Genomic DNA, 461,373 nt, shown 5'->3' with positions numbered 1-461,373 from the left:
TTTATTTTAGATGGTTCTGCCAATTTCTGAACCATGTCATTATTTGTTAAGGCAGCATCGTTTTCTGCAATAACAATCGCCCTCCACGGAAAACTTCTGGTGCCTTTGGTTTTGACCAAATAGTCGGCCCTTTCATAAATTAATCTGTTAATGTTGTTAAAACCGCCATTGGTTTCTTTTGTCGGATATTTAGAAAAACGAGATTCAAAACCCGATTTGTTTTTATTATTCGTAACAAATAATCCCGGATAATCTTCCAGATTCGCTTCTAAGAAAACCGCTTTTTTATGATTTTTATAATCAACTAAAAAAGGCAGAAAGGCCAAAGTATCTTTTGCAAATTCGCTGATTTTTTTGTTTTCATAATGTGCTTCAAAAGAAGAAATGTATTGGTCTTTCGGGTTTCTTAAATCACGAACATATGGCATTAAAGTAGCATAATCGTGATCAAAATTTAAGGTGACATTTTCCCATTTAACGGTAATGTCTTTTTTCTTTTTCGTTATAAATCGATACGCAGCGCCGTCATCAAAAACACGATATTCGATAGAGAAATCATTTTTAAAGTTTATAGTAAGCTGATTGTAATTATTTTTAACTGATTTCTTTTTGTATAACGGCGTTTCAAATGAACTATTTACACTTTCATTTTTCGAATTTAGAACTACAGGATTTTTGCCTAAAACTTCATTTTGATCCAAAGTCAAAGACATTTCAGATGGAGCCAAAATCAAATCTTTTTCATGCGAGATTGTCCAGCTGATTTTATCATCAACATTGATTTTTACTTCGGTTTTTCTATCAGGAGATTTCAAAATAAAATCCTGTTTCTTTTGTGAAAAACATAGGTTTAAGAAAAATAAAAGCAGGAATATTGTTATAGCGTTTTTCATCAATTTTTGATTTTTTTTCTGTAGAGATGGACAACTGTGCGTCTACGTCCAGTTTACGTTGCAAATATTCGTTGCACATAAGACGCACTGAGGTGCGTCTCAACAGAAAACGGAATGAATAATTTTTTTATTGCTTCAATTCTAGATTGTATTTCTTAACGATTTCAAGAGTAGATTTATCACCATTAAAAACAGAGTTCAAACCTTGAGGTTCTTGCGGAGGATCTGTTGTAAGTGGTTCACCTGGATTCCATTTTCCGTCAGGATGAATTGCTTTTCCTTCGCCGCCGTAACCCCAGAAATTTGCTGCCTGCAAAGGTCCTCCATTTTTATGACTTTCGAGAACACGTCCGAAAATGTAATTGTAAAACTGATCACGAAAAACCGAAGGCGCGCCTCCATTTAAATTTTCATTCTCTCTCGGAAGCCCAAATTCTTCAATAATAATAGGTCTTTTTAAGTTGTTGGCAACTTTAATGTGATCGTCAATATATTTTCCAGCATTTTCGATTGTTTTTGGCATCGTAGCAGCTGCATTATCGGCTTTAAACCAGTTCCAGTTTTTAGGCCAAATGTGCATCGTTAGATAATCAATATTGGGATTTTGATGCGTTCTTTCAAAGATTTCCATGTTGTCGTTCGAACTGTTTTTTCCTTCAGAACCTGTAGAAACCAAATGATTTTTATCTAAACTGTCAATTAAATCCACAATAGAATTGAGCCATTTTGTGAATTTCACTTCGTTTTCAACTGTAAACAGTCGCGGTTCATTGCCAACCTGCCACGCCATAATAGTATTGTCTTCGTTGTATTTCTTTTTAGAATAAACATTGGTTCTTCCGATAATAAACTTAACATGATTGTTTAGAGCTTCCATACACGGCTCACAGCTGTGAAACTGTTCTGTGTACGACATAAACTGCGGCCAAGTATTGGGTGGAATCGCCGGCACAGGAACAGGACCTTTGCCATTCCACTCCAGATATTGCGACATTCCACCAGACCATTCCCAATTATTGGTGAGATACAAAACTGCGTACATATTACGTTTGCTCATTTCGCTGATTAAAAAATCCAAACCGTCCAATAAATCTTCATCGTATTTTCCCTGTTCGTATTGCAGTGCCGGGCGAACGGTAAAATCATATTTTCCGCCATCAGCACCAACCAAAATACGTAAATTGTCAATTCCGTTTTTCTTCATCAAATCCAATTCGCGAATCAGCCTTTTACGATCACCAATTTTTTTAGACGCCAGCATGCTTCCGTACCAATAATTCGTACCAATGTAAGCGTAAGGTTTGTCGCCTTTGTAAAATTCTTGTCCTTTAACCGTGATTTTTTCCTGTGCGGTACAGGCAATCGTTGATAAAATCAAGGCTAATGAAAGGGTTTTTAGAAATCTATTTTTCATGATATTATTTTTTAGGAGCTGTTTCCTGCTATCCGCTCTATCTTTTGTGTCTCGTTAAAAAACGAGACACAAAAGGATGCCGCTTCTATCAGGGCTAGGGCTCTACGGTTTTAAGACGTTGGTTATTCTAACAGATTTTCAAAACCTGTCAGTTATATAATTCGCTCGTTGAATTTTCTAATCTGTATTAAGTCTCCTGTAAAGGTTTGTTTTGCCTTTTTTTTATCATTCGGTTCTCCGCCGAAATTAACAAGATTCCAGAAACTTGAAACTTGAAACCTGAAACTTGAAACAATTTCAAACCTGAAACAAAAAACTACTTAGGCATTTCATACATCTTTGGCAGTCCATTCACCAAAGTAGATTTTGATTTAGAACTGTAGGTTTTAAAATCTGCGGCATTTGCAGCTGTACTGTTAGGAACATAATATCCGTCTTTGTTATTATTCCAAAACATTACATAACTGATTTGTATATCGTTTTTAGTCAAGGCACTGTACAATAAAGTTGAAAACCAATCGGTAATAGCGGGAGTTGTCGTTGTAACCCGATAACCTGTTTCGGTTAAGGCTGCGATTTTTACTTTCGCTTTAGCGTAATCAGAAAGGATTTTAAGTTTGGCGTTGGCTTTGTCTGCACCGGTTTGTCCTTGATTATTGAAGTCACCGTAATTGTCCATTCCGATGATGTCAACATATTGATCGCCTGGATAACGACTTAAATAGGCCGTTTCTGTTGTGTAGGAGTTATCAGGAGAAAAAGCATATAAGATGTTGTGAACGCCTTTTGTATTTTTTAAATAATCTACCGTAAACTGATAGGCTTTTTTGTATTCATCGGGAGTGCAGAAATCGGCTCCCCACCAAAACCAGCTTCCGTCAAATTCGTGAAAAGGTCTGAAAATGATCGGAATCAATTCGCCGTTTGTACCTTTTAAGTTTGATACGACACGGGCTACTTTATCCAATTTTTTCTTGTACCATTCATTGTTAGCGCCGCCAGGTAAAATACTTCTAAATGCAGTTGATTTTTGAGCAGCCGTCATATCGGCAGCGTAAAATGAATCTTCGTTATTGGGTTCTCTCAAATGCCAGCTGAAAGTGTTGATTATGCCTTTCGCGTAAGCGGCTTTAACATCAGAAATTATTTTTTGTTCCTGCTGATAAAACCAGTTATTGCTTTGTTCGTTATTGTTTTTATCAGTAATAAACATAAAATCAGAACCTAACACAGCAGGATCAAAACCGGTGTTTTTTTTGATGTCCGATTCGCCGCCTGCATCTTGATAAAAACTATTAAAAGCATCTTGCTGGCCGATAGCAGTTTTGGTTTTTGCCAGTCTTTTTAAATTATAAAATAAAGCAACAGTTTCTTTTGCAGCACTGGCATCAACCATATAAGACGCTGCATTTGCAGCAGTCAAAGGATCTTCCTGCGTTGGCGGATCTACGATCACCTCGTCTTTAGACTCATTTTCTGAAGAACAGCCAATGAGAAAAAGTACTGAGAAACTCAGATAGATTATTTTAAAAAGAGGGTTTTTCATTTTTGGTTTATTTGGTTTCGGTAGTTAGTTAGTTAGTTAGTTAGTTAGTTAGTTAGTTAGTTAGTTAGTTAGTTAGTTAGTTAGTTAGTTAGTTAGTTTTAAGTATTCAGCTTCGTTAAGCGCAATTATTTTTGCATCATCAAAAAAGACGGTTCCGTTTGTTTGTGCCAGAGCCAGCATGATTCTTATAGTTTTGGCATCGGCAGGAACTTTTATAATTTTTTTATAATAGATCCATTCTGTGGTGCCTTTTGCCTGAGCGATATTTTCGGTGCTAATCTGTTTGTCGCCTGCATCTGTAAATTCGAGAATTACCACGCCGGCTTTGTAAGGTTCTTTTTGCTCTTCGATTTCGTCGGCTTTCATCCAGACACTGCATTCTACTGCAAAAGTATTTTTCGGGATCGTAATAACCTGATCCAGTGCTTTCCATTCTGCACCTACAAACTGATTAATATTAGCACTGTTTTTTCCTGATTTCTTGTCGTAAGGAGAAGTCATCGCATTTTCTTCGCCGCGCCAATCAATAAAATCAGATTCAAAACCGCCGTTTTTAATCAGGTTGGTTTGTGCGTTGGCTATTGTAGTTAGAAATAATACACTTAAAAAAAGAAGCTGTTTCATAATTGTTATTTTTAATTACAAATATTCAAAAAAACACTTAATTAATCTTGAATACGCTCTATTAATTCCAGACAAGCGCGGGCATTATGATACGGGCATTTCCAGAATCCGGCTTTATCTTTTTGAATAGTAGAATAATCGCTGTAAACTCCCCAAAACCATTCTCCATTTTGTTTGTCGAGAATGTGCTTTTTAATGAATTTCCAGTTTTCATAAACAATAGTCAGATAATTTTCGTCTCCGGTTATTTGATACGCATTATAAAAACCAATCAGCGCTTCTGCCTGAGGCCACCAATGTTTTTCTGCAATGAGCTGTTTTTTTTCTGGATTAAATTCATACCACAAACCGCCGTCAATGTCTAAACCTTCTTTTGTGGCATCTGCAACCTGAACTGCATATTTTTTATACCGGGCTGTTAAAGCTTCGTTTCCGGAAATTTCGGCACATTGCTGTAAAAGCCACGCAGCTTCGATATCGTGTCCGTATGAAATCACATCGGGTTTTTCATTCCAATTTTCATCAAAAAACAAACGAAAATGACCTGTTTGGGTATTGATAAAATGCTTTTCGATTGTTTCAAGAAGCTCGATCATCGTATTTTGAAGCGTCTTGTCTTTCCAAACCTTAAACAAATTCGCATACGCTTCAATAATATGAAGATGCGTGTTCATGGTTTTTTTTTCGTTGGCATCTTTTTCGCTTAGACGAAGATCTTCAATAGGTTTCCAATCTCTTGTAAAAGCTTCTAGGTAACCTTTGTTTACAGAATCAAAACTATGTTCCTCAATTTTTGCGTATAAATTTTTAGCAGTTTCTAAAGCTTTTTCATCTTTAGAAATACTATAATATTCGGATAATCCGTAAATCGCAAATGCTAGAGCATAGATTTGATTTTTAGTGTCTTTTGGAGTTTTATCCTCATTGATGCTCCAAAAGAGACCGCCAAAAGTGGTGTCATAAAAATTAGAAATTAGAAAATCAAATGCTCTTTCTGCCAGTTTTTTGTGGCTTTCGTTTTTAGTGGTTTTGTAACTGGCAGAAAAAGTCCAGAGAATTCTGGCGTTTAAAACCGAACCTTTTTCTGAATTTGCAATAATATGATCTTCAAAATCAATCTGTCCGACAAAACCGCCATTTTGTTTATCGACAGTATGCTGCGACCAATATTTTAAAATGGCTTCCAGCTCTGCAGTCAATTCTGATTTTAAAAGCTTTAATTTTAGTGGCACGATTAAATGGCGTTATTTTTTTCGATTTGATTAATAATAGTTTTTACAGAACCTGCAGAAATAAAAGTGTCTGCCGGTGTATGGGTCACATAATCGATTAGTTTTTCGACAGAAGAAACAGCAACGTGCATTCTGGTGTCTGAAGAAGCATAATAAATGTAAACCGTTCCGTTTTCATCCTCAATCCATCCGTTTGAGAACAATACATTAGACACATCTCCAACTCTTTCGATACCTTCTGGACCCATAAAATGTCCGGCCGGAACGTGTGTTACTTTTGTAATATCATTTAAATCGGTCATAAACAAGTATAAGGTATAGCGCAGTCCTGCCGCAGTGTTACGAACACCATGTGCCAGATGCAGCCAGCCTTTTTCGGTTTTTATAGGAGCAGGACCCAATCCATTTTTTAATTCGTAAATGGTGTGGTATTGTTTGCCAAAAATGATTTTTTCGTCTTTTACAACAGGATTAGCCATATCTTCTACATATCCTAAACCAATACCGCCTCCAGAGCCTACATCAATAAATCCGTCTTGCGGGCGTGTGTACAAAGCATATTTTCCATTTACAAATTCTGGATGCAGGACTACGTTTCGCTGCTGCCCTGTATTCGAAATCAAATCAGGAAGTCTTTCCCAGTTTACTAAATCCTTAGAACGAACGATTCCTGCATTGGCTACAGCCGAACTGGTGTCGCCTTTTGGGGCTTTTGGATCTTTTCTTTCGGTGCAGAAAATGCCGTAAACAAATCCGTCTTCGTGATTTATTAAGCGCATATCGTAAACGTTGGTATCTGGTTCTTCGGTTTGTGGAATCACGCACGGTTTTTCCCAAAACTGGAAATTATCAATACCGTTTGGACTTTCGGCTATGGCAAAAAATGATTTTCTGTCAATTCCTTCCACACGAACTGCTAGTAAATATTTTCCGTTCCATTTCATGGCACCTGCGTTAAAAGCAGCATTGATTCCGATTCTCTCCTGCAAAAACGGATTGGTATTTTCGTTAAAATCAAAACGCCAGTTTAGCGGAATATGTGCTGCGGTTACTACGGGATTTTTATAACGTTCATAAATACCGTTTCCAGCAATCTGCACGGGTTCGTTTTTTTGTTCGATCAGCGATGTATGTTCTTTTTCTAATGCCTTTTTTCTATCTAAAAAAGTGGCCGAAGAGGTTATTGTTGTCATAAATTGATTTCTTTATCTGTATATTTTAATTGATTTGGTCTCTCTGATGGTTTAAATCTTGTTCGATAATCTGCAGTTTTTCTTCTGATAAAGGGTAAAACAAAATGAATAAAACGGATACTACCGCGGCAATGGCTGGAAGAATACTCAGCATTAACTGAATTCCGTTCTGGGTAAAAGCGGTTTGTTCAACATTGGCTTGAAATCCGAAATAACCCAAAAGCCATCCCGCTCCCGCGCCGCCGATTGTCCAGCCGAATTTTTGGGACATTGATGAGGCTGAGAAAACCAATCCCGTTGCGCGACGTCCTTGTTTCCATTCCGAATAATCGGCGCTGTCGGCATACATAGACCAGATTAATGGGAAAACGCAGCCAGCACAAATACTGATTAAAACCTGAAAACTCATAATTAAAAAGACATCTTCTTTTCCGAATAAATAGAAAATAAGACTCAAAACGGCAGCCAAAGCCATTGCTCCAAAGAATGTTTTCTTTTTGCCAATTTTATTTGCAATTGGCGTAGCAATGATTACTCCGATAATATTTGCAGCTTGTCCTAAAACCAAATAAATAGAAGTAGGAGTCATGTGAAAATCGGTTCCGAAAAGTGAAAAATCAAAATTTACGGTACTGCTTACATAATATTTAAAGTAGTAAACTGCAGCGCCGTCACGAATGGAGTTGAAGACCAAAGCGCCAATTCCGGCTCCAAGTAAAATCCACCAAGGTTTGTTTTTCAAAAGATCTTTTAAATCTTCTTTTAAGTTATTTTGTTCATCGCCGATTGGTTTTACTCTTTCTTTGGTGAATAGAAAACAAGCCCAAAAGAAAACAGTGGTAATTATTCCGAAAATTGCAATTGTAGCCAGCCAGCCTGTTTTTGAGTTTAAACTGCCTCCAAAATAATTTACCAAAGGTTCAATTAACCAAAGTGCTAATAAACTTCCTCCAAATGCAAAAACCATTCGATAAGACGAAAGTGTATTGCGTTCTTTTCTGTCAGAAGACATTACACCAAGAAGAGAAGCGTAGGGAACATTGATTAAAGAATAAATCATCATCATCAACGAATAGGTAACATAAGCATATATTATTTTTCCTTTCTCATCAAAATCGGGGGTATAAAAAGTTAAGACACCTATGATTGCAAAGGGAATGGCGACCCAAAGTAAATAAGGTCTAAATTTTCCCCATTTACTGCGGGTTCTATCGGCTAAAATTCCAACAATAGGATCAAAGCAGGAATCCCAGATTCGAGTAATCAAAAACATGGTTCCTACTACGGCAGGTGCAATTCCGAAAACATCTGTATAGAAAAACAACAGGTACATGCTGAAGATTTTCCAAAACATTGAAGAAGCTGCGTCGCCTAGGCCGTAACCTATTTTTTCTTTTAAGCTAATTTTTTCGTGCATTTAGGACTTTTTTAGTGGTTGTGGTTAAGTTTGGGAGTTTTATATTGAGTTTTATTTTTAACACATAACAGCATAGTTGGTTGTGTTTGGTAAGGCTTTTTATTGTTTTCTAAATATTGAAACCTGTGTTTTAATTATTTTTTATTAATGTCTTTTTCAAATAAAGTTTTGTCAAGTTTATAGAAATCTATAAAATCTTTTTCGCTCACTTGGCCTGAAAACGGGGCATAATAATGCATTTTTTGTTCTTTTTCCTGCCAGCCATGATTTCTCCACAATAGGACATAAGCGATTTTGTAATCTCCTATTGCTTTTAGTAAAGTTCCAGTCCACCATTTTGGGTCAGGAACAGCTTCATAGCCTGCCTCAGCCAAGGCAATCGGTTTTTGTTTTTTAAGAGCAATTTCGTTTAAAATTTTGAATTGCTGCTGTACTTCAGAAACGAATTTTTCGCCAGACGGATCAGAACTATTCTGATAAGTGTCGAAACTCAAAATATCTGCGTAATTGTCGCCAGGATAATTTTCTAGAAAATCGGCTTCGCTTTTAAAACTTCCGGTATTGTAAACGTAAATTAAATTATGCACTCCTTTTTTCTGCAGGTATTCGAAAGTAAATTTCCAAGCAGCTTTAAATTCGTCTGGTGTGCAGTTTCCTTTTCCCCACCAAAACCAGCCGCCCGTAAGTTCGTGAAAAGGTCTGAAGAGAATCGGAATGTTTTTTCCTTTTTTGTCTTTTAATGATAAAAAGAAATTAGCGGCTTTGTCTAACCAAGAGGTGTATTTTTGATGGTTTGCTGCTCCTGGTAAAATGGTTTTAAGCGCATTTGGCGTATTGTCCCAAGCGTTTTTTCCTGTGGCAGGATTGTCAAAATGCCAGCTGATGGTAGAAATACCGCCTCGCTCGTGTGCCTCAACTATATATTGTTTCATTTTAGCAAAGGGAACGCCGTCAATATTGTTTGGACTGTCATTTTCTAAACCTGCAATATCCCAGCCATACACAGCCGGATAATCGCCCACTACGTCTTTTATATCGCTTCGGTTGTTTTCGTATTTCCAATTTACACCGTAGGCAAGATCATCCTGATGCCCAAAAAGAAAACCTTTTTGAGAAAGAGCATTTAATTTTTGGTACAGGGCGCTGGTTTCTTTTGTTGCTTTTTTATCTGAAAGTGACAAATTAGTATTACTGTTTATAGGTGCAGCAGAACAAGAAGTTCCAATAAATACGGCGGTTAAAAATGTCAGCAGCTTTTTTTTCATTTTAATATACTTGTTTTTCAGTGTAATGTAATTCAAATTGATGATTTGTAATCGAATCAAATAAGTGGTCTTTTTGTTTCGAAAATTCAATATCATTTTGGAGCTAAAATTATTAAAACTATAAAAAGATTCCTGATAAAAAATGATTAATGTTTATAATCTGTCTGCTTTTTATAAAACTGATAATTCTATTTTTCAAAGATAAAAGGATGTTATTCGTATAATTAATATTATTTTATCAATTATATATCATATTATTGCAGTCAAATAAAACTTACAACCACAACCTAACCTTATATTTTAGAATGAGTACTACTAAAAATTTTTACAGAGAAATTGCGCCGCTTGCTGCAGGAGACAGTTTTTTGGTTTTTGACCGTGTCAAAGATAGTTTTGATTTTCCTGTTCATTACCATCCGGAATTTGAAATTAATTTTATCCTAAACGGAAAAGGAGTAAAGCGTGTTGTTGGAGATAATATTGAAGAAATTGATAATGTCGAATTGGTTTTAATTGGACCTAATTTATATCACGGCTGGGAATTGAATAAATGCACGAGTAAAAAAATTCACGAAATAACAATTCAGTTTCATAATGATTTATTTCACGAGTCTCTGCTCTCCAGACGTATAATGAATCCGATTCGGGATATGTTTAACCGCTCTATTCACGGAATTCTTTTTTCTAAAAAAACCGCCGAAGAATTGACTCCAAGACTTGTAAGGCTGTCTAAATTAGATGGTATGGACTATTTTTTAGAAATTACTTCTTTATTATATGATCTTGCCAATTCTAGAAACCAGCGATTGCTTTCTACTTATACAGTAGATTATGATACGTTTGACGATTATGATAAAATGAAATTGGTTTACGAATATGTGCAGAAACATTTTGCAGAAAAAATTACTTTAGAGGATGTTGCGAGCGTTGCCAGCATGTCGATCATTTCGTTTAATCGCTTTATTAAAAAACGCACCGGAAAAACTTTTGTCAATTATATAAATGATATCCGAATAGGTTATGCGGCACGATGGCTGGTAGAAAAAGATATGAGTGTTTCTGAGGTGGCGTTCAAATCGGGCTTTAATAATATTGCTAACTTTAACCGAAGTTTTAAAGCAACCAAAAACTGTACACCAAGTCAGTATCGTGAAGATTTCTCAGGTCTGAAGCGAATTTTATAATGATACTTTTTTTTCATCATTAGATATTATTTTTAACGAAAACGTTTTCTTTTTACGATTTCGTTAACTTTTCTTTATAAGATTGGGCTGTTTAAAGTTGCGGATTGCGAATAATGTAAAATTTGATAGGTTTTATTTTGATATATGTTTTTTTAAACCTGTATAGTAAAAATATTATCATTAAATGATATAATATTATCGATTTGATATTTCCTTCTGTTATAGATTTGTTAAATAATTTAAGAAAATAAGCCGCCACTTTTTATGCCTTAAATTCTATAGATTACAATTAAACTAACCAAACACTTATTATGAAAAAACTAATGACTAACTTCATTCATTGGAACGCTAACCACAGAGCAGTTCCTTTGATTTTATTTTTGTTGCTGACTAGTAATTTTATTACGGCTCAGGTAAAGGTCTCGGGAACGGTTGCAGATGAAAAAGGATTGTCTATTCCGGGTGCCAATATCTCAGTTGTCGGCACAAAGATTACCTCTTCAACAGATTTTGATGGAAAATTTTCGATTGATGTTCCAGCAAATGCTACTTTGTCTTTCTCCTTTATCGGATTTACTACTCAAAAAATAGCAGTTGGGACTAAAACTACAATTAATGTAATTCTGAAATCAAATACAGAAGACCTAAAAGATGTTGTGGTAATTGGGTACGGAACTCAAAAGAGAAAAGACGTAAATAGTGCTATTTCCAGCATTAGTTCGAGAGATATTGAAAATTTAAAAGTAGCTTCATTCGATCAGATGATGCAGGGTAAAGCTGCGGGGGTAGTCGTTAATAGTAACTCTGGAGAACCGGGAAGTAACGTTTCGGTGAGAATTCGAGGGGTTTCTTCATTAACAGGAACTAACGAGCCTTTGTATGTAATAGATGGTGTGCCGATTTCTGGTGATGCAAGAAACTCTTCTACGTCTGGAAGAAATGCGCAGGGAAATTCTAATTTCTCTAATAATGGTAATATCACTCAGAGTCCGCTGGCACTGATAAATCCAAATGATATCGAGTCTATTGATATTTTAAAAGATGCTTCGGCAACAGCAATTTATGGTTCTCGTGGTGCAAACGGGGTTATCATTGTAACTACAAAATCGGGTAAAAAAGGCACTGGTAAATTATCTTTTGAGAGTTCGTACTCGATTAGTAATCTGCCAAAAAAATTGCATTCGATGAACTTGCAGGAATATGCCATACATCAGAATGCTTTAGCAGATGTTTACGATCCATCATCAAAACGCCCAGAATTTGCACATCCTGAAGTTTTAGGAAAAGGTACAGACTGGCAGGATGCTATTTACGAAACGGGTTTGATGTCGTCTAACCAATTGTCTTTTTCAGGAGGCAAAGAAGGAATCAATTACTATATCTCTGGAGGTGTTTTAAATCAAGAGGGAATTGTTATCGAATCTGGGTTTAAGAGATATAATTTCAGAACTAATATTGATGCAAAAGTAAACAGCTTTATCAAAGTTGGAGTTAACGTGAGTGGAGCAATTACAGATGAGAAATTAACGTTAAACGGTCAATTTAATGGTGTTGTAGCTACTTCTTTACTGGCAACTCCAGATGTTGCGGTAAGAGAATTGTCAGGTGCTTTTTCGGGACCGCCTTCTGGAGGAAATACTTCATTTGTAAATCCGGTAGCGACTTCATTATTAGGTTCAAATACTTTAGTTAGAAAAAACTATTCGGGTAACTTTTATACTCAGGTAGATATTTTAAAAGGTTTAGAATACCGTTTTGAAGCAGGTGGTTACATCTACGATAACTTAGGGCAAAGATTTGATCCAATGTACTCTTTGGGTAATGCTGTAAAAAGTTATGCCAACTTGTACTATAATCCGTCAAGCGGAAATTCTTGGAACTTAAAAAACATGCTTACCTATAGAAATACTTTTGGTAAACACAATTTAACACTTTTGGCAGTACAAGAATCTAATAGAGCACATTGGGAAGGATATTCTATATTGGCTGGAGGATACACAGACAATAATAACAAAACCCTTGCAGCATCAGATTTACCAAAAGCAGTTACAAGCGGGGTATATTCTGGAACGCAGACTTTAGCTTCTTATTTAGGAAGAGCAGTTTATGATTATGCAGATAAATATGGTGTAGCGGCATCTATAAGAACAGATGGATCTTCCAAATTTTATACAGGAAATAAATGGGGCGTTTTTAGTTCTATAAGCGGTTCTTGGAAAATTTCTAATGAAGCTTTTATGGAAGGAACTAAAAAATATGTTGATGGTATTAAAATTAGAGCAGGATGGGGACAGACTGGTAATAATCAAATTGGGAATAATTTGTACGAGTCTAATCTGCATGTGGTTAACAGCTCGATGGGAACTTCTTATCTGCCGTCAAATACAGCGAATCAAAAATTAAAATGGGAAACTCAGGATCAAACAAACATAGGTTTAGATTTTAATATGTTTCATGCTAAACTTACAGCATCTGTAGATTTGTATCAAAAAGTATCAAAAAATTTCTTGTACCAAGTACCGTTGCCAAACTTTCTTTCTGGAGGTGGTGATTATGAAGGAGGTGTAAATCCGCCGTATTTTAATCTTGGAAGCATGAAAAATAAAGGGATAGAGATTACAGTTGGTTATACAGAGAAATTCTCAGAGAATTTTACATGGAACGGAAGTTTGAACTTTACTAAATATGAAAATGAGGTTACGAATATGGCAGGATTGAATATCGTAAAAACGATGGGAACGCTTGCTTATAATACCGTAACAGTTTCTAGAACGGTAGAAGGGCTGCCAATAGGTTCGTTTGTCGGGTATGAAGCGCTGGGGATTTACAGAACAGATGAGGATTTGACAACATATGGACATACAGACGGAAATGGCAACAGAGTAATTTTGAAAAACGGAACAAACTCTTTACTGCCGGATTTCAGAAAAGGAGATGTTATTTATAAAGATCAAAATAATGACGGTGTTATAGATCAGAAGGATTTGAAACCAATTGGAAATCCAAATCCAAAATTCACTTACGGATTTACAAATAACTTTAAATATAAAAACGTCGATTTGTCTATCTTCGTGCAAGGTACAGCTGGAAATAAATTAATGAACTTAACTCGTTTGTCTGGAACGCTTAATAGTAATTTGGGAACAAATTATTTAACAGAGGCTTCTGATTTTTATTCTGCTTCAAATCCTAACGGAAGTCTGCCAAGACCTTCAACTTATGATGATATAAATAATGCGGTTTCAACACGTATTATCGAAGACGGTTCTTATTTAAGAATTCAAAACGTGACTTTAGGGTATTCTCTGCCATCAGATGTCATTTCAAAAATTAAATTAACAAGATTGAGAATTTATGCTTCGGGTCAAAACCTATTCACTTTTACGAAGTACAAAGGATATGATCCAGAAGTAGGGGCTTACAACCAAGATGCCTTGTTGTCTGGTGTAGATAACGGTCGTTACCCAGTTCCGAGACAAATCACTTTTGGTTTTAATGTTGAATTTTAATACGAATTAATATGAAAAATATACTAAATAGAAGCGGTGTTTTTGGTTTAGCAATACTATTGTTGATCTCATCGTCTTGTTCTCAGGATTTCTTAGACGTTCCTGCAGAAGCGGCGCCAACCATCGGAAATTATTACGATTCTGATGTAAAGCTTGATAATGCAACGAATGGCTTGTACGGTCTTGTATGGTTTAATATGAATAAATCTGCATTTTACGGAATTACAGACGTGATTTCGGGTAATATGTATGCGGATGTTTATAACGATTTTGGAAAATTTACAGATTTGAGTTTTACAGATTCTCAAGCTTTTATTTCTGATGCCTGGAGATCTTGTTTTGGAGCAATCGCAAATTCTAACGCTTACATTAATAGTCTGCCGCAAAGTGTGGGACCAAACGTTAGTAAAACAGCTTTGAATAATGCGCTTGGAGAATCTCATTTTATTAGAGCTTTCTCTTATTTTTTCTTGGTAAGATTATGGGGCAATGTGCCTATTATTGAGGACAATAGTGCATATTCTTTAAATTTTGTGATTCCAAGTAATCCTACTGAGGATGTCTATAAATTTATTGAAAATGATTTGAAATTTGCTATTGCTAATTTGAGATCTAAAAACAGAGGTTCAGATTATGCTGCAAATGCTCACGTGTCAAGTGGTTCTGCAAAAGCGCTTTTGGCAAAGGTGTATTTGTACCAGAAAAAATATGATCTGGCAAAAGCATTGTCTAAAGAAGTTATTGACAGCGGCGAGTTTAAACTATTAGGCGGAGATGCTCTGCCTACAAAATCGTTTGCAGATTTGTGGCTTCAGAAAAATAACAATAACGAGGAATCGATTTTTTCTTGGCAGTGGAATGGGGCTGGAACGTACTTTGACGGTAATTTCTCTAATACCTTATTCGCACCAGAAAACAGATTGGTAGAAACTACTTATTCAGGGCAGATAGCGCCATCTCAGGATTTGATCAAGAATGTATACGAAATTAATGATAAAAGAAGAATAGAAACTTTTATGCTTCCGGGAGATTTTTATCCAAACTTGACTTACGCAGAAACTCTTGAAGTAGATGCAAAAAAGATTTTAGGTTATACATTTGATATTCAATACGAAGCACAAAAATCGGGTGCAGGATTGAAAAAATACGTTATCGGAAAAGAAAATTTACCAATAACAGGTCCTTTTAATCCTCCGTTTAATGGAGAAAGCAGTATGAATAGTTATATGATGCGTTATGCAGAACTGTTGTTAATTCATGCCGAAGCTACTTTGGGTACACAGACAGGAAGTACTTCAGATCCAGCTGCTCTTGCATCTTTTAATGCAGTGCGCAGAAGAGCAGGAGTTCCAGAAAAAACAACCATATCTTTTGATGATATATTTAAAGAAAGACGTGCAGAATTAGCATGTGAAGGAGATTATTATTTTGATTTAGGACGTTTGCCATTTAGTAAGGCTAAGGCAATATTAGAAGCTCAAAACAGAGGGAATAGAGAAGTCGAAAAACACATTTCAATTTCAGCTACCAATCTTTTATTGCCTTATCCGGCAGATGATTTGATTAAAAACCCAAGATTAAAAGAAGTGGTGCCATATGCTTTTAAATAATTTTTAAAACTAAAAAGATGAAAAATATAAAAATTGTTTCGTTAGCAGCATGTTTGACATGGTTGTTATCTTTAATACTTTTCAGTGCATGTTCAAATGATGATAATGCTTCTGCCTCTTCTGGAACACTGGTTATTGAGTCTGTTTCGCCTACTGGCTACGAGACAAATGGTACTCTTAAACCATTTGAACCTGTTACTGTTGGATATCCAAAAAATTACTATGTGATTCATGGTAAAGGATTTTTGACTACTACAAAAGTTACGTTTAATGATTTCAGCAGTTATTTTAGACCGACTTTTGTAACTGATACTGATATTGTTATTCAAATTGATGAAAATACGCCCTATGCTAATTCTTCAAACCAGTTAAAAGTAGAAACGAAAAATGGTACCGCTGTATTCGATTTTGTAATTGCGCCGCCTGTGCCGACAATTGCGGGATTTTATCCAATAAATGCAGCTGCTGATCAAGAGGTAACTATAGTGGGTAAATATTTCTTAAATCCAGTTGTTACGCTTGCAAAAACAAAATCAAAAGAAGCGGTTCCTGTTACAGTGGTTTCTTCTACATTAGAAAAAATTGTGGTGAAACTGCCGGCAGATGCTGATACAAGATACCTTACAGTAGCCAATATGTCTGGAGAGACTAGTTCTTCTTATGCTGTTGGAACTGCAATATTTGATGACGTTTCGTACTACGGATTAGATTTCCCATCTTGGAATAATTATACCTATGTTACCGATGGTACTGCAGAACAGGGATTAACGTATATCTCTAAAAAAATGGATGCTTGGGGTAATATCCAAGGAAACTGGAGCTGGTACGATCAACTTACGCCATATTCTGGATTGCGTGTGGCTATAAAAGCAAAAGTTCCAGGTAAACTTGGTTTTGTCTTTAATGGAAATTGGGATAATAATCCTCCTATCCTAGATGTAACTACAGAGTGGAAAACATTTTATCTTCCGTGGTCTGTTTTAACTAATACAGATCGTGTTCAAAACATATCATTCCAAAACAGAACGACAACAGAAAAAGGAGATGGAATTGAAAATACATTCTATTTTGACAATATCGGTTTTACCGTTAAAGCTGAGTAAGTAAGTTTTTATTGTTAGTATTTCTAAAAACTCCATTTTGATGTATCGAAGTGGAGTTTTTTTTTATTAAAGAAAATTCTTTCTAAATGATCATATAGTATTGTGTTTTAATAAAATAGTATCGAATTGGTATAAAATCGATATCTAAATTTACAGATCTCAATTATTTTAACACTAAAAAAATATAATTATGAAAAACAATTACTTTTTGAATGTTAGTACTCTCAAAAGCAAAATTCTTTTAACCAGTAGTTTTTTTCTTTTGATGATTTCAGGAATGCAGGCACAATATATTACGGGTTTAAATCCCTACTGTATTTCTAGTAATCCAACGTATAAGATTATGAATGCCGATGCAGTAAGTTACGATAGTATAGTCTGGTCGTCTAATGATAGTGGAATTACTTTTTCAGGAAACCCGTCAGATCCTATTAATAGAGTGGTAATTAAATCGGGGAATATAATTAATAGTCCAAGTTCCATCAAAGCGACATTTTACTTGGCAGGCAGCGTTGTGTATACCACACCAGATTTTCAATTTTTAACGGCAACATCGCCAACTCCGCCAAGTTATCTCGTTACCAAAACAAGCGACTATTGTACGCCGCAATATCACATTATAACATTAAACGTTGCTACAAATCCAAACCCGAGTCCTTATACTAGTTATACTATTGCGCCTCGTATACCAGATGCTTCGATCATTATCACAGAAACGTCTAAAAATGTATTCGAATTAAAATTACCCTTAAACGGACAGCCTTATTTTTTATACGACATCACTTCTAGAACATCAGCTTCAGGTTGTTTGTCTAACTCGGTTACAGCAACATCTTACAGTAATTCTGTTTCTTTAAATTTAACCAATTGTGCCAACAACACACCAACAGTAAATTATGACATAACAGTTGCGCCAAATCCTTACAGTAACGGATATATTACCATTTTGGCACCTCAGGTTACGCAGGTATCACCGGGCATATGCAAAATTTATAATAATTCGGGTGTTTTGGTCGCTACTTTTTCATTGACCAATTCAAGCACAGCAATTGCCCTTAAGTCAAGCGTAGGAGCGGCATTAACAGCAGGGATGTATGTTGTTCAGGTAACCTATTCAAATGGAGTTGTAAGAACAAAAAATTTGGTAGTGATTTAATAGTAGGTTCATAATAAAGCAGACAACTCCATTTCGAGATGATCGCAATGGAGTTTTTTTACATAAATAAGCGGTTATTTTTTGGGTAATCCAATAGATTAAAAAATATCACAAAATAAATAAAAATGAAAAAAGCAGTATTACTATTCGTTGCTCTGAGTATGTTCAGTTTAGGTTTCAGCCAAGGAAACACACACGTTCAGGAAGGTGGAAAATTTGAAGGTTTAGCCATGACGCCTCCAATGGGGTGGAATTCCTGGAATACCTTTGCTACTAATATTGACGAAAAATTGGTTAAAGAAACAGCCGATATAATGGTTTCATCAGGTTTAGCGGCTGCGGGATACAATTACATTGTTTTAGACGACGGCTGGATGACACACGAGCGTGATGTAAACGGAGATTTGGTTCCTGATCCTCAAAAATTTCCAAACGGCATGAAAGCACTTATTGATTATGTGCACAGTAAAGGGCTGAAATTCGGATTATACAATTGTGCAGGGACAAAAACTTGTGCAGGATATCCTGGAACAAGAGGATATGAATATCAGGACGCGCGTTTTTATGCAAAACTGGGAATCGATTTTTTAAAATACGATTGGTGTAATACAGAAGGAATCACTGCAAAAGAAGCGTACAAGACAATGAGTAATGCACTTAAAACAGCCGGAAGACCAATTGTTTTCAGTCTTTGCGAATGGGGTGACAATCAGCCTTGGGAATGGGGAAAACCAATTGGGAATCTTTGGAGGATTTCTGGGGATATTTATCCATGTTTTGACTGCGAATTTAAACATCCAGAAAACTGGTCGTCTTGGGGATTCATGAAAATTGCAGACATGAGAAAAGATATTCGTAAATATTCCGGCCCCGATCATTGGAATGATTTTGATATGATGGAAGTTGGAAACGAAATGAACGATACCGAGGACAAATCGCATTTTACAATTTGGTGTATGGTTGCGTCTCCTTTATTTACGGGAAATGATTATAGAAAAATGTCTAAAGAAACATTGGCAATCTTGACCAATAAAGAACTGCTGGCGGTAAATCAAGATAAATTAGGAATTCAGGGTTTTAAATATAAGGTTATTGATGGTGTTGAGGTTTGGGTAAAACCATTGTCAGACGGTGCTTGGGCAGTTTCTTTTCTAAATAGAACTGACAATCCTAAAAAAATCAATTTTGATTGGAAAAAGAATAACTTTAAGGATTCAGATTTTGGTTTCGAAACCGATTTTACCAAAACGACCTTTAAGATAAAAGACCTCTGGAAAAATAAAGAGGCTGGAACAACAAAAAAGATATTTATTTCAGAAATAGCATCGCATGATGTCATTACGTTTAAACTAACTCCTTAATATATATAGGTATGAAATTGAAACCTTCTTTTTTAGTTTTTTGTATGCTGTCAGTTTTTTTTAATCTAAATGCGCAATTTGTAAAAACACACGGTCAGCTTAGCGTTCAAGGAACCCAGCTTGTAGACAAAAACAATAATCCCGTTGTACTTCGCGGTTTGAGTTTTGGATGGCACAGCATGTGGCCCAGATTTTATAATGAAAAAGCTGTAAGCTGGCTCAAAAAAGATTTTAGCTGTAATGTAGTTCGCGCAGCAATGGGAATTGAGCTTGGAGAATTCTCATATCAAAAAGATCCACAGTTTTCTAAAGAGAAAATAGAAGCAGTGATAGAAGGAGCTATAAAATCTGATATCTATGTAATCATTGATTGGCACAGTCATAATGTTAATTTGAAAGAAGCAAAAGCTTTTTTTGCAGAAATGTCAAAAAAGTACAGCAAGTATCCTAATATTATCTATGAAGTATTTAATGAGCCCGATTATGAAACGTGGTGGGAAGTGAAAAGCTACGCAGAAGAAGTTATTAAAGAAATTCGAGCAAATGATCCTAATAACATTATATTAGTCGGCTGCCCGCATTGGGATCAGGATATTGATTTGCCCGCTTCAGATCCTATAGTCGATTATAACAATATAATGTATACAATGCATTTTTATGCCGCAACGCACGGAAAAGAACTTCGAGACCGAACAGATGCAGCAATCAAAAGTGGTTTGCCGGTATTTATTTCTGAATCTGCAGGAATGGAAGCATCTGGTGACGGCCCGTTAAATAGTAAAGCTTGGGAAGAATATATTGAATGGATGGAAGCCCGAAAATTGAGCTGGATTACATGGTCTGTATCAGATAAGGATGAAACCTGTTCTATTTTAAAAAAATCGGCAAAATCTGATGGAAAATGGAAAGATGAAGATTTGAAAGAATCGGGAATTAAAGTTCGTGAGTATTTACGAAAATACAATCGGCAATAAATGCAATCAAAAGTGATGATTAAAACCTGTTCAAAATTTGAGCAGGTTTTTTTTATGTTTCGATTTTTTTGTTCAAAATGAAAGTTAAGATTGGTTATAAAAAGGTATTTTGTATGGGTGTTTTTGTAGGAATTATAACAGGGATGAGTTTTGAGGGATTATCAATTGTCTAAACTGTTTTAGTATTTTAATTTTTTATTAAATTTTTACTACCCCTAAAATTTTAGGGGGTATGTTGTTTTTGAATGATGAAAATATAAGTATTATTGTATTTTTTGGTGGTTGTTATTTGTAAAACATGTTTTTAGGATAGTTTGAAAGGGTTTTTTGGTTGTTGAATTTTCAAAAAGAAATATCGAATAATATCAAATAACGATTATTGGAAGATTAATTTTTGTAATCCGTAATTCTTCGTCTAAAACGTCAAAAAAATACTTCTGCATTGTTCTACTGATGCAAAAGTTAATAAATTCGCTAATGAAAATGAAGATGTTTAAAGGCGCATAAAAAGGTTTTAGAAATGACTTATACTATTAAAATAGATATATAAAAGATTAACTAACCAGAATCAATTAATAACTAAAAACCAATTTTAACCATGAAAAAAGTATTTCACATTTTAGCCGCAATGTTAACAAGTTCGTTTGCTTTTGCCCAAGAGGAAGAAACCACGGCTCCGCCGGCAACCACTTGGGGAGGGTCTGCAGATGCGTACTATAAATATGATTTTTCTAAACAAATGAATGGATTGACGAGCTTTACCAACTCACAAGATTCATTCGAACTAGGGATGGCATCCATTGAGGCAGGTCATACTTTTGGGAAAGCCTCTGTTTTCGTAGACTTAGGATTCGGAAAAAGAGCAGGGGAATTTTCCTATAATGAAACAACAGATAAAGATATTAACGCAAAATTTTTAATTAAACAATTGTTCTTTACTTATAATTTAACTGAGAAATTTAAAGTGGTAGTGGGTAGTTTCGGAACCCATATCGGATATGAAGTCTTAGATGCTGTGGATAATAAAAACTACAGTATGTCTTATGCTTTCTCGTACGGACCATTCTTTAATACTGGAGTAAAAGCACAGTATACCTCAGGTAAATTTACGGCCATGTTTGGAATCACAAATCCTACTGATTTTAAATCTGCGATGGATGCAGGCTCTTCTCAAAAGACCTATATCGGACAAGTAGGTTATATTGGTGAAACCGGAAGCGCTTATTTGAATTTTACATCAGGAAGCAGTAACCCTGCATCTGATGAAAATAAGACACAAATCGATTTTGTAGCTTCTAAAACGATAAACGATGCTTTTGCTTTAGGATTTAATGCTACTTATGCCAAAACTAAAAATGATTTTGACAGTACTTTAGATGGTGATTGGTATTCAATCGTAGGATACGCTAATTATTCATTTAGCCCGTCATTGCTTTTGGCTTATAGAATAGAATATTTTGATGCTAAAGATGCTGCGCCAAGTTTAGGAACATTGACAGGATCTAATGTATTTGCAAATACAGTGTCTTTAAATTACAAAGTTGGAAAACTTACGATAATTCCGGAGTTACGATACGATGCTGCATCAAATGATATTTTCTTAGATAAAGATGCGTTGCCGACAGGAGGAAGTTTCTACGGTTTAATTGCTACAACATACTCTTTCTAGAGATAAAGATTGATATTTTTTTTTTTTTTTTGGAGCTGTCGAAACATATTAATGTTTTGGCAGCTTTTTTATTTTTTTAGGATTGGGATTTGGGAGGTGGGAGTTAAGTGTTAGGAGTTAGGGCTTAAGAGTTAGGGCTTAAGAGTTAGGGGTTAAGAGTTAGGGGTTAAGAGTTAGGGGTTAAGAGTTAGAAGTTAGAAGTTAAGGGTTAAGGGTTAAGGGTTAAGGGTTAAGGGTTAAGGGTTAAGGGTTAGGACTTAAATGCTAGGAGTTAGATGATAGGATTTTGAAGTTAACGAGGGAGAGTCTTAATCTTGTAAGCTGCAGCAATAAAAATTAAACCTAAATAGTTGTCCATCTAAAACGGAAAATATCAAATTCCTTGATGCCTTTAGATTTAATCATAGACATAGATTCTGCAGATTTTTTGATATGAATTATTATAATCTGCTTAGATCATTTAAACCTGCGCGAAACAATGATGAGTATAAAAAAAATCGTAAAAAGTATTCTGACTCAGCTTAAAATGAAAAGTTCGCAAAGCTATCGTTAAATTGCCTTGCGAACTCTATGTAAATCTTTGCGGTTAGATAAACCTATTATTGAACCTGTTTTTTAAAAATAGAATAAATAGTATCTATTGTTTTTCTATCCAAAGTTGAGGTTGCGTCTGTTTGTATGTAATGCAGTTTAAAAGCTTGAATTGCAGCTGTTAAATTTTTGGTATTATAACCTATAATTCGAAGTGCTGGTTCAATTTTAAAATCAAATGGGGCAGGTTCCAGGATTTCATCCGGCCATATCCCAAATCCTTTTTCTGCTAATGTCTTCCAAGGAAATAAAGCGCTTGGGTCTTGTTTTCTTCCTGGAGCAATATCGGCATGACCTAAAAAGTTCTGTGTCGGAATGTTGTAATCTTTCTTTAGTTTGGTTAAAAGGGCAACCAGACTTGCAATTTGAGCTTCTGTAAAAGGTTTAAAACCATTGTTATCCAATTCAATTCCGATAGAGCTGGAGTTTAAATCGGTTGCTTTTCCCCAAGTCGAATTTCCTGCGTGCCATGCTCTTAAGTAATCATTCAGCATCTGAACAACTTTTCCATTTTCAGAAATTACATAATGCGCACTTACCTGGGTTTTGGTCTTAGTAAAAGTATTAATAGTCTGTTGCAGCGAATCTTGTGCAGTATGATGAATAATAACAAAACTTGGTTTTCTCAGGTTGAAATTAACGGTTCCAACCCATTCTGTACTGATTCCATTTAATAAAGCGGTTGAACCCGTTTTAGATAAAGTATCTTTTATGATGCCAAGCTGCTGTGCGTACGAAGTGTCAATCACAAGAGGATTTACACCAGGTATCTGCTGCGGATCTTTGCTTGTAATTTGGTTTTCCAGAGTTTTAAGCTGCTGGTCATATGCTTTCTCTGTCGTTTTATACGGATTGGTAGAACAAGAGCAGATGAATACAGCTAGGATCAGATAACAAAAAATCTTTTTTGTCATAATTAAGTATTTAAGATACTATTAAAACGGTTTATTGGTCCGTTTTCGTATCTGTGTTTTCTTTAGTTTCTTTAGACTCCTTAGATTCTTTAGATTCTTTTTCTTTTTTCTTTTTAGATTTTGGTTTCTTAATTTCTTTGAAATTATCCATAAAGGCAGTGTATTTTACTACTTGGTCTGGAGTTAGAAACGCAGTGATTTTTTTATTAGTGCTTTCTCTCAGGGCTTTTATCTGTTCGATTTTTTGATCCTGGCTGCTGCTTTCGTTTTTTAACAAAACACCTTGCTCTCTCATGCTGTCCGCTAATACATTTGTAATCGCAATTGCTTGAAGTTCATCAAGATTAACTTCAGGTTTCATTTGTTCTACTAGTTGAGCTGCAGTTTCCTCAGCAGGGACTTCTTTAGGTTTGCTGGTGTTTCCTTGCGGGCCTCCCATCATACTTCTGTCCATTCCCATTCCGCCGCCTCTGCCGTAACCTCCTCCGCCATAGCCATTGTTGTAGCCGTTTCCGTATTGTGCAGATGCTGTAGTAAAACAGAAAAAGCCAAAAGCTATAATAAATAAAGTCTGGATTGGTTTCATAAAATTATTTTTAGCAATAGTAAAAAATGTTCAGTGTAAATTTAAGCAGGTTCTCCGTATAAATCAAATTCTGTTGCTTCAATTATTTTTATATTAACAAAATCTCCTGTTTTAACATAATGCTTAGAAGCATCAATTAAAACCTCGTTATCAACATCTGGACTGTCAAATTCGGTTCTTCCAACAAAATGCGCACCTTCTTTTCTGTCGATAATACATTTAAAAGTTTTGCCTACTTTTTCTTGGTTCAAATCCCATGAAATTTGAGATTGCAGTTCCATAATTTCATTTGCTCTTGCTTGTTTTACATCGTCTGGAACATCATCTTCAAGTAAGTAAGCATGTGTGTTTTCTTCATGAGAATAAGCAAAACATCCCATTCTGTCAAATTTCATTTCCTGAACGAAATCCTTCAAAATTTCAAAATCTTCTTGAGTTTCTCCAGGATAACCAACAATTAAAGTGGTTCTAATTGCCATTCCAGGAACTGAGGCTCTAAAGTCTTTTAATAATTGAGTGGTTTTTGCCTGTGTAGTACCACGGCGCATCGATTTTAAGATTGAGTCCGAAATATGCTGTAACGGAATATCAATATAGTTACAGATTTTTGGTTCGCGTTTCATAATTTCCAAAACATCCATTGGAAATCCAGTTGGAAAAGCGTAATGCAAACGAATCCATTCGATTCCTTCTACTTTTACCAAAGCTTCTAGAAGTTCGCCAAGATTTCTCTTTTTGTATAAATCAAGACCATAATAAGTTAAGTCTTGAGCAATCAAGATCAATTCTTTTACACCGTTTTTAGCAAGGCCTTCAGCTTCTTTTACTAATTTTTCAATTGGTTGCGAAACATGTGATCCTCTCATTAATGGAATGGCGCAGAAACTGCACGGACGGTCACATCCTTCTGCAATTTTTAAATAAGCATAATTTTTTGGAGTCGTAGTTAAACGTTCTCCTAGTAATTCATGCTTATAATCAGCTCCTAATGCTTTTAATAATTGAGGTAATTCGGTTGTTCCGAAATATTGGTCAACATTCGGAATTTCTTTTTCTAAATCTGGTCTGTAACGCTCAGATAAACATCCGGTAACGAAAACTTTATCTACTAAACCTCTGTCTTTTTTATCAGCGTATTCCAGAATCATATTCACAGATTCTGCTTTGGCGTTATCAATAAAACCACAAGTGTTAATTACAATAATATTTCCTTCTTTTTCAGCCGGAGCTTCATGTTCAACTTCTTTTCCACTAGCTCGAAGCTGTCCCATAAGGACTTCGCTGTCATAAACATTTTTTGAACACCCAAGAGTGATTACGTTGATTTTATTCTTTTTTAAAGACTTGGTTCTCATACTTTTATAAATTGGAGTGCAAAATTACACTTTTTTTATTCAAACAGCACTAGTTTTCATTGCTTTTAGGTGTTTTTTATGAAGCAAAGTTCTTGGTTTGTTTCTGTTTAGGGATTGAAAAAATACTATTGCGTCTGGATAAAAAAAATCCGCCAAGAAAAACCTGACGGAAATTTACATTCATCTATTATGTTTTAATTACAATTCAAATAATAAAGTTAGAGAAACATTATTAAGTCTCGAAGTAATGTTAGCTCCATCTGTGAATCCTTTGGTGAAAAATCCTTGATTTGATTTTCTTTCTAAATAAGAATAGGCTAAATCAAGCTTTGTGCCTCCAAAATTGTAACCCAAACCTCCAGAAAAACTGTTGGTGTCCCCAATTGTAGTTCCGTTTTTATAAGGACTTCCTTCAAATCGGTAACCGCCTCTTAGACTTAATCTGTTTATTTTGTATTCTGCACCCACTCTCAATTCACCATTATTGGTTAGCTGATTGCTTATATCTTGATTGGTATTTGTAAAATCTGGATCATTAGTTGGTTTGAATTTAGCATTGCTGTAATCTTTAATAGCATAGTCAATACTGATTAAACCGCTTTTTCCAAAAACATACGCAGCACTAAAAGTCACTTTTCCAGGAGTCTGTAAAGTATATCGTTCATAAACATTAATAATATTAGGGTTCACATTATTATAAAATGTTTCATCTGCATTGTTTTGTGTTGTGGTATATACACTTTGAGAAAGTTCATCGTATAATTCGTACCAAGTATTTGATTCATAAGCTAATCCAAGTCTGAATGCTTCTGTAACTTTAGCTATTGTTCCTAATTGAAAAGAGAACCCATTTCCGTATGTATATAAATCATTATTGAATGTTATATCGGAAATAGTTGCGTTTGGTGTAAGAGGTTCTCTGTTGAATTCGTAAAAACTGCTTGTTCTTCTGTAATCGGTTACGTGTACGTTTAAATTTGCTCCAAAGTAAATGCGATCATTATATGATGTTGCAATGTTAAAACTTATTTTACTGTTGTAGCCTCTTTCATTAACGCTGTTTTCTTGATAATAAGCTTGGCCTGGAGATAAGGCAGGTACATTTGATGTGTATATGGTGTTGCTGTTATCTGAAGGATTTACAGGATTAATTATATAGCCCTCGTAGCCAAAATAAGCTTGTTGCTCATTGTAATATTGATTTCTGTAATCAATATTTTTTATATCGCCTAATGGGATGCCATTTGCATAAGCAAGAAAATAATTGGCTACAGAATTGTTTGGATTGTCTCCTATAGAAAAAGTATTGCTGTTGAAATTGTTAGTGTTCTCATAATTCGCTCCAATCGTAATCTTGTTCCAGCCCTTATTTGAGTTTCCATTTTTAAAAACAAAAACACCTCCAGCTTGATTTAGAATAAAAGAATTTTCTTTGCTTGTGGTAGGATTGCCATTAAAATATTGGGAATCATTTGCTATGTTTTGATTGCTTAAGGTGATGCCAACCTGATTGTTGTTGAAAATGGCAGAACCAGCAGGATTGACTGTAGTGGCAGACAAATCGCCTCCAACTGCGCCAAACGCACCGCTCATAGCTCTAAATCGCGCAGTTCCGGTTATGTTGTCTTGTGCAAAGCGAACTGCATCTGGAACCTGTTGAGAATGTGAGACGCTGACAGTTAGTCCTGTTGCAAGTAGGAAAAGTATTTTTTTCATTTGGATAATTTTTTAGGTGAATTTTTGATTGATGAAGGCGAAGATTATCTTCTTCCGCCTCCGCCAGATCTCATTCCGCCTCCGCCGCCGCCTCCGCCTGACGATCTCATGCTGCCACCGCTGCTGTTCATTGATCGAGATGGGCTAGGAGAGTAGCTTCTTGACGAATTATTGTTGCTGCTATTATTGTTATAATTATAGCTTCTGTTTGTTGTAGTTGCGCTATTGTTATTGTTATAAGATCTTCTGTTGCTATAACTATTGTTGTTAGAATTAGCGTTGTTGTAGCTTCTATTTGTAAAAGTAGGGCTTGTTCTGTTTATGTTAGAGCTTCTTCTGTAATCAGTATAGCTGTTAGATCTATTGGTCGAATAGTTTCTATTTGTTGTAAAACTACTTCTGTTCGTGGTGTAGTTTCTGTTTGATGTATATCCTCTATTGGTTGTGTAGTTTCTATTACTTGCATATCCTCTAGAAGTGTAATTGCGGTTGTAGCTGTTGTAATTTCTGTTTCCATAATAAGCAGATCCGCCTCTTCTTCCGTAAGCATAGTTATAGTTGTTGTAAGCGTAGCCGCCTCCCCAATATCCTGGATATCCCCAAGTAGGTCCCCAGTAGCCTGGATATCCCCAGCCGCCCCAGTAGCCTGGGTATCCCCAGCCCCAGTAACCGCCATAGCCCCATCCGTAGTAAGCAGATCCGAATCCAAATCCCATTGACCACATTGGGTCAGAATAAACATTTACGGATACTTCAGAATTACTGCTTCCCCAAGCAGGGTAGCCAACAGAAGCAGTTTGTGTACTGTCTCCTTCTTGGTAATTAGAGTAATTGTCTACATCTGTAAAAATTTCAGTCGGTTGATCATCGTCTTGTAAAGATCTAAAATAATCTTTGTATTGATTGTTGTTTGCAGTAGTATTCTGCGCATAAGTGTTTCGGGAGTTACCATAAACGCCATCATTGTCACTGTAGGAGCTGTTTTGGTAAGAACCACACGACGCTAGTAGAAAACTCAATAATCCTAGTAAGTAAAAATGAGTTGAGTTTTGGCGAAGAGAAATGGAAGTTTTCATATCTGTGGTGTTTTTTATTGTTGCACATTACAAAAATAGTTAGTTTTGTCAAACTATTTAGTTAAAAATATTTAAAACAAAATTTGTGCCAAACTATATAATATGAGTAAGAACCTTACTACGAGATCAGAAGATTATTCTAAATGGTATAATGAACTGGTTGTCAAAGCAGATTTAGCCGAAAATTCAGGTGTTAGAGGATGTATGGTGATTAAACCTTACGGATATGCAATTTGGGAAAAAATGCAGGCTGAGTTGGATAGAATGTTTAAAGAAACCGGACATCAAAACGCCTATTTTCCTTTATTCGTACCTAAGAGTATGTTTGAAGCAGAGGAGAAAAATGCAGAAGGATTTGCGAAAGAATGTGCCGTTGTAACGCATTATAGATTAAAAAATGATCCGGATAGACCTGGTAAATTGATGGTAGATCCCAATGCAAAATTAGAGGAGGAACTTATTGTGCGTCCGACTAGTGAGGCAATTATCTGGTCTACATACAAAGGATGGGTGCAGTCGTATAGAGATTTGCCTCTTCTTATTAATCAATGGGCAAACGTAGTGAGATGGGAAATGCGTACGCGTCTTTTTTTAAGAACTGCAGAATTTTTATGGCAGGAAGGGCATACGGCTCATGCTACAAAAGCGGAAGCATTGGAAGAGTCTGAAAAAATGATGAATGTTTATGCGGATTTTGCACAGAACTTTATGGCAATACCAGTTGTGAGAGGTTTTAAAACCGAATCAGAGCGTTTTGCCGGTGCTGATGAAACGTATTGTATTGAGGCTTTGATGCAAGACGGAAAAGCGCTTCAGGCTGGGACATCTCACTTTTTAGGTCAAAACTTTGCAAAAGCTTTCGATGTGAAATTTGCTAACGCCGAAGGAAAACAAGAACATGTTTGGGGGACCTCATGGGGAGTTTCTACCCGTTTGATGGGTGCATTGATTATGACGCATTCTGATGATCAGGGATTAGTGCTGCCTCCAAATTTGGCTCCAATACAAGTGGTTATTGTTCCTATTCATAAAACAGACGAACAATTGGCTCAGATTACAACTGCAGTTAATGAATTGACTGCCAAATTGAGAAAACTTAAGATTTCGGTTAAATTTGATGATAGAACAACTCAAAAGCCAGGATTTAAATTTGCTGAATGGGAATTGAAAGGAGTTCCTGTTAGAATCGCTGTTGGTCCAAAAGATCTTGAAAATGGAACTTTTGAAGTAGCCAGACGTGATACATTGACAAAAGAAGTAGTTGCTGCAGATGGAATTGTAAACTATATTAATGATCTTCTAGAACAGATTCAAAAAGATTTATTTGACAAAGCTTTGAATTATCGTGATACCCACATTACTAAAGTGGATAATTTTGAGGAGTTTAAAGAAGTTTTAGAAGGAAAAGGAGGGTTTTTGTCTGCGCATTGGGACGGAACAGCTGCGACTGAAGAGAAGATAAAAGATCTAACAAAAGCTACTATTCGTTGTATTCCTTTAGATGCTGTTGAAGAGGCGGGAGTCTGTGTGTTTACAGGGAATCCTTCTACTAAGAGAGTGCTTTTTGCTAAGGCTTATTAAAAAAAATATATTTTTTTTGCATCAGCTATTGTGCAGATAAAAAATAGATGTATCTTTGCATCCGCATTAGAGAAACACACGGTCCGTTCGTCTATCGGTTAGGACGCCAGGTTTTCATCCTGGTAAGGGGGGTTCGATTCCCCCACGGACTACTTTTTTTCTTTGCAGCTTGATATATTGGTCCGTTCGTCTATCGGTTAGGACGCCAGGTTTTCATCCTGGTAAGGGGGGTTCGATTCCCCCACGGACTACTATTTTAATCTTATTTAGATTGAAGAGAACTTAGAAGTTGAAACGGTCTGTTCGTCTAGGGGTTAGGACTCCAGGCTTTCGTCCTGGTAACAGGGGTTCGATTCCCTTACAGACTACAAAATTAGTTGTAAATAAGTTTTGTAAAACAAAGATTGGTGTCTCGGTTTTTGTTTTATTAGTTAAAACCAAAGTGATTGTTTTATAATTGTGGGAGGTTTTTCTTTTTTAACTAGTATTTATAATAATTATTACATCTAAAATTAAAACAAAATGGCAAATCATAAGTCAGCATTAAAAAGAATCAGAAGTAACGAAAAAAGAAGAGTTCTTAACAGATATCAGCATAAAACTACTCGTAATGCTATTAAAGCATTAAGATTAGCTACTGATAAATCTGATGCTACTGCAAAATTATCAACTGTAATTTCTATGATTGATAAATTAGCTAAAAAGAACATCATTCATGATAATAAAGCTTCTAACTTGAAGTCTAAATTAACTAAACATGTTGCTAAATTGTAATTAAATTACATTCTTATAGTATATAAAAGTCCTCTTATAGAGGACTTTTTTTTTGCTAGTGCTTATTTCAAAATCTAAATGTGAAATTCCAAATTCCAATAACACAGTGTGAGAATTGGAGTTTGGAATTTTATTTATTTTTAAATTAATCCCATCTTCTTTTTTAAGTATTCAAGCATGGGCAGTGTGATAGGTTTTGAGAGAAAATCTATTATAATGGGGTATTTTTTTGCTTTTCTAAGATCTTCTGGATCTATTGTTGAAGATAAAACGATAACACTTGCAGTATTAAATTCTGCATAATCTGGAGAAGTAAAGTGGTCTAAAAACTCCCAGCCTCCCATTATCGGCATGTTTAAATCTAAGAAGATTAATTCGGGTTTTTTGTTTGCTTTGTTTTTGCTGTTGTTGTATTTTAAGGTATTGAAATGGTGCAGTGCCTCTTCGCCGTTTTGAGCTGTTATAATTTCGTTTGAGAATGATGATTTCGAAATTACTTTTTTGCATAGCATTAATGTGATTGGGTCGTCATCAATACATAAAATCTGCTCAAGCATAATAGTTAATTTTTAAATGTTATTGTAAATGTAGTGCCTTTGTTGACTTCACTGTCAATACTGATTGTGCCTCCCATTGTTTCTACCTGCGATTTTACAAGATATAAACCCAAACCTTTGCTGTCAGGATAATTGTGAAATCTTTGATAGAGTCCAAAAACTTTGTCTCGATTGCGTTCCAGATCAATCCCGATTCCATTATCTTTAAAAGTTAATATCGTTTTATTTTCGATCTGCTCAGCGATAATAGAAATTTTAAGTTTCCTATTCTCAGATTTGTATTTGATTGAGTTAGTAAGCAAGTTAAGTAAAATACTTTCAAGATATGCTTTGTTGGTAACTAATACTGGAACTTTTTCAAATTTTAATTTAATGATGGGTTTGTGCATTTCAATTTGAAAAGAAAGCTGGCTGAATACATTTTCGAATACTTCTTTTAAAGAGGTTTCTTCTTTTTGCATCGAAGGGTTGTCTTTAATAATAATAACTTTAACCAAATCATTGATTGTTTCGTTTAATAAATGAGTTGATTTGGTAAAGCCGGAAAGAATTTCTTCTAATTCTTGATTTTCAACGGGGATATCTTCAATTAAATTTAAAAGACCAATTAAATTTGATAAAGGTGCCCGTAGATTGTGCGAGGTAATATAAGAGAATTGTTTTAAATCTTTATTGTTCTGAGTTAACTCTCTAATTAAATGTTCTTTTTCTGTTTCTAGTTTTTTCTCGTCGGTAATATCTCGTTGAATAGAAATCCAGTGAGAGATGATGCCTTCATTGTTAAAAATCGGGATCATAGAAAAACGAACCCAATATTCTTCTTTTGTTTTGGTATAAGTAATGGTTTCAATTAAGCATTCTTCTTCATTTTTTATGGCACGCAGCAGTTTTTTTAATTCCTCAGAATCTGATTTCGGGCCCTTAAATATATTCGGAGATTTGCCTATGATTTCATTCGATAAATAGCCGGACATTTGTGAAAATGCAGGGTTGACATATACAATTTTGGGGATTCTGCCGTCAGGAGAATTGGCTTCGGTAATTAAAATAGAATCTTTAGATTGTGTAATTACGGTTTCCAAAAGTTTTAGACGCTGTTCTTCTTCTTTTTGCTTGGTAATGTCTTGTATGGCACCAATCATTCTGATGGCTTTTCCATTTTCATCCTTCAATAAAAAACCCCTGTCCAGAACATATTTGTATGTTCCGTCGGCGCATCTAAAACGGTATTGATCCTGCCATTTTTCTGTTTTTTGTTCAATAAAAGAATAGAGTTTTATGGACATTCTGATGCTGTCCTCAGGATGTATTTTGTCAAACCACCATTTTGAAGTTTTTCCAACTTCGGAGGGATTGTATCCAAAAACACTTTCGATTCCTTTGTTCCAATTAATGCTGTCTTCTTGAATTTTCCAGTCCCAAATCGTGTCACTTGTCGCTTTTGCCACAATGTCATATTTTTCATTGGATTCTTTTATGACCTCATTTGTAATATTTAGTTTTTCAAAAAAAGTACTGTTTTTCTTTTCTTTTTTGGATAAGATGTAGCTGAAAAGTATTCCTGTGGATAAGATAAAAAAGATGTCTTTTGCGAGAAATATAGAACTGTTTTCTGGGGTAAAGTCTAATGAAATAAGCAGTTTATGAAAGGTTATCGCTAAAATAAACGATACCGCAATGTAGGTAAGAATAATTTGTAGACTTTTACTTTTCATTAATCAAATATAGTTAATTTAACTATAAGTAATTGATATGTGAAGCCCAATTTGCAGACTGTTTTCTGAATTTTATATTAACTAATTGATTGTATATACGCAAACTATGTCAGAAACGTTTTTTTTTAGAAAATAAAGTGTACCTTTGCAGCCATTAAAAATCACAGATGGAATCTATTAGAAACATTGCAATTATTGCCCACGTCGATCACGGTAAAACCACTTTGGTTGATAAAATTATGTATCACTGTCAATTATTTCGTGACAACGAAAATACAGGTGATTTAATCCTAGATAATAACGATTTGGAGCGCGAGAGAGGTATTACTATTACTTCTAAAAACGTTTCTGTTCAATATAAAGGAACAAAAATCAATATTATTGACACTCCTGGCCACGCGGATTTTGGAGGTGAAGTTGAACGTGTATTAAACATGGCCGATGGTGTATGTTTGTTAGTCGATGCTTTTGAAGGTCCAATGCCGCAAACTCGTTTCGTACTACAAAAAGCTATTGATTTAGGTTTAAAACCTTGTGTAGTTATCAACAAAGTTGATAAAGAAAACTGTACACCTGAGGAAGTTCACGAAAAAGTTTTTGACTTAATGTTTGAATTAGGTGCTACTGAAGAACAATTGGATTTCCCAACTGTTTACGGTTCTGCTAAAAACAACTGGATGTCTGACGATTGGAAAAACCAAACAGAAAACATTGAACCATTATTAGACATGGTTATTGAGCATGTACCTGCTCCTAAAGTATCTGAAGGAACTCCTCAAATGTTGATCACATCTCTTGATTTCTCTGCATTTACAGGTCGTATCGCTATTGGTCGTCTTGAAAGAGGTATTCTAAAAGAAGGTATGCCAATATCTTTGGTTAAAAGAGATGGTACTATAACAAAATCTAGAATTAAAGAATTACACACTTTTGAAGGTCTTGGACGTAAGAAAGTTACAGAAGTAATTGCTGGAGATATTTGTGCTATTGTTGGAGTTGAAGGTTTTGAAATTGGTGATACTATCGCTGATCACGAAAATCCAGAAGGTTTAACATCTATTGCTATTGATGAGCCAACAATGAGTATGTTGTTTACTATTAATGACTCTCCATTCTTTGGTAAAGAAGGTAAATTTGTAACATCTCGCCACATTAGAGAAAGATTGACAAAAGAATTAGAGAAAAACTTAGCTATGAAGTTAGGTGAAACTGATTCTGCTGATAAATTCATGGTTTTTGGCCGTGGTGTACTTCACTTATCTGTTCTTATTGAAACAATGAGAAGAGAAGGGTACGAATTACAAATTGGTCAGCCGCAAGTTATCATCAAAGAAATTGATGGTAAAAAATGTGAGCCAATTGAAGAATTAACAATCGACTTACCAGAAAACCTTTCAGGTAGAGCAGTTGAATTCGTTACAGTTCGTAAAGGAGAAATGCTTTCTATGGAAACTAAAGGAGAGCGTATGATTATTAAATTTAATATTCCATCTCGTGGAATTATTGGTTTAAGAAATCAATTACTTACTGCTACAGCTGGTGAGGCTATTATGTCACACCGTTTTATTGGATATGAGCCTTACAAAGGAGAAATTTCTGGACGTAATAAAGGTTCGTTAATTTCTATGGAAAAAGGAAAAGCTATTCCTTATTCTATTGATAAATTACAAGATCGTGGTAAGTTTTTTGTTGAACCAAATACCGAAATTTACGAAGGTCAGGTAATTGGAGAAAACTCTCGTGCTGATGATATGTGTGTGAACGTAACTAAAGAGAAAAAACAATCTAACGTTCGTTCTTCTGGAAATGATGAAAAAGCGAGAATTATTCCTCCAATCATTTTCTCTCTTGAAGAAGCTTTAGAGTACATTCAAAAAGATGAATATGTAGAGGTTACACCAAAATCTATTCGTTTGAGAAAAATCTATTTGACAGAAACAGATAGAAAAAGATTTAAAATCTAATTTATTTTAAATATCAAATACTAAAAATCCCAAATTCCTTATGGAGTTTGGGATTTTTTTATGGGACTTGGTTGAGTTTTAGAGTTCGAGCTGGAATTTGATTATTGGTGTTTTTAAAAGTCTATCTTGCCAAACTAAAATGTCCTTTTACATTTTTTCCGTCTGCAAAAAGAAGTGTAAACCAATAATCATCAGAAGGCATTTGCTGATTGTTAAAAATACCATTCCAGCCTGAATTATTTTGATTCATCTGTTTTAATAATTTTCCGTAACGGTCAAATATAGAAATAGTATAGTCAGGCATTTGATCGATGTTTTTAATAATCCATAAATCGTTTTGACCGTCTCCGTTTGGCGTAAAAAAGCGTGGATAATCTAAAACATAAATTTTAAAAATGTTGGATATTCCACAGCCGTTTTTGTCTTGGGCAGAAGCATAATAAATGCCCGGAACAACATTTTGAAAGGACGGAGAATTTTGAAAGTCTGAACCATTAATTGAAAATTCGTAATCACCAACTCCTGTATATTGTATTAAAATAGAATTATCCGTTGCAGAAAAATCTTTAACGACTGCTCCGGTAATTGTTGCTGGTTCTGATAAAAGTACAGTGAATTTCTTTGTTTTTGTACAACCATTGCTATCTGTAACGGTAACAGAATAGTCGCCGGGAGCAGTTACGGTAAGGGTGTTTGAATTACCGCCCGCCGACCAAGAATAACCGCTGAAACCGGCAGCCACAGATAAAACTATTTCCTCTCCTTTACAAAGAAATTCTGATTCGTCCTCAAATTTTGGCGGATCAAAAGTATTTACCCGCAATTCAATTGGCGTAATGTCGTAGCAATCAGCTCCGTTTTGAACACGGGCATAAATAGTCTGACTGCTGGCGGCAGTATTTTTAAAAATATTTGGAAGCTGGTTTACCATCAGCAGCGCATCATTTCCTGTGAGATAATAATTGACCACAAGGCCAGAAGGTAAACCCGTCAAAATTTGTGGTGTTACTTCACTGTTTAAATCAAATTCATAAAGGCCATCCTGAACAGCATCACCGTCACATTTAGCAATTGGAGCCTGCGGTGGAATTGTTGTCGTAGTTATTCCTAAAGTAACTTGAGCGGTATTGTAACAGCCCGAGGCATTTTCAATTCGAGCAAAAACAATTTGATTAGGAGATTTATTGACATAATTCTCCGGATTTAAAATTGCATTTGCTGCAGCGTCAGCGTTGGCCAAAGTTTCATAAAAACCTTCTATCGTATTTTGCGGATCATTGTTTACAATTGTGTTGACCTTCGTTAAATTAAAAATAGAAATTCCGCCGTTATTATCATCACATTGCAGGAGAGAAGTATTGGCAGTAACAATTTCTGGAGTAAAATCTACGGTAATTTCGCCGCTTGCCAAACAATTTAATGAAGATCTAAAGGCTTCAACTCGATAGCTTCCGGTTGATGAAACAGAATAAGTAGCTCCAGACGCACCAGGAATCTGCATATAATTGCCTGTATTGTCTTTTTTAAACCATGTAAAAGTAAATACAGCCGGATCCAAATTAGTATCTAAAACATAATTTTGACCAAAACATATCGCGTTGTTATTGGCAATTGTTTTGTCTTCTCCAAAATTTATTTTAGAAATAAAACTGCCTGCTTCCAGAAAAACGGCAGAATTGTATTGTCGGGATTCATCGTCGGCTACAACTAATTTCAGATGGTATTTTCTATTTGGAATAACTTCCGTTTGAGCTGTCATTACAGTAGTTTGGCCAGCATAATCAATGGGACTTGACGGCAGGTTGTAACCGTTAAAATAAGTTTCGTTTGCAGCATTACATCCATTGTGCGAATTTCCGTCAGTAACAGATGGATTAATTCTTGGATGTACTGTTGTCGCCGATACCGGTGTTGTTGTGTTGGGTATAACGGCCAGATTTTTATAATCTTCCGTACTTCCAGCTTCTTTTATTAAAAAAGCAAAACTGTCGCTGAAATTGCAGGGAAAGTAGAGTTGATACTCATTTGAAGCAAAAATATAATTAAAACTAATCATATTGCTCGAAGGAATAAAATCAAACTCCAATACTGTTGCTTGTGTGCTGTTGTTTATGCCAATGGCCCTATTTAAATCCGGATCTCCATCCCAGTTTGCTACTCTAACGCCAATTGAGGTGCTTTGATCGTAAGGACCTTGGGCATTGATGCTTGGTGAAGTGGTTAAGACAATACCGCTGGGAAACGGAAAATTAGTGCCAGAGGCATTAAAAGAAGCATAGCTCGTCTGTCCCGGTCTCGGATCTCCAGACGCGCTAACACTTTGAACATCAATACACGAACTGTTTATTAAGATGTTTTGAACTAAATCTACAGGAGTTTTTGAAGGATCAACACTGATATTTTGGGCGTTCATCATTGTACTGATTGAACACAAAGTAAAGGTGAGGAGAAAAACTCTAAAATAGCTCATAGTAGCAAATATACTACAAATCTCTATTTTTTAAAAGTTTGTAAGAAAAACATACAAACAAACAAGTCCATGCTAGTACAATTACAGCAGCAGAATAACTTACACTATAGTCAATGTCAGTTGCAATTCCCATTTGATTACCAATACTTTTTACTACAGAAAGTCGCGGTGCAGGGTTTACAATTAAGTTGGACATGGATTCAAGAGGTAGAAATTGTGTTATTTTTTCGTCGGTATCACTTTGTGGGAAAATTTGAAAAGCCAGTGTTCCTCTTATAATTCCTTCAAGAATACTCCAAACCAATAAAAAGCCTAAAGCAAAAGCCGATCGTTTTACTAAAATTCCTAAGAACAAACAGAAAGAAAAGAAACCAGTCAATTTGATGAAAAAAGCCAATAAATAATCCAAATCCATTAAAATAACATCAAGTTCTGTATAAGAGGAAAATACTAATCCTAAAATTAAACTCATAACAAATACAAAAACAGTAGAGCAAAAAGCAAATAATACTACTGTTAAAAACTTTGATAAAATAAATTCTTTTTTACTTAGACCATCAATTAAGTTTTGTTTTAAAGTGCCATAGCTGTATTCGTTTGCCATCATCGAAACAATAACAATTGCCAGAAAAAATTTAAGCCAGGCTGCAACATAGGTGTTAAAATGCCAAATAAAAGGGAAATTAAAAATTCCCATTTCGGCCAAATGAAATTTGAACGGACCAATATCAAATTTTATGGAAGCAATTAGAGCAATGAATGAAAGTAAAATAAAATAAGTCAGCGTTAGTATTTTGCTGGCTTTATTCATCCAGATTTTTTGTAATTCTATAGAAAGAAGTCTTTTCATGGTTTAGTTTTTTTGAGCGATGGCGTTTTTGGTTAATTCTAAAAATTGGGCTTCCAAGCTGTTTTTGCGTTTTACTAAATGGCTTAACGCAATGTTTTTAGAAAATAAATACAAATTCAATTCTGAAGCAGTTAATTCTGATTTTAAGTAAACCAAAACTTTTCCGTCTTCTTCAGTTATTTTTTCAACAGCATGATGTTCTCTTAGAACATTTTTTAAAGCCTCATTATCATTTGCCTGAACTTCAAAAAAGCCTTCGTTAGAAGACATTCCGTCTACAGAGCCCGAATACAAAATTTCGCCTTTACGGAGAACAATTACTTCAGAACAGACTTTTTCAACTTCGTCTAATAAATGAGAAGCCAGTAGAATAGTAGTTCCCTGCGAAGCAATCTTTTTGATAATATCACGAATCTGATGAATTCCCTGTGGGTCTAAGCCGTTTGTGGGTTCGTCCAGAATTAAAATTTCAGGATCATTTAAAAGTGCCGATGCAATTGCAAGACGCTGTTTCATACCTAACGAAAAAGTACTGAATTTGCTGTCCTTTCTTTCTTTTAAACCTACTAAATCCAGTTTCTCATCGACTTTTGAGTAGTTGATGTTTTTGATTTTACAAACCAATTTTAGGTTTTGCTCGGCGGTCATGTAAGGGTAAAAGTTGGGTCTCTCTATAATAGCGCCTACTTTTTTTAAAGCTTCGTGGGTTTCAACCGTGCCGTCAAACCAGCGGTAGCTTCCAGAAGATTTGTTGACAACATTTAATACAATTCCTAAAGTCGTCGATTTACCGCTTCCGTTTGGGCCAAGAATGCCGTAAACGCGGCCTTTTTTTATTTCAAAAGATACATTTTTCAACGCCTGAATACGACCGTATCTTTTATTTAAATTCTCAATGGTTAAAATGGTTTCCAAGTTTTTCTGGTTTTAGTTTTTAGTATGACGAATCATTTTGTTTTTTGTTACTCAATATTCTTACTTTAAATCGTATTCCTGTAAATTTGTATTAAAGATATTCAAAATGAGCGAGCCGTTAATGGTTTTAAAAAAACCTTCTTACCCTTTAATAAAGCCACTTTTAAGCTATTTAGAACGATACGAGCGTATTTCTAAAGTTTCGATATTCTATGACGATCTATTGCGATTTGCCGGAAGTATAAATTTATATGATAAAAACGGAGAAGATACTTTGTGGACTCGCGTTTATTATGGTGAGTTTGATAGAGAAGAAATAGATTTGAATCTAAAAAAGATTTATTCGCTTCTGCATTCAGACGGAAATAATGATATTATTCAGTATTTAAATGTTGATGCTATCGATTTTTGCACCTTTGGAAACTCAAAACCCTTCAGAGTAAAAGTGCGAAATATTCTTAATGACAATTACGTTCATTTTTATATTAAAAAAGCCGATGCTTCCCGAATTTACGGTTTGGAATTGGAAGACATTTTGTCACCAGATAAAATAAATTTTTTGGTCTTTGGAAATACGCTGATTGAAGAGCATATTGTTGGGATTCCGGGTGATATTTTTATGGAAACTTTGCTGCATACTTCTACCGAAACAGAAAAATCTCAGATCGCAAAAGAGTTTGTCAAGTTTAACGAACGCTGTATGATCAGGCTTTTAGGCGATATGCGCTCTTATAATTATGTAATTGTGCCGATACATGATTTTGATCAGGTAGTTTACAGAATTCGGGCAATAGATTTTGATCAGCAATGTTATGAGGGGAATTTTAAAGTATATCGCCCGCAATTTTTTAAAGAAAATTATCCAATGATAGAGCTGATTAAAGAAAAGTTAGAAGATCGTTCGGTGATTCAGTATAAAGATGAAGAACGTGCTATTTTGGCAAAACGAATTCACTCTGCCGAAACAAGAATTACAAAATTATTGAATATTATGTGCCACGATACTATTTCGACCGTTGAAAATTTGAATCAATTAAAAATGGAATTGTACCGCTATACAAACGACATGAAGTTTAAAAATGCAAAATCAATGGGGCACATTATGTTTGCGACTTTTGAGTTTATTACGCGTAACTTTAAAAACACAAATTTGATATAAATTTTTAACCCTATAAGTGATATAAGAAAATTTAAGCAGCCTGTTTAAGTATTTTATTTAAATGAACTTATATGGTTTAAACAAAACACAAACTATGAAAAAGTTTTTTTTACTTGGAATTTCAATTGCTTTATTGGCTTGTCAGCAGCAATCTGACAGTGATTTAAAAAGTCTTTATTCGCTTCCTAAAAAACTCAAAGAAGTTTCTGGAATTACTTATTTTCCAGAAAGCAAAACGCTCTACACTTTAGAAGACAGCGGTAACAAAAATGCTGTTTACGCCTTAAATTCTAAAGGAAAAATAGAAAAGACAATTACGATTGAAAATGCTAAAAACGTAGATTGGGAAGATATAACCAAAGATAAACAAGGGAATGTTTACATAGGGGATTTCGGAAATAATGACAACGACCGCACGGATTTATGTATTTATAAACTTGCTAAAAGTGAGCTGCAAAATGATTTGGCTTCCGCCGAGTACAAAGTTTCTTTTTCGTATCCAGAACAAACTGAATTTCCTCCCAAGAAAAAAGAAATGTTTTTTGATGTGGAAGGATTCTTTGAATATGGAGGATATTTTTACCTTTTTACAAAAAACAGAAGTAAAGGTTTTGACGGAACGGCTTTTATTTATAAAATAAAAAATGCTTCGGGAACCCAAAAAGCGCAAAAAATAGGCGAATTTAAAACTTGCAGTAATTACAATCACTGTGTCTTAACCAGTGCTACAATAAGTCCAGACGGAAAAAAAGTTGCATTGTTAAGCCATGATAAAATTCTTTTGTTTAAAAACTTCAAAGGAGATTTATTCCATAAAGGAACTCAAACCCAAATAGAGCTGAATCATTTTTCTCAAAAAGAAGCTGTTGTTTTCAAAGACAATAATACTTTGTTAATTGCAGATGAAAAAACTAATAAAACAGGAGGGAATGTGTATGAGTTTAAGCTTATGAGCAACTAAGTTTCTAAGCTTCTAAGTGAAAAAAGTTTGCCGCGAATTCACGAATTTTAATTAAAAATCATTCATGAATTCGCGGCAAATAAACTTTGTGACTTTGAACCTTTGTGGCTATGAACCTCTAAAAACTGTAAGCTGCTCCAAAAATCACCCTTCCAATTTCGTCAGGAGATTTAAAGTAAGAGATTCTGGCTGTTAAAATATTAATAGCATTCAGCCAAAGACCGCCTCCGTAATCGTGATGCCATTTTTTAGAATCTTCACCGTCAAGCCAAACTCTTCCATAGTCAAATCCGCCAAGAATACCGTACGTAAAAGGAGCAATAGTCTTTCTGATTTTCCCGATGCTTAAACGCAGATCAGAACTTTGAGAATAATAAGAGTTACCTAAGAAACGCTCATTTCTAAAACCACGTAAATCGGTATCGCCACCTAAAGAAGCACCTTGGTAAAATTCAAAATTATTATTTAAAACTGCTTTCCCTTTAAAATAGGTTGCAAAGATTAGTTTGCCGTTTTTATCCAGTTTGTGAGTAAAACCTAAAATACTTTCTAATGTTGGGAAATTTTGTTTTGTTTCGTTTAAGTTCGTAGTCCAAGTTCCTGCCATCATAAAATAGATGCCTAAGGTTGGTTTCGCAGCAAAATCAGAATTCTTAAACAAGTATTTTACTTTTAAACTTCCAAAATTCTGGCTGTCAAATACATTCGGGTTTACGATATTGGGTGTGTCAATAAAACGATTTTCAGTTTCTTCAACCGTCATTCTTTGGAAAATCGGCGAAATACTAAATTCACTTCCATAACGCCCAACATGTCTTGTAGCGACAGAAGCATTAAATTTTCTAATACGCACACGATTATAATCCATGCTCACTTCGTCATCATATTGCGCTTCGTTTCCGTATCCAAAGTAGTTCATGGCAAAATTTGGAGTCGTATAAAGTGATTCAACATCAATTACCCACTTGCCTAATAAACCAGGAAAATGTGCAGCATAATTAAACTCTAAACCGCCTGTTGCAAAATAGTAAAAGGCATTAAGAATATGTCTTTGTGTGTACGGATTCTGTTTGAAATTATTTACGGTGTAATTTAAATTAATCCCCACTTTTACGCCGTCATCTGGATTAAAACCAATATTTGGAAGTCCAGAAATTACATTGTATTTCGGCTTTTCATAATTGTAAAGATTAACATCGTAATCGTCTGTTAACTGTGTCTGAGTTTTAGAATCGAGATTGTATGTGTTTTCTTTTGATTTAAAATCATATACAATAACTTTTTTGCCATTTTCTATATTGTACGTATCATTATTCTGGCCTCCAATTAAACGAATTTTGATTTTTGACTTTTCATTTCCTTTCACTTCAAAAACATCATTATCATCCAATCCGTAAATCCATAGATTTTTGGTTTTTGCATCATTTACCGTTTTAGCATAAACCAATTCATCGCCTTCTTTTTTAACTCTAAAAACCTGAATTTCGACACTTTTTCTCGCATTGTGATTCACAACAAACTTATCTTTTTTGTCTGTTCCGGCAATCATAACTGTTTTGCTTAAGATATCAGAATACTCCGCAGCATATTTTTGAAGGTCCTTTTTTCTGTTTTTTAATTTTCGCTGAATTTCTTTAACCGTTTCATCCTGAACTTCTTTTGGCATGTTTTTAAAAGCCTCATCAATAGCTTCATCAGATAAATTTTCCTGAATATATTTTGCCTGTTCAATCCACTCTTTTTCTCCAGCAGTTCTTAAAAACGCCAAATCCATAGGATAAGGTTCACGGCTCAGCCATTTTACATTTCCAATTTTATCCTTAAAGGTTCTCATATGGCGCAACGCCGGAATATTCATTAAAATAGATAATAAAGCGCCGTCGTATTTTACAAATGCCTGATCTCTGTCTCGCGGAATGGGTTTGTAAATTACTTTTCCGTCTTTTTTAAATTCTGCCCAGCGCCATTGATCGCTGTGTCTGTCCCAGTCGCCAATAAGAATATCAAACAAACGCGCTTTTATATATTCTTTTTCATCAACACTGTATTTTTCATCTTTATGCAGATTAGCCATCATATCGTCTGTACTGATAATATTAGACGGATTTCCAAAGTTTTTAGCATCAAGATGGTTATCAGCAGGTCTTTCTTCCACCATGTATAATTGATCTCCAAAACCAGCATTAAATTCTCCCAAACCATTTTGTTTCGGAACATAATATAAAACCGGATTGGTATGCGCCAAGCCAATTTTGTCTGACATACTGCCTGTTACAAAAGAAGCATACGGATGAGAAGTGGTATAAAAGTCGAATAAAAAGTCTTCTGCGTACGTATTTTGAAAATCGTTTACAACATATTGATCTTTAAAAGCAACGGATTGTAAAAATACAGTGGCACTTTTTTTCATGCCTCGCATTACATACTCACGGCCTTTTGGATCAGACATTCTTAAAGAAACTGATTGATGACCGCCGCCTTCGCGAATCGGTTTCAGCCCGCCCATTAAGGTGTCAACAGTTGCAATTTTGGCTTCAATTGGCATGCTGTAATATTTTCTGTAATGCTGTCCGAACAAAAATTTATGAAACAAACTTTTGTCGGTCATTTTTGTAGAATAGATGGAAGTAGTGATCGTTTTTGGAAACTTATCCGAAATGTTGGATGCCCAATTAATTTCTTTGGCTTTTATAATTTCACGCTCAAACAGCTTTTTTTCTTTGTTGTTTTCATTTGCATAAAAAGTAACCTTTGCGTCACCGCTTTTAAACATCGTTAAAGTAGCGTAACCATTTCCTCCATATGAAAAATCGTTTGGATTGATCGCTCTTGCAGCTTCCGATTTTGATCCGGCACCGCTGATGATCTGCTGAATATTTTCTTTGCTGATATATTGCAAATTATGATCGTGCCCGGAAACTACAATAACATTTTTCTGCTTTTGCAAAAGGGTTTTAATTCGCTTTGCATATATGGTATACTGCTTATTTTGAATGTCCTGCGGACTTACTCCAGAAGTTTTACGAAGTAAATTAATGAAAGACCCAATTACCGGAAGCGGTATTTTTTTCTCCAGAGGGAACAATTGTTTTTCTAATGAAAACTGTCCGCCGTGAGTTCCGTTGCTTAATAATGGATGGTGAATGGCAAGAACTACTGTTTTTTCTTGGTTTTTATTTAAGATATTTTCCAGTTCTTCAAAAAATTGTTCTCTTGTTTTAATATCACAGTTGTCATTAATCGTTGGGTGATTGTCCCATTCTTCCAGAAACCATTCACTATCAACAGCTATCAATGTTGAACTACTGTCAATTTTTACATCCTCGATAGGACAGCTTTTACGCGGCAAAAATGCTTTTTTGTCATTCAGATATTTGGTAACAAAATCGGCTTGGTTTTCCAGCCCTTTTATACCGTTGTACCAATCGTGATTGCCGGGAATTACGATCGTTTTTCCTTTAAAGCCTTCGGTGAGTTTTAATTGGTTAGTCAGTTTTGTTTCTGCCAAAGCCTTTTCAGAACTGTTCTTGTCAGCCGGAAAACCTTTTGGGTAGATGTTGTCGCCCAAAAATAAAAGAGTCGACTTTTTGCTTGCTTTTTTAAGCCTTTGATGCAAAAGTTCCAGCGTTTGCTGTGCCTGCTCTTCGTCGGCGTTTCCTGCATCTCCAACCAAATAGTAGGTGTGTGCAATTTTTATACTATCGGTTGCGTTTTCGTCTAGGTTAACGCTTACATTTTTCCCATATTGCGCCTGTTTAGTAGCGCAGGAAAAAACAAGCAAAAGTATGGCAGCGGCTGCGAAGCCGGTTTTAATTTTCGCAATAAAATGATTATCCAAAAACAATTTCATAATTTAGTGGTATAAAAATATTCTTTATGAATCTAATAGAACAATCCGAAGATTTCGTCAGTAATTTACTCAAAGATAAACTTTCTAATCTATATTCTTATCATAATTTTAACCATACTTTCACAGTAGTTAATGCGGTAAAAGAACTATGCAAAAAAGAGGATGTCGAAGGCGAGGATAAAGAAGCACTTTTGATAGCAGCTTGGTTTCATGATACGGGCTATATTGAAGGTTATGAAAACCATGAAGAATCAAGCACAAAAATAGCCGCCGATTTTTTGCATACAAAAGGAAAATCGGAAGAATTTATAGCATTGGTTTCTAGTTTGATTCTGGCTACCGCTAAAACATATGAGCCAAAAACACATTTAGAAAAAATCATCAGAGATGCAGATTATGCACATTTGATGGGAACTGAATATACTACAACTTGTGAATTACTGCGTTTAGAATTAAAAAATACCGGAATCGTTAGTTTTTCTAATGCCGAATGGACGAAAGAAAACCTGAACTTTCTATTGAATAAACACCGTTTTTATACCGATTATGCATTGCGAAAATGGCAGCCGTTAAAAGAAAAAAACCTATTGTTGATTCAGAAAAAAATAAACAAACAGGAATTAAAAGCGGCAGCGGCGATAGAAGAAGAAAACAAAAAGAAAGATAAAGGAGAAAAACCGGAGCGCGGTATTGATACTTTGTTTCGTGTTACTTTAGGAAATCATACCCGTTTGAGCGGTATTGCAGACAGCAAAGCGAATATTTTATTGTCTGTAAACGCAATTATTATTTCGATTGCACTTTCGTCTATTATTCCAAAACTAGACAGTCCTAAAAATGCCCATTTGGTAGTACCGACTTTTATCATGCTCATTTCTAGTGTTATTACCATTATTTTTGCCATACTTTCTACACGACCAAAAGTAACTTCTGGTTTTTTTACTCGCGATGATGTTGAAGCCAAGAAAGTAAACTTAATGTTTTTCGGAAATTTTTATAAAATGCCTCTTGAAGATTATGATTGGGCAATGAATGAAATGATGAAAGACCGGGATTATCTCTATTCGACAATGATTAAAGATTTGTATTATCTAGGCTTAGTATTGCAGCGTAAATACAATCTGCTTAGAATTGCGTACAATTTTTTTATGTTCGGATTGATCGTTACTGTAATCTCTTTTGTAATCGCTTTTAAATCGATTTAATTTAACTTACATCTTATTACACACTGATTTATTCGCTATCGCAAAAACGCTGCTAAAACGGATTTCTTATTTTGAATAAATTAAAAGAAAACTTTTATCTGTGTCCATCCGCGTTTTCGCGATAGCCAATTCGTTTCAACAGTGTTCAATAAACTCAAAAAAAAAGCTCAACTAATTAGTTGAGCTCGTCTAATAAATCCTGATAGGTTATTTTCTTTGTATTAGTATTTGTAATGTTGTTGATCACTTTTACACGAATCGCACGCAGCCCAGAAACACCTTGTAAATCCTCAACCTCAAATTGTTCGAGAGAAGGTTCTAATATTTTCTTGTGCTGCAGGTATTTAATGTATTTTAAATATTCTGCTTCTTCGCTGTTTTGAGAATAAACAATCGTAATTTTTTCTTTCTCTGTAATACGTTCGCTGCTTCCTTTTATATGCGCTTTATCAATACGTTTTTTAACAACTTCATATCTCGCATTGTAAGTTCCGTCAACATCAAAACGTTTTTCATCCATTCTGAAACGAATAGAAAGAGCAGAACTAAAAACTAGAATAAGAGACGTAACATCTAACTCATATGGAAGTGATTCCTTAAGCTGATGATGTTCCAATTCCATTTCGCATAAAGTCTGCAATTGCCATAAACGCAGATTATGAAGATACATAATGTCAAACGGTTTTGTCGGCGCGATTGAAGCTCCTATATACAAGTTATGTTCAACACCATCTGTTTTAAAACGCTCATAATAATGCGGATAAATCTGTTGCGCTTCTAATTGTTTTCTGTCCAGAACTGAAGCTAACTTTTTGTTTATGATAGACATGGCATTGTCAAACTTCTTTCTTTCTTGATAGAACATTCCCGTTTTTTCGTCAAGACTTTCAAAATATTCTTCTTCCAGCTTTTTGTTGATAGAAGTATCTTTTGTGTTTTTTAGTATGGGATGAATTTCATCCTCAATATAGCGTTGAATATACTGTTCTGTATCTGCTTTTAGGGGCTGGTCTAATTCGTCACGAAGCGATTCCAATTCAAATTTTCGCTGTTCCAAAAGCATTAGACTGCTGTTTGGTTTCTGATTTTCAAAAATTTCTAAAATCGTGTTCAGCTGGTTTTTTAAATCTTTTCTAACGGTGTCATTTCGATGCTCAGACGAACCTTTAATATCTATTTGTCCGTAAAGCGGATAAACATTTTTAAAAACAATTTCCTTAAAAATATAATCTTTAGAAGGATTGTTATTTTGAAAATAATTCTGTGATTCTTTTTTGAATTTCCAATAGACACTTGGGTGAATGGTAGTGTATTCACGTTGAATAATGGCTTCAATCTGATGCTGCATATCCGTATTGTAACGGTCAATAGTATCCGTTAAATAAGGTAAAACCAATTCTAATTTGGTAGCGTTGACACTGTTTAAATCTCTCGGTTTTTCTGAAACCAATTCGACAACTCCCAATAAATGCCCATTTTTTATTACAGGTGCAAAAATACAGCTCTGAATATTTTGACTCAATAAATGCTCGCCAAGTTTTTTGTTGCTGGATTCTTCTACAAATTTAGACACGTTAGAAATCGCAAATGGTTCCTTATTGTCCAATAATTTATCAAAAGAACATCCAAAAAAGGCATTTTTACAATCTACTTCCTGATCTGAAGAAAGTAAAAAGCTTTTCAATTGCGTTTCATATTTTACAGGTCGAATAAACTTTTCTTCTTCTGGATTGTAAATAATAAATCCGACTTTTAAATTAGGAAGATTAAAAATAGATTGAAAAATATTGGATATTTCCTGATCTGTCGTAACCGTTTTGGCTCCAGGCTTTAATAAATTACTTTTTAAAGTAGAAATAGCACTTTCTGTAGTGGCATCAAATAAAGATACAATGCCAAAACCTCTTAAAACCCAGCTTCCTTTTGGAAATTTAGATTTCCATAATTCGATATCATTATAATTGTCAATCAGCAGATCGATATCTTCCTGAGTCAATTGTACGGCATTTTCTGTCGGAATAATTTCCATGAAATCGGCATTGTACAAAATACGGTAATGTTTTTCTACGCCTTCTTCGTTGGGAATGTCATAGAAAAAAGGTTTGTTAAAATCGATAACCTGTTTGTAATGCACGCTCAAAATTAAACAGCAGTTGTTGATATAAAACTGATGTTCATCAAAATCACGAATTTCCATATAAAATTCATCTCCAGCATTTTTGAGGATTTTTTTGAAACGCTCGGTATAATTAAAAGAGATGTTTTGAAATGGAATCGTAACTGCCTTTATTTCGTTATGTGTTAGAGCCGTAGGAAATAGGTCAGCCAGTATGTTTTTGATTAAAGCTTCGTTGTCTTTAATAATTGAGTAGTCCTGAATTCCAGTCTTTAATTCTGGAATAGACTCAATTTGTTTTAAAATAGCTTTGGCGTAATTTGATCTGTAGTCAACATCTGATAAAGCAATTTGTTCGAAAGATTCAATTAGCTTATGAAATGAGATTATGGTAGTGAAAGGACTTTCTTTAAAAAATTGAATATCCATTGTGAGTTTATTTTTAGGATACAAAATTAAGCATAAATTAAGATAGTTTAACAAAATGCTATTGCTTTAGTTTATGCATCAATAGGCAAGAACCCTTTGTTTTCAAGGATAATAATCTGAAGTAAATTATTTTAACTAAAAATTAACATTATAAATAACGGAACGATCGTTCCGTTATTATATCTTTGTACCATAATAATTGAATAATCAATAACTTAAAAACATTTAAAAATGAAAAATTTAGAAAATAAAGTTGCTATAGTAACTGGAGGAAACAGCGGAATTGGATATGCAGCAGCAGCTGTATTAGCAGAAAGAGGTGCCAAAGTAATTGTAACCGGAAGAAACAGAGAATCTTTGGATAAAGCAGAAAAAGAATTGAACGTTACTGGAATTGCAGCAGATCAATCCGATTTAAAATCGATAGATAATCTGGTTGCCGAAGTAGGTTCGAAATTTGGAAAAGTAGATACTGTATTTTTAAATGCTGGAATCGCCTCATTTGCTCCTCTAGAATTGGCTTCAGAAGAACATTATGATTCAATCATGAACGTAAATGTAAAAGGAGTTTATTTTACACTTCAAAAATTGCTTCCAATATTAAATGACGGTGCTTCCATCATCTTAAATACTTCTGTAAACGCCAGTGTTGGTATGCCAAATTCTAGTGTGTATGCAGCAAGTAAGGCGGCACTTTTATCTTTAAACAGAGTATTTGCAACAGAATTAGCTCCAAGAAAAATTAGAATCAATGCCGTTTCTCCTGGACCTGTTGAAACGCCGCTTTATGGAAAACTAGGTTTAGAAAAAGAAGAAGTAGAAGGCTTTGGAGCAGTTTTGAGCGATAAAATTTTATTGAAACGTTTTGGGCAGGCTTCAGAAATTGGAAAAACAGTTGCATTTCTTGCGTCAGACGATTCATCGTTTATTACAGGAACAGAGATTGTTGTAGACGGAGGTCTTACAGTAAACGCAGTGGTTTAATTTTTTGCTTTAATTCGGGAACGATTGTTCCGTATTTTTTGTATCTTTACAAAGTAATTTAAATTTTGAAGTCATGGCTAGAACAAAAGAATTTAATGAAGATAAAGTCTTAGACAAAGCGGTTGAAATTTTTTGGCACAAAGGATATAACGGAACTTCGGCACAGGATTTAGTAACACATTTAGGATTGAGCCGTTCGAGTTTGTACGATACTTTTGGTGATAAACAAAAATTGTTTGTCACGGCTTTAAAGCGCTATCAGAAGCAAGGACAAGATGCGGTTATAAAACTTTTGGAAGAATCTGAAGATGTTAAAGAAGCTTTTACTCAAATCTTTAAACAAGCTGTACTAGAAAGTCTGGAAGACCGAATTACAAAAGGTTGTTTTATGGTGAATTCATCAGTAGAACTTGCCATGCATGACGAAGAAATTGCCAAAATCGTAAGCGATAATCGGCAAACGATGGAAGATGTTTTTCTAAAAGCCGTAAAAAAAGGTCAGGAGGCAGGACAAATTTCGACAAAACTAGATGCGCTTACGCTCGCCAGATTTGTTTTCAATAATTATTCTGGAATTCGGGTTTTGGCAAGAGCCGGCGAAAAAAACAAACAAGTTTATGATGATATTCTAAAAGCTATGTTTATTTTGTTTTAATTCATAATGCTTCAATAACTAAATGCTGTAGAAAATTCATCTCTAAACTAATTATTTTAACGCAAAGAACGCAAAGATTTTTATTTAAGATTTCAAACAAACGCAAAGAGTTCGCAAAGCTTTATACATATCGCTTTGCGAACTTTTTTGTATAAAGAAATAAACCGAGTTTAAAAATAAACTTAGCGGTCTTTTCGTTTAAATTTTTCTAGGCTTTTTGTATTGCTCCTTACTTCAGTTAATGTATCAAAACTATAAAGAAATAAAAAACGGCAATTACATTTTGTAACTGCCGTTTTTTGTGTTGTAAGTAAGTAATAGAAAATGAAAACTTCTTAGCTTTTTTCTTCTTTATTGAAATACACTAAGTAGTAATACATTTGTTTTTCTTCATCCCAGCCTTTTTCAACAAATTTTTCAGCGCTTTCAGGGTTGATAAAATCCATTTTAATCTGAATATGAGTATCCAGATTGATTACGTTTTTAATCGATTTTCTAGCATCAGAAACTGCTGCGTTGGCAATAGGGAATGTAGTTACATCTTCGATGCTGTATTTTTCTCCTTTATCAACTTTATAGTTTTTAAATTCAGGAATCAAATCAGGGTTGTCTAGTACTTCATTCAAGAAATTCTGCTCTTCAAACTGATCATTTTTTGCAAAATAATTCACAGATCGGTTCATAAACATTACTTCCTCTTTCTTGTCTTCTGCCGGTAAAACGACATCTTTGGCGAAGTTCTGGCAGAACTTCAAATATTTTTTAGTGATGAAATTCTCGTCTTCAAATGCATCTACAGATAAAAAGTGCTCCAGCCAGTAACGCGCATCGTAACGGTTACTGTCTACAGTAAGGATTTTATATCCTTCTTCTTTTTTGTAATTGAAGATCAAACATCCCTTATCCAATTTGCTCAGGTTGATACCTTGCTGCAAAATCATTTCCAGGTTGCTGTCTTTTTCTTCAAATTGTAAAAAGTCTGCTTGTAATTCGCTTTTGAAAATTCCGATTGCATCAACGACGTTATTGTCAATACTTAAATTCGTCAAATACGTTACATAAACCTCTCCGTTTTTAATATGCGGATGGTTGGACTGCTCATACAAATGTTTCGTAATGTTTTTAGAAACCTCCTGAATATTGGATGGATTCGTAAAAATTTCAGTCGCGTATTTGAACATGTCATTGTAATCCAAATCCACTTCGTGCGCAAACTGATAATAGTTTTCTTCTTTTTCTCTAAAAGGTTTAAAAAAGTATTCTTTTATCAAAGGAACAATTTCGTCATTTAAGTTAAATGGCTGCTCTGATAAAAAAATCGCTTCGTTACGGCTTTTGTTTCCTACGCGGTGTATCGCAAGCGTCTCGATGTGGGTGTTGAAAAGATTTATCATGTATTTATTTAGGTTCAGAGTTGCAAAGGTTCAAAGGAACAAAGGTTACTTTCTGTCTTTTATTTTTCTAATAAAAGCACTTAACATTCGTTCTATTTCTCTGGTTTCTCCATTTATTTTATTGAATTGATACTCGGTTGTATATTTTAAATTGAATGAAATTTCCAGCTGCGTCTGCATTTCAAATAAGGATGACATCGAAATATTTAGAAATCTCAAATAATCATTATTTCCATCTCGGCCATAACCTTCAGCAATGTTACTGGGTATTGATATTGAACTTCTCCTAATTTGTGAAGATAATCCATAAATTTCTTCTTTGGGAAATGAATTTGTTAATTGGTAAATTTCAGTAACTAAGTTCATTGACTTCTGCCAAATCAAAAGGTCTCTAAAAGTATTCATATTTTATATTTAAAAAATTAAATACAAAAATAAAAATATTCTTACATTAAGCAATCTGGGATTTTAAATAAAAACCTCTGTACCTTTGCCTCTTTGAACCTCTGTACCTCAAAAAAATTAATTCCAATTCTCCTCAAATCCAAAATCTTCAAAGCTGTCGTCGCCTTCGAACATGTCGAGATCATCTTCGTCCAGATCGTCTTCAAATTCTCCGTAGATATCGTCGTGCATATCGGCTTCAAAGTTTTTTTCTATGGCTTCGTCTGGCATTTCGCCGTGTGCGAATAAAGTTTCTGGATAAACCGCCCCAACAGCTTCTTCTTCGATTGCAGCCAATTCTACTAAGAAAGTCCACATGCTGATGAAATCGTAAACATAGATGATTTTAGTATTTTCTTTGTCTAAGATACTAGATAATGGATAATCGTTCATCGTTCTAATTTCGCCCGGAACGTCGCCTGTGTCAAAAAGTGGAATTTCATCTTCCTGATTCCACGTTTCATCGCAAGTATAAAACGAAGCCACTTCAGATCCGTCAAAACCAAAAGCGTTGAAGATTGCATTGTGTAAATCTTCAAGTGTATCTTCTTCAAGAATTGCAATATCTCTAAAAATATCTTCTTCGGCGTCTAGAATAACTCTAAATTTATAAACCATAATCTTTGTTTTTATTGAGAGGTCAAAGGTAAAATTAAATTAACGAAATATGAATTGTGAATTGTGATTTGTTGAAAAGATTTTCATGTCAGATTTTTATTGAAAATTTACTGCAAAGCGCGCTAAATTTTTTTATCTTCAAGATTTGTAAAAAAGTTCGCAAAGCTTGGTGTTGTCAAAATTTACCGCAAAGCACGCAAAGTTATTTATATGTTGTTTTTTTATGAAAAAAAAGTTCGCAAAGCTTGGTGTTTATAAGGCTTTGCGAACTTTTAAATTGCCTAAAAATGATTTCTTAAAAAAACTTAGCGATCTTTGCGTTAAATCTCGACGTAATTATTTGTCAGGCTAAGCGATATAATCATTATCTCCCAATCAATCTTTTTCTGATCTTATGATACTGTTTATGATAAGTACTATGGCTCGGATAACTTCTGCTTGAAGTCATGTTGTTAAAAATCAAAGCGGTTAAAAGTAAAATAAGCACGCCGCTTAAAACAGGAGAAAGCACGTATAAATAACCTAGTGATTTTACTTTTTCTGTCCCAATAACAGCGATTAAAGCAGTGGCGCCTCCCGGCGGATGCAGTGTTTTGGTAATCTGCATTAAAATTATGGCAATAGAAACCGCCAAAGGAGCGGCAATATACATAATGTCTGGAACTAATTTATGAACCGTTACACCAACAAAAGCTGAAATTACATGACCGCCGACTAAATTTCTGGGCTGCGAAAACGGACTTTGAATGATTCCGTAAACCAAAACGCTTGACGCTCCAAAAGATCCAATTAAATAAACAGCATCACTGCCTGAAAAATGCATGGATTGAAAATAAGCCAGAACTCCGATTCCGACAAAAGAACCTAAAAAGGACCAAAAATGTTCTTTATAATCAATTAAAGTTTCCTTATAAAGTATGTAACGTGTTTTTCGATAGCTTCTTTTTATTTTTGGCGTTGGCATAATGTGGTATTATTTTGCTGTGTAATGTATGTTGAACAAAGGAGTGATTTTCAAAGAATATTAAAATTACTCAAAAAAATCAGCCAGTATGTTTTTTAATATATTTTGCTTTTGATAAATTATGGTTAAGATTAAATCTTTAGAGAGTCTGCAATCGTAAATTATTTGATTAAACTTGGAGAATAACTATATACGGTATACGGATAGATTGTTTTTGCGGTATATTTTGAAATCAGACAAACTACCAAAATAGGGAAAAACAAGGTGTAATTATTCGTTAAACCGCAAACTAAAAATATCGCTGTAAATGGAGCGTGAATGCTAGCGCTTAAAACAGCAGCCATTCCTATAATCATAAAGTTTACCGGAATCATCTGCAGACCAAAAAAGGTATTTAAGATGGAAGCCAGCGAAAGTCCTAAAAAAGCACCAATAAAAAGACTTGGAGCAAAAACACCGCCGTCTCCGCCAGAAGCCAGCGTTATAGAAGTTACGATAGGTTTTAAAATTAAAATCCCGATGAATGTTAAGGCCAAAGTCAGTGTCATGATTTGGTTGGAAGCGATAAAACTGCTTTTAATGGCATGATATCCTTCTCCGTATAATTGTGGAAATACAAATAAAGAAACACTCAATACAATAGAACCTAAAATGATTTTATAATAATGTTTATCGATTTTTCCGAATTGAGATTTGAAAAACAACACGCAGCGTGTCAGGTAAACAGAATTCATTCCGGCCAAAATTCCTAAAAGAATGAAATACGGAATCGCTTTAAGATGCCAGGTTGTAACCGAAACGGCAAATAATGGTTTTTCTTTTAAGATCGTTAATAAACCAAATGCAATCGAAACGGCAATGATGTTAGAAATTAAAAAAGCTCGAGTTACTTTTCTTGAAATAACTTCATAAGCAAACAAAATCCCGGCTATTGGACTGCTGAAAAGTGCTGTGACTCCCGCTGCAACACCTGCACAGATTAATTCGGTTTTATAACGGCGAAAAATATTTTCTTTTTCGTGAGCAACAGATCCAATGGTCGCCGTGGCAACTACAGTAGAAACTTCGATTCCTGTTGAACCTCCAAAAATGACAGTCAATAAACCATTAATAAAATGAGATGGAATTTTATACGAAGGAAGATTTTTTGAATTGGATGCCGTACTTTCAAATACTTCTTTAATCCCTTTGTTTTCTTTTTTCTTAAAAAGATATTGTCTCAAAAAATAAATGACAGACAATCCGAAAACGGGAAAAATAACATAGAAAATCGGATTTACGGTAACTTCATGAAAGAAGATTTCTTCGTAATATTCGGTTATTTTTTTTAATGAAATTCCGAGAAAAGCAGAAAGAAAGCCAATTAAAATAGAAACAATTACTAATTTTTGGAATTTAATAAATTGATGATTTTTTTTGATTTGCGCTGTTTTGTTCATCAGAAGGGATCGCATTTTTTTTATACGGATTACAAAATTAAGAATCAAATTCGGTTTTTTATAGAAAATAAGCAATATAATGTGTTAAAACTGGTAAAAACAGGAAAATTCTTTCAGTGTTTTTTCTTTGTATATCGCTTATTTAGGTTCAAAGGTTCAAAGGTTCAAAGGTTCAAAGGTACAGAGGTGCAGAGGTACAAAGGTGCAGAGGTACAAAGGTGCAGAGGTGCAGAGGCAGAAAGGTGAAGAGGAATAACTCAATTGCCTCCAGCTTTAGCTGGAGGATTTAAAGTCTCAGGCTTAAAAAGGCTTTAGCCAAACAATTCACATGTTTGGCTAAAGCCTTTTACTGTTCTATTTGCATACCTTCAGGTAAAGCTGGAGGCAATTAAATAATTTTAACTAAAAAACTTTGCACCTCTGCACCTTAAGGCCTATCTCTCATAAAACTCAATCGGCAGTAAATCGGGATCGGCAATAAACGTAAAACGCTTTTCAGTGGTTTCGTCAATTCGGATGGGTTCTGCTTCTATGTTTTTAGAATCTAAAAAAGCTACGGTTTCATCCAGATTGATTACCTCAAAAGCCAAATGACGTAAACCAACCGCTTCTGGTCTCGAAGGTCTTTGAGGCGGATTTGGAAATGAAAATAATTCAACAACATAAGAACCGTTCAAAGCCAGATCCAACTTATAAGACTGACGTTCTTCACGATATATTTCTCTTATAATTGTAAGGCCGAGAATCTGTGTGTAGAAGTATTTTGATTTTTCATAATCAGAACATAAAATAGCAATGTGATGAACTTTGTTAAGGGTAAGCATAAAAGTGAAAACTATTAAATTTGGGAAGTAATGATATCAATTTTTGTATTTATTTTTTGAAAATCTTTATCATTGGTAACAATTTTATAATTGTTAAGTGTGGATAGCTCCAACATGTATGAATCATTAAAATCTACAATTTTTAAATTTTCGATTATATTATTTACATTTATACAATGGAAACTATCTGAAACAGGCTGTATGTTAGGTAGTTTTAAAATCTTATTTATTGATTTTGTAATAACGTCAACAGAGTTTTTATATGCTTCGCTTCCTACAAAATCGACTTTGAATTTTGCATTTACCATTTTTTTTATTGATATCCATTGGTCGTAATCTCTTCGTAACAAGACATTTGCATACTCTGAGATAACTGTAGAGGAAATGTATATAGGTTTGTCTTTAATTATTAACTCTTCTAAAAGCTTAGAGTATACCTTTTGATCTTTACTCTGAAAGTCCGCAACAGTTCCAAAAAGTAAAAGCCAAATATTAGTGTCAAAAAAGAATTGATCAGAAAAACCAATTTTAAAATCTTGTAATTTAATCGTTGCCATATATCGCATTATTAGAATTTTTTTCAAAATCTTCTTTATTTGCAAAATATTCTTTAGCTCTTTGAATAACATCTTTAAATAAACTTCGATCTTCTAATTCTACATTTTTGAGTTTTAGATATTCATTTAAAAAATCAGGTGTATATTCTTTTTTTCCGTACAATTTTCCAATTGCAGCATTTAAAAAAGCCGTGATCATTATGGAAATACCAACAAAATCAAGTTCCACTTTTTCTTTTTTTTGTAAATATGAATCTATAAGCTTGAAAACTTTTTCTCCATTTTCGGTTGATACAGCCAATTCTGAATTAATTATATCCTTAATAATTAGATGTTTCATGGTTGTTTTTATTATCATTAATAGTTATATATAAATTTAATTTTTAAAAAATATTTTCAAAATCTTCTTCTTCATTTACTAATGAATAGTAATTAGAATCATTTAAATTGAATTTGATGTTAACAATTGTTCCTTCAAAAATTGTAGTGAGTTTTCTCTTAGTTGTATTTTCATTTTTATATTCATAAAAACCATTTGATGAAATAATTTGAATTTTACCTTTATTATGTTTTATAAATTCAAAAATTACAGCCAAACCTAATCCTCCTGAGGTATCACCACTTTTAGTAGTATTACCTTTTTTCATTGCCCATTCAATTGCATTTGCGGCATCAATATCTTGATTAAAAAAAGCTGAGACATTTTGTTTTATGTTAACTCCTTTGTCTACTATTGTAAAATATAGAGGTTTATTAAGTTTATTGGGATAAAATTGACCACAACTATGAATATAGTCACATTGTCCATGCGTTCTAGCATTCTCATAAATTTCAAAAATATTTCTAGTAATTTCTTTTCCTAATTTCTCGCTGTGAGAAGGGAACTGTCTTTTATTTAATAATTCATTATGTATATAATTATTGAAACCTAAATCGTCAGTTGGAGTAAATTTTCGATATCTAAGTACAGTATCATTATAGTCAGTAATTTTATTAAAACCAAAAGGAAGTAAAAACTCATTCTTCCTAAGAATAGTTTCCACTTGTGGTTGAATATTGATAATGCTTATGATATTATTGTTTGACTCCAACATTTCAAAAATTGTACCAATTAAAGCACATAAATTTGCTTCAAGAAATGTCACTCTTCCAAAATCAAAAATAATTTCTGTATTTTTTACATTTTTATATTTGTTTATCCAAGTTATTATGTAATTATAGCCTTCAAATTCACTTCTAATATCATTTGGAATCGTTATAGTCATTATGTAGTTATGTGTAACAAAAATATTCTTCAATCTTTTAAGATTTTCTCAAAAATTAATTTTTAAAGATATTAAATTTATTCAGGTCATTTATTTAATTTTCGAATTACTTTTGCTGGATTTCCAACTGCTAATGAATTGTCTGGAATATCTTTTGTAACGACAGATCCAGCACCAATTACACAGCCTTTTCCGATGGTTACGCCAGGGCAGATTACCGAGTTGCCGCCAATCCAGCAATCATCTCCAATTGTCACTGGATACGCATTTTCCAGTGTTTTTCTCAATTCGGCGTCAAGCGGATGTGATGCGGTATAAATCTGCACGTTTGGAGCAATAAAAACATTTGACCCTATCGTTACGGGTGCGCAATCCAGCACAACGCAGTTTACATTAAAATAAACGTTTTCGCCTGCAATAATATTATAACCGTAATCGCAGTGAAACGGCGGTTCGATATACAAACCAGCTCCAGCATTCGGAATCAGTTCTTTAAGGATTTCTTTTGCTTTTTTGGTAACTCTGTATTCTTTTACATTTAAGCTGTGCAGCAGATTTTTTGCAGTACGGCGTCCCTTTACTAATTCTGGATCAAAGGCATTGTAATATTCGCCTGTGATCATTTTTTCTTTTTCTGTTTTCATAATTTTAAATTATTCTTTTTCAGGATTTCATCTAGAGAATTGTCCCTGTTTTTTAAGAATTAAAATACTATCCAATTTATTGAATTCTTCTTCGCTTAATTGCCTGACTTCAAAATTTTCATATTTAGGGTTAACAAGATTAATGTAAAAATCACTTGTTTTTTCTGAAGAAAGAAGACAGCTAAACTCCGTTGCTACTTGAGTGGTATCATTTATATGCGCTTTTACTATAGAAAATAAATCTACATTTCTACATTGTGCTAATGCCCAAAAAGAATAACATCGAACAACAGCATTAGAATGATTGGTCAGCAGTAGTAATTCTTCTTTTGAAGCGGTTTCTTTTAACGCTTCAAAATTTTCATATTGCTCGGGTTTTATGGCAGCAAAACCTGCTATCGATCCCATTAAAATATTTATTTTTTCTATTTTTTTTACAATTACATTAGTTTCCTCAGATACTGTGGTAATTTTTTTTTCGGAACAACTTATCATAAAAAACAGCATCACGAATACTGTATTTTTTAAAATTTTCAGGACTAAGCTGCTCATTTGTTTTACTGATTTGAATTGGAGAAGTGATTTACATTTTCGTCTTGGTAATTTTTTCATGAATTTCCGGAATTTCCTGCAAAGCGGCAGAACAATACCAAGGCGTTAATTCGGCTTCTAATAATTTTGCTTTAATGGCGGGATCTGTTGCAACAAGAGCTTCTGCTTCTGCTGCAGTTTCTACATTAAAAATATAAATGCCTCGATAATTTCGGTCGTTTTTCATAAAAGGCCCAGCAACAGCCAGTTTTCCTTCTTTTGCCAGTTTATTAATAGTTTCCATATGACCTTCAAAGAGTTTTTTGGTTTCTTCTTTAGAAGCTGTCGTATTAGTGCCGGATTTTAAAAGACAGAAAACATATTTTTTCATTCCGTATTCGTCGGCATGAAGAGATTTTGCTAAAGTTTCGTCGTATTTAACTTTGGTTTCCTGAGAAAATCCGACGACGCTGATCGTCAAAAAAAAGAATAAGAATAGCGATTTTTTCATGACAGAATGGTTTTTAGTTTACAATTAAATAGTACAAAAAATACTTTTTTATAAATTAAAAATGAGAATGATCTTCATATTGTAAATTCATAAAATTTGGAATTTTTTCATAGTTTTTTCCTTCCCAGCTTCTAAAGGTAAAATCTTCAATAGCTTTCATTAAATCAGGATCCAATTCTATATTGGTTTGTTTGCAAAAAGCTAAAATCGTGGCATACCCCAGAATCGTAGGATTGGTATCGGTTGCAATTAATCCTTCCACTTTTTTTATTCTAACGCTCCAATGGGTTTCAGTTTTAGAAAAAACAAATTGCAATCCTTTTAGTACTGCTTTTTTCCAATCGGCAAAACCTGCTGTACCAGGTACATCTTTGGCGGGAATACTCGCAAAGTATCCCATTCCAATCCAGCCTTCACCGCTATATTCTTCTATGATTTCGTTTTGATTGTCATTAGGACTGATCTCAAGATTGATAAGGGCAAAATGCGGCTTTCCATTTTTAATCTTTTGCCATCGGAAATCTAATGTTTCATTAATCATTATATATTTTTAAAGCAGTTTCTTTAATATTACAATTTGTCCTAAATGATACACATCGTGCTGAATAATACCGTGAATATGTTCATAATACGAATGTCCATTATTGACATATATTTTGGCTAAATCTTCTTCATTAAAGCTTTCCAAAAAAGCATTCCATGATTCCTGAGTTTTTGCCAGTGTTTGCAGCGACTGTTCCCAAGCAACATCTGACGGATCTAAAACCGGAACAAAGTAATTGTGATCTGGAGTTATAATGGTTTCGCCTTCCATGCGCTGCAAAATATTTCTTCTCCATTGAATTAAATGATTGACTATTTCCCAGATGGTATTAAGATTTGGGTTTGTTTTTCGATAAGCCTGTTCTGCTGTTACATCTTTTAAAGTGTTTGCTAAGTTCACTTCAAGCCACGGATTTCCATTGTAAATCGATTGGTAAAGGTTTGATATTCTTTTACTTTCAGACATTTTTCGGTTTTTTTAGTTCTTTAGCTAAGATACGAAGAAGTAATTTACAACTCATCCTCAAATTTCTACAATTGAGTTATTTTATATTTTTTAACAGGAGATGTTAAAATACATTTGCTTCATCAAAAAACAATTAATCATGAAAACCAAAATTACTTTTATATTATTATTAATGAGTGCCTTTACTTTTGCTCAAAACATTGTTTCTGGTAAAGTTGTAGACCAAAAAGGCAAACCCGTAGCAGGAGCCAATATTTACATAGACGGTACTTACGACGGAACCTCAAGTTCTGAAACTGGAGATTTTTCTTTTGAAACGACTGAAGTTGGAAATAAAACTTTGGTGGTGAGTTTTTTGATGTTCGAAACTTTTTCTAAAGAAATTGATGTTGCCAATTATAAAGATCAAATAGTAAAACTGAAAGAGAATGTGAATACTCTGGATGCGGTTGTAATTACTGCCGGAAATTTGGAATCTGGAGATAAAGCGAGAGTTTCGGTTTTAAAACCTTTAGATATTGTCACTACGGCGGGTTCTGCAGGAAATATTATTGCAGCACTGCAGACTTTACCAGGTACGCAGTCGGTTGGAGAAGACGGAAGGTTGTTTGTGCGTGGTGGTGAAGCGAGCGAAACACAGACTTTTGTAGACGGTGTTCGCGTGGCGCAGCCATACGGAGCGACAACCAACAACTTACCTACAAGAGGTCGTTTTTCTCCTTTTCTTTTCAGTGGAATTTCTTTTTCAACTGGAGGATATTCTGCAGAATACGGAGAAGCTTTATCAAGTGTTTTGCTATTAAATACGCAGGATGAAGCCGATCATAATAAAACGGATATTTCTTTAATGACGGTTGGTTTAGGTTTAGGAAATACACAAAAATGGAATAAAAGTTCGTTAAGTGTCAATGCCGCTTATATTAATCTGGCGCCTTATCAAGCGGTTATTCCGCAGAATGTAGATTGGAACAGCCCTTATCAATCGCTTTCTGGAGAAACAGTGTATCGTTATCATTTTGTAAACGGAACTTTTAAATTATATGCTGCTTTTGACTCAGAAAGATTTGATTTAAATCAGAAGAATGTCAATTTTGTCGATCCTGTGAGAACTGATATGAATAACAATAATTTTTATCTAAATGCTTCTTACAAAGGTACAATCGGAACAGGATGGCAGTTAACATCTGGAGTAAGTTATGGTTATAACAACAGCAAAATAAAATACAATTTAAGCGATTTGGACAGTAGAGAAAATGCTGCACAGCTGAAGTTGAAACTTAGAAAAAATGTATCGGATCATTTTAAATTATCTTTTGGAACAGATTATTTTATAACCAAATACAATGAAGACTTTAATGATAATGTTTCGATCAATGCCGTAACAGGTTACGACTCTAATATTTTTGCGGCTTATACAGAAGGAGATGTTTTATTCTCAAAAAATTTAGCACTTAAAGTAGGACTTCGTTTTTCAAATAATAGCCTTTTAGACGAATCACGATTGGCACCTAGAGCGTCAATTGCTTACAAAGTTTCAAAAGGAGGACAATTCTCTTTTGCTTACGGAGACTTTTCGCAGACACCAGTAGTTGATTATATTAAGTATTCAAAATTCCACCAGTTTGAGAGTGAACGTGCTTCGCATTATATTTTAAATTATCAATATACAAAGCCAGGACTGACTTTTAGAGCAGAGGCTTATTATAAAGATTACAGAAATTTAGTTCAGTACGATACAAAAGATATTCAATACAATTCGGTTTTCAATAATAACGGTTCAGGATATGCAAAAGGTTTAGATTTGTTTTGGAGAGACAGCAATTTGTACAAAAACTTAGAATATTGGATCTCGTATTCGTATATTGATTCTGAAAGACAATATAAAAACTTTCCAACAATGGCGACTCCAAATTTTATTGCCAATCATAATTTATCTGTCGTAACTAAATATTTTATAACAGACTGGAAATCTCAAATTGGATTTACAAACACTTTCGCAACAGGCCGTCCATACAATGATCCAAATCAAACTCAGTTTATGAGTGGTAAAACAAAGTCTTACAACAGTTTGAGTTTTAACTGGGCTTATTTATTGACCACTCAAAAGATTATCTATTTCTCGGTTTCAAACATATTAGGAACTCAAAATGTTTTTGGATACGATTATGCGAAAACTCCTGATGCGGCCGGCGTTTACAACAGACAAGCCGTAGTACCAACCGCAGACCGATTTTTCTTCGTAGGTTTCTTCTGGACCATCAGCCAGAATAAAAATGAGAATCAGTTGAAAAATCTTTAGGTTCAAAGAGGCAAAGGTTCAAAGGTTCAGAGTTTTTTGACTGTGTTTTTTTGAACCTAAAAGAAAAGACCTTTGTTGCTTTGAAACTCTGGACCTTTGCACCTCAAGAAAAAACAATTCAGTAACCAAAATCAACAACTCAGCAGCATTTAATTTTAAAAGACTTAAAATCAGTATACTTTTGAAGTATAATAATAAGTGACTAAGCAGCTAAGGCTCTAAGATACTAAGAAAAAAACTTAGAATCTCAGCAACTTAGAATCTCAGCAACTTAGAACCTAAAAAAAAAAATAGAACCTTTAAAAAAAAATAACCATGACAAAAATTATTACAATTACCATGTTGTTCATCTGCAGTTTAATGGCTGCTCAAAATGCAAAATTGACTGTTTCTGTTTCGGGTTTAAAAAACAATACAGGAACCGTTAAAGTAGGATTGTACAATTCAGAAGGAACATTTCTTAAAACAATTTATAAAAGTCTTTCTTCTGAAATAAAAAATAATCAGGCTGCAGTAACATTTGAAAATCTTCCGGCAGGAGAATATGCAATTTCTACTTATCATGATGAAAATAATAACGGAAAACTCGACAAAAATATGATGGGAATTCCTTCTGAAGATTATGCAGCATCTAATAATGCTAAAGGATTTATGGGGCCGCCTTCCTATAAAGATGCTAAATTTAGTGTCAGTAAAGATTCAAAAATTGAAATTAAATATTAATAAAAGGATAACTAGCAAACAAAAAAACAACCATTTAATTATTTATAAAATGAAAAAAATCATCACCCTATTCGCATTATTTACAGTACTATTCGTTTCTGCACAAACACAATTTGAACAAGGAATGGGTAAAGCATTCGGGCTTTGGAAAGAAGGAAAAAATACGGAGGCTTCTCAATTGTTTGAAAGAATTGCCGCTGCAGAAAAAACAAGCTGGCTTCCTAATTATTATGTGGCTTTGGTAAATACTACAGCTTCTTTTTCTGAAAAAGACAAAACAAAAGTGTCTTTGATGCTTACAAAAGCGCAAGACGTCTTAGATGTAGAAATGATCAAAGATCAAAGTAATTCAGAACTTTATGTGTTACAAGCTTTAATCTACACTGCTTATGTGGTAATGGACCCGATGACAAACGGAATGAAATATTCGTCTAAGGTGATGGAAGCTTATGCAAAAGCCAAAGCTATAGATCCAAACAATCCGAGAGCTGTTTTTGGAGAAGCGGATTATCAGTTAGGAGGCGCGAAATGGACAGGTGTTGATACCAAACCTTTATGTGCTCAGGTGAATAAAGCTATTGAACTTTTTGGTACTTTTAAACCAGAAACGCAATTCTCTCCAAAATGGGGATTAGAAAGAGCGTTAGAAACTCAAAAAACCTGTAAATAATTCAATTGTATTAGAATGACGTTAAAACCTAATTTGTTAAAAGCATTCTTAGTGGGAGGAGTGGTTTTTATGTTCACTTTTCTGCTTCGGTTTGCCTCTGTTGGAACAGCAGTTTTTGACAAGAATCTGTACATCTATTTTTTGTATTGCATGCTGTATAGTGTGGTTTTGTACATCGTCAATGCAGCGCTCTTTGAATTTTTAGACAGGGTTTTTAGAGAAAACCGCTTTTCAATAAAAAGAATCATAATCGGGTTTGTAAGTTCTTTTCTAATATCGCTTTTTGTTATCGGAGTGTTGAGACTTTTTATTAAAGTCATAATAGAGAAACAAACGATTCTAAGTTTTATAGCAAACGAAAGAAGCGCAAATTATATAGGATCTTCGGTAATTACCTTTATCGTGCTGCTGTTTTTTCACGCCCTGCAGTTCTACAAGATTTATCAGGAAAACCAGGTTACACAGCAAAAAATTATTGCGGGTACTGCCAATGCAAAATTTGAAAGTTTAAAAAATCAGATCGATCCGCATTTTTTGTTTAACAGCTTGAATGTTTTAAGTTCTTTGATCGAAGAAAACCCAGACAACGCACAAAGATTTACCACTTCTTTGTCCAAAATTTACCGCTATGTTTTAGAACAGCGTGACAAAGAATTGGTATCTGTAGAAGATGAATTATCGTTTGCAAAAACGTACATGAATCTTTTAAAGATGCGTTTTGAGAACAGTTTGTTTTACGAACTGCCTACAATCGGAGTAAATCCAGACGCAAAAGTGGTTCCGTTATCATTGCAGCTTTTGCTTGAAAACACGGTAAAACATAATGTGGTAAGCGAGCAAAAACCATTGCATATCCGAATTTTTATTGATAGAGATTACCTCGCCATACAAAATGATTATCAAAAGAAAGAAGTATTACAGGACAGAAAAGGAGTTGGACTGCAGAATATTGTAGATCGATACAGTATTGTAACCAACAGAAAAGTTTTAATAGATCAGACCGAGAAAAATTTCACTGTTAGAATTCCGATTTTAACCAAACAAATTACAGTTATGGAAACAACATTAGATTATAATAACGACGAAAACAGAGCTTATTTTAGAGCTAAAAAAAGAGTAGAAGAATTAAAAGGATTTTATGCTAACGTGATCTCATATTGCTGTGTAATTCCGATTTTAATTTTTGTAAATTTGACTTACTCACCTAAATTTCAATGGTTTTGGTTTTCGGCTTTGGGCTGGGGATTTGGAATAATAATGCATGCATTTAAAGTTTTTGGATACAGCTCTGATTGGGAAGAAAGAAAAATCAGGGAAATCTTAAATAAAGAAAATAACAATAAACCTAATTGGAAGTAATTATGGAACTCCATTACACAGAGGCAGAACGTTATTATCAAGCCCAGAAAAAAGTAAAAGAAATTAAGAAATTCTACGAACATTTGACGGTTTATGTTTTAGTAAATCCGATTGTTATGGTTGTAAATCTGACAACATCTCCAGAACATTTATGGTTTTTGTACTGCTTATTTGGATGGGGGATTGCAATTGTCATGAACGGATTGAAAGCTTTTAATTACGCGCCTTTTTTTGATAAAGAATGGGAAGAGCGAAAAATCAGAGAAATCATCGAACAAGAAAGTAAAAAAGCAAATCTGAAATAGTTATGGAACCGATTTTTTTTAATGAAGAAGAAAAAGCTGAACTTCAAAAAATGGCCAGCAGGAAAGTATTAAAACTTAAATCGTTTTATTCGCACTCTTTTGTCTACGTTATTGGAGTAATAGTTTACATTTTGAAAGAATACACAGAGGCTCCGCTCAATTTTTTTCCGATTCGCTATATCAACGGATTTGTAATGTGTTTATGGACAACAGCTTTTTTGATTTCGGCTGTCGATTTATTCGCATCTTATCAAATTTTTGGAGACAAATGGGAAGAGCGTAAAGTAAAAAGTATCATGCAGAAAAATAAAGAAAAACAAAAATGGGAGTAATTATGGAAATGAATTTTAATGAAGATGACAAATATCTTCTGGCAAAAAAGAAAGTAGAAAAAATAAAAGGTTTTTACGGAAATCTTACCTCTTTTATATTAGTAAATATTATTTTGATTTTTATCAATCTTTACACTAGTCCGAATCATTTATGGTTTTACTGGCCGTTGATGTGGTGGGGTTTTGGAGTTGTAATTCACGGTTTAAAAGTTTTTGAAGTATTTCCAAGTTTTGGAAAAGACTGGGAAGAAAAAAAGATAAAAGAGTTAATGGAAAAAGAAAAGAACAATAAAAATAAATGGCAATAATAAATTTTAGAAATAATGGGAGATTTTAAAAGACGCATGTATGAAGATTATAGAGAAGAATTTAGTACAGACGAACGATTTAATATTGCATATAAAAAAGTAAAAAGACTTAAAGGTTTTTATTCTCACTTAAGAATTTATATTATTGTAAATGTTATTATTATTGTATCCAATGTGAATTCTGATTTTTTTACGAGAAATTTTTATGAGACCGGCTTTTTTGATTTTAGAACTTATTCAACTGCTTTTTATTGGGGAATAGGACTCTTGATTCATGCAATTTCTGTTTTTGGCCGTGAGTGGTTTTTCAGCGAAGACTGGGAACAAAAGAAAATTCAGCAGTACATTGACAAAGAACAAGCTAAAGCAGACAAATGGGAATAACTTTTAAGTAAGTTATTTTCAAAACCGACCAAACCAAACCGACCAAAACCATACATGACAACATTAATAATTGAAGACGAAAAACCAGCAGCGAGACTGCTTCAGCGTAAATTAGAAAAGTTAGACATTCAGGTAGAAACGATGCTGCATTCTGTAGAAGAATCTTTAGAATGGTTTTCTAATAATAGTCATCCTGATTTGATTTTTTTGGATATCCAGCTTTCGGATGGTTTGTCTTTCGAAATTTTTGAAAAGATTACTATTCAAAGCGCTATTATTTTTACAACTGCTTATGACGAATATGCTTTAAAAGCCTTTAAACTTAATAGTATCGATTATCTTCTAAAACCAATTGACGAAGACGATCTCGAAACCGCCGTTACTAAATTTAGAAACAGACTTCCAAAAGTTTCAGAAGAATCTCAAAACCTGAGAATGGACTTTGAGCAGATTCGCCAAATGTTATCAAATCCCTTTGAGAAGACTTACAAACAACGATTTACAGTTAAGATCGGACAGCATTTGAAAGTCATTACCACAGAAGAAATAGAATGTTTTTTTAGTGAAAACAAAGGAACCTATATCCATACATTCGACAACCGTGATTATCTAATCGATTCGACCTTAGAAATACTAGAACAAGAATTGGACAAAAAAGTGTTCTTTCGCGTAAGCAGAAAATTTATTGTACCGTTAAAAGCAATTAAAGAAATTCAGGTTTATACCAATTCTCGTCTTAAGGTAATTTTACCAAGTTACAAAGACGATGAGGTTATTGTGAGCCGCGAGAAAGTGCAGGATTTTAAATCTTGGCTGGGATAGTTTTTTGTGAAATGTGAGATGTAAAATGTATTGTTCCTTCGAAACTTTATATAACAGGCGTTTTATCCTTTCAACGAATTAAAAAAAAAATACCTATTTAAACATAAAAAAGAGCCGAAATTATCGGCTCTTTTCTGTATCAAAATATTTTTTGTTTGTTATTTACTCAATCTATGCAACGTAAAAGTCATGGCGCTTAAAAGGAAAAATGCCATAATCTGGTGAATCAATCCTAAAGCAAGAGGAACACTGTACAATAAGGTAAAAACTCCTAATAGAAACTGAATGAAAACAAAAACGACAAGAGTTTTGATTCCGTTAGATTGTGTGTTTGTCAACGAAATTTTGGTGCTTCTGTAATATAAAAATAGAATAAAAGCCACTACAACATAAGCAAAAGTTCTGTGCACAAACTGAACACCGCTTTTTCCTTCGATAAGATTTTTAATTAATGTTGGCTGTTCAATATAAACCGAATCATGAATAAATTGTCCGTCACTCATTAACGGCCAGTGATTGTGAATTAAACCAGCATTTAATCCAGCAACAAATCCTCCGTAGATAATTTGAATTAACAATGCCACCAAGGCATAACGAGCAATGTTTCGTAATGAAAGATTAATTTGCGTATTTTTTTCTGGATAGATCAAATCCAGTGCCACCCAAAGGGTATAGGCAAAAGTGATAAAGGCAAATGTTAAGTGTAATGAAAGTCTAAAATGACTTACATCCGGATTGTCAATAAGACCGCTTCTCACCATAAACCATCCCAAAAATCCTTGGAAACCTCCCATTGCCAAAAGCACAATACATTTTTTGATAGTCGATTTATCTAATTTCTTTCTGATTAAGAAATAAACAAATGGGACAAAGAATACCAAACCAATGATTCGGCCAATAAAACGGTGAAACCATTCCCAGAAATAAATGAATTTATAATCTGCTAATTGAAAATCGTTGTGAATATTGATTTTTTGATACTCCGGAAATTTCTTGTATTGTTCAAAAGCTTCATTCCATTTTGCCTCTGACAATGGCGGGAAAGTATCCGTTACCAAATGCCAGTCGGTCATAGATAAACCTGAATTTGTTAGACGGGTAATACCACCCACAACAACCATTAAGAACAATAAAACACAACCTGATAGTAACCAAATGATTACTGATTTATTTCCTTTTTTCATTTTGTTAAATAATACGTATTTCTAAACTTTTTTTAATCCCATTTTTTCTGCTCTTTTCAAAACAAAATCATAAGCAGCCTGATATTCATTCGGAATAACCCCTTCCAAAATAGCTTCTTTTACCGCTTCTTTTAAAACTCCAATTTCGCGAGAAGGTTTTAGATCAAATATTTCCATAATTTCTTCGCCGGAAATAGGCGGCTGAAAATTACGGACATGATCGCGTTCTTCTACTTCAACAATTTTTCTGCGGACAACTTCGAAGTTTTTATGATATTTCTTGAATTTCGCTGGATTCTTTGTCGTAATATCGGCTTCACACAAAGTCATCAAATTTTCTACATCTTCTCCTGCATCAAAAACCAAACGGCGGACAGCGCTGTCGGTTACAATATCTTCAGCCAAAACGATTGGACGAGAACTCATCACAACCATTTTTTGCACAAATTTCATTTTATGGTTCAAAGGCATGTGCAGACGTTCAAATATTTTCTTCGCCATTTTTCCGCCAAGAAATTCATGTCCGTGAAAAGTCCAGCCTTGTTTTTTATTGAAACGTTTCGTTGGTGCTTTTCCGATATCATGCAATAATGCCGACCAGCGTAACCAGACATCATCGGTATTTGGGCAAATGTTATCGACAACTTCCAGCGTGTGGTAAAAATTGTTTTTATGGGTATGACCTTCAATTTCTTCCACCTGGTTCAAAGCAGTTAATTCAGGTAAAATAATATCTAAAAGTCCCGTTTTATATAGAAGTAAAAATCCAACAGAAGGTTTAGGCGTAGAAAGAATTTTATTCAATTCATCTACGATTCTTTCGCCAGAAATAATCTTAATACGCTCTGCATTTTTAGTGATCGCATTTAATGAATTTTCTTCAATTTCGAAATTCAACTGTGTCGCAAAACGAATCGCACGAAGCATGCGCAAAGGATCATCAGAATACGTAATATCTGGATCCAAAGGTGTTTTGATAGTTTTGTTTTCTAAATCGGTCAAACCGTCGAACGGATCTAAGAGATCTCCGAAATTAGTTTCATTTAATGATAAAGCAAAAGCATTGATCGTAAAATCACGACGGTTTTGGTCGTCTTGTAAAGTTCCGTTTTCTACAATCGGATTTCGGCTGTCACGGTTGTAAGACTCTTTTCTGGCGCCAACAAACTCAATATCGGTATCTTCAAAACGAAGCATGGCTGTTCCGTAGGTTTTAAAAACCTGAACTTTTGGTTTGTTCGGAAGTAAATCAGAAACTTTCAGCGCTAGTTCGATACCGCTTCCAACTGCGACAACATCAATATCTTTTTTAGAACCACGATTTAAAAGTAAATCACGAACAAAGCCGCCAATCACATAAGAATCGACTTTTAATTCTTTAGAAGCTTTCGAAATGATTTCGAAGATTTTATTTTGTAGAGCAGATTTGTAATTTGTTTGTATAGCCACGAATTCACTAGTTTTTATAAAATAATACGTTTATGTTCAAGCGAGGAAGAATTAAAGTTTGCCAGAATTGCTAATTTATTCTTGGAAACTTTTAGATAATTAAGGCATTGTGAAATGTATTTTGGATGTAAATAATCACTTGATTTTATTTCAAGGATAATTTGATCAAACAAAACAAAATCAGCATAAAATTTGTGATCCAATATTATGTCTTTATAATTTACCAAATATTCTTTTTCTCTTTCAAATGGAATATTGGCTTTCTTGAACTCATATTCTAAAGCGTCTTTATATACGATTTCAGAAAAACCTCCACCTAAATTTCTATGAACATCAAATAAAATTCCCATTATCTGATAGCTTTCCTGCTGATACAATATTTTTGCCATGATCTAAATTTTTCCGCCACGAATTCACAAATTTTTCTAATTAATTTTAAAAAGTTAATTCGAGAATTCGGGACTGTTATTTAGAATACAACTTTCAATTTTTGCATTGAAAATGTTTTTGGAATTTTATGGTTGCAAATTTACAATATAGAAAATGCCTTTTATAATCTATCGTTCACTTTTTTGAATAAATTCACAATTTTTCAATTGAATTTTATTAAAATAAAAAACAGTGGTGACGAACTATATGAATTAATGCAAATTTTCCGCCACGAATTCACGAATTAATTTTAATCATTTCGAATAAATTAGAGTAATGAATTACCCGAATTTATTTGAAATTATGCTCAAAGGTTTTAAAATGAATTCTTGAATTTTGTCATGGTATAAATTTTCCGCCACGAATTCACGAATTGTTTTAATTAATTTAAAAAAAATGTGATAGTGAATTACCCGAATTTATTCGAAATTATACTCAAAGGTTTTAAAAATGAATTCGTGAATTTTGTGATCGTCTAAATTTTCCGCCACGAATTCACGAATTAATTTTAATCATTTCGAATAAAGTAGAGTAATGAATTACCCGAATTTATTCGAAATTATGCTTAAAAGGTTTTAAAAATGAATTCGTGAATTTTGTGATCGTCTAAATTTTCCGCCACGAATTCACGAATTGTTTTAATTAATTTTAATCATTTCTAATAAATTAGAGTAATGAATTACACGAATTTATTCGAAATTATACTCAAAGATTATAAAAAATAATTCGTGAATTCGTGGCGGAAAAAAATATACACCAATAGAACAAATCAATTGCAAACGATAATTTTTAGAAATGCAATTTGTATTTTTGAATCATAGAAAAAAGCACACATGAAAATTGTTATATCGCCGGCGAAATCATTGAATTTCGAGAAAGAATTGCCTACTGCAAAACATACCGAACCTTCATTTTTAAAAGAAGCGCGAATCGTTCATAAAGTAGTAAAACAAAAAAAGCCTTCCGAATTATCCGAATTAATGTCAATCTCAGATAAATTGGCAGATTTAAACTGGAAACGTAATCAGGATTGGAAAACGCCTTTTACACCAGAAAACGCACGTCCGGCCATTTATACTTTTGACGGAGATGTTTATACAGGTTTAGACGCTTATACTATTCCTTTGGAAAAATTAGAAGTTCTTCAGGATAAATTGAGAATTTTATCAGGGCTTTACGGTCTTTTGAAACCGCTTGATTTAATGCAGGCATATCGTTTAGAAATGGGAACCAAATTGCCGGTTGGTGAATACAAAAATCTGCACGAATTCTGGAAACCAACGGTTACAAAAGCTTTAAATAAAGAATTGCAAAAAGAGGAGTTATTTGTGAATTTAGCGAGTAATGAATATTTTTCTGCAGTTGATGTAAAAGCTTTAAAAGTTCCTGTAATTACTCCAGACTTTAAAGATTACAAAGACGGAAAATTAAAAATGATCAGTTTCTTTGCCAAGAAGGCGAGGGGGATGATGGTTCGTTATATAATTGATACCAATGCAGAAACGATTGACGACTTAAAAGGTTTCAATTATGACGGATATGCTTTTGATGCCAATCTTTCAAAAGGCAATCATTTGGTTTTTACTCGTTAGGGCTTAGTATTAGGTTCAAAGGTGCAAAGGTTCAGAGATTTTTTTTAAAGGTTCTGAGTTACTAAGACGCTAAGATTCTTAGGCTTTAACCGCGAAGAGCGCTAAGACAAACGCAAAGTTCGCAAAGTTTTTATGACAAAGCTTTGCGAACTTTGCGTTTTATCACATCCTAGGAATAAAATCTTTGCGAACTTTGCGGTTAAATAAAAATAAAAAATAAACGCCAAATTCTAAATGATGAATTCGGCGTTTCTGCGTATTATAAAATTATTATTATTAATGCATTGCGTCGGCTGCACTAATTTTGTTCTTCCCTTTTTTGATAAAGAGAATAATCGGTATGCAACATAAAAACATGATTCCTAGATACATGAAAATATCCATGTAAGCCATTACTGTACTTTGTTTCATGACTGAACCTTCTATTGCCTGATAAGCTTTTTTCAAAGCAACATCTGCACTATATCCTTTTGCCATAAAAGCGTGCTGCATTCCTGCAATTCGCTGCTGCACTTCAAATTTGGCAGGATCTAAATTATTAATTAAATCTACTCTGTGCGACTGGCTGAAACGTGTAATGAACGTGGTAATAATCGCAATACCAAAAGATCCGCCTAATTGACGCATCATTCCTGTAAATGCTGCTCCTTCACCAATTTGTTTTCCTTTTAAAGTAGAAAGAGAAAGTGTTGTAATAGGAACGAAAAGCAATCCTAAACCAATTCCTCTCAAAATTAAAGGCCAGTACATATGTTCAACACCAGTATCTGGCGTCATACGGCTGTACATCATAAAGGTAAAGAAGAAGAAAACCAAAAATCCTACTCCAACCATATAACCTTGAGGAACACCTTTCTGAATCATGTTACCCACAAAAGGCATCATAAGAGCTGTTGTAATAGATCCAGGAATCAATAACAATCCGGCATCGGTTGCGGTCCATCCTAAGATTGACTGCGTATAAATTGGGATAATTAAAGTGGAACCGTACAATCCGAAACCAAGGATGAAACACATTACGGTTCCAATTCTTAGATTTCCATCCTTTAAAACACTTAAGTTTACAATTGGATGTTCGTACGTGAGCTCTCTCCAAATAAAAAGAACCAATCCTAAAACAGTCACAACACTTAAAGTCACGATTGTCGAATCGTTAAACCAGTCATCCTGTTGTCCGTGTTCTAGTACGAATTGTAAAGATCCAATAAAAGCACTCAACAAAATAATTCCCCACCAGTCAACCTGATTGGCTTTTAATTTTTCTCCGTATTTTGGACTTCTAACAAAAGAAATTGCCAAAATAGTAGCGATAATCCCTAATGGAATATTGATGTAAAAGATATAAGGCCAAGAATAATTATCTACTAAATACCCTCCCAAAGGCGGACCTAAAGTTGGACCTACAATTACACCCATTCCGTAAATAGCCTGTGCCATACCACGTTTTGCAACGGGATAACTTTCGGTAATAATCGTTTGGGCTGTTACCAGTAATGCTCCTCCGCCCATACCTTGTACGAATCGAAAGGCTACAAGTTCCCAAATATTACTGGCGTTTCCGCACAAAAAGGAGCAGACCGTAAATATGATGATAGAGGCCACAAAATAATTACGTCGTCCAAATTGCTGTGATAGCCAGCTCGTCATCGGAATTACAATAACATTCGCAATTGCGTATGCTGTAATAACCCATGCCACATCTGTCAAGGTAGCACCAAGACTTCCGCGCATGTCTGTTAGAGCTACGTTTACAATCGTCGTATCTACAATTTCCAGCAGTGCACAAAGTACTGCTGTAATGGTAATAATTACGCGTCGGTAACCGTATTCTACTAAATCGTCGTCTGCTTGTACTGCTGCTGCCATTTATTTATTTTAAATGTACGTCTACATCAACATTCATTCCTGGTCTTAAAAGTTTTACTTTTTCAGGATCGTTTGATTCATCTAAACTAATTTTTACTGGTAATCTTTGAATTGTTTTCACGAAGTTTCCTGTCGCATTATCAGGAGGTAATAAAGAAAAACGAGATCCTGTAGCTGGAGAAAATGAAGTTACCGTTCCTTTAAACTCATAGTTTGGATAAGCATCTACTTTTAAACTCACTTTTTGACCCACAACCATTTTGTTTAATTGTGTTTCTTTAAAGTTTGCTACAACCCAAGCCTCATTATTATTGATGATGTAGAATAAAGATTGTCCCGGCTGTACCAATTGTCCCGGCTGAATATCAACTTTAGAAACCTGTCCGTCAATTGCAGCTGTAACCACTGTATAGCTTAAATTTAAATGAGCAACATCTAACATTGTTTTTGCTTTTTTGATGTTTGCAGAAGCTACTTCAGTTTGTTTGTCAGAAACTTTAGATTTTGACTGAATAACCGATTTTTGATAAGAACTTGCTCTTTGTTGCTGCTCTAAAACACGTACTTGGTTTTCTGCTTCATCTTTTGCAGTTTGTGCCTGCTCAAATTGCTGCTTTGTAATAGTATGTGTTTTGTATAAATTACTGTAACGGTTAAAATCGTTGGTCAATTGTCTCAATCTAATTTTTGCACTTTCGATAGAACCACCGGCAGATCTCATTTGGGCATCAGAAACAGAGATACTTGCGTATGCACTTCCAATATCAGCTTTTGCAGCTTCGTATTGTCCTTCAGCTCCTAATAAAGCAGCATTTGCTTCATCAATTTTTAATTGGTAATCTCTCTTATCGATAGTAAATAAAGTATCACCTTTTTTTACATAGTCATTATCTTTCACATACACTTTGCTGATATATCCTGATACTCTAGGGATAATCGGATTCATTTTTTTCTCGATTTGAGCATCATCCGTTTCTTCGTGAGATTGTGAGTGAAGGTATTTTGATATTCCATAAGTTCCGCCCACTAAAATCAAAACGGTTAATATGATGATGAATTTTTTATTTGTCTTTTTCTTTTCCATGAGAACTGTCGATTATATTTTAGAAAGATTGAATGATTGTGATAATTGTCCTGAGACTGAAAGTAATTCGTAATATTTTTGAATAATGGCTGCCTTAGCTACCGCAGTATTGATTTTCGCACTTAACTGTTCTACATCAGCTTCAACCAAATCGTTGGTATCAGATAAGCCGTTGTCGAATTTGTCTTTTACAAGTCTGTAATTTTCTGCAGCTTGTTGAAATGCTTCTTCATAAACCACACTTTGATTGATGGCTAAATCATAATCTTCAATAGATTTTTGCACTTCAACTTTTATACGGTCCGTCATAATAGCTTCTGTGTTTTTTACTTCAAGAGCTCTGCTTTCAGCTTGTTTTACGTGTGCGCTGTTTTTTAGAATTCCAGATAAATCATAAGATAAACCCAAACCAAAGTTCATTGCATATTTTACCGTAATAATATCCTTAAGATCTAAAGCTGTATAACCTCCAAGCAATGAAAGCGTTGGGTAATAACCCGCTTTTGCAATTTTAATATTTGATTCTGAAGCTTTTTGCTGTAAACGAATTGCTTCTAGATCTTTTCTGTTTTCAAGTGCCACAGCATCCGATGTTGGAGCATTAGTCGTTTTTAAATTGAAAAAATCATCCTCATTAACCTGAATTTTTACAGATGGTTCTAATTTAAGTAATGTTACCAAATAAAAGTTGATGTTATTGAGATTATTAGTCGCTTCATCAATAGATAATTGTGTTTTTGAAACTAATAACTGCGCTTTCAATAAATCGTTTCTAGGAATAATTCCGTTTTTCTCCAATTCAATAAAATCGGTAACACGCTGTTTTGCACTTTTTTGGTTCTCATTTAAAACATCCAAAGTTTTTTGTGCTCTGTACAAAGCAGTGTAATAAGTGATTACCCTTAGAGCAACATCTTCTTTTGTTTTTTCGGCAGTAACCGTTTCCGCTTCATACAAACTTTCGTACGCATCAATATTATTTTGTATTTTAAATCCGGCGAAAAGCGGCAGACTTAAATTTGCCATTCCGATCATTGCGCGGTCTGGTGATGCTAAAGAAGCACTTTCACCTTGATTTGGCATGTCGATAGAAGCTTTTGTTAATCTTTGGTATTGTCCCGAAATTTTCAAATCAGGATATTGGTTATTCTTAACCGATTGCAGTTCATATTTTTTCGAGTTTACCTTAGTATTGGCAAGCGTAACTTCGTTACTCTTTTCCCAAGCCATTTTAACGGCTTCATCTAAGGTTAAACTTGTTTTTTCTTGTGCTTCTATTGAAGATATTCCGATAAAGAAAACTCCAAAGAGCATTAATTGACTAATTTTCATAAACAAGTAGCGCTTTTATAGTTTGTTGAATGTGCTTTGTAAGATCGTTTGTAATGTAGTTGTTAAACATTTCTTCTGTTTTTAAATCAAAAAGTTCTTCGAAGAAAGAGCGATTCATGTGAAAGTGAAAAAAGGTTCCAATAATTGTCGGAGTAATTAATTGGATATTGATATCTTTTCTAAAGACTCCTTGATTTTGTCCCTGCTTGATGATACTTTCAACAGATTTTAAATTTCCTTTTTTAAGTTCTGTAAAAGCATTCAGGCTTCGCTCTCTTTTTTTATTGTTAAGTTCAAAATGCAAAACCCTGTAAATTCCTTTGTTTAGACAAATTCTGTTGATGTAAATTCGAATTAATTTATTGACTTTTTCAAGAGGCTCAATTTCCTCCAGTAATAAATTTTCGAGTTGTAATTTTAGATCAACAGTTTTATGAAGAATCAAAGCTTCCAAAAGTCTTTCTTTAGAACCAAAATAATACGAAACCATAGCAATATTAATTTTTGCCTCTTTAGATATATCCCGTATTGATGTTCCCTCAAATCCCTTCTCAGAAAAAAGCTTTTCTGCGACTTCCAGAATCTGAATTTTTTTATCGTTTAATTCGATTGTAGACATGGTATTTTTTCTAATCGGGTACAAAATTAAACACTTGTTTAATTTAAACAGTTGTTTAATTTTATTTTAACATAATATTAACATAAAACGGTGTAGTTGTTTTAGGAGGTTGTAAAGGGTTTTTTAAAGTAATTATTCGACTTTTTGAAGCCTAATATAAAAGTTGATATCAATTTTTAAATCAGGCGTAGATTCTTTATTTACAGCTTGTAAAGACTGCCATGATGTGCTAGGATTTAGCCACTTATCTCCAGACCAGTTGGTTTTAATAGGCATAGCAAAATTTTCGTTACAGTTAGTATAACGATAAATTAATTGGTCATTTTTTAATTTATATTCTAAAACTGGTACTTTGTCAGTTCGCAGATATTGATCGAATAAATAGTCAAAATTAATTCCCGATTTGGTGCTTATATAACTTTCGATTTCCCTTGTTGTCACGGTTTTATTGTGAAAATCATGATTTAAACCGCGCAGTATTTTTCGAAACTTATCATCGTCATTAATGATGGTGCCAATCATGTGCAGAACTGCCCATCCTTTTACATAATTGTCGTTGCTTCCGTCTTCATTTATTCCATATCTCGCTATAACAGGTTTATCATTTTGGATCGTTCTGAATCTTCCTGCCATAAATTCATTTCCAGCTTTTCGGCCTTGTAGGTCGGCAATTACAAGTTCTTCTCCCAAACCTGCAAAACCTTCCTGAATCCATCTATCTGCAATATCTATTGCCGTGATATTATTGCCAAACCATTCATGCGAAATTTCGTGAACAATAATTTTATCTGTTTTTTTACCCCAGCCAGTATTCGAAATATCACCGCCTTTTTTATTAGTGCCGTTTTTATAGGCGCCGCCATAGGCAATAGCACTTTGATGTTCCATACCAATATAAGGCGCATCAACAATTTTAAAGCCGTCTTCATAAAAAGGATAGGGACCAAACCAATGTTCTAATGATTTAATTGCGGTAATAGTACCAGGAATTAGATGTGATTCTGCCTTTGGTTTATTGTAATCCAGTATCCAGAAATCCATATCCAGTTTTCCGTTTTCTCCTTTAAAAGTCTGACTGATGTTTACATATTTACCGGCATAAAATGAAATGCCGTAATGGCTAATAGGATTTTTTACTGCCCATTTATATGTTGCAGTATTATCCCGATTTTTTATTTGGCTTATTAAGCGTCCGTTTCCTATTGCAATTAAAGTATCAGGAACAGTTATCGAAATTGAAGCTCCTTTATCGGGTTCATCATACATAGTATTTTTGCAGGGGTACCATAAACTTGCCCCTTTATATTGGCAGGCAACAGAAATCAAAGGTCGATTTAGTGAATCTTTTGCCCAAACCAAACCGCCATCCCAAGGTGGCTTAATAGATTCTGTGGGTTTGCCAGAATAATAAATGAGAATTTTGTTGTTTTTTGAAGTTTGTTTTTGAGGCAGTTTTAAATACCAGATATTTTGATCCTGTGTATATTCAATCTTTTTTCCTTTTTGAAAAACACTGTCAATTTTAAGCGGACTGACTAAATCAATCTGCATTAAATCAGAATGTTTTGAATTGGTTACATTGTATTCAATTTCGTTTTTTCCAGTAATGGATTTATTTAAATAATCTGGTTTTACACTTAAAGCGTAATGTTGAATATCCCACCAAATTCTTTCAGGAGTTATCGAGCCGTTTAAAGTATCGTGTTTTGTGGGCGTTCTTAAAGCTGCATTTTGCTGAGCCTCAACTGAACAAAACAACAAATTTAGAATGAAAAGGAAAACTGTTTTTTTATTAATTATAAAAGATAGCTGCATACACGGATTTTTTAAAATTAAAATCCTTGTAAATTACATTTAATTCTTCAAAAAAATCAGATTATTTCATAAACACATCTGCATAAAAAAAAACGACACTCAGAAAAATGAATGTCGTTTTGTGATTTTTTTTTTAATTTCTATCGAATCCCTCCAATAAATTCGTCAATTTTACCACTTCCGTTTTCAGATAAGTGTTTAACAAAGGCACTTCCGATAATAGCGCCTTTTGCATATTTAGTCGCTTGATTAAATGTTTCTTTGTTCGAAATTCCAAAACCAACAATTTGCGGATTTTTCAAATTCATTTGAGCAATTCTTTCGAAATATGTTTCCTGTGTATCACCAAATCCAGCCTGTGAACCTGTAACACTTGCAGAACTTACCATATAAATAAAGCCGTTTGAAACACTGTCAATAAAACGGATACGTTCATCTGAAGTTTGCGGTGTAATCAAAAACACGTTAATCAAACCGTATTTTTCAAAAATAGCTTTGTACTCTTCTGCATACACATCAACCGGAAGATCTGGAATAATTAAACCATCAATACCAATTTCGGCACATTTTTTACAGAAAGCTTCAACGCCGTATTGTAACATCGGATTAAAATATCCCATAATAATCAACGGAATTTTTACGCTTTCGCGGATGTTTTGCAGCTGGTCAAAAAGAAGCTGTGTCGTCATTCCGTTTTGAAGCGCTGTAGTTGAACTCGCCTGAATGGTCGGTCCGTCTGCCAATGGATCGCTGAAAGGAAGCCCGATTTCGATTAAATCAACGCCGTTTTTCTCTAAATCCTGAATGATTTGAACACTGTCATTCAAATTAGGAAATCCTGCTGAAAAATATATAGAAAGTATTTTTTTATCTTCTTGTAATTTCTGAGTTATTCTGTTCATTTTATTTATGTTTTCTCCTGCAAGGTTTTCAAAACCTTGCAGGTATTTACTAAGTTATTTTTTACGACAGCTGCTGCTGTTTCAAATTATTTCACGCAGATTATCTAATTAAATCTGATCCAATCTGCAAAATCTGCTTGGAAAAAAAATCTTTTTAATCTGTGCAATCTGCGGCATTATTTTTAAATCTTCACAACTTTACTTGTCCAGTTATCGTTTCGTTTTTCAACCAATAATAATCCAGAATCTGAGTCATTCATCTGACCGATTAATTCTCCTTTATTGTTCCAAAAAGCACTTTGCCCTGCCGATGCGTATCCCCAAGATTCTCCTGCGAAATTAGACATCAGAACATTCATTTTATGTTTCTCAGCATAGCTTTGTAAATCCCGATACGCATTCGGAATTCCATTTGGTGAAAAGAAAATACTGGCAATATAAACGTCTGTTGCTTTCTTAGAAGCGTTTTCTGGATGCTTCGGATTGTCTATATCAGCACAAATTGCAAAAGAAATTTTCTTGTTTTCCAACTCAATCATCGGATTGTAATTGAAAGAAGAAACAAAATAATCATCTTCACCTTCATGTAAAAACTGCTTCGTATAAATAGAAACTGATCGATCTGGAGCAATTATAAACTGCCCAATAAACATCTCAGAGTCAATTACTATTGGTGCTCCGGCAATGATTGTGATGCTGTTTTTCTGCGACAATGTTATTAAATGCTGTAAGCGGGAATCATTTTCTTGAAAAGCCAGTTGGGCAGCATGTTCTCTTTCATAACCCGTAATGGACATTTCAGGAAAAACAATTAATTGCGCTCCATTTTTGGCAGCCAATTCAATTAGACTATAATGGTCTAAAAGATTGGCTTCGGTATCATAACGTTTTGGTCTGGTCTGCGCTGCCGCTAAAATCATTTTTATGTAAGTTTTTAACTCTCAATATAAATCCAGGCAATAATTCCAGATTTTAATTTGATTTGAATTCTTTTATACGCATTCGATTCAAATTGATCTGCTTTAGCCAAATCAAAGCTGGTAAGTTCAAAGACTTTACCTTTTATAAAATCTTCATGATTTTCGCTTGGTATAGCTACAAAATAATCTGCCATTCCAAATTCTTCTTCAATTTGAAGATCCTTTAGTTTATAACCTAAAAGCTGATCGTTTTTTCCGGTCAATAATTTATTAAAGACCTGCATCTGGATTTCTTTTGATTGTAATGTTCCGTAAGAAAATAAATGTTCCATGATTCTATTTCTCGTTATAAGTTTGCGTTATTAGGAACACGCAAATTAGGATTTAAAAATTAAAATATTCAATATAAGTATTTAAATCTTTATCACCGCGTCCTGAAAGACTGATAACAACAACATCTTCGGGTTTAAATTTCTTTTCGTTTAAAACCGCCAAAGCGTGAGAAGATTCGATTGCCGGAATAATTCCTTCAAATTTACAAAGATCCAAACCAGCCTTCATGGCATCATCATCGGTAATCGAGAAAAATTCGGCTCTTCCTGTTTCGGCCAAATGCGCGTGCATAGGCCCGACACCCGGATAGTCTAATCCTGCAGATATAGAATACGGCTCGGTAATCTGCCCGTCTGGAGTCTGCATCAGCAAAGTTTTACAACCGTGAATGATTCCCATTTTTCCTAATTTACTCGTTGCAGCACTGTGTCCAGTGTCCACACCTTTTCCTGCTGCTTCGACTGCAATAATACCCACTTCTGGTTTGTGAAGAAAATGATAAAACGTTCCTGCTGCGTTACTGCCGCCGCCGATACAAGCCACTACATAATCAGGATTTTCTCGACCCTCTTTTTCTTTTAATTGCGATTTAATTTCTTCTGAAATAACACTTTGAAAACGCGTTACCATATCTGGATACGGATGCGGCCCGATAGCAGAACCAATAATGTAATGCGTGTCTACCGGATTATTGATCCAATCGCGAATGGCTTCGTTGGTTGCATCTTTAAGAGTTCTTGAACCAGAAAGAGCCGGGCGGACTTCTGCTCCAAGCATTTTCATTCTCGCAACGTTTGGCGCTTGGCGTGCAATGTCGATTTCACCCATATAAACAATACATTCCAATCCCATCAAAGCACAAACGGTAGCCGTTGCAACGCCGTGCTGACCGGCTCCTGTTTCGGCAATAATACGTTTTTTGCCTAATTTTTGTGCTACTAAAATCTGGCCGATTGTATTGTTAATTTTGTGCGCGCCAGTATGGTTTAAATCTTCTCTTTTCAGATAAATTTTGGTATTGTATTTTTCAGAAAGCCGCTTAGCAAAGTAGAGCGGACTAGGTCTTCCAACATAATCTTTTAATAATTGATTGAATTCTTTTTGAAAATCAGGTTCGGCCGTAATTTTCAAATAGTTCTGGCGTAATTCTTCTACATTCGGGTATAACATTTCGGGAATATAAGCACCGCCAAATTCTCCGTAATATCCTTTTTCGTCTACGTTAAAATTCATTTTGTTTGAAATTTAAAAGTTTGCAACCTCAAATTTTCGTTTGAAATTGGTTAATAGGTTTTTATTTTTTAGTCCCGGTTCGATTTCAAATTTACTGTTTACATCAACAGCATAAATCGGAAGATTTGTTTTTGAAATTTCTTCGATGGCTTTTAATTCATTCATTCCAATGCCGCCGCTTAAAAAAAACGGCTTTTTTGAATTGTATTTTTTTAATATAGTCCAGTCAAAAGTTGTTCCGTTACCGCCTGGTAATTTTCCTTTGGTGTCAAATAGAAAATAATCGCAGACTGGTTCGAAAGGTTTTATCGTTTCGAAATCAAAGTTTTCATCTGCCGAAAATACTTTGATTATTTCAATTTTAGGACTGATATTATTTTTTAATTCCTGACAGAACGCTGTAGATTCTTCTCCGTGAAGCTGTACAGCCTGCAAATCGTATTTTTTTATTTTTTCGAGAATTTCCTCCAAACTCTGATCTACAAAAACACCTGTTTTTTTGATTGTTTTAATAAGTTCCGGAATTGTTCCGTTAAAATAGCGCGCGGATTTTTCATAGAAAATAAATCCCATATAATCGGGTAGGAGAGCGCCTGTTTCGATTATGTTTTCGGGATATTTCATACCGCATATTTTGAGTTTCATTGTTGTTGTGTGTATTTTAACGCAAAGTGCGCTAAGTTTTTTTATTTTGATTATGATTAAGATAAGTTCCTAAAGCTTTGTGTTTGTTTTTTTGCCGCCAAGGCACTAAAGCGCAAAATTTTTATTCGTGCTAATTGGTGAAATTTGTGTTTACTATAATCCTTTTATAAATTCTGTTGCTGCTTGTCCCGCGTTATCGGTTTTCATGAAGTTTTCTCCAATTAAGAAACCTTTGTATCCGTAAGGTTTTAATTCCTGAATGGCTTCAACGGATGAAATACCGCTTTCTGAAACTTTTACAAACTCGTCTGGAATTTTTGCTGCCAATTCTTTACTGAAATCCAGACTTACTTCAAAAGTTTTTAGATTTCTATTGTTTACGCCAATCATGTCTAAAGTCGGCATAATCGATTTTTCTAATTCGTCCAGATTATGAACTTCCAAAAGAACTTCTAAACCTAAATTCTTTGCAAACTCAGATAACGATTTAATTTCTTCGCGGCTTAAAACCGCTGCGATCAAAAGAATCAAATCGGCTCCGTGTGCTTTGGCTTCCAGAATTTGATATTCGTCTACAATAAATTCTTTTCGCAAAAGCGGAATATTTACGCTGGCTCTTGCTAAAAGTAAATCGTCAAGCGAACCCCCAAAATATTTTCCGTCGGTTAAAACAGAGATTCCGCAAGCGCCAGCACTTTCATAACCTTTTACTACTTCTTCAACCGTAAAATTATTATTGATGATTGATTTTGAAGGCGAACGGCGTTTGTGTTCTGCAATAATTCCAGAATTACTTGCTCTTAAGTTTTGACTTAATGAAAGGGTTTGTTTTCCAAAAAATACCGAAGCTTCTAATTGCGAAACCGGTAGTATCGATTTCTTAAGAATCACTTCTCGTTTTTTGTCTGCTATTATTTTGTCTAAAATGTTCATGATCTTGTTTGTTTCAGGTTTCAAGTTTCAGGTTTCAGGTGCGTTTCAATAACTTGAAACCTGAAACAAAGAAAACTTGAAACTAAATTTTATTTACTTAATTCCTGTAATGTCTGCAATGCCTTCAATCCTTTTCCAGAGAAAAGACTTTCTTTCGCCAGTTCAAAACCTTCTTGCGGTGTGCATTTTGTAACGGTTGAAATTGCCATTGCAGCATTAGCACAAACTACATTATTCTGTGCTTCGTTTCCTTTTCCAGAAATGATATTTGTAAAAATTGCTGCTGATTCTTCAATCGTTTTACCTCCTTCGATTTCTGTCTGCGATAAAAGTCTAACGCCTAGGTCACTTGGGTTCAGCATTCCTTCCATATGACTGGTAATGATTTTGGTTGGACCTGTTAACGAAATTTCATCATATCCGTCAAGCGAATGCAGGATTGTAAAATTCACATTCGTGTTTTGGTACAAATAAGCATACATTCTAGCCAATTCTAAGTTGAAAACCCCAACCAATTGATTCTGTGGAAAAGCTGGATTTACCATTGGTCCCAGCATATTGAAGAATGTTTTTACTGCCAATTCTTTTCTGATAGGTCCGACGTTTTTCATTGCCGGGTGAAATAAGGGTGCGTGCAAAACACAGATTCCTGCTTTGTCAATACATTTTTCTAAAAACGCAGCGTCATTGCTGAATTTGATTCCCATTTTTTCCATCACGTTGCTTGATCCAGAAATAGACGAAACGCCGTAATTTCCGTGTTTTGCCACTTTTATTCCCGCTCCCGCAGAAATAAAAGACGCTAAAGTCGAAATGTTGAAAGTATCTTTTCCGTCACCGCCCGTTCCGCACAAATCGATTGTATTGTAAGCTGATAAATCTACTCGGATGCATAATTCTAATAAAGCTTCGCGAAAGCCCGAAAGTTCATCAATGGTAATGCTTCGCATCATAAAAACAGTCAAAAATGCCGAAATCTGACTCGGATTGTATTGACCGCTTGAGATATTAATCAAAACTGTTTTTGCTTCTTCTTTAGTAAGCACTTCGTGATTGATTAATTTATTTAATATTGTTTTCATTTTTTCTTTTAAGTTGCTAAGGTTTTGAGTTTTTTTGTTTTAGGTTTTAGGTTTCAGGTTTCAGGTTTCAAGTTTCAGGTTTCAAGTTTCATGTCTCAAGTTTCCAAGTTTCATGTCTGATATCAAGTTCCAACTAACCTGAAACCTGAAACATGAAACAAAACATGAAACAAAACTTGAACAAGCAAAACTAACTTCTTACCCAATTTTCCAGCATTTTTTTTCCGTTTGGTGTCAAAACACTTTCTGGGTGAAATTGTACTCCTCTAACATCATAATTTTTATGGCGAAGCGACATAACTTGTCCGTTTTCATCGAAAGAAGTTGCTTCTAATTCATCAGGAAGATTGGTGTCTACAACCCAAGAATGATAACGTCCGACTTCAAATTCTTTTTCTAAGCCTTCAAACAAAATCTCGTCATCTACTACTGTTTTTACATGAGTTGCAACGCCATGGTATACTTTGTCCAGATTAGAAAGAGTTCCGCCAAAAACTTCTCCAATAGCCTGCTGCCCTAAACAAACGCCCAAAATACTTTTTGTTGGCGCATATTTTTCAATAACCGCTTTTAGCAGCCCCGCTTCATCTGGAATTCCAGGTCCTGGAGAAAGTAGTATTTTCTCGAAAACACCGATTTCATCAATATCAAATTCGTCGTTTCTGTAAACGGTTACTTCGCAGTTTAAATCTTCTAAATAGTGCACTAAATTGTAAGTGAAGCTATCGTAATTGTCTATAACTAATATTTTTTTCATTTTGTTTTTGTTCAGGTTTCAGGTTTTTTTTGTTTCAAGTTTGAGGTTTCACGTCTGCTATAACTTGAAACCTGAAACAAAGAAAACCTGAAACAAATTTTTTTATTTCTCTCGAACGTATTTTTCTGTGATAATGCGATCTATTCCTAATTTTTCTACCTTTTCAACTCCTTCTTGAATCAGAGTGTCGTTTTGAACTTTTACTACAAATTCAAATTTTCCATTTTCCCAATCGCGGTTATTAAAATATTCTAAGTTTTCGGTATAAATACTGTCTTTTAGAGTGTATTTTCCGCCTCCGCCAAAGAATAATGCGGTTGTTGAATCTTTTCCGTTTTTCAAATCATGATTAAAAAAAGCAAAATGAGTTTCATTTATAATCTTAATCATTTTTGTGTTGGCATTAAAAGTAGAAAAAGTCGAATCTTTCTCTGTAGTTTCTGCCGATATAAGACGCCAGGTTCCTTGAATCGAATTTTTCTTTTCGGAGTTGCAAGATGTCATAACAACTATTAAAACAAAAAGGGATATTATTTTTTTCATGGTTTTGTTTTTTGGTTTAATTTATTTCACGTTCCAACAACTTGAAACCTGAAACTTGAAGCAAAAATTAAATTTTCTCTGCCATTTCAAGTGCTGTATTCAAAGCCCTTAATTTGTTATATACTTCCTGCATTTCGCTTTCTTCATCAGAACTTGCAACAATTCCGGCTCCTGCCTGACAATGCAGTTGATGATTTTTTGACAAGAAAGTTCGAATCATAATTGCGTGGTTAAAGTTTCCATTAAAATCCATAAAACCGATAGCACCGCCATAAAAGTTACGATTGGTTTTTTCGAAGTCTTCAATCAATTGCATGGCTCTGTGTTTTGGCGCGCCGCTCAAAGTTCCAGCAGGAAAAGTATCGGCCACAACCTGCATTGTGGTAGCTTTTTCGTGTAAATGTCCAGTAACTTTAGAAACCAAGTGAATTACGTGTGAGAAAAACTGAACTTCTCTGTATTTTTCTACATTCACGTCGTGTCCGTTTCTGCTTAAATCATTTCTGGCAAGGTCAACCAGCATAACATGTTCACTGTTTTCTTTTTTATCTTCAGAAAGTTGTTTGGCCAAAAGTGCATCTTGCTCGTCGTTTCCGGTTCTTTTAAAAGTTCCGGCAATTGGGTGAATTTCGGCTTTTCTGTTTTTTACGATAATTTGAGCTTCGGGCGAAGACCCAAATATTTTGAAATCTCCATAGTCAAAAAAGAACAAATACGGAGAAGGGTTGATGCTTCTTAAAGCTCTGTAAACATTGAATTCATCACCTTTAAAACCTTGTGAAAATCTTCGTGATAGTACCAATTGAAAAACATCGCCTCTGTAACAGTGTTTTTTGGCTAACGCTACATTTTGTTTGAATTCTTCATCTGTTAGATTTGAGAAACCTTCACCTTCTTTTGAAAATTTGTATGAAGCTATATTTCTCGATTGTAATAATTGCTCTATTTCGGCAATATTATTTTTTCCATCAACGCTGTGGCAGAAAATATAAGCCTCATTTTTAAAGTGATTGATGGCAATAATATTTTGGTAAACCGCATAAAATACGTCTGGAATTGAAGTTGCGGTATCTTTTTTGGCAATTGAAACTTTTTCGAAATAACGAACGGCATCGTAAGAAATGTATCCAAATAAACCGTTGTTGATGAATTTAAAATCGTTTTTTTCTGATTGAAACTGACTGGAGAATTCCTGAATTACCTGCGGAATATTGGTTGCAGCATCAATCTTAAAAGATTCTGAAGTTCCGTCGGGGAAAGTTTTAGCGATTACTTCATTTTCGATTTTAATAGTAGCAATCGGGTTGCAGCAGATATACGAGAAACTATTGTCATTTCCGTGATAATCACTACTTTCTAATAATAAACTATTTGGGAACTTATCTCTAATTTTAAAATAGATGCTCACCGGCGTTATAGTGTCTGCCAGAATTTGTTTGTAATGTGTGTTGAGTATAAAAGGTTTCAAAATTTATGTTTTTTAGTTTTTTAATTCTGTTTAAGTTTCGGCCAAAAAAAAAAGGCTTGTCGTGATGACAAGCCTTTTATATTTTATAGTTTTACAATACCATAGGAAGCTTTGTTCACGACGTCTGACGTAAATTGTTCCACCACCAAGTATTGTTTAAAATCGTGTTCATATCTGTTTTTTGTTGAAGCAAAGATATAAATGTAATTTGAATTGAAGAACATAAATTTTGAAAAAAAACTTTTATAATTTTTAAATTTTGTTAAATTTTTTATCTAAAGCCTCCTTCAAATCCTTAGTTTCCAATAGCTATCGTATTATTTACATTTAATCTAAAATCTGGATTTACTTTAATATTTGGAAGCATAAACAACTCTCCAAGCTTCATTTTTGTAAATTCTATACCATTTGCAGGGGTAACATAATAATTTTTTAAGCCAGAATTATTGCTGGAAGATTCACTTTCAATTCCTCCAGTACAATTGTTCGCAATAATGTTTTTAAGAGTAATTTTAGACAAATTAGCTTCACCATTTCCGATAGCACCTTCTAATAAAACAAACGGTTCAAATCCTGAAATAACACTATTCGTTAAACTAAAAAACGTATTTTCTTTAATGTGAGCCGATTCTCTCACTAATCCTTGATTGTTTTCTTCTAAATTAACCAAAGTGATATTGCTGGCGTTTATTTTGGTCATTTTTTTGGTCATGTCTGTGTTAGCGATTTTTTCATAAGAATCTACCTCAAAACATCTTGACCCGGAAATATCAGAAGAAAAAGGATGACGAATGGCAATGCTGTTGGTAATATTGATTTGGGCACCTTGCGTAAAATCAAAATCATCATCTGTAGTTCGATAGGAAATCAAATTACTCAAATTCAAATCACCGCCATAACATTCAAAAGAATCATCATTTGAAAAACTAATTTGAACATTGCTTACCACAGTTTTTCTGCCGACTCCTGCCAGAGAAAGGCCATTTAGCTCTTTTGATGCACTCAATTTTCTTCCTGCATATTCGATTCTAACATATTTTAGAATCCCAGAATTGTCCTCAGGATCTTGTCCGCCATAATGGTTTAAGTTTGCTTCAAGATCAAAAGGAAGTATATTGACACCTCCCAAAGTATTAATAGGCGCTTTTCCTAAAATAATTATACCTCCCCAATCACCTGGTTTTCTATTGTTTTTTTCATTTTCTGATGTAAAGACAATAGGATCAGTTTCAAGGCCTTCCGCCATAATTTTAGAACCATTCGTAATTACAAGCGTACCGCAGGTTTTATCATCACCTCGAATTACAGTTCCGGGTTCAATAGTCAAAGTGGCATTATTTGTAACGTACACAACGCCAACTAAGTGGTAAGTATTTCTTTTTAATAATCGGGTATCTTTATCAATTGTGCCGGCAATTATATTGGTTGCTTCATTATATTCATTTAAAGCTGGTTTAAAGTTAGTCCAGTTGTTCATCCAGTTTGAAGTACCGATAATTCCTTTTGGCTGTTGTTGTGCATGTAGAAAAAAGCTGCTAATCAAGGTAATAAATGCAATTCGTAATTTTGTTTTCATAACTATAATTTTAATTTCTAGTTTTTGATTTTATTTATTTCCCCAAAATTAGAAGCCGTATGTTAATCAAAGTCCTGATGCTTATTACGAAAGAGTTATGTTAGCATTAAGAACGTTAAGTTTTTGAAAAGAGTTAACTTTTTTTAGGTTGTAAATGCCTATTTCAAAATTGTTTGCAATTAAATTTTCATTTGAAGATAATTTGTAACTTTGATAAAAATAAAAGAAATGGATTTAGATACTCGAAAAGTGATTTTTATTAGAGACTTTCTTAAACTTGAAAGTGAGAAAGCAATTTCTCAATTTGAGAAACTGTTAAAAAAGGAAATTAAAGCAGATTTAGAATTAAAGCCAATGTCTATTGCCGAATTTCATAAACGAATTGATGCTTCTATAGATGATTCAAAAAATGGAAGAATTACAGATGTTGATGAATTAATTTCTGAAATTCAGAAATGGAGTTGAAAATTTATTGGACTGATTTTGCTAAAGCAGAATTAAAAAAGATTTTTGATTTTTATAAGAAGGAAGCTAGTGTAACTGTTGCAAAAAAACTTGTAGTCGGAATTACTGGGGAGACTCTGAAATTAAAACCAAACTCAACAAATGCGATAGGACAAAAAGAAGAACTTTTAGAAAGTTACTCCGAAGAGATACGATATTTGGTTTATAAAAATTATAAAATTATTTATTGGATTAATTTAAAGAAAAATTCAATTGAAATTTTAGATGTATTTGATACAAGACAAAACCCAATAAAAATTAGAAGAAGTACATAATAATAAACCCCAGCAATTAACTGCTGGGGTTTACTGTATTTATGAATTACGAAGCTTAAATTAGAATTTTAAAGCTACAGCTAATTCAAATTCGTCATTGATAGTTTTGTCTCCTAAACCTTCGAAGAAACTACCAGATCCGTATTTAATGTCGTATTTAGTTCTGTCAACTTTAAAAGCAGTTGTAGCAGTGTTTCCTTTTACAGTGATATCAAAAGTTACTGGTTTAGTAATTCCTTTGATAGTTAAATCTGCAGTTACAGTGTAAACGTCAGTAGATTTAGCACCAATAGTTTTGAAAACTAATTTTGCAGTAGGGAATTTTTCAGTTCCGAAGAAATCGTCAGCTTTTAAATGCCCGTTTAATTTTCCTTGGTATTCTCCAGTTAAATCTGTAGCAGTTAATGAAGTCATGTCAACAGTAAAGCTTCCTCCAGTTAATTTTTTTCCTTTGAAAACTACTGCGCCATCTTTGAAGTTTACAGTTCCAGAGTGCTCTCCAGTTACTTTTTTACCTACCCATTTGATAGTAGATGCTTTTACGTCGATTTTTTTAGTTTGAGCGTTTACTGAGATTCCAGCCGCTGCTACGAATAATGCTATTGCAATTGTTTTTAAATTTTTCATGTTTGTTAAATTAAAATTGAATTTGATTAATAAATAATTATAGAGTGATAAATAATTCTTCGTGAGATTTTCTAACTTTTTTAAAGTGCTGAGTACTGTCTTCTTCATGTCTGTAGCCTACAGTAGCAATTACAGAAGCATTTAAACCTAATTGGTCGAAACCTAAAATTTCGTTGAATTTAGCCGCATTGAAACCTTCCATTGGAGTAGCATCAATTTTTAATTCAGCAGCAGCATTTAATAAGTTTCCTAAAGCTAAGTACGTTTGTTTTGCAGTCCAGATGTTTTTTGCTTCTACAGGTAAATTTGAGATTACACCTTTCATCATATCGCTGAATCCGCCCAATGCATCGGCAGGAACACCTCTTGTATCGCTGATAGTGTTGATGTATTTGTCAACAGAACCTGCATCAAGGTTTAAATCGTTAGCAAAAATAAATAGGTGAGAAGCATCAGTAATTTGTGTCTGCCCGTAAGCAGCACCTTTTAATTGCTCTCTTAATTCTGGATTTTCAACGATAACTACTTTGTAAGGTTGTAATCCGTAAGAAGAAGCGCTTAATCTAACCGCTTCTTTCAGGGTATTTAAATCATCAGATGATATTTTTTTTGAAGCATCAAATTGTTTCGTTGCATAACGCCAATTTTGATTTTCTAAGAAATTGCTCATAGTTATATAAATTTATTTATTGGTTCTGTATTTTTCTAATAATTGGTTTAAGAACGTTAATTCTTCTGGCTTTAAATTTTCAGCAAACGTTTTCTCATGTTCGTCTACCTTCGGATCTAATTCTTTCAAAACATCCAATCCTTTTTGGGTAATCAAGACTTCAATTTTTCTTCGATTATCCGGACAAACATTTCGAGTTACAAACTCTTTCAATAATAATTTGTCTACCAGCCTTGTTGTGTTGCTTGTTTTAGCAAGCATTCGCTCTTGTATTACGCACATATTGGCAGGTTTCCCTTTTTGCCCTCTTAATATACGTAACACATTATATTGTTCTCCAGATAAATCATACGGTTTAATCAACTCGTTGAAATGATCCTGAACTACATTTTGTGTGTACATGATATTCAGAATAACTTTTTTCGCATTATCCATCTTAACCGTACTCTTAATAACCTCTTCAATTGTCATAGTCGTAAGTGTATAATTTGTATATACAAATGTAGAACTTTTAATAGTTGTATATACAAATGTTGTGTTAATTTTTTGTTAATATGATTAAACGCGCTTTTCGAAGAACGAAATGTATCAATTTTGGATATAAAAGTAAGATATTTTTTTAGTGTAAACTATTGATTTTATGTTGTTTAATGATTTTTTAAAATCTGAAACTAATTTTGGACTCAAAAAAACACTAAATCATATTTGTAAGATAGTTTTAAGCTAAAAAATGCTCAAAGTCAACACAATTTAAAAATTATTGGAATTCAGAAAGCAGAAAACCTTTTGCAACCTGCTTAAAATTCAAAATTTCTTGAGTAATCCAAGATTCATCATGCCCCAGTTCTTTGGCAATTAATCGAGCTGTTTGGTCTGAAACTGCTATGGCTGCTCTGGCATCTAAAAATAATAAGCGAACACGTCTTGCTAAAACATCGTCTACAGTTCTGGCCATTTCGTGTCGAACAGCCCAAACCACTTCTGCCCAGGTAAATTCGTGATCGGGATGTAGTTTTGCTTTTAATTCGGGTTCGTTTTCTTGCAGTGCTATTATATTTGGAATGTCTGTACCATATATATAAAGATGATTTTCTCTATCTAAAGAAGTAGTTGGTTTATTTCCATGAATAGATAAATGTTCTGTGCAACTTGCTTTTTGAGGTAATTTTCCCGTTTTGATTGCTTTGTTAATAATATCTTCCGCAATTTTTCTATAAGTGGTCCATTTTCCTCCAGTGATCGTAATTAATCCCGTTTCTGAAACGATGATTTTATGACTTCTGGAAACTTCTTTGGTACTTTTACCTTCTTCTTTCGGAGCTGCTAATGGACGCAAACCTGCAAAAACCGATAATACATCTGCTCGTGTTGGTTTTTTTGCTAAAAATCTTTGCGCTGTTTCCAGAACAAATTCAATTTCGCTTTCTAATGCAATTGGTTCTAAACTTTGTTTTTTAATTAAAGTATCGGTTGTGCCTACTACAATACTATTGTGCCAAGGAACAGCAAACAAAACTCTTCCGTCTTTTGTTTTCGGAATCATCAAGGCATTTTCACCCGGTAGAAAAGATTTATCAAAAACCAAATGAATTCCCTGACTCGGAACAATGTATTTTTTGTAAATGTTATCGTTGAGTTTCATGATCGCATTTGTAAAAACTCCTGTAGCGTTTATAACAGCAGAACCTTTTATGTTGTATTTAATGCCGCTTTCCTGATCAATTGCTTCAATACCAATAATTTGATTTTTTTCGTCTTTTATTAGATTACTAACTTTAAAATAATTTAAAAGACATGCTCCATTCTCTACAGCAGTCTGAGCCATGTTAACCGCTAGGCGAGAATCATCAAATTGTCCATCATGATAAATAACGCCATTTTTCAATCCAATTTCTTCGACGTTTGGAAGCAATTCAATTGTTTTCTTTTTCGAAAGAAATTTAGAACTTCCTAAACTCAAACGGCCCGATAACAAATCGTAAATCTTTAATCCGAAAGTGTAAAAGTAACCGCCAAACCAATGGTAATTCGGAATAACAAAAGATTGGTTTTTGACTAAATGATTGGCATTTTGAACCAGTAAACCTCTTTCTTTTAAAGCTTCTCTTACCAAATGAATGTCTCCCTGCTCCAAATAACGCACGCCGCCATGAACCAGTTTTGTACTTCTGCTTGAAGTTCCTTTTGCAAAATCTACGGCTTCGAGTAAAATAGTTTTATAATCGCGGGTTGCAGCATCAATCGCAGTTCCGAGGCCGCTTGCACCGCCGCCAATTATGATTACGTCCCATTTTTGTGTATTTTGTAATTCAGATAACTGTTCGGAACGGATCATATTTTATTTTGGTTTTCTAGGAAATGTTGTTCGAAAGCAAACTTAATGAAATGAAATTAATAATCGATGAAGAAAAGTTTTTGGTTTCAGGTTTCAGGTTTCAAGTTTCAAGTTTCAGGTTCAAGTTTCAAGTTTCAGGTTTCAGGTTTCAAGTGGATGTTCGAAATCTATAATGAAATTGGAAGTTTTATAGAGAAACGAATGTTTTTTATATTCCGTAGGAATATTTCGTCGGTAGAAAAAATGATAATATTGTTTTGCATTGTGTCCTGTAGGGACACGTGATTTTATGAAAATAACGCATTTTCCACAATGTGTCTCAAACGTTCCTACGGAACGTGTAATCGCAATCACATCTAATTTTCTACCAATGAGACATTCCTACGGAATGAATTGTTTCCTAAAAGCATCAAACCCGACAGATTTTAAAAACCTGTCGGGTTTACGTTATATTAAGTTACCTGAAACCTGAAACTTGAAACTTGAAACATGAACTTGAAACATGAAACTTGAAACATGAAACCTGAAACAAGAAAAAAACAAAATATTAATGAGGCAGTTTATCTTTAATCAAACCATAAAACCAAGTTCCTGCAATAGCACTTAATAAAGTAACGACAATTACAGTTGCTCCTGTGCCGATTTGAGCGAAAAGCGGTCCTGGACATGCGCCTGTAATTGCCCATCCGAAACCGAATAATAATCCGCCGTAGATTTGTCCTTTATTGAAAGTCTTTGGCTGGATTTCAATTTTTTCGCCCTGAAGGGTTTTAATATCGAATTTTTTAATCAGAAATACTGAAATTACTCCAACCACAACGGCACATCCTATTACGCCATACATAAAGAAAGATTCAAGATTGAACATTTCCTGAATGCGGAACCAGCTGATGATTTCGGCTTTTACAAATACAATTCCGAAAAAGATACCGACAATTAAGTATTTAAGATTTCCAAATGTGTTTTCTTTTTTCTGGCTGGCGTTGATTCCTTCGCCATCTATGCTTTTATTTTCTAAAGTATCCATTTTTGAAATTTTAAAGTGAAAGAATATAAGGCAGAATCAAAAGTGCCATGACAAAACCGCCAATCATAAAACAGATTGTAGCGACAAGAGACGGCCATTGTAGATTTGATAATCCCATGATCGCGTGTCCGCTGGTACATCCGCCCGCATAACGTGTTCCAAAACCAACTAAAAAACCGCCCACAACAATCATGATAAAGCCTCTAAGCGTAAGTAAACTTTCCCAAGAAAATAATTGTGCAGGAACCAAACCGCTATGATCGGTGATTCCATAACCCGCTAATTTCTCTGATAATGCAGGAGTAATTTCTACCGGATTTGGATTGGATAAAAAATGAGCAGCTATAAAACCGCCAATAAAAATTCCGAGAACGAAAAATAAATTCCAGCTTTCTTTTTTCCAGTTGTATTTGAAAAACGGAATATTCGCAGGAATACACATCGCGCAAATATGACGAAGTGAAGAACTAATCCCGAAAGATTTGTTTCCGATAATTAATAAAATTGGAACAGTCAATCCAATCAACGGACCTGCAACATACCAAGGCCATGGTTCTTTGATGATTTCTAACATTTTTTTTAGGTTCAAAGGTTCAAAGGAACAGAGGTTCAAAGGGAAAAACTTTGCAGCTTTGAACCTTTGTCTCTCTGTAACTTAAAAAATTATTTTAATACTTTACTTTGACAAACAAAATCTGACTTAGGAATATTCGTTTTAGAAATCGCCCCAAAACCGCCTTCAATTTCAGAGAAATTTCTAAAACCTCTTGCCTGTAAAATAGAAGCCGCGATCATACTTCTGTAGCCGCCTGCGCAATGCAGGTAAAAATGTTCATTTGGGTTAATGTCTTTTACCCAATCATTAATATAAGCCAAAGGTTTACTGAAAGCTTCATCAATATGTTCTGCTTCGTATTCTGTCTCTTTGCGAATGTCAACTACTTTATCTTCACCAAATTTAAATTCAGCTGCAAATTGCTCTGCAGAAATTCTATTAACAGTATCAGTTTCAAAACCTGCATTTTGCCAAGCTTCAAAACCTCCATCCAAATGTCCGATGATAGAATCGAAACCAACACGGCTTAAACGCGTTACCGTTTCTTCTTCCATTCCAATTGTGGTTACTAAAATAATGGGCTGTTTTACATTAGCAATTAAAGTTCCAACCCAAGGTGCAAAATCGCCGTTGATTCCAATATTAATAGACTGCGGAATAAATCCTTTACTGAAATCAGCTGCGCTTCTTGTATCTAGAATCAAAGCACCAGTTTCTTCTGCAATTGCTTCAAATTCTTTTACATTTATAGCTTTCATTCCGTTATGAAGAACAGTTTCGAAACTTTCGTAACCCTGTTTGTTCATCGCAACATTCATACTAAAGTAAGCAGGAGGAGGCAGTAAACCGTCGGTTACCTCTTGAATAAATTCGGCTTCGGTCATGTTGGCTCGCAAAGCATAGTTTGTAGCTTTCTGATTTCCGATTGTTGAAACCGTTTCTTTACTCATGTTTTTTCCGCAGGCACTTCCGGCACCGTGCGCAGGATAAACAATCACATCATCAGCAAGCGTCATGATTTTATCTCTTAACGAATGATACAAAATTCCAGCCAATTGGTCTTGTGTCATTCCTGCAGCTTTCTGTGCTAAATCTGGACGTCCGACATCACCGATAAATAAAGTATCGCCAGAGAAAATAGCGTGATCTTTTCCGTTTTCATCAATTAATAAAAAAGTAGTGCTTTCCATTGTATGTCCTGGAGTGTGTAATACTTTAATAGTGATTTTTCCGATTTTAAATTCCTGTCCGTCTTCTGCAGAAAGGCAGTCAAATTCGCAGGCAGCGTTTGGGCCGTAAACAATTTTAGCTCCGGTTTCTTTACTTAAATCAACATGCCCAGAAACGAAATCGGCGTGAAAATGAGTTTCAAAAATATATTTCAATTTTACCTCATCGCGTTCTAAGCGATCTAAGTAAGGCTGTGTTTCTCTAAGCGGATCTATAATGGCCGCTTCGCCATTGGAAGTGATATAATAAGCACCTTGTGCAAGGCATCCGGTGTAAATTTGTTCTATTTTCATGATAGGTATTATAAAAATGATGGGTTACAAAGGTAGGTTTGTTTTTTAATAAATTGGGTGACTAATGTTACAGAAATTAGGTTTTTGTGTAAAAAAAAGAATTTCACCATATAAGTGCTATAAGTTCATTTTAGATTGACTAAAAATATATTATTGTCTTAAATTTACTTATATCACTTATATGGAAAAAAAACTAAGTAATTTTGTTTTTTTACTAAAATCGAAAAAATGAACACACAAGACTTATTAGATCAAATCGCTTTTGTAAAAGAAATTGATAAAGTAAAATACATTCAGCGTAAGACAAAATTATTTAACAGCGACCGCTGCGAAAATGACGCCGAACACAGCTGGCACTTGGCACTAATGGCAATTGTTCTGGCAGAACATTCGAACGAACCGATTGATGTTTTGAAAGTCGTTAAAATGGTTTTGATTCATGATATTGTCGAAATCGACTCTGGAGATGTTTTTATGTACGACACAATCAAAAATCATGATAATACAGACGAAGAAAGAGTAGCGGCAAATAGAATTTTTGGTTTATTGCCCAAAAGTCAGGCAGAGGATTTTATTGCTATTTGGGAAGAATTTGAAGCAGGAGCAACCAACGAAGCCAAGTTTGCCAGATCTATGGACAGATTAGAGCCGTTACTTCAAAATACTTCAAACAATGGCGGAACTTGGAAAGAGTTCGGTGTGAATTACGATAAGGTTTATGAGAAAAAAAGCATAATCAAAAATGGATCAACATCTTTATGGAATTACGCCGAAGGTTTGATTAATGAAAGCGTTGAAAAAGGGATTTTGAAGAAATAATCAATAATATTCACGCAATCAAAATCAAACATAGCCTGGGGGTTCAACCGCGGGCAATGTTTTATCACGTAAATCTATAGATAATCTTTCATTTCTTGTAAAAAAGACCAAGTGTCATTTCTACTCTTTAAATTGTTCAAAAGTTTAACAAATATGGGGTGATAAACTTTTTTTAAAGGGCATTAATTCGGCTTTTAATGGGTAAATTTGTGGAACTTCATAAAACAAATTACTACTTATGGAAGAAATGCTCTTTTATGACCGAATGCAATTCGCGTTCACTATTACTTTTCATTATCTTTTTCCGCAGCTTACAATGGGTCTTTCGCTGATCATTGTTTACTTCAAATGGAAATATTTAAAAACTAAAGACGAACATTACAATCACGCCACCCATTTCTGGATGAAAATCTTCGCCCTCAATTTTGCGATGGGAGTTGTAACCGGAATTCCAATGGAGTTTCAATTTGGAACCAATTGGGCAAAATTCTCCGAATTAACGGGTGGAATCATCGGGCAGACGCTGGCAATGGAAGGAATGTTTTCTTTCTTTTTAGAATCTTCTTTCCTCGGAATATTTTTATTTGGCGAAAAACTGCTTGGACACAAATGGCATTTTGTAACCGGATTGTTAATCTGTATTGGTTCTTGGGCCAGCGGTTTTTTAATCATTGCAACACATTCGTGGATGCAGAATCCTGTTGGTTATGAAATTCTGGAAAACGGAAAATTTGTTTTGAATAATTTTCAAGCTTTGTTCTTAAATCCTTGGCTTTGGCCTTCGTATCTGCACAATCAAGCGGCGTCTCTGGTCACAAGTTCTTTTGTGGTTGCTGGAATTGGTGCTTTTTATATTTTGAGCAAAAAGAATGTTTCGTTTGGTAAATTGTTCTTAAAAACGGGAGTTATCTTCGGATTGATTTCGAGTATTGTTGTGGCTGTTCCAACAGGAGATTTACTGGCAAAAAATGTGGTAAAATACCAGCCCGTAACTTTTGCAGGAATGGAAGGAATTTTTCATACCGAAAAGAAAGGTTCAGAAATTGTTTTAATCGGCCAGCCGGATGTAAAAGACAAAAAGCTGGACAATAAAATTGCGGTTCCAAATATTTTGAGTTTTTTGACTTACGGAAATTGGAATCAGGAAATTAAAGGTCTGGATCAGTTTGAAGAAGATCTGCATCCGACCAATATTTCGGGATTGTATTATGCCTATCATATTATGGTAGGACTCGGAACAGTTTTTATTGGTTTAATGCTGATTTCGCTGCTTCAGTTAATTCGAGGTAAATTATTCCAGACCAAATGGCTGCTATGGTCGCTTATGTTCATGATGCCGTTTCCGTATATTGCCAATACAACAGGCTGGTACACGGCAGAGTTAGGAAGACAGCCTTGGCTGGTTTATAATTTAATGCGAACAGCATCTGGCGCATCTCCCACGGTTTCTTCGGGAAATACGTTATTTACCTTATTAGGTTTTATTGGTTTATACCTTTTACTAGGAATGTTGTTTTTGCTTTTGATTGGAAAAATTATCAATAAAGGACCTCATCATGTGGAACTTTCAACAGAAAAAATATAAGTATGGAGTTTTTTTGGTACGTAGTTTTAATGGGAATTCTGGCTGTTTATCTGGTTTTAGACGGTTATGATTTTGGTGCAGGAATTATTCATTTATTTTTTGCGAAAGAAGAAAAAGATAAAAAAGCGATTACAAGTGCCATCGGCCCGTTTTGGGATGCTAACGAAGTTTGGCTTATTGCTGCGGGAGGCGTTTTGTTTTTTGCTTTTCCGACTTTGTATGCTTCTTCCTTCAGTGGGTTTTATCTGCCTTTGATTATGATTTTGTGGCTTTTGATTTTTCGTGCCATCGGATTAGAAATGCGCGGACAAGTGCATCACCCGATGTGGGAAAGTATTTGGGATAAAGCTTTTGGAGTTGCAAGTTTGCTTTTGGCGCTTTTCTTCGGAATTGCTCTGGGGAATATTGTCCGTGGTGTCAATCTGGGAATGGTGCAAAACGGCGTTTCGACACAAGAAGCGCATTATTTCTTTCTCCCGTTGTGGAATCCGACTTTTAGTCCGCAGGCAAATGAATTGGGAATTATCGATTGGTTTACGCTTTTCCTGGGTATCGTGAGTGTTGTTGCACTGACGATTCATGGAGCAAATTGGGTTATTTACAAAACCAATTCGTCTTTGAATCCGAAACTTAAAAAAGTAGTTTTTGCCTTAAATATTGTTCTATTGGTTTTGGTTTGTATTTCGCTCCAAATCTGGCATTTTATTGAGCCGGAACCGTTTCATAATTTTGTAGAACATCCGCTGCTTTGGTTTTTTCCTTTAATGACTTTTGCGGGTATTTTAGGATTATTCAAAGTACGATCTTTCAAAAAAGATGGTCAGGCTTTTATTTTCTCGACCTTGTTTTTAGTCGGAGGATTTGCTTCGACGGCGGTTTCGATCTTTCCGAATGTTTTACCATCAACCAATAAAGTAAATCCCTCTTTGACAATTTACAACACTGCAGCAGGAGAATATGGTTTGAATGCTGGTTTGAGCTGGTTTTTTGTAGCCTTAGCTTTGGTGATTGTTTATTTTATTATTCAATACCGTGTTTTCAGCGGTAAAATGGATGATATCGGGTATGGAGAACATTGATTTTTTTGTTTGACAATAATTGCACGAATTTTAGCGAATTGATTTTTTTTAATTTTAATAATATGAATTGCCTCCAGCTTCAGCTGGAGGTTTTTTATTGAATTTGAATTGGGCTTTAGCCCAATGTCATTAAGTTAAGAGTTTTTCTCATTTATGTCATTTCGATTTCTATCATAGAGCCATTTTTTAAGGAGCCAATCCCGCTATCCGTTTCAATCTTTTTTATTTTTAAAGAAAAAATAAAAAAGGATTTCCACTTCTATCGGGGCTAGGACATTCATTTTCATAAGAATATTTCTTTTAATTTTGTCAGGCAGAGCGGAGTCGAAGCCACACAATCAAAATCGCCAATCTTTGCAGAATTACTATGCGGGGCTTCGACTCCGCTCAGCCTGACACTAAATGACATACTATTAGAAAAACAAGGCTTTTTTAGCCGTAGTTTTTGTTAATCGGGAATTTAGCGGATAGCAAGTTCGCCGTGACGAAAACGCCCCAAAAGACACAAAATAGTTTAATCTATTATGGAATAAACGGTTTTTTAGTTTAAGATCTTTTCTTGTGCGAAAAATTGTATTTTTGCTTATTGTAAATCTTCTGAGATTGTATTTTACGAATATGAATTTGTATTCTACCAAAATAGAAAATTTTAAAGAATTTTAAATATCTTTGAACTATGAGCATAGCAGCAAAACCAAAACACGTAGGAAGAAACATAAGCCGAATTAGAGAGCTTAAAGGAATGAAGCAGGAAGCATTGGCTTATGAAATTGGTATCAGCCAACAGACTGTTTCGAATATTGAATTGAGCGAAACAGTTGATCACGAAAGACTTTTGGATATAGCAAAAGCGCTCGGCGTTACTGTGGAAGCAATTGAAAATTTTTCGGAAGAATCTGTTTTTAATTTCTTTAATAACTTTTATGATAATAGCTCAAGTCAGGGCAATAGCTTTAATCAAGGTATGTATGCTACTTTTAATCCTTTAGATAAAGTAGTTGAACTTTACGAACGTTTGGTTCAGGCTGAAAAAGAAAAAGTAGAATATTTAGAAAAACTGCTTAAGAAGTAGAAACAAGAAGACTTTATAAAATCCGTTTTTTCCTTGAGAATAAACGGATTTTTCAATTTTAAACCTTAAGCAAAGATTAAAAGGCAAAAGATATAAATTGCCTCCAGTTTTAACTGGAGGTTTTTTGTTTTAATGTGAATTGGGCTTTAGCCAAAATGATAAAGTTTTGCTAAATCCTTTTTTGTCTACATTTATTTACCTCCATGTAAAGCTGGAGGAAATTCATTGAAATTTAAAACTAAAAACGTCATTTCACCCGAGTGTGCGTTAGGGATAGGAGCGGTATCCTTTTTCTTGCTTCTTTAGCAAGGAAAAGATACAAGCGGATAGCCCGGCCGGAGGCAACGCCACAATTATCACCTTTTGAGAATACTATATTTTAGCAGATAAAAAGTATAAGATAACTTTGACGAAAGATTTAATTACAACTCTTAGTTATATTCTATAATTTGAATTGTAGGAAAAAAAAGAGGGTATTGCGTAATATTGCGTATCTAAGAATTCTTCTCAGAATTTTTGAAGAAGAATTTCTTTCGAAAATCCCTAAATTTATTTATTACCTACTGATTATTATGCCTATTACAATTACGCCCGACAAGATTAAATTTTGCTATCAGTCTAAAACCTGGCAATACGATTTTGATGAAATCAAAGAACTTACAATTTTAAAGAAAAAGAAAACCTACTATCTCGAAAATGGTGCTTTTATGCTCACAACGGCGATTGCCTATTACTGCATGATTTTTTCTAACTTACCCGATTTGTACTATATAATTCCGGCTTTGCTTTGTTATACTTTTATCATAATATTGAGGTTTTATAAACCAGTAGAGTTTGTCTATTTTGTTTTAGTGAGAGATGTTTACGAAAAAGAAATGAAAACCAAAATTGCATTAAAGGATCGTATTGTGATTGGTAAACAGATTGATCAGTATCTGGAGCTTCAGTTTGAAAGAAATATTAAAAAAACGGCTTAGATACAGTAAAAAGATGTTTACAATCGGAATTTCAGAATATGATGTAATTTTCATAGTGGCAGCTTCAATGTATGGTTATGTTATAACTGCCAGAAAAAAATAATAAAACCACTGTTTGTTACCCCAGATAAGCAGTTTTAGAATACCCAAAAATAAGTATAGTTATGCTGTTGAAGAGTTCAACGGCGGGCTGTTTTAGCTATACATGACCCCAAATCAAACAAATTATGGCCGCAACAATTAAAAACAAAATTAAAAGCATTAGAGAGTTAAAGAATTACACTCAGGAATATATGGCAGAAAGATTAGGTGTAACACAGGCGGGTTACAGTAAAATAGAGAAAGGAAAAACTTCTTTGAGTTATGATAAATTGGTGGAAATTGGACGAATTTTAGACGTCAGTGTTGAGGATATTATTAGTTTTGATTACCACCGTTATTTCAATGGTTTTAATAAAATTACAGGAAATAACAACGGAAGTATTTTGATAAATACAGACAGCACCTCGGTTTTAAAAGAACTCTATGAAGATAAAATTGTGTTGTTAGAAAAACTCTTAAGCCGAACCGAAATCGAACTGGACCGCTACAAAGAAAAGTTTGGAGAGATTTAAAAAAGTTAGTTTCATCTTTGTCAAAGCTTTTAAACTTTGACAAAGATTGCACTACAAGTGAAACTAAATTCTAAAAATATTTAATTAAAAAGGTGCAGACTTTTAGGATCTGCGGGAAACTCTATGCTTAAAGCAAAATCTCTTTTGCAATAATGTAAAATCCCATTACAAGTACAAACCATCCAAAAAGCGGTTTTAGCTTTGTACCGTCTATTTTTTTAGAAAGCTTGCTGCCAATAAACATTCCGATAAGAGCCATAGCAGAAACGCTTAGTAAAAAATTGTAATTAATGGGAGTGCCGATATACAAATCGCCGGCAAAACCTATGGTTGAATTAATAGTGATGATTAATAATGAAGTTCCGACCGCTTGTTTCATAGGCAGATTGGCAAAGAAAAGAAGGGCAGGAATAATAAGGAATCCGCCTCCGGCACCAAGAAATCCAGTTACGATTCCGACTAGAAAACCAATAATGCTTAATTGAAGATAATTGGTTTCTGCCGATTTTGCATCTGGCAGCTTTTTCTTTATCATCGAAATCGCCGCGGTTATCATTAATACCGAAAAGATAATCATAATCAGAAAATCTTTTGAAACGGTGTAGGAAGCTACAGAAAACAATGTAGATGCGATTTGAGGAAATATGACTTCGCGGATAATCAAAATGGAAATTACAGAAGGCATGGCAAAATACAAAGCCGATTTTAGTTTTAGATTTTCCATTTTATAATGACTGTAACTGCCAAACATTGCAGTTAATCCAACAATAAACAAGGAATACGAAGTGGCCTGATCTGGATTTACTTTAAACAAATACACGAGAATCGGAATGGTCAAAATAGAACCGCCTCCGCCAATTAAGCCAAGCGTGATTCCGATTATGATTGAGGCAAAATAACCCAGATATTCCATTGCATTTGTTTTGATGCAAAGGTGCTTCGTAAATTAGAAACCTACAGTAACATTTATCACAGAAGAGTTTTTTTGTTTTTTTTTCAGCCACGAATTCACGAATTTTTTAATATAAACTGAAAAATATTTTTGAATTCGTAAAATTTAGGCGCAATAAAATAATTAATAAAATTCGTGAATTCGTAGCAAAAAACTATTTAACGTTTAATAACTCATAAACTGAAAAATATTTTTGAATTCGTAAAATTTAGCGCAATAAAATAATTAATAAAATTCGTGAATTGGTGGCAAAAAACTATTTAACGTTTAATAACTCAAAAACTGAAAGCATATTTTTGAATTCGTAAAATTTAGCGCAATAAAATAATTAATAAAATTCTTGAATTGGTGGCAAAAAACTATTTAACGTTTAATAACTCATAAACAGAAAACATATTTTTGAATTCGTGAAATTTAGCGCGATAAAATAATTAATAAAATTCGTGAATTCGTGGCAAAAAAACTATTTAACGTTTAATAACTCAATTTGATTTCGGTTAAGCTTAACCAAACCACGCTGTTCCATTTTTTTTAATAATCGTGATACTACTTCTCTTGAAGTGTTCAATTCGGTTGCGATTTCCTGATGCGATAGATTGACCTCAGAACAGCCGCAAGCATCAGAATGTCTTTTTAAGTAAAACTCCAAACGCTCGTCCATAGAACGAAAAGCAATATTATCAACCACTTCCAGCACTTCTTCAAAGCGGCTTCTATAGGTTTCGATTACAAATTCGTACCAAGAACGGTGCTCCATCATCCATTTATCCATCATCTGCAGCGGAATCATCATTACCGAAACATCTTCGACTACTTTGGCCATAATCTGGCTTTTTTCGCTTTTGGCCGTACAGATCATCGAAATGGCACAGGCTTGCCCCGGTTGTAAATAATACATTAAAAATTCGCCGCCATCTTCGCCTTCACGGTAGATTTTGATTTTTCCTTTCGTAATCAAAACGGTATTTTTAATATACTGTCCCGTTCTCATTAATATAGTGCCCGTTTCAAAATTTTGTAAAGTTCCGTTTTCTTCGATTGTAGCAATCAATTCTGAAGAGAAATTAGGAAAAATGATTTGTAGTGAATTTTGCATTGTGATGTTTTTTTGCCGCTAATTCACGTATGTACACTAATTTAATTCCTGAGAATTAATGCAATTCGTGGCGTGGGATTTTGTTAAAATCGAATCAAAACTTGTAATTAACTGCAAATATAGCCGTTTGATATCGGATTAATTGTCAGAAAACGGTTTTTAAGATTAATTTAATGCAAATGAAAAAATCCTATTTTCTATCGAATTTATAGACTATATTTTTAAAAATAGTAAGTAAATTTGTAATTCACTGATTATAATACTTTCTCTAAAACGTTTTCTGAGAATAATAATCGAAATCGCATTTAAGACGTTTTTTATAAATAGAAACGTCGTAATTTTACAAAAACACATTATTATGAATTTATCACAAGAAGATTGGGTTAATCAGCTAGCTGCTGACGAGAATGCAGTTATACTGGACGTAAGAACTGAAGACGAATTTAACGACGGCTATATTGAAAATGCAGTAAACATTGATATCAATAAAGGTCAGGGTTTTATTTATGAAATCGAAGAATTAGATAAAAATAAAAACTATTATGTGTATTGTCGTTCTGGAGCCAGAAGTGCTAAAGCATGTCAGATAATGAATGAGTTAGGTATTAATAATGCCTATAATCTGCTTGGTGGTATTCTGGATTGGGAAGGCGAGACCATACAACCATAAATACAATAGAAGAGGCATATAAGAGCCTCTTTTTTCTTTTTTAAACGAATTACCAGACCTATTAAATTACCAAAATTATGAGTTTTATACCAGAAGAATATCAGATTAATACGCTGATAAACCAAGATACGTATCTTGTAAATGGAGAATTGAAACAATGGACAGGACAGACTACACCTGTTTTTTCTACTATTTCTTCGACAGAAAAATATTCGCCTACTTTATTAGGCTCTATTCCTTTTATGGCAGAAAAAGAAGCTACTGAAGTTGTAGAAGCCGCTACTGCTGCTTATGACATGGGACAAGGCTTATGGCCGACAATGAAAGTGGCAGACCGTATAAAATGCATGGAAAACTTTGTGAAGCAAATGAAAGAAACCCGCGAAGAAGTAGTAAAATACTTGATGTGGGAAATCGGAAAATCATTGGGCGATTCGCAAAAAGAATTTGATAGAACTGTAGAATATATTTACGATACTATTGCAAGTTATAAAGAATTAAACGGACGCAGTTCGCATTTTGAAAAAGTGCAAGGCGTAAACGCTATGATTCGCCGCGGACCTCTTGGAGTTGTTTTGTGCCTTGGACCTTACAACTATCCTTTAAACGAGACTTTTTCGTTATTAATTCCAGCTTTGATTATGGGAAATACCGTAATTTTTAAGCCGGCAAAGCATGGTGTATTGTGTATTTCGCCATTATTAGAAGCCTTTAGAAGCAGTTTTCCTAAAGGAGTAATCAATATCGTATACGGAAGAGGCCGTGAAGTAGCTTCGCCAATAATGAAATCGGGTAAAATCGATGTTTTAGCCTTAATTGGAAACAGTAAGTCGGCTATTGCCTTACAAGATCAGCATCCGAACAAAAACAGACTGCGCTTAATTTTAGGTTTAGAAGCTAAAAACCCAGCCATTATTCTTCCAGATGCCGATTTAGATTTGGCTATTCAAGAATGTATTGCGGGTACATTATCTTTTAACGGACAGCGTTGTACAGCTTTAAAAGTACTTTATGTTCACGAGTCTATCGCAGAAGAATTTAACAAACGTTTTTCTGAAAAAGTAGACGCTTTAACTTTTGGAAATCCATGGGAAAAAGGCGTTTCATTAACACCGCTTCCAGAATCAGAGAAACCAAAATATATTCAAGGTTTAATTGATGATGCTACTGCTAAAGGAGCAAAAATCTTAAATGAAAAAGGAGGAAAACATACTGATAATTATATTTTCCCTGCTGTTTTGTTTCCAGTAAACCAAGAAATGAGAGTTTATCATGAAGAGCAGTTTGGACCTGTAATTCCGGTAATTTCTTTTAAAGACATCAAAGAACCATTAAACGATATGGCTGAGTCTAATTACGGACAACAGGTAAGTTTGTTTGGAAAAGATATTAAAACTCTTGCACCGCTTATAGATGCATTAGTAAATTTAGTTTGCCGCGTAAACTTAAATAGTTCTTGCCAAAGAGGACCGGATGCTTTCCCGTTTACAGGAAGAAAAGATTCTGCTGTTGGAACTTTAAGTATTCCAGATGCTTTGCGTTCTTTCTCAATCCGTACGTTTGTAGCTTCAAAAGATATTGCTTATAATAATGAAATTCTGCAGGAATTGCTTAACAGCAAAGAATCTAATTTTATTAACACCGATTATATTTTGTAGTTATCAAAGTTATATAGTATTTGTAAATTCCGTCTGTTTCGTTTTTGAGACAGACGGTTTTTTTATTTTAGATTTTTAGATTGGGATTTAGAATTTAAAATTGACTATTTCATTATTGAAGATTAAAATATTAAATTTACGCCCTGTGTGTAACATTTACAGAAAAATCTCCACTAATTAAATACCAAAAACATTTTAAAGACTGAGAATAATGATGAAAAAGAAAATTTTGCGTTTTGCATTACTAGTATTTGTTCTTTTTACCCAAATTAATTTTGCCCAAGAGCTTTATATGCCTCGAAACATAAAAGAAGCTTACGCAAAAGGAACTCGTTCGAAAGACGGAAATCCCGGAAAAAACTACTGGCAGAATCACGGAAAATATACAATGGAAATTACCGTTGATCCTAAAACGAAATTGGTAAGCGGGACAGAAACTATTGTTTATCAAAATAATAGTAAAGATACGCTGCGAAATATCGTAATCCGATTTGTGAATAATCTTCATAAACCTGCGGCGCCTCGCGGGAGTCTTGTAAGTGATGATTTTTTAAGCGAAGGGCTTACAATCACGTCTTTAAAAATTGAAAATGAAGTTTATAAAGAAGACGCAAAAAACTGGGGTACAGTAGGAAATGTAAAACTTAAGAAAGCCATTTTACCCAATTCAAAAACCACCCTTACTATAGATTGGAGTTATCCTTTGTCTAAAGAAAGCGGCAGAGAAGGGCAGATCGATGAGACTACTTTTTTTGTGGCTTACAGTTATCCGCGTGTTTCGGTTTTTGATGATTATAACGGCTGGGATAGATTACCCCATACAGACCGTCAGGAATTTTATAATGATTTTAATGATTACGTTTATTCGGTAAAAGCACCAAAGAATTATGTGGTATATGCAACGGGCGATTTATTAAACCCGGATGAGGTTTTGCAGCCGGAGTTTGCCTCGCGATTAAAGAAATCGTACACGACAGATGAAGTGCTGCATATTGCAAATGAAACAGAAATGAAGAATGGCGTTGTGACCAAACAATACGATTGGAATGTCTGGAAATTTGAAGCTAAAAACATCACAGATGTATGTTTTGGATTAAGCGACCACTATTTGTGGGATGCCAGCAGTGTTATAGTAGACAAGAAAACCAACCGTCGCGCAAGTGTACAAGCCGCATACGATATAAAAGGAACCGATTTTGTAAATTCGGTAAAGAACAATCAATATGCTTTGGATTGGTTTTCTAACAACTGGCCGGGAGTTCCGTATCCGTTTTCAAAAATGACCGCTTTTCAAGGTTTTGCCGATATGGAATATCCGATGATGTGCAACGATTCGCAGATGGGAGATGCAAAATTTGCTCAATTGGTTCAGGATCATGAGGTAGCGCACACGTATTTTCCTTTTTATATGGGGATCAACGAAACGCGTTATGCTTTTATGGACGAGGGCTGGGCAACAACTTTCGAATATTTAATCGGAATTGCAGAACATGGCAAAGAAGCTGCCGATAAATTTTACCAGGATTTTAGAGTAAAAGGCTATATCAATGATCGTTCTACAGAAGAAGATCAGCCTATCATTACCATGTCAACCCAAGTTTCGGGAGCTGGATATGGAAATAACTCTTACGGAAAAGCTTCTTTATCGTATTTAGCGTTAAAAGATATGTTAGGCGACGATGGATTCAAAAAAGCACTGCATCATTATATGGATACGTGGAATGGTAAACATCCGATTCCTTGGGATTATTTTAATTCTTTTAATACCGCGACAGGCAAAAATCTCAATTGGTTTTTTAATAATTGGTTTTTTTCGAATTCCTATTTGGATCTAGCGGTAAAAAGTGTTTCAACAGATAATAAAGTAATTACAGTAGAAAATATTGGTGGTTTTGCTATTCCGTTTGATGTCAACATTACTTACTTTGATAACTCAAAAGAAACGATTCATCAAACCCCTGCAATTTGGGAAAAGAACCCAAAGACTGTTAAAATAGTTTTGAAAAACACGAAAAAAATTAAAGAAGTACAGCTTGACGGGGGTATCTTTATGGATGCAACACCCCGAAATAACAGTTGGCCAGCAAAATAAAAACACATTAAATACTGTAAAAAAAATCTTTCTGTTAAGAAAGATTTTTTTTGTTTAGAACCTTTTTAAATAATGAAAAAATACGGAAAAGCGTAAGAAAATATAGATTTTTAATGTAGGTTTGCAGGGAATCCCAAAACCTACTATATTAATGAAAAATTACGTTCTTTTTATCGTTTTGTTAGTTACTTCTCATGTTTTTTCGCAGAATGACCCTAAATCTGCATTCCAGAGAGGTAAGTATGAGTTAGCGGTTTCTTATTACAAGAAAGCTGATTTTGTCAAAGCTATTGACTTATTTTATTTAGCTGCCAAACTCAAACCAGAAAATGAAATTGGTAAAGAATCAATTAAGAAAGTTGATTCTTTGAGAGAAATTTTAAGAAAAAATATTATTACGCAAGTAATTGGAACTTGGAAAAAAGCTGGTAATCAGCCATTATGGGCAAGTGCGAGTGCTAGTACCATGAGTCAGTCTGAAGTTGACGAAATCATCGAGATCAGTGAAAACGAAATTGTTTTTTATGAATTAAATAAAAAAACAAATCAAAAAAAGCTGCTAAAAACAGAAAATCTGGTATACAGTGATAAATGCTCAGCTTCTCTTTATTCTGAGATTGTATTATCAGACGGAACAATTTGGAATTGTACAATTAATGACAAATTAAATGTTCTTCATGTTATAAATGTTGCGGTTCAAAAAGATGGTGGTATTGAAAAAATCACCACCAATAATCAGGAACGTTTTTACATTAAAATATAAAAAGCAAAAAGGGAGTCGTAAGATTCCCTTTTTTTATGAAGCTCTGTTTATAAAAACTTAAATCCTAGCGATAGATTAGTTACACCTGTTTTTACTTCTCTGTCAGAACTATCAATGTCAGTAAGTCCAGCAAGGTACCTTACGTCAAACGTAAACCTCCAGACATCAACGCCGACACCGCCAAGAACACTGTGATTATTCTTTTCTAATGGAATAGTGTTTAAACTGTTGCTCGTTTTTATATCCGAATAATTTTTCCAATTATACCCCACAAAAAGACGGACATTACCTGCTTTTCCTAATGGTAATAATTTATATCCGGCAATAAGAGAAGCATCTGTTCCTGCGAGTTCAAATTCGGTTTCACCAATATTATTTTGATAAACGCTGAAATTAGATTTTGCATAACCAAATTCGCCTTGAGCATAAAAAAGAAGCAGATTGACACGCGCAAAAGCGGCAAAACCAATTCCGGTATTGGTATGATCTGAGCTGAAATTATCTGTTCTTACAGAAGTAATATTGGTAGAGAGCTGTGGTCCGATCTGTATCAATTGTGCAGATCCATTAGCACAAATAAATAAGAAAACTGCTAAAACGAATTTTTTCATAACGTATTTGTTTGTTTTTTACTACATAAAAATAGTCATAATTGCTTTAAAATGAATGATTTGACTTATTTATTTTTCTTTGATTTTTTGTAAAGCATTTTGCTCTCATATGTTTTTAGGTTTTCTTATTAATAGTAAAATGCATTATTTTTGGCAGAATTAAAGAATAGAAAAATGGAAATAAAAGCAATTAACTCATCCGAAACCTGGCAGATTCGACATGAAGTAATGTGGCCCGATATGCCTTTTGAATTTGTGCAATTAGAAGAAGATCAATCAGGATTTCATTTTGGTGTTTTTATAGAACAAAAATTGGTTTCAATCGTTTCCTGTTTTATTTCTGGTGAAGAAATGCAATTTAGAAAATTAGCAACTTTAGAGTCTTTTCAAGGAAGAGGAATTGCTACAAGTTTATTGCAGTTTATTTTAAACTTTGCTAAAGATAAAGGCATTAAAAAAGTGTGGTGCAATGCCCGAAAAAGCAAAAGTGAGTTCTATAAAAAGTTCGGAATGGTACCCAATAATGAGGTTTTTACAAAAGAGGGAGTCGAATTCATAATCATGTCAGTTTGGTTGTAAGTATTTGATATGTAGTTACTTGTTTTTATTTTGTAGTTTTTTATTCACAAAGTAAAAACTAAGGTGCTGTCTGAAAACGTTTTCGTTTCTGCTGCATGTTAAGACTTTCTTATTTTATTTTTTTTATTCTAATCTTTTATTACTTTCGCACCCAAATGAGAAAGTTAATCCTATTTTTAGTATTCATGAATATGCTTCTGCTCGGCGGAGGCCAATATCTGAATGCAAATACTTTTGGCGCTTCTCACCACCACAATTTTGAACACAAACATCGCGTAAAATTTACCAGCCAAGACCGAGGCTCTTCTATAATTGAAGATGCTGATGTTGATATTGAAGAAGATCTTCTGGGAAGCGATGATGTTAAAACTCTTACGAATAAGTCTTTTGCCTATTCGTACAGTTTGGTAGACATTTTGTATCTGGCACTTTCAGATCAGTCTGCAGCGAATGATTCTAATCGCTTTAAAATTTCTCTGCCTTTTTCAGGGCATTCAAATCCTTTATACATTACTCAAAGAGTATTAAGAATTTGATTTACAAGAAAACATCGGTTGCCAAATGGTGATCCTGCTTATCTTGTGATTTGTTTTTTTACTTCTCCTTATAGGATAATTAAGGGTCTTACTTTAGGCTTTCTGATGCATTTAACATCCAAGGAATTTTCATTCCAAGCATTCAATCGCTTAATTTCCAAACTAAATCATGAGAAAAATTGTTTTATTCACAGGCTTAATCGCCTTGGTGTGCTTGACTAGTTGTACATCTAAAAAAGAAGAAAAAGAAGAAGTTGAAAAATTTACCGTTACCAATCCGGTTAAAATTGACACTTCGTTTACCAAAGATTATGTTTCCCAAATAAGATCTGTTCGAAATATCGAAATCCGTGCTCAGGAAAAAGGTTTTCTACAAAATATCTACGTCGATGAAGGCCAGTATGTAAAAGCCGGACAATTGCTGTTCAGAATCATGCCCAATATGTATCAATCTGAATTGCTGAAAGCACAGGCTGAACAAAAATCTGCAGAAATCGAATTGCAGAATTCTAAATTGCTGGCAGACAAAAATATCGTTTCCAGAAATGAATTAAGTGTTGCTCAGGCCAAATTACAATCTGCAAAAGCCGAAGTTTCTTTGGCAAAACTTCATTTGTCTTTCACAGAAATTAGAGCTCCGTTTGACGGAACAATTGACCGCATTCCTTTAAAACTGGGAAGCTTAATTGACGAAGGCGAATTATTGACAAGCCTTTCAGACAACAGTCAGATGTTTGCTTATTTCAACGTTTCTGAACCAGAATACCTGCAGTACGAAACTAATATCAAAGACCGCGCAGATAACAAAGTGGCGCTGGTATTGGCAAATGGTGATATTTTTAAAGAAAAAGGAAATGTAGAAGTTATTGAAAGTGAATTTAATAACGAAACCGGAAATATTGCTTTCAGAGCGCGATTCCCAAATCCAGGTAAATTACTTAGAAACGGAGAAACGGGACAAGTTCAAATGAATGTTCCGCTTAAAAATGCTGTTGTGATTCCACAAAAAGCGACTTACGAAATTCAGGATAAAAAATATGTTTTTGTGATCGATAAAAACAACAAAGTAACTTCAAGAGAAATCACCATTACGGGTGAAATTCCTGATTTATTCGTGATCAAAAGCGGTATTACAGAAAATGATAAAATCTTGCTGGAAGGAGTTCAGAAAGTTAAAGAAAACGATCAGATTAAATTTGATTACGAATCTCCTAAAGAGGTAATGAATCATTTACGCTTAAAAGCAGAGTAAATGAAGTATTCAGTTATCAGTTTTAAGTATTCAGTAAAATGATGCACTTAAAATTTTACTGACTGCGTATTGATTTCCATTTAATTTAATCATTTAAAAAATATTAAAATGTTTAATAAATTTATTCAAAGACCTGTTCTTTCGATAGTAATATCGCTGATCATTGTCTTTTTAGGGGTGTTATCGGTATTAAGTCTGCCTATCACACAATTCCCTACAATTTCGCCGCCTATGGTGAATGTTACCGCAGATTATCCGGGATCTAACGGAGAATTGATGGTAAAAGCGGTTGTTATTCCTTTAGAAAGAGCCTTAAACGGTGTTCCTGGAATGAAATATATGGCTTCTGATGCCGGAAATGATGGTGAAGCAACAATAAAAGTGGTCTTTAACTTAGGTACAGATCCTAATCAAGCCGCTATTAATGTTCAGAACCGTGTGGCTTCGGTTACCAATAAACTTCCTCCATTAGTAATTAGAGAAGGGATCAAAATTACCCGAGAAGTACCGAGTATGTTGATGTACGTAAACCTTTACAGTACAGACAAAAATACAGACATGAAGTTCTTGTATAACTATGCCGATATCAACGTTCTTTCTGAATTAAAAAGGGTAAATGGTATTGGTTCTGGAGATATTTTAGGAACACGTGAATATGCCATGCGTATCTGGTTGAAACCAGACCGTATGCTGGCTTATAAAATTTCTGCTGATGAAATAATGGAAGCATTATCAAGTCAGAGTTTGGAGGCTTCTCCGGGTAAAACGGGAGAAAGTTCTGGTAAACGTTCTCAGGCATTTGAGTATGTATTGAAATATTCTGGACGTTTTACTACAAAAGAACAATATGAGAATATTGTGGTAAAAGCAAATCCAAACGGAGAACTTTTGCGTTTGAAAGATGTTGCTAAAGTTGAATTTGGAAGCTCGATGTACGATATCTATTCTAATTTGAATGGAAGACCATCTGCAGCTATCGTATTAAAACAATCGTTTGGAAGTAATGCCAACCAGGTTATCGAAGAAGTTAAGGCTAAATTGGAAAAAATCAAACAAAGATTTCCAAAAGGAATGGATTACGAAATTTCGTATGACGTTTCTAAATTCTTGGATGCTTCTATCGAAAAAGTAATTCATACTTTGGTTGAAGCTTTTATTCTGGTAGGTTTAGTAGTATTCCTTTTCTTAGGAGACTGGCGTTCTACGGTTATTCCGGCAATTGCGGTTCCGGTTTCTTTGGTGGGAACATTTGTCTTCATGACATTCTTTGATATTTCATTGAACTTAATTACACTATTTGCTTTAGTACTTGCAATTGGGGTCGTAGTCGATGATGCGATTGTAGTTATCGAAGCCGTTCACGCTAAGATGGAAGAAGAACATCTCTCGCCGTTTAAAGCTACTAAAAAAGCAATGCATGAAATCGCGGGGGCAATTATTGCGATTACTTTCTTGATGGCGGCAGTATTTATTCCTGTTGCTTTTATGTCTGGTCCTGTTGGAGTATTCTACAGACAGTTCTCTGTGACTATGGCAACTGCAATTATTCTTTCGGGTATTGTGGCTTTAACTTTAACGCCGGCACTTTGTGCGATGATGCTTAAAAACAATCATGGTAAACCTAAAAAGAAAACCCCTGTAAACATGTTTATAGATGGTTTTAACAACAAGTTTAATCTTGCTCAGGGCAAATATCAAAATCTGTTAGGTAAAATCGTTAATAGGAGAGCAGTTACTGTTGTGGCTCTTTTGGTATTCTGTGCCGGGACTTGGTTGATAAGCAGTTCTGTTCCTTCTGGATTTATTCCGAATGAGGATCAGGGAATGTTTTATGCTGTTATCCAGACACCTCCAGGATCATCATTAGAAAGAACAAACAACATTGCAGAGCGACTGCAAAAAATTGCCGAAGGTGTAGATGGGGTAAAATCTGTTTCTTCGTTAGCGGGTTATGAAATTCTGTCTGAGGGTACTGGTGCCAATTCTGGAACTTGTTTGGTCAATCTTAAGGATTGGAGTGATAGAAAGCATTCTGTTATCGAAATCATGAAGGAATTAGAAGAAAAATCTAAAGACATTGCTGGAGCCAATATCGAATTCTTTCAACCGCCTGCCGTTCCTGGTTATGGTGCAGCCGGAGGATTTGAACTTCGTTTGCTGGATAAAACAGGTACTGTAGATTACAAAAGAACAGAACAGGTAAACAATGATTTTGTGGCAGAATTGAACAAACAGCCAGAATTATCAAACGTATTTAGTTTTTACAGCTCGAGTTTCCCGCAATACATGATGAAAGTCGACAATGATCTGGCACAGCAAAAAGGCGTTTCTATAGAAAATGCAATGAATACTTTGTCCACTCTTGTTGGTAGTAACTACGAGATTAGTTTTATTAAATTCGGGATCAACTATAAAGTAATCGTTCAGGCTTCTCCAGAATATCGTGCGCAGCCAGATGATATTTTAAAATTGTATGTGAAAAACGATCGTGATGAAATGGTGCCTTTTTCTGCTTTCATGAAATTAGAAAAAGTATACGGACTTTCAGAAATTACGCGTCACAATATGTACACTTCTACGCAAATTAGTGGTTCTGCTGCGCCGGGTTACAGTTCTGGTACTGCAATTAAAGTCATTCAAGAAGTGGCAGCCAAAAAATTACCAAGAGGATATGATATTGACTGGGCTGGTATTTCTGCCGATGAGGTAGCACAGGGAAATCAGGCAATTTGGGTATTCCTGATCTGTTTAGGATTTGTTTATTTGGTTTTGGCTGCACAGTACGAAAGTTTTATTCTGCCATTATCCGTAATTCTTTCATTGCCGGCAGGTATTTTTGGAGCTTTCCTTTTATTAAAATTAACGGGATTAGAAAACAATATTTACGCTCAGGTTGCCATGGTAATGCTTATCGGATTATTAGGTAAAAATGCCGTACTGATTGTCGAATTTGCGATTCAAAGACATGCCGCTGGAAAATCAGTGTTAGATGCTGCAATGGAAGGAGCAAAAGAACGTTTCCGTCCGATCCTGATGACTTCATTTGCTTTTATCGCCGGATTATTGCCGCTGGCATTTGCAACAGGTCCAGGTAAAATCGGTAACAGAACGATTGGTACTGCAGCAGCCGGCGGTATGCTTGTAGGAACCATTTGCGGTGTATTTGTAATTCCGGGCTTGTACTACATCTTTGCCAAAATTGCTGAAAAACACAAATTGGTAAAACATGAAGAAGAAAATCCATTAACAGAAGAAATCGACAATAATCATGTATAAAGTTAGATTATACCAATATAGTGTCGCATTAGGACTTTGTCTTGCTGTAACGGGCTGTAAAGCTCCTGCGGCAGAGACCAATACCAATGCATTGAGTGCTGCAGTTCCGCAAGATTTTGGAACACTAAAAAGTCAGGACACAACCAATACAGCAACGCTGCAATGGAAAGAATTTTTTAAAGATCAGAACCTAAACGAATTGATCGATACAGCGTTAAAAAACAATCAGGAGCTGAACATGACTTTGCAGGAAATTGAAATTGCAAAAAATGATATTCGAGTTCGAAAAGGATTGTTGCTTCCTACTGCCGGAATTCGTGCTGGTGCAGGAGTTGAAAAAGTAGGACGTTATACAAGTCAAGGTGCAGGTGATGCAACGACAGAAATTAAACCGGGTGTAGAAACGCCAGATCCGCTTGGAGATTTTACAATTGCCGCTTACGCGAATTGGGAAGTAGATATCTGGAAAAAACTGCGTAATTCTAAAAAAGCAGCCGTAAACCGTTATCTAGCAACTGTTGAAGGAAAAAATTTCGTAATTACGAATCTAATTGCAGAGATTGCAGATTCGTATTATGAATTATTGGCTTTAGACACGCAGCTGGATATTGTAAAACAAACCATTACGCTGCAAAGCAATGCATTAGAAATTGTAAAAGTACAAAAGCAGGCAGCTAGAGCGACTGAGCTTGGAGTTAAAAAATTCGAAGCCGAAGTTTTAACTTCTAAAAGTTTAGAGTTTGCTATTTTACAGCAGATTAAAGAAAACGAAAACAAAATCAATTTTTTGTTAGGACGTTATCCGCAGGAAATAAAAAGAACACACAACGATTTCTTGGCTATGCTGCCAGCTGCAGTTAATTCGGGTATTCCATCACAATTATTGATGAACCGTCCAGATGTTAAGCAGGCCGAATTAGAATTGGTTGCTGCAAAATTAGATGTAAAAGTGGCTCGTGCAGAGTTTTATCCTTCATTGGATATTTCTGCTGCAGTTGGAGTTCAGGCTTTTAAACCTTCTTATTTGTTGACCATGCCAGAATCACTTTTATATTCTCTTGCTGGAGAGTTAGTAGCGCCTTTGATCAATAGAAATGCCATTAAAGCAGAATTTTCTAGCGCGAACGCAAGACAGCTTCAAGCTTTATACAATTATGATAAAACGATTTTGAATGCTTATTTAGAAGTTTCAACACAGCTTTCTAAAATAGAAAACCTGCAGAAAGGGTATGATTTAAAATCAAAACAAGTTGAGGCTTTAAATACTTCAATTGATGTTTCTAATGATTTGTTTAAATCGGCACGTGTAGATTATTTCGAAGTTTTGATGACACAGAGAGATGCATTAGAAGCAAAACTAGAATTAGTGGATACTAAAAAAGAACAGTTAAATGCTGCAGTCCATGTTTATAGAGACTTGGGCGGCGGATGGAAATAATTTTGCCTGTTAATTTGTAGTGAAAAGCCTTTTGAGAGTAAAATCTTGAAAGGCTTTTTTATAAAGTAATTTCCAGAGATCTTTAATTTTGAATTTAAGCGCAGAGTTTTTTAATCTTTTTAAACAAAACTCAAAGCTTTGCAAACGCTGCGTAATTCTTAGTGCACTTTGCGTTTAAAATAACTAAGCCTTTAAAAACTGAAAAGCTTTTTTATTTAGGCAGCACTATTTTTGCTTTGAAACCTTTATTTATTTCAGTTTCAAAAGAAATATGCCCATTAACAGCCTGAACACGGCTTTCCATGTTTTTAAGACCGCTTTTTGCAAGATTGGTTGTTTCGCAGCCTTTTCCGTTATCCGTGTAGTTTATTAAGACAGCGTTTGGAGTGTTTTCAAATTTTATTGCAGCAAGACTGGCCTTACTATGTTTTTTCATGTTTACCATGAGTTCCTGCAAAATTCTACTGATGGTAATTTTTTTAATATCATCAATAGTTTCCCATTCAATACTTTCGATATTACTAATCAAAACATTTTGTTCGTTGGTGCTGTAAGCCGAGAGCATTTCCTTGATGTTGTTAGTAAAATCTGCACCGGTTTCAATACTGTTGTTTTCTTTAGAAATTCCCCTCACGCGAGAATAAATATCATCCAATTTCTGGAGCAGGTTTTCTTTTGTGTTTTCGGCGGCCAACGGTTGGGATTCCGTAAAAGCAATCACGTTGTAAACATCGTTTGCCAATTCGTCGTGAATTTTTTTAGCAATACGCGTTTCCGTTTCGTACGAAGTTTTGACTTTGATGGCCTTATTTTTATTTCTAAAATAACGGATTAAAATGGTTATTAAAATCACTAAAAAGACAAAAATAATTGCAAAAACGATGCGCTGGTATTTTGCTTTTTGTAAGGATAACAAGTTTTCTGCTTTTTCCAGACGCAGTTTTTCATTTTCGTCTTTTTCTTTTTTAGCATCGTATTTTATTTTAGCCGACTTATTTTTAAAGTTATTTCGAACCTTAATAATACTGTCGTTTAAGGTAAAATACCTTTGCGTGTATGCAGGCGTTTTAGTAGTATTATCATTAGAAATTAAAATTTGAAGTGCTTCCAGTCTTTCATCAACACTATTTAATCGGGTTGCGATTTTATATGCTTCCATCGCATGTTCATCAGATTTTTGAGGGTCTTTTTTAGAATAATAATCAGCTAAGTGCAAATAACTCTCAATACTTCCATAGATATCTTTGTTTTCTTTTCTTTTTAAGAGAGCTTCACTCATTAAACGAAATCCTTTTTCTTCTACTCCTTTTTTAAAATAAGCGTAACCTAAGTTGTCAAGATCTCTTGATTTGTCAAACGATATGGATTTGCTGTAGAATAGTTTATTTTTTAAAATTGACTCTAAAATAGCAATTGTCTTATCATATTTTTTCTGAAAGATATAGACTGTTCCAATATTACTCATGGGGGCAGATTTTCCAATAGGGTCTGTATAATCTTTTATTGATTCTTTATAGTAAAAAATAGCATCATCATAAAGTCCTAACTCTTTATCGGCAATTCCCATTATATTATATATGTCAGCTGTATAGCCATTTCTTTTTTTAAAAAGAGGCAAAGCTTCAGTTAGAGTTTCTTTGCTACCGTAATAGTCTCCGTTAACCTGTTGTATACAAGCAGTTTGTATGAGTATGTATCCTATGTTAGCACTATCTTTTAAAACTTCATATAGTTTTTTGGATTTGTTGAACTGATAAAAGGCAGTATTGTAATTTTGTTTTTTTAAATTTTCAATTGCTTTATTACGTAATGCGAGGGCTTCTTTTCTTACAGGCACTTCATTAAGATTTACGGTCTCTTTTTCCTGACAGGAAAAAAGAAAAAGGAAAAGAATAAAAAGAAAAATCGGGGACCGTAACATACAAGTTTACTTTCCCCGAAAATAGTAATTTATTAGATACTAAAAACATATTTTTTAGTCATCTGTTGGCGGTGGAGTATTACCACCAACACCACCTTTATCACCAGGACCATCACCATCAGCATATCCAGATTTTAAAGGCTTGATATCTTTTTTAGTTTCCGTTTTTACAGGAGTCTCGTACTCATCAGGAGTACAAGAAAATATGGTAAATAACAACGCAAAAGCGCTTATAAGTAATAATTTTTTCATTTTTATTGATTTAGAAATTAGACATAGGTATTGCTGTCCGGATCGAGATCCAGAAATTTATTGGCGGCAATACCAATTGATTGAGGGAAGTGATATGTGTAGACTGTAAGATGTTATTTATACTTCCCGAATAAACTCGATCTTACGGCTTTCCACATTGATAATTAGAACTAGTTTTCTATTTTTGTTTTAGTCTGCAGACAAAACTTGAACTAATTTCTATGGCAAAGAAAAGGCGCTTTGAGGGCATTGTAGATGAGGAATTCCCAGAATTCCCGTGTTTTCCTGAGATTCCCGTGAATTCCCATGAATTCCCAATAAAGCGAAAATGCAATGCTTATTTTTTTTATTAATTGTTTATTTAATTCGAAACAAACCTATATTATAATAGATGCAATAAGTCTGGAAAAAGTTGGCTGCGATCTATTAAAAAAACATAGGAATAATATAGAATTTGGAATAAAAATTGAAAGGACTGGTAAGGCTTAATTGTAGAAGTCGAAAGTAAAGGCATAGAAAAAATATTTGAGTGAAAAATAAAATTACAGAGTCAAAAGAAGTTCCTAAAAAAGGTAAAATGAATAATACATTAGAAGAATATAAAAAGGCAATTAAAATTAAATACGAGACCGAAAAAGAGGGAGCGTATTTTGATTTTTTATACAGTCCTTCGCGCGGAAAACTCCGCGATTTATGCTGGCTTATTTTCGAAAATAATCCGAGTCGAGACGATTTAAATATTTTTAAAACGTTATTTGGTCTTGACTTTGATTATGCTCAAAAAAATAAGTTTAAAGAGCAGAAAGATAAATTCAGGCCCATTGAAACTTTCTTTAAAGGCGAAACCGATCCGTCGAATATTGACGCGATTAATCTTGCAGCAGTTCTGGTCGATTTTCAGCCGCGACCTTTTAAAAAATTTGTAGAAAAATGCAGAATCATTGAACCAAAAGAAATGGAACCTGCAGTTGGGCCAATAGGCGAAGCTGAACTAAAGAATGAGATCATAGAGGATGAGGATTTTGTGGATAATAAAAAGAAAGAGTCAAAAGAGCCTCCTAAATTGGAAGATCTCTTTTTAGATTTTAAAGATTTATTTTCTAAAGAAAAAATTCAGAAAGTCTATCCTAAGAAAGTAATTACGGCTGCAATTGGGGTTGTCGCTGCAGTGTCTTCTGTCTGTTTGAATTTTGTACAGAAAAAAGAATAAGTGAATGAAGAGCATTTTGAAAATTAAAATGCTTTAATAGATAAAAAAAATGATTTTTTAAGAAGTAATTCTGGAAATAAAATAGGTAGTTTTTCGGCATATATTTACTGTTATTTACACTATAAAGATAAGAAAAAAAATCGGCTAAACCTATTGTAAATCACTGAAATGACTGAATTTTAAGGTTGTTTTTTGAATTTTTTTTTTTCTGAAAAACTGTTCCGTTAACTGCTATATTTTGAGACCTTTAAAGGATGTTTTTTTAGAAATTTCAAATGCTTATATTTATAAAACATTAAAATCGATTTTGATTTACAATAACCATCAGTTTTAAAATATTTTTTATGAAAAAACTTATACTTCTTTTAATTGTTTTATGCTTTTTGGGCTGCAAAAAATATGTGGTAGCGTTTGAACAGCCAACCAATAGCAAACTAGACAATTTAAAGCTCGAAATACTTTTGGATAAAGAGAAAGTTCAAGAGATTAACTTAAAAGCTACCAATGCACTGCCTGCCTACGAGAAAGCCGAACTTTCAATTTCAGACGACGGAAAACATCTTTTGCAGGTTAAAGCAAAAGATACAACCTTTAGTTACGAAATAGAGTATCCTAAAGAAAAATACATTATGGTTACGGCCCATTTAAAACAAAATGGAAAAATTCATGTTGGAATTTTAAAACAGTCTTATCCGTTTAGATTTAAGTAGTTGAATTCTAATGTCGTTGATTTAACCGCAAAGTTCGCAAAGCTGTATAAATAAAGCTTTGCGAACTTTGCGAACGCCTTAGCGCCCTTTGCACTAAAATTCAAGGTAAATTATTCTAAGACAAAAAATCCTTAAACCATAATCCAGAATGTTTAATGGTTCTTTTTTGGGTTTCAAAATCAACATGAATCAATCCGAATCGGGCGTTGTAGCCTTCTGCCCATTCAAAGTTATCGGTTAAACTCCAGACAAAATAACCATCAACGTTTAATCCGTCATTTTTGGCTTTTAAAATTTGTTCCAGATGATCTTGGATAAAGTGGGTTCTTTTGATATCGTATACTTTTCCGTTTGAAACAGTATCAGGAAAAGCAGCGCCATTTTCGGTAATGATAATCTTTTTAATTCCTTGATATTCGTTAAATTTCTTCAAAACATGGTAAAGTGCAGGCGGATATACTTCCCAGCCCATATCGGTCGAAATTACATTTCTTTTCTCAGCACTTACCAATTCAGCGCCAATGTAGGGCGTTAGCAGCGAATATTTTACTACTTCTCGAGTATAACATTGCAGGCCTATAAAATCAAAATCAAACGCCAGATTATCAAGATCGTCTTCGCGAATATAATTATTGAGTTTTTTGAGAACCGGAAGATCTTTCTGCGGATAACCCAATCCTAAAATCGGTTCAATGAAAGTACGGTTCAGTAAAGTATCAACTCGTTTTGCAGCTTCAATATCTTTAGAACTTTCTGTTGCGGGCTCAATGTGTGTGCAGGAAAAAGTAGTTCCGATATTGGCATCAGGTATTCTATTTCGTAGTATTTTGGCGCCCGCAGCCGTTGCCAGCGTAACATGATGCATGGCTTTTAGGTAATTGGTAATTCCTTTTTTGCCTGGAGCATGAATACCAAGAAAGTAACCGGCTCCAGTAAATACAGAAGGTTCGTTAATTACCATCCAGTTTTTGACACGATCTCCAAAATATTGAGCACAAACTTCGACATAATCAGAAAACCATTTTACAGAATCGCGATTTGTCCAGCCGCCTTTAACTTCTAGAGCGTGGGGTAAATCCCAATGATACAGTGTGATCCAAGGTTCAATACCCGAAGCAAGAAGCGAGTCAATAATTTTGTTGTAATATTCTATTCCCGCCTGATTTAAGGGATGAATTCCTGTCGGCATAATTCTCGACCAGCTTATCGAAAACCTGAAATTAGGAATATTTAAATCGCGAATTAAGTTAATATCGGATTGGTAAGAGTTGTAGAAATCGCAGGCGATGGCAGCATGATGACCGTTTTTTATTTTTCCTTTTTGAGAAGTAAAGACATCCCAAATAGACGAACCTTTTCCGTCAGCATCATGAGCACCTTCAATTTGGAAAGCAGCGGTTGAAACACCCCACAAGAAATCTTGTCCAAACTGATCTTTGTTCAAAAATGAGTTTTCAATTTTATTCATTCAAATGTACTTTCCGTATTTAATTTGTGATTCATTAATGAAGGAAAGAAGATTGCATAGCTCTTAAAAAAAGCCATTCTTTGAATGATACTAGAAATTTTAGGTTAAAGAATTTCATAACGATTAGTTTTATATCAAATTAATAAAACTAATGTGAATTTATTGTAAAGTGATTATTATCAAATAATTAAAAATAACAGATGGAAAGATTTTAGTCTTCCCATCCGCAAAGTGTTAAGCCAAGTCCCTGTGCTTTTTTGATCGTTGTTTTTACAGTTTCACTACGGCAGCTCGATAAGCCGCGGCAGTTTTCTTTATAGTGATATTTTTTTGCTCCGGCAGAACCGCAAATGTAAACGTTCGTTTCAGGCGGATGAAATGAGGTTAAAAAAACAAAAAGTAAGAGCAGCGTATGTTTCATTATATGTTTTATTTGACAATTAAATTGTATTGATTTCCTTTTTTATCAACGGCTTTTAATTTTCCGTACGAGACCCATTCTGTATTAATTTCGATTTCGGCCACGGTATCTCCGGTCAAAATTCCGGCGCCGTATTTTCCCTGTACATTAATATTCCCGCAAACCGAATCGCCTTTTTCATTAATTCCTTTTACATCGTAATTGTATTCGTAGTTTCCTGGATTTCCGGTTCGGTATTCGTATTGATATGTTTTATTGACATGATACGTTTTAGCCTCTTCCGGTGTAATGGTTTTACGGTCGTCCGCTGTGACAGCGGTTTTGTAAAACGAATTTACTTGCGGTAACGGAGGAGGGGCAGAAGACTTTTCGCAGGAATAAAATGAAAATAATAAAAGTAAGATGAGGTAGTTTTTTGACATAGGCGGTTGTGGTATTAGGTTAGCTTATAAAAATCTAGGATGTGATAAATCTAAATAGAATTCGGTATTTTAAAATGAGTACTTATACCTGAATTTGCTCTTCATAAACTTCGATTGTTTCTAATAATTCTTTTTCGAATTGATAAATATCATCAATAGAAGAAATAGGCAGCTTTACCTCTGTTTTGTTATCGTTAAAAAGACTGATGTATTTTTTACTTCCGTTGAGGTGAAGTCTTGTAAGCGGTTTTCGATTATTATCATCTAAAAGGATTCCGAAATACGATTGAGTATCACGATATACAATGCGTTTTATGGGAATCTTTCTTCGTAGAATAGCAACCACTATCCTATAACCTTCCAATTCTTCTTCTGTAGTTACAATTTTATTATCGTCTTCAACAACTTCAATTTGTTCGTCTTGCTGTTTAATCGTTTCTTTGGAAAGCGCCGCATTTAAACGATCATTGATTTTTTCGCTGATAAATTGATTTAATGATTTTTGAACCAAATCTTTAAATTCATCAACCACTTTTTCAGTCAATCTTCCGGTGTAAACTTTATTAGCAAAAAACTTTGTAAAATCATTAGATGGATTTTCAAGTTCTGTATTTATCTGCTTTTTAATTTCTTTGATGAATTTTAGCGAACTGGCATTGCTTACAATATTTTCAACATTAAAATTAGACTTATGAAACTTTGTAATTTCATTGATCGTATTTTCTTTCAGATTCGTAATATCAAATTCTAAAAATGGTTTTTCGTCCATTTTATTTTGTGCGTCCAGATCAGTAAAAAACTGATAAGTTATTCCGTTTGTCAAAAGTGCAAATCGTGTTTTGGTAACATGAAAATAACGGAATAACTGAGAGTTATGAACCGTAAGTTTTTCTTTCCAGCTTTTGCACTCTACAATTATGATAGGTTCTCCATTTTGAAAAATGGCATAATCTACTTTTTCTCCTTTTTTCAGTCCCAAATCGGCTGTAAATTCTGGAACGACTTCCAGTGGATTAAAAGCATCGTAGCCTAAAACATGAATGAACGGAAGTACAAAAGCGTGTTTGGTTGATTCTTCGGTTTCAATTCTGTCTTTTAGCTGATTTATTTTTTCTGCTAATGATTTTAGTTGAATTGCGGTTTCCATAGTATGATATTTTTTGGATTTATTTATTGTTTATCAAATAAGTCTTTCGGCGATTTCTTCCTCATTAATAATAATCTGCGAAGGAAGGATCATCTGAATCTTATTGTCAATAGGATTCTGGAAAATTGAAAAATTTCCTCTGCAATTTTTATATCTAAACTGAAATGCTTTTAATCCTTTTATAAAACCTTCCTTTTGAGTTGTTTCAAAAACATAATTCGAACAGGATTTTTTAAAAATGCATTTTTTTCTGCTAGATTGAGGAATTAAAAACCAATACAAACGAATGGTTATTAAGATGAAAAATTTCATTTTTTTTGAAAAACAACCATTTGATTATTTGTTGTGTAACCTGGTTTGGCTCCAAATCCAAAACATCCGTTATCAGCATGAACAAATGTTGATACGCTCTCTAAACTCACATATTCCCAGCCTATATTGGTGTAAGTTTTTATTAAACTTTCAAGTTGTTCAGCAACATGATTTGAAGTTCCTTTTTTAGGATCGATTGAAGCTACGAATGGGACTACTTTATATTCCATATTTTTTAGTTTTACTTAGCATTTGAATTAATTATAACCCAAAAGTAAAACCTATCAAAACCAGTATTTTATGGAAATCCGTAATAGGTTGCAATATTTTTAAAAGAAGTTTTTCTGAGGCGGGTTTAAACAGAAAAAAGAGGACAATGAAGTTCCTCTTTAAACAAGTAGATTTTGCTTTTTTTTTTTTTTAATCTTTTTGTAAAATAAAATCTTTGATGATTTTATCCATGTTTGACGGCAGGTCGGCATTTTTAATTTCGAAATGTTTTATTCTCATTTCAGAGAGCCATTTATTCCAATATGCTTTAATTACCTTTTCTTCAAACGGATTATTTTTGTTAGGATTTATTCCTAAAACTAAAACCTCAAGATTTGATAAGTCAGCGTCGATTTTAATGAAACCAAAATTTCCTGAATCAAATTTTTTCTCCCAATCATTGGTATTTAAGCCATTTTGTTTGATTAAGGGAGGTGTTAAATAAGTGGATAAATTTCCTTCTTTGATTTGTGTTCCGTCATAAAACATATAACCGTCAGTCAAAATAATCAGGACATTTCTAAAACCTTTTTCAATACATTGATCTTTTACCTTATTGTCGAAAAAGTTCCATATATCAGAACCGATATATTTATCATCTTTAATTGCAGATTCATAAATAGATGCGGTTTTTGAAGAATAGGTCTCATTTATAGAATTTAATAATTCTTTTGAAGCATTATTTTTATCAACTGTAATTCGCAATTGTTTTGAAATTGAATTGATTGCAGCATTTTCAGGTTCAGGATTAAAGAATAATTGCATTTTGTCGTCGATCTGTCTCATTCTTTTCGATTTTAAGTGCTGGGTAAAAGCTTCAGAAACCGATTTTATATATCCTAAATCCCTTTGATAAATTTCCATAGTTGGGTTTGGATTTTTTTTGAGACTTATTCGATCCGATAAATCAATTAGAATGCTGATATTATAGTTTTCGGAAACAGAACTTTTAACGGCAGTTTCTTTTTCTTCATTTTTTGATTCTTCCTTACACGAAAAAAATAAAATCAATAATAAAGGCATTGTGATTCTTAGTATATTTTTTTTCATAGCATTAGTTTTTAAAATATACTAAATGTTGAAAATCGGGATCCACCAAATTCAGTCTTCCAAGATGTTCTTCGGATAAATTTTCGCAGCTTTCCAATAGTTCCACTTTCTCTTTATGTGGTAAAGCAATTTCTGTATTAATCGCCTGAAACCATCCTTCTTTGTATTGATGATGATAATGCAGATATTCTTTTACAGGAAAAACAAAACCATCTATTTTTAATTGTAGTTCAGATATTTTGCCATTTATAGTGACAATCTGTTCTTTAAAAGTATTTATTTTATTGGCATATTCTGTTTTAAGTTTTTCAAGGTTAAGTATGTTTTCTTTTTTACCTCTAATAAAAGCTCTTATTTTATCAATGTTTTCGAATTCTTTCATTACAAAATCAAATACAAGGCCCCAGATTATGTAGACTACAAAACCAGCAAAAATGATCATCCAGAATTCAGGTTCCCCCAGAGCGATGTTTAAATTGTACGGTAAAGAATCGGTTGTTTTGTTAAATTCATATATTTTTTTCTCAATAATATAAGCCAAAAGAGAATCGAATAAAAAGGTAATGGCAAAAAGCGCGATAAGACTGAAAATATTTTTAATTCCTTTTCCTTTTTGCACCATATGAATTACATAGCCTAATCCCATAAAAACAAACGGAATTGTGACGACCAAAACACCTTCGAGCCAGCTGGCTTTAAAAGCATTGGTAAAAGCATCGGCATCAAAAATGGCTGCGGTTAAACTGTCATTTGAAAATTCTTTGAAAAAAGCAGAGTAAGAGGCAGAAATGTAAAAAACTAAAACATAAAGGGTAATAGGAAGTAATAGAATTAAACCAATGTAAAATTGCGCCTTAAGACCTTTTCCTTCTTCAATTCCGTATTTGTCAGGATTGCGTTTTACTTCGATGATTTCGTTTTTAATTTGACCGATATTATCATCAATATCCTGTTCTTTTTTCTCGTAAATACCAATCGCTGCTTCAGATTTTTTAAGTTCAGTTCTGTTTTTTTCCTGTTCTTCGCGATAAGGTTGTTTCAGTTTATCTTGTTCCATTTTTTGTTTTCGGCACTGGTCTTCAAAACTCATATATAAATTTTGCAGGCACGCTTTTAAAACAATTGGTTTTCCGGTCGCTTTGACAGATGCGGCAAAACCGCTTTGATAATAAGTAATCCTAATTTGTTCTCTGTCTTCTTCATTGTCTTCTATAACTCTAATAGAAGAATCATCAGCCTTTTTTAGACTGAATAATTGTGAAAGTGTTTTCATAGTTTATGCGTTTAGTTGACTAATAATTTCTTCTTTCCCAATGTTTTGCTGCACACAATCTATAAGATAATCAGACAAATCATTGATGTTTTCTTCCATAAAATCGAATTTTCGACAATATTTTCTAAGCATATTAAGCTCGTCATCAGTAACTTTTCCGTCAGCCCAAATAATTCTGGTAAGATCGTATAAGTATTCAATTTTTGTATTCAAAGCTTCTGGAACTATGAATTCTGTGTTTACAGGATTTGAGAAAAGTTTATCAAGTTCCTCTTTTGGAATTCCTCTCTCGTCTGCAAAATGATACAGCATCTGTAATTCTAATACATCAAAGTGATCGTCTGATAAGGCCATTTGATATAATCGTAAGAAATGGCTTTTAAGTTCTAATGTTATCATAGTTTTGGGGTGTTATTTTAAACTTTCGCATACAATTCCGTCTCCATCTGCATCCAGATTTTTATAGCAGCTTTTATTACTGTTGTATGCGGCTTGTGCCTGTGCTCTTGTTGCAAAATCGCCACAAGTTTTAGTAGGGCAGTTTGATCCTGAATTTGATCCTGAAGTAATTTCTTCTGAACCTCCAGATTCTGAGCATGAAATTGTTGAGATGAATGTCATAAAAGCCAAAATTAAAAGCATGCATCCGCTGTTTTTCTTTGAAAAAGATCTAGATCTGTTGTTGGCATAATGACCTTGAACGTAGGTTCCGTCTTTTCTGTAATATCCTTTTCGATATCCCATAATTATTAAAGTTTAAGTGTATAAATTAAAAATGTTAGAAATCCTGTAAATACAATTAGAACAAGACAACCGCTGTTTTGGTATCGAACTCCTGGAATACCTGTTCTGGTAGAATAGCCGTTTTTACTAAAGGTGCCTATCTTTGTCCTAAAACTTGGAGAGATACCAGATTTGCTGATGTTTAATCCGAGTCCGCCTCCAAGTTTGACTCTTTTTTGAAATCGAAAGCCCATAACTAAGTTGTATGACAATCGTTACAACAAGTTTTACATCCATTTGATTTGGAGTAAGTTTTTTTTGCTTGATCTACTGCAGATTTACAGTTAGAATAAAGACCAAGATATTTTTTACTTACGATACTGTCAAAATAGCGGCAATCATCAGTATGAACTTCATGATCGCTGTTTGACTGAGCGGTGTTGTTGACATAATAATGTTTCATGATTTTAAGGTTTTTTTAATTAGATTTTTGTTTTTAATAATCCAAAAGTAGAACCAATCAAAACCAGTATATTACGGAAAACCATAATTTGCAGCTTAAAACAAGAAATAAAAAAAGCCCCCGAAGGAGCTTTAAGTAATAGATTTTGAATGGATTAAATAATCCCCATATCTTTTGTAATTGAAACCAGATGAACGGTGTTATTGGCTTTAAAAAAGTCTTTGAGTTTAGACAATCTTTTTTCTACAGCACTTTTACTATTAGGTTTTACATCTGAACTTTTGAATATTTCGATAATTTCATCCTGCGAAGTTCCGTCAGACAAATATTTTAGGATTTTAATATCAACATCATCAATTTCGTAATTGTTTTTTTCGTGTAAAGCTGAAGCGATTTCGGGAGAAATAAATTTCTCGTTTGAGGTAGAAAGTACCTGAATGGCTTTTTTCAAGTCAACAATACTGTTTCTGCCTTTTAATACAAAAGCATCAATTTCGGAATTTTCAAAAAGGGATTTAATGCGGGGATTTTTATCTTCGATAGAATAAGCAATGATTTTTAGATTGGGCTGTATCTCACGAACTTTTTGAATTAGTTCGTCGCCGCTGCCAATTTTTACCTCTCGATGATCTTTTTTAAAAGATAAATCACTAATTAATAAATCATAGGGTTGATTATCTTGAAGAGCTCTTTTTATTTTTGTTAAGGCATCATCACAATATTTCGCATGTTGAAAATCAACAATATTCAAATCATTTAAAGTTTGCTTGACTGCTAAATTGAATTCTTCAAAATCTTCTGCTAAAATTACTTTTTTAAACATAGGCTTTTATTTAGGCATTGTTATTTTTACTTTAAAACCTTTGTTAGGTTCAGTGTCAAAAGTAATAGTTCCTTTTACAGCCGAAATACGGTTTTCCATATTTTGCAAACCATTTTTTGTAATTTTTGATTCTTCGCAGCCTTTTCCGTTATCTGTATAGTTTATAGATATGATATTGGCCAGGCTTTCGAACTTTAATGCTGCAAGAGAAGCTTCACTGTGTTTTTTCATGTTGACCATTAATTCGTGCAGTACACGCTGAATGGCAATCTTTTTTAGATCTTCCACAGCTTCCCAATTTACTTTTTCGATACCATTAATAATAACATTGGTTTGGCTGTTGTTGTAAGTAGAAAGCATTTCTTTTAAATTATTCTGATAATTGGGGCCAGTGTTGATGTCATTATTTTCTCGAGAAATGTCGCGAACACGAGAATAAATGTCGTCCAATTTTTGCAGCAGGTTTTCTTTGCTGCTTTCATTGGTTAAAGGCTGGGTTTGAGTATAGGTAATTGCATGAAAAACATCATTGGCTAGCCCATCATGAATATCTTTTGCAATGCGGGTTTCTGTGTCGTATGCTGTTTTTATTTCTACAAGACGCGTTTTGTGTTTATAGCGTTTTCTTAAATAAATGCCCAAAGTTACAAGAGAAATTAATGTTACAATGATAGTGGCAAACAAAATGACTTTGTCTTTTTCAGCTTCTTTAAGAGCGACCAAATTTTCAGCTCTTTCTAAACGAAGTTTTTCATTTTCATCTTTTTCCTTCTTAGAGTCGTATTTAATTTTGGCAAATTTGTTTTTATAATTATTTCTAATCTTGATTATGCTGTCATTTAAAAAAGCAAATTTTTGAGCATATTGAGTATTATTTGAGATCTTTTCATTTGTCATTAAAAAAGATAAAGCTTCTAAGCGCTCATCTATACTGCGTAGTTTTGTTGCTGTTTCGTATGCATTTAAGGCGTATTTTTTCGATTTTTGAGGTTCACGAGCAGCATAATATTCAGATAAATGCAGATTACTTTCAATACTTCCGTAATCTTCAGTAATTCCGTTTCTTGGTTCTAGGCTTTTTTGCATTAGCAAAAGCCCTTTTTCATTTAATCCTTTTTTATACAAAGCATAACCCAAATTATCCATAATTCGTGCTTTACTATTTTCAGAATTTGGACCAGATGTTTTTATTTTTAAAATAGAATCAAAAATGGTTATTGCTTTATCATATTTGTTTTGCAACATATATACAACAGCAATATTGTTTAGATTACGTTCTTTGTTTGAATAATCAGGGTGCTCTTTTATTGATTCTTTATAATAATTAATTGCATCCTCATAATTAGATAATTCTTTATCCGCAATTCCAAAAAGACTATTTATTGTGGCACTATAAACATCTTTTTTTGTGATAAAAGGAAGTGCTTCAGTCAGTGTTTCTTTACTTCCGTAATAATCACCGTTTATTTGCTGAATATAGGCCATTTGTGAAAGTACATAAACAATGTTGGCACTGTCTTTTAATTTTTCAAATAAGGATTTCGAAGTATTAAAATAGTAAAAAGCGTTATTGTATTTTTTCTCTTGATATTTTGCAATTGCTTTGTTCCTTACAGCGATCGCTTCTCTTTGTGCAATTGGATTTTTTATAGAAACGACTTTTTCATCTTTGCATGAAAAAAGTAGTAATGAAATAAATAAATAAAAAAACGAGGAACGCAGCATAATACTTACTTTCCCCGAAATTAGTGAATATTTATTCACAAAATAAAATATTATTCATCTTCTGGTGGCGGTGGCGGTATTGTTGGTAAATCACCAGGGCCGTCTGCATATGTTCGTGCGGCTTCTTTTTTAACTTCTTTTTTTATTGTAGTATCGTCTTCATCTGCGCTGCAAGAGAATAACATAGTTGTCAATAGGGTACAAGCTCCCCAAAATAATATCTTTTTCATTTTGAAATTTTTTAGATTGGTTATAGGCGTGCCTGTTCAGAACTATTCTGAATCATGTTTGGGCAATGCCATTTTTGGTGGGAAGTGAAGTGCGTAGAACAGTAAAATTTTCATTTATACTTCCCGGAATAAACTCCGTTTTACGGTTTTCCGCACTTTTAATTGAACTAGTTTAGTACTTTTGCTTAGACCTGCAGATCAAAGCGATAACTAATTTGTTGAGGCAAAGTAACGATGCTTTTGAGCCTGTACTCATAAGGAATTCCGGGAATTCCGACGAAGTTGAAGGAATCCGAAGAATTCCGAAAAAAACCTAAAAAATCCGATTAGATTATGCAGAACATTACTCAAGAAAAATTTAAAAAAGCGATTCGAGACAAATATGAAAGTGAAAGAAATGGAAAGAATTTTGAGTTTTTAAATAAACCATCACCAGCAAAACTTCGAGATTTGTGCTGGGATCTTTTTATGTCGGGAAAAAGTAAAGATGATTTAAATGTTTTTTCTAGTTTTTTTGGATGTGAATTTTCACCAGAAAACAAAAAGAAAGTATTTGACCAAACAGATAAGTTTAGGCCAATAGGTTTTTTTTATAAAGGAAAAACAGCAGATACTAATTATGCCGCTCTTGATATGGCGGCAATTTTGGTGGATTATGAACTAAGACCGTTTAATAAATTTAGAACGATTGGAACAACTGCTATAAAAGAGCAGGTAAAAGAGGTTGAGGTAAAACAGGAGGAAATAAAAGAAGAAGAAATAAAGAAAGAAGTTGAGGAAGTTGTTTTGGACAGTGCACAAGAAATGAATAACTTTTTTACTTCAAAGCCTGCAAATCATACAACAGAAAACCAGCAAGGAATTGTATCTGTACAGCAAACAGATATAATAGGTAAACGATTACCGAAGAAAATGAAATATGCATTAGTATTTGCAGCGCTATTGTTTGTAAGCGGTATAATTTACTTTGCATTGCCCCAAAAACATTGTATGCAATGGTCAGAAGATCATTATGAACTTGTAGATTGTGATTTGAAAGTAGAAGGATTTGCTGCTTCAAATCCGGTAGAACTTTTGGATGAAAGTTTAATAAATTTAAAAAAAATCAAGGTCTGCGATACCACCCAATATTTTGATAAAAACGGAAATGCAGTTATCTGGTATGCTAAAACAGCTAATGGAATTGATTTTTTTGACGGACACGGCAGGCATCCCGAAAGCAATAATTCATTAAGACCTGTTACTCAGTATATTATCAATAAATATGTGAAAAAGCCCTAAATTCCTTAGAAAACAGGCTTGTTTTTTGAAATATATGCGATTTATGTAAAATTCGAATTGTAATCATGAAATTTTGTGTAGGATTATACTCTTAATTTAGCAGTATAAATTTTTAACACATATAAACATGAAAACTAGAAAGATATTATTGGTATTAGCCTTAAGCTTGGGAGTATTTGCAACATCATGCAGTAATGACGATAATGAGGGAGAAACAATTATCCCACTACAAGGGAAATACAACCTAAGTCAAACAGGTTCAATTATTAACGGACAAGAAGTGTTGGTTAATGCACCTCAAAACGCAGAAGGGTGTAATAGAGATTATTTAGAGCTAAGATTAAGTAATACTGCAGTTATTGGAGATTACAACGGTTCTAACTGTGCTTTAACAGAAACTACAGGAACTTACGTAAGATCTCATAATGATTTAACATTAACTATTGGAGCTTTAAGTTCTACAAGTGATATTATGAATCTTACTAATAAAGAATTGAAAATTAAAGATAAAACGACTGGAATTATTACCGTTTACACGAGATAATTTACCGCTTTAATTGAAATTGTTTTTTTTAAGTTGAACTAAAAAAGGGCAGTAATTGTATTAATTACTGCCCTTTTTATATGGTTTAAAATATGTTAAGTTAAGCTGTCGGAATATAGATGTCAAACGAAGCTCCTCTGTTCTGAACTCCAGATGCTGAAATAAATCCGTTATGGTTTTCTACAATTTTCTTTACGATGGCCAGTCCGATTCCTGTTCCTTTATACTGATCTCGTCCGTAAAGACGTTGAAAAACTTCAAATATTTTTTTGTTGTATTGCGAATCAAAACCAATTCCGTTATCGGAAACCTGAATGAGGCAATAGTTCTGATCGGGTTTTAAAAGCTCGTTTTCAAAATCTTTTCCTGAAGCAATTTTACTCTTAATTTGAATAACTCCCTGTGTTTCGGGGTTCGAAAACTTCAATGAATTGCTGATCAAATTGTATAAAAGCTGTCTGAATTGAAAAGTAATAATGTCAACTTCCGGCATTGGGCCGACTTCTATAAGAGTGCCTTTTTGTTCGATTTCTTCTTTGAGATCCTCTTTTACTTCGTCAATAATTTTAGAAAGATCGGTTTTCTCAAAAACGCGTTCCTGAATATTGGTTCTGGAATACGAAAGCAAATCATTGATCAAAGTCTGCATGCGCTGTGCCGCATTCTGCATTCTTTTAAATTTATCTTTACCATTTTCGGATAAATTTTCCAGCTCTTTTTCCATAATCTGCGAAGCAAAAGTCTGAATTTTTCTAAGCGGTTCCTGCAAATCGTGGCTCGAAATATATGCGAAAGACTGAAGTTCTTTGTTCATTTCTTCCAGCTCAATGTTTTTTTGCTCCAGCTCCAGCGCATTTTGTTTTAGTTTATCATCGGCTTTTTTTCTTTCGGTCAAATCGTGGGTTACTTTAGAAAAACCAATAACATTATTTTGCTTATTATGAATAGCCGTAATTACCACACTCGCCCAGAATAAACTTCCGTTTTTACGGGAGCGCCAGCCTTCATGTACCACTTTTCCTTTTTCTCTGGCAAGCTGCAAAAGTTTTTCCGGAAGATGGTTTTTCTGATCTTCTTTTGTATAAAAAACAGCAAAATATTTGCCTACTATCTCTTCGGCTTTGTATCCTTTAATTTTTTCGGCACCAACATTCCAGTTTTCTATAATACCTTCAGAATTAAGATATAGAATCGAATATTCCTGAACTTCTTCGACCATTAAATGGTAGCGTTCTTCACTTTTGGTAAGCGATTCGTTAATCTGGATTAATTCTCGGGTTCTTGCCGTAACCTGCTGTTCTAACTCCTGAGAAAAAGCTTTTTCGGTATGAATATCGGTAAAAGCTCCAACCCATTTGATAATAGTATTATCAAGGTCAAAAACAGGTTCGCCAATCACGGCATGCCATCTGTAAACTCCGTCTTTGCGGCGCATTCTAACATCAGATCGGTAAATTTCTCCTGTCTTCAAAGCATATTCCCACGTTTTCAGACTTTCCTCAAAATCGTCAGGATGCACAATAGATTTCCAAGACTCCTCCGTTCCAGGTTGTATGCCGGTAAATTCGAGCCATTTTCCAGAGGCAAACAAAGCATTTCCTTCAGCATCGGTTTCCCAGATTAATTGTGGAATACTTTCTGTGAGTGAGCGGAATCTCATTTCGCTTTCTTCGATTTTTTTGCGCGTTACCACTTTTTCGGTTACATCGATAAGCGTAATTTTTATTCCAGAAATAGTATTATCGCTTTCGCGGACGGGTGCATACTCAAAATCTACATAAAATTCAGCACCGCCGTTTTCATCATCAATAAAAAGCAGCGACTCCGATTCAGAATACACTTCACCTGTTTCGTATACTTTTTTTAATAATTGGGCATATTTTTGTTTTTTGAGTTCGGGAAACAATTCTAATATTTTTTTTCCTTGAACTTCTTTTTCTTCTTTTTTCCAGATGTTTTTTAAAAGCACCAAATTGGCCATTTCGATCACAAAATCTTCACCGCGCAAAATTGCTTTTGGTACAGGAGACTGCATAATCAGATTACGCCATTTTTTCTCGCTTTCTTCTATTTGCTGCTGATATTGTTTTTCTTCTGTAATATCTCGTATCGTTCCAATAAGTTTTTCGGGCTGTTTGTTTTCATCATAAAAAACTTTTCCTTTTCCTTCGATCCAATGTACCGATTGATCTTTCCAGATTACCCGAACTTCATAATTTAGAAAACCCGAAGTTAAGGCTTCTTTAAAACCTTTATTTCGAACATGGATGTCATCGGGATGAAGGTGCGATAATAATTCTTCATGTGTCAGTGAAGTATCTTCTGTATAACCGCCTATAATTTCGAGGTATCTTTTGGAGTAAGTAGGTTTTCTGGTTTTTACATTTAATTCCCAAGTTCCAAGCTCGCTGGCCTCAACCACGATTTTAAGACGGTCCTCGTTAATTTCAATTTTTTTTCTTGCTTCTACTTTTTCGCTGACTTCTGTTACCGTTACTAAGATACCAGAAATACTGCCGTCTTCTTCTTTCAGCGGATTATAAAGAAAATCAAAATAGGATATTTCTTGTTTCCCGTAACGATTAAGAGGAACAGGAACTTCGTAACCATGAAAAGGAATCCCTGTTTTTAAAACACCGTCCAAAAGACTGCTTACGGTTTCTTTTACTTCAGGAAGCGAATCGTATAGTGATCTGCCGACAAAAGATTTTTCCTCACGATCAATAAGTTTAAGATAAGCTTCATTGGCCATTTCGACCACATATTCAGGACCGCGAAGAATGGTAATCCCGACAGGCGCCTGCTTTACAGTGTTGCGGAAACGTTTGTCGCTTTCTTCAATTTTTTTCTTGGCCAAGTTTACTTCTGTCACATCAACTGCAGTATTCATTACCCCGTAAATTTTTCCATTGGTATCATAAAGCGGTGTAAAACTGTAGTTAAAATAAAAAGTCTCCATCACACTATTCATCATCAAATCCAGACGCGTGTTTTGGGTATGAAAAGACTCTCCAGTTTCTAGTACTGCCGCCAGCTGCTCAAAAACGGACTGATTGTGCAGCTCTGGGAGAATTTCTTTGTATAATCTGCCAATTACATCAGGGCCTTTTCCCCAGACTTTTATGATAGATTCGTTCGCTAGTTCAATACGAAGTTCTTTCCCGACATAAACCGCAATCGGAAAAGGTGCGTTTTCTACCAGCTGTCGTATTTTTTGCTCGCTTTCTTCGACTTTGGATCGTGCCAAAACCTGTGCAGTCACTTCGGTAGCGATTGCAGCAACGCCCGAAATAGTTCCGTCGGTTTCTGTTAAGGCTTCGTATGCAAAATTGATATAGGTATTTTCAATCTGGCCGTTTCGGTTTAATTGAACAAAGTTTTCGTTGGCCGTGATTTTTTTGCCCGTTGTATAAACGCTGTGCAGTATTTCTTCCAGACCTTGTTTTTTGAGCTCGGGTAAAGCTTTAAAAATAGGCTGGTTAATAATTGTTTTGTCATTGGTGCCCCAGAGAGCAATCATTTGTTCGTTAGCAAGTTCCACAACATGATTTTCGCCTCTAAAAATGCACATCGCTACAGGAGCCTGCATGATATTGTTCACAAATCTTGCATTACTTTCCTGTAAGGCATCGGCAACCATTTTATTTTCAGTAGTTTCTACTACGGTAACCAAAATACCGCCGATTTTTCCGTCTTCTATTTTTATAGGGCTGTATGAAAAATCAAAATAACAGTCTTCTAAGTAACCGTTTCGGTGAAGGGGTACTTTAAATTCAGGAAAAGTAACTGCTTTCCCCTGCATGACATCGGCAAACATAGGGCCAATCGTATCCCAGATTTCAGAGAAAGTGTGCTGCGAACTTTTGCCCAAAGCTTCGGGATGTTTAGAAGCTCCCAATATTGGGCGAAAAGCATCATTATACAATTGTGTATAACTGTTTCCCCAGGCAATATACATCGCAAACGGATTGCTGAGCATCATTGCCGTCATTGTTTTTAAACTCTGAGGCCACTTTTCAGGATTGCCCAAAGGTGTTTTACTCCAATCTGTAGAAAGCATTATACTGCTCATTTCGCCCCCTTCGGATAGAAAATAATGTTCCTTTTTTTTGCGGTTCATTCAAAAACAAGTTTAGGGTTGCAATATAAAATTAGCTCTTTCGGGCTGCTTAAAATGATTCTCTGAAGCTATAGTCAATGCTTTTTCGATTACTTTTTTTAGTTTAGAAAAATCGCCCGGTTTTCGAATATAATAAGAAGCTCCTTTTTTGTATAGGTTATCTACTATTTCGCTGTCTAGTGAGGTCGAGAAAATAATTACCGGAAGATTTTGCAGCTTATGGTTTGCTTTGATCTCAGACAGACATTCCAAACCATTTTTACGCGGCATGTTTAAATCCAGAAAAACAACATCTGGCAGGTTTTTTAAAACATTATTTTGTAAATAGTCCATTAACTGTACACCATCATGAACCATTGACAGGCTTGTGGTTACAGGTATTTCATCGAGAGCTTCCTTAAAGAAATCGCAGTCATCATCGTCATCATCTGCGAGTAAAAGATTGTACTCTGTATTCATTCTTTAATCCCCTAAAATTTAATTGTTAAAAAACTTTCGATAAATTTAACATTTTTTAAGTCATAAAGAGCCTTTTTATGAAGAATGTTTTTTTATTCGGCATGTTTTTTTTATAAATGAATAAAAAAGATTAAATACTGCTGCAATTTTAATTGAAATTAAACGTTTTAATTAGAACTTAAATATCGTTCTGATATTTTTAATTTTATCGGATTTTTTTTTGATGCAGCGCTTTAAACCGTCAAAATCTCTTTTAAATCCAGCCATTTTTCACCATCAAAATTTACTGTTTATTGTATACTTGTATATCAAAGTGTAAAAAAAATATACACTTTTAAAAATGCAATATTCGCTAAATGCCTCTACAATAGTCTAGAACCATGTTGGCACGACGCTTGTAAATTGGGTTAATGTCTAAATCTTGAATGTGTTCGTTTTTTTATTTCTGTTTTTAGAAAGCAGCAAATAAATCGGAAAGAAAAGATTTTACTAAAAGCCCATAACAAGAAATCAAATAAGGAGAATAGCATGGAAAGCGAAACAATCACCTCAAAACAATTTTATGCAGCAAGTAACGCGGCGGTTATTGCTGATAATTCTTTAAACAGTTCTTTTTTCGGAACGCAGCAAAAAGCAGCCAAAGTAAATGTTGAACGACCAAAAAGCCCTTTTGGGTTAGCGGTTTTAATAGGAACCTTTGCCTTAATGCTCATAGGCAGTTATTCTGTTTTTTTATTACAGGATGATTTTGAGCAATTTCAATTAGAAAGAATAGAATCAACTTTAGGATTTCCTTTCTTGATTATTGCCACAATATTATTCTTTTACCAAGCAGGAGTATTTTTATACAGTTCTTACTTGTACTTAAGATACAAACCAATCCCATCAGTTTCTGATGAATTACTTCCGACGGTTACGATTATTGTACCGGCCTACAATGAAGGAAAGTTGGTTTGGAATACTTTATTAAGTCTTGCAGAAAGCGATTATCCAGCTCATAAAATGCAGATTTTAGGAGTTGATGACGGAAGTAAAGATGATACTTGGTATTGGATGCAGGAAGCAAAAGCAAAGCTGGGAGATCGTTTAGAGATTTTTCAGCAGCCAAAAAACCAAGGAAAACGTCACGCTTTGTACCGTGGATTTAATTTAGGAACTGGAGATATCTTTGTAACAGTAGACAGTGATTCTATTGTAAAAAAAGATACTTTAAGAAACTTAGTAAGTCCGTTTGCAGTAAATGACAAATGCGGCGCTGTAGCAGGAAACGTTCAGGTTTTAAACAATAAAAAAGCCATTTTACCAAAAATGCTGAACGTAAGTTTTGTGATGAGTTTTGAGTTTCAGCGTTCTGCAGAAAGTATGTTGGGATCTGTATTATGTACACCAGGAGCATTGGCAGCTTACAGAAAAGATGCTGTTTTAGAATGTCTTCCAGAATGGATCAACCAAACGTTTATGGGACAGCCGTCTGATATTGGAGAAGACCGTGCCATGACCAACATGATCTTAAAACAAGGTTTGCATGTATTGTTTCAAAAAAATGCGGTTGTATTAACCAACGTACCAGAAAACTATAACGGTCTGTACAAAATGTTCATCAGATGGAGCAGAAGTAATGTTCGTGAAAATCTGGCAATGGGAAAATTTGTTTTCAAAAATTTTAGAAAAGAATCTAAGTTTGGAGCTAGAATGTTGTTCTTGAACCAATTCTTCAAAATTGTAATGACGTATCCATTTTTAGCATTCCTGATCTATTTTGTTGCCGTACATCCAGTATTGTTTTTAAGTTCGACATTTCTAGGAATTTTAATTATGTCTACTTTCTCAATGGTGTTTTATGCTAAGAGATATGATATAGCCGAATCGTTCTGGGCGTATACTTATAGTATATTCTATACCTTTAGTTTATTCTGGATTGCGCCTTATGCAATCATTACAGCCAACAAAAGAGGCTGGTTAACAAGAGGTTTGTAAAAATATAAAAAGGAATATTTTAATTAAAAATAGATTCCTCCCCAAGAGAATATCTTTCTTTTTTTAAGAAGAACAGCTGCAAATTTGTTTTGCAGCTGTTTTTGTTTTAATGCCAATGGTTATTGGGAATATGTGTCTAAAAAAAACATTTTAAAGTACATCCAAAGGGTTTGCAATACTATTTTTCCTTATGTGCTTAGCCCAGAAAAGGCTGTCTGGCAGACAACCTTTTGAGGACTAATTAAAATAAAAAATAAAAATATACTGCTAAGCTCTTATTTGCCTGTTTGGGGACCAGGATTCATAAGTACTTCAACACTATTCGAATTATTGATGAGGTATGCACCAAGTTTCTGAATTGATTTTGCATTAATAGAATTAATGATTTTTGCATAATCTTTCTCATTCAGATATTGATTCTCATACAAATAAACTGCCGATAAAATGCCGCTCCAAAAGCTGTTCGTAATCTTAGATTCTTCACGTTGTTTGAGCATGGCTTTTTTAATATCTTCTAAATCGCTGGCATTTGGCGGATTGTTTTTTAATTGATTCAATTCTTTCCAGACAATTTCCATCAGTTTATCTCGTTTTTCTGGATTACAGTCAAAATTTAAAGCCAGATCGAAACTTGCGACAGGAAATTTTTGAAGACTTCCTTTTACCTGAACGCCATAACTGCCGCCTTCTTCTTCGCGTATGGTCTGCAAAAATCGCTTTGAAAGTAATTCGCCGATTATGTACATTTCATAAGCCGTCTGCTGCGAATATTTAATAGCTCCGGTTAAATTTACGTAAGCCGTTGTTTTCGGAATTTCCATCGAACGGTTAAAATGAACGGTTGTTTTTCCTTTTTTAGGTTCGATATTATGGTTTACAAAAGTTTCTTTTTCTTTTTCATCAGAAGCAATGTTTCCGATGTATTTTTGAATTAAACCAATTTGATCGTCTGTAATATTTCCAACAAAAACAAAAGTAAAATCGGCTGCATTGCGAATCCTGTTTTTATAAATGCTTTGTGCTTTTTCAAAATTGATGTTTTCAACAAATTTTTCATCAAAAATAAAAGTTCGCGCATTATGGTTTGAGTTGGCCAAAGCTACAGTATCGGCAAAAGCTCTTCCGTTGTCTTTTTTAAGGGTGTTTAATTTTTCCTGATAATTGTTTTTCAGAAGCGCAAAAATGTTCGGATCAAAACGTGGTTTTTCAAAATATAAATACGTCAATTGAAGTAAGGTTTCAAAATCCTGATGATTCGAACTTCCATCAAAACCTTCTGTATTTTCTCCAATATAAGGTGCTGCCTGCGCTACTTTTCCGGATAGTTTTTCGCGTAAAGCGGTAATATCAAAATTTCCAATTCCAGAAGATCTTGTTAAGGACGTTGCAATTTCTGCATTGTATAAATCTGCTGTTTTTACCAAAGATTTTCCGCCTTTGCTAAATGCCGAAAACAAAATCTGATCTTGTGAATAAGTCGTTGGCAATACTACAACTTTTGCTCCATTTGCCAGAATGTATCCTTTTGCTTTTTCTATTCCCGAAACTGCAAACGTGCTTTTTATTGGTGTTGCTGTCAGTTCTTTTTCTATCAGCGGGCTGTTGTTTTCTTTTTTATTGTACGGCTCCAAAGTCGACGCTTCTATTTTTGCCATTACAGCCAGAATATCTTCTTTTTTTGGAAGTTCTTTTTCAATAGATTCTGGACTATTGATCAAAACAACCTGATTGTCTTTGGTCTGGAGTGCTTTCGCGAAAGCGTTTACATCTTCTAAAGTAAGTTTATTAATCATTCCGACAACCAGATTATAATCGTCCTGGGCAGTTAAAAATGGTTTTGCCGTTAAGAAATAATCCGATAGTTTTCCTGCCCAGGTATCATTGTCTACTTTGTCTTTGTTTTTAATAAAATCATCGTACGAACTTATAAAAGCCTTTTTGGTTCTTTCGAATTCTGCTGCAGTCGCTCCGTATCTTTTAAAACGTTCTACCTCAGTATAAGCTTCAGTATACGCTTCGATTAGCCTTCCTTTTTTGGCAGCAGCGGTAATATTATAAGTAGTATTTAACCTCGAAATCGGAGAAAAATAAGACTGGATTCCCAAACTGGCACTTTCGTTTTTAAGTGTAATTTCTTTAAAACGATTGTTCAAAATGCTGTTGTAAAACGATCCTAAAATATTTTTTCGGGTTACAGAAGAATCTTTTACCAAAGGTTCGTCTTTAATAAAACGCAGCGAAATCGTAGTGTTTTTGGCTTCTTTATCGGTTGCGGTTCCATACGTTAAACCCTCGTGTTTTGGAATTTCAAAATAGGTGCGGACAGCTCTGTTTTTGTCTAACGGAATTTTATAAAAAATACTTTTTATTTTCTTTTCCATTACAACAGGATCTATATCACCGACAATAATAACGGCTTGTAAATCTGGTCGATACCATTTTTTGTAATAATCTTTAAGTTCTTTGTATTTAAAATTATTGATGATATCCAATTCGCCGATTACATCACGATCTGCGTATTTTGAGCCTTTGTACAAAACCTGATCAGATTGTTTTTTAAGTCTGAAATCGCTGGTTCTTCTGGTGCGCCATTCTTCGCGGATAACGCCTCTTTCGGCATCAATTTCTTCGTTGGTCAGCGACAAAGATCCCGACCAATCGTGAAAAACCCAAAGTGTAGAATCAATTAGTTTTTCGTTTTTTACAGGAACATTGCTGATGTTGTAAATGGTTTCGTCGTGAGCCGTAAAAGCATTGATTTCTTTTCCGAAACTGACTCCATTTTTTTCCAGCATTTTAATAACACCTTTGCCTTTAAAATGTTCGGTTCCGTTAAAAGCCATATGTTCCAGAAAGTGCGCCAGACCATCCTGGCTGTCTTCTTCTAAAATAGCACCAACATTTTGTACAAAGTAAAAACTGGCTCTTTCTTTTGGTTCTTCATTATGAAGGATATAATACGTCAAACCATTTTCAAGCTTACCTGAAACTACATTTTTGTTTAATGGAATAGTAGTTTTGAACTGCGAAAACATAAGGCAGCTTGTAAAAGCCATAGCTGCCGTTATGATTAGTTTTTGGTTGTAATACATGATTATCTTCTGTTTCTTCTAATTAGTATAAAAGCACCCAATAAGATGATAAAGGCTGGAAGTACTGCAATAAAAATAATTTTACTGATGTACAATGCATTAGCAGAGATCGTTATTTTTTTGTCTGCAGGTTCCGGACGTGTTGTGTCTATCGGGAATTCGTTGTTGGTAAACCAGCCAAAAACGTCTGTTACAAACTGGAATGTCCCAGAACCAGCTCTTCCAAGCTCGGCATTGCCCATAAAATCAGCATCACCCGATACTAATATTTTTTGTTCTTTTCCGTTTATTTTTCGCGTAAGCGCAACTACAAGCGGTACATTTTTCTGTGATGGCTGTTTTTTTAAATCCTCAGAAATCGCGATAATTCCAGATGGAGATTCCCATACTGGTTTACTGTTGGTCTGCAGTAAAGTTGTAGCAGTAAATCCTGATGCAGCAGCTGTTTTAACACCGCTGCTTCCTAAAAACGGAATAGGTGCTTTATTTTTGGAAATTTTGATAGTCTTTGGAATAGCTGCAGATAATTCTGTTTCTAAATAGGTAGGAACGTTGTCGCCGCTTTCCTGAACCAAACTTTGTTTGGTAAAACTCACGCCCAATTTATCAGTGATTTTTGCAACCGCAGAATTGGTTTCTGGCTCTGTCAAAATAATAACATCTTTTCCTTGATCAATATATTTGTTGATTCGGTCTACGGCGCCTTGGCTTAATTCGCTTTTTGGATCTGCAATTACTAAAATAGAAGTCTGAGCTGGAATATCCTGTGCGTTTACATCTACAGCAGTAACATCAAAACCTTGATTGATTAGTGAATATCTAAAAGAAATTTCGTTAAAACCTGTTTTGTAATTTTTGTCTCCGTTTTTGTCAATACTGCGTTCCATGTTGCCATTTACAAAAACAACTTTTGGAGCATCGGTTACCAAACGTTTTAAGGCTGCTGTAATTTCTTTTTCAGAAGGCATTTTAAAAAGATCGTCATAGACTCTTAAAAAGGTCTTTTTGCCATTGTATTCGATGGTTCTGATTAACCTGTTTTGTTCTGGTCTTAAATCAATTATTTTATGGATTTCTTCAGGAGTGTACAATTTTTTGAATTTCAATCCCTGTGTTTCGATCATTTTTTCGGCCAGTTGTTTGTCATTCAATCCAGGATTTAACTCATACAAAGCCGTATTGTTTGAGGTATCGTAATAATACACGTATTCCATTTTAAGCTGCGGCAAAAATCTTGAATATTTGTCAAAACTTGCGATATCGCTGTTCTGAGACGTAGGAAGCGCGTTATAGTAATTGATGTCTAGTAAGTTGTCATAAGTGGTGATTTTAATATCGCCATTAATTTGATTGACAACCTTTTGGCTGCTTTCTGTAAGTGTTCTGCTTTTGGTGCTTGTCATGTCAATATAGAAAGTCAGCGCCGCTCCGGAAGTAATGTATCCAAGTCCTAAAACACCTACGATCAATAAAGCATATTTTGAGATTCTTTTAGAAGTCGATTGTGCGTCTTTACCAGTTTGTAATTTAAAAATACTCAGACCAATAAAAAGACCGCTTACCAATACAAAATAGATTAAATCTTTACTGATTATCAATCCTCCGATCATTTCATCTGCACGTCCGGCAATAGAAAGGAAATAGGTTATGTCTTTAACATAATCGATGTCCTGCCAAAGCTTTCCGATAAAATTTAAACCTGCTAAAACGACCAAAGTACTAATTGCAGCTACCACTTGATAGGAGGTAAGACAAGACATAAAAAGTCCGATTGCAGCATAGGTGCAAACTAAAATGTAAAGTCCTAAAAGCCCGGATAAAATAAATTTAAGATCGACATTTTCTACTGAGAAATAAGTAATTCCGGCAATTAACCCTAAAACCGCAATAAAGAGCAGGCAGTAGGTGCAGATTGCGAGAAACTTACCAATAATAATATCTTTAATCTGAATTGGAGAAGAAAGCAAAAGCTTAATCGAACCGCTGTTAATTTCGCGGCTGATCAATCCCATTGTCAAAAGCGGCACATAGAGATAGAGATAATTCTGCACTTCAGGAAATAATCCGCTGAAACCTGAATAAAGGGACTGCGTTATATTATTTAATCCTTGTCCTATTTTCTGCGATTTTTCGAAACGCTCAATTGTGTTAAAAAATTTCCAGCTCGACTGAATGCTGAAAATAACTAAAACGACCCAGGCAACCGGAGAATAAAACATAGTGTTTAATTCCGTTTTAGCAATTCTGTATATTGTTTTCATTTAATTATTTTTTTAAAGTGCGGCTGCGTTTTTCGACGGAGCTTTTTTAGATAGTTGGGCAAAGATTTCGTCAAGCGAAGTTTTTTCAAATTGGATTTCACGGAGTTTCCAGCCATTCTGTACGCTGAGAGAAACAATCGTTTCGGCAATTTCCTGGCCGCCGTCAAAAGTGATTTTTACTTTTTTTGGAGTCAGAAACTCAGCAGCGGTTACATTGTGGATTTCTTTAAATGTTTCGATAGCAGGAGCATTTTCAAGCGAAACAATCAAAGTATTGGCTTGAATATAATTGTTAAAAGCATCCAAGGTATCCGCAAAAACCATGTGTCCGTTTTCAATCATTCTAATGTCTTCACAGGTTGCCTGCACTTCTGACAAAATATGAGAAGAAAAAATTACCGCTTTGTCTTTTGCAATTTTTTTGATCAGGTTTCGAACTTCCAGAATCTGGTTAGGATCTAAACCGTTTGTAGGTTCATCCAAAACAACCAATTTTGGTTCGTGAATAATCGCCTGCGCAATCCCAACACGCTGTCTGTAACCGCCCGATAAGTTTTTTATCAAACGATGACTGAAATGCGAAATACCGCATTTTTCTTTGGCTTTTTCAACCGCGTTTCTCAAATCTTCTTTTTTAACCAATCGTAACTGAGCACAGTGAATCAAGTATTCGTCTACTGTTAAATCTAAATGCAGCGGCGGTGTCTGCGGTAAAAAGCCTATTAGTTTTTTGGCTTCAACCGGATTTTCTTTCAGATTGATGCCATCGATATAAATATTTCCTTTGGTCTGGTTCAAAACCCCGCAGAGAATGTTCATTGTAGTCGATTTTCCTGCACCGTTAGAACCTAATAGGCCTAAAATTCGGTTTTCTTTAATTTCAAAATTAATGTCCTGAATTGCCCAATCCTTACTGTATTGATGCGACAATCCCTCAACTTTTACAATTGTATTTTTCATAGTATATTTTAAAACCTCAGGAATATTTTTCAATGTATATTCCTGAGTATTTTTTTAAGTTTAGTTATATCCTAAATTTTGAGTCAAAAATGGATTTGCAAGTCTTGCTGTTTCCGGGATAGGATAAAGCGCGTCTGTGGAGGCCCAGACTTTATCAGAAAGTGCACCTAAAACGGCATCGGCTTTTCCGGTTCTTTTAAGATCTAACCAGCGGTGGCCGAATTCTGCAAAAAGTTCGCGTTGTCTTTCTAAAGCAATTAAGTCCAATAATTCATTTTTATCGACTGTTGTGGCTAGGGGTACCAAGGCACGGTCTCTAATTACATTGACGTCGTCTCTGGCTCCGGTATAATTATCGGTCATTGCTCTAGCTTCGGCTCTGATTAAGTATACTTCTGCCAGTCTCAAAATAGTAGAACGTTCGGAAGGTGTTGTCGTATAAGAGTTTTTATATTTTCTTGGAGCCAAATACGTTACTCCAGAAACTGCAAAGTTTAAAGTCCAATTGGTTTTTCTGGCATCGCCTGTTTCAAAAAGAGTCGCACTTTTTCTTAAAAGAAACGGTGCATTGGTGGTAAATACTGCTCCGCCCTCGTAGGTATAAACGGTATTAAAATACGGAATCTGCAAAATAGCTTCATTGTTATTGGCAATAAACGGGCTGTTTGCTGCAGAAAGTCCTGTAATCATTTTATAAGTTCCCGACTGGTTGATCACAGCATCTGCGTGGGTAATGGCTTCTGTATATTTTCCTAAATAAAGATTTACTCTCGCCAGCATGGCTTCTGCAGCCCATTTTGGAGCTCTGATTCTTTGTGCTTTATAATCGGTATAATCTGTTGGAAGGTCGTTAGAAGCATCTGTTAAATCTGCAATAATTTGTGCGTATACTTCTGCCTGTGCATTGCGCGGCGCCAAAGCAGTTTTATTAACATCTGTACTTAAAACCAACGGAACATCTCCCCAAAGATTCGTCAAATAGAAATAAGATAAACCTCTGATGAATTTAGCTTCTGCAATCCATTTTTTACTGTAACTCGGTGTTAATGTAGTACTTTCGTTGATACCTTCAATCACAGTGTTGGCGTTGTAGATTACTTTGTACAAACTTCCCCACATGCTGTTTATAGTGCCATCGATTACCTGTATTTCATTAGATGTATAAACATTTGGAGCAAGGCTGTTTAAAATCAATTCATCTGAGGTCTGCCCTAATGTCGAATGTAAATTATTATAGTAAACATCTGTAACCATGCTTTTGTAAATACCATTTACTGCAGCTTCGGCAGTTACATCTGTTGCATAAACAGTGTTTGAAGCTAATTGATTGCTCGGAAGATCTACTTCTAAAATGTCTTCACAGCTTGTCAATCCTATTAAAAGGAAAAACGAAAATATATAGTGATATTTTGTTGAATTATTTTTCATAGTTTTTAGATTTAAAAAGTAAACTGAGATCCAAATGTGATGGTACGTAATGGAGGAAGGTTTAAACCTTGCGTTTCAGGATCCATTCCCTTGTAGCCCGTAATCGTCAATAAATTTTGTCCTTGTACCGAGATGCGAATGTTTTGTATAAACTTTTTCGATTTTTCGTCAAGCGGAATATTGTACGAAGCGCTTACATTTTTAAGTCTGATATAAGAAGCATCTACCAATGTTTTGTCTGATCCTATATAATTGAAAAAGCTGCTTTGATAAGCCGATTGTAAAGTATGTCCTAGAGCTAAATATTCGTTGTACTCATCAACTTGATAATTCGCAATACCGTAAGGATACCCCGGCTGAATACCTGTTGAAGACATCATGCTTCTTCCGTTTTGTTTTACGAATTGAAATAAGAAATCAAGAGAGAATGATTTATAAGAAATCGAATTCTGCAAACCGCCGTAATATTTAGGATAAGTCGGGCCATAATATTTTCTGTCCCCTTTTCCAGTGGCTTGAAAACCATTTAGTATTTTGCCGTCTCCATCAACATCTTCAAACTGAGAAGCACCATTGGTAACCCCTGTAAAGTGATACAAATTATAGCTGTTTAATGGTTTTCCGACAACGTACGTAGAATAATAACTGGTTCTTTCGATACCGTCAAAAGAAAGTAATTTGTTAGAATTTGTAGAGATATTAAATGAAGTGCTCCAGTTTAAATTTTTGTTGCGGATATTGGTTGTGGTAAAAGTAAATTCCCATCCTTTATTTTCTATTTCAGCATCCAGGTTGGTCTGATAAGAAGTAAATCCTGCCTGTGAACTTAACGGATAACCAACTAATTGGTTAGAAGATAAATTTCTGTAATAAGCCGCTGTAAAAGAAAGACGGTCGTTAAAGAAACCTAATTCCATTGCAGCTTCAAATTTAGTTGTTTCTTCCCATTTGTAATTCGGATTAGCAATTCTAGAGGCAGATAAAGCAGCATTATCTGTTCCGTAAGTCGACGCAGAATAGGTGCTTGCATAGGCATAATCCTGAGCGCCGTCACTTCCTACCTTACCATAACTTGAACGCAGTTTACCAAAACTTAACCATGATAAATTTTTCATCAAATTTTCTTCAGAGAAAACCCACGCCGCACCTACAGAACCAAAGTTTCCGTAACGGTTATTGATACCAAATTTAGACGAACCATCTCTTCTGAAGTTTACATTTAAAATATATTTATTTAAAATATTATAATTTACCCTGCTGAAAAGAGAAGCATATTTATACTCTGAAGTTCCGTTAGTCGAAGTAACATTAGCTGCAGAACCTGTAATTCCGATCAGGTTGTCTGCGCTGTAACCGCTTGAAGAAACAAAAGAAGGCATTTCAGAATTTCGGTGCTGCCAAGATCCTCCGACTAAAACAGCCAGATTACCTTTCCATAAAGAAGTATTGTAATTTAACTGTGGGTCAATACTGAAATTATTGGTCGTATTACTAGAAACAGTATACGATCTGATTAAGTTCAAAGTTGTATTTTGGGCTTTGTAGTACGCATTGTTAATTGCTGTTGAAGGCGTCGTTTGTTTGGCTAAATTTTCGGCTCTTCCAAAACCTAAATCTGTTTTAAAAGTAAATCCTTTTGCAATCTGAAATTCGATGTTAAAGCTCGAAACCAAATTGTTTCCTTTATCTTCAACTCTTCTGGTCAAAGCAGCAAGCGGGTTAATGTCGCTGAAATAAGTAGAAGCCCAGTAATAGGTTCCGTCTGGATTATAAATTGGTCTATTTGGCGGACTGCTCAAGGCATAACTTGTAATATCAAAATAAGGCAGAGTATTCTTATCAGAAGAAAATATAATTGAGGCTCCTAATTTCAATTTATTGTCTAATGCGCTGTGGTTGATATTAAAATTGGTTGAGAATTTATTGTAATTAAAATCGCCAGGAATAACAGTAGTTTCTTTATGATAAGCACCGCTTAAAAGAAAAGTCGTATTGCCGCTTCCGCCTTTTAAAGTTGCGCTGTAATCATTAAAATTCGCTGTTCCGCCAATTAATTCTTTCTGCCAGTCTGTATACGTATTTGGGCTCCAGTTTGTTAAAGCAATACCTGTAGCCGTATTGTCTGCTTTTCCGCCGCTGTTGGTTAATGCAGTTTGAAGCATATTGAGATAAGTCGGCGTGTCGAGCATTTTTACTCTGTTTGCCACTTGAGATAAACCAGAATTGGTATTGATCGTGAATTCTGTTCTGCCGGCCTGACCTTTTTTCGTAGTAATCAATACAACACCATTTGCACCTCTGGAACCGTAGATAGAAGTCGCATCAGCATCTTTTAAAATTTCGATGCTTTCAATATCATTCGGATTAATTATGTTTAAAGGACTTGTTGATTTTTGTGCTCCTCTAATTACGTTAGCCGTTTGAGATTGCTCTTTAATATCGTTGCCAATATACGGAACACCATCTACGACATACAAAGGCAGATTGTTCCCATCGATAGAATTTCGTCCTCGAATTTGTATGTTAACATTACTGCCGGCATAACCAGAAGTTTGTGAAACAAAAACTCCTGGAGTTCTTCCTTGCAAACTTTGTAAGATGTTAGTTATGGGCTGTTTTTCGATATCGCTGGCAGTAATTTTTGCTACAGATCCCGTAGAAGTTCTTTTGGTTGTTGTTCCGTAACCAATAATAACAACTTCGTCTAGTTTGGCTAAATCGGGCTGTAATTTTATAACCAGTGAAGTTTGGTTTTCGATTGTAATTTCCTGTGTTTTATAACCGATGTAAGAAACTCTGAGGATATTTTTACCAGCAGTTAAAACCACTTTAAAATGACCATCAAAATCCGAGATTCCGTTTCGGTTGGTTCCAACCAGAATAACAGAAACTCCCGGAAGCGGATTTCCGTTTTCGTCCAGAATCTGACCCGAAAAAATACGGTCAGCATCTTCTGCGGCAGGATTTTTTGCAGGAGATAAAAACCCCGTTTTATTTTCCTTTTTATAAATCACCACATTTTGATCGACCTGTTTGTAAACCAAATTGGTCCCCTGTAAAACGCTGTTTAAAATTTGGCTTACTGGCTTTTTTCCTTTTGTTATGTTGATTTTTGGGAAATCTTTAATAATTTGAGGCTGGTAAGCAAATAGCAGTCCGGTTTTACTTTCAATGTTTTTAAACAACGTCTTAATATCTTCATTATGAAGTTCAATATCAACAGAAATAGATTCTAGTGTCTGGCCGCTCAATGTAGTAGCAAAGATCATATGAGTGCCGCAGGTCAGTAAAAAAATGTGGAACAAACTGATTCTCATAATCTTTAGAGTGTTTTTGGAAAGGCGAAATAAAGACGTGTTCTTTTCCCTCTCATAGGTGGTTTTTTTAGAGAGTAATTTCATAAATTTGCATGTTTTTTAATGGTTACTGGATTAATTATTAAAACTCGTTGCCATCCGGGGTAGGAGCTGGATGGCTCTTTTTTTTCATAGTATCTTGGTTTTAAGTTAGTTTTTATTCAAAGCTTTTTTATTCGCATCCTTTTCCGTCAAGAATAATAGTACCCTTGTCGTCATAGTGGTATTCGGTTTCAATCACGCTGCAGATTACTTTCATAATATGATCCAGATCTTCATCGTTTAAGAAGCTGGCAGTAATCTGGCAGTTTTTAATATTTTGGTTGGCTAGTTTTATTGGTGTTTTATATTTTTGAGAAATCAAAGCAATTGCCTCTTCCATATTAATATTATCCAGAATCAGGTATTTACTTTTCCAAACCATTGCTTCTTCGGCTTTTACATTGTTTTGCTCGTAAACCAAAGTGGCTTTATTGACTTTAATCTGCTGGTTTGGTATAATAATTCCATAGATTTTTTGATCATCTCCAACCTGGACTTTTCCACGTTCTACGGTAACTTCAATATGATCAGAATTAGTAAAAGCATTAATGTTAAAAGCAGTTCCTAAAACTTTAGTGCTTACTTTTCCAGTATGAACGATAAACGGAACTTTTTCATTTCTTTTAATATCAAAATATGCTTCTCCAGTTAATTTTACCTCTCTTGTTTTAGAATTAAAACTGCTCTGGTCGTATTCGATAGAACTGTTTTCGTTCAAAACAATCGTACTTCCGTCTGGTAAATGAATAAGCTGTTTACCGTTATAAGATAAAATCGAATTCGTTTCCTCCGTTTCAGTTTGCTGCGGTGTTGCTATAACGGTATTTTGATTGTAAAAAAAGGCACTTCGAACAGCAAACAACAACGCGATTACCGCTGCAGCTACAATGACAGTTCTGAAAATACGGCGCGAAGAAGATTTTTCTTCGGCAATAGAAATTACTTTGGTCTCTGCCGGAGTCTGCGCAAGTATGTATTGCAGGATATGGTCTCCTTTTTCAGCATCAAGAATTTCGGTATTTTGTTTTTCTTTTAAAATCATGTTGATTTTTTCTTTTATATAATCATCATGACTGCCTTCCTGAATAAACTCCATCAGCAGTAGTTCGTCTGCTTCAGACAGCGTTTTGTTGAGGTAACGTTCAAATAATTCTTCAAAGACGTTTTGATACATTTGCGATGTGGGGTTAATTGTTTATTGAATTTTATTAAAACTAAAAATATTTGAAAATTTTATCTTTTCTAAAATGCCTTAAAAAATTTAGGGCTTAAGCACAATAATTAGCGCTCTTTATTATAAAGACGATCTAAAAAAGGGGAGGGAGTAGTCGAAAGTAAAAAAAATGTAAAAAAAACGTAAAAAAATGCAATTGGGTCTTGTTTTGTAAAATATAGTTTACAAAGTAAAAAGAAGTATAAAGTCCTAAAGCGTCATGAACATATTCATGTAAGGCGAAATTTTTGTTCGGATAAATTTTAGGGCCTGTGCCATATGTTTTTTTACCGTTGTAGTAGAAATGCCCAGATCTTCACCAATTTTTTGGTGGCTTAAACCTTCCCATTTGGCCATTTTATAAATCTTTTGCTGCTGCGGCGGTAATTGATCCAGAATCTGATTCAGAATTATATTGTATTGATCGTCTTTGACAGCAGTATCAGTATCGTTAAAAGAATTATCTTCTTCAACAACAGTATTTTCTAAACTAACATCGCGGGCAATTTTTTTAATCATATCAAAAATGTGATTTCTGGCAATGATAAAAAGATAGTTCTCAATATTGGATATTTCTGCCAAAGATTGGTGATTCTGCCAGATTTTTAAGAAAACGTCCTGAACGACTTCTTCTGCCAAAATTTTTGACTTGGTTATTTTAAGTGCAGTTCCGTAAACGTTATTTTTATATTGATTGTACAAAGTGGTAAATGCCAGCTCGCTTCCCTGCGAAAGTTCTCGCAGAAGTACGCTTTCATCATAGCTGGAATTAAGAGACATAATGTGATCAATTTGTTAAGTTTGAGCAATATTATTAATTTTTTAAATAGTTTGCATACTAAGAAAGCAAAAGAAAATCAAGAAATGTCTTTTTGATAAATTTTGGCCTCAAAGATTATGAGATCAAAAAAAACACCCTTGTCATTTTATAAATTTCAGAATCGTACTATTTGGAGTACAAGAATTTAAAAACGAAATCCTTAATTTAAGGTGATTTTAACCAATGCAAATTGTGATTTTGATAACAATATTTCTTTTTTATTGAAAAATTGATAAGAAATTTACATTGAAAAACAGTCAGAAAACGTTGTAATTCTTTTGTTTTTTAAATCAACCCCAACATTTTTTCATACCAGTATTTACGAGAAAGGAGCTGAAATAGTTTTTTTATCTTTTTAGATGTAATTACTTAGTTTATTCGCTTTGCCTAAATCAAAAAAAGCATATTATTTTAACGAAGATTTACATGAATTAGTATCGAAAGCAAATTGGTTTCATCCAAGTGATGTTTTATGCAGTTTGTATTTTAAAATGATAATACCAGCCTAAAAAAATATTACTGCTTTAAGTCTAATGCAGCAATAATTTGCTTTTTCATGGAAGTATTAATGTAATCCAAAACCTCCGCATACGAAATTCCGTAGCGGCGTTCTATGTTTTGCAGATGAGCTGGAAACGTGCTTAAAATTTTATCGTAATACAGATCAAGCTGTTCTTGCACAGGCAGCTCGTATTTTAATCGAAGCTGGAATCTTCGCAGTAAAGCACTGTCGATAATTTCGTAATGATTTGTAGCGCAGATTAATAAACTATCCGACGGAAAATAATCAAAAAGCTGGATTATAGTATTCACCAAACGGCGCATTTCCGCTACATCTTTATCATCGCTGTCACGGCTTTTGCCAATCTGGTCAAACTCGTCCAAGAACAAAACTGCTCTTTCGCGGATGGCTTTGTCAAAAATAGCTTTTAGATTTTTAGAGGTTTCGCCTATTCTGGCATCAATAATGGTACTCAGATTGATGATGACAATTTTTTTGTCCAAAGTATTCGCGATCGCTTTTGCTGTAGTCGTTTTGCCGCATCCAGAACTTCCGTGCAGGAGAATTTTGTTGTCTACCTTCAGATTGTATTTTTGTAATTCGGTAATATATTGGTGTTCCTTAATGATTTGTAATAAAGCCGTTTTATTTTCATTACTGAAAAACAAATCGTCTAAAGCAATTTTTTCTGTATCGATTACCGTAAGATCATTCAGGTTCATGTGTGTTGTATTTGCTGCAAAATTAATTTATTCTGCGCTATTTTTATTTGTTTTTTAATGTTCTGTAGGAGCCTAATATTATAGAAAAAACGAACAGCCGTCAGAGCAAAATATTCTGATGTTTATTCTGCACTATTTTCATTCCAGATTTCTTTCCCTAAAAAACGGTTTCCAAATATCGAAGTGCCGACACGCACCATGTTTGAACCTTCTTCAATTGCAATTTCAAGATCCTGAGACATTCCCATAGAGAGTTTCAAATTATTCAGACCTTCGATTTTTGCGGCATAAATCTCGTCTCGAATTGTTTTAAGAAGCCGCAATGACGGACGCATTTTTTCTTTTTCTACATCTAACAAACCAATCGTCATCAAGCCTTTGATATTGAGAGTAGGGTAGTTTTTTATTTTTTGAATGAAATCCAAAACGTTTTCAGGGGAAAGACCAAATTTGCTTTCTTCATAAGAAGTATTCACTTGTATAAAAACATCCAGTTTTCTGTTTTGAATCTGCAGCTGTTTCTGCAGTTCATCAGCCAGAATTAAGCGGTCCAAAGACTGAATGCAGTTTGCATATTTTAATACATCTTTGACTTTATTGGTCTGAAGATGACCTATAAAATGGCGTTCTACGGGCAATTGTCCTAAAACCTCATTTTTATCCCGTAATTCCTGCATTTTGTTTTCGCCGATTAATATTTCGCCGGCTTCTATTGCAGTCCGGATATCTGCTGCCGGCACCGTTTTGGTAGCTAATAAAAGCTGCACATCGGCAGGATTTCGTCCCGAGATTCTACAGGCATTTTCTATACGCTCGTGGACTGCTTTTAAGTTTGTTACAATAGCATTTTTCATGTTTCAAAATTAGAACAAAACTGGATCTGCAGTTTCGTCCAGTTTCTATTATTTAAGCTGGTCCAGTATTTTGCAGGAAATAGAAAAACTGGATGATTTTGGATTAGTACATCCAACGTAAATTTGTACTATAAACTTAGAACCTTAGCGGCTTATCAGTTTAGCAGCTAAAAAAAACACACACATTATGAAAGTAGCAGTTTGGGATACTTATGTAACTCGTAAAGACGGAAAAATTATGCACTTTGATATTTTAGTTGATGAAAATATCAATGCCGAACAGGTTTATGAATACGGTAAAAAATACCTGAAAAGTGTAGCGCAGGAAGGACAGGCATTATCTTCTAAAGAATGCCGGTTCTGTCACATTGATAAAGCACCGATAGAAATCGAAAATCAGATCGCAGCAAACGGTTTCTCTATTATTGAAATGGAAAATTGTAATTAATTTTTACAATATTTTAGATTTGTTTTAAGACTGAAAGCATTTTTGTTTTCAGTCTTTTTTTATAATAAATTAGAAAGTGCTTTTATTCCTTCTTCCATTTGCTTTTCGGATAATGAAGCGTAACCCAACCGGAAACCTGAAATTATTTCTTGATGACTAAATCGTTCCGGATTCATAATCTGAATTCCGCTTTCTGTCATTTTTTGATGAATGGACAAAACATTCACTTCAGCTTTAGGAACAATCCAAAAAGCCAAGCCGCCTTCTGGTTTTGTGTACGTTATTTTAGCAGCAAGATAGCGCTGCAGTAAACTTTCAAAATAATCTCTTTTGGCCTTATAGACTAAGTTAGCTTTTTTAAGATGCCGTTTTATTTTGCCTTCATTAATAAGATTGACCACAGCTTCTTCCATAATATTATCTCCCTGCACATCGATTATTTTTCTGTGAAGGCCTATTTTTTGAATGTTTTCATGAGAACTGGCCAAATAGCCTATACGCAGTGCGGGCGCAACAATTTTACTGAAAGTGCCAATGTAAATAAAGTTTTTTAATGTAGTAAAACTCGAAACCGGCATTACAGGGCGCTGGCTAAAATGAAATTCATTATCATAATCATCTTCAATAATCGTAAATCCGTAATGGTTGGATAATTCGATCAGTTTTAATCTTTTCTTTAAAGACAATGTGACTGTAGTCGGGAATTGGTGGTGCGGTGTAACATAAATAGCTTTGATATTTTGATGTTTTTGAAGATATGCCTCTACTTGATCCACATCTAAACCATCGGGATGCACTGCAACGGGAAGCAGTTTAGCTCCCGCATTTTCAAAAGTTTCCCATGCGGGTTTATAACCTGGGTTTTCGATCAGAACAAAATCTCCTTTTTCAAGAATACAATGCGAGGCTAGATACATCGCCATCTGACTGCCTCTTGTAATGCAGATTTGTTCTGGCGAAATACTCATACCGCGCTTGAAATTTAGCATTTGAGCAATAGATTTTCTAAAGGCTTCATTCCCCAATTCGCTGCTGTACCCCATAATCTGCCATCGTGATTTCCTGCTGAAAATTTCTCGGTATGCTCTTGCGAGATCATTCATCGGTGCAAGACGGCTGTCGGGAAGTCCGTCATCAAAAATTAAATGCGGTTTGAAATCCAGAACAGCGTTGTGAACAGCAGGGATATTTTCTTTTTTGTGAATCATTTCCGGCAGTGATTCTGTTACAAAAGTTCCTTTTCTATCAATAGTTACCAGCCAGCCTTCGGCAGTCAGAATATCAAGAGCTTCAATAATAGTGTTTCGGTTTACGCTCAGTAATCCTGCAAGCTGTCTGCTTCCTGGTAATGCATTACTGCTTACTAGTTTACCTGTTTTTATGGCATCAATAACCGCATCGGCAATTTGCAGATACAAAGCCTTGTCTGATTTTTTGTCTAGCTGAATTTCTAAAGGCCACGGTCGCAGCATCTGGAGGAGGTATTAGAATTAAAAATAGATTTTGTACTAGTCCAAATTTACATTTTTTTAGGTTTGAAAAAGAAACGAAATTGAGATTACAGAAATTAAATTTTGAAAGAATTTTCTATTTTCTATATTTACGAACAATTATAATTAACCCAAAAAAACAAACCAAAAATGAGAACAAGATTAACCATTTTATTTTTTATTCTATCTGCCGCAGGATTTGCGCAGCAACTTACTTACGGAACGGCAGGAACTGTCTATGATGCTGAAGGAAAGAAAGTAAAGACCAATACGGTCCGAGCAATTCTGGCAGATAATAGTCCAGAAGCTTTAAAATTGTATAATGCGGGAAGAAGCAAAAAAACTTTTGGAAATATACTTTTTTATGGAGGTCTGGGGTTAATTGCTGCAAATGTTATTTCAGAAATGAATAGTGATATAAACGACGGACTAGTAGTTTCTGGCTCCGGTACGACTTACACACAAGAGCGCGCCAATATGACCATGGCTGTGATTGGAGGTGCTTTTTTGGCAGCTTCAATCCCTATTAAAATTGGTTATCCTAAAAGAATCAAAAAAGCTTTAGGCATCTATAATGCTAAAGTAGCTTATAATGATGATGAAAAGATTCAAACTGTAATTGTGGCTTCTAATAATCAAGTTGGACTTAGAGTTATTTTCTAAATAAAGTAGAAAGGGATAATTAAAATAAAATTATCCCTTTTTTTAGCTTTTATTATAAATGATCTTCAACAAACTTTTTGCAATATTCTTTAATCAGATCTCTAACCAAACGAAATTCCTTTAGAATCTCTTCTTCATTACCAGAAGCTTTAGCAGGATCCGGAAAATTATAATGATATTTAATTGCTTTTGAAGGGAAAAACGGGCAGCGCTCTTTTGCATTATCGCAGACCGTGATCACAAAATCAAAAGCGATATTTTTATATTCATCAATGGTATCAGAAGTGTGGTTAGAAATATCCAGTCCGTCCTCTTTCATGATAAATAAGGCTTTAGGATTTACGCCGTGCGCTTCAATTCCGGCACTGTAAATTACTGCTTTGTTTTGGGCAAAATATTTCAAATAACCTTCTGCAATTTGACTTCTGCAGCTATTTCCAGTACATAAAACAAGAATCTTTTTTAGTTTTGGATATTCTATTTCCATTATTTTTAGTTTTAAAGAAACAAATACATCTTAACAGCATCCTCCGCCTGGAGTACATGAATTTGACTGATCTAAAAGATTCATCATTTTAATTTTTTCTTTAGGAGCATCAATTCCGCATTTTTCGTTTGCAAGACAGGCAGTTTGTTTATTCAACAGTAGAAAATTTGTACCATCAAAACCTAAATCATATTTGCCAATCGTAGTATTTTGGTATTCCACTTCAATGTCGTGATCTTCGATATTCAGTGTCTTTTCAGAAAGTTCGATAATATCAAGCAGTTTTTTAGGTTTAAGCCTGTGTTCAAAATCATTGGCGTTCCACAACTGAAAATTGACGGTGCTTTCATTTCTAACAGTTCCGCCGCAATCAATAAAACGCTTATTGATCTGTCCAATTTCTGTTACGTGAAAATATTCAGGAACAAAAGTTCCGTCGGGTAATTCAAAATTAACCGTTTCAACTGTTTCCAATACTTTTTTAATTTCTGATAATTTCATGATGATTTTTTTTATTGTTATATCGCATTATTACGATTGATTGTTTCAAAAAAAGGTTAACAGCAATTGTTGGCTTTTACATTTACATCAAAGAACAGCGAAAGATCCTTTTTGATTTGCTCCCAAACGATTTCATTAATGCAATAACAAATACTGGTTCCTTCAATATTTCCTTTAATAATTCCGATGTTTTTAAGTTCTTTCAGATGCTGCGAAATAGTTGCCTGAGCCAAGCCTAACTCATTAACCAAGTCATTGCAGATACAAGCATTTTGTTTGATGATATATTGTAAAATAGCAATACGCGCAGGATGTGCAAGAGCTTTTAATTGCAACGCCAGTTTGTTCTGCTGCTCATTAAAGATGTCTGTTTTGGTAATTCCCATTTTGTAAATTTTATTATACATCGCAATATTACGATTAATATTTGATTCTGATTCAATTTATTTGTTAAACTTAATTAGTGGGTTTTATTCTTGATTTTAGATTTAAAGAAATTGGCTACGGTATTTTATAAAAAAATAATATAAATACAATTTTAAATTAACTGCGGGTTAGTGTAAAGCTTTTATAAAATCTATTTTAAAAAGAGCAAAGATTTTGGTAATATTTAAAAAACAGGCCGGTTAAAGTCTTTAAAATGAAAATTGTTCAACAGAAATAAAATTTTAAAAAGAGAATTTATTCTAAGATAAAACCGTCATGTTTGCGACAAATTAGGATTATTGGCTTAATTTAGTATGTTTGCTGCGAATTATTCAATTTCAAAAACACCAAGTCTTTGTCGAATCTCCTCTTAAATCAAGATCAAATTATAATTGATCGTCTTCGTGACGGCGATGAATCTGCTTTGACAGAATTGTACAATAGATTTTGGCAGGCACTTTTTATGTCTGCTTATAATGTGATCAAAGACAAAGAGTTGTGCGAAGATATTATTCAGGATGTTTTTATGAACATCTGGCACAACCGCAAAAAAATAGAAATCCATATTTCTTTAAAAGGCTATATGTATGCCTGCGCACGCTATCAGGTTTTTAATCATTTAAGAAAAAACAAAGACAAAGTTCATGTCGAACTTTTTGATGATCTCGAAAAACGATTTCTGGCAACTACTCCCGAAACGCAGTTAATGCACGACGAATTAGTACAGCAGCTTAACTTGATAATTGCATCGCTTCCTGAAAAATGTCAGGCGGTTTATAGATTGAGCCGTGAAGAACAGCTGAGTCATAAAGAAATTGCCGAACGACTGAATATTTCTACCAAAACAGTTGAAAATCATATTACAAAAGCCTTGAATACAATACGCTCCTCTATGGGCGAAAGCATGAGTATGGCCATGATCTTGTGGCTTTCAAAAAATATCTTTTAGCATCAAAAACAAAGGTAGTGGCTGGGTTAGTGCTGTATAATTGCTCTTCTTTTATAATTGTTTTCAAAAAAAATCAAAAAAAATACAATTTGGACTAGGGGGTATGTGCCTTTTTGGATACTTACTTAATATACTCCCCGAATTAATGTTAAAAAGATGAAAAAAGAAGATTTTATAGTATTGCTAAATAGATACCTTTCCGGTGATACCAATCTCGAGGAGAATAGCAAATTATTGAATTATTACGAGAGCTTTCAAACCGCACAAGATTGGGACGAAACGTTGGGAGATAAGGAACAAATGGAATTGAAGATGAGAACGCGTCTTCAGAATGCACTTCAATCGGAAGAAAATAAAATTATTCCCCTTCAGCCTTTTTATACTAAAACTACCTTTAAACTAATGGCGATGGCGGCATCGTTATTATTGTTGATTTCGATTTCATTATTCATCAATAAAACCAATCCGCTTAAGATCGAAACACCTGCTGTTGCCCATAAAGAAATTTTAATTGGCAGTGACAAAGCAACTTTGACCTTAGAAGACGGTTCTGTAATTGCTTTAGAAAAAGGGAAATCCTATACAAAAGGGAATGTTTCCAGCAATGGCGAGCAATTAATCTACAATGCTAAAGACAAAAAAACAGCTGCTATTGCAAACAATTTATTAACGATTCCGCGAGGCGGGCAGTTTTTTGTGCAATTAGCAGATAGCACAAAAGTGTGGCTGAACTCTGAATCGCAGTTAAAATATCCGGTTGTATTTGTGGACGGCGAAACCAGACAGGTAGAATTACTTTATGGAGAAGCCTATTTTGAAGTATCGCCAAGCACGAAACACAGCGGTTCGAGATTTAAGGTAAAAACTCAAAGTCAAAATGTAGAAGTTATTGGAACGGAATTCAATATTAAAGCTTACAAAGACGAAACTACAATTTATACTACACTTGTAAAAGGTGTTGTTGCCGTAAGTAATCAAAGCAAAAAACAAATTTTATCACCAAACGAACAATCCAGAATAACGGATTATAACGGAAATATTGCCGTTTCTGACGTAGATGTTTACAATGAGATTTCGTGGAGAAAAGGATTATTTGTGTTTAAAGGAAAACCTCTTAAAGATATTGCAAGAGTACTCTCAAGATGGTACGATGTTGATATTGTATTTGCCGATCCGGCTTTAGGAAATGTAAAGTTTAACGGGGTTTTAAATAAAGATCAAAAATTAGAAGACATATTAACCACGATCAAGAATATCAATTTTATTAATGCCTATGAGAAAAAAGATAATAAGATTATTATAAAATAAAAAGAAAAGGGATTAAAGTTTAGACCTCTCACCGTACTGCGCTTTATCCCTTTCTGTGTATTAATCCATTAATCAGTTTTAACAACCAACCAACCAATTAACATGTAAATTTATGAAATTTAAATTAACCAGTGCCTATTTCTATTTTAGAAAGAGGCTAATTATTAACATTATGAGAACTTTTATCTTCTTGTTTTGTACTACAATTTTTGGTTTTTCTCCCGTAAATCTATTTTCGCAAAACACAAAAGTTGTAATTACAGCTGATAAATCGGTAACTGTTGACGAAGTTTTTGACATCATAAAACAACAAACCAACTATACCTTTATTTATCAGGAAGATTTATTTAAAAACGCGCCAAAAGTACATTTAAAGAAAGGAAAAATTAAAGTAAATGATTTGTTGAAAAACAGTTTTTCTAACAAAGATTTTGACTTGAGTTTTATGAACGGAAATACGATCGTGGTAAAAGAAAATCGTAAACCAGAAAGGGTTGTGGTCGTTGAGTCAAAAGATATTGAAATTAAAGGTACGGTAACCAACGAAAAAGGCGAACCGCTGCCGGGAGTAAATATTAAAGTGAGAGGAACAAACGCAGTCACTCAAACGGACTTTGACGGAAAATATACCATCACTGCGCCAGAAGACGGGCAGATTTTGTTTACCTACATTGGGCACCGCTCGCAAATTGTGGAAGTAAATAAAAGAAAAACAATTATTGTAAAACTGCTGGAAGAAACAAAGCAGCTGGAAGGTGTTGTGATCAATACCGGGGTAACCGTTCGTAAAAAAGAATTGATTACCGGTGCCGTGACTACTTTTAAGGGAGAAGAATTGAGGCAGATTTCGACTCAAAATGCAGTGCAGGCTTTAAAATCTTTGGACCCCTCATTTATTGTTTTAAATAATAATTTAGTTGGTTCTAACCCAAATGTACTGCCAACGATCGAGGTAAGAGGACAGACAAGTTTAACAGCCAATCAAGTAGGCAGCCAGTTTCGAGACGATCCAAACCAGCCTTTGTTTATTCTGGACGGCTTTCCAACCACTTTACAGCAGGTGGTCGATTTAGATATTAATAGAATTGCGAGTATTACTTTATTGAAAGACGCCGCTTCAACAGCTTTATATGGATCACGTTCTGCAAATGGAGTTGTGGTTATAGAAACCAATAAACCGATACCAGGAAAATTGCAGTTTTCCTATGTTTACAATTCTTCTTTTGAAGTAGCAGATTTAAGTGTCTATAACTTAATGAATGCAGAACAAAAATTAGAATTCGAAAGACTTTCAGGAGTTTATGACTCTGATGGATATATTCCGTATGAGTATTCCATAAAACAAGTTTATGACAACCGTTTGGCTGCGGTGCGCCGGGGTGTAAATACGTATTGGCTAAACGAACCCATTCAAATGGGAATTACCTCTGGACACAGTTTATCTTTCGGAGGAGGAACAGATGAATTTAGATTTAATATCGCGGGAAATTACAAAAGCTTAACCGGAACAATGAAAGGTTCTGAGCATAATACGTGGGGATATAACGCTTCTCTGACTTACCGAAAGAATAAATTCAGCATTAATAATACCTTTTTTGTGGCAGGAGGTGATAATCAGGAATCGCAATACGGTTCTTTTGCAACTTGGGCCAAAACAAGTCCTTATTATCCAAAATACAATGAAAATGGTGTGATCACCCGTTATTTAGACGGATCCTCATTGCCTTTAGAACAAAAGTATGTTCTTGTCAACCAAGCACCAAATCCGCTTTATAATGTCTTTTTACCAAGTTATGATAAAACCAATGATTTTAATTTTACCAATAACTTTGGAATCAATTATGATGTAAATGCACATCTTAAAACAACCGGAGCAATATCTGTTACCAGAAACAGCAGTATATCGACTGTGTTTGTGTCTCCGGATGATACTCGCTTTATCACCAACATTGCGACAGAAAAAGGAACTTATTCCAGAAATGAAGCCATAACAAATAAATGGAATGCCAATTTGGGTGCTACTTATTCGAATGTTTTTGCAGATGTACATTCTTTCAATTACACCATTCGCGCAACTGCGCAGGAAACCAGAAATAATTCTTACGGTTCATTTTTAAGAGGATTTCCTCTTGGGGTTCCCGGAAATCCAAGTTTTGCTTTTGGATTTGAACCAAATGGAAAACCGAGAGTATATACAGAATTAATTCGAAGTGTCGATTTAACAAACCAAATCAACTACGCTTACGACCGAAGATTTTTGTTTGATTTTACACAAACTATATCAGGCGCAACCAATTTTGGAACTAACAAAAAGTATTCGCCTTACTGGGGTGCGGGTATCGGCTGGAACTTAAATAACGAGTTCAAAATGAATGAAAATATTGTAAATATCTTCAAACTTCGTGCTAATATAGGACAGACCGGAAACCAGAATCTTGTAGGTTATGCGTCTTATGATGTGTATGCTTATGACATTAATACGAATGTTTTTGGTCCGGGTTTAGCGATTTCACAAGTTGCAAATCCAAATCTTGAAGCTCAAAAAACAAGAGACGTTTCTTTAGGATTAGATTTAGCGATGTTTCGCAATAAATTAACCGTAACGTTAGGCGCATATCAGCGCAAGACTTCTCCTCAAATTGTAGCGATAGATCTGGCTGCTTCAACAGGAGTAAATGCTTATCCTTTAAATGTGGGATATCTTACTACTAAAGGAATCGAGTTCAAATTAAACTACAATTTTATTTACGATCTGAAAGATAATTTTATCTGGGGCGTTGGCATAATGGGAGCATCTGGCGACAATAAACTGGGTGGTTTCAACAATGCTTTATCATCATTAAATACAGCAGCTCAAAAAACAAGCAGTTTGACACGATATTATGACGGAGCCAGCAGCAACGATCTTTGGGCAGTGCCTTCTTTAGGAATTGATCCTGCAACGGGAAGAGAAATTTTCCTGAAGAAAAACGGCCAGCCTACTTTTACTTTAGATAAAAAAGATGAAGTTGTAATGGGAAATTCGAGAGAAACTGCTACAGGTGTTGTTTCTACAAACCTAACTTACAAAGGCTTTACTTTTGGATTATTTGTACGTTATAGTTTTGGTGCCGAAAGATTTAACAGCGCTTTATACAATAAGGTAGAAAACATTTCGAAGGATAATATTTTTGATAATCAGGATGCCAGAGCCTTTACAGACCGCTGGACAACTCCAGGGCAGATGGCACAATTTAAAGCGATAGGCTTAACCAATAATACACCAATCTCATCCCGTTTTATTCAAAAAGACGATTATATCTCAGGAGAATCTATACGTTTAGGATACAGAGTAACTGATAGAGACTGGCTAAAGAGAGCAGGTTTAGTTGGTTTAGGATTTAATGTACTGGCAAACGAATTCTTTCGTGTGGCTACCATTAAAGCAGAACGCGGTATCGAGTATCCTTTTTCGAGAATCTATTCACTTAGTTTAAACGTATCATTTTAATAATTATGAAAAAGTATTTATATAAAATTACATTTCTGTTTCTTGTGTCTCTTACAACCATAAGCTGCAGTGATTTTTTGGATGTAGTGCCGCAAGACCAGATTTTAGAAGACCAAACCTATAACACTGAGAAAGGCGTACAAAATGTACATAACGGGCTTTATCTTCAATTAGCAAATAACAATCTCTATGGGAAACAATTAACGATGGATGCTGTTGAGATTTTAGCACAGCAATACAACATGAATTCTTCGCATACAAAATATACTGTAACAACTTATGCTTATGCCGAAGCAACGCCAAAAGCCACTTTTTCAAATATCTGGGAAACGGCTTTTACGACTATTTTATCGGCCAATAAATTTTTAGAAAGCATTGAAGAATATAAAGGCGTAGTCTCTCAAGAAAAAGAAGATTTGTTAAAAGGAGAAGTTATTGCTATCCGCGCCATGCTGCATTTTGATATGCTTCGTCTTTACGGACCAATTTATAAAACATCGCCTACAAATCCCGGAATACCGTATTATGATCAATTTGTTACAACAAATAATCCAATTTTGCCGGCCAACGAAGTAATGGTAAAAATACTTGCTGATCTTGATTTATCGTTACAGCTGTTAGCGAATGATCCTATTCTTACGATTGGAAAAAACGGAGTTACAAATGCTTTTGGCGGCGACATATATTATTATTCGAATAGAGGGCAAAGAATGAATTATCTGGCGGTAAAAGCCTTAAAGGCTCGTGTTCTCTTATATGCCGGCGATAAAACCGGAGCTTCGGCGGCGGCAAATGAAGTGATTACTTTTACAAAATCAAATGCATTTTTTCCGTGGACAACATTTTTAGAAGCTACAAATACCGCAAATCCAGATCGTATTTTTTCATCAGAAAATTTATTTGCACTGAGTGATTATACTTTGTACACCAAGCAGAAAGAGTTATTTGATTCGAGCCTGGCCGATGATAAAATATACTCTCCTTTACTAACCCGTTTAAACGCTGTTTTCGAATCAAACGATAATGATTACAGAAGTCTGCCAAGCTGGAAGATTCCGATTGTTGGAGGAAAAATACAAAAAACATTCTTTAAATATGAAGATGTTCCAGAAAAGAAAATGGCCTTCCGTTTTCAGATTCCGATGTTTAAAATTTCAGAAATGTACCTTATTGCAGCAGAGACTGCTGTTGCTCCAAACGGAATTGCTTTTTTAAATACCCTTCGTTTTAATCGCGGGCTGCCAAATTTAGGAGCAACAGTAAATATTACGACAGAAATAACCAAAGAATACAAAAAAGAATTTATTGGCGAAGGGCAGTTGTTTTTCTATTATAAAAGAATCAACTCAGCTACAATTCCGAATGGGACTGCTGCATCTGGAAACCTAACTATGACAGCACTTCAATATGTTGTGCCAATGCCGGATTCTGAAATTAATTTTCAATAACCTAAAAAAATAGAGATGAAAAAGATATTGATTTTAAGCATAATCTTCGTGTCCTTTTTAGGATTTACCTCATGCGAAAAAGAGGAAATCAAAGCGTATGAGGACACAGACAACATTTATTTTTCTAATGCGATGTTTGCGCCCAATAAGGTCAGTGCGCCATTAATTGACAGCACCGGATTTAGTTTTGGATTAGACAATCCGGCCATTACACAAAGGATTTTCAAAATTCCAATTAGAGTTCAGGGAAGACTAAGCGATGTGGACAGAAAAGTAAAACTGACTGTTGATCCCACAAGTACAGCCGTTGAAGGAACACATTTTTCTCTGCCTGAAAATATTGTAATGCATGCCGGACAAGAAGTAGATACCATAGAAGTTACTGTTTTGAGAGCACCAGACATGAAAACAAATGCTTTTACATTGGTCTTAAATCTGGAAGAAAACGAGTTTTTTACAACCAAAATGCAAACAAAAGTCGTCAATGCACTCACGCAAAAAACGATGAGTTTCATTCGTTATAAACTAACATTTGATGACAAATTAACACAGCCTTCAGGTTGGTATGCACCGTATTTGGGTGTTTTTACAGCCAAAAAGTTCTTTTTAATGTGCGGCTTAATGGATCTGGATCCTTCGATGTTTGCTCAAAAACTAGGTGCACCTGGATTATCAATTCCTGAGGTAACCTATTATCAAAATTTTATGCAGCGTTACTTAGCCGATCAAAAGAAGTCAGGAAATACAGTTTATGAGGATGATGGTACAGAAATGTCCTTTCCTTAATCATTCATTTTAATTTAAAAATTTAAAAAAATGTTGAAAAAGATACAAATACAGATTGCCCTGATACTAGTATTGACATTAGTTTACGGTTGTGTCAGTGACGAAGGCAATTATAATTATACAGCTATAAACGAACTGAACGTAACGGGAATTGAAGAAAACTATACAATTTACACAGGAGAACATTTAAAGATAACGCCAAGTTTAAATCCTACTAAAGATAACGGAAGCGATCCAAACCGGTATTCATTTGAATGGATTGCGGTAAGCAGCGTCAAAAATACCATTTCAACTAAGAAAGATATTGATGACCTAATAAAATTACCGCCTGCAAAATATACAATTTATTATTTTGTAAAAGATTTAGTTACCGGAGTTACCTGGCAGCAAAAACCTTTTATCCTTAATGTTGTTTCTGCTATTTATGAAGGATGGCTTGTTATTGGCGAAGCCGATGGAAAACCAAGATTAGATATGGTTTCTATCATCCCGGGTATTGCCCAGCCGCGTATTATAAATGACGTTTTAGATGCTGCAGGTTCTGCCTTAAAATTAGGCGGAAAAGCAGTAGATGTGGAGTGTTTTGGCACACCGCTTTCTACTTCGACTGCTTATGGAATTTACGTAACTTCTACCGAAACCGGAACAGCCAGAATCGATCCGGATTCATTTGGATGGGTGCAGTCGCAAAATATTGCCTATGAAACAATAGGCGGCAGTTTTGATACTAATTTTGGAGTTGATTTTATGAAATCGAATTCACCTGGTGAAAACATAATCTATAGTAAAGGAAATATCTATTCTTATTATCGTGCTGGTCAGGTAAAATATGGACTGCCTCAAAATATACTCGATAGCGAAACAAAACCTTTTTATGCGGCTCCTTTTATTGCAGAAAATCAAGGGGCTTTTGGACCTCCGGTTTTTTATGATAAAGATGCAAGACGTTTTGTGCGCTACAATCTGTATCAGGGTAATTGTTCTATAATGCCTCCCGTTACTGGTTCTCCAACTGTTTTAGACTGGAACAATACCAACTGCGATTTAGTCTTCATGACAACCTCTTCTTTTAACAATTATGAGAATTTTGCGGTTTTAAAAAATATAGCAACTGGTAAGTTTTATTTGCTGCGATTCAATAAAGCCTTAGCGCAGACGTATTATAAGGAAATTTTAAATGCACCAGATTTTGACAAAGCTGTAAAATTTGCTGTAAGCCCTGATTCCGGATATTTATTTTACTCAGTAGGAGGAAAATTATACGAATACGATAACGGAACCCAGTCGGCAAAATTAATGCTCGACAAAGGAGCAGAGGAAATTACTTATTTAGATTTTAATTCGAGATCCAAAACTTTCGCTAAAAAACTAATTGTGGGCAGTTACAACGGTACCGCCGGAAAACTAGAACTATTTGTAGTACCTCCGGTAAACGGCGATTTAGTTTTAGAAAATACCTACCCAGGTTTATGCAAAATTGTAGATGTAGCCTATCGCCCGAGATAATTAAAAACCCTAAAAATTAAAAAAAGCCGAATGAAAATTCAATAGTCATTCGGCTTATAAAAAAATCACATTTTATGAAACTCATTTTTAAAACCGCAAGTGCATTTTTGCTGCTTGCCTGGACTTCTATTGCCTTAAATGCGCAGGCTTCATCAAGCGATGAAAGCTGGGAACTAGTTAAAAAACAAGCTCAAACGGAGAAAAAATTAATCTTTGTCGATTTGTATTTTACAGGCTGCGCGCCGTGCGCACAAATGGACAAAGAAGTATTTCCAGATCCAAAAGTAGCAGCTGTTTTAAGTGCAGATTTTGTCACTTTCAAGTCGGATATTTTAAAAGAAGAAATTGGCAAAAAATTATGCATGAAATACGGCGTAACCGGTTTTCCGACTTTTTTATTTATGAATGCAGATGGAAAAGTAATTGATATTGCGGGCGGATTTCAAAACGTAGAGCAATTTACTGCCCTGCTTCAAAATGCAAAAGAGACGGCTAAAAAAGGAATCTTTAAAAAGTACAGTCCAGAAATTCAGGAAAAAGACTATCCTGATTTTTACAAACAAGCGTATTTAGATGGAAAAAGAAATGTGCCGTTTGATGTGATCGATGCTTATTTGAAATCTAAAGATATTACTGAAGAAGTTCCTTTTGTAATTGTTACGGGATTGCGAGTAGGCAAACAATACGATGATCAATTTCTTTTAAAGAGTAAAAAATTAATGGAAGATTATGGAAGATGGAACGTTACAAGTCACGTGTTTACCATCTTACAACGCAAGAAAAGAGAATACGAAAAAAAGAATGATCTAAAAGGGTTTACAGAATTAGTAAACGGTTCAAAAGAACTATACACGCCAGAAGAATTTGCCAAATACTCGGGTATTTTACTGAAAGATTTTGGAGTTGAAAAAGTGGTGGTTAAACCGAATACTCCACAAAAGTAAATCGAAATGAAAAAGATATTCCTGTTTTCAATATTGATTTTTGGCTGTACGATCTATGCTCAAAACAGCATCCGAAAATCTATTGAAACTTTCGAAAAAGCCTTTCAAAATAAAGATTACAGCAGTATGAAAAATCTTCTGGCGCCACAATTTACTGTTGGTGTAGGAGATTCATCTTCAAACGAATATTATTTGAACGGTATTTTTAATGCTTTTCCCGCTTTAGATTCTATTCAGATTGGAAAGACTGTAGAAATAAAAAAGGAAACCTACGTTTTGGTAGATTTTTACTTTAAAGGAAAAGAAAAGAAACCGTCTCAAATTGTTTTCAATTCGGAAAGCAAAATGTTGTATGTGACTTTTTTCGATGGTTTGTATAAAGTTGACCGAAATGCAACAGTAAAAAAAGTGGCCAGTATTCCGTTTCAAATTATCGAAAACGGAATCGCCATTAAAATCAAACTAAACAAAGCCGACCGTGAGTTTTTAATGCTTTTTGATACCGGCGCAGACGGAATGGCTTTAAATCCAGACAGTGCTTACAAAGCCGGAGTTGTGATTACGAAAAGCAAATCGGCATCTGTTGTTGGCGGCAGTCAGCAGGTTCAGTATTCTGCAGATAATACCATTTATTTGGGAGATCAGGTTTTAAAAAATCAAGGCTTGGTAATTTTTCCAAAACATGGGGTTTATGACGGATTATTTGGCGCCAATCTGCTTCGCAATTACATCACTTCTGTCAATTTTGATACGATGACCATTGATTTGTACAACTTCGGAAATTTTAATTATTGGGGAAAAGCAAAGCCGTTGGTTTTTGATTATAAATCAGGACTTCCGGTAGTAAAAATGAATCTGACTTTTGAAGATAAAAAAACAGTCGAAGGCAGTTTCACTTTTGATACCGGAGCAGGTTATGATCTTATCGCTTACGGACCTTTTAATCACAAAAACAATCTCGAAGCCAGTTTAAAAACCGAGTACACCTCAGTCAATTACAGTTTAGGAAAACAAACTAAAATTGTCGGCGGTGCCATCCCGAATGTCAGCATTAACGGGAACAATTTTCCAAATGTAACCGTGGCACTTCAGGAATATCAGGAGGAGAATAAAAATTGGGCTTCTGCCGATGGATCTTTGGGAATTGATTTGATAAAGCGTTTCAATTTTACAATCGATTTATTACACAAAACCGTGTATTTAGAACCCAATAAAAATTTCAAAAAAATACCTTCCTTTTATTTGGGCGGACTCAATTTAGAATTTGATGAAAACCAGAATCTTTTGGTAAAAAAAGTTTTAGAGCAGCAAAATGAAGATTTAAAGAAAGTAAAAGTCGGGGCAAAAGTTACGCAGATCAACGATTTTGAAGCAACAGATTTAGTAAAACCAGAAAATCTAAAAAAGCTCAAAGAGACTAAAGAAAGCAAAGATATTATCATAGAACAAGACGATCAATCGATGCGAATTTCAATTTAATCTATCAAACAAAAAACAAATATACTATTATGAAAAAACACATTTTTTATTTCATTTTAACCTTCCTTACGGTTCAAATGAGTTTTGCTGCTAGTCTATCTGAATATGCAGTAATTAAAGGAACAGTTGCAATACCAGATCATAAAGTGAAAGAAGTTACACTTTTTTCCGTGGAAGAAGGAAAACCAGCGGCTGCTGCAACTGCAAAAGTCAATGCTCTGGGGGAATTTGGCTTTATGATTCCAGTTGCAGCACCTGGTTTTTATTACGTTGATTACGGTCAGTTTAAAAGCAGAAATCAATTAATACGATTGTATTTAGAACCAAAATTAGACATTAGTCTTGTCGTTAATAAAGAGAATTATGTTTTGAGCGGCAAAAATATCGGGCAAAACGCTTTGGTGCAGAAAGCCAATGAAATCTATAACGAATTTGCACCTTTCGCCAGATTAGGAGGAGATGCAACGTATGTAGAATTTTATCCTTGGCTTGACAAAGGTGTGGCAAAAGCCGATGAATTCTCCAAAACCATTAAAACCAAAGATGCTGCATTCAATAAGTTATTAAAATTAGCCGTTGCAACAGATGTTGAAGAATTGACCTATACTTTTTTTAGAATGCCCAGAACTGCATTTCCTGATAAAGACGATCGTCCGGCGGTGATCAAAACCTGGCAGACCGATAAAAAGTTTACAGATCCAGATCTATTAAAATTGCAAAACGGCGTTTCGTTAATGTCAAATTATTTCTTTTATGTAACGATGAATGCTGGTGCAGCGCCAAAACGTTTAGACTTAACAGAAGCAATTACGCATATTACAGATCCAGCTTTAAAAGATGCGTATCTTCGCGATGCAGTTGCAGGATCAAGAATGAAAATTGAAGAATACGAAAAAATTGCACCAACGATAAAACCCTTCATGATTTCTGAGGCAAGCAAAACGTTTTTAGTAGATTACGAAAAAGTACTGCATAAAAATGTTGGGCAGAAAGGATTAAATTTTACGTATAAAGACATTAATGACAAACCCGTTTCCTTTTCAGATTTCAAGGGTAAATTGGTATACATTGATTTGTGGGCAACGTGGTGCGGGCCTTGTAAAGCAGAGATTCCGCACATGAAAAAAATTGAAGAAGACTATCACGGAAAAAATATTGTGTTTGTGAGTCTTTCGCTAGACAAACCAAAAGACGCACAAAAATGGAAAGATTTTGTGACCAAAGAACAATTAAAAGGAATTCAGTTAATGGCAGATAAAGATTTTAGTTCTGATGTGGCTAAAAATTACGATGTCAATGCGATTCCGAGATTTTTATTGTTTGATACGAATGGAAATATCATCAATGCCGACGCGCTTCGTCCGTCAAATCCAGAATTGAGGGTGCAGTTGGATAAATTATTGAAAGTTTAAGCTGTAAGTAGTAAACAAATAGAAACATAGGCCTAAGTTTCTTTAAAAAGAATAGAAAAAGAAACTAGTTTCTAATGATGTGTGAATGAAAGTAAAACCCCTTTTATGCGTTTCAAAAGATTTTGTCTCTAAGTGTTTAAAATAGCTGTCAGCAGTAAATAAAAAAAAAGAAAATATATGTTTAACAAACAAAAATCGGTACTGGCTTTTCTGCTTGTAATTGGGATTAACGTTTTTTCGAATGCCCAGAATTTCAAGGCAGATGAACCAATTGCAGTCAATCAAAAGATCAAAAAAGGAGTGCTGCCAAACGGAATGACGTATTATATTTATCCGACACAAGTCAATAAAAATACGGCGAGTTATTATATTATTCAAAATGTAGGTTCGATTCTCGAAAACGACCAGCAGAAAGGGCTGGCGCATTTTCTGGAACATATGGCGTTTAACGGAACCAAAAATTTTGAAGGCAAAGGAATTTTGAATACGCTTCAAAAACAAGGTGCGGTTTTCGGAAAAAATATCAATGCCTACACCAGTACAGACGAAACCGTTTACAACTTAGACAACATTCCGTCAAAAGATGGTGGAGTAGTAGATACCTGCTTATTGGTTTTGCACGACTGGTCTAATTTTTTATCATTGACCGATGCCGAAATCGATGCCGAACGCGGTGTAATTACCGAAGAATGGCGCACGAGACAAAATGCGGGAGCAAGAATTTACAATCAGTTAGCGCCGTATTATTACAACAATTCGCTTTATGCAGACCGCATGCCTATTGGTGATATGGAAATCGTTAAAAACTTTAAGTACCAGGTTTTAAAAGATTTTTACAAAGATTGGTACCGGCCAGATTTGCAGGCAATCGCCATTGTCGGGGATATTAATGCAGCCGAAATTGAAACCAAAATTAAAAAGCTTTTTGCTGATATTCCAACGCCTCAAAATCCTAAAAAGCGTTTTGAAATTGTTATTCCAGAAAAAGCAGCGCCGACTTTTAAACTCGCTTTAGACAAAGAAATTTCGGCTTCCAATATCACTTTTATGGTTCGTCATACTGCTGAAAAACCAACAACAAACTATGCAGGATTAGAAACGGCAACGCAGCGCGCTCTGGCTTTTTCAATTTTGAACAATCGTTTGGCAGAAATGGCGCAAAAGCAGGAATGCCCTTTTAAAAGTGCGCAGGCCGGTTACCAAAAATATACTAGATTAAATGATATTTGGTTTTTGAGTGTTTCGCCAAAACCAGGAAAACAAGCCGAAGCTTTTTCAGCAGCGATGACCGAATGGGTTCGGGCTTACAAATTCGGATTCTCAAAAGGAGAAATTGAACGTGCAGTTTCTGAAAACATTTCGAATTACGAAAATTATCTGGAGAAGCTAAATGAGATCTCGCACAAACAAGTGATCGGAATGGTCAAAGACGATTATTTGAACCATGAAGTTATTGCAGATCCAAATGCCGAATTTGAAATGACAAAAGCAATTTTAAACAATATTAATTCTAAAATTCTGGAGGAACAAATTTCTAAATTGTATACTGCACAAAACCGCGTTGTTGCGGTAAGAGGTGTAGTTAATGAAGAAAATCTAACACAAGAAAAGGCTTTTGATATTATTCAGAATTCAGAAAACGATGCTTCACTGCAGCCCTATATAGACACTTTTGAAGGAAAAACACTTTTAGGAAATTTAGAAATTAAATCAGGAAAAATTGTTTCTGAGAAAAAGACTTCCGAAATCGATGCAACTACATATGTATTAAGTAATGGCGTAAAAGTGCATTATAAATTTGCTGATAAAAACAAAAAACAAGTAAATCTGGAAGCAGAAAGTTCTGGAGGAACTTCATTGTACCTTTCGCAGGATCTTCCATCAGCTTTTAGGTCTACAAGTCTTGCCATGATGTCTGGTGTTGGAGAACTTTCAAATGTTGATTTGGAAAAAGTTTTAAAAGGAAAAATTGCAGATTCTTATGTAGCAATCAGTTCCTTAAAAGAAACCGTTACTGGATCGGCAAATGTAAAAGACATTCAAACTATGATGGAGCTGGTGCATTTACGTTTTGTACAGCCAAGATTTGACACTAAAATGTATGATCTCTTGAAACAAAGGCTTCAGAACTCTTTAAAAAATAGAGAAAATGATATTAGTGCCAAAATGCAGGATAGTTTGTCCAACATAGTTTACGGAAAAAACAATCCTAAAATCCGTTCATTAGACCAAAAGTATATCGATGATTTATCTTTTGAAAAAATGAAGTCTATCTATTTAGACCGATTTGCTGATGTATCGAATTTTGAGTTTTATATTGTTGGAGATGTTACACCAGAAGTTTTAAAGCCTTTATTAGAAAAATATATTGCCAGTATAAAAGGGATTAAACGAAAAGAAAAGTTTAAAAAAGAAGTTCCCGAATGGACTTCTAAGAAGATTGACCGTGATGTTTTTATAAAAATGGAAACCCCTAAAAGTTCGGTTAACATTGCTTTCATGAAAGATTATGTTTATTCACATAAAAATAGAATTTTGAATTCATTCGTAGGCGATATTTTGACTTTGCGTTATACAGAAAGTCTTCGCGAGAAAGAAGGCGGAACTTATGGCGCACAGGTTAAAGGCTCATTAGTTAAAGATCCAGTTACAAAAGGTGGTATTCAGATAACTTTTGATTGTGATGCCGATAAAGTAGAGCATTTACTGCCAATTGTGTATCAGGAAATCGATAAAATTAAGAAAGGCGAAATCCTTGCTGAGGATATCGAAAAGACAAGAACCAATTATTTAAAATCTAGAGAAGACAGTAAAAACTTCAACAGTTACAGTATGAGTGTGCTTTCTAATTATTTTGAAGAAGGCTATAATAGGAATGATCCTGCAACTTATGAGAATATTGTAAAAAGCATTACTGCCAAAGATATTCAGGAATTTGCCAATTCATTATTAGATAAAGCCGATTCGATGGAAGTCGTTTTCAAACCATTAAAGTAATCTCACCCCTTTTAATTACCACAATTTAATTTGTATTTCCCTATCAAATAATATTTTGAATTAGTAAGCAGATAATTTGAATAGCGGATTTATGGAGGGTTGTTTTTTGCTATTCAACCCTCTTTTTTAAACCTTTTATCCCATGAAAAAGAATCTTTTTTTACTGGGCTCTATCCTCTTGTTTTCTACTTTCGTGAAAGCTCAAATCTACAATCCGTTAAAATGGAAAACGAGTATTGAGAAGATTTCAGATACGGAGTATGAATTGGAGGCAAAAGCCATTATAGAACCGGGCTGGCATTTGTACAGTCAGGAAGTTTCGGACGGCGGTCCGATTCCGACCCATTTTAGTTTTACTAAAAGTGCCGCTTTTGAATTGATCGGCGCTGTAAAAGAAGCAAAAGGAAAGACAATCAATGATCCTGTTTTTAAAATGCAGATTAAGTTTTTTGAAAAAGAAACTGTTTTTAGGCAACGCATTAGAATACTATCGTCTCAACCTTTCAAAATCAAAGCTGCGGTTGAATTTATGGTTTGTAATGATGAAAACTGTTTACCGCCAAGTTCAGACGAATTAGAATTTGCTGTTATTCCATCCGCGAAAGCGAAAACTTTAGTCGAAAATACGCTCCAAACCGAGGCAGAAATAACAGACACAAAACCTTTGGAATCTGAAATTAAAACTAAAAAAGGAAAAGTAGCTGCAATTGTAAAAAAGCCTCGAAAAGTGTTTCAAAAAACAAAGCCAACAGCATCCAGAAATTTAGGAACGATTTTTCTGCTGTCATTTTTCTCTGGATTTGCTGCTTTATTAACGCCTTGTGTTTTTCCGATGATTCCGATGACCGTGAGTTTTTTTACAAAACAAAGCAAAACCAAATCGCAGGGAATTAGAAAAGCCATTTTTTACGGGATTTCGATTATTGCAATTTACATTTTTTTGGGCGCTGTGGTTACTTGGATTTTTGGAGCCGATTCGCTCAATGCGCTCTCTACAAACGTTTGGTTCAATTTGATCTTTTTTGTGCTCTTATTATTTTTTGCCTTTTCGTTTTTAGGCGCGTTCGAAATTATGCTTCCCAATTCGTGGGCCAGCAAAGTAGATTCTCAGGCAGACAAAGGCGGTGTTGCAGGAATATTGTTTATGGCTCTGGCGCTCGCAATTGTTTCTTTTTCTTGTACGGGACCTATCGTGGGAACTTTATTAGTAGAAGCGGCTTCGCGGGGCGGTATCGCGCCTTTTGTCGGTATGTTTGGTTTTTCGCTGGCTTTGGCTTTGCCTTTTACCTTATTTGCTGCTTTTCCAGGCTGGTTAAATTCGCTGCCAAAATCAGGAGGCTGGCTCAACTCTGTCAAAGTATTTTTAGGGTTTCTGGAAATGGCTCTGGCTTTTAAATTTTTATCGAATGCCGATTTGGTTTTGCAGCTGCATTGGCTGGAAAGAGAAACTTTTTTAGCCATCTGGATTGCTATTTTCGCAACCCTGACTTTTTATTTGTTCGGAAAAATTCAGCTCCCGCACGACAGTCCGATTTCGAGTATCAGTGTCGGCAGATTAGGACTTGGAGTTGCTGCTTTGGCATTTACGATTTATCTGATACCGGGAATTTGGGGAGCGCCTTTGAAAATGATCAGCGGTTTTCCTCCGCCAATGCATTACAGCGAGATTCCGAATGGTTTAAACCATTCTAACGCAAAAGAAAGTATACCAAGTCTGCCAGAAGGGGCATCGCTGGGGCCTCATAATATTATGGCTTTTACCGATTATGATTTGGGAATGCAATATGCCAAAAAGATAGGAAAACCGGTGATGATTGATTTTACAGGTCACGCCTGCGTTAATTGCCGAAAAATGGAAGATAATGTGTGGTCTGACGAGAAAGTACAGCAAATTCTAAAAGGCGATTTGGTTTTGATTTCGCTTTATGTCGATGATAAAAGAGAATTGGACTCTAAAGAACAGATTGTTTCAAAATTAACGGGCAGGAAACTCAAATACATCGGGCAGAAATGGAGTGAATTTCAAACGCTGACTTATAAAACCAATGCACAGCCTTTTTATGTGTTGGTAGACCACAAAGGAGAATCGCTGAACGAAACATCGGCTTATAATCCGGATGTTGCCGAATATTTGAACTGGCTTGAGAAAGGAATTTCTCAATTTGAAAAAAGAGGTTAAACACAAAACTGGAACTGTTTTAAAGTTCCAGTTTTTTGTTTTTAAGGTTTAATAAGGTTACAATATAAAAGATTTAGTGCTGTAATTTAAAGATATACGAAATGATGAAAAGGTAGGGGAAGAGGCAGAAAATAATTTTTAATGTGAAATAAAACGACAGTAATATATTACATATCAATTGATTTCTTAGATTTGTAGTAACTACCACAAAAACATTTTTGCCATGCCAGTTATTGAACAATCAGAATATAGCTTTCCCTCTATTATGCATCGCAACAGACATGTTTCTACTATCTATGCTGCTTTGTTTAAGAAATTTGAAGTTCCGGGATACACCAGAGAAAAAAAAGAATTAAGTGACGGCGATTTTATCAACATCGATTATATTCTAAACGATTCAAAAAAAGCAGTCATTTTATGTCATGGTTTAGAAGGAGATTCGCGCAGAACTTATAATAACAGTTGCGCGGCGTATTTTCAGCAGCGGGATTTTTCTGTTTTTGCCTGGAACAACCGCACCTGCGGGGGAGAAATGAATCGTCTGCCAAGACTGTACCATCACGGTGCCGTTGATGATTTGGACGAAGTGGTTCAGTTTGTTTTAAAAAAAGGCTTCGAAGATGTTTATTTAATCGGGTATTCAATGGGAGGCGTTCAGCTCCTGAATTATTTAGGCTGGACCAAAATCGACGAGCGCATAAAAGCAGCCGTTTCGATCTCGGTTCCCACTCATATTGCCACCAGTGCCGCTGTACTCAAACAGGGGTTTAACAGAGTATACTTAAAGAATTTTACCATTGATATTAAAAGAAAACTAAAATACAAAGCGGCCCAATTTCCTGATTTTATAAACCGCGACCAGATTGATAAAATCACTTCTTTTGACGAAGTAGATCAGTATTTTACGGCACCGCTCCACGGTTATGCAAGCCGAGACGATTATTACGAGCGTGTTTCGCCTGAATTTTACTTAAAAAATATTACTACCCCGGTTCTGATTATTAATTCACTCGACGATCCTTTTCTGGGCGAAAGATGTTATCCAAGAGCCATAGCACAAGACAGCGCCTACGTCTATCTAGAAACCCCAAAGTATGGAGGACACTGCGCATTTCCGCTTCGCAACTCAACGTATTCTTATGCGGAGACAAGAGCTTATGAGTTTTTTCAGAGTTTGTGAGTTTGACTTGAATAATTAACTGGAATTTATGAGAACATTACGAACAAAATATCTGAGTGAAATTCCGATCCAAGAAGATAATTATAAAGTTGATTTTATAATATTAGAAAAATACCAAAATTTCTCATCTGAAATATTGAGATTGTCTTTACTTGGCTTGACTATCTATGGATTTTTAATTGCTAATGTAATTGTAAAAATAAGTGAATGCGAAAAGTTAAACAATTTTTTAGGAGCACTTTCTATTTATAAATCGCTGCTATTTGCTGGTGCTGTCTTTTTGATTTTAGGAGCTTTTTTTGCCTTAGGACACCGCTATTTTTCAACAGATTGTATGACTCATTTTATTAGGGGCTTTAGATTACGGCAGAGATTAAAAGAACTAAAGAATCAAGATAAAGATGAATATTCAGAGATTATTCGAATTAAAGAATCTATAAAGAATGAGGAGATTAGTTTTGAAAATGATCTAAACATTTGCAAATGGTTTTTACTGCTGGCTGGCTTCTTTCTAATTTTAGGAATTCTATTGGCTACAATTGCTTTTGCTTGTTCATTCAATAATATTCTAAATTGAATAAAGGGTGGAGTATGTGGATAAAATTTTTTGTGGAGTCGGCAGAGATTACTTGATAAAAACAAAATCCTGAGAATCAAAATTCTCAGGATTTCTTTATATGAGATATGTCGTTCTAAATAAAAAAGGAAGGTGTTTGATACCTTCCTTTCTGTGGAGTCGCCGGGAATCGAACCCGGGTCCAAACAAGCAACTAAAGAGCTTTCTACACGCTTATTTCCTGATTGGATTTTCGATGTTAAGCTAGGTCAGGAACAACCACTCAACACTTATCTTCTTAAGTTTTGAAATCCACCCGAAGCTCATGGAAATCTAGGTTTATTTTTACGGTTCCCCTTGACAGAACGCCACAAACCAAGGCTTTCTAGGAGAATCCAGCTTCTCTACCTTGTAGAGACGTGGCTAATCGTACTATGATTCGGATTATGCAGCTAAAGCGTAGTTATTTTCGCCGTGTAAAATTGTGAGATCTTATATTTACGAGCAAGGTCTCAATGCTCGACGTGCTTACTTTTCAATTCGACTTGCTGTCAAAACCAGTCGACCCCGAAAAATGAGTCTGCAAATGTATACTATTTACAATTACTTTTTATTAAAAATTTCAGAAAAATTTGGTTATTCTTCTTCTTTAAAATTAAATGGATAATCTCCAAAGATTGGAGCCAGCTTGCGAACTGCATAAGTATTTCTCGTCATCTTATTCGAAAGTGCAATTATCGTAACGCCCTCATTCATCAAAGTAATGTAAGATGAGGTATTTCCGTGCCACCAGCCGTTGTGGAAATAGTAATTCTGTCCTGTTTCCCAGTTGATCATTCTAATGCCCAGACCGTAGTTTTTGGTGCCTTTACGTTCGTTACTGTAACCGGTATAAACTTGCTTAAGCAATTCGGGTTTCAAGAAATCGGGTGAATTTCTAGCGCGGTCAAATTTTAAAAGATCGCGTGCGGTCGAGAAAATATTTTTATCGCCGTAAACATTATCCAGATAGTCAAAACCAATTTCAACACCGTTGCCTTTGTACGACGGAACAATTTTTTTTCTATCCTTATCGTCATCAAAAACGTAAGTGTGCGTCATTCCCAGCGGTTTAAAAATCATTTCTGACATTGCTTCTTTATAACTCAGGCCGGTAATTTTTTCTATAATAAGTGCCAGCATTGCATAATTGGTATTACAATAACTAAAACGGGTTCCAACTCTAGACTCAAGACCGACATCTTTGGTTGCCAGAATATCCAAAATATCTTTATTGGTAAGCTGGTTGTGTCTGTCCCAAACCGATTTGTCATGATCGGTAAAATAGGCATAATTACGCATTCCCGTGCGATGGCTCAAAAGCATTCTGATGGTGCATTCTTCGTATGGAAATGTTTTTAAAATTGTATTTACTTTTTGATCCAGATCAATTTTGCCGGCATTTACCAGCTTCAAAATTGCAGTTGCAGTCAAAACTTTACTTACCGAAGCGATTTGTACAGGAGTTTCGGGTGTTATTTTTGTTCCTTCATTTTTATTGGCAAAACCATTGTATCTCTCAAAAAGAATCTGACCGTCTTTGGCGACCAAAAAACTTCCGTTCATGTTATTATTGGGCCAGTTTTTATTGTAAAAATGATTAATTCTTCCGACAACACTATTTTTATAAGCCTGGGAAACTTTTTTTTCAGGACCTAAGGGTTTCATTTTGGGTAAAGTATCTTCGACTTGTGGTTTTTCGGCAGTTTCAGCTTTGTTTGTTTTTCCGCAAGAGCTTAAAACCAATGTTGCGAAAAGTATTTGTAGTATCTTTGTTTTTTTAGGGAAAATCATTTGCATCGTTCTTTAAAAACAAATATATCGAATTCAATTTTGTTGATTTCTTACTTATAGATAATCTAAAGCCTTGTTTTAACATTTTGTTAACAGTATTTAAATTTAGTTGTCTGTATTCCAGTTTGTAACGGTTTTTAAACATTCTAAATTACAATTTAACAACAAAATTTTAACTAAAATTGTTATATTTGAAACAAAAAGTAGTCAAAAAGTTATATTATAAAATATATTAAATCTGTTTAAATGAAATTTGGAATCATAAAAGAAAGAAAAAATCCGCCTGATAGAAGAGTTGTTTTTACTCCAGACCAATTAGCAAAATTAAAACAACAGCATCATGATTTAAGTATTGAAGTAGAAAGTTCTGATATTAGAATATTCAGTGATTTAGATTACAAAAATATGGGAATCACGGTTACAGAAGATATTTCGGGCAGTGATGTTTTATTTGGTGTAAAAGAAGTTCCGGTCGAAAATTTGATTCCAGACAAAAGCTATTTCTTTTTTTCGCATACTATCAAGAAACAACCTCATAATAGAAAACTGCTTCAGGCTGTTCTCGAAAAAAATATCGTGTTGTACGATCATGAAACCATTGTAGATGAATTGGACCGCCGTTTGATTGGTTTTGGAAGGTATGCCGGAATGGTAGGTGTGTACAACGGAATCAGGGCTTTTGGAATTAAGTTTGAATTGTTTAAACTTCCTAAAGCAGAAACGCTTTCTGGGAAAGAAGCTTTGATAATGCATTTAAAACGCATTACAATGCCGGCGCTGAAATTTGTTGTCACTGGAACCGGAAAGGTGGGAAGCGGTGCAAAAGAAATCTTAGATGCTATAAAAGTCAAAGAAATTACTATAGATAATTATTTGACTAAAAAATATGCTCAGGCTGTTTATGTACAACTTGATGTTTTAGAATATAATAAAAGAAAAGACGGCCAGGTTTTGGATTTTAATGATTTTGTAAAAAATCCTGATGAATACGAATCTGATTTTGAAAGGTTTACTAAAGTTTCGGATATCTATTTTGCAGGTCATTTTTATGCTAATAATGCTCCAATGATTTTGACCAAAGAAATGCTTAACGCAAGTGACTGTAAGTTAAAAGTTGTTGCCGATATTTCTTGTGATGTTAACGGACCTATCGCTAGTACGCTTCGATCGTCTACAATAGAGGAGCCGTTATACGGTTATTTTCCGTTAGAAGACCGAGAAGTAGATTTGTTTCACCCTGCAGCAGTGGCGGTAATGGCTGTGGATAATCTGCCTTGTGAAATTCCAAAAGATGCCAGCCAAGGTTTTGGAGAACAATTTTTGGAACATGTAATTCCTGCTTTTTTTAATAAGGATAAAGATGGAATTCTAGAACGTGCAAAAATTACAGAAAACGGAAAATTGACCGCAAGATTCAGTTACCTGCAGGATTATGTAGATGGGAAATAGGAGTTGTTTGAAGTTTCAGGTTTCAAGTTTAATGTTAAGCGTTAATTGTTAAGCGTTAAATGTTAAGCGTTATTAAAAAGGGAGAAAATTTTAAATTTTCTCCCTTTTTAATAAATAAGTTCATTTCTATTCGTTTAGTATTTCAAACCTGAAACCTGAAACCTGAAACCTGAAACTTGAAACTTGAAACCTGAAACTTCAAACCTGAAACAAAAAAAACTAAACCATTTCCTCCGGTTTTACCCAAGCATCAAAATCTTCTGGGGTTACATAGCCAAGACGAACAGCTTCCTCTTTAAGAGTAGTTCCGTTTTTGTGAGCAGTTTGGGCAATTTCAGCTGCTTTATAATAACCAATTTTAGTATTTAAAGCGGTAACAAGCATTAACGAATTGTCTACCAATTCTTTGATTCGTTTATGGTTTGGTTCGATTCCTTGTGCACAATGTTCATCAAATGAAACGCAGGCATCTCCAAGCAAACGTGCCGATTGAAGGAAGTTAGCGGCCATAACAGGTTTAAAAACATTTAATTCATAATGTCCCTGCATACCGCCTACGGCAATTGCCATATCATTCCCGATAACTTGAGCGCAAACCATTGTCAAAGCTTCGCATTGTGTCGGGTTTACTTTTCCAGGCATAATAGAAGACCCTGGTTCGTTTTCTGGAATGTGAATTTCGCCAATTCCAGAACGTGGTCCAGAAGCCAGCATTCTAACATCGTTTGCAATTTTGTTTAAAGAAACAGCCAATTGTTTTAATGCGCCATGTGTTTCAACAATGGCGTCGTGCGCTGCAAGGGCTTCAAATTTATTCTCTGCGGTTACAAAAGGCAGATTGGTAAATTTCGCGATATATTCGGCCACTTTTACATCATAACCTTTTGGAGTATTTAATCCTGTTCCGACTGCTGTTCCGCCAAGGGCGATTTCAGCTAAGTGTGCCAAGGTGTTTTTTAATGCTTTTAACCCAAAAGCCAATTGAGCAGCGTAGCCGGAAATTTCTTGTCCTAGTGTTAACGGAGTAGCATCCATTAAATGAGTACGGCCAATTTTAACAACGTCTTTGTATTCAGATGCTTTTTTTACCAATGTTGCGTGCAGTTTTTCAACACCTGGAATGGTAGTTTCTACAACCATTTTATAAGCTGCAATGTGCATTCCGGTTGGGAAAGTATCGTTTGAAGATTGCGATTTGTTGACATCGTCATTGGCTTTTATAAATTGTTCGCCTTCTCCGATTTCAAAACCTTTTAGAACTTGTGCGCGGTTGGCGATGACTTCGTTAACGTTCATGTTGCTTTGTGTGCCAGAACCGGTCTGCCAAATTACAAGCGGAAATTGATCGTCTAATTTTCCAGCTAAGATTTCGTCGCAGACTGCTGCAATGGCATCTCTTTTTTCTACAGGCAAAACTCCTAAATCGTAATTAGCATAAGCCGCTGCTTTTTTTAAATAGGCAAAACCTTCTATGATTTCTGCCGGCATAGAGCCTGAGTTTCCTATCTTAAAATTGTTTCTAGAACGTTCTGTCTGCGCACCCCAATATTTATCGGCTGGAACTTGAACTTCGCCCATGGTGTCTTTTTCTATTCTGTATTTCATTGGTATTTGTAAATATGTTGTTTGTAAAAATGTATTTTCTGTTTTGTAAAATGTGTTTTGCAAAATGTTTTAATCTGGTTATTTGTAATTTCTTTTGAAAACTACAGTTCTAGCCCTGATGGGAGCGGCATCCTTTTTCTGTCTTCTTTAGACAGGAAAAGATACAGCGGACAGCAGGATCAGCTCCTGATAAAACCTACTATTCTCTTTTTTAAGGGTTTCAAATTTTAATCGATTTTGATGCTGAAAGAACCCTTATTTAAAATGAGTATAAATATAGTCATAATTGTTATTTTATAAAAATTGATTTGGTTTTTATTGGTGCGGAAGAATATATGGCTTACATTTGTAGCAACATTCAAAAATTCCGGAAAACATGTTTGAATTTTCACAGTACTTAGGCTTTTTACTTTTCTTAACCATTCTTACTATAGGATTTTGGTTAATGTTTTTCTTAGTTGGTTTCGTATCTTATTGGGTTACTGGAGCAAGCTGGGAAATGATCAAAGAAAAGAGAGCTAGAAAAAGACAAGAAGAACAATCTTTTAAAATATAATTTTTTAGATTGATGTCATAAAAAAAGAACCCATTGGGTTCTTTTTTTTATTTATAAATGTTTCGACAAAGAAAATTCTAAATTTGTAAATTTCAAGTTTCAATTTAACTCAAAAAAGAAATCCAAATTCCAATCGCTAACAATTGGAATTTGGATTTTTTTTATTGGAATTTATGAATGTGTTATCCTGGGAATTCGCCTCCATCTCCATTGCCATCATTTCTAGGCTGTGCATTTTTATCTCTATCACTTTTCGATTTGTTGAAACGGTAAGTGAATGATAAATTGAATTGACGTTTACGCCATTGCATTTCTCCGTAAGAAGTTTGGTTATCAAGGTATGTGTAGGATTTCATAATTCTTGAATTGAAAACATCACTGATGTTAAATGCGATGGTTCCTTTATCTTTCAATACATCTTTGCTAAATGAAGTATTCATTCCGAATTGGCCTAGGTTTTTACCTTGAGCTGTTTTTTGTTCGCCATTGTACATACCAGTTAACTGCCAGTCAATTTTGTATGGTAACGTTACTTTTGAGCTGATTCTTGCAAACCATGAATTGGCTTTGTTGTCCAGATTTTGTGTAATAACTTCACCTGTAACGAAATCAGTATAGCTGTTTTCTCCTGTTGAATTTACATTGAAGAAATTAAAATTACTATTTAATCTCCACCATTTGAAAGGGTTGTAGTTAAAAGTAAATTCAAAACCGAATTTTTGTTCTTTCCCTAAATTGATTGGACGGCTTAAGATTACCGGAATTCCATCTACTAATTGACCTGTTGGAGTTCTTACAAAGCTGAAAACATCTTTTGTGTCTTCAAAGTAAGCAGAAGTACTGAAAGTAACTTTTGTCCATTTTTTTAAGTATCCAATATCAAACTTATCAGTTAAAGAAGGATCTAAATCAGGATTTCCTTGAAAGATATTAATGTTACTTGAGTAGTTAACTGCAGGATTCATAAAACGTCCTCTTGGGCGTGATAAACGTTTACTGTAGCTGATGTTGAAATTGCTTTGATCAGAGATTTCATAGCTGATAAAAGCACTTGGGAATAAATTGTTGTATTTTTTGGTGTTAAAATCATTAGTATCTAACAAATTAACTTGGATATTGGTGTCTTCCCAGCGAAGACCAAATAAATAAGAAAATTTATTCACTTTAAAACCATATTGTGTATAGATCGCATTAATGTTTTCTTTGTATTCTAGATTGTTAGAAAGATTTGTGTCTTTTGCGCCTTGAGCATCAGTAACAAAATATTCATTGTTCAAATCGCCAAAACTTCCTTTATATCCTGCTTCAAACTGTCCTCCTTTTCCTAAAGGGAGTACGTAATCTGCCTGAAATAAAACTTGTTTTTGAACTTGATCATTTAAAGTTGAGTTCACGATGGTGTTTGGCGACGTTGAAATTTCGCTATTGCTGTCGTCTGTATTTCTAGAAATAGACAAATCAGCAGTAAGTTTGTGTCCTTTATCGTTGAAATTTTTGATTAAGTTTGACGTGAATTCGATATTATCACTTCCCGTATCTGCATTGTTTAAACGATAAGTTGATCCTGTAAAATTACGACCGGCATCAAAATTATTATAATTGATTAAATCTTTGTCTTCTCCAGTGTTATTTTGGTAATTAATGGCATTGGTCCAAAAAGTGTTTTTAGTAACTGTCCATTCTACACCGGCTCTGGCATTAAATCCATTACGAATTCTTTTGGTATCACGATCTTCGTCAAGATAACTTTTTGTAGATCCGTCTTCGTTGAAATATTGAGAATTAGTTAAACCAGTTCCTTCATTGGTTCTGTAATTATAGCCTGCAGTAGTAAAGTAGTTTAATTTCTCAGTTTTATAGTTTAAATTTCCGCTTAAACCATAGGTTTCAGGAATTCCGGTAGAAGCAATAAATGTTCCGTTGAATCCTTGATTTTTTCCTTTTTTAAGGATGATATTGATGATTCCAGATCCACCTTCGGCATCATAACGCGCAGATGGATTGGTGATAACTTCAACTTTATCAATTGCATCGGCTGGAAGCTGTCTTAAAGCTTCTGCCATATTAATAGCTTGCGAAGGTCTTCCGTCAATTAAAATACGGATGTTATCGCTTCCTCTTAAGCTTACATTTCCTTCGGTATCCACAGAAACAGAAGGTACATTGTCTAAAACGTCGCTTACAGTACCGCCTTTTACCATCATGTCCTGACCAACGTTGTATACTTTTTTGTCTAGTTTAATGTCTACTGTAGATTTTTCTGCACGTACTACAACTTCATTCAATTGTGCCGCATCTTCAGATAAATTAACTACACCCAGATTGGTGTCACCTTGAATGCTTTTTTGCTTGATTTCTGTTGGTTTAAAAGAAATAAATTCAATTTTAATATCGTAAGTTCCTGGAGCAACTGTTATTTCAAATTCTCCTTTAGGATTAGTGATACCGCCTGAAATAACTTTGGTATCATTTGGAAGTGTTATCGAAATAGTAGCATATTCTAAAGGTTGCTTTGTAACTTTTTCGAAAACTTTTCCGGTAACTTTAACTTTGTTTTTGGCTCCTGGCCCTTCTTGTGAATAGTTGTAAAAACTTGTCAGTAAGAAAACAAGCATTACAGCAAATTTGATTTGTTTCATTTTTTTTTGGTGTCTTTCTCTTTTAGACGCCAAAAGTAGTTTTTGGTTTAAAGAGTTAAATCATAAAAATATGTTAATAATACATTTTAGAATTATTCTAAAAAAGAAGCAACTCGTTCCAGATCCCTTCCAATAATAGCTTTTCCGTCTTTAATCACAATAGGTCTTTCAATCAAAATAGGGTTATCTATCATAGCCTGAATGACTTGGTCGTCATTTAAATCTTTTCCCTTATAATTTTCGATCCAGATTTTTTCTTTGGTTCGAATGAGTTGTAAAGGTGACAGATTTAATTTTTGAAGCAGGGTTTTTAATTCTTCAAAAGTCGGAGTTTCTGTTAAATAGGGAATAATTTCAAATTCTTGATTGGTGTTCTCAATAAAAGCCAAACAGTTTCTTGATTTTCCACAGCGTGGATTGTGATATATTTGTATCATTTTGCTATATTTAATTGTTTGTTTAAAGGCCGGAATAAAAAGCGGTATTTTAGCGAGATCAAAAATAAGATTATCTTATTAGAATTGAATTGTCATTTTTAAAATTTGAGACTATGTTTTTAGAACAAGGAATTAAACCTGAAAATAAATTTTGGAAATATCTTTTAGGATCTGTTTTTATAATCACAGCGTCTTTTGTGGGGCAGATTCCGATTTCTGCAGCTGTTTTTTATAAAACATTTACAGAAAACAAAGCTTTTCCAACAACCAATGAAGGTGTAATGAAAATGTTTGAATCGAATATGACGTTGTTCCTTGTAATGATTTCGTTTGTTTTTGCCTTTGCCGGAATTTATTTTGTGGTCAAATACATACACCATCAAACCTTGTTATCCGTAACAACTTCTCGCTCAAAAGTAGATTGGAAACGTATTTGGTTTTCGTTTTTTTTATGGGCTTTTTTTTCTGTTCTGAGTTTTTTATTTGTGTACTTAAAAGCTCCAGAGCAATTTGTTTTTAATTTTAAACCAATTCCTTTTTTTATATTATTGCTCCTAGGTTCCATATTAATTCCGATACAAACGACTACAGAAGAGTATGTTTTTAGAGGTTATTTAATGCAGGGTTTTGCTAATCTTGCACAAAATAGATGGTTCCCGCTTATGATGACTTCTTTAATTTTTGGATCGATGCACTGGTTTAACCCGGAAGTTACCAAGATGGGGAATATTATTATGATTTATTATATCGGAACAGGTTTGTTTTTGGGTATAATTACCTTAATGGACGAAGGGATGGAATTGGCTTTAGGGTTTCACGCGGCAAATAATCTTATAGGTGCACTGCTGGTTACTTCAGACTGGACGGTTTTTCAAACGCATTCCCTTTTTATAGACTTATCTGAGCCCTCAGCAGGAATTGATGTTATTCTGCCTGTGGTCGTTATTTATCCTATTCTGCTTTTTATTTTTAGTAAAAAATACGGCTGGACAAATTGGGAAAAAAAAATATCAGGAAATATTCTCATTAACAAAGAACTAAACTAAAAAATTATGCCACATTTAACCCAACATAAAGTTCATAATTATTTTAAACTAAACGGCTATCACTTAAATGCTAAAGATTTGTGTCAAATTGCCTATAGTTATGTAAAAGAAGGAGATGCGTACGAAAAGGCTATTGGTGAGTTTTTTCTAGACTGGTTTGATAAAAAGAGTTATATCGAAATGACTACTTCCGGCACAACAGGACTTCCAAAATTAGTCAGACTAGAAAAACAGGCCATGATACAATCGGCTCTGGCAACTGGGGATTTCTTTGGCTTGGTGCCGGGTAATAGAGCTTTGTTATGTCTGCCAACGCAATTTATCGCAGGAAAAATGATGCTGGTTCGAAGTTTAATTTTAGGTTTAGAATTAGATATTACAGCGCCAAGCGTTACACCTTTGGCATTTAATACAAAAACTTACGATTTTGTGGCAATGGTGCCTTTGCAGGTTCAGAATTCTATTGAGAAGCTGGTCAATATTCGTAAACTGATTATTGGCGGTGCAAAACTGGATACCGCTTTAGAAGAAAAATTAATGCCCCTGAAAACAGAAATTTACGAAACATACGGAATGACCGAAACGATTACGCATATTGCGGCAAAGCGTTTAGGCACTCCTGCTTTCTCGATACTGCCAAATGTAAAAATAGCTCAGGACGATCGTCAATGTCTGGTGATAAATCTTGCTTCGGTTTCTGATGAGCCTATTGTGACAAATGATTTGGTTGATTTGATTAATGAGCAGCAATTTGTTTTTTTAGGAAGAATTGATAATGTAGTGAATAGTGGAGGAGTGAAGCTTATTCCTGAACAGATCGAAGCGAAACTGATTAATAAAATCAATTCTAGATTTTTTGTTACCGGACTTCCTGATGCTGCTTTAGGTGAAAAGCTGGTTTTGGTGATTGAAGGCGAAAAACAAGATTTTCCTGCAGATTTCTTTGATGTTTTAGGGAAATACGAAAAACCGAAAGAAATTATTTTTGTTGCCAAATTTAAAGAAAATGAAAATGGTAAACTACTAAGGAAACCAACCTTAGAGTAGAGGTTTACGAATTCTAAAAATAAAAATTCCAAATTCCAATTTTAATCTTGGAATTTGGAATTTAAAATATTTGGAATTTCTTTTACTTTTTTCTTTCCATCAAAGCCATATAGAATCCGTCAAAACCAGATTCAGAAGCCAATAATTTGCGGTCTTCAATAAAAGTAAACTGCTGTCCGATTTCTGTTTTTAAGAATTTTTCAATTTGTTCTTGATTTTCAGATGGTAAAACAGAACAAGTAGCGTACACTAGTTTTCCTCCTGGCTTCACGATTTTAGAATAGCTTTCTAAAACTTCTGCTTGAACTTTGCGAATGTTGTCGATAAATTCAGGCTGTAATTTCCATTTAGAATCAGGATTTCTTTTTAAAACTCCCAATCCGCTGCAAGGTGCATCAATCAGTACACGATCTGCTTTTTCGTGTAATTTCTTGATTACTTTAGTGGTGTCGATAATTCTGTATTCGATATTAAAAGCACCATTTCTTTTAGCTCTTAACTTTAATTGCTTTAATTTACTTTCGTATAAATCCATTGCAATCAACTGCCCTTTGTTTTCCATCAAAGAAGCAATATGAAGTGTTTTTCCACCTGCACCTGCACAGGTATCTACTACGCGCATTCCAGGTTTTACATCCAGAAATCCGGCAACCAATTGCGAGTTGGCATCCTGTACTTCAAAAAGTCCTTGTTTAAAAGCATCTGTCAAGAAAACATTCGCTCTTTCTTTTAATACAAGCGCTTCTGGCTGGTCTTTTAAATATTCTGTTTCAATATTTAAATCCATTAATGTATTTCTAAGGCTTTCTTTGGTACCTTTTAAAGTATTGGTTCTCAAAATAACTTTTGCAGGCTGATTTTGTGCTGTAATTTCTTTAGCCCAAACCTTTTCGCCAAGTTCTTTTACGCCCAGCTCGTCCATCCAATCCGGGATAGATTCTTTTAATGCTCTGTTTTTAGACAACTCGTCAAAACGACCTTTGATTTTTCTTTCTGGAGTTCCTTCCAACTGTCTCCAATCCGGAATTGGGTAACCGCGTAAAACGGCCCATACAGCAAACATTCTCCATAAGTTATCTCTGTCATACGGCTCTTTTACATCGGCAATTTCTGCGTATAACCTTTTCCAGCGAACTATTTCGTATATCGTTTCAGCAACAAATTTCCTGTCAGAACTTCCCCAACGTTTGTCTTTTTTTAATGCTCTTGCTACCACTTTGTCTGCATATTCTCCTTCGTTGAAGATAGCATTCAAAGAATCAATGGTAGTATAAACTAAATTTCTGTGTAATCTCATTTTGTTAATTTGAAGTGCAAAGGTACTATTAATTGATTGAAAGTGAAATTTTTAATTTTAATTGTAATTTGATTTTCATTTAAAAGAAAAAAAACACTCTAATAAAGTTAAAAGAGTGTTTTCTGAATATATTTTAGAATCCGTTTTTTATTTTTTTTCGTCTTCCTTTTTTACAATAATTCGAGTTAATCCAATGTTTTCTGGTGCGTGCAGTACCATTGGGAATTTTTCTACTTTAACAGAACTGCTGTCTAAGCCAAAAGCTCTTTCTTCGGACAAACTCAGTTTTTTGATGAAGAAATAAGAGTTCATAATAATGTTTTCGTGCCATCTTAAATCATTATCATTAGATAAGAATTTCTCAGACAATACAAATTTGAAATCACCAATAATATTGTTTTTGTTTAAAGATTCGTAACGACTCGTAATATCTACTTCACCGCGTTTAACCATCTCTTTAATAACTTCTCTAAACATTAAATTGATTTTTGTAGGCTCTCTAAAACCTAAATTAAAGTCAATTCTGTAAATATCATCTTTAGCAATTTCGGTTACTTTATACTGCGTTTTATAAGGTTCTGTCAGAATGTTTACGTGAACAAACCAATAAATGTCAGCTCTTTTTGGACGTTTTTGCAGGATAGAATAGATCACTTTTTCCTCCAATTCATCAACACGGTTTGCGTTGGTCATATAAACCAAATGTGTCGCATATTTTGGAATGGATAAATCTTGGCTCAATTCTACTAATACTTGTTTATAGTCATCAATTTTAACCACTTTAGTGTAGTTTTTGTTGATTTTCTTAGCCAGATACCAAATCGTCATTACCGAAATAAGCATTGAGGCAATGATTAATGTAACGTAACCTCCTTCTGCAAATTTGGTAATGTTTGCGATTAAGAAACTAAATTCAATTAATAAATAAATAGTGATCAAGGGTACCATGAAGTACAATTTGACACGTTTCATAATTAAATAATAGTTCAATAAGATCGTCGTCATAATCATGCATAAAATAATAGCAAGACCATAAGCGTGTTCCATATTTCCAGATTTTTCAAAGTGCAGTACGATTCCAACACAACCAATAAATAATAACCAGTTGATCGATGGAATATATAATTGTCCTTTTACTTCTGTAGGATATTTGATTTTAACTTTTGGCCAGAAATTCAAACGCATCGCTTCGTTGATCAAAGTAAACGAACCGCTGATAAGAGCCTGAGAAGCAATTACAGCTGCTAGGGTCGCAACAACAATTCCGAATGGTAAAAACCAATGCGGCATGATTAAATAAAACGGATTTCCGTTTTCACCTCCCAATTGCTGCAGTGTACTTCCTTCGTGGTGAATTAAATAAGCGGCTTGTCCAAAGTAGTTTAATACTAAAGTTGCTTTAACAAAAATCCAGCTTATTCTAATGTTTTTCCTGCCGCAGTGCCCCATGTCAGAATACAAAGCTTCTGCTCCTGTTGTACATAAGAATACGAAACCAAGAACGAAAAAGCCATCAGGATGGATCGATAAAAGTTTGTAAGCGTAATAAGGATTAATAGCTTTTATAACTTCTGGATAATGCAGTACTTGTATAGCTCCCAACGTTCCAAGCATTGCAAACCAGATTAACATCATCGGAGCAAAAAATTTGCCGACAAGTTTGGTTCCAAACTGCTGAATGGTAAATAATACAAATAAAATACTGATTACAATATAAACGATAGTCTGCGTTTCCATTGTTGGATAGAAAGCCCTAATTCCTTCTACTGCAGAAGAAATAGAAATAGGCGGCGTAATAATCCCGTCGGCAAGCAGGGCGCTTCCTCCAATAATGGCGGGTACTATAAGCCACTGAATTTTTGTTTTCTTGACTAATGCATATAGTGCAAAAATTCCACCTTCACCGTGATTATCGGCACTTAAGGTTATAAGTACGTATTTTATTGTCGTTTGCAGAGTTAGTGTCCAAAATACACAGGAAATACCTCCTAAAACAATATCTGCATTGATGGTATGATCGCCGAGAATGGCTTTCATTACATATAATGGAGAGGTACCTATATCTCCATAAATAATCCCTAAAGTTATTAATAACCCCCCGAGAGTCAGCTTACTATGTAAACTTTTATGCGATGCGCTCATGTGTGTTTTTATAAAAGACGGTTGCAAATTTACTGTTTTAAAACAAATTAGAGCCAATTATAAGTAAAAAGATAAAAAAAAGCACAATCGTAAAATTGTGCTTTATCTTTTCAATATATTTTAATTTAAGATTAACCTCTTCTGCCCCCGCGAGAACCTGCATTGTTGTCTCTTTGCGATTGCCCGCCTCTAGATTCTTGGCTTGCTCTAGGAGCCTCAGAACGCTGCGTATTTTGCTGCGGTCTTGCTGTTGCAGTTCTGTTTTCGTTGTTCGAACGGTTTTCAGAATAACCTCTGGACTCATTTCTTGGACTGCTTGACGGTCTGCTCATTCGGTTTTCAGAATTTCTGTTCTCGTTTGAGTTAGTGTTTCTAGGTTCTGCTCGCTGTGTGTTTTGAGTTCTTGCAGGAGTGTTTTCTCTAGAAGGATTGTTATCACGGCTTACAGCTCTAGGAGTGTTTTCTGTACGAGGAGCATTGTCTCTGCTTTCATATCTTTGTGTATTTGTACTTCTATTGGTGTTGCTGTTTCTATCAGCTGAAGATCTGTTTTCTGCATAATTACGATTAGAAACTCTATTTTCATTAGATACGGGTCTTGATGAACTGGTTCTATTGGCGTTGTAATTTCTGTTGGTATTGTAATTGTTTCTGTTACTTTCTCTGCTGGCAACACGTCTTTGATCTAACTCATATCTGTTGTTTACATTCGAGTTTCTTTGAGCAAAGCTGTAATTAGGACGCATTCTTTCGTAACCATAACTACGTCTTGTTTCGTACATAACAGGTGCTCTGTAGCTTCTTCTGGTGTTTACATAGTTGTAATGATTGTTTACGTTAATACAGATGTTGATATTATTTCTGTATCTATAAACAGGATATGGTGTCCAAGCAGTGTAATACGTTGGGTAATAATTCCAATAATAAGCAGAAGCATAAGGTCGGTAGTTGTTCACCCAAAATGAAGTGTAGATTACTGGCACAACACTGTAAACAGGCTCGTAAATATAATTGGCACCATATAAATAAGTGTTTCCAACAACTTGAACACTTACTTTATTGTAATTGTCTCTTTCTACATCAATCGTTGCCACATCTTGGTAGACATCACGATCTAGTACAGCCTGAATGATCACAACGTGAGTTCTGTCTTCTACAGTTTCGATAACACGAAGATAATCTACTTCGTTATCTCCATTTAAGTCAAGATTTGATATTTGATATTTAGGATCATTCAGACGTCTTTCAAAATCTTGAAGATTGGCTGATTCTCCAAACATTGAGGCAACAGCTCTTAAATCTAAATTATCACTTATATCTGAGTTTTTTGCGTAAACAGTAGTTTGACTTTGTGCTGCACAAGAACCAAAAACTAATGCTACAAGCGCTATTAAAAGTAATTTCGTTTTCATGATAAAATCCATATTAAATTATTGTATTAGAAGGTATCCAATTACTGTGCCACAAAAAAAAGTTACTGTTTTCTGCAGTGTATTTTTAAAGTTAATTTTTTTTTAAAACATTGTAAATGAGTGCCTTTTGTGTTTTTCTGAATTTATTTAAACTATGGGTTATTTGAGGTACTAATTGTTTTTTATAGTAAGAATATATAAATCATTCCTCTTAAATGTATATATCGGCATTTGTTGTTTTTGATTCTGGGTTCAACTAATTTGTTTAATTTTTAATTTTTTAATTTTCAATTAATTTAGAGTCGCTAAATTTGCAAATTAAGGCAGAATCTGGGTGCGGTTATTGGCGAATTATTTTCTTGTTAATTCACTTACAATGTAAAGGATTCAGTTATTATGCCTTAAAAAAAAATAATTTAAATAATATATGTGGTAAATAATTGTATTTTCGCAAAACCCTAAATTTAATTATATGAAAAAAATATTACTTCTTTTTGGTGCATTTTTGTTATTGGTGTCTTTTAAAACTTTCAATTATAAAGATAAAATAGAAGTTTACAACTGGTTTTCTACTGTAGAAGTTGACACTTTATTTAAGGATCACATTAGTATTCGTGCTATTTCAATTGATAAAAATAAGATTTGGTACGGTGCTGATAATTCTCGTTTCGGTTTTTTTGATTTAGATAAAAGAGAAAAATTCGAAGAGCATATTTATCGCGATACGCTTAGATTAGAGTTTAGAAGTATTGCACAGACTTCAAAACACATTTTTTTATTAAGTGTGGCAAATCCTGCACTGCTTTATCAAGTTGATAAAAAAACGAATAAACCGAAATTAGTTTATAAAGAAGTTAATTCAAAAGTTTTTTATGACAGTATGCAGTTTTGGAATGATAAAGAAGGAATTGCTATTGGAGATCCTACAGAAGATACTTTTTCTATTGTGATAACGCGTGATGGCGGCGAATCTTGGACGAAAGTACTGTCGGATAAACTGCCTACAAATGCCGTTGGAGAAACTGCATTTGCAGCAAGTAACACTAATATTGTAATAAAAGGAGATCAGACATGGCTGGTTTCTGGAGGAAAAAAATCACGAGTTTTTTATTCTGCAGATAAAGGGAAAACATGGAAAGCTATTGATACTCCAATAGTACAAGGAAGAGAAATGACAGGTATTTTTACAGCCGATTTTTATGATGAAAAACAAGGTTTTATTGCTGGAGGAGATTATGATGATCAAGGTAAAAACTCGGATAATAAAGCATTTACTAAAGACGGTGGTAAAACTTGGCAGTTAATCGGTCAAAAACAAGGTTTTGGTTATACTTCTTGTGTGCAGTATGTACCAGGAGGTAACGGTCAGGAATTGGTATCAGTTGGTGCTTCTGGAATACATTATTCTACAGATGGAGGAGCAAGCTGGGTGCAATTGTCTGATAATGCAAAATTCTTTACAATACGCTTTCTAAATAAAAACACTGCAATTGCAGCAGGTTATAACATAATGGCCCGTCTGAATTTTAAATAAAATTCAGTCACAACATAAAATAACAAGACCCCTAAATAATAAAGTAAGTATTATTATATAGGGGTCTTATCGCTGTTGTACGGTACGTTGCTATTTAATCTTTACCAGCTTTGTCTCGATATTGCTGTAATAATTTTCGATTAAAATCGTCTTCAGATTTTTTTAGCTGTAATATTTTTTTAGCAGAAAGGATTTTTTTCAAATTTGCCATGTATTTTTCTCGAAGCAGATACAGTTCTTTATCTGTGCTTTCCATTTGAGAAAGTAATGTAGTGGCTTCTTTATCTGTCATAGAACTTAGATTATCATCATCTAGTTTGTGCAGATACGTTTTCATTTTTAAATGCCTTAATTCGAATTGTTTGTCATCATAGGCATTGTAAATAGGCCAGAATTTTTCTGCTTCTGTAGAAGATAGTTCTAATTCTGTAGTTAAAAATGAAACTTTAAAAGCTTTGACTTTTTCTCGTTTTTCATCTGTTTTAGTGCCTTGGGCAAAAAATGAAAAACTTAGCAGAAAGAGCAGCAGTGATAGTCTATTTTTAATTTTAATTTTCATAGCGTAAGTTTTGTTTTATTCTGAAATTAAGTTTTCTATGTTTGGGTTTGAAGATAAAATATCTTCAAGGGTTTCATCTTCTAATGCAATATTCTCGTTGAGTTTCTGAAGATCTTTGTTGTCTAATTTTTGAATTAAATCATATTGATTTAAATTAGATTGATACGACAGGTAAGTTTCTAAAGTAGCTTCATCCAGATCATTAGAGGTTGCATTATAATTGTTGACAATAGGAATCATTAATGCCAAAACAATTACCGCTGCTGCAGCTAAACTTATTATTTTACTGCGTTTGTAGAACGGAATTACTTTTACTTCTTTTTCTTTTTCTATCTGTTGTAAAACTTTTGCCGAAAAAGTATCAAAATAATGTTCCGGAGCTTTAAACCCAGCTTTTATTTTCGGTTCGTTTTCTAATTTAAATGTTTTCATAATACTAATTAGACAGTTTTTATTACAAAAGGTTTAATTTGTCGTAACATATAATTCAATTTTTTTAACAGCATGATGATAAGATGCTTTTAAGGCACCTACAGATGTTCCTAAAATTTCTGCTATTTCTTCATATTTCAATTCTTCAAAATATTTCATTTTAAAGACCAGTTGTTGTTTCTCAGGAAGCGTAACAATGGCTTTTTGAAGTTTAATCTGAATTTCATCACCGTCAAAATAGCTGTCGGCTTTTAAATTGTCAATAGTTTTGTTTTGCAGATCCTCAGAAGTGATTCCATTCAATTTAGCCTTTTGGCTTAAAAATGTCAAAGCTTCGTTGGTTGCAATACGGTACATCCAGGAAAAAAGTTTACTTTCTCCTTTAAAATTTTTAAGGTTCTGAAAAACCTTTACAAAGGTATTTTGTAAAACATCGTCTGTATCGTCATGATTCAAAACAATATTTCGAATGTGTGAATACAGCGGTTTTTGATAATCGGATAGGAGCTTTTGAAACGCTGTGTTCTGCGTTTGTGGATTCAATAATTCTTGTATAAATTCCCTTTCGTTTATCAAACTTTCATAGATTTATCAAACCTTATGTTTGGTTAGAATCTAATTTTTATAAAAGGTTTAAAAGGAACCTAAAAAAAAATTAAAATTCAGATTGTTCTTCTTCTGGTTTAGGAGCCGGAGCTGTTGCAGCAGGTTTTGGCTGTACTGGTTTTGGCTGTGCCGGCTGTGCTTGTGTTGTAGTGTCTGTGTTGTACACAGGAGCTTTGACAACAGGCACTTCTTTTGGTTTGATCGGGAAATAAATTTCGGTCATCAATTTAGAAGGACTTTTAACGTCTAATTTGCTGATGGTTAAGATTTCAAGATGCGACCAGCCCAATTCAGGAGTTATTTTTTCTTTATTGATAAAAGCGGTAGTTTTTGCAATTGCTTCGCTTGTATGAGAATAATCTCCCGTTAAAGTTGTTTTTACAGCGTCAAAGCTATTTAGTTTGCCAGATAAAATATCGCTTCCAGAACTGATAGAGATTTCTTTGTTAATAGGCAGACAGATAGAAATTTTTGCCAAACCAGAAGCAGTATCATAAGTGTGGTAAATAATAAACGGTTTTCCGTTTGATGCGAGTCCGTTTGTTTCACTAAAATGAACGAGTTTAGGAATCACAATTCGGGCATTCTTATTTATCTTTTTTATTTCGCTCGTAAAAGTTTGTTTAATATAGGGAGTTTCTGTTTTTTTGACCACGCCATTAACTTTGATAGCATACGTTTTGGTTTCGTAGTCTAGATTTTTGTCAATATTAGCAAGGCTTTTTTCATACATAGTTCCAATCACGCGGTCTGAGCCTCCATGAAGAGCGGCATAAATTTTAAACATAAAGCTCATAGTCCCTTTACCTTTCCAAGTAACTTTTGTTTTTCCGTTCAGGGTATCTTTTAAAGTCCAGTTTATTACAGCATCTGTACCTTCGTGTTTTAATTTTTGTTCAATACTTTCGCCTTCTTTTGTTTTTAATGTGATGGCATTTCCTTTTCCTTCTGTTCCCTCCCAATAAAAATAAGCGCCGTTTCCAGTTGTTTTTTGAGGAAAAGTCATTTTCATTGCTGGATCTTCAACAGCCCAAGATTCAAAATCTTCATAATTTCTAAAATCATTAAGATAGCTGTAAACAACTCCTTTTGGAGAATTGATAACTTTACTTCTCTCTACTGTAAAATCGCCTTTTTGAGTGGCAACAAAAACAGTAAGAGCTACAAGGCTTAATAATGCTAAAAGAAATAAGTATTTAAGAATCTTCATTGGTAGGGTGTTTGGTCGTAAAGTTATAAATTTTTATCTCGAGTCTTACTTACAACAAAAAATTTCTAATTTTTATTATACTAAACTTAGTCTTTTTTATTATTAAATAAAAAAAGATTTAAAGTTTATCGTTTCATAAAGATTTTGATTAAAAATAGTATAAGTATGAAAAGAAGGAAAACTAATAATACTTTATAATTTCCTTTGTAAAATATTTTGTGAAGGGCCAAATCTTTGCGGTAGGCAAAAATCATGATAATAACAAATACGATAAAAAAGCAGATTCCAAATATAACTTGTCCTTGACTAAACATAATTTTTTTTTTGGCAAATTTAGAGAATTGAATGCGAATTTGTGTCGATTTCTGATTCGATTAAAGGGCAAATGATCGCTATTGGTGTTAAAAATTCATTAAAATAATGTAATTTTAAAAACTGATACAAAAAAAGAAAAAAGAGAATATGAAAAAACAACTCGACGCCGTAACAGAATTCCATACCGCTTTTAGAATTGGACACAGCCAAATACCTACAACCGACCTTAGTTCGGAGAAAAAACTGCTTCGTTATAATTTAATGAAAGAAGAAAATGAAGAATATCTTGAAGCGGTTCAAAACAATGATTTAGTCGAAATTGCCGATGCTCTTGGAGATATGATGTATATTTTATGCGGTACGATTATAGAACATGGGCTTCAGGATAAAATTGAGGCTGTTTTTGATGAAATTCAGCGTAGTAATATGAGTAAACTAGGTGAGGATGGACAGCCGATTTACCGCGAAGATGGAAAAGTAATGAAAGGTCCGAATTATTTTAAACCTGATTTCTCGAAATTATTTTAAAGAAAAGGATAATAAAAACAAAACCCGATAATTTTATCGGGTTTTTGTTTTTATTCTAGATTTTGGGTTTATTGAACTTTAACAGTCCAGCCAAAAGTATCTTCAGTAAGCTTGTTTTGAAGACTTGTTAGTTTCTCTTTTAAAATAGAAGCGTATGAGTTTTCAATCGGAGTCATTTCATAATATTGATCCTGATAAGAGAACCCTTTAATAACACTGATTACCGCAGCTGTTCCGGCACCAAAAATTTCTTTAAGAGATCCGTTTTTAGCAGCTTCAACCAATTCTGAAACAATTACAGGACGAACTTCTACATTAAGACCTTCTTTCTTTGCCATTTCAATTAAACTTTTTCGGGTAATACCATCCAAAATTCTTTCGCTTGTAGGCGCAGTCAATAAAGTATCGTTAATTCTGAAGAAAACGTTCATCGTTCCTGCCTCTTCTAATTTTGTGTGTGTGGCATCATCAGTCCAGATCACTTGTTGAAAACCGTCTTTGTTTGCCAGGTTGGTTGGGTAAAACTGTGCAGCATAGTTTCCTGCAGCTTTTGCAGCTCCAATACCACCATTTGCTGCCCTGCTGTAATGTTCAGCAATAATTACTTTTACTTCGCCTCCGTAATATGCTTTTGCAGGAGAAAGTAAAATCATAAATTTATATTCGTCAGAAGGATTTGCAATAACCCCAGGACCTGTAGCAATCATAAAAGGACGAATGTACATACTTGCTCCGTTTCCTCTCTGGATCCAGTCTTTGTCCAATTTCAATAATTCATTCAAACCATCCATAAAAACTGCTTCTGGTACTTCTGGCATTGCCATTCTCACTGCAGAATTATTAAAACGTTTGTAGTTTTCATCTGGTCTAAACAACCAAACATCATTATTGTCATCTTTATAAGCTTTCATTCCTTCAAAAATAGCCTGTCCATAATGGAAGACTTTTGAAGATGGATCCATTAAAATTGGAGCATAAGGCTTAATGACAGGGTTTTGCCATTGTCCATTTTTAAAATCGCATTCGAATAAATGGTCTGTAAATACAGCACCAAAACTTAAGTTATCAAAGTCTACTTCGTTTATTTTTGTCGAAGATGCTTTTATGATTTCAATTTTGCTTGTTTGAGTTGTACTCATAGTTATGTAAGTTTTTTGTGATGTATCATGTACTAAAGTGATGATACTATGTAAAATAGAATTTATTGAATGCAAAATTACGTAAAAATCTCTAAAATGCTTAGTAAAAACGCATTAATTCCTCTCTTTAACTGCGATTTATTTATCCTATAATAAACTTAAATATTTAATTGATTTTTATAAAGAATTTGTGAAAAAAGGATCGTTTTTTAAGGCTTTACGCATTTGTTTTGAGTAAATTTGAATATTAAAATGGCTGAAAAATTAACATAAAGCCATTGTAAAATTCGAAAAAAGTGAAAAGAGAAATAATAAAAACGTTAGATGGTTCAACTACAATTCATTTGCCTGAATGGGATGAATGTTACCACTCTAAACACGGCGCAATTCAGGAAGCAAAACATGTCTTTATTAAAAACGGCCTTTCGTTATTTGAAAAGCCTGTTACTTTATTAGAAATAGGTTTTGGAACTGGTTTAAACGCATTTATCACTTTTTTAGAATCTGTTAGAAAAGAACAAACAATTGATTATGTTGGAGTAGAAGCTTATCCTGTTGCAAGTGACGAAATTTTAGAAATGAATTACGCCGAAGAACTAGGATCATTGGAATTTCGTAACATTTTCGAAAAAATGCATAAATCAGAATGGGACCAAAAAACGGAAATTAGCAGCCGTTTCTCGTTAACCAAAAGAAAACAATTTTTTCACGAAATAAACGATTTTGAAACTTTTGATTTGATTTATTTTGATGCCTTCGGATATCGCGTGCAGCCAGAGCTGTGGAGTACCGAAATATTTCAGAAAATGTACAATAGTTTAAAGCCGAATGGAGTCTTAGTAACTTATGCAGCCAGAGGAGTTGTAAAAAGAAGCATGATTGCTGTAGGGTTTACCGTAGAAAAATTGGCTGGACCACCGGGAAAACGAGAAATGTTTAGAGCCGTTAAAACCCTTTAAAAATGAATTGTTTAGAATGATTCTATATTGATTTATTTGTTTTAAGAAAACGTATTCGTTGCTAAAGTTTTTAAAAAAATAAGTTAAAAGAGGTTTTTATATAGGTAATTTGTTTAAATTTGGTGCGAGTTTAAAAAAATAGATAACCCCCAAAAATCTTATTTTATTATGTCAAAAATGATGTTCGATTACACGAAATCAATACTCGAGAGAGTTAGTTTCGATCCGGTACTTTTCTGCAAAGAGCTAGAAAAAGCTATCAAAACACTGTTACCATACGAAATGGAACAACTACAAGAATGGTTAATGAATTTTATTATCGAAAAGCCAGAACTACAGCAAAGTCTACTACTGATTAAAGTATAAAAAAAGGAGCCAATTTGGCTCCTTTTTTATTTTGTAGACATTATATTAGCTGTACGAGATTTAACCAAAGTCCGCGTTCAAGCGCTAGCAAGTAAAATTTGATCTTGCTCCGCTATTTCTTTTGCTGCAACGGACTTATGATTTGAACATTCTGAAAAACAATTGCTCCTTTTATAACACCAGCAATTGTAGATCGAAGCGCATCAATAATCTGCATTTTTAATTCGCTTTTTGGGTAAATTAAACTCACCTCGCGGGCAGGTTTTGGTTCTTTAAAGTTTCGAAGCTTTAATTTATCAGATTCTTTCAAGTCTAAAGTGTGCAGGTACGGAAGTAAAGTGGTGCCTAAGCCTTCGTCTGCCAATTTTATAAGTGTTTCAAAACTGCCGCTTTCGATCTGAAAATTACTTTGATCCGTCTCTGAAACCGTTTTGCACAGATTTAAAATTCCGTCCCTAAAGCAGTGGCCGTCTTGTAAAAGTAAAATTTCATTCAAGTTTAAATCGGCAACTTCAATCTCTTCTTTTTGAAAACTGGAGTGGCCTTCTGGAATGTAAGCTACAAAAGGTTCAAAATACAAAACAATTTCTTTTATTTTTTCATCCTCAAGCGGTGTTGCGGCAATTGCAGCATCAAGATGTCCGTTTTTTAATTTTAGGATAATTTCTTCTGTATTTAATTCTTCAATCAACAGTTTTACTTTCGGATATTTTTTAATGAAATTATTCAAAAACATCGGAAGCAGCGTCGGCATAATGGTCGGAATAATTCCTAAGCGAAATTCTCCGCCAATAAAACCTTTTTGCTGTTCTACAATATCTTTGATTCTATCGGCTTCATTAACAATGTTTTTTGCCTGATTAACAATTTTCTGTCCAATATCGGTAAGCTGGATTGGTTTTTTACTGCGATCGAAGATTAAAATATTGAGTTCTTCTTCGATTTTCTGAATCTGCATACTTAAAGTAGGCTGTGTAACAAAACATTTTTCGGCTGCAAGGGTAAAGTTTTTGTGCTCCGCAACTGCTAGAACATATTGTAATTGAGTTATCGTCATTTGGATAGTATTTTGTGATGTAAAAATAAGAAAATATAATTTTTAATTATATAATTATTTTGAAGATGTTTTAAATTTGTAGTAAATTTATAGTAAAAAATAAGTATTATGAAAACAAACATTTTAGGTTTACCTATAAAAGAATCAGAAGTATTAGTTCAGGAATTAAACGTGTTATTGTCAAACTTTCAAATATATTATCAAAATTTAAGAGGAATTCACTGGAACATTCGCGGGAAGCGTTTTTTTGATTTACATGTAAAATTCGAAGAATTATATACCGATGCACAGTTGAAAATAGATATGATTGCCGAAAGAGTTTTAACTATTGGCGGTACTCCTCTGCATACTTTTGAAGATTATATCAAAAATAATAAACTTACGGTAGGAAAAAATATTTCTAATGACGAAAAAGCGGTGCATTTAATTGTGAATTCGCTATCAGATTTGTTGAAAATAGAGAGAGAAATATTAAACAAAGCAGACGAAATCAGTGATGAAGGAACGAATTCTATGATGAGCGACTTTATAGCAGAACAGGAAAAGACAATTTGGATGATGAATGCGTGGTTAGAAGAAACGCTTTAATCTGTTGTTGTTTAAGTAATTATAAGCAGGATGAAAGTCGAATTTCATTCTGCTTTTTTATTTTGTTAAATTTCTATCAAAATCTCTTTGATTTTATCTGTTTAACGTTATTTTTGTTTCGATGAAATTAGTGGCCCGCATATTATTATTCATATTTATTGCTTTCTTATCGACCCCGACAATTGTTCAGGCGATAAAGAAAGGGAATAATACGGCTGTGTCTTTTAGTATTGCTGAAGAAGAAGTACATAAAGAGCTTAAAAACGTAATGCATCCTACAATTCTAGAACATGAAGTTATAATTCCGGTTTATATCGAGAAAAAAACGATCATATCAGAAAATATTGTAAAACTCGACAATATTTCTCCGAGCATATTTGCTCCACCTCCTAATTTAGCATAATACTTTCGGATTATTTGACCTTAGCCGCATTTTTATAAATGGGGAAAATCTTTAATGAATAATTTTTTTAGTATTGTATTATGACAAAAAAAATCAATCTTTTTGCCAACCTTAAATCTGATTTTGCTTCAGGTTTAGTGGTTTTTTTGGTGGCTCTTCCATTGTGTTTAGGTATTGCAATGGCTTCGGGAGCGCCTTTATTTGCTGGAATCATCGCTGGTGTTGTGGGTGGTATTGTTGTTGGTTATTTAAGCCAGTCACATATTAGTGTATCAGGACCGGCAGCTGGGTTAACAGCTATTATTTTAACCGCTATTACCGATTTGGGAGCTTTCGATGTGTTTTTAATGTCTGTATTTATTGCTGGATTAATTCAATTAGCATTAGGATTTTTAAAAGCCGGAAGTATTTCAAATTATTTCCCGACCAATGTAATTGAAGGGATGTTAGCGGGTATCGGGATCATCATTATTTTAAAACAACTGCCGCACGCCTTTGGCTATGATGCAGATTTTGAAGGAGATCAAGCCTTTATACAAAACGACGGAAGCAATTCTTTCTCATTTTTGTTTGATGTTTTAAATCACATCAACTTAGGTGCTGTAGTAATTTCTGTGGTTTCTTTGGTAATCTTGCTTTCTTGGGAAAAAGTTCCGTTTTTAAAAAGAATAAAATTAGTTCCAGGGGCACTTGTTGCAGTTATTGCCGGTATAGTTTTAAACGAAATCTTTTTGTCAACAGGAAGCAGTCTGGCAATTGCAAAAGAACATTTGGTTTCTTTGCCGGTTCCAAAATCGTTTGATGAATTTAAATCAATTATAATTACGCCAAACTTTGGAGCTGTTACAAATCCGCAGGTTTGGGTGGTTGCGGTTACCATTGCGATTGTGGCTTCTATTGAAACTTTATTATGTATTGAAGCTTCGGATAGAATGGATGTTCAAAAACGTTACACCAATACCAATGTAGAGCTTCGTGCGCAAGGTGTGGGTAATATTGTAAGTTCACTTTTAGGCGGGCTTCCGATGACTTCTGTAGTAGTACGCTCTTCTGCAAATAATAATGCTGGAGCAAAATCTAAAATGTCTGCAATTATTCATGGTGTGCTTTTATTGATAAGCGTACTGTCCATTCCAGCGATTCTTAACAAAATTCCGTTAGCAACTTTGGCTACCGTTTTAATTTTGGTCGGATATAAATTAGCAAAACCAGCAACTTTTATGCATTTCTGGGAAAAGGGAAAATACCAGTTTGTTCCTTTCATTGCAACATTAGTCTTTGTTGTTGCGACAGATTTGCTAAAAGGTGTTGCGTTGGGAATCATTATTAGTATCATTTTTGTTTTAAGAGGAAACTTAAAACGAGCTTATGTTTTCAAAAAGGAAGAATACGAAGACGGCGATATCATTCATATTGATTTAGCTCAGGAAGTATCGTTTTTGAACAAAGCTGCGATTAAACAAACTTTAAGTGAAATTCCAGAAAATTCTAAAGTCGTAATTAATGCGCATGATACAGAATACATTGCACATGATGTTTTGGATCTTATACGCGAATTTAAAGAAACCCGAGCTATTGATGAGAATATCAAAGTGAAACTAAAAGGCTTTAAAGAAGCATACGAATTAGAAAATACGCCGGAGAATAACAATCACGTTACGATCGAACATTATTATGATGTGGCTAAGAGGGCATTAGTTCAAAAAGAAGTTGTAAAAGAGAAATTCTAAATAGAAAAATTAAAATTAAGCTGTTTTCTAGGTAAAAGAAATGTTCAAATTTAGGTAACTTTACATTTAAGTTCTTTTGGAGAGGTTCGTACTTTAGAAAATACTACAAAAAATAAAAAAAATGAGAAAATTTTATGAGCAGTTATTAGAAAACAACAAAAAGTGGGTTGAAAATTCTTTGGCTTTAGACCCTAATTATTTTGCAGATTTAGCAAAAGGACAGTCGCCGCCATTATTATGGATTGGATGTTCTGACAGCCGTGTTCCTGCAAACGAAATTGTTGGTGCAAAACCAGGTGAAGTTTTTGTTCACCGTAATATCGCAAATATGGTTGTGCATTCTGATATGAACATGCTGAGTGTTTTAGACTATGCTGTAAATGTGCTGAAAATTAAGCACGTTATTGTTTGCGGACATTATGGATGCGGTGGTGTAAAAGCAGCAATGGGAAATCAATCTGTTGGAATTATCGATAACTGGATTCGCCACATTAAAGACGAATACCGTTTACACGAGAAATATTTGAATTCTATTGAAGACGAAACAGAGCGTTTTAATGCTTTTGTAGAAATCAATGCAAAAGAACAAGTTTACAATTTGGCCAAAACTTCGATTGTTCAAAACGCTTGGAGAAACGGGCAAGATTTAATGCTTCATGGATGGGTTTACGGTCTAAATTCTGGTTTTGTGACCGATTTAAATGTAAATATCTCTTCGAATGAGGAACTTGATGAAGTTTACCAATTGAAGTTTTAATAACAAACAAAATAGATAATAAAAAAAAATCGCCCTTTTTATAGGCGATTTTTTTTTATTCGTTTTCGTCTAAGTTTTCGTTAAATGCAGAAGGCAGCATTGTCGGGATAAACTTTATTAAAATAGGCAGTAATAAACTTCCGCCTGGAAGCAGAAATATCGTAAGAGACGGAATGGTTTTGCAAATATCCAAAAGCTGTTTTTTAACCTTTTTCTTTTCCTTGGCATCCAGATCCCTCGTTGTAGAATAAGCCAGTAAAACCATCAATTCTTTACTTTGAACAATTTCCTTAATCAGTCTGTTTTTGTTTCTAATAATCAGCTTGACAACGCTGTGCGTCATTTGATCGTAGAAATGCTTAACAGGATTGGAATAATTAAAGTATGGAATTTTCTTTTTGTGTGTCGTAATAAAATCATGCGTGGTGTCAATGCTTTTTGTGACAAAGTCATCGCCGGCACCCATCATAGAACCTAGTGAATATAAAAAATAAGATTCTTCGTTTTCAACAACGCCGTCACTCCACAAAGCCATTCCTGCCATATCGATCAGGTAGTAATGTTCTAATTTGTTTTTAAAATAATCGAGTTGTAAAGTCTCTAAAGTTTCAACAGTAACTTTTGAGAATTTAGAATAACGGATAGAAGCTTCAAAAAGTTTGATCAATAAATCGTCATGCTGTGATTTGGCTGTTTTGGTTTTTAAGGCCAAACCTACAATTCCCAGTACTGTTTCTTCAATTCTTTTTAAATATTTTTCGGGAATTTCTCCGTGTTCCAAATATTGTCTAAAAGCCAGAACATCGATAAATAACAATGCATTGGTTACCAAATGCGAAAAATTCTTGCTGATAATGCTGTCATTCGTCTGAACTCTTTGGTCGATGATATTCTCTAGAGAATGTGAAGGCGTATCTTTAGGTAGTAATACTTTAAACAAATTAAATCCTTCTGGACTCATTTGTTTGTAAAACTTTAAAACCTCTGAAATAAAATTATTAGGTTCCGAATTTCTTTTCTCCAGACAAAAAACATGATAGAGTGTGTTGAGCAGAGCAACTTTAGAAATTTCGGTTTTAAACCAGCCCTTTATAGGAATCGGGACTTGGGCATCAATAGCAATAATATGGCCGTAAATAAAACCAGTCTCTCTTACTTTATAGTAAAAAGAGTCTGCAGTCTCAAAAGGAATTGCCTCTGAAAACTTTTGTTCACTAAAAAATTTATCGATCCAGCCGTGTGCTGATGGGTTAATCATTGACTTAATTTTGCTGCTGCAAAGCTATGCCTTTTTCTTGTTTTAGAATTCATTTTAAATGAAATAACCACTAGATTTTGTTAAAATTTAGTGGTTATGACGTTTTTCTTTATTTAATGATTCCTGCACAGGCAACTCTTCCTCCGGCATTTCCGGTTGGCTGTGTTGTAAAATCATCAGCTCCTTGGTGTACTATTAGTCCTTTTCCTAGAACATCTTTGTTAGTATCACCACATCCAACACACCATTCGTCTGTAGTCAGCGTGATAGATCCGTTTCCTTTTGCATCAGCAGTAAAGTTTCCGATATCACCTTTATGATATTCTTCAACTCCCCATTTTCCATGTTTTTTAAACGTAGGATTCCAGTGCCCTCCAGCAGAACTTCCGTCGGCTGCGGTACAATCTGCTTTTTCATGAATGTGGATTGCGTGAACTCCAGGTTCTAATCCTGTAATTTTTGCAGTAAAAGTAACTTTGCCGTTTTTTTCTGTAAAAACGGCTGTACCGCCCACTTTACTGTTGCTTTTTGGTTCTAATGCAACGGTTAATGTTTTGGCGTCATTTGATTTTGTATTAGTCTTACAGCCAATGATTAATGCTGTAATTATAGCGAAAGAAACGATGATTTTTTTCATAAAAGAAGACTTTTTAAGTTATTTATTAAGTAAATTTAACACAAAATAATGGAACTCATTAACTCTAAAAGTTAAAAAAAAGTCAAACACTTGCTTAGAAATTAAAATTCTTTTGTCTTTCCAATCCAATAATATTGCTTAAATTAGAGTTTGTTTTTAATTGTAAATTATTGAAAACCAATTTTATAGTTCAATACTGTTTAAATTTGATATGATGACAAAAAGAATTTTCCTTCTCGTTTTTTTGAGTTCAATGCTTATTTCGTGCTCCATTTTTAAATGTAAAAAGAAAGAATCAATTTCTCAGCTGGACGGCACTTGGGAACTCAATTATATTTCTGGTCCAAGAATAGCTTTTGACGGACTTTATCCTAATAAAAAGCCTGTAATTGTTTTGAATACTAAAGAAAATACAGTTTCAGGAAATAACAGCTGCAATTCTTATACTGGAAAATTAAATGTAGTGGGAAATAAAATTGATTTTACACAGCCCATGGCTGTAACAAAAATGATGTGTTTGGACGGACAAGGGGAGCAGGTTTATATGAGCACACTGCAGAAAATTACGGCGTACGATATCACAGATGATGGAAAAACGCTAAATTTTATTTCTGGAGATATTGCAATGATGCGTTTTACTAAAAAATAAAATTATGAAAAATACCGTATTCATTTTATTGCTTTGTTTGTTTTCTTTGGGTTTCTCTGCTTCGGCTCAGGAAAAATCAAAGAAGGAACTTAGGGCAGAAAAAGAACTTCAAAAACAAAAAGAAATTCAGACTTTAATTGATAATAAAAATTTTGTTTTTGAAGCACAAAAATTAACACCGCAGGGTGGGAGATTAATCAACTTAGATTACAATACTTATTTTTTGAAATTTAATACTGATAATACAACCTGTGATCTTCCTTTTTTCGGACGCGGCTTTAATGTTGGTTACGGCGGCAGTGACGGCGGTATTAAGTTTGAAGGAAAACCTGAAAACATTAAGATCGAAAATAAAAAGAATAGTGCCATAATCAAAACTACAGTAAAAGGTCAAAATGATATTTACGATTTGTTGTTGAATATTTTTTATAATGGTACAGCAACGCTTTCTGTAATTAGCAATAACAGAGGGCCGATTTCTTATGACGGCGTCATATACGCTCCAAAAAAATCAGAATCAAAATAGTTTTGCCGCTGATCAATAGTTCTTTTTTAGAATCTTGTTTTGGGTTAATGTGTTAAAAATCAGTATATTTGAGTAATGCGTAAAATTTTTAAGTACAAATTTAAAATCAAAACTATGAAAAAATTAAGTCTTATTCTTATCATGGCGGCAGCCACATTTTCATCTTATGCGCAGTCTTCTTTTAAAGAAGATGTTGAAGTAGTTCAAAGTATTTACGGGAAATCTAAAAGTGAACTGGTACAGCAGTACATGAACTTGTCTGATGCACAAGCGACAGCGTTTGCTAAAGTATACGACAGTTACGAAACAGAACGAAAAGCACTTGGACAAACCAAATTTCAATTAATAAATGATTACGCGGCCAATTATGAAACCCTGACAGATGCAAAAGCAGATGAATTGGCAAAAGGAACCTTAAAAAATCATATTGCTTATGAGAAACTTTACAATAAGACTTATAATCAGGCCAAGAAAGCGATTGGGGCTATAAATGCTGCAAAATTTATTCAGCTTGAGATTTATTTACAAACGATTATTCGCAGCGAAACTTTAGAAGCTATTCCGTTTATTGGGGAATTAGATAAAACAAAAGTGAATTGATTTTATTTAAAATCATAAAAAAACGGAGACTATTTTTTAGAATGGCCTCCGTTTTTTTTTATGATTGATTACTATTTATTTAGCTGATTTAACTTCATAAATAGCGTTTACCATTCCGTTTTTTGGACTGTCCAATGTTAATTCCCAAAACATTATACCACCTAGGTTTTTAGATTTTACATACGCAGCTTTCGCTTTAATAGATTTTAAATCATCTGATGTAGCAAAAGTTTTTGTACCAGCATTGTACCAATAAGGTGCTTGTGCTTTTTCGTCATAAAAATATTTCCAGCCATTTGCCTCTGTATATGTTGATGCAAAGTTTTTAAAATCTACGCCTTGAATATGTTCTCCCGGCTGATAAAGACCGTTGTTTATATTTTCTACATTTTGCCAAGTTCTAGAGTAAAATGCCCCTCCGATCACTAATTTGGAAGCAGGAACGCCTTGTTTCAATAAATATTCAACAGCTCTATTGGTAGACTCTTCTTTCGGATTTGTACTGTATAGTGGTGTATGATGACCTGTAACTTTAGAATATCCGTTTACCAAATCGTAGCTCATAATGTTGATTCGGTTTACCAAAGGAGTTACGGCTTTCCAGTCGATAGATTCGTCTAAGTATTTTTGAAATCCGCCTGCTGCAAAACTCAATTCGTATTTGCTTCCTAAAGTAGAACGCAGAATTTTGATTAGTGCTGTGAAATTTGGTTTGTCAGCCGGCTGGAATAAATGCCCAGGAAGCCCTTCAATTGCAGGATATTCCCAATCCAGATCTAAACCGTCTACTTTATAAGAATCACTTAAGGTCTTTACCGATTTAGCAAATTTCAAACGCCCCTCAGCTGTTGAAAATGCTTCCGAACAAGGTTCGCAGCCACCCCAGCCGCCAAGTGAAACGATAATTTTAAGCTGTGGATTTTTCGCTTTAAGCGAAACTAATTTTTTAATAGTAAGTGAATCTTTAGGAGAATCTACAGTTAGTTTTCCGTCTTTTAAATGACAGAAACTAAAAATTATCTGATTTAATTGCTGCACTTCATATTGATCGATTAAATCGGAATCTCCTGTGTAATAAGCAATAATGTCCATTTTTTTATTTTTTTGTGCAAAAATACTGGAAGAGCACAGGCACATTAAAAACAGAGCCAAAAGGTTAATTTGTTTCATTTTAAGTTTTTTTGAGTTTTTAGAATGCTAAAATTAAAGTAATACATTCAATATTTAGCTTTTAATAACTCTAAAAAAGTAATTTTAACGAAAATTTTGCAAATCGTTGCAAAAATATTGCGGTTTTACTGTTGTTCTTTTTGCTAATCGAGGTACAGTGTGCTAGAAAAGAATGCCGCAGATTATAGGCTTAAAATGATTTAAAAAATCTATGAGAGTCCTGAAAATCTGTGGCAAGACATAAAAAATAAACCCGCACAGTTTCGGACTTGCGCGGGTTTAAAACAAATTAAAAGCTAAAAACTATTTTTGAATTAGAAGCAGTATGAGTTTTCTGCAACCAATTTTTCTGCGATTTTTTCTCTCAATGCCACAACATTTGGCAAGTTGGTGTATTTTGTAAAACGTTTTAATCCCATTAACATCATACGCTGCTCATCACCTTCAGAGAAAGAAGCGATTCCTTCTTTTCCTCTTAGGTTTACAATATCTACTGCTTTGTACAAGTACAATTTTGCCATAGCAATCTGCTCCTGAACTTTATCTTCACCTTGAGATTTTGCTAACTTTTCAGTTCTCAAAATGGTACTTTCTGCCATATAGATTTCGATTAAGATGTCTGAAGCAGCCATTAATAATTGCTGATGAGCATCTAAATCAGCACCGTATTTTTGAACAGCGCTTCCGGCAACCATTAAGAAAACTTTTTTAAGGTTGGCAACGATTCCTTTTTCTTCTGCAAATAATTCAGAGAAATCAGGAGTATCAAAAGATGGAATTCCCATTAATTCTTCCTGAACTTTCATTGCAGGTCCAAGTAAATCAACATGTCCTTTCATCGCTTTTTTGATCAGCATACCTACAGAAAGCATTCTGTTGATCTCGTTTGTACCTTCGTAAATACGTGCGATACGAGCATCTCTCCAAGCACTTTCCATTGGAGTATCCTCAGAGAATCCCATTCCGCCAAAAATTTGAATTCCTTCATCAGAACAGTTTTGAACGTCTTCAGAAACAGCAACTTTCAAGATAGAACATTCTATAGCATATTCTTCAACACCTTTCAATTCAGCTTCCTGATGAGAAGTTCCTTCTGCTTCACGAGCAGCAATTCTGTCTTCGATATCTTTTGCAGCACGATAAGAAGCACTTTCTCCAGCGTAGGCATTTGTAGCCATTTCAGCCAATTTAGAACGGATAGCTCCAAAACTAGAAATAGAAGTATTGAACTGGATTCTTTCGTTAGCATATTTTACTGCTCCAGTTGTTACTCTTCTTTGAGCATCCAAACATGCAGCAGCTAGTTTAATACGACCAACATTAAGAGCATTCATTGCAATTTTGAAACCGTTTCCTCTTTCAGATAACATGTTTTCAACCGGAACTTTTGTTTCGTTAAAGAAAACCTGACGAGTAGAAGAAGCACGGATTCCTAACTTATGTTCTTCTTCATTCATAGAAATTCCGTTTGACGGATCGTTTTCTACGATGAAACCTGTAATATTTTTATCGTCTCCAATACGAGCAAAAACAATGAAAACGCTGCAGAAACCTGCATTCGAAATCCACATTTTTTGACCTGTGATAGAGTAGTATTTTCCGTCTTCAGACAAAACAGCTTTTGTTTTTCCTGAGTTTGCATCAGATCCTGCGCCTGGTTCAGTTAAGCAATATGCACCAAACCATTCTCCAGAAGCCAATTTCGGAACGTATTTTTTCTTTTGTTCTTCCGTACCGTAAAGTGTAATTGGCATTGTTCCAATTCCTGTATGCGCACCAAAAGCAGTTGAGAAAGAACCAGTTGCTCCAGAAATGTAGTCGCAAACTAACATTGTAGAAACAAATCCCATTCCTAATCCGCCGTATTCTTCAGGAACTGCAACTCCAAGAAGTCCCAATTCACCCGCTTTACGCATAGAAGCTTCTGTATACGCATAATCTTTTTTCTCAAAACGATCTTTATGCGCCCATAATTCTTTGTCTACGAACTCTTTTACAGAGTCACGCATCATTAACTGCTCTTCCGAGAAATCTTCTGGTGTAAAGATGTCCTCGCACTTTGTTTCTTTAACTAAAAACTGACCACCACGAGTCACGTTTTTTTCGATTGTATCTGCCATGATTATGTTTTTTTTATATTTTGTTTTTTTGAATCTTGTCATTTCGATCCCGAGGCTTCGGGAGAGAAATCCCCGCGACGATTATCCGCATAGTAATCCAATCTTTGTCGAGCCACTTACGGAGATTTCTCCTTCGTCGAAATGACAAACTGAACGTATGCTTTACTTAATAATGCTTACAACACCTCGTAAACTCCAGCGCTTCCTTGCCCAGTTCCCACGCACATACTCACGATTCCGTATTTGTTTCCTCTGCGTTTCATTTCATCAAATAACTGAACAGAAAGTTTAGCACCCGTACATCCTAGAGGGTGACCAAGAGAGATGGCGCCGCCGTTTACGTTTACGATATCAGGATTTAAACCTAACTCGCGAGTAACCGCTAAAGCCTGAGAAGCAAATGCCTCGTTTAACTCAATTAATTCGATATCATTTAAACTCAATCCAGCTTGTTTCAATGCTTTCGGAATTGCTTTTACAGGGCCAATACCCATAATTCTAGGCTCAACACCAGAAGAAGCAAAGTTTACAAGTCTCGCAATTGGCTCAAGGTTTAATTCTTTAACCATGTCTTCGCTCATAATTAGAACGAAAGCTGCACCGTCGCTCATTTGAGAAGAGTTACCAGCCGTCACACTTCCGTCAGCAGCAAAAACGGGTCTTAAACCTGCTAAAGCTTCTACAGAAGTTCCAGCTCTTGGGCCTTCATCTTTATTAACAACATAAGATTTAGTTTCTTTTTTACCATTTTCATTGATAAAAGTCTGCTCAACAGTGATTGGAACGATTTGTTTATCAAATTTTCCTTCTGCCTGTGCTTTTAATGCTTTCATGTGAGAGTTGTAAGCAAACTCATCCTGATCTTGTCTTGAAACATTGTATTGTTTCGCAACCGCTTCGGCAGTTAAACCCATTCCCCAATAGTAATCTTCGTGACCTGCAGCGGCTACTTTATAATCCGGAGTTGGTTTGTAACCTCCCATTGGGATATAACTCATACTTTCTGCACCGCCGGCAATAATACAATCTGCCATTCCAGATTGGATTTTAGCAGTTGCCATTCCGATAGTTTCTAATCCAGATGCACAATAACGGTTTACAGTAACTCCAGGAACGTCTTCCACTTTTAATCCCATAAGAGAAATTAAACGTCCTACGTTAAGTCCTTGTTCTGCCTCTGGCATTGCATTTCCAACCATAACGTCGTCAATACGTTTTTTATCAAAATCAGGCAGTTCGTCCATCATAAACTGAATGGTTTCTGCAGCTAATTCATCAGGTCTTTTAAATCTAAAAACTCCTTTTGGTGCTTTTCCTACCGCTGTACGGTAAGCTTTTACTATATATGCTGTTTTCATTTGTTTTTTTGTTTTGTTTAGATGTTTATTGTATTCTATATACAGGTGGCTCCTCTGGAACTAATTCAAAAATCTCATTTCATTTTCTACAAACATTCTGCCTCTCGGAGGCTTTGAATGTTATCTGAAAACAATTTTTAGAAATATTTTTTCTTTCAAGAAAGCCTCGGAGAGGCGGACTGTTACTAGAAATCGAATTTACGATGTGTTAAGAAGCTCCGTAGGAGCGACCTGTTTATTCAATCCAATCAAATAAATATTTTTCATCGTATTCAATTTCAAATTTTTCTAAAAATGAAAGATATTCTTCCTTAAACGTTTGTTTCTTATGATGCTCTTCTTGATTTAAAATATATTTTACCACATTATCTAAATGGCTTTTTGAATAAGAGAAAGCTCCAAATCCTTCCTGCCAGTTAAACTTTGTACTAATCCATCTGCTGTCATTTATAAATTTTGATGAACCTGCTTTAATATCCCTTACCAAATCTGATAATGAAAGGTTTGGTTTCATTCCAATCAAAATATGAACGTGATCTGGCATTGCGAAAATGGCCAGTAATTTTTGACCTCTGTTAGAAACAATTCCCGTTATGAATTTGTGCAATTCTTCACGATTATCTTTTCGAATCAAATTTTCTTTTCCCTTTACAGCAAAAACAATTTGAATGTAAATTTGTGAATATGTATTTGCCATAAATTCGTTTACAACAGGCCGCTCCTCCGGAGCTAAATCAAAAATCTTATTCTTATTCTACAAACAGGCCGCCTCTCTGAGGCTATTAATTTCTTAGAGGTTTCCCTTTAGTAAGCATATATTGAATTCTCTCTAATGTCTTACGTTCTGTACATAAACTCAAGAAAGCCTCTCTTTCGATATCTAATAAATATTGTTCAGAAACCAAAGTCGCTTCAGATAAATCACCACCAGCCATTACATAAGCCAATTTGTTAGCGATTTTCTTGTCGTGTTCAGAAATGTATTTTCCAGCTTCCATTTGATCCGTTCCAACTAAGAACATACCCAAAGCTTGTTTACCAAGTACTTTGATATCTGTTCTTCTAATTGGCTGCGTATAACCAGCTTCTGCCATTAACAAAGCATGTTTTTTAGCTTCCGCAATCTGACGGTCTTTGTTTACTACAATAATATCTTTTCCATGCTGTAAAAGTCCTGTGTCAAAAGCTTCATAACCAGAAGTCGATACTTTTGCCATTGCGATTGTCAAGAAATATTCCTGAAGAACATTCAGCTCCACATCGTTTTTGCGGAATAAATCTGAAGCTCTTAAAGTCAGTTCTTTAGAACCACCGCCACCAGGAATAACTCCAACACCAAACTCAACTAATCCCATATAAGTTTCAGCAGCAGCAACCACTTTATCAGCGTGTAAGCTCATTTCGCATCCACCGCCAAAAGTCATTCCGTGAGGCGCAACAATAACTGGAATTGAAGAATAACGTACGCGCATCATCGTGTCTTGGAACAATTTAATCGCCATATTCAACTCGTCGTATTCCTGCTCAACCGCCATCATGAAAATCATTCCGATATTGGCCCCAACAGAGAAATTCGCTGCTTGGTTTCCAATAACTAAACCTTGATATTCTTTTTCAGATAAGTCAATTGCTTTATTAATGGCTTGTAGAACGTCGCCGCCAATAGTATTCATTTTAGATTGGAATTCTAAGTTTAAAATTCCGTCACCTAAATCCTGAATGATTGCACCACTGTTGCTCCAAACTTTTTTGCTTTCGCGAATGTTGTTTAGAATAATGAATGCATCTTGTCCAGGAACTTTTACTTGTGATTTTGTTGGAATGTTATAGAAATAAGTAGCTCCTTCTTTAACAGTATAGAAACTTTCGCTTCCAGAAGCCAGCATTTCAGTAACCCATGCAGCTGGTTCTAAACCTTCAGCTTTCATGATTTCAATTCCTTTGGCAACACCAATCGCATCCCAGATTTCGAACGGGCCATTTTCCCATCCAAAACCAGCTTTCATAGCATCGTCAATTTTGTATAATTCGTCTGAGATTTCAGGAATCCTGTTTGATACATAAGCAAACATTCCAGCGAAACTCTTACGGTAGAATTCACCCGCTTTGTCTGTTCCTTTTACTAAAACTTTAAAACGATTGATTGGTTTATCGATGGTTTTAGTTAATTCCAGCGTAGCAAAATTTGCTTTTTTGGCAGCGCGGTATTCTAATGTATCTAAGTCTAAAGAAAGAATATCTTTATCTACTTTTTTATAAAAACCTTGTCCGGTTTTGCTTCCCAGCCAATTGTTTTCCATCATTTTGGTAACAAATTCTGGAAGTTTAAACAATTCGTGCTGTTCGTCTGTTGGGCAGTTTTCGTAAATACCGTTGGCAACGTGTACCAAGGTATCTAAACCAACCACGTCAACCGTACGGAAAGTAGCCGATTTTGGACGGCCAATTACAGGACCAGTCAATTTATCCACTTCTTCGATCGTTAATCCCATTTCTTTAACCAAATGGAATAAACTCTGGATTCCGTAAATACCAATTCTGTTTCCAATAAACGCTGGAGTATCTTTAGCAACAACCGAAGTTTTTCCTAAGAATTTAGATCCGTATTCGTTTAAGAAATCCAATACTTCAGGCGAAGTTTTTGGACCCGGAATAATTTCAAACAACTTTAAGTAACGCGCCGGATTAAAAAAGTGTGTCCCGCAGAAGTGCTGCTGAAAATCTTCGCTTCTTCCTTCGCTCATAAAGTGAATTGGAATACCAGAAGTATTAGAAGTAACCAGAGTTCCTGGTTTGCGGAATTTCTCGATTTGTTCGAATACTAATTTTTTAACATCCAAACGTTCTACTACAACCTCGATAATCCAATCTACATTGGTAATTTTTGCCATATCGTCTGTCGTATTTCCAGTCGTAATACGGTTTGCAAATTTCTGACTGTAAATAGGTGAGGGTTTCGATTTTAATGAGTTCGCCAAATGGTCATTTACCAAACGGTTGCGAACGGCTTTACTTTCAAGAGTTAATCCTTTTTTAGCTTCAGCTTCTGTCAACTCGCGGGGTACGATGTCAAGCAGTAAAACTTCAACACCAATATTGGCAAAATGACAAGCTATCCCTGAACCCATAATTCCGGATCCAATTACAGCAACTTTTTTAATTGTGCGTTTCATAAGTCGTTAATGTTTGTTTTTTGTTAGAATCAGAATAACTTTCAAATTACTCCTTTTCAGTATTTTCTGTTTGATTAAATATGTTTTTATCGTGAATCAGTTCGTTTATAATTTCCGAAACCTCTATAAAATGTTTTAGTTTTTCGTCTGAAACATGTTTCCTAACGGTTTCATTAAATTTTAGAACTGTATTTTTAGATAGTTCTCTTTTTTCTTTTCCAAAATCGGTGAGATAGATCAAAACGCCTCTTCCGTCGCTCGGATTTTTTTTACGAACAATTAAACCTTTGTCTTCCATAGATTTTAAAGTTCTGGTCAGGCTTGTAGCTTCCATTCCCATTCTAGGGCCCAAAGCAGTAGAGGGCGTTCCATCTTCTTTATCCATGCTCAAAAGCGCAAATCCCGTTGCCATTGTAGCATCGTATTTTGCAGCTTCTTCATTATACATTCTTGAAACAGCCTGCCATGTAGCTCTCAAAATATAATCTATCGTTTTGTCTTTCATAGGTAACTATATCGATTTCAAATATAATTAAAAAATACTATGCATGCATATTATTTTTTAATATTTTTTTGGTTAGTTAAAAAATACCTTTGGTTTTCAGTGTTTTATGGTTTGCTTTTTATTTGAAATATACTATTCTTTTTTGATATTTTAACAAAATAGATGCTTTAAAAATATTTTTATCAATTTTATAATGGCTTTATTTTGATTTTATGTAAAAAATCATGCATTTAATTCATTTTTATTTTCGGTTTCGTATTTGTTTAGAGCACTTACAAGAATTTTTTTCATTCGATTTCGCAGGTTTTCTGGTCGCAGCACTTCAATTCCATCACCAAAACCGAGCAGCAGGCGTTCCATTTCGTAATTAGGACAAAGAAAAATGTGCACGATAATACTTTTATCCTCATTTTCTTTAATCAGCCGCTGAGAAGCATGCAAAGGTTTTGTGAGTACATACGGTGCATTTACAGCATCAATCCAGAGTTCAATACGTCTGGGCTGTAAACCCGTATTAACCGTAACCCCAATTACATCCTTATAAAATAACTCCGCATCAAAATCTTCTTCTATATAAGACAGATTAAAGTCATAGTCAATCGAGATGATTCTGTCCAGAGCCAGATTGGTAATGGGCTGTGAACCTTTTTTCTTTCCAATTAAAAACCATCTGTTGTTAAACTCCTTTAATATAAAAGGATGAAAGTTGAATTTTGTTTCGTCTCGCGATTTAAACGATTTATACGTAATAACCAGCACCACTTTTTTTACAATCGCCTGATAGATTTCATCCAAATAATGCAATCCTTTTAGGTTCTCGTTTTTATCCAGATAAATTACGGGTTTGGTATGCGATTTTTCAGAATAGATTTTATCCTCCAATCGCTGTAAAATATCCGATACATCGCTAAACAAAGAAAAGTCCTTAAACTGTTTGAGCATCGAAACCGTTTCGGTCAAAACATTCATATCCGTTTCCGTGAGCGGAATATCCGTAATAGTAAAATCTTCGTCTTCGTATTTATAATACTTTTTATCGTAGACGACGATTGGTGCATTATATCCGAGTTTTTCACTTCGCATCAGCTGAATATCCATTTGAATCGTTCGTTTACTAATCGGGATATCGCGTCCTTCATATTCAGACAAAGCTTCAGAGCAGCATTCGATTAAATCTTCTAAGGTCCATTGTCTGTATCTGTTCTGCAGACATTTGTCTATTATTTTGTAGCGTATTAGGGCATTTTTGTTTTGTGACATTGTTGTGTGTTTTTGTTTTCGCATTTTTTATGTAGAGGCGCACAGCAGTGCGTCTAACACATCGTAACCCCAGTCAATTGAGATCCGACGAATCTGTTGGGTTTGAAAAATCTGCAGTGTTTACAGTAATAATGAAATCACATTTCTTTATTAAATGAACGTATTGTTATTCCAATTTTCGTTATGGATATTCGTTGCGTAGACGCACTGCTGTGCGCCTCTACAGATATACGTTGTGTTTATTTATTTTTCACATCCAATAAACCCGACAGGTTTTTTAAACTCTGTCGGGTTTATAATTTAAATTAATAAAGAAATCTCCTTTTCAATATTTCGTCTCGCTTTCTCTTCATACAAATTCCTAAACTCATCAGTTTGAAAAATAAACTCGTATTCCAGAAAATGTTTCAAAGCTTTGGCGCGCCCGGGTTTGTAGAGTAAATCAGGATAAATGAGGTATTCTTTCCTGATTTGTTCCAAATAGGTTTTATAATCGTCCCAGTCTTTGGCAAGGATTTTCAAATCAAAATCAATTAACCAATTGATATCTTCATTGGCATTATGCTGATGCTGTTGTGTAGCGCAGATCGCATCAAAAACCAATTGTTTATTTAAGTTGACATTTTGAGGTAAAATCGTCAAAGCGTATTCCGCGCTTTTGAGTTCGTTGTCTTTTTTTGAAGCCGAATAAACGAAATCATGATAAAAAATAGAAAATAATATTTCATTCGGATTTTGAAGTCGATTAGAATAGGTTTCAAAGCTTTCTATCATTTCTTTTAAATGTGTGAGATTATGATAATGCCTTGATTTTTTGGAATATGCCTTTTCTAAATCAGTCCATTTCTGATGGATTTCATTTGCTGAAAAGCCAATATTATTAAGTAATTCAGAATAAATTTTCTGTAAATTCATTTTGTTTTGTTTAAATGAAAGCTCCAGCGGAACTTATAATAACTAAGTTTTTTTTAAGTAAGATAATAGCTCCAGCAGAGCGTAATATGTATAGCAATTTTATAGGATAGGATCAAAAGCTCCATCGGAGCGACACACCGACTTTCATATTTTATCAATAAATATGTCACCCCGCTGGGGTTTTTGAAATGCATCTCAAAAATAGCTATAAATATGTCGTCCCTCTGGGACTCATTTTTTGTAATCGGGAAATGTCTATAAATATGCCGTCCCTCTAGGACTTACGCGCTTTCTTTAATTAATATTTACCCAAATATAGAATTCTTTTTTTACTACGCAAAATAACTGCGCACTAGTTTAGAAATCTTTGTTCAAGAAATAAAAACAACACGTTCATAGAAATAAAAATTGAGTTCTAAACAGGTCAAGTCTGAGTTACTTCGAAAACACTTTCCAATGTACACACTTACACCATTACCTTTTAAACTCAAATTATAAATTGGGGCAGTAGCTCAGAGGTAGAGCAGGTAATTTTGAAATTACCTTAAAGGTCAATCAGAATTTACTTCTACACTTTTAATGTCCAGGTCGCGGGTTCGAATCCCGTCTGCTCCACAATTTGAATAAAGTTTTTTACTGCGCAAAATAACTGCGCAGCAGTTTAAAAATCTTTGTTCAAGAAATAAAACAATACGTTCTTACAAATAAAAATTAAATAAAGCAGGTCAAGTTTAAGTTACTTCGAAAACACTTTCCACGTACACACTTATACAATTATCTCTTTATTAAAATCTGAAGCAGTAGCTCAACGGATAGAGCACAGGTCATATTAGTTTCGAAATTATCTTATTAAAGGTCAATCTAAACTTACTTCAATCGGGGACCCTGGGGTTGTGGGTTCGAATCCCATCTGCTTTACAATTATTGGTCAATTAAAACTTACTTCTTAGGTTCGAATCCTAACTTCCGAAAGGAGGCTGCTGGTTATAAGTTTTAAAATCATCATTAATACAAAAAAAACTGAGGGTCAAGATTAACTTACTTCCCACAATCCGATATTTTGTTAAGTTAATCAATTACACTCCAATTTCAGGTCAAGTGTTTCTTACTTCAAAACTCTTTTAGGTAGAAATCAGAAACGCAATTATCTAAATTTTAAAAATTAAAAAAAATGAAAACAAAAGAATTATTAAAAATCAGTTTACGTCAAAATGCCTTATTTATTCCAAGCGAATATATCGCAAATGATATCAAAACATTATCAGGAACAACATCGGTTTTATTAACCAATGTTTCTAAACTCGGATTTACATTTTCTGAATCATTATTGCATGCATTAAACAATGTAAACCCAAAATATAAAATGGAAGTTTTAGAGGTTCTAAGAGAAGTTTTAGGAACCGATAAAAACTGGACGCCATTGGTTAAAGAGTGGAATATTCCAACTGGAGAAGATGTTGTAGATCATATCGTGACTTTGTTTGCTAACGTTTTTAAAACTAAAAACGGAACAGATTTGCAATGCGGGCATAGGATTCCAGATAATACTTTTCCGTTAGAAAGATACAATGGTTGTCCGTTCTGCGGAACTCCATTTGAATTCGGTAAATTGGAAAATATCGGACAAGGGAGCAAATTAAAAGTTTTAGAATTGTGGACTGAAAAAGAGCTGCAAGACTTCTATATTTCATTATTGCAGTCAAAAACTGCGTTAGACGCAACTCAGGTTGACAGTTTAAAGATCGCTTTGAATTACCTGCCATTACCAAAAACAGAGGTTGCAATGAAGGAAACTTTGATGCTTGTAATTGATGCTTTAATAGAGAATGGCCAAGCCGAAAATGCGTCCCAATTTTTTAAATCGCCAACCGATATCTTAAGATATTTGTGGTTTAAAAACACTGGTTTATTACAAATAATTGAGCCAAAAACGATTGTTAAAAGAGCTTTGAAAAACCATACTCATTTTTATGAGTTTATGGATACGAGCGCACAGGCAAAAATTGGTTCTAAAAACGATTTGAAATTAAAATATTCAAGAAAAGAAGGTTTAATGGTCGCTTCTTGGCTGAATAGTATGGATATGGATGTTGAGACCATGTGCGAAATCATGCATCCGAAAAGAGGAATGTGGGTGCGTTTTATCCGTGCCTTGCGTTTGGCAGAATACAGCAAAAGAAAAGGTTTTGAAAAATTAAACTTTTTATTAGATGTATTTTACAACCAAGTGTATGAGGTTTGGCAAAGCAAAGTGAACTCGTCAAGATTGAAATATGATGCCGACAAAACATTTGCATTGTTAAAACAACGCCCAGGATTGTTTGCACGTTCCTTATTTTCGAATATGCTTTGGTTTGGAGCAGAAGAAACTGTAGCGCATTTTTCTGAGATTATCGATAAAGTTCCGGCTCGATTGATTTTTACTTTGAATATGTATGCACAAAATTATTTTGATAAAAACATGCAGCGAAGTGTGAAACCTTTGGGCGGAACAAACAAAAGAATCGCACCAAATGCATTATTGAATTTGTACGAAGATTTTATGTTAAACGACATGAAAGCTAAAGTAGAAGATTTGTGTATTTTGGCTATGAAAAAACGATTTGCTTCGGTTTCAAACCCAAACAAGACAATTTATATTGATCCGCAATTGTATAATATGCCAGTTTCGATTGGAGATAGAAGCGATACGGTTCAGGATCTTCCAGTTGCTTTGATGGGAACACGTTTCCCAGTTGAAGGAAACGAAGTGCGATTGTTTATGCAATGGGGTAAAGATTTGCCAGCACAGCATTTGGATATGGATTTAAGCTGTCATATCGCTTACGAAACACGTTCAGATATCTGTTCTTTCAGCCGATTGACTACAACAGGATGTCAGCATAGCGGTGATATCAGAAGTATTCCGAATAAAATTGGAACGGCTGAATACATCAATATTAACATCGACGAATTGGCAAAAGCCAACGCAAAATTTGTGACTTTTACCTGCAATGCGTACAGCAACGGAAGTATAACGCCAAATTTGGTTGTGGGATGGATGAACAGTAAATATCCGATGAAAATTTCGGAACGAACAGGTGTAGCATACGATCCGTCGTGTGTAGATCATCAGGTTCGTGTGACGCAGAATGTTGCCAAAGGTTTGGTTTTTGGAGTGTTGGATGTAGCAAAACGAGAAATCGTTTGGTTAGAGATGACATTTGGAGGTCAGGTTGTGCAAGGTTTGGATTTCAAAGGAGTTCAGGCTTTATTGGCAAAACTAAACAGTAAATTGAATATCGGTCGATTGTTACAATTGAAAGCGGAAGCCCAAGGATTGACGATCATCGAAGATGAAAATGCTGATGAGGTGTACAACGCGCAATGGGCAATGAACGCTGCTGCGGTGACACAATTATTAATAGATTAATTTTTAAACCACGGATTCTTAATTGGGTTCGTGGTTTTTTACTTTTAAAATTGAAACATGTTAACAATTAAAGATATAAAATACAAAGCAGAAAAGAATTTCAAGAGAATAAAGCTTCGTAATGATGCTTACGGATTTCAAATACAACCTAATACTAAATTTTTAAAAGGAATCAGCAGAAAAGAAATCGATGAATTACAATTGTTGTTTGGATTTGATTTTCCTTGGGATTACAGAGAAATGCTTTTAACTATTGGTGGATTAGATACCGAAGAGATTTCAATCGATCCAGATGGAGAAGAGGAAGTTGCATTCCATAATTTTTTTTATCAGTATCCAAAAGAGATTGAAAAAATACAATATTTGCTTGAGGAGATAAATACAAATATAATGTTTGTAAAAGAGACTTTAACCGAAGCTGGATTTGATGTTTCTAAAATTGTCGGTTACATACCAATTTACATTCATAGAGTTCTTGTTGTTTTCGAAAATAAATATCTTTCTCCGGTTATTTCAGTTTGGGGCAACGATATAATGGTATATGGTAACGATTTGAAAGAATATTTAAAAAATGATTTTTGTAGAAATTATAATTACTAAACATGAAAACCACATTTCCCTATCCCTATTATATTTATGGTTCTGACGATTCTACAGACAAAGACGTAATTATTGTTATCTCTAAAGAGGAAATGCCAAAAACGCAGGAAGAACGAAAGAATAAAATCCTTTTTCTTCTGAATGAATACAAACTGAACTGGAATGCAACATTCGCGGTTATTGAGAATGGAAAAATCAGCGATACTATTTATACCAAATCCTGGATCGATTCCCTCAATAACGCATTGCTCGAAACGTACTTTCTTCATGAACAAAAACATGAATTATTAGTAACAGAAAAACACATTAGAAACAAAACCCTGGCAATTTATAAAGCAGTTCGTACCGTTTTAACAATGCTGACAAGAACAAAATACAGAACTCAGATTCGACCAATTTTAAAGGGAATTCATGATTTTAATTTGAAACGAGAAGTTTTAAGTAAAATAGATTTTCTTTCTATTTCAGAATTCAATCAAAAAAATACGGCAGACGCTGCTGTCTGGAAAATCATCGCTTTTTATGTTGGTCAGAATATTGCTTTGATTGAAAGCGATCTTGAGATTTACACCAAGAAGAGTTTAGTAAAAACTTTTTCGGATTTGGAACCTTTTATTTATAGAAAAGAAATTTCAACAAATGAAAAAATAGTTTTGCAGCAATACATCAACCGTTGGTTGACTCTTCTGAACAATTTCGGTACATTTCAATCGGAAGATGGTTTTTTAGTTTGTAAACAAGAAAGAATCGATATGCTGAACGAAAAATTTTAAAAGATGAAAACACCAATTTATCAAATCTTTGGTTCTGAAAATTCGCTCGATGTCGATTTGGTGTTCTTTGTTGAAGAAATGCCCGAAACGATTGTAGAGAAACTTTCATTATCAAAAGAATTAACAGATTCTATAAAAGCAAATTTTCCCGAAAAAGTAATTAATGCCAATCTTGCTGTTTGCAAAAATGGTCGTTTAATCGAAGTGTATAAAGGAACAACAGATGAATTGAATAATTCCTTGTTTTATACTTATGGTTTTCATCAACAGGAATATGACAATCAGATTAATACACTTTTAAAACGCGATATTGATTTAAAATTTTTGAGAAGCACCAGAATGATTTTATCATTTTTAAGTAAAACAGAATATCGTGCTGCTGTAAAAAGTGCGTTGAGAAGCGATTTAGAGGAAAAAATACAGACATTAGAAAAAATAGATTTAAATCAGATTTCTTCTTTTGGAAAAAATACAAATTATCAAGATATTTTAAAATCAATAGCTTTTCAATTAGGACAATCTATTTCGCTTCATGAAGGAAACGAATTGTATACCAAAAATCAGATTGCGGAAAGTTTTCCAGAGTTAAGGAAATATTTGTTTCGGGAAGAGAATTGTGATTGTGAAAACTTGCAGAACTATCTTTTGAAATTTGCAGTAATACTTAAAAACAGAATGCCAAAAATGCCAAAGTTTTCAGAATACAAATACGAAGAACTAAATAAATTTAACTGCGCAGGATAACTGCGCATTTCGTTTTGAATCTTTGTTTTAAGATTAGGATAGAGTGACAAAGGCACAGAACTGCAAAGTGACAAAGTTTTACAATAGATGAAAAAAACTTTGTTTCTATGTGTCTTTACAGCTTTGTCACTTAAAAAAGATTAGAACACATGAACACAACGCTTTTACAAGAAATGATTTCAAAAAATTATGTACGGGTAAACAAACATCCTGAACACGATTTGTATATTTATAATTATACCCAAAATGCCCAGTTTGAGCGTGTTTGGAATGAAATCACCATAACTTGCCGAGGCTTGATTCTGGATGCAGAACTGAATATCGTGGCCAGACCTTTTCCTAAATTTTTTAATTTGGGTGAAATAGAAAATCAAGTGCTTCCAAACACAGCTTTTGAAGTTTACGATAAAATGGACGGTTCGATGGGAATTTTATATTGGATTGATGACGTTCCTTTTATAGCAAGCCGGGGTTCTTTTTCTAGCGAACAATCGGATAAAGCCAATGAGATGCTTCACGGAAAATACAAAGATTCCTGGTCACTTTTGGATAAATCAAAAACGTATTTGTTTGAAATTATTTACCCAGAAAACCGAATTGTTTTGGATTACGGAGCAAAAGAAGAATTGGTTTTGCTGGCTGTTATTGATACCCAATCGGGTGCTGAATTTGCGCTGGAAGATCTTGGTTTTCCTGTGGTTGAAAAATACGACGGAATTAAGGATATTTCACTTTTAAAAGAAATGGAACTTGCCAATAAAGAAGGTTTTATCATTAAATATGCAAACAACTTTCGGGTAAAAATTAAATTTGACGAATACTTTAGACTGCACCGGATTATTACACAGGTTTCTAATCTGAATATTTGGGAGTATCTAAGTACCAAACAGCCGTTTGATGAAATTCTGGAGCGCGTTCCTGATGAATTCTTTACTTGGGTAAAACTTACTAAAGCCGATTTAGAAAACAAATACCAAACAATAGAAAATCAATGTAAAATGGATTTTAAAGTGTTGGAATCGCGGAAAGAAACAGCATTTTATTTTTTAGAATGCCAATATCCAAAAGTTCTTTTTGCCATGCTGGACCAGCGTGATTATTCAGATATAATCTGGAAAATCATTCGTCCGGTATTTGAAAAGCCGTTTGCTAAAGCAGAAGAATTATAACGCTGATGACACGGATTCGCTATCGCGAAGACGCTGATTTACATAGGTTTTATTTATGAAACAAAATATTAAAAATCCGTTTTTTTCCGTGTCTTCGCGATAGCGAATCCGTGTCATCCGCGTACAAAAATTAGGAGCAAAGAAAAAAAAACAAAACTGCGCAGAATTACTGCGCAGTTCTAAAGCTATATTTGTACAAGCAAAACAAAAGCCATGATTATAAAACTTAAATCAGAAAATAAATTCTTTTTAGACATTCTTTACAAAAATCCCAATACAGACCAGGGACTTTATCTGAAAGAATTGAAAAACGGAATTGTAATAGGAAATGTAATAAATGAAACAGAATATCATTGTGTTTTTCTAGACGACAAAAAAAGTTATCTGCCAGAAGAAGGAAATCAAATCGATTTTCAAAGCTACTGCAGTCCGTTATTAGCGTTAAACATGATGACAGAATTTTTTAATCATCTGTACAAAGAGAATAATGTTTTAAACGAAACCGTAATTTCTTGGTTAGAAAAAAGTTATAACGATGTTGATACTGAAAAATGTACGATAGAAGTTCCTACTTTTTTTATTGATACCAATTGGTATAAAAACGGCAGCTATCTTTTGTCTAAATACATTGATGGAATTTCGTTGCAGCATAAAATCGGGAATAATTTCGAATTAAAGATAGAAGGAGCAACGGTAAGAGAAGCCGTTCAGAAATTTTCGCTTGTGGCGTTATTTACTCATTTTACCAACAGATATGCAGTTTACACGTTTATAGACGATTATTTTATCCAGAAGCATATTACGATGTTTACCAATCTTACCGGGATTCCGTATTTTGTGTTTTATCTTTTTATAAAAAGAATCATGCGTTCGCCGTTGCAGTTTGAAAAATTTAAACCACAATTGGAAGCGTATTTTGATAACGAAGTTCAGTTTGTTTTTACCGATACGCATCAATCGAGAAAAGAATTTATCTGCAGTAAAATTAATTTTGAAGAAACGGTTTTAGACTTTGGCTGCGGTGAATTGCAATATTTTAAGTTATTGAACAAAAAAGGATTCGAGAAAGAATATTATGCTTATGATGAGGTTGACTTCAAGCATATTGCAGAAAAAATTCAGGAAACGCAAAGAGCAGAAAATTTATTTTGGATTGAAAATAAAGCAGAACTTAAAGATTTTGATGGTCAGATCATCTTGAGCGAGGTGATAGAACACAATTCGATAGAAGAAGCAAAAGCGTTATTGATCTGGATTCGTGACAATACCAATTTCACAAGATTGTTTGTAACTACGCCGGATAAAGATTTTAATGTAAATTATGAATTGACAGAAGAATTTAGACACGACGATCACGATTTTGAATTATCAAATGAGGAGTTTAGAAACCTTATCGATGAAATTTTTCCAAATCAAAAAACATTTCATGGAGTAGGAGATTGTGTAAAAGGCATTTATCCGACCAGCGCGGTAATCATTCAAAAAAAGTAAAAGATGTTAGATCATAAAATAAGAAACAGAATAGAATGGTTTTGTAAAAATCAAATCAATGATTTTTCGCCGACAATTTCGCCGGCTCCAAAAAGCAAAACCAGAAATGAGATCGAAAGTATAGCCGAAGCAGTCAATTATTATTTGCAGCGCGGGGTAACAGAATTTGTAGTTCAAAAGAAATACATGGGTTCTTACTGTACTATTTATCTAAAAAGGAATCTGGAACAAACGTATTTTGTTTCTAGAAATGGTTTTAAAATTGAACACATCGATCTCGAAAAAGCAAAAGAAAGCCTCGCGTCATTACACGCTAAAATGCTCGATTCTTTTCCTGATTTCGAAACTTTGATTTTGGCTTCAGAATTATTGCCTTGGAAGGTTTTGGGCGGTGGTTTGATCGAGAAAGAGTTTACGGCTTATTACGATGCTTTGCAAACCCATCATTCGTATTTGAAATCGTCGGGATTGATTGAAAAATTGACCAGCGTGAAAAATGGAAACGATTTTACAGCCTATGCTGCAGATAAAAAGGCGCTTACTAGAAGAGAATTTGGCAGTAAACACAAGCCTCATATTGTGCGTCAGTACGAAGCTTTGCAAGCGGTTAAAATACCGAATTTAGAGAAACAGCAGGAATCTCTTAATGTTTTTAAAAACCAGATTGAAACTTTTGGAGTAGACGGCGCAATACATTTTAAGCCATTCGCAATTTTAAAAGTAGTAGGAGTTTCGGGTCAAGAGTCCATTCCAAACACTAATCTGACTTACGGATTGGTAAATGACGATGCATTTTTGCATTTAGAAATTACAGATTCGAATAAAGAAGAACAGCTGCAAGAAATGTATTCGTTTTTCGAAAAATTGACAGAAGCAAACGAAGAAGGTATTATGATTAAGCCGGTGCAGCATTATATTAAAAATCTGCCGCCGTGTTTTAAAGTCAGAAACAATAATTACCTGACGATGATTTATGGTATTGATTTCCATCAGGATTTTGATCATTATTTTGACAAGAGAAACGTAAAGAAAAAATTAGAACAATCTATAAACGGCTGGGAAATCAACCAAAAAATGCTTCAGATTCCGTACAAAGACTTAAACGAAGAAAATTATTTGATGCGTTTACTGCTTTTGAAAAGAATCAATAACGAAGAAATAGAAAAAACATTAGATCCAAGATTGTAACACGATTATAAAAATGAAAAAGACACCAACATTAACGCTATTAGTAGGCTGCCCAGCATCAGGAAAAAGTACGTTTGCCGAATGGAAAGTGCGTACAGAAGCCAAAACGATGCGTATAAGTCGTGACGAAATTAGATTTTCGCAGTTTCAGGAAGTGATGGATAATTCTGTAGAAAACATGATTTCTAAAATTATCAATGTGCAGATTAAAACCCTGCTTTCAAACGGCTGGAATGTACTTTTGGATACTTGTAATGTAAAGTTAGATTATATCAAACAGCCAATAACAGATTTTTCTGAAATGGCAGATATTGAGTTTAAAGTATTTGATTTACCGCTGGAAGAGCTTTTTATCAGAAATGAAAAAAGAGATCGAAAAGTTCCGAAGAAAGTGATCGAAAACATGTACCATCAATTGCAGAAAACCAAGGAAAAATTTGATTTTAAACCGATTAAAAAAGCAGCAAAAAACGTCGAATACTGCGAACAAAATCCAGAGCTGCCAAAAGCAATTATCTGTGACCTTGACGGAACACTGGCTTTGATGAACGGACGAAATCCGTTTGATGCCAGCAAATGCGATGAAGACGAAATCAATAATCCGGTAGCGAATGTATTGAGAAACTACAAGAAATTGGGGTACGAGATCCTTTTGGTTTCTGGAAGAGAGGACCGCTACAAAGAACCAACGCTGCGATTTTTGCAACAACACGAAATAGAATACGATGATTTAATCATGCGTAAAACCAAAGACAGCCGAAAAGATTCGATCATTAAAACGGAAATCTATAACGAGTTTATCAAAGATAAATATTTTGTAGAATTTGTATTAGACGATAGAAATCAAGTGGTTGATACCTGGAGAAATGATTTGAAGCTGCCGTGCTTTCAAGTGTATTACGGAGATTTCTAGAGATGTCTGTTTAACCGCAAAGGACGCTAAGATTTACGCAATCCCGAAGCCTCGGCACGCAAAGTTTTGTTCCGCATTGTATTGCAGAGGCGCACAGCAGTGCGTCTCACGCAAAGTGAATAAAAAAATAGAATGTCGCAAAGATTTTGTTTCACGCTTCCGCTGACTATCGGGATTACAGATCAAAGCAGATTTAATGGATTTTTTAAATAAATAATGTGCAATATCTGCTTAAATCTTTTTAAATCTGCGTGAAACTTTTTCGATAGTTATTGCATAAAAAAACTTAGCGTCTTAGCGCCTTTGCGAGATTAATTCATTCAACAAAGAAAAAAGAAAAAACTTCGAGCCTTAGTGTCTTTGTGGCACAAACAAAAAAATAACCGTTCCAAGAGGCAAAAACTTAGTCCCTTTGCCTCTCAGAACCTTTGTAACTTAAAAAGAAAAAAAATGACATACATAGACATAGGAATTAATTTAACCAATAAACAATTCCAAAACGACATAGACGATGTTGTACAAGACGCGGTAGATGCCGACGTAACCCAAATGATCCTTACCGGAACAAGCGTAAGAAATAGTGAAGAATCTGCCAAGATTGCCAAGCAGTATCCAGGAGTATTGTATGCGACGGCAGGAATACATCCGCATGATGCGAAGAGTTTCGACAATCAGAGTATTGCAAAGCTTCGGAAATTATTAGAACAGAAACACGTAATTTCGGTAGGCGAGTGCGGACTCGATTTTGACCGTGATTTCTCGCCCAGAAACAAACAAGAAGAATGTTACAAGGCGCAGTTAGAATTGGCGATCGAAGTTCAGAAACCATTGTTTTTGCACGAAAGAGCAGCTTTTAATTCTTTTATGAATATTACAAAAGACTATCTGCCGAAACTTCCCAAAGCCGTTGTACATTGCTTTACAGGAACTTTGCAGGAAGCCAAAACGTATCTCGATAACGGATTTTATCTTGGTTTTACAGGAGCCATTTCAGACAGCAAACGTTTTGCGCATTTAAAAGAAGTGATTCAGTACGTGCCGCTCGACAAAATGATGATCGAAACAGATGCGCCGTTTATGCTGCCAAAAAATGTTCCCAACAGCCTTTTAAAAAAATACCACGAACGAAGATGCGAACCAGCTTTTCTGCCGTATGTTGCTGGAACAATTGCCCAGTTTAAAGGAATTGCTTTGGATAAAGCAGCGGAGGAAACCACTAAAAACGCAACAAACTTTTTTAGCATTTAATACAAAAATCCCAAAGGGATGATATATTTAGAGAAATTATAGAAATGAAACCCGATCTCTTAAAAGAAATAAAAGCTGTAATTCCGGACTTGAAAAAAGAATGGAAAGAAAAATATGCCTTGTTTTTAGAAGACGAACATCTTGCGCTGTTTTCGTATCGATTGCTTTCCTTTCTTGATAAAAATGCAGCAATACAAAGAGAACCTTATTTTAAGGATGAAATCATAGTGCCGTTACCAGATAAAAGAGTTTATTTTGAAGCTGTTTTAGAAAGTTTTGAAAACGGATCGAATCAATTGAGACCCAATCTGATTAAAATGTTTGAAGAAACACCTTTTGAAATCCTGCTGCTTGTTTTAGGACAACGATTAACTTCTGCCAGCCGAAGAGACGAAACCGGAATTCCGCCATTGCGAAAAAAACTTATTGAAAGCTGTTTTGAACCTTATAACAAAGATATTTCGGTTGCAGTAAGAGCTTGGGAAAAACATGCGGGTAGAAATACAAAGAGTATTTTAGGAGAAATTAAAGGAAATAGAGAGCAAAAACGCCTATCAGCCGAGAAGCTGATTTATTTTATAATAGGCAATAAAACCTGGTGGAATGTATTTTACCATTACAAACACGATTTGGTTTACGAAGCAAGAATAGAAAACGGCCAAGGATTAAGATGGTCGGCTGATGGAAAACAATTCATCGGATTTTTAGAAGATTTTCTGGAAGAGTAGTTTCTTTTTCAAAATTTCAAAACTGCAGAGATTTTTTCTTTCAATTAAGAATAAAAAAAAGCTGTTATCCCGACAGCTATCGGGATAACAGCTCAGAACTTTAATAACTTTTTAAAAAATTACGTGTAATTACGTACTTCAAAACTACCGTCTTTAATTACATTTGAAATAACTTCAAATAAGTTTAAAAAATGAACATTCAAACAAGCAGATTAATTCTATTTTCGGCGGTATTATTCGTATTATTTTCCTGTAAAGAAGAAAAGAAACCCATAAAGATTAAAAAGAGTAATAAAAAAGAAGTAACTGCAGCCGAACCCGAACCTGAAAAGGAAGTTGAAGGCAGAATCCTGACAGAAATCCAGAGTAATTTTCTCCAACACGTCATGAGAGAAGATATCGGAAAACAAAAGTACGATTACCTGCAGACAGAAAAAGCCCCTTATTCGGTACATTTTACTAATGATGGCGATCCTTACAGTGTTTCTTATGACATTATAAAAGAGCAGGATTTTAACAATGACGGAATTGTTGATTATGTACTCAATGTCGATTCAACCGGAATGTTGGGCGGCAATGCAAATACCAATCAAACATTCGTGTATTATATCATGCAAGACGTAATTATTTATCAGGAAACGCATACCATTTTAGGATATGCGCCTTTCTCATATAACATAATTGACGACGCAGTATTTGATGGAGATAAATTTAAAGTCAAGATTACGCAGAATTTCAGAACTTACATGAATGACAACTTAAAATCTGCTTCTTTATCTTTTGTGTATAAAGACGGAAACTTATATGAAGAATCCTATTTGTCTGATTGTTTGCTTGCACAATTAGATTCTAAAACTATTTTTCATCACATACCCGAAGTTACTAAACGTGTACGCGATATCGAATGGCATAACTATACTGAAACGATCAGTGAAATCTACCAAAAAGGTGATACCCTTATTCATGCCGAACTCGAAGGCTGCGACAACTTATTACTGACTTTTGACACCGAATACAAAGTCGATAAAACCAAACTAAAAAACGCTGCATTTAGAAAAAATACGGCTTTAAAACTTTTACATTTTTTATCTGCCCAAACTCAGTTCTCTGTAGAAATAAATGAGGTGATCGAATACTTTGAAGAAAACCCGATAACAGATAAATATATTGAATCTGTTGAAGGATACGGATTCCGGATTTTAATTCAGCAGAATGATCCAAAACAGAATAAACTTCGTTTTTTAGTTCAGATTGACAAAATTGATAATCCCTATCAAAAAGAAAACTGGGAAATCGCAACACGCAATAAAACCGCACCCGACGAAGAAGGAGAAGGGGAATGATTTTTTTAAGGTTTAAAGGGGCATAGTGACAGAGAAAAGAAACAGAGAAAAAAACTTCGTGCCTTAGCGCCTTCGTGGCAAAAAAAACAACCATGAAAGAAAAAATACTTCAAAAACTAAAAGAAATAGAAAAACAGAAAGACGTAGAAATACTCTTTGCTATAGAATCTGGAAGCCGTGCCTGGGGATTTGCCTCTCCAGACAGCGACTACGATATCCGTTTTGTATACAAACACAAACCCGACTATTATTTATCGCTTTGGGAAAAAACCGATGTAATCGAATTCATGACCCAAGACGATCTTGACGGTTCTGGTTGGGACTTACGGAAAACCGTAAAGTTATTAGCAAAATCTAATGCACCTTTGTTGGAATGGTTGTTTTCGCCGGTTGTGTATTTTGAGAACGAAGATTTCGCAAAGCAAATGCGTGAGCTAGCCGTAGAATGTTTTTCGCCCATAGCGGTTTTGCACCATTATTTGGGAACAACAAAAAACTTTATGGAAGTCTGCAAATTGGAACAAGTAAAGCTAAAAAGCTATTTCTACGCCTTACGCACCGCACTGGCCGGAAAATGGATTATAGAAACCAATACATTTCCGCCCGTAGCTTTTGCCGAACTATTGCCAATTGCGCCGAAAAACATACAAGAAAAAATAGTAGAATTACAACAAATAAAAGCCAGCAAAGACGAAACCTACCTACACCCAAAAGAAACGTTGATAACCGATTTTTTATTAGAAACGGTACATTTTAATCAGGAAAATGCAACTAAGCTGGGAAGCGGAAAAAAGTTGAATGAGGAGTTGGATTTGTTTTTTAGGGAGATGATAAAAATGAAAAATTATTAATTGTAAAAGTATTTAATGTAGATTTGTACATCTTCTAGTTTTAAAAGCTTTTTGTTTATAATAAACATTTGTTAAAGAAGAGTAAAGTAAAAAATATTAAATAATTTTCTGATTGTACTTAGACATTAAAGCATTAAATTCGGGCTCATCTTTAAATTTATTTTTTACGTCTGGATATAAAGAATTGACATTTCCACCATCATTTAGTGAGATCTCTAAAAATTTATAAAAATTTACTGTATCTCCCATTGAGCCATATATTGTTGCTCGAGTTCCAGTAAAACTAACCTGTTTTTCTACTTTTTCAGCTTTTTCGATATATTCAAACGCTTTTTCAAAATTGCCAATTATTCGATAATAATTACTATAAACATTATAAATTTCCCCCTTTTCTTTACTTAAAGATTCAGCTAACTTAATATCCTCTAGAGCTTCATCATACATCAATAACGCCAGATAATTACTTGCTCTATGTATTAAAAATTCATCTGAGTCTTTAGTAATTTCCATGGCTTTATTTACATCGTAAATTGATTTTTGATACTCTGCATCATCATAATAAATTATAGACCTATTATAATGATAAGTATCATCATTAGGCTTAAGACTGATTGATTTTGTTAAATCTTCGGCAGCTTCTTTTCTATGACCTAAATTATTAAGAGACATTCCTTTATAGTTATAATATTTTTCTTGATTATTATCTATTATTAATAATTCATTTGCGATTTGTAAAGAAATGTTGAAATCCTTTTTGAATTCGTAATATAAAACAAAAAGTTTAGCTAGATTATTCTCGTTTTTAGGGTCTTTATCTTTTATTTTTAAACGTAAAGAAAACTCTTTATCCTTTTCTTTCTTATTTTTATAGCAGTTTGCTAAATTTAATAAATTTGAAATATCATTTTCATCAATTTTTAGAGCTTTTTTAAAATTTACAATTGCTTGTGACCATGTTTTTTCTTGCATGAAATGTGAACCTAATGCAGAATATTTTTGTTTTTCATTTAACAAATAATCTTTTAAGGGTGTTTCTGTTAATTTTAGTTGTGATTTTAGTTTTTCTTCATGTTTATACTTTGGATAAAACCTATAAAAACTTATTATTTCTTGAACATAGAGTGAATAAGGAAATAAAAATGAATTGTAATTTAAAATAAGATTTAAATCTGATTTATATTTTTTTTCTCTCTCATTATATTGGTCATCTTTTTGATTATTGTCTTTTGTTGTTGCATCACCACATATTAAATATTTTACTTGATCAGGAATCGGTACTTTATTTAAGAAAGATATAAAATTTTCTATATTATCTCCGTCGTACGTTTCATAAACTAATTCAAAAGCAGGGTTTTTTTCTTCATGATAAGGGAAAAAGTAATTAAAAGGACTTTCGTTAAAGTAAGGGTTATCGAATAGTTCTTCACCAATCATAGAAATATTATTTAATCCAGTGTTAAAGACCTTTATAATTGTTGAGCAAGCATCTTGTATTCTTAAATTTTGATTTAAGGATGCAATTTTAGCTTTAATTGCATTAAATTTCAGCCACTTACTTCCTAAATGGTTTAATGATAGAAATAAAGATGTCATTGCTTTTTCCCATACTTTTTCTTCATTATCATTTATGAAGTCAATGAGCAAGTTAATTTTTTGCTCGTCAGCTTTGTTAAAATGTATTAGACTACAACAAATTGCACTAACAATGACACTGCGATCATACCATTTATATTTATCATCATTGTTTCGTATTTTTTGAATTTGTTCTAAGGTCTGTTTATTCAATTTTTCAGAAGAATAAATAGTTTCAAACAGAATTTGTAAATCGCTATCTCTAAATGGTTTTTCAACCTCTTGCAGATAGTCCATTTTTCCAAATAATAATTTATCGAGTTTACTTCTTAAGTCTGTAAGTTCTTTTATAAGATCCTTATTACTCGGGTCATTTACTAGATCCTGAGTTTTTTTTGTAATTAGTTCAACAATATTATTTATATCATCTTTCGTTAATTGTTTTTCTTCTTGGTTTTTCTCCAGAATTATTAGAGGCGCTTTTTTTTTTTCAATATCTAACTTTATTTCTTTTAATTTTAAAAGATGATGTAATAAATCGTCTTCCCAATTTTTAATTTTTATTGGAATAACGTCGTATTTTATAAAGTCTTCATCTTTAGTTGTGAAAATAAAATGATCCTTGATTGAATAGCCTTTATAGATCTCTTTTATTTTCATAAATAAATCATTTACAAAAGGATCAGTTAGACTAAATCCTATAAATAATAAGGTTTTCTCTTTGAAATAAGTTGCCAATGTATCCGCATTATAATTTTCATTTTTATAAATATTTTTATAATCACTTTCAAAAAGAATAATAGATTTTGGATCTTCATAATCACCGTGTATTTTATAAAGAAATTCGGCATTATCAGATTGGCTTTTTAAACTTTGAAAAGCATTGGAGTTATCAAATATTTTTGGAGATATTGATTTTGGAATGTATTTTTCCAAAATTTTATCATAATTTGTGGTAATTATTTTATTTGAAATTTCCCATAATAAACTATGAATATTGGATTGTTCAGGTAATTTTTTTGAAATTTCTTCTATTTGGTAATTAATAAACTCTTGAGTTTTGATTTTAAAAATAATCCCGTTGTCTGAATCATTTTCAATTTTATTTAGCGCATCAAGTAAAGATTTACTATTATTTTTAACACCATTTAATATATTTTTGAAATTCGTATCTGATGTTAGACCATATTTCTTATCTAAATGATTAAGTATATCTTCTACAAGATTTTTCCAGGAAGGCATACCTAAAGGCATAGAGCAACCAGCACCTACAAATATTACTAAAGAATTATTTTTGATTGCATCTTCTAATTTTTGTGGAATAGATAAAGTTTCGGTCATAATTTAGTAGTTAGAAGTCAAAAATACATTTTTACAATTAATTAAAAAAAATCTTCTTAAAATAAATATTATATTAAATTTAGAAAAAAAAGAGAAAGATCAGATTTGTGATGTTATCGTAATATTTGAGGAGTAAAAACATAACAAAAACACTTTTTTCGCATATTTCGTAATATTTTTTTTAGTATTCAGTTTAATATTTTCCAAATATTAAATCTTATGTAAACCTTTGTAATGAAAAAGTTTTATAAAAATAAAAAATGACCATCCAAGACCTTAAATCCCAAAAGCTAATCCTTTCTGAAGCCATTTCCGCAAGTAAATCTTTTTCAGCCTAAACCCAAAATTCGTAAAACTCAATAAATTTTAAAACAACCATTTTATAATGTTTAAATACCTATTACTAGCACTTAACTTTTTTTGTTTAACTGTAGTTTCTTCACAAAACTTTAGACAAATTAATTCTCTTGAAGAAGCTGAGAATTTTATTAAATCGAATCCAAAAGCTGCAATTACAACTTTAGAAATTAGTAATGACAGTCTGGATTATTATAAAAACAGATTTCTTCAAAAAGATCTTATAGATCAAGATAGAATTGTAAAAACGGAATCTGTTATTTCGATGAGAGTTAGTTATATTTACCTAGACGGCAGTAAATTGACTATTAATCAGATTAATAAAAAAAGAGAAGAGATTATCAAATTGTACAAAAAAGGCAAGTCATTTGCAGAATTAGTGGCTGTTTACAACATGGACGGTAATAGTAATAAAGGTGATTTAGGATGGTTTAATGAAGGAGTGATGCATAAAACATTTGAAGATGCAGTTAAAAATCATAAAAAGAACGATCTCTTTCAAGTTGATATTCCTGAAAATAAATGGTATTATGTTGTTTTAAAAACCTATGATGATTTGCCTAAATCTATTCTTTATATTTTAAGTTTGCCTGAATAGAATATAATGCAATTATTCAAAAATTATCTCCTAGCATAAATAATTACCACAAATAAAAAATGACCATCCAAGACCTAAAATCCCAAAACCTAATCCTTTTTGAAGCAATTTCGGGAAGTCGGTCTTTTGGGTTGAATACACCAACATCAGATACCGATATAAAGGGGGTTTATTATCTTCCGAAAGACAAATTTTTTGGGTTAGATTATATCCCGCAAGTAGCGAATGAAACCAATGATGAGGTGTATTACGAAATTGGCCGTTTTGTAGAATTGTTGATTAAAAATAATCCCAATATATTGGAGATTCTGGCCTCGCCGGAAGATTGTATTTTGTACCAACATCCGTTAATGAAAAAGCTGCGAATCGAAGATTTTTTGTCTAAACTCTGCAAAGATTCTTTTGCCGGTTATGCCGTTACGCAGATCAAAAAGGCGAGGGGTTTAAACAAGAAAATCGTGAATCCGCTGCCGAAAGAAAAGAAAAGTCTTTTGGATTTTTGTTATGTTCTCGAAGATTATAAAACGGTTTCGGTTTTAGAGTTTTTGGCAGCAAATAATTTCAAACAAGAACAAATTGGTTTGGTCGATCTGCCGAATTCAAAAGGAATGTTTGCGATGTTTTACGATCCTGAAAAGAGTTTAGGTTATAAAGGCATTATCCAGAAAGAAACCTCCAATGAAGTTTCGCTTTCGTCGATTCCGAAAAACGAAAAATGGATCGGTTATTTGTCTTTCAATCAAGACGGTTATTCTAAATATTGCAAAGAATACACCGAATATTGGAGCTGGATCGAGAAACGCAACGAAGACCGCTACAATACCAACCAGCAGCACGGAAAAAACTACGACAGCAAAAACATGATGCACACCATCAGGCTTTTGCAAACAGCAGAACAGATTCTTTCGACAGGAAAATTAAACATCCGGGTTCCTAACCGCGAAGAATTGTTGGACATAAAAGCGGGAAACAGAGCATACGACGATTTACTCGAAATGGCCGATAATCTTATCGCTTCGATAGAAAGTCATTATCAAACTTCGACTTTGCCCGAAAGACCAGACGAAGCAAAAGCGATTCAGACCTTGATAAAAATTAGAGAAGAATTATACAGTTAATATCATTTCTCTCAGATTTTTGTACATTTAAGTATGCTTTTAGAATGATTATAATTTGTAAGTAAATACATCTATTTATTTTAAAAAGTTATATCTTTGCAAAGCAAAAACATCATACCAAGGAGAAATCCTTAATAAACTTTTAAGTTTAATATAGCGAACCCACGTTACGTTGTAGGTGCTAGTGATAGCCCTAGTCTCATTCCTTGGAGTGTTTTTGCACAACCGATCGTGGGTTTCGTGTACATAATATTTTCAGACATGCAAGAAGAAAATAAAAAAACAACACATCGAGATGTAGTGCCATCCGTAATTAATTTCCTTTCAGACGAATTGTTTGACGGAGATTACAAAGACCAACCCCAATATTTGCTGGAAATCTTCGAGCTCCTCATGCATACCGAATTTGGCGACGACATCCGTTTAAGGCAAAAAATGCTCAGCTGTTTAAGAACCAGCAGAAATCTGGCAGAAACTTTGGCCCCGTTTTCAGAGAAACAAATTTATAAAGCCTGTGCTAGTTTGAAAGCCCATCAATAATAACCAAAACCCTGCAAATGTCAACTTTGCAGGGTGTTTTTTTGAGCTAAATAATCCTTATCTTTGAACTTTAATTTCATGAAAAATGAACTACAAAATATCATTTCAGGAAAGAGCCAAGTTGGGCATGGAGATACTATCCAAACAATCTCCCGTTACCTTAGAAAAAGCAAGAGCCCAAGCAGAACGTTTGAGTCAGGCAAGCAAATCAAAGGTGAAGAAACAGCGTTAATAAAAGAGTTTTGTGATCGTAATAGTTTTTGGATCACGTCAATTAATATCAACGCTTTTATTTCTTCTGGCGCTGAGCAAAAAGTTTACCTTCAAAACAAACATAAAGTTATTAAGTTAAATGATAGTATTTATTACGAATCATGGGAAGACTATTTGGATAATTTGATGCTTGAGGCTTCTTTTTGTTCTCGTCTTTTTATCGCTGTAATTTTTGTTTTTTGCCATTAAATCTGGTTTATTATGGCAAATCTTGAAGGAAATCTACTTACTGTCTAATTATTTTTTTTTGCTCCATATCTATAAAGGATGTATCTTTTCTTCCATTTATAAAATAAAAATTTATTTTTTCTCCACCAGAACCTCTAATAGTTTCTATAGAATCTATTAATTCTCCATTTGCATATAAATATATATAACGTGATAGCGATGAATTAATAAAATCAGTCTTAAAGAAACCTTTTTTATTTGTTTTCACACATTTCAAATCTTCAATACATATTTCAATATTTGACAATGGTTTTTTTGTATTGTATTCATAAATATATCCCTCGTAATTTTTGACAGAAGTTTTACAACTCACCATTGTAAAAAAAAATATTAATGTTTTTTTCATTTTATTTCAATTTTAGTCAACCATATGAACCCTGATATATTAATACGCTGACTAAGGTCATTTTTTGAGAATTTTTCATAATTATTTCTTTTTATATCCTGCGCTTTTACCTGAACTAAAAAGTCCTTTTAAACCTTTCTCAACTTTTTCCCAGAATTGTGTATGACTTGAACTATGTGTGCTTCAATACTTAACTTTATCCATAAGCTCTAGTACTTTTTCTTCTTCTAAATTTCTTTTTGAATTAAGTTCTCCAGTAACAGTAAAAGAGACAATTCCAGATTTATTTATATATTTTGTAACACTTAAATTTGGCTGATATATTTCAGTTAGATTTGCCTTTCGAGTTTTAGAAGTCCACTTCTTTTTAAATTCATATTTTTGTCCTACAAACTTTTCAGTAAAAAAAATGGTGTCATTTTTTATAGTTCCATTTAAGTAATCATACCATTCTTTGTAAGGAGTCTTATTCCTTTTTCTTGTTTTTAGAAAATTATCTGTCAATTCAAAATTTCCAAAATATTCAATCAGAATAGGTTTTTTTATTTTAATGATGCCATTTTCAGAAAAGCTTAAATATTCTCCGCCTAATTCAGAACTACTTAAACAAAAAGTTCCTTCAACAGAATAGATAACAAAAGTTATAAATTCTTTAGGTTTTTCAATAAAAGTTCCAACTTCTTGTCCTCTAGTATAATGATGAAAAGTATAGACATGATTTAGTTTTAAATAGGGATTGTTAATTAATTCTTTTCTCTTTTGTTCTTCTTTAAATTCAACAAAATCATGATAATGCTTTGTTTTTAATGTGTCTAAACCTCTTGAAACCACAAAATCAACATATTCTTTTCGAATTTTATTTGAGGCTTCTTTTTTTTCTCTTGTAGAAGTACAAGCGACTATAGAAGTGAAAAGTAAAAATAGAAGTGCTTTTTTTGTCATTTTTTATTTTCTATTAAGATAAATCCTTTGTCCCTTAAAGCACTCATTAGATGTTTCTCCATAATGACTGCAGCCATAAGCAGGAATGGTATCTATTGTATAACGTTCACAAACAAATAGTAACTTAGATGGAGTTTTTTTCTTATATAATAGTTTAAAATATCCTGTTTCATCAGTATATGTGATTTTATTATTTTCATAATCACATACTTTGACATTTTGCAAAGGAATATTCTTGTTCAGATCATAAACATATCCGTAATAACTCTGCTCGCTACAAGATGTACAGATAATTAAATAAGCAAATAAGTAAATAAAATTTTTCATTTTGTTTCTATTTTGTTTAGCCAAATAAGTGCTAGAACATCATATTCTGATGCCATATTAGAATAGTCGCGGGTGTGTAACCAAGTTAATTCTGATGCTTCAGGGAAATCTGGGTAGTCGGAATAATTTCTTTGAATAAATAGCAAATCTATTTATCGAACTTCGGATTTATTAGGTGTCATATAAAACACATGTCCATTGAAGCATTTTCCAGAGGGCTTGCAACCGTGTTTTTTGAGAGTATCTGATTTATAAAATTTTTTAGAAATTGATAAATCGTTACAATTTATAAAAGAAAACATCCCATTTTCATCAGTAGTAGTGTAGTTTTGTTTATCTATACAATCGGTCAATAATACACCTTGAATAGGTAAATTAGTTTCTATATCTTTAATATATCCATGTTGCTTCGTACAGTTTGAAAATAATATTATAATGAATAAAATTATTCCAATATGACATGTTTTATTCTTCATTTATTTTAAGTTTTGATAACCATAATAACCCAAGTACGGCAAAAGATGATTCGACTTACCATAATGCATGTCTACTGCGTAGACAAGTTTAATTTGCCCTGGTAAAAGTGCCTGCATATTTATACCTGCAGACCAATATTGATCTGAGCCAATACCAAAAAATAATGGAGGTTTGAAAACATCATTGTAGGATGATATCATGAAATTTCTTAATTCATACCCCAGCTCCTAGTAAATAAATAAAAAAAGCAATCTTAATAATAAAAAATAAAATCATAGATATAAAAATAAACCAAATTTTTGGAGGTCTATATTTAAAAAATAAAGCTAGAATACATATCGGAATTTGAATAATCTCTAAAAATGCACCATAAATAAAAAATACGAATGTGATTGATATTACAGTGTTGTTAACAGATGGAGTAAAACATGAGAACTTAACAACAAAATAGTATAACAAAAACAAGACAAAAGTTATAACACTCATGTACAAATTAACTCTCCAAAATAATTTCATGACATTTAATATTTGATTTTATCAAAGATATCCTTAGTTTTTTTTACTAACTCATCACTTTTTTCGGATATCTTATTTTTCACCTTTTACAATTTAAAATATGTAGGCATATTTACCTTTTAATAGGCTTGTCTTTTATTATAGTATCTTCTATCATATGCCCAGTTTTATTGTTTGTGTATTTGTAAATAATATATTTGGCGATAAATTCTTTTTGAAATTTATCGAAGTAAATTATACAAGACATTGCATCTCTAGTCGCTCCATATTCCTGAATTAGAGATATCGTATCGGATTTATTTCCAAATAGGAAAAAATTATGCTTTCTCTCACTTTCAATATCAGCCATTGGAATCAAAAGTTTCGTTGTTTCAATTACATTTTTTCCATTTAGAATGATTGAAAACTTAACGATAGAATTTTTAGAAGATAAGCATACAGTATCGTTGATTCCATTTTTATCATAGTCAGATGTTATAAAATTAATTATGTCTAGATTTTTTTGATAGAAAATACTATCAGTCAACCTGCTTTTATTTGATTCCTTAGTGTTGTTTTTTAACAGTATCTTCAATAAAAAAAGAATTGTAATTATTTGAAGTTTGTTTTTGAGATGAAGAAAATGTTAGTAATACTATTGATATAATTTGTTTCATCACTTAACTTTATAATTTTTACCCTATCTGATTTTTTTTAGATGTTTGTTTTTTGAATTAATTGCAGTTTATGTTTTTAATATTATCGAAATTATTAATAATGGAATCAATTTTTGTAGCAGATAGTTTATGCAGATTTTCATTTAGAGCCACTTCACAAATTTTAATCTTTTTACTATAAGCATTTTCTTCACTTATTCTTTTTATTCTCCGTAAATACAGATCTTCTTTTTCAAAATAGACTAAATATTGAAATAATGTTTCTGACTGCCAAAATTCAATAATAAATCCATTTTCAATTTTTACTTTAATATGATTATTATTTACAGTGTTTTTGCTTAATCTTAATTCATCTGCCTGCAGTGTATCATTTTCAGATATAAAATGATATGGTATTTTAAAAGCATTTACTATTTTTTCAGAATTAAAGATTTCTATCTCATAAATCAGTTTACGTTCTATGTAAACTTTGTTTAAAATTATTTTATGCTCTAATGTATTCAATGAGTCAATAAATACTTTTTCAATCTTTTTAGATATAACTGATTTATAAACCTTATTTTGTTGAAGTTTCTCAGTTCTATTTTTACAGCATAAAATAACTGAGCATACTGTCAATAGAATTAAACTATTTTTTGTTAATACAATCTTCATAATTAAAAATTTTCAGCAATGCATAAAACGCTTCTTTTCTTTCTCCAAATTCTGTTGCCGCACCTTTGATTAATCGTGTTACTTCTCTAAATTCGCTTTCTTCTTTTCCACATTTTGTATTTAAATTAATTACACTTCCATCGAATTTCCTAACTCCTTTTTCCCAAAACCATCCTGCTGAATCACCAGATATCTCTAAAGAAGTTGATATTTTGCTTGGGGTAGTAATAACATCTATATTTGAATATAATTTATAACCTAAATAAGAAACAGCATTTAATGTCCTTTTATCTTGATTGCCTTTATGAGTTAATTGTATAAAACCTCTTCCTCTGTAAGGTTCATATTCTTTTTTTTGATGAGTCAATTCAATTGTTGCTGTGAAATAAGCAGTCTCAATATACATTTGTGCCAAAAAAGTTACCTTATTAATACATTTGTCTATATGATGCTTTTTGAAAACGGCATTTAAAACTTCTGTTAATTTTTTATAGCTTCTATCATTTATTGGAAGTTCTTCGGTTTTGTATTCTTCCTTTGTTTGAGAATTTCTATGAAATAATTTATCACTATGATAATAACTGATAGACTTTTCATTGTAAAATGTATTATCTCTTAATTCTTTTACAATTTTTTTTATTTCTTCTTCAGTAAAATCTCGATTACAATAGCAAGCAGAACCTGCTCCAATACTTACCCTCCCGCAATGTTCCCATTTATCAGGCATACTGCCTTTAAGATCCAGCCAGTCTTCTGAGTTGTCTTTAAAGTAGAAATCAATAAACTGTACCGTATCCATTAAGTTTTTGCTAAACACAATCTCTACAATATCACCGTATTTTTTTATTCCCAAATCATGTTCTACTTCTGGTTTGTTATGGTTGGTAACAAATGCATGTCCCTTTATGGTACTTAGTTTATATCTTAAATAGCCGTCAGGATCACTTGCATATTGATGTGCCTTTTGAAGTTTAAACTTTAAAATCACTTTCTCTTTTTTGAGAGATTCTGGAGTAAATTCTATTTTAGTATCAGAAAGCTCTTTGTATGAATCCTTTAAAGCTGTGGAAATAAGACTTGTTTTGCTTTTTGAAAGTACTTTAAAGTCATCGCTATTAAGTAATTCTGCAAAAGGTACAAAATCATACTTGCTGACATAATCATAAAAGTTAATTGCCATTGCTTTTTTTATTTATTTTATTAATAGAATGTATTTCTAAATTACCTTGTATTGAGCGCATCGTAATCTTTTTAGCTGTTTTAGTCATATTATTATTTACGATTGCTGTACTATCCGAATGTACATTTATTACAATGTTTTTTGCTTGTTTTAGAATTGCCATAATCTTAGTGTAAGTTTGATTTCTCGCCTGAATAACCATTTAAATCTTTTGAACTATGCATGTCTATATTTCCATCGGTTGAACTTACATTGATACTGCCAGCAATTTCGCCAGAAACTCCTCCAACTGTTTTTATGTAGTTTTGATCTGTAATTTCAGTTCTGTTGTCTGATTTTTCAAATAAATTTCCTGAAGCTGTCACTGTAATATTATTTCCTGCCTCATGTGTAATATTACTTCCTGCTTCTTGTGCAATATTCGTCCCAGCCTTGAATGTGATACTTTCCTCAGCATCGAGAATAATATTCTTCGCCTTTACGGTAATCGTTTCGGTAGAAGTGATGTTGATGTTTTTATTTTCCTCATCCAGATGAATTTCATTGCCGCTAGGGTCAGAAAGCCAGATTCCTACTTTTTCTATAAACTTAAACAGCATTCCAAATCGGAGTTTCCAGCCTTTGGTGCTGTTTTTTTCGTCAAAAAAGTCCGGCATTTCTTTTCCATTGTAATAGGTTCCAGAAACGTACGGGCATTTGGCGTTGCCTCCTTCAAAACTTACGAGTACTTCCTCACCAATTTCAGGTCTGAAATAAAAACCTTTTCCAGAGCCTCCATAAGCCTGAACTACACGCATCCAGTCACTTTTACAAGCATAGGTATACCAATAATATTCTACTCTCACACGGCCAAGCCTTTCGGGATCGTTGTTGTCAATTACTTTTGCGGGCTGGCTTTCGGATGGAGCAAACAGATTGACATTGGTATAATGCGGTGCGGCCACATCGGCAGGAATTGCTCTAAACTCGCAGGTGTAGTTTCCGTTTACCTCCGAGCGGTGTACAATTTCAATGGCCAGTAAATGGTGTTCTACGGTTTTATTTTGCAGGATAAAAGTCTGCCCCAAACCTATAGGATAGTAAGAAGTACCCGTGTAGAAAACGCTGTTGGCATCGCGTCCCGCGGTCTGCAATTTGGCCATTTCTTCGATCTCTTCTTTGTTTCGCGCATTGCTGGTATGGGCGCCGTTTTGCAGTCCTGGTCTTACAATGTAAGGCTGTTTGAAAATAGCAAGCGAAGCAAATCTGTCTTGACTGCCTTCTGTAGTTTTTTCGGCACCGTCTCGTATATTAGACGCATTGCTGTAATCGTAACCGCCAAATGAAGTTTTATGCGAGACCAGATAAGCCTCGATGTTTAGGTTATGCAGCGACGACTCGTTAATTAGTCTAATACTGGTATTTTTTATTTTTCCAAACTGCATGCGCATTCCGTCAAAGTAAAACCACTGGGCATAACGGGCAGCAAGGCGTTTCAGGAAATTAAAATTGGTTTCGTTGTATTGGGTTTTAAATTTGAATTCTTTGGTGTAAGTCGGGACAATGGCTTCACGCTGGTAAAACTCTCCCGAACTTTCTTCACTAAAAATTTCGAGACCAATCTGCTGGAGATTTTTTTCCAGAAAGATCCTCGACTTTGGCATATCGTCAAGGGCAATCGTGTGGCTGGTTCCAAAAACCTGAAGCCCCGCCGGACTTCCGTTTTGGTGAGGAGAACCTAATTTTGTAATTCGTCCTTTAGACATCAATCGAATGCCGTTTACCGTAAAAGTAAAAATGACTTCACTGCCGGTAAAATTGCTGATGGCTTTTTCCTGATCCTGCGGTTCAATAATTGGTTTGCCGGTGTACTGCCAAAAAAAACGAAAAATAATGATGGTCTGCCATTTTTTGAGACAGCTCCAGATTGTAATAAATAACATTTTGAGTAAAGCCTTCTATCGTAATTTGTACTTGTTCTGAGAATTTTGACATGGTTATATCTTTAAGTTAGTTTGTAAATAGTTGGGTGAAATCCATTTTTTCTGATGGGGCTGCATTTAGATGAGCGTTGGAATTTTTATGGTTATTTTTAGTTAGATAAATTGGCTGAATACTTCCAGATTCCTTTTGTCAGAGGAATTAGAAGTCATGTTTTGTCTTTGTAATTGGATGGATTTTTCTACAAGGAATTTTAGCTGTAGATTTTGTGTATAGTGATTTTATAAAATTATAACGAAGAAGAGTATAAGCTGTGCTGTGCAGGACATGAAAGTATCAGAATAAGACATTTTGAAAAACTTGCAATTACTTCTCAATAAAAACCCAAACCCTGCAAATACCAATTTTGGGGATGTTTTTCTGCGGTCTGATAGTACTTTTAACTCGTAAGATTTTTTAACAATTAAAAGATCTTGTTTTAAGAAAAACGTGCTGTAAAATTCTTATTTTACAGCTTCAAAATAAAAGCCCGTAAAGATGAATGTAAGCATCTCAGTTAAACAATTAGGAAAAAAACAGCCGCTGCTTCAGGAAAAAAGTATCGCTTTGGCCCTAGAAAATCCTGTAATTACTACACAAAAACTCATAGAATCGATTGTCGACCATCAGGTACAATTATTTCGTTCTTCTTCTTTTGAGTTTGAAGACGAGGACAAAATTCATCTTCCAAAAGAAAATTACCTTCCCATTTTAACCGATACCGGAAAAGTAGGTTTCGGCGCGATTTACAACCACAACCAAGTAGATCTGGCAAAAGCGCAGGAAAATGCCATTTTGGCTTTTGAAGATGGTCTATACGCTGTTTTCTACGGCGACGATCAGCTGGAAAACTTAAACCAAACAATCGATCTGGATCAAAACAAACCCATCACGTTTATCAGACTGACTTTCTTGGCGGGAAGTTATTGGTGATTAAAATTTCAAATTTCAATTGCAATATCAATATCAATTACAATATCAACATCAATATCAAAAATTGAGCGCCATCTAAGGAATCTAAAATCTATCCCGAGGCTTCGGGACTAAAATCTATCCCGAGGCTTCGGGACTAAAATCTAAAATTTAGTTAATCTAAAATATCAAAACATGACAATAGAAGATCTTTTAAAAAGTAAAGTAATCGAAAGTCCGATTAAGAGATTTAAAAAAGAACTGGAAGAAATTGTAAACAGCAATCTGGTTTCTAAGTTATTATCAAAAACAAAACTCAAAAAAGAAGCTGCAGCGTTTGGTCTGGAACTTTTAAAACTTCAGGACAATTATTACAGTAATTATATTGCGCTGGGTTCTAAACAAGCCGAAACCTTTGCGGCTTTGGTCAAAGAGAATATGTGGGACGATCAGGACTATTACGAGCTGCTGGTTTACTTTTTTGGAGGAGAAAACGCAGTGTATGTAAAAGAAGCTTGGAGCAGACTGCCTCAAAAAATGTATCAGAGCGGTTATGCGAGACGTTCTTTTAGAGCTCCGAATCATAAAAATTATTTGTTGGTGAATCAGATCAATTTTCTGCGTTCGCTGCTCAACGGTCCGCATAAATACGATTATCAGGACAGTACGACTTTTTATTATGATTTGAATATCGAAGATCAGGTTCGTTATGATACCGAAATTTCAAATTCGGCGAATCAATTTATGATTTGGTCAGCGGCTTTAGATTTGAACAAAGAAGGTTTATTCCAGCTTTTTGAAGATATTATTTTCAATAAAGATTCGAGAGGAAAAGTGTCGCGCAACATCATCAAAGCACTTTTAAACAGCGAAAAAAAGGAAAGCTGGGAACTAGTAGAAAAACTGCTTTTGGCCGCACAGCGTCAGGAAGGGCTGCGCCAGACGGTTTTAGAAGCGTTAGACGAAACCAGTATCGGCGCTTTGCAATACATGATAAAAGTGATTATCGAGCATAAACTAACCCGTTTTTCGTCGGTAGTACGAGCGATCGATACCTGGACGGGTTTAGGCTGGGAATCTGAGAAAGAAACAACGGTTCGAAATATAATCGATCTGGCTTCGGGTTATTTTTCGAATCCAGAAACGATTCCAAACGGCGTTAAAAGCAAAAACAATAATGAAGTATATATGGCGCTTTGGGTTCAGGGCGTTTTGGATGTCGAGAAAACGGTTCCGTATCTGCATGAATTGTTAGATAAAGGTTCGGTTGAAAAGAAATCTCTAGCGCTGAAATTTGCGGGAGAAACCAACGATCCGTACATCGAAATGCCGTTGTATTTTAAAGCCTTAGACGACGAAAACCTGCAGGTTTTAGCCTTTGCTGTTCCGAGGATGAACATGCTGCTGGAAGCCAACGCCAAATCTAAATTTTATGTAGAAAATGCCGATTATCCCGACTTCTTTAATAAAGTATTTGACCTTGCTCAAAAAATAACCGAAAAGGAAAAAACTTTTGAAGGAAAAGTATTTTCATGGCTCAATATCAAGTTTGAGAGAGATACGCTTTTTGCCGCAGCGATTAATCTGGTTGGCGATAACAACGAAAGACTGGAAAAGGTTTTAGAACATTTTGAAGGATTTTCAATTCATTTAAGAGAAAAACTGGCCCGAAATTTATTGGGAAGTTTTTACAATTATTCTTTTTACAGTTTCCAGAATAATCAGGCAAAAGAAACAAAAACACCAACCGATTTCCAGAGGAATTTTGCGCTGCGAATTTTAAAAGACAGGGGAGAATCTCTTGTGGCTTCGGCAATTTGTGTTTTGCATAACGAGAGCTTAACCGAAAACGAATTGTCGACTTTTCAGGAATTGTACAAGCGTAAGAATTCGAATTTAAAGAAAAATCTAACGGCCATTTTAGTAAAACAGGAAGACGATAAAATTATCAATTTTGTCAATCAGACTTTAGAAAAAGGAGATCTGGAACAGCGTATGTCGATTCTTGATTTAATGCTGCAGCTGCAAAAAAACAATAAACTTGCCGACAAAGTAAATGATTGGGTTGCAGCATATGCGGTAAGACCAAAAATTACCGAGAAAGAAACCAAATTCTTAGAGCAGCTGGAACCTGAGAAAAAGAAAGATATTTTGAGTGCCGAAAACGGCTACGGATTCTACGTGCCAAATGAAGTTTCGCCTTATGCACTGCCCAAACCAGAGTCTGATTCTTTGTATGCAAAAGCAGTAAAATCGAATCAATATGGTTTCTCTAAACCAATGTCACACATAAAATCTGAAATAGAGAAACTGTACAAATTATATCAGGAAAACAGCAATTACGAGTACGAAGTCGAGAATTATGATAACAGTAAAATGACGGTTTTACTAGGGAATAATTTTAGACAAATAAAAAATTTACAAGAAGAAAATGCCGAAATCGCCGCGACCAATTATCCGTTGTACGAAGTTTGGTCGGGCTGGTTTGAAAATTCTGGTTTAGCAGCAAGTGATTTGTTTATCATGACGCTTATTAATAACTGTGACCGAAAGGTTTTCCGTGATTTTCTGGAAAAATATGTTTTTTATTATAAAGAATTACTGCCGCACCAAAACAAAAGAGGTTATGATTGGGACAATGCGGTTCTGAATATTTTGAAGGCGCTGCAGTTGAAATATCCGTTTACAGAAAAAACAGATTTCTTAATCGATGCCTGCAGTACTTTGTATGCTGCTCTGCCGCAATCTATTCTGGAGTTTGAATACAAACCCGGAAAGGACGAATATTATTATAATACAGATAACGGAAACGGCTGGCAGAATCAGAACTTTTTTGATATTTATCTGCATAAAATAGCTTTAGGAGATTTAACCGCGGCGCAGTACAATAAGGTTTGGAATTTGCACCGATGGAGACAATTCAGCGGTTTAGAACGCAATATTGTGTACAACAAACCGCCAATGTTTTTGTATTGTGCTGCTTTTGAACAAAAATTAATTACGGAAGGAGAACTTTATGAAGGGATTCTGGAAAGCGAACGAATTTCTGTTTTAACAAGCGAAAATAAAAAGCATTACAGACATTTTGGAGGCGAAGAGTTATTGGTTAAGTTTCCGTTTTTGGCTCCGATTATTGATAAGATCCGCGAAACCTTTTTGGATGTAGAAGTCAAAAGAGGAGATTCTAATACTTCGGTTACACATTTGGTACAGAGTTTCCAGAAGATTTTCGGCATCAATCGTTTGATCGAAATGCTTACCGCATTGGGTAAAGCAAGTTTATACAAAGGCTATATTTATTCGTGGAGTTATACCGATTTGACGAAACAAAAATTGTTCAGCTATTTATTAAAAAGATGTTACCCGCTGGAATCTGACACGCAGGAACTTTTTAACGAAGCAGTCAAAAAGGCAAAAATCTCAGAAGAAAGATTGATCCAGACAGCCATTTATGCGCCTCAATGGCAAAAGTTTATCAGTACTTATTTAGACTGGAAAGGTCTGGATGAAGGAATCTGGTGGTTTCATGCACATACAAAAACCGCAAGTTACAGCGCAGCAAATTCGGAGTTAGAAAGTGAAATGGCTAAGTTTTCGGCAATTGATCTTCAGGACTTCAAAGACGGTGCTGTTGACAAAGACTGGTTTACATCGGCGTATAAAAAATTAGGAAAAGCCAAATGGGAAATGTTGTATGAATCGGCCAAATATGTAAGCGACGGAAATGGGCACAGACGCGCCAGACTTTACGCAGATACGATTACGGGCGATTTAAAAATTAGAGAAGTTACGGCAAAAGTAAAAGACAAACGCGATCAGGATTATTTAAGAGTTTACGGATTAGTGCCTTTGAGTAAAACTAGTCCTGAAAAAGACATTCTGGCTCGTTATGAATATTTACAGCAGTTTAAAAAAGAAAGCCGCGAATTTGGTTCGATGAAACAGGCAAGCGAAGGTTTGGCAATACGAGTTGCTTTAGAAAATCTGGCCCGTAATGCGGGATATCCGGATCCGGTGCGTTTGACTTGGGCGATGGAAACCAAACAGATTCAGAATATTTTATCGAAAGAGACAGAAATTACTTTGGACGATGTAACCATAAAACTGGTCATCAATAAAGAAGGAAAAGCCGATCTGGTAACGCTGAAAGGAGATAAAGAATTGAAATCGATTCCGCCAAAATACAAAAAAGACAAAGCAATTTTGGAACTGACAGACTACAGAAAAACCATGCGTGAACAATGGACACGCTCTAGAAAAGGTTTGGAAGAAAGTATGATTCGGGGTGATGAATTTTTATTCGCAGAAATGCAGAACCTTTTTGAACATCCTATTATTTCTAAACATTTAGAAAAACTGGTGTTTATTTCCAGCGACAATCAAATTGGTTTTTATGTGGATGGAAATCTGATTTCGGCTCTGGGCGAAGTTTTGTATTTGAATGACAAACAGACTTTTAGAATTGCACATTGTTACGATCTGCATAAAAATGGCGTTTGGGTTGATTTTCAATCGTATTGTTTTGACAATAAGTTACAGCAGCCATTCAAACAAATCTTTAGAGAATTGTATGTTCCAACGCCAGATGAACTAAAAGAAAAATCAGTTTCCCGCCGCTACGCCGGACATCAGGTACAGCCAAAACAAACCTTGGCTTTATTGAAAACCCGCGGCTGGAAAGTAGATTATGAAGAAGGTTTGCAGAAAGTTTTCCATAAAGAAGGCTATCAGGTAAAAATGTACGCGATGGCCGATTGGTTTTCGCCGGCAGATGTAGAAAGTCCGACTCTGGAAACTATCGAATTCCATTCCTTAAAAGATTATAAAAATATTGCTTTTGAAGCGGTAAATCCGAGGATTTTCTCAGAAGTCATGCGCGATATTGATTTGGTCGTAAGTGTTGCCCATGTTGGAGGCGTTGATCCAGAAGCGAGTCATTCTTCTATCGAGATGAGAGCCGTTTTACTGAGAGAAACACTGCGATTATTCAAAATAAAAAATGTCGAAATCAAAGAAAATCATGCAATTATCAAAGGAAGTATGGCCGAATACAGCGTGCATTTAGGAAGTGCTGTAGTACACCAGATGCCGGGTAAATACTTATCGATTCTACCAATTCATTCGCAGCACCGCGGTCGATTATTCCTTCCGTTTGCAGACGATGATCCAAAATCAGCAGAAGTAATGTCAAAAGTTTTATTGTTTGCAAAAGATAATGAAATTCAGGATCCGACCATTTTGAGCCAGATTGATAAAACGTATGTGTAAAAGAAGTCTTAAAGCAAAAGTTTAATTATAAAAGCAGCCGATTATTGAATACATTTAAATAATCGGTCGCTTCTCATTTTGATCTAAAAAATATTCTATGCAAAATTCTTTAGTTGATTTTAAAAAAGTGCTTTACAGCATTGTTGTTGGTCTAGTGTTTTCAAGTTGTTTTTTGCAGACGCAGGCAACCGATGATTTGGTATTTGACCCTATATATGATACTAATGACATTATTCTAAAAAATGTATTTTATGAAGAAAACATTTTTCCAGATTATAAAAAAATGAAAAATACGAAAGAAGTTTATGCAGAATATACAGAGGGTTCCTGGAAAGGCATAAATTATACTTTTGAATATGATAAGCAGCAACGCATTATTTCTTATAAAAAAAGAATAAATGAAAATAATAGTATTGATATCTATAAAATAGAATATCATGAAGATGGAACAATAAAACAGATTAATCACATGGATGAAAGAATCAATTTTAAATTGAAATCCTATGATACAATATTGTTTAAAAGGCCAGATTCACGTACTTTACATGTGTTGGAAAGTTTTGGTGAAGATCATGTTACTTCTCATAATTTTTACTATGACAATCTACATCAATTAAAAGAAATGAAGTTAAAATCAGGCGCTAGAGAAAATTATAACATAAAATATTATTACAAAAATAAAAAACTGATAAAGACGATAAGTACAGTTTTCGATCCGAATATGAAAAATTTATTGACTTACTCTTACGTTTATATCTACAATAATAAAAATGAAGTTATTGGCTACAATTATAATAGTATCTTTAGGTATGAAGGAATAAAAAAAGAAAAAAGCAGTTATGTTGTATCACCTGAAGGAATAAAAGAAATTGGAAAAGGTAAAAAGCGAATAGTTAACTATACTTTTGATCACCAAGGAAGAAAAATACTGACAACAGATACGAACGTAGGTTTCCCATATAAAATGAAATACACTTACAAGGATTTTTGATTACGAAAATAACGTTATTTAATAAAAAAACGCCCCAAAAAGTTAAACAACTATTTTGGGGCATTTTTATTTAAAAATGAATCCATTGGGGTTAAATAAAGTACAGTGCGCAAAAAGTAAACGCAGATAAAACGGATTTTATGTGTTGAATTTAAAAAATCTGCGAAAATCCGCGTCTTCGTGATAACGAATCCGTCGAATCCGCGTCAAAATATATAGTTTTTGAATTACACCCAACGCATTAAAATAAAATTTCTTAAACAGGTACTTTAGCATGCAATGCCATTCTAGTCGCCAGAATATGTTCGCAAGGACCTTTTCGCAATTGATTGGATTTGTAGAACGAACATTCGCAATTCCCTTCAATCAGTCGGTTGTCTTTGTCTAAAACAGCCAAAGTTGTATAAGTGTATTCTTTATCGTTTACTTTTCCTTTGATTTGTAATTGATCGCCTTTTACAGCGGTGTCAATTTTTACGCGGTTTTGTGTGATGTAAGCATTCGCAGCTTCCTCCTGCGGACTTGCAAAACGTAAACTTTTCATGTTTAGTGGTTCCTGAGTCAGTTCTCTAACGCGGTACAAACCTAAATTTAAATCGTAGATCACACGTCCTGCCTGTGTGTAAGCGGTCAAAGATGCCGAAACTACCGACGGATCGAGATTGAGTTTTTTAGCCAGATTATCAGACGTATCAAACCAGTTTTCTTTTAAGGCATCAAAAACTTTTTCCTGAGTAAACAAATCGACATTGGTTCTTGGCGCCATTAAATCAAAATTTCCGGCGGTGCTCCAATCGTTTTTTGTCCAGCCCGATAATCCTAAAGTATAAGACATGTCGCCCAGATCGGCAATAAAAAACGATGGCAGACCAGAACCTAATAACACGACTTTAAAATTTCGTGCAACAGGAATTAATCTTTCTAATATCAATAAACGGCGTCTTCCCCAAATACGAATGGTTTTGGCTTCGTTACCTTGAAAAAGAGAACGATGAAAAGTTAATTCGTCATAAGAAGGTTCAAAAACCGCTTTTATTGGTTTGTCTGGCTCAAGTACAAAACGCAAAGCTCTCGGTCCTTTCTTTTCTTTAAAACGACGCAAATATTGGCACAAACTAAAAATATCCATAGGATGTAAATCGAGTACTGTTGCCGGAAGTGTCATTGCCGAACTTACCTGCAAAAATCCTCTAACCCACGAATCCGGCAGATCGATTTTTACTTCTTTGTACACTTGTTCGTTTGTGGTTTTGGCCTCAAAACCCGAAGGGTCAATTTTAAACTCGGTTTCTTTATAGTTTCTTATTTTCTGAAACTCATTGTACAATCCTTCAGAATAATCAATATTAGTGGTGCCGCATTTAAAATCACTGATTTCAGTAAAAACATTATAATTGCAGCTCAGTTTTCCATAAGACGATTCGTCTTTGCTGAAACATTCAAAAAATACTTCGTCGGGATGTACTGTAATTACAGGATCGAGAACAAACCAAGCATCTTTATCGTTTTTATATAAATAATCAAAATAGGCAGACTTCGCTTTATTAAAAGGCCCCAGAACGGCAGCTTTCTCTTTATGCACAGCACTCAATTCTTCTTTTAACTGCTGAATACGGGCACGTACATTTTCGATCTGAAAATCGGCCATATATTCGCTCAGCCAGATTTTTTCCTGTTCGGCCGCCCATAATTTGTATTGTTCTTTGTCCTTCGGAAAAAAACGCAGATCAGAAATTACCACATCATGCAATGCAGAGATCGCTTCTCTAAAAGCGATTTTCTGATTTAGTTTTCCAACAAAAAAAGTCGGTTCCCGCAGGGTATCCGGCGAAAAACTCATGCCGGTACTATTGGAAGTGTTATTTACAATCGTGCTGCCACTGTATTTATAATCAAATAACATAACTTAGTTTTTAAGGATTAAATGGGTATTCAATTGCGGGTAAAGCGTTTTTAAATCGGTCAGGATTTCGATACAATTTGCTTTATCCTGTATAGAAACCGTTGCCGAAATTTCGTCCAGAATTTCGGTTACAAAAACAGCCGCTTCTTCGGTTTTTCGGCCTTCGCTGTGCAAAAACTGAAAAACACGCTGTTTGGCGATTCGGGCTTTGTATACGCGCGTTAACACAGAACGAAAATAAAAATCAAGTTCTTTTAACTTTGGCACATTATCAACAGCATAAGTGTTGAGATAATTGGTCACAAAAAGCTGTATGTTTACGCTCGGATGCTGGCTTAATTTGGTTAAATACGTCAGCCCGTCATTTGGATTAAAATATCTGGTAATCATTTCTTTTCCAAATTGTTCTACGGCAGGCAATACAGAATCTGTAATACTGATCAGACATTCTAAATCCCAATCCGATTCGTCAAATTCGGTTTTAAAGAAATTAAAAGCAAACGCTCTGGTATCGTCCCAAGTGGTATCTAAAATGGCTAAAGCATTGTTTCTTTCAGCACGGATTCTTTCTTTATGAGCAATAAAATAATTCCATGCCCATTGTCTTACAGCCAAGATTTCGTGGTTGGACAGAGCAATAAGCTGCGGAATCGTAAATTCAGAACTGCGGGAATATTTTTTTAATATTTCATATCCTGTCAACTGGCTTTCTCTATAATTGGCATAAACTAATTTGATAACATCGCGTGGTTTTAATGCCGTATTCCAATGCTCGACAGTTTCTTCTAGTATGAATTTTTTGAAAAGTAAATGAGCGCCTTCAAATTTTTCTTTTCGGATCATCGCATAAACAGAACTAGGCAGCGCAATATCAAAAAAAGATGCATCAGATTTTCCTAATTGAGTAATACTTTCCAAAACAGTCGAAAGAACATCTTGAAACGGATTGTGGAATAAACCTAACAGCAATTCGCTATTGGCGATTAAATGCTCTTGCTCATAATTATTCAATAACTGAATACCATTTTTTCTAATTTCAAGACTTTCATCTTCTAAAAACAGTGTAATCAGCGAGAACGGAATTTCGTTTGAAGCTGTTTTTTTAGATTTCAAAATCAAAATTGTACTGGCCAGCAGATTATTTGTTTTTAGATCTGAAGAAACCAAGCGCGCTACAATATCCCAGCTTAATTGTTCCAGCTGTGATGCCGCAATGGTTTTAAGCCTTTCTATAGCGACTGATGCCGTAATGTTGTTTTCGTCAGTTTGTTCGAGTGTAAGCAGTACCACAAGAACTTTTCCAGTAATAACTTTGATTTTGTCTTCGGTAAAAGTAAATTTTTGTAGAGAAGCTGCAATCCAGTTTTTTAAATCAGGAATTTCATTAAAAAGTAGTTTTGTGACAAAATCAGCATCATTAAAAAACAACGATGGGTTTGAATCGATTTGTTTTTTTGCCCAATTTCTTGCCGGTTCTGTATGAGAACCCAACACATCGGCAACAAAACCAACTTGAGAAGCAAGCGCATCATTTTTTAGGATGATGGTTTCATATCCTAAATTGTTTGGTATTGCAAAATCACTGTTTAAAAGATTTAGAATATTGTTTTCGTCAAAACGAGCGATCAAAGTAGTAAAATCGGTTCGCGCTTTTAAATTGTTGTAAGCAAATTGATGAATGATGTTCATCTGTGCTTCCATAATCAGCTGAATGTAAGCTTCTGGAAAAGCATCCCAATGTTCTGGGAATAATTCTAAACGGCTTTGATTCTCATTTTCAACTGTTTTTTCTTCTTGCTTTACAATAGGCGTTTCCGGCTTTTTTTCTTCCTCTTTTTTACCAAAAAAGGTAGAGAATACTTTTTTGGCAGTATCTAAAACGGAACCTGAATTATGAGTAGAGGCGTTAGTAGTTTTTCTTTCCTGTTTTGGATTCTGATCTATTCTGCTTGGATCATTTTCTATAAAATAATAATTTGTGGTAGAGAAAACTTCCTGACCCAAAATGTATTTCAATTTTGAATTTAAAACTCGTTTGGGATCATTCCCAAATAAAATCGTTGACAGCAAAGCCAGATTAGCACATTCTGGATAATCTACAACAGTATAATAATACCTTCTGTCATTATAATTGTATTGTCCGTAAGTGTTTACAGGCGTTTTTCCTGCTTTTGTATAATCACTTTCTGTATACTTTGATAAGATAGAAACAGCAAATTTCAGGTATTTTTTTGCGTCTTTTTCAGCATTCATTTCTTTTAAGAAATTAAGGCTGTTTTTCTGAAAATAAAGTTTGGTAAAATTCGAAAAAGCTATTTTGGTATCTTCTCTTCGAAGCTGTTTTCTTAAAGATGCATTCGAATTAAACATGGCATATTCATTTTCAAATCGATAAGCAAGAACAGCAATTGCATCGGCATCGTTTCTTAGATGAGCCAGTTTATAAATAGCTCTGATATGTTTGAAATACGGCGGTTTAAACGGAACGGCTTCTAATAAAAACACCACAATTTCGTGCAGTTTTGCGTCAAACTTGGCTGTTAAATACAAAGCAGTCAGATACGTAATGGCATTATTGGCTAATTCTTCTTGTAGAAAATTAACCAATGAATCATACTCTTTTTTATCAATATAATATCGGGCTTCCTGCGGAATCGTTTCCAGAATTGCACCGATATGCTGCTGCAATTCGTCCTCTTTTAAGATTCCTAATAATCCTTCATGCGCCAGATTTCTAATGTATTCTTTTTGTTTGCCTTGAAAAGCATTTGATTTAAAAACTTCTTTTCCAGCTTCAGATTTTAATTTTATTAAAGCCCAGATTGCAGCATAAGTTTGTAAATCATCTCCTTTTGAGGCTAATTTAATGATGTACGGGACAGCTTCCTGAATATCCAATAAACCTGCTTTCCAGATGACACGGCTGGTTTTCCAATAGGTTTTAAAAGTATTTTTGCCGGTTATGGCATCTTGCAGACGCTGTAAAATGACACCGTTTACAGAATCTGGTTCTACACTTTCTAATGAAGGAAGATCGATAAGCGTTTCTATTTCTGAAGCATAACCTTTAGCTTTTTTTTCATTTTCAAGTTTGTCAAAAATAAGCTTCGCTTTTTCTTCTGACACATATTCGGGAGTTTTAGTGCCGTCTTTTAATGCAGCACCTCTTCTTCCATATCTAAAATTGACCACAAAATTGGCAGCATCAATAGCGCATAAGTCTATTTCGTATACTTTATCTGAATTCCCTTCTTTATAGAAAAGTTTGATCTGTTTAATTAATTTCATAATTGAAAAAGTGCTTAATTAAAAAATATTCCACCAGTTTTCTGATTGCTGCTTTACCGTTGTTTCTTCTTTTTCTTCTGGAAGAGAAACAGCAATTGGAGTCACTTTTTCTGGAATAATTATTTTTTCTATATGAGGCAAACCGTGCAGCTTTATAATGTTTTTCAAATTTTCTTTAAATAGAGTTCCTTTTTCGGGATTTACCATATTTACATAATTAATATAACCTTCTATAGCATTGATAACATGAACAGCTTTTCCCCATTTTTGGTCTTTCCAGCCGTTTTTTTCGATATTATGCAAAAGGGCGCGAAATTTTCGTAATTGATTTCGATCAATATTCAGTTTATTGTTTACAACAATTCCCGTTACTTTTTGCTGCATTCCTTTTCTCATCACATGAATTTTTTCAGGATGAACTATAAAGCCTTCAGATGCAATGATTTTTTTTGTAAAATATAATAATTTCGAAATATTTGAGCTGTTTTCCTGAGTGGTAGAAAAACTCATATCGTCTGCATAACGGGTATAGCTGCAATTTAATTTTTGGGCTAGTCCGTTAATTTTCTTATCCAATTTATAAACAATCAAATTGCTTATAGCCGGGCTGGCAGGCGAACCTTGCGGCAATTTGCGTTCACCGGACTGCACATAATAAGTAACACCGTCCAATGTTGTTTCGTTGATTTCAGAATAGGTGCATAACAAGCTTAAAATGGTCGCAACTTCTTCAGAATAGCCTAATTTACAGAATAATCCTTTTACTCTTTTGTACGTTATGGTTGGAAAAAAATCTTTTAAATCGACATTCACAACAATGTCTTTGTTAACGTGTGGCTGTGCATTGGTTACAATAGAACGCTCTTTTACAAAACCATGTGCTTCTATTGTATAAGGTATTTGATGCAGTATGTTTTCTAAAATCCAGGTCTGAATTTCTTTTAATTTTGGTTTTGGAGCCGATATTTTACGTTTACCGCCTGATTTTTTTTCGAGTTCAAAAGTGTGGTAATGGTTAATTTTAGAAACCTTTCTGTTGTAAGCAAGGTATTGCAAAGCTTTCAAATCGATGTTCATGCTTTTTGCCAATGCTAGTGCATCTTCAAAAACAGGTAAATTGTATTTTTCTAAAAGATTAACAGCAGCTTCTTTATAATGAAGACCTTTAGAAACTTCTTCTCCTAAATATAAAATTTGCTTTTCTTGCAGTAATTTCCAGTTTTCTGCTTTATCGAGACGCTTTTGCTCACGTTTTAATTTGGTTTCGACTCTTTTTTCTTTAGCCGCTTTCATTCGTGCTTTGCGCATTTCCAGCACCATTGCTTCGCGATTGCTAAACTTTCTGTCCTGCGCCAAAAGTTCGTTCAATTCTTTTTCGATCGCTGCTTCCTGTTTGATCAGGATTTCAGAAAGAGTAGGCTGGCCTCCAGACTGCCAGAATCCTAAACGCTGCATTTCTTCTAATATGTAGCTATCTTTTGAGGTAGCTTTTATTCTATCATAAATTTGTTGTTTGCTAAGCTTTTCAGACATATTATAATCGATTTTTACATTAAAAAAGCCCTATTGCAGCAATAGGGCTTAAAGTTTAAAACCTTCGTATTCTCTAAGGACTATGTCTATCAACTCCAGAGAAAGTGTACTAGGCGTACAGTTAATCTCGAGGAGGTGGAACCGAAACTGTACGCCTAGTACACTTTCTCATCCATAAGATAGAAGTAGTGCTGAATGTCAAATATTTTTACACCGATGACGAAACATCATCATTTTCTTTATACAAGAAAAGCAAGGTATTTCTTAAACTCAAAACAAACATAGAAAAAAAAGTTTTAATAGAATGGCAGAAAAATTAAAAATCGAATCCGCTTTTTTAACTTTTATTTTCTAATGCTTGTAAGGGTTTCATTGTGAGGATGAAACGTTTTTTGAAAGGATATTATAAAATAGTTATTTTTTTAATGTCTGCTTTTTTTTGAAAAAAGGAAGTGTTTAAAATCAAACATTTTCATAAAGGTTTGTTAAATTAAGATAAAAAAGACTACATTTGCGCTCGAAATAAATAATTAATTAAAAACACATTATCATGTCACTACAAATGAACTACGATCGTTTAGAAGGATTTTCTCCTGCTGATGTATCTGGGCGTGATATGTATTTTAGAGAATTGAAGTGTAAACTATAGTTTCAAACTCCATAAAAATATACAAAAAGCGTCCTAAAAATGGGACGCTTTTTTTGTTTGGGATTATTTGGAAGACAAAAATTATACAATCAGAATTAAGAAAATTAGAGTTTAACAGTTGAAAATGATTAAAACATAAGCCTTAACTAAAAATAATTAAAAAAATAACCAGAAAATGTTTAATGCGTAAACTAAATATTGAAATCTAATCTTGAAAAGCAATCTAATGATAAACAGTCATTTGATAAAAATAAGAATCTGCAAAGCTTTGCGGAGAGGCCTTTTCATGGTTTAAATTAAGGTGTAACTAATTGATAATCAGTAAAATAATTCAAAAAATAATTTGGATAATTGATTTTTTAGACTTTATCTTTGCCGAAGAAAATCAGAAGAAGATTTTCAATTAAAAAATGATTTCAAAATATAATACAACATATAAAATGAATTTCAAATTACTATCAAATATAGAATCACGACAGCCGAGCTTTTATCTTGGATGTATAAAAATACAGGTGCATGAATATGGACTATAGGATACGTATATCTTATAAATCTTGTAAGCACCTTTAATCGGGTGCTTTTTTTATGCCCAAAAAATACTGATTTTGTAGCTCAATAGGCAGAGCAATTGGATATTACCCAATAGGTTAAAGGTTCGAATCCTTTCAAAATCAAAAAAAATGCTCTCTAGAAAGAGGCAAGGTGCAGAGGCGCATAGGGACATGGGCAGGAGGCCTTAAATTAAAACTTTGCGTCTTTGTGACTTTGTGAGATTAAAAAATGTAAAAGCAATTTTGCCGCGAAGGCACAAGAGAAAACGCTTTTGTTTTTAAATAAAAAAAAATTAGTACCTGAGAATCTTAGTATCTCAGAACCTAAAAAAATAATAAAATGAAAAAGATAAGTACATTATTCGCCAAAAATCCTAATGATTTAGGAAGGGTTATAGATAAAATTAATATTGAAAATAAATGGGTTTTTGATGGAGAAGCCATTGCAACCAGAAAATTTGACGGTACTGCGGCAGCTATTATAGACGGAGAATTATTCAAACGATTTGATGCCAAAAAAGGAAGAAAAATTCCTGTGGGTGCGATTCCGTGTCAAGAAGCAGATCCGATTTCGGGGCATCACCCGCACTGGTTACAATGCGATCGATCAAAATCTGAAGACAAACATTTCTTTGAAGGTTTTGATGCATTAGAAAACAAACTCGATGGAACTTACGAATTATGCGGTCCTAAAGTACAAGGAAATCCAGAAATGTTCGAAAGACATACTTTAGTAAAACACGGCAGTGAAATTCTTGATTTTGTAAGTCTTGATTTCGAGGATTTGGAAACATTTCTATCCGAAAATGATATCGAAGGAATTGTTTTTTACCATAAATCTGATGAAAGAATGTGCAAATTAAGAAAAACAGATTTCGGTATTAAAAGATTAAAATTAGAAGCTGTCTAAAATTACAGTGTTGCCGCAAAGGCGCAAAGAGAAAATCGCTTTTGTTTTTGAATAAAAAAACTTAGTGCTTTTGAGCCTTTGCGGCAAATAAAAAAGTTTAACACTAGAAGTAAAAGTTATGAAACAAGATTACAACCGAATAGCTCTTGTTGGAATTGAACAAGAAGAATACGACATCATAAAAGCCAATTATTCAGGACATATTATCTGGCATCAATCGATACCAAAAATCGTTGTGAAAGATGAAGTTTTGTATATGGAAAAATCAAACGGAATTGGAATGTTACCTGTAGATAAAGTTGTCTATTACGGAATTTACGACAATGATTTTGATTTTATTGCCGGTCTTGCTATCTGGAAAGGTGCTTGTTATCCTAATGCCACTGCAATGTTAGACTGTCGTTTTAAAATTCCGTGTCTGGTAAAAGCGTTGTCTATTTCTAGATTTAGTGCGCCGAGAGGTTTTGTAAGTGCTGGAGCGTCTGTTAATGTAACTAGCGATACCGTGGCAAAATGGGGAAACTGGCATTGCGGAGAAAACAAACATCGTTTTACCGGAGAATGGGAAAGCGAATTTACAGCAACTATTGAACCTTATTTTGAAGGCGAAGCAGTACGGATCATGATGATTGGCGATACCTATTGGCAGATCAAATTAGAAGGAGACGATTGGCTGAAATCCATTCACCCTGATGACGCTGGTTTTATGACGGTTGACGAGGATTTACTGGCTGATACGATACATATTAAGGAAACTTTGCAGATGGACATGATAGGAAATGATTACATCGTGGCAAAAGACGGTTCTAAGTATTTATTAGAAGTAAACCATATCCCAAACATTACGCGATTTGAAGAGGTTCGAGAAGCGTATTTAGCCACTGTGATAGAATGGATTAACTAAAAATAGACTGCTGCGCAAAATAACCGCGCAGTAGTTTTAGAATATTTGAATACGAAAACCAGATGATGAAGATTGAGGTTTTCTTTTAAAAATTAAAATTAGAATGAATCAAAAAATATTTTTTACGTCTGATCATCATTTTGGTCATACGAATATAATTAGGTTTAGTGAGCGTCCTTTTACGACTGTTGAAGAAATGGATGACGAACTTATTAAACGATGGAATGAGAAGGTAAGTCCGAGAGATGTTGTATACCATTTAGGGGATATTTCTTTGGCAAGACCAGAACGAACAAAAGAAATTTTGGACCAGTTAAACGGTTCTATTTTTCTGGTAAAAGGCAATCACGATAAATCGGCATTGAGTTATGCAAAACGATTTGAATGGATCAAAGATTATTACGAATTGAGTGTTGCAGACGAAGAAGAACCAAACGGAAGACAAAAAATCATTCTCTTTCATTATGCGATGAAGGTCTGGAGAAGCTCTTTTAGAGGAACATGGCATTTATACGGACATTCTCACGGTCAATTATTTGACGATGAAACTTCCCGCTCTTTTGATGTCGGCGTTGACTGTCATAATTACGAGCCGCTTTCTTATGATGAGGTAAAAGAACGCATCTTAAAGAAAGATTGGAAAGCTCCTTTTGGAGACAGAGAATTGTAAAGTTTTAAAAGTCAATCGAAGAAAACCTTCGTAAAGTAAAAAAGAAACCATTTGCAGTAAATGCGGATCGTTTTAGTTTAACAATAAAAATTTAAGGATGAATCAAGAAATAGTATTTGCGTCCAGCCATTTTGGCCAAACAGATATAGTCGAGTTAAGTGAGGTTCCATTTGCCAAATTCAAAAAAATGGATCTGGAACTCTTTAACCTATGGAATGAAAAGGTAAGATCACGGGATATGGTATCAGCCACGAGTTAGCTCTCTGGTAAAGCAGCGATGTTTAAGGCTTTGCAGCTATTGAGTTCCCATGATTTACATTTTCCTGAGGTTCCCAAGAATTGCAAAAAAATAAAGCCATGAACAACAATACACTAAAACAATATAAGAAAGCAATTAAAAATAAATATGAGATAGAAAAAGAAGGCAAGTACTTTGATTATTTGTATAAGCCTTCTCGTGGTAAGCTGCGCGATTTGTGCTGGCTTATTTTCGAGAGCAATCCGTCTCAGGATGATTTAAATGTTTTTAGAAATCTATTCAGTTTAGATTTCGATCATACCAAAAAAAATAAGTTTAAAGAAAAGAAAGATAAGTTTAGACCAATCGAAACTTTCTTTAAAGGAGAAACAGACCTTACGAATATTGATGCCATAAATATGGCTGCAATTATGGTAGGTTTTGAACAGCGTCCTTTTAAAAAATTTTATCAAAATTGTAAAATAGAAGAGTCAAAACCAGTTAAACGGGTTGATAAAGCAGCCGCATTTTTTGAAAATAAGATTTTTATAAAAGAGGAAAAATCAGAAAAACTGTTCAAGAAAAGAGGTCTTTTTGCTATTATCTTTTCTAAAAAAAGAGATGAGAAAACAGCTCTGGAAAAAAGAGTTCCGATCTAGATATAATTAAAAAACCGAGCGCCTAATTGCGGCTTAAAAAAAGCTGCAATTTCAGGTGGGCGGATTAAAAAATAGAAAAAATGAAAACTACAGATAAAATTATTATTATCGATTTAGAAGCCACATGCTGGCAAAGCGCAGTCCCGAAAGGACAGCAAAACGAAATTATTGAAATCGGTTTGGCTGTATTGGACGCAGCAACCGGAGAAATTACCAAAAATAAAGGAATACTAATCAAACCGCAGCGCTCTACCGTAAGTTCGTTTTGTACAGAACTAACGACAATCACACAGGATTTGCTAGACCAAAACGGAGTAAGTTTTGAAGACGCAATCAATCAGCTGGTAGACGAGTACAATCCCGATTTATATACTTGGGCGAGTTACGGCCAGTACGATTTGAATATGCTGAAAAAACAATGCATTTCGTTTGGCATACCCTACCCAATGGGCGAACAGCACATCAATGTTAAAACGTGGTTTGCAGAAAAGTTCGGCCTGCAGAAACCGCAGGGAATGAATGGCGCACTGCAGCTGCTGCATATTCCGCTGGAAGGTACACACCACAGAGGAATTGACGATGCTAAAAACATTGCCAAAATTATGCATTGGTGCATCCAGAATTAGAACTAAAAAGTCCAAATTAAAATCTGTTGGCTGTTAGTGTTTTAAAATAAAAATTGTGCAGATTAGAACGCAGATGAGACAGATTTGCTGTCCCCAAAATGCTGTTTAAATAGAGTCAAAAAAAATCTGTGTAAAGCAGCGTCTTGGTGTTAGCGAATCTGTTAAATCCGCGTCAAAATATTTTTTTAATTACGCCCAGCTAGTTAATTTATATTGAAAAAGAAACCCTATTTTTGGAAATGTCAATAGTATAAAAACATTGAAAATTAAACCAAATGAATAACCTACATTGGTCGTATGGAAAATAAAGACATGCCCTTTTTAGAGACCATTTACCACCTCAGAACAATTGAGCAGATTATTCTTTACAACAAAATGACAAAAGTTTTGAGTAAAGAAGAACAGGAAACAATCTTGTTTTTAGAATCTCAATATGAAAATGAAATGCTGGAGTATCCCGGTCAGGCGCCCGATTTTGATGGTGAAGCTGCTTTATGGGGAGCAAAAACAATCTATTTTGCAGCACAATTACTGTTGTTTAGAGATCACAAAGTAGAAGAACTTTATACATTTCTTCCAGATTTTAAAGGTGAGATTGATGCAAAAGCGATGTTGTCTGCAGATTTATGTTTGAGGTTTTTACCACAGATTATTTTGGAGTTAAAGCGTATTGATGCCGATGATTTGGCTATTCCTATTTTAGAAAAATATATGGCAGCATTTAGTTATTCGGCAATAGGTTTTGATGTTGTTTCTGAAACGGTCAATGTCGATATTGTGTTTTCTAATCCCTGTCTTAAACAATTGTACCTCAATCGTGTGGTAGAAAGAAAAGCCGAAAAAACAGCCCTTATTGATAGTGTTCAAAAAGAACTTTTGGCTGGATTTGGAGATTACAAACACGTGTTTTGGAATGAATTATAAATAAAAAAATAAATAGTTATAAATAAAATTACCCTGTTCAAAAATGAAATCTACTGATAAATTAAATGGTGTTTTACAGCATATTAAAGATGTTTTTGTTGGTAAAAACGAAATCATCGATCTTTTAGGAATCGGATTGCTGGCAAAAGAAAATGCGTTTTTGTTAGGGCCTCCAGGTACTGCAAAAAGTGCTTTGGTTCGTGCATTGTCAAACGGAATAGAAGGCGGTAAAAACTTCGAATACCTTTTAACCCGTTTTACAGAACCAAACGAAATTTTCGGACCTTTTGATATTCGTAAACTAAAAGAAGGAGAGCTGATTACCAATACAGAAGGGATGATGCCAGAAGCTTCGATGGTTTTTTTGGATGAAATCTTTAATGCTAATTCGGCTATTTTGAATAGTTTATTGATGGCATTAAACGAAAAAATATTTCGCAGAGGAAAAGAAACCAAAAAACTGCCGGCCTTAATGTTTATCGGTGCCAGCAACGTATTGCCGGAAGATGAAGCTTTGAATGCTCTTTTAGACCGTTTTCTTATTCGTGTAAAATGTGATTATGTTGATCCAGATCTGCTTCACGAAGTACTTTTAGCTGGATGGAAAATAGAAAGCAGCCAAAATTTGGAAACGCCAAAAATTACGGCAGCAGAAATTGTAGAACTGCAGTCTCTTTGCCGTACGGTTGATTTAACGGGAATTCGAAAACAATACGTTGATATTATTCATAATTTGAGAAACACCGGAATCAAAGTTTCAGACCGACGTGCTGTAAAACTTCAAAACTTAATTGCAGCAAGTGCTTTAATGTGCGGCAGGCAGGAAGCGGTTTTATCGGATTTCTGGGTTTTAAAATACATTTGGGATAACGAAGAGCAAATCGAAATTCTGGAAGGAATCATCAATCATATCATCGAAAAAGACGATTCAGATTCGCAGCATCCTCAGGCTTTGTTCAACAAAACACCAAATCCGGAAGAGTTGATGAAAGAGATGCAGCTTTTAACACAGCGCTGGCAAGACGAATCCCTTTCTTTTGAAGAACAAAATGTAATAAAAGATAAATTAAGATATCTGCAAAGCCGCTGCGACTGGGTTAGAAACAATGACCAGAAGCAATATATTCAGAAAGAAATAGAAGCTTTGTGGCAGAAGATACTTCAAACGGTTTAAAAATGTATTTTTTAGAAATAAGCAAAAAACATATCGATTTTTTAGGCGCCATAAGAGACTGGGAAAATGTAAAAATGGCTTTTGACGGCGAATTTGTCTGGGCAAAAGATTTTTATCCAGAACAATTGAACGCGATCGAAATCCAGCAGATTCCATTTCATAGTATTTATGAATTAAAAGAAAACCTGTTGTTTAAAAAAGGAAGTCTGCTGCCGGTAAAAAAACTGCCGTCAGGTTTATTGTGGTCGCCAATCATACGTGCGATTCCAGTTACGCTTCCCAAATTCAACCACAATTATTTTGGTATCGATCAAAGGCTGGAACTTCATTTAAAACCATCGGAAATAGAAAATGAAGCTTACGCACTGCTTACAGATTATAATGAATTAAAAACGTATATCGAAACGGCACCCGATTTTAGGCTGAAACCGCTTAAATGGATTGTGGTTAAAAAAAATATACTCCTTTTAGGAAAACCGATGCTGCCCATAAAAGGAGATACCTTCTGGCTGAAGAATAATTTTTTACTGCCGGCAGGTTATGATTTTGAACATTCGGTTTTATCCAAAACAATAGAGCAGAATTTAAATCTGCTGGGAGAACATTTAATTGTTTGGAATACAGACAACAGCTGTTTTAAAATAAAAAAAGACAGTTTGAAACCACTATCTATTAGTTCGTTTCGCTTAACTTTTTCATAAAAGAAATAATGGAATTAGAAAAATACTTTCAATCTTTTGAAGACTATTTTTGGGAATTTGACACTCGCGTATCTTCCGACAGCGGAGGAGAGATCATATCAATTCCGAACACATTTACAATTGCTTACGAAGAATTTATTTTTGAAATTTTAGAGTTTGTATCAGAGGATAGTTTTCCGCCGTTTGGGTCGCTTTTGCTTGCCATAATTGGCACAAATCAAGAAAATGAACATTCTATCGACATGATAAAATGGATAGCCGAAGAAAAGATTAAGTTGAATAAAGCTTCTTATAGTAATCCTAAAGGCGAATTCTTTAGAGTTGGCGCAGTAGTAGACTTTTTAAAAATATTATCGTCTTTACCCGAAGAATATAAAAAAGGCGAAAAACGTTTGCAGCTTTTTCAAACCATTTTTCATAACTGTCATAAAAGAGTTTCGTCTGAAAAAGCAAAAAAAATACTTATTGAGTATCAGGATAATAAAAAAAATGGCATAAAATTTAGAGGTAAAGAGCCTTTTAATCTTGGTAATTTTATAAAAGATTTTAGAACTATTGCGATCTTAAAAAAAAAGTTTCCCACTGTTCAAGAATTGCTTCGAGCTATTGAAAATGTACCGAAGGAAGAAGTAAAGGAGCAGCTGCCAGAAGAAATTTTAGAAGAAAAAGAAGCGGCAGAAAATCCGTTAGATTTTATAGAACAGCTGGTTTTAGAAGAAAAAACATTTCAGGTCGGAAGTCTCATTAAACACATTTGGTCTGGATTAAATATTCCGTTTCATCATAATTTGCCGAGTGCACAGCCATTGGGCGGTGTTTCTGATTTGACCAATAAAGGAGATTTTGATAAACTGCTGATTTCTGAATTTGCGCATGACGATGACGTTTTTATGTCCAGAATTGCCAACAACGAAGCCTTGTATATTCAGCGTGAAGTACCGCCGGAAGCAGATAAGTTTCAGCGAATATTAATCATAGATACTTCTTTGATCAATTGGGGAAATCCTAAAATATTGGCTTTTGCATCGGCAATTGCTGTGGCTGCACATCCGAAAACGGATATTGAGTGTAAAGTTTTTGCGGTGGGAGATACGTACGAAGAAATTTTTGTAGAAAGTGTAGAGCAGGTAATCGATTCTTTAAACAGTCTTAGTGGTAAATTGAGTTGTGCAGCAGGTTTGGATTTATTTTTCAAAGAAAATGTTCTGAACGAAAAAAGTCAGGAAATCTTTTTCATATCCTCTGATGAAAGTTTGAAATTACAACTCATGCAGAAAGCAATGAGCGATTATTTTAATCAAATCAAGTATGTTTTTGCAACCAATGTAGAAGGGAAAATTTCGATATTCAAAAATCAGAATAAAGGAAAAAAACTGCTGCAGGAAATTGTAATGCCTTTAACCGAACTGTGGAAAAAGAATAAATTTACGCATTTTGGTGTTTCTAATGTTACGTTCGACACCAGCATTCCGATTCTGTATCCGGCAGAACGAAATTATAAACATATTTTTCATGAAAACGACAAGTATTACATTTATTTAAACGGGACTTTGTTCTTGTTTTCGAACAACGATTTTGAAAAAGGATTTAAAAAGATCGCATCAAGTCTGCCTTTTTATTTAGGAGAGTTTGCTGTAAAAACAAATGCAGATGGAGCGCTTTTGCTGCTCAACTATTCTTATAATTCTTCTGTCATTACAATTGTAAATCTAAAAACAAAGAAAACCCTAAGCCATAAAGCTTTTTCTGATGAAGAACAGCACGATAAACTTCATTTTTTTCAGCATAACCAACGCTTTTATTTTACCAACAATGTAGCTTTCTGGAAAGTAAAAGATAGCGGAGAAATAGAGTTAGGTGACAACCCTAATGTGGTACAATCGTACGATGAATATTTTAGCAAGAACTATCTTTTTGTCAAAAACTTCAAAAGCAGTAAATCAAAATTCACATTTATCAAACGCGTGGATCGGGTTGCAATTGTTAAGGGAGAAATTCAAATCAATAATTATTACTTCAGGAAATTAGTCTTTGAAAGAGATCGAAAAAATTTTACTGTTGATGAAAAAAGATTTAAGCCTCTTGTAAACCTTGTCCTAAAGCATGCAGGAGTCAAAAAGGTGGCAGTTATCAAATTGATTATGGACAATACAGGTAAGTCCTTAAAAGATGTAAACGAAATTGTTTCTCAGGATTTAGGAATTATTCTTGAGAATACAGCCCTTCATCCGGCAGAAAATTTAAAAAAACTGCTTGAAAATATAGGTGCAGTTTGTTATATAGAAACAAAATTATATGAATCTCAGGACGGAAGCAAAATATCGAATCGAGACGGAATTTTAATTTTTGAAAGCAGTGATAAAAAAATCCCTGTATTTTATATTCCGTTTGTATCTGAACAGCAAACAGCAATGGCAACGGAGCATGAATTTGCAGGAAGAGCTTATTTTATTAATGAAGAAAATCCGCAGCAGGAAATTGATGTTGATTTGTTTAACGAAAAGTATTTAAATCCTTTTATTTCGAATGTATTGCCATGGAATTAAAACTAAAACAGCATAGCAAAAACTCTTTTCCGAGAGAAGGGGTTTTTATAAAAAGCAATTCTATTTCTTCTTGGCTGGTAGAGATTCAGAATTTGGGTTTAACACTCGAAAACTGTCGTGTCTTTCCAGTGCCGGGAACCGCAGCCAATGAACTTTTCGGCTGTATTGTTTTGGTTGGAAATACTGTAGTAAAAGATCTTGGAAAGAACAATTTTTATCAGCTGATAGAGCATAAACTTTTTATTCCAGAGCATTCAATCGTCGTACCCAAATTAACAAAAGGAGAATGGACGACATTATTTTCGGATAAGTATCATTTGCTGCATCCGGATATTGGACTTGTAGAATTGGAAGAAGAAGTAGTTTGGTCAGATTTTATAAAATCCCCAGATTTTTTAAATGTTAAGATCATAGAACCAAGTAAGAGCGTCGCGATTCCGAGTTTTATTTCTTCCCTTCGCATCGAAGTTGATCAAGAAGAACTTTTAAAACAAATAGAAAATCCGTATTCTGAAGAAGAAGAAAGTGATGAAAAACTGCCCTTTAACCTTAAAAAGTTAATGATGGGGAATAATAAAGAAATGGATAAGTTTTTGGCTTATTTGGAGAAAAACCCAGAAAAAGCCATGAAACTCGCCATTCCATTAGATACAATTGGCGCTGCAAGAGGCGGTAACGAAGGGCAGTTTACTTTTAATTCTGGTTTTGGCAGTAACTTTAATTCTGAAGGTTTAGGACGTAATTTTGAGAAACTGCTGTCGGGTGATGGTTTTAAGATCAACATGATCAGATATGGGCTTTTACTATTGTTAGTAATTTCGATTAGAAGCTGCGGCAATTCTGGTACGGGTATAAATTCTGGCGACATAATGAAATTCATGATGATTGCTGCTGTTGTTCTTTTCATCATCAAGGCACTTGCTAGTGGTATAAACGAGAATTCTTCTTCCAGCAGCAGCAAAGGGGGAGGTGCTGCTTTAGTCGATTCTGAGCGATTTAATACTTTGCATAACCGCTATGAAAAAATGGCTGAAGAATATGCATCCAGAAAAGAATACGAAAAATCGGCGCACATTTATCTCAAGCTCTTAAAGAATTATCATAAAGCAGCAGCAGTGCTGGAACAAGGAAAACTCTATAGAGAAGCGGCCGGGGTTTATCTAAAATACCTGCAGAATAAAGTAAAAGCAGCAGAATGTTATGAAAAAGGTCATGTTTACAGCGAAGCAATTGCGCTTTACAAAGAGCTTAACGAGAACGAAAAAGTAGGCGATTTGTATCTTTTACTGAAAAATAAAAAGACGGCAGATAGATATTTTAGAATCGTAATAGAAGATTACAAAAAGAATTTTCAATATGTAAAAGCATCTTTGGTCTATAAAAATAAAATGGGAGATGTAAGAGAAGCACAAGAATTGCTGTTAGAGGGTTGGAAAACAAACAGAGATGCATCCAACTGTCTGAATAATTATTTTGCAAACATACTTTCTCTTGATGCTTTGTCTAAGGCGATTACAGCTGTGTATGAAAAAGAGGTCAGCGAAACGAATAATATTAGTTTTCTAAATGTCCTGAAATATGAATTTAATAAAACTCCAGAACTTGAAGAGATTACCAAAAGTATAGCTTACGAAATTGTAGCTTCAAAAATTGACGAAAGACCAGAATTGGCATCAGAGTTATTGAATTTCAATAAAAATAATACCACAATGACAAAGGATATTATGAAGTACAAACTAAAGGTGAAGAAAAGGTATTAGTTTGGTAAAAAAAATAGATTAGAAGTATACGAATAATGTCTTTTCTGTTTAAATTTTATACTTTTAGGTATGCTTTTAGAATTATTATAATTTGTAAGTAAATACATCTATTTATCTTAAGAAAGATTATCTTTACATCGCTAAAATACCTAGGATATTATCCTAAAAACTTTATAAGTTAACATAAACGATTCCCTCGCAATGATGAACCTGCGGAAACAATGGTCAATCTATCCTATATGGGTATTTTAGCACATCTAAAGCGAGGGTTTCGTGTATCTAATATTTTCGATTATGCTAAGAGAAAATCAAAAAACAACACATCGTGATGTAGTGCCATCCGTAATTAATTTCCTTTCAGACGAATTGTTTGATGGAGATTACAAAGACCAGCCCATGTATTTGCAGGAAATCTTCGAGCTCCTCATGCATACCGAATTTGGCGACGATATCCGTTTAAGGCAAAAAATGCTTAGCTGTTTAAGAACCAGCAGAAATCTGGCAGAAACTTTGGCTCCGTTTTCAGAGAAACAAATTTATAAGGCTTGCGCGAGTTTAAAAGTGAGCCAATAGAAAAACAAACCCTGCAAATACCAATTTGCGGGGTATTTTTTGAGCTAGGTAAATCACTTTTTCTTTAATAGTTTTTTTATAAATTCTTTAGATTCATAAAAATCGGAACAGTACAACTTGTCTAGCTAATTCATAGTTGTGCTCTTTCGATATACTAACGAAGTATCGTAAATCTTCTAATAATCTTTAAGGCTTCTGTGCTGTATTAGATAATAACTTCCTGACGAATTTATCAAGTTGTTTAGATTCATAAAAGTTAAAACAATCACAAAAAACAATATTCTTATTTCCCTGCTCAAAATGTAAATTATTTTTGCGAGAATAATAGCTTGACGTTTGTAATGTTGTAAAATTAATTACCTTTTCTATTAGATCAGGGTCTTCGAGAAAGTTCCCATCTACAGAAAATTGCACAGTGGAAGCATCATTTAAATTGTTATAAAAATTTGTATCAATTTTACTGTAATTTATAATTATGCATTGATTAAAAGCAAATTTCTTAATATTTACTTTTTTATTTTGACCAAATGCAATAGCAAAAGAGCAAAGCCAAAATATGATATATTTTTTCATAATTAAAAGATTAATTGACTAACCATTTTTCCTCTTTTAAAGTATCATTGTCAATATCGCGATTTATATTTTTTATAAATTCGATCGGAATAGTTTTCAAACTCTTATCTATTTTAAATCTAGCTAAGTACATTAGTGTATCAGGTGTATCGATGTAATTTTTCCGAGTTTCAGTATAAAAAATGTCTTTTAACGTGATTTCATTATCAACTTCATATAAATAATTCCATTGAACATGTCCAGTCCCATATCCTAAAAAGGAAATTTAAATGACACTTGATTTCCTGTTTTATAAAGTTCAATTTCATAATTGATGTTTTTTTTAGTTGTTATCCTATACAGCAAAACTCTTTCAGTTTCATTATTTGGCATTCTTAAAACATCGTATAGTTCTTTATAGGGATAGGCGAAAAAAAATCCATTCGTGCTTATTGAATCCACATTTTTAATAGGTAACAAAGGGGGAATGTCTTTTTTACATCCTAAGCAAACTATTAAAACAAGCATAATACTACTTTTTATTATTGCATTTTTCATTTGGAAATGTTTTATTTAATTCTTTGAAAGCTTCTTTTCTTTGATTCAATGCTTCTTTCCCGCCATTTATTAATTTGGATATTTTTTCGATATTATCAATTTCGACTACATTATTGATATTTAAAATGCTTCCATCCTCTAACACCTTTCCATATTTCCAAAACCATCCCCCTGAGTCTGCGGAAAGAGTCAATGAATTACATATTAAGTCTAGAAGGATTATCGTGCTCTATTACTCGTGGGTATATCTGTTTTTTTTCATCCCATAATGTAAAATGACCTGTAGCACCACTTATTTCGGGTTAATCGCTTGAACCTACATCCAAATAATTTAAAAAGAGATGCTAGTGTAGAGAAAATAATATATTTTTCATATTTAATGGAAGTTTATGCTTTTAGGTTTTATTACAACTTGACTAGCTAATTCATAGTTGTGCTCTTTCGATATACTAACGAAGTATCGTAAATCTTCTAATAATCTTTAAGGCTTTGTGTTGTACTAGATATATAATTAGTTCCTAACAAAGTTGAGGAAGCTTTCTTAAAAAGAGTTGTTACAGTTGTTGTCTATTCGTGTCGTGTGTAAAAACACTATAACTCTTAGATGTTTTATGTTCCTTTTACAATATTTAAAAATTATAAAATTACTTTTTGTACAAATGGAATATGTTCACTAGGATCTAAAATAATTGTTATATTTTTTTCTGTTTTAATCTCTTTCAATTCTCCTGTATTACCATTTATCCATATTCCGGATATATTGTATTTCCCAGTTTTTAAACTATAAGGCTCCAAATTTTTTTTAAAAATATAATTATCTTCATATATAATATCAAGTGTAAAAATACTATTACTTTTTATTGTATTTTTAGTTGCAAAATTTTCTAAAATTTTAGAACAATCCCTCAAATCAAACTTCATACTTCTTTCTTTTACAGCAAATTCTTCTGTCTGATAAATGTAGACTTTGTTTTCTTTTTCTTTACAAGAAAAAATACTAGTAAGGAATGCCATAATTATAATATTTTTTAAATTTATATTTTTCATCGAAATTGATTTACTAATTATTTAATCGAATGTCTAAATCAATCAAAAATTGATTTGTTATATTTTGTGGAATTTCTCGATATTCTTTACTAATTGTAAGTCTTGAATTCTTATCTTTTCCATTAGTGTGTTTTCCATTTTCAATCAATAAATTTAAAAAACCTTCTGGAGTTTGAGTTACATTTGTAGCAATTGTATCTAAAACAGAAAAAACATCTGTGGACTCTTTTATGGAAATCTTTACAGTGGTTGTGCATTGTTCGCCAGAAATAATCCACACACTATAGTTACCTAAATTTTTATATTTATCAATCCACCACTTTTCAATTCTATTTTTTTCACTGTTTTTGATATGTATATCTATTAGGCAAACTTTACCTACTATTCCCAATGAATGACGATTTGTGATAGGAATCGATTTTTTTCCAGTCAATTTATAATCATCAACCAGAGAATCTATTTCTTTTTGATTAGGGAATTCATTTGATAATATATTCATCACATCGATTTTTGACAAATTCCTCGATTTACCATTTATATCCCACCATGGTCTTCCTTTTGTATAAACATCACTTCCTTCTCCAGGTTGAGGCCCATAATCATAAAATTCATTACCAATCATTATTGCAGTATGTCCTCCCAATCCTTTACTATTAAGTTTATCAGTGTAGCCGCTATGTGGTAATTCTATTAAAACTGTTATAATTTCTTCTTTTTCAAAAACAATCAAATAATCATCAGTTTGTTCAGGTAGTTCAATTGTTTCGTCTTTATATGTACATTCTACAAACAATTCGATTTCATCACCTTCAGCAAATTCTTCTAACAGACTCAAAGTTCCTGTACCTGTTTTCCATTCTAAGAAGCCAGTATTTCCTTGAATTTTAATTTTATTTATTTCCTGAGATGTATTTATATTGGAAAGTTTTAATTTATCGTTTAAAATTTTTAATCCATCCCAATCATAAATGGTAAATATAATCTCTTCGCCATCGGGTATGTCTTTTGTTTGTACATGAAATCTAATTACATCACCTACATAAGCATTTTTTATTTGAACATTTTTATCATTCGTCCACCATCCTTTAATAAAATATTTTCCTGCTGGAATTTCCTCCCAATGATCTAAATAGTGGTTTATTTCAGCACTATAAATTACTTGTGTTCCAGAATTATGAGTTATGTTATCAAAATTTTCTAAATAAGTTTGACTTTCAGACACAAAACCTTCTCCTGCTCTTCTAAATATAATTCCTTTCTCCATAATTAGTTATAGTTAGTTTTGTCTCCAGAATTAGCCCTAATATTTGATTGAGCGTTAAATTTTGTGTCATTTTCAGTTGTAGAGGTTTTTGATTTTCCAGATTCTTGAATGTCTTTAGCCTTAGATTTTCTTTCTCCAATAGCATCTTCATAAATATTAGCTGCTTTTAAGAAATAACTTCCAACTGCACTTTGTATCATATTCTTTCCAGTCTCAATACTGTGGCTTCCTCCAGCCGTTTCCGAAATATTTATTCCCGCCTTGAACGTTATACTCTGCTCAGCATCCAGAATAATATTCTTTGCCTTTACAGTAATAGTTTCAGTCGAAGTGATGTTGATGTTTTTATTTTCCTCATCAAGATGAATTTCGTTACCGCTTGGGTCAGAAAGCCAGATTCCTACTTTTTCGATAAACTTAAAAATCATTCCATAAAGGAGTTTCCAGCCTTTGGTGCTGTTTTTCTCGTCAAAAAAGTCAGTTTTTGCCTGTCCGTTATAGTGTGTTCCCATCACAAACGGTAGTTCAATGTTTCCAGCTTCAAAACCTACAAGTACTTCTTCGCCAATTTCTGGGATAAAATAAAAACCTTTTCCATTGCCAGAGTGGGGCTGTATCATTCTCATCCAGTCACTTTTGCAAGCATAGGTATACCAATAATATTCTACACGTACGCGCCCGAGTTTTTCGGGATCGTTGTTGTCAATTACTTTTGCCGGCTGGATTTCAGCTGGTGCAAATACATTGACATTCGTATAATTCGGTGCAGCAACATCAGCAGGAATGGCTGTAAAGTTGCAGGTATAATTTCCGTTTACCTCAGAGCGGTGTACAATTTCAACAGCAAGTAAGTGATGTTCTACGTTTTTGTTTTGCAGGATAAAAGTCTGTCCTAAGCCAATAGGATAATAAGAGGTGCCACTGTAAAAAACGCTGTTGGCATCGCACCCTGCCGTCTGCATTTTTGCCATTTCTTCGATTTCTTCTTTATTTTGGGCATTACTTGTATAAGCACCATGCTGTAATCCGGGTCTTACGATGTAAGGTTGTTTAAAAACGGCAAGCGATGCAAATCGGTCCTGGCTTCCTTCTGTAGTTTTTTCGGCACCGCCTCTTATGTTTGAAGCGCTGAGGTAGTCGTAACCGCTAAATGATGTTTTGTGCGGCATCAGATTGGCTTCGATATTTAAGTTATGCAGTGATGATTCATTAATTAGTCTTATGTCAGTGTTTTTTATTTTTCCGAACTGCATGCGCATTCCGTCAAAGTAAAACCACTGAGCATAACGAAACGCAAGGCGTTTGAGGAAATTAAAGCTGGTTTCGTTATATTGGGTTTTAAATTTGAATTCTTTGGTGTAAGTAGGCACAATGGCTTCGCGCTGATAGAATTCTCCCGAACTTTCTTCGGCAAAAATTTCGAGAGCTATCTGCTGGAGATTTTTTTCCAGAAAGATTCTCGACTTTGGCATATCATCAAGGGCAATTGTATGGCTGATACCAAAAACCTGCAGTCCGGCAGGGCTTCCGTTCTTATGGGGAGAACCTAATCTTGTAATTCGTCCCTTAGACATCAATCGAATGCCATTTACTGTAAAAGTAAAAATGACTTCACTGCCTGTAAAGTTGCTGATTGCTTTTTCCTGATCCTGAGGTTCAATGATAGGTTTTCCAGTGTACTGCCAAAAAAACGAAAAATAATGGTGGTCAGCCATTTTTTGAGAGAGTTCCAGATTGTAATAAATAACATTGTGATCAAAGCCTTCTATGGTAATTTGTACTTGTTCTGAGAATTTTGACATAATTAAATTAGTTTGTGATTAGTAAGTTGAAATCCAATTTTTTTGAGGTTAATTTTAGGCATAGGGGCAGTATTCCAGATTCACTTGAAAAAAGGAATTGAAAGCTGAGTTCTAAGATTGTTTTTGGATTTCTACAGAATATTTATCTGTAAAATTTGTTATGCAGTATTCTTATAAAGTTAGATAGAAGGTGATCGTTAAGTGTGACTCTTTAGGACAAAAAAGTAATAGTATAAGATTTTTTAGCTGTGATGGATTTTTAGATCCATTGCCAATAGATTAATTTAAGGCACAAAAAAACGGCTGTCTAATTTAGACAGCCGTTTTACTTTTGGTTATATTATTTTGATTAATTATTTCCGTAGATTTTAGCGTAAAGATCTTTGTAGATTTCTTTAATAATTTTACGCTTTAGTTTTAAAGTAGGAGTAAGCTGTCCGCCGTCAATAGACCAGACATCCGGAGTCAATTCAAAACGTTTGATTTGTTCCCAGTGTCCGAATTTTTTGTTTATTTCTTCTACTTCATTATCAATACGTTTTATAACGTCAGGATTTGAAGCGATGTCGGCATTTGTACTTCCTAAAGTAATTTTATGGATTTTTGCCCATTCTTTTACAAATTCAAAGTTTGGCTGAATAAAAGCACTCGGCATTTTTTCGCCTTCACCAACAACCATAATCTGCTCAATAAAACGAGATTGTTTCATAGCATTTTCGATCAATTGCGGTGCAATGTATTTTCCTCCCGAAGTTTTAAACATTTCCTTTTTACGATCTGTAATTTTAAGGAAACCTTCGCTGTCAATTTCACCAATATCTCCCGTATGAAAGTAACCGTCAATCAAAGCTTCAGCCGTTTTTTCAGGATCTTTGTAATAACCTAACATTACGTTTGGACCTTTACATAAGATTTCTCCGTCCTGAGCAATTTTCACTTCAACATTGCGGATTATTTTTCCAACAGTTCCAATTTTAAAACCTTTGTTTCTTTGGTCGTTTACAGCAATAACCGGAGAAGTCTCAGATAGACCGTAACCTTCCATTACAGGAAGTTCGGCAGCAGCAAAAACTCTTGTTAAACGTGGCTGTAAAGCCGCGCTTCCAGAAACCATTAATTCTAAATTTCCTCCCAAACCTTCTTTCCATTTACTGAAAATTAATTTACGGGCAATTTTTAATTGAAATTCATACCAAGCACCATTTGCTCCGTACGGTTCGTATCTTAATCCTAAATCAATAGCCCAGAAAAATAATTTTTTCTTAATGCCTGTTAGTTCCCCGCCCTTAGCGTAGATTTTATCGTAAACTTTTTCTAAAAGTCTTGGTACAGCAGTAATTACCGTTGGACGAACTTCTTTTAAGTTGTCACTGATTTTGTCAATAGATTCTCCAAAATAAACCGAAACACCATAAAATTGATAGATGTACAAAATCATTCTTTCAAAAATATGACAAATAGGTAAGAAACTCAAAGCCGTACTTTTTCCTGGATCAAACGGAATTCTAGGTGCACTGTCCAAAACATTCGAAACAATATTTCTATGAGAAAGCATCACTCCTTTTGGTTTTCCTGTGGTACCAGAAGTATAAATTATCGTTGCTAAATCATCTGTTTTGATGCTGTCTTTACGAGCTTCAACTTCATTTTGGTTGCTTTGATCTTCACCAGCCACAAGCAGTTCTGTCCAGTTTTTGCAGCCGCTTATTTCATCAAAAGAATATACTTCTTTTAATGAGGGAACATTTGCTTTTATTGCATTGACTTTCTTCAATACTTCTGTATCAGAAACAAAACAATAAATACTTTCGCTGTGGTTTAAAATGTATTCATAATCTTCTTCTGCAATAGTTGGGTAAATCGGCACGTTTTGCGCACCAGTCTGCTGGATGCCAATATCCATGATATTCCATTCAGTTCTATTGTTCGAAGTGATTAAAGCAATTTTATCATCTTTTTGTACGCCCATGCGCAATAATGCTCTCGAAACAGCATTTGCTTTTGCAATATATTCCTCGCTGGATGTTTTTTCCCAGACCCCGTTTTTCTTGGTTGCCAAAGCAACTGGGAGGTTGTATGTTTCTTGTTGATAGTAGGGAAAATCAAAAAGGCGTGTGATTGAAACCATGTTTAATATATTGAATTTTATTGCAAATTAAATAAAATTTAGGAATGATTTTGAATTTTATAAAATTAAATGGCAAAATTTATGGGTACTATTAAAATTCAACGAAAACGTTTTCTTTTTTGTAGTAAATTTTAGAAAAAATCGAGAAAAGTTTATTTTGACTCGTCCAATTTATAAATTATTGAACATTATAATCTTCATAAAGTTTGACTCTTTCTCCCATCAGGAACATTTTTTTCTTAGCAAAATGAATAGAAAACTGACTGTAAATCCATTCGTCGCTGTCTGAAGTTCGATACCAAAAGGTGTACGAAGCACTGTTAAATCCTTCTTTAATGATAGGTTTGCCTTCCCAGTTGCACTCAATACCCCAGTTGATCTTTTTTTTGCTCATATCATCGTATTGTATCACACCTGTTCCGTCCGGATTTAGGACAGTGCTGGGTTCTTTTTTATCGGGCGGCAAAAATGTTCCCGAGATAGGGTAGTCTAAAGTATTGGTAATATAATGTTCTTTGGCTTTGTAAAGAATTTGATCTACCTGAACTTGGGCGTGTGATTTTAAAGCAACAAAAAATAAGGCAAAAAGTAATACTTTCAAGTTTTTCATTCGATGTAGGTTTAAATTGTTTTTTGGGTCTAAATAAATCTATTGGGCAAATTTATTTATTGCGAATATAAACCAAAAAACTCAATAGAATGTTAGCTTGAATATAAGAATCATACTTTTAATTTTAATTTTTGTCAAGTTGGTTTTTTACTCCGTTGGAAACTGGTTTTCCAGCAATTTTTCTTTAAAATCAGATTTAAAAGTGTAAGCAGGAGTAAGCATCAAATCTGTAGTATGTTCAATTTGAAGCTGGCAAAAGCATTTTTTTCTGGACAAAATGCAATTGCATCTGGATGATCTGCCGTTGACGCAAGCCAGCATTGTAACCAGAATAGCTTCGGCTTTTAAAACTGAAAATAAAAAAGCCTTGACCTATAGAGGATAGCGTCAAGGCAATTTTTAAATCGGTTTTTAAATGAAATTTAAACCTTAAAATAAATTGGTGTAAATAATCTTAAAACCAAAAATAATACATATTAAAGATGAAATAATGATCAAAATATATTGCAGTTTTTGAGATTTAAGAATACTTTTTGTAAACGGAATGCTGAATAGACCCGCAGCAATATACATTCCGAATATTGATCCGATTCCAAAAATCAAAATATACAATAGACCCTCTAGTGGGGTTTTCATTTGTGAAATTACCAAAATTACCAATGAGCCGCTTCCTGCAAGTCCGTGAACTAAACCCACTCCAAATGCTGTTTTATAATTGGCGGTTCCGTCAAAATGAGCGTGTTTAAAGCCTGCAATCGGATGAGAATGCGTGTAAGTATGTGCATGCATATGTGTATGTGTTACTCCATTGCTGTGCGTATGCTCGTGACTGTGATAATAGGTGTGAGAATGTGTTTTTTTGTATAATAATTTGAATAAACGTATTACTCCCAAAATAACGAGCATCAATCCGACAACGGCTTCCAAATAGCTGAAAACATTTTCGCTTATCGAAATTTTAAAACCAATCATCACCACACCTACCATAAAAATAGTGGCTGTATGACCAATTCCCCAGAACATTCCATCTTTTAAAGCGTCTTTTATGCGGCTCCTGTTTGTGACAAGATTATTGACAGCCAATAAATGATCTGCTTCAAAAGCATGCTCTAATCCGGCATAGATTGTAATTAATAATCGAATCATTTTAAATTTTTATAGGTAGTTGAAATAGGCTGCGCAAGCACCTTCAGAAGATACCATTGGCGCACCAAGCGGATTTGACGGTTTGCATTTTTTTCCAAATTCGGGACATTGATTCGGTTTTTTATTTCCTCTCAAAATTTCTCCGGCAATACAATGTTGGTCGATGTTAACAGTTGTAGTTTCTATAGAAAATTTAGAATTGGCATCATACATTTTATAAGCTTCTCTCATAACAAGTCCGCTGTTTTCAATTGCTCCAATTCCCCGCCATTCCTGAGTGCCTATTGTAAAAATTGTATCGACTACTGCTTTGGCTTTTACATTTCCTTCTTCTTTTACCAATCTCGTATATTGGTTTTCTACTTCATATTTACCTTGTTCCAATTGTAAAACAGCATGATAAATGGCCTGAACCATATCTGCTGGTTCAAATCCAGAAACCACAATCGGAATTTTGTATTTTTCGGCAATTGGATAATATTCTTCCATACCCATAATAGTACAAACATGACCTGCGCCTAAAAAAGCATTTATAGTACAAAATTCATCAGATAAAATAGCTTCCATAGCAGGCGGAACCAATACATGAGAAACTAATAAACTAAAATTTGTTAACCCCAGTTTTTCTGCATGAATAGCGGCCAGGGCATTACTGGGAGCAGTAGTTTCAAAACCAACGGCAAAAAACACCACTTCTTTATCTGGATTTTTTGAAGCGATATTTACAGCTTCAAGGGGCGAATATAAAACTCGTAATTCACCGCCTTCTGCTTTTGCCTGCAATAAACTCTTAGAAGATCCCGGAACCCGAATCATATCTCCAAATGAACACATAATGACGCCTTGTTTCATCAATTCGACTGCTTTATCAATCAACGAAATAGGAGTTACACAAACGGGACAGCCTGGTCCGTGGATCATTCTGATATTTTTCGGCAGTAAATCCAGCAGTCCGTTTTTTACTAATGAATGTGTTTGTCCGCCGCAAATCTCCATGATATTCCACTGTTTGGTGGTTATTTTATGGATTTCACTTAAATAGTGTTTTACTAATTCTGGATTTCGATATTCCGAAAGATATTTCATTTTAAAGAATATTTAAAAGTTCAATAATAAAAACCAAAGTAGCGTTAGGCTGAATCATCGGCGGCGCACCAATAGGCCCGTAGGCTAAATCGTGCGGAATGTAAACTTTCCAGCGGGAACCTTCCGGCATTAGCTGCAGAGCTTCCTGCCAGCCTTTTAAAGTTTGTGAAACATGCATTTGTTGAGGACCGGTTTCTTTAGTAGAATCAAAAACATTTTTGTTCAGTAAATATCCTTCATAAAGTACGTTTACAGTATCCGTCATTTTAGGAACAGCACCATTTCCTTCTTGTATAATTTCGTATTGTAAACCGCTCGGAAGTGTAATTATTCCTTCTTTTTCAGCATTTTTTTCTAAAAAAGCTTTTCCTATTTCGGCATTTTTTACTTTTAATTCTTCTTGTAAAAGCGCCACGTAATTATTGAAGATTTCGATAGAACGCTTTGGTGAAATTTTCTCGGCAGATTTCTCAAAAACAGATTTCATTCCGTCAATATAATCTTCGTATTTAATTTCATCAAAACCAATATCTTTAAGGCTTAGAGCCATTACCACTCCAGCAGAATACGAAATTTTATCTTTTTCTTCAGTTTTCCCAATGTGCCCTAATAATTCCAGAATATCCATAGTTTATTTTTTTAAATTTAAATAATGATTGAGTTGCCCAAAGGAGATATTTTCGTCGTTGGGCGAAAGCATTTCATGAAAATGTAATTTGAATTTTGGTTTTAAATGATCAATAATCAAATCAACAAGAACTGAATTTTGGAACACGCCTCCGCTAAAAGCAATTTCTTTTGATTTTGATGAACATGCTGCTCTTTCGATACATTTCACCAGTGTATAATGAAAATTTAAAGCAATGGTTTGTGGGTCTGCTTGAGTTTTGGCAGCTTTAATAATTTGAAATAAAAGTTTTTTGCACGGAATAATTGCCGTTGCGTTTTCATCTTTTAAATAGTCTTTTACTTTTATATTTGATTTGCAAAAAGCCTGTTGTGCCAGATTTTCTAAGTAAATAGCAGCTTCGCCTTCAAATAAAATAGGTTTATGAAATCCAAGAATAAAAGCAGCAGCATCAATTAGTCTTCCCATTGAAGAGGTTTTGATCGAACTGTTTTTAATATATTTTGAATAAATTTTGAGCTCGTTTTTGTTGAAGTAGGGATGGAAAAAACTATTATTTCTGCTAATAGATAGTGCGGCTATTTTAGGGTTTTGAGCCATTTGGTCGCCTAATATCCATGAAAAATACTCCAGATGACCAATTCTATTTATAATTTTGTGGTCATATTCAAAAAATTCGCCCCCATAAATTTCGGTTTCGCTCCCAAAACCAGAACCATCCCAGATGACGCCCAATATTTTGGATTTTTTCCAAAGTTTTTTTTCACTTAGAATTGCGGCAAAATGCGCTTCATGATGTTGGATTTTTAAGGTTTTTACCGTTTTATTTTCTTTTGTAAATTCGGTAACTACTTTATTATTCTCGTAATTTGGATGCTGATCGTAAAGGATTGTCTGAGGAGAAAAATCAAAAAAACGCTGGTAATTTGCGATTTTTTTTTCAAATCGGTTATAAGTGTCAAAGTTTAATAAACTGCCAATATATTCACTCATATACACTTGCTGGTTTGGCGTAATTGTAATCGTATTTTTTAATGCGGCACCAAGGCAGAGTAGTTTTTCTGGAGTTTTTTCTAAAAACGGAAAATTAAGATTGGGAGCATAACCTCTTGCATGTCTTAATATGATTTTTTGTTTGTTTTTTCTAGATAACCTGATTACAGAATCATCTTGAGAGTTTAGAATTTCTAAATTATGGTGCAGATAATAATCTGCGATCGGATTCAATGTTTTTACCGCTTCCTCTTCATTGGCAAAAATGGAAGATCCATTAAAATTTGCACTTGTTGCAATTAAGGGTTTTTGAAATAGAGTTGTAATTAAGTGCAGCAATCCCGAATTGGGAAGCATCGCACCAATTGTTTTCATATTTGGGGCTATCTGTGCTGCCGCTAAATCCAACTGTTTTTTTTGTGGTAAAATCACAATGGGTGCCAGTGCCGATTTCAGCAGATTCTTTTCGGATTGATGGCATAACAAATACGTCTCTATTTGCTTTATGTCTTGAAATAAAACAGCAAAAGGTTTTGTTAAACGTTTTTTTCTGTTGCGTAATTCCTGTACCGTAACAGCATTTGTGGCATCACAAAGCAGTAAATAGCCAGAAGTATTTTTTACAGCAATAATTTTTCCCTCTTTTAATTTTTGACAAAGAGTTTCAAAGATTTCTTTGTTGGTGCCAGAGAAAACAAATCCAGTATTATCGGTAAATTTTATTTGAGGACCGCAATTTGGGCAGGAATTAGTTTGCGAATGAAACCGAATATTTTTAGGATCATAGTATTCTTCCAGGCAGTTATCACACATTTTGAATTCACTCATGCTTGTGTTTTCCCTTTCAAAAGGAAATTTTTCTGCAATGGCATATCTTGGACCGCAAGAAGTACAGCTGACAAAAGGATAAAAATACCTTGGGTTTTCTGGATCCAGAATTTCTTCTCTACAATTTTTGCATGTTCTGAAATCTGGGGTTAAGGGTGCATTAATTAAAGTATTTTCTGCTGTTGGTTTTATAAAGAAAGTATCAAATTTTTCTTCAGTTACAATTTCTGAAATTTTAATCGAATTTATTTTTGCATTTTTTGGATGCTTTCTTTTTAATTCGTTAAAGAAATTATTTGCTGTTTTTTCATTTTCTTGAACGATAATCAGTACACCAGATTCATTATTGGTAACAAATCCCCTCAGTCTCAATTGGACTGCCAAATTGTATACAAAAGGCCGAAAACCAACACCTTGTACACTTCCTGAAATAAGTATTTGAAATGAAGGATTCAAGAACGTAATTATTTAATTTTTAAAGTTTTGTATTTGTTCAATAATCTGCTGTGTTACTTTTTTGATAGCAGCGTCTACTTTTGGAGAAAGGCTCATGCACATGGGTTCCATTTTTGAAATGGTAATCGTATACAAATAGATTTCCGGCATCGTGTCCAGCATAGACAAGATGTCGACCATGTCTTTAAGTCCGAAATTATGACCGCTGAGCGAAACAGGAAAATCTTCAGAAAAACGAGGCTTTAATAATGCAATAGTTCCTTCTTCTTTACCATCCATTGTAGCATCAACAATGATTACTTTTTTGTGATTTTCTATGTACGGTATTAAGGTAAAACCACCAGTTCCGCCATCTATGAATGAAACATTTTTAGGGAATTTGCTTTGGTCAATTCTATTAATAAAATGGACACCTACACCTTCATCCCCCATTAAATAATTTCCAATTCCAAGTACCAGAATCTCGTTTCCATCAGAATGAAACGCGTCTAGCTTTCTTGTCATAACATCTTCTTGCATCTGATTATATTTGTAAAATTCTATTTTAATACAGAATCTTTGGTTGTGTTTTCTGCCGCAGCAATTTCTTTTACAATCTCTGTTTCTTTGTCTTCTTTAATTCTTTCTCTGCGAACAAATTTGTAACCGCTGACCATTGCCGATGTTTCTCCCAAACCTTCTAACCAGTCATGGAAAAACACTAAATAGATATGAACGATGGCAAACAAAATAAAAGTCCAAGTTGTAAAATGATGAATTGTTCTTACGTTAAAATCACCGCCGCACAGATTTGTAACCCAGCCAAACATCTTCGGGAAAAACCAAGTCGAAGTAGGGGCGTACATAGCAAATCCGGTTCCGATCATTACAAGTCCCATCAGAAACATGACCAGATAAGAAGCCGCTACGACGCTGTTGTGGCCGACAGCACCCGTTGGAGAGCCGTTTGTTTCTTCGTTCTGTAAGAAAATATCAAACTTAATTACATGCCACATTCTTTTGAAACCTTCCTTTTTAAATGGAAAAAAGATGCGCCAATTGGCATATTTATTTCCTTTAAAAGCAAAATAAACCCTCAAAATCATAACAGCGACTAAAAGATAAGCGCAGATAAAGTGAATTTCGCGAATGTATCCGAACCAAAATTGATCCGTAGCTTCTTTAGTCGAAATAAGCCCCGGCGGATTACCAATAATAAATCCTGTTGCCACAAGCCCGGTTATAGCCCAAGCATTTACCCAATGAAAAATTCGAATGGGTAACTGCCAGATATAAGCTCTTTTATAATCGTTAGTTTTTGTTGACATGCTCTAATATTTATATTGTACAAATAGAAATATCATTTACTTCTTTTATAATGTCGCCTTTTTCATCGTATAAATGCACGGCACAGGCAATGCAGGGATCAAACGAATGTATGGTCCTGATGATTTCCAGAGGCAGTTCAGGATTCGCAACAGGTGTATTCAATAAACTGCTTTCATAAGGCGATCTTTGTCCTTTAGGGTCTCTCGGAGAAGCGTTCCATGTAGAAGGAACCACTTGTTGATAATTAGCAACTTTTGCATCTTTTATAACAATCCAATGGCTGAGTGCTCCTCTTGGTGCTTCTACAAGTCCGACACCTTGCGCTTCTTTAGGCCAGGTTGTAGTTTCCCATTTCTCTGTATTGGCCATTTTGGTGTCGCCTTTCTTAATATTTTCAATTAAGCTGTCAAAAAATTCAAGATTCCAATTAGCGACCAATTGTGATTCTAAAGCTCTGGCTGCCGTTCTTCCTAAAGTAGAGAATAAAGCACCCGCAGGAATTTGTAATTTTGACAGTGCACTATCAACAATCGTTTTAAAATCTTCTCTTCCAGAAGCATATCCAACAAGCATTCGTGCCAGCGGACCAACTTCCATAGCGTGGCCTTTCCATCTTGGCGTTTTAATAAAACTGTATTTTTGATCAACGTCTAAGTGAGTATAAGGCGGTTTTGGACCAGTATAATTTATTTTAGTTTCACCGCTCCATGGCTGTCTTCCTGAGTTTCCGTCTCCTTCATAATCATACCAAGAATTGTTTACGTATTCTTCGACGGTTTTTAAATCTCTTAGATCTAAATCGTGCACTTTTGTTAAATCCTTATTCAGAATAACTCCCGACGGAAATTTGAAAGTATTGATGTTGGTATTATTATGACCTTGGGTTGGAAAATCTCCAAAAGTCATGAAATTATGAAAACCTCCGATCGCGCCCCAATCTTTATAATACGAAGCAATAGTGAGTACATCTGGAAGATAAACCTGCTCAACAAATCTTTTGCCATCTTCTAAAAGTTGTCTCACAAAAGCTAATCTTTCGGCATTTAAACCACTTGCATCATCTAGATTAATAGAGCAAGCCATGCCGCCTACCAAAAAGTTAGGATGCGGATTTTTACCACCAAATATGGCATGAACTTTTACAATTTCTTTTTGCCATTCCAGCGCTTCCAAATAATGGGCTGTTGCCATTAAATTAGCTTCTGGAGGTAATTTCATTTGAGGGTGTCCCCAATAACCATTCGCAAAAATTCCTAATTGACCGCTTGCTACAAATTTTTTCAATCTTTTTTGTAAGTCAGAAAAATATCCCGGTGAGCTTTTAGGCCAATTTGAAATGGATTGTGCCAATTGAGATGTTTTTACAGGATCAGCATTTAAACCGCTCAAAACATCAACCCAGTCAAAAGCGTGCAGGTGATAAAAATGAACCACGTGATCGTGCATGTATAGAGCTCCAAGCATAATATTTCTAACAATTTCTGCATTGGGCGGTACTACAATTCCTAAAGCGTCTTCAACCGATCTAACAGATGCGGTGGCATGGGTAGACGTACAAACACCACAGGTTCTCTGCACAAAAGCCCAAACGTCTTTTGGATTTCTATCTTTAACTATATTTTCTAAGCCTCTAACCATTGTAGAAGAAAGAAATGCTTCTTGTATCGTGCCGTCTGAGATTTCTACTTCGGCTCTAAGATGTCCTTCTATTCTTGTAATTGGGTCTACAACTATTCTCTCTGCCATTGTTGTCTTTTTATAAATTATAAATCTTCGAGGTGTTTTTCGTTTTCAGTTCCCTGATTAATTCTGTGGGTAAGCTCTTTTCTTTTTGATACATTCGAAATTACAGCGTGCGCGCCAATACCGGCCGCAACACCGCCCAGAGCAATTTTCCCTAGTGTATCAGCATTTGCTTCAATGTTTCCAGGTATAATCGAAGAATCTCTGGAATAGAAACTTCCTGCATCCCAAAAATCATTAGCGCTGCAGCCAATACAGCCATGTCCAGATTGTATCGGATAACTTACACCGCCGTTCCATTTCATATTACCGCAGGCATTGTAAGTACTAGGTCCTTTACAGCCCACTTTGTATAAGCAATATCCTTTTTTAGCATTTTCGTCATCAAAGTTTTCTGCAAATAAACCAGCGTCAAAATACGGTCTGCGGTAACAGCTGTCGTGAACTCTTTTAGAATAAAAAGCTTTTGGACGCCCTGCGCTGTCTAGTTCCGGTAATTTTCCGAATGCGACAACATGCACAATAATTCCGGCCATAACTTCGCCAATCGGAGGGCAGCCTGGAACATTGATTATAGGTTTGTCTGTTATGATTTTATGAATTGGCACCGCCCCTGTAGGATTTGGTTTCGCAGCTTGTACACAACCTGATGTTGCACAGCTTCCCCATGCAATAATAGCTTTTGCTCCTGCAGCAGATTCTTTAAGAATATCCAAAGCGCTTCTGCCGCCAATACAGCAATAATTTCCATCGGCTCCCATTGGTATTGAACCTTCAACACAAAGAATATATTCTCCTTTGTATTTGTTCATTGTTGCTTTTTTCGCCGCTTCGGCCTGATGCCCAGAGGCAGCCATTAAGGTTAACGTATAATCTAATGAGATTTTATCTAAAATAATATCGGCAACAATCGGGTGGTCTGAACGAATAAAAGATTCACTGCAGCAGGTACACTCTTGGAAATGCTCCCAAATTACAGGTAAACGCGGTGTAGTTTCTAATGCTTTAGTGATCTGGCCAATTGCAGAACTTTGAACCCCCATATAGGCTCCTATATAGGCTGCAAATTTTAAAAAGTCTCTCCTGGTGTAACCTTGTCTTTGTATACTGTTATAATAGGTTTCGGGAACTTTGTCTTTGTCTTCCATACTGCTTATGTTTATTGAGAAGCTTTAAATTATTTTTAAAATTTTGTGAGTAGACTTGCTCATTTTTCATTTTAGAGCGTACAAAAGTATTTAAACACTTATTTCTAAAACGTGATAAATGTCAGTTTTATCTTGGTTTTTTTTAAAGTAATTTGCCAGGTTAAATATTTTTTTAGAAGTGATATCCCATGCATGAACTTTCAGTCGTGACTTCAATTGTGAAGATTGTTCAACAAGAAGTACATAAAATTAAAGGCAGAAAAGCTTTAGAACTTTACTTAGAAATTGGGAAACTATCAGGCGTAGAAATGGATTCTTTTTATTTTGTCTGGCCGCAGTGCATTGATGGAAGTGCTTTGAGCGACGCAAAATTATTTATCGAAGAGCCTGCAGGAAAAGCCAGATGCGCCGAGTGTGAAACCGAATTTCACATTGATAAAAGTTTTGACAGCTGCCCAAACTGTAATAGTCCGTTTAAAGAAATTATAGCGGGTAAAGAATTAAAAATCAAAAAAATAATCATTAAATAATTTAGTTATGTGTACCACTTGCGGCTGTAGTTCTGACGAAAATGAAGTAAGATTTACTAAAATAGGAGACAAACAATCTCATTCACATTCTCATTCTCACTCTCATCTTGGTCATTTTCATCATCATGATCATGAAGATCATCATCATGAATGCCACCACGATCATGATCACGACCATGATGACCACGATCATCCGCATGATCACCATCACGATCATCATCATGGACATTCTCACGAAATAAATATTGTACAGCTGGAAAAAGATATTTTATACAAAAATCAGCTGACGGCAGAGCGAAACAGAGGCTTTTTTGAAGCTTTGAATATTTTCTCAATCAATATGGTGAGTTCTCCGGGTTCCGGAAAAACATCATTATTAGAACGAACCATTTCCGACCTAAAAGATAAAATGGCTTTTTCTGTGATTGAAGGAGATCAGCAGACAACAAATGATGCCGATAGAATTCATAAACTAAATGTCCCTGTAATTCAGATCAATACCGGAAAAGGCTGTCATCTCGACAGCGAAATGATCTCGAGAGCAGTAAAAGAATTAAAACCTGTTCCCGATTCAATTTTAATGATTGAAAATGTTGGGAATTTAGTTTGTCCTGCTATGTTTGATTTGGGCGAATTACAGCGAGTTGTCATTATTTCTGTAACAGAAGGTGAAGATAAACCGTTGAAATATCCAGACATGTTTTACGGATCTCAGATTTGTATTATCAATAAAATAGATCTATTGCCGTACTTAAAATTTGATTTAGAAAAACTAAAAGAATATGCTAAAAAAGTAAATCCGCATTTAACCTTTTTTGAAGTTTCGACAACTTCTGGCGAAGGCTTACAGGCTTGGTACGATTATTTAGCACAATCTATAAAACAATAATTATGTGTTTAGCAGTTCCTGGAAGACTTGAAAAAGTGACAATAGAATTTGACGAAACTTTTAGAATAGGGAATGTTTCTTTTGAAGGAATAATTAAAGAAGTCAATTTAGCTCTTGTTCCAGAAGCCACAGTTGGAGATTATCTTTTGGTACACGTAGGCGCGGCAATTGGAATTATTGATGAAGCCGAAGCCATAAAAACGATGGAGATTTTAAAACAAATGGGGGAAGAAATTTAATTTAAGAAAATGAACAAGAAAGCCGAAGTGATTCATTTACACCACGGAAGTGGCGGTGAACATATGACTAAATTATTGAATGAAGTAATCTTTAAGATCCTAAAAAATGATATTTTAGAAGTTCGTCATGATGGCGCGTTTTTGAATCTGAAGGGAAATCTGGCTTTTTCTACTGACAGTTATGTAATTTCTCCTGTTTTTTTTAAAGGCGGCAACATTGGTGAACTTGCCGTAAACGGAACCGTAAATGATCTTTCGATGTGCGGTGCGGTGCCAAAATACCTTTCTCTTTCTTTAATTATCGAAGAGGGTTTTGGTTTAGAAGAGTTTACGGAAATCATTAAATCTGTAAAAACATCTGCGGACAAAGCAAATGTTCAAATTGTTACGGGAGATACTAAAGTTGTCGAAAGAGGAAAAGGCGATCAAATTTACATCAACACTTCGGGGATTGGAATTCTGCATGAAAAAGCCAATATCAAAACTCAAAATATCAAAGAAAATGATGTAATTATCATTAACGGACCAATAGCTTCTCACGGAATGGCAATTATGTCTGAGCGCGAAGGTTTGGAATTTGAAAGTGATATTCTAAGCGATACCACAAATTTAAATCATATTGTTCTGGATTTAATTGAACGATTTGGCGATAAAATTCATTTTTTAAGAGATGCAACCCGTGGCGGTCTGGCTTCTGTACTGCATGAAATTACAACTGAAATCAATCTTGGAATTTCACTTTTTGAAGACGATATAAAAGTCGAAAATCAGGTAAAAAGTGCTTGTGAATTGTTAGGATTAGATCCGTTATATGTGGCTAATGAAGGGATTTTTGTCTGTCTTGCCGCTCCTGAAATTAAAGAGGATGTTTTGGCAATTTTACAGAAAGTAAATCCAAATGCGTCAGCTATTGGTTTTGTTACTAATGAACATCCATCTAAAATAATTATAGAAAGTACCTTTGGCGGTAAAAGAGTGGTGAATCCTTTAGTGGGAGAGCAGCTACCGAGAATTTGTTAATTTTTTTCCGAAGGTTTTTTTGCCACGAATTCCACAAATTAGAACGAATTATTATTTGTAATTCTAAAAATAGCCACAGATTAAAGGATTAAAATGATTTTTCTGTACAGTAAAAAAATAATCTGTGATAATCTTTGTAATCTGTGGAAAAAAAAATATTTGATAATTTTGTTTCTTGGGTTTTCCTGCAAGGTTTTGAAAACCTTGCAGGAGTTTATTAAAATAAAACCTGTGCGAATCTGTTTAACCCGTAAAATCCGTGAGCCATTTAAACAAAAAAACGCCCGATAAATTCCGGGCGCTTTTAGTAAAAATATATTTTCAGTTTTTCTCAATCCATTTTCTGGCGTTAACAAAAGCTTCATGCCAAGGCGAAACCTCGTCATTTCTGTCTTTTGGATAATGAGCCCAGTTCCATTGGAAAGTCGAACGCTCAATATGAGGCATCATAACCAAATGTCTTCCTGTTTTATCACACATCATTGCGGTGTTGTAATCAGAACCGTTAGGGTTTGCAGGATAACCTTCGTAGGCATATTTAGAAACAATGTTGTATTGGTCTTCTGCGTAAGGCAATTTGAATTTACCTTCTCCATGAGAAACCCAAACTCCTAAAGTACTTCCAGCCAAAGTCGATAGCATAACCGAATTGTTTTCCTGAACTTTTACAGAAGTAAAGATACTTTCGTGTTTCTGGCTTTCGTTATGATGCATTTTTCCGTGAACTTCATGATCCGGATTAATTACTTCTAATTCCATGAACAACTGGCATCCGTTACAGATTCCAACAGATAAAGTATCTTCTCTTTTGAAGAAATTTTCTAAAGCTGTTTTTGCTTTTTCATTGTATAAGAAAGCGCCGGCCCATCCTTTGGCAGAACCTAAAACATCTGAGTTAGAGAATCCTCCAACTGCTCCAATAAATTGAATATCTTCAAGATTTTCACGACCAGAAATTAAATCGGTCATGTGAACGTCTTTTACATCAAAACCGGCTAAGTACATAGCATTTGCCATTTCACGTTCAGAGTTACTTCCTTTTTCACGGATAATAGCCGCTTTTGGTCTTGGTTTAGAATTGTCGATTTCTGGTTTCTTTCCTGTGAAATGTGCAGGGAAAGTATAATTTAAAACCTGATTTTTGTAATTTTCGAAACGTGCCTGAGCTCTTCCGTTTTTAGATTGTTTTTGATCTAGCAAATATGAAGTTTCAAACCAAATGTCTCTGTAAGTCGGAATATCCAATTTATATCCCGAAGCTTCGGGACCAAATTCTAAAACTGCAGTATTTTGAACTGAACCTATTTTGAAGAACTCGATATTGTTAACTTTTAATTTAGCTTCAACTGCTTCGTTTGAGTTTGCTTGGAATACGATTCCGATGTTTTCTGCAAAAAGGATTTTCAATAAATCTTTTTCATTGAAAGCAGAGAAATCAATTTTAGCTCCCAAATTCACATCAGCAAAACACATTTCTAAAAGCGTCGTAATTAAACCACCGCTTCCGATATCGTGACCTGCTAAAATTTGGTTTTCATCAATTAATTCCTGGATTGTATTAAATGCATTTTTGAAGAAAGAAGCGTCTTTAATTGTAGACGTTTCGTTTCCGATTGTGTTTCTAATTTGTGCAAAAGACGAACCTCCTAATTTGAAATCATCCTGAGACAAATTGATATAATAAATAGAACCACCATTTTTCTGTAAAACAGGTTCAACTACTTTTCTAATATCAGTACAGTTTCCTCCAGCCGAAATAATAACCGTTCCCGGAGCGATTACTTCGTCGTTTGGATATTTTTGTTTCATCGAAAGTGAATCTTTTCCTGTCGGAATATTGATTCCTAATTCGATAGCAAAATCCGAACAGCCTTCAACAGCAGCGTATAATCGAGCGTCTTCCCCTTCGTTTTTACAAGCCCACATCCAGTTTGCAGAAAGTGAAATTCCTTTCAATCCGTCTTTAATCGGCGCCCAGATAATGTTTGATAACGATTCTGCAATCGCATTTCTAGAACCCGCAACCGGATCAATCAAAGCTGCAATAGGAGCGTGGCCGATAGAAGTCGCGATTCCTTCTTTACCTAAATAATCCAGAGCCATAACCCCAACATTATTCAATGGTAATTGTAACGGACCTGCATTTTGTTGTTTGGCTACTTTTCCGCCTACACAACGGTCAACTTTATTGGTTAACCAGTCTTTTGAAGCAACTGCTTCTAAACGTAAAACGTCTTTTAAATAACTTTCGAAATCATTTGCCGAATACGATACAGCAGCATATTTTCTATCAATCGTTTTATCTGTCATAACCGTTTTAGGAGAACTTCCGAAGAAATCTTCTAAAGCATAATCCATCGGTTTGGAACCATTTGACTGCGATTGGAAAGTAAAACGATGATCGCCCGTTACATCTCCAACCTGATACATTGGCGAACGCTCTCTGTCGGCGATTCTTTGTAAGGTATCAATATCTTTTTGACCAATAACCAATCCCATTCTTTCCTGAGATTCGTTACCAATAATTTCTTTTGCAGAAAGTGTAGGGTCTCCAACAGGTAATTTGTCTAAATCGATCAAACCTCCGGTTTCTTCCACCAATTCAGAAAGACAGTTTAAGTGTCCGCCTGCACCGTGATCGTGAATCGAAACAATTGGGTTGCTGTCGCTTTCTACTAAACCACGAATGGCATTAGCAGCACGTTTTTGCATTTCAGGATTTGAACGCTGAATTGCATTTAACTCGATTCCTGAACCGAAAGAACCGGTATCTGCAGAAGAAACCGCAGCACCACCCATTCCGATTCTATAATTTTCTCCTCCAAGAATTACGATTTTATCGCCTTCTTGTGGTTTTTGTTTAATTGACTGATTTAGTTTTCCGTAACCAATTCCGCCCGCCTGCATGATTACTTTATCGTAACCAATTTTGCGGTCGTTTTCTGAGTGTTCAAAAGTTAAAACAGAACCTGTAATAAGCGGCTGTCCAAATTTATTTCCAAAATCAGATGCTCCATTTGAAGCTTTGATCAAAATATCCATTGGAGTTTGATACAACCATTTTCTTTCTTCAACAGCATTTTCCCATTTTCTATCATCTTGAGCGGAGTCGAAGGATTTCAAACGAGAATACGAAGTCATGTAAACCGCAGTTCCGGCTAATGGCAAAGAGCCTTGCCCGCCTGCTAATCGGTCACGAATTTCTCCTCCTGAACCTGTTGCAGCTCCGTTAAAAGGTTCAACTGTAGTTGGGAAATTGTGTGTTTCTGCTTTTAATGAGATAACCGAATCAAATTCTTTTATTTCGTAAAAATCAGGTTTGTCAGCTGTTTTTGGTGCAAACTGCTGCACTTTTGGTCCTTTTACAAAAGCAACGTTGTCTTTGTAAGCAGACACAATATCGTTAGGATTTTCCTGTGATGTTTTTTTGATTAATTTAAAAAGAGAAGTTTCTTTTTCTTCGCCGTCAATTACAAAAGTTCCGTTGAAAATTTTGTGGCGGCAGTGCTCTGAGTTCGCCTGAGAGAAAGCAAAAATCTCAGAATCAGTTAATTTTCTTCCAAGTTTTGTTGCAAGATTATTTAAATAATCTACTTCTTCTTCGCTTAAAGCTAAACCTTCAACTTTATTGTATGTTGCAATGTCATCAATTTCCAGAATGGGTTCCGGCTGAATGTTGATCGTGAAGATTTCCTGATCTAATTCGTTGAATTTTTGCGAAAGCATCGGGTCAAAATCTGTGAAATCTTCTGTTGCAGGATGAAATTCTTCAATTCTGATAATACCCGGAACACCCATGTTTTGAGTGATTTCTACAGCATTTGTGCTCCACGGTGTGATCATAGTGGCACGGGGACCAACAAAAAAACCCGTCAATGCGGATTTTTCGATCTTATTTGCGTCGGCAAAAAGCCAGTTTAATTTTGAAATGTCTTGAGCTGAAATTTCGTTTTGCGTTTGTACGGCAAAAACAGTTTTGCTTTGGTTTTCAAAGAAATGGATCATTTTTGTGTGTAGTTTGTTGTATTGAAGCTACAAATTTAGTTTAAATAAATAGCAAGCGCAAATTTGGAAACCCTCTCTTTAAAAAAAAGTTGAAGATGCTTTTTTCTTGCAGAATTTTTCTTTTTGCCGCATATACTCCAACGCACGATTATTTTTTAATTCTGAAATAGGTAAAGGTTTTTATTTTAAGTGGATTGTCGTGATTTTTAAATTATTTTTATATTAAAAAATGCTTAAAATGATGAATAAGTGTTTCTCGCAGATTTTGCAGCTCTTGCAGATTTTTTTCATTTAGAAGGGGTTGAAAAAAAATATTTCATGCACATTTACTCAGATTTCGGGAGATTTTGATCGTTTTTATTCGAAAAAAATCGGTGTGAAGAAAAAAGATTATCCGCAATTCGAAAATAAAAAAGCAGCAAAATATGCTGCTTTTTCATGTGGTAAAAATTGTTTTGAATTAATTGATAACTACTTTTTTAATTAAAGTTTTTTCAGCTGTTATGATTTTAATTATATAAATTCCTTTAGAAAGATGAGAGACTGAAACGGTATTATCTAATGTATTTTGTTTTTCGAATACTTTTTGACCTGCAAAAGAAATAATCTCTATTGAATAGGGTATTGAATCGGCATAAGCAATATTAAAGTTTCCATCAGATGGATTTGGATACAAAACAATCTCATTAGAATTCTCTACGATTTTTTCTGCTCCGTTGTCTTCAATTGCTAATGCCATTTTACTTGACAGGTTATTACAAGTGTCAGTGGCATAAGAATCCCATTGTGAACTTAAATTGAAAGTTGTTGAAGGAGATGTTACAGTCGATTTTCTTCTCAAAGTAACATCTACGGCAAAGTTAGCCGTTCCGCCATTAAAAGTTCCGATGATATCAATTAAAACTCCATTTTTGAATAAACCTACGGCATCATTTCCATTAAACATTAATTCTGTTGCTGCTGTTGAAATATTAGCGGTTCCTGCTGTAAAACAACTTGATGAAATGGAGCTGTTCACAATTACAAATTTGCTTCCCGTCGCTAAAGTGCCGCTTAAAGCTAAACCTGTACTCCAAGAACCAGCGCCATTTGTTTGTTTTTTAATGGTATATGCGGCTAAACTAACAGAAGTTCCTGTATTGTTAGCAATTTCTAAAGCTTTGTTGTTTCCAGATCCTTCAATATATTCAGAGAAAAGTAAATCTGTTGCAGTTCCGGTACCGCTGCTATTGGTGGTTACGGAGATTGTATTGCTTGAAGTAGAAGTGTTTCCTGCTGCATCTTTTGCTCTTACATAAATAGAATAAGTTGTAGAAGCCGTTAATCCTGTTATGGTTGCCGTCAAACCTGAAACGCTTGTTTTTAAAACGCTGTTTGCATAAACATCATATGCAGTTACGGCGGTATTATCCGTTGAGGCATTCCACGCAAGTGTAATTGAAGTAGAAGTTTTTGCTGTTGAAGCCAGACTCGTCGGAGCCGTTGGTGCCTGTGTATCTCCAGAAGGAGGTGTTCCTCCCCAAATTTGATTTACGTATTCGGGATGATCGATAAACGGATTTCGATTATTCTGGCGTCCATAAATCGCATTGTTTCGGGCAATTTCTCTCGCGCTTACGGGATCTTGCGTATGCCAGGCTAAAAGCATATTTAAAAATGCAGTAGTAAAAACTTTAGTACTCGAACCGTCAAACATAGGATAAGAATATCCGGAAACAGTATTTTCATAACGTGTGGCAAAATAAAAATACATTCGTGCAATGTCGCCTTTAAACGCGTTTATGGGTTCAAAAACGGTTCCTGAATATCCAGATACTGAACTAGATCCTAATTTACTTCCGTTTTGAGAAGTATAAGTTGCTGTACTTACAGTGCCATGCGGATAATTGGATCGCATTCCGTTTACTTTTCCGTCTGTTGGCGTGATGAAATGCGCATCGGCTACCATTGGTGACTGCTCATTAAAAACCGACTGCGGAATAATGTGTTCTCTGTTGTAACAATCGCCCTCAACAGAATAATTACCGCACCTTTGAGTGGTTCCGGTTGTATAAGTATAAGGGTCGGTTCCTGAAGGATTTTCAGAATACATGTCTAAAATTGTTCCGTCATTTTCATAAAAATTATCGACGTCAGAAGTTAAGTACGTAGTATACAAACCCGCGTAGCCATTATTGGTGTGGCCTTTGATGATATTGTACAATTGCGTTTTTAAAGTATACCCCGTTCCTGTTGCGGTGTTGTAATAACCTGAAGGAATCTGGGCAAATCCAATTGCTGTAAATGCTAATAACAGTAAGAAGTAGTTTTTTTTCATAAGTTGTAGTTTAAGACTTGGTTGTTGAATAGGATTTTAAAACTCTGATTTTTAGATTTTTAAATCTTTGTATATCAAATCTACTACTTTTAGTAATACGTTACGTTAAGAGATGTTTAATTTTGACTATATTTTCTTACGGATGTTTTTTAATTGAAGTGAAAGCACTAAGGCGTAAAGTCTTTTTTTTACGATAATTGCGTCCGATTTGTTATTTCGACGTAAGGAGAAATCACGCTAGAAATTCGACAGAAAGGCTTAATTTTTCTTATATCACTTATATGGTTTAAAAAACGCTACTTAGGGAAATCCTTACTTTGATAAGCGCCCAAATCCGGTGGTGAAGTTCTTGTAATTCCGAGAATGTCTAACGGAATTATATACGCCTGATTTCCTTTCGCGAAAGCGGCAGAAGTATTGTCAATGTTCAATTTATTCTGATTTACATTGTAATATTTCGGATTTTCATTCAATGTAATACCGTTATAATGAATAGCATCTGTTTTAAACTGATAATCCGGATTGGTTGTAGTACTGCTGAATTTTAATAAACAATTATTCAATTGATATACGAAAGGGGTATTGGTATTTTTGTTCAAATTAAATTCATTTGTATTCGATCCGTAAATAATACAATTATTAAAAGCTGCCTGTGTCAACGGATTGGTTTCTGGAACTGCACCGGGAAGGCTGTTGCTCAGATTAACCGCAAATTGTGAACTGCTTGGCCAATTGTTATTAAAGGTACAATGTGTAAAGCTGTAATTTCCGCCGTAAACGCAGGAAAGTGAGGCTAATCCCGTATAATTAACAGCTATGTTTTCTCCGATTATTGCCGCATTTTGAGCTAAAATACCGTATTGGGCACAATTGTAAATCTGAGTATTTTTGATTGAAATAAGGTTAGCAGGACTTTTAAAATCTAAACCAATAACGGCATTCTTTAACGTTAGATTGGTTATGCTGTGGTTTTTACTGCCGTTTGCAAATAAAACAGAATTCCATTGTCCAGGAATATCAGAATAAAGCGATTCTAATCGATCGCCTTCAAAAATGACTTCATTTTCTAGTTTTTCAGTATTTGATTTACTTCCGTTAATTTGAAGCGATGCATCGCGATCAACATAGATTCCAGAATTAGCGTGAAAATGAACGCGGGCTCCAGCTTCAAAAATTACGGTTTTGTTTTCTGGAACTGCTGCATAACCGTAAATCACGTATGGTTTTTCATTAGTGAAATTCAGTTCGTTATCTTCTAAATAAAATCCATCAACCTCTTTGTCGTCAATTTTAATTTTCTCTTTTGTACCGTCAGGATTTTGTTTTGGATACAGAAAAACGGCATCTTGAATTAAGGTTACCAAAGCGACTTCTTGTAAGTTGGCGCCGCTGTCAAACTGAATTTCGTCTGTATATAAAAAATCTGCAGCATTTGCATCTGTAATGGCTGCAGTTGTTTCTATAAAAATATACAGGCTGTCTTTTGCGAGCAGAGTTACATCTTTAAAGATCTTTCCATTATTGCCGGTCATTCCATCAACAGTGAGTCTGTATTTGGAACTGAGACCTTTTTTTAATTGAATGGTTGGAATCGAAATATCATTTTTACTCTTATTATAAACTTTTAGCTGGTACGTGCTGGAGCTTATATTCGTAAAAACGGTATCCAAATAAACAGTATCTCTTGAAAACTTTAAATCTCCAGAACTGGCAACTGTATCAAAATCAGTTCGGCAAGAACTGAAAGCTAGAAGGATTCCGAAAATAAAGAGTATAAAGTATTGACGCATTTGAATAAAGTTTTTTGCCACAGATTAAAGGATCAAAAAGATTAAAAAAATAATTTGTGATAATCTGTGCAATCTGTGGCAAAAAAACATTGCGTTTCAGCCAAAGATCAATATTGATTGTTTTTGTAAAAATAACAAAAAACTTACAGGTGCAAAGTCGATTTTTAATTTTAGAATACGATTTTCTAATTTGTATCTCATCTTTTCTTTAATTTTACGATTTTAAAGATTATTTTAATGAATTATACAAAAGAACAGATTTTAGCACACTGCAATGAGTTTTCTAAAAACACATTAATGGAAACGCTGAAAATTGAATATATCGACGCTGGAGAAGATTTTTTAACCGCAAAGATGCCAGTAAACCCGAGCGTTCACCAGCCAATGGGATTACTTCATGGAGGAGCTTCTGTAGCCTTGGCCGAAAGTGTAGGAAGTGCAGCCTCATTCTTTTTTATCAATCCGAAGGAACAAGAAGTACGCGGAATTGAAATCTCAGCAAATCATCTAAAAAGTATTCGCGAAGGTTATGTTTTTGGTACAGCCAGAATTATCCATAAAGGCAGGAGCCTGCATTTGTGGGAAATTAAAATTACCGATGAAGCCGGAAATCTGATTTCGCTTTGCAAACTGACGAATATGGTTTTGGATAGAAAGAAAACCGAGCAGCATGAATGATTTTTTTTCTAAAGTTAAAAAACAGTACGGGCAGCAACTTCCGTTCGTAATTTATTCAAAACCTAATACTTCGATAATTACAGGCTTATTACAGCAGAATAATACGCTGCATCAAGTCGAGAATTTCACAGAAAAAGGTTTTGTTTTTGCTTCTTTTGATGAAAAGCAGCTGGTTTTAATTCCTGAAAGCGAATCTGAAATTATTACTGTTGAAAAAGAAACGACTTCAATTGCACCCATTGAAATTGATGATTTAAGTTTTGATCCAGAAGCCAAATTTCAATATGAATATTTAGTTGCCCAAGGAATTCAAGCTATTAAAAATGAAGAATTCAAAAAAGTAGTATTGTCCAGAAGCGAAGAAGTGCTATTGTCTGAATTTGATTTGGTTGAGACTTTCCAGCATTTGGTTCAACTATATCCTGCTACTTTGTGTTATTGTTTTTTTCATCCGAAAATTGGATTCTGGATGGGAGCAACACCCGAACAATTATTAAAAGCGAATGGAAAAGTGTTTACAACCACTGCATTGGCAGGAACTCAAAAAGCGTCGCCAGAAACTGAAGTGGTTTGGGAACAGAAAGAAAAAGAAGAGCAGCAATTTGTGACCGATTTTATTGTAAAAAGACTTAGAGAGTTTGTTTTGTCCGTTTCGGTAACAGAGCCGTATAGTTTTAGGGCAGGTTCGATCTGGCATATCAAAACCGATATTTCGGGAGTTTTAAATAATAATTCCACTTTAGAAGAAGTAATAGATACACTGCATCCAACACCGGCGGTCTGCGGTTTGCCAAAGAAAAAAGCGAAAGCCTTTATTTTGGAGAATGAAAACTACGAAAGAACTTTCTATACTGGTTTTCTGGGCGAATTAAACAGTAGTTTTCTTGGTGATTCCAGAAGTTCAGATTTATTCGTAAATTTAAGAAGCATGCAGATTCAGGATAACAAAGCAATATTGTATATGGGCTGCGGTATTACAAAAGAAAGCATTCCAGAAAAAGAATGGGAGGAAAGCGTCAATAAGTCGATGACCATGAAAAGAGTTTTGAGAAAATAGTTTCAGGTTTCAGGTTTCATGTTTCACGTTCTGTACGAAACCTGAAACTTGAAACTTGAAACCTGAAACTTGAAACTTGAAACCTGAAACTTGAAACCTCAAACCTGAAACAAAAAAAAACAAAAAAAAAATGAAATTAGATATATTAGCCTTTGGTGCACATCCGGACGATGTAGAATTGGGTTGTGCCGGAACAATTTTAAAAGAAGTTTCTCTAGGGAAAAAAGTAGGTATTGTTGATTTAACCCGCGGTGAATTAGGAACGCGCGGTACGGCTGAAACTCGTGATGAGGAAGCGATGGCTGCAGCAAAGATTTTAGGAGTTACAGTACGTGAGAATCTGCGCATGCGCGACGGTTTCTTTGTTAATGATGAAAAACATCAATTAGAGGTTATTAAAATGATTCGTAAGTATAAGCCTGAGATTGTTTTATGCAATGCGATAGACGACCGCCATATTGATCATGGAAGAGGAAGTAAACTCGTTTCTGATTCTTGTTTTTTATCGGGATTAATGAAAATAGAAACAATACTAGACGGAGAAAAACAGGAAGCATGGAGACCCAAATTAGTCTATCATTATATTCAATGGAAAAACCTCGAACCAGACTTTGTTGTTGATATTACTGGTTTTGAAGAAAAGAAAATTGAAGCTGTTATGGCATATAAAACACAATTCTATGATCCAAATTCAAAAGAACCTGCTACGCCTATTACAAGTAAAAACTTTATGGAAAGCTTAAATTACCGAGCGCAAGACTTAGGAAGGCTGGTTGGGAAAGATTTTGCAGAAGGTTTTACTGTTGAAAGGTGTTTGGCAGTCAATAGTTTAGAAAATTTGTTGTAAATTTTTCATTTTTTTCTTTGTAGAACTCAACCTTTGTTCTATATTTGCACTCGCTAAGCAGAAAAGCAAAGCAAAAATGGTGGTTGTAGCTCAGTTGGTTAGAGTAGCGGTTTGTGGTGCCGCGGGTCGCCGGTTCGAACCCGGTCAGCCACCCAGATTTAAAGCCTTGAAGAAATTCAAGGCTTTTTTTGTACGCTGAAGCTTTTTAAAACCATATAGGTTATGGATCAAGCTTAAGTTATGTAACTAAGGTAAGCGTAAGCCTGTCACTTCTTAAAAGCTAAAAAGAATTCAAATTCCAAATTGATAACGTATCTGGTTTCGGCCTTGCAGGATTATGGAATTTAAAATAGTGAAAATTAAAAAGCACAACTGTTAAGTTGTGCTTTTTTGGTGGTTATTATATTTGGTTTAATGTATTATCGTATTTCCTCAAATGTAGTTCCCTGCTTAATGTCTCCGGTTTTAAAACCTTTATTAAACCAATACATTCTTTGTTCAGATGATCCATGTGTAAAGGAATCTGGAACCACATGTCCCTGCATTTTACTTTGAATAGCATCGTCACCCACTGCATTTGCAGCACTCAATGCTTCTTCGATATCTCCTGTATCTAAATTTTCTTGATTGTAATGTGCCCAGACACCGGCATAAAAATCAGCTTGAAGTTCTAAGGCTACGGATAGTTTGTTGGCTTGGGCTTCACTTTTTCCTTGCTGCGCCTCACGCATTTTTGCAGATGTTCCTAACAAGGTTTGAATATGATGACCAATTTCGTGTGCTATTACGTAAGCTATAGCAAAATCGCCGCCTTTGGCGCCAAATTTTGTTTTCAATTCTTCAAAAAAAGCTAAGTCCATATATACTTTACGATCTCCCGGGCAATAAAATGGTCCAGACGCTGATGATGCACCACCGCAAGCAGTTTGAACAGAGCCTCTAAAAAGCACCAATTTTGGTTTCTCATAAGTCATTCCGTTTTCCTCAAAAATCTTACTCCAGATGTCTTCATTATCGGCTAGGATTACTCTAACGAAATTACCCATTTCTTCATCTTCTTTGCTTAAAGGCGCTGCGGCTTCTGTTTGCTGCTGTCCTCCTTGCATCTGTTCTAATGCTGCTCCTACAGTTTGACCTGTTTCGCCGCCAAAAACATTCAACAGTAAAATAATAATCCCAATAACACCGCCTCCAATAACTGCTTTTCCGCCAGATATTGATCTTCGGTCTTCAACATTATCACTTTGTCTTCTGCCTAACCACTTCATATTGAATTGTATTAAAATTTTTTATGTTTTTTATTGTACGAATTTATATATTTTTTACCATACATTTCGCATTCTCGGCAATTATGTTCTAAAAAGAATGATTAGCGCAGCCATTTTACTAAAGTTTCTTCCACCGATCCTTTCATAATAGGTTTCGAAATATAATCATCCATTCCTGCAGAGATGCATTTGTTTCTTTCTTCTTTTTCTGCTCCTGCAGTAACGGCAATAATGGGTATATCTCGTCCTTTTTTTGTGTTTCTTATCGCACGGGTGGTTTCGTAGCCATTCATTATAGGCATTTGGATGTCCATAAAAACAATCGTTGGATTGATGGTTTCAAAACGCTGAACGGCTTCATAACCGTTTTCGCATTCGCAGATATAAGCATTGCTGTAAAGATTTTTGATAATCGTTTTTAAAAGCAGCATGTTCACTTTATTATCCTCAACAATCAAAAAGGTAATGTTTTTATTGTTAGGCTCGTCATCTTCAGATTCGATGTCCAGGTTTAAACTTTTGATTTCAGCATTGTATTTGTCGTTGATGCTTTGATTGCTGGTTTTTAAATTCAAATCAAAATAAAAGGTACTTCCTTCTCCGATTTTGCTTTCGAGCTGTAAACGGCTTTCCATTAAAGCAAGAAGCTGGTTCGAAATGGTTAATCCTAATCCTGTGCCGCCAAATTTTCTGGTTGTAGAGCTGTCTTCCTGCGAAAAAGCTTTAAAAATTTTCTTCTGATTTTTCTCCAAAATACCAATCCCGGTATCAATTACAGAAAAGCGAAGAATGAAATTGTCATTTTTATCTTTTCCTAAAACAGAAACATTTAATATGATCGAACCTTCATTGGTAAATTTAACTGCGTTCGAAAGCAGGTTGATTAAGATTTGTTTGATTCGCACAATATCGGTCCAAATGTATTTTGGAACATCAGGATCGACATTTAATTCGAGCTTTAAGTTTTTTTGATTTGATTCGTATACAATCAAATCAAAAACCTGTCCGAGTACTTTTTTGATGTCATACAAATCAATAAAGAGTTCTAATTTTCCTGCTTCAATTTTAGAAAAATCCAAAATATCATTGATAATCTCCAGCAGCGAATGCGCTGATTGATTGATCGTAGTCATGTATTTTTCCTGAATTTCTTCCAATTCGGTTTTCATTAATAAATGCGTAAAACCGATTATTCCGTTTAGAGGTGTCCTGATTTCGTGAGACATGTTCGCTAAGAAATCCGATTTAGATTTGTTTGCGGCTTCTGCCAATTGTTTGGCTTTTATGGCATCTTCTATTTCTTTCTTATTGGTAATGTCAAAATAAATACCGCCCACAAATTCTATTTCATCCTCTTTTTTGATAACATCTCCAAATTCTTCAACCCAAATATATTCTCCTGTTTTTCGTTTTATGCGGTAGACATTATGTAGAGGCATTCCTTTCTGCAGATTATCGATTTGATTATTGATGACTTCTTCTTTGTCATCATGATGAATCAACGAAAGAAACGATAAATTATTTTCTATAAACTCCGATTTTGAATATCCTGTAAGGTTTAAAACTTCGTCATTGAGGAAAATTTTAGTCGAAAATGCGTCAAATTTTGATAAATAAACCGTTCCAGGAATATTGTTAGCAATTAATTTGAATTTTTCTTCACTTTCTAAAATTCGGGTTTCATTTCGATTTCGTTCTAAAGCTGAGGAGATATTATTGGCTAAAACCTGAAAAATATAGATTTCTTCCTCAGACCATTTTCGTTCCTTGGTGCAATCATCAAAACCAATAAAACCTGTAAAAATATCGTTGATAAATAACGGCAGAATTAAGATCGATTTGATTTCGTTATCTATTAAAAGCTGTTTAAAAAAACCTTCTTCGAGTTTTCTGGTCAGCGTATTAAGAATTTTTTTGTTTTGTGCGGCATCATAAATTTCTTTTAGATTTTCTTCTGTCATATGACGAAGCGGTGTAATTTGATGCGCAACGCCCATTCGGGACCATTTGTATCTTTGGCTCACTGTATTAGAACTGAAATCTCTTTCGTAATAATACATATGGTCTACTTTGGCCGCTTTTCCGATCAGATCATACGTTTCCTGAAACATTTGCTGCGTGGTTTTGCTCAGCAGGAATTTTTCGGTACAAAGCGAAAGTGCATAAAGCAGCTGGCTTTTAAACTCTAATCTTCGTTCTGCTTCTAATCGCATCTGCGAAGAAATGGCGAGCGAAATTACATCAGAGATTGTTCGGGCATAGTTAATATCTTCGTTATCCCATTCACGTTTTGTTTCAGTGCTTTCAAAACAAACTACACCTGCCAGTTGTCCACTGAAAAAAATCGGGACATCAAGCATCGATTTAATGTGGTTTTTGGTAAAGTAAAGTTTTTGAAATTCTGAGGTTTCTAATTTATTAAAAACGTCAGGAGCATTGATGATGGCTTTATTTTTTAATGTTTCAAAATAAATCGGATAAGATTCTTTGTCTAAGATATTTTTGTCGCTCAAACTTTGATTGTCTGCACTGTAGAGATTTTTGCAGCTGATTAAATCTTTATGATATTTCCAGAAACTGACGCGATTTGTTTTGCTGACAAAAGCAGCTTCTTTTATGATGTAATCAATTACAGTATCCAGATCATTGTAACTGCTGAAATCTGTGGTGGATAATTTTTTGGTAGAATTGTTGTAAGCTTCAATTTTCTCGAGACGTCTTTTTTTCTCGTTTTCAATATTTTTAATTTCGGTAATATCTCTTGCAATTCCCGAGAAACCAATTGTTTGGCCAGATTCATTTTTGCGGACAATAATTTTTTGAGAGATCCATAATTCCTGACCATTTTTCTTTACAATCGGAATTTCAATTACGGGATATTTGTTAGTGTTGAGAACGATATTTTCATAAAATTCAACAGCATTATGGATGTAGCTGTCGTGAATAAAATTAGAATAATGCTGTTTGATGATTTCCTTTTCAGAATATCCCAAAGCGGCATATGCAAATTCATTTATAAAGGAAAAATAACCTTCGCTGTCAATTTCAAAAATAATATCAGTTGCGGTTTGAATCAGGTTTTTGTATTGATCCTGAACCAGAATCTGCTCTGTTACATCTTGTCCGATGCTTATGATGAGATCTTCAGAGAATTTTTTATCTTTCCATTGAATGTATTTAAACTCACCGTTTTCACTTTTCAGTTTTCTAATGTAAAGCTTGTCGTCTGCTTTTGTAAATTGATCTGTTTTTTTTAGAAATTCTCTTTCTTCGGTTAGTTCCCAGAATTTTAATCCCATAACTGCTTCCGGCTGATATCCTAAAATAGGCGTTATGGTTTCGCTGCAAAAAAGTATTTCTCCTTTTTGGTTGGATGCAATCGTAAGTGAATTTCCCTTGTGTACAATCTCACTTGCAAATCTAAAATTGTCACGGTTGTTTAAAAGAACGGCATATTTAACTTGATTAATGATGAAAATTAAAATGCAGAAATTAATTAAAAGAATAGATGATTTTATCGGGATTAACTGCAGGGCTACCGTGATGATTAAAAAAGTAAATACCAATCCGACAAAGAACCAATATATTTTTATGGGTTTTAAAATATTGTACGAAAAGAAGAAAGAAATCAAAAAGACAATTATCGGCACTACATCATTTGAAAGCAGAATGATATTGCACCCGACATAACCCATGTAAATAAAGAAACAAAAAATAAAAATCTGCGGAATATGCTCTCGAAGCCATTTTATACGATCTGTTATGGCATAAATAATAAGGACAGAGACACCGATAGAAACGTTGATAACAAGCAGGCTTTTGGGTCTTATTTTGAAGATTTCGTTGATGATTTCGATAACGATTACTGCAATTCCGAAGAATAGAATGTAAAGCTGATATTCGCGGCTCACAGTTTCTTCTTCTTTCTTTTTTTCGATGAAATTACCAATTTTGGCTTTGATCTTGAAAAATTGATACACTAGTAAAGATAAAAAACCGAGAAGCGACAATCCTAACAAGATAAGTTTCGGATTATTGTAAAAAATAATATCCGAATTAAAAACATACCAGTTTGTCATGATCGATTTCAGGGTATTACCAAAATTGGCAATTCCTGAAAACAACGTATTGAAAATACTATAGACTCCGGCCATAGAATTTGGGGTATGTTGGTTAAGTAAACAGGCTTTAGAGAATTCTTGAAAAGAGTTGGTTAATCTCTTTTTTTGTATAAAGAATACTCTGTTTTTTTATTCTACATCCGATTGACCAATAGTGTCAATTGAATTTTCTTCTTGTTCTCTAGTAAAAATTTCATAATAAGCAGCGTAAATCATCGATGTATTGAAAACAATCGTAAACAAGACACCTACACCGCAGGCAAATGCTCCAACAGCAGAACCAATAATTCCGATAAGGAATGTACCAAAAATGATCAGTGGATTTTTTGTAACAAGAACGATACTTCCTTTAATTGCATCGATCGCTTTAAGGTTTCCAAAAACAAGCAGCGGTACTGTAAAATACATGAGAAAGTTGATGAAAATTGAAATTCCAACACCTACAAATATAAGGCCGGCGCTCTCCAGCGTGTTGGCAATGGCATTATTAACAGCTGTTATGATTAGCGTTGCAGTGAATAACTGCACAAAATAGGGCGCTTTATAGTAATGGAAAATATTAGAAACCTTAAATTCAATGTCCTTGGCTGCAGAATCGGCCATTTTGAAAAATCCAGCACCAAAAGGAGCAAACAAGGCCGAAGCGATAGAAACACCGATTGTAGAGATTACTATTTCATTTAAGGTTAATTTTGATGGCTGCATGCTTTCCAAAATAACTTTGGATACATTGTCCATTCCGTAAACAGCTCCTAAAACGGCTACCAAAATAACCCCTATTATAAAAGAAAAAACTAATATTATTAAAGCAGAATAGAGTGTTATTTTTTTAAAATTTTCGAAAGCAAGATCAATAACACTAGAAAGATTTAATGTGTAACCATTTCTTTTGATCTCATCAATTTTGTCAAGTGTAGATTTCATTGTTTAATGTAGAGTTGTTTAATAGACTTATGTGTTAGCTCGTTATCCTGTCGTAAATATAATATTTTTAATCAATTCCGTATAAAAATCTACCAAACATAACGAAATTGTTTTACCACATTTATAACCAGTCTAAAAGACGTTTTATTGAGGTTAATTTGTCTTTGTAAGGCGCGTAACGCATAGGTAAATCAAGCCAGTTGCCTTTTTTGACAATGGCTTTGTGATGCGAAAAAGTATCAAAGCTTAATTTTCCGTGATAAGCACCAAGGCCGCTGTGGCCAACGCCGCCAAAAGGAAGACGTTTATTAGAAAAATGGACAACTGTGTCGTTAACGCAGCCCCCTCCAAACGAGTATTGTTGGATTAATTTTTTAGTAAATGAATTATTTTCACTAAAAATGTAAAATGAAAGAGGTTTCTCATATCGGCTGACTACGTTTTCTATGTCTTTTTCGTTTTCATAAGTCAGAATCGGAAGAATAGGGCCAAAGATTTCTTCTTTCATCACAGGGCTGTCCAAATCGGGTTCTTCCAAAAGAGTAGGAGCAATGTAGAGTTTGCCGGCATCACTTTCTCCTCCAAACAAAATATTTTCGTTTTGGATCATATTGGTCAGGCGATACCAGTTTTTAGTATTTATAATTCGGGCAAAATCCGGCGATTTGTCAATTTTTTTGCCGTATGCTTTTATAATTTCTTCAATCAAATAGGTGATAAAATTGACTTTCATGTTTTTCTGAATCAAAACATAATCGGGTGCAATACAGGTTTGGCCGGCATTTATAAATTTCCCCCAGACAATTCTTTTAGCGGCAAGCTTCAAATCTGTTGTTTCATCTACAATACACGGATTTTTGCCTCCCAATTCTAAAGTAACCGGCGTTAGGTTTTCGGCTGCAGCTTTGGCTACAATTTTACCTACGGCAACACTGCCGGTAAAAAAGATATAATCCCAGCGCTGCGCCAGTAATTTATTGGATACTTCTACACCACCTTCAACAACTTCAACATGATTGATGTGAAAAGTCTTTTCGATGATTCTGGCAATGACTGCCGAGGTATGCGGTGTAAGTTCTGATGGTTTTAATGTCACTCTGTTTCCAGCAGCAACTGCCGCAATCAACGGACATAAGGCCAGTTGAAAAGGATAATTCCAGGGCGAAATGACTAAAACATGGCCATAGGGTTCTTTGTAAATAGAGTCTGAAGAAGGAAAATTAAGCAGTGAAGGAAAAACACGCTTGGGTTTGGCCCATTTATGAATGTTTTTAATGGTTTGTTTCAGGTCAGAAATGACATAACTGGTTTCTGTAACAACGGCTTCGAACTCTGGTTTCTGAAAATCATCGTACAAAGCTTTAATGATTAAATCTTCGCTTTTCTGAATATTATACAACAACTTTTTCAGCGTTTCTCTTCGATATCCGATGTTATTTTTATAATCCATTTTCGATCAGCTTGTTTTTTAGTATATGCAAGTTAACCGATTATAATTTAAAAAGTAACAATTAAATCATAAAAATCATACAGCATTCCAGATCGGATCGTCTGGAGTTGGGGCAGTAATGGTGATCTCTTCTTTAGAAACAGGATGCACAAAAGTCAGTTTTCTGGCATGAAGATGGATACCGCCGTCGGGATTGCTGCGATCTGCACCGTATTTTAAATCGCCTTTAATTGGAGAACCAATCGCTGTTAATTGTGCTCGAATTTGATGATGACGACCTGTGTGCAAATTGATTTCAAGTGCCGTATAATTCTGTAATTCTTTAATGATAGTGTAGTCTAAACTTGCCAATTTACTATCTGGAACTTCTTTTAAATGTGCTTTTGAAGTATTGTTTTTTTCGTTTCTTTTTAAGTAATGAACCAATTTAGCTGATGCTTCTTTTGGTTTATTTTTGACAACCGCCCAGTACGTTTTTCTTGTTTCCCGATTGCTGAACAATTCATTCATCCGCGTAAGCGCTTTGCTGGTTCTTGCAAAAACCACGATTCCGGTTGTGGGTCTGTCCAGACGATGAATAACACCCAAAAAAACATCTCCCGGTTTGTTGTATTTTTCTTTAATGTATTCTTTAACAATATCAGACAAAGGTTTGTCACCTGTTTTATCGCCTTGCACAATATCACCCACACGTTTATTAACCACGATAATGTGGTTGTCTTCATGAAGAATCTGGAGATTGTTTTTGTTGGAAAGAATTTTCATTTAGACTTCTTAGATTTTTGAATGTAGATTTTAGATTATGACAAAAAGATTTGGCTAAAGCCTTTCTTCTATTTAAAATAAACCTCCAGCTCAAGCTGGAGGCAATTGAAATTATTTAAAGTTTACTTTGAGTCTTTGTAGTTAAAAAAAAAACTTAGAATCTGAGAATCTCAGAACCTTAGTAATTTTTAATATTGCTCTTTTTCATTAGGGAAATCACTAGACTTAACATCTGCTGCATATTGGCTGATGGCTTTTGTCATTTGGTCGTACAGATTTAAATAACGACGTAAGAAACGCGGACTGAATTCATTATTCATACCCAGCATATCGTGAATTACCAGAACTTGTCCGTCAACACCTCCGCCGGCACCGATTCCGATAACAGGAATCGAAATACTTTCTGCTACTTGTTTTGCAAGATCTGCAGGGATTTTTTCAAGAACAACTGCAAAACAGCCGATTTTTTCGAGCATTTTAGCGTCTTCAATCAATTTTTCTGCTTCTTCTTCCTCTTTAGCGCGAACACTGTAAGTTCCGAATTTATAAATAGATTGAGGTGTTAAACCCAAATGTCCCATAACTGGAATTCCGGCGTTTAATATCTTTTTAATCGATTCTTTAATTTCTTTTCCGCCTTCTAATTTTACGGCATGCGCCCCGCTTTCTTTCATGATTCTGATAGACGAACGTAAAGCTTCTTTAGAATCAGATTGGTAACTTCCAAAAGGTAAATCAACTACCACCAAGCCTCGTTCTACAGCGCGAACAACAGACGATGCATGATAGATCATTTGATCTAAGGTAATTGGCAGTGTGGTTTCGTGACCCGCCATCACATTGGAAGCCGAATCTCCCACCAAAATCACATCGACTCCAGCACTGTCCACAATTTTAGCCATTGTGTAATCGTACGCAGTAAGCATAGAGATTTTTTCTCCATTACTTTTCATTTCAATTAATGACTTTGTTGTGATTCTTTTATAATCTTTTTTTGCTACTGACATTGTATTTTTTTTTGATATTGTAAAAGTATTGAATAATTGTAGAAATGTTCGCCGCGAATTCTGCGAATTTTTAGAATAGAAATGTTTTGATGAATTGTTTGAAATTTTAAAAGGGTTTGCTGCGAATTTCTCGAATTTTCATAAGTTATTTTTTAAAAAGTGTACTTTAAAAAATTAGTGAGCATTAGTGAAATTCGCGACAAAAAAACTTTAACAGTCCGCCATGTTTACCGCAATGGCAAGACCACCTTCTGAGGTTTCTTTATATTTAGAATTCATATCTTTTGCAGTTTCCCACATTGTATTGATTACTTTGTCCAAGGGTACTTTTGCATTTTTAGAATCGGTTTCTAGTGCCAATTCGGCTGCATTTATGGCTTTGATCGCTCCCATGGTATTTCTTTCGATACACGGAATCTGAACCAAACCTCCGATAGGATCGCAGGTAAGTCCCAAATGATGTTCCATTGCGATTTCTGCCGCCATTAAAACCTGAGCAGGAGTACCGCCCATCAGTTCGCAAAGTGCTGCTGCGGCCATTGAGGACGAAACACCAATCTCTGCCTGACAACCGCCCATAGCTGCAGATATTGTAGAACCTTTTTTGAAAATACTGCCGATTTCTCCAGCAACCATCAAAAATTGTTTGATTTCTTTTTCGCCTGCATTATGGTTTTCAATTACCATATAATACATTAAAACGGCCGGAATCACACCAGAACTTCCGTTTGTTGGAGCTGTAACCACACGGCCTAAAGAAGCATTGACTTCATTCACGGCAAGTGCAAAACAGCTTACCCATTTTAAGATCTGACGGAATTTGACTTCTGTTTTTCTAATTTCTTCTAGCCAGGACTGCGGATCGCTGTAATTAGATAATCCGATCAGGTTTTGGTGCATGTCAAAAGCTCTTCTACGCACATGAAGTCCGCCCGGAAGAATTCCTTCAGAATGGCAGCCAATATACATGCATTCCAGCATCGTGTTCCAGATTCTCATTAGTTCCGAATGAACTTCTGCTTCTGAGCGCATCGAAATTTCATTTTCATACACAATTTCAGAAATCGATTTGTTTTCTGTAATAGTATAATTCAATAATTCTGCTGCGTTTTGAACAGGAAACGGAAAAGCACATTTTATAACTTCTTTCTGCTTGGCATTGGTGCGTTCTTCTTTTACCACAAAACCACCTCCGATAGAGTAAAAAGTAGAATCGTATGTTGAATCATCACTTTTGTAAGCGGTAAATTTTAATCCGTTGGCATGAAAAGGAAGAAAGTCTTTGTTGAAAACAATGTCTTGAAGAAAGAAAAACGGAATCACTTTATGGTTTCCTAAATTGATTTCGTTTGAGTTTTCAATTTTTTTGATAATTCCGGCAATATCGTCAACCGGAATATACTCAGGATCCTGACCGCTTAAACCGAGCATTACTGCCAAATCAGTAGCGTGGCCTTTTCCGGTTAAAGAAAGAGAACCGTATAAATCGACTTTTACTCTTGTGATTTCGTCTAAAATGGCTTCGTCTTTTAACTCTTCCAAAAAGCGTTCTGCAGCTCTCCAAGGTCCCAAAGTATGTGAGGATGAAGGGCCGACACCAATTTTAAGCATATCAAAAACAGAGATACATTCTTCCATTGTTCTAATTTTGTTATCACAAAGATAATTGAATAATGCAACGAACTAATATGTTTGGATGTTAATCTTGCTAAATTGTTAAAATAAATATTAAATTTTAATAATTTGACAACGAAATAATTTTAATTACGTAATATGCAGTTTTCGTAGAAAGTTCGCTATTTTTCGGTATTTTTGTGCAGAAACGAGACCTAAATACCTCGATTCTTTTATTAATACTTCAGGGATTTTTGTTTAATTCTAAAAAATGTTTTTTCTACAAATAAGAATACCACAAGAAGATAAAGTTACAATATGATAGAATTTTTCAGGCATTTATTACAGGAATTCGAATTACCTCTTAACAACCCAGTATTGATTTTTTCGTTGATACTATTTATAATTCTGCTCTCTCCGATCTTACTTAAAAAAATCAATATCCCTGGAATTATTGGGCTTATTCTTTCTGGAGTCGTAATTGGTCCTCACGGATTAAATATTCTGGCAAAAAATTCTGCGGTTGATTTGTTCTCAACCATCGGACTTTTGTATATCATGTTTATTGCAGGATTAGAATTGGATATGAATGAATTCAAAGCCAACAGAAACAAGAGTTTATTGTTTGGTTTTTTTACTTTTATTTTACCGCTTACCATTGGTTTTCCTGTTTGTTATTATTTACTTCAATACGATTTTAATGCCAGTTTTTTGACAGCAAGTATGTTTGCAACTCATACTTTGGTGGCATATCCGATTGTGAGTAAACTTGGAATTGCCAAAAATCAAGCCGTTGCAATTACCGTTGGAGGCACCATTTTGACCGATACTGCTGTTTTGATTATTCTGGCTGTAATTATGGGAAGCAGTCAAGGTAATCTTACCCAGGCATTTTGGTTAAAACTAGGCGTTTCGCTGGCAATTTTCTCTGCTATTATGTTTGTTTTGATTCCGAGAGTGGCCAAATGGTTTTTTAAGAAATTGGAAAGTGAAAAACATGCCCACTATATTTTTGTGCTTTCAGTTGTTTTCTTTGCTGCCTTTTTGGCAGAAGTAGCAGGAGTAGAGCCTATTATTGGAGCATTCGTTGCTGGTTTGGCGTTAAATCCTTTAATACCGCATTCATCGGCTTTGATGAATAGAATTGAGTTTATCGGAAATTCATTATTTATTCCGTTTTTCCTGATTTCTGTGGGGATGCTGGTGGACATCAGTGTGATTCTCAGCGGACCAACAGCGCTTATTGTTGCTGGAACTTTGAGTGTTGTGGCCATATTTGGAAAGTGGATCGCAGCCTTTTTTACGCAGCTTGCTTTTAAATATACAAAAACAGAACGCCAGCTGATTTTCGGATTGAGCAGTGCGCATGCCGCTGCAACTCTTGCTGTGATCTTGGTTGGTTATAAAGCTAAAATCTTAGACGAAAATATCCTTAACGGAACCATTATTCTGATTCTGATAACTTGTATTGTAGCTTCTTTTGCTACAGAAAAAGCAGCAAAAAAAATTGCCATCTGCGAAGAAGAAGTTTCGCATGAAGAGGCTGGAAAAGATCTGATTCTGGACGAACATATTTTGATTCCGCTGGCAAAAACGTCTGCAACGGCAAGTCTGCTTGATTTTGCTTTGTTGATTAAAGACAAAAAATCATCAAACCCGGTTACTTTGTTAACCATTGTTCCGAACAACGATCAGGCCGAAAAGAATATTTTAAAGTACAGAAAAGCCGTAGATAAATTTGTAATTCAAGGTTCGGCATCAGAAGTAAAAATTAATACGATTGCCAGAATTGATCATAATCCTGCAAGTGGAATCGCAAGAACTTCTAAAGAAATCATGTCGGATATTGTGATTATCGGCTGGCCGAGAAAAACAGGATTCTTAGATAAAATCTTTGGCGAAAATGTAGATTCTATTATCAATAATGTTGATAAAAGTTTGTTTATCTGTAAGCTGGAAAAGAATTTTATTGAAGAAAAAAGACTCGTTTTTGTTTGTCCGCCATTTTCAGAAAGAGGAAAAGGGTTTCATTTATTATTACAGAAAATCTGCCGTTTGTCTCAGGAATTAAGTATTCAGATTATTATTTATGCGGAATACGGCACGCATCAAGCTATTCAGCAGATTGCTTCTAATTTGAAATTAAATGCAAAATTAGGTTTCAAAAGTATTTTGGATTGGGAAAATTTTGAAAGTATCTCCGACGAAATAAAACTTACTGATTTAGTTGTTTTTAACCTTTCAAGAAAAGGTTCTGTTTCGTATCAATCCATCTTTGATAAACTGCCTCAGAAATTCGAGAAATCGTTTCCAGAGAACAATGTGATTTTAGTATATCCTCAAGACGATCGAAAAGAAAGTGCAATGGATGCTTACGAAGATTTTACTTCGACGCCTTTAGCAAAAGGTATTGAAGCCATTGAGCAGATTGGAAGAGGGATCGGAAGTATTTTTAATAAAAGTTAAATGATCAATTTTGAAATGAAAAAATGTAGTTTTTATCTGCTTATAGTATGTGTTTTAATTCTAGGTGGTTGTAAAAACAAAGCAAATAATTCGCCAGTAAGTGATTACGAAAAAGTTGTAATTGATCGGGAGAATAATGCGGGAACCAATCCTTTGAAAATTGATGGTACACGTATAAAAGAAATTCTTTTTGAAGTAAAAACTGATAATAAAGAATTTGAAAATGGAATTCAGACTTGGGTGAGTATTCAAAACTTCAAAAAAGAATCTATAAATTTAATAAACAAAGATGAAGTTGTAATTTCAGAAAAAGAGATCACAATTATAATTGATTATCCATTGACAAATGTTTACAGTTTTAATTTGAAATCTGAAAAAGGATTTACTAGAGAAAAACTTCTTACGGAAATAGGTGAAAACTATTTTAAACTTTATGAAGAAGAAGAAAAATCTGCATCTGTAAAAACGCAGCCAATGGAAGAAAGAGAAATGTACAATAGAAATCAAACTAACGGTAAGTATGGAATTTGGGGGCATGATATTGCAGATTTAGTTTTAACAGACATTCAGGTTTTTAAAAATAAAGATGGTAAATTAATAGTGTCACTCGGGATTGATTCTTAAACAAAGTATAAATTTTATTTATCTAAAATGAACCACAACGCCAAATCCATTCGTCCATTTATTGGAGCCAGAGATTTTCAAATCTCCAGAAAATTTTATCAAGATTTAGGATTTGAAGAAACGGTTTTAGCACACAATTTTTCTGTTTTTAAAACAGGAGAAATCGCTTTTTACCTTCAGGATTATTATGATAAAAACTGGATCGAAAACACCATGATTTTCTTAGAAGTGGATGATGTCGAAAGATATTACAATGATCTTGCTGCTTTAAATCTTACCAACAAATATGGAGTCAAATTAACGCCGATTCGTTACGAAGAATGGGGAAGCGAATGTTTTCTGCACGATCCGTCCGGGGTTTTATGGCATTTCGGTAAGTTTAAGTAAAAAAATAACTAGTGCCAAATTCCTGAAATCATCGGCAAAAAAATCATCTTAAACCAAAATCTCCTAAAACCCGCGTATTGCTTTTACGCTGATACCAATCGTTATAAACCAATTCTAAGTTTTTGACTTCAAATGCTCCAAAATCATAATCACGATATTTTTCTGAGATTTGAATTAACTTCTTCGGATCTTGAAGTTTATCCTGAAAACGCATTACTGTGGCATGCGCAGCAGAAATGGTATATCGGCTGTCTATACTTTGTTGTAAACCAGAATTTTTGAAGTTTTCACGAAGTTTATTTCGTAAATTATTCAAAGTTTCGTCGGTTGGAAATCCCTGAATCATAATGGCAGACGGCGATGCAGTCACGCCTTTAAACTGAATTTTAATGCTGTCAACTTCAACCAGACTTTTGCAGATAATTTCGATATAATCGCTGGGTGAGATTTGATTTAAAGTGAAATCTTCTGAGCAGGAAATAATAGACATCACCGTAATATGAATATCAGAATCGGGATAGAAATACTGCTCTGGTTCTGCTTTCCTCAAATCATACAGCAATAACTGTATTTCTGATTTTACCGCGTCACTCGGACGAATTAATAAAGTAATACCGAATCGAGAATCAGATTCCTTTTTAAGATGAGAATCAATTGCATATTTTTCGTCTAAAATAGCTCCTTTAGCTGTTTTATAAAGTTGATTGTAGTGCTCTTGTAAATTCATAAAGAATTATTTCTTTTTGGGTTTTTCTAAATTCTCTTTCACCCTAAATTTTACAATTTTGGTAATCAAATCAAATGGGATCGGATCTTTTAAGGGAAACTGAACAGAACCTTTTCCCGATTTGTACTTCGAAAGTTCTTCACGAAAAGCCTCATGACCCGTAGGAAGCGCATACAAACCAATATGATTTTTAAACGCAGCAAAATAAACTACAATTCCGTTTTGCTCAAAAGCCGGCATCGAATAACTGATTTTTTCTTTCGCGTCCGGAGCTGCTTTCTGAATCGTCATTCTGATTTTTTCTAAAATCTCCTGAACATCATTCGGAAATGCACCAATGTATTCGTCGATATTTTCGCGTTTTTTGACTTCCATAGGTTTTCGGGGTTTCAGGTTTCAGGTTTCAAGTTTCAGGTTTCAGGTTTCAGGTTTTGTTGGGATGTGAAATTAAACGCAAAGTTCGCAAAGGTTTTTTGTTTTGGAGGTTTTATAAAAGGCAAAGTTCGCAAAGCGATGTGTTAAAAACTTAGCGTGCTTAGCGTAAATCTTTGCGCACTTTGCGGTTAAATATATGTTCAAATGTCAACTTAAAACTTTAAACCTGAAACAAAATTAAATTAAGCTAATCCTTTCGGAAATCTGTCCAGAACCAAATTCAATTGTATTTTATGCTCTAAATACGCTTTTGCTCCAGCTAGAACCAACGTAAAACCTTCAGTAGAATTTCTGACTTGATCTATAATTTTATCGGTATCACCTTGAAAACCAGAATTGGTAATGCTCACAAAAGTTTCGTTTTCGTCTAACGGACTAAAAATCCATTCTACCAAAGTGGTTTCGTCTGGATTTCCCCATTCCACTACAATCTTTTTATTTTCCTGTAAAACCAAAGTAGTTACAGAAAGCGAAAAACCATACATTTCCCAAGTCCATTCTGTTTTTTGATTTTCTTCTAATTTTCCTGATCCTTTAGAAAACCAAAATTTACTGGTAATTTCCGGATCAATAAAAGCCTGAAAAACTTCTGAAACAGGTTTTCGAATCAGCATTTCGGCTTTTGCGAATTTGTTGTTTTCTGGTTTCATCTTTTTTTAGTTAGAAGTTATAGTTATATGTTTAAGCAAATGTAAATATACTCTATTTTTACTTTAGCCCTTAACTCTTAACATTTACTTTTAACTCATAACTCCTTCTTCTCAATCCATTTCCCAACTGTGGGCGCTTCATAATTTTTCATTTGATGCAATAAATCATCAATGTTGTCACTTACCAAAAGCATTTTCTGGTTGACTTCTTTTAACAGACCTTTTTCGGTCATTGTTTCGAGCAGAGTAATTAACGCATCGTAGAATCCGTTGATGTTTAAAATTGCGATTGGTTTTTTATGAAGTCCAAGCTGTGCCCAAGTCAACATTTCAAAAAGTTCTTCCAGAGTTCCAAACCCGCCTGGAAGCGCAATCACACCATCGCACAAATCGTTCATTTTAGTTTTTCTTTCGTGCATGCTTTCTACCAAAATCAATTCAGTTAAACCTAAATGCGCGATTTCTTTAGAGCGTAAAAAGTTCGGAAGGACACCGATTACTTTTCCGCCTGCATTAAGCGCAGCATCTGCAACTGCTCCCATTAAGCCAACGTTTGCACCACCGTAAATCAATTCTATATTTTGTTCTGCCAGAGTTTTTCCAACTAAAGCAGCTTGTTCTTCGTAAATTTTGTCTGTACCAAAACTAGAGGCACAGAAAACTGTTATTCTTTTCATTTTTTTTTTAGGGGTTAGGGGTTAGGAGGTTAGGAGTTAGGGGTTGGGAGTTAGGGGTTAGGAGTTAGGAGTTAGGAGTTAAAAGTTAGGGGGTATAGGTTAAGAGTTTTGTGTTATTATGTGTTATATGTTATATGTTAGAAGTTATGTCTTTTATATGATATGGATTAAAGTTTAAAAAATCGTACAAATAGTATCAAGCCTTTAATTTGACTCATAACCCATACCGCATAACTTATACCCCATAACTCCTAACTCCTAACCTATAACTCACAACCCTTAAATATCTCATAAACAAAATTATGTCTCGAAGGTTCATTGTAATAGGCAACTTCTTGTTCGTCTATTTTTATTGCGCCTAATTTTTCTATTGCTTTTTGCGAACGGAAATTTTCGGCACCAATATGAAACTGAACTTTATCAACGGCTTGAAATGCATAATCCAGCATCATTTTTTTTACCTGAGCATTAAATCCTGTTCCCCAGAACTTTCTTCCGTAAAAAGTGTAGCCGATAAAAACACTTTTATTTTCAGGTTCGTAATCGTAAAAACGGGTACTTCCAGCAACTTCGTTTGTGGTTTTATCAATGATAAGAAACGCGCCTTTGCTTTCTATTGCACCTTCGAAAAAGTTTAAAAATACCTCTCTTTCATATCGATTTTTATTCGGATGCTGTTCCCAGATTAGCGGATCTGAAGCTACTTCAAAAAGATTTTCAAAATCAGTTTCTTGTAACGGGACTAATTTTACAGTCTCGTTTTCTAATATTTCGGGTTGCAAATTTAAGTTCATTTTTTTGATTTTTAAAAGTGTTTTTTTACTGCAGATTATTAGGCTTAAAAATGATTTTGTTTTGAAATGATAAACAATCTCTATATTCTCTTAATCTGCACGCAAGAGACATTTTCCATCTTAATTTTTCTACCTGTTTTTTGGAGCATTCCCGTCTTTTCATTTCGTTCAAAAACGATTACGTTTCCCGAAATTACGTTTGTGGCAACCAGAAATTTACCACTTTCGTCAAGGGCAAAAATTCTGGGATGTTTGCCATAAGTTGATTGATAGCCAATATTTTTCAGTAATCCATTTTCATCGATAGAAAAAATAGCGATGTTATTTTCTTTACCGCGATTTGCGGCATATAGAAATTTTCCATCAGGAGAAATATGAATATCAGAACTTTCAAAACCTTCTTTTGTTTTTTCGGGATGCGTTGGAATACGCTGAATTTTGGTCAAAACACCATTTTCATAATCGTAAACACTGATCTGTCCGGCCATTTCTTCAATACTATATCCAATTTTTTGATTGGGATGAAAAGTAAAATGTCTCGGTCCAGCCTCTAAATCGGTTTTAATGAACGGAAATTTAGTTTCCACCAAAGGCTGTTTTAAATTTTCATCAAAGGCATAACAGCGTATTTTATCTGCGCCCAAATCGGGTAAAAACAAATAATCATAATTAGGCGAAAAGACTGCCGAATGTACGTGCGAACGGGTTTGCCTGTCTTTATGCACACTCCCATCCGAATATTGGAAATTTTGAGCAAGCGAATCAATTTTTCCATTTTCTAAAATCGGATGAACCGAGACACTTCCTTCAGTATAATTGGCGTTTACCAGCCATTTGCCATTTTTGTGTACCGAAACATAAACGGGATTTTCGCCTCCGCTGGATTGTTTGTTTAAAAAAGTAAGCGATTTTTTTTCAGGATTAAATTCAAAACTGCTCACACTTCCCGCATTTGGCGTTTTAGTATCAGTGCAGGCATATACATATTTGCCGTTTGGAGCAATGGTCAAATACGAAGGATTAATAACGTTTTTTACGGATGTAATTTTGTTTAAATTTCCTTTAGCATCCAACTCAAAAACCTGAATCGATTCTGCATTTACATCCCGATTGTACGAACCTAGAAAAACATACGTATTTTGAGCAAAAGCCGTTAGTGTAAACAGGAATAAAAAGTATAGAAATAATATATTTTGTTTCAAGACGACTGTTGTTAGTAGTTAATAATTTAAGTAGAGAAATGTTTAGAACCTCAGTAACTCTGAATCTTTTTTTTTTCTAAACAACTTCTTTCCACCACTGTTTAAATTGCTGTTTTTCATTTCGCAATTCGACCAATTCTCCAATCATTGGAGTAATTAAAGGAAGCGGATTTTCTGAATTTGTGTTTAATGCCGTTATTCTTTTTAAAGGTTCGTCCCAAGGATGAAGCGCCAATACAAATTTGGAAGAATGAACAGGAAGCACCCGTTTTGGTTTTAATTCTTTTAATGCGTTTATAACATCTTCGGGCGTATTATGAATGTATTTCCATTTTTCATCGTACTGACCGTTGTCCATAACAGCAATATCAAACGGACCGTATTTTTCGCCAATTTCTTTATAATGGGAATCGTAACCGCTGTCACCTCCCAAATACATTTTAAAATCTTTGGATTCTAAAACGAAAGAAGTCCAAAGTGTATTGCATCTTTTAAAACTTCTTCCCGAAAAATGCCTTGCCGGAACGGTATAAAGCGTCAAATTCGGGTCTAGTATTACTTGATTGTACCAGTCTTTTTCGATAATATTTTCTGTTGGAAAACCCCAAAATTCAAAATGAGAACCCACTCCAAGAGCCGTGATCACTTTTTTTGTTTTGGGTTTGAGTTTTAAAATAGTTTCATAATCCAGATGATCATAATGATCGTGGGTGATCAATAAATAATCAATTTCTGGAAGATCATCAACCGTATAAATATCAGTTCCCTTAAAAGATCTCGTAGTGCCTGGAACAGGAGAGGCATTACCGCTGAAAACAGGATCAATCAAAAAACGTTTTCCTGCAAGCTGCAGGTAATAAGACGAATGTCCGAACCAAACCAAAACATCATGATCGAGAGGCAGCTCTAATAAATTTGTTTTGATGGACGGAATCAAATCAGTCGGTTTCTTTCTGGGTGCTTTTTTGAAAAAGAAGTCATAAAACAAAGAATAATAAGTGACTCCTTCAGCGAGATCCGGCGTATAATTTTGGTTTTCAAATTTTCCATTCTTATATTGAGGGGAGTTCAAAATAAGTTTTAACCTTTCGCCAGATGGTGCTTTTCCAAATTTTGGCTGCTGCATAAAACCCCAAAAAGCAATTGCAAAAAGCGTAATTATAAGTAAGAATGTGATCATTTTTTATTTTGAAGGGTATAATTTTTGGATGTATTCTGTAGAAAGTGAAATGATCTTTTTTAAAATTTCTAAGTCTACATCGGCTAATTTTTTGATGTAAATACAGGCTTTAGAAGAAGTATGTTTCCCGAGTTGAGATAAAAGCGTTTCTCTTTTTTCTTCTGGCAGATAGAAGTAAACAGTAATTGCCGCTTTTCTTGGCGAAAAACCGGCTAATGGAGCATCGCCCTCATGTCCGCTGTCGTATTTATAATGATAACTTCCGAAACCAATAATACTCGGCCCCCACATTTTTGGCTCAAAACCTGTTGTTTCCTGCATGATTTTGAGAAGTTCAAAAGAATCGTTTCTTTTTACTTCACTTTCAACAGCGTTAATAAAATCGGTAACACTGTCTTGGGTTTCGGTGGTTTTATTGGCTGCCATTTTTTTATTGTTTCGGGTTGAACAAATTACTTTTTAAAAGCAGTTTTTTGATGGTAATTCCCGTTTTATAAAACAAATCAGAATTGGCATTCATCTCGTTTTCTAGAACAATTATACTCACATCGCTTTCAGGAAAATACAAATTTACTGAAGAAAATCCATTGCCTAAACCTGTATGCCCATAATATTTTGGAGATTCTTTGTCTACAATTCTAAGGCCGTAGCCGTAACCCACTTTTTCTGTTCCAAAAACATTATGCTGGGCAAGAATGTTGTATTGCAGCATTAATTGATACGTTTCTGGTTTTAAGATTTTCCCCTTATGCAGGTTGTTGTTCCAGATCAATAAATCATTGGCAGTTGAAATAATACCAGCAGACGGAACTTTTTCTGGAGTAATTAGAGAATTAGCAGCTTTTTCTAAAGCATCTTTATCATTCATATAACCTGTCACCAAATTTCTAGTGTTGTCCTTAGAATAACAGAATGTATTGTTCATTTTAAGCTTTTTAAAAAGTGCTTCTGCCATTACTGCGTAAGGCTTTTTAGAAACAGATTCTATGATCATACCTAAAAAAGGATATCCTTCGTTGCCGTATTTAAACTCGGTTCCTGGTTTAAAAGCCAAAGATTTATTTGGATCCACAATTCCGTGGGTATGATTTAATAACTGATGAACTGTAATCGAATCTGTCCAGCTCTGTTTTAAATTGTGCAGATATTTTTTAATCGGAGCCTGTAAATCAATTTTTCCTTTTTCTACTTCTTGTAAAATCAAAACAGCTGTAAATTGTCTTGTATTAGACATAATTTCAAATTGACTGTCTAATTTTAAAGGTGTTTTTTTATCAAAGTCTGCAAAACCAACAGCTTTACTGTAAACCGCTTTTCCGTTTTTAGAGATTAAAATTGTCCCATTAAATTTAGGCGAAGAGACCAGTAATGTGCTATCTGTTTGAGCAGAGATTTTGTCGTTTTTCTGTGCAGACAAAATACAATTGGTCAATAAAAAAAGAATGGTAAATAATCTGAAAATTGGATTCATTATGGGTTTATGGTTTACGGTTTTGTTGTTTTTGATAGTGTATTTTAGTGCTAAAACATGCCATTTTCATTAACAGCGTCTTTGGGTACGGGTTGTCCTAAATCCCAAAATTCCACGATTTTATCTCCATCAAACTTGAGAATATGAACAACTGCAAAACCAGCGTCAACAGGTGTTTGTTTTAAGTGTGAATGAACGGCAACTAAATTTCCGTCTTCTAATATATGATGAATTTTAAAAGTCTTATTCGGATTTGTTCTTGCAGATTCTTCCATTGCCAGCATTAATGTATCGGCATCGCCTTTAAAATAAGCATTGTGATGTTTGAATTTCTTTCCGACATACAATCTAAAACCTTCATGAGAATGTCCGTTCGCCGCCAATTTCAGGAAGTTTTTTGCAATTTCTTTCTTAGTCATGATTCAAAATTTTAAAGCAAACTAAGTTATGAAAATTAAGAATCTCTTTTTTGCAAAAAAGCAAATCAAAAATTATAAAATTACGGGTTTCAAAAAATGCAGGTTAAATGTCTAAAAGAAAAAAAATGACACTGACAAAACAGATTTACTTCGTAAAGAAAGCTGCTGTAAACGGATACTTAAAAATCTTTTATCGTTTAAATCTGTGTGAAATAAAAAACTAAACTTCCTCTGATTTTATTTTAGAAAGATCCAATCCTAGTTTTGTAAATTCTTTTTCGCCAAGTTCTGTAATGTAAAAATGCTTATCAGCAGGATTCTTTCTGGCGATCCAGTTTTTGTCTGCAAAATTTTCTAAGAGAAGTTCTCCAAGCTTACCGCCCAGATGTTCGTAGCATTTTTTTGCGGGTTTTATTTTTGTTTGCATTTGTCTAATTTTTCTTTTTCGAAGCTATTTTCGCAGCCAAATAAGCCATCGGAATATAAGCAAGAACAGCATCTGCCAATGAAAACCAAATTGGTGAAGGAAGGGTAAAAATCATCATAATGCCTCCAAATAAAAAGAATGCACCAATAACCAAAGCCAGTTTCATTTTATGATTAAAAGCTATTAAGGCCGTAACGAAAGCCCCTGCAAAAGTTCCGACTGCGTGTGCTAAAAACGGAAAAATAAAATGTTTGGGTTCAAACAAGTGCATCGTAGCTTTCAGGCCTTCGGCAGTAGTAACATCGGCACCTTTTGGAGGCGGTATTACAGAACCGCTTATACTGATAATCGCCATATTGACAACGCTTCCAATAAAAAGACCAAGAAGTACAGCTAAAATGTTTTTAAAAATGGGGTTCATATTTTTCGGTTTTTAGTGGGACTAAATTTATGAAAAATATAGATTGTTGCCGCAATAATTTTCAACTAAAAGACTGTCGAAAAGCAATTGGAGAAATATTGGTTTTGGTTTTGAACAATTTGCTAAAAGACTGCTGATGCTCAAAGCCCAGCTCAAAAGCAATTTCGCTGATTGATAAGCTGGTAGTTGAAAGTTTTTCTTTTGCTTTTTCGATCAATTTATTATGAATGTGCTGCTGCGTGCTTTGTGCGGTTAACGATTTTAATAAACCGCTTAGATAGTTTGGCGAAACATTTAGATTTTCGGCTATTTCGTGTACTGTCGGCAGCCCTTTCTTTTGCAGAGAATCACTGCTGAAATAGTCTTCCAGCAGTTTTTCTAAGCGTGATAAAATTTCGTGATTACTTATTTTTCTAGTAATAAACTGTCTGTTGTAAAAACGTTCTGAATAGGTAAGGAGCAATTCTATCTGAGCAATAATTACATCCTGACTGAACTTATCAATATTGGATTGGTATTCTTGCTGAATATTTTTAATAATGTCCAGAATCATTTTTTGTTCTTTGTCCGAAAGGTGCAAAGCTTCGTGAACGGCATAACCAAAATACTCGTATTGTTTGATTTTCTGCGCCAGCGGTGTATTCCATAAAAAATCGGGATGAATCAATAACGAATATCCTGTATGCTGTAATTCGGCATTTCCTTCGATAGAAAAAACCTGTCCTGGTGCAATAAATAGTAAAACGCCTTCTTTAAAGTCATATTCCTGCTGGCCGTAACGCATTTTGGCATTGGCATTTTTCTTTAAAGCAATCGAATAAAAATCGAGAATGAGACTTTTAGGTTCATTTTCGTTTAGGTATTTAAGATCTTCAAAATTGTAAACGCTCACCAGCGGATGTTCTGGTTTTGGCAAATCACGAAATTCATGAAACTCGCTGATGCTTTTTATTCGGTACGGTTGAGAAACGCTCATAGAAGTAGTTACTAATTACTGATTGTATTTTGCAGCAAAATCTTTTGCATAAGCTGCCAGCTTTGTTTTTCCCATTTCGGCTGGTCGGTTTTGATAATAATCTTCACCTAACAATCCGTTGTAAAGTCCTGCGTACATTTCGACTAAGCCTTGGGCGATTTTTGGCTGCATTCCAGCATTAATCAATCCTTCCAAAACCTGTTCGTCGCTTACTAGAACCCATTTTAAATCTGGTTTTCCAATCGCTGCGCCCAAAATTGCAGCCGACTCGTTTCCTGTTAATTCCTCGCTTGATACGTAACGTATTTTTTTTCCGTTTAATGGAGCCGTAAGTTCCTCTGCAGCAGCTGCTGCAATATCTAACGGAGAAACCCACGGAATCAATTCGCCGGCGCCGTAATTGGCAAATATACTTCCTGAATTTTTTATCATCGGTATATAGGCCTCGAGATTATAGAAAAACGAAGTTGGACGCATAAAGGTAATCGAAACATCTGAAAGCTGCTCCAAAATGCTTTCGATTTCATTATATCGCTGAATAATTCCAGAGTTTTTTTCTAAATGGGCTCCAATACTGCTTAAAAAAACAACGCGTTTTACACCCGATTTTTCGATGGCTTTGGCATAATTATTTCCGATTTTACGTGTAAAAGTATCTAAATCAAGATTTAGATCAAAATAATTGGCACGCGGAATCATGCAATAAACAGCGTCTGCACCAGTAAAAGCCTCGGTGAGAAAATCTAAATCGTTTACAGAACCGATCAGTGCTTTTGCGCCTATTTTTTCGATTTCGTTTTCTCTTTCGGCACTGCTTGTTATTACTGAAACAATATGACCTTTTTGCACTAACTCCTCTGTTAATGGCTTACTGATGTTCCCTAAAGAACCTGTGATTGTAATTTTCATTTTTTGTACTTTTTAGATTAGTACAAAATTGCTTTAGATCTGCAGATTTAATTTAGCCAAATCTATTATTGTGTTAGCCAAAAAAAGATACTTAAAGCCAATTCGTTAATTTGATGATTAATAGATAACGTAACTCTTGTTAATCTTAAAATGACTTAATGTTATTTTTTGGATAGTTTTCTTTCGGCTGCTGTTTGTGGTTTTCCGCTGGCGTTGGGTTCGCCTTTGCCTGTTGTGATTAGTTTTTTTAAACTGTTCTGTATGTAATTGGTCCAGCCCGATTTGCAGACTTCATAGCATTCGTATTCTGGAACCAAACCAATATGTGTAAAAGTCAATTCTGTTTTAGTATCTTTTTTAGAAATTTCAAAAACGGCTTTGGTATTCGTCCATTCCGTATCGTCTTTAGTAAAACTAAAATAATTTTCTTCAATCAGCCAGACGATTTTCTGGTTTTGGATAACTTCTATCAATTTTATTTTACAGCGATGCACCTCTTCATAATGATAGTTAAATTCATCATTTAGATTTGCTGTATTTCCTTCAATTTCTTCCGACCACCAGCCGCGTACATTTTGTATGGCTTTAAAAACAATTTCGGGAGATTGGTCAACTAGTAGGGTTGTAGTAAAATCTTGTGCACTCATTTTTAAAGATTTAAAAAGTTAGTACAACAAAATTACCTTTTAATAGTCAATTCATCAGGTATTTAAGAGACAAATAAAAGGGGGATTTCAGACAAATATATTTGATGAATTGTACTCTTACCTAAATAATCCAATCAATAAATTGATAATATAAATGGGTGTTGCTATAAAAATTATAACTAAAAAGGCGATAACTAAAATTGTATTTAATGTCAAGTAACCATCATACAGAGGAAAATCACTGTGAATAAAAAGTTTAGTATAAAAGAAAACGCCCCAATACAATACAAAACTTCCAATTAAAATAACAGAATGTATTATAACCAAATAGTTAACCAGACGCTTATTTAATTTTTTCTGAACCAGCCAATATCCAAGTCCTGTTATAAAATAAGCGAAAAACAAAATAATGGCGAAATCGTAATTACCTAAAACGAAATACGTATCATGGATATTGACATCAACGGTTGCTTCTTTGCCAAGAAGCAATGCAATTACAATTATTAGTAAAGAAACAATCCAGAATACATGATAAATTTTAATTTTCTGTAGATTAAACATAATCTGCCAGCATTACGAAGCTTAAAACGACTGAAAAAAGAACTAAAACACTTAGGAGACCAATTACAAAAACTCTCCATCCGCCATGCGTTTCGCCGCCATTGCTAAGATGTTTCTGAATCTCTTTTTCTTGGTATGTTTTTAGGAAATAAGAAGTAATTGAAACATATATAATAGGAAAAATAAAGCTCGGAATATTTTCTGGTAATAAACACGCCAATACAATGATTAGTACAGAAAGAAGAATAGTAAAAAGCCATGTCTTTTTTGCTTTCTCTAAATCATTAAAAACTTTAAAATTTTCTGAAATGCAATAACCCGCAACAAGAGGGCCAGCTAAGAAGGTTCCTACTCTAATGGCATTTTCGGAATAAATTTTTTCTGTTGGAATTTCTTCAAAAACTGATTTGTCTATTGTTTCCTCTGGCAGCATTTGGTATAATTAATGGGTTAAATATTTTCGATAAAAATAGAAATTAAACGTCATAAAATTCTTCGTTTAATGATTTTATTTTCTCCGGAATTTTATCGATTACCTGAAAATGTGTTGGCATTACATTTTCCAGGTCTAAAGTACCGCCCAGAATAATCATTTCTTTTTCTTCAAAACGTTTTCCAAGACGATCTTCCAGCATTATTTTTACCATACTTGGTGCAATTTCGGTTTCGTTAAGAAATTCGTTTGGATGGCCGGCAGTACAAATAACCAATCCAAGCGGAATAGTTTTCATTTTTTTGGAAGTTTCAGTTTGTCCATAAGCATATCCCACAGAGTATACGCGGTCAAACCAGCCTTTTAATTTTGCCGGACAGTCGCTCCACCAGACAGGGTAAAGAAAAATGATGCAGTCGGCTCTTTCTATTTTTTCTTGCTCAAGTAAAACGTCTGCAGGAGCAGGGAGTTCAGTTTTGGCAAAACCTTCGCGTTCGTATTCGGATTCAGACAAATCACTTTGAAAATTCTGAGCATATAAATCGGAGATTTCGATGTCAAAATTTTCGGCTTTTAAAACAGATTTTAGTCGTTCTAAAACCTGAAAAGTATAAGACTTTTTACTTGGATGTGCGTAAACAATTAAAATATTCATAGAGGTAAAAATTAGATAGTATCTTTTGCATGACGAATCCAATGAGGGGCGTCGTTTATATTTTCTCGCAATAGTAAATTAAGCTGTGCCGCATGATGCTGCACATGCCGCATATTGTAAAGCAGTATTTCAACCATATTATAGCGCATGGTTTTCGATTCATTCTCCCAATTGCTGTTGTAAATTTCATCGGTCATATTGGCAATTAAGTTTTTGCATTTTTCACGGCAAAATTGCAGATAATCAAGAACTTCTGTTTTGGTGTAAATTCTTTCAGGAAGCCGATCTTCAAATTCAGATAAAGAAAAAGGATGGGGAGGAGTAAACCCTGCGGGATTGAGTGTAAGGTAATAATCGAGAAAAAAGACACAATGAAAAGCATTATAGCCAAATTGCCGCTCGGTATCCCAAAACGATTCAGGACAAAATTTTACAGCATTTTGGAGCATGTCAATGCTTGCTCCAAATTGTTTCCACAGTATTTTTTTTAAGGATTGGTCCATAAATTAATATTTAACAGGAATTTAAAATCATATAAAGTTAATTCTTATTTTTAACCAACTGCAAACCAATTCCAATTATGACAAAAAACTTTTACACAGCGTTATTGTTTATAGCGACTTCCATTACTGCCGCAGCACAGCTAAAATCACCTTCAGAATTTATTCCGAATTACGGAAAACAGATCAGTTATTACCATCAAGTGGAGGATTATTTTAAATACCTGACAGAGAATTCGAAATTGATCAAAAAGCAGCAGTACGGTTTAACCAATGAACAGCGTGATTTGAATGTTTACTTTATTTCTGCTCCCGAAAATTTGGAAAACCTAGAAGAAATCCGAAACAATAATCTGGCTTCAATCGGACTTTCTACAGCTAAGAATACTGCTGTTGGAGATAAAATTATAGTGTGGCTGAGTTTTAATGTTCATGGAAATGAATTTGCAGGTACAGAAAGTGCCATGACGGTTGCATATGAACTTTTAAATCCGTCGAATGAGAAGACCAAACAATGGCTTAAAAATACGGTTGTCGTTTTAGACCCTTGTATTAATCCCGACGGCTATTCGCGTTACGGAAACTGGCTTAGGGAAATCTCAGGAAAAAAAACACATCCTGGTTTATACGACCGCGAACATATGGAAGTCTGGCCGGGAGGCCGATACAATCATTATCTTTTTGATTTGAACAGAGATTGGGCGTGGCAGACACAAGCCGAATCGCAGCAGCGTTTAAAATTATACAACCAATGGATGCCTCAGGTGCACACCGATGTGCATGAAATGAGTTACAATTCGCCATACTTTTTTCCGCCCGCAGCAGAACCGCTTCATGAGTTTATAGAACAGTATCAAAAGGATTTTCACAATGTTTTAGGTAAAAATATTTCGCAGCAATTTGACAAACAAAACTGGATGTACAATACCAGAGAACGTTTTGATCTGTTTTATCCAAGTTATGGAGATACTTATCCAACTTACAATGGTGCCGTCGGATTAACATTAGAGCAGGGCGGTATAGGAGCCGGCCGTGAAGTGACGATGGAAAACGGCGCAAACGTTACTATAAAAGACCGTTTGACACATCATGCCACAGCGGTATTGACAGTGGTAGAAAGCGCCGCTTCGCAAAAAGAGGTTTTGTTAAAAGGTTTTAGGGATTTTCATGCAAACGCACGAAAAAAAGCCAAAGGAATTTACACGATGTATGTTTTAAAGAACAATGCAAAAGCAGAACAATTGGCGGAATTACTAAAAAAGAATGACATCGAATTTAGCTATGCCGATGCAGCTACCAGTGCTTCGGGTTTTCATTATCAAAACAAGAAAAACGAAAGTTTTAAAATTGAACCCAACGATTTAATCATAAAAGCAGACCAGCCGAGATCTGTTTTAGCACAGGTTTTGTTTGAGCCCAATCAAAAACTAAATGATAGTTTGTCATATGATATAACGGCTTGGGCTTTGCCATTGGCGTATGGAATTGAAGGTTATGCTGTCAAAAATGCACTTTCGCTAAAAACGAAAGCTTCTATTGAAATCGCTCCTAAAAATATTCCAGAAAGTGTTTATGCTTTTTATGTGCCTTGGAACAGCAGGGTTTCGGCTCAGGTGGTTTCTTCTTTGCACCAGGCGGAAATAAAAGTGCGTTCGGCAATGAAAAAAGCCGTTTTCGGAACTTTAACAATCGAACCTGGAGGCTTAATTATTAGCCGTGCAGATAATCCCAAAATTGCTGATTTTGAAAAAACGGTCAGCGAAATCATTAAAATTAAATCGGATTACAGCTTTATCTCAACTGGATTTTCTACCAATTCTAAAGATATTGGAGGAGAAAATTTTGTGCTTTTAAAAGCGCCAAAAATCTTAATGCTTTCTGGAAAAGGAATTGTTTCGACAGAATTTGGAGCCAATTGGCATTATCTGGATGAAGTTGTTAAATATCCCGTAAGTATTGTAGAAACTACCAATTTCAATCGTGTTAAATTATACAACTACAATACTTTGATACTTTCTGACGGTTCTTATGATTTTTCTGAAGACCAGAAAAAACAAATCGACGAATGGATTAAAAACGGAGGAAAAGTAATCGCGATGAGCAGCGCCATTTCGTTGTTTCAGGATCGCGAGGGTTATGCCTTGAGTATGTTTGCGAGTAAAGAAGACAAAGAAAAATCGGAGAAAGAACAAAAAGAAATCGAACTTAAAAAACGCTTTTTAGACTTTGAAGGTTCAGAACGAAGAGAAATCTCGGGTACCATCCCTGGTGCGATAATCGAGAACAAATTAGACAAGACGTATCCAATGGCTTTTGGTTTAGGAAACACGTACTATAGTTTAAAAACCAACGAAAGATCGTTTTCACTTTTAAAAAATGCCATCAATGTGGCGTATATCCCGAAAAACTTTTTGAGTTATGGTTTTGTTGGAAATGATATCAAGAAAAAACTTCCCGAAACAGTGACTTTTGCAGTTGACAAAAGAGGCGACGGAAATGTAATTTACATGATGGACAATCCGCTTTTTAGAGGATTCTGGGAAAACGGTATTTTGTTGTTCAGTAATGCGCTTTTTTTCAGGTACTAAGGCTCAAGTTTTTTTAAAGGTTCATTTTTTTGCCGCGAAGAAGCTGAGATACAACGTTTTTTAAAGGTTTAAAAGTTTGCAAAAGATCAAAAATCATTTTTTTGTAAAAAACTTTAATCATTGCCTTCGCGCCTTCGCGGCAAAAAATCATCTTAGAGACTTTCTCTCGTTTTCGAGCATTTTTTCGATATTAAAATAAATACCGTCTATTTTGTATCTGCCTTTTTCTAAGCTGAAATAATTACAATTACCAGTTAATGCCTGCGATTTGGTCTCTATTTCAAAAAAACGGAGCATGATGTATTCATGTTCAACAAGCAAAACATGAAATCCTGTTTCGCATTGTTTTCCGTCACCAGAAGAAAAAATCACATTCATAATGTTATGAAACTTAAAAGATGCCGTTTTTGCAGCTGTTTCGTCTCCTTTTAGGTGGTAAACATAGGCGAGATAGTTGAGCTGTTTTAGATCAAAAGGAAAATCGCTTAGCGAATGATTGATTAATTGGATGATTTGATCATAATCTGATGTGCTCAGTTTGTCATTGTTGTAAAACGCGATAAGTTTTTCTTCGTCTGGAGATTTCCAATAAGCATTGTATTTGGGCTGAAAAAAGTATCCGAAATACAAATGACGAAACTCATCAAGTGTTAACAGCGTGTCATTTTTGGTTAAACGATCCATTAATTTAGGATAATAATAAGAAGATTTTTTATTGGTTATTTCTTTTTGAATTGCCTTATAGTCGGGTGCAATAAAACTGGTTTCCTGAGCAGAAATGGCATTACCTAAAAACAGAAATAGCAGAATGATAATTTGTTTAAACATGGTTTTGAGTGTTTTTAGATAATTTGTTTTATTTAAAGTTACAAATTAAAACCATTCTTTAGTAGGAAAAAAGTCTAAAAAATATTTCGATTTTTATTATATCCGAACAAAGCCAAAAACCAAAACAGTCGCGGTATTTATCATTTAAAAAGAGAGGGAGCGCTATGATAATGCTTAAAATCGATAAAGGTTTTGAATTACGGAATATCGGTTATCCATTTGCCTTGTTCTTTGGCCAGATCGATGAGTTTCTGCCCGTGTTCGGTCATTAATTTTTCCCGAATCAAGCGTTCAGCTCTTTCGATATTGGGTTTGCTCCATTTACTGGTTTTGGGGTTGCGATGCGAAAAAGTGAGATAATAACTTTCGGCGTCTCGTTTTTTACACAAGCTGTCGATCCACCCAAAACAGAGTGCTTCTTCTGTAGCTTCGATTAAATTGACGCTTGGTGTTTTACTTTTTTTATGGTATAAAATAAGCCAGACCGATTTTTCGGTCTGGCTGTTTTCTGTAAGCCAATTGCGCCAATCTTGTCTGCTTGGTGCATAAACGGCCAATTTTCCGTCTTTAGTTTCCATAACCTATTTATTTTTGTTATAAAGATAAAATGACTTCGTGACAACAGTTTGTCAGTAGTAAAATTACTTTTTATCTGTTTGAAAAATAAATTGTTACGGTGTTTTTTAAAGTCCCATCTGTTTTCTGATGTCGATATTAAAACCGTATTGTTCTTCAACAGGAATTATTTTTCGAACCGTTTTGTTAATGTCCTGACCTTCTTCTGTCCATAGAAACGGGTAAAAATTGAAAACTTTATCCCCATTTAGTTTAGAGACTTCATCTCTCCATTTTTCCCATCGGCTTCCTTCGTAAAACTTATTCAAATCGTTATTAAAACAGAATAATAAAAATTCGGAGTACGAAATATCCAGCGCTTCGTATTGCAGGTTATCTGGCGAGAGATAGTACATTTTTCCTAAATCTGTGCCAAGTGCGCCGCCGTTTAAAATAAAAAAACCGCCCAAAGCATCGTCTGCAACTAATAAAAAGCCTGGTTTTTCGCCAAATTCTTTAAACGATTTTCCTTTATTCCATTCTGGCAGAGTTCTGTCTAGTCTTGCATTTCCAGAACCCAGAATTCTGATCCAGCCATCGTCTACCAAGATACCGCCGGTTTTGTAAACTACGGCTCCCAATGCAGAATCCGTTGTAACTTGTGTCTGGTATAGTGCGTCTTTGGCTTTTTGAGGGTCGGCAGGCAGTATTTCGATTTTGTTTGAAGCTTTTCCTGACCATTCCTGCAAATCTTTCCAGCCTAGGTTTTTGGTGTTTGTTAGTTCGTTTACAGGTCTCATTTTAGTTTGAGAAAAGGTATTTAGGGTTATAAATAAAAAAGCTGCGGCAGTTAAAAATTTCATTTTGATTGTAATAGTTTTTGAGTTGTTTTATGTTAATCGGATGAGTACTCCTTTTCGTTTGACAATATTTTTATAATCCCATTGGATTTCACGGCCTTTTTGCAGCCATCTTTTTAAATCTTCTTTATTGATTTGCGAAACTTCTGTAAAACGAATTTCGGCTGCTTTAAAAGAGCCTTCGTTTTGCAGTTCTTCTTCGTCAAAAGATTGTCCGCTCCAAAACAGCAGTCTTACAGAACCTTTTAGCTTGCTGTAGCCCACAATCGGGTTTCCGTCAAGAAACCAAACCGGATGTGCGTGCCAGATTTTGTTTTCGGCTTCGGGTAAATTTTCATTTATGATTTCATACAAAAGATCGCAGATTTCTTTGTCCGAATCGATTTGAGCGTTGTTATAATTCTGTATTTCAGTTTTCATATAAATGGTTTTTTAGTATAGAAAAGTCTTGAAAAATAATTCTAAAAGCTCTTTTTATGAAAATTAGAATTAAAAGTATCACTGATATTAGTAACAAAATCTTTTGTGTATTCTCCCGTCGGGTCAAGATCAGGATCCAAAATTGTTATTTCGAGTCCGCTCAGCTCTGGACTTTGAAATAAGTACGAAGTGAGTTCGTTAAATTCGTCATACGTCAAACCGTCTGGAGTTCTGCTGTCTACGCAAGGCATTATCATATCGTTTAAAACATCTACATCGATATGCAGCCAAAAGCCGTCCAGTTTTTTGTTTCGAACTTCTGAAAGAAATAATTGTGCCGTATTTCTAATGCCTTTTTTTCTTAATTCCCGAAGGCTTAAATAGGCTGCGGTAGATTTTCTAATCTCATTTTCGTATGCATCGTCATACTCGCGGTTGCCGACACACCAAAGGTTTTCTTCTTTTATATAAGGCGATAAGTTAAGAATGTTGCTTAGTTTTGGATTCCCGTTACCCGTCACTAGAGATGCTGCCATACCGCCGGCACCGCCGGTTTCAGATAAAGCAATATCCATAAAATCGGTATGCCCGTCGAGATAAAATAAACCGTAATTGCCTTTTTGTTTGAGCGCCGCTGCAACTCCCAAAAGAATACTGCAGTCGCCGCCAAGGATGAACGGAAATTTTTTCTGACTGATTAAATTGTTGATCAAATAGGCCTGTTCTCTCGCATAACTTACAAGTGAATCGGCATTTAGAAAATGGGTTTCAGAATCTTTTACATTAGAATATTGCGACGGGGTTATTCTTGTAACATGCTCTGTATTTAAGGATTTGTGTAAATTATGTTTCCACAGCCAGTCTGGCAGACGATTTACGCCTGGTGCTTTTCCTGGTTGAGGTTCTTTTAAACCCAAATTAGAAGGAAATTCAACAATGTATATTTCTTTCATAAGAGAATAATTTGGAGCATAAAGTTATTAAAATAAATTCCCGTTTACCTCAGAATTTAGTTTTTTCGATTTAAATCGGTAATTAGTAAAGGATTGTTTTCTTTTAATTTTTGAACTAATGCTTCAACCGTTTCTGGATTTGCGATAATATTCTCGTATTCCTCAGTAGTTATTCCTACGATTTGTAAAAAGGAAACTTCTCCGTGAGGAGTTTGTTTTTTCTGAATTTCAGGATCTGCAATAATGACCAATGCCGTAATATCGGTTTCGGTATTAAGACGTATCGGCCCATTAGCAGGCATGTAATGAAACTCTTCAAACCAATTACCACTGCTGAAAACGTATTTTGCAATATTTTGTAACAAAGCCACCGCCCAGCTCGGATTGCCGTTATCGGCTTCAAATGGTTTTAGTCTAAAAGTGAGTTCAAATCCCCATTTACTGAATTCTCCATCTGCTTTTTCTTCATCATAATACAATTCAGAAAATCCGTAAGTAACAAAATGATAATGCTCTTCTTGTGTTTTACTTTCGTAATAACTTACCCCGTCAAGCGGATGCTCGCCTCCAAGCATATAACTTATTGCAGGAGCAAAGTGTTTGGGTTCCTGACCAGGATATAAACGATCAAATTCTTGGTCGATTTCTAACCAGCCGACTGCATCATCTTCTGAAAATTTATTTTTGTATTCTTCTAAAGTCATTAGTATAGTTTAGGTTAATGCTAGACAAGATATTATTTTTACTGAAGAAAATAAATTTATTTGGATTTATTGTTTTTAAAAGAGTATAAAAAAATCCGATTTACTCATGCAGATCGGATTTTTCATTTTATTAAAATAAAGGAATCAAATGTTCCCAATTATATTCTTTGGCATAATCAAGCGGTGTTTTGCCCACATGGTTTTGAGCATTTTTATCGGCTCCGGATTGTATTAAAATTTCGACCGAAGTACTGTTTCCTGCAATGGCTTCGCGATGCAGAAACGTATAACCTCGTTCGTCCTTAGTGTTTATTTCTGCTGGATTTTCTTTTAAAAATTCGATAAGACTATCTTTCATATTTTTACTCATCGGATGTTCTACAAGATTTTCTGGTTTTTCTTTTTGTTCAAAAACGACTTGTATATCATTAAAATCTCCAAATTCTAATCCCCAGGCTTCATCGTGAGATTCTCTTTCTTCGTCGCTCATTTCAGAACGCATGGCCTGTATGGTAAATGCTCCGTATGTTTTTCCCTGACTTGCAAATAACCAATCGCTGATTTGATCAATCGGAATTGCTATTTCGTCTCCGTTATTTACATTCGTTAATTCGTCAGGATCATTTACCAAAACGCCGTAAATAGTTTCTCCGTCAAAGTTTACATCGTTAATCCACATATGTTCAACCACAGTTTCATCGTCTATATCTTGTGTAAAAGCCAGTTTCACACACGCGACGTCAAGCGCAGGAATAATTCTGCGGTATTCCCAAGAAAGTTCCCTCCAGAAATATTTAAAGGTATCTTGTGCTTTTTTGTAAGCTTCGATCATTTTTGGATTTTCTCCGTCGGCGTAGAATATTGTTGTCTCAGACATATTTTCTTTTTTTATTAATATTTGTATTTTTCTTGGTCTGTTTGAAGCTTTTAAAAAGGATTTCTAATTTAAATAAAAAATCCGATTTGTTTTTCATAAATCGGATTTAGTTTTATTTGAAAGATTGTCAATTTAGAAATTTACATCGTCTGCAATATTTCCGCCTTGCTCTGCTGCAAATCGGGCAGCATATTCTTTTTGTTTTTCCTGCTGATAATTAGAGAATTCCATAATATCCTGTGAGTTCCAGTTTTGGTTTTGCTCCGTCATCCACTGCATGGCAACCGATTGAAAATCGGCCAAATTAATTCCGAAGTTATCCAAAATCCATTGTGCACCGTCAATTCCATATTCATAAGCTGCTTGTCTGGCTCCAGCCAATTCTTCGTAGAAGTAACGATCTGTTTTAATTCGGTCCAGATTTGCCTGTCCTTCTTCTGAAATTGAAGCTTTAAGGTTTTCTAACTGAGGTACCGTCACATTTTCAGCATAATATTGTCCAAACAAAGTCGTAACGGTAAATGATGTGTCTTCAGCCATTCTTTGCGGCCAGATCGTATTTAATTCTTCCCAGACAATTGGTTCAAATCCCATTGCTTTGCAAACTTCAAGATAATCGATTCCAGCGCTTATCTTTAGACACATTGCGGTATATGTTCTTAAATCTACACCGTGTACAGGTTCTAAAAATGGATTATTGGCATCCGCTTTTACAAAACCAGAAGTTTGTACTCCAGTATATTTTAACGAATTGGCATGTTCAAAACGAATCATTTGATCAGAATCACAGTTATTCCATTCTGTATAAACCGCTCTTCTGTAATTAAAATAAATGTTCTGAATGTCTTTTTCGTGTACATTTTCGCCGCTTGCACGTTCGTCTGCAATCCAATTTTCGGCTCTTTCAGCTACTTCGGCATCAAAATCTTCTACAGTATAATGTGTTCCATGTAATGTTTCAGGATCGTATTCTACTTCTGTGTATGCTTCTTCGTACTCATTTTCATAATTGTTATTAGAAGTCTGAGCTTCGTAATTGTGATTTTCTTGTCTGCTGTCTCCAGTTAGGGCGCCAAAAAGTTTTTTAAACATTGTTCGATTTTTAAGGGGTTAATAAATTATAGATTGGGTAATTGATTTTGATACATTTTTTCGTTGTGCTCTTTTAAATCTGGGGTAATTTTATTCCACTCATCATACATAGCTCTTAGATATACCCGATGCAGTTTTGGAGCATTCTGAATCACAAATTGTCTTTGTTCTTCTAATTCCTTCATTTTTGTCTCTACTTCATTTCGGATTTTTGGATCACTTTCGTGAATGAGACTCAGACTTAATTCATGACGCTGGTGGTACAATTCACGTTCTTTATTATTTTCGGTTTCAAATTCTTCAAGTAAATGCGCGGTTCTTTGTTCGGCAAGTCCGCGGGCGATATTTTGCAGGTTTCTTCCCTGCGTGCTTGGCGCAAAAGTGTTTTGTGTCTTGCAGTACGGGCAAGAAATATAAGTCTCGATCAAAAAGATTTTTTCGATCGTGATGCCGCCGCCGCATTGTGTACAGTTGAATTTATCTTTTATAGTTTCAAATTCATTCAATATTTTTTGATATTCAATTTCCAGATCACGTTCCTGTGTTTTCTCGATTTCTGTGCTCCAATATTCGCAGTGTTCTTCAAATTTATTGTGACGGTCGGAACAGGTATTCCTAAAATTGGAAACCAAACCATGATGTTTGCTTAAAACAGAAACCTGTGCATTAAAATTGTAATACGTATCGAGAATTTTTTCTTCGTAAACGTCTCTGGCTTTTTCTCGAATATTTTTCAATTGCCCGTTTACTCCAGCGTAAACTCTTTGAAAAGTTCTTTTATAAAGATCCTCGTCTTCTTGTAAAACTTGTTTTAATTCTGGAATTGCCGCTGCGGCTAATTCTTCTACTTTAGATTCTAGTTTTTCTAAGAATACAAACCATCTTTGCTCTGATTCCTGAAGTTCTGCATACCATTCTGGTACTGTTTCTTCTTCTTTTTGTTTTTTAAATAATCCGAACACTTTATCTGAATTTTTTAAATTGAATTGTCTTCTTTTTTGATGTACACTCCATCTGTCAGTTTGATGCTTAAAAACTCAAAACCGCAGTAAGCACAATGCGTTACGCCATCTTGTTTTGCTCTTCCGGCACCGCAGCTGGGGCAGTCTTTGGCATTCATTCTGGCTTCGGACATGTCGGCTTCACCGCCGTAATTAGTCTGGTTTTGAGCTTTTTGTTTGAGTCTTTCTAAAAATGAATTGACTTTCTTTTCTTCCATTACAATTGGCTTAAAAGTTCGGTTTTCTTACTTTTAAATTCGTCTTGGTCGATTAAACCAGCATCAAAAAGTGTTTTAAGTTTTTGAAGTTTCAAAGTCAGATCGTCTGTTGGCTCTTGTTTTGGAGTTTCTTTGTTTTGCTGCAATTGATTAAAAAGAATTCCCATACTTAATGCGTTCTGAGTGGCATCGTGCAAAGCGCTTCCTTTATCGCCAATAGCCGCTGCGGTATTGAACTTGGTAAATTTATCCATATCGGTTACCATATTCATATTGGTGATTTTGTCGTAATGTGCCGTAACTTCTTCTGGAAGCGTAACGCTTGTAATGACAAATTGTGTTAATTCGATTCCCAATTGTGCAAAATAAGGTTTTAAATACGGTTCAATTTTTTGACCTAACTGCGTAATGTTTCCCGCAATGTCTGTAATGGTAATGTTTTCGTTGGCAAGTACTTCTCCAAATTTTGGTGCTATAAAATCGCGCAATTGATTTTGCAGTTCGAAGATTGTTAACTGCTCATAAGTGCCGGCATATTGGGTAAAGAATTTAGCAGGGTCGGCAATTTTAATATCAAAACTTCCAAAAGCACGTACTCTGATTTGTCCAAATTGTGGATCATGAAGCAGGATAGGAGCGGGAGTTCCCCATTTGTTATTGATAAATTGATGGGTATTGAAAAAATAAACATCAACTTTAAACGGACTTTCGAATCCGTATTTCCAGCCTTTTAATTTACTCAGAATCGGTATGTTTTCTGTAGATAAGGTATGAAGTCCCGGCTGGTAAACGTCTGCCAGCTGACCTTCATTTAAAAGCATAACCTGCTGGCTTTCGCGAACCGTTAGTTTTGCTCCGTTTTTGATTTCTTTATCTTCATCAAAAAACTTCCACATCAGTAAATTCGGATTACTGGTTGCAGCTTCGATTATTTCTATAAAAGGGAGTTTCATTTGCATTCTTATTTGGAAGAAATAAAAATAGGTATTCTGTAAGAATATCAAAACATTTTTGAATCAAGTTTTTGATATTTATTTTGCAATTATGTTAATAACTTTAATAGGTATTTTACAATAAAAAAAATAATCCGAGTAGAAACGGAACTCGGATTATTTTTTATTTCAGTTGCGCGGCGCTGATCTTAAATCTCTTTTTCCAGTAGCAATATACTGTTGTGATATTTAACAGGATGAGAACCCACAGTAATGGATTGGTAAAAAAGTCTTGATACGTATTTCCTTTCGGAATTTCTACAAGAGGTACAAAGAGCAATATGTCAAATATTAGTGCCTTAAGTGACATAATAACTCCAAGTGAAATCCCAGATAGCGTATTTTGTTTTTTATAATAAAATGAAGCTGCAATAGCGGCATAAAAAACAATTAAAACGCAGGTTATTATAGTTTGAATGCTTACTGAATCTTTTATTATAGGGGTGTGTTCTAAAATGAAAAAAGTTACCGCGACACAAATCCAGAGTAAAACGCCGCATAAAATGGCTTTTAGATAATTCATGACAATTGGTTTATGGTGTTCCAAATACCGCTTTGTGCCGTTTTCTGGACATAGGCTGTAAAGTCGGTTGCTTTTCGTCCCAAAACTTTTTCGATATCCGTTGTAATGCTCGAATTTCTGCCGTCTAAAACTTCAGTAAATAAATAATTTACCAGCCAGATTTCTTCTTCCGGAACTTGATATTCGCGCAGCATAGTGACATATTCGTCTATTGTTACAGGTTGAAAAATGATTTTTCTCTGAGTAGTTTTGGCTATTTCGGCAACCGCTTGTTGAAAACTTAGTAAGCGAGGTCCGGTTAATTCATAAGTCTGCCCATTGTGTTTTTCGTTTAAAAGCGCTTCTGTAACGACTTCTGCAATATCATCAGCATCAGTAAAAGGCTCGAGAACATCGGCTTGAGGCAGTGCGACAAATCCAGCTAAGACAGGTTCTAAGAATATGCTTTCGCTAAAGTTCTGATTAAACCAAGATGCTCTTACAATGGTCCATTTTTGAGCGGCTGCTTTTATGATTTCTTCGCAGACTTGTGCTTCTTTTTCGCCTCTTCCAGAAAGTAAAACTATTTTCTCAACGCCGAGTTTTGCCGCCAATATTGTAAATTTTCGAATAATTTCTGGTGTGCCTGGAACAGCCAAATCAGGTTGAAAAGTAATGTAAACACTGTCAATGTCTTTTAAAACAAGCGGCCAAGTCTCTGGTTTTTCCCAATCAAACGGAATTGCAACCGTTCGAGAGCCGATTCTAACTTCGACATCTTTTTTGTCGTTTAATAATTGTACCACTCTTCGGCCAGTTTTCCCGTTACCGCCAAGGACTAAAATTTTGTTTGTTTTCATGATGAATGTTTTTAATTAATGATGCTGTAAAGTTGCAGCTATCATCATCAAAACATTTGTCTGAAAAGAATTAAGATTTGTTTGAAAGGAATTGTTTTTTGACTTCGTTGGGTCTGGATCCGAATTTTTTCTGAAAAGCGTTGGAGAAAGAACTCAGACTTTCGTAACCCACTTCCCAAGCGGTTTCTTGTACTGTTTTTTCGCTGGTACAAAGCAATTCGTAAGCTTTATTAAGACGTTCTTCGTGGATGAATTTGTAAACTGGAATTCCGAAGAGTTCTTTAAAATTCTTTTTTAGTTTACTGCTGTTTAAGCCGATTAGCTTGGAAAGCTCAGTAATGGTCGGTGGTTTGGAGTAGTTGGAAGTCACAATGTCTTTTGCCTGAAAAAGTTTTTCTTTGTCTTTTTCGGTTAAATCTGTTTTCTTTTCGGTGGAGAGAAGAGCAAAATAATGCGCCAGTAATTCATTAATCTGACTTTTCAAAAATAGAAGTCTTGTATTTCCTGTGTAATTAGTATTAAAAACTTTTTGAACAGCCAATTGCATTTCCAATGTCATAAATAGAGTAGGGCCTTTTACAAAATGAGAATTGGGATTGACCAATTCGGGCAATTGTTTTTCGAAAATCTCTTTTTCTGTCTGAGGTAAATTCTGAATAGTTTTTAATTTAGCAAAAATACTAATGGACTGTAAAGGTTTTTCGGGTGCAATTTTATGGGCAAAACCAACTTTCTGATTTCCGAAAAAAGAAATCGCCAAACCGGTTGTGTTCGTTAAGTATTTTGTCTGGTCGTTGTGTTTAATTTCTAATTCGACATTTCCGGAACCATAAAAAGCAAAACCCACTGCATCGCCGTCAATCTCGCATCGCTGCACAAATTCTTTGTCAGAATTGGACTGCTCGATCAAGACAATGAAATTGTTTACTTCTATAATGTCGGTGGTCATTTTTTTTAATTAGATAATTAGATAATTGGTCAATTAGATAATTAGACAATTCGATAATTAGTCACTTTGCTAATTAGAACTTTGCAACTTTGAAGCTTAGTAAGCTTGTAAATATTTAAAAACGAATCAAATATACAAAAGTAATTTTACGCTGATAATGTCCCAGCGGGACAGAATAGTTATAGAAATAATTGTCCTCATTTGTAGAAAGTCCATAAAAAAATCCGATTCACTTTCGCAAATCGGATTCTTTAAATTGAAAATTATATTTTGATTAAAAATATATTATAAGTGAATTACTTCGCCGTATGCATCAGCAACAGCTTCCATAACTGCCTCGCTCATTGTTGGGTGAGGGTGGATTGATTTTAAGATTTCGTGACCAGTAGTTTCTAGTTTACGGGCTACAACTGCCTCAGCAATCATATCTGTAACACCAGCACCAATCATGTGGCATCCTAACCACTCTCCGTATTTAGCATCGAAGATTACTTTTACAAATCCGTCTGCAGCACCGGCAGCTTTTGCTTTTCCTGAAGCTGAGAATGGGAATTTACCAATTTTTAATTCGTAACCTTTTTCTTTCGCTTGTTTTTCAGTTAAACCAACAGAAGCGATTTCTGGAGTTGCGTAAGTACAACCTGGGATGTTTCCGTAATCGATTGGGTCTACATGCAATCCTTTGATTTTTTCTACACAGTTAATTCCTTCAGCAGAAGCAACGTGAGCTAGTGCCTGTCCTGGAGTAACGTCTCCAATTGCGTAGTATCCTGGAATGTTAGTTTGGTTGTAAGCGTTTACTAAGATTTTATCTCTGTCAACAGCGATACCAACTTCTTCTAGTCCGATGTTTTCGATGTTTGTTTTGATTCCAACTGCCGAAAGTACGATGTCAGCTTCAAGAATTTCTTCTCCTTTTGCTGTTTTTACAGTTGCTTTTACTCCGTTTCCAGAAGTATCAATTTTTTCTACAGAAGAATTGGTCATGATTTTTACTCCTGCTTTCTTCATAGAACGCTCCATTTGTTTAGAAACGTCTTCGTCTTCTACAGGAACAATGTTTGGCATAAATTCTACAATAGTAACGTCTGTTCCCATTGAGTTGTAGAAGTGAGCGAACTCAACTCCAATTGCTCCAGAACCTACAATGATCATAGATTTTGGCTGTGTTGGCAAGGTCATTGCCTGACGGTAACCAATTACTTTTACACCATCTTGAGGTAAATTTGGAAGTTCGCGAGAACGAGCTCCAGTAGCGATGATAATATGGTCTGCGCTGTATTCTGTAACTTTATTGTCTTTGTCTGTAACGTCAAGTTTTTTTCCTGGCTTTAATTTTCCAAAACCTTCGATAACGTCAATTTTGTTTTTTTTCATTAAGAATTGAACACCTTTGCTCATTCCTTCTGCAACTCCACGACTGCGCTGAATTACAGCTGGGAAATCTTTATCAAATTCAGAAACTTTTAATCCGTAATCAGAAGCGTGCTTAAGGTAATCAAAAACCTGAGCCGATTTTAGTAATGCTTTTGTTGGGATACATCCCCAGTTTAAACATACACCACCTAAGTTTTCTTTTTCTACTACAGCTACTTTAAAGCCTAATTGTGAAGCTCTAATTGCTGTAACATATCCTCCAGGACCACTTCCTAAAACAATAACGTCGTATTTCATTTTTTTGGTTTTTAGTATTAACTACCGAAAAATGAGATTATATTTCCGAAATCCATTTTTCGATTTATTCTTTTGTTATTTGTGATTGCGAATTTAAGGATTTATTTTAATTTTTCGGGTTTGTTTTTTTTGTTTCAAGTTTCCGGTTTCAAGTTTTTGATCGAAAACGTTTTTCGGTACGATTTATAAGAATCGGCATGAATGAGAAGTTTTACATTTCTGTCTAAAAATGGCTTTGCCACGAATTTCACAAATCAACACGAATTTATAGTAATTAGTGAAAATTTGTGAAATTCATGGCAAACTATTCTTTAAACAGCTTCAACTCTGAAACCTGAAACTTTAAACGTGAAACCTGAAACTTGAAACTTGAAACCTGAAACAAAAACTTAAACCTTCAGATGTCCCCAGTTCTCGCCGCGGGCGATTCTTCGGATCTGCATTTCGCTTACGCCGAATTGTTTGGCGATCATTTTTAAACGTGTTTTTTGTTCTGGGCGGGCAAGTATTTTTTTGATTAACATCACTTTTGTGGTAGTTAATTTTCGTCCGTCGGCTTTTAAATTGTGTTCGATTAAGTTCTTTTTCGCCTGAATGACGCGTGGGCTTTTGCGGCTGTGTGCCATCATTTCCTGTTTGGTTGCCCAGCGTAGATTGTTTACATCATCATTACTTCGCACATAGTCTAAATGAAGTACATAAGTTTGATCTTCAGATTGTTTAGGGATGAAATATTGTGCTACTAATTTGTAAAGGAAGAGGTATTTGTTGACAATTTTGTCGTCTTTTTTTACTTTAAAACGAAAGGTTGGATATCCATCGCTTAAACCGCCTTTGAGGAGACGTCCGTTTTCTATTTCGTCAGTAAAACTTATTAATCTGCCTCGGTTTGAAATGGCGTATCGTAATTGTAATGAGGCGTTTATTTCTATTTCTTTGAATACTTCGTTAGGATAAAATCGTATGTGTGGCATTTTTCTTTTTCATTTGATGTTTGTTTCTCAAAGATAAAGAATAAACCACAGCATAAATGTTAACATCCAGCCTCTCAGAAGCAGTTTTATGATTTTTATAACGCTTTTTTAACGTTTTAAAATCTTTTAGCAGTTTTTTGGAAGATTTTGATTCACAAATTAAGAATAATTCAGTTTTTGAAATTTTGAAAAATTCAAATTTTAAGAAGAATTATAGTTTTAAATTACTGATCGAGCCAGTTTTTGAAGTTATTAATCTCTTTTTTACTGATTAAAATCGCGTCATTTTCTACCGACGGCACCGTTAGAATCAATTCGATTTTCTGGGCTGTATGTTTGACAACTTCTTTTATGCTGTTTCGGTGTACAATATACTTACGGTTTATTTTAAAGAAATAAAATGGATCTAGACTGTTTATAATATCTGTAAGCGTATTGTTGTACAAGTAGCTGTTTCCAGATTGTACATGTATAAAAAGATGTTTGCCTGTGGCAGTAAAATAGGTGATTTCTGATTCGTTTATAGAAATAAGTTTATATCCGTGGTTTACAAGAAAATGGCGTTGTATTTTAGTGTTTTCTGGATTTTCTATCGCAACTAATGACTGCAGTGTGGTATCGCTGTTAAAACTGTCTTTTATTTTTTTGAATTTAGACAGTGCTTCCAGTAATTCCTGTTCTTCAAATGGTTTTAATAAATAATCGATTGTAAAGTGCTTGAAAACAGATATAGCATATGAATCGTAAGCGGTAATAAAAATGACAGGACAGGAGACGATTGTTTTCTCGAAGATTTCGAGACTTTTTCCGTCGCCTAAATGAATGTCCATAAAAGCGAGATCAATTCTGTTTTCGTTAAAGAAGTTAACCGCTTCTTTAACCGATTTTAAAACGGTAATTTCTGCAATCTGTAAAATGGCTTGCTGTTCTAAAATAGTTTTTAGATAGCTGGAAGCAAGGTATTCGTCTTCTACAATTGCGATTTTCATTTGAAACTGTTTCTGGTTTGATGATCTGGAGCACCACTTTAAGGGCTTTTAATCATTTTGCAAATATAGTCTAGTAATTGTTTTATGCAAATTCGTTTTTTCAAAGTTTGATTTGAGTTTGTTATAAATAAAAAAGAGCCCAGCTTTTTTTGGGCTGGACTCTTTTAAAAAAAAACAATAGGTATTATAGATTGGGATTGTTTAATCTCACATTTGCCGGAACGATAATGGTATAACGCGGATCATTTTGCATCAAAGTATAATCTTGACCTCTATAATTGTGAATGATTTGTTTTTGAGTAGTTCTTCTCAAATCAAACCAACGGTGTCCTTCTACAGCGAATTCACGTTGTCTTTCATCAGCTATAAAAGTTGTTAAATCTGCAGCATTCATTGCATTTACCGAAGCAGCAATTTGATTGTAACCAGCAGTTGTGTATCTTTTTTCAACAAAGTTTAAAAGAGTTGTTTTAGCGTCATTAAGATTGTTTAATTTTAATGAAGTCTCTGCTTTTGTTAAATACAATTCAGCTGTTCTGAATGAACTTTTTTGATCATCATTTCCACCTTTTTGGATAATGAAATCAGTTCCATCAGCTATAAAGTAAATAGGGAAACGTAAATCTGTTGTTCTGTTGTACGCTGCTAATAAATCATCCGAAGCAAAAGATAATAATTTAAGCCCATTGATGTAACCGTCTTCAAGTGCTAGAATAGATTCTTTTGAATCGTATTTTGTAGCCAATACAGGAGTCGCTTTTAAATCAATTAAAGTACTGTTTATTGCTAAAGCTTTGTCAGCTGCATCATGAGATTTTTGCCATTGCTGCATGTATAAGTACACACGGCTTTCTAAACTGTATATAGCAGCTTTTGAGAAACGGTAGTTTAAGCCTTTTGGCTGTGTAGTTACATTTAATAAATTTTCTGCTTGATTAGCGTCAGCAATAATTTGATTGTAAACAGCTTCTACACTTTGAGAAGGAAATGTTTGTTCTAAATCTATTTCTAAAGCCAACGGAACTCCTTTGTCAGAACCCGATGTTGCAGGATTGTAAGGTTTAGCAAATAGGTTAACCAAATCAAAATAAGCCATTGCTCTTAAAGCATAAGCTTCCCCAATCAATTGATCTTTCTCTGCAGATGCAGGTAATTTTGGAGCGGCTTCATTAATCACTACGTTAGCGTAAAAAATAGAGCTGTATAAATCTTGGTACTGAAAAGTTGTAGTAATACGATCCGGATTTACATCTTTCCATATAAAAATATCTTTGAATACTGTGATCTCTTGAGAAGATTCAACCATTTTCAATTCATCTGTGCGGGCAGCAGTCAATGATTTGTGCTCAGGGTATTTATCATAACCAGAGGTAAGAACAGCACGGTAATCTTCTAAAGTTTCAGGGATAACTCTTCCAACAGGTGTAATGTCTAGATAGTCATCGCAGCTTGCTGCAGTTAAAGCGGCAGCAAAAAGTAATATATATTTTGAGAATTTTTTCATCTTTTGTTTTTATTAGAAAGTAACATTACATCCTAAAGTGTATGATTTAGGAACTGGTTGTGCATAAATGTTTCCGAAAGTTTCTGGATCAAAGTAACCTTTGTAATCAGAACTAATTACGAATAAGTTTCTAGCCTCAACATTAAATCTGATGCTTTGAATGTTAAGATGATCTGTAAACGTTTTAGGGAATGTATACCCTAAACGCACACTGCTCAATCTCATGTAGCTCATTTCGCTTGTCCAAGTATCTAAATAATTCATAGTTGGGATCGCATTCTTTCCTGCAAAATATTGGTATGCCATCCAAGAATCTCCTGTTCCGCCATTTTCACTTACAATTCCTGGTAAATTAGATGAAGTGTTTGTTGAAGAGTGCGCATCTAGAATATCTCTGCTGTAATTTTGTCCTCTGTCAATCTGTGTTCCGTTGTAAGGAGGAGTTCTTGTAACTGTTTGTTTGATGTTAAAAGAAGCAGCAATAGTAAGATCAAAATTACGTACTTTAAAACTATTTGTTAAACCTCCTGTAAATTTAGGATCTCTGTCTCCTAAATACGTAAATAACTCTCTAAACTCAGCTGGAGATAATCTTGTGTCTGAAGATATTCCAGGGAAAACGATATCTGCTAAATCATCATATAAACTAAAGAATGTCTGAGCATTTACAGTTTCTCCTTTTTTGTTTACAAATAATGGGTAACCATTTTCGTCAACACCATTTGTTTTAAATCCAAACACAGCATTTACAGGACGATCTTGAAGACTTGGTAAAAATGCGTTGTCTTGTACCTGTACGCGATCTACATTACTCTTGTTGTGAGAAAAGTTGAAGCTTGTGTTCCATGAAAAATTAGGACGATCAATATTTCTTGTAGACAAAGTGATTTCGTAACCTTTGTTGCTTACTTGTGCCCAGTTCATGTTGGTAAATGCATAACCATTTTCTAATGGAAGCGCTCTTGGACCAATTAAATCTGTACTTTTTCTAGTATAATAGTCGGTAACGATACTAATACGGTTGTTAAATAATCCAATATCAGCACCAACGTTTGTATTGGTAGTTTTTTCCCAACGTAATTTTTCATTTGGAGGACTTACCACTACAATAGTAGGCTCAGTTTGACCAGGAAGGATAGTAGCAGTACTGTTTGATCCTACAACATAAGGAGAAGTACCTTTGTCAATATTACCTTGTAAACCATAAGAAGCACGAAGTCTTAAGTTAGATAATGTTAAATTGTCTTTTAAGAAATCTTCTTCAGAAACAGTCCATGAAGCAGATGTTGACCATAAGGGCAGGTATTTGTATTTAGGATCTACACCAAACAAATCTGAACCGTCGTATCTAACACTTCCAAAAACATTGTATTTTTTGTTGTATGTATAGGCTGCTGTAGCAAAGAACGATGCAAAAGCATTTTCATTTTTAGTTTTAGTGTAAGAGTTCCAATCTGATTCTTTTGCAAAACCAGCATTTGGGAAAACAATTTGCTGTGTAGTTAAGGTTTTATCATTAAAACCAAAACCTTTTGTTGAAACATAGGTATTGTAATTTCTTCTTAACTCGTTACCGATCATGGCTTCGATTTCGTGTTTTTCACCTATACGTTTAGAATAATTCACCATCGTTTTTAGGTTGTACTGAAAGAAGTCTGTATTCGAATTTTGAATAATGCCTCCAGCAGGAAGGAAATACATCTGTTTTCCGCCGCTAAAGAATCTTGATCTTTCTTTGTATGTTCTTGTGTAGTACGTTTCTGCACCAGCAAATTTTTCACTAGATGTATTATCCAATTGTAAACCTAACTGAGAAGTTACTTTTAAATCTTTAGTTACTTTATATTCAGCATCTAATAATGCTTTTACAGATCTTGTTTTTAACTCGTTAGAAGTATTTTCTCTTTCTTCTAAAAAGTTGAACGGGATATAATCACCACCGTTAAGACCAACAACATCTCTGTCGTATTTATAACTTCCGTCTGCATTGTAAGGAGTTAAATACGGATTTACGTTTCTAGAATAATTTCCAATATTGGTCTGTGCATTTACATCTGTTAAGTAAGATGTGGTTTTGTTTTCTGCACCAAAAATTCCAATACCTACTTTAAATTTATCTGTAATTTCGTAGTTGTTTTTTAATGTTAAGTTGTAACGTTTGAAACCAGTTCCTACAGTTGTTCCTTTCTCATCGTAGTAACCTAAAGAGAAATAGTAATCTGATTTTTCGCCGCCTCCAGATAAACTTAAACCGTGCTGCGTATTAATAGCAGTTTGGTACAATAAGTTACCCCAGTTGGTGTTGTTACCTCTTAAGCTATTGATAGATTGTTGTGTAGCAGGACTTAAAGCAGAGAATCCGCCATTTCTGTATGCGTTTAATTCATTTGATGAGTTAAGGATACGAGCAATATCACCACTAGTATCTCTATATGATAAATCATCACGTAAAGCAAGACCAAGTTCGAAATCAACTTTTTCATTTGAGTTCATTAAGTTTAACTTAGAAAACTCAGGTCTTTGTGTGATAAAGGTATTGGTATTAAAACTTACTACCATTTTACCAGCACGTCCTTTTTTTGTAGTTACAATGATTACACCATTTGCTGCACGGGCACCATAGATAGCTGTTGCAGCAGCATCTTTAAGAATCGTGATATCTTTAATATCATCAGGGTTTAAACCTGCGATAGAATAATTAGTAAGATTATCGATATTGTCTTTGTCATAGTTTTTAGGAACATCATTACTTTCTAATGGTAAACCATCTAATACCCATAGAGGATCTTGTGTACCATTAAGAGAAGCCGTACCCCTGATTCTGATTTTAGCAGGTGCTCCAGGTGCTCCAGATGGAGTAGAAACAGCAACTCCGGCAATTTGTCCAACTAATAATTGGTCAATGCTCGAAACCCCTGTCTGCTGGATTGCCGCCATGTCTATTTTGGTAACCGCTGCAGTAAGTTTTCTTTTCTCGATTTTTTGGTAACCTGTTACTACAACCTCTTGAAGTTTTGCAGTTTCAGATTTTAAATTAACAGTATAGTTTTTTTGACCATCAAGTTCAAGTGTATACGATTTGTACCCCATGAAAGTAACTCTCAAAGAAGTAACTTTAGTTCCTATTTTTAATTGGAATTTACCATCGAAATCTGTTGTAGTTCCGATACTCTCGCTTTGGATGATTCCAGCGTGAGACGTTTTGTTTGAAATCGAATTGTTTTCGATAAAGATAGAGGCACCAGGAATTGGCTGCTGATCGGCTTCATCTAAAATAATTCCCGTAATCGTTCGGGTTTCCTGCGAGTATCCTGCGATGGCCAGGAACAGCAGTAAGGCATGTAAAATTTTTTTCATGTTTTTGGAATTGGTATTTAAAAGGTTGTATTATTCAAAGCTTTTTCGATTCGTTGTATCAAATCGAGGTAATGGTTTTTGGTGGATTGATCACCGGTGCTTTTCTTCATTTTTAATAATTGAAGCACTTTATATAATTCTCCTTTTTTATCAGAAGTCACTTCTGCAACTCTTTTCAAAAAAGTATTATTAATATTTCTTGCCATATGTGCATCATCTAAAGAACATAAATGAGGCATTTGTAATGTTTCTTGTAAATCGATTGTTTTTTTAGCGTCTGTTTTTTCAAATAATTTGTTTGTCGAAACAATCAAAACATCCACATAGTTCTTCTGTGTCATGCGCTCCAGAATCGATAAAGATTTGTTTTGAAGTGTTCCTGCAAATACACTCTGGTGTATTTTTTTAAACAAATCATTTACGGTAAAAACCTTCTCTGTGGTTTTATTTCGCTGATACAATTCATTTTCAGTCATTCTAAGCAGACGTTCATCATTAAACAGACTGTACAAAACATCGTACTGTAAGTCTCTCGATAGTGTATAAGGAGTGTATTCATAAGGACCAAGAGGAGAATCTTTAAGCGGATTTGTTTTGTCTAAAATGTCATTAAAAAACAACCATTTTGGCATTGTGATTAGATTTTTTACCAAATAATCTGCTGCTCTTATTTGCATCGAAGCGGCAACCGGAACATAACTATGTTTGTTATCGCCGTGAACAGTTGAGTTTAAATAAACACCGCCAATATTGTTCAGTACATGACCATTGTACATTTGCCACTGACCAATAGTTCCCATATACAATTTACCAGTCTCATAATACGATTGATCTTTATCGTAAGTCCAGCTTAAAATATTGTCTACAACTCGTTTAAGGTTTTTTAAACCGTATTCGCTTGCTTTTACAGCATCGTTTCCTAAATCTTCAGACTGAGAACGCGGATCAATTATAGGTCCTTGTTGTTCACCATAAAAGTAAATGGGGTCATTTTGATGTTTTGTAATTAAGGCGTTTAGTTTTGTTGTTTCATTTTCGTCAGGCGAATACCATCTGTAACCCCATTCAATAGCATATTTATCATATTCTCCAATTTTTGGAGTAATAATCGTAACATTATCTTCAGGCTGTGCAACGTAATTATAACGCGCATAATCCATAATTGACGGCGCTGTTCCGCCCATTTTTGCTGTAAATTCTTTAGATCTTAAAGATTCAACATCATAAGCAAAAGAAGAACCCATATTATGTTTCAGACCAAAAGTATGACCCACTTCATGAGACGAAACAAAACGAATTGCTTCTCCCATATGTTCATCGCTGAATTTATTTCCCCTAGCTTTCGGGTCAATTGGACCAGTCTGAATGCGCATCCAGCTCTGAAGCGAAGTCATTACATTATGCCACCAGATAATATCCGATTCGATAATTTCACCGCTTCTTGGGTCAACAACCGACGGCCCCATAGCGTTTGATTTTGGAGATGCCGCATAAGTGATAACAGAATAACGTACATCATCAATATCAAAATCTAGATCTTGTTCTGTTGGTTCCTTAGCAATAATTGCATTTTTAAAACCTGCTTTTTCAAAAGCAACCTGCCAATCGTGTACCCCGTCTATGATATATTTTCTCCATTGCCTTGGAGTCGATGGATCAATGTAATAAACGATTGGTTTTTTCGGCTGCACTAATTCACCTTTCAAATAACGTTCTTCATCTTCCTTTTTTGGTTCTAAACGCCAGCGTGTAATCAATTCTTTTTCAAGCATTGCCTGCTGTGCATCGGCAAAATACCAATGCTTTTCGGTAAAGAAACCAATTCGCTTGTCAGAAAAACGTGGTTTCATTGGAGTTTTATCCAACAAAATAATATTACTTGTCACACCAAGCGTAACCGATAGTGCCGGTCCGCCTTCGCTGATAGAGGTTGTCAGCTGTGATTTTACTACAATATTTTTAGGAAAAGATTTTAAACCTTCTATATAAGAAAGTTCCGATTTTACAGAACTGCCAAGACCAATGTTGTTCAAAACATCATTGAAACTTTTCTGTTTTCCGTCAAAAATCTTATTTACTTTAATAACAACGGCTGTCGAATCATTATTTTTAGTTTCAATATCAAAAACTTCAATAATAGACTCGGCAAAATTATTATGTACAGATTCTGTAATCGCATCTTCTTTTGGAGAAGAAACCTTAGGTACATACGATTTTACCCAGACTTTCTTTGCGATGGTATCTTTATAAAAACTAATTACTTTGTTTTCATAATTCATTCCTTTGTTCAAACCAGCTTCATTTATTTGAAAAGGAACCTGGGATAATTTATTAACAACTAAAAATTCTCTTTTGAATAAGCTGTCCTGAATTTCGAAATAAACATCTGTCTTAACTTGAATGATATTAAAAAGCCCCTTTTTTACAGTTCCTTTTTTTATAAGATCACTGTATTTTTTTCCTTTTTTAGCATCAGTTGAATCTTTTGAGATTTCAGTCGATGTTTCTTTTTTGTCCTTCTTTTTCTTTTGAGAATGAGCGGTAACTGGAACTAATAATAAAATAAATAAGCAGATTGTTATAAAACTATGCAGGAATGCCTTTCCCTTCATCAGATGTTAAGTTTAGGTTAATTTTGGACCGAAACTATTTTGTTTTCGCGTAGAAAAAAAACAAAAAGGAGTGAATGGTTTTTTTTTAGGAGTGAATGGATATTAAAGGAAGAATACAAACAAAATTGCCGTCTTTTTCTGAGGTTTTAAAATCGGTTTTTGAGTAGTAATTATAGATGCTTTTCAGGTAATTTAAGCCAAATTTTGTGCTCGGTTCGGCACTCGATTTTGTTTGTAAATTATTACTGATAATTACCTGATTTGTCTGAATCAGGATTTTCGTAGTCAACGGATTTTCCTGCGTTGCTGCATTATGCTTAATAGCATTTTCTACCACAGTCTGTAAAGCCAGATACGGAATATGTTTTTCTAAAGCAGCTTGGTCTTCTATTTCTATCGAAAAGAATAATTCTTCCTTAAAACGGGTCTGCTGTAAAAAAATGTATTTTTCTATAAATAATAATTCATCCTTTAGAGGAACAATATTCTCTTCAGGCGGATCAATTAGATAACGATAAATACGAGATAAGTTCAGCGTAAATTTTTGTGCCACTTTAATGTCGCTTCCAATTAACATATAAAGCGAATTGAGCGAATTAAATAAAAAGTGCGGATTCATCTGTTCTTTCAATTGCTGCAGCTGAATCAAAGCTTTTTCTTTGATGATTTTTTCGTTTTCTACCAAAAGCCTGTTTTTCTCTTTTATAGCAATTCCTTTTTCTCGGTAAGCGCGTCTGTTGGCGTACGAGAATAAATAGAAAATCAATAAAAGCATTACAGTTGTAATCGAATAGATCCAAGTCGAATATTTTTTTATCACTTCTACATTTTCATCCATAGAAAATTTAGGGACATTGACACATACAAACCAATGCGAATTTTTTAAATCTAATCTTTTAGTAAATCGGATAACATCCAATTTTAAAAATTCAGACATTGTAACTCTTTTTACATAATCCTGTTTTTTAGTAAAAATAGTGTCAAGAGGTCGGGTAGAAGAGACTTTGTAAATATCTTTACCTATAAATGTAGAATCCGGATGATAAATGCATCTTCCAGATTTATCAAAAATAAAGGCGTAATTTGTAGCCGACTTAGATTTGTCTATATTAGAAAAATAATCGCGAAGTTTTCTTAAGTTGATGTCGTAACCATAGCGTACAATGGTATTTTTAGAATTGAGTTTAAAGTAAATCCTCCAAACCCAATCTTTTCCCTGCGGTATAACGGCACTAAAATGAGCTGTGTTTTTGTTTTTTAGAATAAAAGCGGCGGCATCTTTTTTTACAGCATCAGAAATGGAATCTGTCCCAAACTGAATTTTATTGTCATTGATTTGAAACCAATTGTCAACAACCAAAAAATTTATACTCTGTACAGAAGACAAGACTTTTAGGTTGGCTGCCAGATCTTCTTGCTGGCTTATTTTTAAAACATGTTTTACACGGTTTTCATGTTCCAGAAATTTAGAAAACTCCTGCGACAGAAATTCCTGCTTTTTCATAAAATTACGTTCAGATACTTCATCATTTGCTTTTTCTGTCAAATCCGTAATCAAATTACTCAGGATATAAACAGAAGAAACCGTAATTAGAATAGAAACCGCTACATATATTATAAAGGCCTTTCTGGAAGTTATTTTTTTTAATCTAAATTTCAAAGAATAGTATTTGAGTTTACAACTTAATTGGCAACTGAGAATTGCGAGTCGTATAAATTTTTATAATAACCATCAGTTTTATGTAATAATTCCTGATGCGTTCCTTGTTCCACAATCAAACCTTTGTCCATTACCACAATTTTATCGGCGTTTACAATTGTCGCCAATCGGTGTGCAATAATTATAGAAGTTCTTCCTTTAGTTATCGTTTCTGTCGCACGCTGAATCATTTCTTCAGAATACGTATCGATAGACGAAGTTGCTTCATCCAAAATCAAAATGCTTGGATTACTAACGTACGAACGCAAAAATGCAATAAGCTGTCTTTGTCCAGACGACAGCATAACGCCGCGTTCTTTTACATCAAAATCATAATTGTCCGGCAAGTTCATAATAAAATCATGAACGCCGATTTTCTTCGCCGCGTCAATTACACGCTCGCGCGTAATTTCGGGATTATGCAGCGTAATGTTGTTGTAAATCGTATCGGCAAACAAAAATACATCCTGCAAAACCACCGCAATTTGTTTTCTTAAAGAAGCCAAAGTATAATCTTCGATATTTTCGCCGTCTATATATATAGTACCGCTGTTAATTTCGTAAAAACGATTTAAAAGATTAATAATAGTAGACTTTCCTGCGCCTGTAGAACCCACAATTGCAATTGTCTGTCCCTCCGAAACCGATAAATCGATTCCTTTGATTACTTCCTCTTCTGGAATGTAACTGAAACGCACATTTTTAAATTCAATACTTCCTTTAAAAACCGGCGCTTCAAGAGTTCCAGTGTCCTGAATATGGTCTTGTGTGTCAATAATATCAAAAACACGATTTGCAGCAATCATTCCAAGCTGCATCTCGTTAAACTTATCCGCAATTTGACGAAGCGGATTAAACAGCATTCCGATAAACATCGTATAAGAAAACAAATCTCCAAAAGTAGTAAAATGATCGCCGTTCAAAATTCTGAATCCGCCATAAACTACAACCAGACCCAAAGTAATAGACGAAATAATATCAGCAATAGGAAAGAAAATCGAGTTGTACAAAATCGTTTTAATCCAAGCCACTCTATGTTTGTTGTTGATGTCTTTAAAATTTTCAGCTTCGATTTTCTCACGGTTAAAGAGCTGTACAATTTTCATTCCCGTCACACGTTCCTGAACAAACGAGTTCATATTGGCAATCTGTGTTCTCACTTCCTCAAAAGCCACCTGCATTTTACGTTGAAAAATTCTCGTAATATAAACCAGGATCGGCATTGCAATCACTACAATCCAAGTCAGTTTCCAATTCATATAAAACATAAAAAGAAGCACCACCAGCATTTTCATCAAATCGCTTATAATCATAAAAAGCCCTTGACTAAAAATACGCGCAATCGATTCGATATCCGAAACCGCGCGCGTAACCAGCTGGCCCACCGGAACCAAATCAAAATACTTCATTCTAAAGCTCAGGATATGTTGAAAAAGTTTCGTGCGAATATCTTTTACAATATCCTGCCCCAGCCAGTTTGCCCAGAACACAAAATAAAATTGCGAAAAAACCTCCAGCAGCAAAACCACACCCATCAAAATAATGTACATTAACAAACCATGCTGATCATGCGTTTTAATATAACCATCAACAGTTTGTTTTAGCAAATAAGGGCGAAGCGCGGCAAAAATAGACAGCGAAACGGCAAAAATAATTACGCCGTAGTAACGCCACTTATAAGGCTTTGTATATTTTAAAATTCGTTTGAATAAACCAGTATCAAATGCTTTTGCTTTCATTTATTTTTTAGGAGCTGCTTCCTGCTTTTCGTTACAAGTTTTTTTTCAAAAATCGGTTTTTGTATTGTTTTTATAAGAGCTTCCTCCGGTCGCTTTATAAAAACACAAAAACACAATTTTTTCAAAAAAAGCTTTTCACTTCAATCAGGGCTATTTGGTGATGTAATCGTAATTAACTTTGGTTAAATATAAACCATGTGCCGGAACCGAAAACCCGGCTTTTTCTCTGTTTTTGCTCGCAATAATATTTTCAAAATCAGTCAAAGAAATTTTCTTTAAACCAATATTGATTAAAGTGCCGACAATGGCCCGAACCATATTTCTCAAAAACCTGTTGGCCGAAATTGTAAAAATCAGTTTATCGTTTTCTAATTTCCAAAATGCCTCAAAAATAGTGCAGTCAAACGTATTGACATCCGTGTGTGATTTAGAGAAACATTGAAAATCCGTATGTTTCAACAAAACCTGCGCTGCTTCATTCATTAAATCCACATCCAATTTCTGATTCACATACCAGCTTAGTTGTTCCAAAAACGGATTTTTAACCGTATTGATATGATATTCGTAAGTTCTTTTTTTGGCATCAAATCGACAATGCGCATCATCGTGAACCAAAAGAATATCAAAAATCACAATATCTTTTGGGAGATAAGAATTTAATTTATGCACTAAAACAGGAACATTTAAAGTTTTTTCGCTATCAAAATGCCCAAACATTTCAGTCGCATGAACACCAGTATCTGTGCGTCCAGCGCCCATAATACTAATTGGTTCACTTAACAAAACAGAAAAAGCTTTATTTAAGGTTTCTTGTACAGAAGATGCATTTGGCTGTATCTGCCATCCATGATAATGTGTTCCGTTATAAGCAAATCGAATAAAATATCTCACTATTGAGGTTCAAAGGTTTTTTTAAAAGGTTCTGAGGTACAGAGCTGCAAAGGTACAAAGGTTTTTTTTAAGTTGCTAAGGTTTCGTAAGGGACATAGGTTCAAAGGTTTTTTAAAGGTTCTGAGGTTCTGAGGTTCAAAGGTGCAGAGGTGGAGGTTCTAAGCGACAAAGATTTTCTGCAGAGATGCACCGCAGTGCGTCTAGCATTAAGATTTTATTATACAGAATTCTAAAAAAAACTTTATGTCTTTGTGTCTTCGCGGCAGAAAGACTTCGCGGCAGAAAAAACCTTTGTATATTTGTCCCTGCAACCTTTGCCTCTAAAAAAAATGACTAAAATCCTTCTTCTTTCTGATACTCACAGCCATATTGACGACACCATTTTAAAATACGTTTCTCAAGCCGATGAAGTCTGGCATGCTGGAGATATTGGTGATCTCAATGTTACGGATACTATAAAGAAACTAAAGCCTCTTAGAGCTGTTTACGGAAATATAGATGATGCTGAAGCGAGAATGGAATTCCCGCTTCATAATCGATTTTCATGCGAGAATGTATCGGTTTGGATTACACATATTGGAGGTTATCCAGGAAAATACAATCCGAATATTAAAGAAGAATTAGCAAAAAATCCGCCTAAGATATTCATCTGCGGACACTCGCACATTTTAAAAGTAATGTTTGATAAAAAAAATAATCTGCTGCATATGAATCCGGGCGCGTCGGGAAAAAGCGGTTTTCATAAAGTGAGAACAATGCTGCGATTTGTGATTGACGATGATAAAATCAAAGACTTGGAAATTATAGAAATAGGGGAGAAATAAGCACACTTAGGTTTTACAAAAGTGTAAAAACAGCAGTTTTAATTAATGGGGAAGCGGAATCTGAATCTTAACGGATGTGCCTTTGCCGGCATCAGAAGTAATCGCTAAATTTCCTTTGTATTTTTTCACACGTGCTCTTATTCTATTCAAACCAAAACCTTCTGCCTCTTTTAATTTTTGAGTTTTAAACCCGATTCCGTCATCGTGAATATGAATAATAAGGTGCTGGTCTTTTTCTTTCAGGATAATTTGGGCTTTTTGTGCGTTGCTGTGTTTTATGATGTTGTTAAATAGTTCAGAAACAATGAAATAAATTTTTATTTCAAATTTTTCTGGATATCTTTTCTCTGATAATATTGAACTCGAAAATTCAAAAGAAATAGTAGAATTAGAATTCTTCTCGCATAAATCTTCCAAAGCATATATGAGACCAAAACGTACTAATAGCGTAGGCACTAAATCATGAGATATATCCCGAAGTAAATCATGTGCTTCTGCTAAAATAGCTTTTGCTTTGTTTATTTCGTCAGATTCTATTTGATTTTGCGTTGTAAAAACATTTAAATGAAGTCCGGCCGATGACAAAAGAGAATTAATATTATCGTGTAAAAAAGAAGCTATTTTTTTTCGTTCTATTTCTTGAGAATCAATACCAGAATTAATAACATCCAGTAATATTTTTTGTTTAATATCTTTTCGTTTGATCTTCTGTTTCAGTTTGTTATTCTGGTAAAAAAAATAAAAAAGAAAAAACAGAATGATGATTAATACGATAAAAAGACTCACTACTTTTTTATTGCGAAGCTGCTCTGATTTTTGAAAATCTGCGGTGCTGCTTTTTACAGTTGTTGTAACCGTATTTTGTTTCAGATTGTTTTGGCTGAAAACGGGAGAACTACTTAGTACAATCAGAAAAATAAAGTATCGCAGTATTCTAAAAACAGACATTTGAAAACTGATTTAAGGATTGATAAGATTATTTTTTAAAGCATACTTAACCAGACCGATTATGCTTTTGATATTCAGTTTTTTCATGATGTTTTTTCGATGTGTTTCAACAGTATGAGCACTGATATAGAGTTTTTCGGCAATTTCGGTTCCGCTGTATTCTAAAGCAATAAGTTGTAGTATTTCAATCTCACGCGGACTTAAAAATTGATTTTCAGTATACGTATTTTGATTTATTTTGGGGTCTTTTTCTCTAAAAGAATCGAAAATCTTCTGCTGCACAGCAGCCGAAAAGTATTCTTGATTATCGTTGACAGTTTGAATGGCTTCGATTATATTTTCGCCTGCACATTTTTTAGTAAGATAACCTTTTGCGCCCAGTTTCATGACTTCTTTAATAATTTTCAAATCGTCATAACTAGAGAGAATTATAATTTTGCAAGCCGATTCATTTTCTTTAAATTCCTTTAAAACAGCAATTCCGTCTTTACCAGGCATGCTGATATCAAGAACCAGTATAGAAGCGTTATTTTGCAGTACATCCTGATAAACCATTGTACCATCTGTTGATGTTCCCGCTATTTCAAAGTTTGGAACAGTCTGTAATAGATTGGTTAAACCATCAAGAAGAACCTGATGATCATCTGCAAGATGAATCTTAATTTTAGCTGCCATAATTAGTTTTAAGAAACGACCCCAAATTTATGAAAAAAATATCTTACAAACTTTGTTTTTGCTTAGGTTTTTCGCGGTATCGCCTTAGCTTATAAATAAAAAAAACCTGAATATAAAATTCAGGTCTTTCTTCGCACAAATAAATTAAGTTTATAGGTTTACCTCAAACGATCTACAGATTTTACAAGATCTTCGTCCTTTTTGATGGCCTTATTAGCTAACACTAATAACACGATAGCAACAATAGGAAGAAACATCCCAATACCTTTCTCAGAGACTTGAGCCTCTCCAGATAAATTTAGTGATCGATATACAAATAATCCTAATAAAATTAAATTTAATATGATGTTCAGTCTGTTTAATACAAACTGATTTTGTCTCTTTTTGAATGAAATAATACTGATAATACTCAGCATAGTTGTTAAGCCTAATAATATAGTATAAAACTGATCCTGCATAAAAAAGAAAGGCTTTCCGTCTGCTGTTGTCCAAAGCGGAACAAACAACATTAAAATACCTGTTGCGGCAAAGGCAAGAATTAAATATACAGTTTGAATTCGTTGTAACATAATGTGAAATTGTTTTACAAAAATATATTTTCTTTTTTTAAAATACTATTGTATGATTAAATTTTATTCGTATTATTGCATCATAATACCGTAAGCACTTCATACTGCGGTAAGTTCAAAAAAATTATCTACCTATTCTTTTTACAGTTTTTCCTTTAAAATAATTAAATTCATAGAATATTCATGTTTGATATTTCTGCATTAAAAGAAATGAAGCTTGCTGAGCTTCAAGAAATAGCTAAGTTAGCTAAAACAATAAAGATTAATGGTGTCAAAAAAGAGACTTTAATTAGTCAGATTTTAGCCCATCAAGAAGCAACTCTTGCGAACTCAGAAGCTCCAAAAGTCGAAACTGTTAACGAAGTCTCAGACGAGAAACCAAAACGTGCCAGAATAGCACCGGTTAAAAAAACAGCAAATGCAAAAAATGCGCCTGTTCTAGAATTTGATAAAGTAGAGGAAACTGTCTCAGAGAACAAAGCATCAGAAGTTGTAAACCAACCCGAAGCAATTGCTCCTGAAGTAATTAAATCAAACAAAACAGCAGAAAAAAAAGAGCCGAAAATTGTAAAGTTTAATAAATCGGCATACGAAAAGAAAGTAGCGCTTAAAAAGGAAAAAGATACTGTAAAAGATACTCCTGCTGCTGAAAATGAGGTAACTGAAAACATACCAGCAGAAAATGCTCCGGCAGAAAATACAGTCTCGGTAACTGCGGAGACAGAAAATGAAAAGCAGGCTCCTGCAGCAAAAAAGATCAACCCGAACCAGAATAAAAATCAAAACCCGAATCAAAATCAGGGAGGTAATGGTAACGGAAATCATAACAATCAGAACCCTAATCATAAAAATAAAAAGAGCAGTAATTTTAGAGATTCAGATTTTGAATTTGACGGAATTATTGAGAGTGAAGGTGTTCTAGAGATGATGCCGGATGGTTACGGTTTTTTACGTTCATCAGATTATAATTATTTAGCTTCTCCAGATGATATTTATTTATCGACTTCGCAAATTAGATTATTTGGTTTAAAGACAGGAGATACCGTAAAAGGTGTGGTACGTCCGCCAAAAGAAGGTGAGAAGTTTTTTCCTTTAGTTCGTGTGCTTAAAATTAACGGCCACGACCCGCAGGTAGTTCGCGATAGAGTTTCTTTTGAACACCTGACACCCGTTTTTCCTTCAGAAAAATTCAAACTAGCCGAAAAAGGCAGTTCCATTTCAACTAGAATTATAGATTTGTTTTCTCCAATAGGTAAAGGACAGCGTGGAATGATCGTTGCACAGCCTAAAACGGGTAAAACAATGCTGTTAAAAGATATTGCAAACGCCATTGCAGCAAATCACCCAGAAGTATATTTAATTGTTCTTTTGATTGACGAACGCCCTGAAGAGGTTACCGATATGCAAAGAAGTGTTCGTGGCGAAGTTATCGCGTCAACTTTTGACAGAGAACCGCAGGAACACGTAAAAATTGCCAATATTGTTTTAGAAAAATCAAAACGTTTAGTAGAATGCGGGCATGATGTAGTTATTCTGCTGGATTCCATAACGCGTTTAGCAAGAGCTTACAATACCGTACAGCCGGCTTCTGGAAAAGTATTAAGCGGGGGTGTTGATGCTAATGCATTACAAAAACCAAAACGTTTCTTTGGAGCAGCCAGAAATGTAGAAAACGGTGGTTCGTTAAGTATTATCGCAACTGCATTGACAGAAACAGGTTCAAAAATGGACGAAGTTATCTTCGAAGAATTTAAAGGAACCGGTAACATGGAGCTTCAGTTAGATCGTAAGATAGCCAATAAACGTATTTTCCCAGCAATCGATCTTACGTCTTCAAGCACGCGTCGTGACGATCTGTTATTAGACGAAAAAACATTACAAAGAATGTGGATCATGCGTAAGTATCTATCGGATATGAACCCAGTAGAATCTATGGATTTTGTAAACGACAGATTCAAGAAAACCAGAAACAACGAAGAGTTTTTGATCTCGATGAATGACTAAATTGAGTTACAAAGGTTCAAAGTTACAAAGGCTTTATGTGGAGGCTTTGTTTTAAAGTATAAAAAAAGGATAAGCTTAGCTTATCCTTTTTTTATGACCACAAGTTTCAAAACCTTTGAATCTTTGCAGCTCTGAACCTTTGTACCTAAAAAATAAGAACCTTACTTCTTATCCACTACCGGTCTAGTATCTCTATTAGCTAAATCCCATGCAAGTACAAAAGCAAGCTGTGCTCTTTTGGTTAAAGCATCGTATTCTATTTTTTCTGGAGTATCATCTTTTCCATGATAGTCTTCGTGAACACCATTAAAGAAAAAGATAGACGGAATACCGTGTTTTGCAAAGTTATAGTGATCAGAACGCTCGTAGAAATGATTTGGATCTTTAGGGTCATTAAATTTAAAATCTAAGTCCATTTTGATGTATTTCTCGTTTTGCGCTACAACTGCATTGTGCAGCTCCGAAGATAACCTGTCGGCACCAATCACATAAACATAATTATTGGTTTTGGCATGTTCTACATCACGGCGTCCGATCATGTCAATGTTGATGTCAGCGATGGTATTTGCAATTGGGAATAATGGATTTTCAGAATAAAAACGAGATCCGTGTAAGCCGTGCTCTTCTCCCGTTACGTGAAGGAATAAAATAGAACGTTTTGGTCCGTGGCCTTGCTTTTTAGCTTTAGCAAAAGCCTTAGCCATTTCCATAACCGCTACAGTTCCAGATCCGTCATCGTCCGCTCCATTATAGACTTCTCCATCTTTAATCCCCACATGATCATAATGAGCAGAAATTACCAGAATTTCGTCTGGTTTTTCAGATCCCTCGATAAATGCCCAGATGTTTTCAGAATCTTGAAGGTTTTGGTTGCGTCTTGCGTTTAAATAAGATGCAGGGATATGCTGGTAATAATCGGCAGCTCCTTTTGGAAATGAAACGCCATTTTTTTTGTACTGTTCAATCATATAAAGACCTGCTTTCTTTTGTCCTGCAGAGCCTGTTTCTCGGCCTTCCATTTCATCAGAAGCAATTACGTAAAGCATTTTCTTTAAATCTTTTTGAGTAATAAGATTCATGTATTTTGTTGGATCCGAATTGTCTTTGGATGCTGTTGTCTGCGGTGTTTTGCAGGAATAAGCAGAAGCAATTAATAATAAAAGGAGCAATTTTTTCATTTGCTGTAGTTAGTGTAAGTTAATAAATGTATAAAGAACGTAAAAGCTTAGTAAAAATAGAATAAAAAGTGAATTTATAATGAACAATATTACGCTTTTTGCAAATGATACAATTCTGCTTTCGCCGTAAAAACGATGATGCGCAGGGTAAAAGTAATAACACATCCAAATTGTGCCCACAAAATTTATAATAGCTGCAACATAAGATAACGGACTATTTTCGCCAAAGAGACCCAATAATCTGTCAATGACAAACATGATTAGAAAAATGAGCAGCAGGAAAGAAAAATAATGGAGTGTAAAAATCCCATGATCAAAATAATACCATCTTTTTTTGTTGTGAAAAAGCCACAGAAAAAAAGCAAAAAACGGCATAATGATAAATAGAATTTTAGGAAGATTGTGAAAGAAAGATTCTACGAATTTTTCGTAAATCTCTTTTTTAGTATTTTTCTCCGTTACGTGTATTGCTTTTTCAGTAAACCAATAGCTCGTAGCATTAAGCTTATCTTCTTCTTTTCCGTATTTCTGAACAGAATCAATTTCCTTCATGGTTTTAAGATGAAAGTACTTCTTGTCTTCTCCTTTGTCTATTTTAATATTGGCTTTTGCCATTTCTTTGTCCAGTTGCTTCTCACTTTTATTAATCTCATCGTTTATGTTACTTGGAAACATTGCAATTAATAAAAAGGTAATAAAACTGATGAAAATGTATAATCGAACCGGTGCCAGATAGGATAAACGTTTACCAGACAAATATTCTTTTGTCAAAGTAGAAGGTTTAAAGAGCAGGTTTTTTATTGTTTTCCAAAAGGCATTCTCATAATGCGTGAGATCTTCAAAAAAGTGGACAAATAAATGATGAAAAGTTTTTCGGCTGTCGGTGTTTTCCTGACCGCAGTTTGGACAAAATTTCTGTTCGACTACATGTCTGCAGTTGAGACAGGTTTTGTCTTCTCTAATTTTACTATGTGACATTGGTTTCTTTGGGTGGTTTTGGTTAGTTAAAAGAGGTTATTTTTTTAGGACCTCATTCAGAAAAAGCTGTAAATGCTCAAAAGATCTTTTGGCAGCCAGCGGGTTATAAGCTGCGCCTTTAGAATTATCACTTCCAGCTTCAGGATTGGTAAAAGAATGTACAGAATTGGCATAATAAATCATTTGCCAGTCTGCTTTTGAATCACGCATTTCTTGTTGAAAAGCGGTGATTTCCTCTTTAGAAACAAATGGATCGTCGGCTCCGTGACAGATTAAAACTTTGGTGGTGATTGGCGCTGCAGGACGGCTGGCATCTTTTCCTAAACCGCCGTGAAAAGAAGCAATTCCTTTAACGTTTAAGCCGCCTCTGGCAGCTTCAAGAACTCCAGTACCGCCAAAACAATACCCAATTGCCACAATATTGTCTGCATTGGCACCCGATTTTATTAATTCTTGCAAAGCAGCATTGATGCGTTTTTGGTACGCTTCAAAATTCTTTTTGTAATAGCCCGCTTGTTTGCCCGCTTCAGCAGTATTTTTAGGATAATTGCCTTCTCCGTAGATATCAGCGATAAAAACATTATACCCTAACTTTGATAAATTTTCGGCAATTCCTTTAGAGGCATTATCAATTCCAAGCCAAGCTGGTAAAAGCAAAATGCCCGGATTTTGACTGCTTTTTTTAGCCGATTTAATAAATAAACCGTTAAGCTGCTGCTCGCCGTCAGCATATTTTACTGTTTTTAATTGAGCGCTTATGGTGTTGGTAAGCAATATAGTAGCAATTAAAATGAGAGTGGAGTTTTTCATGGTTTTTACAATTTTACACAAATATCAGAAATAAAATGGTACAAAAAAACCTCGAAAGCTATTTCTTGCGAGGTTTGTATTACAGGTTTTAATTTTGCGTTTTATTCGCCGGGATGATAGGTTTTTTCAGCATTTTTCAGAACATCTTCTTTGTAGAATAAAACCTCTTTAAATTTACCTTTTTGGTACATTTCGGCTTGATCGTCAAAATGTTTGGAGTTGGCATCGCCGCTGTTGCCGCCGGCCAATAAAGATTTTGCCTTAATTTTTGGGCCAAATTCAACAGCACAGACAAAACTGTTTCCGTTATAGCCGTATCTTTTCTTGGAATTGTTTTGATAATTGCTTTTAAAAGAAGGCAGACTTCCCCAAGAACCGGGGCCAAAACCAATCGGAAGACTTGGTTTTGCATCATCATATTTTAAATTGATGTCGCCGCTTGAACGCTGAAAACGGTTTATTTCGCCCCAAGTCACTTTCCAAGTTCCAAATTTGGTTTCCAATTCTTGTAATGTTTCTTGCAATTGCGGAATCATTTGCGAAACAACAGCATTTTTTGCAAAATTCTTTGTGTTTTCAACCTGATCTGTTTCTCCTTCATCAATATACGCTTTTTGAATAATAGGATCCAATTTATATGCCCATTCAACGGCTAAAGTTGTTGCAATAGAATTTTCGTTTGCATAATAATCCCAGTTTTTTAATACGGAAACTGCTTCTGCAGTTTTAGAATAAGCGGCACTTTCTTTAGGAACATTAGCAAATACATTTTCTAAACTTGGAATTAATATTTCGAAAATAGATAATTTAGAATCGTATCCGTTTTTGATCACATCATCCAGATTGTATTTTTCTTTGTTGCTAAAAATGCGAACGGCATTTATCCCTCTAAAATTTTCGCCATCAGGTGCCATATACGGAACGTAATCTGCTTTTTTAGGGCTGTCTGCTCCAGCGGCAGAAAATGGGGTAGAATTACAGTTCTGCAGCCATCCGTTGGCTGGATTGTAGAGATGTACGCTTTCATTCACTTCATGAAGTCCTTTCCATTGTGTTCCTGAAACAGAACCATCCACAACTTTTGACCAGTTTAAAGATTTGTCCCTAATTGGGATAAAATTACCGTGCCAATATGCGATGTTTCCTTTATTGTCTGCGTAAACGGTATTGTTGGACGTATTGGCTTTTAAATCCATTGCTTTTTTGTATTCTTCAAAAGATTTCGATTTGGTTCTTACCCAGCTTTGGATTAAACTAGTCATGGATCGGTTCATCGATTTTAAGCTGATCCATTTTCCGTTTCGTTCGGCCATTATCGGGCCATTATTGGTAAAGTAAGTTTTGAATTTTTTGGCAGTTAACTTTCCGTCATTCAAATAGTTAATCGTGATTTCTTTCTCTTTTGCAGGGTAGGACTTTTGATCAAATTCATAATAATACTTTCCTTTTTTCGAACTGATTTTCTCTGCGTACATATCGGCAACATCCACATTTGATGACGTATGCATCCAGCCGCAGTTTTCATTAAAACCTTGATAAACAAAAAACTGTCCCCAAGTTACAGCGCCATATGCATTTAATCCTTCTTCGCTTGTAACCTGTACTTCTGGTCTAAAATAAAAAGTGGTATGCGGATTAATGTACAAAATCGAGTTGCCGTTAATCGTTTTTGAGGGAGCAAATGCAAATCCGTTCGAACCAGTCTGAACATATTTTTCTCTTTCAACATAGGATACTTTATTGGTGTTTCCAGAATAAAAAGCTTTTAATTCACCAGTAGACAAATCTGCAGTGCTTATGGCACCAATACTTCCGTCTGTCCATAACAGCGGAAACCAAGGTTCAAAATGAGTAAGCAGCGCAGGCTTTACTTCTGGATGTTTGTAAAGATAAAAATTGATCGCATCGGCATAACTGTTTAATAATTTTTGGAGCCATTGCGGTGCTTTTTTATAATCTGCTTTGGCTTCGTCAGCATCAATCAAAAGGCGTATTTCGAGATCATTGTACAAAACAGACTGCCCTTTTATTTCAGAAAGTCTTCCCAGTTTTTCGATATAATTGAGTTCGATACGCGGAAAATCATCTTCACATTGCGCATATAATAATCCAAAAACAGCATCGGCATCGGTCTTGCCATAAATATGCGGAATTCCCCAATTATCTCTAATAATGGTTACTTCTTTAGCTTGTTTTTCTAAACGCGTAATGTCTTTTGGAGCTAATTTTTGAGCATTAATTAGTACACCGAAAAAAAGAAAGGCTGTAGTGATTAATGCTTTGATGCAATTAGTATTTTTCATTATTTGATTTTAAATTTTTGTCCTGTAGTGTAAATACTCATTTCAAGTTTTTCAATAGAAATCAGATTGTTTTTAGTCTGTTTTTGAATGCCTTTTGGGTTTCGAACCACAATAACTTCACTTTCGCCCGTAACTTCAACCTCATTATTGCTGACAATAATGGCGGTACTTTCGTCAATACCGATTCCGGTTAAAGACGGAAATTCAACCAATGCAGAGAGCAGTCTGTTGTAACGGTTTCTCTTTAAAAAGTGCTGATCGATAACCGCGGTTTTTAATAATCCAAGACCTTCAGTGGTTTCCAGATTATCATGACGAATATTATCGAATGTACCCGAATATTCTTTTTCTAATTTTTGGTTGCCCGTAATCATTTTTTCAGACATTACAGCTGCACCGGCGCTGGTTCCAGAAATGGTGCTTCCGTTTTCGTATGCTTTGACAATTGCTGTTTTTATAGGGGTATTTTGCACCACCGACATAAAACGGCTTTGATCACCGCCGCTTATAAAAATCAATTTTGCTTTTTGAAGTGAATCCGTCAAGGTTTTATTCTGTGCCGTTTCTTTATTGAAATTGAGCATCACAATCGGATTTTTTGTCAATTTTACCATTTGGGTTTTAAAGAAAATAAACGAACTGTCCGGTTCTTCGCTCGACATTGGCAAAACGGCAATAAAATCTTTTGCTTCTAGTTTAGCCAAGCTTAATGCTTTTTTCATCAATTCATCAGAACGATCACCGCCGCCAATAATAAACAGTTTCCCTTTTGGAGTCTGCGCGTTGGTAACAGACGAAATTAAGAGAAATAAGAAAAACAGGAAGTTCCTGAATTTAGAATTAAAAAGAAAGGACTTGCTCATGGTTTTGCAGAGTTTTGATTTTTTATAAATTGTAAAAGTGCCGTGTTTACTAAAGATAAAACAGCTTCGGTTTTGTTTAAATCCACCTTCTCGAAAGTGTCGCGAGGCGTATGATAATCTTCATGATAACCGCTGAAAAAAGTGAGAATCGGAATTCCTTTAGCGGTAAAAGAAGCATAGTCACTGCCCGAATGTCGGTTGGTTTCCCACAAATCCAGAGTAAAAGGTTTTAAGAGCTGTTTGTTAGCATCGGTAATAATGTTTCGCAGCTCTTGATCTGCTTTTTGAGTTCCGACGCTTAAAATGCGATGGGTTGTGTCTTCAGGAGCACTTCTCGAAATCATGTCCATATTGATTGCCAAAAGGATTTTTTGTTTTTCAGGATTTAAACTTGAAACAAAGTATTCGCTTCCTAAAAGTCCCATTTCTTCCGCAGTCCAAGCGGCAAAGAGAATATTATAATCGGGTTTTATAGCAGACTCTGACCATTTTTTTGCCAAAGCCAGCATTCCCGAAGTCCCGGATGCATTGTCGTCTGCGCCATTGTAAATGGAATCATTTTTAATTCCTAAATGATCGTAATGTGCACCGACAATAATCGTTTTGGTAGTGTCTTTTCCTGGAATGTATCCTAAAACATTTGCAGCATAAAAAGGCTCAGATTGTACTTTTATAGAAAAATTGATTTTTACTTTTTTTAATGGAAGAGGAGGGAAGCCGCCTTTTAATGGAATTTCTGAAAAAAGATTTTCTGCAGTCGTTTTACCAATTTTAAAAACCGGAATCGAGGTGGAAGTTGTATTTTCTAAAGAATGAAAAACCTCCTTCTCTTTACTATTTTTGGGTTTGAAATTTTCTTTTGTTTCAATAATAATTAAAGCTGCCGCGCCTTTGCTGATGGCAGTTTTAAGTTTGGTTTCTTCTAGATCACTTTCTTCTGGAAATATCTTTTTGAATTTTTTATAAGCTGTAGAAGTACTGTCTTGATCGTTAGGAAATCCGCTTAAAACCACAACAATTTTATTGGCGACATCGAGTGTTTTATAATCTTCTAAGCCATAAGAAGCAAAAACGACTTCAATATGTTTTTTTTGAATAGAATTTCTGGTTGGAGCAACTTCAAAATCTTTTTCCGGAGAAAGGGAAATAGTTTTATGATTTCCTTTTTTGATTTCTAAAGTCGTTTTTTTTAGGGTATGTTCTTGTATTTCAAAAATTTGAAAATAATATTCAAAATTATTGTAAGCTTTTAACTTATAAGAATTCATTTGGGATGCCACAAAAGAAGCGGCAATACTGCCCCCTCTTTCATTAGGTTTTCTACCCTGAAGCGAATCGGAAGACAAAAGAGCAAAAGTCCGTTCAAAATCGTTTTTTGAAGGATTTGCAACCGAAATCTGCGCAGTCAATACCGATTTACCAAACAGTAAAAAGAATGTAGTCAGTAGAGATAGACGCATAGTTTCTTTTTTTATAAAATGATATTTCGTTTAAAAGCACAACCCAATTCTATAATCGAATCGGTTTTGGCAATTCCTGGAATACTGTCGATTTTTTCATAAAGAATCGAGCGCATGTGTTCGTGGTTTTTTGCAATAATTTTGATGTAAAGCGTAAAAGATCCCGTAACATAATAGCATTCTGTGATTTCGGGAATATTTTTTAATTCTTCGATAATACGATCAGAATCAGAATCTTTGTTTAAAGTAATTCCGGTAAAGGAAGCCCAATCGTAACCAATTTTCTTTTCTTGAATAATAGGTTTTATACCGCTGATAACGCCTTGTTCAACCAATCTGTTGATTCGCTGATGTACCATTGTATTTGATATTTTTAAATTGGCAGCAATGGCAGAAAATGCCATTCGGCCGTCTTTTTCTAATTCTTTAAGAATATTGATATCAAATTCGTCTAAATTATCCATATTTTAATTGAGGTAAAAACTTTTATAGATTCATAAAAGTAACCATTTTTTTTAATTTAAAAATAGAAATTCATTTTTGTATAAAATTTAAAATTGATTTTTTAAGTTTTAAAAATGTTTGGTTTTGACTTTTAATTGTGATTTTTAAAGTCAATACTATTGTTTTTGGCTTTATAATAAATAAAATTTACTACTTTTGCCTTTCTAAAACAAAACAATATGATTGATACTGAAAAAGCACTTTCATCAAAATCAGAAATTTTGATTGAAAAAGAAAATAAATACGGCGCTCATAATTACCATCCGCTTCCTGTTGTTTTAGAACGTGGAGAAGGTGTATACGTTTGGGATGTTGATGGGAAAAAGTACTATGATTTTTTATCTGCTTATTCGGCCGTAAATCAAGGGCATTGTCATCCAAAAATTGTTCAGGCAATGGTAGATCAGGCTCAAAAACTCAGCTTGACTTCAAGAGCTTTTTATAACGATAAGCTAGGAAATTACGAAGAATACGTAACAAAATATTTTGGTTTTGATAAAGTTCTGCCAATGAATACAGGTGCTGAAGCGGTAGAAACAGCACTAAAAGTTTGTAGAAAATGGGCTTACGAAGTAAAGGGAATTCCAGAAAATCAGGCACAGGTGATTGTTTGCGAGAACAATTTTCATGGCAGAACTACGACGATTATTTCGTTTTCTAACGATGAAACGGCTCGCAAAAACTTCGGACCTTTTACAGATGGTTTTATAAAAATTGAATACGACAATCTGGAAGCATTGGAAAATGCTTTGAATTCCTCAAAAAATATCGCTGGATTTTTAGTAGAGCCAATTCAAGGTGAAGCAGGGGTTTATGTACCTTCTGAAGGGTATTTAGCGAAAGCGAAAGCACTTTGCGAAAAACACAATGTTTTGTTTATTGCAGATGAGGTACAAACCGGAATTGCGCGTACCGGAAAATTATTGGCAGTACACCACGAAAATGTTCAGCCCGATATTTTAATTTTAGGAAAAGCAATTTCTGGAGGTGTTTATCCTGTTTCGGCTGTTTTGTGTAACGATGAAATCATGAATGTAATTAAGCCGGGACAGCACGGTTCTACTTTTGGTGGAAATCCGGTTGCGGCGGCGGTTGCCATTGCAGCGCTTGAGGTAGTTAAAGACGAAAAACTGGCTGAAAATGCAGAACGTCTAGGAATTATTTTAAGAAAGGGATTAAACGAAATTGCAGCAAAAAACAACTTGATTACGTTGGTTAGAGGTAAAGGTCTTTTGAATGCAATTGTAATTAATACCGATGAAGATTCGAATTTGGCTTGGGAAATCTGTCTAAGATTTAGAGACAACGGATTATTGGCAAAACCGACTCACGGAAATAAAATTCGTCTGGCACCGCCTTTGGTTATGACAGAATCTCAAATACAGGAATGTTTAGAAATTATAGAAAAATCGTTGAAGGAATTTGTTTAAGATTAAGAACGTTTAAGATTCTGAGATACCTAAATTCATAGGTATTGAAATTCATAGATTTTGAATTACACCCAACGAGTTAAAAAATAAAAAACCATCCGTAATCGGATGGTTTTTTGCTTTGGTTATTATTAATTTAGGTTCCGTAACCTGGGTTTTGCGTGATTTTTTTGTTGGCGTCGGTTTCTTTAAGCGGAATCGGGAATACCAAAACATCATCATCAAAAGGCAATAAATCCGATCCGTCGCCATCGGTGCTGATGTCGATAGAACGCTGTGTTCTTTTGATGTCGTGAATTAAAAATCCTTCCATTCCTAATTCTAATTCGCGTTCTAATAAAATATCGTCTAATGTAACTGCTGGGATAGCTCCTGCGTTTGAGCGTTCTCTAATAGTGTTAATGTCATTTAAAGGGGTGTCTCCAATCGCAGTTCCAAGTCTAAAATTGGCTTCGGCTCTTATTAGATATAATTCTGCAAGACGAATAATCCCTACGTTGGCAAACTGATTGGTGAATTTTGAAGTTAAAATTCTGCCGTTTGCTGGATTTTCATAATTAAATGTCCCTCTTGTGTCTGTTGAGCTAAATTTGTTCAAATACGCATCTCTAATAGAGAAATCACCACCGCGCCCTCCGTTATCTTCTGAAGCGTAAAACGTTACGGCATCGTTTACCCCGGTTTGTTTTGTAATCTGAATAGCAAAAACATCTTCGATTTGATCGGTGTCATGATTAAATGCAGCGCCATAACTAGCTGATAAACCGTGACCGCTGTTTTCGATAACATCATCCGCGGCATCTCTTGCTAATGCGTAATTGCCTTGCTGCAGATAGACTCTAGCCAAAAGCGCCTGTGCGGCATATTTATCGGCATAAAAACTATTTTCTTCAGGAAGATTGGTATAAGCCAGATTTAATCCGTCAATGATTACTTTGTATACTTCTTCGACAGTACTTCTTTCTTTAGAGAGATCTGCACTAAAATCATAAATTGCATTTGGTCTAATTACAACGCCCAGCTGGCTGTTGGTTTGGCCGGCTATATAAGGTTTTGCAAAGAAACGTACCAAATCAAAATAAGCCAGTGATCTTAAAAAATTGGCTTCTCCAATCATTACAGCTTGTCTGTCTGGATCTTTTACTTTGTCTATGTTTTCAATTACTGTATTGGCAGCATTGATAATGGCGTAACATCTAGAATAAGTTCCTTCGATAATAACGTTATCAGAATACATGGTTTTCAGGTACATTTGACGAAGCTCGCCAAAGGTTCCTCTCCATCTTAAATCGGTAGTATTCAGCGCGCCGGTAACTCCCAATAAATCGGCATAAAGCAGAATCCTTCCTCCGTATGCATTACCATACGCTGCCAGAGCGTATGTTCCAGTCAATACATTGGTTACTCCAGCCTCTGTGCTTAAGGTTACTTCTGCATCTTCTCTTTGTTTGGGATCTAAGTCTAGTTCATTTTCACAGCTTGTAAAAAATACTGCAGAAATTATAAGTAAGATTAATTTATGTGCTTTCATCATGTCCTTTTTTAAAAATTAATATTTACTCCTAATGCTATTGTTCTTGCTGGCGGTGCAGAGTAAAAATCTTCGCCGATTCCTGTATCATCTCTTCTTGCTTCAGGGTCTGTACCTTTGTAATTTGTGAATGTAAGTAAATTTACAGAAGTTAAATAAACTCGTAAACTGCTCATTCCCATGTTAGATACGGTTTGTTTTGGCAAAGTGTATCCGATAGTTAGGTTTCTTAAACGAACAAAATCGGATTTTTCAAGGTAACGAGAAGAATCTTGTGTTCCGTTAGTGCCTCCAAATCTGGCTTGTGGGACATCAGTAATATCACCAGGATTTTGCCAGCGGTTTAACTGATCTGCTGTTTGATTATCAAAATAATCGGCTGCAGATGACATATAACCTCCAGCAGAATTATAAATACTAGCACCCCATTCGCCTTGGAATGTAAAAGTAAAATCGATGCCTTTGTAGAATATTGTATTGGTCAAACCAGACATCAAAGTCGGGAACGGATTTCCAGCAATGATTCTTTTTGCCTCACTGTAATCGTTTGTTGTAGATTTATCCAAAGTTCCGTCTGCATTTACCGTATTTTTTACAAACAATGCATCTCCGTTTGCAGGATCAACTCCAGCATATTCAACCAAATAGAAAGATGAAATATTTTCGCCCACTCTATTGATGGTATAAGTTGTGATGATATCAGTACCATTATTTGGCAGTGATTTTACTTCAGAATTATTTGTTGTAATATTAAAACTAGTATTCCATCTAAAGTTTTCTGTTTCAATGTTTTTAGTGTTTAAAGTAAATTCAAAACCACTGCTTCTTATTTTTCCAATATTTTTATTGATGAATTGCGCACCAGAACTTATCGGAACCGGAACTTCAAATAACAATCCGTCGGTATCTTTTTGGTAATAATCCGCTTCAAAGCTGATTTTGTTTAAAAAGCCTAATTCCACACCAAAATCAGTCTGCGTAGATTTTTCCCAAGTCAGGTTATCATTTCCAGCTTGATCAAAAGTAAGTCCAGATTTTAAATTATACGGATTTGGACGGTATAATTGGCGTGATGCAAAATTTCCGATTTCAGCATTTCCTAATTTCCCCCAGCTTCCTTTTAATTTCAAATAAGAAAGCACTGCATTGTCTTTTAGAAATTCTTCCTGAGAAACTACCCATCCTGCTGAGAATGCTGGAAAAACTCCAAATTTTTCGTTTTTACCAAAACGAGAAGACCCATCACGACGCACACTGGCTTTGAAAAGATATTTTCCTTGATAAGAATAATTTAAACGCCCAAACTGCGAAACAAAAGCATAATCGGTCTGGCTTCCGTGACCTTCATTTACTTCGGCACCACCGTCAACTGTTTGAAAATCATCGTTCGGGAAATAAATACTGTTAACATCCTGATATCTTCTGTTGTATTTATTGAACTCCATACCCGCTACAATGTTTAGGCTGTGTTTTTCTGCAAAAGTATGATCGTAAGTAAAGTAATTACTCCAAACATAATTTTCTGTGTTTACAGAAGTTGCAAATACAGCACCGTCTGTAGCCATAAAAGGAGCATTTTTACCTTGCCAGTAATCTTCTGTCTGGCTCAAAAAGTCATAAGAAAAATCAGAATTGAATTTTAAAGAATTTAAAAGTTTTAATTCTCCGTAAATTTTACCCGTAAGTCTTCTCATTATCGTTTTCCAGAAAGTATTGTCTTTTGCTAAAAGATAATTCGAGTATTCTGTATTTGGATTTGCAGTTCCGTCTGCTAATCTCGCCTGCGAAATTGGTGCCTGCGCAACAGACTGCAAAGGAGTAGAGAACGAGTTGTCATCCTGCACACGATCAATAAGCGATCTAGAAAATCCCAGATTCATTCCCGCTGTAAAACGGTCTGATACTTTGTGAGATAAATTGGTTCTTCCTGTAATTCTTTCTAAACTGTTGCTGTCTACGATCCCGACAGTATTGTTGTAAGCACCAGAAAAGAAATATTTTGTTTTACTGTCACCTCCAGAGAGCGAGAAATCGGCATCTGTAGTGTAACCTGTTTTTAAGGCAATATCCTGCCAATTGGTATCAATTTCTCCGTTTCTCCAATCTGTTCCCTGAGATAAAAATTCTAACTCATCTTCTACAGATTCTAAATCGTCTACATTTCGTCCTGCTTCCTGCAATAATGATACATATTGTTTGGCATTCAACCATTTCTTTTTGTGCGTTGCTTCGCTGACACCTTGAGAAAGATTGATAGAAAAAGTACCTTTTCCTTCTTTTCCTTTTTTGGTTGTAATTAATACCACTCCATTAGCTCCTCTGGCTCCGTAAATTGCAGCAGAAGAGGCGTCTTTTAAAACATCGATAGATTCGATTTCGCTGGTACTCAATGTTAATAACGGATTGGTTGGCGCTCCGTTGCTCGATTCGTTATCATTGATAAGCGGAATACCGTCTAATACATACAAAGGCTGTGTTCCAGCGCTAATACTGGCAGCACCGCGAACTCTAATATTGATACCGCCTTCTACTTTACCATTGGTTTGCGTTACCTGAACCCCGGCAAGTTTTCCAACTAAAGCATTCTGCATATTCGAAACAGGAATCTGCTGAATATCTTTTGCTGTAACTCGTGCGATATTATCGGTTAGGTTTTTCTTAGATTGTGTTCCGTAACCTACTACTAAAACAGCCTCAAGCTCATTTTGAGTTTCAATTAATTCAATTTTCATACCGTTGGAGGCAGGAACCTCTACAGAACTGTAACTTACATAGCTTACAACTAGTATCTGGCCTTTGGCAGCATCGATTTTAAATTGGCCGTCAAAATCAGTTTGCGTACTAATTTTTGTTCCCTTTAACACAATGTTTACTCCTGGAATTGGCATTCCTTTTTTATCCGTTACTTTTCCAGAAATTGATCCGTCTTGCGCGGCAGCTATCTGCATAAACAGCACTGATAAAAGCCACAAAAAATGCTTGAAGTTGATTTTCATTTTTCTTTCGATTAAATTAGATATCTCAAATATCTTAAAATAATGTTAACTATTAATGATTTTTTAACAATAAAAATAACAAATCAAGCGGTTTTTGTGTTTATTGTAACTTTTGAAGAAAAAATTAGTGGTTTTCTTAGAAAAAGAAGTGAAGAATTGTATTTAATTTAACTTATGGGATTGCTAATTTATGTTTTTTATACGTTTTTAACAAATATAGCGTTTAAAATCTTTGGTAAATTGAGCTTTCTTTGAAAAAGAATTAGTGCTTGTGATGGAAATTCGGATTCATCCCTAAACTTCTAAGAAATCCCAATCCACTAAAAGCTCTTAGTACTGTGTGTTTGATTCTTTGTATGAAGTATTAAAAGGCGAAAAAGAAGCAGAAAAAGCACCATGTTTAGTCAATTAAATTATTGAAAAATGCAGTATTCTTGAATCTTTCAAAACAAAAAAAAGTATGATACAAAAGGCGATTGCAGTATACAATCGCCTTTTTTTATAATTGCTTAAAATATCAAAAAAAAGCAATTATCTTTTTAAAGGAGCGCCTCCAGGCATTACTTCTGTTTTTAGTTTAAATTTACTGTATTCCACAACTCCGGTTCGGTCTGCCCAATCAAAATAAGAGGCCGAAAGTTTGTTTACAATTCCAGGATTTTGCTGTGCGACGTTTGTCGTTTCTCCTCGGTCGGTTTCAATGTTATACAGTTCCCATTCGTAAGAAGGATAAGTCGAAACCAGTTTCCATTTTCCATCGCGTACGGCACGATTTCCAGCTCTTTCCCAGAATAATGGCGCGCCTCTTTCGACCTGCGAAACATTATTAAATAAAACAGGTAACAAACTGCTTCCAGCCAATGCGTTTGTCGCAGCACCATTATATTCTTTGGGATATTCGATTCCTGCCAATTCGTAAAAAGTAGGGGCAAGGTCAATAATATGTCCTGTTCCTTTATCGATTCTTCCGGCTTTTATTTTTGATGGAAACCAAGCGATAAACGGTGAACTGAATCCGCCTTCGTGCATATTGTTTTTATATTGCTGTAAAGGTGTATTAGATAAATAAGCCCAGTTTTGTTCTTGATAATCAAATGATCCCGAAGTTCCAACCGGCCCGTCATTTCTAACTAAACCTCTTCCCAATGGGTTATAAGTATTAAAACCGCCTTGCGCTCCATTATCAGAAATAAAAATAATCAGCGTGTTTTTATCTTTTTTCAAAGCTTTTAATTTGTCCAAAACTTTTCCAACATTCTGATCCATATTGTCTACCATTGCAGCATAAACTTCCATTTTTGCTTTCCAGAATTGTTTTTCGTCGTAGGTTAATTTGTTCCATTCTGGAACTTCGGGATCTTTTGGTGCCACAGTTTGATCGGTTGGTAAAATGCCGTTTTCTTTTAGTTTTTGAATTCTCTTTTCTCTCAAAACATCCCAGCCTTCGTCAAATTTACCTCTGTATTTGGCAATATCAACCGGTTTAGCCTGCAAAGGCCAGTGCGGAGCCGTAAAAGCCAGATATAAAAAGAAAGGTTTGTTCTCTTTGTTTTGTTCGTCTAAGAAAGTAACCGCATTATTTCCAATTTCATCTGTAAAGTAATACGAATCGTCTTTTGGATGTAATTCAACATTATTCTTAATCAGTTTTACGGGATATGGATTTTTTCCGAATGGAAGTGGTTTGGTATCAAAATAGTTGGAAGCCCCTTTCAAGATTCCATAAAACTTGTCAAATCCTCTCTGATTTGGCCATTGCGCTTGGTCTTCTGAACCAACATGCCATTTTCCAGATAGAATGGTGCTGTAGCCGCCAGATCGGAAAACTTCTCCCAAGGTCAATGATTCTTTATTTAAATAGCCCTGATAAGCGGGTAAACCCAGATTGACATCAAAAAAGCCCACTCCGGCTTTGTGCTGGTATTGCCCTGTTAATAAAGAAGCTCTTGTTGGGGCGCAAATCGAGTTGTTGTAAAATTCGCGCAGGCGTAAACCTTCACCGGCCAATTTATCAAGATTGGGTGTTTTTATTTCAGAACCATAGTTTCCTAAATCAGAATATCCCATATCATCGACCATAATGAGGATAATATTTGGTTTTGAAGTTTCCGTTTTATTTTGTGAATGAACGGAAACAATGGCTGAGGCTAAAAGTGATATTGTAAATGCGATTTTTTTCATTCTTTTTTTATTTAATATTTAGCATCACATTATTTACTAAAAAGTAAAAAAGCGATTAAAAGTGTAATGATGATATTGAACAGCTGGGCTATTAAAAAGGCGTATAAAGGTTTTTTACTGTTGTTTTGCAGCAGCTCTTTAAAATTGGTTTCTAAGCCGATGCTGGTAAAAGCCAAGGCAAACCAAAGTCCCTGCAGATTTTTTATACTGTCTTTTACAGTGTCCCTGACTTCGGGAGTCAGCACAAAAGAAAAGAGCAGGGAAGCGGCAATAAATCCGATAACGAATTTTGGGAAACGTTCCCAGATTACGGCCAAAGTAGGTTTTGATACTTCACCTTGTGAAGTATTATGTGTATAGGTCCAATAAACGGAGATGGCAAAAGCAGCTAATCCTAATAATACATTTTGCGAAAATTTGACAATTGTACTAATTTTTAAAGCCGTTTCGCCAACCAAAGTTCCTGAGGCAACAACCGCTCCCGAAGTATCGATACTGCCGCCGAGCCAGGCTCCTGTAACTTCTTCGGGGAAATTAAAATATTTAGCAATAATAGGCATAAAAATCATCATGGGAATGGCCGTTACCAAAACAATCGAAATGACGTACGATAATTTTTTTGAATCTCCTTTGATAGCGCCTGATGTCGCAATTGCGGCAGAAACACCGCAGATAGAAACGGCACTTGAGATCATCATCGTTAATTCATCATCTACTTTTAATTTTTTGCAAAGCCAAAAGGCAAAATACCAAACGGATAAAACAACAATTAATGCCTGAATTAATCCTAGCGAACCTGCTTTAAGAATATCTGAAAAAATGACACTCGTACCCAGCAAAACCAATCCGATTTTTACAAAGACTTCTGTAGAAAGTGCTGCACGAAACCATTCCGGAAGTTTAAAGAAATTGCCAATAGATAATCCTATTGCCAGACTAAAAATTACGGCTTCTAAATTGAGTCCTTTTACAAAACTGTTTCCGGCAATAATCAAGGCAATCACGGTTAATAGGTACACTATCGGAAAAACCAATAGAAAGTTTTTTACAGATTTGCCAGCCAAAAAAGCTCCGATGGTTCCTATCGAAATGAAATAGACAAATTGTATGAAAAGGGTTTGAAGATTTTCGAAATTAAAGACATCGTTTTGTAAATCTGCCGTATTTGCCCATTTGAAAACAGGTACTAAAGGAAGAAAAATAAATAGGGAAATCCCGATGATTAAAAAGCCTAAAAGGACAACTATCCAGTCTTCATGAAGGTTTATTTTTTTTGATTGAATAGACATTAAATGTATATAATTATTTTACTGAAAGGTTTAAAACCTTTTACGCAGTGTTATTATTTGGAGTTAGAAAACGGAAAACCTGCAAGGTTTTGTAACCGTGCAGGTTGGTGTATTTTATAAATCAACAAAGTATTTTTGTTTACCAAAATCAAATTCGTAATACGTTAAATTGGGCCAAAGTGGTTTAATTAATCCCTTTTCCCAATTTTGAAGGGCATTTTCTAATTCTTTTACTTTTAGCGGATTTTTAGTGGCAAGATCTGTAGTTTCCGATTTGTCTCTGCCTAAATTATAAAGCCATTTTTCATGTGTTTTACCGCTTAGAATTAGTTTCCAATCACCGCTTCGAATTGCTTTTGCATCGCCAGAACGCCAATAGAGATCTTTGTGGGCAGTCTTATTTTCATTCACAACAAAAACCAGATCAACACCGTCATAAGTCCTGTCTTTTGGAAGATCAGAATGAATGGCTGCAGCAATCGTCGTAAAAATATCAAGAGAACTTACAGGTGTTTTGTAAACAGTATGCGGTTTGATTTTCCCCTTCCACGAAAGTGCAAACGGAACATTGATTCCGCCTTCAAAATGTGAAAATTTACCGCCTTTTAAGGGTGCGTTTGTGGTGGCAAAAGTATAATCGGCACCGCCGTTATCACTGGCAAAAAAGATTAAAGTGTTTTCTTCCAGACCTTCTTTTTTTACTTTGGCACGAATTCTTCCGATTGCATCATCAAGTGCGCTGATCATAGCAAAATAAACTCGTTTGTTTTCATCTTTTACATTCGGGAAACGGTCGTAATATTTTTTACGAACCTGAAAGGGTGTATGCGGCGCATTAAATGGTACGTACAATAAAAATGGTTTGTTTTTATTTTTATCAATAAAGGCTTCGGTTTCTTCTGCAAATTTTTCTGTCAGATATTCTTTTTCATCAATAATGGTGGTATCGCGACGAATTTGTCCAATTCCAACGCGTCCTTTACCCCAAATCATTTTATCGGTAAAATCTTTATGATGGTGGTTAATAATGTCGGGATTTTGGTCTTCTGGGGCGAAAAGCGAAAACGCCTGATAAAACCCGTAATGATAATCAAAACCTCTGTCCAAAGGAAAAAATCCTTTGTTGTGGCCAAGATGCCATTTTCCTATTATTCCTGTGCTGTAGCCTTTTCTTTTGGCTAAATCTCCAAAAGTGATTTCTGATTTTGGCAAACCCTGAGTGGCTATAGAGGCATCATTTGGATATTCGATTTTATCGTTTAATCTCCAATTATTGGTATCGATCAAATATTTGAAAGCATAATATTCTAAATTATTTTTCGGATATCTGTCTCCAGGCTGGTATTCGTGGCCAAAACGTTCCTGATAACGACCTGTAATTAATCCGGCGCGCGAAGGCGAACAAATAGAAGCAGAAACGTATGCATCTGTAAATGTTACGCCCGAAGCGGCCAAAGAATCAATTTGCGGTGTTGGCGTCGATTTTCCTCCGTATAACGAAATATCATATTTACCTAAATCATCGGCTAGAAGAATGATAATATTGGGCTTTTTTTCTCTTGTTGAGGTATCTTTCTGAGCTAGAAAAGCAGCCTTTCCTGCAGCCAGCTTTGCATCTTCTTTTATTAAAGTACCGTCGGTATTAATGGGCCAGAATAGAAATACGGCCAGAATGAGAAGCACTATTAATAGGGGAACAGCAATTTTGGTTATTTTTTTATAGTTTGCCATATAATTTTGGTTAGTTTTTTAATTGAATGGAAGAAGGTTTGATAGGTTTTCTCAAATCACAATTCCGGAGGAATGAAATATTTATAGATATAGTGATGATCAAACTACCAAAAAGCTCCAGCGGAGCGACACATTTAGACATCAAATTATAAAATATACCGCTCCGCTGGAGCTCTTTTGGAATGGACTAATTATTTCTATAAATATTTCGTTCCGCTGGGACTTGTTAACTTTTGGTCTATTATTTCTAATAAATGGTTTATTGATAAATTTGAAAAACTGCCAACATTTTATTTCGAAGCCAGCGCGGTATCAACATCATTCTTTAAATCTCCTAAGCCATCTTTTTTGAAAACAATTTTTTCATTTTTATAAAAGATTAAAGTGGGAAAGACTTTTACGTTTTTTAAATCTGCAATGACCTGCGGACTTTCTTCTAATTCAATTTCGATGATTTTTAGTTTGGCTCCGTATTGAGTTCGCAGCGATTCTAATATCGGCTTTACTGTTTTACAAGTTGCACAATATCTAGAACCAATGTCAACTAAAACATATTGATTTTCAGAAAGTATTTTATTGTATTCTGCGAGTGTCAGTTTAGTTTTTAAATTACTGTAAAAAGGTTTTCCGCCACCGATCCAGCTCGCAATACCGCCTTCTAAAATGTATACTTCTGCAAAACCTCTTTTTCCCAATTCAGCCGCCAAAAGGCCGCTTCTGTACGCCGCAATCGAATAAATAAATACAGGTTTTGACGGATTTAAAGCAATAACTCGTTTCTCGAAATCGTCTGATTTAAGATTAAAATTTACCGCACCTTCAATATGATTGAGTCCAAATTCATCTGAACCTCTTGCATCAATAATCTGCGGATTTTTTTGGCTTTTAACTTTAGCATAAAAAGCATCCAGCAGTAAATTGGCACTTTGTCCCTGCGAAAAAACAGCAATTGTAACTAGAAATACAATTGCTGTTAAACTAAATTTAAGTTTTTTATTTTTCATCTTTATGATTGCACCTGTTCTAAAACGGGTAAAGCGTTTTCTTCAGCAGCAACTGTTTTTGGTTTTAACGGAACGGATAATACGCCTTCTGCCAAAGCACTTCCTTCTTTTTTAGATTTGAATATAGGCCAAAGAAACTGTGCGTACCATTCTTCTTGTTTGTAGGATTTCATTCCGTAAGATTCTGGGAATTTTCTCGTAATTAATCCTGTTCCGAAAATGACATCCCAAAGAAAAAACATGTTTCCAAAGTTTCCTTTAAAGTGACCTACGCCGTCTCCGCTTGTATCGGCATGATGCGCATGATGCGTTGCCGGAGTCGAAATCAATCGTTCTAAAACCCATGCAATTGGATGTAATACTTTGTATTTGTAAAAAGGTTTGTCCCATGCAATGCTCGAATGCGCTCCCAAAGTGATGAAACTTTTAATAACCAAAACAAATAAAGCAGGAAGTCCTAAACCTAAATACGTTAAAGTTGCAGTTAAATAGATTTGAGAAAAGAAAACCGTATAGATAAAGTTTTGTCTAGAAGCCATTGCCATTCCCATGTAGGGAGCAGAATGATGTGTTCTATGAAAACGCCATAAGAACGGAACCTGATGGTGCAGTCTGTGGTACCAATACTGCGTTAAATCGTCGGCAATTGCAATCAGGAAAAAACCTCCCCAAAACGGAACCCAAGACAGTGAATTGGCCAGATTCGGAATTAAATAGGGCAGAGCCGTTAAACTAAAAAATGCAATTATTGGCGGTAAAAGTAATTTTGGCGCTAAGAAAGAAACAATATCAATTTTGCGTTCTTCGCCTGTCCATTGGTCGTCGTATAAACCGGCTCCAAATTCGATAAGGCCTAAAACGATCATAAATACGGTTAAGCCCCAAGTTCTGATGTTTGCAAAAGCGGGCTGAAGAAATTCTAAGAAAGCTGGTAATGTAAGGTGAGATTCACTCACAACGCCATTTCCAAGCTTAAAATAAAGGTAAATTGCCAAAACAGGCAATGAATAAATAAAAAGACTGATTGTCAAGTCTCTAGTCAATTTTGAATTTTGAACTGCTGCCATGATTTCTTATTTTAAAAATTGATTAATTATTGTTAATCCTCCAGCTAAAATGGCCAGAGGCACTAAAAACAAGATTATCCCAACGACAATCTTTTTTCCGATAATTTCATAGTCTACTCTTTTCATGATCATTTACATTAAGTTTTAATAATTTGAAATTCCTGCAAGGCTTTGCAAACCCTGCAGGATGGTTATAGTAATTAGTTTGAACTTCCTGCAGGTTTAGTTGCCTGTTTGATTAAATCAGAAATTGTTTTTCCCTTGTCGGCTCCAGTATTGTGAATCCTTCTGTTGTAAACATCCTGCCAGTCAATCAACGGATACACATTGTTTTCTTTGGCTTGTTCATCAAATAATTTCTGAAGTTCAGCCAATTTTTCAGGATATTTTTTTGCAAGATTGTTACGTTCGTTAAAATCTTCGTTCAAGTTGTATAATTCCCAAACATCAGTATCAAAGTTACTTGGAGCTGGTTTCTCATTATTTCCGATCGATTTTTTAACCGCAAAAGAATCGGGTAAATGTGCCGCTGCAGCTTTCCATCCGTCTTTGTAAATGGCTCTGTTTCCAAAAATGTAGTAATACTGTACTTTGTGCAGTGATTCGGCTTTTGGATTATCGATAGAAGCTTTAAAAGTAGAACCTTGAATAATATCTTGTTTGATGTTTTTGATATATTCCGGGGCCTGAATTCCTGCAATGTCCAAAGTAGTCGGCAGAATATCTGTTACGTGGCTGTATTGATTTCTGATACCGCCTTTTTCTTTAATTCCGTTCGGATAAAATACAATCAATGGGTTACGAGTTCCTCCTTCAGATTGTGCATCTTGTTTCCAGTTTTTGAATGGAACATTGGTTGCCTGAGCCCAGCCCAGCGGATAATTGGTATTTAAACCTTTTGCAGTTCCGATTTCTCCAATATTGTTCAAATTACTTTGAAAATTTTCTTCATCTGTTTTGCCTTGAGAAAATAAACTCTGGCTGATAGTTCCCTGTAAAGTTCCCTCTTTACTTGCTCCATTATCTCCAATTGCAACAAAAATCAGGGTATTATCTAGCTGTCCGCTTTCTTTAAGGTAATTCACCACTCTTCCAACCTCATAATCCGTATAGGTTAAGAATCCAGCGTAAACTTCCATAAATCGTGCATAAACTTTCTTTTGGTCTGGCGTTAATTTTTTCCATTCCGTAATCAAAGCATTACGATCTGGTAAAACGGCGTTTTGAGGAAAGATTCCCAATTTCTTTTGGTTTGCCAATACCTTTTCGCGGTAAACATCCCAGCCTTCGTCAAATTTTCCTTTATAAGGTTCCACCCATTTTTCTGCAACCTGATGAGGTGCGTGCACTGCTCCCGGTGCATAATACAAGAAGAATGGTTTTCCCGGCGCTGCTTTTTGCTGCTTCTGAATATAACTAATAGCTTTATCCGTAATTAATTCATTTAAGTGGCGTCCGTCGGGTTTAATATGCACCTGATCTTCTACTAAATCGGGATTGTATTGATCAGTTTGAGAGCCTAAGAATCCGTAGAAATGATCGAAACCTTTTCCAGTCGGCCATCTGTCAAACGGACCTGCATCTGTAGCTTCTTCGTCTGGAGTTACACCATATTTTCCAACAGCAAAAGTGTTGTAACCGTTGTCACGCAAGATCTCAGCAATGGTTCCTTTATCAGAAGGAATTCTTCCGTCCCAACCTGGAAAACCAGCCGATAAAACAGTATGAGAAAAACCGCTTACGTGAACTCTTCCCGAATTTCTTCCCGTTAGCAAAGCAGCTCGTGTAGGCGCACAGATTGCTGTGGTATGAAAATTAGTATAACGAAGTCCGTTATTTGCCAGATTATCAAAAGTCGGCGTATTGATTAAACCGCCAAAAGTGCTTGAAGCGCCAAATCCAACATCATCCAACAAAATCCAAACAACGTTTGGAGCGCCTTTTGGGGCCGTTACAGGATCTGGCCAATATTCTTTAGAATCGGCCAATGTTTTACCAATGGTTCCTTTAAACTCTGTTTTCTCTTGCGCCAATCCTAATTGTGCGACTAGGACAGCAGTAATCAAAAGCCCTTTCTTAGAGCTTTTGATTGTAATGCTATTTTTAATATTTTTCATTTTCTATAGTTTTTTAGTTATATGGTTTTTAAATAATAGTGTGTTTTTTTTAGGAGCTAATCCCGCTCCCGAAGCCTCGGGACCGCCACAAAAGGATTTCCACTTCTATCGGGGCTAGTAGACTCATTTTCATAATAATGTTTTCGTTCAGTTTGTCAGACTGAGCGAAGTCGAAGCCCGCGCAAGTAACTTCGTACAGAAGAGTCGTGAATCTTTGTAGAGTTTCTTAAAGAGATTTAATTCGCCTATTTGCTATCGCTCGGTTCTCCTTCGTCGAAATGACAAGATTGCGTTTATCATACATAGCAGACTATGTTTGGAAAAACGAGTTTCTCTTGCAACTCTTTTTTATTAATAATTAAACCGTTTCTATGTGTTAAAAAAAGAAACGTTTAATACCCAGGATTTTGCGGCAGCCCTTCCGGATTTATATTTCTTTCGCTCTGCGGAATCGGATAAAGATTATTTCTTTCTGATACAGAATTTTTAGCCGTTACTTTTTTCACTTCAGTAACCAAAGTTCCCCATCGAACTAAATCGAACCATCTTTGTCCTTCTTGAACAAATTCTTTTTTACGTTCTTCCTGAATCGCCGCTCTAAAAGTGGTTTGGTTTAATCCAACTAAATCTACGGTTGCATCTGGAGTAGTAATTGGTTTTCCGAAAGCCCTTCTTCTTACTTGATTGATCAATTCGTAAGTTTCGGTTGTTGGTCCGCCTTGTTCATTTATCGCTTCCGCTAAAGACAATAAAACGTCTGCATAACGAATAACAGGAAAGTTGATTGCTACATTTCCTGGAGTTGCCAGGTTGGTTAAATCCAGATATTTTTTGAAAATAGGTTTCGGAAAAGTATATAAGGTTCCTGTCGAAGGATTCAGCAATTGTTTGGCATAACTTACATCTCTTCTTTTATCTCCTGCGGCATAAATATCATAAAACAAAGCTACGTCTGAGATAATATCGGCTGGTTCTGTCGCGGTAAATCCGGTAAAAGAAGTTGCTTGAAAAGTACTCCCGCTAGAACCATTTCCTGCCTGATTAGGCTCAAACTGAACAGAGAAAATATGTTCTTTTCCGTTCTTTTTGGTTTTAGTAAAAATATCCTGAAAATCTTCAAACAAGGCATAGCCGTAACCGCCATTGATGACTTCTCTGGCCTTTGCAATAGTATTAGGCCAGTCTTTTCTGGTAATGTATACCTTTGCTAAAATTGCCTTTGCAGCTCCAGAGGTAGCGCGTCCGGCATCTGTTGCAGCGTAAGTGGCAGGAAGTGCTTCAGCATCAGTCAAATCTTTAATAATTTGAGCGTATACCTCGTCAACCGTTGCACGATTCGTTTTTAGGTTTTCTAAATTAATAGAAGTCGCTTCGTGTAAAACAATCGGAACCCCTCCCCAAAGACGAACTGCTTGAAAATACAACAGACCTCTGATAAATTTTGCTTCATTGATTAATCTGGTTTTAATAACCTCTGAACCCGAAACTTTCGGAATATTATCGATAGAAACATTGGCTCTGTTGATTCCCGCATAAATTTGTCTCCATGCCACCTGAACACGGTCTGAAGTAGCATCATGCGTCAAACTGCTCAAAGCGCGAACCTGCGGATTGGTGGCAGAAACTCCAGCAGCAGCATAATCGGATGCCATATCGGTCAAGAAATAAAGGTTTCGTCCGAACAAACTCTGTTCTCCCGGATCTAAACTCAGCGAAGCATAAACGGCTGTAACACTCGCCACAGCATCATCTTGTGTTACAAAATAATTGTCTTCGGTTACAAATGAGGTAGGCGTTACCTCCAAGTCTGCGCACGAGCTTAATAAACCCGTCGTTAAAAGGAATGTTATCAGTATCTTTTTCATTGTATTTTTACTTAGAATGTTACGTTAAGGCCAGAAATAAAGGTTTTAGAATTCGGATAAGAACCAAAATCAATTCCCGGATATAAGTTGTTTTGTTCGTATGAACTTACCTCTGGATCATAACCAGTATATTTAGTCCATGTAATTAAGTTTTCTGCAGAGATGTAAAATTTAACGCTCTTTGTTCCTAGTTTTTTCGAAACACTTTTTGGCAGCGTATAGCCCAGCGTAATTAGTTTTAATCTTAAGAAAGAAGCGTCTTCAACATATCTTTCAGAAACAATTCCCAGCGGAGAACTTGAAGCTCTCGGAATTTCGTTACTTGGATTTGTCGGTGTCCATCGGTCGTTAAGAGTTGCGGCAGCATTAGTTCCAAGCGTTGAGATTTCTAACTGCTGGTTCAAAGCATTGAAGATTTTACCGCCGTAAGATCCCTGAAAAGAAAAGTTCAGATCAAAATCTTTGTATGAAACCGTATTGCTGAAACTTCCGATGAATTTTGGCTGAGAAGTGCCTAAATTTCCTTTATCCAATGCTGTAATTACACCGTCTCCATTTGTGTCAACATATTTTCGGTCTCCCACTTTAGTATTAGCCAGACTATTGATTTTTGGCTGCGTGTTTATTTCTTCCTGAGTCTGAAAAATTCCGTTTGTTCTATATCCCCAGAAAGTTCCCAAAGGCAGCCCTACTTTTACGATAACTGGTTGTTGCTGCAATAAGGAGCCATTTGGAACAACAGGGAAAAATTCGTTAACACCATTTCCGATAGCAACTACTTTATTTCGGTTTGCAGAAAAAACGATGTTAGAGTTCCACGCAAAGTTTTTGGTTTTAAGGTTTTCTGTAGTCAGCCCAATTTCAACACCTTTGTTTTCTACGCCTCCAATATTCTGAAGAACCGTTGCATAACCTGAACTCAACGGAACGGGAACATTGATTAACAAATCGTTTGTTTTTTTGTAATACACATCAAAAACAAAATTGATTTTTCGGTCCAGTAAGGATAAATCCAATCCAACATTATACTGATTTGTTTTTTCCCATTTCAAATCCGGATTTGCTAAACGGGTAGGAGCGAGCCCCGTGTACAAAGTACCTCCAAAAGAATAATTTACAGAACCCATTGCAGGAAGAGACAGATAGTTTCCTATTTCTTGGTTTCCTGTTGTTCCGGCAGTAATTCTAAGTTTGGCTTCGGTTACGCCTTTTATATTATTTGCAAATTCTTCGTCGGTAATATTCCAAGAGAAACCAGCAGACGGAAAGTACCCCCAAAGAGACTCCGCTCCAAATCGAGAAGAACCATCGGCCCGTCCAGAAAGAGTAAAGTTGTATTTTCCTTTATAAGAATAATTTACTCTTGCCAGCCAGGATTTTAGCACACTTTCAAAAGCATCGCTGTACGGTTTAACCGCCACACCATCTTGCAGTGCATTGTAGGTATTAGCATCATTTACAAAAGTCTGTGCGCCGGCATTTACAACTTCACCTTTAGTATATTGAAGTGTATAACCTCCTAAAGCAGAAAATTTATGATTTTCACCAAAATTGGTATTGTAATTCAATGTGTTTTCATTTAAAACAGAACTTACAACGCGTTCTCCCACAGAAGCCAGACCTTTTGTTCCTGCTCCGGTTGTGGTATTGGCTGGTGCATAATAATTTTGTTTGGTGTTTAATACGTCACCGCTTACCGCAACTTTAGCCGTTAATTTTTTAGTGATTTTATATTCGCCAAATAAGCTGGTCAGGATTCTGTTTAATTTGGTTTCGTTGGTTGTGTTTTCCAAATCATTAATCGGATTTGGGACATAACCATTGACAGAAGTCGCGTACGGATTATTCGTTACATTATAACTCCCGTCAGCATTTTTGATTGGAACCACAGGAGCAGTCAAAACAACACTCACAAGCGGATTTGGATTTCTTCCGGCAGCAGTGCCTCCATTTGTTCCTACGCCGTTTGAAATAGAATTGGTATAATTTGCATTGACGCCAAATTTAAAATTCTGCGAATAATTTCTTTCGTAATTAGCGCGAAGTGAAATGCGTTTAAAATCAGAGCCTAAAACAATCCCTTCCTGGTCAAAATATCCTGCAGAAATTGCATATCTTGATCTTTCGTCTCCTCCAGAAAAAGAAAGCTGATGGTTTTGTACAGGTGCCGCTTTTATAAAAGCTGCCGACTGCCAGTCGTAATTACCAGATGTTTTTAATGCTTCGATCTGAGCTGCTGAAAAAGAAGGTGCCTGACCAATACTTGCCTGAACATCATTTCTCAAACTTGCCCATTCGCTGGCATTCATCAGTCTTAGTTTCTTCGAAATATTTTGAAAACCAAAATAACCTTGGTACGAAATATTATCCTGTCCTTTAGTACCTTTTTTTGTGGTAATGATTACAACTCCATTTGCACCGCGAGAACCGTAAATTGCAGTTGCAGATGCATCCTTTAAAACTTCAATAGATTCAATATCTGCCGGATTTATTGTCGACATTACATTGACACTCGCGCCAGAAAAGGCAACCCCCGCAGAGCTGTTATTGTTGTCGTTATAAATTAAAATTCCGTCCACAACATAAAGAGGCTCATTTCCTGCTGTAATAGAGTTTCCACCGCGAATTCGAACGCTTGAAGAAGCACCTGGGCGACCAGAACTTTGCGTAACTACCACACCAGCAACAGCGCCTCTTAATAGATTATCTGCCGAAGAAGTAACCTGAGATAAATTTGCTTTTGGAACCGAAGCAACAGAACCCGTAATGTCTTTTCTTTTCTGAGTTCCATATCCAACAACTACCAATTCGTCAAGTTCCTGACGCTCTTCTTTAAGATTGATAATGATAGGATTTTTTTCTACAATTATTTCGGCTTTTTTATAACCGATATAACTAACGATCAAAGTATAAGGAAATTTTTGACCTGTTTGAAAGTAAAATTTTCCTTCTGCATCTGTCACAACTCCGTGAGTTGTGCCTTTAATAGTTACAGATGCACCAATTATGGGTTCGTTTGTAATAGCGTCTACAACAGTCCCATCGAGTTTAGACTGAATTAGAGGGGTGGTATTTTGGGCTTGTAATCCTGCTGTTATTGAGAGTAGAAACAGCAGTATGTATATGTTTAACTTTTTTTTCATTTCTTTGTACTGGTTTTAAGTAATTAACAAGACGCCCTGAGCACTGTTTTTACAGCACTCTAAAAGTGTTCTTGATTTAGTGATAAATGTTCTTTAAGCCTCGCCATTTCTGTTGCCGCAGAAATGGCTTTTTTTATTTACAACAGCAGTTTTGCATTATTTTCATTTTAGTTTTTTTAGTTGTTAGTTATTTAATTTTTTAATTATCGCATGGTTTAAAGTAGCTGACTCATGCACAAAGTGCATCAGAAAGACTTTTAGGATTATTTCGGTAAATATTTTTGGTGGTGTTTTTTTTCGAACTTCGTTTTAAATAATCATTTAAAAACGAAAATATAGATACAGTGTATTAGCAACAGCTACACATATAACAAACAGCGCTATAAGTGTATTTTTTAGGAAGAATATCAAACGAGATGTTTTCTGTTGTTATCACAATTTAGTCTTTTATGGTTTGAAATAATATTTAAAACTCTACTAACTCTATAGGACAAAGTTAAATTTAATATAATAAAAACCAAAAGTTTAGAAGTTTTTTTTTGAAAAAAATACGATTACAGCCAGTGAAAGACAATTTGAAAGTACCGCATACCGCATTTTAAAAGGGATTTGCAAAGAATTGAAAAGAGGGGAGTATGTTAAAATTAAATCAGCAATAATTAAAAAATGTAGTATTTATTCTGATGTTTTTTTGTGCTGAGAATTTTATTGTCTTAAAATGGAGTGCTTTAAATGTCAAAAAATAGGAGTGGTTTAATTTTATCGAAAATAATTGATGCAGAAATGCTGTTTGAATCATCATCATTTTTGAGTTGAAATAAAAAAAAAGAACTGTATTAAAAAATACAGTTCCAGTTGAGAGATAGTAATTAGTTATTTTATGTGTTAGAATAAGTATGTACGCTTTGCCCCGCAGACGGCATATAATTAACACCAAACCAGCATAATAATAATATAACGAAAGCCGCTGTTAAAGTAATTAAAGCTACTTCGACTTTAGCTGGATAGCGATAGCGTACGTGTATGTAAATCAAATATCCTAACCAAGTAAGCATTGCCCATGTTTCCTTAGGATCCCATGTCCAATAATGTCCCCAAGCTTCTTTGGCCCATAAAGCTCCAAATAACAACCCTAAGGAAAGAAAACCAAAACCTACATAAACGAGGTTATTGGCCAGCTGCAGCGCAGTATCTTTATAAGTGCCGGTATAAAATTTATATAACCCATAACAAGAGACTATAGATGAGGCAGCGAGCAGCGCATATGAGAAAATATAAACTAAAACATGTGGTACAAACCATATACTCTGTAAGGCAGGCATAAGAGCTTTGTTATAGGTATCAGGATTTAAATAATTTATGATTAAGAAAATACAGGCCATCCCTAAACTGTAATTGAGCAGCCATTTATATTTCCATCGAAAATAAGTAACGATACCAATTATTGGTAAAAAAACAGCATACCATAACCTTGTTTCTCCTAAGGTACGCATAGGAGGGCGTCCTAGGTGAGACCATAAATTATAGGTAAAAATAATCATAGATAAAGCGCCTAATGATGCAAAAAGTAATAGCAATAGTGTTTTTGTCCTCGTGCTCTTTATGAGTTGAAGAAGCATGCAAATCAGCCAAAAGAATAAGGCAGTAAGAGCATAATTAGAAAAATAGATCCAGTAATTCATTAAAAATCAATTTAATTATAGTGATTAAATATTCACAGTAGTTTTTGAAAATTATAGTGCAGTTCCTTTTCCTTTAAAGATCAGATATACAGCTCCAACAAGCATCATAAATATGCCGCAATAAACAATAGGAAGCCAAGGATCACTTACTATTTCGATAACGCTCAATTTAGACCACTTTCCAAATTTTTCGTCATAACTCAATTGGTACACCTTCCATCCATTAACCTTATAAGGTTTATTAACTTCAATTACAGCACTTTCATTTTTACCATCTTTGACATATACGTTTACGTGCGAACTATATTTTTTGGCTTCAGGTTGCAGCATTACGATTGCTTCTTTTTCGCTTAACTGTAAATAGGAGTATTGGGTTGCAAAACTGCCGCAGCTAATCCAGGCAATGGTATCCATTGTTGCCGATTTTACTTCGATGCGTGCTGCTGGCGCGGCACCTTCTTCATTTACTTGAAAATAACCATTTCCGGTAAATTTGCTGTTTTCAAGATAATCTAAGATTTTAATTTTATAATTTTTATAATCGTAATGATCACCTTTTTCAATCATTCGAAGAGCATTAACCCCCTTGGTTTGTATATTATTGGTGGTAATGTCGGCCAGAGCAAGTTTTGGCGCAAAGGTTTCCATATCAAAACTTTTTAGCTCAAAAGCAATTGGCATAGGTATTTGGTTTCCTTTTTCTGTTTTGGCTCCCCATACAAGCTGGTTTTCATATAAATCCATTGTATAACGCTTTAGATCGCCGCTGCCTAGAATTCCTGCCGTCATTGCGATAAAAAGACCGAGATGATTTAATACAAATCCCCAATTTTTCCATTGCCAGGGTGTCATTCGATTCAATGTTGCCAACCCAAGAGTTGTTAAAAAATAGAATTGCGCAATGATAAAGGGCCAGCTCGACAGTACAAACGAAAAACCAAATAAATCTGGTTTGGTTCCTTCAACAAAATTTTGCTGTGGCAATGTTCCCATTAAAATTGCTTGAATTAAAACTAATGTTATCGCGCTTACCGATGCCGGCACAGATCGCAGCCATTTTACCCAAGGATGATTTCTGTAAAAAAAGTGAAGCAAAAGCAGCATGATAATAAATACTGCTCCGATAAAGTAATTTATTGGAGCTCCAACTGCTTTTATAGACGTTCTGGTTGTTATTTGCAGCAGATATCCCACAATTAATAAACCGAAACTGATTATAGCAGATTCTTTATAATCCCACGGATACTGCCACAACTGTTTTTTAGTGGATTGACGATTTTCAGAGTTTTGTATTCCCATTCTATTCTGTGGTGATTTTATGTAGAGAAGAGAGCAAAAAAAAGTCTAATAAACTTTTTTCAGCTCCCTCTCAAATTATTTAATAGGTATAGAAACAGCAATTATTTTTTCTTTGCTTCTTCCAGCCATTTTGGTAAAACATTCTTTTTAAATTCGGCTTTATTGCTTCTTTCTTTGCTCATATCAAGACCGATATATTTTTGGGCTTTATCTTTTGTAGATAAATCAGGATATTGCATTGGAGCCGTTTGACCTAAAGAAACCAATACTTTGCTTAGTCCAACTCGAGCTTCAGCAGCCTTATTTAATCCATTTGTGATCACTCTTGCAGTTTCTAGAGGAGCATGGAAAGAACCTCCATGTGATGCAGCAGCAAAATCCCAACGCCATTGCGCTTGACGAATTAGTTTTAATATATCTTTCATTTGAGCTTCGGTTGCACCTTTATCCCAAGCTAATTTTGCCTCTAAATGAGCTTTTACCAATTGATCTTCTAATTCGATACGGATCTCATGAATTTTTTTCTGGCGCTCATTTACGTTGGCAACCAAAGTTTTCTCTTCTTCACGATGACAAACCTGACAAGAGTTTGCTACGTTATTAAGTGGTGACTGAATTTTATGATCTGTAAATTTTTGTCCTCCTTCGCTCTTGTAAGGCATATGACAATCTGCACAAGAAACGCCTCTTTGTCCGTGAATTCCCATTTGATGAATTTCATAATCAGGGTGTTGTGCTTTTATAATAGGAGCTTTACTTAGTGCGTGTGTAAAATCACTAAATTCAATACCGTCATAATATTTCTCCATATCTTCGACAGCCATACCATTTTTCCATGGGAATTTTACTTTTGCAGCACCCTCTACAGATTTTTTATCAAAATAGTATTCTACGTGACATTGCGCGCATACTAAAGAGCGCATTTCATTATGAGTTGCTTTTGTAATATCTTTTCCTTGTTCTTTAAACGCTTCAATTAATGCTGGGCGGGTAATTTTTAGATTCATTGTTTTAGAATCATGACAATCTGCACATCCAATCGGATTTACAATTTCAGGTCCTAATGCAGCCCATGTTTGTTTGTAGAATTCATCAATTCCTAATTTGTCCATCATTCTTGGTACATCTGGAGATTTACATACCCAGCAGCTAGAAGGCTGAGGTCCGTCTTGCGGCCCTTTTGGAGCACCTGTTCTCAAAGTATTGTAGATATCTTCTAATGCATAAAAGTGTCCTCTACCCTGATTGTAATCTTTAGAGAAAGCATAACCTGCCCATAAAATTACCATACGAGGATCTTCATGAAGCATATCTCTCATTTTTCCTCCTCCATACAGACTGGTAAAAGTGGTATCTGCGGTTTCGTAATAAGTTTGATATTCACGAGGATAATTTGCCCCCCAGACTTCATTTTTAGATTCAAATTCGCCTACTGGTGCCATAACTTTATTAGCAAATAAAGCTTCGGTTCTTCGCTCCATCACGCTGTTTACTAACAAGCCTAGTACAAAAACCAATAGCATTGTAATGCCAAACATTATCCACCCCATCCAAGGTTTTTGTTTTATAATTTCTTTTAGAGTTGCCATAATTATATCTGTATTTAATTTTGTTTTGATTAATTTTTATCTACTGCATTTATTGTGTTCTTTTTTGCATTTTCTGTGCTGTCTGTTTGTTTGCGAAGCCATTCAGGAACTGGAGAATCCAGATTAGGAATTCTAGCATTTGGCGCTGACGATAAGCTGTTTACACGTCCGTGGGGAACTTCTCGATGACAGTCCCAGCATAACTTTCCTTCTCCATGTTTTTTGCTTTCGAGAGTGACTCCAGTAGTGCTGACATTTGAATTTAGATCACTATGACATCGCTGGCAGTTTTTTTGAACCACATCCGTTCCTGCTTCTTTTATTTGAATTACCTGTGGCTCTGCACGCCATGTAAATACTGTGGCATGATAAATACCATCTTTAGCCTTAAAAAAATATTTATTAAAGGGATTGTTATGAGGTACGTGACAATCATTACAATTGGTTACTCTAGCATGTGAACTGTGCTGCCATGTAGCATAAAATGGAGCCATAACATGACAATTTACGCATGTTTTGGGTTCATCAGAAAGATAGGAGACCGCATTAGAAACATATAGTAAATACGCAAATAATCCCATTCCAATTCCTGTTGCTACGATTACAAATGGAACCCATTTACGTGGAGGTAAGAAATAACTAATAATTTTTTTCATAAACGATGCAAGTTTAATTATGGGGCAAAAATAAAGTGTAAAATCCTACTTTTTAATGATAAATATCAGATAACAGAATTTTATTATAGTAAATTTTTGCAGTCGTTTTAAAAGAAAGATTTACTGATTATTTCAATATTTCAAACGAAAAGAAATGAGGTGATATAATAAAAATAAAAGATTAATTGTCTGATTATTTGTGTTTTAATGTGTTTTTTTTTACTTTTAATACTTCTTATTTGTATTTAGTAAATAAAATGGTAGAATTATTTTTTTTATTCTTCAATAAAACATTACAGATGAGATTTTGTATTTATTCGATGAATGATATTTCTCTATATAAAGAAAATTTGACATTGATTCTTAATACAAAAAACAAAAAAAAGTAAATTCTACGCCAAATAGCTTTTTATGCTGACGTTTATACAGCATAAAGTCTTAAAGTTTCTCCATGCTATTTCATACTTTTTTCGCCGTTGTCTCTAATTACTTGCCGCAATAAATCAGCTATAATTTGTTTGTAAATTTTTATTCTTACAAAATGAAAAGGTCTTTATTTGAAACAATAATAATTAGTGCTTCATTTTTAGCTATTTAGGATGATTTTAAATAAAGACAAAATAATCTTTTAATATGATATTTGTCATATTTAGTAAGAATGTATGGACATAATTTTGCGCAACAATTGAGAATGAATCTGCTCAGTTGTGCAAGTAAATTTTATAATCATATGAGTAATTTGTCACAATCTCACAGAATTTTATTTCTTAACACGCTTGCTTTTACGGTTTGTTTTGCTTGCTGGACACTCAACGGTGTTTTAATTACTTTTTTGGCAGATAAAGGAATTTTCAATTTTACGGTTGTAGAAATCGGATGGCTTCTTGGAATCCCAATTCTTTCGGGTTCAATTTTCAGGCTTCCAATAGGGATCTTAACAGATAAATACGGCGGAAAGATTGTCTATTCTGCTTTACTTTTATTGTGTTCTATTCCGCTTTTACTAATGTCTTTTGCCAGTTCCTTTTGGAGTTTTGCAATTCTTAGTTTTTTCTTTGGATTGGTCGGTACAAGCTTTGCTGTTGGGATAGGATATACTTCAATTTGGTATCCAAAAGAATGGCAGGGAAGGGCCTTAGGAATCTTTGGTATGGGAAATGCCGGAGCGGCTATTACCACTTTCATAGCACCTACCTTGTTAAATAATTTATCAGAAAAAGATCCAATTAACGGATGGAAAATGCTTCCAGTAATTTATGGTGTTACTCTTATTGTTATAGGAGTTCTTTTTCTAGTTTTTGCTAAAAATAAAACGAATCAAGGAGTTTCAAAAACGATGAGTGAATTATTGTCGCCTCTTGCTAAGACAAGAGTCTGGCGTTTTGGAGCTTATTACTTTTTAGTTTTCGGATTTTTCGTTGCCTATTCGCAATGGCTGCTCCCAAATTTTATGAATGTTTACAATACAACTTTGGTAATGGGCGGAATGTTTGCAACCCTCTTTAGTCTTCCGTCTGGCATTATCAGAGCATTTGGAGGTTATTTGTCAGATAAATTTGGCGCTAGAAAAGTAATGTATTGGGTTTTAGGTTCTTCAATTATCATAAGCTTTTTATTAATGTTCCCAAAAATGGAAATATTTACCGCAGGTCCGGGTGTACTAGCAATGAATAACGGTACAGTTACAGAAATAACAGCTGATAAAATTGTAGTTAATGGAAAAATACACCACGTAAACATTCAGAAAAAAAATGAAAATGCTGGTAATCCTGTTTTTCCTGTAAAAAAATCTTGGCAGGAAATCGTTGTCAAACAAAATCAAGAAGTAAAGAAGAAAGAATTGCTGGCACAAGGTATTACGCAGATTAATTTCAGCGCCAATCTTTGGGTATATCTTGTTTTGGTAATCCTTATTGGTATATCATGGGGAATAGGAAAAGCGGCAGTGTACAAACATATTCCAGAATATTTCCCGAATGAAGTGGGAGTTGTAGGAGGAATGGTCGGACTAATTGGTGGTTTAGGAGGTTTTCTGGGACCAATAATCTTTGGCTATTTATTGAATTATACAGGTTTATGGACAAGCTCCTGGATCTTTATTTTTATAGTTTCTGTCCTTTGCCTCGTATGGATGCATACAACAATCATTAAAGCGATGAGAAGCAAATCACCCAATTTTATAAGACAAATAGAAGATAATCATTAAAAAAAAATAAAAACTAAAAAAATAAAAAATATGAAAACTTGGTTAGACAAATGGAACCCTGAAGATGATGCTTTTTGGAATGCTGGCGGAAGTAAAATAGCTTGGAGAACGCTGATAATTACAACAATTACCTTAACATTATCGTTTGCCTCATGGTTTATGATGAGTGTTATTGCGGTAAAATTACCAGGGCTAGGATTTAATTTTTCTAAAGATCAGCTTTTCTGGCTGACAGCAATACCTGGATTAGCAGCTGGATTTTTGAGAATCATCCACACATTCTTGCTTCCTATATTTGGAACACGTCATATAGTATCTTTTGCTACGGCAATAAAATTAATCCCTGTAATCGGAATTGGTTTTGCGATTATGGATGTCAATACACCATTTTGGGTTTTTGCAGTTCTAGCCTTTACAACTGGTTTTGGCGGGGGAGATTTCTCTTCTTACATGCCAAGTACAAGTTTATTCTTTCCACAGAGACTAAAAGGAACTGCTCTTGGAATTCAGGCGGGAATAGGAAATTTTGGGGTTTCACTTGCACAATTTGTTACACCAATGATTATTAGTGTTGGAATTTTTGGAGCTTCAACAGTATTTACAAGTATCGATCCTAAAGAAACGGTGTCTGTTTTCCAGAATTCGTCAATTGAAAAACAAAAAGAAGTTTTTGCTACGCTGGATGCTGCTGTCCAAACTAAAATACTTTCTAATGTTAAGAAAAACGTTATTGATTCTGTAAGCACTGCGGTAAATTCTACTGATAATGTAGTTCTTTTTACTTCACTTCCTGTTAAAGCAAAAGCAAAAGCAATTGCCAATGCGAATCCAAAATTGGCAGAGAAAATATTAAATAATATTGAAGCCGAAAATCAAGCTGTAAAAAATAAACCAATTTATCTGCAGTCTGCAGCATTTTGGTTTGCACCTCTTTTGATTATTATGGCAATTGTAAGCTGGTTTTATTTAAGAAGTATTCCAATGAAAGCTTCTGTAAAAGAGCAATTGGATATCTTTTCAAATAAACATACTTGGTATTGTACGATAACTTATGTAATGACTTTTGGAACGTTTGCTGGGCTTTCTGCAGCATTTCCTTTGATGATTAAATTTTTGTATGGAGATTTTCCCAATGCACCAGATCCTTTAGTATATGCTTTTTATGGTCCGCTGATTGGTTCTGCAAGCCGAATTGCTTTTGGTTTTGTGGCTGATAAAGTAGGAGGCGCAATTTTAACTACTATTACTGGATTAGGAATTTTATCTGGAGCAATTATTTTGGTTACTCAAGGATTGGTTGCTCCTACAAGTATGGAACAATTTCCTCTTTTTGTAACGGTTATTTTAGCAATGTTCTTTTTTACCGGAGTTGGAAATGCAGGAACATTTAGACAATATCCAATTATTTTTAAAGAAAACCCACGTCAGGCGGCTGGAGTAATTGGCTGGACAGCTGCGATTGCGGCATTCGGACCATTTATCTTCTCTAAATTGATTGGAAATAATATTTCCGCCAATGGTACTGTAAATCAGTTCTTTATAGGTGTTGCTGTTTTTGCTATATTAGCTACAGGTATCAATTGGTGGTTTTACAATCGTAAAAATTGTGAAAAACCAAGTTAAATAAGTAATCATTAAAATAAAAGTTAAGGATGAAAAATAAAACATTTAATACCAAAGCTTTACTTTTTGCTTCGCTGGTTTCGATACTTACCATTGTGTTTGTATTTTACGGTTCGAGAGAATTACAAAACTTCGATGCAGCCCTGATAACTTATCTTTTCGGAACTGTATTTGCTTTCTTTGGAATCGTTTATCGATATTCAGTTTGGCTGCAGCGTCCTCCAACATGGATGTATTTTAAAAGAAGTTTAAAATTTCTTTTTACTGGAAAGATATTTTCACATCTCTGGTTTTTAGGAAAAGAATCGGTACAAAACATTGCTCTGCAAAAGTTTATATACCCGAGAAGTAAATACCGCTGGTTTGCTCATTTTTGTATAGCTCTGGGCTGTATTTCGGCTTTTGCAATTACAATACCGCTTACGTTTGGATGGATTCACTTTACATTGGCTCCTAATTCTATTTCCGTTTATGAAGCACATTTTTTTGGTTTCAAAATGATGGATTTTCAGATTGGATCGTTTTTAGCATTTTTAATTTTCCATGCTTTAAATTGGTCTTCATGGCTTGTAATAATTGGTTCGGTATATTATTTAAGAAGAAGATTAACCAACCCTGGATTAATTGCTACGCAGACTTTTGAAGGAGATTTATTGCCTTTGATTTTATTGATCGCGATTTCAGTTACAGGTTTATGTCTCACGTATTCCTATCAATTCATGAAAGGTTTTGCATATGACTTCTTAGCCGTGATTCATGCGGTAACTGTAATTATGTTTTTGATTTGGATTCCATTTGGAAAATTCTTTCATATTATTCAGCGTCCAGCACAAATTGGAGCCCATATTTATAAACAAGAAGGGATCAAAAAAGGAATGGCTGTTTGTCCGCATACTGGAGAAGAATTCGCGACAAAACTTCATATAAGCGATTTAAAAATTGTAACTAAAGAATTAGGTTTCGATTTTTCGCACGAAGATGGTACTTCGCATCTTGACTTAAGCCCTGAAGGGAAAAGATCACGTTTGGCGCAGGCACATTTAAAAGCCCGACTTGAAGGCGGAAATTTATTTGGATAATCTTTAATAGTTTCAGGTTTAAAGTTCCAAGTTTCAAGTTCGCACAAAACCTGAAACTTGAAGCTTGAAACAAAAAAATAATAAAAAGACATGGCAAAACTACCAGTAGAAATAGAAAAAATTATAGATGTTTTTGGACCGCATTTAAACTACTCGCCAATAGACGGATATGTAGGAAAAGATGAACCAGATGAGGTCGTAAAGACCCATTGCTGCTTTTGCGGTATGCAGTGTGGTATTCAGTTATTAGTCAAAGAAAATAAAGTGGTAGGCTTTGAGCCTTGGATGGAATTTCCTTTTAATGAAGGCCGTTTATGTCCAAAGGGAGTTCAAAGATATTTACAGAATAATCATCCAGACAGACTTTTGCACCCTATGCGAAGAGTTGAAGGCAAAGGATTCGAGAAAGTTTCTTGGGATGAGGCGATGGATAAAACAGTATCTGAAATAAAACGCATTCAGGACAAATATGGTAAACATGCTTTCTCAATGCTTTCTGGAGTTTCTTTGACCAACGAAAAAAGCTACTTAGTAGGAAAATTTGCCCGTGTAGCATTAAAAACCAGAAACTTAGATTATAACGGAAGACTCTGCATGGTAAGTGCTGGAGCTGGAAATAAAAAGGCATTTGGTTTGGATCGTGCCTCAAACAATTATTCTGATTTGGAATATGCTGAAGTAATTATTGTTACGGGAGCAAACATCAGCGAAACTTTTCCAACCTTAACACACTGGATTTGGAAAGCAAGAGATCGTGGTGCGAAATTGATTGTAATAGATCCGAGGATGATTCCGCTTGCCCGAACAGCAGACATACATTTAGATGTTCGTCCAGGAACAGATTCAGCTCTTTATGGTGCTATGCTTAAGTATTTGGCAGATCATGATATGTTGGATCACGATTTTATTGATAATTATACATCAGGCTTTCAAGAAACGATAGATGCTGTAAAAGATTATACTCTGGAATGGGCAGAAGAAATTACAGGAATAGATAAAAACAAAATTAAAGCTGCGGCCGAACTGTGGGGAAAAGCAAAAACAAGCTTTTTACTTCACGCACGTGGTATCGAACATCACTCAAAAGGAGTAGATAACGTTGTAGGCTGTATCAATCTAGTTTTGGCAACAGGAAGAATTGGTAAACCATATTGCGGTTACGGTACTATTACAGGGCAGGGAAATGGTCAGGGAGGAAGAGAACATGGTCATAAATGCGACCAATTGCCAGGAAACAGGGATATAGAAAATCCAGAACATCGTAAATATATTTCTGATGTTTGGGGAATTAAAGAAGAAGATTTACCACACACAGGACTTACTGCATATGAAATTATTGAAGCCATACACAGAGACGAAATAAAAGGATTAATTTCTATATGTTTTAATCCATTGGTTTCGCTTCCAAACAATAATTATGTAAGAGCAGCACTTGAAAAATTAGAGTTTTATGTATGTATTGATTTCTTTTTGAATGAAACGGCTAGACATGCTGATATTGTTTTGGCTGGTTCCTTACAAGAAGAAGAAGAAGGAACAACAACTTCTGCAGAAGGAAGAGTTATTAGAATCAGACAAGCTGTTACACCTCCGGGAGAAGCCAGAACAGACACTTCTATATTACTTGAAATTGCAGAACGACTTGGTGAAAAAGATAAGTTTACTTATAATAATAGTGAGGAAATTTTCAATGAATTAAGAGTTGCTTCAAAAGGAGGTACTGCAGATTATTTCGGGATTTCTTATAAAAAAATAGAAGATAATATGGGCGTTTTCTGGCCTTGTCCAACTGATGATCATCCAGGAACACCGAGATTGTGGGAAGATAAAAAGTTTAAAACTCCAGACGGGAAAGCGCATTTTAATCCGGCACCTTATAAATTACCAGGCGAAGTTACAGATGAAGAATATCCAATAACATTGACCACAGGGCGAGTGGTATCGCAATACTTAAGTGGAACACAAACACGAAGAATTGGGAAATTGGTAGATCAGTTTCCAGAACCAATGCTGGAAATTCATCCAGAATTAGCTTTGAAATACGGAATTAAACAACGCGAATTGGTAAGAGTTGTTACAAGACGTGGCGAAGGAATTTTTCCAGCAAATATTGTGGAAACCATTCGTAAAGACACTGTTTTTATCCCGTATCACTGGCCGGGAACAAAATCAGCCAATCAATTAACACCGGGAACTTTAGATCCAATTTCTAAAATTCCTGAGTTTAAAGTATGTGCCTGCTTATTAGATCCGCAAGGAACAATAGCGCCGCCTTCTAAGGAATCTGAAGCGTACGCAAGTGTTTAATCTATAAAATAAAATGAACTTATGAATTTGACAAATTTTAATACAAGCGAAGAGTTTTTTGTAGATATGCAGCGCTGCATTGGCTGTAAAGCATGTGAAATGGCCTGTGCCGAATGTGAAACAAACGGTCAGCAGACTTTAATAAGTGTTAATTACGTAGATCGTGCGTCAACAATTCAGACAACGGTACAAGTTTGTATGCACTGTGAAGACCCTGTTTGTGCCAATGTGTGCCCCGCGGATGCTATTTCTCAAGATGAGTTTGGAGTTGTACACACAGCAAGTACTGAAAGATGTATAGGATGTTCAAACTGTGTAATGGCCTGTCCTTTTGGTGTTCCTAAAAAAGTGGAGGAATATGATTTGATGATGAAATGTACCATGTGTTACGATAGAACCAGCGTTGGTAAAAAGCCAATGTGTGCAACAGTTTGCCCAAGTGGTGCATTGTTTTACGGTACTAGAGAACAAATCGAAGAAATGAGACCCAATAGTACACCAATTAATAATTTCATATTTGGTAAAGAAAAAGTAAAAACCAAAGTGAATATTATGATGCCAAAAGGAAGTACAGAATTAAGAATTTATTAAAAGTCGAGTCATGTCTAAAGAAGATAATTTAAATGAAAACTGGAAAAAAGATTTTCCAATAAAAAAACAAGAATCAACTCAGGTCAGCCGTCGAGATTTTGCGAAGTTCCTAACTTTTGTTTCCGGCGGCCTAATGGTCGGAAGTGGATTTGTAACAGCAAAAGCACTATTACTGCCAAAAAAAGAAGTCCAAGGTGAGCATTTTATCTGTAATAAAGAAGATGTTCCCGTAGGCGGTACCAGAGGTTTTGTTTTAGAAGGAAGTACAATTCCGTATATTTTAATCCATTTAGAAAATGGCGATTTTAGAGCTTATGAACAAAAATGCACGCATCTGTCCTGCTCCGTATTTTACAAACCCGGAACAGGGATTATTCACTGTCCATGTCATGAGGGCTCATTTGATGCCAATACTGGAGATGTTATAGCGGGACCGCCGCCGAGAGCTTTGCCGCAATTAGAAGTTATTTTTAAAGAAAATGCCGTTTTTGTAAAAGCATTAATAGAAAACAAAGACAGTTAGTTGATTATTAAAATTGTAAATTATGAGTACTTTCAGAAGAAGCCAAAATCGTTCTAATCCCAATAAACTGAACAATATATTATCAACGTTAATATTTATTTTAATATTAAATGTCAGCATTCAGATCTGGCTGCTGTATGCTTCTCTAAACAATGCATTAGATAATAATAAAGAAATCCTTATTCCGGCATTTATAGCTTCTGCAATTCTGTTTCTTATTGGTTTTGCCTGGCTGTATTATCTTCCGAAAGGAAACTTTAGAAAAAAATAAAATGAAATCGTTATTTTTAAATGGCTATTTTGTTTTTTTCTGAATCTATTTAAACTAATTACGTTAAATTTATATTTTTTAAGGATTTAAGATAAAAAATGAATTTAACTAAGTAAAAATACTTATTTTTGTATAAGTATTTTTTGCATTTAATATAGAACAATAATGATTAGAGTTGAAGAAGCAATAGCAATTGTTGAAGCAAACAGTACCAAAATGCCTGTAAAGCAGATTTCTGTTAGTAAAGCTTTAGGGTATGTTTTAGCAGAAAAAGTGATTTCGCCGATTAATATGCCTCCATTTCGACAATCTGCTATGGATGGCTATGCGTTTAAGCACAGCATTCGTCATCAATACGATATTGTTGGTGTTTCGCAGGCTGGGGATCACTCTAACATAAAATTAAAAACAACAGAAGCAATTCGAATATTTACTGGCGCTTTTGTTCCCGACAACGCAGATACTGTAGTGATGCAGGAACATGTAATGGCAAACAAAGAATCAATTTTGATCGCTGCCATGCCAGAGAAAAATACAAATGTGCGTCCGAAAGGAGAGCAGATTGCAAAAGGGGAAGTCGTTTTTGAAGCCAATACGTTGATTACTCCGGCAGCAATCGGATTTTTAGCAAGTTTAGGAATTATGACAATTGCTGTCTATAAAAAGCCTAAATCAGCTATTTTAGTAACTGGAAATGAATTGGTAAAACCAGGTCAGAAGTTAAAAAAGGGAAAAATATTCGAAAGCAATTCGGTCATGCTTCAGGCGGGACTTCAAACATTTGGATTAGAAAAAACTAAGGTTTACCGAGTAAAGGATAATTTGAAAGCGACTAAAAAAGCTTTAGAAAGTATTTTAAATAAGTTTGATATTGTTTTAATTTCTGGAGGTATTTCTGTAGGAGATTATGATTTTGTAAAAGAAGCACTGTTGCAAAATGATGTAAAAGAGCTTTTTTACAAGATAAATCAAAAACCTGGGAAACCTATGTTTTTCGGTTCAAAGAATGAAACTTTAGTTTTTGCCCTGCCAGGAAATCCTGCTTCGTCATTGACTAACTTTTACATTTATGTTGCCCCTGCAATTAAAAATAAAATGGGTTTTGCCGAAATTCACAAACCCAAATTGGTTCGTAAATTAAATGCAGATATTCAGAACACAACTGGAAAAACATTATTTTTAAAAGCTAAATACGACGAAACAAATGTTACAGTTCTAGATGGACAAAGTTCAGCAATGTTAAACACCTTCGCCGTTGCCAACAGTTTATTAATTGTACCGCAGGAAATAGAAGAATATAAAAAAGACGAATTGGTTACATTACTGCCAATTGATTGATAATTTTGATTTAAAAAAAATAATAAAAAGTATAAAAAATAGATTTTTGGTGTAGATGGCATAAAGCGGTGTGTAAATAAAAACATATAGCAAGATTGAAACCTGAAACAAATAAAACGATAAACAAAAAATGAACCTCTTAAACTCAGAAAATATAATCCTTTTTAGTTTTGCTTTACTAATTATTGCATTTTTATATTCGAGCGTAGGGCATGGCGGAGCTTCTGGTTATCTGGCATTAATGAGCATTTTTGCTTTTCCGATTTCTATTATGAAACCATCGGCTTTATTGTTGAATTTGTTTGTATCCAGTATTTCGTTTTTATTTTATTACAGAAAAAATTATTTCAAACCCAAACTGTTTTATCCTTTTGCGATAGCGTCAATTCCTGCCGCATTTATTGGAGGTTTTGTAACTTTAGACAATACGATTTATAAAATAATTTTAGGAATTGTATTGGTCTTTGCAGCTTTAAGATTGTTTGGCGTTTTTAATTTTAAAGAAAAGGAGGAAATAAAAATAAATCTTCCGTTTGCATTGGCGATTGGTTTTGCAATTGGATTGTTATCTGGAATGTTAGGAATAGGGGGCGGTATTATTTTAAGTCCAATTTTATTGTTTTTAGGATGGGCTTCTGTAAAAGAATCAGCTGCAATTTCGAGCTTGTTCATTTTTGTGAATTCGTTTGCTGGAATGTTGGGATTCTTTTTAGGAGGAAAAACCATTCCGATAGAAAGTTTTTATTTGGTACCCGTTGCAGTTATAGGAGGAATGTTGGGCGGATTTTATGGAAGCGGTTCTTTTTCTAACAAAACATTAAAAATGGTTTTAGGAACAGTAATTTTAATGGCAAGCATTAAATTGATTTTTCCGTAAGCGAATAAAAGAAACGTATAATTTGTCGTTCCTCTAAATGACAATGCTTGGGCAAAAACCTGAGGCTTGAAACAAAAAACTTGAAACAAAATGAAAACATTAACAGTATTTATTCTTTGCGGCGGAAAAAGTTCAAGAATGCAGTCAGAAAAAGGCTTGGTTTTGTTTCAGGGAAAACCATTTGTTGAACATATTATTCAGGCAATTTTGCCAATTTCAGATCAAATAAAATTGATAACTGGATCTAAAGAATATGATTATTTAGCGTATGAAAAAATTGAAGATTTAATTTTAGACAAAGGCCCGCTTGGTGGAATTTATACAGCATTATCGCATTCAGAAACCGAATTTAATTTGATTTTAAGCTGTGATATCCCACTAATTTCAACTGAGTTGCTGCAGGAATTAATTTCTAAACATACCAAAGAGGCTGGAATTACAGTTTTCGCTTCGGAAAGTAAAACACATCCGCTGATTGGAATTTATTCAAAAGAGATTCTTCCTGTAATTAAAGAAGCAATTGATTCTGACGAACTAAAAACGATGAATTTGCTGACAAAATTACCGCATCAGATTATTAATATAGAAGAAAGTAAAAATGTTCCTTTAACCAATATTAATTCGGCAGACGAATTAAACGACCTGAATATCAATTTAACTTAGAGATCATGCGAAATTTAAAAACACCAAAATTGACCATTGTGGGCGCAGGTCCGGGCGATGTCGAATTGATTACATTAAAAGCTGTTAAAGCTTTAGAAAGTGCGGACATTGTTTTGTATGATGCTTTGGTAAACGAAGAATTATTAGAGTATGCACCAAATGCAGAAATTGTTTTTGTTGGCAAACGTCTGGGTTGTCACGCTTATACACAAGATCAGATTAACGATTTGATTGTTTCTATGGCGAATCGTTACGGACATGTGGTACGTTTAAAAGGCGGCGATTCTTTTGTTTTTGGAAGAGGAAGTGAAGAAATCGATTATGCTGTTAAATTTGGTTTAGAAACAGCGGTTGTTCCTGGAATTTCTTCTGCGCTTGGCGTTCCAGCTGCTGCGGGAATCAGTTTGACACAGCGTAAAATTGCCGAAAGTTTTTGGGTCATTACAGGAACAACTTCAGATCATAAACTTTCAAATGATATTATGTTGGCTTCAAAATCGGCTGCGACTGTGGTTATTTTGATGGGAATGCATAAATTAGATGAAATTCTTTCAATTTATCAGCAAAACAGGAATGATGATCTGCCGGTTGCGATTATTCAAAACGGTACAAAAAATTCAGAGCAAAAAGTAATCGGAACCATAAGCACAATAGCAAAATTGGCAGCCGAAAAAAATATAGCATCACCCGCAATTATTGTGATCGGCGAGGTGGTAAAAAATACTTCAAAACTAACGGAGTATTTTCAGGAACATTTTGAGGATGAATTTATTTTTCAGAATTTAAATTTATAAAAATGATTGAGGTAAAATATTTTGGAGCTGTCGCTGAAAAAACAAAATGCGAATTTGAAAAATTGTCTTTTTCGGAAGAATTATCCCTGCAAAAACTCTTGCAGAATTTAGAAGAAAAATACCAATTCGAATCGCTTACTTTCAGCGTTGCAGTAAATCAGAAAATAGTTTCAAAAGCAAGTAGTTATACATTACAGACAACTGATGTTGTAGCTTTATTGCCGCCATTTGCAGGAGGATGATTTATGAATACAGATAAGAGATATAACAGACAAATCATACTTCCAGAAATCGGAACGGAGGGCCAGGAAAAATTAGCCAATGCCAAAGTTCTGGTTATTGGTGCCGGAGGTTTAGGCGCTTCTATTCTGCCATACTTGGCGGCGGCTGGAATTGGCGAAATTGGAATTGTTGATCATGATGTAATTGAAATTTCAAATCTGCATCGTCAAGTTATTTATAAAACTGCTGCCGTAGGAAAATCTAAAGCAGAAGAAGCCAAAGGAATGGTTTTGGAATTGAATCCAGAAATAAAAGTTACTGCTTTTGCTGAAAAATTGTCTGCAAAAAATGCCATTTCATTATTTGAAAAATACGATATCATTGTTGATGCAACAGATAATATTTCGATAAAATATTTAATAAATGATGCTTGTCTCGTTACGAATAAACCAATGGTTTATGGATCTATTTTTAGATTTCAAGGGCAAGTTTCGATTTTTAATTATCAAAATGGACCAACATACAGATGTTTGTATCCAGATGAAAAAGTGAATGCGTTAAATTGCGAAGAGGCTGGAGTAATTGGAATTACGGTTGGGATTATTGGAATGCTCCAAGCTAATGAGGTGCTTAAAATGATTCTACAAATTGGGAAAGTTTTAAATGGAAAAGTATTGGTTTACAATATTTTGAATAATGAACAGCAGAAATATGATTTTGAAAAAAGTTCAGAGTTTGAAATAAGCAAAGAAGATTTTGAAAAAAAATACAATTCATCTGAAAATCAAAATGCAGAAATCAAATTTGAATTAATTTGGAATGAAATAAGCAGTGATGAGGTTCTTTTTTTGGATGTTCGAAATAATGATGAATCGCCGAAAATCAGTTTGAAAAATCAAATACAAATTCCGTTGATGAATTTGGAAAGAGAAATTGAAAAACTGGATAAAAATCAAGTTATATATGTTTTCTGTCAGTCGGGAATAAGAAGTAAGATTGCTGTTGAATTACTGCAGAGACTTCAATTTAAAAATGTAAAAGGTATTGAAGGTGGTGCTTTGGCAATGAAAAAGTTATTAAAAGACGATAAAATTAAAGTTTAGTTTACATAATTAAAGATTTTTATCATGAAGAAAATATTTTTGATTTTACTGATGTTTTTCTTTTTTAGCTCATTTGTGAATGCACAAAAAACAGTTGATGCAACAGGGGAAACAGAGATTTATCTAGCCTATGAAAAAGCTGATAAAGAGCTTAATAAAGTTTATAATCAATTTAAGAAAAAATTGGGTTCTAAAGATCAGACCAATTTGATTAACTCTCAAAAAGACTGGCTGAAATTCAGAGATTCAAATTGTAAGTTCAAAAGTTATCCTGAAGGGGAAGGCGGCGTAACAGCAAATAAAATGTATGCGGATTGCAGAATGCAGTTAACAATAAGCAGAACGAATGAATTGAAAAGCTTACTAAATGGTTTCTAAAAATCCATTTTCATTTCCTATAATCTGTGGCAAAAAAATAAAAAATAATGAGTAAAAATGTATTTGTAGAAGGGCCAATTTCTCCAGAGTTTATTGCAGAATCGATTGCTAAGCATCAATCAAAACATACTATTGGGGCCCACAATATTTTTCTGGGTCAAGTTCGTGCAGATGTTATTCATGACAATACTGTCGTGGCGATCGATTATTCTGCTTATAAAGATATGGCTAATGAAGCTTTGCATGCAATTAGAGAAAAGGCATTTGCTAAATTCGATTTGACGTGCATGCACATTTACCATAGTTTGGGCGTTGTAAAAGCAGGCGAGATCTGTTTGTTTGTTTTTGTTTCTGCAACTCGCCGCAAACAAGTTTATGAAGCAACAGAAGCAATCGTAAACTGGATCAAAACTGATGTGCCGATTTTTGGAAAAGAAATGTTTGAGAACGACACATTCACTTGGAAACAAAATACCTAAGAAATAAAATGGTAGATATTACGCATAAAATAAGTACATTAAGAGAAGCAACAGCAACAGCAATTGTCAAAGTCAGCAGACAAGAAACTATTGAAGCTGTTGAGAAAAATCTTGTGCCAAAAGGGAATGTTTTAGAAATGGCAAAAACAGCAGGATTATTTGCGGTAAAAAACACACATTTATCCATTCCGGACTGTCATCCGCTTCCTATTGAATTTACAGCTGTTGATTACAAAATTGAAGGTCTGACGATTGAAATTATTTTTAAGGTAAAAACCGTTTATAAAACAGGTGTTGAGGTTGAAGCCATGCACGGCGCTTCGATCGTTGCATTAACGATGTACGATATGCTGAAACCGATCGATAAAGAAATCGAAATTTCGACTATAAAATTGATCAATAAAGAAGGCGGAAAATCGTCTTTTAAAAATAAATTTCCCAATACAATTAAAGCGGCAGTTTTTGTTTGTTCTGATTCAATCTTTGCCGGTGATAAGGAAGATCGTTCTGGAAAAGTTATTGTCGAAAAGTTAGATGCCTGCGGTGTTGAAACTTCGCATTATGAAATCATTCCAGACGAATTGGATATTATTCAGGAAAAAACAAAATCTTTTGCTAAAGAAAACCAGCTGGTTATTTTTACTGGCGGAACGGGTTTATCGCCGCGAGATGTAACTCCAGAAGCTTTAGAACCTTTGTTAGAAAGCAGGATTCCAGGAATTGAGGAAGCAATTCGTAATTACGGACAGCAAAGAATGCCTTATGCTATGTTGTCCCGAACAGTTGCAGGAACTTTAGGTAAAACGGTGGTTCTGGCTTTGCCGGGCTCTACAAACGGAGCGAGAGAATCTATGGATGCTGTTTTTCCGCATTTATTGCACGTTTTTCATATTTTAAAAGGAAAAAATCATGACAGCCTTTAACACTATTTTGACGGATGATTTTGGGCGAAAACACAATTATTTGCGTATTTCGCTGTTAGAGAAATGCAATCTGCGTTGTACGTACTGCATGCCTGCTGATGGAATTGCCTTGTCTCCTAAAGCCGATTTAATGACGGCCGATGAGATTTTTGCAATCGCCCAGACTTTCGTAGAAAATGGTGTTGATAAAATTAGATTAACAGGAGGGGAACCGCTTTTGCGAAAAGATTTTCCAGAAATTATTTCAAAATTATCCCATCTGAATATTGCGCTTTCTATTACAACCAATGGAATTTTAATAGATCGTCATATTCAGGCTTTAAAGCAGTTTAATGTTAGAAAAATCAATTTGAGTTTAGATACTCTGGTCGCATCAAAATTTCATTCTGTAACTCTTAGAAATCAGTTTGAAAAAGTGATTAGTAATCTTCATTTGCTTTTAAACAATGATTTTAAGGTAAAAGTAAATGTGGTTTTAATGAAAGGCTTTAATGAAAATGAAATTGTTGATTTTGTTCAGTTGACGCAGTTTTTGCCAATTTCAGTTCGGTTTATAGAATTTATGCCTTTTGCTGGGAACGAGTGGGACAGAAGTAAAATGGTTTCTCAAAAAGAGATTTTATCTCAATTAGAAAATACTTTTTCTAACGATCAAATTGAAAAATTAGAAGACGAAAAAAACTTTACAGCCAGAACTTATAAAATAAAAGGTTTTCAAGGTGATTTCGGAATTATCAGTTCTATTACAAATCCGTTTTGCGACAGCTGCAACAGAATCCGCCTGACGGCAAATGGAAAGATTAAAAACTGCCTTTTTTCGAACTCAGAAACAGATCTGCTGACGGCTTTTAGAAATGGGGAATCGATCACAGAATTAATTTCGAGTGCCATTCAAAGTAAAAAGAAAGTACGGGCAGGGATGGTGACAATTTCAGAAATAGATGATCCGCTGCTTCATTTTAATAATCGCAGTATGATTGCGATTGGAGGGTAGTTTTTTTTACGCTGCTGATTTCCAAAATAGTTTCATTTCGAACGAAAGAGAAATCTCTGCGGGAAAAGCCGCAAAAATTATCGATTTGCTTTGTGCAGCTTGCGGAAATTTTTCCTTCGTTCGAAATGAAAAAAGAATCTTTAAATTAGAATTTAGCCCTGAAACTTCGGGATAAAAATTAAAATTTAATCCCTTATTTTTTCTTTGTAGACTTGGATTTCTTTGCTTTCTTTTTGGATATTTTTTTAGCTTTGGCAGCAGCTTTTTTCTTTTTAGCCTTTTCTTTCTTTTTTTTGTCGGCCTTAAGTCTTGCTTTTTTAGCTTTTTGCAGTTTTTTGATAATCTTTTTTATAGCTTTCTCTTTCTTCTTTTCCTTCTCTTTTTTTGCTTTCAGTTTATCTTTCTTTTTGTCCTTAGATTTCTCTTTTGTCACTTTTAAAAGAGACAAATCGAGTTCACCGCTGATTTCTTCTACTGGTGGGCTGTTGTTTTCCTGAGTTTGAATTTCTACAATTTCAGAAACAATAGGTTCTGTTTTTTCGGCTGTAGCTGTTTTTTTTACAGTTGCTCTTGGTGCTCCTTTTACCGCGGCGCGTACAGGAGTTTTTGCGGCAGGTTTAACCGTTGCGGCAGGGGCTTTTGCAGCTGTTTTGGTAGTTCTTCTAACTGTTGTTTTAGCTTCAGGCTGAATTTCTGTAGTGTTTTCAACAACAGTTTCTGCCGGGGTATCTGCAGGCGTGTCAGGAGCCTTAACGGCTGGGGTTCTTGTTGTTCTTTTGATCATAATAATATATTTTTATTGAAGTAAAATAGATGAAAATTGAAAATTACTATTTAAGAAAAAGCATATTTCTTAAACATTAATTCAATGTTAAGCTAAATATACACAATATTTAAATACATTAATGTTAAGCTTTTCATAGAGATATTACTGTTCAACAGCTTCTAAAATCTTAAAATTACTCTTTGGCGCTTCACATAAAGAACAACAATAGGCAGCTGCTAGATTTTCAAACAAAATCCCCTTTGGAATACCTTGTGTCTCGTCACCATATTCAGAATTGTATAGAGTTAAACATTCCTGACATTGATAAATATCTATTTTAGTTTTTTCTTTTTTCTGCTGTTTTTCTGTTGTTTCGGGAATAAAATTTCCGAGTTCTTCAAAATATTTCCGACTTAATTCAATTAATATTGTTGGAAGTTCAAGCTTATCAATATCCTGCGAATGCACAATATATTCTCGGGTATTTGGGTCAAAATTCTTTGCAAACAATACGTTGTAAGTATCTCTGATTTTAATAGATTCTAAAGCTTCTGGAAGCTCATTTTTTTCGATAACAATCGAAGTAAAATAATGTCCGTCGCGGTTGTATTCTGAAATTCCGAAATTCAAACCGTAAGTACTGATGTCAAATTGATCGAGTGTACGCACCAAAAATGTTTTTAGGTTCAAAGCCCATTCCATTGCAACGGGTAAATGCCAGTTTAGTTCTAATAAAGAATGGCGGACGTTGATGCCTTTTTTACCAAGAAATTTTTCCCATTCTAGTTTTCGATCTTTTGGAATTCCTTTTATAATGAATGATTTCCAGGGTGTGATACAGATTTTTCCAATTTTGCATTCAAAACACAAATCGCACATTTCTTTAAGGAAGTCCAAATCATAAAGATTATTACGCCAGTACAATCCCAGCCAATATTGATCGATTCCCATGCGGTTCATGCCTTCATAATATGGAAAGGGGTAAAACGGTATGTTTAGAGGTTTGTCAATGGTTCGGTTGTTGGTGTCTAGTATTTCGCTGACCAGAGTAAAAAGCATATTGATATCGAGTGAATCTTCTTCAGTAAGCTTTTCAATTTCGTAATAGATTTTGGCCAAATCCCAGCTGTAAATTAAAACAGGATACACTTCTATACGGTCCCATTTTGGAAGTCTGATGTATAAATACCAATAATCTTCATGTTCTGAAGCTATAAAGTTTATGTGGCCAGTAAACAGCGGTACTAATTGCTGCTTTGGATCTGTAATATTGACTTTTAGTTTCGGCTGTTCTTTAAATTCTTCTAAAACATATAAAAACCGATTTCCTGTAAGCCAATTTGTATTTCTAAAAATATCGGTTGAGACGTAAGAAGAGACAATATTATTACCACTTTTTTGATCTGGATAAACAAAATGATGTTTGCCCAGCGTTGTTTTGTCTAACGTTTTAAAGCCTCTAGGGAAAATAATATCCTGTCTCGAACCAAATGAAATTGAATCCAGGCCTTGCTCAAAAGCAATGTCTACGACTTCTCGTAATTCTCCTGGCGAAATAACGCCTCCTTTTACTATTAATCTTGTTAGCTCCATTTTTTTAGTGTTCAGGTTTTCTTTGTTTAGGGTTTCAGGTTTCACGTTTCAGGTTTCAGGTTTGAGGTTTCACGTTTCAGGTTTCAAAACTTGAAACGTGAAACCTCAAACAAAAAATAACTATCGACATTTTGCGAGAATCTCTTTAACCTCTGTTTTACAGCTTCCGCACCCTAAGCCGGCGCCCGTATTTTTGCATAAATCAGTAAAATTACTCACACCGCTTTTTATTGTTTCTTCGATATTTCCAGATCCGACCTGACTGCAGGAACAAACTAATTTTCCGAGAACAGGTTTTGCGTTAGAACTTCCTCTCAAAAGTAAATTTCGTTTGTCTGATAATTCTATTTTGCTTTCGATCATCGTTTTAAATTCGGCAAACTCATTTTTGTCGCCCATTAAAATCGCACCCACCAAAAGATCATCTTTTACGATGCATTTTTTATAATACCTTTTTTTCAAATCCGAGAAAATAATTTCTTCATAAGAATCGTCATTTTCAGGAATCTCAATATCGCCGATACTGCACAGGTTAATGTCTTCTAGTTTTAAAATATTCATTAAAATAGAACCCTTGTAATAACTGCTGATATCTCCTGCTAAAAAGTTGGCCAAAATATCGGCTTGTTCTTCTGCAGCAGAAGTAATACCAAATAACTTATTGTTAAATTCTGCGATTTCTCCAATCGCAAAAATATTGGGATTAGAGCTTTGTAAATATTGATTGACCTTTACACCTCGTCCGCAGGCAAGGCCGCTTTCTCGGGCAATTTCAATATTCGGAATGGTGCCAATCGTATACACAATAGCATTTGCGGTGATTATTTTGCCGCTTTTTAGGGCAATTTCAATTTCATTTGGATTATCAGTTTCAAAAACGGTACTTACTTCATTATCAAAATAAATCTGAATATCCCGAAGCTGTACTTCTTCGGCCAGTAATTTGCTGGAAATTAAGTCCAATTGACGTTCCATTAAACGTGAGGCACGTTGAACGATTGTGGTTTTTACTTTTTTATGTTTTAACGCAGCGGCAAGTTCCAGACCTAGTAAACCGCCGCCGATTATGACAACATGCTGCTCTTCTGGAGGCAGATTAGTATTGTCTAAGTGTTTTTTTAAGCGGTCGGCATCTTCTTTTTTTCTCACTGTAAATCTTCCAGGTAAATGCAGCTGCGCATTTTCTGGAATAAACGGACGGCTTCCTGTTGCCAGTATTAACGAGTCGAAAGCGTGAATTTGGCCATTACTGTCTGTGATTGTTTTTTGATTAGGATTAATATTTTCAATCGCCACGCCGGCTTTCATCGTAATATTTAATTTATTGAAAGATTCTCCGTCTTTGACTTTTAATAATTGTTCCCAGCTAAATTCTCCAGTCATGTATTCTGGAAGCAGTACACGATTGTAAAACGGATTTATTTCATTAGAAAAAACAATAATCTCGTCTGTTGAATTGAATTCACGGTAATTTTGAATAAATCGAAATGAAGCAGCGCCGGCACCGACGATAGCAATTTTTTGAAACGGTTTTATGTATTTTACAATAGATACCGTAGTATATTTAAAATCGGGCTCTTTGGATATCGGATCGACAATCGTGTTCGTTAAATTATTGGTTCTGTTAAGGTCATTTTCTAATTGTTTTCCCCAATGCATGGGCAGAAAAACCACTTTTTCTTTTATAGAATCTGTAACTTTTGCTTTTACGCGAACTTCTCCATTTTTGCTTGTAACGGTAACAATATCACCATTTTTAATTTCATTTTTAAAAGCATCTATCGGATTTATTTCTAAAACAGGACTCGGGATATGAGTTAATAATCGGGATACTTTTCCCGTTTTGGTCATCGTATGCCATTGATCGCGAATTCTTCCTGTGGTTAAAATAAAAGGAAATGAAGCATCTGGCTGAACCGAAGTATTTTCTATCGAAACGGGCAGGTTAAAAATAGCTTTTTGTGAAGGGGTATAAAATTTTTTATCTGTAAACAAACGCGGCGTTCCTGGATGTCCGTAATCGGGAACAGGCCATTGAAATGTTCCTTCGCTTTTTAAACGATTATAATTTAGGAATGAAATGTCGATATTGGTGTTTTTTGTGAGCGCACAATGTTCTTTGTAAATCTCCTCGGCACTATTGAAATTGAAACCGTTAAAATTCATTTTTTTAGCAAAGCGGATGAGAATCTCAATGTCAGAAAGTGCTTCGCCAGGTGCATTTATTCCTTTTGGCAGAAACGAAATACGGCGTTCAGAATTGGTCATCGTTCCTTCTTTTTCGAGCCAGCCCGCAGCAGGAAGTAGTAAATCGGCAAATTTTGCAGTATCTGCATTGTGCGAAATATCCTGAACGACAACAAATTTCGCATTTTGAAGTGCTTTTTCTATTCGTCTAGAATCGGGTAAACTCACTAACGGATTGGTGCAGATAATCCAAACCGCTTTCATTTTTCCAGATTCCAAAGCTTCAAACATTTCTGTGGCGGTCAAACCCGGTTTGTCCGAGATTTCGTCGACGCCCCAAAAAGCAGCTACTTCTTTGCGATGTTCTGGATTGGCTATTTCTTTATGAGCAGCAAGTAAAGTTGCCATTCCCCCAACTTCACGTCCGCCCATTGCGTTGGGCTGGCCGGTTAATGAAAAGGGACCGGAACCGGGCTTTCCTATTTGTCCCGTCAATAAAGATAAATTTAATAAAGCGGTATTTTTATCAACTCCAACGGCACTTTGATTGAGCCCCATTGCCCAAAGCGAAATAAAACCTTTTGCTTTTCCAATAATATCAGCGGCAAGTTTAATATCGTTTACTGGAATACCACAGAGTTTGGAAGCTTTTTCTAACGAGGTGCTTAAAACTAAATCTTTATATTGTTTAAAATTTTCGGCATTGTTTTTTACAAAATCATGATCGACATATCCTTTTTCGATAATGCGTTTGGCGATTGCATGGTATAAAATAATATCGGAACCCGGAATAATCTGTAAATGTAAATCGGCAAAGGCAGCAGTATCGGTTCTTCTTGGATCAATACATATAATTTTGGTTTTCGGATTTTTCTCTTTGTGTTTTTCAATTCTTCGAAATAGAATAGGGTGGCACCAAGCCGGATTTGCACCGGTTATTAAAAACGTATCGGCCAGTTCGATATCGTCATAAGCAATTGGGACAGCGTCTTCTCCAAATGTTTTTTTATAGCCCACGACGGCCGAACTCATACAAAGTCGGGAGTTGGTGTCAATATTGTTGGTTTTAAGAAAACCTTTTACTAGCTTGTTAACTAAGTAATATTCTTCTGTTAAACATTGTCCCGAAATATAGAAACCCACGCTGTCAGGACCGTGTTTTTTTATAATAGAAGTAAAAACTGCTGCGGCACGGTCCAATGCTGTGTCCCAGCTTACCCTTTCCAGCGGATAGTTTTTACTGCCTCGCATTTCTGGATATAAAATTCGGTCAGACGTATCATTAACTACGTAGTGCAGATTCATTCCTTTAGAACATAACATTCCTTTGTTTACGGGATGATCTTTATCGCCCGTGACCATTACGCCATTTTTAGCATCATTGGTTACAATGATTCCACAGCCAACGCCGCAATAAGAACAAGTAGTTTTGATTTTGGTATTTTGCATTAGGATCCTGTTTAGTGATACTACCTTGTTAAATGATCTGACTTAAAAAGTACTTATGCAAAAATAAGTATTTTTACGTATTAATACTTAATTTGTAGATTTATTTTTTTATTTTTGATGAAAATAAATGAGTAACAACAAATTAGTTTTTAATCTGCTAAAATTTAAAGCTCATGAAAGAAGAACAAACAGTATGTTATTCCTGCACAAACGAAAATTGTTTTATAAAGAAGCATCTGCATTTAGAGCAGATGGCAGCATATATTTCAAAAAAACAAAATTTAATCTGTAAAAGATCGGATCGTTTTATTACAGAGGGCGCTCCTCTTAACGGACTTTATTTTATTTGTAAGGGAAAAGTAAAAACCGTGAAAACAGGAATTAATGGACGTGAACAAATCGTTCGTTTAACAAAGAATGGAGATATTATAGGTTTTCGCGGCTTCGGGACCAGTAAACGGTATCTTATTGGCGCTTATGCATTAGAGGATACTGTACTGTGCAATTTCAGCAACGAAACGATATTAGATATTTTAAAGCATGTTCCTGAATTTACGTATGCTCTAATGTTATTTTATGCTGATGAATTAAACAAGAGCGAAAACAATATCCGTAAAATTGCCCAAATGAATGTGCGAGAACGTGTGGTTGATTTATTGCTTTATATTCATCGTAAATTTGGTCAGATCAATGGTATAATTGATATTGAGCTTTCGCGAAAGGAAATAGCAGATTTTGCAGGAACTACAGAAGAACAGGCGATTCGGGTAATTTCTAGTCTTAAAAAAGAAGCGTTAATAAAAACTGAAGGAAAAAGAATCGGAATTTTAGATGTTACTCAATTAAAATCGGAGATTTTGGAGCATAAGTATTTTTAATAAGGTTCAGAGAGGCAAAGTTTTTAAAATCAATAAACTTATAATTATTTGGACAATATTTTTGTTAGAATATTCAAGAACTATTTTTAATATTTTTTTGACCATAGATCAGATGCATTACTTTTTTCTTCCCACAAATCGAATTACTGAACCTTTTCCATTATGAAATAAGCCTTCGTGCAGTTCGATTTCTTTTTCCTCCAATTCAATGATTTCATAATTCGGAAAATCATTTTGTATTTCTTCAATAGAAAATAAAGATTCAATATCTTTCGGCCCGCCTACTTTTTCATTTATGGCTAAATACTCCAGATGCTTTTTGCTGAAAGCCTCAAAAATAATAATACCGCCTTTTTTTAAAAGTGAATCAAGCTGTTGGTGAATCGCTGCTTTAATTACTGCCGGAAAATGTGCATAGATCAAAGCAATGGCATCGAATTCTTCAGGCTGATAGCTTAGAGTCTCCAATTCACCAATTTGATAATCAATAGAGACATTATTTGTTTCTGCAAGTTTTAATGCTTTGTTTTTTCCTTCGGCACTAATATCAAAAGCAGCCACTTTCCAGCCCAATTTTGCTGCGAAAACGGCGTTTCTTCCTTCGCCTTCGGCAGGAAAAAGAATTGATCCGTGTTGTAGTTTTTCTATTTGTTCTTTTAAGTAATTGTTTGGTTGTTCGCCGTATGCAAATTCTTCGCTGCTGTAGCGATCGTCCCATCGCTGAGTCCAGTTGTTCATCAGTTTTTTTTAAAATGGGTTAGCCTAGTCTATATTCTTTAATTTCAACCTTTTCTCTGTCTACAACTACAATTCCAAAATGATTAGCAAAATTTGAATTTATTCTTTCAAATTTTCCAAGTGACAGCATCTTGGTATTTATTTGTCTTCCATCTGCAAAATCCTCGTATATTATAACAGGCAATGGTTTGTAATTTGGTGTTGATTTAATGAAATTAATAAAAAAGTAGGGATCTAAATCTCCGAATTCAAGACTGAAAACAAGTGAAACTTCAATTGTTTGACCTGTTTTTTGATTTTCAAAACCGCAATGAAAACCATGTAAACTATACCGCCAATCCTTCATTTTACCAATTTGTCTGTTGTCCTTTTTAAAATCATTAAATGTTATCCATGGACAATCTGGATTAATACTTATTTTAAATTTTTCTGCTAATTCAAAAATTAACTCTTTAGCTAATTTTCTATAATCTTTTGCACAGTTTTCGAAGAAATCCTGATTTTCTTCAATTTCTTGATCTGTAATTAATTTAGCAATATTAATTTCTGGATTTAAAGCATGAATTCCAATCTGAAAACCTGGTAGTTGTTTTTTTAAATTTTGACCAATAGACTCGCGTTGATTTTGGACAGAATCTTTAAAAATAATTTTCAAGATTTTGCTTCTGGGTAGTTTTTTGATTGCCTCTAAAGAAGGAATCTGATCAATTGAGTTTATCGTTATTATTTCTGTCTCTCTTTCCAACATCTTAATTCATGTAATTCATTAAAACTAGCATTTTGACCAATCAAATATATTAATAAAAAAGCTCTTTCTAAAAATAGAAAAAGAGCAGTTATTAGGTGTGCTATTAGTTTAAATTTCGGATTGCAGTTATTCCTAACCAACAAGTGTTGTTGTGCCACAATTGATATCGATTTCTGCAAAATGATGTTTTCCGATTACGATAAGGAGTTTGTTTGAATTATATCCTACATATCGTATTTGAGGTTCACCTTTTTTAGGTTCTCCGCAAACAGAAATTACATTAGTCTGCCATTTTAATTTACTTCTTTTATAAGCAGAAATTGTTTGTAAATCATTTTCAACATAGTAAACAATGTTGTTTTTCTTGATTCCTCTTTTTTGCGTCTTAGCAAAATTTATTTCTGAGTTTTTTGAAATTAAAGCATCATTGAATTTTTGAGCAATGCCGCTTTGGGTCACCATAAAGGTTAACATTGACAATTTTAAGAATGGTTTCATTAGGATAGAATTGGGGGTTCATAATCGGTTCAAATATAATTAATTACATGGATAAAATGCATTTTATAACAATAAAAAAAATACCCTTTTCCGAAATAGGAAAAGGGTAAAATATTTGAATTAATTTTGAAGAAAAACTATTTTTTCCAGCTAAAAATTCTCGGATTAACAGAAACCATCAGCCAAGCCCAATTGTTGGCATGATTTGCTTCTCCGTTTTTAATGAATTCTAACGTTTTAGAACCAAACATTTGAGAATAACCTCCTGAAACGGTGATGTCTTTTTTGAAATTATATCCAAAAGTCAAATCTACTTCAGTTCCTAAATACGAATCCATTTTTCCGCTTGTAGGATTTATTACATCGGCTGCGCTTAAGAATACGTGCGGCATTAATGCAAACTGCCATTTGTTTACGTTGTAATTAAATTTTAAGAATGCATCTTGTAAACCAACGTTGTTTAAGTGATTTCCAACATAGAAATAATCCATATAACCGTTAAAAGCATGGTTTGTTCCAAATATTGGGGTAAAAGATTTGATTACAGAACTGCCGTCATTCCTGTCTTTTCCAGAAAGTAACTCATATCCTAAGCCGGCTTTAAATGAAGAACTTATGCTGTAGCCAAAATTTGCGGCAACGTTATAGGCACTCACTTGTGCATCGCTGCTTTTTCCTGTTTGTCCGTACACCCAAAAATTACTGTCTATTTTATCTGTTTTATACGTAAGGTATGTACCAAAAGTTTGCTTGTAGCTTAATAGTAATTCAGGATTGTCTATTCTGGTATATTCGTACCCAGTATTCAATAATAATAAACTTGCGCCAAGCTTATTAAAATTAGTGTGATACCATGCATATTGAAGCGTTTTATAACTGTTTACATCATAAGGTGTCTGCACCGTATTTTCGGCTGTAGAGTTATAAGCGCCTCCCAGATCTAATTGGTTTTTTGCATCATGGTAAGTAACTGTCAAAGCATCGTGGCTTTGTGCCTGCTGCCCCCAGTCTTGTTCTCCAAAGATACGCTGATTGTCATAAGAGAGTACTTGACGCCCCATTCTGGCACTCCATTTTTCTGTGAAGTTGTATTGTGCCCAAGCTTCAAAAACGGCAACTCCATTTTTGTCTGCAGTAGCTGTTGGAGCTACATCTCCCCAAGTTCTGGTATTTTGCAATGTTAATTTTACAAGCAGGTCTTCTTGTTTGTAATTAAAATTTAACCTGGAACGCTGTGAGATTTGCGATGTTCCTTTTTCACCTTCTTTTAGAAGTGATTTGTATCCGTTTCGGTATTCAAAACGCGGTCTAATTTGTAAGTTTACGTCTAATTCCTGCGCTTGAAGATCGAAAGTTAATCCTACAAAGAGTACGAATAACAGTTTTAGTCTTTTCATAATAGTATTATGTATTTAAAGCTGCTAAATTATAAGAAAAAGATTTCAATGTATATGATTTAAATCATTTTTTCTAATCATTTTTTAATCTTTTGTTAATTTGTCTGTAACTGCATTGTAAGTGATTGCTTTTCAGTACTCATTCTTGTTATCGTATAGTGCATCCAAACCAGACATAGTACCGAAAACAGAAGAATAAAAATCCATGAACTGGACCAGATTCCTGTTGCTGTCAAGAGATATCCAAAAATAATAGGGCCAAAGAAACCTCCCAATCCGCCGATCATGCCGACCATACCGCCTACAACGCCGACTTCATTTGGGAAATATTCGGGTATGTGTTTGTAAACTGCAGCTTTTCCTATTCCCCATGAGATTCCAATTAAGATTACAAGAATGAGGAAAACCCACATGTTGGCGTCAAATTTGATCACAGTGATTCCTTTTGCCAGAAGTTCTTTTTTCTTTACGTTTTGGTTTTGCTGTACCACAATTTGCTGCCATGAAGTTTTGGTCGGGAATATTGTATTTTGAGCATTGTTTTCTGTTTTCTGTGCTACAGCAAAATCAGTTTCACCAAGTTTAATATTGTTATTGGTAACAGTGGTTATAGTTCCTTTTTTAGTTGCCAAAACCCCAGGGCCAGTGGTTGTGATTTCCATTTTCGGAATGGATAATAGTGCACTCAAAATAACTGAAGATCCTAAAACCCAGTACATGACTTTTCGTGCTCCAAATTTATCCGATAAATAACCTCCAAAAGCCCTGATCACTCCAGACGGAAGACTAAAGAGGGTCGCAAACAAACCGCCCATTACCAAACTGGTCTGATAAACGTTCATAAAATTTGGCAGCAGCCATTGTGAATAGGCCACAAAACAGCCAAAAACCAAAAAGTAATAAGCTCCAAAACGCCAAACTCGTGCTGATTTTAAAGGAGTAAGCATTTGGGAAATTGTTTTGGTATTATTTTCGGCTTTTTTATTTTGAGTAAAAATTAAAAAAGCAATGCCTATTACAACAAGTGAGACAGCATAAATAACAGGAAGTATTTTCCAGCCATTTTGCGGATCATCAACAGAAAAATGATTTAATAATGAAGGCGCTATAAAAGTGGTAATTGCTGCTCCGGCATTTCCCATTCCGAAAATTCCTAAAGCGCGTCCCTGCCATTCTTTTGGATACCATATTGAGGTATAGCCAATTCCGACAGCAAAACTAGTGCCTACCATGCCAAAGAAAAAACTAAGTACAGCAAACATTAAAAAACTATCGGCATAAGGAAGAAGAAAAAGTGGAATTGAAGAAAGTAATAATAAAAGGGAAAAGACGTATTTGCCCCCAAATTTATCAGTTAAGATTCCAATTGGCAAACGCATAATAGATCCTGTGAGAATTGGAATTCCAAGAAGCCATCCCACTTGAACAACACTCCAGTGGAAAATTCCGTTATCGACTAAAAAAGTTACCAAAACGCCGTTTAACGTCCAGCAGGCAAAACACACAGTAAAGGCCAATGTGTTCAAAAATAAAATTTTGTGTGATTGCGATAATGAGTTTGTATTTTTCATAGCACTTATATTTTTATGTAAAAATAAGTACTATAACTTAGTTAAAACCTGCCAAAACGCAGTTTTTGAAAAATAATTACGTATTTATACGTATTTTTTAGATTAAGGAATATTCTGCAGCTTTGTTAGAAAGTTCCATAAGATTTTTTACTTTTAGTTTTTTCATCAGGTTAAAACGGTGCACTTCGGCAGTTCTTTTGCTGATCTCAAGAGCTTCGGCGATTTCTTTGTTTCCTTTTCCAGATAACAAAAGCATTAGGATTTCTTTTTCTCTTTTGGTAATCATCATTTCGTCGCCAAAATTTTGTTTTGCTTCTAATGATGAAGTAGTGTTTGTCAATTGTCCAATTAATATAGAAGAAATATCACCGCTGAAATATTTTCCGCCGGCAGCTACATTGTGTAATGCTTTCAAAAATTCTTCTTTACTAGAGCCTTTTAGTAAATAGCCGTCGGCTCCGGCTTTGATAGATTTTAATACGTATTCTTCAGACTCGTGCATAGACAGCATAATGATTTTTACGCTGTTACCATCGTTTCTAAGTTTTTCTACTACCTCAATGCCGGTTAAGTTTGGCATACGAATATCTACTATAAGTAAGTCTGGTTTGGTTTCACCAACGACTTCTAATGCATCTGCACCATCTATAGCTTCGCCTACAACTTCGATGTTTGCTTCGTTTTCCAGCAGAGATTTGATTCCGTCCCTAACAAAAACATGATCATCTGCCAACACTACACGAATTGTATTATTCATAGTTTACTTAATTTTGATTCTGGATTTTTACGTATATTCATCTACAAAGAAGACGCTAATATACGTACTTTTTTTTATTTTAAATTCTAATTTAGGAAAATCCAAATTCTAAAATTAAAAAATCATTAGAAAATTTGTATAGAAATTTCATTTACGTATAATTTTATCATTTCGAAAAAGGAGAGACCTCGCAAGGGATTCTACAAAGATTTTAGATTTTAGATTTTAGATTGTAGATTGTAGATTTTAGATTTTGGATTTTGGATTTTAGATTTTAGATTTTAGATTTGTTTTACCTAGGCTACGACTTCGCTCAATTTGCCAAAAGTCAGATTAAACAATTTTTGGTAATTACCTAATTACATAATTATCTAATTGTCACATTATCTAATTGCCTCATTATCTAATTATCTCAATTCGCTCATTTAAGAATAGGGATATTAAAAGTAATTCTTGTTCCTTCTCCGGGAATGGAGTTCATGAAAACGCGGCCGTTGATGTATTGGATTCTTTCTTTCATAAATAGAAGTCCCATACCAGATTCGCTGTTGCGTTTTTTGTCTACAGAATTGATATCAAAGCCTTTTCCGTTGTCGTCTACAATGATACTAAGCAATGTAGCGCTGTGGGATAACTGGACAATAATATGCGAAGATTCGGCATACTTAATAGCGTTGTTGATGGCCTCTTGAGTAAGTCTGTAGATATTGATCTCGATTAAAGAATCTAAACGCTGGTCAAAATCGGTTTTGTTGTAGAAAAGGATTTCTTTTCCGGTAAGTTTTGAAAGTTCCTGCGTAAGTTTTGCAAGAGATGAAACAATTCCGTGATCACTTAATTCAGGAGGCATTAGGTTGAAAGTCGCCGTGCGGACACCTTTGATAATATCTAGAGAAAGCTTCTTTAAATATTCAATTTTTTGTTCTGATTTTTCTCTGTCATTAAGATTGATGCTTTCTAAACTAAATTTCAGGCCTGTAAGCATTTGCCCGATTCCGTCGTGAATTTCTTTGGCGATTCGGTTTTGTTCGTTTTCCTGATTCTCAACTATTTTACTTGAAATAATCTTCTGCTGATTGATTTTTTCTGTAGTGTTTTCAAGATTAAGACGTTCCACTTCGCGCTGGGCTCTTTTGCGTTCTGTAATGTTGAAACAGACAATTAAAAGTTCGAGTTCGTCTTTTTTGATCATTACGGGAACCATCGATAAATCGAGCCAGATTTCTGTGTCTTCTTTGGTGATGATTTTGATTTCTCCCTGCCAGCCGCTGCGTTGTTTTTCAAAAATTAGACGGTCAAAATTAAGTTGCTCTTTTTCATCAGTGGTTAGAACTTCGGAGAATTTTTTGGTAGATGAAAATTTGGTATAATTTAGGAGTTTGGCAAATTTTTCTCCAATATGAATTATGGATCCGTCGGGAGCGATTCTGCAATACAATAAAGTGTTTTCCATCGCATAATTAAGCGATTTGAGTTCTTTTACCGAGTTTTCTTTTATTTCGCTTATAATTTCGGTATCGTATGCAAGTTTTAGCGCTTTCTTTTCAGAAGATAATAATTTAGCGATTAACCTTTCGATTTTTTTATTGGTTGGCTTGAAAATGAAGAATAATTCTAAAAGAAGCACCAAAAGGGTGAAACCGAAAATCCAGTATTCTATTCGGCGTTGTTCGGTTACTTTTTCGTGGGCTTCAAGATCGTATTGAGTTACAATCTCATTCATTTTAGCGAGGAAAGCGCCTTCGTTTTCAAGAATAGTCTGAACTAGTTTTTGATTTTCTGATGATTGTTTTTTTTGTTTTAAATTTAATAAAAAAGAATCTGTTGATTGGGCAATTTTGCAAAAAACCGGATTGATTTCTAGATATAGTTTATGAAGGGTTTCACTTTTTTCTTTTGGGAAAGCGAGACTGTCACTTCCATTTTCAAGTGCATTTTGATTTTTTTTCCAAAGGATTAAAACTTCTTTTAAATGCGAAATTTGTTCAGGAGAAACAGTGGCAGAAACATAATGCAAAATCAGGACCTCCTTGACAATTTTCTGGCTCAGCATTCTCTGTTTACCAGAAAAATTGATAATCTTAGAATCGCTTAACTGCTGATTAAGATTGTATTGGACTAAAAATTGACTGATGATTATTGTTAAGGCAATAGTAAGTAATGCAAAAAAATACAAACGTCGTAAATTTTTGAAAGTGATTTTTTCGGCAGCTTCCTGATTGCTTTTTTTCATAATGCTTACAATCCTAATGAAGCTTTTATTAGGTTTAAATTTTCTTCAGAATAATTAATTTTTAAGGCTTCCTGATGTCCTTTATCCGACATTTTATCCCAGGTTTTTTTGATGATGTTTTTTAGTTTTTCTTCATCGTGTTTTTGAACGAAAGGTTCTAAGTAAAATTCTAAAAATACGAGACAAATCACGTCTTCTAATAATTGTGTTTCGGCATCTTTTTTAAGTAATTTTTTTTCGATTAAAAAAGAAACTCTATCAATAAAAGTGGAATCGTAACCGGCTCTTTCTAAAATTTCGGCTGTGGTTTCGGCATGAAATTTCTTCAAATCACCTCGCCATTTTAAATAACCTACACGGTCCATTGGATAGGATTCGCGGGCTACTTTCCAACGGCAGATGTGCTGTGCTTTTGAGGCAATCTGAATTTCTTCTGAAGCATTGGGTTCAAAATGCATCAGTTTTTGGTACATCCTGTTAGAATACAATAATTCTTTAGGATATTCTTGGTTTTGATCGATTTCGATATTTGGATCTTGTGCATTTTCAGCATCAATCCACTCGCTTGCTTTTTGAAAAGGTGTTGTCATTTTTTTGGTCGGATAATAGAATTTCAAAGATACGGAATTATGATTTTTTTTCTGCCGCGAATTCACGAATGATTTTTTTGCTGCAGATTAAAGTTTTTCCGCCACGAATTCACGAATTAAAGCGAATTAGATTAGTGAAATTAATTGCACAAATTGAACACAATAATTCGTGAATTCGTGGCAAGAGAAAATAATCTAATTAATCTGCGAAATCTATGGTTTATAAATTAATCCACAAAGCCGACAAAAACTTCATTCTCAATAATCTTTACAGGATAAGTTGCAATTCGGTAATCGTCTCCGTTTAGGTTAGAACCGTCGATTAACGAAAATGTTTTCTTATGCATTGGGCAGGCAATTTTCGGAATATCGTCTGCAGATCCTGTCATTCCTCTCGATAGTACCATTTCCATTTTGTGAGGGCAGGCATTTTGACAAGCATACCATGCATTGCGGCGTGCAAAATTAAAAATCGCGATTTGTTTGTTTTTGTATTTGATGCAGCCGCCGCGATTGGTTGGAAAATCTTCAATTTTACCTGCTTTGAACCAAATTGTAGCATCACTAGCTTGTACAGTTTCGTATTGGTTTAAGATTTCTTCCATGTTGTTTTTTGTTTTAATTCCTGTTTCTTAGCCCTCTTTTTACAATCAAGAGAGTTATGATGGCGCAGTAAAAAAGAGGGTAAGAAGGACAGCAAACGTTTAATGATATTTTTTTCTTTTTTTGGAGCTGATTTTTTATTTGTTGCGAAGGCGCTAAGGAGCAAAGTTTTTCTTTTTCTTCTTTGTTTTTTAATCTCGCAAAGTCGCGAAGGCGCTAAGTTTTTTTCTTTTTTAATTCTTACAATAAAACTTTACGACTTAGCGTCTTTGCGAGCAATTCAAATTAGTTTTTTATGACCATGCTTTTGGTGCTTTTTGATCTCTTAAAGGCACAAAAGCAATGTTGTCGTCTTTCTCATCAGTATTTACAAAATGATTGAAACGTTTTAATAATCTTGGTTTTTCAAGAACTTGTTTCCATTCGCATTCAAAAGTATTTACCATAGCCTGCATTTCGGATTCTAAAGTTTCGCAGATTCCTAAGCTGTCTTCGATGATCACTTGTTTTAGATATTCTAATCCGCCGTCTAGTTTTTCTAACCAAGTGGATGTTCTAATCAGCGGACCAGCGGTACGGATATAATACATTAAGAAACGATCCATATATTTGATTACGGTTTCTTTATCGATTTTTTCTGCCAATAAAACAGCGTGTTTCGGGTTAGCGCCGCCATTTCCGGCGATGTATAAATTCCAGCCGCCTTCTACGGCAATTAATCCAAAATCTTTGCCGCGGGCTTCTGCGCATTCGCGAATGCAGGCCGAAACACCGCCTTTAAGTTTGTGCGGCGAACGGATTCCTTTGTATCTGTTTTCAAGTTCGATTGCAAATCCAGCGCTGTCGTCCATTCCGTAGCGGCACCAAGCGTTTCCAACACAGCTTTTTACAGCACGAAGTGATTTTCCGTATGCATGACCGCTTTCAAATCCATTATCAATTAAGATTTTCCAGATTTTTGGAAGATCGCTCAAATGCGCTCCGAACAAGTCGACTCTTTGGGCTCCGGTAATTTTGGTGTAGAGATCAAATTGTTTGGCAACTTCGCCAATTACAATCAATTTTTCGGCTGTAATTTCTCCTCCGGCAACTCTTGGAACTACAGAATAAGTTCCGTTTCGTTGGATATTTGCCAAAAACCTATCGTTTGTATCTTGCGTTGTAACATGTTTGTTTGCGGTGTCATTGTAAATACTAGAGAAAATAGAAGCCACAACTGGTTTACAAACTTCGCATCCGTCACCTTTTCCGTGATGATCCAGAACATCGTAAAAATTCTCGTATTTATTGATTTTTACTAAATCGAATAACTCCTGACGCGTGTAGCTGAAATGTTCGCAAATCACTTCTTTTACCTCTTTTCCTAAAGATTTTTGTGCCGCTTTTACCAAATCTGAAACCATTGGTTTGCAACCGCCACAGCCAGAAGTGGCTTTGGTTGCTTTAACAACATCCGAAAATGTCGCACAGGTCTCGTCGAGTATTTTACAGCAGATGGCACCTTTTGTTACGTTTTCGCAAGAGCAGATGACAGCCGTATCTGGTAAATCCATAACGCTGCCCATAGAAGAACCTTCAGAGCCATCACGTGAACCCAGAATCAAATCTTCAGGATTTTTTGGCAGCGCCATTGCATTGTTATAAATCTGAAATAAGGAATTATAATCGCTGGAATCACCGACTAGTATACCGCCCAATAAAGTCTTAGAGTCTTTGGTAACGTTAATTCTTTTATAAACACCGCTTAATTTGTTTTCGTAAATAATTGCCGTAACGTCATTGTTTTCAATGAATGGATCACCAAAACTCGCAACTTCAACACCAATCAATTTCAATTGTGTCGACATATCGATGGTTTCTCTCATGGTTTTAGATCCATTTAAGATTTGCTCGGCGGCCACATCTGCCATTTCGTAACCTGGAGCAACAAGTCCGTAAATGTTTTGATTGTAAAGTGCGGCTTCGCCAATAGCAAATATAGAAGGATCTGATGTCTGCATTTGATTGTTTACCACAATACCGCCTCTTACACCAACTTCCAATCCAGAAACTCTTGCCAGCTCGTCACGAGGTTTAATTCCGGCAGAAATTACGAGCATGTCCACTTTTAGTAATTCCTCATTGGCGAACATCATTCCGGTTATACTTTCTTTTCCATCAATATATTGTGTGGCTTTGTTTAAGTGAATGCCAATATTTAATTCTTCTATTTTAGACTGCAGCATGTCACTCGCGCCTTGGTCCAGCTGTCTGGGCATTAAGCGCGGCGCAAATTCTACCACATGCGGATTCAGCCCTAAATCGCGAACCGCTTTTGCAGCTTCAAGACCCAATAATCCGCCTCCTAAAACTGCGGCTTCGGTTGCGCCTTTTTGTTTTATTTTTTTAGCATACGCCATTATCGCATCTAGATCTTCGATTGTTCTGTAGACAAAAACACCTTCTTTTTCAACACCTTCAATCGGCGGTACAAAAGCAGACGAGCCCGTTGCCAAAACTAAGTAATCGTACGTATGTGTTTTGCCTAAGTGCGTATGTATTGTTTTTTGTTCACGATTAATGTCTGTAATTAATTCAGAAGTATTGAGCGTGATATTATTTTCTAAGTACCATGCTGTTGTTGATAAAGATAAATCATCAGCGGTTTTACCTCCAAAGTATTCACTTAGATGAACTCTGTCGTATGCACGTCTTGGCTCTTCGCCAAACACCGTGATTTGATACTTTTCTTGTCCTGATTTTGCAACGAATTTTTCGCAAAATTTATAACCAACCATGCCGTTTCCAACTACAATTACTTTAATCATGATTTCTTTAATTAAGTATTACTACGCAAATATAAGTATTTATACTTATAAAAATACTTAAAAATAGAATTTTGATTTAATTTGTTGATTTTAAAATCTACGTATAATAGCTTAATCTTATACGTAGTAAGCAGTTTTGATGATTTTTTACGATGTAATTTTTTAAAATTTGAAAAGATTCTAAATAAGCATCTCAAAAAAATATCGTAAATTCATAAGAATTTTACGTTTGTTTTAGTGAAAATAAATATTATAAATAGTGATCTCATGAAAAATATACTTTCAATCTTGCTTCTATTGGTGGTATTATCAGGCTGTAAAACAACGGCAGGCAAGGAATCTAATATAAAATCTTCTGGAATTTCTACAGAAGAAGATTTACAATATTATTTTAAAGCGACCGGAAATGAACCTTTCTGGGCAATAAAAATGGGTAGAGAAAAAATCGTTTTTACCTCTCTTATTCAGGGAAAAGAAGAAATCATATTTACTTCAACAGAGCCAATTAAAGCAATGGATGCGAATGTAAAAATGTACAAGCTAAGTAACGAAAGAACGACTGCAGCAATATCGATTCAGCAGGTAGAGTGCCAGAACTCAATGTCTGGTGCGATCTCTCCTTATAGTGTCAAGGTGGAAATCAAAAATAATACGGAGCTGGAAACTCAAAAACTCAGCGGATGCGGTGCCTATTTTACAGATTATCGACTGCATGATATTTGGGTTTTAGAAGAATTAAATGGATATAAAGTTTTTGCTGCCGATTTTCAGAAAGAGTTTCCAAGAATTGAAATTAATGCTGCAGAAAATCGATTTTCTGGTTATGGAGGCTGTAATGCTATCAGCGGTCAAATTTTCTATGAGAAAGATTTGCTGCGTTTTACAAAAGTAATTGCTACTTTAATGGCTTGCCCTGCGGGGAATAAGGAAGGAGAATTTACAAAAGCGCTTCAAAATACGACGAGTTATTCTATTGAAAACAATCGCTTAACATTGTCTAATCCTTCTGGGAAACTGCTGGTTTTTAGAAAAGTTGATTAAATCAAGAATTTAAAATGTCTTATTATAGTTAGAAAAAAACATATACGGGGTAACCAAGATAAATAGCTGGAATAATTTTGTAAAATAAAACTTATAGAATATTTATTTTACATGAAAAAGATTTTAATGTTATTTATTGCGGTGTCTTTGGCTTACAGCTGCAAATCTACAAAAGCTTCAAATTCTGGTGTTGCAGCAAATGAAACTGCAATCGAAAAAAAATTACAGCAAACTTGGATTTTAGATAATCTGAATGGAAAAAAAGTTACCGAAAAAGATTTTTCAAAATTGCCTGAAATTCAAATGGCTTCCTCTAGTTTTTCTGGTTCAACAGGATGTAATGCTGTTAAAGGAACCTTGGTGTCCAGCGGTGCAGGAAAACTTCAGTTTCCAACGGTTACTTCTGAAACTAAAAAATGTGATGCAAAAAAAGAAGGTGAATTTTTGCAGTTATTGAGAACAACTTCTGGTTATTCTGTTGAAAATAACATCTTGTATCTTTCTAATCAGTTTGGATTGACAATGTCTTTTAAAAAGAAATAAACACAAAAAAGGCTTCGATAAATTTCGAGGCCTTTTGTACATTTTTTTATTTAGATTAAGGAAAGGATCACACTTGAAGAGCTGCAGATGAATTCTCCATTGTCTAAAGGGTATCTTGTGTGATTTCTTTTTTAATTATTATTCTAACAGCTCGTTAGTTTCTTCATTTTCGTCTTTAATAAAATCCAATTCTAAAGCTTTTACACTCTGAACTGCATTTCCTGCAATACCGCGAATAGAACCGTACATTCCTAAAGTATTATGAACAACTTTTTCGATTTGTTTTTCGCGCTGTTTCCAGATTCGCTGCATGGCTCTTTTTTCAGAATCCAGGTCACTTTGCATTTGGGTGAAACCTTCTACAATTCCCTCTATTTGTAAACGGAATTCGTTGCTGGTTAAGAAATCATAGAGCATAGACATTTTATCGCCTTTGTTTTCCTGAGCCTGCACAGCCTGATTGATCTGAATTAAGGATTGGCGCAAAACGGCGCTTAATCCTTTAAATTCTTCATAAGTACAAATCCAAATGCCGTCACGCATTCCCATTCGTTCCATTCCAGAAGGCATTACTTCGGTCACTAAAACACCGATGTTGGCTCTTTTAGTTCTAATATCATTTTTGAATTTTTCGATCCAAGAAGGCTGAAAAGCTTTTGTTCTCTTACTTTCATAATAAATAGAACCGCAGTTTTGATGTTCGCGCGTATTGACAATTTGAAGGCAGTCGGCACCATTGGCGCCTTTTTTAATTTCGTCAATACTATCCAGAGGAAAGTTGTTAGCCAGCCATTCTTCAATGGCCAATTCCATTACTTCACCTTGCAATTGCATAGAACCTTGTTCCTGCTTGCGTTTCATTTCTTCGGTCAGCTTTTTTTGTTCTTCGAGCTGTTTTTGAAGTTCTTTAAATTTCAGTTCGTTTTTATCGTCTTCCTGTTTTCTGATTTTTTCGCGTTCCAAAGTCAATTGTGCGTTTAATTGCTTTTCTGCTTCGGCTTGAATCGCATCTTTCATTTCTAGTTTTTCGCGCTGCAATTTGGCGATTTCACCTTCCATTTTATTAAGCTCTCTAATTTTTTCAGACTTTTCTGAGAGTTCTTTTTCCATTAAAAGTAAACGATCTTTGTTTTCTTCTTCGAGTTTGGTTTTCAGTTTTGCACCAATTTCTTTTTCAGCGGCTTTTTTTTCACGTTCCAAACGTTCAGCAAAAAGTTCGTTTTCCTGCTTTTTCTTCGCTTCAAATTCGGCTTTGGCTTTTTCGAGTTGTTCGTTTTTAAACTCTAATTCCTTGTTTTGGATAGTAGCCTTTTGTTGAAATTCTTTGCGGATAGTATCTTCCAGCTGATGTTTTAAAACATCATTTACATCGATAGGGGTTCCGCAGTTTGGACACTGAATTGAAGATTGCTCAGCCATTTTTATTGAATTGTATTATTGAAGCATTATAATTTGCTAAGGTATTTAAAAGTTCTCTCTTTATGATACGGATTTCTGTACTAAATTGTAACGAATTTTTGCTATAGCCACAAAGACACTCAGGCACAAAGTTTTGTTTCACGCAGATTTTATAAGATTTAAGCAGATTGAATAGATGATTTATTCGATTTATTAAAAATGAAATTTGCTAAATCTGCTACAATCTGTAAAATCTGCGTGAAACAAAATCCTTAAAATCTTTTTAATCTGTGGCAAGTACCACTTTGTGTCTTAGCGTCTTTGTGGCAATAAAAACCCAACCGCTGATTGCGTAATTTCAGAATGATCGTCTTTTGAAGTTATTAAAGAAACATCTGTATAAAGATTTACTTTTTTTAATTCCATAAAACCAATTTCTGGATCCAGATTATTTCTGGCAATGTTTGACGGAACAATCGAAATTCCTAAGCCGTTTTTGACTAATTGAATAATGGAATTGATATTATTGGCTTCATGAATAATCTTCGGTATAAAGCCATAAAAAGCGCAAAGTTCTAATAAAACATCGTGATAATGCGGCGCGTAATCTTTGTTAAAAAATACAAACGTTTCTTCTTTTAGTTTTAGAATCTCATTTTCTGATTTTATCTCAACCGATTTTTTATTGTAAACCAGTGAAAATCCATCTTTAAACCATAAATAGGATTTTATTTTTGGGGAATGTATAGGCGAGCGAATAATTCCCATTTCGATTTTTCCCTGTTCGAGAGCATCAATTTGTTTGGTTGTGGAAACTTCAAACAATTTAAAATTGACATACGGAAACTGTTTTTTTAGATGTTTAATTAAATCTGAAATAACAGCTGAATAAATTGAGCCGATGTAAGCGATTCTGAATTCGCCTGAAACGTTCTCTGCAATTTTTTTTGTTTTTAATGAAATTCGTTCCAGATCTTGAAAAAGTGTTTTTACTTCTTTTTCGAAATATTTTCCGGCTTCGGTCAATGCTACTTTTTTATTGTTTCGGATGAAAAGCTTTGCCTGCAGTTCTTCTTCCAATTCAATTATTTGACGGCTTAAAGGAGGTTGTGATATAAAAAGTTTTTCTGAAGCTTTGGTAAAGTTCAGTTCTTCGGCTACAGCCAGAAAATATTTTAGATGACGTAATTCCATGATACTTTTAAAGTATAGATAAATGACAAAATAAGTATTTTTGAAGTATATATCAAATTAATAGTTTTGGTAAAAAATATATGTTCTCGCAGATTTGGCAGATTGAGCAGATTTTTTGTTAGATATGAAATGAATAATCTTTCTAATCTGCGGCTAAAAAAATATAGGCAATACAAGAGAAAATCTGCTCAATCTGCCAAATCTGCGGAAAAACCTAAAAAACAAAAACTATGAAAAAATCAACTATTGAAGAAATCAGAGAACGTTTTGATAATGATGTCGAACGATTTTCAAATTTAGAAACGGGTCAATTGTCTACAATTGATGCTAAGATTTCTTTAGAATTAATTACAGATGCATCCAAAAGAATTGTACCCAATGCAAGTCACGTTTTGGATATTGGCTGCGGCGCCGGCAATTATACTTTAATGATGTTGTCTAAAGTTTCCAATTTAAACTGCACATTGGTCGATTTGAGTCTGCCAATGTTAGATAAAGCATTTGAAAGGGTTTCTGAAGCAACAAATGGAAAAGTAGAAGTAAAGCAGGGCGATATTCGTGAAGTTGCTTTAGAAGAAAATAGTTTTGATATTATTTTGGCCGGAGCGGTTTTACATCATTTAAGAGACGACGAGGATTGGGAAACGACTTTTACCAAAATATTCAAGTTGCTAAAACCAGGAGGTTGTTTTATGATTTCTGACTTGATTACGCAGGATACTGATTTGTTAAATGAATATACCTGGCAGATTTACGGCGAATACTTAGAAGGAATTGGCGGAGCAGCGTATCGTCAAAATGTATTTGATTATATTGCCAAAGAAGACACGCCAAGATCTATGAATTACCAATTGGATTTGATGAAAAAAGTTGGTTTTTCTAAAGTCGAAATTTTACACAAGAATATGTGCTTCGGTGCTTTTGGAGGAATTAAGTAATAAGCTGATCGACTGATTTATGTATTTGGTCGGTTCTTAGTTTCGATCGGTATAATAATTGTTTTTTGAATCTAAAAAAGCTGTTGATTTGTATTTTCAAATTTACTTTCATTTCATACTAGTACTATTTACAGATGAGCAATAATCAGCAATGGAATCGCAGGAGTTTTCTCTTTACAATGAGTGGAGCAGGAGCAGCTTTAATGTTAAATCCGCTTATTTCTTGGGCGGCGACAGATCCAGATCCGAGAATTGCAGCTATTGTTGCCAGAACATTCGGAATCGATACGCACAATCATGTTGATGTTCCTTTACTAAAATCGGAGCTTCCGGGCCCAAAAGTTGATTTAGCAGGTGAAATGAAAAAATCTGGTTTATCGGCTATTTGCATGACGTTTGCGGTTGATTATCAAAAGTTAATTAATCCTGGAGATGCCTACGAAAGATTTTTAAATGGTCTTAGGGCTATGGATGAAATTTTGAAAGCGAATGATATGAAACGTGCGCTTAATTATGCTGATTTACAACAAGCTCATAAAATCAAAAAGCCAATAGTGATTCAATCTGTTGAAGGAGGGCATTTTTTGGAAGGCAAAATCGAGCGTCTGCAAACTGCTTATGACATAGGTTTAAGACATTTGGGACTGCTTCATGATAACGATGCTTCGGTGCCTCTTGGGGATATTTTTACAAAAACACCGCAATGGGGCGGACTTACCACTTTTGGTGCTGCAACAATTAAGGAATGTGAAAGATTAGGGATTTTGGTGGATTTGTCGCATTGTGATAATAACACAATTAACGGCGCATTAAAAATTGCCCAAAAGCCTGTTTTGGTTTCTCATACAGGATTAAATACTCGTTTAGGAAATAATGAGTTTATGTCTAAAATGATGATGCCAAGACTTATCAATAAAGAACAGGCAAAAATAGTGGCTGATAACGGCGGTGTAATTGGCGTTTGGACTCATCTTGCAGATTCTCCAACAGAATTTGCAGCTAATATTAAAGCAATGGTTGATGTCGCAGGAATTGATCATGTTTGTATTGGAACAGACACTAAATTAACTCCGGCATATCGTTCTCCAAATGACAAAGGATGGGGGCAGGAAGGCAATAAAAAACCGCAAGGGCAAGATGGTGCTCAGAAAAAGGAGAATGAACAAAAAGGTCCTGGCGGTAAAAAGCAGGGCAGTGATGAGACTAATCTGGCTTGGGGAGAATCAAAAGCAGGTTTTTATTATACTGTTGTAGAAGCTTTATTAAATGCTGGTTATAAAGAAGAAGAAATTGCAAAAATTGGCGGCGGTAATTACTGCCGAATATTTGATGCAGCAACAAAAGGACATTAAAAGAAAAAGCCGTTAAAATTTTTAACGGCTTTTTTGCAGCTATAAAATTTGAGCTGTTTTATAAACTTGAATTGGACTGGCAACTAAAGTTTCTGTTTTTTGAATGAATTCCTGAAGATACGACTGGCTGTTGTGGAAATCTAAACCAACTTGGTCTTTCCATTCTTCCCAAATTATAAAAACAGTATCGGTGGTATGCAAATCGTAACGAATACAGGCATCTTCTTTTCTAGTTTCGGTAACCAAATGCGTCAGCATATTTTGAACTTCAATTAAATTCTCAGGTTTGCTTTTTAAAATTGCTGTGATAGATATCATAATTATAAATTTTTAAAAGTTTGCTCTAAATGTTTAGTGTAATTCTCCTTAAAGATAACTATATTTTCTGGTGTAGCGCCTTTCTCAACATCATGAAAATGAAATCCGTTTATGCGTTCCATTCCAGTGAATTTGTTCATTTTATGAAAGCCGAACATTACGCCATCGTCTACAGAAGTTTCTTCAAAGAATTCTCCTGGAAGTGTAAAAGCGGCTGCGGGCGCATTCCAGCTTGTGGTAAGCATGTATTTGCGTCCGTGCAAAAGTCCGCCGGTTCCGTAATTGATGTCGGGGTTTACACGGCTCCTGCCGTCGCTTTTGTAGATTCCGTTGTTATGTCCCTGCGTGAAAACATCGTCGATATATTTCTTGAAAAGATTCGGAATCTGAAACCACCAAACAGGTGTGTGGTAAATGATTACATCTGCCCAGACGAATTTTTCAACTTCTTCCTGAAGATCAATTTCGTTTTCGATATGCGTTGTTTTTATTTCGTAATTATTGTTTTTTGAAAGAAATTCAACTGTCCAATCTTGAACGGTTTTATTGAATTGTCCTCCTGAATGTGCGAATTTTTGTCCGCCGTTGATTATAAATATCTTTTTCATTTTAACTGTTACTTCTTTTGAAAACGGATGTGTGAGGGATAGAGGCGGTATCTCCCGATTTAGAAAAACAAGGCTTTTTAGCCGTAGTTTTTGTTAATCGGGAATTTAGCCGAAAGCCCGACCCGGAGGGGCACACACAAATATTAATTATTTTACTTTAGAAATGGCCTGATTGATAAAATCTAATTCTGAAGCAGATAAATCGAAATCCATTGCTTTTGCGTTAGAAATGGCTTGTTCGGCATTTCTTGCTCCAGCTAAAACTATCGAAATTCCTTTTTGTAAAGTCGTCCAGCGTAAAACTAATTGTGAAATTGAAATGTGTTTGTCGTTTGCCAGTGAACTCAATTCTTCGATTAAGGTTTTTACTTGCTGTAAGTCGAATTTTCCGAAATAACCATTTCTGTGATCGTTTTCTTTTAGTTTGCTGTTGGTGAAATATTTACCTGTTAATAGACCTCTTTCCATTGGACTGTAAGCAATGATTCCGATGTTTTCTGCTACGGTGAACGGGATTAAATCGGTTTCAATTGCGCGGTTCAGCATACTGTACGCCACTTGGTTTGAAGCGATTGAAACTGTTTTTTGCGCTTCCTGAATTTGTGCAATACTATAGTTACTTACTCCGAAAGCTTTAATTTTTCCTTGCTGAATCAGTTTTTCAACGGCTTCCATAGTCTCAGAAATGGGAGTTGTAACGTCTGGCCAGTGAATTTGCAATAAGTCGATATAGTCAGTTTGAAGACGCTTTAAACTATCTTCGATTTCTTTGATTACGTTTTCTTTGGATGAATATTTGTAAATCGGCACTTTTTTTCCATTATCATCAGCATCAAAAAAGAAATCACCTTTTCCGTTGTTGCTGCCATCCCAAACCAATCCGAATTTTGTTAACAGCTGTACTTTAGAACGATCTACACTTTTTATGGCTTCGCCAATCATTTCTTCGCTTAAACCAAATCCGTAAAAAGGAGCGGTGTCGATTGTAGTAACGCCGTGGTCGATTGAAGCGCGAATTGAATCGATTGAATCTTTCTTTTCGGTACCGCCCCACATCGTTCCGCCAATGGCAAATGCACCATAAGTTATTGCTGATAATTCTAATTCTGAACTGCCTAATTTTCTATATTCCATGATTGTGTTTTTTTCTGTTTAAAATTGATAAGGCAAAATTATACTGTTTTTAAGATTCTTATTTGGTATATATTTGTCTTTTTTAGGTATATTTGCATCTTCAAATAAATTGCGATTATGAAAAAAGAAAATTTATACGAACCTTTTACAGTGTCTTTTGAAACGCTGAATGAATATCCAGATGTGGGCGATCGTCATAATTTTTTCGAACTGGTTTATATCTTAGAAGGAACTGGTTCTCAATGCATCAATAAGAATATTTTCAGCTACGATCCAGGGCATTTGTTTTTATTGACGCCGGAAGATTGTCATAATTTTACAATCGAAACCAAAACGAAATTTTTCTTTTTACGATTTAATGACATTTATTTGAAAAACTCAAGTCTGCAGAATGAAAATATTCAGCGGTTGGAATATATACTTCAAAATGCGAATCATCAGCCGGGCTGTATTTTAAAAAATGAGCCTGATAAATGTCTGGTAAAAGTTATGGTCGAAGCGATTTGCCGTGAGCATCAGGATAAGGATGTTTACAATCAGGAATTGATTCAGCAGCTGGTAAATACGTTGATTATTATTGTAGCGAGAAATATTGCGAAATACCTTCCGGAACAGGTTTCTATTAATACAGAAGCTAAAGCGATGGATATTCTGCAATACATTCAGAATAATATTTATTATCCTGAAAAGATTAAAGCAGAATCGATTAGTGATTATTTCGGAATTTCGAATACGTATTTAGGACGTTATTTTAAGAAACATGCCAGCGAAACGATGCAGCAATATATCAGTAATTACAAAACGAAATTGATTGAACATCGATTGCAATTCAGCGATAAACGTATTAATGAAATTGCGTATGAGTTTGGTTTTACGGATGAAAGCCACTTTAATAAATTCTTTAGAAAGCAAAAGGGGTATAGTCCCTCTGAATTTAGGAAGACGATTCGATTGAGTGCTTAGTTTTTTTAGCCACGAATTCACGAATTTTTTGTTTTTGCCACAGATTGAATTGATTATAGAGGATTTTTTTTTAAGAATAAATCCGCGCAATCTGCTACATCTGCGTGAGAAACAAACTTTTGTTAGCCACGAATTCACGAATTTTTTTGTTTTTTGCCAATGATTAAATGAATTATAGAGGATTTTTTAATTTCACAAATTTGAGATGAAAAAAAATCTGCTCAATCTGCTTAATCTGCGAGAGAAATAAACTTTTGTTAGCCACTAATTCACGAATTTTTTATTTTTTGCCACAGATTGAATTGATTATAGAGGATTTTTTTTAAGAATAAATCCGCGCAATCTGCTAAATCTGTGTGAGAAACAAACTTTTGTCAGCCACGAATTCACGAATTTTTTGTTTTTTGCCACAGATTGAATTGATTATAGAGGATTTTTTTTAAGAATAAATCCGCGCAATCTGCTAAATCTGCGTGAGAAACAAACTTTTGTCAGCCACGAATTCACGAATTTTTTGTTTTTTACCACAGATTGAATTGATTATAGAGATTTTTTTTTAAGAATAAATCCGCGCAATCTGCTAAATCTGCGTGAGAAACAGACTTTTGTTAGCCACGAATTCATGAATTTTTTGTTTTTTGCCACAGATTGAATTGATTATAGAGGATTTTTTTTAAGAATAAATCCGCGCAATCTTCTAAATCTGCGTGAGAAACAAACTTTTTTTAGCCACTAATTCACGAATTTTTTGTTTTTTGCCACAGATTGAATGGATTATAGAGGATTTTTTAATTTCACAAATTTGAGATAAAAAAAAATCTGCTTAATCTGCGAGAGAAAAAAAGTCCTTTCAAATCCGCGTTTTCACGAAGTGAATCTGCGTCATCAGCGTGCTTCAACTTTCTTTTCCAACAATAAAATCAAAGTGTTCGATTTTACCGGACTTTAGATTATTTATTTCATTGTGAATTAATTCTTCTAAAGAATCGGCAACAATGTTTCTGTCCCAAGATTCATTTTGGAGTTCTATAATCTGACCGTATTTTCCTTTTGATGCAGGATCGGTATCAAACAGCAAATAATCTCCATTTCTTCCTGTAGCAAACGGAATCCATTTTGGATTGGCGTAATTGTTTGTGTTGATTTTTTCGAAGTCTATTTCTTGTTCTGGAAGATCATCTTCATCAAATTGCAGCTCCTGAATTGAATTCCATTCTTCAGCAATATCTTCAAACGGAATAAGTTCGTAACTCCAATTGTTTACTCCAAACTGAAAAACGGATGTTACGGGATCGTAATCGACATTTTGAATTTTGTAAAAGTTTACTAATGCCGATGGTATTTTAATATCGTCTTCTAAAGTGCTGTGTTCTTGAATGTCTTCTGTAGAAATTCCGTCGGTTAAATTATAATAAGCGTTGTTTGTGGAGACAATTTTATTAATTTCAGAAATCCATTCCTGCCATAGAGGCTCCAACAGTTTGAACTCTTCGTCTACAATTGCTTTGGTCTTTTGGGGTTTTTCTTCTTCTTCGCGGGCAGAAATACTTAGACTTGTGATTTTGCCATCTTCTTTGTCAAACCAAACACTGATTCCGTTGAGGATAAAAGCACCGCTTCTGTCGCCTTTAAAAAGTTTTACGAGCTGGTTTTTATTGTTTTCGTAGTATTGAAATAATTCTTGTCCGTCAAAAATAAATTCTCCTGTAAAAATGCTTTTTGCGCAGTAATCATATTCTCGAACTTCAAATTCAATCGCAAGACTTTCGACTTCTTTTCCTTCTTTAGAAAAAGCCATTATACCTTTGTCATCCCAGGTATAAATGTGGTTGTATTGTTTTTTGATGTATCTGCAATCTCCTAAAGCTTGTTTTAAAACTGATATATCAATCGGAAATTCGATGTTTGTATTGTTAATCTGAAAGCCGGTTTTTGATAGTTCAAGTTTTGTCATTTTTGCTTTTTAAGAATTTTTACAACTAGATTATTTTCTTGATTACACGAAGTTTATGTGTGTGTTTGTTAAGTTCAGGATTATAAATTCCGGTATGGTCTAAACGGTCTATACGAACTTTTCCACTTGCGTGAATGATGTAATTGTTGTCCATTATGATGCCGACATGATTAATGTTTCCTTCGTCATTATCAAAGAAAGCCAAATCGCCTGGTTCGCATTCTTCAATGAAACTTAACGGATCGCCCTCAAGCGCTTGCTGTGATGCATCGCGGTGAATTTTGTAACCATTCAATTTGTAAACCATTTGCGTGAAACCCGAACAATCGATTCCGAAAGGTGTTTTACCGCCCCAAAGATAAGGCGCGTTCAAATACATAAAAGCAGTTTTAATAAGGGCGCTTTTAGGTTTGATGCCGCTGGTTTTGGTTCCTTCAAATTCAAAGCTTGAAGTGTTGATTTCGCTGTTGTTTAAAAATGATAACGAAGCTCCTAACGGAATTGGAAGCAATAAATTATTTGATCCGGTTATGTAATCAATTAAATCAGCGTTTAAGATTATCGCTTCTTTGCTTAATTGATTAAATTGTTCCTGAGAAATAACCTGATATTGTTTGGAATCGACCCAGCCTTCGTAGTCGTCAAACTGAATTCTTATTTTAGCCCACTGATTTTGGCGTTCTAAAATTTCGATGTGTTCGCCAAACAAAAGCTGCGTAACGATTTCACTTCTGTCGCTTGGCTCAGATCGAACAGGGACTATGGCTAGATTGCAAATTCCGAACATGTATGGAAATTTATAGGTTGAAAAACAGGAGTTTTTAGATTATAACTCCTGTTTTTTATTGATATTGTTTTAAGCTCTTTCGATAACAATTGCCGATGCGCCGCCGCCGCCGTTACAGATTGCTGCTGCTCCGGTTTTAGCATTGTTTTGTTCTAAGACATTTAGCAGTGTTACGATAATACGAGCGCCAGAAGCTCCAAGAGGATGTCCGAGAGATACTGCGCCACCGTTTACGTTTACTTTAGTGTTATCTAGATTTAAGATTTTTGCATTGGCTAAACCTACCACAGAAAAAGCTTCGTTGAATTCGAAATAATCAACATCTGAAATGGAAATTCCAGCTTTATCCAAAGCTTTTGGTAATGCCTTGGCAGGGCTTGTAGTAAACCATTTTGGTTCCTGCGCGGCATCTGCATAACCTTTTATGTAAGCTAAAGGTTTTAAACCTAAAGCATTTGCTTTTTCTTCTGACATTAAAATTAAAGCAGCCGCTCCGTCATTGATTGTTGAAGCATTTGCTGCGGTTACCGTTCCGTCTTTTGTAAAAACTGGGGACAAAGATGGAATCTTGTCTAATTTAACATTGGTATATTCTTCATCTTTTGAGAAGATAATCGGTTCTCCGCGTCTTTGCGGAACTTCTACAGGAACTACTTCGTTGTCAAATTTTCCTGCATCCCAAGCTTTTGCGCTTTTTTCATAAGATTGAATGGCAAAATTATCTTGTTCTTCACGGCTTATTTGGTATTCAGACGCACATAAATCAGCGCAAACTCCCATTGCGTTGTTATCGTAAGCATCTGTTAAACCATCTTTCTGCATTCCGTCAAGCATTGTTGCTGGTCCAAATTTGTTTCCAGCACGCATTTGTACATAATGGGGAATCAAGCTCATGCTTTCCATTCCGCCGGCAACTACAATTGCAGCGTCTCCGCAGGTAATTGCCTGAGCTGCCAACATTACTGCTTTCATTCCAGAAGCACAAACTTTATTTACGGTTGTAGCGGCAACTTCTTCAGATAAGCCCGCAAAAAGTGCTGCTTGGCGTGCTGGCGCTTGTCCAACGCCGGCCTGAATTACGTTACCCATAAAAACTTCATCAACTAATTTTGGGTCTAGGTTAATTTTTTGAAGTGCGCCTTTAATAGCGGCAGCACCTAATTTTGGTGCGGGTACGGTAGATAAACCTCCCATGAAACTTCCGATAGGTGTTCTAACGGCAGAAACGATAACAACTCTTTTGCTCATGTTCTGTGTAATATTAGTTAATATAGTTAATAAGCAAATTTACTGTTTATTTGAATAAATTCAAATTTTGGTTTAATTCGAGCTGATTTTAAATTAAGATGAAATTTTTATTAATTCTATTTGTTTGATTGTGAAGTCTTTTTGAAAAAAGATTAAAAAAAGTTGAAAAAAAGCTTCAAAATACTTGTGAGATATGGAATGTTGTCTTACATTTGCAACCGCAAAACAGAACACGTTTCTTGAGCTTGGAGAGGTGCCAGAGCGGTAATGGAGCAGATTGCTAATCTGTCGACGGGTAACCGTCGCCAGGGTTCGAGTCCCTGTCTCTCCGCTTAAATTTTGCCTCGGGGTGTAGCGTAGCCCGGTTATCGCGCCTGCTTTGGGAGCAGGAGGCCGCAGGTTCGAATCCTGCCACCCCGACTGTTTTTTGATAGTTTTTTCAATATAAAAAACTTTATTTTGGTTCCATAGCTCAGCTGGATAGAGCAACGCACTTCTAATGCGTAGGTCGAAGGTTCGAATCCTTCTGGGATCACATCAAAAGCCACTCAAATCGAGTGGCTTTTTTGTTTTAATAAAAATCTAACCCGATCTTCAGATTTTTAAAAACTTTATCAAACAGTCGGAGAATGTCACAAAAATCAAAATCTATTTATACACTGCAATTTATTTTGCTTTGTTTGAGTTCGCTTTTATTCTCGTCAAGCTTTAATATGATAATTCCAGAGCTTCCGAACTATTTAAGCAGTTTAGGAGGCGCGGAGTATAAAGGATTCATTATTTCGCTGTTTACTCTTACCGCGGCAATTTCGCGCCCGTTTAGCGGTAAACTTACCGATAAATGGGGACGCGTTCCTGTAATGGCTGTAGGATCTGTGGTCTGTCTTATTTGCGGGTTTTTATATCCAATATTAAGTTCAGTTGCAGGATTTCTTTTTTTACGTCTCGTTCATGGTTTTTCCACAGGATTTAAGCCTACTGCAACCTCTGCTTATGTAGCTGATATTATTCCGAGGGAACGTTGGGGAGAAGGGCTTGGTATGCACGGATTGTGTTTTAGTATTGGCGGCGCTTTAGGACCTGCATTGGGTGGTATGGTGGTTAATGCTTACGGAATTGATATTATGTTTTATAGTTCGTCGTTTCTTGCTTTTTTATCAATTGTAATTGTGATGAACATGAAAGAGACTTTGGTTGAAAAAGAAAAACTCCAGAAATCGATGTTTTTAATCAGTCGAAAAGATATTATAGATATTGGTGCACTTCCTGCAGGAATCATAACTTTTTTCTCTTATACGGCTTATGGTTTGGTTTTGACTTTGATTCCCGACTGGAGTGAACATCTTGGTGCAGAAAATAAAGGCGTGTTTTTTACTGCTTTTACCATTGCCTCAGTTATGGTGAGATTTGGTGCCGGAAAGGTTTCGGACAGACACGGGCGTGTAAACGTTATACTTGCGGGAATGATTGTAATTGCGGCTGCTCTTTTAGTAATTAGTATTGGAGAAAGTATAACGATACTTTTAGCAGGAGCGTCACTTTATGGAATGGGAGCGGGTATTTTATCGCCGGCCATCAATGCGTGGACTATTGATTTAAGTGATCCTGCACATCGAGGAAAAGCAATTGCAACCATGTATATTTCTATGGAAGTGGGAATTGGATTAGGCGCGTTACTTGGGGGAAGTTATTATAGCGATCAAATTATGAGGATTCCTCAGATAATGAAAATAGACATTTTGGTGTTGATTCTAGGGATTGCCTATCTTTTATATTGGAAAAGAAAGTATTCGAAACAGAAAGTATCGTAAGCTAAATGTTTTCCTTTTCTAGGAATCACAAAAAAATGATTTTCACGGCAGAAATTTTATAGACTTGGCTGTGGAATAAATCATGAAAATATAAATATTTTGCATCGAAAATGGGTTATTGTCCAGCTGCTGGGTAGTAACCCAATTTCGTCTTTGTGCAGTTTATTTCCATTATACCTGCCTGTGTTGTTTTTTTGTTTTTAGATAAATACTCCTGTCAATGTGGAAGATTTAGAATTTTACCCATCAAATTATCTAAAATATTTTACTGCCTTATTTCGGTGATAAAATTCTGTAAAAAACCTTGCGAAAACAAAGTTAACAACCGATTGTATTTTGATTTTAGTCAGCAATAAAAAAAACTTTTTTCTGATCGGTGTAAGTAAAACTTCATTTCGAATCCTCATCATTTATTTTTAGTAGTTAAAAACTTATTTTTTACAACTTCAAATAAGATTTTACTCAAAAAATTAAAAAATATAACATATTATTTAATTTTTAGCAAATGGTCAAAATGACTATTAATAAACTAAGTTTTTTACTATAAAACATTGTTGCGTTGATTAATTCGTAATTAATTATTCTTTTTATTAAATTAAATACTTTTATTTTAATTAATTTTTATTGATAGTTTAAAAAATATCTAAAACAACCGATTGCTTTTTTGTTTGTTTTTCTATATTTGTTGTTATCAAACAAACTATTTAAACCAAACACAAAACCACTAGTATGATGTTAAAAATTAAAATTGCACTCATTGGGCTGCTGATAACCGGCAGCCAGCATTTAATCGCCCAGTCAAAAACAATTCAGGGTGTTGTTACCGATCCGTCGGGATTTCCCCTGCCTGGTGCGAGTATTAATGTAGAAGGAACACAAAATAGTGCTTCTACAGATTTTGATGGTAAGTATTCTTTAAAAGGTGTAAATCCGACAGATAAGATTACTTTTTCTTATGTAGGCTTGATTTCGCAGACTATTACACCTGGACAAAGAAGTTCAATCAATGTTACTCTAGTACTTTCTACCCAAAATTTAAGTGAAGTGGTAGTCGCGTACGGAACTCAAAAAAGAACCAAAGTAACGGGAGCTATTTCTACCGTCAGCTCAAAAGACATTGCTGCTGTTCCTATTACAAATGCCGAATCGGCTTTACAAGGTCGTGCTGCGGGGGTTACTGTTGTTAATGGGGCGCCGGGATCAAATCCTACTGTGACTATTCGTGGTCTGGCTACGATGGGAAATAGTGCACCTTTGTATGTAATTGATGGTGTATTGACGAGTAATCTTTCTGGTCTGAGTCCTAATGATATTGAAAGCATATCTGTTTTAAAAGACGCTTCGACAACGGCTTTATACGGATCAAAAGCTTTTAATGGTGTTATTGTGGTGACGACAAAAAAAGGTAAGAAAGGCGCGGGCCAGCTGACATTTGGAACCTATATCGGCGGACAGGAAATTACAAAAAGATACAGTGTTTTAAATACACAGCAATATCTTCAGTATGCAAAAGATCTTGGGAGTGATTTAACGGCGAGAGCTGCAGAATTTGGAAATACAAGTACGAACTGGCAGGATCAGATTTTTCAAACCGGCTTAATGCAGGATTACAACCTAAGTTTTTCCAGCGGAACTGAGAAATCTACAAGCCGTTATTCTGCGGAATATTTAAAACAAGTCGGTGCGGTTATCAATACTGGTTTTGAACGTTATTCGTTTAGAGCAAATAATACTCAAGACATTGGCAAACTTAAAGTCGGAAGTAATATTGGCGTTTCGTTCAGTACAATTAATCCAGAGCGCAGTGCCGGAGGAAGAACATTATTGGAGCACGCTATTAAGATGGCACCGTACTTTCCTGTTTATAATGAAGAAAATTTAGGCGGTTACCAAGGTCCAAGTGCTGTTGACGGTAATGATGCAGAAAATCCGGTTCGTGTAGCCAATTTGGGGTATCAGAAAATTAATAATTTGTCTCTAATCGGAAACATCTATGCTGAATTAGAAATTTTAAAAGGCTTAAAATTTAGATCGCAGGTGTCATTAGATTACTTTACAAGTAAAGACCACACTTTTGTTCCCAGCTATCAGGATGGTTCTTATCACAAACAAGCATTTTCTACCACTGCCGAAACAAATTCTCAAGGCCAGACCATTGTTTTTGATAATAGTTTAAATTATAAAACTACAATTGCAGGTAAACATAATCTTGAAGTACTGGGAGTTATTACTAAAATTGATGGAAAATCGCAAAGCTTAGTTGCGGGAAGCCGTTATAATATTTCTGATGAAATTGATCAGCTGCGTTACAATGAAGGTAACTTGGGATCTGCCAATTATGAAGAAAAAAACATTGGTTACATCGTGCGTATTAATTACGATTACAATGACAAATATCTGCTTGCTGTTTCAGGGCGCCGAGATGCATCATCTCGTTTTGGATCGAATAACCGCTGGGGTAATTTCTATTCGGTTGCTTTAGGCTGGAATATAGCCAAAGAAAGTTTTATGGAAAATTCTGTTTTCAGCACCTTAAAACTTAGAGCTAGTACAGGAACAACAGGAAATGACAGAATTGAGAATTATCAATACAGTTCTACTTTAATTGCAAACTATAATTATCCGATTGGTGGCGCAAATGCACCTGGTGTTTCGCTTGGAGTTGCTGCAAATCCTAATTTGAAATGGGAGTCTAAACTGGATCGAAATATAGGTGTGGATTTTGGCTTTTTGGAGGAAAGAATAACAGGTTCTTTTGAGTATTTCAATAACAAAAGCAGTGATATTCTTTTTGCAGTGCCTCTTCCTGCTTCTGTTGGATCTGCGGGCGGCGGTACTCAGATTCAGAACATTGCAGATGTAAAAGTAAGCGGTTATGAAATATCATTAGGGTATAACGACAGAAAAGGAGATTTTACCTGGTCTGCCGTTGCAAATTTAGGAACAAGTAAAAATGAAGTAGTAAGTTTAGCCCCAGGCGTAACGAGTGTTTTAGGCGGGCCGGTTCCAAGAGCTGGTTTAGAAAACTTCTCAAGACTGGAAGTAGGACAGCCCTTATTTTATTTCTACGGATATCAAACGAACGGAATTTATCAAAACCAAGCAGAGGTTGATGCTGTTTTTGGACCTGGACAGACTGCTGTAAAACCAGGGGATATCAGAATTATAGACCGTGACGGCAATAAGATTATTAACTCTGGAGACAAAACTAATATTGGGAATCCTTATCCTGATTTTACTTATGGTTTAAATCTGAATGCCGCTTATAAAAATTTCGATTTTAATTGTTTTATATCTGGAGTTCAAGGAAATGATATATACAACGCAAACACTTTTGACTTACAAGGAATGAATCGTTTGTTTAATGCCAGTACTGATGTTCTGGATCGAGCAGTTGTCGTAAATGGTACCGTTACCAATCCATCAGCTTCATTGCCGAGAGCACAAGGAGCAGATATAAACTGGTCTTCGGCAAACCAGCGTTACATTGAAGACGGTTCTTATACCAGATTAAAAAATATTGCAATAGGATATACACTGTCTGGCGATGCCTTTAAAACCTATTTTTCTAAAGTAAGATTTTATCTAAGCGGTCAAAATCTTATCACAATTACAAAATACACTGGTTTGGATCCTGAAATTGCACGTGCAGATGCAAATGCCAATTCTGCTGGTATTGATTTAGGAAGATATCCGCAGCCAAAATCTATCATTTTTGGACTTGATGTTACATTTTAATTTATAATGATGATGAGAAAAATAAAATATATACTTACAGTATTGTCGGGAGTTTTAGCTTTAACTTCATGTGACACGAGCGAATTAGAATTAAGTAATCCGAACACCTTATCTCCTGATACCTTCTTTAAAACAAAAGATCAGGTACAATCAGCAGTAAATGCTTCTTACGCTAATTTGCAGACAAGAGGACTTTATGGAAGAAATTTTTCTTTTGCAATGGATCTTATGAGCCAGGAAACTTTGGGGAATCCGCAATTAGAAGGAAATAAAAAACCTTTTCAGGATTTTTCTTTTAATGCAGGTAACGATATCATTCAATATTATTGGGAATCGTGCTACATCGGAATTTCGAGAGCTAACTTTGTGCTGGATAATGAAGCTAAAATCAATGCTTTGACAGAGTTGGTTTTGCCGCAAGAACAAAAAAACAAGTTTTTGGGCGAAGCGCATTTTTTAAGAGCCTATTATTATTTTTTATTGGTAAAACGTTTTGGTGATTTACCAATTTACAAAACAAACAATATAATTGGTAATGCAAGAAGTCCAAAGGCAGAAGTATATGCTTTGATTGAAGAAGATCTTGTATTTGCTTCTCAAAATCTTTTGGCAAGAGGGGTAGAAACAGCAGGAAGAGCGACAAAGGAGGCCGCTTATGCTTATTTGGGTAAAGTTTTATTGTATCAAAAGAAATATGATCAGGCTCTTACCGCTTTTAATAATGTTACCGGATTCAGTCTTGAAGATAAAGGCAGTTTTTATAACAACTTTATGGAAGAAACGGAGCATGGTAAAGAATCGATTTTTGAGATTGAGTTTGACGCAAAAAATGGAACTGGTGATCAATGGGGTTCTCAAGGTGACAGTGGCGGAACTGGTTTTGAAGAGGCGACTTTAAGAGGACAGGAATATGGAAACTTAAGCTGGTACAACGTATATCCGTCTGATGATTTGTTGGATTCTTATGAAACAGGTGATAACCGTTTTGGAGATACTTTTTATCTGCCAGGCTCTCCTTACTTAGAGGGGAAAAAGGTAATGGTTGCCAGTAATTTTACTACTTCTGCAGGTATTAGAAGAGCGGGATGGAAAAAATACCAAAACTATTACATAAGAGAAGATGAAGCCCTGCGATCAAGCATTAACTTCAAAGTGATGCGTTATGCTGATGTATTGCTGATGAAAGCGGAATGTGAAAACCAAAGAGACGGAGGTTCGCAGACAGCAGCGATTGCCTATATTAAACAAGTTAGGGACAGAGCCAATCTAACAACCAATATTGCTCCGACAAAAGAGGCTGTTTTTGCCGCAATTGTTCACGAACGTAAAGTGGAATTAGCTGGTGAGCAATCTCGTTTTGATGATATTATAAGATGGGGGATTGCAGGAACCGAACTGCAGGGAACAGGTTTTACCGCTGGAAAAAGCGAATTATGGCCTATCCCGAATAGAGAAACTTCTTCAAATCCTAATATAAAACCGAGTGATAATAATCCTGGGTATTAAGAATTAAAAGGAAAGTTTAAGTTGAGTTAAGTAAGTTAGTTTTCGATAAACAGCGCCATAACAGGCGCTGTTTATTATTTTATATCGGTTGTGTTTTGATGGGAGAAACAGAAGTTTTTTTTAAAAAATTAACGATTCTTTTAGTTAATCATTTCTTAATCCGTTAAAAAAGTTATCCGTATTGCTATAAATTCGTTTTGTCAATTCTTATAAAATAAATTTAAAGAATGATTGATTCCCATGATATCTTAAAACAACTTTTATCTTAAAAAATTGATTTATACCACACTTTTAAATATTGCAGTTTTTCAGGGAATAATCTTGGGCATCATAATTTTAAAATCTTCCTTATTCAATAGCAATTCAAACAAATATTTAGCATACTTACTATTTGCACTTTCCATTATTTTGCTAAACTATGTTTTTGAATTAGAACATGTATTTAAAACCTATCCGTTATTACGTTTTATAGACGTTATCGATTGGATATTTCTATTGCCTGTTTTCACATTTCTGTTTATTATAAACCGCATAAATGATGCGGTAAAAAAAAGGCAAAATACGTATTTGTATTACATTCCATTTACCTATGCCAGTACTCTTAATATCACACTCTATCTAGATTATGTAGCAGGAATTTATAAAATCCCTGAGTCCTTCTTGTATCTAATCAATATACTTCAGGTAATACAGCTTTTACTGGCTGTTATCATCATCATCGTTCTCCCTTTTTACTCTTATTTCATGATAAGGTATTTAAAAGATCCCCAAGAGAAAAAATGGGTCATCACCTTATTAACGATTATGTATTTGTTGTTATTTGTCTGGCTCACGACCTATTTGTCTGGTTTGTTTTATCATTCAGACATTTCTTCTACCATGAGCGGGCTGGCTTTAGCGGCAACATTTGTAATGCACTGGACAGCTTATATAGGCATTTACAAATACAAGCTTGCCAAAAACAAAGATGCCATCTATAATTTTCTCAACAGCGATGCAGCTGTTTCAACTGCCGGTCTGCAAATTATAGAAAACAGCCTAACAGAAGAAAATAGTATCTCGGAAGAATACAGAGAATCGATTACGGCAGATAATCTTTATTTCCAAAAACTAGAACTTCTCTGCAAAGAACAGCACATTTATACAGACAGTACATTAAGCCGAGAAAAAGTGGCAGAAAAACTGGGCATAAGTGCCGGTTATGTTTCACAAATTGTAAACACCGTAACAGGAGACAACTTTGCCAATTACATAAACAGCTATCGGGTTGAAGCTTTCAAGGAAATGATCTCAGATTCTGAATACGAAAACTACAATCTTCTGGCGATGGGATTAGAATCTGGGTTTACTTCAAAAACAACTTTTTACAAAGCCTTTAAAAAAGTTACCGGTCAGACACCGAACGAGTATAAAAATACGAGTAAATAGGTGCCATTTTGTACATTTTTAAGCTTTTGAAACCTTTGCCAATTTCTCTTATGTGAATTTTGCATTCAAATAATTCAAATCACATTTTATGAAAAAATTTTTAGTACTAGCTGTTTTTACAGTTTTAGGGTTTGTAAATGGCAATGCCCAAGAAATTAAATTTGGTGTCAAAGGAGGTTTAAACTTTGCAACTGTCAGCGGAGACAATACCGAAAATATTGATTATGTAACATCATACAATTTTGGTGTTTTATCGGAAATCCCACTATCCGAAAAATTTTCTTTCCAACCCGAAATAATGTATTCTCGTCAAGGATATAGTTTTGGTGATGATGTAGTTGCCTTAAATTATCTAAACGTTCCTTTAGTGGGGAAATATTATGTAACAAAAGGATTTAGTGTTGAAGCCGGACCGCAAATAGGCTTTTTACTTTCTGCTAAAAATGAAAAGATTAATGTAAAAGACTCGTTTAATACTTTTGATTTCGGCGTTAATTTTGGATTGGGTTACAAATTTGAAAACGGACTTAATTTTGGTCTAAGGTACAATCTGGGGTTAACAGATATTAATAATTTGGAAGGTTCTTCTTTTAAAAATAAAAACGGAGTATTTCAATTCTCTGTTGGTTACTTCTTTTTCTAAAACTTAAATTCATCGATTTTTAATTTGAGGCGGTTAAAAATCTGCCTTCCCAAAAACGCGGATTTACAAGGATTTACGTATAATTAAAATCCTTGTAAATTCGTGTCTTGGTTGTAACGAATCCATTAAATCTGTTTCGAAATAAATCCTCCGGAACTTGTGGATCAGGATAAATCTAATTTGTACGTATAAAAATATTTTTTTAAAAACAAATAAAACAAGTATAATTACCTGATATTGTGATTTTTATAAAATGTATATTTGTATGTATTTACTTTAAAACTCAAGTTGACTTATAGTAAATTGATTTTTTTAGTACTAAAGCCGCTATTCGGCGCATTTTTATTAAAACCAAACTTCTCTACACTCCTTTCAGATTTAATTTCCGAGCCAATTTGCACTTTTTCATTGCATTTTCGAATCAAGTTCAAACGAATTGTTTTTGTGATGCCCAAACAATTTACAGATCAAATTCAGAACGCAGTTTTTCTAAAGGTGCCCGCAATTCTACCGTTTAAAATTATTATTAATAAAATAAAAATATTTAGACATGTCAGTAAAACTATTTACAATTGGTGACAGTATATCCCAGGGATTTATGTCAGGAGCAGCAGCAAAAACAGACCAATGTTACTCAACACTGCTTGCAAAAATTTTAGAAGCGCAAAATTATTGTTTTCCAGAATGGTCAAAAGGAGGACTTCCTTTAGATCTCGAAACGGTTTTCCGTCGTTTGGAACGTCGACTGGATACCAATATTTCGGGACCTTTTGAATGGATCAAAGCAACAGCTATTATTAATTCTTACTTAGATGAGGTAGAAGATTATTATGAGAGAGGAGACGGCTGTCTCAGCAAAAGTTTAGGGAAAAATGCCTATCATAATGTCTCAGTAAGAGGTTTTGA

Annotated in this window: 397 protein-coding genes, 10 tRNA genes and 1 other RNA gene (2 of these 408 only partly in view); 161 read left to right on the top strand and 247 right to left on the bottom strand. The window is 34.7% G+C overall.

Going from position 1 to position 461,373, the window contains the following annotated elements:
* The 8 genes from C4F50_RS18730 to C4F50_RS18695 all read right to left on the bottom strand — a co-directional run.
* Nucleotides 1-893, bottom strand: partial view of a retaining alpha-galactosidase gene (locus C4F50_RS18730; RefSeq protein WP_194140175.1) — the beginning only. The gene continues 1,090 nt to the left of window position 1, outside the view; the window shows 893 of its 1,983 coding nt (coding positions 1-893); the start codon lies at nt 891-893; its stop codon lies beyond the left edge, outside the window.
* Nucleotides 894-1,020: 127 nt separating this feature from the next.
* Complete coding sequence (locus C4F50_RS18725; protein WP_194140174.1) at nt 1,021-2,307, bottom strand: glycoside hydrolase 5 family protein; 1,287 nt, start codon at nt 2,305-2,307, stop codon at nt 1,021-1,023.
* A gap of 316 nt (nt 2,308-2,623) precedes the next feature.
* Nucleotides 2,624-3,853: a glycosyl hydrolase gene (locus C4F50_RS18720; RefSeq protein WP_194140173.1), complete on the bottom strand. Its 1,230-nt coding sequence runs from the start codon at nt 3,851-3,853 to the stop codon at nt 2,624-2,626.
* An 84-nt stretch (nt 3,854-3,937) separates the two neighbouring features.
* Nucleotides 3,938-4,477 carry a carbohydrate binding domain-containing protein gene (locus tag C4F50_RS18715; protein WP_194140172.1) on the bottom strand — a complete coding sequence of 180 codons (540 nt, stop codon included), beginning with the start codon at nt 4,475-4,477 and terminating at the stop codon, nt 3,938-3,940.
* 41 nt (nt 4,478-4,518) lie between these two features.
* The gene (locus C4F50_RS18710) at nt 4,519-5,709 is read right to left on the bottom strand and encodes an AGE family epimerase/isomerase (RefSeq protein ID WP_194140171.1); all 1,191 of its coding nucleotides are present in this window, start codon (nt 5,707-5,709) and stop codon (nt 4,519-4,521) included.
* Nucleotides 5,710-5,711: 2 nt separating this feature from the next.
* On the bottom strand, nt 5,712-6,902 hold the full coding sequence (locus C4F50_RS18705; protein WP_194140170.1) for a glycoside hydrolase family 130 protein: 1,191 nt from the start codon (nt 6,900-6,902) through the stop codon (nt 5,712-5,714).
* A 25-nt stretch (nt 6,903-6,927) separates the two neighbouring features.
* Nucleotides 6,928-8,319, bottom strand: coding sequence for an MFS transporter (locus C4F50_RS18700; protein ID WP_194140169.1), 1,392 nt, complete (start codon nt 8,317-8,319; stop codon nt 6,928-6,930).
* Nucleotides 8,320-8,453: 134 nt separating this feature from the next.
* Complete coding sequence (locus C4F50_RS18695; protein ID WP_194140168.1) at nt 8,454-9,584, bottom strand: glycoside hydrolase family 26 protein; 1,131 nt, start codon at nt 9,582-9,584, stop codon at nt 8,454-8,456.
* Nucleotides 9,585-9,889: 305 nt separating this feature from the next.
* On the opposite strand from C4F50_RS18695, the gene C4F50_RS18690 reads away from it, so the two are divergent.
* The 8 genes from C4F50_RS18690 (at nt 9,890) to C4F50_RS18655 (ending at nt 22,150) form a co-directional block, all read left to right on the top strand.
* Nucleotides 9,890-10,768, top strand: a complete 879-nt coding sequence (locus tag C4F50_RS18690) for an AraC family transcriptional regulator (protein WP_194140167.1) — start codon at nt 9,890-9,892, stop codon at nt 10,766-10,768.
* Between the two features lie 311 nt (nt 10,769-11,079).
* Nucleotides 11,080-14,277 carry a SusC/RagA family TonB-linked outer membrane protein gene (locus C4F50_RS18685; protein ID WP_194140166.1) on the top strand — a complete coding sequence of 1,066 codons (3,198 nt, stop codon included), beginning with the start codon at nt 11,080-11,082 and terminating at the stop codon, nt 14,275-14,277.
* A gap of 11 nt (nt 14,278-14,288) precedes the next feature.
* Nucleotides 14,289-15,887, top strand: coding sequence for a RagB/SusD family nutrient uptake outer membrane protein (locus C4F50_RS18680; protein WP_194140165.1), 1,599 nt, complete (start codon nt 14,289-14,291; stop codon nt 15,885-15,887).
* Nucleotides 15,888-15,904: 17 nt separating this feature from the next.
* Nucleotides 15,905-16,990 (top strand): hypothetical protein, encoded by a 1,086-nt coding sequence (locus tag C4F50_RS18675; protein ID WP_194140164.1) that lies wholly within the window; start codon nt 15,905-15,907, stop codon nt 16,988-16,990.
* A 190-nt stretch (nt 16,991-17,180) separates the two neighbouring features.
* Nucleotides 17,181-18,146: a T9SS type A sorting domain-containing protein gene (locus C4F50_RS18670; RefSeq protein ID WP_194140163.1), complete on the top strand. Its 966-nt coding sequence runs from the start codon at nt 17,181-17,183 to the stop codon at nt 18,144-18,146.
* 125 nt (nt 18,147-18,271) lie between these two features.
* Entirely contained in the window at nt 18,272-19,507 is a 1,236-nt protein-coding gene (locus C4F50_RS18665) for a glycoside hydrolase family 27 protein (RefSeq protein WP_194140162.1), read from the top strand.
* Nucleotides 19,508-19,518: 11 nt separating this feature from the next.
* Nucleotides 19,519-20,481, top strand: a complete 963-nt coding sequence (locus C4F50_RS18660; protein WP_194140161.1) for a glycoside hydrolase family 5 protein — start codon at nt 19,519-19,521, stop codon at nt 20,479-20,481.
* Nucleotides 20,482-21,079: 598 nt separating this feature from the next.
* Nucleotides 21,080-22,150 (top strand): outer membrane beta-barrel protein, encoded by a 1,071-nt coding sequence (locus tag C4F50_RS18655; RefSeq protein WP_194140160.1) that lies wholly within the window; start codon nt 21,080-21,082, stop codon nt 22,148-22,150.
* Between the two features lie 599 nt (nt 22,151-22,749).
* On the opposite strand, the gene C4F50_RS18650 is transcribed toward C4F50_RS18655, so the two are convergent.
* The 5 genes from C4F50_RS18650 to C4F50_RS18630 form a co-directional block, all read right to left on the bottom strand.
* The gene (locus C4F50_RS18650) at nt 22,750-23,655 is read right to left on the bottom strand and encodes an N-acetylmuramoyl-L-alanine amidase (RefSeq protein ID WP_194140159.1); all 906 of its coding nucleotides are present in this window, start codon (nt 23,653-23,655) and stop codon (nt 22,750-22,752) included.
* A 31-nt stretch (nt 23,656-23,686) separates the two neighbouring features.
* On the bottom strand, nt 23,687-24,241 hold the full coding sequence (locus C4F50_RS18645) for a hypothetical protein (protein ID WP_194140158.1): 555 nt from the start codon (nt 24,239-24,241) through the stop codon (nt 23,687-23,689).
* Nucleotides 24,242-24,282: 41 nt separating this feature from the next.
* Nucleotides 24,283-25,596, bottom strand: coding sequence for a 30S ribosomal protein S12 methylthiotransferase RimO (gene rimO, locus C4F50_RS18640; RefSeq protein ID WP_194140157.1), 1,314 nt, complete (start codon nt 25,594-25,596; stop codon nt 24,283-24,285).
* A gap of 198 nt (nt 25,597-25,794) precedes the next feature.
* Nucleotides 25,795-27,312: an OmpP1/FadL family transporter gene (locus C4F50_RS18635; protein ID WP_194140156.1), complete on the bottom strand. Its 1,518-nt coding sequence runs from the start codon at nt 27,310-27,312 to the stop codon at nt 25,795-25,797.
* Between the two features lie 44 nt (nt 27,313-27,356).
* Complete coding sequence (locus C4F50_RS18630) at nt 27,357-28,388, bottom strand: hypothetical protein (protein WP_194140155.1); 1,032 nt, start codon at nt 28,386-28,388, stop codon at nt 27,357-27,359.
* 102 nt (nt 28,389-28,490) lie between these two features.
* Between C4F50_RS18630 and proS the strand changes: the two genes are divergently transcribed.
* The 5 genes from proS (at nt 28,491) to rpsT (ending at nt 30,743) form a co-directional block, all read left to right on the top strand.
* The gene (gene proS / locus C4F50_RS18625) at nt 28,491-29,969 is read left to right on the top strand and encodes a proline--tRNA ligase (protein WP_194140154.1); all 1,479 of its coding nucleotides are present in this window, start codon (nt 28,491-28,493) and stop codon (nt 29,967-29,969) included.
* A gap of 80 nt (nt 29,970-30,049) precedes the next feature.
* Nucleotides 30,050-30,121 (top strand) — tRNA-Glu (locus tag C4F50_RS18620).
* Nucleotides 30,122-30,148: 27 nt separating this feature from the next.
* Nucleotides 30,149-30,220 (top strand) — tRNA-Glu (locus C4F50_RS18615).
* A gap of 45 nt (nt 30,221-30,265) precedes the next feature.
* Nucleotides 30,266-30,337: transfer RNA gene (locus C4F50_RS18610), tRNA-Glu, on the top strand.
* 154 nt (nt 30,338-30,491) lie between these two features.
* The gene (gene rpsT / locus C4F50_RS18605; protein WP_089052957.1) at nt 30,492-30,743 is read left to right on the top strand and encodes a 30S ribosomal protein S20; all 252 of its coding nucleotides are present in this window, start codon (nt 30,492-30,494) and stop codon (nt 30,741-30,743) included.
* Nucleotides 30,744-30,883: 140 nt separating this feature from the next.
* On the opposite strand, the gene C4F50_RS18600 is transcribed toward rpsT, so the two are convergent.
* Together C4F50_RS18600 and C4F50_RS18595 are read right to left on the bottom strand one after the other, a co-directional pair.
* On the bottom strand, nt 30,884-31,300 hold the full coding sequence (locus C4F50_RS18600) for a response regulator (RefSeq protein WP_194140153.1): 417 nt from the start codon (nt 31,298-31,300) through the stop codon (nt 30,884-30,886).
* Between the two features lie 5 nt (nt 31,301-31,305).
* On the bottom strand, nt 31,306-33,015 hold the full coding sequence (locus C4F50_RS18595; protein ID WP_194140152.1) for a PAS domain-containing sensor histidine kinase: 1,710 nt from the start codon (nt 33,013-33,015) through the stop codon (nt 31,306-31,308).
* A 167-nt stretch (nt 33,016-33,182) separates the two neighbouring features.
* Here C4F50_RS18595 and typA point away from each other — a divergent pair, with 167 nt between their 5' ends.
* The gene (typA, locus tag C4F50_RS18590) at nt 33,183-34,979 is read left to right on the top strand and encodes a translational GTPase TypA (RefSeq protein ID WP_194140151.1); all 1,797 of its coding nucleotides are present in this window, start codon (nt 33,183-33,185) and stop codon (nt 34,977-34,979) included.
* Between the two features lie 121 nt (nt 34,980-35,100).
* Here typA and C4F50_RS18585 read toward each other — a convergent pair whose 3' ends face one another.
* From C4F50_RS18585 to C4F50_RS18575, 3 genes are all read right to left on the bottom strand, one after another.
* Nucleotides 35,101-37,395 (bottom strand): T9SS type B sorting domain-containing protein, encoded by a 2,295-nt coding sequence (locus C4F50_RS18585; RefSeq protein ID WP_228012079.1) that lies wholly within the window; start codon nt 37,393-37,395, stop codon nt 35,101-35,103.
* A gap of 67 nt (nt 37,396-37,462) precedes the next feature.
* Nucleotides 37,463-38,299: an ABC transporter permease gene (locus C4F50_RS18580; RefSeq protein ID WP_194140149.1), complete on the bottom strand. Its 837-nt coding sequence runs from the start codon at nt 38,297-38,299 to the stop codon at nt 37,463-37,465.
* Nucleotides 38,300-38,302: 3 nt separating this feature from the next.
* Nucleotides 38,303-39,214, bottom strand: coding sequence for an ABC transporter ATP-binding protein (locus C4F50_RS18575; protein WP_194140148.1), 912 nt, complete (start codon nt 39,212-39,214; stop codon nt 38,303-38,305).
* A 106-nt stretch (nt 39,215-39,320) separates the two neighbouring features.
* On the opposite strand from C4F50_RS18575, the gene C4F50_RS18570 reads away from it, so the two are divergent.
* Together C4F50_RS18570 and C4F50_RS18565 are read left to right on the top strand one after the other, a co-directional pair.
* Entirely contained in the window at nt 39,321-40,373 is a 1,053-nt protein-coding gene (locus C4F50_RS18570) for a hypothetical protein (protein ID WP_194140147.1), read from the top strand.
* A gap of 94 nt (nt 40,374-40,467) precedes the next feature.
* On the top strand, nt 40,468-41,334 hold the full coding sequence (locus C4F50_RS18565) for an SdiA-regulated domain-containing protein (protein WP_194140146.1): 867 nt from the start codon (nt 40,468-40,470) through the stop codon (nt 41,332-41,334).
* Nucleotides 41,335-41,452: 118 nt separating this feature from the next.
* Here the strand turns inward: C4F50_RS18565 and C4F50_RS18560 are convergent, their stop codons facing one another.
* Nucleotides 41,453-45,184, bottom strand: coding sequence for a metallophosphoesterase (locus C4F50_RS18560; protein WP_194140145.1), 3,732 nt, complete (start codon nt 45,182-45,184; stop codon nt 41,453-41,455).
* 26 nt (nt 45,185-45,210) lie between these two features.
* Between C4F50_RS18560 and C4F50_RS18555 the strand changes: the two genes are divergently transcribed.
* Entirely contained in the window at nt 45,211-46,389 is a 1,179-nt protein-coding gene (locus tag C4F50_RS18555) for a Pycsar system effector family protein (protein ID WP_194140144.1), read from the top strand.
* Between the two features lie 175 nt (nt 46,390-46,564).
* Here the strand turns inward: C4F50_RS18555 and C4F50_RS18550 are convergent, their stop codons facing one another.
* Nucleotides 46,565-48,934, bottom strand: a complete 2,370-nt coding sequence (locus C4F50_RS18550) for a GAF domain-containing protein (RefSeq protein ID WP_194140143.1) — start codon at nt 48,932-48,934, stop codon at nt 46,565-46,567.
* Between the two features lie 231 nt (nt 48,935-49,165).
* Here C4F50_RS18550 and C4F50_RS18545 point away from each other — a divergent pair, with 231 nt between their 5' ends.
* Nucleotides 49,166-49,918 (top strand): SDR family oxidoreductase, encoded by a 753-nt coding sequence (locus tag C4F50_RS18545; RefSeq protein WP_194140142.1) that lies wholly within the window; start codon nt 49,166-49,168, stop codon nt 49,916-49,918.
* Nucleotides 49,919-49,991: 73 nt separating this feature from the next.
* Nucleotides 49,992-50,573 (top strand): TetR/AcrR family transcriptional regulator, encoded by a 582-nt coding sequence (locus C4F50_RS18540; RefSeq protein WP_194140141.1) that lies wholly within the window; start codon nt 49,992-49,994, stop codon nt 50,571-50,573.
* Between the two features lie 335 nt (nt 50,574-50,908).
* Here the strand turns inward: C4F50_RS18540 and C4F50_RS18535 are convergent, their stop codons facing one another.
* The 14 genes from C4F50_RS18535 to C4F50_RS18470 all read right to left on the bottom strand — a co-directional run bounded on the left by C4F50_RS18535 (nt 50,909) and on the right by C4F50_RS18470 (nt 60,773).
* Nucleotides 50,909-51,967: a nucleoid-associated protein gene (locus C4F50_RS18535; RefSeq protein WP_194140140.1), complete on the bottom strand. Its 1,059-nt coding sequence runs from the start codon at nt 51,965-51,967 to the stop codon at nt 50,909-50,911.
* Between the two features lie 45 nt (nt 51,968-52,012).
* A complete protein-coding gene (locus C4F50_RS18530; RefSeq protein WP_194140139.1) occupies nt 52,013-52,372 on the bottom strand; it encodes a four helix bundle protein in 360 nt (119 codons plus the stop codon).
* A gap of 117 nt (nt 52,373-52,489) precedes the next feature.
* Nucleotides 52,490-53,029, bottom strand: coding sequence for an IS1096 element passenger TnpR family protein (locus C4F50_RS18525; protein ID WP_194140138.1), 540 nt, complete (start codon nt 53,027-53,029; stop codon nt 52,490-52,492).
* Between the two features lie 364 nt (nt 53,030-53,393).
* On the bottom strand, nt 53,394-53,993 hold the full coding sequence (locus tag C4F50_RS18520) for an HPP family protein (RefSeq protein ID WP_194140137.1): 600 nt from the start codon (nt 53,991-53,993) through the stop codon (nt 53,394-53,396).
* 161 nt (nt 53,994-54,154) lie between these two features.
* Nucleotides 54,155-55,432, bottom strand: coding sequence for a chloride channel protein (locus C4F50_RS18515; RefSeq protein WP_194140136.1), 1,278 nt, complete (start codon nt 55,430-55,432; stop codon nt 54,155-54,157).
* Nucleotides 55,433-55,866: 434 nt separating this feature from the next.
* The gene (gene gloA2 / locus C4F50_RS18510; protein WP_194140135.1) at nt 55,867-56,256 is read right to left on the bottom strand and encodes an SMU1112c/YaeR family gloxylase I-like metalloprotein; all 390 of its coding nucleotides are present in this window, start codon (nt 56,254-56,256) and stop codon (nt 55,867-55,869) included.
* Nucleotides 56,257-56,270: 14 nt separating this feature from the next.
* The gene (locus C4F50_RS18505; protein ID WP_194140134.1) at nt 56,271-56,813 is read right to left on the bottom strand and encodes a type II toxin-antitoxin system VapC family toxin; all 543 of its coding nucleotides are present in this window, start codon (nt 56,811-56,813) and stop codon (nt 56,271-56,273) included.
* Nucleotides 56,800-57,153, bottom strand: a complete 354-nt coding sequence (locus tag C4F50_RS18500) for an STAS-like domain-containing protein (protein ID WP_194140133.1) — start codon at nt 57,151-57,153, stop codon at nt 56,800-56,802. The genes C4F50_RS18505 and C4F50_RS18500 overlap by 14 nt, the downstream gene beginning before the upstream one ends.
* A 43-nt stretch (nt 57,154-57,196) precedes the next feature.
* The gene (locus C4F50_RS18495; RefSeq protein WP_194140132.1) at nt 57,197-58,078 is read right to left on the bottom strand and encodes an ATP-binding protein; all 882 of its coding nucleotides are present in this window, start codon (nt 58,076-58,078) and stop codon (nt 57,197-57,199) included.
* 86 nt (nt 58,079-58,164) lie between these two features.
* Nucleotides 58,165-58,722: a sugar O-acetyltransferase gene (locus C4F50_RS18490; RefSeq protein ID WP_194140131.1), complete on the bottom strand. Its 558-nt coding sequence runs from the start codon at nt 58,720-58,722 to the stop codon at nt 58,165-58,167.
* Between the two features lie 27 nt (nt 58,723-58,749).
* Complete coding sequence (locus tag C4F50_RS18485; RefSeq protein WP_194140130.1) at nt 58,750-59,130, bottom strand: hypothetical protein; 381 nt, start codon at nt 59,128-59,130, stop codon at nt 58,750-58,752.
* Nucleotides 59,131-59,305: 175 nt separating this feature from the next.
* Complete coding sequence (locus tag C4F50_RS18480; RefSeq protein WP_194140129.1) at nt 59,306-59,764, bottom strand: YciI family protein; 459 nt, start codon at nt 59,762-59,764, stop codon at nt 59,306-59,308.
* A 55-nt stretch (nt 59,765-59,819) separates the two neighbouring features.
* Nucleotides 59,820-60,305, bottom strand: coding sequence for a hypothetical protein (locus C4F50_RS18475; protein ID WP_194140128.1), 486 nt, complete (start codon nt 60,303-60,305; stop codon nt 59,820-59,822).
* Between the two features lie 9 nt (nt 60,306-60,314).
* Entirely contained in the window at nt 60,315-60,773 is a 459-nt protein-coding gene (locus tag C4F50_RS18470) for a DinB family protein (RefSeq protein WP_194140127.1), read from the bottom strand.
* A gap of 139 nt (nt 60,774-60,912) precedes the next feature.
* Here C4F50_RS18470 and C4F50_RS18465 point away from each other — a divergent pair, with 139 nt between their 5' ends.
* From C4F50_RS18465 to C4F50_RS18425, 9 genes are all read left to right on the top strand, one after another.
* Entirely contained in the window at nt 60,913-63,072 is a 2,160-nt protein-coding gene (locus C4F50_RS18465) for a TonB-dependent receptor (protein WP_194140126.1), read from the top strand.
* A gap of 315 nt (nt 63,073-63,387) precedes the next feature.
* Entirely contained in the window at nt 63,388-63,795 is a 408-nt protein-coding gene (locus C4F50_RS18460) for a DUF2141 domain-containing protein (protein WP_194140125.1), read from the top strand.
* Nucleotides 63,796-63,844: 49 nt separating this feature from the next.
* The gene (locus C4F50_RS18455) at nt 63,845-64,465 is read left to right on the top strand and encodes a hypothetical protein (protein WP_194140124.1); all 621 of its coding nucleotides are present in this window, start codon (nt 63,845-63,847) and stop codon (nt 64,463-64,465) included.
* Nucleotides 64,466-64,480: 15 nt separating this feature from the next.
* Nucleotides 64,481-65,824 carry a histidine kinase gene (locus tag C4F50_RS18450; RefSeq protein ID WP_194140123.1) on the top strand — a complete coding sequence of 448 codons (1,344 nt, stop codon included), beginning with the start codon at nt 64,481-64,483 and terminating at the stop codon, nt 65,822-65,824.
* 2 nt (nt 65,825-65,826) lie between these two features.
* Nucleotides 65,827-66,129 carry a 2TM domain-containing protein gene (locus C4F50_RS18445; protein ID WP_194140122.1) on the top strand — a complete coding sequence of 101 codons (303 nt, stop codon included), beginning with the start codon at nt 65,827-65,829 and terminating at the stop codon, nt 66,127-66,129.
* A 2-nt stretch (nt 66,130-66,131) separates the two neighbouring features.
* Nucleotides 66,132-66,461 carry a 2TM domain-containing protein gene (locus C4F50_RS18440; RefSeq protein ID WP_194140121.1) on the top strand — a complete coding sequence of 110 codons (330 nt, stop codon included), beginning with the start codon at nt 66,132-66,134 and terminating at the stop codon, nt 66,459-66,461.
* Nucleotides 66,452-66,769 carry a 2TM domain-containing protein gene (locus C4F50_RS18435; protein WP_194140120.1) on the top strand — a complete coding sequence of 106 codons (318 nt, stop codon included), beginning with the start codon at nt 66,452-66,454 and terminating at the stop codon, nt 66,767-66,769. The genes C4F50_RS18440 and C4F50_RS18435 overlap by 10 nt, the downstream gene beginning before the upstream one ends.
* A gap of 15 nt (nt 66,770-66,784) precedes the next feature.
* Nucleotides 66,785-67,153: a 2TM domain-containing protein gene (locus C4F50_RS18430; protein WP_194140119.1), complete on the top strand. Its 369-nt coding sequence runs from the start codon at nt 66,785-66,787 to the stop codon at nt 67,151-67,153.
* A 54-nt stretch (nt 67,154-67,207) separates the two neighbouring features.
* A complete protein-coding gene (locus C4F50_RS18425; protein WP_194140118.1) occupies nt 67,208-67,975 on the top strand; it encodes a LytR/AlgR family response regulator transcription factor in 768 nt (255 codons plus the stop codon).
* A gap of 158 nt (nt 67,976-68,133) precedes the next feature.
* Here C4F50_RS18425 and C4F50_RS18420 read toward each other — a convergent pair whose 3' ends face one another.
* The 3 genes from C4F50_RS18420 to C4F50_RS18410 are packed head-to-tail and all read right to left on the bottom strand — an operon-like array spanning nt 68,134 to nt 70,997.
* Nucleotides 68,134-69,159 carry a COX15/CtaA family protein gene (locus C4F50_RS18420; protein WP_194140117.1) on the bottom strand — a complete coding sequence of 342 codons (1,026 nt, stop codon included), beginning with the start codon at nt 69,157-69,159 and terminating at the stop codon, nt 68,134-68,136.
* Between the two features lie 21 nt (nt 69,160-69,180).
* Nucleotides 69,181-70,608, bottom strand: coding sequence for a tRNA nucleotidyltransferase/poly(A) polymerase-related protein (locus C4F50_RS18415; RefSeq protein WP_194140116.1), 1,428 nt, complete (start codon nt 70,606-70,608; stop codon nt 69,181-69,183).
* A gap of 14 nt (nt 70,609-70,622) precedes the next feature.
* On the bottom strand, nt 70,623-70,997 hold the full coding sequence (locus C4F50_RS18410; RefSeq protein WP_194140115.1) for a GxxExxY protein: 375 nt from the start codon (nt 70,995-70,997) through the stop codon (nt 70,623-70,625).
* A gap of 873 nt (nt 70,998-71,870) precedes the next feature.
* Here C4F50_RS18410 and yaaA point away from each other — a divergent pair.
* Entirely contained in the window at nt 71,871-72,629 is a 759-nt protein-coding gene (gene yaaA, locus C4F50_RS18405) for a peroxide stress protein YaaA (RefSeq protein WP_194140114.1), read from the top strand.
* A 276-nt stretch (nt 72,630-72,905) separates the two neighbouring features.
* On the opposite strand, the gene C4F50_RS18400 is transcribed toward yaaA, so the two are convergent.
* The 16 genes from C4F50_RS18400 to C4F50_RS18325 all read right to left on the bottom strand — a co-directional run bounded on the left by C4F50_RS18400 (nt 72,906) and on the right by C4F50_RS18325 (nt 89,737).
* On the bottom strand, nt 72,906-74,495 hold the full coding sequence (locus C4F50_RS18400) for an MDR family MFS transporter (RefSeq protein WP_194140113.1): 1,590 nt from the start codon (nt 74,493-74,495) through the stop codon (nt 72,906-72,908).
* A 4-nt stretch (nt 74,496-74,499) separates the two neighbouring features.
* Complete coding sequence (locus C4F50_RS18395; protein ID WP_194140112.1) at nt 74,500-75,579, bottom strand: HlyD family secretion protein; 1,080 nt, start codon at nt 75,577-75,579, stop codon at nt 74,500-74,502.
* Between the two features lie 12 nt (nt 75,580-75,591).
* Nucleotides 75,592-76,911 (bottom strand): TolC family protein, encoded by a 1,320-nt coding sequence (locus C4F50_RS18390; RefSeq protein WP_194140111.1) that lies wholly within the window; start codon nt 76,909-76,911, stop codon nt 75,592-75,594.
* Complete coding sequence (locus C4F50_RS18385) at nt 76,901-77,530, bottom strand: TetR/AcrR family transcriptional regulator (protein ID WP_194140110.1); 630 nt, start codon at nt 77,528-77,530, stop codon at nt 76,901-76,903. The genes C4F50_RS18390 and C4F50_RS18385 overlap by 11 nt, the downstream gene beginning before the upstream one ends.
* A gap of 132 nt (nt 77,531-77,662) precedes the next feature.
* Nucleotides 77,663-79,345, bottom strand: a complete 1,683-nt coding sequence (locus C4F50_RS18380; protein WP_194140109.1) for a M1 family metallopeptidase — start codon at nt 79,343-79,345, stop codon at nt 77,663-77,665.
* A gap of 140 nt (nt 79,346-79,485) precedes the next feature.
* Nucleotides 79,486-80,247 (bottom strand): tryptophan synthase subunit alpha, encoded by a 762-nt coding sequence (trpA, locus tag C4F50_RS18375; protein ID WP_194140108.1) that lies wholly within the window; start codon nt 80,245-80,247, stop codon nt 79,486-79,488.
* Between the two features lie 182 nt (nt 80,248-80,429).
* Complete coding sequence (locus C4F50_RS18370; protein WP_194140107.1) at nt 80,430-81,167, bottom strand: carbon-nitrogen hydrolase family protein; 738 nt, start codon at nt 81,165-81,167, stop codon at nt 80,430-80,432.
* A gap of 14 nt (nt 81,168-81,181) precedes the next feature.
* Nucleotides 81,182-81,499, bottom strand: coding sequence for a gamma-glutamylcyclotransferase family protein (locus C4F50_RS18365; RefSeq protein ID WP_194140106.1), 318 nt, complete (start codon nt 81,497-81,499; stop codon nt 81,182-81,184).
* Nucleotides 81,500-81,551: 52 nt separating this feature from the next.
* Nucleotides 81,552-82,733, bottom strand: a complete 1,182-nt coding sequence (trpB, locus tag C4F50_RS18360) for a tryptophan synthase subunit beta (protein WP_194140105.1) — start codon at nt 82,731-82,733, stop codon at nt 81,552-81,554.
* A 12-nt stretch (nt 82,734-82,745) separates the two neighbouring features.
* Complete coding sequence (locus tag C4F50_RS18355) at nt 82,746-83,378, bottom strand: phosphoribosylanthranilate isomerase (protein ID WP_194140104.1); 633 nt, start codon at nt 83,376-83,378, stop codon at nt 82,746-82,748.
* A 153-nt stretch (nt 83,379-83,531) separates the two neighbouring features.
* A complete protein-coding gene (trpC, locus tag C4F50_RS18350) occupies nt 83,532-84,311 on the bottom strand; it encodes an indole-3-glycerol phosphate synthase TrpC (RefSeq protein WP_194140103.1) in 780 nt (259 codons plus the stop codon).
* Between the two features lie 89 nt (nt 84,312-84,400).
* Nucleotides 84,401-85,393 (bottom strand): anthranilate phosphoribosyltransferase, encoded by a 993-nt coding sequence (gene trpD / locus C4F50_RS18345; RefSeq protein ID WP_194140102.1) that lies wholly within the window; start codon nt 85,391-85,393, stop codon nt 84,401-84,403.
* 190 nt (nt 85,394-85,583) lie between these two features.
* Complete coding sequence (locus tag C4F50_RS18340) at nt 85,584-86,150, bottom strand: anthranilate synthase component II (protein ID WP_194140101.1); 567 nt, start codon at nt 86,148-86,150, stop codon at nt 85,584-85,586.
* A 102-nt stretch (nt 86,151-86,252) separates the two neighbouring features.
* On the bottom strand, nt 86,253-86,693 hold the full coding sequence (locus tag C4F50_RS18335; protein WP_194140100.1) for a lipoprotein: 441 nt from the start codon (nt 86,691-86,693) through the stop codon (nt 86,253-86,255).
* A 67-nt stretch (nt 86,694-86,760) separates the two neighbouring features.
* Nucleotides 86,761-88,161: an anthranilate synthase component I family protein gene (locus tag C4F50_RS18330; protein WP_194140099.1), complete on the bottom strand. Its 1,401-nt coding sequence runs from the start codon at nt 88,159-88,161 to the stop codon at nt 86,761-86,763.
* Nucleotides 88,162-88,456: 295 nt separating this feature from the next.
* Nucleotides 88,457-89,737, bottom strand: coding sequence for a hypothetical protein (locus C4F50_RS18325; protein ID WP_194140098.1), 1,281 nt, complete (start codon nt 89,735-89,737; stop codon nt 88,457-88,459).
* Nucleotides 89,738-89,965: 228 nt separating this feature from the next.
* On the opposite strand from C4F50_RS18325, the gene C4F50_RS18320 reads away from it, so the two are divergent.
* Both C4F50_RS18320 and C4F50_RS18315 read left to right on the top strand, forming a co-directional pair.
* On the top strand, nt 89,966-90,202 hold the full coding sequence (locus C4F50_RS18320) for a hypothetical protein (RefSeq protein WP_194140097.1): 237 nt from the start codon (nt 89,966-89,968) through the stop codon (nt 90,200-90,202).
* The gene (locus tag C4F50_RS18315; RefSeq protein ID WP_194140096.1) at nt 90,193-90,516 is read left to right on the top strand and encodes a type II toxin-antitoxin system RelE/ParE family toxin; all 324 of its coding nucleotides are present in this window, start codon (nt 90,193-90,195) and stop codon (nt 90,514-90,516) included. Before C4F50_RS18320 ends, C4F50_RS18315 begins: the two co-directional genes overlap by 10 nt.
* Nucleotides 90,517-90,576: 60 nt before the next feature.
* Here C4F50_RS18315 and C4F50_RS18310 read toward each other — a convergent pair whose 3' ends face one another.
* The 7 genes from C4F50_RS18310 to C4F50_RS18280 all read right to left on the bottom strand — a co-directional run bounded on the left by C4F50_RS18310 (nt 90,577) and on the right by C4F50_RS18280 (nt 97,254).
* On the bottom strand, nt 90,577-91,143 hold the full coding sequence (locus C4F50_RS18310) for a YceI family protein (protein ID WP_194140095.1): 567 nt from the start codon (nt 91,141-91,143) through the stop codon (nt 90,577-90,579).
* Between the two features lie 37 nt (nt 91,144-91,180).
* Nucleotides 91,181-91,813, bottom strand: coding sequence for an NAD(P)H-dependent oxidoreductase (locus C4F50_RS18305; RefSeq protein WP_194140094.1), 633 nt, complete (start codon nt 91,811-91,813; stop codon nt 91,181-91,183).
* Between the two features lie 12 nt (nt 91,814-91,825).
* The gene (locus tag C4F50_RS18300) at nt 91,826-92,284 is read right to left on the bottom strand and encodes a MarR family winged helix-turn-helix transcriptional regulator (RefSeq protein ID WP_194140093.1); all 459 of its coding nucleotides are present in this window, start codon (nt 92,282-92,284) and stop codon (nt 91,826-91,828) included.
* Nucleotides 92,285-92,570: 286 nt separating this feature from the next.
* A complete protein-coding gene (locus C4F50_RS18295; RefSeq protein WP_194140092.1) occupies nt 92,571-94,148 on the bottom strand; it encodes a glycerol-3-phosphate dehydrogenase/oxidase in 1,578 nt (525 codons plus the stop codon).
* A gap of 547 nt (nt 94,149-94,695) precedes the next feature.
* A complete protein-coding gene (locus tag C4F50_RS18290; RefSeq protein ID WP_194140091.1) occupies nt 94,696-95,175 on the bottom strand; it encodes a DUF6691 family protein in 480 nt (159 codons plus the stop codon).
* 10 nt (nt 95,176-95,185) lie between these two features.
* Nucleotides 95,186-95,749: a YeeE/YedE family protein gene (locus C4F50_RS18285; protein ID WP_194140090.1), complete on the bottom strand. Its 564-nt coding sequence runs from the start codon at nt 95,747-95,749 to the stop codon at nt 95,186-95,188.
* Between the two features lie 89 nt (nt 95,750-95,838).
* A complete protein-coding gene (locus tag C4F50_RS18280) occupies nt 95,839-97,254 on the bottom strand; it encodes an MBL fold metallo-hydrolase (protein WP_194140089.1) in 1,416 nt (471 codons plus the stop codon).
* A gap of 228 nt (nt 97,255-97,482) precedes the next feature.
* On the opposite strand from C4F50_RS18280, the gene C4F50_RS18275 reads away from it, so the two are divergent.
* The 6 genes from C4F50_RS18275 (at nt 97,483) to C4F50_RS18250 (ending at nt 103,400) form a co-directional block, all read left to right on the top strand.
* On the top strand, nt 97,483-98,073 hold the full coding sequence (locus C4F50_RS18275; RefSeq protein ID WP_194140088.1) for an HD domain-containing protein: 591 nt from the start codon (nt 97,483-97,485) through the stop codon (nt 98,071-98,073).
* A gap of 238 nt (nt 98,074-98,311) precedes the next feature.
* A complete protein-coding gene (locus C4F50_RS18270) occupies nt 98,312-99,658 on the top strand; it encodes a cytochrome ubiquinol oxidase subunit I (RefSeq protein WP_194140087.1) in 1,347 nt (448 codons plus the stop codon).
* A 2-nt stretch (nt 99,659-99,660) separates the two neighbouring features.
* Nucleotides 99,661-100,737, top strand: a complete 1,077-nt coding sequence (cydB, locus tag C4F50_RS18265; RefSeq protein WP_194140086.1) for a cytochrome d ubiquinol oxidase subunit II — start codon at nt 99,661-99,663, stop codon at nt 100,735-100,737.
* A 676-nt stretch (nt 100,738-101,413) separates the two neighbouring features.
* A complete protein-coding gene (locus C4F50_RS18260) occupies nt 101,414-101,809 on the top strand; it encodes a helix-turn-helix transcriptional regulator (protein WP_194140085.1) in 396 nt (131 codons plus the stop codon).
* Between the two features lie 572 nt (nt 101,810-102,381).
* The gene (locus C4F50_RS18255; RefSeq protein WP_194140084.1) at nt 102,382-102,786 is read left to right on the top strand and encodes a hypothetical protein; all 405 of its coding nucleotides are present in this window, start codon (nt 102,382-102,384) and stop codon (nt 102,784-102,786) included.
* A 227-nt stretch (nt 102,787-103,013) separates the two neighbouring features.
* On the top strand, nt 103,014-103,400 hold the full coding sequence (locus C4F50_RS18250; protein WP_194140083.1) for a helix-turn-helix transcriptional regulator: 387 nt from the start codon (nt 103,014-103,016) through the stop codon (nt 103,398-103,400).
* A 127-nt stretch (nt 103,401-103,527) separates the two neighbouring features.
* On the opposite strand, the gene C4F50_RS18245 is transcribed toward C4F50_RS18250, so the two are convergent.
* Nucleotides 103,528-104,313, bottom strand: coding sequence for a sulfite exporter TauE/SafE family protein (locus C4F50_RS18245; protein ID WP_194140082.1), 786 nt, complete (start codon nt 104,311-104,313; stop codon nt 103,528-103,530).
* A gap of 502 nt (nt 104,314-104,815) precedes the next feature.
* Nucleotides 104,816-105,448 carry a Crp/Fnr family transcriptional regulator gene (locus C4F50_RS18240; protein WP_194140081.1) on the bottom strand — a complete coding sequence of 211 codons (633 nt, stop codon included), beginning with the start codon at nt 105,446-105,448 and terminating at the stop codon, nt 104,816-104,818.
* Nucleotides 105,449-105,806: 358 nt separating this feature from the next.
* Here C4F50_RS18240 and C4F50_RS18235 point away from each other — a divergent pair, with 358 nt between their 5' ends.
* The 4 genes from C4F50_RS18235 (at nt 105,807) to C4F50_RS18220 (ending at nt 110,631) form a co-directional block, all read left to right on the top strand.
* Nucleotides 105,807-106,118: a rhodanese-like domain-containing protein gene (locus C4F50_RS18235; RefSeq protein ID WP_194140080.1), complete on the top strand. Its 312-nt coding sequence runs from the start codon at nt 105,807-105,809 to the stop codon at nt 106,116-106,118.
* A gap of 77 nt (nt 106,119-106,195) precedes the next feature.
* On the top strand, nt 106,196-107,776 hold the full coding sequence (locus tag C4F50_RS18230) for an NADP-dependent glyceraldehyde-3-phosphate dehydrogenase (RefSeq protein ID WP_194140079.1): 1,581 nt from the start codon (nt 106,196-106,198) through the stop codon (nt 107,774-107,776).
* A gap of 214 nt (nt 107,777-107,990) precedes the next feature.
* Complete coding sequence (locus C4F50_RS18225; protein WP_194140304.1) at nt 107,991-109,868, top strand: M1 family metallopeptidase; 1,878 nt, start codon at nt 107,991-107,993, stop codon at nt 109,866-109,868.
* A 151-nt stretch (nt 109,869-110,019) separates the two neighbouring features.
* Nucleotides 110,020-110,631 carry a hypothetical protein gene (locus C4F50_RS18220; RefSeq protein WP_194140078.1) on the top strand — a complete coding sequence of 204 codons (612 nt, stop codon included), beginning with the start codon at nt 110,020-110,022 and terminating at the stop codon, nt 110,629-110,631.
* A 47-nt stretch (nt 110,632-110,678) separates the two neighbouring features.
* Here C4F50_RS18220 and C4F50_RS18215 read toward each other — a convergent pair whose 3' ends face one another.
* A complete protein-coding gene (locus tag C4F50_RS18215) occupies nt 110,679-111,242 on the bottom strand; it encodes an outer membrane beta-barrel protein (RefSeq protein WP_194140077.1) in 564 nt (187 codons plus the stop codon).
* Nucleotides 111,243-111,416: 174 nt separating this feature from the next.
* Here C4F50_RS18215 and C4F50_RS18210 point away from each other — a divergent pair, with 174 nt between their 5' ends.
* From C4F50_RS18210 to C4F50_RS18190, 5 genes are all read left to right on the top strand, one after another.
* On the top strand, nt 111,417-111,821 hold the full coding sequence (locus C4F50_RS18210) for a GNAT family N-acetyltransferase (protein ID WP_194140076.1): 405 nt from the start codon (nt 111,417-111,419) through the stop codon (nt 111,819-111,821).
* A 155-nt stretch (nt 111,822-111,976) separates the two neighbouring features.
* On the top strand, nt 111,977-112,357 hold the full coding sequence (locus tag C4F50_RS18205) for a hypothetical protein (protein ID WP_194140075.1): 381 nt from the start codon (nt 111,977-111,979) through the stop codon (nt 112,355-112,357).
* Nucleotides 112,358-112,526: 169 nt separating this feature from the next.
* A complete protein-coding gene (locus C4F50_RS18200; protein WP_194140074.1) occupies nt 112,527-113,609 on the top strand; it encodes an efflux RND transporter periplasmic adaptor subunit in 1,083 nt (360 codons plus the stop codon).
* A gap of 108 nt (nt 113,610-113,717) precedes the next feature.
* Nucleotides 113,718-116,885 carry an efflux RND transporter permease subunit gene (locus tag C4F50_RS18195; protein WP_194140073.1) on the top strand — a complete coding sequence of 1,056 codons (3,168 nt, stop codon included), beginning with the start codon at nt 113,718-113,720 and terminating at the stop codon, nt 116,883-116,885.
* Nucleotides 116,878-118,323, top strand: coding sequence for a TolC family protein (locus tag C4F50_RS18190; protein ID WP_194140072.1), 1,446 nt, complete (start codon nt 116,878-116,880; stop codon nt 118,321-118,323). The genes C4F50_RS18195 and C4F50_RS18190 overlap by 8 nt, the downstream gene beginning before the upstream one ends.
* A 211-nt stretch (nt 118,324-118,534) precedes the next feature.
* Here the strand turns inward: C4F50_RS18190 and C4F50_RS18185 are convergent, their stop codons facing one another.
* The gene (locus C4F50_RS18185) at nt 118,535-120,160 is read right to left on the bottom strand and encodes a tetratricopeptide repeat-containing sensor histidine kinase (RefSeq protein WP_348537018.1); all 1,626 of its coding nucleotides are present in this window, start codon (nt 120,158-120,160) and stop codon (nt 118,535-118,537) included.
* A gap of 138 nt (nt 120,161-120,298) precedes the next feature.
* On the bottom strand, nt 120,299-120,496 hold the full coding sequence (locus tag C4F50_RS18180) for a hypothetical protein (protein ID WP_194140070.1): 198 nt from the start codon (nt 120,494-120,496) through the stop codon (nt 120,299-120,301).
* Between the two features lie 577 nt (nt 120,497-121,073).
* Here C4F50_RS18180 and C4F50_RS18175 point away from each other — a divergent pair.
* Nucleotides 121,074-121,706 (top strand): hypothetical protein, encoded by a 633-nt coding sequence (locus C4F50_RS18175; RefSeq protein ID WP_194140069.1) that lies wholly within the window; start codon nt 121,074-121,076, stop codon nt 121,704-121,706.
* A 344-nt stretch (nt 121,707-122,050) separates the two neighbouring features.
* Entirely contained in the window at nt 122,051-122,416 is a 366-nt protein-coding gene (locus C4F50_RS18170) for a hypothetical protein (RefSeq protein WP_194140068.1), read from the top strand.
* 115 nt (nt 122,417-122,531) lie between these two features.
* Here C4F50_RS18170 and C4F50_RS18165 read toward each other — a convergent pair whose 3' ends face one another.
* The 15 genes from C4F50_RS18165 to C4F50_RS18095 form a co-directional block, all read right to left on the bottom strand.
* On the bottom strand, nt 122,532-123,884 hold the full coding sequence (locus tag C4F50_RS18165; protein ID WP_194140067.1) for a GH1 family beta-glucosidase: 1,353 nt from the start codon (nt 123,882-123,884) through the stop codon (nt 122,532-122,534).
* Between the two features lie 211 nt (nt 123,885-124,095).
* Nucleotides 124,096-124,305, bottom strand: a complete 210-nt coding sequence (locus tag C4F50_RS18160) for a hypothetical protein (RefSeq protein WP_194140066.1) — start codon at nt 124,303-124,305, stop codon at nt 124,096-124,098.
* A gap of 8 nt (nt 124,306-124,313) precedes the next feature.
* The gene (locus tag C4F50_RS18155; protein ID WP_194140065.1) at nt 124,314-124,727 is read right to left on the bottom strand and encodes a hypothetical protein; all 414 of its coding nucleotides are present in this window, start codon (nt 124,725-124,727) and stop codon (nt 124,314-124,316) included.
* Nucleotides 124,728-124,809: 82 nt separating this feature from the next.
* Nucleotides 124,810-125,874, bottom strand: coding sequence for a type I restriction endonuclease (locus tag C4F50_RS18150; RefSeq protein WP_194140064.1), 1,065 nt, complete (start codon nt 125,872-125,874; stop codon nt 124,810-124,812).
* A 33-nt stretch (nt 125,875-125,907) separates the two neighbouring features.
* A complete protein-coding gene (gene yidD, locus C4F50_RS18145) occupies nt 125,908-126,186 on the bottom strand; it encodes a membrane protein insertion efficiency factor YidD (protein WP_194140063.1) in 279 nt (92 codons plus the stop codon).
* Nucleotides 126,183-126,416, bottom strand: coding sequence for a hypothetical protein (locus tag C4F50_RS18140; RefSeq protein ID WP_194140062.1), 234 nt, complete (start codon nt 126,414-126,416; stop codon nt 126,183-126,185). The genes yidD and C4F50_RS18140 overlap by 4 nt, the downstream gene beginning before the upstream one ends.
* A gap of 190 nt (nt 126,417-126,606) precedes the next feature.
* Complete coding sequence (locus C4F50_RS18135) at nt 126,607-127,506, bottom strand: hypothetical protein (protein ID WP_194140061.1); 900 nt, start codon at nt 127,504-127,506, stop codon at nt 126,607-126,609.
* A 4-nt stretch (nt 127,507-127,510) separates the two neighbouring features.
* Entirely contained in the window at nt 127,511-128,779 is a 1,269-nt protein-coding gene (locus tag C4F50_RS18130) for an ABC transporter permease (protein ID WP_194140060.1), read from the bottom strand.
* Between the two features lie 3 nt (nt 128,780-128,782).
* Entirely contained in the window at nt 128,783-129,178 is a 396-nt protein-coding gene (locus C4F50_RS18125) for a tellurite resistance TerB family protein (RefSeq protein WP_194140059.1), read from the bottom strand.
* A gap of 12 nt (nt 129,179-129,190) precedes the next feature.
* The gene (locus C4F50_RS18120; protein WP_228012078.1) at nt 129,191-129,523 is read right to left on the bottom strand and encodes an excalibur calcium-binding domain-containing protein; all 333 of its coding nucleotides are present in this window, start codon (nt 129,521-129,523) and stop codon (nt 129,191-129,193) included.
* A 5-nt stretch (nt 129,524-129,528) separates the two neighbouring features.
* Nucleotides 129,529-129,774, bottom strand: coding sequence for a DUF4236 domain-containing protein (locus C4F50_RS18115; protein WP_194140058.1), 246 nt, complete (start codon nt 129,772-129,774; stop codon nt 129,529-129,531).
* Nucleotides 129,759-129,965 (bottom strand): hypothetical protein, encoded by a 207-nt coding sequence (locus tag C4F50_RS18110; RefSeq protein WP_194140057.1) that lies wholly within the window; start codon nt 129,963-129,965, stop codon nt 129,759-129,761. Before C4F50_RS18110 ends, C4F50_RS18115 begins: the two co-directional genes overlap by 16 nt.
* 154 nt (nt 129,966-130,119) lie before the next feature.
* On the bottom strand, nt 130,120-130,788 hold the full coding sequence (locus C4F50_RS18105) for a response regulator (RefSeq protein ID WP_194140056.1): 669 nt from the start codon (nt 130,786-130,788) through the stop codon (nt 130,120-130,122).
* Nucleotides 130,789-130,794: 6 nt separating this feature from the next.
* Complete coding sequence (locus C4F50_RS18100; protein ID WP_348537017.1) at nt 130,795-132,552, bottom strand: tetratricopeptide repeat-containing sensor histidine kinase; 1,758 nt, start codon at nt 132,550-132,552, stop codon at nt 130,795-130,797.
* A gap of 11 nt (nt 132,553-132,563) precedes the next feature.
* Nucleotides 132,564-132,743, bottom strand: a complete 180-nt coding sequence (locus C4F50_RS18095) for a hypothetical protein (RefSeq protein ID WP_194140055.1) — start codon at nt 132,741-132,743, stop codon at nt 132,564-132,566.
* Between the two features lie 333 nt (nt 132,744-133,076).
* Between C4F50_RS18095 and C4F50_RS18090 the strand changes: the two genes are divergently transcribed.
* On the top strand, nt 133,077-134,024 hold the full coding sequence (locus C4F50_RS18090; protein WP_194140054.1) for a hypothetical protein: 948 nt from the start codon (nt 133,077-133,079) through the stop codon (nt 134,022-134,024).
* A 127-nt stretch (nt 134,025-134,151) separates the two neighbouring features.
* Nucleotides 134,152-134,568: a lipocalin family protein gene (locus C4F50_RS18085; RefSeq protein ID WP_194140053.1), complete on the top strand. Its 417-nt coding sequence runs from the start codon at nt 134,152-134,154 to the stop codon at nt 134,566-134,568.
* A gap of 100 nt (nt 134,569-134,668) precedes the next feature.
* Here C4F50_RS18085 and C4F50_RS18080 read toward each other — a convergent pair whose 3' ends face one another.
* Both C4F50_RS18080 and C4F50_RS18075 read right to left on the bottom strand, forming a co-directional pair.
* On the bottom strand, nt 134,669-138,688 hold the full coding sequence (locus C4F50_RS18080) for a PAS domain S-box protein (protein WP_194140052.1): 4,020 nt from the start codon (nt 138,686-138,688) through the stop codon (nt 134,669-134,671).
* Between the two features lie 12 nt (nt 138,689-138,700).
* On the bottom strand, nt 138,701-139,147 hold the full coding sequence (locus C4F50_RS18075) for a response regulator (RefSeq protein ID WP_194140051.1): 447 nt from the start codon (nt 139,145-139,147) through the stop codon (nt 138,701-138,703).
* A 528-nt stretch (nt 139,148-139,675) separates the two neighbouring features.
* Here C4F50_RS18075 and C4F50_RS18070 point away from each other — a divergent pair.
* The gene (locus C4F50_RS18070) at nt 139,676-141,124 is read left to right on the top strand and encodes a glycosyltransferase family 2 protein (protein WP_194140050.1); all 1,449 of its coding nucleotides are present in this window, start codon (nt 139,676-139,678) and stop codon (nt 141,122-141,124) included.
* Between the two features lie 275 nt (nt 141,125-141,399).
* Here the strand turns inward: C4F50_RS18070 and C4F50_RS18065 are convergent, their stop codons facing one another.
* The 9 genes from C4F50_RS18065 to C4F50_RS18025 form a co-directional block, all read right to left on the bottom strand.
* The gene (locus C4F50_RS18065) at nt 141,400-144,216 is read right to left on the bottom strand and encodes a M16 family metallopeptidase (RefSeq protein ID WP_194140049.1); all 2,817 of its coding nucleotides are present in this window, start codon (nt 144,214-144,216) and stop codon (nt 141,400-141,402) included.
* 2 nt (nt 144,217-144,218) lie between these two features.
* The gene (locus tag C4F50_RS18060) at nt 144,219-146,477 is read right to left on the bottom strand and encodes a Gldg family protein (protein ID WP_194140048.1); all 2,259 of its coding nucleotides are present in this window, start codon (nt 146,475-146,477) and stop codon (nt 144,219-144,221) included.
* 12 nt (nt 146,478-146,489) lie between these two features.
* A complete protein-coding gene (locus tag C4F50_RS18055) occupies nt 146,490-147,437 on the bottom strand; it encodes an ABC transporter ATP-binding protein (protein WP_194140047.1) in 948 nt (315 codons plus the stop codon).
* A 60-nt stretch (nt 147,438-147,497) separates the two neighbouring features.
* Entirely contained in the window at nt 147,498-148,865 is a 1,368-nt protein-coding gene (locus C4F50_RS18050) for a RagB/SusD family nutrient uptake outer membrane protein (protein WP_194140046.1), read from the bottom strand.
* Nucleotides 148,866-148,876: 11 nt separating this feature from the next.
* Complete coding sequence (locus tag C4F50_RS18045; protein ID WP_194140045.1) at nt 148,877-152,182, bottom strand: TonB-dependent receptor; 3,306 nt, start codon at nt 152,180-152,182, stop codon at nt 148,877-148,879.
* Nucleotides 152,183-152,393: 211 nt separating this feature from the next.
* Entirely contained in the window at nt 152,394-153,437 is a 1,044-nt protein-coding gene (locus C4F50_RS18040) for a FecR family protein (RefSeq protein ID WP_194140044.1), read from the bottom strand.
* A 249-nt stretch (nt 153,438-153,686) separates the two neighbouring features.
* The gene (locus C4F50_RS18035) at nt 153,687-154,256 is read right to left on the bottom strand and encodes an RNA polymerase sigma factor (RefSeq protein WP_194140043.1); all 570 of its coding nucleotides are present in this window, start codon (nt 154,254-154,256) and stop codon (nt 153,687-153,689) included.
* Between the two features lie 556 nt (nt 154,257-154,812).
* Nucleotides 154,813-155,520, bottom strand: a complete 708-nt coding sequence (locus C4F50_RS18030; protein ID WP_194140042.1) for an AAA family ATPase — start codon at nt 155,518-155,520, stop codon at nt 154,813-154,815.
* Nucleotides 155,521-155,642: 122 nt separating this feature from the next.
* On the bottom strand, nt 155,643-156,374 hold the full coding sequence (locus C4F50_RS18025; protein ID WP_194140041.1) for a YggS family pyridoxal phosphate-dependent enzyme: 732 nt from the start codon (nt 156,372-156,374) through the stop codon (nt 155,643-155,645).
* Nucleotides 156,375-156,561: 187 nt separating this feature from the next.
* Between C4F50_RS18025 and C4F50_RS18020 the strand changes: the two genes are divergently transcribed.
* Nucleotides 156,562-156,822, top strand: coding sequence for a DUF2024 family protein (locus tag C4F50_RS18020; RefSeq protein ID WP_194140040.1), 261 nt, complete (start codon nt 156,562-156,564; stop codon nt 156,820-156,822).
* Nucleotides 156,823-156,881: 59 nt separating this feature from the next.
* Here the strand turns inward: C4F50_RS18020 and pdxR are convergent, their stop codons facing one another.
* Nucleotides 156,882-158,294: a MocR-like pyridoxine biosynthesis transcription factor PdxR gene (gene pdxR / locus C4F50_RS18015; protein ID WP_194140039.1), complete on the bottom strand. Its 1,413-nt coding sequence runs from the start codon at nt 158,292-158,294 to the stop codon at nt 156,882-156,884.
* Nucleotides 158,295-158,462: 168 nt separating this feature from the next.
* Here pdxR and C4F50_RS18010 point away from each other — a divergent pair, with 168 nt between their 5' ends.
* Nucleotides 158,463-158,975 carry a hypothetical protein gene (locus C4F50_RS18010; protein WP_194140038.1) on the top strand — a complete coding sequence of 171 codons (513 nt, stop codon included), beginning with the start codon at nt 158,463-158,465 and terminating at the stop codon, nt 158,973-158,975.
* A 52-nt stretch (nt 158,976-159,027) separates the two neighbouring features.
* On the opposite strand, the gene C4F50_RS18005 is transcribed toward C4F50_RS18010, so the two are convergent.
* The 3 genes from C4F50_RS18005 to C4F50_RS17995 are packed head-to-tail and all read right to left on the bottom strand — an operon-like array spanning nt 159,028 to nt 160,349.
* Nucleotides 159,028-159,462, bottom strand: coding sequence for an arsenate reductase ArsC (locus tag C4F50_RS18005; RefSeq protein ID WP_194140037.1), 435 nt, complete (start codon nt 159,460-159,462; stop codon nt 159,028-159,030).
* 30 nt (nt 159,463-159,492) lie between these two features.
* Nucleotides 159,493-159,963: a DUF6428 family protein gene (locus C4F50_RS18000; protein ID WP_194140036.1), complete on the bottom strand. Its 471-nt coding sequence runs from the start codon at nt 159,961-159,963 to the stop codon at nt 159,493-159,495.
* 56 nt (nt 159,964-160,019) lie between these two features.
* Nucleotides 160,020-160,349 carry an ArsR/SmtB family transcription factor gene (locus tag C4F50_RS17995; protein WP_194140035.1) on the bottom strand — a complete coding sequence of 110 codons (330 nt, stop codon included), beginning with the start codon at nt 160,347-160,349 and terminating at the stop codon, nt 160,020-160,022.
* A gap of 395 nt (nt 160,350-160,744) precedes the next feature.
* Between C4F50_RS17995 and C4F50_RS17990 the strand changes: the two genes are divergently transcribed.
* From C4F50_RS17990 to C4F50_RS17930, 13 genes are all read left to right on the top strand, one after another.
* The gene (locus C4F50_RS17990) at nt 160,745-161,338 is read left to right on the top strand and encodes an RNA polymerase sigma factor (protein ID WP_194140034.1); all 594 of its coding nucleotides are present in this window, start codon (nt 160,745-160,747) and stop codon (nt 161,336-161,338) included.
* A 156-nt stretch (nt 161,339-161,494) separates the two neighbouring features.
* Entirely contained in the window at nt 161,495-162,646 is a 1,152-nt protein-coding gene (locus C4F50_RS17985) for a FecR family protein (protein WP_194140033.1), read from the top strand.
* Between the two features lie 172 nt (nt 162,647-162,818).
* Nucleotides 162,819-166,136, top strand: coding sequence for a SusC/RagA family TonB-linked outer membrane protein (locus C4F50_RS17980; RefSeq protein WP_194140032.1), 3,318 nt, complete (start codon nt 162,819-162,821; stop codon nt 166,134-166,136).
* 5 nt (nt 166,137-166,141) lie between these two features.
* Complete coding sequence (locus C4F50_RS17975) at nt 166,142-167,584, top strand: RagB/SusD family nutrient uptake outer membrane protein (RefSeq protein ID WP_194140031.1); 1,443 nt, start codon at nt 166,142-166,144, stop codon at nt 167,582-167,584.
* A 15-nt stretch (nt 167,585-167,599) separates the two neighbouring features.
* On the top strand, nt 167,600-168,370 hold the full coding sequence (locus C4F50_RS17970) for a DUF4843 domain-containing protein (protein WP_194140030.1): 771 nt from the start codon (nt 167,600-167,602) through the stop codon (nt 168,368-168,370).
* A 30-nt stretch (nt 168,371-168,400) separates the two neighbouring features.
* A complete protein-coding gene (locus C4F50_RS17965; RefSeq protein WP_194140029.1) occupies nt 168,401-169,876 on the top strand; it encodes a PKD-like family lipoprotein in 1,476 nt (491 codons plus the stop codon).
* Between the two features lie 74 nt (nt 169,877-169,950).
* Nucleotides 169,951-170,820 (top strand): thioredoxin family protein, encoded by an 870-nt coding sequence (locus tag C4F50_RS17960; protein WP_194140028.1) that lies wholly within the window; start codon nt 169,951-169,953, stop codon nt 170,818-170,820.
* A gap of 6 nt (nt 170,821-170,826) precedes the next feature.
* Nucleotides 170,827-172,299 carry a retropepsin-like aspartic protease gene (locus C4F50_RS17955; protein WP_194140027.1) on the top strand — a complete coding sequence of 491 codons (1,473 nt, stop codon included), beginning with the start codon at nt 170,827-170,829 and terminating at the stop codon, nt 172,297-172,299.
* A 29-nt stretch (nt 172,300-172,328) separates the two neighbouring features.
* The gene (locus C4F50_RS25705) at nt 172,329-173,711 is read left to right on the top strand and encodes a TlpA family protein disulfide reductase (RefSeq protein WP_228012077.1); all 1,383 of its coding nucleotides are present in this window, start codon (nt 172,329-172,331) and stop codon (nt 173,709-173,711) included.
* A 177-nt stretch (nt 173,712-173,888) separates the two neighbouring features.
* On the top strand, nt 173,889-176,708 hold the full coding sequence (locus C4F50_RS17945) for a M16 family metallopeptidase (RefSeq protein ID WP_194140026.1): 2,820 nt from the start codon (nt 173,889-173,891) through the stop codon (nt 176,706-176,708).
* A gap of 142 nt (nt 176,709-176,850) precedes the next feature.
* A complete protein-coding gene (locus C4F50_RS17940; RefSeq protein WP_194140025.1) occupies nt 176,851-178,887 on the top strand; it encodes a protein-disulfide reductase DsbD family protein in 2,037 nt (678 codons plus the stop codon).
* 223 nt (nt 178,888-179,110) lie between these two features.
* Nucleotides 179,111-180,067 (top strand): YheT family hydrolase, encoded by a 957-nt coding sequence (locus C4F50_RS17935; protein WP_194140024.1) that lies wholly within the window; start codon nt 179,111-179,113, stop codon nt 180,065-180,067.
* 28 nt (nt 180,068-180,095) lie between these two features.
* A complete protein-coding gene (locus tag C4F50_RS17930; protein WP_194140023.1) occupies nt 180,096-180,644 on the top strand; it encodes a hypothetical protein in 549 nt (182 codons plus the stop codon).
* Nucleotides 180,645-180,795: 151 nt separating this feature from the next.
* Here C4F50_RS17930 and ssrA read toward each other — a convergent pair.
* Nucleotides 180,796-181,192: a transfer-messenger RNA gene (gene ssrA, locus C4F50_RS17925) on the bottom strand.
* Nucleotides 181,193-181,259: 67 nt separating this feature from the next.
* Nucleotides 181,260-182,462 carry a serine hydrolase domain-containing protein gene (locus C4F50_RS17920; protein WP_194140022.1) on the bottom strand — a complete coding sequence of 401 codons (1,203 nt, stop codon included), beginning with the start codon at nt 182,460-182,462 and terminating at the stop codon, nt 181,260-181,262.
* Nucleotides 182,463-182,702: 240 nt separating this feature from the next.
* Here C4F50_RS17920 and C4F50_RS17915 point away from each other — a divergent pair, with 240 nt between their 5' ends.
* A complete protein-coding gene (locus C4F50_RS17915) occupies nt 182,703-183,905 on the top strand; it encodes an NAD(P)-dependent oxidoreductase (RefSeq protein ID WP_194140021.1) in 1,203 nt (400 codons plus the stop codon).
* Between the two features lie 219 nt (nt 183,906-184,124).
* Here C4F50_RS17915 and fumC read toward each other — a convergent pair whose 3' ends face one another.
* Nucleotides 184,125-185,510 carry a class II fumarate hydratase gene (fumC, locus tag C4F50_RS17910; protein WP_194140020.1) on the bottom strand — a complete coding sequence of 462 codons (1,386 nt, stop codon included), beginning with the start codon at nt 185,508-185,510 and terminating at the stop codon, nt 184,125-184,127.
* A 376-nt stretch (nt 185,511-185,886) separates the two neighbouring features.
* Here fumC and C4F50_RS17905 point away from each other — a divergent pair, with 376 nt between their 5' ends.
* Nucleotides 185,887-186,066, top strand: a complete 180-nt coding sequence (locus C4F50_RS17905) for a hypothetical protein (protein WP_194140019.1) — start codon at nt 185,887-185,889, stop codon at nt 186,064-186,066.
* Nucleotides 186,067-186,248: 182 nt separating this feature from the next.
* On the opposite strand, the gene C4F50_RS17900 is transcribed toward C4F50_RS17905, so the two are convergent.
* Nucleotides 186,249-188,705 carry a TonB-dependent receptor gene (locus C4F50_RS17900; RefSeq protein ID WP_194140018.1) on the bottom strand — a complete coding sequence of 819 codons (2,457 nt, stop codon included), beginning with the start codon at nt 188,703-188,705 and terminating at the stop codon, nt 186,249-186,251.
* A 92-nt stretch (nt 188,706-188,797) separates the two neighbouring features.
* Nucleotides 188,798-189,142, bottom strand: coding sequence for an arsenate reductase (glutaredoxin) (arsC, locus tag C4F50_RS17895; RefSeq protein ID WP_194140017.1), 345 nt, complete (start codon nt 189,140-189,142; stop codon nt 188,798-188,800).
* 113 nt (nt 189,143-189,255) lie between these two features.
* On the opposite strand from arsC, the gene C4F50_RS17890 reads away from it, so the two are divergent.
* Both C4F50_RS17890 and C4F50_RS17885 read left to right on the top strand, forming a co-directional pair.
* A complete protein-coding gene (locus C4F50_RS17890; RefSeq protein ID WP_194140016.1) occupies nt 189,256-190,188 on the top strand; it encodes a CPBP family intramembrane glutamic endopeptidase in 933 nt (310 codons plus the stop codon).
* 6 nt (nt 190,189-190,194) lie between these two features.
* Complete coding sequence (locus C4F50_RS17885; protein WP_194140015.1) at nt 190,195-191,235, top strand: AMP-binding protein; 1,041 nt, start codon at nt 190,195-190,197, stop codon at nt 191,233-191,235.
* A gap of 82 nt (nt 191,236-191,317) precedes the next feature.
* On the opposite strand, the gene C4F50_RS17880 is transcribed toward C4F50_RS17885, so the two are convergent.
* The 3 genes from C4F50_RS17880 to C4F50_RS17870 all read right to left on the bottom strand — a co-directional run bounded on the left by C4F50_RS17880 (nt 191,318) and on the right by C4F50_RS17870 (nt 196,086).
* On the bottom strand, nt 191,318-192,532 hold the full coding sequence (locus C4F50_RS17880) for an RsmB/NOP family class I SAM-dependent RNA methyltransferase (protein WP_194140014.1): 1,215 nt from the start codon (nt 192,530-192,532) through the stop codon (nt 191,318-191,320).
* A gap of 147 nt (nt 192,533-192,679) precedes the next feature.
* Nucleotides 192,680-194,674, bottom strand: a complete 1,995-nt coding sequence (locus C4F50_RS17875) for a KUP/HAK/KT family potassium transporter (protein WP_194140013.1) — start codon at nt 194,672-194,674, stop codon at nt 192,680-192,682.
* A 131-nt stretch (nt 194,675-194,805) separates the two neighbouring features.
* Nucleotides 194,806-196,086, bottom strand: a complete 1,281-nt coding sequence (locus tag C4F50_RS17870; protein ID WP_194140012.1) for a hypothetical protein — start codon at nt 196,084-196,086, stop codon at nt 194,806-194,808.
* A 472-nt stretch (nt 196,087-196,558) separates the two neighbouring features.
* Here C4F50_RS17870 and C4F50_RS17865 point away from each other — a divergent pair, with 472 nt between their 5' ends.
* Nucleotides 196,559-197,620 carry a WD40/YVTN/BNR-like repeat-containing protein gene (locus C4F50_RS17865; protein WP_194140011.1) on the top strand — a complete coding sequence of 354 codons (1,062 nt, stop codon included), beginning with the start codon at nt 196,559-196,561 and terminating at the stop codon, nt 197,618-197,620.
* Between the two features lie 94 nt (nt 197,621-197,714).
* Here C4F50_RS17865 and C4F50_RS17860 read toward each other — a convergent pair whose 3' ends face one another.
* From C4F50_RS17860 to C4F50_RS25700, 5 genes are all read right to left on the bottom strand, one after another.
* Nucleotides 197,715-198,173, bottom strand: a complete 459-nt coding sequence (locus C4F50_RS17860) for a sensor of ECF-type sigma factor (protein ID WP_194140300.1) — start codon at nt 198,171-198,173, stop codon at nt 197,715-197,717.
* Nucleotides 198,174-198,194: 21 nt separating this feature from the next.
* A complete protein-coding gene (locus C4F50_RS17855; protein ID WP_194140010.1) occupies nt 198,195-198,611 on the bottom strand; it encodes a hypothetical protein in 417 nt (138 codons plus the stop codon).
* A gap of 33 nt (nt 198,612-198,644) precedes the next feature.
* Entirely contained in the window at nt 198,645-199,187 is a 543-nt protein-coding gene (locus tag C4F50_RS17850; protein WP_194140009.1) for an RNA polymerase sigma factor, read from the bottom strand.
* A gap of 79 nt (nt 199,188-199,266) precedes the next feature.
* Nucleotides 199,267-200,427: an SRPBCC family protein gene (locus tag C4F50_RS17845; RefSeq protein WP_194140008.1), complete on the bottom strand. Its 1,161-nt coding sequence runs from the start codon at nt 200,425-200,427 to the stop codon at nt 199,267-199,269.
* Between the two features lie 125 nt (nt 200,428-200,552).
* Complete coding sequence (locus tag C4F50_RS25700; protein WP_228012075.1) at nt 200,553-200,741, bottom strand: hypothetical protein; 189 nt, start codon at nt 200,739-200,741, stop codon at nt 200,553-200,555.
* 148 nt (nt 200,742-200,889) lie between these two features.
* On the opposite strand from C4F50_RS25700, the gene C4F50_RS17840 reads away from it, so the two are divergent.
* Nucleotides 200,890-201,270: a pyrophosphohydrolase domain-containing protein gene (locus C4F50_RS17840; protein ID WP_194140007.1), complete on the top strand. Its 381-nt coding sequence runs from the start codon at nt 200,890-200,892 to the stop codon at nt 201,268-201,270.
* 68 nt (nt 201,271-201,338) lie between these two features.
* Here the strand turns inward: C4F50_RS17840 and C4F50_RS17835 are convergent, their stop codons facing one another.
* Complete coding sequence (locus C4F50_RS17835) at nt 201,339-202,409, bottom strand: branched-chain amino acid aminotransferase (protein WP_194140006.1); 1,071 nt, start codon at nt 202,407-202,409, stop codon at nt 201,339-201,341.
* A gap of 296 nt (nt 202,410-202,705) precedes the next feature.
* Between C4F50_RS17835 and mnmC2 the strand changes: the two genes are divergently transcribed.
* Both mnmC2 and C4F50_RS25695 read left to right on the top strand, forming a co-directional pair.
* Nucleotides 202,706-203,368, top strand: coding sequence for a tRNA (5-methylaminomethyl-2-thiouridine)(34)-methyltransferase MnmC2 (mnmC2, locus tag C4F50_RS17830; RefSeq protein WP_194140005.1), 663 nt, complete (start codon nt 202,706-202,708; stop codon nt 203,366-203,368).
* A gap of 168 nt (nt 203,369-203,536) precedes the next feature.
* Nucleotides 203,537-203,734, top strand: coding sequence for a hypothetical protein (locus C4F50_RS25695; RefSeq protein ID WP_228012074.1), 198 nt, complete (start codon nt 203,537-203,539; stop codon nt 203,732-203,734).
* A 112-nt stretch (nt 203,735-203,846) separates the two neighbouring features.
* Here the strand turns inward: C4F50_RS25695 and C4F50_RS17825 are convergent, their stop codons facing one another.
* Nucleotides 203,847-204,791: a LysR substrate-binding domain-containing protein gene (locus tag C4F50_RS17825; protein ID WP_194140004.1), complete on the bottom strand. Its 945-nt coding sequence runs from the start codon at nt 204,789-204,791 to the stop codon at nt 203,847-203,849.
* Nucleotides 204,792-204,899: 108 nt separating this feature from the next.
* Between C4F50_RS17825 and C4F50_RS17820 the strand changes: the two genes are divergently transcribed.
* From C4F50_RS17820 to can, 4 genes are all read left to right on the top strand, one after another.
* Nucleotides 204,900-205,379 (top strand): Dps family protein, encoded by a 480-nt coding sequence (locus tag C4F50_RS17820; protein ID WP_194140003.1) that lies wholly within the window; start codon nt 204,900-204,902, stop codon nt 205,377-205,379.
* 121 nt (nt 205,380-205,500) lie between these two features.
* Nucleotides 205,501-205,782, top strand: coding sequence for a hypothetical protein (locus C4F50_RS17815; RefSeq protein ID WP_228012073.1), 282 nt, complete (start codon nt 205,501-205,503; stop codon nt 205,780-205,782).
* An 80-nt stretch (nt 205,783-205,862) separates the two neighbouring features.
* Nucleotides 205,863-207,512 carry a SulP family inorganic anion transporter gene (locus tag C4F50_RS17810; RefSeq protein WP_194140002.1) on the top strand — a complete coding sequence of 550 codons (1,650 nt, stop codon included), beginning with the start codon at nt 205,863-205,865 and terminating at the stop codon, nt 207,510-207,512.
* Nucleotides 207,513-207,633: 121 nt separating this feature from the next.
* Nucleotides 207,634-208,269, top strand: a complete 636-nt coding sequence (can, locus tag C4F50_RS17805; protein ID WP_194140001.1) for a carbonate dehydratase — start codon at nt 207,634-207,636, stop codon at nt 208,267-208,269.
* Nucleotides 208,270-208,324: 55 nt separating this feature from the next.
* On the opposite strand, the gene C4F50_RS17800 is transcribed toward can, so the two are convergent.
* A complete protein-coding gene (locus C4F50_RS17800) occupies nt 208,325-209,527 on the bottom strand; it encodes an LETM1-related biofilm-associated protein (protein WP_194140000.1) in 1,203 nt (400 codons plus the stop codon).
* Nucleotides 209,528-209,636: 109 nt separating this feature from the next.
* The gene (locus C4F50_RS17795) at nt 209,637-210,164 is read right to left on the bottom strand and encodes a superoxide dismutase family protein (protein ID WP_194139999.1); all 528 of its coding nucleotides are present in this window, start codon (nt 210,162-210,164) and stop codon (nt 209,637-209,639) included.
* Nucleotides 210,165-210,375: 211 nt separating this feature from the next.
* Here C4F50_RS17795 and C4F50_RS17790 point away from each other — a divergent pair, with 211 nt between their 5' ends.
* From C4F50_RS17790 to C4F50_RS17780, 3 genes are all read left to right on the top strand, one after another.
* Complete coding sequence (locus tag C4F50_RS17790; RefSeq protein ID WP_228012072.1) at nt 210,376-210,813, top strand: META domain-containing protein; 438 nt, start codon at nt 210,376-210,378, stop codon at nt 210,811-210,813.
* A 4-nt stretch (nt 210,814-210,817) separates the two neighbouring features.
* Nucleotides 210,818-211,339 (top strand): DUF4251 domain-containing protein, encoded by a 522-nt coding sequence (locus C4F50_RS17785; protein ID WP_194139998.1) that lies wholly within the window; start codon nt 210,818-210,820, stop codon nt 211,337-211,339.
* 114 nt (nt 211,340-211,453) lie between these two features.
* The gene (locus tag C4F50_RS17780) at nt 211,454-211,939 is read left to right on the top strand and encodes a hypothetical protein (protein ID WP_194139997.1); all 486 of its coding nucleotides are present in this window, start codon (nt 211,454-211,456) and stop codon (nt 211,937-211,939) included.
* Between the two features lie 75 nt (nt 211,940-212,014).
* On the opposite strand, the gene C4F50_RS17775 is transcribed toward C4F50_RS17780, so the two are convergent.
* The 8 genes from C4F50_RS17775 to C4F50_RS17740 all read right to left on the bottom strand — a co-directional run bounded on the left by C4F50_RS17775 (nt 212,015) and on the right by C4F50_RS17740 (nt 222,440).
* A complete protein-coding gene (locus tag C4F50_RS17775) occupies nt 212,015-213,109 on the bottom strand; it encodes a glycoside hydrolase family 18 protein (protein WP_194139996.1) in 1,095 nt (364 codons plus the stop codon).
* Between the two features lie 314 nt (nt 213,110-213,423).
* Nucleotides 213,424-215,229 (bottom strand): acyl-CoA dehydrogenase FadE, encoded by a 1,806-nt coding sequence (locus C4F50_RS17770; RefSeq protein ID WP_194139995.1) that lies wholly within the window; start codon nt 215,227-215,229, stop codon nt 213,424-213,426.
* Between the two features lie 176 nt (nt 215,230-215,405).
* Entirely contained in the window at nt 215,406-216,587 is a 1,182-nt protein-coding gene (locus C4F50_RS17765) for a thiolase family protein (RefSeq protein ID WP_194139994.1), read from the bottom strand.
* Between the two features lie 235 nt (nt 216,588-216,822).
* On the bottom strand, nt 216,823-217,284 hold the full coding sequence (gene tnpA, locus C4F50_RS17760; RefSeq protein WP_194139993.1) for an IS200/IS605 family transposase: 462 nt from the start codon (nt 217,282-217,284) through the stop codon (nt 216,823-216,825).
* Between the two features lie 85 nt (nt 217,285-217,369).
* Nucleotides 217,370-219,760 carry a 3-hydroxyacyl-CoA dehydrogenase/enoyl-CoA hydratase family protein gene (locus C4F50_RS17755; protein WP_194139992.1) on the bottom strand — a complete coding sequence of 797 codons (2,391 nt, stop codon included), beginning with the start codon at nt 219,758-219,760 and terminating at the stop codon, nt 217,370-217,372.
* A 46-nt stretch (nt 219,761-219,806) separates the two neighbouring features.
* Complete coding sequence (locus C4F50_RS17750; protein ID WP_194139991.1) at nt 219,807-220,265, bottom strand: MarR family winged helix-turn-helix transcriptional regulator; 459 nt, start codon at nt 220,263-220,265, stop codon at nt 219,807-219,809.
* A gap of 222 nt (nt 220,266-220,487) precedes the next feature.
* A complete protein-coding gene (locus C4F50_RS17745; RefSeq protein WP_194139990.1) occupies nt 220,488-221,525 on the bottom strand; it encodes a helix-turn-helix transcriptional regulator in 1,038 nt (345 codons plus the stop codon).
* Nucleotides 221,526-221,825: 300 nt separating this feature from the next.
* Complete coding sequence (locus C4F50_RS17740; protein WP_194139989.1) at nt 221,826-222,440, bottom strand: HD domain-containing protein; 615 nt, start codon at nt 222,438-222,440, stop codon at nt 221,826-221,828.
* 501 nt (nt 222,441-222,941) lie between these two features.
* On the opposite strand from C4F50_RS17740, the gene C4F50_RS17735 reads away from it, so the two are divergent.
* The 14 genes from C4F50_RS17735 (at nt 222,942) to C4F50_RS17670 (ending at nt 236,900) form a co-directional block, all read left to right on the top strand.
* Nucleotides 222,942-223,055: transfer RNA gene (locus C4F50_RS17735), tRNA-OTHER, on the top strand.
* Between the two features lie 179 nt (nt 223,056-223,234).
* A tRNA-OTHER gene (locus tag C4F50_RS17730) sits at nt 223,235-223,358 on the top strand.
* 253 nt (nt 223,359-223,611) lie between these two features.
* Nucleotides 223,612-225,852, top strand: a complete 2,241-nt coding sequence (locus tag C4F50_RS17725) for a hypothetical protein (protein ID WP_194139988.1) — start codon at nt 223,612-223,614, stop codon at nt 225,850-225,852.
* Between the two features lie 57 nt (nt 225,853-225,909).
* Nucleotides 225,910-226,452 carry an SMI1/KNR4 family protein gene (locus C4F50_RS17720; protein ID WP_194139987.1) on the top strand — a complete coding sequence of 181 codons (543 nt, stop codon included), beginning with the start codon at nt 225,910-225,912 and terminating at the stop codon, nt 226,450-226,452.
* Nucleotides 226,453-226,454: 2 nt separating this feature from the next.
* Nucleotides 226,455-227,225 carry a hypothetical protein gene (locus C4F50_RS17715; RefSeq protein WP_194139986.1) on the top strand — a complete coding sequence of 257 codons (771 nt, stop codon included), beginning with the start codon at nt 226,455-226,457 and terminating at the stop codon, nt 227,223-227,225.
* 3 nt (nt 227,226-227,228) lie between these two features.
* Nucleotides 227,229-227,969, top strand: a complete 741-nt coding sequence (locus C4F50_RS17710; RefSeq protein WP_194139985.1) for a hypothetical protein — start codon at nt 227,229-227,231, stop codon at nt 227,967-227,969.
* A 149-nt stretch (nt 227,970-228,118) separates the two neighbouring features.
* On the top strand, nt 228,119-229,138 hold the full coding sequence (locus C4F50_RS17705) for a T4 RnlA family RNA ligase (RefSeq protein ID WP_194139984.1): 1,020 nt from the start codon (nt 228,119-228,121) through the stop codon (nt 229,136-229,138).
* Between the two features lie 213 nt (nt 229,139-229,351).
* Nucleotides 229,352-230,629: a class I SAM-dependent methyltransferase gene (locus C4F50_RS17700; RefSeq protein ID WP_194139983.1), complete on the top strand. Its 1,278-nt coding sequence runs from the start codon at nt 229,352-229,354 to the stop codon at nt 230,627-230,629.
* Between the two features lie 3 nt (nt 230,630-230,632).
* The gene (locus tag C4F50_RS17695; protein ID WP_194139982.1) at nt 230,633-231,817 is read left to right on the top strand and encodes a DNA ligase-like domain-containing protein; all 1,185 of its coding nucleotides are present in this window, start codon (nt 230,633-230,635) and stop codon (nt 231,815-231,817) included.
* A gap of 13 nt (nt 231,818-231,830) precedes the next feature.
* Nucleotides 231,831-232,730 carry a phosphatase domain-containing protein gene (locus tag C4F50_RS17690; RefSeq protein ID WP_194139981.1) on the top strand — a complete coding sequence of 300 codons (900 nt, stop codon included), beginning with the start codon at nt 231,831-231,833 and terminating at the stop codon, nt 232,728-232,730.
* A 450-nt stretch (nt 232,731-233,180) separates the two neighbouring features.
* Nucleotides 233,181-233,978, top strand: coding sequence for a TatD family hydrolase (locus C4F50_RS17685; protein ID WP_194139980.1), 798 nt, complete (start codon nt 233,181-233,183; stop codon nt 233,976-233,978).
* 44 nt (nt 233,979-234,022) lie between these two features.
* Nucleotides 234,023-234,706, top strand: a complete 684-nt coding sequence (locus tag C4F50_RS17680; RefSeq protein ID WP_194139979.1) for a hypothetical protein — start codon at nt 234,023-234,025, stop codon at nt 234,704-234,706.
* 191 nt (nt 234,707-234,897) lie between these two features.
* Nucleotides 234,898-236,049 carry a hypothetical protein gene (locus C4F50_RS17675; RefSeq protein ID WP_194139978.1) on the top strand — a complete coding sequence of 384 codons (1,152 nt, stop codon included), beginning with the start codon at nt 234,898-234,900 and terminating at the stop codon, nt 236,047-236,049.
* Between the two features lie 92 nt (nt 236,050-236,141).
* Nucleotides 236,142-236,900 (top strand): nucleotidyltransferase domain-containing protein, encoded by a 759-nt coding sequence (locus tag C4F50_RS17670; RefSeq protein ID WP_194139977.1) that lies wholly within the window; start codon nt 236,142-236,144, stop codon nt 236,898-236,900.
* 96 nt (nt 236,901-236,996) lie between these two features.
* Here C4F50_RS17670 and C4F50_RS17665 read toward each other — a convergent pair whose 3' ends face one another.
* Nucleotides 236,997-239,813: an SIR2 family protein gene (locus C4F50_RS17665; RefSeq protein ID WP_194139976.1), complete on the bottom strand. Its 2,817-nt coding sequence runs from the start codon at nt 239,811-239,813 to the stop codon at nt 236,997-236,999.
* A gap of 385 nt (nt 239,814-240,198) precedes the next feature.
* Here C4F50_RS17665 and C4F50_RS17660 point away from each other — a divergent pair, with 385 nt between their 5' ends.
* From C4F50_RS17660 to C4F50_RS17645, 4 genes are all read left to right on the top strand, one after another.
* A complete protein-coding gene (locus C4F50_RS17660; RefSeq protein ID WP_194139975.1) occupies nt 240,199-240,768 on the top strand; it encodes a peptidylprolyl isomerase in 570 nt (189 codons plus the stop codon).
* 59 nt (nt 240,769-240,827) lie between these two features.
* On the top strand, nt 240,828-241,886 hold the full coding sequence (locus C4F50_RS17655) for a nucleotidyltransferase domain-containing protein (protein ID WP_194139974.1): 1,059 nt from the start codon (nt 240,828-240,830) through the stop codon (nt 241,884-241,886).
* A 261-nt stretch (nt 241,887-242,147) separates the two neighbouring features.
* Complete coding sequence (locus C4F50_RS17650) at nt 242,148-242,426, top strand: hypothetical protein (protein ID WP_194139973.1); 279 nt, start codon at nt 242,148-242,150, stop codon at nt 242,424-242,426.
* Nucleotides 242,427-242,504: 78 nt separating this feature from the next.
* Nucleotides 242,505-242,888 (top strand): putative polyvalent protein kinase domain-containing protein, encoded by a 384-nt coding sequence (locus C4F50_RS17645; protein ID WP_194139972.1) that lies wholly within the window; start codon nt 242,505-242,507, stop codon nt 242,886-242,888.
* A gap of 37 nt (nt 242,889-242,925) precedes the next feature.
* Here C4F50_RS17645 and C4F50_RS17640 read toward each other — a convergent pair whose 3' ends face one another.
* From C4F50_RS17640 to C4F50_RS17600, 10 genes are all read right to left on the bottom strand, one after another.
* Nucleotides 242,926-243,273, bottom strand: coding sequence for a hypothetical protein (locus C4F50_RS17640; protein WP_194139971.1), 348 nt, complete (start codon nt 243,271-243,273; stop codon nt 242,926-242,928).
* 183 nt (nt 243,274-243,456) lie between these two features.
* On the bottom strand, nt 243,457-244,215 hold the full coding sequence (locus tag C4F50_RS17635) for a hypothetical protein (protein WP_194139970.1): 759 nt from the start codon (nt 244,213-244,215) through the stop codon (nt 243,457-243,459).
* 3 nt (nt 244,216-244,218) lie between these two features.
* Complete coding sequence (locus C4F50_RS17630; RefSeq protein ID WP_194139969.1) at nt 244,219-244,542, bottom strand: hypothetical protein; 324 nt, start codon at nt 244,540-244,542, stop codon at nt 244,219-244,221.
* A 152-nt stretch (nt 244,543-244,694) separates the two neighbouring features.
* Nucleotides 244,695-245,018 carry a hypothetical protein gene (locus C4F50_RS17625; protein WP_194139968.1) on the bottom strand — a complete coding sequence of 108 codons (324 nt, stop codon included), beginning with the start codon at nt 245,016-245,018 and terminating at the stop codon, nt 244,695-244,697.
* Nucleotides 245,019-245,219 carry a hypothetical protein gene (locus tag C4F50_RS17620; RefSeq protein WP_194139967.1) on the bottom strand — a complete coding sequence of 67 codons (201 nt, stop codon included), beginning with the start codon at nt 245,217-245,219 and terminating at the stop codon, nt 245,019-245,021. It lies immediately after the preceding gene.
* A gap of 428 nt (nt 245,220-245,647) precedes the next feature.
* Nucleotides 245,648-246,061 (bottom strand): hypothetical protein, encoded by a 414-nt coding sequence (locus tag C4F50_RS17615; protein ID WP_194139966.1) that lies wholly within the window; start codon nt 246,059-246,061, stop codon nt 245,648-245,650.
* A gap of 187 nt (nt 246,062-246,248) precedes the next feature.
* Entirely contained in the window at nt 246,249-246,845 is a 597-nt protein-coding gene (locus tag C4F50_RS17610; protein WP_194139965.1) for a hypothetical protein, read from the bottom strand.
* Nucleotides 246,820-248,025, bottom strand: a complete 1,206-nt coding sequence (locus tag C4F50_RS17605; RefSeq protein WP_194139964.1) for a hypothetical protein — start codon at nt 248,023-248,025, stop codon at nt 246,820-246,822. Before C4F50_RS17605 ends, C4F50_RS17610 begins: the two co-directional genes overlap by 26 nt.
* Nucleotides 248,015-248,188: a hypothetical protein gene (locus C4F50_RS25690; protein ID WP_228012071.1), complete on the bottom strand. Its 174-nt coding sequence runs from the start codon at nt 248,186-248,188 to the stop codon at nt 248,015-248,017. Before C4F50_RS25690 ends, C4F50_RS17605 begins: the two co-directional genes overlap by 11 nt.
* A gap of 4 nt (nt 248,189-248,192) precedes the next feature.
* Complete coding sequence (locus C4F50_RS17600) at nt 248,193-249,947, bottom strand: type VI secretion system Vgr family protein (RefSeq protein WP_228012070.1); 1,755 nt, start codon at nt 249,945-249,947, stop codon at nt 248,193-248,195.
* A 535-nt stretch (nt 249,948-250,482) separates the two neighbouring features.
* Between C4F50_RS17600 and C4F50_RS17595 the strand changes: the two genes are divergently transcribed.
* The 3 genes from C4F50_RS17595 (at nt 250,483) to C4F50_RS17585 (ending at nt 257,155) form a co-directional block, all read left to right on the top strand.
* The gene (locus C4F50_RS17595) at nt 250,483-250,917 is read left to right on the top strand and encodes a hypothetical protein (RefSeq protein WP_194139963.1); all 435 of its coding nucleotides are present in this window, start codon (nt 250,483-250,485) and stop codon (nt 250,915-250,917) included.
* A gap of 174 nt (nt 250,918-251,091) precedes the next feature.
* Complete coding sequence (locus tag C4F50_RS17590; RefSeq protein WP_194139962.1) at nt 251,092-256,164, top strand: DUF4132 domain-containing protein; 5,073 nt, start codon at nt 251,092-251,094, stop codon at nt 256,162-256,164.
* A gap of 97 nt (nt 256,165-256,261) precedes the next feature.
* A complete protein-coding gene (locus C4F50_RS17585) occupies nt 256,262-257,155 on the top strand; it encodes a hypothetical protein (protein ID WP_194139961.1) in 894 nt (297 codons plus the stop codon).
* A gap of 256 nt (nt 257,156-257,411) precedes the next feature.
* Here C4F50_RS17585 and C4F50_RS17580 read toward each other — a convergent pair whose 3' ends face one another.
* From C4F50_RS17580 to C4F50_RS17570, 3 genes are read right to left on the bottom strand one after another with little or no spacing between them, the layout of a single operon-like run.
* Nucleotides 257,412-259,058 carry an SWIM zinc finger family protein gene (locus C4F50_RS17580; RefSeq protein WP_194139960.1) on the bottom strand — a complete coding sequence of 549 codons (1,647 nt, stop codon included), beginning with the start codon at nt 259,056-259,058 and terminating at the stop codon, nt 257,412-257,414.
* Between the two features lie 3 nt (nt 259,059-259,061).
* On the bottom strand, nt 259,062-262,346 hold the full coding sequence (locus tag C4F50_RS17575; RefSeq protein WP_194139959.1) for a WGR domain-containing protein: 3,285 nt from the start codon (nt 262,344-262,346) through the stop codon (nt 259,062-259,064).
* 18 nt (nt 262,347-262,364) lie between these two features.
* Nucleotides 262,365-263,879 (bottom strand): reverse transcriptase family protein, encoded by a 1,515-nt coding sequence (locus C4F50_RS17570; RefSeq protein ID WP_194139958.1) that lies wholly within the window; start codon nt 263,877-263,879, stop codon nt 262,365-262,367.
* Between the two features lie 1,250 nt (nt 263,880-265,129).
* Here C4F50_RS17570 and C4F50_RS17565 point away from each other — a divergent pair.
* The 12 genes from C4F50_RS17565 (at nt 265,130) to C4F50_RS17510 (ending at nt 276,764) form a co-directional block, all read left to right on the top strand.
* Nucleotides 265,130-265,202, top strand: a tRNA-Asn gene (locus tag C4F50_RS17565).
* A 217-nt stretch (nt 265,203-265,419) separates the two neighbouring features.
* Nucleotides 265,420-265,989: a hypothetical protein gene (locus C4F50_RS17560; RefSeq protein WP_194139957.1), complete on the top strand. Its 570-nt coding sequence runs from the start codon at nt 265,420-265,422 to the stop codon at nt 265,987-265,989.
* 118 nt (nt 265,990-266,107) lie between these two features.
* The gene (locus C4F50_RS17555; protein WP_194139956.1) at nt 266,108-266,893 is read left to right on the top strand and encodes an ATP-grasp domain-containing protein; all 786 of its coding nucleotides are present in this window, start codon (nt 266,108-266,110) and stop codon (nt 266,891-266,893) included.
* 103 nt (nt 266,894-266,996) lie between these two features.
* Nucleotides 266,997-267,563 carry a metallophosphoesterase gene (locus C4F50_RS17550; RefSeq protein WP_194139955.1) on the top strand — a complete coding sequence of 189 codons (567 nt, stop codon included), beginning with the start codon at nt 266,997-266,999 and terminating at the stop codon, nt 267,561-267,563.
* A gap of 357 nt (nt 267,564-267,920) precedes the next feature.
* Complete coding sequence (locus C4F50_RS17545; protein ID WP_228012069.1) at nt 267,921-268,460, top strand: hypothetical protein; 540 nt, start codon at nt 267,921-267,923, stop codon at nt 268,458-268,460.
* A gap of 80 nt (nt 268,461-268,540) precedes the next feature.
* The gene (locus C4F50_RS17540) at nt 268,541-269,086 is read left to right on the top strand and encodes a 3'-5' exonuclease (RefSeq protein WP_194139954.1); all 546 of its coding nucleotides are present in this window, start codon (nt 268,541-268,543) and stop codon (nt 269,084-269,086) included.
* A gap of 297 nt (nt 269,087-269,383) precedes the next feature.
* Entirely contained in the window at nt 269,384-270,010 is a 627-nt protein-coding gene (locus C4F50_RS17535) for a hypothetical protein (RefSeq protein WP_194139953.1), read from the top strand.
* 43 nt (nt 270,011-270,053) lie between these two features.
* Nucleotides 270,054-271,184: an AAA family ATPase gene (locus tag C4F50_RS17530; RefSeq protein ID WP_194139952.1), complete on the top strand. Its 1,131-nt coding sequence runs from the start codon at nt 270,054-270,056 to the stop codon at nt 271,182-271,184.
* Nucleotides 271,185-271,186: 2 nt separating this feature from the next.
* Complete coding sequence (locus tag C4F50_RS17525) at nt 271,187-271,885, top strand: hypothetical protein (RefSeq protein WP_194139951.1); 699 nt, start codon at nt 271,187-271,189, stop codon at nt 271,883-271,885.
* 8 nt (nt 271,886-271,893) lie between these two features.
* Nucleotides 271,894-274,431, top strand: a complete 2,538-nt coding sequence (locus C4F50_RS17520) for a ribosomal protein L7/L12 (RefSeq protein ID WP_194139950.1) — start codon at nt 271,894-271,896, stop codon at nt 274,429-274,431.
* A complete protein-coding gene (locus tag C4F50_RS17515) occupies nt 274,422-276,191 on the top strand; it encodes a hypothetical protein (RefSeq protein WP_194139949.1) in 1,770 nt (589 codons plus the stop codon). Before C4F50_RS17520 ends, C4F50_RS17515 begins: the two co-directional genes overlap by 10 nt.
* Nucleotides 276,192-276,485: 294 nt before the next feature.
* A complete protein-coding gene (locus tag C4F50_RS17510) occupies nt 276,486-276,764 on the top strand; it encodes a hypothetical protein (RefSeq protein WP_194139948.1) in 279 nt (92 codons plus the stop codon).
* 186 nt (nt 276,765-276,950) lie between these two features.
* On the opposite strand, the gene C4F50_RS17505 is transcribed toward C4F50_RS17510, so the two are convergent.
* The 16 genes from C4F50_RS17505 to C4F50_RS17430 form a co-directional block, all read right to left on the bottom strand.
* Complete coding sequence (locus C4F50_RS17505; RefSeq protein ID WP_194139947.1) at nt 276,951-277,337, bottom strand: hypothetical protein; 387 nt, start codon at nt 277,335-277,337, stop codon at nt 276,951-276,953.
* 252 nt (nt 277,338-277,589) lie between these two features.
* Nucleotides 277,590-277,874, bottom strand: coding sequence for a hypothetical protein (locus tag C4F50_RS17500; RefSeq protein WP_194139946.1), 285 nt, complete (start codon nt 277,872-277,874; stop codon nt 277,590-277,592).
* Nucleotides 277,849-278,067 (bottom strand): hypothetical protein, encoded by a 219-nt coding sequence (locus tag C4F50_RS17495; RefSeq protein WP_194139945.1) that lies wholly within the window; start codon nt 278,065-278,067, stop codon nt 277,849-277,851. The genes C4F50_RS17500 and C4F50_RS17495 overlap by 26 nt, the downstream gene beginning before the upstream one ends.
* Before the next feature lie 443 nt (nt 278,068-278,510).
* Nucleotides 278,511-278,921 carry a hypothetical protein gene (locus tag C4F50_RS17490; protein ID WP_194139944.1) on the bottom strand — a complete coding sequence of 137 codons (411 nt, stop codon included), beginning with the start codon at nt 278,919-278,921 and terminating at the stop codon, nt 278,511-278,513.
* A 13-nt stretch (nt 278,922-278,934) separates the two neighbouring features.
* Nucleotides 278,935-280,185, bottom strand: a complete 1,251-nt coding sequence (locus C4F50_RS17485; RefSeq protein WP_194139943.1) for a hypothetical protein — start codon at nt 280,183-280,185, stop codon at nt 278,935-278,937.
* 2 nt (nt 280,186-280,187) lie between these two features.
* Nucleotides 280,188-281,987 (bottom strand): type VI secretion system Vgr family protein, encoded by a 1,800-nt coding sequence (locus tag C4F50_RS17480; RefSeq protein WP_194139942.1) that lies wholly within the window; start codon nt 281,985-281,987, stop codon nt 280,188-280,190.
* Between the two features lie 349 nt (nt 281,988-282,336).
* Nucleotides 282,337-284,115 carry an AMP-dependent synthetase/ligase gene (locus tag C4F50_RS17475; RefSeq protein WP_194139941.1) on the bottom strand — a complete coding sequence of 593 codons (1,779 nt, stop codon included), beginning with the start codon at nt 284,113-284,115 and terminating at the stop codon, nt 282,337-282,339.
* 178 nt (nt 284,116-284,293) lie between these two features.
* Nucleotides 284,294-284,725: a hypothetical protein gene (locus tag C4F50_RS17470; protein WP_194139940.1), complete on the bottom strand. Its 432-nt coding sequence runs from the start codon at nt 284,723-284,725 to the stop codon at nt 284,294-284,296.
* Between the two features lie 429 nt (nt 284,726-285,154).
* Nucleotides 285,155-285,871: an urease accessory protein UreH domain-containing protein gene (locus C4F50_RS17465; protein ID WP_194139939.1), complete on the bottom strand. Its 717-nt coding sequence runs from the start codon at nt 285,869-285,871 to the stop codon at nt 285,155-285,157.
* 9 nt (nt 285,872-285,880) lie between these two features.
* On the bottom strand, nt 285,881-286,957 hold the full coding sequence (gene hypD, locus C4F50_RS17460) for a hydrogenase formation protein HypD (protein WP_194139938.1): 1,077 nt from the start codon (nt 286,955-286,957) through the stop codon (nt 285,881-285,883).
* A gap of 1 nt (nt 286,958) precedes the next feature.
* On the bottom strand, nt 286,959-287,585 hold the full coding sequence (locus tag C4F50_RS17455) for an FKBP-type peptidyl-prolyl cis-trans isomerase (RefSeq protein ID WP_194139937.1): 627 nt from the start codon (nt 287,583-287,585) through the stop codon (nt 286,959-286,961).
* Between the two features lie 3 nt (nt 287,586-287,588).
* Complete coding sequence (hypF, locus tag C4F50_RS17450) at nt 287,589-289,862, bottom strand: carbamoyltransferase HypF (protein ID WP_194139936.1); 2,274 nt, start codon at nt 289,860-289,862, stop codon at nt 287,589-287,591.
* Between the two features lie 12 nt (nt 289,863-289,874).
* Nucleotides 289,875-290,366 carry a HyaD/HybD family hydrogenase maturation endopeptidase gene (locus tag C4F50_RS17445; protein WP_228012068.1) on the bottom strand — a complete coding sequence of 164 codons (492 nt, stop codon included), beginning with the start codon at nt 290,364-290,366 and terminating at the stop codon, nt 289,875-289,877.
* A gap of 35 nt (nt 290,367-290,401) precedes the next feature.
* Entirely contained in the window at nt 290,402-291,169 is a 768-nt protein-coding gene (gene cybH / locus C4F50_RS17440; RefSeq protein WP_194139934.1) for a Ni/Fe-hydrogenase, b-type cytochrome subunit, read from the bottom strand.
* 10 nt (nt 291,170-291,179) lie between these two features.
* The gene (locus C4F50_RS17435; RefSeq protein WP_194139933.1) at nt 291,180-292,916 is read right to left on the bottom strand and encodes a nickel-dependent hydrogenase large subunit; all 1,737 of its coding nucleotides are present in this window, start codon (nt 292,914-292,916) and stop codon (nt 291,180-291,182) included.
* 17 nt (nt 292,917-292,933) lie between these two features.
* Nucleotides 292,934-294,061, bottom strand: coding sequence for a hydrogenase small subunit (locus C4F50_RS17430; RefSeq protein ID WP_194139932.1), 1,128 nt, complete (start codon nt 294,059-294,061; stop codon nt 292,934-292,936).
* Nucleotides 294,062-294,249: 188 nt separating this feature from the next.
* Between C4F50_RS17430 and C4F50_RS17425 the strand changes: the two genes are divergently transcribed.
* Genes C4F50_RS17425 through hypE form a run of 4 tightly spaced genes read left to right on the top strand, consistent with a single transcriptional unit; the run spans nt 294,250 to nt 296,739 of the window.
* On the top strand, nt 294,250-294,591 hold the full coding sequence (locus C4F50_RS17425) for a hydrogenase maturation nickel metallochaperone HypA/HybF (RefSeq protein ID WP_194139931.1): 342 nt from the start codon (nt 294,250-294,252) through the stop codon (nt 294,589-294,591).
* A gap of 7 nt (nt 294,592-294,598) precedes the next feature.
* The gene (hypB, locus tag C4F50_RS17420; protein WP_194139930.1) at nt 294,599-295,480 is read left to right on the top strand and encodes a hydrogenase nickel incorporation protein HypB; all 882 of its coding nucleotides are present in this window, start codon (nt 294,599-294,601) and stop codon (nt 295,478-295,480) included.
* A gap of 2 nt (nt 295,481-295,482) precedes the next feature.
* Complete coding sequence (locus tag C4F50_RS17415) at nt 295,483-295,719, top strand: HypC/HybG/HupF family hydrogenase formation chaperone (RefSeq protein ID WP_194139929.1); 237 nt, start codon at nt 295,483-295,485, stop codon at nt 295,717-295,719.
* 9 nt (nt 295,720-295,728) lie between these two features.
* Nucleotides 295,729-296,739, top strand: a complete 1,011-nt coding sequence (gene hypE, locus C4F50_RS17410) for a hydrogenase expression/formation protein HypE (RefSeq protein ID WP_194139928.1) — start codon at nt 295,729-295,731, stop codon at nt 296,737-296,739.
* Between the two features lie 321 nt (nt 296,740-297,060).
* On the opposite strand, the gene purL is transcribed toward hypE, so the two are convergent.
* The 3 genes from purL to C4F50_RS17395 form a co-directional block, all read right to left on the bottom strand.
* On the bottom strand, nt 297,061-300,744 hold the full coding sequence (gene purL / locus C4F50_RS17405; RefSeq protein ID WP_194139927.1) for a phosphoribosylformylglycinamidine synthase: 3,684 nt from the start codon (nt 300,742-300,744) through the stop codon (nt 297,061-297,063).
* A gap of 460 nt (nt 300,745-301,204) precedes the next feature.
* Nucleotides 301,205-303,061: an endonuclease gene (locus C4F50_RS17400; protein ID WP_194139926.1), complete on the bottom strand. Its 1,857-nt coding sequence runs from the start codon at nt 303,059-303,061 to the stop codon at nt 301,205-301,207.
* Between the two features lie 296 nt (nt 303,062-303,357).
* Complete coding sequence (locus C4F50_RS17395) at nt 303,358-304,851, bottom strand: hypothetical protein (protein WP_194139925.1); 1,494 nt, start codon at nt 304,849-304,851, stop codon at nt 303,358-303,360.
* A gap of 237 nt (nt 304,852-305,088) precedes the next feature.
* Between C4F50_RS17395 and C4F50_RS17390 the strand changes: the two genes are divergently transcribed.
* The 4 genes from C4F50_RS17390 to C4F50_RS17375 all read left to right on the top strand — a co-directional run bounded on the left by C4F50_RS17390 (nt 305,089) and on the right by C4F50_RS17375 (nt 307,586).
* Entirely contained in the window at nt 305,089-305,529 is a 441-nt protein-coding gene (locus tag C4F50_RS17390) for a PaaI family thioesterase (RefSeq protein WP_194139924.1), read from the top strand.
* Complete coding sequence (locus tag C4F50_RS17385; RefSeq protein WP_194139923.1) at nt 305,522-306,586, top strand: chorismate-binding protein; 1,065 nt, start codon at nt 305,522-305,524, stop codon at nt 306,584-306,586. Before C4F50_RS17390 ends, C4F50_RS17385 begins: the two co-directional genes overlap by 8 nt.
* A gap of 130 nt (nt 306,587-306,716) precedes the next feature.
* On the top strand, nt 306,717-307,433 hold the full coding sequence (gene bshB1, locus C4F50_RS17380; protein WP_194139922.1) for a bacillithiol biosynthesis deacetylase BshB1: 717 nt from the start codon (nt 306,717-306,719) through the stop codon (nt 307,431-307,433).
* A 79-nt stretch (nt 307,434-307,512) separates the two neighbouring features.
* Nucleotides 307,513-307,586: transfer RNA gene (locus C4F50_RS17375), tRNA-His, on the top strand.
* A 266-nt stretch (nt 307,587-307,852) separates the two neighbouring features.
* Here the strand turns inward: C4F50_RS17375 and ypfJ are convergent.
* The 7 genes from ypfJ to C4F50_RS17340 all read right to left on the bottom strand — a co-directional run bounded on the left by ypfJ (nt 307,853) and on the right by C4F50_RS17340 (nt 318,606).
* Nucleotides 307,853-308,701, bottom strand: coding sequence for a KPN_02809 family neutral zinc metallopeptidase (gene ypfJ / locus C4F50_RS17370; protein WP_194139921.1), 849 nt, complete (start codon nt 308,699-308,701; stop codon nt 307,853-307,855).
* Nucleotides 308,702-308,802: 101 nt separating this feature from the next.
* A complete protein-coding gene (locus C4F50_RS17365) occupies nt 308,803-312,855 on the bottom strand; it encodes a PAS domain S-box protein (protein ID WP_194139920.1) in 4,053 nt (1,350 codons plus the stop codon).
* Nucleotides 312,856-312,951: 96 nt separating this feature from the next.
* Nucleotides 312,952-313,746 carry a hypothetical protein gene (locus C4F50_RS17360; protein WP_194139919.1) on the bottom strand — a complete coding sequence of 265 codons (795 nt, stop codon included), beginning with the start codon at nt 313,744-313,746 and terminating at the stop codon, nt 312,952-312,954.
* 121 nt (nt 313,747-313,867) lie between these two features.
* The gene (locus C4F50_RS17355; RefSeq protein WP_194139918.1) at nt 313,868-315,196 is read right to left on the bottom strand and encodes an aldehyde dehydrogenase; all 1,329 of its coding nucleotides are present in this window, start codon (nt 315,194-315,196) and stop codon (nt 313,868-313,870) included.
* Nucleotides 315,197-315,271: 75 nt separating this feature from the next.
* The gene (locus tag C4F50_RS17350) at nt 315,272-315,961 is read right to left on the bottom strand and encodes an RluA family pseudouridine synthase (RefSeq protein WP_194139917.1); all 690 of its coding nucleotides are present in this window, start codon (nt 315,959-315,961) and stop codon (nt 315,272-315,274) included.
* Between the two features lie 188 nt (nt 315,962-316,149).
* A complete protein-coding gene (panB, locus tag C4F50_RS17345; protein WP_194139916.1) occupies nt 316,150-316,968 on the bottom strand; it encodes a 3-methyl-2-oxobutanoate hydroxymethyltransferase in 819 nt (272 codons plus the stop codon).
* A gap of 210 nt (nt 316,969-317,178) precedes the next feature.
* Nucleotides 317,179-318,606: an L-serine ammonia-lyase gene (locus tag C4F50_RS17340; protein ID WP_194139915.1), complete on the bottom strand. Its 1,428-nt coding sequence runs from the start codon at nt 318,604-318,606 to the stop codon at nt 317,179-317,181.
* Nucleotides 318,607-318,900: 294 nt separating this feature from the next.
* Between C4F50_RS17340 and C4F50_RS17335 the strand changes: the two genes are divergently transcribed.
* The 3 genes from C4F50_RS17335 to C4F50_RS17325 are packed head-to-tail and all read left to right on the top strand — an operon-like array spanning nt 318,901 to nt 322,059.
* On the top strand, nt 318,901-321,048 hold the full coding sequence (locus C4F50_RS17335) for a cation:proton antiporter (RefSeq protein ID WP_194139914.1): 2,148 nt from the start codon (nt 318,901-318,903) through the stop codon (nt 321,046-321,048).
* A 15-nt stretch (nt 321,049-321,063) separates the two neighbouring features.
* Complete coding sequence (locus C4F50_RS17330; protein WP_194139913.1) at nt 321,064-321,672, top strand: hypothetical protein; 609 nt, start codon at nt 321,064-321,066, stop codon at nt 321,670-321,672.
* Nucleotides 321,673-321,699: 27 nt separating this feature from the next.
* Nucleotides 321,700-322,059, top strand: a complete 360-nt coding sequence (locus C4F50_RS17325) for a VOC family protein (protein WP_194139912.1) — start codon at nt 321,700-321,702, stop codon at nt 322,057-322,059.
* 43 nt (nt 322,060-322,102) lie between these two features.
* Here the strand turns inward: C4F50_RS17325 and C4F50_RS17320 are convergent, their stop codons facing one another.
* From C4F50_RS17320 to C4F50_RS17230, 19 genes are all read right to left on the bottom strand, one after another.
* Nucleotides 322,103-322,786 carry a 2'-5' RNA ligase family protein gene (locus C4F50_RS17320; protein ID WP_194139911.1) on the bottom strand — a complete coding sequence of 228 codons (684 nt, stop codon included), beginning with the start codon at nt 322,784-322,786 and terminating at the stop codon, nt 322,103-322,105.
* A gap of 6 nt (nt 322,787-322,792) precedes the next feature.
* On the bottom strand, nt 322,793-323,161 hold the full coding sequence (locus C4F50_RS17315) for an iron chaperone (protein WP_194139910.1): 369 nt from the start codon (nt 323,159-323,161) through the stop codon (nt 322,793-322,795).
* Between the two features lie 242 nt (nt 323,162-323,403).
* Nucleotides 323,404-323,871, bottom strand: a complete 468-nt coding sequence (locus C4F50_RS17310) for an SRPBCC family protein (protein ID WP_194139909.1) — start codon at nt 323,869-323,871, stop codon at nt 323,404-323,406.
* Nucleotides 323,872-323,966: 95 nt separating this feature from the next.
* Complete coding sequence (locus C4F50_RS17305; RefSeq protein ID WP_194139908.1) at nt 323,967-324,548, bottom strand: LOG family protein; 582 nt, start codon at nt 324,546-324,548, stop codon at nt 323,967-323,969.
* Nucleotides 324,549-324,811: 263 nt separating this feature from the next.
* Nucleotides 324,812-325,342, bottom strand: coding sequence for a GNAT family N-acetyltransferase (locus C4F50_RS17300; RefSeq protein WP_194139907.1), 531 nt, complete (start codon nt 325,340-325,342; stop codon nt 324,812-324,814).
* 80 nt (nt 325,343-325,422) lie between these two features.
* Nucleotides 325,423-326,544, bottom strand: a complete 1,122-nt coding sequence (locus C4F50_RS17295; protein WP_194139906.1) for a lactonase family protein — start codon at nt 326,542-326,544, stop codon at nt 325,423-325,425.
* 76 nt (nt 326,545-326,620) lie between these two features.
* Nucleotides 326,621-327,724 (bottom strand): MBL fold metallo-hydrolase, encoded by a 1,104-nt coding sequence (locus C4F50_RS17290; protein ID WP_194139905.1) that lies wholly within the window; start codon nt 327,722-327,724, stop codon nt 326,621-326,623.
* A 3-nt stretch (nt 327,725-327,727) separates the two neighbouring features.
* On the bottom strand, nt 327,728-328,150 hold the full coding sequence (locus C4F50_RS17285; protein ID WP_194139904.1) for a DUF1801 domain-containing protein: 423 nt from the start codon (nt 328,148-328,150) through the stop codon (nt 327,728-327,730).
* A 4-nt stretch (nt 328,151-328,154) separates the two neighbouring features.
* Nucleotides 328,155-329,195, bottom strand: coding sequence for a serine hydrolase domain-containing protein (locus C4F50_RS17280; protein WP_194139903.1), 1,041 nt, complete (start codon nt 329,193-329,195; stop codon nt 328,155-328,157).
* Between the two features lie 50 nt (nt 329,196-329,245).
* Complete coding sequence (locus C4F50_RS17275; RefSeq protein WP_194139902.1) at nt 329,246-329,614, bottom strand: nuclear transport factor 2 family protein; 369 nt, start codon at nt 329,612-329,614, stop codon at nt 329,246-329,248.
* Between the two features lie 220 nt (nt 329,615-329,834).
* A complete protein-coding gene (locus tag C4F50_RS17270) occupies nt 329,835-330,041 on the bottom strand; it encodes an ArsR family transcriptional regulator (protein WP_194139901.1) in 207 nt (68 codons plus the stop codon).
* A gap of 4 nt (nt 330,042-330,045) precedes the next feature.
* Nucleotides 330,046-330,462 carry a hypothetical protein gene (locus C4F50_RS17265; RefSeq protein ID WP_194139900.1) on the bottom strand — a complete coding sequence of 139 codons (417 nt, stop codon included), beginning with the start codon at nt 330,460-330,462 and terminating at the stop codon, nt 330,046-330,048.
* A gap of 61 nt (nt 330,463-330,523) precedes the next feature.
* Nucleotides 330,524-331,438 carry a helix-turn-helix domain-containing protein gene (locus C4F50_RS17260; RefSeq protein WP_194139899.1) on the bottom strand — a complete coding sequence of 305 codons (915 nt, stop codon included), beginning with the start codon at nt 331,436-331,438 and terminating at the stop codon, nt 330,524-330,526.
* Nucleotides 331,439-331,453: 15 nt separating this feature from the next.
* The gene (locus C4F50_RS17255) at nt 331,454-332,347 is read right to left on the bottom strand and encodes an NmrA family NAD(P)-binding protein (protein WP_194139898.1); all 894 of its coding nucleotides are present in this window, start codon (nt 332,345-332,347) and stop codon (nt 331,454-331,456) included.
* Between the two features lie 161 nt (nt 332,348-332,508).
* A complete protein-coding gene (locus C4F50_RS17250) occupies nt 332,509-332,994 on the bottom strand; it encodes an SRPBCC family protein (protein ID WP_194139897.1) in 486 nt (161 codons plus the stop codon).
* A gap of 117 nt (nt 332,995-333,111) precedes the next feature.
* On the bottom strand, nt 333,112-333,555 hold the full coding sequence (locus tag C4F50_RS17245) for a hypothetical protein (protein ID WP_194139896.1): 444 nt from the start codon (nt 333,553-333,555) through the stop codon (nt 333,112-333,114).
* Nucleotides 333,548-333,988 (bottom strand): hypothetical protein, encoded by a 441-nt coding sequence (locus C4F50_RS17240; RefSeq protein ID WP_194139895.1) that lies wholly within the window; start codon nt 333,986-333,988, stop codon nt 333,548-333,550. The genes C4F50_RS17245 and C4F50_RS17240 overlap by 8 nt, the downstream gene beginning before the upstream one ends.
* 43 nt (nt 333,989-334,031) lie before the next feature.
* Entirely contained in the window at nt 334,032-334,643 is a 612-nt protein-coding gene (locus C4F50_RS17235; protein ID WP_194139894.1) for an NAD(P)H-dependent oxidoreductase, read from the bottom strand.
* 11 nt (nt 334,644-334,654) lie between these two features.
* Nucleotides 334,655-335,146: a DinB family protein gene (locus C4F50_RS17230; protein ID WP_194139893.1), complete on the bottom strand. Its 492-nt coding sequence runs from the start codon at nt 335,144-335,146 to the stop codon at nt 334,655-334,657.
* 77 nt (nt 335,147-335,223) lie between these two features.
* On the opposite strand from C4F50_RS17230, the gene C4F50_RS17225 reads away from it, so the two are divergent.
* The gene (locus C4F50_RS17225) at nt 335,224-337,731 is read left to right on the top strand and encodes a M14 family zinc carboxypeptidase (RefSeq protein ID WP_194139892.1); all 2,508 of its coding nucleotides are present in this window, start codon (nt 335,224-335,226) and stop codon (nt 337,729-337,731) included.
* A 147-nt stretch (nt 337,732-337,878) separates the two neighbouring features.
* Here the strand turns inward: C4F50_RS17225 and C4F50_RS17220 are convergent, their stop codons facing one another.
* From C4F50_RS17220 to truA, 23 genes are all read right to left on the bottom strand, one after another.
* Complete coding sequence (locus C4F50_RS17220) at nt 337,879-338,559, bottom strand: DUF4919 domain-containing protein (RefSeq protein WP_194139891.1); 681 nt, start codon at nt 338,557-338,559, stop codon at nt 337,879-337,881.
* 197 nt (nt 338,560-338,756) lie between these two features.
* On the bottom strand, nt 338,757-339,137 hold the full coding sequence (locus tag C4F50_RS17215) for a YdeI/OmpD-associated family protein (RefSeq protein WP_194139890.1): 381 nt from the start codon (nt 339,135-339,137) through the stop codon (nt 338,757-338,759).
* Between the two features lie 105 nt (nt 339,138-339,242).
* Complete coding sequence (locus C4F50_RS17210) at nt 339,243-339,977, bottom strand: DUF2625 domain-containing protein (protein ID WP_228012067.1); 735 nt, start codon at nt 339,975-339,977, stop codon at nt 339,243-339,245.
* Between the two features lie 27 nt (nt 339,978-340,004).
* Nucleotides 340,005-340,394, bottom strand: a complete 390-nt coding sequence (locus C4F50_RS17205; protein WP_194139889.1) for a DUF1801 domain-containing protein — start codon at nt 340,392-340,394, stop codon at nt 340,005-340,007.
* Between the two features lie 41 nt (nt 340,395-340,435).
* Complete coding sequence (locus tag C4F50_RS17200) at nt 340,436-341,347, bottom strand: arginase family protein (RefSeq protein WP_194139888.1); 912 nt, start codon at nt 341,345-341,347, stop codon at nt 340,436-340,438.
* A gap of 56 nt (nt 341,348-341,403) precedes the next feature.
* Nucleotides 341,404-342,051 carry a suppressor of fused domain protein gene (locus C4F50_RS17195; protein WP_194139887.1) on the bottom strand — a complete coding sequence of 216 codons (648 nt, stop codon included), beginning with the start codon at nt 342,049-342,051 and terminating at the stop codon, nt 341,404-341,406.
* A gap of 130 nt (nt 342,052-342,181) precedes the next feature.
* Nucleotides 342,182-342,928 (bottom strand): DUF2314 domain-containing protein, encoded by a 747-nt coding sequence (locus C4F50_RS17190; RefSeq protein WP_194139886.1) that lies wholly within the window; start codon nt 342,926-342,928, stop codon nt 342,182-342,184.
* A gap of 132 nt (nt 342,929-343,060) precedes the next feature.
* On the bottom strand, nt 343,061-344,020 hold the full coding sequence (locus C4F50_RS17185; protein WP_194139885.1) for a DUF6620 family protein: 960 nt from the start codon (nt 344,018-344,020) through the stop codon (nt 343,061-343,063).
* Between the two features lie 26 nt (nt 344,021-344,046).
* On the bottom strand, nt 344,047-344,982 hold the full coding sequence (locus C4F50_RS17180; protein WP_194139884.1) for a hypothetical protein: 936 nt from the start codon (nt 344,980-344,982) through the stop codon (nt 344,047-344,049).
* 14 nt (nt 344,983-344,996) lie between these two features.
* Complete coding sequence (locus C4F50_RS17175; RefSeq protein ID WP_194139883.1) at nt 344,997-345,239, bottom strand: eL43 family ribosomal protein; 243 nt, start codon at nt 345,237-345,239, stop codon at nt 344,997-344,999.
* Nucleotides 345,239-346,192, bottom strand: a complete 954-nt coding sequence (locus tag C4F50_RS17170) for an SPFH domain-containing protein (protein ID WP_194139882.1) — start codon at nt 346,190-346,192, stop codon at nt 345,239-345,241. The genes C4F50_RS17175 and C4F50_RS17170 overlap by 1 nt, the downstream gene beginning before the upstream one ends.
* Before the next feature lie 163 nt (nt 346,193-346,355).
* Nucleotides 346,356-346,754 (bottom strand): DUF5367 family protein, encoded by a 399-nt coding sequence (locus C4F50_RS17165; protein WP_194139881.1) that lies wholly within the window; start codon nt 346,752-346,754, stop codon nt 346,356-346,358.
* A complete protein-coding gene (locus tag C4F50_RS17160; RefSeq protein ID WP_194139880.1) occupies nt 346,751-347,593 on the bottom strand; it encodes a Rossmann-fold NAD(P)-binding domain-containing protein in 843 nt (280 codons plus the stop codon). The genes C4F50_RS17165 and C4F50_RS17160 overlap by 4 nt, the downstream gene beginning before the upstream one ends.
* A 70-nt stretch (nt 347,594-347,663) precedes the next feature.
* On the bottom strand, nt 347,664-348,542 hold the full coding sequence (locus C4F50_RS17155; protein WP_194139879.1) for a helix-turn-helix domain-containing protein: 879 nt from the start codon (nt 348,540-348,542) through the stop codon (nt 347,664-347,666).
* A 285-nt stretch (nt 348,543-348,827) separates the two neighbouring features.
* Complete coding sequence (gene lpdA / locus C4F50_RS17150; RefSeq protein WP_194139878.1) at nt 348,828-350,216, bottom strand: dihydrolipoyl dehydrogenase; 1,389 nt, start codon at nt 350,214-350,216, stop codon at nt 348,828-348,830.
* Between the two features lie 389 nt (nt 350,217-350,605).
* Nucleotides 350,606-351,190, bottom strand: a complete 585-nt coding sequence (locus tag C4F50_RS17145) for an NUMOD4 domain-containing protein (protein WP_194139877.1) — start codon at nt 351,188-351,190, stop codon at nt 350,606-350,608.
* Between the two features lie 224 nt (nt 351,191-351,414).
* A complete protein-coding gene (locus C4F50_RS17140; RefSeq protein WP_194139876.1) occupies nt 351,415-352,179 on the bottom strand; it encodes a LytR/AlgR family response regulator transcription factor in 765 nt (254 codons plus the stop codon).
* Nucleotides 352,180-352,363: 184 nt separating this feature from the next.
* A complete protein-coding gene (locus C4F50_RS17135) occupies nt 352,364-353,683 on the bottom strand; it encodes a RagB/SusD family nutrient uptake outer membrane protein (RefSeq protein WP_194139875.1) in 1,320 nt (439 codons plus the stop codon).
* 12 nt (nt 353,684-353,695) lie between these two features.
* Entirely contained in the window at nt 353,696-357,040 is a 3,345-nt protein-coding gene (locus C4F50_RS17130; protein ID WP_194139874.1) for a SusC/RagA family TonB-linked outer membrane protein, read from the bottom strand.
* A gap of 17 nt (nt 357,041-357,057) precedes the next feature.
* On the bottom strand, nt 357,058-359,652 hold the full coding sequence (locus C4F50_RS17125) for a zinc-dependent metalloprotease (protein ID WP_194139873.1): 2,595 nt from the start codon (nt 359,650-359,652) through the stop codon (nt 357,058-357,060).
* An 85-nt stretch (nt 359,653-359,737) separates the two neighbouring features.
* Nucleotides 359,738-361,312, bottom strand: coding sequence for a sensor histidine kinase (locus tag C4F50_RS17120; protein ID WP_194139872.1), 1,575 nt, complete (start codon nt 361,310-361,312; stop codon nt 359,738-359,740).
* Nucleotides 361,313-361,335: 23 nt separating this feature from the next.
* A complete protein-coding gene (locus C4F50_RS17115; protein WP_194139871.1) occupies nt 361,336-363,090 on the bottom strand; it encodes an ABC transporter ATP-binding protein in 1,755 nt (584 codons plus the stop codon).
* Nucleotides 363,091-363,240: 150 nt separating this feature from the next.
* Complete coding sequence (truA, locus tag C4F50_RS17110) at nt 363,241-363,981, bottom strand: tRNA pseudouridine(38-40) synthase TruA (RefSeq protein WP_194139870.1); 741 nt, start codon at nt 363,979-363,981, stop codon at nt 363,241-363,243.
* Between the two features lie 329 nt (nt 363,982-364,310).
* Here truA and C4F50_RS17105 point away from each other — a divergent pair, with 329 nt between their 5' ends.
* Nucleotides 364,311-364,805 (top strand): metallophosphoesterase family protein, encoded by a 495-nt coding sequence (locus tag C4F50_RS17105; protein WP_194139869.1) that lies wholly within the window; start codon nt 364,311-364,313, stop codon nt 364,803-364,805.
* Between the two features lie 42 nt (nt 364,806-364,847).
* On the opposite strand, the gene C4F50_RS17100 is transcribed toward C4F50_RS17105, so the two are convergent.
* The 3 genes from C4F50_RS17100 to C4F50_RS17090 form a co-directional block, all read right to left on the bottom strand.
* Entirely contained in the window at nt 364,848-365,753 is a 906-nt protein-coding gene (locus tag C4F50_RS17100) for a sensor histidine kinase (RefSeq protein WP_194139868.1), read from the bottom strand.
* Nucleotides 365,754-365,765: 12 nt separating this feature from the next.
* On the bottom strand, nt 365,766-366,428 hold the full coding sequence (locus tag C4F50_RS17095) for a response regulator (protein ID WP_194139867.1): 663 nt from the start codon (nt 366,426-366,428) through the stop codon (nt 365,766-365,768).
* Between the two features lie 158 nt (nt 366,429-366,586).
* Nucleotides 366,587-366,997, bottom strand: coding sequence for a DUF4293 domain-containing protein (locus C4F50_RS17090; protein ID WP_194139866.1), 411 nt, complete (start codon nt 366,995-366,997; stop codon nt 366,587-366,589).
* A gap of 183 nt (nt 366,998-367,180) precedes the next feature.
* On the opposite strand from C4F50_RS17090, the gene rho reads away from it, so the two are divergent.
* Nucleotides 367,181-369,001, top strand: coding sequence for a transcription termination factor Rho (gene rho, locus C4F50_RS17085; RefSeq protein WP_194139865.1), 1,821 nt, complete (start codon nt 367,181-367,183; stop codon nt 368,999-369,001).
* Nucleotides 369,002-369,162: 161 nt separating this feature from the next.
* On the opposite strand, the gene C4F50_RS17080 is transcribed toward rho, so the two are convergent.
* The 7 genes from C4F50_RS17080 to C4F50_RS17050 form a co-directional block, all read right to left on the bottom strand.
* Complete coding sequence (locus C4F50_RS17080) at nt 369,163-370,179, bottom strand: M28 family peptidase (protein WP_194139864.1); 1,017 nt, start codon at nt 370,177-370,179, stop codon at nt 369,163-369,165.
* A gap of 9 nt (nt 370,180-370,188) precedes the next feature.
* Nucleotides 370,189-371,157, bottom strand: a complete 969-nt coding sequence (locus C4F50_RS17075) for a DUF3667 domain-containing protein (protein ID WP_194139863.1) — start codon at nt 371,155-371,157, stop codon at nt 370,189-370,191.
* Nucleotides 371,158-371,193: 36 nt separating this feature from the next.
* Nucleotides 371,194-371,967: a dienelactone hydrolase family protein gene (locus tag C4F50_RS17070; RefSeq protein WP_194139862.1), complete on the bottom strand. Its 774-nt coding sequence runs from the start codon at nt 371,965-371,967 to the stop codon at nt 371,194-371,196.
* A 101-nt stretch (nt 371,968-372,068) separates the two neighbouring features.
* Nucleotides 372,069-374,270, bottom strand: a complete 2,202-nt coding sequence (locus tag C4F50_RS17065; protein ID WP_194139861.1) for a penicillin acylase family protein — start codon at nt 374,268-374,270, stop codon at nt 372,069-372,071.
* On the bottom strand, nt 374,270-375,133 hold the full coding sequence (locus tag C4F50_RS17060) for a cyanophycinase (protein ID WP_194139860.1): 864 nt from the start codon (nt 375,131-375,133) through the stop codon (nt 374,270-374,272). Before C4F50_RS17060 ends, C4F50_RS17065 begins: the two co-directional genes overlap by 1 nt.
* Nucleotides 375,130-376,593 carry a M20/M25/M40 family metallo-hydrolase gene (locus C4F50_RS17055; RefSeq protein WP_194139859.1) on the bottom strand — a complete coding sequence of 488 codons (1,464 nt, stop codon included), beginning with the start codon at nt 376,591-376,593 and terminating at the stop codon, nt 375,130-375,132. The genes C4F50_RS17060 and C4F50_RS17055 overlap by 4 nt, the downstream gene beginning before the upstream one ends.
* An 11-nt stretch (nt 376,594-376,604) precedes the next feature.
* Nucleotides 376,605-377,057, bottom strand: coding sequence for an Lrp/AsnC family transcriptional regulator (locus tag C4F50_RS17050; protein WP_194139858.1), 453 nt, complete (start codon nt 377,055-377,057; stop codon nt 376,605-376,607).
* Nucleotides 377,058-377,276: 219 nt separating this feature from the next.
* Here C4F50_RS17050 and rocD point away from each other — a divergent pair, with 219 nt between their 5' ends.
* Nucleotides 377,277-378,527, top strand: a complete 1,251-nt coding sequence (rocD, locus tag C4F50_RS17045; RefSeq protein WP_194139857.1) for an ornithine--oxo-acid transaminase — start codon at nt 377,277-377,279, stop codon at nt 378,525-378,527.
* A gap of 136 nt (nt 378,528-378,663) precedes the next feature.
* Here rocD and C4F50_RS17040 read toward each other — a convergent pair whose 3' ends face one another.
* From C4F50_RS17040 to nrfH, 14 genes are all read right to left on the bottom strand, one after another.
* Nucleotides 378,664-380,058, bottom strand: coding sequence for a RagB/SusD family nutrient uptake outer membrane protein (locus tag C4F50_RS17040; protein WP_194139856.1), 1,395 nt, complete (start codon nt 380,056-380,058; stop codon nt 378,664-378,666).
* Between the two features lie 11 nt (nt 380,059-380,069).
* The gene (locus tag C4F50_RS17035; RefSeq protein WP_194139855.1) at nt 380,070-383,054 is read right to left on the bottom strand and encodes a SusC/RagA family TonB-linked outer membrane protein; all 2,985 of its coding nucleotides are present in this window, start codon (nt 383,052-383,054) and stop codon (nt 380,070-380,072) included.
* 531 nt (nt 383,055-383,585) lie between these two features.
* Entirely contained in the window at nt 383,586-385,235 is a 1,650-nt protein-coding gene (locus C4F50_RS17030; protein ID WP_194139854.1) for an arylsulfatase, read from the bottom strand.
* 29 nt (nt 385,236-385,264) lie between these two features.
* On the bottom strand, nt 385,265-386,524 hold the full coding sequence (locus tag C4F50_RS17025; protein WP_194139853.1) for a YeiH family protein: 1,260 nt from the start codon (nt 386,522-386,524) through the stop codon (nt 385,265-385,267).
* Nucleotides 386,525-386,638: 114 nt separating this feature from the next.
* Nucleotides 386,639-388,255 (bottom strand): sulfatase-like hydrolase/transferase, encoded by a 1,617-nt coding sequence (locus C4F50_RS17020; RefSeq protein WP_194139852.1) that lies wholly within the window; start codon nt 388,253-388,255, stop codon nt 386,639-386,641.
* A gap of 290 nt (nt 388,256-388,545) precedes the next feature.
* Entirely contained in the window at nt 388,546-389,259 is a 714-nt protein-coding gene (locus tag C4F50_RS17015; RefSeq protein WP_194139851.1) for a thioredoxin domain-containing protein, read from the bottom strand.
* Nucleotides 389,260-389,261: 2 nt separating this feature from the next.
* Nucleotides 389,262-390,326, bottom strand: coding sequence for a sterol desaturase family protein (locus tag C4F50_RS17010; RefSeq protein ID WP_194139850.1), 1,065 nt, complete (start codon nt 390,324-390,326; stop codon nt 389,262-389,264).
* A 200-nt stretch (nt 390,327-390,526) separates the two neighbouring features.
* Complete coding sequence (locus tag C4F50_RS17005; RefSeq protein WP_194139849.1) at nt 390,527-392,443, bottom strand: arylsulfatase; 1,917 nt, start codon at nt 392,441-392,443, stop codon at nt 390,527-390,529.
* 392 nt (nt 392,444-392,835) lie between these two features.
* The gene (locus tag C4F50_RS17000) at nt 392,836-394,308 is read right to left on the bottom strand and encodes a RagB/SusD family nutrient uptake outer membrane protein (protein ID WP_194139848.1); all 1,473 of its coding nucleotides are present in this window, start codon (nt 394,306-394,308) and stop codon (nt 392,836-392,838) included.
* Nucleotides 394,309-394,319: 11 nt separating this feature from the next.
* Nucleotides 394,320-397,451 carry a SusC/RagA family TonB-linked outer membrane protein gene (locus C4F50_RS16995; protein WP_194139847.1) on the bottom strand — a complete coding sequence of 1,044 codons (3,132 nt, stop codon included), beginning with the start codon at nt 397,449-397,451 and terminating at the stop codon, nt 394,320-394,322.
* Between the two features lie 878 nt (nt 397,452-398,329).
* Nucleotides 398,330-399,070 carry a cytochrome c biogenesis protein CcsA gene (gene ccsA / locus C4F50_RS16990; RefSeq protein WP_348537023.1) on the bottom strand — a complete coding sequence of 247 codons (741 nt, stop codon included), beginning with the start codon at nt 399,068-399,070 and terminating at the stop codon, nt 398,330-398,332.
* A 114-nt stretch (nt 399,071-399,184) separates the two neighbouring features.
* Nucleotides 399,185-400,432: a cytochrome c biogenesis ResB family protein gene (locus tag C4F50_RS16985; protein ID WP_194139845.1), complete on the bottom strand. Its 1,248-nt coding sequence runs from the start codon at nt 400,430-400,432 to the stop codon at nt 399,185-399,187.
* Between the two features lie 101 nt (nt 400,433-400,533).
* Complete coding sequence (gene nrfA / locus C4F50_RS16980) at nt 400,534-402,021, bottom strand: ammonia-forming cytochrome c nitrite reductase (RefSeq protein ID WP_194139844.1); 1,488 nt, start codon at nt 402,019-402,021, stop codon at nt 400,534-400,536.
* Nucleotides 402,022-402,050: 29 nt separating this feature from the next.
* A complete protein-coding gene (nrfH, locus tag C4F50_RS16975; RefSeq protein ID WP_194139843.1) occupies nt 402,051-402,677 on the bottom strand; it encodes a cytochrome c nitrite reductase small subunit in 627 nt (208 codons plus the stop codon).
* Nucleotides 402,678-403,407: 730 nt separating this feature from the next.
* Here nrfH and C4F50_RS16970 point away from each other — a divergent pair.
* From C4F50_RS16970 to moaA, 17 genes are all read left to right on the top strand, one after another.
* Nucleotides 403,408-404,883, top strand: coding sequence for an MFS transporter (locus C4F50_RS16970; RefSeq protein ID WP_194139842.1), 1,476 nt, complete (start codon nt 403,408-403,410; stop codon nt 404,881-404,883).
* Between the two features lie 30 nt (nt 404,884-404,913).
* Nucleotides 404,914-406,506 carry a NarK/NasA family nitrate transporter gene (locus C4F50_RS16965; protein ID WP_194139841.1) on the top strand — a complete coding sequence of 531 codons (1,593 nt, stop codon included), beginning with the start codon at nt 404,914-404,916 and terminating at the stop codon, nt 406,504-406,506.
* A 29-nt stretch (nt 406,507-406,535) separates the two neighbouring features.
* A complete protein-coding gene (locus tag C4F50_RS16960; protein WP_194139840.1) occupies nt 406,536-407,585 on the top strand; it encodes an MFS transporter in 1,050 nt (349 codons plus the stop codon).
* Between the two features lie 90 nt (nt 407,586-407,675).
* The gene (locus tag C4F50_RS16955) at nt 407,676-409,892 is read left to right on the top strand and encodes a molybdopterin oxidoreductase family protein (RefSeq protein ID WP_194139839.1); all 2,217 of its coding nucleotides are present in this window, start codon (nt 407,676-407,678) and stop codon (nt 409,890-409,892) included.
* Between the two features lie 21 nt (nt 409,893-409,913).
* Nucleotides 409,914-410,483 carry a 4Fe-4S dicluster domain-containing protein gene (locus tag C4F50_RS16950; RefSeq protein WP_125720391.1) on the top strand — a complete coding sequence of 190 codons (570 nt, stop codon included), beginning with the start codon at nt 409,914-409,916 and terminating at the stop codon, nt 410,481-410,483.
* A 10-nt stretch (nt 410,484-410,493) separates the two neighbouring features.
* Nucleotides 410,494-411,006, top strand: a complete 513-nt coding sequence (locus tag C4F50_RS16945) for a Rieske (2Fe-2S) protein (RefSeq protein ID WP_194139838.1) — start codon at nt 410,494-410,496, stop codon at nt 411,004-411,006.
* A 22-nt stretch (nt 411,007-411,028) separates the two neighbouring features.
* Nucleotides 411,029-411,277 carry a DUF6755 family protein gene (locus C4F50_RS16940; protein ID WP_194139837.1) on the top strand — a complete coding sequence of 83 codons (249 nt, stop codon included), beginning with the start codon at nt 411,029-411,031 and terminating at the stop codon, nt 411,275-411,277.
* Nucleotides 411,278-411,442: 165 nt separating this feature from the next.
* Nucleotides 411,443-412,615: a molybdopterin molybdotransferase MoeA gene (locus C4F50_RS16935; protein WP_194139836.1), complete on the top strand. Its 1,173-nt coding sequence runs from the start codon at nt 411,443-411,445 to the stop codon at nt 412,613-412,615.
* A gap of 130 nt (nt 412,616-412,745) precedes the next feature.
* Entirely contained in the window at nt 412,746-413,492 is a 747-nt protein-coding gene (locus C4F50_RS16930; RefSeq protein ID WP_194139835.1) for a sulfite exporter TauE/SafE family protein, read from the top strand.
* Between the two features lie 90 nt (nt 413,493-413,582).
* Complete coding sequence (locus C4F50_RS16925) at nt 413,583-414,155, top strand: molybdenum cofactor guanylyltransferase (protein WP_194139834.1); 573 nt, start codon at nt 413,583-413,585, stop codon at nt 414,153-414,155.
* Nucleotides 414,156-414,160: 5 nt separating this feature from the next.
* The gene (gene cobA, locus C4F50_RS16920) at nt 414,161-414,949 is read left to right on the top strand and encodes a uroporphyrinogen-III C-methyltransferase (RefSeq protein ID WP_194139833.1); all 789 of its coding nucleotides are present in this window, start codon (nt 414,161-414,163) and stop codon (nt 414,947-414,949) included.
* A 2-nt stretch (nt 414,950-414,951) separates the two neighbouring features.
* Nucleotides 414,952-415,191 carry a MoaD/ThiS family protein gene (locus C4F50_RS16915; protein ID WP_194139832.1) on the top strand — a complete coding sequence of 80 codons (240 nt, stop codon included), beginning with the start codon at nt 414,952-414,954 and terminating at the stop codon, nt 415,189-415,191.
* 3 nt (nt 415,192-415,194) lie between these two features.
* On the top strand, nt 415,195-416,274 hold the full coding sequence (gene moeB, locus C4F50_RS16910; protein WP_194139831.1) for a HesA/MoeB/ThiF family protein: 1,080 nt from the start codon (nt 415,195-415,197) through the stop codon (nt 416,272-416,274).
* A 24-nt stretch (nt 416,275-416,298) separates the two neighbouring features.
* Complete coding sequence (locus tag C4F50_RS16905) at nt 416,299-416,652, top strand: lysozyme inhibitor LprI family protein (protein ID WP_194139830.1); 354 nt, start codon at nt 416,299-416,301, stop codon at nt 416,650-416,652.
* A 47-nt stretch (nt 416,653-416,699) separates the two neighbouring features.
* Nucleotides 416,700-417,131 carry a molybdenum cofactor biosynthesis protein MoaE gene (locus C4F50_RS16900; RefSeq protein WP_194139829.1) on the top strand — a complete coding sequence of 144 codons (432 nt, stop codon included), beginning with the start codon at nt 416,700-416,702 and terminating at the stop codon, nt 417,129-417,131.
* Between the two features lie 8 nt (nt 417,132-417,139).
* Nucleotides 417,140-418,054: a bifunctional molybdenum cofactor biosynthesis protein MoaC/MoaB gene (gene moaCB / locus C4F50_RS16895; protein WP_194139828.1), complete on the top strand. Its 915-nt coding sequence runs from the start codon at nt 417,140-417,142 to the stop codon at nt 418,052-418,054.
* Entirely contained in the window at nt 418,041-419,048 is a 1,008-nt protein-coding gene (gene moaA, locus C4F50_RS16890; RefSeq protein ID WP_194139827.1) for a GTP 3',8-cyclase MoaA, read from the top strand. Before moaCB ends, moaA begins: the two co-directional genes overlap by 14 nt.
* Before the next feature lie 193 nt (nt 419,049-419,241).
* On the opposite strand, the gene C4F50_RS16885 is transcribed toward moaA, so the two are convergent.
* The 3 genes from C4F50_RS16885 to C4F50_RS16875 form a co-directional block, all read right to left on the bottom strand.
* Entirely contained in the window at nt 419,242-419,832 is a 591-nt protein-coding gene (locus C4F50_RS16885; protein WP_194139826.1) for a hypothetical protein, read from the bottom strand.
* Between the two features lie 144 nt (nt 419,833-419,976).
* Nucleotides 419,977-421,407 carry a rubredoxin gene (locus C4F50_RS16880; protein ID WP_194139825.1) on the bottom strand — a complete coding sequence of 477 codons (1,431 nt, stop codon included), beginning with the start codon at nt 421,405-421,407 and terminating at the stop codon, nt 419,977-419,979.
* A gap of 120 nt (nt 421,408-421,527) precedes the next feature.
* Entirely contained in the window at nt 421,528-425,043 is a 3,516-nt protein-coding gene (locus tag C4F50_RS16875; protein WP_194139824.1) for a nitrate reductase, read from the bottom strand.
* 173 nt (nt 425,044-425,216) lie between these two features.
* On the opposite strand from C4F50_RS16875, the gene C4F50_RS16870 reads away from it, so the two are divergent.
* On the top strand, nt 425,217-425,921 hold the full coding sequence (locus tag C4F50_RS16870) for a Crp/Fnr family transcriptional regulator (RefSeq protein WP_194139823.1): 705 nt from the start codon (nt 425,217-425,219) through the stop codon (nt 425,919-425,921).
* Nucleotides 425,922-426,038: 117 nt separating this feature from the next.
* On the opposite strand, the gene C4F50_RS16865 is transcribed toward C4F50_RS16870, so the two are convergent.
* The 10 genes from C4F50_RS16865 to nirB all read right to left on the bottom strand — a co-directional run bounded on the left by C4F50_RS16865 (nt 426,039) and on the right by nirB (nt 437,863).
* On the bottom strand, nt 426,039-426,659 hold the full coding sequence (locus tag C4F50_RS16865; protein WP_228012066.1) for a class I SAM-dependent methyltransferase: 621 nt from the start codon (nt 426,657-426,659) through the stop codon (nt 426,039-426,041).
* Between the two features lie 19 nt (nt 426,660-426,678).
* Nucleotides 426,679-427,314: a DUF6896 domain-containing protein gene (locus C4F50_RS16860; RefSeq protein WP_228012065.1), complete on the bottom strand. Its 636-nt coding sequence runs from the start codon at nt 427,312-427,314 to the stop codon at nt 426,679-426,681.
* Nucleotides 427,315-427,539: 225 nt separating this feature from the next.
* Entirely contained in the window at nt 427,540-427,905 is a 366-nt protein-coding gene (locus C4F50_RS16855) for a hypothetical protein (protein WP_194139822.1), read from the bottom strand.
* Nucleotides 427,906-428,042: 137 nt separating this feature from the next.
* Nucleotides 428,043-429,302: an alginate export family protein gene (locus tag C4F50_RS16850; protein WP_194139821.1), complete on the bottom strand. Its 1,260-nt coding sequence runs from the start codon at nt 429,300-429,302 to the stop codon at nt 428,043-428,045.
* Between the two features lie 95 nt (nt 429,303-429,397).
* Nucleotides 429,398-430,873, bottom strand: a complete 1,476-nt coding sequence (locus C4F50_RS16845) for an MFS transporter (RefSeq protein WP_194139820.1) — start codon at nt 430,871-430,873, stop codon at nt 429,398-429,400.
* A gap of 97 nt (nt 430,874-430,970) precedes the next feature.
* Nucleotides 430,971-431,630 carry a response regulator transcription factor gene (locus C4F50_RS16840; protein ID WP_194139819.1) on the bottom strand — a complete coding sequence of 220 codons (660 nt, stop codon included), beginning with the start codon at nt 431,628-431,630 and terminating at the stop codon, nt 430,971-430,973.
* Between the two features lie 421 nt (nt 431,631-432,051).
* Complete coding sequence (locus tag C4F50_RS16835; protein ID WP_194139818.1) at nt 432,052-433,863, bottom strand: PAS domain-containing sensor histidine kinase; 1,812 nt, start codon at nt 433,861-433,863, stop codon at nt 432,052-432,054.
* Nucleotides 433,864-433,868: 5 nt separating this feature from the next.
* Nucleotides 433,869-434,453, bottom strand: a complete 585-nt coding sequence (locus C4F50_RS16830; RefSeq protein WP_194139817.1) for a DUF4202 domain-containing protein — start codon at nt 434,451-434,453, stop codon at nt 433,869-433,871.
* A 227-nt stretch (nt 434,454-434,680) separates the two neighbouring features.
* Complete coding sequence (gene nirD / locus C4F50_RS16825; protein ID WP_194139816.1) at nt 434,681-435,058, bottom strand: nitrite reductase small subunit NirD; 378 nt, start codon at nt 435,056-435,058, stop codon at nt 434,681-434,683.
* 291 nt (nt 435,059-435,349) lie between these two features.
* On the bottom strand, nt 435,350-437,863 hold the full coding sequence (nirB, locus tag C4F50_RS16820; protein ID WP_194139815.1) for a nitrite reductase large subunit NirB: 2,514 nt from the start codon (nt 437,861-437,863) through the stop codon (nt 435,350-435,352).
* 267 nt (nt 437,864-438,130) lie between these two features.
* Here nirB and C4F50_RS16815 point away from each other — a divergent pair, with 267 nt between their 5' ends.
* Both C4F50_RS16815 and C4F50_RS16810 read left to right on the top strand, forming a co-directional pair.
* On the top strand, nt 438,131-438,904 hold the full coding sequence (locus C4F50_RS16815; RefSeq protein ID WP_194139814.1) for an META domain-containing protein: 774 nt from the start codon (nt 438,131-438,133) through the stop codon (nt 438,902-438,904).
* 111 nt (nt 438,905-439,015) lie between these two features.
* The gene (locus C4F50_RS16810; RefSeq protein WP_194139813.1) at nt 439,016-439,447 is read left to right on the top strand and encodes an META domain-containing protein; all 432 of its coding nucleotides are present in this window, start codon (nt 439,016-439,018) and stop codon (nt 439,445-439,447) included.
* A 138-nt stretch (nt 439,448-439,585) separates the two neighbouring features.
* On the opposite strand, the gene C4F50_RS16805 is transcribed toward C4F50_RS16810, so the two are convergent.
* Together C4F50_RS16805 and C4F50_RS16800 are read right to left on the bottom strand one after the other, a co-directional pair.
* Nucleotides 439,586-440,866 (bottom strand): DUF2130 domain-containing protein, encoded by a 1,281-nt coding sequence (locus tag C4F50_RS16805; RefSeq protein WP_194139812.1) that lies wholly within the window; start codon nt 440,864-440,866, stop codon nt 439,586-439,588.
* Nucleotides 440,867-441,157: 291 nt separating this feature from the next.
* Nucleotides 441,158-442,039 (bottom strand): LysR family transcriptional regulator, encoded by an 882-nt coding sequence (locus C4F50_RS16800; protein WP_194139811.1) that lies wholly within the window; start codon nt 442,037-442,039, stop codon nt 441,158-441,160.
* 230 nt (nt 442,040-442,269) lie between these two features.
* On the opposite strand from C4F50_RS16800, the gene C4F50_RS16795 reads away from it, so the two are divergent.
* Both C4F50_RS16795 and C4F50_RS16790 read left to right on the top strand, forming a co-directional pair.
* Nucleotides 442,270-442,977 (top strand): class I SAM-dependent methyltransferase, encoded by a 708-nt coding sequence (locus C4F50_RS16795; RefSeq protein WP_194139810.1) that lies wholly within the window; start codon nt 442,270-442,272, stop codon nt 442,975-442,977.
* Between the two features lie 134 nt (nt 442,978-443,111).
* The gene (locus C4F50_RS16790) at nt 443,112-444,329 is read left to right on the top strand and encodes a dipeptidase (protein ID WP_194139809.1); all 1,218 of its coding nucleotides are present in this window, start codon (nt 443,112-443,114) and stop codon (nt 444,327-444,329) included.
* Between the two features lie 39 nt (nt 444,330-444,368).
* On the opposite strand, the gene C4F50_RS16785 is transcribed toward C4F50_RS16790, so the two are convergent.
* From C4F50_RS16785 to C4F50_RS16775, 3 genes are all read right to left on the bottom strand, one after another.
* Nucleotides 444,369-444,647: a putative quinol monooxygenase gene (locus C4F50_RS16785; protein ID WP_194139808.1), complete on the bottom strand. Its 279-nt coding sequence runs from the start codon at nt 444,645-444,647 to the stop codon at nt 444,369-444,371.
* 2 nt (nt 444,648-444,649) lie between these two features.
* Nucleotides 444,650-445,255: an NAD(P)H-dependent oxidoreductase gene (locus C4F50_RS16780; RefSeq protein WP_194139807.1), complete on the bottom strand. Its 606-nt coding sequence runs from the start codon at nt 445,253-445,255 to the stop codon at nt 444,650-444,652.
* A 147-nt stretch (nt 445,256-445,402) separates the two neighbouring features.
* Nucleotides 445,403-446,389 (bottom strand): aldo/keto reductase, encoded by a 987-nt coding sequence (locus C4F50_RS16775; protein ID WP_194139806.1) that lies wholly within the window; start codon nt 446,387-446,389, stop codon nt 445,403-445,405.
* A 117-nt stretch (nt 446,390-446,506) separates the two neighbouring features.
* Here C4F50_RS16775 and C4F50_RS16770 point away from each other — a divergent pair, with 117 nt between their 5' ends.
* Nucleotides 446,507-447,352 (top strand): AraC family transcriptional regulator, encoded by an 846-nt coding sequence (locus C4F50_RS16770; protein WP_194139805.1) that lies wholly within the window; start codon nt 446,507-446,509, stop codon nt 447,350-447,352.
* An 895-nt stretch (nt 447,353-448,247) separates the two neighbouring features.
* On the opposite strand, the gene C4F50_RS16765 is transcribed toward C4F50_RS16770, so the two are convergent.
* The 3 genes from C4F50_RS16765 to C4F50_RS16755 all read right to left on the bottom strand — a co-directional run bounded on the left by C4F50_RS16765 (nt 448,248) and on the right by C4F50_RS16755 (nt 451,341).
* On the bottom strand, nt 448,248-449,306 hold the full coding sequence (locus C4F50_RS16765; protein WP_194139804.1) for a DUF7738 domain-containing protein: 1,059 nt from the start codon (nt 449,304-449,306) through the stop codon (nt 448,248-448,250).
* A 25-nt stretch (nt 449,307-449,331) separates the two neighbouring features.
* Nucleotides 449,332-450,093, bottom strand: coding sequence for a C40 family peptidase (locus C4F50_RS16760; protein ID WP_194139803.1), 762 nt, complete (start codon nt 450,091-450,093; stop codon nt 449,332-449,334).
* A gap of 69 nt (nt 450,094-450,162) precedes the next feature.
* Complete coding sequence (locus C4F50_RS16755; protein ID WP_194139802.1) at nt 450,163-451,341, bottom strand: acetyl-CoA C-acyltransferase; 1,179 nt, start codon at nt 451,339-451,341, stop codon at nt 450,163-450,165.
* A 247-nt stretch (nt 451,342-451,588) separates the two neighbouring features.
* Here C4F50_RS16755 and C4F50_RS16750 point away from each other — a divergent pair.
* The 9 genes from C4F50_RS16750 to C4F50_RS16710 form a co-directional block, all read left to right on the top strand.
* Nucleotides 451,589-451,672 (top strand) — tRNA-Ser (locus C4F50_RS16750).
* A gap of 14 nt (nt 451,673-451,686) precedes the next feature.
* Nucleotides 451,687-451,761 (top strand) — tRNA-Pro (locus C4F50_RS16745).
* A 41-nt stretch (nt 451,762-451,802) separates the two neighbouring features.
* A tRNA-Arg gene (locus C4F50_RS16740) sits at nt 451,803-451,876 on the top strand.
* 94 nt (nt 451,877-451,970) lie between these two features.
* Nucleotides 451,971-453,152, top strand: a complete 1,182-nt coding sequence (locus tag C4F50_RS16735) for an MFS transporter (protein WP_194139801.1) — start codon at nt 451,971-451,973, stop codon at nt 453,150-453,152.
* A 729-nt stretch (nt 453,153-453,881) separates the two neighbouring features.
* The gene (locus tag C4F50_RS16730; RefSeq protein ID WP_194139800.1) at nt 453,882-456,890 is read left to right on the top strand and encodes a SusC/RagA family TonB-linked outer membrane protein; all 3,009 of its coding nucleotides are present in this window, start codon (nt 453,882-453,884) and stop codon (nt 456,888-456,890) included.
* A 12-nt stretch (nt 456,891-456,902) separates the two neighbouring features.
* Entirely contained in the window at nt 456,903-458,396 is a 1,494-nt protein-coding gene (locus C4F50_RS16725) for a RagB/SusD family nutrient uptake outer membrane protein (RefSeq protein WP_194139799.1), read from the top strand.
* A gap of 273 nt (nt 458,397-458,669) precedes the next feature.
* The gene (locus C4F50_RS16720) at nt 458,670-459,824 is read left to right on the top strand and encodes a helix-turn-helix domain-containing protein (RefSeq protein ID WP_194139798.1); all 1,155 of its coding nucleotides are present in this window, start codon (nt 458,670-458,672) and stop codon (nt 459,822-459,824) included.
* 88 nt (nt 459,825-459,912) lie between these two features.
* Nucleotides 459,913-460,467, top strand: a complete 555-nt coding sequence (locus C4F50_RS16715) for a porin family protein (protein ID WP_194139797.1) — start codon at nt 459,913-459,915, stop codon at nt 460,465-460,467.
* A gap of 550 nt (nt 460,468-461,017) precedes the next feature.
* On the top strand, nt 461,018-461,373 hold the 5' portion of the coding sequence (locus tag C4F50_RS16710) for an SGNH/GDSL hydrolase family protein (protein ID WP_194139796.1). It continues 1,204 nt past the right edge of the window; 356 of the gene's 1,560 nt are visible here — the first part of the coding sequence; the start codon lies at nt 461,018-461,020; its stop codon lies off the right edge, out of view.

This window comes from Flavobacterium hungaricum (genome assembly GCF_015182285.1).
GTDB lineage: Bacteria > Bacteroidota > Bacteroidia > Flavobacteriales > Flavobacteriaceae > Flavobacterium > Flavobacterium hungaricum.
This window is presented reverse-complemented; position numbering and strand designations above follow the sequence as displayed.

Coding starts and splice junctions, on each gene's coding strand:
- C4F50_RS16785 (WP_194139808.1), bottom strand. CDS start 444,647: ATGATATCTATCACAGCAATTTTAAAAAGCAAACCTGAGAATTTAATT.
- C4F50_RS18500 (WP_194140133.1), bottom strand. CDS start 57,153: ATGAAACATCTAATTATTAAGGATATAATTAATTCAGAATTGGCTGTA.
- C4F50_RS17005 (WP_194139849.1), bottom strand. CDS start 392,443: ATGAAAAATATTAAAAATAGCATTACAATCAAAAGCTCTAAGAAAGGG.
- C4F50_RS17680 (WP_194139979.1), top strand. CDS start 234,023: ATGAAACCCGATCTCTTAAAAGAAATAAAAGCTGTAATTCCGGACTTG.
- C4F50_RS17640 (WP_194139971.1), bottom strand. CDS start 243,273: ATGAAAAAAACATTAATATTTTTTTTTACAATGGTGAGTTGTAAAACT.
- C4F50_RS17455 (WP_194139937.1), bottom strand. CDS start 287,585: ATGGATATTCTGGAATTATTAGGGCACATTGGGAAAACTGAAGAAAAA.
- C4F50_RS18570 (WP_194140147.1), top strand. CDS start 39,321: ATGAGCGAGCCGTTAATGGTTTTAAAAAAACCTTCTTACCCTTTAATA.
- C4F50_RS18365 (WP_194140106.1), bottom strand. CDS start 81,499: ATGGAACATTTATTTTCTTACGGAACATTACAATCAAAAGAAATCCAG.
- C4F50_RS18700 (WP_194140169.1), bottom strand. CDS start 8,319: ATGCACGAAAAAATTAGCTTAAAAGAAAAAATAGGTTACGGCCTAGGC.
- C4F50_RS17415 (WP_194139929.1), top strand. CDS start 295,483: ATGTGTTTAGCAGTTCCTGGAAGACTTGAAAAAGTGACAATAGAATTT.
- rpsT (WP_089052957.1), top strand. CDS start 30,492: ATGGCAAATCATAAGTCAGCATTAAAAAGAATCAGAAGTAACGAAAAA.
- C4F50_RS17635 (WP_194139970.1), bottom strand. CDS start 244,215: ATGACAAAAAAAGCACTTCTATTTTTACTTTTCACTTCTATAGTCGCT.
- C4F50_RS17355 (WP_194139918.1), bottom strand. CDS start 315,196: ATGGATTATAAAAATAACATCGGATATCGAAGAGAAACGCTGAAAAAG.
- C4F50_RS18465 (WP_194140126.1), top strand. CDS start 60,913: ATGAAAACCAAAATTACTTTTATATTATTATTAATGAGTGCCTTTACT.
- C4F50_RS18295 (WP_194140092.1), bottom strand. CDS start 94,148: ATGATCCGTTCCGAACAGTTATCTGAATTACAAAATACACAAAAATGG.
- C4F50_RS18720 (WP_194140173.1), bottom strand. CDS start 3,853: ATGAAAAACCCTCTTTTTAAAATAATCTATCTGAGTTTCTCAGTACTT.
- C4F50_RS17880 (WP_194140014.1), bottom strand. CDS start 192,532: ATGAGATTACACAGAAATTTAGTTTATACTACCATTGATTCTTTGAAT.
- C4F50_RS17465 (WP_194139939.1), bottom strand. CDS start 285,871: ATGATTCGATTATTAATTACAATCTATGCCGGATTAGAGCATGCTTTT.
- C4F50_RS18055 (WP_194140047.1), bottom strand. CDS start 147,437: ATGAAAAATACAATTGTAAAAGTTGAGGGATTGTCGCATCAATACAGT.
- C4F50_RS16780 (WP_194139807.1), bottom strand. CDS start 445,255: ATGAAAAAGATATTTATAATCAACGGCGGACAAAAATTCGCACATTCA.
- C4F50_RS18105 (WP_194140056.1), bottom strand. CDS start 130,788: ATGTTTAAAAAAGTAATTTTAGCAGAAGATTTTGAAGAATTCAATTTA.
- C4F50_RS17385 (WP_194139923.1), top strand. CDS start 305,522: ATGAATGATTTTTTTTCTAAAGTTAAAAAACAGTACGGGCAGCAACTT.
- C4F50_RS18155 (WP_194140065.1), bottom strand. CDS start 124,727: ATGTCAAAAAACTACCTCATCTTACTTTTATTATTTTCATTTTATTCC.
- C4F50_RS18705 (WP_194140170.1), bottom strand. CDS start 6,902: ATGACAACAATAACCTCTTCGGCCACTTTTTTAGATAGAAAAAAGGCA.
- C4F50_RS18530 (WP_194140139.1), bottom strand. CDS start 52,372: ATGAATACTTTTAGAGACCTTTTGATTTGGCAGAAGTCAATGAACTTA.
- C4F50_RS18310 (WP_194140095.1), bottom strand. CDS start 91,143: ATGAAAAATTTAAAAACAATTGCAATAGCATTATTCGTAGCAGCGGCT.
- C4F50_RS16735 (WP_194139801.1), top strand. CDS start 451,971: ATGTCACAAAAATCAAAATCTATTTATACACTGCAATTTATTTTGCTT.
- C4F50_RS17430 (WP_194139932.1), bottom strand. CDS start 294,061: ATGGAAGACAAAGACAAAGTTCCCGAAACCTATTATAACAGTATACAA.
- C4F50_RS16760 (WP_194139803.1), bottom strand. CDS start 450,093: ATGTTCGGAATTTGCAATCTAGCCATAGTCCCTGTTCGATCTGAGCCA.
- C4F50_RS17255 (WP_194139898.1), bottom strand. CDS start 332,347: ATGAAAATTACAATCACAGGTTCTTTAGGGAACATCAGTAAGCCATTA.
- C4F50_RS17840 (WP_194140007.1), top strand. CDS start 200,890: ATGAAAAAACAACTCGACGCCGTAACAGAATTCCATACCGCTTTTAGA.
- C4F50_RS17445 (WP_228012068.1), bottom strand. CDS start 290,366: ATGACAAGAAAGCTAGACGCGTTTCATTCTGATGGAAACGAGATTCTG.
- C4F50_RS17780 (WP_194139997.1), top strand. CDS start 211,454: ATGAAAAAATTAAGTCTTATTCTTATCATGGCGGCAGCCACATTTTCA.
- C4F50_RS18125 (WP_194140059.1), bottom strand. CDS start 129,178: ATGATAACATTAGAACTTAAAAGCCATTTCTTACGATTATATCAAATG.
- C4F50_RS16930 (WP_194139835.1), top strand. CDS start 412,746: ATGAACCTCTTAAACTCAGAAAATATAATCCTTTTTAGTTTTGCTTTA.
- C4F50_RS18240 (WP_194140081.1), bottom strand. CDS start 105,448: ATGCAAAATTCACTACAAATCATTTTTCCTAATTTCTCTTCAGAATTG.
- C4F50_RS17585 (WP_194139961.1), top strand. CDS start 256,262: ATGCAAAATTCTTTAGTTGATTTTAAAAAAGTGCTTTACAGCATTGTT.
- C4F50_RS17555 (WP_194139956.1), top strand. CDS start 266,108: ATGAAACAAGATTACAACCGAATAGCTCTTGTTGGAATTGAACAAGAA.
- trpA (WP_194140108.1), bottom strand. CDS start 80,247: ATGAACAGAATAACTCAGAAATTACAAGAAGATAAAAAAATACTTTCT.
- C4F50_RS17100 (WP_194139868.1), bottom strand. CDS start 365,753: ATGTCTGTTTTTAGAATACTGCGATACTTTATTTTTCTGATTGTACTA.
- C4F50_RS17330 (WP_194139913.1), top strand. CDS start 321,064: ATGAAAAAATGTAGTTTTTATCTGCTTATAGTATGTGTTTTAATTCTA.
- yidD (WP_194140063.1), bottom strand. CDS start 126,186: ATGAAATTTTTCATCTTAATAACCATTCGTTTGTATTGGTTTTTAATT.
- C4F50_RS18425 (WP_194140118.1), top strand. CDS start 67,208: ATGACAACATTAATAATTGAAGACGAAAAACCAGCAGCGAGACTGCTT.
- C4F50_RS17140 (WP_194139876.1), bottom strand. CDS start 352,179: ATGAAAATCGCAATTGTAGAAGACGAATACCTTGCTTCCAGCTATCTA.
- C4F50_RS18285 (WP_194140090.1), bottom strand. CDS start 95,749: ATGTTAGAAATCATCAAAGAACCATGGCCTTGGTATGTTGCAGGTCCG.
- C4F50_RS17530 (WP_194139952.1), top strand. CDS start 270,054: ATGAAATCTACTGATAAATTAAATGGTGTTTTACAGCATATTAAAGAT.
- C4F50_RS17285 (WP_194139904.1), bottom strand. CDS start 328,150: ATGGCAGCCAATAAAACCACCGAAACCCAAGACAGTGTTACCGATTTT.
- C4F50_RS17035 (WP_194139855.1), bottom strand. CDS start 383,054: ATGAAAATCAACTTCAAGCATTTTTTGTGGCTTTTATCAGTGCTGTTT.
- C4F50_RS16900 (WP_194139829.1), top strand. CDS start 416,700: ATGAGTAAAAATGTATTTGTAGAAGGGCCAATTTCTCCAGAGTTTATT.
- C4F50_RS17300 (WP_194139907.1), bottom strand. CDS start 325,342: ATGAACTTAAATTTGCAACCCGAAATATTAGAAAACGAGACTGTAAAA.
- C4F50_RS18005 (WP_194140037.1), bottom strand. CDS start 159,462: ATGGAAATAGAATATCCAAAACTAAAAAAGATTCTTGTTTTATGTACT.
- C4F50_RS17890 (WP_194140016.1), top strand. CDS start 189,256: ATGTTTTTAGAACAAGGAATTAAACCTGAAAATAAATTTTGGAAATAT.
- C4F50_RS17225 (WP_194139892.1), top strand. CDS start 335,224: ATGACAAAAAACTTTTACACAGCGTTATTGTTTATAGCGACTTCCATT.
- C4F50_RS16775 (WP_194139806.1), bottom strand. CDS start 446,389: ATGGAATATAGAAAATTAGGCAGTTCAGAATTAGAATTATCAGCAATA.
- C4F50_RS17845 (WP_194140008.1), bottom strand. CDS start 200,427: ATGAAGATTCTTAAATACTTATTTCTTTTAGCATTATTAAGCCTTGTA.
- C4F50_RS17920 (WP_194140022.1), bottom strand. CDS start 182,462: ATGCAAATGATTTTCCCTAAAAAAACAAAGATACTACAAATACTTTTC.
- C4F50_RS17220 (WP_194139891.1), bottom strand. CDS start 338,559: ATGTTTAAACAAATTATCATTCTGCTATTTCTGTTTTTAGGTAATGCC.
- C4F50_RS17240 (WP_194139895.1), bottom strand. CDS start 333,988: ATGCTGCCAGAGGAAACAATAGACAAATCAGTTTTTGAAGAAATTCCA.
- C4F50_RS16965 (WP_194139841.1), top strand. CDS start 404,914: ATGAAAACTTGGTTAGACAAATGGAACCCTGAAGATGATGCTTTTTGG.
- C4F50_RS17025 (WP_194139853.1), bottom strand. CDS start 386,524: ATGTCTATTCAATCAAAAAAAATAAACCTTCATGAAGACTGGATAGTT.
- C4F50_RS17875 (WP_194140013.1), bottom strand. CDS start 194,674: ATGAGCGCATCGCATAAAAGTTTACATAGTAAGCTGACTCTCGGGGGG.
- C4F50_RS18475 (WP_194140128.1), bottom strand. CDS start 60,305: ATGATTAATGAAACATTAGATTTCCGATGGCAAAAGATTAAAAATGGA.
- C4F50_RS18470 (WP_194140127.1), bottom strand. CDS start 60,773: ATGTCTGAAAGTAAAAGAATATCAAACCTTTACCAATCGATTTACAAT.
- C4F50_RS17480 (WP_194139942.1), bottom strand. CDS start 281,987: ATGTCAAAATTCTCAGAACAAGTACAAATTACCATAGAAGGCTTTGAT.
- C4F50_RS18505 (WP_194140134.1), bottom strand. CDS start 56,813: ATGGCAACGATTAAATTACAAGATTTTAAAATTGGTTTTTCTGATCAA.
- C4F50_RS17040 (WP_194139856.1), bottom strand. CDS start 380,058: ATGAAAGCACATAAATTAATCTTACTTATAATTTCTGCAGTATTTTTT.
- C4F50_RS17475 (WP_194139941.1), bottom strand. CDS start 284,115: ATGGTTTCAATCACACGCCTTTTTGATTTTCCCTACTATCAACAAGAA.
- cobA (WP_194139833.1), top strand. CDS start 414,161: ATGCGAAATTTAAAAACACCAAAATTGACCATTGTGGGCGCAGGTCCG.
- C4F50_RS18325 (WP_194140098.1), bottom strand. CDS start 89,737: ATGAAAACAAAATTACGAATTGCATTTATTACCTTGATTAGCAGCTTT.
- C4F50_RS18480 (WP_194140129.1), bottom strand. CDS start 59,764: ATGAAAAAATCGCTATTCTTATTCTTTTTTTTGACGATCAGCGTCGTC.
- C4F50_RS17395 (WP_194139925.1), bottom strand. CDS start 304,851: ATGCGTCAATACTTTATACTCTTTATTTTCGGAATCCTTCTAGCTTTC.
- C4F50_RS18275 (WP_194140088.1), top strand. CDS start 97,483: ATGAACACACAAGACTTATTAGATCAAATCGCTTTTGTAAAAGAAATT.
- rocD (WP_194139857.1), top strand. CDS start 377,277: ATGATTGATACTGAAAAAGCACTTTCATCAAAATCAGAAATTTTGATT.
- C4F50_RS16790 (WP_194139809.1), top strand. CDS start 443,112: ATGAGCAATAATCAGCAATGGAATCGCAGGAGTTTTCTCTTTACAATG.
- C4F50_RS16845 (WP_194139820.1), bottom strand. CDS start 430,873: ATGAAAAATACAAACTCATTATCGCAATCACACAAAATTTTATTTTTG.
- C4F50_RS18035 (WP_194140043.1), bottom strand. CDS start 154,256: ATGTCTCTTAATTCCAGCTATGATGAAAGCGTACTTCTGCGAGAACTT.
- C4F50_RS18515 (WP_194140136.1), bottom strand. CDS start 55,432: ATGAACAAAACAGCGCAAATCAAAAAAAATCATCAATTTATTAAATTC.
- C4F50_RS17700 (WP_194139983.1), top strand. CDS start 229,352: ATGATTATAAAACTTAAATCAGAAAATAAATTCTTTTTAGACATTCTT.
- C4F50_RS18655 (WP_194140160.1), top strand. CDS start 21,080: ATGAAAAAAGTATTTCACATTTTAGCCGCAATGTTAACAAGTTCGTTT.
- C4F50_RS17645 (WP_194139972.1), top strand. CDS start 242,505: ATGAAAAATGAACTACAAAATATCATTTCAGGAAAGAGCCAAGTTGGG.
- C4F50_RS17795 (WP_194139999.1), bottom strand. CDS start 210,164: ATGAAAAAAATCATCGTTTCTTTCGCTATAATTACAGCATTAATCATT.
- C4F50_RS16955 (WP_194139839.1), top strand. CDS start 407,676: ATGGCAAAACTACCAGTAGAAATAGAAAAAATTATAGATGTTTTTGGA.
- C4F50_RS16885 (WP_194139826.1), bottom strand. CDS start 419,832: ATGATCAAAAGAACAACAAGAACCCCAGCCGTTAAGGCTCCTGACACG.
- C4F50_RS18000 (WP_194140036.1), bottom strand. CDS start 159,963: ATGAAATTATCAGAAATTAAAAAAGTATTGGAAACAGTTGAAACGGTT.
- C4F50_RS17900 (WP_194140018.1), bottom strand. CDS start 188,705: ATGAAACAAATCAAATTTGCTGTAATGCTTGTTTTCTTACTGACAAGT.
- C4F50_RS17600 (WP_228012070.1), bottom strand. CDS start 249,947: ATGTTATTTATTACAATCTGGAGCTGTCTCAAAAAATGGCAGACCATC.
- C4F50_RS18075 (WP_194140051.1), bottom strand. CDS start 139,147: ATGAATACAGAGTACAATCTTTTACTCGCAGATGATGACGATGATGAC.
- C4F50_RS17020 (WP_194139852.1), bottom strand. CDS start 388,255: ATGGCAAACTATAAAAAAATAACCAAAATTGCTGTTCCCCTATTAATA.
- C4F50_RS17810 (WP_194140002.1), top strand. CDS start 205,863: ATGACAAAAAAAATCAATCTTTTTGCCAACCTTAAATCTGATTTTGCT.
- C4F50_RS18580 (WP_194140149.1), bottom strand. CDS start 38,299: ATGAAAAGACTTCTTTCTATAGAATTACAAAAAATCTGGATGAATAAA.
- C4F50_RS17705 (WP_194139984.1), top strand. CDS start 228,119: ATGAACACAACGCTTTTACAAGAAATGATTTCAAAAAATTATGTACGG.
- C4F50_RS17955 (WP_194140027.1), top strand. CDS start 170,827: ATGAAAAAGATATTCCTGTTTTCAATATTGATTTTTGGCTGTACGATC.
- C4F50_RS18245 (WP_194140082.1), bottom strand. CDS start 104,313: ATGGAATATCTGGGTTATTTTGCCTCAATCATAATCGGAATCACGCTT.
- C4F50_RS18585 (WP_228012079.1), bottom strand. CDS start 37,395: ATGATGAACGCCCAAAATATCAGTGTTGATCCTTCAAAAACTCCTGTA.
- C4F50_RS16800 (WP_194139811.1), bottom strand. CDS start 442,039: ATGGAATTACGTCATCTAAAATATTTTCTGGCTGTAGCCGAAGAACTG.
- C4F50_RS18190 (WP_194140072.1), top strand. CDS start 116,878: ATGTATAAAGTTAGATTATACCAATATAGTGTCGCATTAGGACTTTGT.
- C4F50_RS17235 (WP_194139894.1), bottom strand. CDS start 334,643: ATGAATATTTTAATTGTTTACGCACATCCAAGTAAAAAGTCTTATACT.
- C4F50_RS16970 (WP_194139842.1), top strand. CDS start 403,408: ATGAGTAATTTGTCACAATCTCACAGAATTTTATTTCTTAACACGCTT.
- purL (WP_194139927.1), bottom strand. CDS start 300,744: ATGATCCATTTCTTTGAAAACCAAAGCAAAACTGTTTTTGCCGTACAA.
- proS (WP_194140154.1), top strand. CDS start 28,491: ATGAGTAAGAACCTTACTACGAGATCAGAAGATTATTCTAAATGGTAT.
- C4F50_RS18220 (WP_194140078.1), top strand. CDS start 110,020: ATGAAAAATTACGTTCTTTTTATCGTTTTGTTAGTTACTTCTCATGTT.
- C4F50_RS18250 (WP_194140083.1), top strand. CDS start 103,014: ATGGCCGCAACAATTAAAAACAAAATTAAAAGCATTAGAGAGTTAAAG.
- C4F50_RS18385 (WP_194140110.1), bottom strand. CDS start 77,530: ATGTCTACAATCGAATTAAACGATAAAAAAATTCAGATTCTGGAAGTC.
- C4F50_RS16855 (WP_194139822.1), bottom strand. CDS start 427,905: ATGAAACCATTCTTAAAATTGTCAATGTTAACCTTTATGGTGACCCAA.
- C4F50_RS18085 (WP_194140053.1), top strand. CDS start 134,152: ATGAAAACTAGAAAGATATTATTGGTATTAGCCTTAAGCTTGGGAGTA.
- C4F50_RS18030 (WP_194140042.1), bottom strand. CDS start 155,520: ATGAACCTGAATGATCTTACGGTAATCGATACAGAAAAAATTGCTTTA.
- C4F50_RS17280 (WP_194139903.1), bottom strand. CDS start 329,195: ATGAATCCAATTTTCAGATTATTTACCATTCTTTTTTTATTGACCAAT.
- C4F50_RS17060 (WP_194139860.1), bottom strand. CDS start 375,133: ATGAGCAAGTCCTTTCTTTTTAATTCTAAATTCAGGAACTTCCTGTTT.
- C4F50_RS17935 (WP_194140024.1), top strand. CDS start 179,111: ATGCCAGTTATTGAACAATCAGAATATAGCTTTCCCTCTATTATGCAT.
- C4F50_RS18690 (WP_194140167.1), top strand. CDS start 9,890: ATGAGTACTACTAAAAATTTTTACAGAGAAATTGCGCCGCTTGCTGCA.
- C4F50_RS18660 (WP_194140161.1), top strand. CDS start 19,519: ATGAAATTGAAACCTTCTTTTTTAGTTTTTTGTATGCTGTCAGTTTTT.
- C4F50_RS17715 (WP_194139986.1), top strand. CDS start 226,455: ATGAAAACCACATTTCCCTATCCCTATTATATTTATGGTTCTGACGAT.
- C4F50_RS17965 (WP_194140029.1), top strand. CDS start 168,401: ATGTTGAAAAAGATACAAATACAGATTGCCCTGATACTAGTATTGACA.
- C4F50_RS16945 (WP_194139838.1), top strand. CDS start 410,494: ATGTCTAAAGAAGATAATTTAAATGAAAACTGGAAAAAAGATTTTCCA.
- C4F50_RS17575 (WP_194139959.1), bottom strand. CDS start 262,346: ATGAAATTAATTAAACAGATCAAACTTTTCTATAAAGAAGGGAATTCA.
- C4F50_RS18065 (WP_194140049.1), bottom strand. CDS start 144,216: ATGTATTACAACCAAAAACTAATCATAACGGCAGCTATGGCTTTTACA.
- C4F50_RS17945 (WP_194140026.1), top strand. CDS start 173,889: ATGTTTAACAAACAAAAATCGGTACTGGCTTTTCTGCTTGTAATTGGG.
- C4F50_RS18280 (WP_194140089.1), bottom strand. CDS start 97,254: ATGAAAATAGAACAAATTTACACCGGATGCCTTGCACAAGGTGCTTAT.
- pdxR (WP_194140039.1), bottom strand. CDS start 158,294: ATGCTGCGACCGTGGCCTTTAGAAATTCAGCTAGACAAAAAATCAGAC.
- C4F50_RS18685 (WP_194140166.1), top strand. CDS start 11,080: ATGAAAAAACTAATGACTAACTTCATTCATTGGAACGCTAACCACAGA.
- C4F50_RS17080 (WP_194139864.1), bottom strand. CDS start 370,179: ATGAAAAAATTGCTCCTTTTATTATTAATTGCTTCTGCTTATTCCTGC.
- C4F50_RS25690 (WP_228012071.1), bottom strand. CDS start 248,188: ATGGCAATTCTAAAACAAGCAAAAAACATTGTAATAAATGTACATTCG.
- C4F50_RS18520 (WP_194140137.1), bottom strand. CDS start 53,993: ATGCCAACGCCAAAAATAAAAAGAAGCTATCGAAAAACACGTTACATA.
- C4F50_RS17425 (WP_194139931.1), top strand. CDS start 294,250: ATGCATGAACTTTCAGTCGTGACTTCAATTGTGAAGATTGTTCAACAA.
- C4F50_RS17800 (WP_194140000.1), bottom strand. CDS start 209,527: ATGATTAACCCATCAGCACACGGCTGGATCGATAAATTTTTTAGTGAA.
- nirD (WP_194139816.1), bottom strand. CDS start 435,058: ATGGAAGAAATCTTAAACCAATACGAAACTGTACAAGCTAGTGATGCT.
- C4F50_RS16815 (WP_194139814.1), top strand. CDS start 438,131: ATGAAAAATATACTTTCAATCTTGCTTCTATTGGTGGTATTATCAGGC.
- C4F50_RS16730 (WP_194139800.1), top strand. CDS start 453,882: ATGATGTTAAAAATTAAAATTGCACTCATTGGGCTGCTGATAACCGGC.
- C4F50_RS17115 (WP_194139871.1), bottom strand. CDS start 363,090: ATGAAAGCAAAAGCATTTGATACTGGTTTATTCAAACGAATTTTAAAA.
- C4F50_RS16940 (WP_194139837.1), top strand. CDS start 411,029: ATGAGTACTTTCAGAAGAAGCCAAAATCGTTCTAATCCCAATAAACTG.
- C4F50_RS18165 (WP_194140067.1), bottom strand. CDS start 123,884: ATGAATAAAATTGAAAACTCATTTTTGAACAAAGATCAGTTTGGACAA.
- C4F50_RS18420 (WP_194140117.1), bottom strand. CDS start 69,159: ATGAAAAAAGGAAATAAATCAGTAATCATTTGGTTACTATCAGGTTGT.
- C4F50_RS18175 (WP_194140069.1), top strand. CDS start 121,074: ATGAATAATACATTAGAAGAATATAAAAAGGCAATTAAAATTAAATAC.
- C4F50_RS17270 (WP_194139901.1), bottom strand. CDS start 330,041: ATGCAAACAAAAATAAAACCCGCAAAAAAATGCTACGAACATCTGGGC.
- C4F50_RS18200 (WP_194140074.1), top strand. CDS start 112,527: ATGAGAAAAATTGTTTTATTCACAGGCTTAATCGCCTTGGTGTGCTTG.
- C4F50_RS17000 (WP_194139848.1), bottom strand. CDS start 394,308: ATGAAAAAGATACTGATAACATTCCTTTTAACGACGGGTTTATTAAGC.
- C4F50_RS17595 (WP_194139963.1), top strand. CDS start 250,483: ATGAATGTAAGCATCTCAGTTAAACAATTAGGAAAAAAACAGCCGCTG.
- C4F50_RS17785 (WP_194139998.1), top strand. CDS start 210,818: ATGAAAAATACCGTATTCATTTTATTGCTTTGTTTGTTTTCTTTGGGT.
- C4F50_RS18695 (WP_194140168.1), bottom strand. CDS start 9,584: ATGAAAAAAAAGCTGCTGACATTTTTAACCGCCGTATTTATTGGAACT.
- C4F50_RS17305 (WP_194139908.1), bottom strand. CDS start 324,548: ATGAAAAGAATAACAGTTTTCTGTGCCTCTAGTTTTGGTACAGACAAA.
- C4F50_RS17315 (WP_194139910.1), bottom strand. CDS start 323,161: ATGGAAGTCAAAAAACGCGAAAATATCGACGAATACATTGGTGCATTT.
- C4F50_RS17310 (WP_194139909.1), bottom strand. CDS start 323,871: ATGAAACCAGAAAACAACAAATTCGCAAAAGCCGAAATGCTGATTCGA.
- C4F50_RS17325 (WP_194139912.1), top strand. CDS start 321,700: ATGAACCACAACGCCAAATCCATTCGTCCATTTATTGGAGCCAGAGAT.
- C4F50_RS17390 (WP_194139924.1), top strand. CDS start 305,089: ATGAATTATACAAAAGAACAGATTTTAGCACACTGCAATGAGTTTTCT.
- C4F50_RS17435 (WP_194139933.1), bottom strand. CDS start 292,916: ATGGCAGAGAGAATAGTTGTAGACCCAATTACAAGAATAGAAGGACAT.
- C4F50_RS18315 (WP_194140096.1), top strand. CDS start 90,193: ATGGAGTTGAAAATTTATTGGACTGATTTTGCTAAAGCAGAATTAAAA.
- C4F50_RS17905 (WP_194140019.1), top strand. CDS start 185,887: ATGTTTGAATTTTCACAGTACTTAGGCTTTTTACTTTTCTTAACCATT.
- C4F50_RS16915 (WP_194139832.1), top strand. CDS start 414,952: ATGATTGAGGTAAAATATTTTGGAGCTGTCGCTGAAAAAACAAAATGC.
- C4F50_RS17825 (WP_194140004.1), bottom strand. CDS start 204,791: ATGACGATAACTCAATTACAATATGTTCTAGCAGTTGCGGAGCACAAA.
- C4F50_RS18395 (WP_194140112.1), bottom strand. CDS start 75,579: ATGGAAAAGAAAAAGACAAATAAAAAATTCATCATCATATTAACCGTT.
- trpD (WP_194140102.1), bottom strand. CDS start 85,393: ATGAAAACAATATTAAATAAATTAATCAATCACGAAGTGCTTACTAAA.
- C4F50_RS16755 (WP_194139802.1), bottom strand. CDS start 451,341: ATGAGCAAAAGAGTTGTTATCGTTTCTGCCGTTAGAACACCTATCGGA.
- C4F50_RS17365 (WP_194139920.1), bottom strand. CDS start 312,855: ATGGCCGGAGTCTATAGTATTTTCAATACGTTGTTTTCAGGAATTGCC.
- C4F50_RS18410 (WP_194140115.1), bottom strand. CDS start 70,997: ATGGCAAAAATATTGTATCAGCAGGAAAGCTATCAGATAATGGGAATT.
- C4F50_RS17670 (WP_194139977.1), top strand. CDS start 236,142: ATGAAAGAAAAAATACTTCAAAAACTAAAAGAAATAGAAAAACAGAAA.
- C4F50_RS17940 (WP_194140025.1), top strand. CDS start 176,851: ATGAAAAAGAATCTTTTTTTACTGGGCTCTATCCTCTTGTTTTCTACT.
- C4F50_RS16880 (WP_194139825.1), bottom strand. CDS start 421,407: ATGGAGCTAACAAGATTAATAGTAAAAGGAGGCGTTATTTCGCCAGGA.
- C4F50_RS18460 (WP_194140125.1), top strand. CDS start 63,388: ATGACAAAAATTATTACAATTACCATGTTGTTCATCTGCAGTTTAATG.
- cybH (WP_194139934.1), bottom strand. CDS start 291,169: ATGTCAACAAAAACTAACGATTATAAAAGAGCTTATATCTGGCAGTTA.
- C4F50_RS17790 (WP_228012072.1), top strand. CDS start 210,376: ATGATGACAAAAAGAATTTTCCTTCTCGTTTTTTTGAGTTCAATGCTT.
- C4F50_RS18270 (WP_194140087.1), top strand. CDS start 98,312: ATGGAAGAAATGCTCTTTTATGACCGAATGCAATTCGCGTTCACTATT.
- C4F50_RS17030 (WP_194139854.1), bottom strand. CDS start 385,235: ATGAAAAAAATCGCATTTACAATATCACTTTTAGCCTCAGCCATTGTT.
- C4F50_RS17720 (WP_194139987.1), top strand. CDS start 225,910: ATGTTAACAATTAAAGATATAAAATACAAAGCAGAAAAGAATTTCAAG.
- arsC (WP_194140017.1), bottom strand. CDS start 189,142: ATGATACAAATATATCACAATCCACGCTGTGGAAAATCAAGAAACTGT.
- C4F50_RS17070 (WP_194139862.1), bottom strand. CDS start 371,967: ATGAAAAACTCCACTCTCATTTTAATTGCTACTATATTGCTTACCAAC.
- C4F50_RS18070 (WP_194140050.1), top strand. CDS start 139,676: ATGGAAAGCGAAACAATCACCTCAAAACAATTTTATGCAGCAAGTAAC.
- C4F50_RS16985 (WP_194139845.1), bottom strand. CDS start 400,432: ATGGGAATACAAAACTCTGAAAATCGTCAATCCACTAAAAAACAGTTG.
- C4F50_RS16925 (WP_194139834.1), top strand. CDS start 413,583: ATGAAAACATTAACAGTATTTATTCTTTGCGGCGGAAAAAGTTCAAGA.
- moaCB (WP_194139828.1), top strand. CDS start 417,140: ATGGTAGATATTACGCATAAAATAAGTACATTAAGAGAAGCAACAGCA.
- C4F50_RS25695 (WP_228012074.1), top strand. CDS start 203,537: ATGTCAAAAATGATGTTCGATTACACGAAATCAATACTCGAGAGAGTT.
- rimO (WP_194140157.1), bottom strand. CDS start 25,596: ATGAGAACCAAGTCTTTAAAAAAGAATAAAATCAACGTAATCACTCTT.
- C4F50_RS17650 (WP_194139973.1), top strand. CDS start 242,148: ATGCAAGAAGAAAATAAAAAAACAACACATCGAGATGTAGTGCCATCC.
- C4F50_RS16725 (WP_194139799.1), top strand. CDS start 456,903: ATGAGAAAAATAAAATATATACTTACAGTATTGTCGGGAGTTTTAGCT.
- C4F50_RS18025 (WP_194140041.1), bottom strand. CDS start 156,374: ATGAAAAATGCTATTGTAACAAACTTAAAAGCAGTCCACGAGCGTATA.
- C4F50_RS18550 (WP_194140143.1), bottom strand. CDS start 48,934: ATGGATATTCAATTTTTTAAAGAAAGTCCTTTCACTACCATAATCTCA.
- nrfA (WP_194139844.1), bottom strand. CDS start 402,021: ATGGCAACTCTAAAAGAAATTATAAAACAAAAACCTTGGATGGGGTGG.
- hypE (WP_194139928.1), top strand. CDS start 295,729: ATGAACAAGAAAGCCGAAGTGATTCATTTACACCACGGAAGTGGCGGT.
- C4F50_RS17655 (WP_194139974.1), top strand. CDS start 240,828: ATGACCATCCAAGACCTAAAATCCCAAAACCTAATCCTTTTTGAAGCA.
- C4F50_RS17695 (WP_194139982.1), top strand. CDS start 230,633: ATGTTAGATCATAAAATAAGAAACAGAATAGAATGGTTTTGTAAAAAT.
- C4F50_RS17545 (WP_228012069.1), top strand. CDS start 267,921: ATGAACAACAATACACTAAAACAATATAAGAAAGCAATTAAAAATAAA.
- C4F50_RS18230 (WP_194140079.1), top strand. CDS start 106,196: ATGAGTTTTATACCAGAAGAATATCAGATTAATACGCTGATAAACCAA.
- C4F50_RS18170 (WP_194140068.1), top strand. CDS start 122,051: ATGAAAAAACTTATACTTCTTTTAATTGTTTTATGCTTTTTGGGCTGC.
- C4F50_RS18355 (WP_194140104.1), bottom strand. CDS start 83,378: ATGAAACTCAAAATATGCGGTATGAAATATCCCGAAAACATAATCGAA.
- C4F50_RS18390 (WP_194140111.1), bottom strand. CDS start 76,911: ATGAAAATTAGTCAATTAATGCTCTTTGGAGTTTTCTTTATCGGAATA.
- C4F50_RS17260 (WP_194139899.1), bottom strand. CDS start 331,438: ATGAGCGTTTCTCAACCGTACCGAATAAAAAGCATCAGCGAGTTTCAT.
- C4F50_RS17515 (WP_194139949.1), top strand. CDS start 274,422: ATGGAATTAAAACTAAAACAGCATAGCAAAAACTCTTTTCCGAGAGAA.
- C4F50_RS16830 (WP_194139817.1), bottom strand. CDS start 434,453: ATGACAACACCTTTTCAAAAAGCAAGCGAGTGGATTGATGCTGAAAAT.
- C4F50_RS17010 (WP_194139850.1), bottom strand. CDS start 390,326: ATGGCAGCAGTTCAAAATTCAAAATTGACTAGAGACTTGACAATCAGT.
- C4F50_RS18060 (WP_194140048.1), bottom strand. CDS start 146,477: ATGAAAACAATATACAGAATTGCTAAAACGGAATTAAACACTATGTTT.
- C4F50_RS25705 (WP_228012077.1), top strand. CDS start 172,329: ATGAAAAAACACATTTTTTATTTCATTTTAACCTTCCTTACGGTTCAA.
- C4F50_RS17135 (WP_194139875.1), bottom strand. CDS start 353,683: ATGAAAAAATTCTCAAAATATATATTACTTTTTGCTGCCGCTTTAACT.
- C4F50_RS17510 (WP_194139948.1), top strand. CDS start 276,486: ATGCTAAGAGAAAATCAAAAAACAACACATCGTGATGTAGTGCCATCC.
- C4F50_RS18160 (WP_194140066.1), bottom strand. CDS start 124,305: ATGAAACATACGCTGCTCTTACTTTTTGTTTTTTTAACCTCATTTCAT.
- C4F50_RS17755 (WP_194139992.1), bottom strand. CDS start 219,760: ATGAAACGCACAATTAAAAAAGTTGCTGTAATTGGATCCGGAATTATG.
- C4F50_RS17980 (WP_194140032.1), top strand. CDS start 162,819: ATGAGAACTTTTATCTTCTTGTTTTGTACTACAATTTTTGGTTTTTCT.
- C4F50_RS17250 (WP_194139897.1), bottom strand. CDS start 332,994: ATGAGTGCACAAGATTTTACTACAACCCTACTAGTTGACCAATCTCCC.
- C4F50_RS18450 (WP_194140123.1), top strand. CDS start 64,481: ATGACGTTAAAACCTAATTTGTTAAAAGCATTCTTAGTGGGAGGAGTG.
- C4F50_RS18335 (WP_194140100.1), bottom strand. CDS start 86,693: ATGAAAAAAATAATATCCCTTTTTGTTTTAATAGTTGTTATGACATCT.
- C4F50_RS16905 (WP_194139830.1), top strand. CDS start 416,299: ATGAAGAAAATATTTTTGATTTTACTGATGTTTTTCTTTTTTAGCTCA.
- C4F50_RS17740 (WP_194139989.1), bottom strand. CDS start 222,440: ATGAATTTACAGAAAATTTATTCTGAATTACTTAATAATATTGGCTTT.
- bshB1 (WP_194139922.1), top strand. CDS start 306,717: ATGAAATTAGATATATTAGCCTTTGGTGCACATCCGGACGATGTAGAA.
- C4F50_RS18215 (WP_194140077.1), bottom strand. CDS start 111,242: ATGAAAAAATTCGTTTTAGCAGTTTTCTTATTTATTTGTGCTAATGGA.
- C4F50_RS18560 (WP_194140145.1), bottom strand. CDS start 45,184: ATGAAATTGTTTTTGGATAATCATTTTATTGCGAAAATTAAAACCGGC.
- C4F50_RS17130 (WP_194139874.1), bottom strand. CDS start 357,040: ATGAAAAAAATTTTACATGCCTTACTGCTGTTCCTGGCCATCGCAGGA.
- C4F50_RS25700 (WP_228012075.1), bottom strand. CDS start 200,741: ATGTTTAGTCAAGGACAAGTTATATTTGGAATCTGCTTTTTTATCGTA.
- C4F50_RS17275 (WP_194139902.1), bottom strand. CDS start 329,614: ATGACTAAGAAAGAAATTGCAAAAAACTTCCTGAAATTGGCGGCGAAC.
- C4F50_RS18455 (WP_194140124.1), top strand. CDS start 63,845: ATGAAAAAAATCATCACCCTATTCGCATTATTTACAGTACTATTCGTT.
- C4F50_RS16935 (WP_194139836.1), top strand. CDS start 411,443: ATGATTAGAGTTGAAGAAGCAATAGCAATTGTTGAAGCAAACAGTACC.
- C4F50_RS17175 (WP_194139883.1), bottom strand. CDS start 345,239: ATGGAAGAAAAGAAAGTCAATTCATTTTTAGAAAGACTCAAACAAAAA.
- C4F50_RS17200 (WP_194139888.1), bottom strand. CDS start 341,347: ATGAAAGAAATATACATTGTTGAATTTCCTTCTAATTTGGGTTTAAAA.
- C4F50_RS18445 (WP_194140122.1), top strand. CDS start 65,827: ATGGAACTCCATTACACAGAGGCAGAACGTTATTATCAAGCCCAGAAA.
- C4F50_RS17660 (WP_194139975.1), top strand. CDS start 240,199: ATGTTTAAATACCTATTACTAGCACTTAACTTTTTTTGTTTAACTGTA.
- C4F50_RS18305 (WP_194140094.1), bottom strand. CDS start 91,813: ATGAGCAATTTCTTAGAAAATCAAAATTGGCGTTATGCAACGAAACAA.
- C4F50_RS16840 (WP_194139819.1), bottom strand. CDS start 431,630: ATGAATAATACAATTCGTGTAGTGTTGGCAGATGATCATGTTTTTGTT.
- C4F50_RS17340 (WP_194139915.1), bottom strand. CDS start 318,606: ATGGAAGAATGTATCTCTGTTTTTGATATGCTTAAAATTGGTGTCGGC.
- C4F50_RS17095 (WP_194139867.1), bottom strand. CDS start 366,428: ATGGCAGCTAAAATTAAGATTCATCTTGCAGATGATCATCAGGTTCTT.
- C4F50_RS17145 (WP_194139877.1), bottom strand. CDS start 351,190: ATGCCACACATACGATTTTATCCTAACGAAGTATTCAAAGAAATAGAA.
- C4F50_RS17505 (WP_194139947.1), bottom strand. CDS start 277,337: ATGAAAAAATATATCATATTTTGGCTTTGCTCTTTTGCTATTGCATTT.
- C4F50_RS17870 (WP_194140012.1), bottom strand. CDS start 196,086: ATGAAAACGAAATTACTTTTAATAGCGCTTGTAGCATTAGTTTTTGGT.
- C4F50_RS17195 (WP_194139887.1), bottom strand. CDS start 342,051: ATGACTTTAGAAGAATACAAAAATAAATTTTCAGAAGATGATGCAGTC.
- C4F50_RS18135 (WP_194140061.1), bottom strand. CDS start 127,506: ATGAAAAAAAATATACTAAGAATCACAATGCCTTTATTATTGATTTTA.
- C4F50_RS17710 (WP_194139985.1), top strand. CDS start 227,229: ATGAAAACACCAATTTATCAAATCTTTGGTTCTGAAAATTCGCTCGAT.
- C4F50_RS18180 (WP_194140070.1), bottom strand. CDS start 120,496: ATGAAAAAATTATTACTTATAAGCGCTTTTGCGTTGTTATTTACCATA.
- C4F50_RS17215 (WP_194139890.1), bottom strand. CDS start 339,137: ATGGAAACTAAAGACGGAAAATTGGCCGTTTATGCACCAAGCAGACAA.
- C4F50_RS18635 (WP_194140156.1), bottom strand. CDS start 27,312: ATGAAAAAAATACTTTTCCTACTTGCAACAGGACTAACTGTCAGCGTC.
- C4F50_RS18260 (WP_194140085.1), top strand. CDS start 101,414: ATGAGCATAGCAGCAAAACCAAAACACGTAGGAAGAAACATAAGCCGA.
- C4F50_RS17620 (WP_194139967.1), bottom strand. CDS start 245,219: ATGATATCATCCTACAATGATGTTTTCAAACCTCCATTATTTTTTGGT.
- C4F50_RS17625 (WP_194139968.1), bottom strand. CDS start 245,018: ATGAAGAATAAAACATGTCATATTGGAATAATTTTATTCATTATAATA.
- C4F50_RS16715 (WP_194139797.1), top strand. CDS start 459,913: ATGAAAAAATTTTTAGTACTAGCTGTTTTTACAGTTTTAGGGTTTGTA.
- C4F50_RS17820 (WP_194140003.1), top strand. CDS start 204,900: ATGAAAACAAACATTTTAGGTTTACCTATAAAAGAATCAGAAGTATTA.
- C4F50_RS18080 (WP_194140052.1), bottom strand. CDS start 138,688: ATGAACCGCAAAAAAAAGGAACATTATTTTCTATCCGAAGGGGGCGAA.
- C4F50_RS17580 (WP_194139960.1), bottom strand. CDS start 259,058: ATGTTATTTGATTATAAATACAGTGGCAGCACGATTGTAAATAACACT.
- C4F50_RS18235 (WP_194140080.1), top strand. CDS start 105,807: ATGAATTTATCACAAGAAGATTGGGTTAATCAGCTAGCTGCTGACGAG.
- C4F50_RS17500 (WP_194139946.1), bottom strand. CDS start 277,874: ATGAAAAATGCAATAATAAAAAGTAGTATTATGCTTGTTTTAATAGTT.
- nirB (WP_194139815.1), bottom strand. CDS start 437,863: ATGATTAAAGTAATTGTAGTTGGAAACGGCATGGTTGGTTATAAATTT.
- C4F50_RS17885 (WP_194140015.1), top strand. CDS start 190,195: ATGCCACATTTAACCCAACATAAAGTTCATAATTATTTTAAACTAAAC.
- C4F50_RS18680 (WP_194140165.1), top strand. CDS start 14,289: ATGAAAAATATACTAAATAGAAGCGGTGTTTTTGGTTTAGCAATACTA.
- C4F50_RS17075 (WP_194139863.1), bottom strand. CDS start 371,157: ATGTCACATAGTAAAATTAGAGAAGACAAAACCTGTCTCAACTGCAGA.
- C4F50_RS16770 (WP_194139805.1), top strand. CDS start 446,507: ATGAAAAAAGAAAATTTATACGAACCTTTTACAGTGTCTTTTGAAACG.
- C4F50_RS17605 (WP_194139964.1), bottom strand. CDS start 248,025: ATGGCAATTAACTTTTATGATTATGTCAGCAAGTATGATTTTGTACCT.
- C4F50_RS17520 (WP_194139950.1), top strand. CDS start 271,894: ATGGAATTAGAAAAATACTTTCAATCTTTTGAAGACTATTTTTGGGAA.
- C4F50_RS17055 (WP_194139859.1), bottom strand. CDS start 376,593: ATGCGTCTATCTCTACTGACTACATTCTTTTTACTGTTTGGTAAATCG.
- C4F50_RS18565 (WP_194140146.1), top strand. CDS start 40,468: ATGAAAAAGTTTTTTTTACTTGGAATTTCAATTGCTTTATTGGCTTGT.
- C4F50_RS17930 (WP_194140023.1), top strand. CDS start 180,096: ATGAGAACATTACGAACAAAATATCTGAGTGAAATTCCGATCCAAGAA.
- C4F50_RS18645 (WP_194140158.1), bottom strand. CDS start 24,241: ATGAAACCAATCCAGACTTTATTTATTATAGCTTTTGGCTTTTTCTGT.
- C4F50_RS18400 (WP_194140113.1), bottom strand. CDS start 74,495: ATGGCAGCAGCAGTACAAGCAGACGACGATTTAGTAGAATACGGTTAC.
- C4F50_RS17745 (WP_194139990.1), bottom strand. CDS start 221,525: ATGTCACAAAACAAAAATGCCCTAATACGCTACAAAATAATAGACAAA.
- C4F50_RS17185 (WP_194139885.1), bottom strand. CDS start 344,020: ATGTTTAAAAAACTTTTTGGCGCCCTAACTGGAGACAGCAGACAAGAA.
- nrfH (WP_194139843.1), bottom strand. CDS start 402,677: ATGAAAAAAATTATTAGTTATTTCTTACCTCCACGTAAATGGGTTCCA.
- C4F50_RS18430 (WP_194140119.1), top strand. CDS start 66,785: ATGGGAGATTTTAAAAGACGCATGTATGAAGATTATAGAGAAGAATTT.
- C4F50_RS16805 (WP_194139812.1), bottom strand. CDS start 440,866: ATGGCTGAGCAATCTTCAATTCAGTGTCCAAACTGCGGAACCCCTATC.
- C4F50_RS17855 (WP_194140010.1), bottom strand. CDS start 198,611: ATGAAAACATTTAAATTAGAAAACGAACCGAAAATAAAAGCTGGGTTT.
- C4F50_RS18600 (WP_194140153.1), bottom strand. CDS start 31,300: ATGCTTGAGCAGATTTTATGTATTGATGACGACCCAATCACATTAATG.
- C4F50_RS18525 (WP_194140138.1), bottom strand. CDS start 53,029: ATGGTTTATAAATTTAGAGTTATTCTAGACGCCGAAGAAGATATTTTT.
- C4F50_RS16850 (WP_194139821.1), bottom strand. CDS start 429,302: ATGAAAAGACTAAAACTGTTATTCGTACTCTTTGTAGGATTAACTTTC.
- C4F50_RS17770 (WP_194139995.1), bottom strand. CDS start 215,229: ATGGCAGATACAATCGAAAAAAACGTGACTCGTGGTGGTCAGTTTTTA.
- C4F50_RS17165 (WP_194139881.1), bottom strand. CDS start 346,754: ATGAATTATCTAAAAGCCATTTTATGCGGCGTTTTACTCTGGATTTGT.
- C4F50_RS17675 (WP_194139978.1), top strand. CDS start 234,898: ATGAACATTCAAACAAGCAGATTAATTCTATTTTCGGCGGTATTATTC.
- gloA2 (WP_194140135.1), bottom strand. CDS start 56,256: ATGCTTACCCTTAACAAAGTTCATCACATTGCTATTTTATGTTCTGAT.
- C4F50_RS17205 (WP_194139889.1), bottom strand. CDS start 340,394: ATGAAAACTGAAATACAGAATTATAACAACGCTCAAATCGATTCGGAC.
- C4F50_RS17610 (WP_194139965.1), bottom strand. CDS start 246,845: ATGAAGATTGTATTAACAAAAAATAGTTTAATTCTATTGACAGTATGC.
- C4F50_RS18050 (WP_194140046.1), bottom strand. CDS start 148,865: ATGAAAAATAATTCAACAAAATATCACTATATATTTTCGTTTTTCCTT.
- C4F50_RS18555 (WP_194140144.1), top strand. CDS start 45,211: ATGAATCTAATAGAACAATCCGAAGATTTCGTCAGTAATTTACTCAAA.
- C4F50_RS18665 (WP_194140162.1), top strand. CDS start 18,272: ATGAAAAAAGCAGTATTACTATTCGTTGCTCTGAGTATGTTCAGTTTA.
- C4F50_RS17470 (WP_194139940.1), bottom strand. CDS start 284,725: ATGAAAAACTTGAAAGTATTACTTTTTGCCTTATTTTTTGTTGCTTTA.
- C4F50_RS18225 (WP_194140304.1), top strand. CDS start 107,991: ATGAAAAAGAAAATTTTGCGTTTTGCATTACTAGTATTTGTTCTTTTT.
- C4F50_RS17775 (WP_194139996.1), bottom strand. CDS start 213,109: ATGAAACAAATTAACCTTTTGGCTCTGTTTTTAATGTGCCTGTGCTCT.
- C4F50_RS17690 (WP_194139981.1), top strand. CDS start 231,831: ATGAAAAAGACACCAACATTAACGCTATTAGTAGGCTGCCCAGCATCA.
- C4F50_RS17015 (WP_194139851.1), bottom strand. CDS start 389,259: ATGAAAAATAAAAAACTTAAATTTAGTTTAACAGCAATTGTATTTCTA.
- C4F50_RS17190 (WP_194139886.1), bottom strand. CDS start 342,928: ATGTCTGAGACAACAATATTCTACGCCGACGGAGAAAATCCAAAAATG.
- yaaA (WP_194140114.1), top strand. CDS start 71,871: ATGAAAATTGTTATATCGCCGGCGAAATCATTGAATTTCGAGAAAGAA.
- C4F50_RS18490 (WP_194140131.1), bottom strand. CDS start 58,722: ATGAAAACAGAAAAAGAAAAAATGATCACAGGCGAATATTACAATGCC.
- C4F50_RS17490 (WP_194139944.1), bottom strand. CDS start 278,921: ATGAAAAATATAAATTTAAAAAATATTATAATTATGGCATTCCTTACT.
- C4F50_RS18540 (WP_194140141.1), top strand. CDS start 49,992: ATGGCTAGAACAAAAGAATTTAATGAAGATAAAGTCTTAGACAAAGCG.
- C4F50_RS16865 (WP_228012066.1), bottom strand. CDS start 426,659: ATGAACAACTGGACTCAGCGATGGGACGATCGCTACAGCAGCGAAGAA.
- C4F50_RS17590 (WP_194139962.1), top strand. CDS start 251,092: ATGACAATAGAAGATCTTTTAAAAAGTAAAGTAATCGAAAGTCCGATT.
- C4F50_RS18595 (WP_194140152.1), bottom strand. CDS start 33,015: ATGAAAAGTAAAAGTCTACAAATTATTCTTACCTACATTGCGGTATCG.
- C4F50_RS18300 (WP_194140093.1), bottom strand. CDS start 92,284: ATGACAATTGAAGAGGTTATTAAGAGTACGGTTAAGATGGATAATGCG.
- hypD (WP_194139938.1), bottom strand. CDS start 286,957: ATGAAATATCTTTCGGAATATCGAAATCCAGAATTAGTAAAACACTAT.
- lpdA (WP_194139878.1), bottom strand. CDS start 350,216: ATGAAATACGACGTTATTGTTTTAGGAAGTGGTCCTGGAGGATATGTT.
- C4F50_RS18130 (WP_194140060.1), bottom strand. CDS start 128,779: ATGAAAACACTTTCACAATTATTCAGTCTAAAAAAGGCTGATGATTCT.
- C4F50_RS17765 (WP_194139994.1), bottom strand. CDS start 216,587: ATGAAAACAGCATATATAGTAAAAGCTTACCGTACAGCGGTAGGAAAA.
- C4F50_RS17485 (WP_194139943.1), bottom strand. CDS start 280,185: ATGGAGAAAGGAATTATATTTAGAAGAGCAGGAGAAGGTTTTGTGTCT.
- C4F50_RS18195 (WP_194140073.1), top strand. CDS start 113,718: ATGTTTAATAAATTTATTCAAAGACCTGTTCTTTCGATAGTAATATCG.
- C4F50_RS18715 (WP_194140172.1), bottom strand. CDS start 4,477: ATGAAACAGCTTCTTTTTTTAAGTGTATTATTTCTAACTACAATAGCC.
- C4F50_RS18150 (WP_194140064.1), bottom strand. CDS start 125,874: ATGGAAACCGCAATTCAACTAAAATCATTAGCAGAAAAAATAAATCAG.
- C4F50_RS17350 (WP_194139917.1), bottom strand. CDS start 315,961: ATGAAAATTCTTTCCAACAAAAACAATCTCCAGATTCTTCATGAAGAC.
- C4F50_RS18545 (WP_194140142.1), top strand. CDS start 49,166: ATGAAAAATTTAGAAAATAAAGTTGCTATAGTAACTGGAGGAAACAGC.
- C4F50_RS17685 (WP_194139980.1), top strand. CDS start 233,181: ATGACATACATAGACATAGGAATTAATTTAACCAATAAACAATTCCAA.
- ccsA (WP_348537023.1), bottom strand. CDS start 399,070: ATGCTTCTTCAACTCATAAAGAGCACGAGGACAAAAACACTATTGCTA.
- C4F50_RS17865 (WP_194140011.1), top strand. CDS start 196,559: ATGAAAAAAATATTACTTCTTTTTGGTGCATTTTTGTTATTGGTGTCT.
- C4F50_RS16875 (WP_194139824.1), bottom strand. CDS start 425,043: ATGCAAAATACCAAAATCAAAACTACTTGTTCTTATTGCGGCGTTGGC.
- C4F50_RS17125 (WP_194139873.1), bottom strand. CDS start 359,652: ATGAAGGGAAAGGCATTCCTGCATAGTTTTATAACAATCTGCTTATTT.
- C4F50_RS17665 (WP_194139976.1), bottom strand. CDS start 239,813: ATGACCGAAACTTTATCTATTCCACAAAAATTAGAAGATGCAATCAAA.
- C4F50_RS18370 (WP_194140107.1), bottom strand. CDS start 81,167: ATGATTTTAGCGGCAGCGCAGACCAGACCAAAACGTTATGATACCGAA.
- C4F50_RS17230 (WP_194139893.1), bottom strand. CDS start 335,146: ATGGACCAATCCTTAAAAAAAATACTGTGGAAACAATTTGGAGCAAGC.
- moeB (WP_194139831.1), top strand. CDS start 415,195: ATGAATACAGATAAGAGATATAACAGACAAATCATACTTCCAGAAATC.
- C4F50_RS17725 (WP_194139988.1), top strand. CDS start 223,612: ATGAAAACAAAAGAATTATTAAAAATCAGTTTACGTCAAAATGCCTTA.
- C4F50_RS18485 (WP_194140130.1), bottom strand. CDS start 59,130: ATGGGATCGATAGCAGGTTTTGCTGCCATAAAACCCGAGCAATATGAA.
- C4F50_RS17210 (WP_228012067.1), bottom strand. CDS start 339,977: ATGAAATTTTTAACTGCCGCAGCTTTTTTATTTATAACCCTAAATACC.
- C4F50_RS18120 (WP_228012078.1), bottom strand. CDS start 129,523: ATGGGATATCGAAAAGGATATTACAGAAAAGACGGAACCTACGTTCAA.
- trpC (WP_194140103.1), bottom strand. CDS start 84,311: ATGAACATTTTAGACAAAATAATAGCAGACAAAAAACGAGAAGTGATT.
- C4F50_RS18090 (WP_194140054.1), top strand. CDS start 133,077: ATGCAGAACATTACTCAAGAAAAATTTAAAAAAGCGATTCGAGACAAA.
- C4F50_RS18045 (WP_194140045.1), bottom strand. CDS start 152,182: ATGAGAATCAGTTTGTTCCACATTTTTTTACTGACCTGCGGCACTCAT.
- C4F50_RS17245 (WP_194139896.1), bottom strand. CDS start 333,555: ATGTTTAATCTACAGAAAATTAAAATTTATCATGTATTCTGGATTGTT.
- C4F50_RS17525 (WP_194139951.1), top strand. CDS start 271,187: ATGTATTTTTTAGAAATAAGCAAAAAACATATCGATTTTTTAGGCGCC.
- C4F50_RS18320 (WP_194140097.1), top strand. CDS start 89,966: ATGGATTTAGATACTCGAAAAGTGATTTTTATTAGAGACTTTCTTAAA.
- typA (WP_194140151.1), top strand. CDS start 33,183: ATGGAATCTATTAGAAACATTGCAATTATTGCCCACGTCGATCACGGT.
- hypB (WP_194139930.1), top strand. CDS start 294,599: ATGTGTACCACTTGCGGCTGTAGTTCTGACGAAAATGAAGTAAGATTT.
- C4F50_RS16960 (WP_194139840.1), top strand. CDS start 406,536: ATGAAAAATAAAACATTTAATACCAAAGCTTTACTTTTTGCTTCGCTG.
- C4F50_RS16835 (WP_194139818.1), bottom strand. CDS start 433,863: ATGAAAAAAAGCAATCAGGAAGCTGCCGAAAAAATCACTTTCAAAAAT.
- C4F50_RS18675 (WP_194140164.1), top strand. CDS start 15,905: ATGAAAAATATAAAAATTGTTTCGTTAGCAGCATGTTTGACATGGTTG.
- C4F50_RS18630 (WP_194140155.1), bottom strand. CDS start 28,388: ATGAAAACTTCCATTTCTCTTCGCCAAAACTCAACTCATTTTTACTTA.
- C4F50_RS17155 (WP_194139879.1), bottom strand. CDS start 348,542: ATGACCACCGACATTATAGAAGTAAACAATTTCATTGTCTTGATCGAG.
- C4F50_RS17815 (WP_228012073.1), top strand. CDS start 205,501: ATGAAATTAGTGGCCCGCATATTATTATTCATATTTATTGCTTTCTTA.
- C4F50_RS18020 (WP_194140040.1), top strand. CDS start 156,562: ATGAAAGTAGCAGTTTGGGATACTTATGTAACTCGTAAAGACGGAAAA.
- C4F50_RS18205 (WP_194140075.1), top strand. CDS start 111,977: ATGAGAAAGTTAATCCTATTTTTAGTATTCATGAATATGCTTCTGCTC.
- fumC (WP_194140020.1), bottom strand. CDS start 185,510: ATGAAATACAGAATAGAAAAAGACACCATGGGCGAAGTTCAAGTTCCA.
- can (WP_194140001.1), top strand. CDS start 207,634: ATGAGAAAATTTTATGAGCAGTTATTAGAAAACAACAAAAAGTGGGTT.
- C4F50_RS18670 (WP_194140163.1), top strand. CDS start 17,181: ATGAAAAACAATTACTTTTTGAATGTTAGTACTCTCAAAAGCAAAATT.
- C4F50_RS17400 (WP_194139926.1), bottom strand. CDS start 303,061: ATGAAAAAAAACTACTTCTTACTGTTATTAGCATTTACAGCAATTGGA.
- C4F50_RS16870 (WP_194139823.1), top strand. CDS start 425,217: ATGAAAGAAGAACAAACAGTATGTTATTCCTGCACAAACGAAAATTGT.
- C4F50_RS16765 (WP_194139804.1), bottom strand. CDS start 449,306: ATGACAAAACTTGAACTATCAAAAACCGGCTTTCAGATTAACAATACA.
- tnpA (WP_194139993.1), bottom strand. CDS start 217,284: ATGGCAAATACATATTCACAAATTTACATTCAAATTGTTTTTGCTGTA.
- panB (WP_194139916.1), bottom strand. CDS start 316,968: ATGTCAGTAGCAAAAAAAGATTATAAAAGAATCACAACAAAGTCATTA.
- C4F50_RS18440 (WP_194140121.1), top strand. CDS start 66,132: ATGGAACCGATTTTTTTTAATGAAGAAGAAAAAGCTGAACTTCAAAAA.
- C4F50_RS17570 (WP_194139958.1), bottom strand. CDS start 263,879: ATGTCTGAAAAGCTTAGCAAACAACAAATTTATGATAGAATAAAAGCT.
- C4F50_RS17750 (WP_194139991.1), bottom strand. CDS start 220,265: ATGAAAGACAAAACGATAGATTATATTTTGAGAGCTACATGGCAGGCT.
- C4F50_RS16795 (WP_194139810.1), top strand. CDS start 442,270: ATGAAAAAATCAACTATTGAAGAAATCAGAGAACGTTTTGATAATGAT.
- C4F50_RS18380 (WP_194140109.1), bottom strand. CDS start 79,345: ATGCAGCTATCTTTTATAATTAATAAAAAAACAGTTTTCCTTTTCATT.
- C4F50_RS17320 (WP_194139911.1), bottom strand. CDS start 322,786: ATGAATTTACAAGAGCACTACAATCAACTTTATAAAACAGCTAAAGGA.
- C4F50_RS18495 (WP_194140132.1), bottom strand. CDS start 58,078: ATGACTATAACGATTCCAAATGATATTAGAAGTGAATTTGAAGGCTAT.
- C4F50_RS17170 (WP_194139882.1), bottom strand. CDS start 346,192: ATGAAACTCCCTTTTATAGAAATAATCGAAGCTGCAACCAGTAATCCG.
- trpB (WP_194140105.1), bottom strand. CDS start 82,733: ATGAATTTTAACGTAGACGAAAAAGGATATTACGGAGAATTTGGCGGT.
- C4F50_RS17630 (WP_194139969.1), bottom strand. CDS start 244,542: ATGAAAAATTTTATTTACTTATTTGCTTATTTAATTATCTGTACATCT.
- C4F50_RS17050 (WP_194139858.1), bottom strand. CDS start 377,057: ATGGATAATTTAGACGAATTTGATATCAATATTCTTAAAGAATTAGAA.
- C4F50_RS17265 (WP_194139900.1), bottom strand. CDS start 330,462: ATGAACCCCATTTTTAAAAACATTTTAGCTGTACTTCTTGGTCTTTTT.
- moaA (WP_194139827.1), top strand. CDS start 418,041: ATGACAGCCTTTAACACTATTTTGACGGATGATTTTGGGCGAAAACAC.
- C4F50_RS17065 (WP_194139861.1), bottom strand. CDS start 374,270: ATGAAAAATACTAATTGCATCAAAGCATTAATCACTACAGCCTTTCTT.
- C4F50_RS17160 (WP_194139880.1), bottom strand. CDS start 347,593: ATGAAAACAAACAAAATTTTAGTCCTTGGCGGTAACGGGAAAACTGGC.
- C4F50_RS18535 (WP_194140140.1), bottom strand. CDS start 51,967: ATGATAAATCTTTTCAACACCCACATCGAGACGCTTGCGATACACCGC.
- C4F50_RS18255 (WP_194140084.1), top strand. CDS start 102,382: ATGCCTATTACAATTACGCCCGACAAGATTAAATTTTGCTATCAGTCT.
- C4F50_RS18040 (WP_194140044.1), bottom strand. CDS start 153,437: ATGTATCAAAACGTCTTTGAAGAATTATTTGAACGTTACCTCAACAAA.
- C4F50_RS16810 (WP_194139813.1), top strand. CDS start 439,016: ATGAAAAAGATTTTAATGTTATTTATTGCGGTGTCTTTGGCTTACAGC.
- C4F50_RS17335 (WP_194139914.1), top strand. CDS start 318,901: ATGATAGAATTTTTCAGGCATTTATTACAGGAATTCGAATTACCTCTT.
- C4F50_RS17835 (WP_194140006.1), bottom strand. CDS start 202,409: ATGAGTACAACTCAAACAAGCAAAATTGAAATCATAAAAGCATCTTCG.
- C4F50_RS17290 (WP_194139905.1), bottom strand. CDS start 327,724: ATGATCACATTCTTACTTATAATTACGCTTTTTGCAATTGCTTTTTGG.
- C4F50_RS17090 (WP_194139866.1), bottom strand. CDS start 366,997: ATGTTACAACGAATTCAAACTGTATATTTAATTCTTGCCTTTGCCGCA.
- C4F50_RS16950 (WP_125720391.1), top strand. CDS start 409,914: ATGAATTTGACAAATTTTAATACAAGCGAAGAGTTTTTTGTAGATATG.
- C4F50_RS18110 (WP_194140057.1), bottom strand. CDS start 129,965: ATGAAACATTATTATGTCAACAACACCGCTCAGTCAAACAGCGATCAT.
- C4F50_RS17535 (WP_194139953.1), top strand. CDS start 269,384: ATGGAAAATAAAGACATGCCCTTTTTAGAGACCATTTACCACCTCAGA.
- rho (WP_194139865.1), top strand. CDS start 367,181: ATGTTTGATATTTCTGCATTAAAAGAAATGAAGCTTGCTGAGCTTCAA.
- C4F50_RS17970 (WP_194140030.1), top strand. CDS start 167,600: ATGAAAAAGATATTGATTTTAAGCATAATCTTCGTGTCCTTTTTAGGA.
- C4F50_RS18210 (WP_194140076.1), top strand. CDS start 111,417: ATGGAAATAAAAGCAATTAACTCATCCGAAACCTGGCAGATTCGACAT.
- C4F50_RS18140 (WP_194140062.1), bottom strand. CDS start 126,416: ATGGAATATAAAGTAGTCCCATTCGTAGCTTCAATCGATCCTAAAAAA.
- C4F50_RS17985 (WP_194140033.1), top strand. CDS start 161,495: ATGAAAAAAGAAGATTTTATAGTATTGCTAAATAGATACCTTTCCGGT.
- C4F50_RS17560 (WP_194139957.1), top strand. CDS start 265,420: ATGAAAAAGATAAGTACATTATTCGCCAAAAATCCTAATGATTTAGGA.
- C4F50_RS18650 (WP_194140159.1), bottom strand. CDS start 23,655: ATGACAAAAAAGATTTTTTGTTATCTGATCCTAGCTGTATTCATCTGC.
- C4F50_RS18725 (WP_194140174.1), bottom strand. CDS start 2,307: ATGAAAAATAGATTTCTAAAAACCCTTTCATTAGCCTTGATTTTATCA.
- C4F50_RS17975 (WP_194140031.1), top strand. CDS start 166,142: ATGAAAAAGTATTTATATAAAATTACATTTCTGTTTCTTGTGTCTCTT.
- C4F50_RS18340 (WP_194140101.1), bottom strand. CDS start 86,150: ATGAAAAAAATATTAGTTATAGACAATTACGATAGCTTCACTTACAAT.
- C4F50_RS16995 (WP_194139847.1), bottom strand. CDS start 397,451: ATGAAAAAAAAGTTAAACATATACATACTGCTGTTTCTACTCTCAATA.
- cydB (WP_194140086.1), top strand. CDS start 99,661: ATGGAGTTTTTTTGGTACGTAGTTTTAATGGGAATTCTGGCTGTTTAT.
- C4F50_RS18435 (WP_194140120.1), top strand. CDS start 66,452: ATGGGAGTAATTATGGAAATGAATTTTAATGAAGATGACAAATATCTT.
- ypfJ (WP_194139921.1), bottom strand. CDS start 308,701: ATGAAGTGGTTAGGCAGAAGACAAAGTGATAATGTTGAAGACCGAAGA.
- C4F50_RS17360 (WP_194139919.1), bottom strand. CDS start 313,746: ATGAAATCTACACTTGACAAAATTGATGAGATCAAAAGAAATGGTTAC.
- C4F50_RS17540 (WP_194139954.1), top strand. CDS start 268,541: ATGAAAACTACAGATAAAATTATTATTATCGATTTAGAAGCCACATGC.
- C4F50_RS17550 (WP_194139955.1), top strand. CDS start 266,997: ATGAATCAAAAAATATTTTTTACGTCTGATCATCATTTTGGTCATACG.
- C4F50_RS17960 (WP_194140028.1), top strand. CDS start 169,951: ATGAAACTCATTTTTAAAACCGCAAGTGCATTTTTGCTGCTTGCCTGG.
- C4F50_RS17915 (WP_194140021.1), top strand. CDS start 182,703: ATGAAATTTGGAATCATAAAAGAAAGAAAAAATCCGCCTGATAGAAGA.
- C4F50_RS17995 (WP_194140035.1), bottom strand. CDS start 160,349: ATGGGAATTACCAAAACAGACATCTTTAATGAGCAGCAGAACAAACTG.
- C4F50_RS17105 (WP_194139869.1), top strand. CDS start 364,311: ATGACTAAAATCCTTCTTCTTTCTGATACTCACAGCCATATTGACGAC.
- C4F50_RS18010 (WP_194140038.1), top strand. CDS start 158,463: ATGAGAACAAGATTAACCATTTTATTTTTTATTCTATCTGCCGCAGGA.
- C4F50_RS18290 (WP_194140091.1), bottom strand. CDS start 95,175: ATGGATACTTTAGAAAATAAAAGCATAGATGGCGAAGGAATCAACGCC.
- C4F50_RS18095 (WP_194140055.1), bottom strand. CDS start 132,743: ATGAAAAAGATATTATTTTGGGGAGCTTGTACCCTATTGACAACTATG.